Origin of the sequence: Amycolatopsis sp. GA6-003, assembly GCF_046267895.1 — a bacterium.
Taxonomy (GTDB): Bacteria; Actinomycetota; Actinomycetes; order Mycobacteriales; family Pseudonocardiaceae; genus Amycolatopsis.
In genome coordinates this window covers 1,132,217-1,593,589 of sequence record NZ_CP176499.1, presented here as the reverse complement: position 1 = coordinate 1,593,589, position 461,373 = coordinate 1,132,217, and the positions used below count along the sequence as shown (strand labels likewise).

303 protein-coding genes and 3 pseudogenes (2 of these 306 only partly in view) are annotated in these 461,373 nt (G+C 71.7%); 185 read left to right on the top strand and 121 right to left on the bottom strand.

Going from position 1 to position 461,373, the window contains the following annotated elements:
* The 8 genes from F9C12_RS06610 to F9C12_RS06575 form a co-directional block, all read left to right on the top strand.
* Nucleotides 1-331, top strand: the 3' end of a protein-coding gene (locus F9C12_RS06610) for an NAD-dependent epimerase/dehydratase family protein (RefSeq protein WP_409465183.1). 614 nt of this gene lie to the left of the window's left edge; 331 of the gene's 945 nt are visible here — the last part of the coding sequence; the start codon falls outside the window, past its left edge; it ends in the stop codon at nt 329-331.
* A 134-nt stretch (nt 332-465) separates the two neighbouring features.
* Complete coding sequence (locus F9C12_RS06605; RefSeq protein WP_409465182.1) at nt 466-2,100, top strand: carbamoyltransferase; 1,635 nt, start codon at nt 466-468, stop codon at nt 2,098-2,100.
* A 20-nt stretch (nt 2,101-2,120) separates the two neighbouring features.
* Nucleotides 2,121-2,681 (top strand): SIS domain-containing protein, encoded by a 561-nt coding sequence (locus F9C12_RS06600; protein WP_409465181.1) that lies wholly within the window; start codon nt 2,121-2,123, stop codon nt 2,679-2,681.
* Entirely contained in the window at nt 2,678-4,057 is a 1,380-nt protein-coding gene (gene rfaE2 / locus F9C12_RS06595; RefSeq protein WP_409465180.1) for a D-glycero-beta-D-manno-heptose 1-phosphate adenylyltransferase, read from the top strand. The genes F9C12_RS06600 and rfaE2 overlap by 4 nt, the downstream gene beginning before the upstream one ends.
* Before the next feature lie 19 nt (nt 4,058-4,076).
* Entirely contained in the window at nt 4,077-4,763 is a 687-nt protein-coding gene (locus tag F9C12_RS06590) for an SDR family oxidoreductase (RefSeq protein ID WP_409465179.1), read from the top strand.
* A gap of 34 nt (nt 4,764-4,797) precedes the next feature.
* Entirely contained in the window at nt 4,798-5,736 is a 939-nt protein-coding gene (locus tag F9C12_RS06585; RefSeq protein WP_409465178.1) for a glycosyltransferase family 9 protein, read from the top strand.
* Nucleotides 5,729-7,165, top strand: coding sequence for a UDP-glucose dehydrogenase family protein (locus F9C12_RS06580; RefSeq protein WP_409465177.1), 1,437 nt, complete (start codon nt 5,729-5,731; stop codon nt 7,163-7,165). Before F9C12_RS06585 ends, F9C12_RS06580 begins: the two co-directional genes overlap by 8 nt.
* Complete coding sequence (locus F9C12_RS06575) at nt 7,089-7,628, top strand: flavodoxin family protein (protein WP_409466972.1); 540 nt, start codon at nt 7,089-7,091, stop codon at nt 7,626-7,628. The genes F9C12_RS06580 and F9C12_RS06575 overlap by 77 nt, the downstream gene beginning before the upstream one ends.
* A gap of 42 nt (nt 7,629-7,670) precedes the next feature.
* On the opposite strand, the gene F9C12_RS06570 is transcribed toward F9C12_RS06575, so the two are convergent.
* Genes F9C12_RS06570 through F9C12_RS06560 form a run of 3 tightly spaced genes read right to left on the bottom strand, consistent with a single transcriptional unit; the run spans nt 7,671 to nt 11,196 of the window.
* Entirely contained in the window at nt 7,671-8,720 is a 1,050-nt protein-coding gene (locus F9C12_RS06570) for an NAD-dependent epimerase/dehydratase family protein (protein ID WP_409465176.1), read from the bottom strand.
* A gap of 32 nt (nt 8,721-8,752) precedes the next feature.
* Nucleotides 8,753-9,829, bottom strand: a complete 1,077-nt coding sequence (locus F9C12_RS06565; RefSeq protein ID WP_409181083.1) for an FUSC family protein — start codon at nt 9,827-9,829, stop codon at nt 8,753-8,755.
* The gene (locus F9C12_RS06560; protein ID WP_409465175.1) at nt 9,826-11,196 is read right to left on the bottom strand and encodes an aldehyde dehydrogenase family protein; all 1,371 of its coding nucleotides are present in this window, start codon (nt 11,194-11,196) and stop codon (nt 9,826-9,828) included. The genes F9C12_RS06565 and F9C12_RS06560 overlap by 4 nt, the downstream gene beginning before the upstream one ends.
* A gap of 98 nt (nt 11,197-11,294) precedes the next feature.
* Here F9C12_RS06560 and F9C12_RS06555 point away from each other — a divergent pair, with 98 nt between their 5' ends.
* From F9C12_RS06555 to F9C12_RS06545, 3 genes are read left to right on the top strand one after another with little or no spacing between them, the layout of a single operon-like run.
* The gene (locus F9C12_RS06555; protein WP_409465174.1) at nt 11,295-12,755 is read left to right on the top strand and encodes an HAD-IIIA family hydrolase; all 1,461 of its coding nucleotides are present in this window, start codon (nt 11,295-11,297) and stop codon (nt 12,753-12,755) included.
* A complete protein-coding gene (locus F9C12_RS06550) occupies nt 12,752-13,753 on the top strand; it encodes a glycosyltransferase family 9 protein (protein ID WP_409465173.1) in 1,002 nt (333 codons plus the stop codon). The genes F9C12_RS06555 and F9C12_RS06550 overlap by 4 nt, the downstream gene beginning before the upstream one ends.
* Before the next feature lie 37 nt (nt 13,754-13,790).
* Nucleotides 13,791-14,615, top strand: coding sequence for an SDR family oxidoreductase (locus tag F9C12_RS06545; protein WP_409465172.1), 825 nt, complete (start codon nt 13,791-13,793; stop codon nt 14,613-14,615).
* On the opposite strand, the gene F9C12_RS06540 is transcribed toward F9C12_RS06545, so the two are convergent.
* The 3 genes from F9C12_RS06540 to F9C12_RS06530 all read right to left on the bottom strand — a co-directional run bounded on the left by F9C12_RS06540 (nt 14,612) and on the right by F9C12_RS06530 (nt 15,870).
* Nucleotides 14,612-15,025, bottom strand: coding sequence for a DUF4383 domain-containing protein (locus F9C12_RS06540; protein ID WP_409465171.1), 414 nt, complete (start codon nt 15,023-15,025; stop codon nt 14,612-14,614). The genes F9C12_RS06545 and F9C12_RS06540 overlap by 4 nt on opposite strands.
* A 56-nt stretch (nt 15,026-15,081) precedes the next feature.
* On the bottom strand, nt 15,082-15,450 hold the full coding sequence (locus F9C12_RS06535) for a hypothetical protein (RefSeq protein WP_409465170.1): 369 nt from the start codon (nt 15,448-15,450) through the stop codon (nt 15,082-15,084).
* 63 nt (nt 15,451-15,513) lie between these two features.
* Complete coding sequence (locus tag F9C12_RS06530) at nt 15,514-15,870, bottom strand: hypothetical protein (RefSeq protein ID WP_409181076.1); 357 nt, start codon at nt 15,868-15,870, stop codon at nt 15,514-15,516.
* 73 nt (nt 15,871-15,943) lie between these two features.
* Here F9C12_RS06530 and F9C12_RS06525 point away from each other — a divergent pair, with 73 nt between their 5' ends.
* Nucleotides 15,944-16,318, top strand: coding sequence for a DUF2267 domain-containing protein (locus F9C12_RS06525; RefSeq protein WP_409181075.1), 375 nt, complete (start codon nt 15,944-15,946; stop codon nt 16,316-16,318).
* A 331-nt stretch (nt 16,319-16,649) separates the two neighbouring features.
* Here the strand turns inward: F9C12_RS06525 and F9C12_RS06520 are convergent, their stop codons facing one another.
* Nucleotides 16,650-17,030 carry an ArsR/SmtB family transcription factor gene (locus F9C12_RS06520; RefSeq protein ID WP_354746552.1) on the bottom strand — a complete coding sequence of 127 codons (381 nt, stop codon included), beginning with the start codon at nt 17,028-17,030 and terminating at the stop codon, nt 16,650-16,652.
* A gap of 113 nt (nt 17,031-17,143) precedes the next feature.
* Here F9C12_RS06520 and F9C12_RS06515 point away from each other — a divergent pair, with 113 nt between their 5' ends.
* On the top strand, nt 17,144-18,163 hold the full coding sequence (locus F9C12_RS06515) for a cation diffusion facilitator family transporter (RefSeq protein ID WP_409465169.1): 1,020 nt from the start codon (nt 17,144-17,146) through the stop codon (nt 18,161-18,163).
* A 196-nt stretch (nt 18,164-18,359) separates the two neighbouring features.
* Here the strand turns inward: F9C12_RS06515 and F9C12_RS06510 are convergent, their stop codons facing one another.
* Together F9C12_RS06510 and F9C12_RS06505 are read right to left on the bottom strand one after the other, a co-directional pair.
* Nucleotides 18,360-18,833: a GNAT family N-acetyltransferase gene (locus tag F9C12_RS06510; protein ID WP_409465168.1), complete on the bottom strand. Its 474-nt coding sequence runs from the start codon at nt 18,831-18,833 to the stop codon at nt 18,360-18,362.
* 73 nt (nt 18,834-18,906) lie between these two features.
* Complete coding sequence (locus tag F9C12_RS06505; protein ID WP_409465167.1) at nt 18,907-20,517, bottom strand: amidohydrolase; 1,611 nt, start codon at nt 20,515-20,517, stop codon at nt 18,907-18,909.
* Nucleotides 20,518-20,762: 245 nt separating this feature from the next.
* Between F9C12_RS06505 and F9C12_RS06500 the strand changes: the two genes are divergently transcribed.
* From F9C12_RS06500 to F9C12_RS06485, 4 genes are all read left to right on the top strand, one after another.
* Nucleotides 20,763-21,671, top strand: coding sequence for a hypothetical protein (locus F9C12_RS06500; protein WP_409465166.1), 909 nt, complete (start codon nt 20,763-20,765; stop codon nt 21,669-21,671).
* A 205-nt stretch (nt 21,672-21,876) separates the two neighbouring features.
* Nucleotides 21,877-22,776, top strand: coding sequence for an MBL fold metallo-hydrolase (locus F9C12_RS06495; protein ID WP_409181066.1), 900 nt, complete (start codon nt 21,877-21,879; stop codon nt 22,774-22,776).
* An 82-nt stretch (nt 22,777-22,858) separates the two neighbouring features.
* Nucleotides 22,859-23,665: a M15 family metallopeptidase gene (locus F9C12_RS06490; RefSeq protein WP_409465165.1), complete on the top strand. Its 807-nt coding sequence runs from the start codon at nt 22,859-22,861 to the stop codon at nt 23,663-23,665.
* An 83-nt stretch (nt 23,666-23,748) separates the two neighbouring features.
* The gene (locus tag F9C12_RS06485; RefSeq protein ID WP_409465164.1) at nt 23,749-23,952 is read left to right on the top strand and encodes a DUF2199 domain-containing protein; all 204 of its coding nucleotides are present in this window, start codon (nt 23,749-23,751) and stop codon (nt 23,950-23,952) included.
* A 5-nt stretch (nt 23,953-23,957) separates the two neighbouring features.
* On the opposite strand, the gene F9C12_RS06480 is transcribed toward F9C12_RS06485, so the two are convergent.
* From F9C12_RS06480 to F9C12_RS06455, 6 genes are all read right to left on the bottom strand, one after another.
* The gene (locus F9C12_RS06480; RefSeq protein WP_409465163.1) at nt 23,958-25,274 is read right to left on the bottom strand and encodes an amino acid permease; all 1,317 of its coding nucleotides are present in this window, start codon (nt 25,272-25,274) and stop codon (nt 23,958-23,960) included.
* 903 nt (nt 25,275-26,177) lie between these two features.
* The gene (locus tag F9C12_RS06475) at nt 26,178-27,071 is read right to left on the bottom strand and encodes an aminoglycoside phosphotransferase family protein (RefSeq protein ID WP_409465162.1); all 894 of its coding nucleotides are present in this window, start codon (nt 27,069-27,071) and stop codon (nt 26,178-26,180) included.
* Between the two features lie 110 nt (nt 27,072-27,181).
* Complete coding sequence (locus tag F9C12_RS06470) at nt 27,182-29,425, bottom strand: serine/threonine-protein kinase (RefSeq protein ID WP_409465161.1); 2,244 nt, start codon at nt 29,423-29,425, stop codon at nt 27,182-27,184.
* Between the two features lie 81 nt (nt 29,426-29,506).
* Nucleotides 29,507-30,529 (bottom strand): ArsR/SmtB family transcription factor, encoded by a 1,023-nt coding sequence (locus F9C12_RS06465; protein ID WP_409465160.1) that lies wholly within the window; start codon nt 30,527-30,529, stop codon nt 29,507-29,509.
* 508 nt (nt 30,530-31,037) lie between these two features.
* On the bottom strand, nt 31,038-32,471 hold the full coding sequence (locus F9C12_RS06460) for an FAD-dependent oxidoreductase (protein WP_409465159.1): 1,434 nt from the start codon (nt 32,469-32,471) through the stop codon (nt 31,038-31,040).
* Nucleotides 32,472-32,591: 120 nt separating this feature from the next.
* Nucleotides 32,592-33,236, bottom strand: a complete 645-nt coding sequence (locus F9C12_RS06455) for a lytic polysaccharide monooxygenase (protein ID WP_409465158.1) — start codon at nt 33,234-33,236, stop codon at nt 32,592-32,594.
* An 865-nt stretch (nt 33,237-34,101) separates the two neighbouring features.
* Here F9C12_RS06455 and F9C12_RS06450 point away from each other — a divergent pair.
* Nucleotides 34,102-35,322 carry an MFS transporter gene (locus F9C12_RS06450; protein WP_409465157.1) on the top strand — a complete coding sequence of 407 codons (1,221 nt, stop codon included), beginning with the start codon at nt 34,102-34,104 and terminating at the stop codon, nt 35,320-35,322.
* On the opposite strand, the gene F9C12_RS06445 is transcribed toward F9C12_RS06450, so the two are convergent.
* A complete protein-coding gene (locus F9C12_RS06445) occupies nt 35,319-38,234 on the bottom strand; it encodes an amidohydrolase family protein (protein WP_409465156.1) in 2,916 nt (971 codons plus the stop codon). The genes F9C12_RS06450 and F9C12_RS06445 overlap by 4 nt on opposite strands.
* 359 nt (nt 38,235-38,593) lie before the next feature.
* On the opposite strand from F9C12_RS06445, the gene F9C12_RS06440 reads away from it, so the two are divergent.
* The 8 genes and pseudogenes from F9C12_RS06440 (at nt 38,594) to F9C12_RS06405 (ending at nt 53,817) form a co-directional block, all read left to right on the top strand.
* A complete protein-coding gene (locus F9C12_RS06440; protein ID WP_409181055.1) occupies nt 38,594-39,868 on the top strand; it encodes a hypothetical protein in 1,275 nt (424 codons plus the stop codon).
* A gap of 251 nt (nt 39,869-40,119) precedes the next feature.
* Nucleotides 40,120-40,902, top strand: a complete 783-nt coding sequence (locus F9C12_RS06435) for a 2OG-Fe(II) oxygenase (protein WP_409181054.1) — start codon at nt 40,120-40,122, stop codon at nt 40,900-40,902.
* Nucleotides 40,903-41,017: 115 nt separating this feature from the next.
* On the top strand, nt 41,018-49,150 hold the full coding sequence (locus F9C12_RS06430; protein WP_409465155.1) for an amino acid adenylation domain-containing protein: 8,133 nt from the start codon (nt 41,018-41,020) through the stop codon (nt 49,148-49,150).
* Between the two features lie 6 nt (nt 49,151-49,156).
* Nucleotides 49,157-50,152: an amino acid ABC transporter permease gene (locus tag F9C12_RS06425; protein ID WP_409465154.1), complete on the top strand. Its 996-nt coding sequence runs from the start codon at nt 49,157-49,159 to the stop codon at nt 50,150-50,152.
* Nucleotides 50,149-50,932: pseudogene (locus tag F9C12_RS06420) on the top strand (amino acid ABC transporter ATP-binding protein). Before F9C12_RS06425 ends, F9C12_RS06420 begins: the two are co-directional and overlap by 4 nt.
* A complete protein-coding gene (locus F9C12_RS06415; protein ID WP_409465153.1) occupies nt 50,929-51,834 on the top strand; it encodes an ABC transporter substrate-binding protein in 906 nt (301 codons plus the stop codon). Before F9C12_RS06420 ends, F9C12_RS06415 begins: the two are co-directional and overlap by 4 nt.
* A gap of 11 nt (nt 51,835-51,845) precedes the next feature.
* Nucleotides 51,846-52,523: an AroM family protein gene (locus tag F9C12_RS06410; protein ID WP_409465152.1), complete on the top strand. Its 678-nt coding sequence runs from the start codon at nt 51,846-51,848 to the stop codon at nt 52,521-52,523.
* A 1-nt stretch (nt 52,524) separates the two neighbouring features.
* Entirely contained in the window at nt 52,525-53,817 is a 1,293-nt protein-coding gene (locus tag F9C12_RS06405; protein ID WP_409465151.1) for an MFS transporter, read from the top strand.
* A 33-nt stretch (nt 53,818-53,850) separates the two neighbouring features.
* On the opposite strand, the gene F9C12_RS06400 is transcribed toward F9C12_RS06405, so the two are convergent.
* Nucleotides 53,851-55,410: an MFS transporter gene (locus tag F9C12_RS06400; protein ID WP_409465150.1), complete on the bottom strand. Its 1,560-nt coding sequence runs from the start codon at nt 55,408-55,410 to the stop codon at nt 53,851-53,853.
* A gap of 235 nt (nt 55,411-55,645) precedes the next feature.
* Here F9C12_RS06400 and F9C12_RS06395 point away from each other — a divergent pair, with 235 nt between their 5' ends.
* From F9C12_RS06395 to F9C12_RS06370, 6 genes are all read left to right on the top strand, one after another.
* Nucleotides 55,646-56,572 (top strand): cyclase family protein, encoded by a 927-nt coding sequence (locus F9C12_RS06395; protein ID WP_409181046.1) that lies wholly within the window; start codon nt 55,646-55,648, stop codon nt 56,570-56,572.
* A gap of 1,378 nt (nt 56,573-57,950) precedes the next feature.
* Nucleotides 57,951-59,240, top strand: coding sequence for a serine hydrolase domain-containing protein (locus F9C12_RS06390; RefSeq protein ID WP_409465149.1), 1,290 nt, complete (start codon nt 57,951-57,953; stop codon nt 59,238-59,240).
* 77 nt (nt 59,241-59,317) lie between these two features.
* Nucleotides 59,318-76,897, top strand: coding sequence for a non-ribosomal peptide synthase/polyketide synthase (locus F9C12_RS06385; protein ID WP_409465148.1), 17,580 nt, complete (start codon nt 59,318-59,320; stop codon nt 76,895-76,897).
* A 9-nt stretch (nt 76,898-76,906) separates the two neighbouring features.
* On the top strand, nt 76,907-91,717 hold the full coding sequence (locus F9C12_RS06380) for a non-ribosomal peptide synthase/polyketide synthase (protein WP_409465147.1): 14,811 nt from the start codon (nt 76,907-76,909) through the stop codon (nt 91,715-91,717).
* Between the two features lie 586 nt (nt 91,718-92,303).
* Entirely contained in the window at nt 92,304-93,530 is a 1,227-nt protein-coding gene (locus F9C12_RS06375) for an MFS transporter (RefSeq protein ID WP_409181042.1), read from the top strand.
* A gap of 19 nt (nt 93,531-93,549) precedes the next feature.
* Nucleotides 93,550-93,747: an MbtH family protein gene (locus tag F9C12_RS06370; RefSeq protein ID WP_409181041.1), complete on the top strand. Its 198-nt coding sequence runs from the start codon at nt 93,550-93,552 to the stop codon at nt 93,745-93,747.
* Between the two features lie 305 nt (nt 93,748-94,052).
* On the opposite strand, the gene F9C12_RS06365 is transcribed toward F9C12_RS06370, so the two are convergent.
* A complete protein-coding gene (locus F9C12_RS06365; protein ID WP_409181040.1) occupies nt 94,053-94,973 on the bottom strand; it encodes a S1 family peptidase in 921 nt (306 codons plus the stop codon).
* Here F9C12_RS06365 and F9C12_RS06360 point away from each other — a divergent pair.
* The 3 genes from F9C12_RS06360 (at nt 94,972) to F9C12_RS06350 (ending at nt 96,830) form a co-directional block, all read left to right on the top strand.
* Nucleotides 94,972-95,103 carry a hypothetical protein gene (locus tag F9C12_RS06360; RefSeq protein WP_409181039.1) on the top strand — a complete coding sequence of 44 codons (132 nt, stop codon included), beginning with the start codon at nt 94,972-94,974 and terminating at the stop codon, nt 95,101-95,103. The genes F9C12_RS06365 and F9C12_RS06360 overlap by 2 nt on opposite strands.
* Before the next feature lie 456 nt (nt 95,104-95,559).
* The gene (locus F9C12_RS06355; RefSeq protein ID WP_409465146.1) at nt 95,560-96,255 is read left to right on the top strand and encodes a S1 family peptidase; all 696 of its coding nucleotides are present in this window, start codon (nt 95,560-95,562) and stop codon (nt 96,253-96,255) included.
* A 38-nt stretch (nt 96,256-96,293) separates the two neighbouring features.
* Nucleotides 96,294-96,830: a snapalysin family zinc-dependent metalloprotease gene (locus F9C12_RS06350; RefSeq protein ID WP_409181037.1), complete on the top strand. Its 537-nt coding sequence runs from the start codon at nt 96,294-96,296 to the stop codon at nt 96,828-96,830.
* A gap of 295 nt (nt 96,831-97,125) precedes the next feature.
* On the opposite strand, the gene F9C12_RS06345 is transcribed toward F9C12_RS06350, so the two are convergent.
* The 6 genes from F9C12_RS06345 to F9C12_RS06320 all read right to left on the bottom strand — a co-directional run bounded on the left by F9C12_RS06345 (nt 97,126) and on the right by F9C12_RS06320 (nt 103,537).
* Nucleotides 97,126-98,523, bottom strand: a complete 1,398-nt coding sequence (locus F9C12_RS06345) for a family 2B encapsulin nanocompartment shell protein (protein ID WP_409465145.1) — start codon at nt 98,521-98,523, stop codon at nt 97,126-97,128.
* 5 nt (nt 98,524-98,528) lie between these two features.
* Nucleotides 98,529-99,944: a family 2B encapsulin nanocompartment shell protein gene (locus F9C12_RS06340; RefSeq protein ID WP_409181035.1), complete on the bottom strand. Its 1,416-nt coding sequence runs from the start codon at nt 99,942-99,944 to the stop codon at nt 98,529-98,531.
* A gap of 43 nt (nt 99,945-99,987) precedes the next feature.
* Entirely contained in the window at nt 99,988-101,103 is a 1,116-nt protein-coding gene (locus F9C12_RS06335) for a family 2 encapsulin nanocompartment cargo protein terpene cyclase (RefSeq protein ID WP_409181034.1), read from the bottom strand.
* 8 nt (nt 101,104-101,111) lie between these two features.
* Nucleotides 101,112-101,963: a geranyl diphosphate 2-C-methyltransferase gene (locus tag F9C12_RS06330; protein ID WP_409181033.1), complete on the bottom strand. Its 852-nt coding sequence runs from the start codon at nt 101,961-101,963 to the stop codon at nt 101,112-101,114.
* Nucleotides 101,964-102,377: 414 nt separating this feature from the next.
* Nucleotides 102,378-102,701, bottom strand: coding sequence for a DMT family transporter (locus tag F9C12_RS06325; RefSeq protein WP_409465144.1), 324 nt, complete (start codon nt 102,699-102,701; stop codon nt 102,378-102,380).
* A gap of 2 nt (nt 102,702-102,703) precedes the next feature.
* Nucleotides 102,704-103,537: an aldo/keto reductase gene (locus tag F9C12_RS06320; protein WP_409465143.1), complete on the bottom strand. Its 834-nt coding sequence runs from the start codon at nt 103,535-103,537 to the stop codon at nt 102,704-102,706.
* Between the two features lie 40 nt (nt 103,538-103,577).
* On the opposite strand from F9C12_RS06320, the gene F9C12_RS06315 reads away from it, so the two are divergent.
* From F9C12_RS06315 to F9C12_RS06300, 4 genes are all read left to right on the top strand, one after another.
* Complete coding sequence (locus F9C12_RS06315; RefSeq protein WP_409465142.1) at nt 103,578-104,192, top strand: TetR/AcrR family transcriptional regulator; 615 nt, start codon at nt 103,578-103,580, stop codon at nt 104,190-104,192.
* 29 nt (nt 104,193-104,221) lie between these two features.
* Nucleotides 104,222-104,626: a hypothetical protein gene (locus tag F9C12_RS06310; protein ID WP_409465141.1), complete on the top strand. Its 405-nt coding sequence runs from the start codon at nt 104,222-104,224 to the stop codon at nt 104,624-104,626.
* A gap of 8 nt (nt 104,627-104,634) precedes the next feature.
* Nucleotides 104,635-105,258 carry a hypothetical protein gene (locus tag F9C12_RS06305; protein ID WP_409465140.1) on the top strand — a complete coding sequence of 208 codons (624 nt, stop codon included), beginning with the start codon at nt 104,635-104,637 and terminating at the stop codon, nt 105,256-105,258.
* Between the two features lie 93 nt (nt 105,259-105,351).
* The gene (locus tag F9C12_RS06300; RefSeq protein ID WP_409465139.1) at nt 105,352-107,175 is read left to right on the top strand and encodes an amino acid adenylation domain-containing protein; all 1,824 of its coding nucleotides are present in this window, start codon (nt 105,352-105,354) and stop codon (nt 107,173-107,175) included.
* Nucleotides 107,176-107,324: 149 nt separating this feature from the next.
* On the opposite strand, the gene F9C12_RS06295 is transcribed toward F9C12_RS06300, so the two are convergent.
* On the bottom strand, nt 107,325-110,429 hold the full coding sequence (locus F9C12_RS06295) for an amino acid adenylation domain-containing protein (RefSeq protein WP_409465138.1): 3,105 nt from the start codon (nt 110,427-110,429) through the stop codon (nt 107,325-107,327).
* Between the two features lie 151 nt (nt 110,430-110,580).
* On the opposite strand from F9C12_RS06295, the gene F9C12_RS06290 reads away from it, so the two are divergent.
* The 4 genes from F9C12_RS06290 (at nt 110,581) to F9C12_RS06275 (ending at nt 120,772) form a co-directional block, all read left to right on the top strand.
* Nucleotides 110,581-110,790: an MbtH family protein gene (locus F9C12_RS06290; RefSeq protein ID WP_409181024.1), complete on the top strand. Its 210-nt coding sequence runs from the start codon at nt 110,581-110,583 to the stop codon at nt 110,788-110,790.
* A 166-nt stretch (nt 110,791-110,956) separates the two neighbouring features.
* Entirely contained in the window at nt 110,957-117,646 is a 6,690-nt protein-coding gene (locus tag F9C12_RS06285; RefSeq protein WP_409465137.1) for an amino acid adenylation domain-containing protein, read from the top strand.
* Entirely contained in the window at nt 117,643-120,534 is a 2,892-nt protein-coding gene (locus F9C12_RS06280) for an amino acid adenylation domain-containing protein (protein WP_409465136.1), read from the top strand. Before F9C12_RS06285 ends, F9C12_RS06280 begins: the two co-directional genes overlap by 4 nt.
* A gap of 22 nt (nt 120,535-120,556) precedes the next feature.
* Nucleotides 120,557-120,772: a response regulator transcription factor gene (locus tag F9C12_RS06275; protein ID WP_009077456.1), complete on the top strand. Its 216-nt coding sequence runs from the start codon at nt 120,557-120,559 to the stop codon at nt 120,770-120,772.
* A 283-nt stretch (nt 120,773-121,055) separates the two neighbouring features.
* Here F9C12_RS06275 and F9C12_RS06270 read toward each other — a convergent pair whose 3' ends face one another.
* The 6 genes from F9C12_RS06270 to F9C12_RS06245 are packed head-to-tail and all read right to left on the bottom strand — an operon-like array spanning nt 121,056 to nt 132,579.
* On the bottom strand, nt 121,056-121,643 hold the full coding sequence (locus F9C12_RS06270) for a response regulator transcription factor (protein ID WP_409465135.1): 588 nt from the start codon (nt 121,641-121,643) through the stop codon (nt 121,056-121,058).
* Nucleotides 121,640-122,971 carry an MFS transporter gene (locus tag F9C12_RS06265; protein ID WP_409187016.1) on the bottom strand — a complete coding sequence of 444 codons (1,332 nt, stop codon included), beginning with the start codon at nt 122,969-122,971 and terminating at the stop codon, nt 121,640-121,642. Before F9C12_RS06265 ends, F9C12_RS06270 begins: the two co-directional genes overlap by 4 nt.
* A 5-nt stretch (nt 122,972-122,976) precedes the next feature.
* Nucleotides 122,977-127,347 carry a non-ribosomal peptide synthetase gene (locus F9C12_RS06260; protein WP_409465134.1) on the bottom strand — a complete coding sequence of 1,457 codons (4,371 nt, stop codon included), beginning with the start codon at nt 127,345-127,347 and terminating at the stop codon, nt 122,977-122,979.
* Nucleotides 127,344-130,508: an amino acid adenylation domain-containing protein gene (locus F9C12_RS06255; RefSeq protein ID WP_409465133.1), complete on the bottom strand. Its 3,165-nt coding sequence runs from the start codon at nt 130,506-130,508 to the stop codon at nt 127,344-127,346. The genes F9C12_RS06260 and F9C12_RS06255 overlap by 4 nt, the downstream gene beginning before the upstream one ends.
* Nucleotides 130,505-131,215, bottom strand: coding sequence for a DUF6875 domain-containing protein (locus F9C12_RS06250; RefSeq protein WP_409465132.1), 711 nt, complete (start codon nt 131,213-131,215; stop codon nt 130,505-130,507). The genes F9C12_RS06255 and F9C12_RS06250 overlap by 4 nt, the downstream gene beginning before the upstream one ends.
* On the bottom strand, nt 131,215-132,579 hold the full coding sequence (locus F9C12_RS06245; protein ID WP_409465131.1) for an FAD-dependent oxidoreductase: 1,365 nt from the start codon (nt 132,577-132,579) through the stop codon (nt 131,215-131,217). Before F9C12_RS06245 ends, F9C12_RS06250 begins: the two co-directional genes overlap by 1 nt.
* A gap of 489 nt (nt 132,580-133,068) precedes the next feature.
* On the opposite strand from F9C12_RS06245, the gene F9C12_RS06240 reads away from it, so the two are divergent.
* From F9C12_RS06240 to F9C12_RS06230, 3 genes are all read left to right on the top strand, one after another.
* Nucleotides 133,069-135,624 (top strand): LuxR C-terminal-related transcriptional regulator, encoded by a 2,556-nt coding sequence (locus F9C12_RS06240; protein WP_409465130.1) that lies wholly within the window; start codon nt 133,069-133,071, stop codon nt 135,622-135,624.
* A 155-nt stretch (nt 135,625-135,779) separates the two neighbouring features.
* A complete protein-coding gene (locus F9C12_RS06235) occupies nt 135,780-136,499 on the top strand; it encodes an HAD family hydrolase (protein ID WP_409465129.1) in 720 nt (239 codons plus the stop codon).
* A 1,126-nt stretch (nt 136,500-137,625) separates the two neighbouring features.
* Nucleotides 137,626-138,453, top strand: a complete 828-nt coding sequence (locus tag F9C12_RS06230) for an IclR family transcriptional regulator (protein ID WP_409181014.1) — start codon at nt 137,626-137,628, stop codon at nt 138,451-138,453.
* A gap of 385 nt (nt 138,454-138,838) precedes the next feature.
* Here the strand turns inward: F9C12_RS06230 and F9C12_RS06225 are convergent, their stop codons facing one another.
* A complete protein-coding gene (locus F9C12_RS06225; RefSeq protein ID WP_409465128.1) occupies nt 138,839-139,261 on the bottom strand; it encodes a hypothetical protein in 423 nt (140 codons plus the stop codon).
* Between the two features lie 86 nt (nt 139,262-139,347).
* On the opposite strand from F9C12_RS06225, the gene F9C12_RS06220 reads away from it, so the two are divergent.
* The 9 genes from F9C12_RS06220 (at nt 139,348) to F9C12_RS06180 (ending at nt 147,916) form a co-directional block, all read left to right on the top strand.
* A complete protein-coding gene (locus F9C12_RS06220) occupies nt 139,348-140,160 on the top strand; it encodes a universal stress protein (protein ID WP_409465127.1) in 813 nt (270 codons plus the stop codon).
* A 158-nt stretch (nt 140,161-140,318) separates the two neighbouring features.
* Nucleotides 140,319-140,720, top strand: a complete 402-nt coding sequence (locus F9C12_RS06215) for an Hsp20/alpha crystallin family protein (RefSeq protein ID WP_409465126.1) — start codon at nt 140,319-140,321, stop codon at nt 140,718-140,720.
* 121 nt (nt 140,721-140,841) lie between these two features.
* A complete protein-coding gene (locus F9C12_RS06210; protein WP_409465125.1) occupies nt 140,842-141,504 on the top strand; it encodes a CBS domain-containing protein in 663 nt (220 codons plus the stop codon).
* Nucleotides 141,505-142,340: 836 nt separating this feature from the next.
* Nucleotides 142,341-143,141 carry a universal stress protein gene (locus F9C12_RS06205; RefSeq protein WP_409465124.1) on the top strand — a complete coding sequence of 267 codons (801 nt, stop codon included), beginning with the start codon at nt 142,341-142,343 and terminating at the stop codon, nt 143,139-143,141.
* A gap of 173 nt (nt 143,142-143,314) precedes the next feature.
* The gene (locus tag F9C12_RS06200; protein WP_409465123.1) at nt 143,315-143,578 is read left to right on the top strand and encodes a DUF1918 domain-containing protein; all 264 of its coding nucleotides are present in this window, start codon (nt 143,315-143,317) and stop codon (nt 143,576-143,578) included.
* A 70-nt stretch (nt 143,579-143,648) separates the two neighbouring features.
* On the top strand, nt 143,649-144,212 hold the full coding sequence (locus F9C12_RS06195) for an HPP family protein (protein ID WP_409181007.1): 564 nt from the start codon (nt 143,649-143,651) through the stop codon (nt 144,210-144,212).
* Nucleotides 144,209-145,099, top strand: a complete 891-nt coding sequence (locus tag F9C12_RS06190) for a universal stress protein (RefSeq protein ID WP_409465122.1) — start codon at nt 144,209-144,211, stop codon at nt 145,097-145,099. The genes F9C12_RS06195 and F9C12_RS06190 overlap by 4 nt, the downstream gene beginning before the upstream one ends.
* 394 nt (nt 145,100-145,493) lie before the next feature.
* Nucleotides 145,494-147,209: a GAF domain-containing protein gene (locus F9C12_RS06185; RefSeq protein ID WP_409181005.1), complete on the top strand. Its 1,716-nt coding sequence runs from the start codon at nt 145,494-145,496 to the stop codon at nt 147,207-147,209.
* Between the two features lie 53 nt (nt 147,210-147,262).
* A complete protein-coding gene (locus F9C12_RS06180) occupies nt 147,263-147,916 on the top strand; it encodes a response regulator (protein ID WP_409187015.1) in 654 nt (217 codons plus the stop codon).
* Here the strand turns inward: F9C12_RS06180 and F9C12_RS06175 are convergent.
* Nucleotides 147,913-148,893 carry an Acg family FMN-binding oxidoreductase gene (locus F9C12_RS06175; protein WP_409181004.1) on the bottom strand — a complete coding sequence of 327 codons (981 nt, stop codon included), beginning with the start codon at nt 148,891-148,893 and terminating at the stop codon, nt 147,913-147,915. The genes F9C12_RS06180 and F9C12_RS06175 overlap by 4 nt on opposite strands.
* Nucleotides 148,894-149,028: 135 nt before the next feature.
* On the opposite strand from F9C12_RS06175, the gene F9C12_RS06170 reads away from it, so the two are divergent.
* From F9C12_RS06170 to F9C12_RS06155, 4 genes are all read left to right on the top strand, one after another.
* Entirely contained in the window at nt 149,029-150,738 is a 1,710-nt protein-coding gene (locus F9C12_RS06170; RefSeq protein WP_409465121.1) for a GAF domain-containing protein, read from the top strand.
* Nucleotides 150,739-151,134: 396 nt separating this feature from the next.
* Nucleotides 151,135-151,899, top strand: a complete 765-nt coding sequence (locus F9C12_RS06165; RefSeq protein WP_409465120.1) for a GAF and ANTAR domain-containing protein — start codon at nt 151,135-151,137, stop codon at nt 151,897-151,899.
* Between the two features lie 264 nt (nt 151,900-152,163).
* Nucleotides 152,164-152,562: a hypothetical protein gene (locus F9C12_RS06160; RefSeq protein WP_409181001.1), complete on the top strand. Its 399-nt coding sequence runs from the start codon at nt 152,164-152,166 to the stop codon at nt 152,560-152,562.
* 732 nt (nt 152,563-153,294) lie between these two features.
* On the top strand, nt 153,295-154,920 hold the full coding sequence (locus tag F9C12_RS06155) for a carboxylesterase/lipase family protein (RefSeq protein ID WP_409465119.1): 1,626 nt from the start codon (nt 153,295-153,297) through the stop codon (nt 154,918-154,920).
* A 53-nt stretch (nt 154,921-154,973) separates the two neighbouring features.
* Here the strand turns inward: F9C12_RS06155 and F9C12_RS06150 are convergent, their stop codons facing one another.
* Nucleotides 154,974-155,630, bottom strand: a complete 657-nt coding sequence (locus tag F9C12_RS06150) for an SDR family oxidoreductase (RefSeq protein WP_409465118.1) — start codon at nt 155,628-155,630, stop codon at nt 154,974-154,976.
* Between the two features lie 93 nt (nt 155,631-155,723).
* Here F9C12_RS06150 and F9C12_RS06145 point away from each other — a divergent pair, with 93 nt between their 5' ends.
* Both F9C12_RS06145 and F9C12_RS06140 read left to right on the top strand, forming a co-directional pair.
* Nucleotides 155,724-156,086: a winged helix-turn-helix transcriptional regulator gene (locus F9C12_RS06145; RefSeq protein WP_409465117.1), complete on the top strand. Its 363-nt coding sequence runs from the start codon at nt 155,724-155,726 to the stop codon at nt 156,084-156,086.
* Nucleotides 156,087-156,211: 125 nt separating this feature from the next.
* Nucleotides 156,212-156,721, top strand: a complete 510-nt coding sequence (locus F9C12_RS06140; protein WP_409465116.1) for a hypothetical protein — start codon at nt 156,212-156,214, stop codon at nt 156,719-156,721.
* A 193-nt stretch (nt 156,722-156,914) separates the two neighbouring features.
* Here F9C12_RS06140 and F9C12_RS06135 read toward each other — a convergent pair whose 3' ends face one another.
* Nucleotides 156,915-157,088, bottom strand: a complete 174-nt coding sequence (locus F9C12_RS06135) for a hypothetical protein (protein ID WP_409465115.1) — start codon at nt 157,086-157,088, stop codon at nt 156,915-156,917.
* Between the two features lie 192 nt (nt 157,089-157,280).
* Between F9C12_RS06135 and ligA the strand changes: the two genes are divergently transcribed.
* Complete coding sequence (gene ligA / locus F9C12_RS06130; RefSeq protein ID WP_409465114.1) at nt 157,281-159,272, top strand: NAD-dependent DNA ligase LigA; 1,992 nt, start codon at nt 157,281-157,283, stop codon at nt 159,270-159,272.
* Between the two features lie 265 nt (nt 159,273-159,537).
* Entirely contained in the window at nt 159,538-159,924 is a 387-nt protein-coding gene (locus F9C12_RS06125) for a hypothetical protein (RefSeq protein ID WP_409465113.1), read from the top strand.
* Between the two features lie 450 nt (nt 159,925-160,374).
* Here F9C12_RS06125 and F9C12_RS06120 read toward each other — a convergent pair whose 3' ends face one another.
* The 3 genes from F9C12_RS06120 to F9C12_RS06110 form a co-directional block, all read right to left on the bottom strand.
* Nucleotides 160,375-161,067 carry an HAD-IA family hydrolase gene (locus F9C12_RS06120; RefSeq protein ID WP_409465112.1) on the bottom strand — a complete coding sequence of 231 codons (693 nt, stop codon included), beginning with the start codon at nt 161,065-161,067 and terminating at the stop codon, nt 160,375-160,377.
* A gap of 179 nt (nt 161,068-161,246) precedes the next feature.
* On the bottom strand, nt 161,247-162,128 hold the full coding sequence (locus F9C12_RS06115) for an ABC transporter permease (RefSeq protein ID WP_409180991.1): 882 nt from the start codon (nt 162,126-162,128) through the stop codon (nt 161,247-161,249).
* On the bottom strand, nt 162,125-163,096 hold the full coding sequence (locus F9C12_RS06110; RefSeq protein WP_409465111.1) for an ATP-binding cassette domain-containing protein: 972 nt from the start codon (nt 163,094-163,096) through the stop codon (nt 162,125-162,127). Before F9C12_RS06110 ends, F9C12_RS06115 begins: the two co-directional genes overlap by 4 nt.
* Nucleotides 163,097-163,205: 109 nt before the next feature.
* Here F9C12_RS06110 and F9C12_RS06105 point away from each other — a divergent pair, with 109 nt between their 5' ends.
* Complete coding sequence (locus F9C12_RS06105; protein ID WP_409180989.1) at nt 163,206-163,928, top strand: TetR/AcrR family transcriptional regulator; 723 nt, start codon at nt 163,206-163,208, stop codon at nt 163,926-163,928.
* A 96-nt stretch (nt 163,929-164,024) separates the two neighbouring features.
* Nucleotides 164,025-164,372, top strand: a complete 348-nt coding sequence (locus F9C12_RS06100; protein ID WP_409465110.1) for a cyclase family protein — start codon at nt 164,025-164,027, stop codon at nt 164,370-164,372.
* 555 nt (nt 164,373-164,927) lie between these two features.
* On the opposite strand, the gene F9C12_RS06095 is transcribed toward F9C12_RS06100, so the two are convergent.
* The 5 genes from F9C12_RS06095 to F9C12_RS06075 form a co-directional block, all read right to left on the bottom strand.
* Nucleotides 164,928-166,649 carry an ATP-binding cassette domain-containing protein gene (locus F9C12_RS06095; protein WP_409466971.1) on the bottom strand — a complete coding sequence of 574 codons (1,722 nt, stop codon included), beginning with the start codon at nt 166,647-166,649 and terminating at the stop codon, nt 164,928-164,930.
* A gap of 20 nt (nt 166,650-166,669) precedes the next feature.
* Nucleotides 166,670-168,322 carry an ABC transporter ATP-binding protein gene (locus F9C12_RS06090; RefSeq protein WP_409465109.1) on the bottom strand — a complete coding sequence of 551 codons (1,653 nt, stop codon included), beginning with the start codon at nt 168,320-168,322 and terminating at the stop codon, nt 166,670-166,672.
* A gap of 130 nt (nt 168,323-168,452) precedes the next feature.
* A complete protein-coding gene (locus F9C12_RS06085) occupies nt 168,453-168,587 on the bottom strand; it encodes a class III lanthipeptide (protein ID WP_409180986.1) in 135 nt (44 codons plus the stop codon).
* 32 nt (nt 168,588-168,619) lie between these two features.
* A complete protein-coding gene (lanKC, locus tag F9C12_RS06080; RefSeq protein ID WP_409465108.1) occupies nt 168,620-171,154 on the bottom strand; it encodes a class III lanthionine synthetase LanKC in 2,535 nt (844 codons plus the stop codon).
* 596 nt (nt 171,155-171,750) lie between these two features.
* Nucleotides 171,751-172,644: a LysR family transcriptional regulator gene (locus F9C12_RS06075; protein ID WP_409465107.1), complete on the bottom strand. Its 894-nt coding sequence runs from the start codon at nt 172,642-172,644 to the stop codon at nt 171,751-171,753.
* A gap of 82 nt (nt 172,645-172,726) precedes the next feature.
* Between F9C12_RS06075 and F9C12_RS06070 the strand changes: the two genes are divergently transcribed.
* Nucleotides 172,727-173,653: a DMT family transporter gene (locus F9C12_RS06070; protein WP_409465106.1), complete on the top strand. Its 927-nt coding sequence runs from the start codon at nt 172,727-172,729 to the stop codon at nt 173,651-173,653.
* Nucleotides 173,654-173,973: 320 nt separating this feature from the next.
* Here the strand turns inward: F9C12_RS06070 and F9C12_RS06065 are convergent, their stop codons facing one another.
* The 8 genes from F9C12_RS06065 to F9C12_RS06030 form a co-directional block, all read right to left on the bottom strand.
* Nucleotides 173,974-174,816 (bottom strand): endo alpha-1,4 polygalactosaminidase, encoded by an 843-nt coding sequence (locus F9C12_RS06065; RefSeq protein ID WP_409465105.1) that lies wholly within the window; start codon nt 174,814-174,816, stop codon nt 173,974-173,976.
* Nucleotides 174,817-174,992: 176 nt separating this feature from the next.
* On the bottom strand, nt 174,993-176,297 hold the full coding sequence (locus F9C12_RS06060; RefSeq protein WP_409465104.1) for an alpha-glucosidase/alpha-galactosidase: 1,305 nt from the start codon (nt 176,295-176,297) through the stop codon (nt 174,993-174,995).
* Nucleotides 176,294-177,232, bottom strand: coding sequence for a carbohydrate kinase family protein (locus tag F9C12_RS06055; protein ID WP_409465103.1), 939 nt, complete (start codon nt 177,230-177,232; stop codon nt 176,294-176,296). Before F9C12_RS06055 ends, F9C12_RS06060 begins: the two co-directional genes overlap by 4 nt.
* A gap of 26 nt (nt 177,233-177,258) precedes the next feature.
* On the bottom strand, nt 177,259-178,146 hold the full coding sequence (locus tag F9C12_RS06050; protein ID WP_409180979.1) for a carbohydrate ABC transporter permease: 888 nt from the start codon (nt 178,144-178,146) through the stop codon (nt 177,259-177,261).
* Complete coding sequence (locus tag F9C12_RS06045; RefSeq protein ID WP_409180978.1) at nt 178,143-179,057, bottom strand: carbohydrate ABC transporter permease; 915 nt, start codon at nt 179,055-179,057, stop codon at nt 178,143-178,145. The genes F9C12_RS06050 and F9C12_RS06045 overlap by 4 nt, the downstream gene beginning before the upstream one ends.
* 11 nt (nt 179,058-179,068) lie before the next feature.
* Nucleotides 179,069-180,346, bottom strand: coding sequence for an ABC transporter substrate-binding protein (locus tag F9C12_RS06040; RefSeq protein ID WP_409465102.1), 1,278 nt, complete (start codon nt 180,344-180,346; stop codon nt 179,069-179,071).
* Nucleotides 180,347-180,396: 50 nt separating this feature from the next.
* Nucleotides 180,397-181,578 (bottom strand): Gfo/Idh/MocA family protein, encoded by a 1,182-nt coding sequence (locus F9C12_RS06035; protein WP_409465101.1) that lies wholly within the window; start codon nt 181,576-181,578, stop codon nt 180,397-180,399.
* Nucleotides 181,579-181,657: 79 nt separating this feature from the next.
* Nucleotides 181,658-182,446: a DeoR/GlpR family DNA-binding transcription regulator gene (locus F9C12_RS06030; protein WP_409180975.1), complete on the bottom strand. Its 789-nt coding sequence runs from the start codon at nt 182,444-182,446 to the stop codon at nt 181,658-181,660.
* A 229-nt stretch (nt 182,447-182,675) separates the two neighbouring features.
* On the opposite strand from F9C12_RS06030, the gene F9C12_RS06025 reads away from it, so the two are divergent.
* The 4 genes from F9C12_RS06025 (at nt 182,676) to F9C12_RS06010 (ending at nt 187,033) form a co-directional block, all read left to right on the top strand.
* Entirely contained in the window at nt 182,676-183,503 is an 828-nt protein-coding gene (locus F9C12_RS06025) for an SIS domain-containing protein (protein WP_409187013.1), read from the top strand.
* On the top strand, nt 183,503-184,393 hold the full coding sequence (locus F9C12_RS06020; RefSeq protein ID WP_409465100.1) for a 1-phosphofructokinase family hexose kinase: 891 nt from the start codon (nt 183,503-183,505) through the stop codon (nt 184,391-184,393). The genes F9C12_RS06025 and F9C12_RS06020 overlap by 1 nt, the downstream gene beginning before the upstream one ends.
* On the top strand, nt 184,390-185,226 hold the full coding sequence (locus F9C12_RS06015; protein ID WP_409465099.1) for a ketose-bisphosphate aldolase: 837 nt from the start codon (nt 184,390-184,392) through the stop codon (nt 185,224-185,226). Before F9C12_RS06020 ends, F9C12_RS06015 begins: the two co-directional genes overlap by 4 nt.
* 595 nt (nt 185,227-185,821) lie before the next feature.
* A complete protein-coding gene (locus tag F9C12_RS06010; RefSeq protein ID WP_409465098.1) occupies nt 185,822-187,033 on the top strand; it encodes an amidohydrolase family protein in 1,212 nt (403 codons plus the stop codon).
* An 809-nt stretch (nt 187,034-187,842) separates the two neighbouring features.
* On the opposite strand, the gene F9C12_RS06005 is transcribed toward F9C12_RS06010, so the two are convergent.
* Entirely contained in the window at nt 187,843-188,499 is a 657-nt protein-coding gene (locus F9C12_RS06005; RefSeq protein ID WP_409465097.1) for a GntR family transcriptional regulator, read from the bottom strand.
* Nucleotides 188,500-188,635: 136 nt separating this feature from the next.
* Between F9C12_RS06005 and F9C12_RS06000 the strand changes: the two genes are divergently transcribed.
* Nucleotides 188,636-190,102 carry a chlorohydrolase family protein gene (locus tag F9C12_RS06000; RefSeq protein WP_409465096.1) on the top strand — a complete coding sequence of 489 codons (1,467 nt, stop codon included), beginning with the start codon at nt 188,636-188,638 and terminating at the stop codon, nt 190,100-190,102.
* Between the two features lie 13 nt (nt 190,103-190,115).
* Here F9C12_RS06000 and F9C12_RS05995 read toward each other — a convergent pair whose 3' ends face one another.
* Genes F9C12_RS05995 through F9C12_RS05985 form a run of 3 tightly spaced genes read right to left on the bottom strand, consistent with a single transcriptional unit; the run spans nt 190,116 to nt 192,972 of the window.
* On the bottom strand, nt 190,116-191,309 hold the full coding sequence (locus F9C12_RS05995; protein WP_409465095.1) for an amidohydrolase: 1,194 nt from the start codon (nt 191,307-191,309) through the stop codon (nt 190,116-190,118).
* Complete coding sequence (locus tag F9C12_RS05990; protein WP_409465094.1) at nt 191,306-192,760, bottom strand: sodium:solute symporter; 1,455 nt, start codon at nt 192,758-192,760, stop codon at nt 191,306-191,308. The genes F9C12_RS05995 and F9C12_RS05990 overlap by 4 nt, the downstream gene beginning before the upstream one ends.
* Complete coding sequence (locus F9C12_RS05985; RefSeq protein WP_037713851.1) at nt 192,757-192,972, bottom strand: hypothetical protein; 216 nt, start codon at nt 192,970-192,972, stop codon at nt 192,757-192,759. The genes F9C12_RS05990 and F9C12_RS05985 overlap by 4 nt, the downstream gene beginning before the upstream one ends.
* A 281-nt stretch (nt 192,973-193,253) precedes the next feature.
* On the opposite strand from F9C12_RS05985, the gene F9C12_RS05980 reads away from it, so the two are divergent.
* On the top strand, nt 193,254-193,568 hold the full coding sequence (locus F9C12_RS05980) for a hypothetical protein (RefSeq protein ID WP_409465093.1): 315 nt from the start codon (nt 193,254-193,256) through the stop codon (nt 193,566-193,568).
* A gap of 16 nt (nt 193,569-193,584) precedes the next feature.
* Here the strand turns inward: F9C12_RS05980 and F9C12_RS05975 are convergent, their stop codons facing one another.
* Nucleotides 193,585-194,193 (bottom strand): TetR/AcrR family transcriptional regulator, encoded by a 609-nt coding sequence (locus tag F9C12_RS05975; protein ID WP_409465092.1) that lies wholly within the window; start codon nt 194,191-194,193, stop codon nt 193,585-193,587.
* 92 nt (nt 194,194-194,285) lie between these two features.
* On the opposite strand from F9C12_RS05975, the gene F9C12_RS05970 reads away from it, so the two are divergent.
* The 5 genes and pseudogenes from F9C12_RS05970 (at nt 194,286) to F9C12_RS05950 (ending at nt 198,368) form a co-directional block, all read left to right on the top strand.
* Complete coding sequence (locus F9C12_RS05970; protein WP_409465091.1) at nt 194,286-195,071, top strand: SDR family NAD(P)-dependent oxidoreductase; 786 nt, start codon at nt 194,286-194,288, stop codon at nt 195,069-195,071.
* An 88-nt stretch (nt 195,072-195,159) separates the two neighbouring features.
* Nucleotides 195,160-196,068 (top strand): NAD-dependent epimerase/dehydratase family protein, encoded by a 909-nt coding sequence (locus F9C12_RS05965; RefSeq protein ID WP_409465090.1) that lies wholly within the window; start codon nt 195,160-195,162, stop codon nt 196,066-196,068.
* Nucleotides 196,069-196,118: 50 nt separating this feature from the next.
* Complete coding sequence (locus F9C12_RS05960; RefSeq protein ID WP_409180964.1) at nt 196,119-196,763, top strand: GntR family transcriptional regulator; 645 nt, start codon at nt 196,119-196,121, stop codon at nt 196,761-196,763.
* A gap of 195 nt (nt 196,764-196,958) precedes the next feature.
* Nucleotides 196,959-197,297 (top strand): annotated as a pseudogene (locus F9C12_RS05955) (oligopeptide/dipeptide ABC transporter ATP-binding protein); the annotation flags it as partial.
* Nucleotides 197,298-197,369: 72 nt separating this feature from the next.
* Complete coding sequence (locus tag F9C12_RS05950) at nt 197,370-198,368, top strand: alpha/beta fold hydrolase (RefSeq protein ID WP_409466970.1); 999 nt, start codon at nt 197,370-197,372, stop codon at nt 198,366-198,368.
* 89 nt (nt 198,369-198,457) lie between these two features.
* Here F9C12_RS05950 and F9C12_RS05945 read toward each other — a convergent pair whose 3' ends face one another.
* Nucleotides 198,458-199,816 carry a PQQ-binding-like beta-propeller repeat protein gene (locus F9C12_RS05945; RefSeq protein WP_409465089.1) on the bottom strand — a complete coding sequence of 453 codons (1,359 nt, stop codon included), beginning with the start codon at nt 199,814-199,816 and terminating at the stop codon, nt 198,458-198,460.
* 365 nt (nt 199,817-200,181) lie between these two features.
* Nucleotides 200,182-201,051 carry a hypothetical protein gene (locus F9C12_RS05940; RefSeq protein ID WP_409465088.1) on the bottom strand — a complete coding sequence of 290 codons (870 nt, stop codon included), beginning with the start codon at nt 201,049-201,051 and terminating at the stop codon, nt 200,182-200,184.
* Nucleotides 201,052-201,270: 219 nt separating this feature from the next.
* Between F9C12_RS05940 and F9C12_RS05935 the strand changes: the two genes are divergently transcribed.
* From F9C12_RS05935 to F9C12_RS05925, 3 genes are read left to right on the top strand one after another with little or no spacing between them, the layout of a single operon-like run.
* Nucleotides 201,271-203,118: an alpha-L-fucosidase gene (locus F9C12_RS05935; protein ID WP_409465087.1), complete on the top strand. Its 1,848-nt coding sequence runs from the start codon at nt 201,271-201,273 to the stop codon at nt 203,116-203,118.
* A gap of 9 nt (nt 203,119-203,127) precedes the next feature.
* Nucleotides 203,128-205,011 carry a beta-N-acetylglucosaminidase domain-containing protein gene (locus F9C12_RS05930; protein WP_409465086.1) on the top strand — a complete coding sequence of 628 codons (1,884 nt, stop codon included), beginning with the start codon at nt 203,128-203,130 and terminating at the stop codon, nt 205,009-205,011.
* Entirely contained in the window at nt 205,011-206,840 is a 1,830-nt protein-coding gene (locus F9C12_RS05925; RefSeq protein ID WP_409465085.1) for a beta-galactosidase, read from the top strand. The genes F9C12_RS05930 and F9C12_RS05925 overlap by 1 nt, the downstream gene beginning before the upstream one ends.
* Nucleotides 206,841-206,912: 72 nt before the next feature.
* On the opposite strand, the gene F9C12_RS05920 is transcribed toward F9C12_RS05925, so the two are convergent.
* Nucleotides 206,913-207,395: an Lrp/AsnC family transcriptional regulator gene (locus F9C12_RS05920; RefSeq protein ID WP_409180957.1), complete on the bottom strand. Its 483-nt coding sequence runs from the start codon at nt 207,393-207,395 to the stop codon at nt 206,913-206,915.
* A gap of 60 nt (nt 207,396-207,455) precedes the next feature.
* Here F9C12_RS05920 and F9C12_RS05915 point away from each other — a divergent pair, with 60 nt between their 5' ends.
* The gene (locus F9C12_RS05915) at nt 207,456-208,472 is read left to right on the top strand and encodes a Glu/Leu/Phe/Val dehydrogenase dimerization domain-containing protein (protein ID WP_409465084.1); all 1,017 of its coding nucleotides are present in this window, start codon (nt 207,456-207,458) and stop codon (nt 208,470-208,472) included.
* A gap of 63 nt (nt 208,473-208,535) precedes the next feature.
* Here F9C12_RS05915 and F9C12_RS05910 read toward each other — a convergent pair whose 3' ends face one another.
* A complete protein-coding gene (locus F9C12_RS05910) occupies nt 208,536-208,691 on the bottom strand; it encodes a hypothetical protein (protein WP_086024889.1) in 156 nt (51 codons plus the stop codon).
* Between the two features lie 329 nt (nt 208,692-209,020).
* On the opposite strand from F9C12_RS05910, the gene F9C12_RS05905 reads away from it, so the two are divergent.
* Both F9C12_RS05905 and F9C12_RS05900 read left to right on the top strand, forming a co-directional pair.
* Nucleotides 209,021-209,392 (top strand): STAS domain-containing protein, encoded by a 372-nt coding sequence (locus tag F9C12_RS05905; RefSeq protein ID WP_409180955.1) that lies wholly within the window; start codon nt 209,021-209,023, stop codon nt 209,390-209,392.
* A gap of 125 nt (nt 209,393-209,517) precedes the next feature.
* Nucleotides 209,518-210,480 carry a TIGR03557 family F420-dependent LLM class oxidoreductase gene (locus tag F9C12_RS05900; RefSeq protein WP_409465083.1) on the top strand — a complete coding sequence of 321 codons (963 nt, stop codon included), beginning with the start codon at nt 209,518-209,520 and terminating at the stop codon, nt 210,478-210,480.
* Nucleotides 210,481-210,532: 52 nt separating this feature from the next.
* Here the strand turns inward: F9C12_RS05900 and F9C12_RS05895 are convergent, their stop codons facing one another.
* A complete protein-coding gene (locus tag F9C12_RS05895; protein ID WP_409465082.1) occupies nt 210,533-211,624 on the bottom strand; it encodes a Vms1/Ankzf1 family peptidyl-tRNA hydrolase in 1,092 nt (363 codons plus the stop codon).
* A gap of 34 nt (nt 211,625-211,658) precedes the next feature.
* On the bottom strand, nt 211,659-212,951 hold the full coding sequence (locus tag F9C12_RS05890) for an NAD(P)/FAD-dependent oxidoreductase (RefSeq protein ID WP_409465081.1): 1,293 nt from the start codon (nt 212,949-212,951) through the stop codon (nt 211,659-211,661).
* Between the two features lie 114 nt (nt 212,952-213,065).
* Here F9C12_RS05890 and F9C12_RS05885 point away from each other — a divergent pair, with 114 nt between their 5' ends.
* A complete protein-coding gene (locus F9C12_RS05885; RefSeq protein WP_409180951.1) occupies nt 213,066-213,527 on the top strand; it encodes an SRPBCC family protein in 462 nt (153 codons plus the stop codon).
* A gap of 98 nt (nt 213,528-213,625) precedes the next feature.
* Entirely contained in the window at nt 213,626-214,132 is a 507-nt protein-coding gene (locus F9C12_RS05880) for a type 1 glutamine amidotransferase domain-containing protein (RefSeq protein ID WP_409180950.1), read from the top strand.
* A 78-nt stretch (nt 214,133-214,210) separates the two neighbouring features.
* On the opposite strand, the gene F9C12_RS05875 is transcribed toward F9C12_RS05880, so the two are convergent.
* A complete protein-coding gene (locus F9C12_RS05875; RefSeq protein ID WP_409465080.1) occupies nt 214,211-215,563 on the bottom strand; it encodes a cytochrome P450 in 1,353 nt (450 codons plus the stop codon).
* Between the two features lie 309 nt (nt 215,564-215,872).
* On the opposite strand from F9C12_RS05875, the gene F9C12_RS05870 reads away from it, so the two are divergent.
* From F9C12_RS05870 to F9C12_RS05860, 3 genes are all read left to right on the top strand, one after another.
* Complete coding sequence (locus F9C12_RS05870) at nt 215,873-216,274, top strand: STAS domain-containing protein (protein ID WP_409465079.1); 402 nt, start codon at nt 215,873-215,875, stop codon at nt 216,272-216,274.
* A 139-nt stretch (nt 216,275-216,413) separates the two neighbouring features.
* Nucleotides 216,414-217,457, top strand: a complete 1,044-nt coding sequence (locus F9C12_RS05865; RefSeq protein WP_409465078.1) for a GAF and ANTAR domain-containing protein — start codon at nt 216,414-216,416, stop codon at nt 217,455-217,457.
* A 1,021-nt stretch (nt 217,458-218,478) separates the two neighbouring features.
* Entirely contained in the window at nt 218,479-219,399 is a 921-nt protein-coding gene (locus F9C12_RS05860; RefSeq protein WP_409465077.1) for a universal stress protein, read from the top strand.
* On the opposite strand, the gene F9C12_RS05855 is transcribed toward F9C12_RS05860, so the two are convergent.
* On the bottom strand, nt 219,396-219,998 hold the full coding sequence (locus tag F9C12_RS05855; RefSeq protein WP_409180945.1) for an endonuclease: 603 nt from the start codon (nt 219,996-219,998) through the stop codon (nt 219,396-219,398). The genes F9C12_RS05860 and F9C12_RS05855 overlap by 4 nt on opposite strands.
* 34 nt (nt 219,999-220,032) lie before the next feature.
* The gene (locus F9C12_RS05850) at nt 220,033-220,431 is read right to left on the bottom strand and encodes a hypothetical protein (RefSeq protein WP_409465076.1); all 399 of its coding nucleotides are present in this window, start codon (nt 220,429-220,431) and stop codon (nt 220,033-220,035) included.
* A gap of 168 nt (nt 220,432-220,599) precedes the next feature.
* Between F9C12_RS05850 and F9C12_RS05845 the strand changes: the two genes are divergently transcribed.
* Nucleotides 220,600-221,073 (top strand): hypothetical protein, encoded by a 474-nt coding sequence (locus F9C12_RS05845; protein ID WP_409180943.1) that lies wholly within the window; start codon nt 220,600-220,602, stop codon nt 221,071-221,073.
* A 142-nt stretch (nt 221,074-221,215) separates the two neighbouring features.
* Here the strand turns inward: F9C12_RS05845 and F9C12_RS05840 are convergent, their stop codons facing one another.
* Both F9C12_RS05840 and F9C12_RS05835 read right to left on the bottom strand, forming a co-directional pair.
* Nucleotides 221,216-223,771: a polynucleotide kinase-phosphatase gene (locus F9C12_RS05840; protein WP_409465075.1), complete on the bottom strand. Its 2,556-nt coding sequence runs from the start codon at nt 223,769-223,771 to the stop codon at nt 221,216-221,218.
* Nucleotides 223,768-225,177, bottom strand: a complete 1,410-nt coding sequence (locus F9C12_RS05835; protein WP_409465074.1) for a 3' terminal RNA ribose 2'-O-methyltransferase Hen1 — start codon at nt 225,175-225,177, stop codon at nt 223,768-223,770. Before F9C12_RS05835 ends, F9C12_RS05840 begins: the two co-directional genes overlap by 4 nt.
* Before the next feature lie 173 nt (nt 225,178-225,350).
* Between F9C12_RS05835 and F9C12_RS05830 the strand changes: the two genes are divergently transcribed.
* From F9C12_RS05830 to F9C12_RS05775, 12 genes are all read left to right on the top strand, one after another.
* Nucleotides 225,351-225,971 (top strand): permease-like cell division protein FtsX, encoded by a 621-nt coding sequence (locus tag F9C12_RS05830; RefSeq protein WP_409465073.1) that lies wholly within the window; start codon nt 225,351-225,353, stop codon nt 225,969-225,971.
* Nucleotides 225,972-226,195: 224 nt separating this feature from the next.
* Nucleotides 226,196-226,939 carry an IclR family transcriptional regulator gene (locus F9C12_RS05825; RefSeq protein WP_409465072.1) on the top strand — a complete coding sequence of 248 codons (744 nt, stop codon included), beginning with the start codon at nt 226,196-226,198 and terminating at the stop codon, nt 226,937-226,939.
* Entirely contained in the window at nt 226,936-227,871 is a 936-nt protein-coding gene (gene hutG / locus F9C12_RS05820) for a formimidoylglutamase (protein WP_409465071.1), read from the top strand. The genes F9C12_RS05825 and hutG overlap by 4 nt, the downstream gene beginning before the upstream one ends.
* Before the next feature lie 2 nt (nt 227,872-227,873).
* Nucleotides 227,874-229,355: an ABC transporter substrate-binding protein/permease gene (locus F9C12_RS05815; RefSeq protein ID WP_409180938.1), complete on the top strand. Its 1,482-nt coding sequence runs from the start codon at nt 227,874-227,876 to the stop codon at nt 229,353-229,355.
* Entirely contained in the window at nt 229,355-230,086 is a 732-nt protein-coding gene (locus tag F9C12_RS05810; RefSeq protein ID WP_409180937.1) for an amino acid ABC transporter ATP-binding protein, read from the top strand. The genes F9C12_RS05815 and F9C12_RS05810 overlap by 1 nt, the downstream gene beginning before the upstream one ends.
* A gap of 188 nt (nt 230,087-230,274) precedes the next feature.
* Nucleotides 230,275-231,699 (top strand): MFS transporter, encoded by a 1,425-nt coding sequence (locus F9C12_RS05805; protein ID WP_409180936.1) that lies wholly within the window; start codon nt 230,275-230,277, stop codon nt 231,697-231,699.
* Nucleotides 231,696-233,174, top strand: coding sequence for an FGGY family carbohydrate kinase (locus F9C12_RS05800; RefSeq protein ID WP_409465070.1), 1,479 nt, complete (start codon nt 231,696-231,698; stop codon nt 233,172-233,174). Before F9C12_RS05805 ends, F9C12_RS05800 begins: the two co-directional genes overlap by 4 nt.
* Before the next feature lie 45 nt (nt 233,175-233,219).
* Nucleotides 233,220-234,905, top strand: coding sequence for an FAD-dependent oxidoreductase (locus tag F9C12_RS05795; RefSeq protein ID WP_409465069.1), 1,686 nt, complete (start codon nt 233,220-233,222; stop codon nt 234,903-234,905).
* Nucleotides 234,902-236,464 carry an FAD-binding oxidoreductase gene (locus F9C12_RS05790; RefSeq protein ID WP_409465068.1) on the top strand — a complete coding sequence of 521 codons (1,563 nt, stop codon included), beginning with the start codon at nt 234,902-234,904 and terminating at the stop codon, nt 236,462-236,464. Before F9C12_RS05795 ends, F9C12_RS05790 begins: the two co-directional genes overlap by 4 nt.
* A 46-nt stretch (nt 236,465-236,510) precedes the next feature.
* The gene (locus F9C12_RS05785; protein ID WP_409180932.1) at nt 236,511-237,104 is read left to right on the top strand and encodes a glycerol-3-phosphate responsive antiterminator; all 594 of its coding nucleotides are present in this window, start codon (nt 236,511-236,513) and stop codon (nt 237,102-237,104) included.
* Nucleotides 237,101-237,385, top strand: coding sequence for a putative quinol monooxygenase (locus tag F9C12_RS05780; protein ID WP_409180931.1), 285 nt, complete (start codon nt 237,101-237,103; stop codon nt 237,383-237,385). Before F9C12_RS05785 ends, F9C12_RS05780 begins: the two co-directional genes overlap by 4 nt.
* Nucleotides 237,385-238,464, top strand: a complete 1,080-nt coding sequence (locus tag F9C12_RS05775; RefSeq protein ID WP_409466969.1) for a zinc-binding dehydrogenase — start codon at nt 237,385-237,387, stop codon at nt 238,462-238,464. The genes F9C12_RS05780 and F9C12_RS05775 overlap by 1 nt, the downstream gene beginning before the upstream one ends.
* Before the next feature lie 19 nt (nt 238,465-238,483).
* On the opposite strand, the gene F9C12_RS05770 is transcribed toward F9C12_RS05775, so the two are convergent.
* From F9C12_RS05770 to F9C12_RS05740, 7 genes are all read right to left on the bottom strand, one after another.
* Nucleotides 238,484-239,047 (bottom strand): YbhB/YbcL family Raf kinase inhibitor-like protein, encoded by a 564-nt coding sequence (locus F9C12_RS05770; protein WP_409465067.1) that lies wholly within the window; start codon nt 239,045-239,047, stop codon nt 238,484-238,486.
* 363 nt (nt 239,048-239,410) lie between these two features.
* Nucleotides 239,411-241,762 (bottom strand): alpha-L-fucosidase, encoded by a 2,352-nt coding sequence (locus tag F9C12_RS05765; protein ID WP_409465066.1) that lies wholly within the window; start codon nt 241,760-241,762, stop codon nt 239,411-239,413.
* Nucleotides 241,763-241,962: 200 nt separating this feature from the next.
* Nucleotides 241,963-243,549, bottom strand: a complete 1,587-nt coding sequence (locus F9C12_RS05760) for a glycoside hydrolase family 13 protein (protein WP_409465065.1) — start codon at nt 243,547-243,549, stop codon at nt 241,963-241,965.
* A 47-nt stretch (nt 243,550-243,596) separates the two neighbouring features.
* Entirely contained in the window at nt 243,597-244,466 is an 870-nt protein-coding gene (locus F9C12_RS05755) for a carbohydrate ABC transporter permease (protein WP_409180927.1), read from the bottom strand.
* Nucleotides 244,463-245,437 carry a carbohydrate ABC transporter permease gene (locus F9C12_RS05750; RefSeq protein ID WP_409465064.1) on the bottom strand — a complete coding sequence of 325 codons (975 nt, stop codon included), beginning with the start codon at nt 245,435-245,437 and terminating at the stop codon, nt 244,463-244,465. The genes F9C12_RS05755 and F9C12_RS05750 overlap by 4 nt, the downstream gene beginning before the upstream one ends.
* The gene (locus F9C12_RS05745; RefSeq protein WP_409180925.1) at nt 245,415-246,794 is read right to left on the bottom strand and encodes an ABC transporter substrate-binding protein; all 1,380 of its coding nucleotides are present in this window, start codon (nt 246,792-246,794) and stop codon (nt 245,415-245,417) included. Before F9C12_RS05745 ends, F9C12_RS05750 begins: the two co-directional genes overlap by 23 nt.
* 122 nt (nt 246,795-246,916) lie before the next feature.
* Complete coding sequence (locus F9C12_RS05740) at nt 246,917-247,924, bottom strand: LacI family DNA-binding transcriptional regulator (protein ID WP_409180924.1); 1,008 nt, start codon at nt 247,922-247,924, stop codon at nt 246,917-246,919.
* A 357-nt stretch (nt 247,925-248,281) separates the two neighbouring features.
* Between F9C12_RS05740 and F9C12_RS05735 the strand changes: the two genes are divergently transcribed.
* From F9C12_RS05735 to F9C12_RS05705, 7 genes are all read left to right on the top strand, one after another.
* Nucleotides 248,282-251,866, top strand: a complete 3,585-nt coding sequence (locus F9C12_RS05735; protein ID WP_409465063.1) for a CARDB domain-containing protein — start codon at nt 248,282-248,284, stop codon at nt 251,864-251,866.
* Between the two features lie 75 nt (nt 251,867-251,941).
* The gene (locus F9C12_RS05730; protein WP_409465062.1) at nt 251,942-255,601 is read left to right on the top strand and encodes a CARDB domain-containing protein; all 3,660 of its coding nucleotides are present in this window, start codon (nt 251,942-251,944) and stop codon (nt 255,599-255,601) included.
* A gap of 162 nt (nt 255,602-255,763) precedes the next feature.
* On the top strand, nt 255,764-256,057 hold the full coding sequence (locus F9C12_RS05725) for a DUF1905 domain-containing protein (RefSeq protein WP_409465061.1): 294 nt from the start codon (nt 255,764-255,766) through the stop codon (nt 256,055-256,057).
* A 28-nt stretch (nt 256,058-256,085) separates the two neighbouring features.
* A complete protein-coding gene (locus F9C12_RS05720; protein WP_409180920.1) occupies nt 256,086-257,108 on the top strand; it encodes an LLM class flavin-dependent oxidoreductase in 1,023 nt (340 codons plus the stop codon).
* A gap of 121 nt (nt 257,109-257,229) precedes the next feature.
* On the top strand, nt 257,230-259,341 hold the full coding sequence (locus tag F9C12_RS05715; protein WP_409465060.1) for an acyltransferase family protein: 2,112 nt from the start codon (nt 257,230-257,232) through the stop codon (nt 259,339-259,341).
* 297 nt (nt 259,342-259,638) lie between these two features.
* Nucleotides 259,639-259,821, top strand: coding sequence for a hypothetical protein (locus tag F9C12_RS05710; protein WP_409465059.1), 183 nt, complete (start codon nt 259,639-259,641; stop codon nt 259,819-259,821).
* 222 nt (nt 259,822-260,043) lie between these two features.
* Nucleotides 260,044-260,187, top strand: coding sequence for a pentapeptide repeat-containing protein (locus tag F9C12_RS05705; RefSeq protein WP_409466968.1), 144 nt, complete (start codon nt 260,044-260,046; stop codon nt 260,185-260,187).
* Between the two features lie 42 nt (nt 260,188-260,229).
* Here the strand turns inward: F9C12_RS05705 and F9C12_RS05700 are convergent, their stop codons facing one another.
* Nucleotides 260,230-260,394, bottom strand: a complete 165-nt coding sequence (locus tag F9C12_RS05700; RefSeq protein ID WP_409465058.1) for a hypothetical protein — start codon at nt 260,392-260,394, stop codon at nt 260,230-260,232.
* A gap of 129 nt (nt 260,395-260,523) precedes the next feature.
* Between F9C12_RS05700 and F9C12_RS05695 the strand changes: the two genes are divergently transcribed.
* From F9C12_RS05695 to F9C12_RS05660, 8 genes are all read left to right on the top strand, one after another.
* Complete coding sequence (locus tag F9C12_RS05695) at nt 260,524-261,642, top strand: cobalamin-independent methionine synthase II family protein (RefSeq protein WP_409465057.1); 1,119 nt, start codon at nt 260,524-260,526, stop codon at nt 261,640-261,642.
* Between the two features lie 292 nt (nt 261,643-261,934).
* Nucleotides 261,935-263,200, top strand: coding sequence for an ABC1 kinase family protein (locus tag F9C12_RS05690; RefSeq protein ID WP_409465056.1), 1,266 nt, complete (start codon nt 261,935-261,937; stop codon nt 263,198-263,200).
* On the top strand, nt 263,197-264,135 hold the full coding sequence (locus tag F9C12_RS05685; RefSeq protein WP_409465055.1) for a DUF1702 family protein: 939 nt from the start codon (nt 263,197-263,199) through the stop codon (nt 264,133-264,135). Before F9C12_RS05690 ends, F9C12_RS05685 begins: the two co-directional genes overlap by 4 nt.
* The gene (locus F9C12_RS05680; protein ID WP_409465054.1) at nt 264,132-266,051 is read left to right on the top strand and encodes a CRTAC1 family protein; all 1,920 of its coding nucleotides are present in this window, start codon (nt 264,132-264,134) and stop codon (nt 266,049-266,051) included. Before F9C12_RS05685 ends, F9C12_RS05680 begins: the two co-directional genes overlap by 4 nt.
* Nucleotides 266,048-266,980: an enediyne biosynthesis protein UnbU gene (locus F9C12_RS05675; RefSeq protein WP_409465053.1), complete on the top strand. Its 933-nt coding sequence runs from the start codon at nt 266,048-266,050 to the stop codon at nt 266,978-266,980. The genes F9C12_RS05680 and F9C12_RS05675 overlap by 4 nt, the downstream gene beginning before the upstream one ends.
* The gene (locus F9C12_RS05670; RefSeq protein WP_409465052.1) at nt 266,977-272,187 is read left to right on the top strand and encodes an SDR family NAD(P)-dependent oxidoreductase; all 5,211 of its coding nucleotides are present in this window, start codon (nt 266,977-266,979) and stop codon (nt 272,185-272,187) included. The genes F9C12_RS05675 and F9C12_RS05670 overlap by 4 nt, the downstream gene beginning before the upstream one ends.
* Nucleotides 272,184-272,615, top strand: coding sequence for an acyl-CoA thioesterase (locus tag F9C12_RS05665; protein WP_409180912.1), 432 nt, complete (start codon nt 272,184-272,186; stop codon nt 272,613-272,615). Before F9C12_RS05670 ends, F9C12_RS05665 begins: the two co-directional genes overlap by 4 nt.
* A gap of 12 nt (nt 272,616-272,627) precedes the next feature.
* Nucleotides 272,628-273,308, top strand: coding sequence for a winged helix-turn-helix transcriptional regulator (locus F9C12_RS05660; protein WP_409465051.1), 681 nt, complete (start codon nt 272,628-272,630; stop codon nt 273,306-273,308).
* A 482-nt stretch (nt 273,309-273,790) separates the two neighbouring features.
* Here F9C12_RS05660 and F9C12_RS05655 read toward each other — a convergent pair whose 3' ends face one another.
* Together F9C12_RS05655 and F9C12_RS05650 are read right to left on the bottom strand one after the other, a co-directional pair.
* Complete coding sequence (locus F9C12_RS05655; RefSeq protein ID WP_409180910.1) at nt 273,791-274,522, bottom strand: twin-arginine translocation signal domain-containing protein; 732 nt, start codon at nt 274,520-274,522, stop codon at nt 273,791-273,793.
* A 366-nt stretch (nt 274,523-274,888) separates the two neighbouring features.
* Nucleotides 274,889-275,092, bottom strand: coding sequence for a CsbD family protein (locus tag F9C12_RS05650; RefSeq protein ID WP_409187010.1), 204 nt, complete (start codon nt 275,090-275,092; stop codon nt 274,889-274,891).
* 189 nt (nt 275,093-275,281) lie between these two features.
* On the opposite strand from F9C12_RS05650, the gene F9C12_RS05645 reads away from it, so the two are divergent.
* From F9C12_RS05645 to F9C12_RS05620, 6 genes are all read left to right on the top strand, one after another.
* The gene (locus F9C12_RS05645) at nt 275,282-275,743 is read left to right on the top strand and encodes an Asp23/Gls24 family envelope stress response protein (protein ID WP_409180909.1); all 462 of its coding nucleotides are present in this window, start codon (nt 275,282-275,284) and stop codon (nt 275,741-275,743) included.
* 53 nt (nt 275,744-275,796) lie between these two features.
* Nucleotides 275,797-276,222 (top strand): hypothetical protein, encoded by a 426-nt coding sequence (locus F9C12_RS05640; protein ID WP_409465050.1) that lies wholly within the window; start codon nt 275,797-275,799, stop codon nt 276,220-276,222.
* Nucleotides 276,219-276,395, top strand: a complete 177-nt coding sequence (locus F9C12_RS05635) for a hypothetical protein (RefSeq protein WP_037370607.1) — start codon at nt 276,219-276,221, stop codon at nt 276,393-276,395. The genes F9C12_RS05640 and F9C12_RS05635 overlap by 4 nt, the downstream gene beginning before the upstream one ends.
* Before the next feature lie 3 nt (nt 276,396-276,398).
* Nucleotides 276,399-276,782 carry an Asp23/Gls24 family envelope stress response protein gene (locus F9C12_RS05630; RefSeq protein ID WP_409180907.1) on the top strand — a complete coding sequence of 128 codons (384 nt, stop codon included), beginning with the start codon at nt 276,399-276,401 and terminating at the stop codon, nt 276,780-276,782.
* Nucleotides 276,783-277,290: 508 nt separating this feature from the next.
* Nucleotides 277,291-277,818, top strand: coding sequence for a DUF6286 domain-containing protein (locus tag F9C12_RS05625; RefSeq protein ID WP_409465049.1), 528 nt, complete (start codon nt 277,291-277,293; stop codon nt 277,816-277,818).
* The gene (locus F9C12_RS05620; RefSeq protein WP_409465048.1) at nt 277,815-278,378 is read left to right on the top strand and encodes an alkaline shock response membrane anchor protein AmaP; all 564 of its coding nucleotides are present in this window, start codon (nt 277,815-277,817) and stop codon (nt 278,376-278,378) included. The genes F9C12_RS05625 and F9C12_RS05620 overlap by 4 nt, the downstream gene beginning before the upstream one ends.
* 52 nt (nt 278,379-278,430) lie before the next feature.
* Here the strand turns inward: F9C12_RS05620 and F9C12_RS05615 are convergent, their stop codons facing one another.
* From F9C12_RS05615 to F9C12_RS05600, 4 genes are all read right to left on the bottom strand, one after another.
* Complete coding sequence (locus F9C12_RS05615) at nt 278,431-278,931, bottom strand: nitroreductase family deazaflavin-dependent oxidoreductase (protein WP_409180904.1); 501 nt, start codon at nt 278,929-278,931, stop codon at nt 278,431-278,433.
* Nucleotides 278,932-278,958: 27 nt separating this feature from the next.
* Entirely contained in the window at nt 278,959-279,474 is a 516-nt protein-coding gene (locus F9C12_RS05610) for a pyridoxamine 5'-phosphate oxidase family protein (protein ID WP_409180903.1), read from the bottom strand.
* A gap of 7 nt (nt 279,475-279,481) precedes the next feature.
* Nucleotides 279,482-280,138, bottom strand: a complete 657-nt coding sequence (locus F9C12_RS05605; protein WP_409465047.1) for a TetR/AcrR family transcriptional regulator — start codon at nt 280,136-280,138, stop codon at nt 279,482-279,484.
* Between the two features lie 124 nt (nt 280,139-280,262).
* Nucleotides 280,263-281,192 carry an NADP-dependent oxidoreductase gene (locus tag F9C12_RS05600; protein WP_409465046.1) on the bottom strand — a complete coding sequence of 310 codons (930 nt, stop codon included), beginning with the start codon at nt 281,190-281,192 and terminating at the stop codon, nt 280,263-280,265.
* A gap of 129 nt (nt 281,193-281,321) precedes the next feature.
* Between F9C12_RS05600 and F9C12_RS05595 the strand changes: the two genes are divergently transcribed.
* The 6 genes from F9C12_RS05595 (at nt 281,322) to F9C12_RS05570 (ending at nt 285,558) form a co-directional block, all read left to right on the top strand.
* The gene (locus F9C12_RS05595; RefSeq protein WP_409465045.1) at nt 281,322-281,822 is read left to right on the top strand and encodes a MarR family winged helix-turn-helix transcriptional regulator; all 501 of its coding nucleotides are present in this window, start codon (nt 281,322-281,324) and stop codon (nt 281,820-281,822) included.
* 31 nt (nt 281,823-281,853) lie between these two features.
* Entirely contained in the window at nt 281,854-282,498 is a 645-nt protein-coding gene (locus F9C12_RS05590) for a helix-turn-helix transcriptional regulator (protein WP_409465044.1), read from the top strand.
* A 32-nt stretch (nt 282,499-282,530) separates the two neighbouring features.
* A complete protein-coding gene (locus tag F9C12_RS05585; RefSeq protein WP_409465043.1) occupies nt 282,531-282,998 on the top strand; it encodes a DUF3291 domain-containing protein in 468 nt (155 codons plus the stop codon).
* Between the two features lie 111 nt (nt 282,999-283,109).
* Nucleotides 283,110-283,589: a DoxX family membrane protein gene (locus tag F9C12_RS05580; RefSeq protein ID WP_409465042.1), complete on the top strand. Its 480-nt coding sequence runs from the start codon at nt 283,110-283,112 to the stop codon at nt 283,587-283,589.
* A gap of 39 nt (nt 283,590-283,628) precedes the next feature.
* Nucleotides 283,629-284,861 (top strand): hypothetical protein, encoded by a 1,233-nt coding sequence (locus F9C12_RS05575; protein WP_409465041.1) that lies wholly within the window; start codon nt 283,629-283,631, stop codon nt 284,859-284,861.
* Between the two features lie 109 nt (nt 284,862-284,970).
* Complete coding sequence (locus tag F9C12_RS05570; protein WP_409180895.1) at nt 284,971-285,558, top strand: dihydrofolate reductase family protein; 588 nt, start codon at nt 284,971-284,973, stop codon at nt 285,556-285,558.
* Here F9C12_RS05570 and F9C12_RS05565 read toward each other — a convergent pair.
* From F9C12_RS05565 to F9C12_RS05550, 4 genes are read right to left on the bottom strand one after another with little or no spacing between them, the layout of a single operon-like run.
* Nucleotides 285,548-287,293: a dipeptide ABC transporter ATP-binding protein gene (locus tag F9C12_RS05565; RefSeq protein WP_409465040.1), complete on the bottom strand. Its 1,746-nt coding sequence runs from the start codon at nt 287,291-287,293 to the stop codon at nt 285,548-285,550. The two genes, F9C12_RS05570 and F9C12_RS05565, sit on opposite strands and share 11 nt — an antisense overlap.
* A gap of 1 nt (nt 287,294) precedes the next feature.
* A complete protein-coding gene (locus F9C12_RS05560; protein ID WP_409180893.1) occupies nt 287,295-288,128 on the bottom strand; it encodes an ABC transporter permease in 834 nt (277 codons plus the stop codon).
* Nucleotides 288,125-289,063, bottom strand: coding sequence for an ABC transporter permease (locus F9C12_RS05555; RefSeq protein ID WP_409465039.1), 939 nt, complete (start codon nt 289,061-289,063; stop codon nt 288,125-288,127). The genes F9C12_RS05560 and F9C12_RS05555 overlap by 4 nt, the downstream gene beginning before the upstream one ends.
* Nucleotides 289,060-290,562 (bottom strand): ABC transporter substrate-binding protein, encoded by a 1,503-nt coding sequence (locus tag F9C12_RS05550; RefSeq protein WP_409465038.1) that lies wholly within the window; start codon nt 290,560-290,562, stop codon nt 289,060-289,062. The genes F9C12_RS05555 and F9C12_RS05550 overlap by 4 nt, the downstream gene beginning before the upstream one ends.
* Before the next feature lie 163 nt (nt 290,563-290,725).
* Here F9C12_RS05550 and F9C12_RS05545 point away from each other — a divergent pair, with 163 nt between their 5' ends.
* Nucleotides 290,726-291,193 carry a hypothetical protein gene (locus F9C12_RS05545; protein ID WP_409465037.1) on the top strand — a complete coding sequence of 156 codons (468 nt, stop codon included), beginning with the start codon at nt 290,726-290,728 and terminating at the stop codon, nt 291,191-291,193.
* Nucleotides 291,194-291,233: 40 nt separating this feature from the next.
* Here the strand turns inward: F9C12_RS05545 and F9C12_RS05540 are convergent, their stop codons facing one another.
* Together F9C12_RS05540 and F9C12_RS05535 are read right to left on the bottom strand one after the other, a co-directional pair.
* Nucleotides 291,234-292,286: a LacI family DNA-binding transcriptional regulator gene (locus tag F9C12_RS05540; protein WP_409465036.1), complete on the bottom strand. Its 1,053-nt coding sequence runs from the start codon at nt 292,284-292,286 to the stop codon at nt 291,234-291,236.
* Between the two features lie 86 nt (nt 292,287-292,372).
* A complete protein-coding gene (locus F9C12_RS05535) occupies nt 292,373-293,362 on the bottom strand; it encodes an NAD(P)H nitroreductase (protein WP_409465035.1) in 990 nt (329 codons plus the stop codon).
* Nucleotides 293,363-293,678: 316 nt separating this feature from the next.
* Between F9C12_RS05535 and F9C12_RS05530 the strand changes: the two genes are divergently transcribed.
* Nucleotides 293,679-294,140 (top strand): SRPBCC family protein, encoded by a 462-nt coding sequence (locus F9C12_RS05530; protein WP_409180887.1) that lies wholly within the window; start codon nt 293,679-293,681, stop codon nt 294,138-294,140.
* Nucleotides 294,141-294,179: 39 nt separating this feature from the next.
* Here F9C12_RS05530 and F9C12_RS05525 read toward each other — a convergent pair whose 3' ends face one another.
* Together F9C12_RS05525 and F9C12_RS05520 are read right to left on the bottom strand one after the other, a co-directional pair.
* A complete protein-coding gene (locus F9C12_RS05525; protein WP_409465034.1) occupies nt 294,180-295,760 on the bottom strand; it encodes a phytoene desaturase family protein in 1,581 nt (526 codons plus the stop codon).
* Between the two features lie 4 nt (nt 295,761-295,764).
* Nucleotides 295,765-296,835 (bottom strand): NAD-dependent epimerase/dehydratase family protein, encoded by a 1,071-nt coding sequence (locus F9C12_RS05520; RefSeq protein ID WP_409465033.1) that lies wholly within the window; start codon nt 296,833-296,835, stop codon nt 295,765-295,767.
* Nucleotides 296,836-297,017: 182 nt separating this feature from the next.
* On the opposite strand from F9C12_RS05520, the gene F9C12_RS05515 reads away from it, so the two are divergent.
* From F9C12_RS05515 to F9C12_RS05500, 4 genes are all read left to right on the top strand, one after another.
* Complete coding sequence (locus tag F9C12_RS05515) at nt 297,018-298,508, top strand: carboxylesterase/lipase family protein (RefSeq protein WP_409465032.1); 1,491 nt, start codon at nt 297,018-297,020, stop codon at nt 298,506-298,508.
* A gap of 161 nt (nt 298,509-298,669) precedes the next feature.
* Entirely contained in the window at nt 298,670-298,969 is a 300-nt protein-coding gene (locus F9C12_RS05510) for a hypothetical protein (RefSeq protein ID WP_409180883.1), read from the top strand.
* Nucleotides 298,970-299,062: 93 nt separating this feature from the next.
* Nucleotides 299,063-299,887, top strand: coding sequence for a DUF72 domain-containing protein (locus F9C12_RS05505; RefSeq protein WP_409187009.1), 825 nt, complete (start codon nt 299,063-299,065; stop codon nt 299,885-299,887).
* 166 nt (nt 299,888-300,053) lie between these two features.
* Nucleotides 300,054-301,499, top strand: a complete 1,446-nt coding sequence (locus tag F9C12_RS05500; RefSeq protein ID WP_409465031.1) for a hypothetical protein — start codon at nt 300,054-300,056, stop codon at nt 301,497-301,499.
* Between the two features lies 1 nt (nt 301,500).
* Here F9C12_RS05500 and F9C12_RS05495 read toward each other — a convergent pair whose 3' ends face one another.
* Nucleotides 301,501-302,265, bottom strand: coding sequence for a helix-turn-helix domain-containing protein (locus F9C12_RS05495; RefSeq protein ID WP_409180881.1), 765 nt, complete (start codon nt 302,263-302,265; stop codon nt 301,501-301,503).
* Between the two features lie 74 nt (nt 302,266-302,339).
* Between F9C12_RS05495 and F9C12_RS05490 the strand changes: the two genes are divergently transcribed.
* Entirely contained in the window at nt 302,340-303,281 is a 942-nt protein-coding gene (locus F9C12_RS05490) for an amidohydrolase family protein (protein ID WP_409465030.1), read from the top strand.
* 45 nt (nt 303,282-303,326) lie between these two features.
* Here the strand turns inward: F9C12_RS05490 and F9C12_RS05485 are convergent, their stop codons facing one another.
* Nucleotides 303,327-304,253, bottom strand: a complete 927-nt coding sequence (locus tag F9C12_RS05485) for a TauD/TfdA dioxygenase family protein (protein WP_409465029.1) — start codon at nt 304,251-304,253, stop codon at nt 303,327-303,329.
* A 252-nt stretch (nt 304,254-304,505) separates the two neighbouring features.
* Here F9C12_RS05485 and F9C12_RS05480 point away from each other — a divergent pair, with 252 nt between their 5' ends.
* From F9C12_RS05480 to F9C12_RS05455, 6 genes are read left to right on the top strand one after another with little or no spacing between them, the layout of a single operon-like run.
* Nucleotides 304,506-305,510: an ABC transporter substrate-binding protein gene (locus F9C12_RS05480; protein ID WP_409180878.1), complete on the top strand. Its 1,005-nt coding sequence runs from the start codon at nt 304,506-304,508 to the stop codon at nt 305,508-305,510.
* Nucleotides 305,510-306,328: an ABC transporter ATP-binding protein gene (locus F9C12_RS05475; protein ID WP_409465028.1), complete on the top strand. Its 819-nt coding sequence runs from the start codon at nt 305,510-305,512 to the stop codon at nt 306,326-306,328. Before F9C12_RS05480 ends, F9C12_RS05475 begins: the two co-directional genes overlap by 1 nt.
* Entirely contained in the window at nt 306,325-307,158 is an 834-nt protein-coding gene (locus F9C12_RS05470; RefSeq protein ID WP_409180876.1) for an ABC transporter permease, read from the top strand. Before F9C12_RS05475 ends, F9C12_RS05470 begins: the two co-directional genes overlap by 4 nt.
* A gap of 14 nt (nt 307,159-307,172) precedes the next feature.
* A complete protein-coding gene (locus F9C12_RS05465; RefSeq protein ID WP_409465027.1) occupies nt 307,173-308,750 on the top strand; it encodes an FAD-dependent oxidoreductase in 1,578 nt (525 codons plus the stop codon).
* Complete coding sequence (locus tag F9C12_RS05460) at nt 308,747-309,094, top strand: 4Fe-4S dicluster domain-containing protein (protein WP_409465026.1); 348 nt, start codon at nt 308,747-308,749, stop codon at nt 309,092-309,094. Before F9C12_RS05465 ends, F9C12_RS05460 begins: the two co-directional genes overlap by 4 nt.
* A 40-nt stretch (nt 309,095-309,134) precedes the next feature.
* Nucleotides 309,135-310,298 carry an ROK family protein gene (locus F9C12_RS05455; protein WP_409465025.1) on the top strand — a complete coding sequence of 388 codons (1,164 nt, stop codon included), beginning with the start codon at nt 309,135-309,137 and terminating at the stop codon, nt 310,296-310,298.
* On the opposite strand, the gene F9C12_RS05450 is transcribed toward F9C12_RS05455, so the two are convergent.
* A complete protein-coding gene (locus tag F9C12_RS05450) occupies nt 310,295-310,783 on the bottom strand; it encodes a beta-class carbonic anhydrase (protein ID WP_409465024.1) in 489 nt (162 codons plus the stop codon). The genes F9C12_RS05455 and F9C12_RS05450 overlap by 4 nt on opposite strands.
* A 167-nt stretch (nt 310,784-310,950) precedes the next feature.
* Between F9C12_RS05450 and F9C12_RS05445 the strand changes: the two genes are divergently transcribed.
* Nucleotides 310,951-312,936, top strand: coding sequence for a hypothetical protein (locus F9C12_RS05445; RefSeq protein ID WP_409465023.1), 1,986 nt, complete (start codon nt 310,951-310,953; stop codon nt 312,934-312,936).
* A gap of 422 nt (nt 312,937-313,358) precedes the next feature.
* Here the strand turns inward: F9C12_RS05445 and F9C12_RS05440 are convergent, their stop codons facing one another.
* The 5 genes from F9C12_RS05440 to F9C12_RS05420 all read right to left on the bottom strand — a co-directional run bounded on the left by F9C12_RS05440 (nt 313,359) and on the right by F9C12_RS05420 (nt 318,935).
* The gene (locus tag F9C12_RS05440) at nt 313,359-314,324 is read right to left on the bottom strand and encodes a M28 family metallopeptidase (protein ID WP_409465022.1); all 966 of its coding nucleotides are present in this window, start codon (nt 314,322-314,324) and stop codon (nt 313,359-313,361) included.
* A 93-nt stretch (nt 314,325-314,417) separates the two neighbouring features.
* Nucleotides 314,418-316,031, bottom strand: coding sequence for a M4 family metallopeptidase (locus F9C12_RS05435; protein ID WP_409465021.1), 1,614 nt, complete (start codon nt 316,029-316,031; stop codon nt 314,418-314,420).
* A gap of 410 nt (nt 316,032-316,441) precedes the next feature.
* On the bottom strand, nt 316,442-317,089 hold the full coding sequence (locus tag F9C12_RS05430) for an alpha/beta fold hydrolase (protein WP_409465020.1): 648 nt from the start codon (nt 317,087-317,089) through the stop codon (nt 316,442-316,444).
* Complete coding sequence (locus F9C12_RS05425) at nt 317,086-317,475, bottom strand: RidA family protein (RefSeq protein WP_409465019.1); 390 nt, start codon at nt 317,473-317,475, stop codon at nt 317,086-317,088. Before F9C12_RS05425 ends, F9C12_RS05430 begins: the two co-directional genes overlap by 4 nt.
* Nucleotides 317,475-318,935 (bottom strand): FAD-dependent monooxygenase, encoded by a 1,461-nt coding sequence (locus F9C12_RS05420; protein ID WP_409465018.1) that lies wholly within the window; start codon nt 318,933-318,935, stop codon nt 317,475-317,477. The genes F9C12_RS05425 and F9C12_RS05420 overlap by 1 nt, the downstream gene beginning before the upstream one ends.
* A gap of 97 nt (nt 318,936-319,032) precedes the next feature.
* Here F9C12_RS05420 and F9C12_RS05415 point away from each other — a divergent pair, with 97 nt between their 5' ends.
* The 6 genes from F9C12_RS05415 (at nt 319,033) to F9C12_RS05390 (ending at nt 323,602) form a co-directional block, all read left to right on the top strand.
* Nucleotides 319,033-319,680, top strand: coding sequence for a TetR/AcrR family transcriptional regulator (locus tag F9C12_RS05415; RefSeq protein WP_409465017.1), 648 nt, complete (start codon nt 319,033-319,035; stop codon nt 319,678-319,680).
* 157 nt (nt 319,681-319,837) lie between these two features.
* A complete protein-coding gene (locus F9C12_RS05410; protein WP_409465016.1) occupies nt 319,838-320,743 on the top strand; it encodes a class I SAM-dependent methyltransferase in 906 nt (301 codons plus the stop codon).
* Nucleotides 320,740-321,258 carry an oxidoreductase gene (locus tag F9C12_RS05405; protein WP_409465015.1) on the top strand — a complete coding sequence of 173 codons (519 nt, stop codon included), beginning with the start codon at nt 320,740-320,742 and terminating at the stop codon, nt 321,256-321,258. Before F9C12_RS05410 ends, F9C12_RS05405 begins: the two co-directional genes overlap by 4 nt.
* A gap of 283 nt (nt 321,259-321,541) precedes the next feature.
* The gene (locus tag F9C12_RS05400) at nt 321,542-321,967 is read left to right on the top strand and encodes a hypothetical protein (protein WP_409180862.1); all 426 of its coding nucleotides are present in this window, start codon (nt 321,542-321,544) and stop codon (nt 321,965-321,967) included.
* Nucleotides 321,968-322,529: 562 nt separating this feature from the next.
* On the top strand, nt 322,530-322,994 hold the full coding sequence (locus F9C12_RS05395) for a hypothetical protein (RefSeq protein WP_409465014.1): 465 nt from the start codon (nt 322,530-322,532) through the stop codon (nt 322,992-322,994).
* A 110-nt stretch (nt 322,995-323,104) separates the two neighbouring features.
* Nucleotides 323,105-323,602 carry a hypothetical protein gene (locus tag F9C12_RS05390; protein ID WP_409465013.1) on the top strand — a complete coding sequence of 166 codons (498 nt, stop codon included), beginning with the start codon at nt 323,105-323,107 and terminating at the stop codon, nt 323,600-323,602.
* Nucleotides 323,603-323,605: 3 nt separating this feature from the next.
* Here F9C12_RS05390 and F9C12_RS05385 read toward each other — a convergent pair whose 3' ends face one another.
* Entirely contained in the window at nt 323,606-324,016 is a 411-nt protein-coding gene (locus tag F9C12_RS05385; RefSeq protein WP_409180859.1) for a nuclear transport factor 2 family protein, read from the bottom strand.
* 38 nt (nt 324,017-324,054) lie between these two features.
* On the opposite strand from F9C12_RS05385, the gene F9C12_RS05380 reads away from it, so the two are divergent.
* Complete coding sequence (locus F9C12_RS05380) at nt 324,055-324,945, top strand: helix-turn-helix domain-containing protein (RefSeq protein WP_409465012.1); 891 nt, start codon at nt 324,055-324,057, stop codon at nt 324,943-324,945.
* 11 nt (nt 324,946-324,956) lie between these two features.
* On the opposite strand, the gene F9C12_RS05375 is transcribed toward F9C12_RS05380, so the two are convergent.
* The gene (locus tag F9C12_RS05375) at nt 324,957-326,156 is read right to left on the bottom strand and encodes an epoxide hydrolase family protein (RefSeq protein WP_409465011.1); all 1,200 of its coding nucleotides are present in this window, start codon (nt 326,154-326,156) and stop codon (nt 324,957-324,959) included.
* Nucleotides 326,157-326,480: 324 nt separating this feature from the next.
* Between F9C12_RS05375 and F9C12_RS05370 the strand changes: the two genes are divergently transcribed.
* Complete coding sequence (locus F9C12_RS05370) at nt 326,481-328,130, top strand: hypothetical protein (protein WP_409465010.1); 1,650 nt, start codon at nt 326,481-326,483, stop codon at nt 328,128-328,130.
* 215 nt (nt 328,131-328,345) lie between these two features.
* Nucleotides 328,346-329,320 (top strand): alpha/beta hydrolase family protein, encoded by a 975-nt coding sequence (locus F9C12_RS05365; RefSeq protein WP_409465009.1) that lies wholly within the window; start codon nt 328,346-328,348, stop codon nt 329,318-329,320.
* Between the two features lie 16 nt (nt 329,321-329,336).
* Here F9C12_RS05365 and F9C12_RS05360 read toward each other — a convergent pair whose 3' ends face one another.
* Entirely contained in the window at nt 329,337-330,677 is a 1,341-nt protein-coding gene (locus F9C12_RS05360) for a CynX/NimT family MFS transporter (RefSeq protein WP_409465008.1), read from the bottom strand.
* Between the two features lie 97 nt (nt 330,678-330,774).
* On the opposite strand from F9C12_RS05360, the gene F9C12_RS05355 reads away from it, so the two are divergent.
* The 14 genes from F9C12_RS05355 (at nt 330,775) to F9C12_RS05290 (ending at nt 345,465) form a co-directional block, all read left to right on the top strand.
* Nucleotides 330,775-331,683: a LysR family transcriptional regulator gene (locus F9C12_RS05355; RefSeq protein ID WP_409465007.1), complete on the top strand. Its 909-nt coding sequence runs from the start codon at nt 330,775-330,777 to the stop codon at nt 331,681-331,683.
* 38 nt (nt 331,684-331,721) lie between these two features.
* Nucleotides 331,722-332,351, top strand: coding sequence for a TetR/AcrR family transcriptional regulator (locus F9C12_RS05350; protein WP_409465006.1), 630 nt, complete (start codon nt 331,722-331,724; stop codon nt 332,349-332,351).
* A 130-nt stretch (nt 332,352-332,481) separates the two neighbouring features.
* Nucleotides 332,482-333,162: a hypothetical protein gene (locus F9C12_RS05345; RefSeq protein WP_409465005.1), complete on the top strand. Its 681-nt coding sequence runs from the start codon at nt 332,482-332,484 to the stop codon at nt 333,160-333,162.
* Nucleotides 333,163-333,165: 3 nt separating this feature from the next.
* On the top strand, nt 333,166-333,879 hold the full coding sequence (locus tag F9C12_RS05340) for an SDR family NAD(P)-dependent oxidoreductase (RefSeq protein ID WP_409465004.1): 714 nt from the start codon (nt 333,166-333,168) through the stop codon (nt 333,877-333,879).
* 488 nt (nt 333,880-334,367) lie between these two features.
* A complete protein-coding gene (locus F9C12_RS05335; protein WP_409465003.1) occupies nt 334,368-335,375 on the top strand; it encodes an LLM class flavin-dependent oxidoreductase in 1,008 nt (335 codons plus the stop codon).
* Between the two features lie 12 nt (nt 335,376-335,387).
* Nucleotides 335,388-335,825, top strand: a complete 438-nt coding sequence (locus F9C12_RS05330; RefSeq protein ID WP_409465002.1) for a nuclear transport factor 2 family protein — start codon at nt 335,388-335,390, stop codon at nt 335,823-335,825.
* Nucleotides 335,826-335,833: 8 nt separating this feature from the next.
* On the top strand, nt 335,834-336,643 hold the full coding sequence (locus tag F9C12_RS05325) for an alpha/beta fold hydrolase (protein ID WP_409465001.1): 810 nt from the start codon (nt 335,834-335,836) through the stop codon (nt 336,641-336,643).
* Nucleotides 336,640-337,578, top strand: coding sequence for a DUF1028 domain-containing protein (locus F9C12_RS05320; RefSeq protein ID WP_409465000.1), 939 nt, complete (start codon nt 336,640-336,642; stop codon nt 337,576-337,578). The genes F9C12_RS05325 and F9C12_RS05320 overlap by 4 nt, the downstream gene beginning before the upstream one ends.
* A complete protein-coding gene (locus F9C12_RS05315; protein ID WP_409464999.1) occupies nt 337,575-338,720 on the top strand; it encodes a M20 family metallopeptidase in 1,146 nt (381 codons plus the stop codon). Before F9C12_RS05320 ends, F9C12_RS05315 begins: the two co-directional genes overlap by 4 nt.
* Before the next feature lie 29 nt (nt 338,721-338,749).
* The gene (locus tag F9C12_RS05310; RefSeq protein WP_409464998.1) at nt 338,750-339,814 is read left to right on the top strand and encodes a DUF917 domain-containing protein; all 1,065 of its coding nucleotides are present in this window, start codon (nt 338,750-338,752) and stop codon (nt 339,812-339,814) included.
* Nucleotides 339,811-341,094 (top strand): hydantoinase/oxoprolinase N-terminal domain-containing protein, encoded by a 1,284-nt coding sequence (locus tag F9C12_RS05305; protein ID WP_409464997.1) that lies wholly within the window; start codon nt 339,811-339,813, stop codon nt 341,092-341,094. Before F9C12_RS05310 ends, F9C12_RS05305 begins: the two co-directional genes overlap by 4 nt.
* On the top strand, nt 341,091-342,680 hold the full coding sequence (locus F9C12_RS05300; RefSeq protein WP_409464996.1) for a helix-turn-helix domain-containing protein: 1,590 nt from the start codon (nt 341,091-341,093) through the stop codon (nt 342,678-342,680). The genes F9C12_RS05305 and F9C12_RS05300 overlap by 4 nt, the downstream gene beginning before the upstream one ends.
* A gap of 80 nt (nt 342,681-342,760) precedes the next feature.
* Entirely contained in the window at nt 342,761-343,783 is a 1,023-nt protein-coding gene (gene fgd / locus F9C12_RS05295; RefSeq protein ID WP_409464995.1) for a glucose-6-phosphate dehydrogenase (coenzyme-F420), read from the top strand.
* 104 nt (nt 343,784-343,887) lie between these two features.
* Nucleotides 343,888-345,465, top strand: coding sequence for a PucR family transcriptional regulator (locus F9C12_RS05290; RefSeq protein ID WP_409464994.1), 1,578 nt, complete (start codon nt 343,888-343,890; stop codon nt 345,463-345,465).
* Here the strand turns inward: F9C12_RS05290 and F9C12_RS05285 are convergent.
* Both F9C12_RS05285 and F9C12_RS05280 read right to left on the bottom strand, forming a co-directional pair.
* On the bottom strand, nt 345,453-345,902 hold the full coding sequence (locus F9C12_RS05285; protein ID WP_409464993.1) for a DUF6294 family protein: 450 nt from the start codon (nt 345,900-345,902) through the stop codon (nt 345,453-345,455). The two genes, F9C12_RS05290 and F9C12_RS05285, sit on opposite strands and share 13 nt — an antisense overlap.
* A gap of 185 nt (nt 345,903-346,087) precedes the next feature.
* Nucleotides 346,088-347,437 (bottom strand): DUF4157 domain-containing protein, encoded by a 1,350-nt coding sequence (locus tag F9C12_RS05280; protein ID WP_409464992.1) that lies wholly within the window; start codon nt 347,435-347,437, stop codon nt 346,088-346,090.
* A 129-nt stretch (nt 347,438-347,566) separates the two neighbouring features.
* Here F9C12_RS05280 and F9C12_RS05275 point away from each other — a divergent pair, with 129 nt between their 5' ends.
* The 3 genes from F9C12_RS05275 (at nt 347,567) to F9C12_RS05265 (ending at nt 351,754) form a co-directional block, all read left to right on the top strand.
* Nucleotides 347,567-349,333 (top strand): dihydroxy-acid dehydratase, encoded by a 1,767-nt coding sequence (locus tag F9C12_RS05275; RefSeq protein ID WP_409180836.1) that lies wholly within the window; start codon nt 347,567-347,569, stop codon nt 349,331-349,333.
* Nucleotides 349,334-349,713: 380 nt separating this feature from the next.
* The gene (locus tag F9C12_RS05270; RefSeq protein ID WP_409464991.1) at nt 349,714-350,739 is read left to right on the top strand and encodes a LacI family DNA-binding transcriptional regulator; all 1,026 of its coding nucleotides are present in this window, start codon (nt 349,714-349,716) and stop codon (nt 350,737-350,739) included.
* 82 nt (nt 350,740-350,821) lie between these two features.
* Entirely contained in the window at nt 350,822-351,754 is a 933-nt protein-coding gene (locus tag F9C12_RS05265; protein WP_409464990.1) for a nucleoside hydrolase, read from the top strand.
* Nucleotides 351,755-351,762: 8 nt separating this feature from the next.
* Here F9C12_RS05265 and F9C12_RS05260 read toward each other — a convergent pair whose 3' ends face one another.
* The 13 genes from F9C12_RS05260 to F9C12_RS05200 form a co-directional block, all read right to left on the bottom strand.
* Nucleotides 351,763-353,109, bottom strand: a complete 1,347-nt coding sequence (locus F9C12_RS05260) for a KamA family radical SAM protein (protein ID WP_409464989.1) — start codon at nt 353,107-353,109, stop codon at nt 351,763-351,765.
* Between the two features lie 332 nt (nt 353,110-353,441).
* A complete protein-coding gene (locus tag F9C12_RS05255; protein WP_409464988.1) occupies nt 353,442-354,230 on the bottom strand; it encodes an enoyl-CoA hydratase in 789 nt (262 codons plus the stop codon).
* 31 nt (nt 354,231-354,261) lie between these two features.
* The gene (locus F9C12_RS05250; protein ID WP_409464987.1) at nt 354,262-355,479 is read right to left on the bottom strand and encodes a YbfB/YjiJ family MFS transporter; all 1,218 of its coding nucleotides are present in this window, start codon (nt 355,477-355,479) and stop codon (nt 354,262-354,264) included.
* Nucleotides 355,480-355,638: 159 nt separating this feature from the next.
* A complete protein-coding gene (locus F9C12_RS05245) occupies nt 355,639-356,031 on the bottom strand; it encodes a cupin domain-containing protein (RefSeq protein ID WP_409464986.1) in 393 nt (130 codons plus the stop codon).
* A gap of 43 nt (nt 356,032-356,074) precedes the next feature.
* Nucleotides 356,075-357,058, bottom strand: a complete 984-nt coding sequence (locus F9C12_RS05240; RefSeq protein WP_409464985.1) for a class I SAM-dependent methyltransferase — start codon at nt 357,056-357,058, stop codon at nt 356,075-356,077.
* Nucleotides 357,055-358,905 (bottom strand): FAD/NAD(P)-binding protein, encoded by a 1,851-nt coding sequence (locus tag F9C12_RS05235; RefSeq protein WP_409464984.1) that lies wholly within the window; start codon nt 358,903-358,905, stop codon nt 357,055-357,057. Before F9C12_RS05235 ends, F9C12_RS05240 begins: the two co-directional genes overlap by 4 nt.
* Nucleotides 358,898-359,752, bottom strand: a complete 855-nt coding sequence (locus F9C12_RS05230) for an N-acyl homoserine lactonase family protein (RefSeq protein WP_409464983.1) — start codon at nt 359,750-359,752, stop codon at nt 358,898-358,900. Before F9C12_RS05230 ends, F9C12_RS05235 begins: the two co-directional genes overlap by 8 nt.
* 553 nt (nt 359,753-360,305) lie before the next feature.
* Nucleotides 360,306-361,226 (bottom strand): streptomycin biosynthesis protein, encoded by a 921-nt coding sequence (locus F9C12_RS05225; RefSeq protein ID WP_409464982.1) that lies wholly within the window; start codon nt 361,224-361,226, stop codon nt 360,306-360,308.
* 460 nt (nt 361,227-361,686) lie between these two features.
* On the bottom strand, nt 361,687-362,463 hold the full coding sequence (locus F9C12_RS05220; RefSeq protein ID WP_409464981.1) for an IclR family transcriptional regulator: 777 nt from the start codon (nt 362,461-362,463) through the stop codon (nt 361,687-361,689).
* A 62-nt stretch (nt 362,464-362,525) separates the two neighbouring features.
* Nucleotides 362,526-362,957, bottom strand: coding sequence for an RbsD/FucU domain-containing protein (locus tag F9C12_RS05215; RefSeq protein ID WP_409464980.1), 432 nt, complete (start codon nt 362,955-362,957; stop codon nt 362,526-362,528).
* A 17-nt stretch (nt 362,958-362,974) separates the two neighbouring features.
* Nucleotides 362,975-363,730 (bottom strand): SDR family NAD(P)-dependent oxidoreductase, encoded by a 756-nt coding sequence (locus F9C12_RS05210; RefSeq protein ID WP_409464979.1) that lies wholly within the window; start codon nt 363,728-363,730, stop codon nt 362,975-362,977.
* A gap of 29 nt (nt 363,731-363,759) precedes the next feature.
* A complete protein-coding gene (locus F9C12_RS05205) occupies nt 363,760-365,091 on the bottom strand; it encodes an MFS transporter (protein ID WP_409464978.1) in 1,332 nt (443 codons plus the stop codon).
* A 264-nt stretch (nt 365,092-365,355) separates the two neighbouring features.
* Entirely contained in the window at nt 365,356-366,162 is an 807-nt protein-coding gene (locus F9C12_RS05200) for a helix-turn-helix domain-containing protein (RefSeq protein ID WP_409464977.1), read from the bottom strand.
* A gap of 209 nt (nt 366,163-366,371) precedes the next feature.
* On the opposite strand from F9C12_RS05200, the gene F9C12_RS05195 reads away from it, so the two are divergent.
* Together F9C12_RS05195 and F9C12_RS05190 are read left to right on the top strand one after the other, a co-directional pair.
* Nucleotides 366,372-366,803 carry a peptidase inhibitor family I36 protein gene (locus tag F9C12_RS05195; protein WP_409464976.1) on the top strand — a complete coding sequence of 144 codons (432 nt, stop codon included), beginning with the start codon at nt 366,372-366,374 and terminating at the stop codon, nt 366,801-366,803.
* Nucleotides 366,804-367,479: 676 nt separating this feature from the next.
* The gene (locus F9C12_RS05190) at nt 367,480-368,457 is read left to right on the top strand and encodes a S1 family peptidase (protein ID WP_409464975.1); all 978 of its coding nucleotides are present in this window, start codon (nt 367,480-367,482) and stop codon (nt 368,455-368,457) included.
* A gap of 47 nt (nt 368,458-368,504) precedes the next feature.
* Here F9C12_RS05190 and F9C12_RS05185 read toward each other — a convergent pair whose 3' ends face one another.
* On the bottom strand, nt 368,505-369,824 hold the full coding sequence (locus tag F9C12_RS05185) for an MFS transporter (RefSeq protein WP_409180819.1): 1,320 nt from the start codon (nt 369,822-369,824) through the stop codon (nt 368,505-368,507).
* Nucleotides 369,825-369,921: 97 nt separating this feature from the next.
* Nucleotides 369,922-370,860, bottom strand: coding sequence for a LysR family transcriptional regulator (locus tag F9C12_RS05180; RefSeq protein ID WP_409180818.1), 939 nt, complete (start codon nt 370,858-370,860; stop codon nt 369,922-369,924).
* 116 nt (nt 370,861-370,976) lie between these two features.
* On the opposite strand from F9C12_RS05180, the gene F9C12_RS05175 reads away from it, so the two are divergent.
* Together F9C12_RS05175 and F9C12_RS05170 are read left to right on the top strand one after the other, a co-directional pair.
* Nucleotides 370,977-371,909: a CoA transferase subunit A gene (locus tag F9C12_RS05175; RefSeq protein WP_409464974.1), complete on the top strand. Its 933-nt coding sequence runs from the start codon at nt 370,977-370,979 to the stop codon at nt 371,907-371,909.
* Nucleotides 371,910-371,935: 26 nt separating this feature from the next.
* A complete protein-coding gene (locus tag F9C12_RS05170) occupies nt 371,936-372,694 on the top strand; it encodes a CoA-transferase subunit beta (RefSeq protein ID WP_409464973.1) in 759 nt (252 codons plus the stop codon).
* A gap of 12 nt (nt 372,695-372,706) precedes the next feature.
* On the opposite strand, the gene F9C12_RS05165 is transcribed toward F9C12_RS05170, so the two are convergent.
* Nucleotides 372,707-373,231, bottom strand: a complete 525-nt coding sequence (locus F9C12_RS05165; protein ID WP_409464972.1) for a DUF2165 domain-containing protein — start codon at nt 373,229-373,231, stop codon at nt 372,707-372,709.
* A 76-nt stretch (nt 373,232-373,307) separates the two neighbouring features.
* On the bottom strand, nt 373,308-373,865 hold the full coding sequence (locus F9C12_RS05160; protein ID WP_409464971.1) for a TetR/AcrR family transcriptional regulator: 558 nt from the start codon (nt 373,863-373,865) through the stop codon (nt 373,308-373,310).
* A 101-nt stretch (nt 373,866-373,966) separates the two neighbouring features.
* Here F9C12_RS05160 and F9C12_RS05155 point away from each other — a divergent pair, with 101 nt between their 5' ends.
* From F9C12_RS05155 to F9C12_RS05130, 6 genes are all read left to right on the top strand, one after another.
* Nucleotides 373,967-374,704: an SDR family NAD(P)-dependent oxidoreductase gene (locus F9C12_RS05155; RefSeq protein ID WP_409464970.1), complete on the top strand. Its 738-nt coding sequence runs from the start codon at nt 373,967-373,969 to the stop codon at nt 374,702-374,704.
* Between the two features lie 630 nt (nt 374,705-375,334).
* Entirely contained in the window at nt 375,335-376,582 is a 1,248-nt protein-coding gene (locus F9C12_RS05150) for a sensor histidine kinase (protein WP_409464969.1), read from the top strand.
* Entirely contained in the window at nt 376,573-377,223 is a 651-nt protein-coding gene (locus F9C12_RS05145; protein WP_409180811.1) for a response regulator, read from the top strand. The genes F9C12_RS05150 and F9C12_RS05145 overlap by 10 nt, the downstream gene beginning before the upstream one ends.
* Before the next feature lie 123 nt (nt 377,224-377,346).
* Nucleotides 377,347-377,892, top strand: coding sequence for a hypothetical protein (locus F9C12_RS05140; RefSeq protein WP_409180810.1), 546 nt, complete (start codon nt 377,347-377,349; stop codon nt 377,890-377,892).
* Entirely contained in the window at nt 377,889-378,575 is a 687-nt protein-coding gene (locus F9C12_RS05135) for a VC0807 family protein (RefSeq protein ID WP_409180809.1), read from the top strand. Before F9C12_RS05140 ends, F9C12_RS05135 begins: the two co-directional genes overlap by 4 nt.
* A gap of 69 nt (nt 378,576-378,644) precedes the next feature.
* On the top strand, nt 378,645-379,871 hold the full coding sequence (locus F9C12_RS05130; RefSeq protein WP_409464968.1) for a macrolide family glycosyltransferase: 1,227 nt from the start codon (nt 378,645-378,647) through the stop codon (nt 379,869-379,871).
* A 57-nt stretch (nt 379,872-379,928) separates the two neighbouring features.
* Here the strand turns inward: F9C12_RS05130 and F9C12_RS05125 are convergent, their stop codons facing one another.
* The gene (locus F9C12_RS05125; RefSeq protein ID WP_409180807.1) at nt 379,929-380,255 is read right to left on the bottom strand and encodes a hypothetical protein; all 327 of its coding nucleotides are present in this window, start codon (nt 380,253-380,255) and stop codon (nt 379,929-379,931) included.
* Between the two features lie 428 nt (nt 380,256-380,683).
* Between F9C12_RS05125 and F9C12_RS05120 the strand changes: the two genes are divergently transcribed.
* On the top strand, nt 380,684-381,691 hold the full coding sequence (locus tag F9C12_RS05120) for a transcriptional regulator (protein ID WP_409464967.1): 1,008 nt from the start codon (nt 380,684-380,686) through the stop codon (nt 381,689-381,691).
* Nucleotides 381,692-382,029: 338 nt separating this feature from the next.
* On the opposite strand, the gene F9C12_RS05115 is transcribed toward F9C12_RS05120, so the two are convergent.
* Complete coding sequence (locus tag F9C12_RS05115; protein WP_409464966.1) at nt 382,030-383,055, bottom strand: methyltransferase; 1,026 nt, start codon at nt 383,053-383,055, stop codon at nt 382,030-382,032.
* Nucleotides 383,056-383,526: 471 nt separating this feature from the next.
* Here F9C12_RS05115 and F9C12_RS05110 point away from each other — a divergent pair, with 471 nt between their 5' ends.
* The 6 genes and pseudogenes from F9C12_RS05110 to F9C12_RS05085 all read left to right on the top strand — a co-directional run.
* Entirely contained in the window at nt 383,527-397,488 is a 13,962-nt protein-coding gene (locus tag F9C12_RS05110; protein ID WP_409464965.1) for a type I polyketide synthase, read from the top strand.
* Between the two features lie 41 nt (nt 397,489-397,529).
* Nucleotides 397,530-406,886 (top strand): annotated as a pseudogene (locus tag F9C12_RS05105) (type I polyketide synthase); the annotation flags it as partial.
* Nucleotides 406,887-406,942: 56 nt separating this feature from the next.
* The gene (locus F9C12_RS05100; protein WP_409464964.1) at nt 406,943-426,292 is read left to right on the top strand and encodes a type I polyketide synthase; all 19,350 of its coding nucleotides are present in this window, start codon (nt 406,943-406,945) and stop codon (nt 426,290-426,292) included.
* Between the two features lie 50 nt (nt 426,293-426,342).
* Nucleotides 426,343-440,925: a type I polyketide synthase gene (locus F9C12_RS05095; RefSeq protein ID WP_409464963.1), complete on the top strand. Its 14,583-nt coding sequence runs from the start codon at nt 426,343-426,345 to the stop codon at nt 440,923-440,925.
* A 44-nt stretch (nt 440,926-440,969) separates the two neighbouring features.
* Entirely contained in the window at nt 440,970-457,262 is a 16,293-nt protein-coding gene (locus F9C12_RS05090) for a type I polyketide synthase (RefSeq protein ID WP_409464962.1), read from the top strand.
* 40 nt (nt 457,263-457,302) lie between these two features.
* A protein-coding gene (locus F9C12_RS05085; RefSeq protein WP_409464961.1) for an SDR family NAD(P)-dependent oxidoreductase crosses the window boundary here: on the top strand, nt 457,303-461,373 show its 5' end (the start). 10,101 nt of this gene lie beyond the right edge of the window; the window shows 4,071 of its 14,172 coding nt (coding positions 1-4,071); its start codon is at nt 457,303-457,305; the stop codon falls past the right edge of the window.

The window sequence follows — 461,373 nt, the reverse complement described above, 5'->3', positions numbered from 1 at the left end:
AGGCAGCGGACGGCAGACACGGTCGTTGTGTTTCGTGGACGACACCGTCGACGGATTGCTCGCGCTGGCGCGGTCCGGCCATTCCGGACCGGTGAACCTCGGCAATCCGGACGAGCTTTCCGTGCGGGAGATCGCGGAACGGGTGATCGCGATCACCGGCTCGGCGTCGCGGATCGTGCACGTCGACGCGGCGGTGGACGATCCGCGGCGGCGGTGCCCGGACATTTCGCTGGCGCGCCAAGCGCTCGGCTGGGCGCCGCGGGTCCCGGCGGGGGAGGGCCTGCGGCGCACCGCGGAATGGTTCGCCGCGCACCGGGCCGCCGCCGCGTGAAGCGGGAGAGTCGCTTCGCGGAGTAGCGACGTCCTGGGCTTTTCCGGTGGTTTCGTTTATCCCCGACTTCGCCGGGTAGTGCTCCCGGGACGGCGGACCACCCGGGTCCGCGCCGGAGGAGAAGGGGTGAGCGGGTGCGCTTCCTGGGAATCAACGCGGTGTTCCACGACCCCGCCGCCGCGCTCGTCGTCGACGGCCGGATCGTCGCGGCGGCCGAGGAAGAGCGGTTCAGCCGGCGCAAGCACGGCAAGCAGGCGGTGCCGTTCTCGGCGTGGGAACAGCCCGGCCAGGCGGCCCGCTGGTGCCTGGAGCAAGCCGGGCTCACCGCGGCCGACCTCGACGCGGTCGGGTTTTCCTACGATCCGGACCTGGTCGAACCCGGCCTCGCCGGGCACGATCCCAGCGGCGAGGAACTGCGGACCGAATTCGCCCGCCGGGCCCCGAAATTCCTGGCCAGCGAACTGCCCGGGCTGGACCAGGAGAAGGTGCGGTTCGTCCGGCACCACGTCGCGCACGCCGCGTCGGCCGCGCTGGCCGCGCCGCTGGGCGACTCGGCGGTCCTGGTCGCGGACGGACGCGGCGAAAGCACGTCGTACCTCGCCGGCGAATATCGCGACGGACGGTTCAAAGAGCTCGCCGCGCAGAAACTCCCGCATTCGCTCGGGCTGTTCTACGAGGACCTCACCGAACATCTGGGCTTCGCGCGGTCGAGCGACGAATACAAAGTGATGGCGCTGGCCTCCTACGGCGGACCGGTGCATCTCGATTACCTCCGCGAGCGCGTCTACGTGACCGGGGACGGGGGATTCCGCACCGAACCGATCGACTGGTCCGCGCTCGCCCCGCGATGTTCTCCCGGGGAGGAACCGGCGCAGCGACACGCTGATCTGGCGTCCAGTGTCCAAAAAGTACTGGAGGAAGTACTCCTCGAGCTTGCTGGCTGGCTGCACGAACGGACCGGGCAGCGCACCTTGACCCTCGCTGGCGGCATCGCGCTCAACTGTGTGGCCAACACGCGGCTGTTCGCGGAAAGTCCCTTCGAAGCACTATGGATCCAGCCCGCCGCCGGAGACGCCGGAACCGCGCTCGGAGCGGCACTGCAGCTGGCGGCCGACGCCGGCGAGCGGATCGAACCGATGTCGGATGCCGCGCTCGGTCGCGAGTGGACCGACGACGAGCTGGAAGCCGTTCTGCAGAAAGCGAAACTGGACTACGAGCGTCCGGATGACGTCTCGGACGCGGTGGCGGAAGCGCTGGCGGACGACCAGATCGTGGCCTGGTTCCAAGGCCGCGCCGAATTCGGCCCGCGCGCGCTCGGGCACCGGTCGCTGCTCGCACACCCCGGCCGCGCCGGGAATCTCGAGCGGCTCAACGACGTGAAGGGCCGGGAGCAATTCCGTCCGGTGGCCCCGATGGTGCTCGCCGACCGCGCGCCGGAGATCTTCTCTCGCGGCCCGTTTCCCAGCCCCTACATGCTTTTCGTGCACGACGTCGCCGACGAGTGGCGGGAACGGCTGCCCGCGGTGACCCATGTGGACGGTACCGCCCGGGTGCAGACGGTCGACCCGGCCGGCGATCCGCGGACCGCGCGCGTGCTTTCCGGGTTCGTGGACCGGACCGGGCTTCCGGTGGTCGTCAATACCAGCCTGAATACCGCGGGGCGGCCGATGGTCGATTCTCCTCGCGACGCGTTGGAGTGTTTCGGTTCGGCTCCGGTGGATGTCCTGGCGTTGGGCCCGTTCGTGGTCCGGCGTCGCCGGAACCGCTGATTTTTCGAGGAGGTGCCGTCATGGCAGACCACTTCGCCGACTTGTGTTCGGCCGCGCGGCGACTGAGTTTCGCCACCCCGCGCCTTGCCGCGTGGGGCACGCATCTGGCCAGTGTTTTCGAAAACGGCGGGCGGTTGCTCGCGTGCGGCAACGGCGGGAGCGCCGCCGAAGCCCAGCATCTGACCGGCGAGCTGGTCGGCCGGTTCCGGCGCGAACGCCGTCCGCTGTCGGCGATCTCGCTGCATGCCGACACCTCGGCGCTGACCGCCATCGGCAACGACTACGACGAGGCCGAGCTGTTCGCCCGCCAGGTCCGCGCCCACGGGCGGCCCGGCGACGTGCTCGTCTGCCTTTCGACCAGCGGCACCAGCCAAAACGTGGTGGCGGCGGCGAAAGCGGCGCAGGAAATCGGCGTGACCACCTGGGCGTTCACCGGGCCGGCTCCCAACCCGCTCGCCGCGCTGTGCGACGACGCGGTGGCGGTCGACGCGCCGAGCGTGGCCACGGTGCAGGAACTGCATTTGGCGCTCGTGCACGCGCTGTGCGAAGCGCTGGACGACGCGCTCGGGGTGCCCGCGTGAAGCCGCTGGTAGTGGTCGGCGACGTGTTCCTCGACGTGGACGCCGAGGGCGTCGCGGAACGGCTCTGCCCGGACGCGCCCGTCCCGGTCGTCGACGTGACCAGCCGGTGGCTGCGCCCCGGCGGAGCGGGTCTCGCCGCGTTGCTGGCGGCCCGGTCGACCGCCGACGTGTCCCTCGTGACCGCGCTCGGCGACGATCGTTCCGCCCGTACGCTCGCCGCGTTGCTCGAACCGGAAGTGACGCTGGTGCCGGTCCCGTTGGAGGGCGCCACGGTGTCGAAGACCCGGGTCCGGGCGGCCGGGCAATCGCTGGTGCGCTTGGATTCCGGCGAAGGAACCGCCTCCGTCGACGGCTTGCCGGACCGCGCGGAGCAGGCGTTGCGCGGCGCCGGGGCGATCCTGGTGTCCGACTACGGCCGGGGCATTACCCGGAACCCGCGGCTGCGGGAGGTGCTGACCGAACTGGCGGCCCGGATTCCGGTGGTGTGGGACCCGCATCCGCGCGGCGCCGAGCCGGTGCCGGGCGCGCGGCTGGTCACGCCGAACGCCAGCGAGGCCACCGCGGTGGTCCCGGACGCGCTCGAAATGCCCGGCCTGCTGCGGGAACGCTGGAACGCCGAGGCGATCGCGGTGACGATCGGTTCCCGCGGTGCGCTGGTGGCCGACGGCACCTCGGTGCGGCGGATTTCGGTACCGGAAGGCGCGCAGGTCAGCGGGAGCGCGACGGACACCTGCGGCGCGGGGGACCGGTTCGCCGCAGCTGCGGCGGCCAGGTTGCTGGACGGCGCGTCGGTCACCGAGGCGGTGCGCGTCGCGGTCGAGGCGGCTGCCCGGTTCGTCGCCGCGGGCGGGGCCAGTGCACTGTCCATTAAGGAGGATTCCGTCGAAGAGTCCACTAAGGACTCTTCGGGGCCCGATTTCGCCGCCGGGAACGCGTTCGCGGTAGCAGAACGCGTGCGCGCGGCCGGCGGTCGGCTCGTCGCGACCGGCGGCTGTTTCGACCTCCTGCACCCCGGCCACGTAAGCCTGCTGCGCCGGGCGCGAGCCCTCGGCGACGCACTCGTGGTATGCGTGAATTCGGACAGTTCCGTGCGCCGGTTGAAAGGACCGGGACGTCCGCTGCTGTCCGCGCAGGACCGGGCGCGGCTGCTGACCGCGCTGTCCGTGGTGGACGCGGTGGTGGTTTTCGAGGAATCGTCCCCGGTCGCGATCCTGGAACGGCTGCGGCCGGACGTCTGGGTCAAGGGCGGCGATTACGCCGAGGCGGAGCTGCCCGAGCGGGCGGTGGTCGAGCGGTACGGCGGCGAGGTCGTGCTGGTGCCGACCCTGCCCGGCTATTCGACGACGAGGCTGGTCGCCGCCGCGGCCGGCCAGTGAAGCTTCCGAGGGGAGTCTGATGCGTTCTCTTGGCAATGTCCTGATCACCGGCGGTGCGTCCGGTCTCGGCGCCGCGACGGTCGAGGCGGTCCGCGCGGAGGGCGGCACCCCGTGGGTGCTGGACCGCGCGCGGCCCGCCGACGGAGTGGAATTCGTGCAGGTCGACCTCGCGGACTCGGGCGCGGCCGAGGCAGCCGTGCGCGAGGTGGCCGAACGGGCAGGCGGGCTCGACGGGGTGGTGACCGCGGCGGGGATCGACGCGTGCGGCCCGCTCGGCGAGGTCCCGGCCAAGGACTGGGAGCGGGTCGTGCACGTGAACCTCCTCGGCACGGTCGCCGTGGTGCGCGCCGCGCTGCCGTTCCTGGAGCAGTCCCACGGCCGGATCGTCACGGTGTCTTCGACGCTCGGCATCAAGGCGGTCAGCGACGCGACCGCTTACTGCGCCTCGAAATTCGGCGTGGTCGGGTTCACGCGCGCGCTGGCCGCGGAACTGGCCGGGCGGGTCGGGGTGACGCTGCTCGTGCCCGGCGGGATGTGGACCCGGTTCTTCGACGACCGGACGGAGCAGTACCGCCCGCCCGCCGACGCGAAGCTGAACCGGCCGGAACACGTCGCCGGGACGATCGCGTTCGCCCTCGGCCAGCCGCCGGACGCGGAGGTGCGGGAACTGGTCGTGTGCGCGTCGGAGGAGGGGTCGTGGCCGTGAGCCTGCCCGGAGCCGCCGCGGAAGGGGCCCGGCCATGACCGTGCTCGCGTTGCGCGCCCTCGGCATCGGCGACCTGCTCACCGCGGTCCCGGCGCTGCGCGGCCTGCGGCAGGCGTACCCGGACGAACGCCTCGTGCTGGCCGCGCCGGAATGGCTGCGGGACCTGGTCGGGCTGGTCGACGCGGTCGACGAACTGCTCCCCACCCCCGGCCTCGGCGCGCTGCGGTGGCCCGGCCCGCCGCCGCGGCTGGCGGTGAACCTGCACGGCAACGGGCCGGAGAGCATCCGCGACCTGATGGCCGTCCTGCCGGACACGCTGCTCACCCACCGGAATCCGGCGGTCCCGGAGATCCCCGGCCTCGATTGGACGCCGGGCATCCACGAGGTCGACCGCTGGTGCCGGTTGCTCGAGTACGGCCAGTGCCCGGCCGACCGCCGCGACCTGCGGATTCCCCCGCCGCCCGGGCCGAGTCCCGCGCCCGGGGCCGTCGTCGTGCACCCGGGCGCGGCGTTTCCGGCCCGCCGCTGGCCGCCGGAACGGTTCGCCGAGGTGGCGCGCGAGCTGGCGGCGGCCGGGCACCGCGTGGTGCTCACCGGCGGGCCGGCCGAACGCGAGCTGGCGGAGGAGGTCGCGACCCGGGCCGGGCTGGGCGTCGACGCGGTGCTCGCCGGGCAGACCGGGCTGGCCGAGCTGGCCGCGCTGGTGGCGGAAGCGGCGCTGGTGGTGTGCGGGGACACCGGAGTCGGCCACCTGGCGACCGCGTTCGGCACGCCGTCCGTCCTGCTCTTCGGCCCGACGCCGCCCCGGTGCTGGGGCCCGCCGCCGGACGTGCCGCAGCATGTCGTGCTGTGGGTGGGCGACGTCGGCGACCCGCACGGCACGGAACCGGACGCCGGACTGCTGCTGCTGAGCACGGATCGCGTGCTGGAGGCGGCGCGGTCGGTGCTGCGCGAGGGGGTGTCGCATGGGTGAGCGGATCGGCGTCCTCGGAGCGGGCTACGTCGGGCTGACGACGGCGGCCTGCTTCGCCGCGATGGGCCATCAAGTGTCCACTGTAGACATCGACGAGGCCAAGGTTTCCCGGCTGCGGGACGGAGAAGTCGGCCTCGCCGAGCCGGGCTTGAAAGAACTGGTCGCCGAGGGGCTCAGAACAGGCACGCTGGCCTTCTCCGGCGAGGTCGCCGCGGTCGCCGGGTCGGCGATCGTGTTCCTGTGCCTGCCGACGCCGCCGGGCGACGACGGCGCCCCGGACCTGCGCGCGCTCCGCGGCGCGCTGGGCGACCTCGGCCGGGTGCTCGCGCCGGGCACGATCGTGGTGACGAAATCGACCGTGCCGGTCGGGACCGCGCAGCGCCTTCCGGAGTACCTCGGCCGCGCGGACCTGCCCGTGGTCAGCAACCCGGAATTCCTGCGCGAAGGCCATGTCGTGCACGATTTCCGCTGCCCGGACCGGGTCGTCGTCGGCGCGGATCCGCCGGATTCGCCCGCCGCGGACCGGGTCGCGGAGCTCTACGCGCCGACCCAAGCCCGGATCGTGCGCACGAGCAGCGCGAGCGCCGAGCTGGCCAAGTACGCCAGCAACGGCTTCCTCGCGGTGAAGGCGTCGTATGCGAACACGCTGGCCGAACTGTGCGAACAGTGCGGCGCGGACGTCCGCGACGTGTCCGCGGTGATGGGCCTCGACCCGCGGATCGGCCCGCAGTTCCTGGCCCCAGGGCCGGGCTGGGGCGGCTCCTGCCTGCCGAAGGACGCCAGCGCGCTGCTGCGGGCGGCGGATTCGGCGGGCGTCGAGTTCGGGCTGCTGCGCGACGCGGTGCGGGTGAACGCCCGGCAGCGCACGCGCATGGTCCGCGCGATCCGGACGGCGGCGACCGGGCGGCCGGACGGCCCGCTGGACGGCGTCCGGATCGGCGTGCTGGGCCTCGCGTTCAAGGCCGGCACCGGCGACGTGCGCGATTCCCCCGCGGTCGCGGTCGCGGCCGAACTGGTCCGGCGGGGAGCCGAGGTCACCGCGTACGACCCGGCCGTCCAGTCCGAAATGGACGGAGCGACGGTGGTCGACGACCCCTATCTGGTCGCGAAAGACGCGGCCGCGCTGGCCGTTCTCACCGAATGGCCGGAGTTCCGCGGCCTCGACTGGCGCCGGCTCGCCGAGGCGGCGGACCGGCCGGTCGTGGTCGACACCCGCAATCTGCTCGATCCGACCGTGCTCGCCGAGGCCGGGTTCGCCCGGATCGGCGTCGGCACTCCCGTGGAGGTACCCGATGCGTGTTCTCGCCCTAGGCTGCACCCTCAAGCGCTCGCCGGACCGCTCCAGCAGCGACCTGATCGCCCGGCAGCTGCTCGACCTGTTCGCGGAGCGGGGGGTGACCGGCGAACTGGTCCGGGTGGCCGACCATGACGTGCGCCCCGGCATCGAGACGGACATGGGCGACGGCGACGAATGGCCGGAGATCCGGCGCAAGGTGGCCGCCGCGGACATCCTGCTGATCTCGACGCCGACCTGGGTCGGGCACATGTCGAGCATCGCGCAGCGCGTGGTGGAACGGCTGAACGCCGAGCAGTCCGAGACCGACGACGAGGGCCGCCCGGGGATGTTCGGCAAGGTCGGCGTCGTCGCGGTGGTCGGCAACGAGGACGGCGCGCACAAGATCACCGCGGACCTTTTCCAGTCGCTCAACGACATCGGCTTCACCATTCCGGCCCAGGGCGGCACGTACTGGAACGGGGAAGCCATGCAGGGCGGCGACTACCAGGACCTGGACGAGACGCCCGAGGCGGTCGCGTCGACGAACGCGACGCTGGTGCGGAACGCGGTGCATCTGGCGGAGCTGCTGGGCAAGCAGCAGTACCCGGCTTCGTGACGCTGCCTTCGCGGGCCGGGCAGCGGCCTGGCCCGCGAAGGTTCACGGCCGCTGTCCGATTCCGGTCGCGATCTCGTGCCCGCGCTGCTCGTCCGGGGCCAGCGGCGGAGTGCCGCCGCCCTCGCCCCGGCGGAGCCCGTGCAGAAACTCCCGCACAGTCGCCTCCGCCGGCCACGCCGGCTGCCACTCCAGCTCGGACCGGGCCCGCGTCGTGTCCATCACCGGCAGCCGCAGCACTGTCTCGAACAGGCCGGGCGTCGCGGGCACCAGATGCAGCCGCCAGGCCGCTGCGAGCGCGGGCTTGACCAGACCGGCCGGCACCGGCACCCGCCGTGCGCGCAGGATCCGCGCCAGCAACCGCGGGTCGACCACGGGGTCGGTCGCGATGTTGAACGCGCCCGACACCGGACGCAGTACGCAACGGCGGATCGCGTCGGCGAGGTCGTCGGCGTGCACGACCTGGAACCGCAGACCGGGGATGTCCGGCACGATCGGCACCAGGCCCGGCCGCAGCAGGCTGCCCGGCACGAACGGTCCGGCGAACAACCGCCGCTGTTCGGTCGACGCTGCGCGCTGGAAGACGAAACCAGGCCGGACGCGCACCACCCGGATCTCCGGATTCGCCCGTTCGAAGGAGTCCAGAAGCCGCTCCACGTAAGCCTTTTCTCGCGGGTACGCCGCGCCCGGCCAGCCGTGCGTCGGATAGTCCTCGGTGACCGGGCGGTCGTCGGAAGCGGGGGAGTAGGCACCGACCGACGAGGCCACGACCAGCGTCGACACTCCCGCGGCCGCCGCGGCCTCGAACAGCCGGAGCGAGCCGCGGACGTTCGTCTCCCAGGTCAGGTCCGGGCGATGGGTCGGCTGGAAAAGCCAGGCCAGGTGGACCACCGTGTCGACGTCGCGGAGCACCGGAGCCAGCTCGTCGTGCGCCACGTCGACGCCGACGTACTCGGTCTTGGGCGGCGGAATGCCCGCCGGACGGCGTTCGAGGCCGGTGATCGCCTCGACGTCCGGGTCGGCCGCCAGCGCGCGCACTGTCGCGGTGCCGATGTTGCCGGTCGCGCCGGTCACTGCGATCCGTCGGGAAGTCATCCGGCCCGGGTACCCGCCGGGAGCGGGGCCAATCAGTGCTGGTCCAGCTGCCGCAGCAACCGGCGGACCGGCAGCGCCATCGCGCCCAGCCCGAGCGTCGCGGTCACCCCGTCCTTCGACGAGACCAGCCGGTCCTCGACCTGGCACACCAGCGACCGGCAGCGCTCCAGGTCCACCTCCCGCCCGGGGACCGCGGTGTCCCGCACCGCGGCGGCGAGTTCCCGCAGCAGGTCGGCGAGCGCGTCCCGGGCCTGCGGCCACGGGTAGACGAACGGCTCGCGGCCCTCCGAGGTCGTCCGCACCGCCTCGACCAGCTGCTCGACCGGCGGCCACAACGCGCCCAGCGTCCGCAGCGCCCGTTCGTGCTGCACCCCGGAATGGCGGCTTCGCTTGCGCAGATTGAGGAACCGGCCTTCCCGGGTGAGCCCGGAGGCGTCCTCGGCCGCCCGCGCGAGGCTGCGCACGTCGCTGATCCGGCCCAGCCACTCGTCCAGTTCCTCCGGCGGCTCGTCGGCCCGCACGAGCTCGGCGGTGTCCTCCAGCAGCCCGGCGAGCGCGGAAGCGAGCCGGTCGGCCGCCGCGGCGACGCGTTCTCCGTACAGCGGCGGGAAGATCAGCACGTTCACCGCCAGCCCGATCGCGGCGCCGAGCGCGGTCTCCAGCAGCCGGTCGCCGAGCAGTTCCGAACTCCGCGCGGTCCCGTAGGTGACCAGCAGCATCCCGGTCACCCCGACCCATACCCCGGATCCGCCGAACCTGCGCCAGGAACCCAGCAGCAACCCGATGAACACGACGATGGCCAGCGTCGCCGTCTGCTCCGGCACCAGCTGCGCGACGCCGGCCGCGAGCAGCACGCCGAGCGTGACCGAGCCGACCTGTTGCGCCCAGCCGAGCAGGCTGCGGTAGACGGTCGCCTCCACCAGGAAAACCGCCGCGTAGGGCGCGAGGAACGGCTGGGACAGCCCGATCACCTGGGTGGCCAGCAGCCAGGCGGCCACGGCGGCGACGGTCGCCTTGGCCGCCTGCAGAGCGGTGCGCCGCTCGCTGCCGGGCACGCGGATCGCACGGGCGGCCCAGCCCAGCGGCGTGCGATCGAGTTTGGGCGTCACGCGCGTACGGGCGCGCCCAGGTGGACGAGCTTCGTCTGCGTCATCTCGTCGAGCAGCTCCGGGCCGTAGCCGTAGCCGGACCCGCTGCCGCGCCGCGGGTGGGCCGCCCCGCCCGGAGCGCCGCCGAAGACGTCGTTGACCTTGACCGTTCCGACCGCCAGCTCCCGCCACGCGTGCTGCGCGTGTTCCATCGACGCGGTGAGCACGGTCGCGGCGAGCCCGTAATCGTCGTTGGCGGCCTCGGCCAGCCCGTGCTCGAAGGAATCCACCACGCATACCGGCGCGACCGGGCCGAAGGTTTCCTCGCGCAGCACCCGCATCTGACTGGTGCATCCAGTCAGGACGGTCGCCGGGTAATGCGCGCCCGGTCCGGCCGGGACTTCGCCGCCGGTGCGGAGTTCGGCGCCCAGCGACACGGCGTTCTCCACGTGGGAGTGCACATGGTCGCGGTGGCGGGGGTCGACCAGCGGCGCGAGCTTCTTGCCTCGGGCGATCTCGACCAGAGCTTCGGTGAACGCCTCGGCGATCGCGCGGTGCACGTAGATCCGTTCCACCGCAACGCAAATCTGCCCGGAGTTCGCGAACGCCCCGAGCGCGGCCTGCTCGGCGGCCCAGCGCGGGTCGACGTCCTCGTCCACGACGAGCGGGTCGTTGCCGCCGTTCTCCAGCAGCGCCTTCGCCCCGGTCGCCGCCGCGCTCGCCGCGATCGACCGGCCGGTGGCGGTGCTGCCGACATGCGCGAGCACGTCCACGTCGCTCCGCGCGGCCAGCACCGCGCCGATCCGGCCGTCTCCGTGCACGGTCTGCAGCACGCCTTCCGGGAAAACCCCGGCCAGGACTTCGCCGAACAGCGTTCCGGTGTGCGGACACCGTTCGCTCGGCTTGTGCACCACAGTGTTTCCGGTGACGACGGCAGCGCCGACGAGCCCGCACGCGACCGCGACCGGGTCGTTCCAGGGCGTCAGCGCGACCACCACCCCGCGCGGCTCCGGGACCATCAGGTCGGTGGCGGCGAAGTCCCCGAGCAGGGTGCGGCCGCGGTGCACCGGGCCCAGTTCGGCGTACTGGTCGAGCGTGCCGGCGCCGGCCAGCACCCCGGCCTCGGCTTCGTCGAGCGGACGGCCGGTTTCGCGGCGGTTGATCTCGGCCAGGTCGCCGGCGTGCGCGCGCAGCCGGTCCGCGGCGGCCCGCAGCGCCGCGCCGCGTTCGGCGGCCGGGGTCCGGTCCCAGCCCGGCTGCGCCCGGTGCGCGAGGCCCAGCGCGGCGTCGAGTTCGTCCGGGCCGGCCATCGGGACCGCGCCGACCGGGCTCCCGTCGGCCGGGTCGGTGATCGCGAGCGTGGCGGCCCGGGCGTCGAGCGTGGTCATCGCACCTCCTGCTGAGTCGGGTCCCGCTGCGGGTACCCCGGCGCCCGGACTGTCATGCGTTCCGTTTGCCCGCGCCCAGGCGGGGTAAACCGGCGCGAGTGAACACTTTCCCGGACTACTCCGTGGTGATCCCGACCACCGGACGCCCCGCGCTGCGCACCCTGCTGGACACGCTCGCCGCCGCCGAAGGCCCCGGCCCGGCCGAGGTGATCGTGGTCGACGACCGTCCACAAGGGACTCCGCTGGAGGCGCCCGGGGGCGTCCGGGTGCTGCGCACCTACGGCCGGGGCCCGGCCGCCGCGCGCAACGCCGGCTGGCGCGCGGCGAAATCGGACTGGATCGCCTTCGTGGACGACGACGTGGTCCTCGCCGCGGACTGGCCCGCCCAGCTGGCCGCCGACCTGGCCCGGCTCCCGCCGGAAGCCGCCGCGTCGCAGGCCAGGATCGTGGTTCCGCTGCCCGAAGACCGGAAACCGACCGACGACGAACGCGGCACCGCCGGGCTGGAAACGGCGCGGTGGATCACCGCGGACATGGCCTACCGGCGGTCGGCGCTGGTCGAGTCCGGCGGTTTCGACGAACGATTCCCGCGCGCGTTCCGGGAAGATTCCGACTTGGCGCTGCGCGTCGTCCTCAAGGGACACCGCATCGAGCGCGGCGAACGCGTCACGACGCACCCAGCGCGCCGGTCGGGCTTTTTCGCCAGCGTGAAAGCCCAACGAGGCAACGCGGACAACGCCCGGATGCGGTACAAGCACGGCGTCCTGTGGCGGCAGCGAACCGGCGCGGGCAGCGGGATGCTGGGGAGGCACGCGGTGACCGTCGCCGCGGCAGCCGCCGCGCTCGCGCCCCGATGGCGTCGCCCCGCCCTGGCCGCCTGGGCCGGGTTGACCGGCGCCTTCGCCGCGCAGCGCATCCGCTCCGGGCCGGCCACGCCGGGCGAGATCGCGCGCATGCTCGTGACGAGCGTGCTGATCCCGCCCGCGGCCTGCTACCACCGGCTTCGCGGGGAAATCGCCGCCCGCCGTTCGCTCGCGCCGCAAGCCGTGCTGTTCGACCGCGACGACACGTTGATCCACGACGTCCCGTATCTGTCCGACCCGCAGCAGGTCCGCCCGGTCGACGGAGCGGTCAGCCTGGTGCGGGAACTCCGGCGGCGGGGCGTGCGGGTCGGGGTGGTGAGCAATCAGTCCGGAGTCGCGAAAGGACTGATCGAACCGAGTCAGCTGAGCGCGGTGAACGCCCGCGTGGACGAGTTGTTCGGCGAATTCGGCACCTGGCAGGTCTGCCCGCACGATGCTGGCGACGGCTGCGACTGCCGCAAACCGTCCCCGGAACTCGTCCGGCGCGCGGCGAAGGAACTGCAGGTCGATCCGGCGCGATGCGTTGTCATCGGGGACACCGGCGCGGACGTCGAGGCCGGTCTCGCGGCGGGGGCGCGCGCTGTGCTGGTGCCGACCGCCCGCACGCTGCCCGCCGAGATCGTCCGCGCGCGGCGAGAGGCGCTGGTGGCGCGAGATCTCGCGGACGCGCTGCGGCAGGCCGGGGTCGTGGCGTGAACCGGGTTTTGGTGGCCCGGCAGGACAACCTCGGCGACGTCCTGCTGGCCGGCCCGGCTATCCGGGCGATCGCCGCACAGGCCGGGCACGTCACGCTGCTGGCCGGACCGCACGGCGCGGCCGCCGGGGAACTGCTGCCGGGAGTCGACGAGGTGCGGGTCTTCCGCGCGCCGTGGATCGACCCCGATCCGCCGCCGCTGACCCGCGAATCCGCCGAAGCCCTCGCCGGCCAGCTGACCGGCTTCGACACGGCGTTCGTCCTGACGTCGTTCCACCAGTCGCCGTTGCCGCTCGCGCTGCTGCTGCGGATGGCTGGGGTGCCGTGGATCGGCGCGATCTGCGACGACTATCCGGGCAGCCTTCTGGACCTGCGCCACCGCGTGCCCGGCGATCCGCCGGAGGCGCTGCGGATGCTGTCGCTCGCCCAAGCCGCCGGATGCGCGCTGCCTCCCGGCGACGACGGACGGCTCGCGGTCCGGCGTCCGCTTCCGGAGGTCTCGGCGTTGACCGGCATCGGCGACTACGTCGTGGTGCACCCGACGGCCTCGGTCCCGGCGCGCAGTCCGTCTCCGGTCCACTGTGGACGGATCGTGGACGCGCTCGGCGAAGCCGGGCACCGGGTGGTGGTGACCGGCGCGAAACCGGAGGGGATGACCGCCGACGTGGATCTCAGCGGTCGCACCACTTTGCCCGAACTGGCCGCGGTACTCGCCGGTGCGGAGGCCGTCGTGGCCCCGAACACCGGTCCGGCGCATCTGGCGGCGGCGGTCGGGACGCCGGTGGTGTCGCTGTTCGCGCCGGTGGTGCCCGCCGCGCGCTGGGCTCCGTTCGGGGTTCCGGCGGCGCTGCTCGGCGACCAGCACGCGCCGTGCCGGGGCACCCGCGCCCGGACCTGCCCGGTCCCCGGGCATCCGTGCCTGGACGGCATCGACCCGGCCGAAGTCGTGGCCGCGGTGGAGGAACTGGCCGCGAGGCCGAGCCGCCGGATCACCGCCTGACCCGCAAGGGCGCTCGAACCGCAAGGGAAGGAGAACCATGGTGGACCCAGCACCGTTGCCCGAGGAGGTCGACGGACCCCGCACGGCGATCGTGACCGGCGCGGATTCCGGCATCGGCCGGGCGGTGGCCGTCGCGCTCGCCGGCGGGGGAGTGGACGTCGGAATCACTTGGCACAGCGACGAAACCGGCGCGGAGGAGACCGCGGCCGAGGCGCGGGAACAGGGCGTGGAAGCGCACGTGCGGCAGCTCGACCTGACCGACCTGCCCGCAGCGGGGAGCGTCGTGGACGAACTCGCGGACGAACTCGGCGGCGTCGACGTGCTCGTGAACTGCTCCGGCACCGGCAGCAGCGAACTCGCGATGGACATGGACTTCGACACCTGGCGCGGCGTCGTCGACGTCGACCTGCACGGCGTTTTCGTGTGCTCGCAACGCGCCGCGCGGCACATGATCGACGCCGGGCGCGGCGGCCGGATCATCACGATCACCAGCGTCCACGAACACGTGCCCCGGGTCGGCGCGGCCCCGTACTGCGCGGCGAAAGCCGGCGCCGGCGCGCTGACCCAGGTGCTCGCGCTCGAACTCGCCGAGCACGGGATCACGGTCAATTCCGTGGCGCCGGGCGAAATCTCCACCCCGATGACCGGCCAGACCGACGCCGACCCGCGCGACCAGGACCGCCCCGGGATCCCGCTGGGCCGTCCCGGCCACGCCCGGGAAGTCGCCGCGGCGGTGGCTTTCCTGGCCACCCCCGCGGCGGGATACATCACGGGTGCGTCCCTGGTGGTCGACGGCGGGCTGATCCGCATGGGCGCGCAGGCCGGAACCGCGTTCCCGGACCACAGCTGGCGGCGTCCCTAAGCCCGCTTTTCGCGGCTGCCGCCGAGCGCGATCGCCAAGGCGACCAGCGCGGTGAGCCCGTGCAGCCAGTTGTCCGCCCAGTTGAGATTCACCGGGTCGTCGCGTGCGGTGCTGAACGCCGTCGCCAGGATCCCGTACGCGGTCAGCCCGGTGAACGCCACGAACAGCACCCAGCAGTACGCGATGGAGCCGGAAAGCTTGCGTGCGGCCAAAAGTCCGAGCAGGCCGAGTGCGGTGTGGACGATGTTCAGCACCGTGCTGGAACTGAACAGCCAGACGACGCGCGTGGTGTCGTGCCCGCCGTGCGCGGTTTCCGGCACGAAGAACCCGGCGATGCCGAGGGCCAGGTAGATCAGCCCGAGCACGGCGACGACCGGACGGGCCCAGGAACGGGTGGTGACCGTCGGCATGGGGGACTCCTTTTCCTTGCGGCCGTACTTCCCTTGGCGCGCACCAGTTTTTCCGGTCACTCCTCGCGGAGCGACTTCGCGACGGAACCGCCGGCCTCGTCCGCTTGCTCGCCCGGGTCCGGGTCGGCCCGGCGCCGCGGGAGATCCTCGTCCGGGGCCACGGCCTCGGCCGCCTCCGCGCGGGCAAGCGTCTCGTCGTCGGGCGGGTTCGGCACGGGCTGGACGTCCGGCTGTTCCTCGGCGAGCCTGCGGCCGAGCGGCTCGCCCTCGCGCGCCTCGGCGGGGGTCGTGGCCTGCCGGGTCGCCGGGCTCCAGCGTTCGGCCGGTTCGACGCCGGCCTCCAGCGGGTCGACTCGCAGTTCGTCCTCGTCGAGAGATTCGGATTGATCGAGCGTTTCGGGCTCAGCCGGATCGCTGTCGGCCATTGTGCTCCCTTCTCGCTTGCTTTGTTCGCCGGATACCCGCTGGGAACGGGACAAAACGGTTTCTCAGGCGGCGGCGAGGTCGCGGATCGCGGCCTGGGCTTTCTGGATTTCCTGTCCGACCAGGAGCGCGGTGAAGCGCGCGACCGAGGCGCTGTGCGCGGCCGAGGCGACCGCGTCGCAGGCTGCCTGCGCGTCGTCGGAGACATGCCGCACGCGGCCGCCGAGCAGCGCTTCCTCGAGCTGCGCGGACAGGTCGGGCAGGAGTTCGGAGAGATCGTCGGCGAGGAGGCTCAGCAAACCGAGCGTCCGGTACAGCTGGGCGGGGGAGTCGTAGCCGCCGGCACCGGCTTCGCGACGGAGCCGGCGCAGCGCGGTCTGCGCCTGCTCGGCCGGTGCGGGAGACGTCGCTGAATGGTCCATGGAACGGCAGTACCCGGTGGTGGCACGGCTAACCGGAAGGGTTGCGGCCGGTTGCTCCGGGTATCCGGGGACGATGAACGAGATCGTCGAACTGATCCGGAGGCGCGGCTGCCTCGCCGAGCCCCGCGACGCGGAACGGATCGCGCACGCGGTGCTGCGGACGCTGTCCGAACGGATTTCCCCGGAGGCGGCGGCAAGCCTGGCGGTGCAACTGCCGGTCGAGCTGGCCGAGGACCTCCGCCCGGGCGGCGGCGCGGGAGAACGCTTCGAACTGGAGGACTTCGTCGGCCGGATCGCGGAGCGGGCGGACTTGCCGGACCCGGAGGCCGTCCACCGGACGGGCGTGGTGCTGGAGGTACTGGGCCGCGAGACGGTGCGGGTGGCCGCCGAGGTGTGGGAGGTGCTGCCGGAATCGCTGCGGCATCTGGTGGAGGCTCCGGCCGCTTGACGGTGCTGCCTCCGGGCCGGTGATGGTGCCTGAGGCTGGGGGGTGCCGTTGCGGCGGCTGGTGGAGGCTGCGGCTGCTTGACGGTGCTGCCTCCGGGCCGGTGATGGTGCCTGAGGCTGTGCGGCGCTGCCGTCGCGGCGGCTGGTGGAGGCTTGCGGGATCGTTCAGCCGTGGCGTATTCGCCCCCCCGTGGGCTGGCGTGGCGGGGTGGGGTCGGGTGACCGTGGCGTCTCCGGGGCTGGTGCGGCTGGGCGTGGCCGTTCGATGGTGCGCGGGGTCTGGGCGGTGCTGCCGTCGCCGCGTCTGATCGAGACTCCGGCTGCCTGTCCGCTCAGGCGTTCCGCATCCGGGGCCGGTGCGGCTGGGCGTGGCCGCCGGGTTCGCTCGGGATGTCGCGGTCCACGTGGTCGGCGTGGTGGAGCGCCTGGGCCAGGAGTCCGCGGACGTGCTCGTCCGCGGCGGAGTAGTACACGAACGTTCCCTCGCGCCTGCCCTTCACCAGGCCCGCGAGCCGGAGCTTGGCCAGGTGCTGGCTGACCGCCGTCGGGGCGGCCCCGGCCAGTTCGGCGAGGCAGGCCACCGACGATTCTCCCTGCAGCAGCGCCCAGAGCACCTTGATCCGCGTCGGGTCGGAGAGCAGGCGGAAGCTTTCCGCGGCCAGGTGGACCTGCTCGTCGGAGGGCATGTCGAAGTCCGGCAGGGAGGAGTGCATGACCTGCATGCTACCGTCCCTTCCTGGCTATCTGCGCATCTGCGCAGGTATGCTGGCAGGAGGCCGGCGCGTTCGCCCGGTCGCGTGAGTTCCGAGCATCCCGGGAGTTGTCGATGGCAGAGCCGCGTCAGGACCGTCCGCAGCCGGGGCACGTCCACGGCCACGGCCACCCGGAGACCTGGCGGCACCGCGTCAAGCACTTCCTCACCCCGCACAGCCACGACAGCGCCGACCGTCTCGACACCGCCCTCGAGACCAGCCGGCGCGGCATCCGGGCGCTGATCTGGTCGTTCGCCGCTCTGTTCGGCACCGCCGTCATCCAGCTGGCCCTCGTGGCGGTGACCGGTTCGGTGGCTCTCCTCGGCGACACCATCCACAACTTCGCCGACGCCCTCACCGCCCTCCCGCTGGGCATCGCCTTCGCCCTCGGCCGCCGCGCCGCGACTCGCCGCTACACCTACGGGCTCGGCCGCGCCGAGGATCTGGCCGGAGTCGTCGTGGTGCTGATCATCGCCGGATCGGCCGCGCTCGCCGCGTACGAAGCGATCGACCGGCTGCTGCACCCGCATCCCGTGGAGCAGCTCTGGGTGCTCGCCGCGGCGGGAGTGGTCGGGTTCGCCGGAAACGAACTCGTCGCGCGGTACCGCATCGCCGTCGGCCGGGAAATCGGCTCCGCCGCCCTGGTCGCCGACGGCCTGCACGCCCGCACCGACGGGTTCACCTCGCTGGCCGTCGTCCTCGGCGCGCTCGGCGTCGCCCTCGGCTTCCCGGCGGCCGACCCGGTGATCGGATTGCTGATCACGGTCGCGATCCTGTTCGTCTTGCGCGACGCGGCGAAGGAAGTCTTCCGGCGGCTGATGGACGCCGTCGACCCGGCGACCGTCGAACTGGCCGAGCGGACAGCCGCGGCGGTGCCCGGCGTGGAGGGCGTCCGCGAGGTCCGGATGCGCTGGATCGGCCACAGCCTGCGCGCCGAACTCGCGATTCAGGTCGGCAACACGCTCACCGTCGAACAGGCGCACCACCTGGCGCACACCCTGGAACACGACCTGATCGCCGCGGTGCCCCGGCTGACCGCGGCGACGGTCCACGTCGAACCGGCGATCGGAGCGGAGACGGTGCACCTCGGCTGAGGCGCGCATCGGCCGATCGGTTGATCCGCCGCTCCGCCCGGTCCGGCCGGAAAGTCTGGCCACGCAGTCGATTCGCCGCCCCGGCGCCGCCGGGCACGGTTGAGGCATGGCAATCATCGAGGTGGACAGCCTCGTCAAGCGGTTCGCGACGAGCCGCCGCGGTACAACACATTTGCTGCTTGGAGATTTTGCCGCTCTAGACCGGTGCGTGCAGAGTCAGCTCGAACGGCGCGAACCCGCGGCCGCGGTAGAAGCGGATGGCGGATTCGTTGGCCGCATAAGCCGTGACGCTGGCTTGGTTCGCGCCGGATTCCCTCGCCCACGCGAAGAATTCCTCCGTCAAGGCCGTCGCGACCCCGGTTTCCCGGTGTGCGGGGTCGACGCGCAGGCTTTCCAGCACGCCGACCACCGCCCCCGGGCGAAGCGGGTTGGCGCGGCGGATTCGGCCGATCAGGTGGCCGATCGGGGAGCCCGTGGCGGAAAGCGCCAGCAGGCACTGGGAATCGGTGCGGTGCAACAGATCCGCGAAGTAGGCCAGGCCGTCCCGGCGTGGCCAGGAAACGTCCAGATACGGATCGCGCCGCCCGCCGTCCTCGGCGAACAAGGCTGCTGCCGAGGCGACGAGCTGCGGCACGGATTCGGGTGTGGCGCGGACGACGGAAGAGGTCATTCCGAAAACGCTAACCGGTCCGATTAATCTTGCAAATATCGAATTCCGCCGATCAATCGCCTTCCCGCGACCGCTAGGCAGGCCAGACCCGTTCCCCGCCGACCCACGTCTCCCGCACCCGCACCTGGTCCAGCGTTTCCGGATCGACGGCGAACGGATCCTCCGCCAGCACCGCGAAATCGGCCAGGAAACCCGGTGCGAGCCGCCCCTTCGTCGTTTCCTCGCCGGACGCGTAAGCCGACCCCGTCGTGTACACCCCGAGTGCGGCCTCGACGCTGATCCGCTGCGAAGGCCCGAACAACTCGCCGTCCGGGGCCCGCCGCGTCACGCAGCTGCGCAGGGCGTACAGCGGCGGGAACGGCCCGCACGGATGGTCGGACGAACCGGCCACCGCGACCCCGGCGTCGAGCATCGACCGGTGCGCGAACATCCGCTCGACGCGCTCCGCCCCGTAATACCGGGTCAGCTTGTCCCCGTGCGCGGCGGCGTAGTTCGCGAACGGCACCGCGACCATGCCGTGGCCGCGCATCCGCTTCAGGATCTCGTCGTCGATGATGGAACAGTGTTCGATGCGGTGCCGCGGGTCCTGCCGGGGGTGGGCGGCCTGGGCCTGGTCGACCGCGTCCAGGACGCGGCGGATCGCGCGGTCGCCGTTGGCGTGCACGCAGACTCGCCAGCCGGCGTCGTGCACGTGCCGCACGGTGTCGGCCAGTTCGGCCGCGCTCACGCGCTCGAGGCCATGGCTGTCGGTGCCTTCGATGGGCTGTTCGACCAGGCAGGTCCCGCCGTTGACGGCACCGTCGGCGAAGGTCTTGACGCCGCCGAGGCGCAGCCGCGTTTCCGGGGTGAGCGGGGACTCGGGGAGGGCGCGGAAGTAGTCGAAATGGTCGTAGGCGGCCAGCGCGTTGACCCGGAGCGTGAGCTGGTCCTGGTCGGCGAGATGGCGGAGGACCTGCCATTCGGTGCGGCCGACCAGTGCGTCGCCGACCGAGGTGATGCCCGCGGCGTGCAGGGCGGCGGCGTGCCGGGTGAAGGCGGCGGCCAGCACCTCGGTGGACGGGTCCCGCACGATCGTCGGGCGCGGGGTGAAGGCGGGGAACGCCAGGTCGTAGAGGGCCTGGTCGTGGATGACGCCGTCGAGACGGCCGGCGGCGTCGCGGCCGAGGTGGCCGCCGGGCGGCGGTTCGCTCGAGTCGGTCAGCCCGGCCAGCGCCAGGCCGGGGGAGTTGAGGACCCCGGCGTGCAGCGTCACGTGCACGACCAGCACCGGGTGGTCCGGGCAGGCCGCGTCCAGTTCGGCGCGGGTGAGCTCGCGGCCGCCGTTGCTGCGGAACGAGTCGTAGCCGCAGCCGATGACCCATTCGCCGGGCGGCGTCGCGGCGGCTCGTTCGCGCAGGGCCGCGGCGAGGTCGGCGGTCGAGCGGATTCGTGACGGCGACAGGTCGACCTGCAGCGTCTGGGCGGCGACGACGGTCGGATGCTGGTGGGCGTCGTTGAACCCGGGGACGACGGTGGCGTCGCCGAAATCGTGCACCTGCGCCGAGGGGAACTCCGCGCGCAGGTCGGCGACGGTGCCGTGCGCGACGACCCGTTCGCCGCGCGTCGCGAAGGCCGGAGGCTCGGCGCCGGACCTGGCCACGATGCGCCGGGCGGTGACGATCTGCGCGGTTTCCGGTGCGGACACGGGGTTCCTCCAGGGTCGACGGCGGACCGGGCGGCGCTGTGTCCACAAAGGACGGTGTGGCCACGGTGCCGCGCCGCCGATTCTAGGGGCGGCGCCGGCGGGGGCGCAGCGCCGAAGCGGGTTGCGGCATTCGGGTGATCTCCGCCCCATCCGGGCGAAGTCCGGAATGAGAACCGCCCGTCCGGCGGTGTATACGCTGGAAGCACAGGGCGTCCGGCCCGGCTCCGCGGCGGCGGGAGGCTCTCATGTCCGGCATCGGTGCGGCGCGGATCGCGCTCAGTGCCGCGGCCGAGCCGTGGGAAGTCCGGATCGGCCGCGACCTCGCCGACCGGCTCGACACCAAACCGCCTTCCCGCTGGTCCCGGCCGGGCGCGGCGGCCGAGGACCTCGCGGACCTGGTCGGCCCGGGCGAGGTGGTGCTGGCCCCGTCGGCGACCCGGCCGTCGGGCGGCGACGTGGTGTGGACGCCGGAGCAGGCGCTGGGCGCGGGCGCGCGCGGGGTGGCGCTGTGGGTCGACGACCTGCCGTACCCGCGCATCGTCGGCGCGATCCCGTACCCGGAGCTGATCGCGGTCGAGCACGCGATGGCCGGGAAACACGCGTGCCTGGTGCTGACCGGCGTCCGGACGACGCTGGTTTTCCGCTACCGCTCGTGGGCGTGGCCCGCGGTGGCGGACCTCGTGACGCACGTGCGGTCGCGCGCGCATCGGCCCGGCGCGGCGGAACCGGCGCACGCGGGCCCTCCGGCGCTCGACTGGGACCGGCTCCCGGCGTCGCCGCTGGTGGCGCTCGGACAGCCCCGGCACGCGCGCTATGTGGGCGCGGAACCGGAACTCCCGCGGCGGTGGCTGTGGCAGCAATCCCGCCCGGCCGCGTTCGTCGTGCTGACGCGGCAGGAGCTGGTCGTGGTCCGGCATGTGCAGGGCAGGCGGCCGTTGACGCACGGGGTGCAGCTGCTGGCGGTGGCGCGAAACCGGATCGCCGGTCTCGGCGGCCGCGGCGATCGGCTGCGCATCGCCGCTCCGGCGGGCCGGTACGAGGCGGAGCTGGGCGCCGAGCTGGCGCAGCAGGCGCGGTCGCGGTTCGGGCCGATGCTGCGCGCGGACGGACGGCGAACGGCGCGGAAGGTCTCGAAGGCTGCTCCACAAGCCTGACGGAAGTCCGTGAAGGGAACTCTGGGGAATCTGAAACCTGGTGATCGGCTCGATGTGCCGGTGGTGGCAGCGCACGCCGAGGCCATGACTAACCGCCCAGGCTCCGCAACACCCTCTCCGGGCCGATCCCCGGCGGGTTGTCACAAATCGGGCAGCTGTCCGGTCTTAGCCGACGATCTGGCTGTGCTACTCCCGAGGAGAACCCATGAGCTTGGCCCCTTCCGCCCGTCTCGACGAGGCGGTCCCTTCGCGGTACGCGCTGAAGGTCGGCGACATCGACGTGCTGGTGATCAGCGACGGCGTGCTGCCGATCACCGCCGAAACGCTGGCCACCAACGCCGACCGGGCCGATCTGTCCGCCTGGCTCCGCGAAATGTTCCTGCCGCCGGAGACGATCGACTGGCCGCTGAACGTCGCCGTGGTGCGCAGCGGCGGCCGGACGGTCCTGATCGATTCCGGGCTCGGCGCCGAATTCCCCGGTTTCCCGCGCGCCGGGCAGCTGGCGACGCGGCTCGTCGCGGCCGGGATCGACCCGGCGGCGGTGACCGACGTGGTGCTCACCCACCTGCACATGGACCACATCGGCGGGCTGCTCGTCGAGGGTCTCCGGGGCCGCCTGCGCGAGGACCTGCGGGTCCACCTCGCGTCGGCGGAGGCGGAGTTCTGGCAGGCGCCCGATTTCTCCCGCACCGTCATGCCGGAGCCGATCCCGGAAGTGCTGCGCACGACCGCCGCGCGGTTCCTCGACGTGTACCGCGGCCAGCTGCGGCCGTTCGAGACCGAGCACGAGGTGGCGCCGGGCGTGCGGATCTGCCGGACCGGCGGGCACACTCCCGGCCACAGCATCGTCCGGCTGGAGTCCGGCGGCGACCGGCTGACCTTCGCCGGGGACGCGGTGTTCCAGCCCGGTTTCGACAATCCGGACTGGTACAACGGTTTCGAGCACGACCCCGAGGAATCGGCGCGCGTCCGGATCCGGCTGCTGCGGGAGCTGGCGGCCAGCGGCGAGCAGCTGGTGGCCACGCACCTGCCGTTCCCGTCGGTCTGCCACGTGGCGGTGGCGGGCAACGCGTTCCGCTTCGTGCCGACGGTGTGGGACTACTGACCGCGTTCCCCGGGTGCGTTCTCGCACCCGGGGTTCCGTCGCGGCTACTGCACCGCGTGCTCTTGTGGTAAGCAAGCGGGCTATGCGCGGAAAGATGATGCGCGGCCTGGCGGTAGCCGCGATGAGCCTGCTGACCTGTCTCGTCGCCGCACCCCCGGCGCCGGCCGCACCGGAGCCGAAGGCGCCGCCGGAATTCGTCGCCCTGCGCGACATCGATCCGACCATCGTGCAGGAAATCCGGTACCGCACGCCGCACAACTTCACCGGCGCGCCGGTCGACGGCTACCGGCAGCCGATGTGCATCCTCACGCGGGACGCCGCCGTCGCCCTGCACAAGGCGCAACTGTCGTTCCTGCGCCAGGGCTACACGCTGAAGGTCTACGACTGCTACCGGCCGCAGCGCGCGGTCGACACCTTCGTGCGCTGGGCCGAAAACCTGTCCGACCTGCGGATGAAAGCCGAGTTCTACCCGCGCGTGGACAAGGACCGGCTTTTCGCGGACGGCTACATCGCCGCGAAATCCGGGCACAGCCGGGGAAGCACGGTCGACCTGACGCTCGTCCGCCTTCCGGCGCTCCCGACGCGGCCGTATCGTCCGGGCGAACCGCTGACGCCTTGCTACGGCCCGAAAGCCGAACGATTCCCGGACAACTCGCTCGACATGGGCACCGGCTTCGACTGCTTCGACACTCTCGCGCACACGCTCGACCCGCGGATCGCCGGCAAGCAGCGGGAGAACCGGATGCTCCTGCTGCACGGGCTGGAGCGGGCCGGATTCAAGAACCTGCCCGAGGAATGGTGGCACTACACGTTCAAGCCGGAGACCTTCCCGGACACCTACTTCGACTTCCCGGTCTCGCGGCGTTCGCTGAGCTGCCGTCCGTTCTAGGGCACTGGGCGACCGGCTTCGCGGCGGCAGCTGGAAAAGCGATTCCCCGGACTTTCCCGGACGGCTTCGTCAAGCTCGCGATCATGACGACCGACCTGGGGTTCGAGGACTTCGAGTGGGGCGTGTGGGTGTCGCTCAGCGAAGCCAGCTCCTCGCGCGTCACCGAACTGTGGGAGGACCCCGCCCGGGTCGGCGAACCGCCGTACTTCGCGGTCGAACAGCGGAACGGCATCGACCGGGCCCGGGTGCGGGAGATCGCCGAGCTGCTCCTGCATCCCGGGCGGTAGCCGCCTCAGCCCTTCCGCAGGTTCCGGCGCACCAGCGGCCAGAACGCCGCGATCACGGCCAGCGACACGATGCTGGTCCAGACCTGGGTGCGGGCGGAGTCGTCGGTCAGCAGCATCACGACGACGATCGCCACGACGCCGGCGACGGTCAGGATGCCGAGCCACGGGTGCAGCCACATCTTGAGCTTCAGCCCGGCGCGTTCCTCCGGCGTCATCTTCTGCCGCATCCGCATCTGGGTGAACGCGATGAACGAGTACACGAAGAGCGCGACCAGGCCCGCGGAGTTCATGATGAAGTCGAAGATGCCGGAGTCGGGCGCGACGAAGTTGACGAAGACCGCGAGGTACCCGCCGACCGTGCAAGCCACCACCGCGACGACCGGCACGCCGGACTTGTTCTTCCGGGCCACCGCGCGCGGGGCGAGCCGTTTCTCGCCGAGCGCGGAGAACATCCGCCCGGCGGAATAAAGCCCGGAATTGAGCACCGAACACGCGGCGGTGAGCACCACCGCGTTCATCACCAGACCGGCTCCGGGCAGCCCGAACAACGCGAAGGCGTGCGCGAACGGCCCCTCCTGCTTGGGATTCGGCAGCTGGTCCCACGGGACGATCGTGACGATCAGCAGCACCCCGCCGACGAAGAACAGCAGGATCCGCCAGATCACCGTGACGACGGCCTGGCGCACGCCCTTGGCCGGGTCCTCGGATTCGGCCGCGGCCATCACCGCGATCTCGGTGCCGAAGTAGGAGAAAATCACGATCGCGACGCCGCTGAGCACCGGCCACCAGCCGTGCGGCGCGAACCCGCCGTGCTGCCAGAGGTTCGGGATCGAAAAGCCCGCCTTCGGCCAGAGCCCGAGCGCGAACAGCGCGCCGACGGCGAGGAACACGACGATCGCGGCGACCTTGATGCTCGCCAGCCAGTACTCGACCTCGCCGAACGACCGCGCCGACACCAGGTTCGTCGCGGTGAAGAACAGCAGCAGCACGACGGAAAACGCCCACTGCGGCACGTCCGGGAACCACCCGCCGAGCACCGACCCGCCGACGACCGCCTCGAACGCGATCACGCCGATCCAGTAGTACCAGTACAGCCACCCGACGAGATACCCCGCCCACTCGCCGAGCCCCGCCCGGGCGTACTCCATGAACGACCCGATCGCCGGCCGCGCCGCCGCCATCTCCCCGAGCATCCGCATCGCGAGGAAGACGAGCAGCCCGCCGAGGAGATAGGAGACGACGGCCGCGGGCCCGACGGACCGCACGACGTTGCCGGAGCCGACGAAGAGGCTGGCCCCGATGATCCCGCCGAGGGCGATCATGGTGATGTGCCGGGAGCGGAGCTTCGTGGGGCTGCTCTTGGGCGTTGGTGCGGCGGCTTCGGTTGGGGTGGTGGGGGCTGTGGCTGCTTCGGTTGGGGTGGCGGGGGCTGCGGCTGCTTCGGTTGCGGTGGCGGGGGTTGTGGCTGCTTCGGCTGAGGTGGTGGGGCCTGTGGCTGCTTCGAATGGGGTGGTGGGGGGTGGGGTTGCGTCGGCGGGGGTCGGGTTGTATGCGGTCGCTCCGCCACCGGCCACCTCGCCCGGAGCGCTCGTGCGCGGGGTCGGTTCGCCGGGGTCCGCTTCGCTCGCGGTTGTTCGGCCTGCGGTCGTGCGGGCGGTGGCTTTGTCCGCCGCCGAATCGGCCGAGGTTGTCTCGCGTGCGGTCGTTTCGCCCGGGGCAGTTGTGCGTGCGGTCGCTTCGCCCGGGGCAGCTGTGCGTGCGGCCATTTCGTCCGGGGTCGCTGTGCGTGCGGTCGTTTCGCCCGGGGCAGTTGTGCGTGCGGCCGCTTCACCCGGGGCAGCTGTGTGTGCGGTCGCGTCCTCCGGGGTCGCCGTGCGAGCGGCTGCCTCGGCCGGGGTCGCGTCGCCCGCGGTGGCCTCGCTCCGGGTCGCCTCGTCGGGGGAGTCCGGGTTTCCGTGGCCCTGCCCGGTGATCCGATCAGCCATCGATCGATCTTCCTCTCGTCCGGCCGTGCTGTCCCCGCGGCTGGCCCGGCCGACAACGATGCCGGAACCGGGCCTCGCTGACGCGGGACAGTCTGCGGCCGCCGGGTCTGTCGAGGCTAGGGGCGGGCAGCGGAGGATGCCGGACGTAACAGTTGTCGATCATCCGAATGGAGCAGCGAAACCCTGCCGTGAATGCCGGATTTGTCTGGTGATAGCCAGGCAAGCTGCGGAATCCGTCGTTCAGGCTCGCTCGAAGTCGCGCAGTGTCTCGGTGATCTGGTGCCTCGTGCTCGCCGCGACGCGGGGATTCGTTGCCGCGTAAGCGGTGTAGGCGTTGAGGCCGGTGCTCAACGCGTAACCGCGGCCGCGGGTCCAGGTGTCCTCGTCGAGGCCCGCCTCGGCGCGGAAGATCTCGCGAGCCGGAGGCGGGAGGAGGGTCCACGCGATCAGCGCGTCGCAGGCTGGGTCGCCGACCCCGAGTCCGCCGAAGTCGAGGACTGCGCTGACCTCGCCGTCGTTCAGCAGCAGGTTGCCGGGGTGCAGGTCGCCGTGCACCCACACCGGCGGATGCGGCCACGGCGGTGCCGCGAGCGCGGCGTCCCAGACCGCGGTGAGCGCGGAGCTGTCGAAAACGTCGGCGGTCCCGGCGATCGCGATCCGGGTGTCGGCGTCCCGGCGGGCTAGCGGCGCGCCGATGAACCCGTTGTGCGGCCCCGCGGCGAGCGACGGGTCGGCGGGGATCCGGTGGAGTGCTGCGACGAACCGCGCCAGTTCCGCCGCGGTTCGGTCCGGGTGCGCGAGCCCGCCGATCTCCGGCGGCGAGCCCGTCAGCCAGCGCGACACCGACCACTGCCACGGATACCCTTCGCCCGGCGAGCCGAGCGCGACGGGCTCGGGAATCGCCAACGGCAGGTGCGCCGCGAGCCGGGGGAGCCAGCGGGATTCCTTCTCCGGCTGCCCCGCTGCCCATTCGCCGCGCGGCAGGCGCACGGACAATTCGTCGCCGAGCCGGTAGATGACGTTGTCCGACCCGGCCGGGTCGAGCCGCGACAGCGGGAGAGCCGCCAGCTCGGGCAGCTGGGCGGCGAGGAGACGCTTGACCAAGGCCGCGTCGGCGGAGTGGGTGGTCGGCAAAGGCGAATCTCTCGGGGAAAGGTCCGGAATGTTCGCCTTGATCAGACCACGCAACGCCGTGCTCGTCTAACGGTTTTCGCTCTCCCGGGCAGGTCGGCCAGCGTGGAAGGTCAGTGCGGCTGGGAAAGATCGCCCGGGCGGAAGGCTTCTACCGTAATGCTCACCGGTCCGTCGAGTTCGGTTTTGTGTTCTCGGGGGTAGACCCAGCGCAGCGAGGCTGTCGACCCGGTTCCGGTATAGCCTCGTTCGTAGAAGATCTTGCCGTCGCTTTGGTAGCCGGAAATCGAGTAGTGGTCGCCTTCGTCCTTGCGGTAGGTCACTCGCCCGCCGGTTGATTCTTCCTTGGCCGCCGCGTCGGCCAATGCTGCCGCGGTGGTGCCGCCCGAGTTGGTGCCCCATACGGTCAAAGTCGCGTCGAGGGACGGGTTGGCGAACGTCATTCCGTCGCCGTTTTCCGGCTGGTAGGAAGCGGCGGTGTAGCCCTCGGGAACGCGCGTGGTGAAGCCGAACCGCGGGTTGGTGTAGGTGTTGCTGACCGCCGGAGCGGTCGACGAAGACGGCGGTGCGGAAGGCGTGGTGGTGCCTAGCATCGCCACGAATTTCGGCTGGAACAGGTCGGCGATTTCACCGTATGGAACCGTCACGGTTTCTTTTCCGGCGGCGGTGACGCAGCCCAGGTCGTACCACAGGATTTCGAATTCGGCCCCGGCCTTGGTGAATCCGAGCGACGCCGCCGGGACGTGGCCGCGGTCCGGGGTTCGGTCGGCGGCGTCGATGGTGGATTTCCGGCCTGCCTCGGCGAAGGAGGACAGCTCGCAGAAACCGTTTTTGGTGTGCGGTTCGATGCGTTCGGTGAGTGTTTTCATGCCGGCGGCGGTGAGTGTTTCGGGCCGGAAGATGTCCTTCGGGCCGAGTGCGTTTCCGGTGGTGAGGTCGACGGTGACGGTTTCCGCGAAGCGCCACGTGGTGTGCCACAGCACCTTCGAGTCGAGATCGTGGTCGTACCGTACGGAAAGCAGGCTCGGGGTCTGCAGCAGGATCCGCGCGGTCGAATGCGCGGCGGGGGTTTCCCCGGCTTCGGTGAACAGCTGCTGCCACTCCGGATTGGCGCGGGCGTCGCGGATGGCTTTCAGGCGTTTGTCGATCGGGGCGCGCAAAGAATCGTTGGTGCGTTTCCGCACGGCGGCATCCGGTCCGCCGGAAACTTGCGGGTATTGCAGACTATAGGAGACCGGGAGGGTTTGGTCGCGGCCGGAATCGGTGTGGATCGCTACCGTGAGGGCCGCGGGCGCCGGCGGATCGTCTTGTCGGTTGAAGACCAGGATTCCGCCGGTGACCAGTGCGCCGACCACCACCAGCACCGCGACGACCTTGCCGACGATGACCGCGGTCGCTCCGGCTCCGGTGCCGGCGGCGGGCACCCCGGCCGCGACGGCTCCGGCCCCGGCTCCGACGGGCGCGGCGGCGGTGCCGGCGGTGGTCAGCAGGGCCAGCGGGGTGAGCGCGGTCAGGGCGGCGGCCGAGGCGGCCAGGCGCTTCCAGCCGCGTTTCTCCCAGTCCTTTCCGTACGCCTGGCGAGCGACGGTTTCCAGTTCGGACACGAAAGCGTCCGCTGTGGACGGTCGCCACGCCGGGTCTTTGGCCATGCCGCGCGCGATCAGCGGACGCAGCTTTTCGGGCACCGCGTCGAGCGGCACGGGCGCCATCTGGTGCAGCGAACGCAATTCCTCGGTGGTGGTGGCCTCGAACGGCTGGTGCCCGGTGATGCATTGGTAGAACACGCAAGTGGCGGCGTACACGTCGGTGGCGGGCCGACCCGGTTGCCCGGCCCATTGCTCGGGCGCCATGTACGACGGGGAACCGGCGGTCAGTCCATTGTGTCCGTCCAAAGTGGCCAGTCCGAAGTCGACCAGTTTCGACTGGCCTTCCCGGGACACCAACACGTTTCCCGGTTTGTAGTCGCGGTGCACGACCCCGGCGGCGTGCGCGGCGGCGAGACCGAGCAGCGAACCCTTGAGAACGGCCAGCGCGGATTCCGGGGCGAGGACGTTTTCGGTCGCCAAGAGCGCGCGCAGGGACACGCCGGGCACGGTCTCCATCACCAGGGCGGCGCCGTGCGGCGTCTCGACGAAATCGAACAGCTGCACCACGTGCGGGCTTCGGACGCCGGACAGCAGCCACGCCTCGCGCCGGAACGCGGCGGCGATGTCCGGGTCGGCGAGATACTCCGCGAGCAGGTACTTGATCGCGGCCATCCGGCCGGATTCCTGGTGCTTGGCCAGCACGACGCGGCCGAAGCCGCCGACGCCGAGCACGTCGACCTCGGTGAACCCAGGCACTTGCCAGTCGCTCATCCCCGCCGCTTCCCCTCTCCGCGAGGCCGGTCGCGGTCGGCGAGATCGTACTCCGCGACTGTGGCATCCGGGGCGGAGTTGTCACATTTGTGCCCGGCCGAGGGACGGCGGTTCCGGGTCGGGGGCATCCTGGCCGCTCAGCAGGCGCAGTCCCGGCTCGGTGGTGCGATAGAGGACCTCGCGGCCGGACCGCTGCCCGGCGACCAGGCCGCTGTCCCGTAAGACCCGGAGGTGCTGCGAAACCGCGCTCGGCGACACGCGCAGAGCTTCGGCCAGGCCGGTGGTCGTGGCGGGGGAGCGCAGGGTTTCGAGCAGTTCGGCGCGGCGGCGGCCCAGGAGACGGACCGCGGGTTCGGCGGGACGGCGCTCGGCGGCTGTCCACAATGCACCGCTGCCCCGGGCCGGATAGCGGATCGTGGTCTGGGTGGTGGTGTGCAGTTTGATCATCACCCACGGCGGGCCGAGCACGACGGGGGAGAGCACCAGGCCGCCGGCAGGCCGACCGGGCGACGGGCGCCGGTCGCCGTCGAGAGTGAGCCGGCCGTGGTGCCAGTTCAGTCCGGCGTGCAGACCGGTGAACAGGTGGCCCGCGCCGCCGTCGGCCCACTGTCTGGCGCGGTAGGCGATGTCGGCGTCGAGAACGGCGCGCAGCCGGGCCCAATGCGGGGCGATCAGGCGGTCGTGCGCCTGGCGGAGTTCGGCGGCGACGGCGCGGAGCCCGGCCGCGGGGTCGGCGGCGAGTGCCCTGGCCGGGGCGGGCAGGTCGGCGCCGAAAACGCCACGCAGGCTCCGCCGGACCTGGCTCGGGGTGGTCCGGCGCAGCGCGGCGAGCGCCTCGTCGATCGTGCTCGCCGCGCGGGCCGGGGCGGGCAGCAGGAACTGCGGCCAGCTGGTCCGCCCGGTGACGAGCAACGGCCAGGTCCAGGACAGGTCCAGCGGACGAGCGGCGAGTTCGGCGGCGGCCCAGCGGGTCCAGCGTGCGTGGCGCGCCCGGCCCCAGCAGCCGGCCAGGGCCTGCAGACCGGAGACGGTTTCGGACAGCGGCGACACGGCGAGCCTGGTCCTGGCGAGGTCGTCGGTGCTCAGGGGGAGGGTCAGCGGCACGTCGCGATTATGCGGCAGTTGGTCGTGGTGCGGGAGGTTGCCGGGCGGGTGGGTGCTCTCCGGGGAGGTCAGGGTGGTGGCTGGCTTGCCGGTGCGGCGGGGCGGCTGAACCAGCGGTTTAGGTCTTGCTGGTCGTCGCTGGTTCAGGGGACGTATTCGGTTCGGGCAGCGGTGACACGGCGAGCCTGGTTGCGGCCAGGTCGTCGGTGCTGAGCGGGACGTCGCGATTATGCGGCAGCTGGTCGTTGTGCGGGAGGTTGCCGGATGGGCGGGTGCTCTCCGGGGTGGTCAGGGTGGTGGCTGGCTTGCCGGTGCGGCGGGGCGGCTGAACCAGCGGTTTAGGTCTTGCTGGTCGTCGCTGGTTCAGGGGACGTATTCGGTTCGGGCAGCGGTGACACGGCGAGCCTGGTTGCGGCCAGGTCGTCGGTGCTGAGCGGGACGTCGCGATTATGCGGCAGCTGGTCGTTGTGCGGGAGCTTGCCGGATGGGCGGGTGCTCTCCAGGGCGGTCAGGGTGGCGGCTGGTCTGCCGGTGCGGCGGGGCGGCCGAACCAGCGGGCGAGCTGGTGGTTCAGGTCGTACTGGTCGTCGCCGATCCAGGCGACGTATCCGTCGGGGCGCAGCAGGACGGCTGGCGCGTCCAGGGCGGCGGCGGAGTCCGCCAGGAGGTCGACCCGGTCCGCCCAGCCGTCGACGGCCAGCCGTTCGGTGCGGTCTAGCACCAGGCCGCGGCCGCGGTGCAAGTGGTCGAAGAGGCGGCCCTGTTTCAGGGCGAGGTCGGGCAGGCGGCGGCCGAGCAGGTCGGGGCCTTCGCCGAAGTCGTAGCGGAGGTCGATCGCGGTGATTTTCCCGATCAGGCGGCGGTTGACCTCGTCGAGGTCCATCAGCTCGGCGAGCAGCCGCCGCACGGCCCGCGGTCCCGGCTCGGCGGACGACAGTTCCATCTGCGCGCGGGTGTTGTCGAGAACGTCCGCGGCGACCGGACGGCGTTCGGCCGGATAGGTGTCCAGCAGCGGGTCCGGAGCCCAGCCGCGGACCTGGGCGGCCAGCTTCCAGCCGAGGTTGAACGCGTCCTGCACGCCCAGGTTGAGGCCCTGCCCGCCGGCCGGCGGATGGAGGTGCGCGGCGTCGCCGGCCAGCAGCACCCGGCCGACGCGGTACCGGTCGGCCAGCCGGGTGGCGTCGCCGAAGCGGGACAGCCAGCGCGGCGAGTGCACGCCGAAATCGGTGCCGGCGACGGTGCGCAGTCGTTCTTGGAAGTCTTCGAGAACGGGTGGTTCGGCGCTGAGTCCGGCGGCGGGGACCACGACGCGATAGATCCCATCTTCGACCGGACTCAGCAGGAACCGCTTGTCGGCCGCCCGGATCTCGGCCACCTTGGCGGCGATCTCCTCCGGCGGCGCGGTCGCGGCCATCTCGCCCATCAGGGTCTCGTTCCGCGAGGGTTCGCCCGGGAAGCCGACGCCGAGCAGTTTGCGCACGATGCTGCGCGCGCCGTCGCAGCCGACGAGGTACTTCGACCGCAGCCGTTCGCCGTCGGCCAGTTCGACGGTCACTCCGTCCTCGTCCTGCTCGAAACCGGTGACCGGGCATCCGTGCCGGATCTCGGCACCCAGCGCCATCGCGTGGTCTTCGAGCAGGCGGACGACGACCGGCTGCGGGATGCCCAGCAGGTAAGCGGACGCGAGGTCTTCCGGCGCGGGTTTGGCGATGCCGGCGAAGATGCCGCCTACCGGACGCCGCCGTCCGCGGTCGAGGAACGGCTGCAGCAGCCCGCGCATCGCGAGTTGTTCGAGGCTGCGGATGTGCAGGCTGACGATGCGCGCGAGCGGGACGGGCTCGGTTTCCCTTTCCAGGACGAGAACCCGCACGCCGTGCAGCCGGAGTTCGGCGGCCAGCGTCGCGCCGGTCGGACCGCATCCGGCGATGACGACGTCGATCATGAACCACCTGTTCGTCCAGCCACCGCCCCGCGCCTGCCAGTCTGCGGCACCCGGGTTCGCCCGGCAACCGGATATTCGCCCGCCCGGCCTTCGCCAACGCTGCCGGGCGGGCGGCGGTGCTCAGGGGAAGATGACGTCCGAGCAGGAGTAGAAGGCCTCGCCGGAGTCGGGCCAGTGGCGTTGCCAGATCGAGTAGATCAGGTGCCTGCCGCTGCGCCCGCCGGGCAGGTTGGCCCGGAGCTGGTAGGCGTTGCCGGCGATCGGCGGGTTGTCCTGCTTGTAGAACGGGGTGTCTTCGAGGTCGGACCACTTGAGCGGTTTCGTCGGGTCGTAGCCCGGTTTGGTGACGTACAGCTCGAAGGTGCCCTCGTGCGCGGCGGTCAGCTGGTACTGGAAGGTGTACGGGCCGCTGCCCGGCAGCGTGGTGGCCGGCCAGTCGTCGCGGGCGAGGTCGAGCCCCTTGTACTTGTCGCGGCCGGCGCTGCACAGCTTGCCGTCCGGGATGATCTCGCGGCTGCGGCCGCTGGCGTCCCCGATGTTGACCTCGTCCCAGTCGTAGATCGGCCAGCTGTCGCCGACCGCGACGGCGGCCTTGCACGCGGCGGACTGCGGATTCTCCGGACCCTCCTGGAAACACTGCATGATCCGGCTGATCGGAGTGCCCATCGAACCGTGCGCGAGAGCGGGAACGGCGGTGACCGCCGAGGCGGCGCCGAACACGGCGGTCAGAATCGCGACCTTGACGGCGGAGCGGGAGAACTTCATCGCGGGCTTCCTCTCCTGAGAGGTCTAGACCATGCCACGGTAGGCGGGCCCGGGCGCGGGGGTGTAGGCCCGAAAGTCGGGCACGGGGGATTTCGTGCTTGCTGCGATCGCGTCGGTGTCCGGGGATTGGGGGGCGGGGCTGGTGTGGTCGGGGTCGGTTGTTCGTGTTCGCCGGGTGGATGCGGGCGTGGGGCGGGGCCGGTGGGTCGGGGTTGGTTGTTGGTGCTCGTCGGGCGGATGGGGGGTGGGGCGGTGTGGTCTGGCTGGTTGTGCGTGTTCGCCGGGTGGATGGGGGTAGGGGGTGGTGTTGCTTGGGTTTGTCGGTTATGCGCGCCAAATGAGTGCGGCGTGGTGTGGTCGGGCTTGTCGTTCGTGCGCGCGGAGCGGGCGGGGGCGCGGGGCGGTTTTGCCGGGGCTTGTCGTTTCTGTGCGCCAGGGGGTGTGGAGCGGCGTGGTGGGGGGCTGCCGTTCCTGTGCGTGGAGCGGGTGCGGGGTGCAGAACGGTGCGGCCGGGCTTGTCGGTCTTGCGTGCCAGGCGGTTGCGGGGTGTGGAGCGGTGTGACGCAGGCTGGTCGCTCTGCGCGCCGAGTGATTGCGGGTGCGGAGCGGCGTTGTCGGGGCTTGCCGTTACTGCGCAGCAAGCGGATGCCGCCGAGCACACCCGTCCCGCCAGGCCTCGGCGACCGCCCTGCGCGCAGTCGCGCGGACAGCAGCAAGCTGCCCTCGTCGGTGCCCCGGCCCGTAGGGATTTCCCCACGTCGCTGCGCTATCCCGCCGATTGACTCCGTCCGCAAACCGGAACTTTCGATGTAGCCCCAGTCTACATGATGGCGAACGCATGTTCGACCCGAGAAAACTCCCGCCCATGAAGCGACGCGACCCCCAAGCCAAGCTCCCCGCCGCGTACTGGCGGTTGTGGTGGGCCTCGGCGGTGGACAACGTCGGCGACGGGATCTTCTCGGCCGCCGTTCCCCTGCTGACGGTCACGCTCACTCGCGATCCCGTGCTGGTTTCGGTCGTCTCGGCGGCGACTTACCTCCCGTGGCTGCTGCTCTCCTTACCCGCGGGCGCGCTCGTGGACCGGCGGGAGCGGGTTGGGCTGTTGTGGCGGTCGCAGGCTTTGCAGGCGGCGATCGTCGCGGTGGTCGCCGTCCTGGTCGGGGTGGGCCGGATCGACATCGTGGGGCTGGCGGTGACTGGGTTCGGCCTCAGTGCGTGCGAGGTCGTGTTCGCGAACGCGTCCCTCGCGGTGGTGCCGGATCTCGTTCCCGAGGCGCGGTTGCACCGGGCGAACGGCAGTCAGTACGCGGTTGCCACGGCGGGGCAGTTGTTCGTCGGGCCGCCGGTCGGCAGTCTGCTTTTCGCGGCTGCGGCGGCGTTGCCGTTCGGCGTGGACGCGGCTTCGTTCGTGGTGTCCGCCGCGATACTGGCGACCTTGCCTCGACGTCCATTGCCGCGGAGGGCGCAGCCGCCAATCCGGGTCGCGGTGGCGGAGGGGGTGCGCTGGCTCGGGCGGCACCGCCTGTTGCGGACGTTGGCTGGGCTGCTCGCGGTGAACACCTTCTGCTACCAGCTCGGCAACGTCACGGTCGTGCTGCTCGCGACGCAGACTCTGCACGTCAGCGAGCGCGGTTACGGCGTGCTGCTCGCCGGGGCGGCGGTCGGCAGTGTGCTCGGCGGGATGGCCAACGCGCGGATCGTGGCGAAAATCGGTGCGCTGCAAGCATTATTGACGGCGTTGCTCGCCAACGCGGTGCTCTTCGTGCTCATCGGAACCAGTCCGAACGCGGTCGTTCTCGGGGTCCTGCTGGGGGCCAACGGATTCGCCACCACGCTCTGGAGCGTCGTCACGGTCAGCCTGCGGCAGCAGGCGGTGCCGACGGAACTGCGCGGGCGGGTGCACAGCGTTTACCGGATGCTGGGCTGGGGCCTGATGCCGCTGGGGTCGCTGGCCGGCGGACTGGTCGCGGACGCGTTCGGCATCCGGGCGGCGTACCCGGTGGCCGGGGTGCTGCGAGGGATCGCGTTGGCGGTTGCGCTGCCGGTGCTTCTGTCGGCGATGCGGGCCGGGAAACGGGCGGCTTAGCGGCGGTCCGCGGGTGGCTGAGGGGAAGCGAGCAGTTCGGCGGACTCGTGCAAGACGCCGCCCAGCATCACCTTGCGGACGTTGGCCGCCGCGGTGATGTCGGCGAGCGGATCGCCTTCGACGAAGACCAGATCGGCCAGTTTGCCCGGGGCGACGGCACCGAGATCGTCGCTTCTTCCCAGCAGCCGGGCCGCGTTGGCGGTTGCCGTGCGGAGCGCTTGGTACGGGCTGAAACCGTGGGCGACCATAGCGCGAAGGTTGAGATGCAGGCTCAGCCCGAGGAAGTCGATGGGTGCGTCGGTGCCCGCGACCACCAGGCCGCCTCCGTCGTGGATGCGGCGCAGGGTTCCCACTGCCGACGCGAGAACGTGTTCCAGGGTTTCGCGCACCGCGGGTTCGGTCACCGCGGCGGTCACCTGGGCGAGCGCTTCGGCTTCCCAGCGCGGAAACAGCGCGCGGACGCGAGGGTCGCTGGTCCAGTCGTGCTCGGCCAGCAGGACCGCGGCGGAGAAGAGCGTGGGAGTGAGCGACATGCCGCTGGTCGTCAGCGTGGACACGACGTCGGAGTAGGTGCGGCCGCGGCGGGTCATCGTCTGCGAATACCCGAGCCTGGTCGACGCGCCCAGATGCTCGACCCCGTCCAAGCCGAGCCAGGCGGCCGGGTGCAGGTAGTGGGACGTGACCGGGATTCCGGCCGCGCGGCCCGCCTCGGCGAGCGCGCGTTGCCCGCTGACCGGCAGCCGCACGTAGGCCTTCAGCAGGCGGTGGCCGAGCGCGCGAGCGCGGGCCAGTTCGCGTTCGACCTCCGCTGCCGAGGCGGTCGGCCGCATGAACCCGTAGTAGACGCGGCTGCCGTCGATCGGCTCGCCGGTGCCGAAGCAGCGCGGGCCCACCTGGCGGCCGGCGAGCAGAGCTTCTTCTTCCTGCAGCGCCTCGTAAGCCGGGTCGCCGGCCGACCGGACGGCGGTGATTCCGAACGACAACCAGAGTTTTCCTTGCCGCGCGCCGAAAAACCGGCCTTTGAGCCGGTTGTGCACGTGCGCGTCCGTCAGTCCGGGCAGCACAGTCAGGGCGGAGGCGTCGACGCGCCGCCCAGGACGGTCTTCGCGATGGTCGTCGACCGCTGCGATCCGGTCGTGCTGGACCACGACGTCGACGTTTTCGCGCAGCGCCCGGGATTGGCCGTCCCACAGGCGGCCGGCGTGGATCACGGTAGGACCGGAGGTTCTGGCCGCGGTGTAGCGGAGTCCCGTCTCGACAGTGCGGATCCGGCCGGTGGCCACGTCGGCCAGACGGAGTTTTCCGCCGCTGAGATAGAGGATCTGCCGCCCGTCGCCGCTCCAGGACGGCGCGTCGGCGATTTCGCCGGTCAGCCGGCGGGGTTCGGCCGTGGGACGGCCGGCGCGGTCGACGGGCAGCAGATGCAGCTGTCCGCCGAGGACGCAGGCCATGCTCGTGCCGTCCGGCGACCACACCGGCCCGTCGTACCCGCGGGAGCTGAGGGAGCGGTGCGGCGCGGCTTCGTGGACGGTGCTTTCGCCGGAGCGCGCATCGAGGACCAGGATCCCGTTGCCGCCCTCGCGAAACCGGGCCGAGTACGGCCGGGCCACGGCCATCGCGAGCTTCGTGCGGTCCGGGGACCAGCTGGGCCGCCCGGGGTACCACTGCGGGCCGAGAAGCTGCCGAACCTCGCCGTCCAGGGAAGCGAGGAAGAGAGCGCCTTCGTGGTCCTGGAAGGCGATGGCGGTCCTGTCCGGGGACCACGCCGGGGCGACCGCCGCCCCGTTCGTGCTGGTGAGCCTGCGCTGGTTTCCGGTGGCCAGCTCGTGCAGCCAGAGGGCCGGGCTGCCGGACCGGTCGCTGACATAGACCAGCTGCTGCCCGTCCGGTGCCCAGGCGGGCTCGGCGGTCAGCGCGTCGTCCCGGGTGAGCCGCTGTGCCGGACCGTCGAGCGGCATCGTCCAGAGCGAGCCGAGCGCACAGAACGCGATGCGGTCGCCGGCGGGGGAAAGCGCCGGGCTCACGATGCCCCGCACCGGGCCGGAATCCGCACGGCGCGGCGGGATCCGGGTCGCCGGACGGCGCGGCGGGTCCGGTACCTCCGCCTCGAAACTGATGTCGCGTACCGTTCCGGTCGCCAGGTTGCGCCGCCGGATGCGTCCGTCCGCGGTGTAGACCACTTCGGTTGGGGAGAGCCAGTGCGCCCGGAAGCCGAAGACGTCCTCGTCGGGCGCGGACACTGTCCGGTCCCCGATGACCAGTGCCGTGCGCCGTGCGTAACTCCCTAGCCGTTTCGGGGTGACGCCTTCGAAGCGGACGTAACCGATCTCCTGTCCGTCGGGGGTCCAGAACGGAGCGGCGAGCTGCGCGCCGTCCGCCTCCACCCGCCGTTCCCAGTCCCCGTGTGCGTCCACCACGTCGATCGCGGCGCCGTCGGCGGTGAACGCGAGCCGCTGGCCGTCGGGGGACCAGGCGGGTGCGGCTTCCTCGGCCGTGCTGTCCGCCCACGTCGTGATCCGCCCGGTCGCCACCTCGAGGACATGGATTCCGTAGCCGCGGCCCAGATCCGCCGAGAAGGCGAGCCGCGTGCCGTCCGGGGAGAAGGCGGGTTCGCGGTGGTCGTGCGGACCGGTGGTGAGCTGCCGCGGGTCCTGTCCGGGCACGACGGTCCAGAGCTGGAAAGCGCCGGTGCGATAGGACTGGAACGCCACGGCCCGCCCGTCCGGGGACCAGTCGGGCGAGGTCGCGTCGGCCAGCGGGCCGGTCGCCGCGGCCGCGGGCCCGCCGCCGGCCGGGACGATCCAGATCCGGCTGAGCAGATCGATCGCGACGGCGCCGGACGGGGCGAGCGCGGCGCGGAAGTGGGTTCCCTCGGCGATCCGGATGGTTCCTCCCCGGTTCATTCCCGGCATCCGGGAAATGGTCTGCGCGGCCCGTCCGAAGGCTGCGGCCGCTTCCGCACCGGTGTAGCATCCGCGGGGAACGCAAGCGAGCGGATTGTCTTTTCCGGCGAGGGGGAATTCGCGGTGCCGAGGACAACGCCCGGCCGGGGCCGATCGGAATTGGCCGGGTATTCGTTCCCGGGCCGTCCCTCCGGTTAGCGCGGCCGGACAATCGCTCATTGCTCCGAATGGAGTCCGGCGGGACCGCGAGGCGCGCGTTCCGGGCAGTGCGGTCGCGCAACGCGGCGCTGCGGTGATTTTTATCGTGTTATGCTCGTCCAGGCCGATTTATGCTCGCCCAGTCCGCAGGCGGCTGGGTGTCAGGGGGAGTGGCAGGCTTCATCATGGCGGTGGCGACCGAACTCACGGGATTCCTGGAACGGTTGAACTGGACGCCCGAGCGGCTGGCGAGAGAGGTGAACCGGCTCTGCGGGCCGGGCACGGTCAGCGCCAAGGCCCCCTACCACTGGCTGCGCGGCTCGTATCCGCGCCGGGGGATCCCGGAAGCCGTGGCGAAGGTGCTGTCGGAGTACCTGCGCGAGCCGGTCGAGGTCGCCGAGATCTGGCCGGGGTCCGCGGGTCCGGCGGCGCGCCGGTCCGGCCCGGCGGAGATCACCCCGCTGGTCCAGGACTCGTGCAGTTCGGCGCGGCTGGTCCAGCAGGTTTCCGAGACGAACGCGGACGAGGCGACCCTCGACCAGCTCAACCACGAGCTGTCCGGATTGACGACCTCGTACCTGCACGTCGCGCCCGGCCCGCTGCTGTACCGCGCGGCGATGCTGCGCGACCGGGTCGCGAGACTGCTGCGCGGGCAGCAGAAGCTCGCCCAGCGGCGGGAACTGCTCGCGCTGGGCGCGCGGCTCTGCGCGCTCCTGGCGTGGATGTCCGAGGACCTCGGCGACCGCAACGCGGCGTACAACCACGCGGCCGCGGCGTGGGAGCTGGCCGACCTGGCGGACGACGACCGGGCGCGGCGCTGGGTGCGCGCCGCCCAGGCCCGGCAGTCGTACTGGCTGGGCAGCTTCGTCGAGTCCGCGCAGTTCGCGCTCGACGGCCTCGACCGGCCCGCGGACGACGAGCTGGGAGTCCTGCTGAAACTCCTGGCCGCGCGCGCGTGGGCGGCGGCAGGCATGGAGACCGAAGCCCGGCGCGCCCTCGGCGAATGGGCCGAGCAGGCGGAACCGGTGCGCGGCGTGGGCCTGTTCGCCCTCCGGCAGGACGGGCAGACCTACCTCGCCGGGCACACGATGCTGCTGCTGGACGACGCCGGGGCGGCGCTCGGCGAACTGCAGACCTCGCTCGGCCTGCTGGAACGCGAGCCGGTCGAGCAGCGGTCGTATTCCGTGGAAGCACTGGCCCGGATCGACGCCGCCCGCGCGCGGATCAGGCTGGGCGAGCCGGACGGCGTCGCCGAGATGCTCGTCCCGGTGCTGCGGCTTCCGCCGGAGAAGATGATCACCACGATCTCCGCCCTGCTCCGCGCCGCCGCCGAGGAACTGCACGGCGCGCCCGTCCCGTTCGCCGACGCCTCCGAACTCGGGGGGCGAATCGAGGAATTCCTGGTCTCCGCGGTCGCGGAGCGGGCGGCGGGAAGGGCGAGCTGAAAAAAGCCCCCACCGCTATTCTTTCGGGCCCGGTCGCCTTTTCCGGCGGCCGGGCCCGCTGCGTGAATTTCCTGGACAGTCCCGGTCAGCGGCCGGGGTCAGCGGTGCTGACCAAACTGACTTGTTGCTGACGAAGTTTACTGCAATTCGCTTGCTGCTCGCTGTCGGGGTCGCGTTCAATTAAAAGGAAAGCAGTCCACGGCGGCCCGGTCGAGGGCGCCTCGCCGACGATGCAGGGGAATCGGAGCGCGATGGATCGCGTGGTGTACACGAACCGGAAAGAATTCTCGCACGACCACATTGTTTCGGTGGCCAAGAAAGATCGTTTCGCGGTTGTCGTCAAGGGATTCTGCGATCCGGAAGTGCTGCGGATCGCCCAGGAGAAGCTCTCTTCCTACCGTGCGCGGGAGCAGTCGACGACGGACGCGCAGTTCTGGCGGATGGGATTCCCGTACTCGGAGATCGAGGACGAGACGACCCGGCGCCGCTACCACGACGAGGCGTTGTCCAGCATCGAGCGGCTCCGCTCGATGTTCGCCCCGTACGCGTCCCCGGAGGACGATCTCCGGCTGCTGCTCGACGAACGGTGGCGGGCGGGCGCGGAGCTGATGCGGGTGCGGGGCGAGAAGTGTTTCGTCGGCGTGTGCCGGTTCCAGGGCAACAACGTGGACCTGGTGCCGCACACCGACAAGGTCGAACGGTTCCTGCCCGCGGGGTACCAGTCCCGGCTGCAGGCGCAGCTGTCGACCAACATCTACGTCAGCATCCCCGAGGTCGGCGGGGAACTCGAGATGTGGGACATGGAGCCCGCCGAAGACGAATACCAGCGGATGGTGGGCGGGCGCAGCTACGGCATCGAACGCGACCGGCTGCCCGCGCCGGTCGCCGTCGTCAAGCCCGAGCCGGGCGATCTCGCGCTGCTCAACCCGAGGCTGATCCACGCGGTGCGCCCGTCCGGCGACGCCACCCGGATCACCATCGGCACCTTCATCGGGTACCTCGGCGAAGACGAGCCGCTCGTCTACTGGAGCTGACCGCCTCCCGCCTCCCGACTCTCCCGCGGCCCGGCCCGGCCGCGCGTTCCCGCCTGCCGTCGCGTTCCCGAGGGCGAACGCGATCGTCGTCCTGCGCTGACTCCTGGGGTGATCGATGACTTCTGTCGTGCCATTTGCCAACCGGTATTCGCTGACCGCCGCACAGCGCGAGGCGTGGCTGTCGGTCCAGCGGGACCCGGGCAGCGGGACACAGCGGATCGGCATCCTGTACGAGTGCGCCGGCGAGGTCGACCTGCCGGTGTTCGAGGAGGCGCTGCGCGGCGCGGTCGCGGAGGCGGAACCGTTGCACCTGTCGTTCGACGGAGAGCCGGAAAGCGTTGCAGGGCACCAGGTTCGCGGCGAAGCGGAGTGGGCGCTGCCCGTGTTCGACTTGAGCGGAGAGGCCGATCCGCGGGCGGCCGCCGCCGAATTGGCCCGCGCGGAACTGGCGCGGGTGCCGGACCCGGGACACGGTCCGCTGTTCCGGTTCGCGGTGTTCCGCTGGGGTCCGGGAAGCTTCGCGTGGTTCCAGGGCGCACATCGGCTGGTCGCCGACGAGACGTCGTTGTCCTTGCTGTGCCGGCGTACCGCTGAGCTGTACGACGCCTCCGCCGACGGCCGGCCGGCGCCGCCTTCGTGGTTCGGCTCGGTGCGGCAGATGGTCGATGCCGACCGCGATTATGCGTTGTCCACGGCGGAAATCGACCGCAAGTACTGGCACGAGCAGCTGGCCGTGCCGCCGGAACCGGTGCGCCTGGCCGAACCGGCCGGTGCGGCGCACCGCACGGACGATGCCGAACTGCCGGGCCTGCTCGCCGCCGCGCGCCGGACCGGGGTCCGGCCGGGCGACGTGCTGACGGCGGCGGTGGCGGTCTGCACGCACCGGATGACCGGGGCCGCCGATTTCGTTCTCGGGCTCTCGCTGCCCGCGCGCCCGGACGAAACCTCGGCGACGGTGCCCGGTCCGCTGGCCAACACGGTGCCGCTCCGGGTGCGGGTGAGTCCGGGCACTAGTCTCGGCGACTTCGTGCGCGAGGTCGCGGAGTCGGTCCGGGAGGCCGAACAGCACCAGCGGTACCGGGGCGAGGACGTCGCCCGGGAGGTCGGGATTCCCGGCGGGATCAGGGAATTCGCCGGTCCGACGGTGGTCTGGCGGCCCGAGCCGCGCGCAATCCGGCTCGCCGGCCGTCCGGTGACCGCGCGGCCGGTGCCCGGTGCGCCGCCGGCCGATCTGCTGGTGGCGGTGTCGGGCGCGCGGGTGCAGGTGGAGGCTCCCGGCGAGGCGGAGCCGCACCGGGAACGGCTGCAACGCCTGGCGACCGCGATCGCCGCCCGGCCGGGGACGCCGGTGGACGAGGTCGGGCTGCTCGGCGAGGACGAAGTGCGCCGCGTGCTCGTGGACTGGAGCGGCTCGTCGGACGAGATTCCCCCGGGGCTGGTGCACGAGTGGTTCGAAGCCCGCGCCGCGCTGCGGCCGGACGACGAGGCGGTGGTGTTCGGCAAGCACCGGCTGTCCTACGCCGAACTGGACGCGCGTTCGGCCGCCCTCGCGGCGGCGCTGACCGCTCGCGGCGCGGGGCCGGAGGCCGTCGTGGGCGTGGTTCTTCCCCGGTCGGCCGATTTCGTCGTCTCGGTGCTGGCGGTGCTGAAGGCCGGCGCCGCCTATCTCCCGATCGACCCGGAGTACCCCGCCGGCCGGATCCGCTTCCTGCTGGACGACGCGAAACCCGTGCTGGTTCTGTCCGAACCGGACCACGAGCGCCGGCTGAGCGACGGTTCGGTCCCGTGGCTGACCGTTCGCTCCCGGGTGCCGGACCCGGACCAGCCGGCGCGGCGCCGGGCCGATCCCCGGAATCCGGCGTACGTCATCTACACCTCGGGCTCGACCGGCACCCCGAAGGGCGTCACGGTGCCGCACCAGGGTCTGCCCGGTCTGGTCTCCGCGCAGGCGGCCCGGTGGGAAGTGCGGCCGGGGAGCCGGGTGCTGCAGTTCGCGTCCCCCAGCTTCGACGCGTCCGTTTCCGATATTTTCGTCGCGTTGTGCACCGGCGCGACGCTGGTGCTCGCCCCGGCGGACGACTTGCTTCCCGGCTCCGCGCTGGCCGAAACCGTGCGGCGGCACCGAGTTACCCACCTCAAGCTGCCGCCGAGCGCGCTCGCCGCGATGTCCCCTGACGAGCTGCCGCCCGGGGTGACGGTGAGCGTCGCGGGGGAGGCATCCTCCGCCGAACTCGTCCGGAAGTGGTCCGCGGGGCGGCGGATGTTCAACGTCTACGGTCCGACCGAGACGACCGTGTGCGCCGCGATGAGCGACGAGCTCGCGGCCGACGCCGGGCCGCCGCCGATCGGACGGCCGCTGCCCGGCCACCGGCTGTACGTGCTGGACGCGGGTTTCTCGCCGGTTCCGGCAGGCGTGACCGGCGAGTTGTTCATCGCCGGGACCGGGATCGCGCGCGGGTACGCGGACCGTGCGGGGCTGACGGCCGACCGGTTCGTGGCGTGCCCGTTCGGCGTGGGCGAACGGATGTACCGGACCGGCGACCTGGTGCGGTGGCGCGAGGACGGCCGGCTGGAGTTCGTCGGCCGGGCCGATGACCAGGTGAAGGTGCGGGGCTTCCGGATCGAGCTGGGCGAGGTGGAAACGGCGCTGGCGGCCTGCCCGGGAGTCGGCCGGGCGGCCGCGGCGGTCCGCTCCGACGCCTCGGGCGACCAGCGGCTGATCGGCTACGTCGCGGCCGCGGAGGGCGCGACCGCCGACCCCGTCGCGATCCGGAACCTGCTGCGGGAGCGGCTGCCGGAGCACTTGGTCCCGGCGGTGGTGCTCGCGCTGGACGACTTTCCCCGCACTCCCAACGGAAAACTGGACCGGCGGGCCCTGCCGGAGCCCGCGTTCGCGGCGCATTCGCCGGGACCGCGCACGCCAGTGGAGGAGGTCGTCGCGGGCCTGTTCGCCCAGGTGCTCGGATTGTCCGACGTGGGCGTGGCGGACAGCTTCTTCGAACTCGGCGGGCATTCCCTGTCCGCGACCCGGCTGGCCGCGAAACTGCGGTCGGTCTTCGGCGTGGAACTCGGCGTCCGGGAGCTGTTCCGGGCGCCGACCGTGGCCGCGCTCAGCCGCTGGCTGTCCGGCGCGCGGCGGGCCCGGCCCGCGCTGCGGCCGATGCCGAGACCCGCCCGGCCCGCGCTGTCGTTCGCGCAGTCCCGGCTGTGGTTCCTGCACCAGCTGGAGGGGCCGTCGCCGACCTACAACATCACCTCGGCGCTGCGCCTGACCGGCACGGTGGACCGGTCCTCGCTCGCCGAGGCCCTGGCCGATCTCGTACAGCGGCACGAAAGCCTGCGGACGGTCTTCGCCGAACACGACGGGGTCCCGTGGCAGCGCGTCCTCGACGGCGACGACGCCCGTCCGGACCTCGCGACCGTCCGCGTGCGCTCGGCCGGCCTCGACGAGGAACTGCGCCGCGCGGCCCGCCACGCGTTCCGGCTCGGCGAAGAACTGCCGATCCGCGGCACCCTGTTCCAGGTCGAGGACCGGCCCGCGGAACACGTCCTGCTGCTCGCGGTGCACCACATCACCGGGGACGGCTGGTCGATGGAGAAGCTGTGGCGCGATCTCGCCGCGGCGTACCGGGCGCGGCTCGCCGGCGCGAAACCGGACTGGCCCGCGCTGCCGGTGCAGTACGCCGACTACACCCAGTGGCAGCAGGAAGTGTTGCGGGACCACGGGAAAGCGCAGCTGGACTACTGGAGCCGGAAACTGGCCGGGGCTCCGGAGCGGATGTCGCTGCCGACCGACCGGCCGCATCCGGACGTGATGTCCTACCGGGGCGAGACCTTCCTCGTCCGGTGGGATTCCGCGCTGCACGCGCGGCTGTCCGCGCTGGCCGCGGAATGCGAAGCCAGCATGTTCATGGTGGTCCACGCCGCGCTGGCGGCGCTGCTTTCCCGGCTCGGCGCGGGCGACGACGTGCTCGTCGGCGGCCCGACCGCGGGCCGGCTGGACGAGGCGCTGGACGACCTGGTCGGCTTCTTCGTCAACACCCTGGTGCTGCGGGTCGACACCGGGGGCGGGCCGAGTTTCCGCACGCTGCTCGCCCGGGTGCGGGAAACCGACCTGGACGCCTACGCCCATCAGGACGTGCCGTTCGAACAGGTCGTGGAGGCGGTCAACCCGGCGCGCTCGCTGGCGCACCATCCGCTCTTCCAGGTCAGCCTGGCCTGGCAGATCTCGCGCGGCGAGCCGGATCTCCCCGGAGCCGAGGCGGAGACGGTGTTCGTGGACAACGGGACCGCGAAGTTCGACCTGACGTTCCACTTCTTCGAGCGCCGGACGGACGGCGGCGATCCGCTGGGGCTCGAAGCGCTGGTCGAATACAACACCGACGTATTCGACCGGTCCGCCGCGGAAGCCATCGCCGGACGGCTCGAACGGCTGGTGCGCGCCGCCGCCGAGGATCCGGACCGCGGCCTCGACCGCGTCGATCTGCTCACGCCCGCCGAAAGGCGGCAGGTGCTCGGCGACGGGACGGGCCCGGCAGCTGTCCGGCCGCCGGGATTGGTGCACGACTGGTTCCGGAGCCAGGCGAAGAGCTGCCCGGACGCGGTCGCGCTCGTCTGGGGCCAGCAGCCGACGACTTACGCCGAACTGGACGCCGCGTCGGACGAACTGGCCGCGGCGCTCGTCGCCCGGGGAATCGGACCCGAGCAGCTCGTCGCGCTCGTCCTGCCGCGCGGTCCGGAATTGGTCGCGGCCTTGCTGGCGGTGCTGAAAACGGGAGCCGCGTACGTGCCGGTGGATCCGGACTACCCGGCCGAGCGGGTGCGCTTCGTTCTCGAGGACGCGGGAGCCGCGCTCGTGCTGTCGACCGCGGAACTGGCCGCCCGGTTCGGCGCCGCGTCCTGGACGGTGCTGGAGGACCTGGACCGGCCGGCCGGAGCGCCAGCGCCGGCCCGGGCAGCCGATCCGGGGAACCCGGCCTACGTGATCTACACGTCGGGCTCGACCGGCAAGCCGAAGGGCGTGGCGGTCCCGCATCGCGCGCTGGCGAACTTCCTCGCGTCGATGGCCGAACGATTTCCGCTGGGCCCGGACGACCGCTGGCTGGCCGTCACCACCGTTTCGTTCGACATCGCGGGCCTCGAGCTGCTGCTCCCGCTGATCCGGGGCGCCGCCGTCGTGCTCGCCGACCGCGACACCGTGCGCGATCCGGGCGAACTGGCGCGGGCGATTTCCCGGCAGGCGGTCACGGTCATGCAGGCGACCCCGTCTCTGTGGCGGACGCTCGTTCCCGAGCACGCCGGGGTGCTTTCCGGTCTGCGCGTGCTCGCCGGCGGCGAGGCCCTGCCCGCGGATCTCGCCCGCGAGCTGTGCGCGGCGGGGGCGCGGGTGACCAACCTGTACGGCCCGACCGAGACCACCGTCTGGTCCAGCGCCGCGCCCGTGTCGGCGGACGAACCGGTCTCGCTCGGCAGTCCACTGTGGAATACCCGGTTGTACGTGCTGGACTCCGGGCTCTCGCCGGTCCCGGCGGGCGTGGCCGGCGAGCTGTACATCGCCGGCGACGGAGTCGCGCGGGGCTACGCGGGGCGCGGGGGCCTGACGGCCGACCGGTTCGTGGCGTGCCCGTTCGGAACCGGGGAGCGGATGTACCGGACCGGCGACCTGGTGCGGTGGCGCGGCGACGGACGGCTGGAGTTCGTCGGCCGGGCCGACGACCAGGTCAAGGTGCGGGGTTTCCGGATCGAGCCGGGGGAGGTGGAAGCGGCGCTGGCGGCCTGCCCCGGGGTCGGCCGCGCGGTCGTCACGGCCCGTCCGGACAGCTTCGGGGACCAGCGGCTGATCGGGTACCTCGTCCCGGGCGGCGACCGGGCCGCGGCCGAGGAGCAGCGGGCCCGGCAGGTGGAGGACTGGCAGCGGATCTGGGACGACGCTTACCGTTCCGCCGACGACGCCGACTGGGGCGAGGACTTCTCCGGGTGGAATTCCAGCTTCGACGACGCGCCGATCCCGGTCGCCGAGATGCGGGAATGGCTGGACCACACGATCGCGTCGCTGCGGCGGCTGCGGCCGAAGCGGGTGCTGGAGATCGGCGTGGGCACCGGGCTCCTGCTGTCGCGGCTGGCCCCGGACTGCGAGGAGTACTGGGGGCTCGACCTTTCCGGCACGGTCGTCGAGGCGCTCGGCCGCCGGGCCGCCGCCGATCCGGTGCTGCGGGACCGGGTCCGGCTCCGCCGCGGGAGCGCCGACGACCTCGGCGACCTTCCCCGGGGCCGCTTCGACACCGTGGTGCTGAACTCGGTCGTCCAGTACTTCCCGGGCGGCGACTACCTGGCGGAGGTGCTGGAGTCGCTCGTGTCGCTGCTCGCGCCCGGCGGGAAGGTGTTCGTCGGCGACGTGCGCGACCTGCGGCTGGCTCCGCTGTTCCACACCGCGGTCGCGGCGGCCCGCCGCACCGGGGAAGAGGATCCGGCGCGGGTGCGGGCGGCGGCGGAGCAGCAGCTGAGCCGGGAGAACGAATTGCTGGTCCCGCCGGGGTTCTTCGCGGCGCTGAGCCGGGACCTCCCGGCGATCACCGCCGCCGAGGCGACCCTCAAGCGCGGCCGCTACGACAATGAGCTTTCCCGGTACCGGTACGACGTCGTCCTGCGCACCGCGCCCGCGCCGGAGATCGCCCCGGAAAGCCTCCCGGCGGCTCCCGCGCGCAGCGTCGAAGAACTGGCGGAATGGCTGGAAAGCGCGCCGCGGGGCGACTTCCGGCTCGTCGGCCTGCCCGACCGGCGGCTGGCCGGCGAGGCGGCCGCGCACGCCGCGCTGGCGGACGGCCGTCCGATGGCCGAGGTCCTCTCCGCGTTCGCCCGGACCGAGGGACTGGTGCCCGAGGACCTGCAGGAGGCGGGTGCGCGGTTCGGCTACCGGGTGAGCACGCAGGTGTCGGACAGCGGGCCGGGCCGGTTCGACGCGTATTTCCTTTCCTCGCCGGACGTTTCGGTGGCCATCGCGGACGGCTCGCGGCGCACGAACAGCCCCGCCGCCTCCGGCGATTTCGGACGGCTGGCCTCCGCCGCGAAGGAGTTCGCGGCCGCCCGGCTCCCCGAGTACATGGTCCCGTCGGCGATCCTGGTTCTCGACGAGTTTCCGCTGACCCCCAACGGCAAGATCGACCGCAAGGCGCTGCCCGCGCCGCTCGCCGGGGCGGCGGGCCGGTCGCGGAAACCGCGCACGCCGGTCGAGGAGGTGCTGACCGGGCTCTTCGCCGAGGTGCTGGGCCTGCCCGAGGTCGGGGCCGAGGAGAGCTTCTTCGACCTCGGCGGCCATTCGCTGCTCGCGACCCGGCTGATGGACCGGGTGCGCTCGACGTTCGGGGCCGACCTCGGGGTACGGGTGCTGTTCGAGGCCCCGACGAGCGCCGCGCTGGCCCGGCGGCTCGGCGCGGACCGGGAAGGGGACGGCCTGAAAGTCCTTTTCGGACTCCGCACCCGGGGAGCGCTGCCGCCGTTGTTCTGCGTGCATCCGCTCGGCGGCCTCGGCTGGCCGTACGCGGGCCTGCTGCGCTACCTCGAGCGGGACCGGCCGCTGTACGTGCTGCAGTCGCGCGGCATCGGGGAGCCCGGCGCCCTCCCGGAGTCGGTCGCGGAGATGGCCGCCGACTACGCGGACCGACTGCGTTCGGTGCAGCCGTCCGGTCCGTACCACTTGCTCGGCTGGTCGTTCGGCGGCGCGGTGGCCCAGGCCGTCGCGGTCCTGCTGACCGAGCAGGGAGAGCAGGTGGACCTGCTGGCCGTGCTCGACGCCGGACCGGCCGTGCGCGATCCCGGCCGCTCGCCGGAACTCGGCGACGAGGAAGTGCTGGCACTGCTGTGCGAGGCGACGGGCGCGGACCCCGGCGGGATGGAACGGGAAGGAGGCGGGCTGGCCGGATTCGCCCGCGCGGCCGGGGAATCCGGCGGAGCGCTCGCCGAACTCGCCCGCGACGAGGCCGCGTTCGCCGCCCTGGTCGGCGTCCTCCGCCGCAACTACCGGCTGCACCAGGAGCATCGGGCCGAGCGGTATTCCGGGGACCTGGTGCTGTTCCGCGCGACCGGTTCGCCGGGGCAGCCGCGGGACCTGGCCGCCGAATGGCGTCCGTACGTCGAGGGCAGGCTGGACGTGCACGACGTGGCGAGCCCGCACGAGCGGCTGTTGCGGCCCGAGGCGCTGGCGGAGATCGGCCCGGTCCTGGCCGCCGCGCTCGCGGCCGGACGGAAGTAGGCCGCGATGACCGACGACCTCCCGCCCGGCCCGCGCCGGGCAGCGCTCGCCGACGCGGTGCGGCCGGAAGACCGCCCGCGGCCGGTTCCGGCCAAGGTCGTGCCGCTGCGCCGGCCCGGCAGGTGGATCGCCGCCGTCCTCGCCCTCGGCTGCCTGGCCTTCCTGCTCCGCTCGGTGGCGACGAACCCGAACTTCGACTGGCCGATCGCCGCGCGCTACTTCACTTCCCGCGCGGTGCTGGACGGCCTGGTGGTCACGCTGTGGCTGACCGCGGTGACGGTGGTGGCCGGGTTCGTGCTCGGCATCGTGCTCGCGGTCATGCGGATCTCCGGCAACCCGGTGCTCGCGTCGCTCAGCTGGGGCTACGTCTGGCTGTTCCGGTCGACCCCGCTGCTGGTGCAGCTGCTGTTCTGGTTCAATATCGGAGCGCTGTACCCGACGCTGTCCATCGGGATCCCGTTCGGCCCGACGCTGCAGACGATCGACCTGGTCAACCTCATCGGCCCGACCGCGGCGGCGGTGATCGGCCTCGTCCTGCACGAGGCGGCCTACGCGGCGGAGATCGTCCGCGGCGGGCTGCTTTCGGTCGACCAGGGGCAGGTCGAGGCAGCGCAGGCGCTGGGCCTGCGGCCGTGGCGCACGTTCCGCCGGATCGTGCTGCCGCAGGCCATGCGCTCCATCGTCCCGGCCGCGGGCAACATGCTGATCGGCACGCTGAAGGGCACGTCGATGGTCAGCGTGCTCGCGGTGGAGGACCTGCTCTACGCGGTGCAGCTGATGTACAACCGCAACTACCGGATCATTCCGCTGCTGCTGGTGGCGACCCTGTGGTACGTCCTCGTCACGAGCCTGCTCTCGGTGGTGCAGTACTACGTCGAACGCTTCTACGCCAGGGGTGCGCTGCGCGAACTGCCGCCGGCCCCGTTGCAGCGGCTGCGTTCCCGGTGGCGGGCCCTGCGCGGGAGTCCCGGCGCCGGCCGGCCCGGACGGGAGGGCGCATGAGCGAGCCGGAACGGCTGATGGTGCGGGCGCGCGGGGTGACGAAGAGGTTCGGCGCGATTCCCGTGCTGCGCGGCGTCGACCTCGACGTGCGGCCGGGCGAGGTCACCTGCGTGATCGGCCCGTCGGGTTCGGGCAAGAGCACCCTGCTGCGCTGCCTGAACCACCTGGAGAAGATCGACGGCGGGGAGATCGAGATCGACGGCGGGCTGCTCGGCTACCGGCGCCGCAAGGGCAGGCTGTACGAGCTGAAGGAATCCGCGATCGCCCGCAGGCGGGCCGAGATCGGCATGGTGTTCCAGAGCTTCAACCTGTTCCCGCATCTGACCGTGCTGGACAACCTCGTCGAGGCTCCGATCGCGGTGCGCGGCCGCTCCCGCGCCGAAGCCGAGCGCACGGCCGCGGACCTGCTCGCCAAGGTCGGGCTCAGCGGCCGGGAACACGCCTATCCGCGGCAGCTTTCCGGCGGGCAGCAGCAGCGCATCGCCATCGCCCGCGCGCTCGCGGTCGACCCCAAGCTCCTCCTGTTCGACGAGCCGACCAGCGCGCTCGACCCCGAACTCGTCGGCGAGGTGCTGGCGGTGATGCGGGGAACTCGCGGCGGGCGGCATGACGATGGTGGTGGTCACGCACGAGATGAGCTTCGCCAGAGAGGTCGCCGACACCGTCGTCTTCTTCGACGGCGGCGAGGTGGTCGAGCACGGTCCGCCGGAGCGGGTGCTGGGTTCTCCGGAGCACGCGCGGACCCGCGCGTTCCTGTCCCGGGTGCAGGTCCAGCCGTGAGGGCCACGGCGCTCGCGGCGTGGTGCTGCGGGATCCTGCTCGCCGCCGGGTGCGCGGCGGGCGGCGTGCCGGCCGAGGACGCCGACCCGGTCGCGGACGTGGTGTCCGGGGTCGCGACGGACCCCGCGCTCGCGGCGGCGGTTCCGGCGGGAATCCGGGCGAGCGGGCGGATCCGCGTGGCGACGTCGGCGAAGGGCAGCCCGCCGATCCGCTACCGCTCGGAGGAGACCGGCCGGCTGATCGGGGTCGAGATGGACCTGCAGCACGCGGTCGGCCGCGTCCTCGGGATCCGGATGGACTCCGAGGAGGCCACCTTCGACGAGATCCTGCCCGCGCTCGGCTCGGGCCGCTACGACGTCGGCCAAGGGAACTTCGGCGTCACCGAGGAGCGCAAGAAGGTCGTCGACTTCGTCACCTACTACACCGACGGCTTCGGCTTCCTGGTCCGCGCCGGGCGGCGCCAGGATCCGGTGTCGGGGCCGGTCGATCTGTGCGGGCTGCGGATCGGGGCGGTCGCGGGCACGAGCTTCGAGCAGCTCCTGCGGCAGCGGGCGGGCGAGTGCGCCGCGAAATCCCGGGAGCCGTACCGGGTTTCGGTGTACCGCAGCACCGCCGACGCCATGCTCGCGTTGTCGCAGAACAAAATGGACGTGCTCGTCTCCTCCAGCGTGTTCCTGCAGTACGCCGCGCAGCGGCTGCGGGGCCGGATGGTCTTCGTGAACAAGATCTACGAGGAGCAGGTGGGCTTCGTGGTCAAACGCGGTTCCCCGCTGGCCGAGCCGCTGCGGGCGGCGGTGCAGCGGCTGATCGACGACGGGACCTACCGCCGGATCATGGCGAAGTGGGGGCTGGAGCCGGCGTCGATCCGGCATTCGGAAGTGAATCCGCCCGGTCTGCGGTGAAAGGAGCCGAGGTGCGGACGCTGGGAGTGGTGACGATCGGGCAGACCCCGCGCGCGGACGTCACGGCGGAGCTGGAGCCGCTGCTGCCGCCGTGCCGGATCGTCGAACACGGCGCGCTGGACGGGCTGGACGCGGAAGCGCTCGCCGCGCTGCGGCCCGGGCCCGGCCAGGCGTCGCTCGCCACCACGCTGGCGGGCGGACGGCCGGTGGTGTACCGCCACGAGGCCGCCGAACCGCTGGTGGGCGCGGCGGTGCGGCGGGCGGAGGAGGACGGCGCGGACGTCGTGCTGCTGGCCTGCGGAGGAGCCTTCGGCGCGCTGGCGCACCGAAAACCGTTGCTGCGCACCGAAATTCTGGCCCAGCAAGGAGTGCGGGCGCTCGCCGGCGGGATGCGCGTCGGCGTGCTGCGCCCGCTGGCCGGGCAGGTCGAGGAGGCCCGGCTGGCCTGGCGCCGGGTGCTCGGGACCGACCAGGTGGTCGTGGACGCGGTCAATCCGTTCGACGCGCGTCCGGCCGATCTCGCGGCCGCGGCGGCGGGCCTGACCGGCCGGTGCGACGTGCTGGTCCTGGACTGCTTCGGCTTCGGCGAACGGATGCGGGCGGCCGCGGCGCGCGAGTTCGGCGGCCCGGTGCTGCTGATCCGGAGCGTCGCGGCGAGGCTGACCGCCGAGTTCCTGGCGGGGGTCTGACATGGCGGAGCTGGCCGCCGGACCCGCGCGCCGGGACGGCATGGACGCCCGCGCGCGGCGGAAATCGCTGCTGGCCAGCGTGCTGGGCAACGCGCTGGAGTGGTACGACTGGAACGTCTACGCGGTTTTCGCGACCTTCCTCGCCTCGGCGCTGTTCGACCGGACCGACCGCGTTTCCGCGCTGCTGAGCACCTTCGCGGTGTTCGCCGTCGGTTTCGTCACCCGGCCGCTGGGCGGGATCGTGTTCGGGCTGCTGGCCGACCGCATCGGCCGCCGGGGCGTGCTGGTGGCGACCATGCTCACCACCGCGGGCGCCAGTCTCGTCGTCGGCGTGCTGCCCGGCTACGCGCACCTCGGCACGTGGTCCTCGGCGATCCTCCTGGTGGCCCGCCTCGCCCAGGGGATGGGGCACGGCGGCGAGTCCTCGGCCTCCTACGCCTACGTCGCCGAGATCGCTCCGCGGGAACGGCGCGGGCTGTGGTCCAGCTCGGTCTTCCTGAGCGTGTCCGCAGGCACGCTGCTGGCCACCGGACTCGGAGCGGTGCTGACCGCGACGCTGACCCCGGGGCAACTGGCCGAGTGGGGCTGGCGGGTGCCGTTCCTGGTGGGCGGCGTGCTCGGGCTGTTCGCGCTCTATCTGCGGCGCAACGCCGAAGAAAGCGACGTGTTCAAAGAAATGCCGGCCGGCGCCCGGCCCTGGCCGCGAAAGCGCTTGTTCGGCGCGGGCCTCCGGATCGTGGCGATCAGCGCGGCGATCGGCGTCATGTACTACTCGTGGATCGTGTTCGGGGTCGGCAACGCGGTCAGCAGGCACGGGATGCCCAGCAGTTCGGCGTTCGCCGCGGGGTTCCTCGCCCAGTCCGCGGTGCTGTTCGTGCTCCCGTTGTGGGGCAGGCTGTCCGACCGGATCGGGCGCAAGCCGGTGGTGCTGGTGTTCGCGCTGGGCTCGGCCGCGCTCGCCTTCCCGATCACCGCCGTCGTCACCGACCAGGGCTGGACTTTGTTCGTCTCCGAATTCACGGCGGCGCTGCTGTGGTCGGCGGTCGCGGCGGTGTATCCGGCTGTGGTTTCGGAGATGCTGCCTACTTCGTCGCGGGGGACGGGGATCGGGATCGCGAGTTCGTTGTCGAACGCGGTGTTCGGCGGGACTGCTCCGTATCTCGGTGAGTTGTTCGAGGCGTGGCGTCTGTCGTGGGTGTTCACTTGCTATGTCGTCGTGTTGTGTTTGATCGCCGCGGTGGCGGTGGCGACGATGAGGGAAACCCGGGGGATCGAACTGTCCCAAGTGGACTGAGGGGCGGGGCTCGGGAAGAGCCCCGCCCCCGGATCACTCGCGGACGGCGGGGACGTCGGCTGCTTCCCGTTCCGGGGCCGCTTCCGTCGCGGCGGAGCGCCCGCGGCCCAGCAGGAAGATCGTCGTCATCGCGACCACCGAGATGCCCGCCAGGAGCAGCATCGTCGCGTTGTTGCCCGCGGCGAAGAGCGAGTCCGTCAGGCCGTCGGCGGCCGCGCGGTCGAGGCCGGTGTGCTGCTGGAGCAGGTCGCTCGCCGAGCCTGGCTTCGCGACGACGTCCGCGGTCCACGGGCCGGGCGCGACCTGCTTCGCGGCGAGGTCGTCGTGCAGGGCGCCTCCGGCGACGCCGCGGAACAGCGTCATGCCGAGCGCGAGCCCGACCGCGCCGCCGAAGTTGTGGAAGGTCCAGGTGGCTCCGACCGCGAGGCCGGACAGCCGCGGGGGAACCGAGGAAAGCGCGGCCACCGCGGACGGCCCCAGCACGAACGCCCAGCCGATGCCCATCAGGGCGAACGCGACGATCACGAAGCCGAGCCCGCTCGTCGCGTCCAATTGGGACTGCAGGAGCGCCGAAAGCGCGAAGGCGGCGAATCCGGTGCTGAGCACGACGATCGGGCCGACGCGGTCGACCAGCCTGCCGACGAACGGCGAAAGCACCGCCATGGTCGCGGTCGTCGGCAGCATCATCAGGCCGATCGCCACGTCCCCGTAGTGCCGGACGGTGCTCAGGTAGAGCGGCATGAGGAACAGCGCCGTGGCGTAGAAGAAGGCGAGCGAGAACTCCGCGGTCACCGCGCTGAGGAACAGCTTGCGGGCCAGCAGCCGGAACGGCACGAGCGGGTACTTCTGCCGCCCGTCGACGAGGACGAAGACCACGAGCGAGACCGCGCCGGCGACGAGGCTGCCGAGCACCTGCCAGGAACCCCAGCCGAAGGTGTCGCCGAAGGTGAAGCCGAAGATCACGCCGGAGAGCCCGAGAGCGAGCAGGACGAGCCCGGGCCAGTCGAGCTTCACGTCCCCGTCCGCCTTCGATTCGGTGAGGCTGACCGAGCAGATCGCCAGCGAGACGACCACCAGCGGCACGTTCACGAGGAAGACCCAGTGCCAGCTCAGCGCGCCGACGATCAGCCCGCCGAGCATCGGGCCGACGGCGAGGCCGATCCCGTTCACCGCGAACAGCATGCCGATCGCCCGTCCGCGCTGGGCTTCCGGGAAAGCGTTGGACACGATCGTGCTGGAACTCGTGTACAGCACCGCGCACGACGCGCCCTGCAGGAACCGGAAGAACACCAGCAGCGGGATCGTCGGGGCCAGCCCGGCGCCGAGCGAAGCCAGTCCGAAGAGGACAGTCCCGGCGTAGAGCACCTTGCGCCTGCCGAGGATGTCCGAGAGCCGGCCCGCGGTCACCATGAACATCGAAAGCGCGACGAGGAAGATGTTGACGATCAGCTGCGTCTGCGTCATCGTCGTGCCGAGATCGCGGGCGATGTCGGGTGCGGCGGTGTTGACGATGGTCAGGTCGATGCAGCCGAGAAAACTCACGATGCCGACTCCCGTCAGCACCCACCATTTCCTGCTGTTTTCGCCGATCACGCCGGTGTTCTCCTCAGGGGTTCGTCGTCGGGAAAGGGCGCCGGGCTCTCCGCCCGCCCGCGATCATTGGACCGGCATTTCGCCGTCCGCGGCGGCGCGCGGCCGGTCAATTTGGTCAGGACGCGGTCAACGTGGTCAAAGCCCGGGAGACCGGCGCGCGGGCCGGTAGGGTTTCCGTCCTGGCCGCCCGTCCCGTCCGGGGGCCGCCTTCCCGCCGGATCCGCGGAGGACAGCGATGAGCGGTGATCTGCCCGAGGTGCGCGCGCTGGGGTCGGAGCTGAGCAACTGGGGCCGCTGGGGCGCCGACGACGAACGCGGCACCACGAACCTGATCACGCCGGAGCGGATCGCGGCGGCGGCCGGGCTGATCCGCACCGGGGAGACGATCGACCTCGGCATCCCGCTCGACGCCGACGGCCCGCAGCCGGGCGGGCTCCGGCAGAACCCGGTGCGGCTGATGTCCGAGAACGGCCAGGAGCAGGAGCTGCCGGGCGGGCTCACCTGGGCCGACGACTACGTGTTCATGCCGCTGCAGGCGGGCAGCCAGTACGATTCGCTGGCGCACGTGCACTACGACGGGCTGCTCTACAACGGCCACCCCGGGCACGAGGTGACCAGCAAGGGCGCCGCCCGGTGCGGGATCGAGACGCAGGCGAAGGGCATCGTCGGCCGCGGAGTCCTGCTCGACCTGGCGCGGCTGCGCGGCGTCGACTGGCTCGACGGCGGCGAGGTCGTCACGCCGGCCGAACTCGAGGCGGCCGAGCGGGCGCACGGGGTGACCGTCGGAACGGGAGACATCCTGCTGATCCGCACCGGCTGGTGGCGCAAGTTCCTCCGCGACCGCGACGCCGCGGAGTTCATCCGCACCGAACCCGGCCTCGGCCTGGCGTGCCTGCCGTGGCTGCGCGAACGGGACGTGGCCGTGGTCGGCGCGGACAACTCGGCCGTCGAGGTGGTGCCCGGCGAGCGGCCGGACAGCATGTTCGAACTGCACATGGTGCTGATCCGCGACATGGGGGTCACGCTCGCGGAGATCCTCGACCTGGAGGAACTGTCGGAGTCGTGCGCGGCGGACGGACGGTACGAGTTCTTCTACGCCGGGCCGCCGCTGAAGTTCACCAGGGCGGTGGGCTCGCCGATCAACCCGCTGGCGATCAAGTAGGGCGGGTGGCGCGGGCCGGTCTGCTATTGAGGGTCGCTGGGGTGCTGATCAAGTAGCGCGGTTGTCCGTGGGTGTGGCTGTGGGGTCGGGCGGGGATCGCTTCGTTGTCGTGGGCGATGCGGGCGGCGTTGGGGGAGTTTTGCGGCGGTCTGCCGTTGTAGGTCATCGGGCGGGTTTGTTGATCAATTCGGCCGCGTTCAAATAGCGAGCGCGGCTGTGGCTTCGTTGTCGTGGGGTGGTTGCGCGCGGCGTTGGGGGAGTTTTGCGCTGGTCGGCCGTTGAAGGTCATCGGGGCAGGTTCGCTGATCAATCCGCGCGCGATCAAGTAGCGCGTTCGGCCCGCGGGCGCGGCTGAGGTCCAGACCAAGATCGATTCGCCGCCGCCGAGCCAGCCGCAGGCGGAGAGTCCATAGTGGACAGTCAGCCGCGGCCGCCGCCCCGGCGAAGGTCAATCCGCGGGCAACCGCCCCTATAACTTCCTTTACCGAACCGTTCCCGTGGATCCCATGCGGAATATGCACCGTATTGGCAGTTTGCCGATAGCGGGCATTTCCTCCGCGGCGTCCGGGAAGGACGTTCGGCTGTTCGGCTATTGGTCCCGGAGAGGCTGCAACGTTTCGGCCGGCGGGGGCGACTGTGCGGGCGGAGGTGCTCATGGCGGAATCGACAGCGGCGATCCCCTCCGGGGCGCTGCCGGAAGTGCGATCTCGGGCGAGTGCGTTACCCGGCGGTAAGGCCTACTGCCGTCGCGCGCCATTCGTGTGGTGCGGCCCGAGTCGTGAATTCCGCGCGGCCGGGGAAGCGGCGGAATTTTCCGGTGATCGGGTGAGGTTTAGCGGGCGGATTCGGCGATTCTCCGAGATCGACTTGTACCGCCAGCAGTTCGGAAGCGTTTTAGGGAAGGCGGACGGTGATCATTTCCCGGTATGCGGCGGAAGTCCGGCATGCGGCCGCGACGTTGCTGCGATCGGGGGAACGGCGACGGCTGTCGGCACCACTTCTTTGGTGGCGGGCATTGTTCCGCCAGTCTGGAGAATGGACCGTTTACGCTGGTCGGAGCAGTGGGAATCGGTGCGGGGCGCGGCCGGGGCGTCCGCCGAACGCGAAGGCGGACTCTCCGCTTATCCGGGCGTCGCCTCGAGGTGTGAGTCCGTTGTTCATATTTTAGAATGCTCTCGGCAATGTGTGACGCTGGGTGCGAACCGGCGTATGCGGGAGTCCTTCGTTTGGCGGTTGCTGGAGCGCAACGGAGCTAGGCAGGGTATGGATTCCAGCGCGGGTCTGGGCTTGCTGACGCCCGCGCTCTGCTGGGGCTAGTGCCGCGCGGTCAGGGGGCAATTCACCGCGCGGTTCCGACGAGTATTCGAAAGGCATGGTCATGCACTCCCGGAAAGAAAGAACCGACGTCCCGAGACCGCGCCCGGTGCCCGGCGTCGGCAGTGCGGACCGGCTGGCCGCCGTGCTCCCGCGGCTGGCCGCCCGGCATCGGGTGCCGGGAGCGCAGGTCGCGGTGTGGTCCGGCGGCGAGGCCGTCATGGTCCAGACCGGGGACGCGGGCGGCGGCAGGCCCATGCGGGAGAGCACGCGGGTGCCGGTCGGCTCGATCACCAAAGTCGCCACCGCGACGGTCGCGATGCTGCTGGTGTCCGACGGCGATCTCGAGCTGGACCAGCCGGTCGGCGAGATCCTGGGCGATCCCGGGCTTTCCGCGTCGCTGACCTTGCGCAGGCTGCTCAGCCACACGAGCGGGCTGCCCTCGGACCCGGCCGACGCCGCCGGGTCCTGCCGGAAAGAGGTGCGGTCCGCGGAGTTCGTCTGCGAGCCGGGGACCGCGTTCTCCTATTCCAACCTCGGCTACGCGCTGGCCGGCCTGCTGATCGAAGAGGTCACCGGGATGAGCTGGCGCGAGGCGGTCGCGTCGATCCTGTTGCGGCCCTTGGAGATCGAACCGTTCTTCGTCGACAGCCCGGGCGTCGCGACCGGGCACGCGCGCGACGGCGGGCGGCCGCTCGCGCAGGTGCTGCCGCCGATGCTGGACCCGGCGGGCGCGCTCGCGCTGAGCGCCCGCGACCTGGTCGCGCTGGGCCGCGTCCACCTCGGCAAACCCGGCCTGCTCGACGTCGTGACCGCGAGCGACCTGCACCGGCCCGTGGAACGCGCGGAACCGTTCGGCCTCGCCGACGGCTGGGGACTGGGGCTGGCCTGTTTCGGCGACGAGGACTTCCGCTGGCTCGGGCACGACGGCACGGCCGACGGGACCTCGTGCCACCTGCGGATCGACCAGTCCGGCGCGTGCGTGCTCGCGCTGACCGCCAACGGGGCCGGGGGCGGCGACCTCTGGCACGACCTGGCCGGGGAGCTGCCGGAACTCGGCCTCCCGCCGCATCGCGTCCAGGCTGCGGAATCCTGCCCGATTCCCATGCCGGACGGCGATTTCGGCAATTATCGCAACGGCGCGATCGGATATGCGATCCGACCGGACGCCTCCGGCGGCGCCTGTCTCGACGTGGACGGCGACGTCTTCCCCGAACTGACCCGGTACGCCGACGGCTCCTTCACCGTCCGCGATCCGGCGACCGGCCGCGCCACGCCGTGCGGCCGGTTCCGCGGCCGGCCCGGCGCGGCGACCGCCGTCGAAATCGGCGGCCGGCTCGCGCGGCGGTGCTGAGCCCGCCCTCCGAACTTCTCGTCCTCGCCCGCGTCGAAGCGGGATCCCTTGGCGTGCCCGGAAGGTAGCGAAAAACGATGACCGCCCCCCACATTCCGGCCGGACCGGACCCTGCCGCCACTCTGCCCGAGCTGTTCGCCGCCCAGGCGCGGCAGGCTCCGGACGCGCTCGCCGTGGACGGCGCGGCGACCCGGCTGACGTACGCCGAACTGGCCGGCGAAGCCGGAAGCCTCGCCGCGCATCTGCTGCGGCTGGGCTTGCGGACCGAAGACCGGGTCGGAGTGCTGGCGCGGCGGTCGGCCGGGCTGGTCGTCGCGGAGCTGGCCGTGGTCGCCGCGGGCGGTGCGTACGTGCCGCTCGACCGGCGCGCGCCGGACAGCCGGTTGCGGACGCTGCTGGTCGAAGCCGGGGTCACGATCCTGCTCACCGACGATCCGGTCCGCGCCGCGGAGATCCACACTGGACAGATCGTCGTGCTCGGACGGGTGCTGCCGGGGGAGGATTTCCCTTCGGTGCCACTGCATCCGGACAACCTGGTCTACCTGATGCACACGTCCGGCTCGACCGGGACCCCCAAGGGGGTCGCGGTCCGGCACCGGGACGTCGCGGCCCTCGCGGCCGACCAGCGGTTCGCCGGGGCCGCGCATCGCCGGGTGCTGCTGCACTCGCCGGCGGCCTTCGACGCCTCCACCTACGAAATGTGGGTGCCGTTGCTGACCGGCGGCACCGTGGTGGTCGCGCCGCCGGGAGACCTCGACGTCGAGCTGCTCCGCGAAGTCGTTTCCCGGTACGGCATCGGCGCGATCTGGTTGACCGCGGGCCTGTTCCGGGTCGTCGCGCAGGAGGCGCCGGACTGTTTCCAGGGCGTGCGCGAGGTCTGGACCGGTGGCGACGTCGTCCCGGCCGGGGCGGTGCGGCGGGTGCTGCGCGCCTGCCCCGGCGTCACGGTCGTGGACGGGTACGGCCCGACCGAGACCACCACGTTCGCGACGGCCCACGCGGTCCAGCCGGGGGACGTGACCGCGGTGCCGATCGGCCGCCCGCTGGACGACGTGCGCGCGTATGTCCTGGACGACGCGCTGAACCCGGTCGCGGCCGGCGAACCCGGCGAGCTGCACCTGGCCGGGGCGGGGCTGGCGCGCGGGTACTGGGCGCGTCCCGGGGCGACGGCGGAGAAGTTCGTCGCCGATCCCGGCGTGCCCGGCGAGCGGATGTACCGCACCGGCGACCTGGTGCGCTGGAACGGCCAGGGCGAGCTGGAATTCCTCGGCCGCGCCGACGACCAGGTCAAGATCCGCGGCTTCCGGGTGGAACTCGGCGAGATCGAGGGCGTGCTCGCCGCGGACGACACGGTGGCGGAGGCGGTGGTGGTCGCGCGGGAGGACGGGCCGGGAGCCAAACGCCTGGTCGCCTACGTCGTGCTGGCTCCCGGCGCGCCGCGGAAAGACCTGAAGGCCGCGGCCGCGGCGGTGCTGCCGGGCTATCAAGTGCCCTCGGCGATCGTCGTGCTGGACGAGCTTCCGTTGAGCGCCAACGGAAAGGTCGACCGGAAAGCACTGCCCGCGCCGCCGAGCGAACCGGCGGACGGCGGCGCCGAACCGCGTACGGACACCGAACGCGCCGTCGCCGGGATCGTCGCGGAGGTGCTGGGACTGGACCGGATCGGCGCCGAGGACGATTTCTTCGCTCTCGGCGGCGACTCGATCCTGGCCGTGCAGGCGCTGTCCCGGCTGCGGCGCAAGCTCGGCGCGGAGCTGTCGGCGCGGGCGCTCTTCGACGCGCCCAGCGTGGCGGCACTCGCGCGGCTCGTGGACAGCGGTCCGAGAGCCGGGCAGGAGATCCCGGCGGGGCCGCCGCGGGACCTGCTGCCGCTCTCCCCGGCGCAGCGGCGGCTGTGGTTCCTCGACGAACTGACCGGCGGCAGCACCGAGTACAACACGGGCGTCGGGATCCGCCTGTCCGGCCCGCTGGACCTCGGAACTCTGCGCACCGCGCTGGCCTCTCTCTGCGCACGGCACGAATCGCTGCGCACGACCTTCGATTCCGTTGCGGGACAAGGCATGCAGCGCATCGCGCCGACCGGGGAAATCCCCTTGAGCATAGCGGATTCCGCCCCGGACGACGAGACTCTGAAGGCGCAATTGCGCCGGCCGTTCGACCTTCGGACGGGCCCGCTGACCCGGGCCGCGCTGTACCCGCTCGGCCCGGACGAGCACCTGCTTCTCCTGTGCCAGCACCACATCGTCACCGACGGCCGGTCGATCGAGGTGCTCACCGGCGAACTGCTCGACCTGTACCGCGGCGCGGCCCTGCCCCCGCTGCCGCTCGGCTACCAGGACTACACCCGGTGGCGGCTGGCGTCCGAACGCCTCGACCAGCTCGGCTACTGGCGCGCGGCCCTCGACGGCCTCGAACCGCTCGCCCTGCCGACCGACCGTCCGCGGCCGCCGCAGCGCACCACCGAGGGCGCGGTGCACCGGCACGACCTGTCCGCCGACCTGGTCCGCCGGGTCGCGGAAGCGGGCCGCGAGCAGGGCGCCACGCTGTTCATGACCCTGACCGCGGCCGTGCAGGCAGTGCTGGCCGCCTACAGCGGGCAGCGGGACATCGCGGTCGGCACGGCGGTGTCCGGACGCGACCGGGCCGAATTGGAGCCGCTGACCGGATTCTTCGTCAACACGCTCGTGCTCCGGTCCTCTGTGGACAATGCGCAGCCGTTCGAGCGCTTCCTGGCGGAATTCCGGGAGACCGTGCTGTCCGCGTTCGCGCACGGGGACGTGCCGTTCGACCGGGTCGTGGAGGAGGTTCAGCCCGAACGCGATCCCTCGCGGACGCCGTTGGTGCAGGCGGTCGTCGTCCTGCAGCGGCCGCTGGTGGCGGAGCGTACGGTCGCCGGGCTGCGGGTCAGCGAGTACGCCCTGCCGCGGCCGTCGGCGCGCTTCGATCTCGTGGTGGAGTTCTGGCCGCGCCCCGACGGCCTGCGCGTCACGATCGAGTACGCCACCGCGCTTTTCGACGGCGCCACCATCGAACGCCTCGCGCGCAGCCTGGAGGTCTTGCTCGCCGGGATCGCCGCTGACCCGGCGCGGCCGGTGGGAGACCTGCCGCTGCTCACTGCCGAGGACCGCCGGTTCCTGCTTCCGGGGCAACCGGAGAACCCGTCCGGAAACCCGCCTCCGCAGACGGTGCCGGACCTCTTCGACCGACGTGCCGGCCAAAGACCGGACGACCTCGCGGTGGTCTGCGGCGACGTCCGGCTGACCTACGCCGAACTGCGGGCCCGCGCGAACCGCCTCGCCCAGCGCCTGATCCGGCAAGGCGTCCGCCCGGAGGACCGGGTCGGCGTCCTGATGGACCGCTCGGCCGACCTCGTCGTGGCCGTGCTGGCGATCCTCAAGGCCGGTGGCGCCTACCTCCCGCTGGACCTGCGCGCTCCGGCCGACCGGCTGCGCCGCGTCCTCGACGGAGTGCCGCTGGTGCTCACCGACCGCACTTGGCACGACACCGCCACCACTGTCCATAATGGACTCACGCTGCTGGTGACAGACGTCGACGAACCTTCCGCCGCGCCAGAAATCGCGCTGAGCGAACAAAACCTCGCCTACGTCGAGTACACCTCGGGCTCCACCGGCGTCCCGAAGGGCGTAGCCGTGCGGCACGCGGACGTCACGGCCCTCGCGACCGACCCGCGGTTTTCCGGCCATGAGCGAGTCCTGCTGCATTCCCCGCTCGCCTTCGACGCCTCCACCTACGAGCTGTGGGTGCCGCTGCTCAACGGCGGCACCGTGGTCGTCGCGCCGCCGGGAGACCTCGACGCCGACGCGGTCCAGCAGCTGGTCGCCCGGCACGGCCTGAGCGCGCTCTGGCTGACCGCGGGTCTCTTCCGGCTCTTCGCCGAGGAGACGCCGGAGTGCTTCGCCGGCCTGCGCGAGGTCTGGACCGGCGGCGACGTCGTGCCGCCGGCCGCCGTCCGCCGGGTGCTCGACCGCTGCCCCGGCATCGCCGTCGTGGACGGCTACGGCCCGACCGAGACCACCACGTTCGCCACGTCGTTCCGGATGCCGGCCGAGGTCCCCGACCCGATCCCGATCGGCACGCCGCTGCGGGACGTCCGGATCCACGTCGTCGACGACCGGTTCCGCCTGCTCCCGCGCGGCGCGGCCGGCGAGGTCTGCGTCGCCGGCGCGGGGCTCGCGCGCGGGTACTTCGGCCAGCCGGGCGCGACCGCGGACCGGTTCGTCGCCGACCCGTTCGGCCGGCCCGGCGAGAGGATGTACCGGACCGGCGACCTCGGCCGGTGGCGGGGCGACGGCACCCTCGAATTCCTCGGCCGCGCGGACGACCAGGTCAAGATCCGCGGCTTCCGGGTCGAACCGGCCGAGATCGAACGCGCGCTGGTCGCGGAGGACGGGGTGGCGCGGGCGTTCGTGACGATCCGCACGACCGGCGGACGCAAGCAGCTCGTCGGCTACGTGGTCGGACCGGCCGACCCCGAGGCCCTCCGCCGCGCCCTCGGCCGCACCCTGCCGGACTACCTGGTGCCGTCGGTCCTCGTCCCGCTGGCCGAGCTGCCGCTCACCGCCAACGGCAAGGTCGACCGCCGCGCGCTGCCGGAACCGCAGGTCGCCAGCGAGCGGACGGCGGCCCCGCGCACCGGGCGGGAGGCCGTGCTCGCCGGGATCTGGGCGGACGTGCTCGGCCTCGACCGGGTCGGCGTGGACGACAACTTCTTCGCCCTCGGCGGCGATTCGATCCTGAGCATCCAGGTGAGCGCCCGTGCCCGGCAGGCCGGGCTCAGCGTGACCACCGCCGACCTGTTCCGCCACCAGACCATCGCGGCGCTCGCGCCGGCCGTCGGCGAGGCCGGCGCGATCCCGGCGCGCGGCCCGGAGAGCGGCGAAGCGGTCCTGACCCCGATCCAGCACTGGTTCTTCGGCCTGGGCGCGGACCGCTTCGACCAGACGATCGCCGTCGAGCTGCCCGCCGGCGTCGACTTGACCGCGCTGATCAGTGCGCTCGGCGCGTTGTCCGAGCGGCACGACGCGCTGCGGATGCGGTTCACCCAGGACCGCGACGCTTGGCAGCAGCACAACGCCCCGGTCGGCGAAGGGCACACGCTGCTGCGGTGGTCGCTGACCGGCGAGCCGCGGACCTTGCACCTGGCCGCGCCCCACCTGGTGGTCGACGGCGTGTCGTGGCGGCTGCTGCTGGAAGACCTCGACCGCGGTTATCAGCAGGCCGTGCGCGGCGAACCGATCGACCTCGGTCCGCGGACCACGTCCTTCCGCGAGTGGGCGCGAAGGCTCGCCGAGCACGCGGCAGCGGGCGGCTTCGACGACGAACTCGCGCACTGGTGGGAACTGCCCGCGCCCGCCCCGCTCCCGGTCGACGGCACGGCGGAGAACACCTTCGGCCGCGCCCGCGTCGTCACGGCCCGGCTCACCGCCGACGAGACGCGCGCGCTGCTGCGCGAGGTGCCGCGGGCGTACCGGACGCAGGTCAACGACGTGCTGCTGGCCGCGCTGGGCCGGGTGCTGGGGGAGTGGACCGGGCAGCGGCCGGTGGTCGATCTCGAAGGGCACGGCCGCGAGGAGCTGTTCGACGGGGTCGACCTGTCGCGGACGGTCGGCTGGTTCACCAGCATCTTCCCGGTCGCGCTGGACGTTCCGGACGGCTGGGGCGCGGCGCTGAAAGCGGTCAAGGAGCAGCTGCGCGCGGTCCCGCGCCGGGGGATCGGCTACGGCGCGCTGCGGTATCTCGCCGCGTCCGCGCCGGTGATCGAACCGCAGGTGAGCTTCAACTACCTGGGCCAGTTCGACCTTCCCGGCGACCTGGTCCTGCACCGCGAACTCGCGCTGGACGTCTCGCCGGACACCGTCCGCCCGCACCTGCTGGAGGTCGTCGGTCGCGTCGAGGGCGGGGAGCTGGAGCTGGCCTGGCATTACGCCGAGGGCGTCCACGAGAAGTCCACTGTGGACCGGCTGGCCGCGGCGACGGCCGAAGCCCTGCGCGAGATCGTCCGGCATTGCGCGGAGCCGGGAGCGGGCGGCCGGACGCCGTCGGACTTCCCGCTGGCCGCGCTGGACCAGTCCACAGTAGACGAATTGGCCGGCGACGGCCGTGACGTCGAGGACGTCTACCCGCTGACGCCGATGCAGGCCGGGATGGTGTTCCACGACCTCGCCCAGCCCGGCGACCGGGTCTACTTCGAACAGGTTTCGTTCACGGTGGACGACGTGCCCGAGCCGCGGCGGCTGGGCGAGGCCTGGCAGCGGATCGCCGAGCGGACCCCGATTCTGCGCAGCCGGATCGTCTGGGACGGCGTGCCGCAGCCGCTGCAGGTCGTGCACCGTACGGCGGAGCTGCCAGTGTCCTATCTGGACTGGTCCGCAGTGGACGCCGAAGAAGCCCTCGAGCAACTGCTGGAGCAGGACCTCGCCGAAGGATTCGATCTCGCCCAGGCCCCGTTGACGCGGCTGGTCATCGCGAGGGAATCCGCCACCAGAGTGCGCGTGCTCTGGACGTTCCACCACGTCCTGCTCGACGGCTGGAGCGTGTTCGGCCTCCTCTCCGACGTCGTGGCCTTGCTGCGCGGCGAAGAACCGCCGGTCCGGCCGCCGTTCCGCGACTACGCGGCCTGGCTCGCCGACCAGGACGACGAACGCGCCGAGGAGCATTGGCGCGCCGAACTCACCGGGGTGACGCCGACTCCGTTGCCCCTCGAACGCCCCGCCGTCCGCACGCACACGGCAAGCTCGACCGGCCGCGTCCCGGTGGAGTTCGACGCCGAAACGTCCGCCGCGGTGTACGCCTTCGCGCGACGGAACCGGCTGACCGTCAACACCGTCGTCCAAGGCGCGTGGGCCGCGTTGCTGGCGCGCTACAGCGGCGAAACCGAGGTGTGCTTCGGCGCGACGGTCTCCGGCCGTCCGGCGGAACTGCCCGGCGCGGACGACATTCCCGGCATCTTCATCAACACCCTGCCGGTGCGCGTCCGGCTCGACCGCACCCGCGCGGTCGCGGACTGGCTGCGCGATCTCCAGGCGGCACAAGCGGAATCGCGCCGGTTCGGGCACGTCGGCCTGACGAAACTGCAGGCATGGAGCGGCGGCGGCAGCTTGTTCGACAGCATCGTCGTCTTCGAGAACTACCCGATCGACGAGGTGTCGGAGCTGCGCGACGTCCGCGCGGCCGAGCGGACCAGCTACCCGCTGGGCGTCGTCGCCTACCCCGGGCGCAAGCTCTCGCTGATCCTCACGCACGACCCGGCGCGGATCGGCGACCAAGCCGCGGCCAGGCTCGCGACGCACCTCGAAGCGCTGCTCCGGGGCATGATCGCGGCACCGCACGAGCCGGTGTCCCGCGTGCCGATGCTGTCCGAGGCCGAGACTCAGCAGCTGCTCGCCGAACGGAACGAGACCGCGCGCCCGCTCCCGGCCAAGGCGGTGCCGGAGCTGTTCGAGGCCCAGGTCCGCGGTAACCCGGACGCCGTCGCGCTGGTGACCGACGACGAGCAGCTCACCTACCGGGACCTCGACCTCCGCGCGAACCGGCTCGCCCACCGGCTGCTCGAGGCGGGCGTGCGGGCGGAGGACCGGGTCGCCGTCCTGATGAACCGCGCGCCGGAACTCGTCGTCGCCGAACTCGCGATCCTCAAGGCCGGCGGCGCTTACCTTCCGCTGGACCTGCGCGCCCCGGCCGAGCGGCTGCGGCTGCTCCTGCGGGAGGCGGAAGCACGAGTCCTGCTCGCCGACGCGGCGTGGCTGGCGACCGCCGAGGAAGTCCACCTCGGCACCATCCTCACCGGCGAGAGCGGCGGCCCGGACACCGCGCCAGCCGTCCGCGTCGAGCCCGACCAGCTCGCCTACGTCATCTACACGTCCGGTTCGACCGGCCGTCCGAAGGGCGTCGCGGCCCGGCATCGCGACGTCGTGGCCCTTGCCGCGGACCGGCGGTTCGCCCGGCACGACCGGGTTCTGCTGCACTCGCAACAGGCCTTCGACGCCGCGACCTACGAACTGTGGGTGCCGCTGCTCAACGGCGGCACCGTCGTGCTGGCCCCGCCGGGGGACGTGGACGTCGAGACGCTCGGCCGCTCGCTGACGACGCACGGCGTGACCGGGGCGTTCCTCACCACCGGGCTGTTCCGCCTGGTCGCGCAGGAATCGCCGGAGGTCTTCGCGGGCGTGCGGGAAGTCTGGACCGGCGGCGACGCCGTGCCCGCGGCCGCGCTGCGCAGGGTGCGGGCGGCGTGCCCGGACACCCTGGTCGCCGACGTGTACGGCCCCACCGAAACCACCACGTTCGCGACCGTGCACCCGCTGCCCGGCGAGGTGCCGGACGTCGTCCCGATCGGCGGGCCGCTCGACCACACCCGGGCCTACGTCCTCGACGACGACCTCCGGCTGGTCCCGCCCGGCGCGCCCGGCGAACTGCACCTCGCCGGCGCGGGCCTGGCGCGCGGCTACCTCGGCCGTCCCGGGCTGACCGCCGACCGGTTCGTCGCGGACCCGTTCGGCCCGCCGGGGGAGCGGATGTACCGCACCGGCGACCTGGTGCGCTGGAACGACGAGGGCGCGCTCGAGTTCGTCGGCCGGGCGGACGAGCAGGTCAAGATCCGCGGGTTCCGGGTCGAGCCGAGCGAGATCGAGGCGGCGCTCGGCGAGCATCCCGGCGTCGAGCAGGCGGCCGTGCTGGCCCGTTCGGACGGCGGCGTGAAGCGGCTGGTCGCCTACGTCGTCGGCGAAACCGAGGGCCTGGCGGAATTCCTCGGCCGGACGCTGCCGGACTATCTGGTGCCCGCCGCGTTCGTCCGGCTGGAGCGGTTCCCGGTGAACGTCAACGGGAAACTCGACCGGCAGGCGCTGCCGGAGCCCGAGTTCGGCGCGCGGGACCACGTCGCGCCGAGGACCGGGCGCGAACGCGCGATCGCGGAGATCTGGGCCGACGTGCTCAACGTCGATCGCGTCGGCGCGACGGACGACTTCTTCGAGCTGGGCGGCGATTCGATCCTCAGCATGCAGGTCGTCTCCCGGGCCCGCCGGGCCGGGCTGGAGCTGCAGCCGGGCGACCTCTTCGCGCACCGCACCCCGGCCGCGCTCGCCGCGGCGGCCCGCACCGCGGCCGCGGCCGTCGAACGCGGTCCGGTGCAGGGCCCGGTGCCGCTCACCCCGATCCAGCACTGGTTCTTCGCGACGCAAACCGCCGAGCCGGACCACTTCCACCAGTTCGTCCGCTTGGCACCGCTCGATCCGGACGCCGCGCACGCGGCCGTCGAGGCGCTCGTGACGCACCACGACGCGCTCCGGATGCGCTTCGCCCGCGGCGAAACCCACTGGCTTCAGGAAAACGGCCCGGCCGGCGCGGAAGCACCGCTGGTCCGCTTCGAGCAGGACCGGCTGTCCGTGCATCACCTCGTGGTCGACGGCGTGTCGTGGCGCGTGCTCCTCGAAGACTTCGAGCGCGCCTACGACCAGGCTTCGCACGGCAAGCCGATCGACCTCGGCCCCCGCACGACGTCCTTCCGCGACTGGGCGATCCGGCTCGCCGAGCACGCTGCCGAGGGCGGCTTCGACGACGAACTCGGCTATTGGCGCGGCGTGTCCGGCAGCACCGCGGTGCCGGTCGACGGCCGAGGCGACGCGACCGTCGCGTCGATGCGCTCGGTGACCGCCCGGCTGTCCGCCGCCGAGACGAACGCGCTGCTGCGAGACGTCCCGAAGGTCTATCGCACGCAGGTCAACGACGTGCTGCTGACCGCGCTCGGCCGGGTCCTGCGCGACTGGACCGGCGGGACGCCCGTGGTCGATCTGGAAGGGCACGGGCGCGAGGAGCTGTTCGAGGACGTCGACCTGTCCCGCACGGTCGGTTGGTTCACCACCGTCTTCCCGGTGGCGCTGGACGTGCCGGACGACTGGGGCACGGCGCTCAAGTCCGTCAAGGAACAGCTCCGCGCGGTGCCGCGACGCGGGATCGGCTACGGCGCGCTGCGCTACCTGACCGGCACGGCCCCGGAGATCGACCCGCAGGTGAGCTTCAACTACCTCGGCCAGTTCGGCTCCGGCCGCATCGAATCCGACGAAAGCCCCCGCTCGGCTCGCGCGCACCTGCTGGACGTCGTCGGCCGCGTCGAGACCGGCGAACTGGAATTGACCTGGTACTACGCGGAAGGCGTCCACCAGAGGTCCACTATGGACACTCTGGCCGCCGCGATGACCACCGCGTTGCGCGAGATCATCCGGCACTGCGCCGATCCGGCAGCGGGCGGCCGGACCCCGTCGGACTTCCCGTTGGCCGCGCTGGACCAGTCTGCTGTGGACAGTCTGGTCGGCGACGGCCGCGAGGTCGAGGACGTCTACCCGCTGACGCCGATGCAGTCCGGGATGGTGTTCCACGCCCTGTCCCAGCCTGGCGAGCGCGTCTACTTCCAGCAGGTCGGCTTCGTGCTCGACGGCGTCGAGGACCTGGCCGCGCTGGAACGGGCCTGGCAGCGGGTGGTCGACCGGACGCCGGTGCTGCGGACGCGGATCGCCTGGGAGGGCGTGCCCGAGCCGGTCCAGGTCGTGCGGCGGCGGGTCCCGGTCCCGATCGCCCGGCACGACTGGCGCGACCGGACCCCGGACGACCGCGACCGGGCCTGGCGGGACCTGCTCGCCGCCGACCGGGCCCAGGGGCTCGATTTCACCGAAATGCCGTTGCTGCGGCTGGCTTTCGCGCGCTTGTCGGACACCGAAGTCCGGGTGCTGTGGACGTTCCACCACGTCCTGCTCGACGGCTGGAGCGTCTTCGGCGTGCTGTCCGACGTGTTCGCCGCCTATTCCGGCGCCGAGCTGCCCGAGCGTCCGCCGTTCCGCGACTACCTCGCCTGGCTGGACCGGCAGGACGACGCGGCCGCCGAAGAACACTGGCGGCGGGAACTCGGCAGCCTCGTCGCACCCGCGCGGCTGCCTTATGACCGGGCCCCCGCGCAGGCGCACACGAGCCGTTCGTCGGAATGGCTGCGCGTGCCGGTCGAAAATTCCGGACGGCTGCGGGACTTCGCCCGCCGGGCCGGCCTGACGCTCAACACCGTTCTGCAGGGCGCGTGGGCGCTGGTGCTGGCGCGGCTGAGCGGCGAGCGCGACGTCTGCTTCGGCACGACGGTTTCCGGCCGTCCGGTCGACCTGCCCGGCGCGGACGACATCACCGGCATCTTCATCAACACCCTGCCCGTGCGGACCACGGCGACCGGTGCCGACGTGACCCCGTGGCTGGCCGAACTGCAGGCCGCGCAGGTCGAGTCCCGCCGGTACGGCCACTTGCCGCTGACGAAGCTGCAGGCGTGGAGCGGCTGCGGCGGAAGCCTTTTCGACAGCATCGTGGTCTTCGAGAACTATCCGGTCGACCAGGCTTCGACGCGTGGCTTGCGGCTGCGCGACGTCGACGCGGCGGAGACGACGAACTACCCGATCAGCGTCGTCGCGTCGCCGGGGGAGCAGCTGACCTTGGACGTCGGCTACGACCCCGACCTGTTGGACGCCGAGACCGCCGAGCGGATCACCCGGCAGCTCACCGCCGTCCTCGACGCGTTCGGCGCGGACCCGCACCGGTCGCTGGAGGACATCGACCTGCTCACCGAGGCGGAACGGCACCGGGTGCTGGTCGAGTGGAACGACACCGCCCAGCCGCTCCCGGCCGGCGACCTGACCGAGCTGTTCGCCGCACACGTCCGGCGCGCTCCGGACGCGGTCGCGGTGGCTGGTGATGGAGTACGGCTGACGTATGCGGAGCTGGACCGGCAGACCGACCAGCTCGCGCGGTACCTGGTCTCGCTCGGAGCGGGACCGGAGCGGCTCGTCGGCGTCCTGATGGACCGCTCGCCGGGCCTGATCGTCGCGGAACTGGCGATCGTCAAAGCGGGCGCGGCCTATCTGCCGCTCGACACCCGTGCCCCCGAACCCCGGCTCAAGACGCTCCTCGCCGGGGTGGAACTCCTGGTCGCCGACGAGTCCTGGCGCGCTGCGGCGGAGAAGGTCCACAGTGGACTGACAGTCGTCCCCGGCGAGCACACCGCGGACGTGCCGCTCCCGAAGGCGGACCCGGCCAACCTGGCGTACGTCATGTACACCTCCGGTTCGACCGGAAAGCCGAAGGGCGTCGCACCCAGCCGCCGCGACATCGTGGCACTCGCGGCGGACCGCCGTTTCGCCGCGCACAGCCGCGTCCTGCTGCACGCGTCGCAGGCCTTCGACGCCTCGACCTACGAACTCTGGGTGCCGCTGCTCAACGGCGGCACGGTCGTCGTCGCCCCGCCCGGCGACCTCGACCTCGAGACCCTCGGCCGGCTGTTCGCCGAGCACCGGGTCGACGCCTCCTTCCTCACCACCGGCCTGTTCCGGCTGGCCGCGAAGGAGGCCCCGGAGATCTTCCGCGGGCTGCGGGAAGTCTGGACCGGCGGCGACGCGGTCCCGTCGGCCGCGGTGCGGCGGGTGCGGGAAGCCTGCCCGGACACGACCGTCGTGGACGTCTACGGCCCGACCGAGACCACGACGTTCGCGCTGGCGCACCCGGTCCTCGACCCGGTGCCGGACGTCGTGCCGATCGGGAAACCGCTGGACAACACGCGCGCCTACGTCCTCGGCCCGGACCTGCGGCCGGTGCCGCCGGGCGCGCTCGGCGAACTCCACCTCGCCGGCCCGGGCCTGGCGCGCGGCTACCACGGTGCGCCCGGCCTGACCGCCGAACGGTTCCTGCCCGACCCGTTCGGACCGCCGGGGGAGCGGATGTACCGCACCGGCGACCTCGTCCGCTGGACCGCGCGGGGCGAGCTGGACTTCGCCGGGCGCGTGGACGAGCAGGTCAAGATCCGCGGCTTCCGGATCGAACCCGGGGAGGTCGAAGCCGCGCTGGCCGCGCATCCGGGGATCTCCCAGGCCGCAGTGCTGGCCCGGGAGGACCACGGCGTCAAACGGCTCGTCGCCTACTACACCGGCGACGCGGACGAGCTGCCCGCCTTCCTCGCCCGAACCCTGCCGGACTACATGATCCCGGCCGCGTTCGTCCGGCTCGACCGGCTGCCGTTGACCGGCAACGGAAAACTCGACCGGCACGCCCTGCCCGCCCCGGACTTCGCCGCGACCGGCGCCCGGACGGCCCCGGCGACGGAGGCCGAACGGGCACTGGCCGAGATCTGGTCCGAGGTGCTCGGGGTCGAAAACGTCGGGGCCGAGGCGAACTTCTTCGCACTCGGCGGCGACTCGATCCTCAGCATCCAGGTCGTCTCCCGCGCGCGCCGGGCCGGGCTGATCCTGTTGCCGCACGAGGTGTTCCGGCATCCGACGCTGGCCGCGCTGGCCGCGCACGCGGGCGGCGGGCGCGGGCCGGACGCCGAGCAGGGCCCGGTCGTCGGCGAAGCGCCGCTCACCCCGATCCAGCGGTGGTATTTCGAGACCCAGCCGGAGCGGTTCGACCAGCGGGTGGTCCTGGAATTCGCGGAGGACGTCGACGAGACAGCGCTGCGGCGAGCCCTCGAAACGGTGTGGGCGCACCACGACGCCCTGCGCCTGCGCTTCGGCCAGACGCAACACTGCGCCCCGGCCGGCCCGGTGGAGCTGCTCGTCGGCGAGCCCGCCTTCGCCGTCGAACGCGGCCCGCTGCTGAACGCGGTCCTCGACGGGCGGCGGTTGCTGCTGGCCGCGCACCACCTGGTCATCGACGGCGTCTCGTGGCGAATCCTCTTGGAAGACCTGGAAACCGCCTACCGCGGCGGAGACCTCGAACCGAAGACGACGTCGTTCCTCGCCTGGGCCCGCCGCCTCGCCGAACACGCCGAGGCGGGCGGTTTCGACGACGAACTCGCCCACTGGCAGTCCCTCCCGCCGGTCGCGCCGGGCGAGCCGGGCGTCGTCGCCGACACGCGCGAGGTCACCGTCCGGCTCACCGCCGAGGAAACCCGGGCGCTGCTGCAGGACGTCCCCGAGGTGTACCGGACGCAGGTCAACGACGTGCTGCTGACCGCGCTCGGCCGGGTGCTCCGGGACTGGACCGGCGGGACGCCCGTGGTCGATCTGGAAGGCCACGGCCGCGAGGACCTGTTCTCCGGCGTCGACCTGTCCCGGACGGTCGGCTGGTTCACCAGCATGTTCCCGGTGGCGCTGGACGTTCCGGACGACTGGGGCGAGGCGCTCAAGTCGGTGAAGGAACAGCTGCGCGCGATCCCGCGGCGGGGCATCGGGTACGGCGCGCTGCGCTACCTGACCGGCACGGCCCCGGCGATCGACCCGCAGGTCAGTTTCAACTACCTCGGCCAGTTCAGCGCGGCCGAGGGCGGGCTGTTCCGCGTCGGCAGCCTGGACGCCGATGTCGATCCGAACGCGCCCCGCACCCACGTGCTCGACGTCGTCGGCCGGGTCGAAAACGGGGTGCTGGAACTGACCTGGTCCCATGCGATCGCGGGGGACACCGTCGCAACCCTGGCCGAGCGGATGCGGACGGCGCTGCGGGAAATCATCGCGCACTGCGCCGAACCCGGCGCGGGCGGACGCACCCCGTCCGACTTCCCGCTGGCCGCGCTCGACCAGTCCGCTGTGGACGCTCTGGCCGGCGACGGCCGCGAGGTCGAGGACATCTACCCGCTGACGCCGATGCAGGGCGGGATGGTCTTCCACGGTCTTTCCCAGACCGCGCAAGGCATGTACTTCGAGCAGGCCACCTTCGTGCTCGAAGGAGTCGCCGATCCGCAGCGGCTGGGCAGGGCGTGGCAGCAGGTCGTCGACCGCACGCCGGTCCTGCGCACGTCGTTCGCCTGGACCGGCGTGGCCGAACCCGTCCAGATCGTGCACCGCGAAGCCGAGCTGCCGGTGCGGCAGCTCGACTGGACGGACCTCGAGGAGCCCGGAACGGAGCTGGCGCGGCTGCTCGCCGAAGACCGCGCGCGAGGACTGGACCTGGCCGTCGCGCCACTGGCCCGGGTCGCGCTCGCCCGGCTGTCGGACACGGAAGTCCAGGTGCTGTGGACGTTCCACCACGTCCTGCTCGACGGCTGGAGCGTCTTCCAGGTGCTCTCGGACGTCTGCACCGCCTACGCCGGGCAGCCGCTGCCGTCCCGGCCGCCGTTCCGCGACTACCTCGCCTGGCTGGGCGAACACGACCAGGCCGGCTCCGAAGAGTTCTGGCGCGCGGCACTCGCCGGGATCGAGGGCCCGACGCGGCTGCCTGCCGACCGGACGCCGCCGTCCGGCCACGCCCCGTGCTCGGCCGAATGGCTGCCCGTCCGGCTCGACCGGTCCGCCACCGCCCGGCTGGACGCGTTCGTCAAACGCCACGGCCTCACGCACAACGTCGTGCTGCAGGGCGCCTGGGCGCTGCTGCTGTCGGTCTACAGTGGACAGAGCGACGTCGTGTTCGGCGCCACCTCCTCCGGCCGCCCGGCCGAAGTGCCCGGGGTGGACGACATTCCCGGAATCTTCATCAACACCCTGCCGGTGCGGGTCGCCGTCGACCGGGGGGTTCCGGTCGCGGACTGGCTCGCCCGGCTGCAAGCGGCGCAGGCCGAAGCGCGCGGGCACGGGCACGTCCCGCTCGCCCGGGTGCGGGACTGGGCGGGCCTGCCGGGCGGGGTGAACCTGTGCGAGAGCCTGGTGGTGTTCGAGAACTACCCGATCACCGGGGCGGCCGCCGGGCACGGCCTGACCGTGCGCGACCTGTCCGCCAGGGAGACCACGAACTTCCCGGTCACCGTGGTCGCTTCGCCCGGTTCGGAGCTGTCGGTGGACGTCGGCTACGACCCGGCGCTCTTCGACCCGCGGACGGTGACCGACCTGGCCGCCCGATTGCTGGAAATCCTCCGCGGCCTGACCTCGGACGGCGCCCGCCCGCTCGGCGCCGTCCCGGTCCTGACCGCCGCCGAGACCCGGTTCCTCGCCGAACGGGCCGGGACCTGCGAGGAGCCGGAACCGCGGTCGCTGCCCGAGCTGTTCGCCGAGCAGGTCCGCCGCCGGCCGAACGCGCTCGCGGCCGTCCTCGGCGGCGAACCGGTCACCTACGCCGAGCTGAACCGGCGGGCCAACCGGCTCGCGAACCGGCTCGCCGGGCTCGGGCTGCGGCCGGAGGAACCGGTCGGCCTCGCGGTGGACCACGCGGCGGCGGTGGTCGCCGAGCTGGCCGTGGTCAAGGCGGGCGGCGCGTACCTGCCGATCGACGCGCGCGCCCCGCTCGAGCGGCAGCGGGTGCTGCTCGACGGGGTCCGGTTCGTCGTCGCCGCGGAAGAACATCCGCTGGGCCAGACGGTTCTGCTGTCCTCTGTGGACGACGAGCCGGACAGCGACCCCGGGTGCGCCGTCGACCCGGACCAGGCGGCCTGCGTGATGTACACGTCCGGCTCCGCCGGGGCGCCGAAGGGCGTCGTGGTGCGCCACCGCGACGTCGCGGCGCTGGCCGCCGACCACCGGTTCCGCGGCGGGGCGCACGAACGGGTCCTGCTGCACTCGCCGCTCGCGTTCGACGCCTCGACCTACGAGCTGTGGGTGCCGCTGCTCACCGGCGGCTGGGTCGTCACCAGCCCGGAAACCGGCCTCGACGCGCCGCTGCTGCGCGGCCTCGTCCGCGAGCACGGACTGACCGCGATGTGGATCACCGCCGGGCTGTTCCGGATCCTCGCCCAGGAAACCCCGGAGTGCTTCGCCGGCCTGCGCGAGGTCTGGACCGGCGGCGACGTCGTCCCGGCGGAGTCCGTGCGGCGGGTGCTGGCCGCGTGCCCGGGGCTGCGGATCGTCGACGGCTACGGCCCGACCGAGACGACCGTGTTCGCCACCGCCCACCCGATGGACGCGCCGCCGCCGGACCGGATCCCGATCGGCCGCCCGCTGGACGGCGCCCGCGCCCGGGTGCTCGACGCGGACCTGCGCCCGGTGCCGCCCGGCGTGCCCGGCGAGCTGTGCCTGGCCGGCGCGGGTCTCGCCCGGGGCTACCGGAACCGGCCGGGGCTGACCGCGGACCGGTTCGTCGCCGATCCGTCCGGCCCGCCGGGGGAGCGGATGTACCGCACCGGCGACCTCGTCCGCTGGCTGCCCGACGGCACGCTGGAATTCCTCGGCCGCCGCGACGACCAGGTCAAACTGCGCGGGTTCCGGGTCGAGCCGGGCGAGGTCGAGGCCGCGCTGGCGAAGCATCCGCACGTCGCGCAGGCCGCGGTGCTCGTCCGGGAGGACCGGCCCGGGGCCAAGCAGCTGGTCGCCTATGTCGTGTCCGAGGCCGGAGAAGGCGTGCTCAGGGAGTTCCTGGCCCGGTCCCTGCCGGACTACCTGGTGCCGTCGGCGTTCGTGGCGCTCGACCGGCTTCCGGTCAGCGCCAACGGAAAACTCGACCGGCGGGCGCTGCCCGTCCCGCGGGCGGCGGAGACCGGGCACGTCGAACCGAAGACGGAGACCGAGCGCGCGCTCGCCGGGATCTGGGCCGAGGTGCTCGGCGCGGACCGGGTCGGCACGCAGGACAGCTTCTTCGCCCTCGGCGGCGATTCGCTGCGCAGCCTGCAGATTTCCGCCCAAGCCAGCGCGCTCTTCGACGTCCGGCTGACCCCGGCCGACGTGATGGCCGCGCGCACCGTCGCGGCGCTGGCCGAAACCGTCGAAGACCTCGTGCTGAGCGAGCTGGAACGGCTTGCCGCAGAACTGGAATCGTGAGGACTCCCCATGACGTCGTCCCGTGAGGACCGCATCGCGGCGCTGCCCGCCCACCTGCAGGAGGCGCTGCGCCGCCGGATGGCCGGGAAAGCGGCCGGCCGCGCGCCGGAGATCCCGGCCGCCGCCGACCGTTCCGGCCCGCTGCCCCTGTCGTCCGCGCAACGGCGGCTGTGGTTTCTGAGCCGGCTCCGCCCGGACGATCCCGAGTACAACAGCGCCTTCGCCCTGCGGTTGACGGGCGAGCTGGACGTCGCCGCGCTGGCGACGGCGTTGCGGCTGCTGGTGGCTCGGCACGAACCGCTGCGCACGACCTTCGAGGAGGTCGACGGCGAACCCCGGCAGGTCGTTCAGCCGCCGTACGAAGTAGCGCTTCCGGTGGTGGATGCCGCGCCGGAAGACCTCGACGCGGTGCTGAAGGCGGAGTATTCCCGGCCGTTCGACCTCTCGCACGGGCCGGTGCTGCGTGCGGTGCTCGTCCGCCTCGGCCGGGCTGAACACGTGCTGCTGGTGTGCGTGCACCACATCGCCACCGACGGCGCGTCGATGGGCGTGCTGACCGAAGAACTCGGCCTCCTCTACCGCGACGGCGAGCGCGCGCAGCTGCCGCCGCAGCCGTTGCAGTACGCGGATTTCGCGGTCTGGCAGCACGATCGGCCGACCCGCGCGGCCGGGCTGGAGCACTGGACCCGGCAGCTGGCCGGCGTGTCCCCGCTCGACCTGCCGACCGACCGGCCGCGCCCGGCCGCCCGCGGCAGCGCAGGCGCGGTCCGCGAGTTCGGGGTTCCCGCCGACGTGGCGCGCAGGCTCGCCGAACTGGCGCGGACCTCGGAAACCACGCTGTTCACCGTGCTGCTCGCGGCCTGCCAGGCGCTGTTCGCGCGCTACACCGGGCAGGAGGACATCGCGCTCGGCACGGTCGTGTCCGGGCGGGACCGGCCGGAGCTGGAGCGGGTGGTCGGGTTCTTCGTCAACACCGTCGTCCTGCGCTCGCAGGTCGACCGGTCGGCTGCGTTCGCCGACCACCTGATCGCTGCCCGGCAGACCGTCCTGGACGCCTTCGCGCACGACGACGTCCCGTTCGAGGAGGTGGTCGACGCCGTGCACGCGGGCCGCGATCCCGGCCGCAACCCGCTGTTCGACGTCATGGTCCTGCTGCACAACGCCGCCGGGACCGGGCCGGTGTTCCCCGGGCTGGCCGCCGAACCGGCCGGGGTCGCGCGGGATTCCGCCACCTTCGACCTCACCGTCGAGTTCGAGGAATCCGGCGGCAGGCTGGCCGGGCTCGTGGAGTACAGCACCGAGCTGTTCGAGGTCGGGACGATCGACCGGCTGATCGCGCACCTGCTGCGGCTGCTGGCCGGGATCGCCGCGGACCCGGGCCGCCGGATCGCCGACCTGCCGCTGGCCACCGAGGCCGAGGAAGCCCGGCTGCTCGGCTGGCGCGGCCCGGTGCTCGACGTCGCCGACGTTGCGGACGGCACGATCGTGGACCTCCTCGACCACCAGGCCCGGACCCAGCCGACCGCGACCGCGCTGGTCTGCGGCGACGTCCGGCTGAGCTTCGCCGAACTCGCCGCCCGCACCGACGTGCTCGCCGCGGATCTCGCCGCGCGCGGCGCGGGGCCGGAGCGCGTGGTGGCGGTGCTGCTGCCGCGCTCGGCGGACGCGATCGTCGCGTTGTTCGCCGTGCTCAAGGCGGGGGCGGTGCACCAGTCGATCGATCCCGGCCTGCCCGCCGAGCGGATCGAAATGCTGCTGGCCGACACGCGGCCGGCGGTGGTGCTGGACCGCCTCGGCGGCTTCACCGACCGGCCGCGCCCGCCCGCGCCCCGGCCCTCGGACGCCGCCTACGTCATCCACACGTCCGGTTCGACCGGCACTCCCAAGGGCGTCGTGGTCGAGCACGCGGCTTTGGCCAACCTGCTGGCCAACCATCGGGCTGTCTTCGGCCGGGAACGCCTGCGGGTGGCGCTGACCGCGTCGCTCTCGTTCGACACGTCGTGGGAAGGGCCGCTGCTGCTGGCCGACGGCCACGAACTGCACCTGATCAGCGACGAAATCCGGCTCGACCCGGACGCGCTGACCCGCTACGTCCGCGAGGAACGGATCGGCTTCCTCGACGTGACCCCGTCCTACCTGCGGCAATTGCTGCCCGCCGGACTGCTCGAGGGGCAGCAGCGGCCGAGCTTCCTGATGGTCGGCGGCGAGGCCCTCGGGCCGGGCCTGTGGCGCGAACTGGCCGGATCCGGGGTGGCCGCCGGGAACTACTACGGCCCGACCGAGTCCACTGTGGACGCCACATGGGCCCCGGTGACCGGGGACCGGCCGTCGATCGGCCGTCCGCTGGGGAATGTCGGCGCGTACGTGCTCGACGACCGGCTCCGGCTCGTCCCGGCCGGGGTCCCGGGCGAACTCTGCCTCGCCGGAGCCCAGCTCGCGCGCGGCTACCTCGGCCGGCCGGGGCTGACCGCCGACCGGTTCGTGGCGAATCCCTTCGGCGCGCCCGGAACCCGGCTCTACCGGACCGGCGACCGCGCCCGCTGGACCGCCGACGGCAGGCTGGAACACCTCGGCCGCACCGACGACCAGGTCAAAGTCCGCGGCTTCCGGATCGAGCCCGGCGAGGTCGAGGCCGCGCTGCGCGCCCAGCCGGACGTGGTCGACGCCGCTGTCGACGCACGGGACGGACGCCTCGTCGCCTACCTCGTCGGCGATGCCGAACCCGCCGGGCTGCGCGCCGCGCTGACCCGGTCGCTGCCCGCCCATCTGGTGCCGTCCGCGTTCGTCCACCTCGACCGGCTTCCGCTGACGAGGCACGGAAAACTGGACCGCCGGGCGCTTCCGGAACCGGAAATCTCCGCGGCCGCGCAGTACGTCGCGCCGCGAGACGAACGCGAACGGCTCGTGACCGGCGTCTGGGCGGAAGTGCTCGGCCTGGAACGAGTCGGCGTCGAGGACGACTTCTTCGCGCTCGGCGGCGATTCGCTGCTCGGCATCCGGGTGGTCGCGCGGCTGCGGGCGGAGCTGGGCGCCGACGTCCCCGCGCGGCTGGTTTTCACCGCGCCGACCCCGGCGTTGCTGGCCGCGCAGCTGCCCGCCGCGTCCGCACCGCAGGAAGCGATCCCGGTACAGCCGCGCGGCGACGGACCGTTCCAAGCGCCGCTTTCCTTTGCCCAGCAACGGCTCTGGTTCCTCGACGAGTTCGACCCGGGCAGCACCGAATACGTCTCGCCGACCGCGCTGCGGCTGCGCGGCGAGCTGGACGTGCCCGCGCTGAACCAGGCACTCACCGCACTGGTGGCCCGGCACGAATCGCTGCGCACGACCTTCGCCACGGTCGACGGCCGCGGCGGGCAGATCGTTCACCCGCCGTACGCGGTCGACCTCCAGCCGGTCGACGGCGACCTGGCCTCGGCGCTGGCCGCCGCGACCGGCCCGGTCGACCTGCACACCGGTCCGCTGCTGCGCGCCGCGCTCACCCGCCTCGGTCCCGACGACCACGTCCTCACGCTGGTGCTGCACCACATCGTCACCGACGGCTGGTCCTCCGGCGTGCTGCTGAGCGAACTCGCCGCCTGCTACGCCGCGTTCACCCGCGGCGAGGATCCCGGGCTGCCGCCGTTGCCGGTGCAGTACGCCGATTACGCGGTCTGGCAACGCAACCGCGCCGATTTCGACGGCCAGCTCAGCTACTGGCGGCACCGCCTCGCCGGACTCGAACCGCTCGAACTGCCGACCGACCGGCCCCGTCCGGCGGTCCGCACTAAGAACGGCGCGCTGCACGAGTTCAGCGTCCCGGTCGGCACCACCGCGCGGCTGGCCGACCTGTCCCGGCAGCAGGGCAGCACGCTCTTCATGACCCTGCTCGCTGCCTGCCAGGTGCTGTTCGCGCGGTGGTCCGGACAGGACGACGTCGCGGTCGGCACCGTCGTGTCCGGCCGCGAGCGCACCGAACTGGAGGGCCTGATCGGCTTCTTCGCCAACACCCTCGTCCTGCGGTCCACAGTGGACTTGAACCGCGGCTTCGCCGATTTCCTCGGCGAAGTCCGCGACACCGTGCTCGACGCCTTCGCGCACCAGGAGGTCCCGTTCGACCGCGTCGTGGACGACGTCCAGCCCGAACGCGACCCCAGCCGCACCCCGTTGTGCCAGGTCATGGTCGTGCTGCACAACACGCCGGACGCCCGGCCCGCGCTGCCCGGGCTCGCCGTCGAGGAGGTCGCGCCGCCGATCGTGACCGCCGGATTCGACCTGGCGCTCCACTTCCAGCAGACCGCCGGGCGGCTCGACGCGGTGGTCAACTACAACACCGACCTCTTCGCCGCGGCCACGATCGAGCGGCTGAGCGAGTGGCTGCGGATCCTGCTGGCCGGGATCGCGGCGACTCCGCGGCAGCCGCTCGGCCGGCTGCCGTGGATCACCGCCGACGAGCGCGACCGCGTCCTGCGCGAGTGGAACCCGGCCGCCGTCGCGGCCCCGGAGCCGACACTGCACCGGCTTTTCGCCGCGCAAGCCGCCCGCACGCCGCACGCCGTCGCGGTGACCTGCGAAGGCGTCGAACTGACCTACCGCGAACTGGATCGGCGGGCGAACCGCTTGGCGCACCGGCTCCTCGGAGAAGGGGCCGGGCCGGAACGCCTGGTAGCCCTGCGGTTGCGCCGTTCGGCGGACCTGGTCGTCGCGATCCTCGCCGTGCTGAAAACCGGCGCGGGTTACCTGCCGATCGACCCGGACTACCCGGCCGCACGCATCGACGCGATGCTCGCCGACGCGCGGCCAGTGTGCGTCGTGGACACCGTTACGGCGGACGGCCAGCCGGACACTGATCCGGGCGTGCGAGTCCGGTCGGAGAACACCGCGTACGTCATCTACACCTCCGGCTCCACCGGCGTGCCCAAGGGCGTGCTCGTGCCGCACGCGAACGTGACCCGGCTGTTCTCCTCGACCGAGCACTGGTTCGGTTTCGGCGACCAGGACGTCTGGACGCTTTTCCACTCCTACGCGTTCGACTTCTCGGTGTGGGAGCTGTGGGGCGCGCTGCTGCACGGCGGCCGCTTGGTGGTGGTCCCCTCGGACTCGGTCCGCTCGCCGGAGGAGTTCCTGACCCTGCTGGCCGACCAGCGGGTGACCGTGCTCAACCAGACGCCGTCGGCGTTCTACCGGCTCGGCTCGCTGCCGTCGCCGCCGTTGAGCCTGCGGTACGTGATTTTCGGCGGCGAGGCCCTGGATCCGGCGCGCTTGGAAGACTGGCGACGGCGGCATCCGGACGGGCCGCGGCTGATCAACATGTACGGCATCACCGAGACCACCGTGCACGTCACGTATCGGGTGCTGGACGATCGCGCGACCGTCGGCGTGCCGATTCCGGACCTGCGCGCTTACGTCCTGGACGCCTGCCTCGAACCGGTGCCGCCCGGCGTCACCGGGGAGCTTTACGTCGCCGGTGCCGGGCTGGCGCGCGGCTATCTGAACCGGCCGGGCCTGACCGCGTCCCGGTTCGTCGCGGATCCGTTCGGCGAGCCGGGCACCCGGATGTACCGCACCGGCGACCTGCTGTGCTGGACCGCGGACGGCGAACTCGCCTACCGCGGCCGGGCCGACCACCAGGTCAAGATCCGCGGGTTCCGGATCGAGCTGGGCGAGGTCGAGGCGGCGCTGTCCGCGCACCCGGACGTGACCGGAGCGGTGGCGGTCGCGCACGGCGCCGGGGACGCCCGGCGGCTGGTCGCGTACCTGACCGGGACCGTGCCCGGAACGACGGTGCTGCGCGAATTCCTCGCCCGCTCGCTGCCCGCGCACATGATTCCCGCGGTGTTCGTCGCGCTGGACGAGCTGCCGCTCACCGCGAACGGGAAGCTCGACCGCCGAGCGCTGCCCGCACCGGGTGCGCGGGCCGAAAACCGTTATGTGGCCCCGAGGACCGAGATCGAGACCGTTCTCGCCGAGGTCTGGTCGGCGGTGCTCGGCGTGGAGCAGGTCGGCGTCGAGGACAACTTCTTCGGCCTCGGCGGCGACTCGATCCTCAGCATCCAGGTCGTGTCCCGCGCCCGCCAGGCCGGACTGGCGGTGTCGTCGAAGGATCTTTTCCAGCACCAGACCATCGCCGAGCTGGGCCGGGTCGTCACCGCAGGCGGGCCGGTCGCGCCGGCGCCGGAGCGGAGCGGGCCCGCGCCGCTCGGGCCGATCCAATCCTGGCTGTTCGAGCACCTGGCCGAACCGTGGCGGCTGACCATGTCCGTCCACCTTGTACTGTCCTCAGTGGACGTCACGCGGCTGACCGCCGCGATCGCCGACGTGACCGCTCATCATGCCGCGCTGCGGATGCGGTTCTCCCGAGCGGACGGAAACTGGCAGCAGGAACCGGCCGCGACGGAATCGGCGGATCTCCTGCGGCACGCCGATCTGTCCGAAGTGGACGACGTGGTCGCGGCGATGCACGAGGAGGCGGTGCGCGCACAGACCTCGTTGGACCTCGGCGCCGGCCCGGTGTGGCGCGCGGTCCTGTTCACCTTCCGGGACCGCTCGCCGCAGCTGTTCCTCACCGCGCACCACCTGGTCATGGACGGCGTGTCCTGGCGCGTCCTGCTGGGCGACCTCGAACGCGCCTACCGGGGCGAAGCGCTGGAACCGGTGGGCAGTTCGTTCACCCACTGGGCGCGGACGCTCGCCGAGCACGTCCGTTCCGGCGGGCTGGACGGCGAAGCGGAGTACTGGGGCAGCGTGCTGCGCGGTGTCGAGACCGCGCTCCCGGTCGACCGCGATGGGCGCAACACCGCGGAGTCGGCGCGCTCGGTGTCGGTTTTCCTCGGCCGGGCGGAGACTTCCGCGCTGTTGCAGGACGTCCCCGGCGCGTACCGGACCGAGGTCAACGACGTCCTGCTCAGCGCCCTCGCCCGCGTGCTGGCGCGCTGGACCGGCCGGTCCCAGGTCGTGCTCGAGATGGAAGGCCACGGCCGCGAGGACCTCGCCGCGCCGCTCGACCTGTCCCGGACGATCGGCTGGTTCACCGCGCAGTACCCCGTCGCGTTGACCGTGCCCGGCGAAGGCTGGGGCGAGATCCTCAAGTCGGTCAAGGAACAACTGCGCGCCATCCCGAACAAGGGCGTCGGCTACGAAGCGCTGCGCTACCTGACCGAATCCCCGCTGCGGAACGACCCGACCCCGCGGATCTCGTTCAACTACCACGGCCGCTGGGACGTCGGAACCGCCGAGGACGGGCTTTTTCAGGGCCGCGGCGAAAGCCTCGGCCACGATTCCGCGCCGGACGGCATCCGCCCGTACCTGCTGGACGTCGTCGGCGTGGTCGAATCCGGCGCACTGCACCTGACCTGGGAATACTCCGCCGAGGTGCACGACGAGGCGACTGTGCGCGGCCTGGCCGAGGCGACCGTCGAGGCGCTGCGGGAAATCATCGCGCACTGCGCGGAGGCGGGCGGCCGCACGCCGTCGGACTTCCCGCTCGCCCGGCTCGACCAGGCGGCGGTGGACCGGCTGGCCGGCGACGGCCGCGAGGTCGAGGACATCTACCCGCTGACCGCGCTGCAGGCGGGCATGGTGTTCCACAGCCTGGTCGACACCGGGTCGAGCGCGTACTTCGACCAGTTCCGGCTGCGGCTGGCCGGAGTCCGGGACCCGCGCGCGCTGGCCGAGGCCTGGCAGCGGGTGGCGGACCGGACGCCGATCCTGCGCAGCAGCACGGTGTGGGACGGCGTGGACGAACCGGTGCAGCGCGTCCATCGCGGCGTGCGGGTGCCGGTCGGGCAGCACGACTGGCGCGGTCTCTCGCCGGAGGACCAGCGGGCCGAGCTGGCGAAACTGCTCGAAGCCGATCTGGCCGCGGGCATGGACCTGACGACCCCGCCGTTGATGCGCCTGGAAATCGCCCGGGTCGCCGACGACGAGGTGCAGCTGCTGTGGACCTCGCACCACGTCCTGCTGGACGGCTGGAGCACCGCCCAGGTCTTCGCCGAGGTCTGCGAGCAGTACACGGCGATCGTCGAAGGCACGCCGGCGAAACTGACGCCGCGGCGGCCGTTCCGCGACTACCTCGCCTGGCTGTCCGAACAGGACCGGACGGCGGCGGAGGAGCACTGGCGCGACGTGCTCGACGGCTTCGCCGCGCCGACGCCGCTGCCGTACGACCGCCGTCCCACGGAGGCGCACCGAGCGGAATCCGGGGTGACGGTGCTGGTCGAACTGTCCGAAGAGGAATCAGCGGCCCTGCGCGACATGGCGAAAACCGCCGCGCTGACGGTCAATTCGGTGGTGCAGGGAGCGTGGGCGCTGCTGCTCGCGCGCTACAGCGGCGAGCCGGACGTCCTGTTCGGCACCACGGTGTCCGGACGGCCGCCCGAACTGCCCGGCGTCGAAGCGATGATCGGGATGTTCATCAACACCGTCCCGACGCGGGTGGAGGTCCGAAATGGACAGTCGGCCGCGGAATGGCTGCGCGCGATCCAGGCCGGGCAAGCGGAGGCGCGCCGGTACGACTTCCTGGCGCTTTCCCAGCTGCAGACCTTCACCGGGGTGCCAGCTGGTGCGTCGTTGTTCGACAGCGTGGTGGTTTTCGAGAACTACCCGATCGAAGACAGCGGACAGGACGGCGTCCGGGTGCTGGACGTGGAATCGCTCGACACCACCAGCTATCCGCTGAACCTGACCGCTTATCTCCACGACCGGCTCGGGCTCGAACTCTCCTACGACCCGAAGCTCTTCGACGCGTCGACCGCGCAACGGCTGGCCGGACACCTCGCTCAGCTGGTGCGTGCGATCGCCGAAGACCCGTCGCGGCGTGTCGGCTCGCTGTCGCCGCTCACTGCCGACGAACGCGACCAGGTGCTGGCTCTGGGGCAAGGCGAGACCGCCGACCTCCCGGCGGAGACGGTCCTGGAGGTCTTCGACGCGACCGTCGCGCGGAGGCCGCACGAGACCGCGTTGGTCTTCCACGACACCGTCCTGGACTTCGCGGAGGTCGACGCCCGCGCCACGCAGCTGGCGGAGGAACTCATCGAACGGGGTGCCGGTCCGGAGCGAGTGGTGGCCGTCATGCTGCCGCGTTCGGCCGAAGCTGTGATCGCGGTCCTGGCGATTTTCAAAGCGGGCGCGGTGTATCTGCCGATCGACCCGGACCTGCCGGAGGAGCGCGTCCGCTTCCTGCTGGACGACGCGCGCCCGGTGGTCGTGCTGGGCAGGCCGGACGAGAGCTATGCGCCGCCAGCACCGGTGTCGAAGCGGCCGGACGCGGACACCGCCGCGTACGTCATCTACACCTCGGGCTCGACCGGCACGCCGAAGGGTGTCGTCGTGGAGCACCGCGCGCTGGTGAACCTGTTGGTCGCGCACCGCGCGGTCTTCCTCGACCGCGGCCGGGAGCGGGCGGCGCTCACCGCGTCGCTGGCCTTCGACGCGTCCTGGGAACCGCTGCTGGCCATGATCGACGGCCACGAGCTGCACGTACTGGACGACGACACCCGCCTCGACCCGCGCGCTCTCGTCCGCGCCGTCCGCGCGCACGGGCTCAACCTGCTCGACCTCACCCCGGCCTACCTCCAGCAGCTGCTGGACGCCGGGCTGGCGACCGGCGAAGTGCGGCCGCGCACAGTGATCACCGGCGGCGAGGCGGCCACCGAAACGCTGTGGCGGCAGCTGGCCGCCTCGGACGTCACCGGCCACAACTACTACGGGCCCACCGAAGCGACCGTCGACTCGATCCACGCGCCAGTGGTCGGGGAGCAGCCGCTGATCGGCCGTCCGCTGGCCAACTTCCGCGCGTACGTCCTCGGCGACACCGGCGAACCCGTGCCGCCCGGCCTGCCCGGCGAGCTGTTCCTCGCCGGACCGCAGCTCGCGCGCGGCTACCTCGGCCGGCCGGGGCTGACCGCGGACCGGTTCGTCGCGGACCCGTTCGGCCCGCCGGGGGAGCGGATGTACCGCACCGGCGACCAGGTCCGCTGGACCGCCGAGGGCTCGCTCGACTACCTCGGCCGCGTCGACGACCAGGTCAAGATCCGCGGGTTCCGGGTCGAACCGGGGGAGATCGAGACGGTGCTGCGGCGGCATCCGGCGATCGCCGACGTCACCGTCGTCGCGCGCGAAGGCCGCCTGGTCGCGTATGTCGTCGGCGAAGCGCGGGGCTTGCGCGAGTGGACCCGCGAACGGCTGCCGGAGCACCTGGTCCCGTCGGCGTTCGTGTCCCTGGAGGCGCTCCCGCTCAACCGCAACGGCAAGCTCGACCGGCGCGCCCTGCCCGCCCCCGGCCGCGCCGGGACCGCCGAGTACGTCGCGCCGCGGACGGCCGCCGAACAGCGGCTCGCCGCGATCTGGGCGGACGTGCTCGGAATCGACCGCGTGGGCGCCGGCGACAGTTTCTTCGAACTTGGCGGCGATTCGATCCTCAGCATGCGGATCACGTCCCGGGTGCGGGCCGAATTCGGCGTCGAGGTGTCGCCGCGGATGCTGTTCTCCGCACCCACGCTGAGCCAGTTCGCCGCGGAACTGCCTGCGCGGCAAGCTGATCGGGAAGCGATCCCGGTGGTTCCGCGCGACGGCGGGCTGCCGTTGTCGTTCGCCCAGCAGCGATTGTGGTTCCTGGACGAATTCGAGCCCGGCGGCACGGAATACCTTTCCCCGACCGCTTTGCGGTTGCGCGGAGAACTCGATGTCGACGCCTTGCGGCGAGCACTGAACACGGTCGTCGCCCGGCACGAATCGCTCCGCACCACCTTCGACGCGATCGAGGGCCGCGCCGTCCAATTCGTCCACGAGCCCGCGCCGGTCGACCTCCCGGTGGCGGACTTCGACGAGGAAACCCTGGTGCGCGAAGCACGCCGGCCGTTCGACCTGCGCACCGGACCGCTGCTGCGCGCCCGGTTGTTCCGCGAGGAGCCGGGCGACCACGTCCTGCTGCTGGTGCTGCACCACATCGTCACCGACGGGTGGTCGGCCGGGGTGCTGGCCGCGGAACTGGAGACCTGCTACTCCGCCTACGTCCGCGGCGAGGAGCCCCGGCTGCCCGAACTGCCGGTGCAGTACGCGGATTTCGCCGCCTGGCAACGGGATTTCCTCGACAGCCCCGATCTCGAGGAGCAGCTCGACCACTGGCGGGACCGCCTCGCCGGGCTCGCGCCGCTCGAGCTGCCCACCGACCGGCCGCGGCCCGCGGTCCGCACGAACGAGGGCGAGTGGTTCGGCTTCGCCGTCCCCGCCGAGGTCGCGGCGAACCTCCGCGCGCTCGCGGGCGCGCAGCACGGCACCCTGTTCATGACGCTGGTCGCGGCTTTCCAGGTCGTGCTGTCGCGGTGGTGCGGCCAGGAGGACGTCGCGGTCGGCACGGTCGCCGCCGGACGGGAGCGGGCCGAACTGGAACGCCTGATCGGCTTCTTCGTCAACACGCTGGTTCTGCGGTCCACAGTGGACTCGCGCGGCTCGTTCCGGGAATTCCTCGGCGAGGTGCGCGACACCGTGCTCGACGCGTTCGCCCACCAGGACGTGCCGTTCGAACGCGTGGTGGACGCCGCCCAGCCGGTGCGCGACCCGAGCCGGACGCCGCTGTTCCAGGCCATGGTCGTGCTGCAGAACACCGGCGACCGGCCGGGCGGCGGCGCGCTCGTCGCGGAGGAAGTCGCGCTGCCCGCGACGACCGCGACTTTCGACCTGCTCGTGCAATTCGAGGAGGACGGCGGATCGCTGCACGCCGCGATCAACTACGCCACCGGCCTGTTCGACGCGACGACGATCGAGCGGTTCGCGAGCCGGTTGCTGACCGCGCTGACCGTTCTCGCCGCTCAGCCGGACCAGCCGATGGCGTCCCTGCCGCTGCTGCCGCAGGCCGAGCTGGACCAGCTGCGGGCCTGGAACGACACCGCCGCACCGGTCCCGGCGGCGTCGCTGGCGCAGTTGTTCGAAGCCCAGGTCGCGCGGACGCCGGACGCTCCGGCGCTGGTCTCCGCGGCCGGGGAGATCACTTTCGCCGAGCTGAACGCGCGGGCGAATCAGCTGGCCCGGCTGCTGATCGAGCGGGGCGCCGCGGCGGAGCGGATCGTCGCCGTCCGGCTGCCGCGCTCGCCCGCGCTCGTCGTCGCGGAACTGGCGGTGGCGAAGACCGGGGCCGCGTTCCTCCCGGTCGACCCGGGCTATCCGGCCGAGCGCATCGAGTTCATGCTCCGCGACGCCGACCCGGTCTTCGTCGTGGACGGCGAACTCGACGCCGGGCAGTACGCGGACACGAACCCCGGCGTCCCCGCCGACCCGGACCAACCGGCGTACGTGATCTACACGTCCGGTTCGACCGGCCGTCCCAAGGGCGTGGTGGTGCCGAACGCCGGCCTGGCTTCGTTCTCCGCCGCCGAGATCGAGCATTTCCAGGTCCGGCCGGGCGACCGGGTGCTGGCGTTCAGCTCGCCCAGCTTCGACGCCTCGGTGCTGGAACTCTGCCTGTCGCTGCCCGCCGGCGCCGCGCTCGTCGTGCCGCCGGAGGGTCCGCTGCTCGGCGCGCAGCTGGCCGAAGTGCTGGCGGCGCAACGGATCACGCACGCGCTCTTCCCGCCGGTCGCGCTGGCGACGGTGCCCGACGTGCCGCTGCCGGACCTGCGCACCGTCGTGGTCGGCGGGGACGTCTGCCCGGCCGAGCTGGTCTCCCGCTGGGCGCCGGGGCGGCGGATGATCAACGCGTACGGGCCCACCGAGACCACCGTGGTGACCTCGTGGAGCGAACCGCTGGCGCCCGGCGGGACGGCGCCGATCGGCAGACCGATCCGGAACACCGAGGTGCACGTGCTCGACGCCGGCCTGCGCGAGGTGCCGATCGGGTCGGCGGGGGAGCTGTATGTCCGCAGCATCGGCCTGGCGCGCGGCTACCTGTCCCGGCCCGGCCTCACCGCCGACCGGTTCGTCGCGGATCCGTTCGGACCGCCCGGGTCGCGGATGTACCGCACCGGCGACGTCGTCCGGCAGCTCGCTTCGGGCGAGCTGGAGTTCGCCGGGCGGGCGGACGACCAGGTCAAGATCCGCGGGTTCCGCGTCGAACTCGGCGAGATCGAGGCGGCCCTGCGGCGGCATCCCGCGGTTCGCGAGGCCGTGGTGGTGGCCCGGGAGGCCGGCGGGCACAAGCGGCTGGTCGCCTACGTCGTCGGAGAAACGGCTCAGCTGCGCGCTTTCCTGGGCGAGACGCTGCCGGATTACCTGGTCCCGTCCGTGTTCGTGCCGCTCGATTCGGTGCCGGTGAGCCCCAACGGGAAGATCGACCGCGCCGCGCTGCCCGCCCCGGACCTGTCCGCGCTGCAGACCGCCGAATACGTCGCCCCGAGCACGGACCTGGAAGAACTGCTGGCGAACGTCTGGGCGGAGGTGCTCGGGGTTCCGCGGGTCGGCGCCGCGGACAACTTCTTCGAACTCGGCGGGGATTCGCTGCTCAGCATCCAGGTCGTGCACCGCGCGCGGCAGGCCGGGCTGGCGATGCGGTCGAAGGACCTGTTCACCCACCAGACGGTCGCCGAGCTGGCCCGGGTGGTCCAGCCCGCCGATTCGGCCGAGGACGATCGCGAAGCCGTGGTCGGGGCCGTTCCGCTGACGCCGATCCAGCGCTGGTTCCTCGACGCCTCGCCGGCGAACCCCGCGCACTTCAACCAGTCCGTGCTGATCGAGCTGAACGGCCCGGTCGACGAGGAAGTGCTGCGCCAGGCCGTCGATGCGCTGGTGGCGCACCACGACGCGTTGCGCCTGCGCTTCGAGCGGACCGCCGGCGGATGGGTCCAGCACAACGACCCGGTCGCCCCCGGTTCTGTTCTCCGCCGGGTGTCCACTGTGGATCTGGAGCGGGCCGCGGACGCCGCCCAGGCGAGTTTCGACCTGGCCCGGCCGCCGCACCTGCGGGCGCTGGTGTCGGATTCCGCGGAGAACCTGTGCCTTTTCCTGGTCGCGCACCACCTGGTGGTCGACGCCGTCTCGTGGGGCATCCTGCTGGAAGACCTCGAACGGGCCTACCGGCAGATCGAAGCCGGGGAAAAGCCGGACCTGGGCCCGAAAACGACGTCGTTCCGGGACTGGGCGCACCGCCTGCGTTCCTATGCCGAATCCGGCGCGCTGGACGGGGAACGGGCGCATTGGGCCCGCGCGCTGCCCGGCTGCGAGATCCCGGTGGACCGGACGGGGGCGGCTCCGCAACCGCAGCAGCTGGTGTCGGTCCGCGTCGGCGAACGGGACACCGACGCCCTGCTGCACCTGGCGCCGGGCGCCTACCGGACGCGGATCAACGACGTCCTGCTGACCGCGCTGGCCTGGACGCTCACCCGCTGGACCGGCGAACCGGCGGTGGCGGTCGACCTCGAAGGCCACGGCCGGGAGGAAATCCTGGACGACGTCGACCTGACCCGCACGGTCGGCTGGTTCACGACGCTGTTCCCGGTCGCGCTGGAGGTCGATCCGGCGGCGAGCTGGCGGACCCTGGTGAAATCGGTCCGCAGGCAGCTGCGCGCGGTGCCGGGCAACGGGTTCGGCCACGGCGTCCTGCGCTGCTTCCGCTTCCCGGACCTCGGCCGGTCCGCGCCGCGGGTCGCGTTCAACTACCTGGGACAAGGCGAGAACACCGGCTCCGGCGACGGCCTGTTCCGGCGCTCGCTCCCGCCGCTGGGCCGGGACCAGGACCCGGCGAACCGGTCGCCGCACGCGCTGGAGGTCGTCGGCGGGGTGCGGGAGGGGCAGCTGGAATTCTCGTGGTACTACCAGCCGGACCAGCACGCCCGGGAGACGGTGGCCGGGGTGGCGGCGGGATTCGCGGACGCACTGCGCGCCATCGCGGCGGACTGCCGGGGTGAGCAGGCGTGACCGGGGCTCTCGGGGGCTGCCGCGCAGGGGGGCACGGGTTCGCTGCGGTCGGTTCGGTGGGCACTGCTGCTGTTGTGGGCCGGGGGCCGGGCGGGGTTTGTGGCGGGAGTCGTCGTGCCGCTGGTTGCGGGTGCGCCGCGGCCGATGTCGTGGGTGCGGTGAGTGTTGCTGCCGTGGAGGGCCGGGCGCCGGGCGGGGTTCTCGGGGGCCGCCGCGCAGCGGGGCACGGGTTCGCTGCGATCGGTTCGGTGCGCACTGCTGCTGTTGTGGGCCGGGTGCCGGGCGGGGTTTGTGGCGGGAGTCGTCGTGCCGCTGGTTGCGGGTGCGCCGCGGCCGATGTCGTGGGTGCGGCGGGCGTTGCTTCCGCTGAGAGCCGAGCGACGAGCCGGACGATCGGCGGCAACCGAGCGCGGTATGCGGGTCAGGTGGGCGTTGCCGCTGAGCCGGATGTGCCTGGGGCTCGCGTCGCGGGAGTTGCGAGCGGGCTTGCCGGGAGTTGCCGAGCGCGGTGCTCGGGCGAGGTGGGCTGCGCTGCCGAGTTCGGGGCTGCCGCGGCGGGTGGCGCGGGAGTTCGGGGAGGCGGGGCATGAGCGGGATCGCGGGCAATCGCGACTATCGGCTTCTCTGGACGGGGCAGGTCGTGTCCGAGGCCGGGTTCAACACGACCACCATCGCCTTTCCGCTGCTGGTGCTGGCGCTCACCGGGTCGGCGGCGCAGTCCGGGCTCGTGCTCGGGGCGGTCGCGATCAGCCAGCTGGTCGCCGGGCTGCCCGCCGGGGCGTTGGTGGACCGGTGGCCGCGGAAGCGGATCATGCTCGGGTGCGAGGCGGTGCAGGCGGTCGCCGCGGGCGGGCTGGTGCTCGCGTTGCACTGGGGCGTCGCGCAGGTGTGGATGCTGGTGGCGGTCGCCGTCGTGATGGGGTTGAGCCGGGCGTTGTTCGAGCCGGCGGAGGAAGCGAGCCTGCCGAAACTGGTGGCGGAGGAGCAGGTGCCTTCGGCGGTGGCGATGAACGCCGCCCGGACCAGCGCGGGGCAGTTGTCCGGGACCGCGCTCGGCGGGTTTCTCTTCGCGGTGGGGCGGGTGGTTCCGTTCCTCTTCGACGTGGTCGCGCACGTGTTCGCGTTCGTGTCGCTGGTGTTCGTGCGGCTGCCCAAGGAGCCGGAGCGGACGGAGGGCGGGCCGCGGCATCTGGGGCGGGAGATCGTCGAGGGGCTGCGGTGGGTGTGGGGGCGGGCTTCGCTGCGGGTGACGGTCTTGTGCGTGGTCAGTTTGAATTTGTTTTTTTCCGCTTATTATTTGGTGATTATCGTGCTGGCCAGTGAGCGCGGAGTGCCCTCCGGGGAGATTGGCGTGATGGCGGCTATGCTGGGCGCCGGGGGGATCTTGGGGTCGTTGGCCGCGCCTTATCTGCATCGGTGGCTCAGTGCTTACGGTCTCGTGATCGGGGTTTTTTGGGCGTTGACTTTGCTGACTCCGCTGGCCGTGTTCGTTCATAATGGGTATGTGATGGGGGTGTTGTTCGCGGGGATTGCGTTTTTGCCGCCGGGGGCTAATACTGCGATCGCGACCTATCAGTTGTTGTCCACTCCGGATGGGTTGCGGGGGCGGCTTGGCGGGGTGATCGGGGTGACCGGCGGGTTGGCTGCCGCGGCTGGGCCCGCGTTGGGCGGGTGGCTGGTTGAGGCGTTGCCCGCGGTTCCGGCTGTGTTGGTGTGCAGCGGGGCTATTGCGGTGGTTACTTTGTTGACTACGTTCAGCCGGACTTTGCGGGGGTTGCCCGCGGCGGGTCGGGTTCTCGAGGCTTCTCAGTGACGGACGAAAGGGAGATGTGATGGACGACGGTGCCGTTTTTCAGGTTTTGGTCAATGACGAGGAGCAGTATTCGTTGTGGCCCGCGGACAAGGAGGTTCCTGCCGGGTGGCGGCCGGACGGGATGCGGGGGAGCCGGGAGGAGTGCATGAGCCACGTGGACGAGGTGTGGACGGATATGCGGCCTCGTTCTCTTCGGGAGAGGATGGCTGCTGAGTAGGGGTTTGGCTCGTCGCCCTGGCGGGCGACATTGCTGCGGGGTTGCGTGGGGCACCCCGAAGCTTGATTGTGCTGACGGTTCGGGGGTGCTTGTCAAGGCGGGAAAGATGCCTTGACAAGCACCCCCGAACCGCAGGGAGGCTTCGTGTCGGGGTGCGGGGGAGGGGCTGGGTGCCTCGCTGTTTGGGTGCAGCGGCGGCGGTTTAGGGCTGGGTGCCTCGCTCGTTGGGTGCAGTGGCGGCGGTTTTCGGGACGTGAGGGGAGCCCTGAGGGAATTGCATTCCCTCAGGGCTCCCTCTTTTTCTGTTACGGCAGGGTCAGTCCGTAGGCGCTCAGTGCGGCTGGGACTGGCTGGAAGAAGGTTTCTCCGCCGGAGTTGCAGTCTCCGCTGCCACCCGAGGTGAGGCCCAGTGCGGTGGCTCCGTCGAAGAGCGAGCCGCCGCTGTCGCCGGGTTCTGCGCAGACTGTGGTGTCGATCAGGCCGCTTACGCTGCCTTCCTGGTAGTTCACCGTGGCGTCCAGTGCGGTGACCTGGCCGTCGTGCACGCCGGTCGTCGAGCCGCTGCGGGTGACGGTTTCGCCTACTGTCGCGTCGCCTGCCGCGGTGATTTGCTGGCCGGTGTTCACGGCGCTCGGGGCGTCCACGCCGGGGTCGTAGGTGGCGTAGGAGTAGTCCGTGCCCGGGAAGTTCGCGCCGGACGTGCTGGCGATGTGCTGCGAGTTGCCCTGGTCGGCCCACCAGTCGTTGGTGGCCACGCCGCAGTGGCCGGCCGTGAGGATCGCGGCCTGGCCGCCCGAGGTGTGCACGTTGAAGCCCAGCGAGCAGCGCAGGCCCTGGCCCCAGATCGCGTCGCCGCCGCTGATCAGCGGGCGCAGTTCGCCCTTTGTCCGGGCGAAACGGGCCTTGTCGCCGAAGCGGTGCACGGCGGTGGTCACCTGGGCGAGCTTGGCTCCGGTCACCGTCGAGTCGGCGGTGACGAGCACCTGGCCGGTTCGCGGGTCGACGCGCCACGCGGTGCCGGGGACGCTCGCCGTGCGGGCGAGCTCCGCGGTGACCGCTTTCAGTTGCGACGCACGGTATTTCACGAACTTCGGCGTCGCGCCGGCCGCGCGGACCTGGTCGGCGGCAGCCTGGTCGGTGACGGTCACCGTCAGGCTCGAGGTGGCTTTGTCGTAGAACGAGCCCACGGTGCGGTCGCCGAGCGACTTCGCGATGCTGGCGGACATGGCGGTCGCGGCTCTCGCGTTCAGCGGCGCCGCCGAGGGCTGCGCGGCCGCGACGCCCGAGGCGGCGAAAACTGATCCAGCGGCCAGAACCGCCGCGGCGAAGGCGGCGGTGCCGCGTCCGCGTCTTTGACTGAGTGCTGGGATCATGCACATCTCCGTTTCTCGCGAATAGGACGATGGCGCGCCGCGGTCAGCGAATGCGGGCGCAATTCGCAGTTTAGGGACGCCGGGCAATCGCTTATACCCACGAAAGTCGCGAATCCCGTTCGGTTTTGCTGTTCAGTGGCGCCCGCCGTCCGCTGAACGGAAGTCCTTGCCTCATTAGCGGCGCGCTGAACTGCGCGGATGCTGAACCGGAACCGCTTATTCCGCGTTCGGTTCATCCCGGTAATCGAAGTTCGTGCCGCCGCGCACGGTTCGGCTTCCGGCCTTGTCCCTCCTTTCGACGGTGTTCGTACTCCGGCGGCCCTGGGACTCTGTGGTTTCCGTCGCGGGCCCGGCGCCCGCGAAGTCGTCCCCCGGCCGTATCCCGGGCCGAACTCCACTCCCGCGATCGGCGGGAATGGCTGCTATGGAAGGGAAAACGATGCGGAAAATCATGCTGGCGGTGATGGGCGCGGCGGCCCTGCTGTTCGGAGCCGCCGCACCGGCGGTCGCGGCGCAGCCGGCCATCATCGGAGGCAGCGACGCCACCGAAACCTACTCGTTCATGGTGTCCCTGGACAACGGCTGCGGCGGAAGCCTCGTCGCGCCCCAGTGGATCATCACCGCGCACCACTGCGGGTACGCCTCGCAGGCGCGGATCGGTTCCACCGACATCAACTCCGGCGAAGTCGGCCAGATCGACAACGTGATCACCAATCAGGGCACCGATCTCACCATGATGCACCTGAGCCAGCCCGCCCAGTCCGCGCCGGTCGCGATGGCGCAGAGCAACCCGGCGCCGGGAACGGGCGCGCGGCTGCTCGGCTGGGGCTGCACGAGCTGGCCCAACTGCCAGACGCCGCAAACCCTGCAGCAGATCGACCTTCAGGTCCTCGACAGCAGTGCGTGCGCGGAGGGCGGCGGCGGCGCGGGCGACGTCTGCATCTCCGGCGACTACGCGCATTCCGCGTGCCACGGCGATTCGGGCGGCCCGGCGATCGTCGGCACCACCGGGAACTGGACGCTGGTAGGCGAAACCCACGGCCCCGGCGACAACGGCGGCGAATGCGCCACCACCACGCTCTACACCGGCATCGCCCAGTACCAGTCGTGGATCCAGCAGCAGATCGGAAGCTGACCCCTGCCCCGGAAACCCTCGTGTGGAGAGGAAAAACCATGACCCTGCACCGCTTTGGCCGCCTGGCCGCGGGCGCGGCCGTCGCGCTGGCGCTGCCGCTGACCGGAGCCGTCCCGGCCTCGGCCGCCCCGCTGGACGCGGTCGAACTCTACTACGACGCCAGCGGCCTGCCCGACTACCAGTCCGAGGCCGCCCAAGCCGCGGCGAACTGGAACAACTCGGTGCACAACGTCCACCTGAACAGCGGCGGCGCCGCCACGATCATCATGCACGAAACCACCGGCGGCGGCTCCTACACGCAAACCGACGGCCACGGCACCGGCGACATCTACATCGACACCCAGCAGGTCGCCGAGGGCAACGACCCGACCCGGATCATCGCCCACGAGATCGGCCACAACCTCGGCCTCCCCGACCACTACGAGGGCCCGTGCTCGGAACTGATGTCCGGCCACGGCCCGGGAATCACGTGCAAGAACGCGATGCCCGACGCCCAGGAGGCGGCCCAGGTGGAGGCCAACTTCGCCAACGGGTTCGTGACGGTTAGGCTGCCGGACAAGCACATCTACCGCTGATCCCGCGGAGCGTGCCCGGCGCGCGGATCGCGGCGGAGTGATCGGCGTTTGGCCGGGTTCGGTTGCGGGAAACAAGATTTTTGTTGGTACGGCGGTGCTCGCCGGAAGCGTGCTGCTTCCGTCGAGCGCCGCCGTGGCTCAGGCGTGTGCAGTCGCCACATCGCTGAAAATTCCCGGTGCGCGGGTCGCGGTGCTGCGGTCGGCGTTGGCCGGGTTCGGTTGTGGGCAAGAAGATTGCCGTTGATACGGCGACGCTCGCCGGAAGCAGCACGCGTCCGGCGAGCACCGCCGTGGCTCAGGCGCGGGCCACCTCCACATCGTCCAGAATCCCCAGCGCGTCCGGCACCAGGACCGCGACCGAGTGGTAGGCACTGACCAAATAGGACGAGACCGCGCGGTCGTTGATGCCCATGAACCGCACATTCAGGCCCGGCCGGTATTCGTCGGCGAGGGATTTCGGCCGCAATCCGATGACGCCCGCGTCGTCTTCCCCGGTGCGCATCGCCAGCACCGAAGTGGCGCCCGCCTCGCTCACCGGGATTTTGTCGCACGGCAGGATCGGGACCCCGCGCCACGCCATCACGCGTTTCCCGTTCACCACGACCGGCTCCGGGTAAATGCCCGCCCTCGTGCATTCCCGGCCGATCGCCGCGATCGCCCGCGGATGGGCGAGGAACAAGCGCGTTTTGCGCCGGCGGCAGAGCAGTTCGTCCAGATCTCCCGGCGTCGGCGGGCCGGTGCGCGTGGTGATCCGGTTTTTGAGGTCGGCATTGTGCAGCAGGCCGAAATCCGGGTTGTTGACCAGTTCGTGCTCCTGCCGTTCCCGCAGCGCTTCGACGGTGAGCCGCAATTGCTGCTCGAACTGGTTCATCGGGTCGTTGTACAGATCGGTGACGCGCGTGTGCACCCGCAGGACCGTTTGCGCCACCGCGAGGTCGTACTCGCGCGGCGACGGCTCGTAGTCGACGTAGGTCCCGGCGAGGACCGGTTCGCCGTCGTGGCCCGCGGACAGGGCGATGTTCGCCTCGCCCTTGTGGTTCTGCGGTTTCCGCGGCTGGGACGCGGCCTGGGCGACGTGCGCGCGCAGCGAATCGAGCCTGCCGTTGAGCCGGGCGTACGAACCGGCGGGCAGCACGAGGGCGACCACCCTGGTGGCGGCGCGGGCGGTGAACCTCCAGGCGGCGTCGTCCCCGGTGAGCAGCTCGCCGCCGAAATGATCGCCGTCGGTGGAGGTGCCCAGGAGGGTCTCGGCGCCGTACTGCCCGGGGCCGTGCCGGGTGACCTTGCCGTGCACGACGAGCACGAGCTGGTCCAGCGCCTGCCCGGCGGTGACGAGCGTGGCGCCCGCCTCGTACTCGCGCTGTTCGAACGCGTCGGCCAGCGCGCCGAGCGCCGTTTCGTCGGCGAACCCGCGCAGCAGCTCGATTTCGGTCAGCTCCAGCGGGACGACCTGCACCCGCGCTCCGGTCTGGAAGAAGCTCACCTTGCCGTCGCCGACGGTGTAGGTGAGCCGCCGGTTGACCCGGTAGCTGCCGCCGGGCACCTCGACCCACGGCAGCTGCGACAGCAGCCACCGCGGGGTGATCGAGCGCATCTGCGGCAGCGACTTGGTGGTCGTGGCGAGGGTGCGGGCCGCCTTGACGCCGAGGGAGAGCTGCTGCTCCTGGGGTTCCGCGTGTTCCGTGACGGGCACCGGGCTCAGCCCTCCCGGCCGATTTCGGCGGCTTCCAGCACGGCGAGCGCGTCGGGCACGAGGACGGCGGCGGAATAGTAGGCCGAGACCAGGTAGGACAGGATGGCCTGCTCGTTGATGCCCATGAACCGCACGTTGAGGCCCGGCTGGTACTCGTCGGGCAGCCCGGTCTGGTGCAGCCCGACGACGCCTTGGGCCTGCTCGCCGGTCCGCATCAGCAGCACCGAGCTGGTGCGGGTCTCGGTGACCGGGATCTTGTTGCACGGCAGGATCGGCACGCCGCGCCACGACGGCACCTGGTGGCCGCCGAGGTCGACCGAGCCGGGGTAGATCCCGGCCTTGCTGCATTCCCGCCCGAACGCCGCGATCGTCTTCGGGTGCGCGAGGAAGAACCCGGGGTCCTTCCACACCAGCGAGAGCAGCTCGTCGAAGTCGTCCGGCGTCGGCGGGCCGGTGCGGGTGGGCACCCGCTGGTCGAAGTCGGCGTTGTTCAGCAGGCCGAAATCGGGGTTGTTGACCAGCTCGTGCTCCTGCCGCTCCCGCAGCGCCTCGACGGTGAGCCGCAACTGCTGCTCGGTCTGGTTCATCGGCTCGCTGTAGAGGTCGGCGACCCGGCTGTGGACCCGCAGCACGGTCTGCGCGACGCTCAGCTCGTACTCGCGCGGCGAGCTGTCGTAGTCGACGAACGTGCCGGGCAGCCGCGGTTCGCCGTCGTGCCCGGCGGCGAGGGCGATCTCGGCCTCGCCGTGCTCGTTGCGGGCCGTGTCCCCGCCCGCGAGGAAGGCGTCGAGGTGCGCTCGCAGCTCTTCCGAGCGGTTCAGCACGCCTTCGAATTCCTGGCGCGACAACGTCAGCACGGTCGCCGCGGTGACCGCCTTGGCGGTGTACTCCCAGATCCCGTCCGAGGTGGTGAGCACGTTCTCGCCGAAGTAGTCGCCGTCCACGAGCGTGCCGAGCACCGTCTGGTCGCCGTAGGAGCCGACGCCGGCCTTGGTGATCTTGCCGTGCGCGATGAGGAAAACCTGGTCGGCGCGGCTGCCGAATTCGGCCAGCACGTCGCCCGGCTGGTACTCGCGCTGCTCGAACCGGCCGGCCAGCTCGGTCAGCGCCGCCTCGTCGTCGAATCCGCGCAGCGGCGCGAGCTCGCCGAGCTCGGGCGGGATGACCCGGACCTCGGAGCCGCTGGTCGCGAACGTGACCCGGCCGTCGCCGACGGTGTAGCTCAGCCGCCGGTTGACGCGGTAGGTGCCCGCGGACACCTCGACCCACGGCAGCACCTTCAGCAGCCACCGCGAGCTGATGCCCTGCATCTGCGGCACGGACTTCGTGGTCGTGGCCAGCTGCCGCGCCGCCGCGCGGCCTAGGCTCAGAGGTTCCTGGTCTTCCACGTCCGCGGAGTCGACCGGATCGGTGACAGTCACAGCGAAACCACCTTGTCTTCGGTTGCCAGGCCTGGGGCCGGGTTCAGGATCGGTAGCGAGGGTTCGTGGCGTGCCATTCGAAGCCGCCGCCCATCCAGTCGCGGACGCCGGCGAGGAAGCGCTGCAGTTCCGGCGACGGGATCGCGAGCAGGGCGCGGTGCCCCTGTTCGAACTCGCGCACGATCCGGTTGTGCAGCGCGACCGTGGTCTCGACCGCCTCGGAGACCGGGCAGTTCCGGTCGGCGGCGATCTGCAGCACCATGTTGCAGACCGGGTTCTCGTCGGCCGCGTCCTTGGCCACCGAATGGAGGTCGTTGACCAGGACGGTCGCGGTGCCCGCGCGCATCATCGCCTCCCGCACGCGCGGGTCGTAGTAGAAGGGCGCGGGCAGCTCGTACCCGCCGACGGCGTCGATCAGGGTCATCGACGTGTAGAAACTGTCGTGCTGGCGGGCCGCCAGGTACTCCCAGGCCGGGGGGTAGCGGCCGGTGTGGCGCCACGCGGCGTAGGCGTCCCAGCTGACGAACATCGCGAACGTCGAATAGCAGACCCGCTGGACCAGCACCGGCGAACCGTGCCTGCCGAGATGGTCGACCGCGGAATGGAAGCCGACCCGGATCGGGTCCGCCCGCAGCGCCTCCTCCAGCGGCGCGGTGAACTCGCCGGCGGGCGCGACCGGGTCCATCGCGGCCATCACGAGCGCCAGCCGCGGCGGGAGTTCGGTCGGCGAGGCGCCGAGGGAGCTGTCGTCGGCGTAGTAGTCGTCGGCCGCCCACCACACCGCGTTGAGCTGCGCGGCGATCAGCAGCCGGTCGGGATCGGAGGAGTCCGGGTGGGCGAGCATCGCCAGCCTGCCGAAGCCGGCGTGCGCGATCTGGTCCAGTCCCTTTCCTTCGAACCCGCAGTCCGCCGCCCACGCGACGAGCCGCCGGTCCACCTCCTCGGCGAGCGGGTCGTCCACCCGCCGCACGACCGGGCAGTACAGCGGCGACGCGCTGCCGTCGCCCCACTCCCGTTCCGCGTACGCCGGGTCCTGCCCGCCGGACGGAGGCGCGAACTGCGCCGCGATCCGCGCCGCCGAGGTCCCCAGCCCGGCCGGGCCCGCCCAGAGCGAGGACGGGCACGCCAGGTCGGGGCGGACGGCCGCGATTCCGGACATGGCGGCCCTCAGACGCGGTCGGCGGCGATGAGCAGGTAGTGGAAGCTGCCCTCGCGGTAGGCGGTCAGGAACGGCTGTTCAATGCCGGTCGCGACGGACGACTGCTCGCGCAGTTCCCAGTACGGGATCGTCGCCTCGGTCAGGTCCACGACGGCGATCGGGACGAAGCCGGTGGCGGCCAGCGCCGCGAAATAGTCGCCGCGCGCGTGGATATTGCAGATGTAATGCTGGTCGATCTGGCTCACCGCGCGCGAACGCCCGCCGGTCAGGTCGTTGTAGCACCCGGTGATGGTGACGAATCGGCCGCCCGGGGCGAGCTGCCGCGCGTGTTCGGCGAAAAGCTCGGGCAGGTCGACGTACATCGTGCTCTCGTTGTTCCAGATCCCGGCGAAATCGCCGCTTTCGAATCCGGTGTCGAGCATGTTCCGGAGATGGAATCGCACCGAATCGTCGATTCCGCGCAGCCGGGCCTGTTCATTGGCGAAATCGACCTGCTGTTCGGAAATGGAGATGCCGTCCACCCGGCAGCCGAACCGCTGGTGCGCCTGCACGCTCGTGCCGCCGCGCCCGCACCCGGCGTCGAGCAGCCGGTCGGTCGGGGCGATGTCTCCGAGGTGCCGCAGCAGAAACTGCGACTGCGCGGTCTCCAGCCGGTGCATTTCGGCGATGATCGCCTTGTCCCGTTTCTCGCCGCGTCCGTCCAGGACGGACGGATCGTAGTCGCCGATTCCGTAGTGGTGGTGGTACAGCCCGTCGATGTCGCCGAGGCGCAGGTTGACCGGATCCTTTTCGGCGTTCCAGTAGTCGGCGACCGATTGCTGATACGCGGTGCGGGCAACCGGACGGGCAACAGACGTCATCATGTACTCCCTTTTCCGGAATGCGATTTCCGGTCGGCGCGCGGTGAACTGCGCCGGCGCCGTTCGTCTCGCGGCGGGGCGCTCGGCTTTTCTCCCTCTGCGTCCGAGGCTAGCGAGGATTCTTTTGCGCGGACAAGACGATTCGCGGGAATTCACTCGCGGGCTGGCGGGAGCGCTCCGGCGTGCCTCTTCTGGCCTAGGAAGCCACTCCTGCGGGGTGTTCGCGGCCCGGCCGCCGGGCCTCGTTCGATGCCGCAGCGGACACGGGCGGATGACGGCGGGCGACAGCCCGTGGGCGATCCTGGCAGACGGGTGACGCCCGATGGGCCGAAGCGGTTCCGGGCCGCGGAACTCCGCCGGATCGCGCGGGCGAGCCGGTCCCGGGCCGGGCGCCGCGGGGACCGGCCCGGCGCGTCAGGCGGTCCGGGAGGCCAGCTGCAGCAGGACGACGCCGCCGACGATCAGCGCGAGCGCGAGGATCCGCGGCCCGCTCACGGTTTCGTGAAGCCAGAAGATCCCGACGACAGCCGTGCCGACCGCGCCGATCCCGACGAACACCGCGTACGCCGTCCCGACCGGGACCGTCTTCATGCCGACGTTCAGCACGTACAGCACGAGGACGGTGAGCGCTCCGCAGCCGAGCGTCGGGACAAGTTTGGTGAACCCGTCGGTGAGGCGAATGCTGTGCGCCCAGGCGATTTCGAGCAGCCCGGCCGCGAAAACGGCGATCCAGCTCATCGTCAGGCCTCGTCGAGCGCGGCGCGGACCTCGGACGGCAGCGCCAGTTCCCCGGCGGCCAGGAGATCGGCGAGGTGGTCCGGGTCGCTCGTGCCGGGAATGGCGGCGACGTTCGGCGCGAGGTCCAGGAGCCAGGCGAGCGCCAGCGTCGCCGCTGGAACGCCGAGCTGCCGGGCGTGCCGCGCGACCGGCGAATTCTCCTGGACCAGCGCTCCGTTGCCGAGCGGGCGGAACGCCAGATACGGGATCCCGGCGGCGGTGGCGGCGTCGAGCACGTCCCGGCCGCCGCGATGCCCGACGTGGTGCTCGTTCTCGACCGAGGCGACCGGCGTGACCGCGCGCGCCTGGTCCAGCAACTCGAGGGTGACGTTCGAAACGCCGACGTGTTCGAGCAGGCCTTCGTCGCGCAGTTCGGCGAGCGCGCCGACGGTCTCCGTCCACGGCACGGTGCTGTCCGGCATGAACCTGGCGTGCACCAACGGAAGCCGCTCGACGCCGAGTTGCGCGAGGTTGTCCCGGACGGCTGCCCGCACCGCTTCCGGCGCGGCGTCCGCGACGAACCCGCCGTCCGGGCTGCGGCGCGCGCCGACCTTGGTGGCGAGCAGCAGGTCCTCCGGGTACGGGCGCAGCGCCTCGGCGAGCAGGCGGTTCGCGACCTCGGGCCCGTAGTAGCCAGACGTGTCGATCAACCGGACGCCCGCGTCGACGGCCGCGCGGACGGCGGCCTTCGCGCGCTCCGGATCGGCCGGTTCGCCCATGGCTTTCGGCCCGGCGAGCTGCATGGTCCCGTAGCCGATCCGGGAGACGGTGCGGCCGGCGAGCGTGAACGAGTGCATGGTGCGACCCCCATCAGTCAGGTGGACACTGTGTCCACTTATGACTCTACTCGATCCGGACACGATGTCCAGATACAGTGACGGGGTGAACGGCAAGCCAGTCACCGAGCGGGCGGACGCCGCGGCGAACCGGCGGCGGATCCTCGCCGCGGCCGAGCGGTTGTTCGCCGCGAAAGGCCCGGACATCACCATGGGCGACCTGGCCGCGGCGGCGGGCGTCGGCCGCGGCACGCTGTACCGGCGCTACGACAGCGTCGCCGCGGTCGCCGTCGCGCTGCTGGACGAGCACGAGCGGCGGCTGCAGGAAGCGATGCTGTCCGGGCCGCCGCCGCTCGGCCCGGGTGCTCCGCCGCGGGAGCGGCTGGTGGCGTTTTACGACGCGATGGTCGATTTGCTGGAGCGGCACCTGCCGCTGGCGCTGGGCGCGGAGACCGGGGCCCGGCGGTATCGGACCGGGGCGTACGGGTTCTGGCGGGTTTTCGTGGCGGCGCAGGTCCGGGAGGCCGGGCTGAAGGACGAGGCGCTGCCGGACGTGCTGCTGGCTCCGCTGGCGCCCGATCTGTACCAGAATCAACGGCATGAGCGCGGGTTGCCGGTCGCGGCGGTGAAGAAGGCGCTGCGCCGGCTGGCAGCCGCGCTGCCGGAAACGGGCTGAGCGGGTCCGGTGCGGGGTACATTCGCCGGATGAACGGCGGCGCGCCGATGCGGATCGGCTGGGTCTGCCTCGCGGCGGTCAGCGCGGGGATCCTCGGGTTCGGGATCGTCGTCGCTGTGGTGCCGCCCGCCGGGGACCCGCTGCTCTACCGCGCCGACGCGCTCGCCACCGCCGGGCTTGGCTTGTTCGGCGGGCTGATCGCGGTGTTCCCGTTCCGCGCCGGGCAACGGTGGGCGTGGTTCGCGCTGTGGTTCTACCCGGTGTTCTGGCTGGCGCATCTGGTGTTCGGCCTGCCGCCGGGGACCGACCACGTCCATCAGGCGGTCTTCGCGGCGCTCTCGCTGGCCGGATTGCTGGTGCCGGCGCGGTCGTTCTTCCCGGCTGAGGGGCAGCACGCCCGCCGATGGCCGAGATCGGGGTCCGGCGTGTCATGATTCGCGGTGTGTCCGCGAGAAAGCCCGCTGTGGCAAGGGATTCCGCTCCGGCGAGCGGTCGGGCCGTCGCTCTGCGTGCCGGGTGGTGCTGGGTCGCGGTGGTGGTCCTCGGCGCGGCGGCGGCGGTGGGGTTCGTCAGCTCGAGTCCGGTGGCGTCCGCGGCGGCCTTGCTCTTCGGGCTCCTGCTCGCCGCCTTGGCGACCGCCGCGGCGTTCATGTTCTCCGGACGCGGCTGGTTCCTCCTCGGCGGCTTCCTGCTGACTGCCTTCTATCTCGGGTCCGTCGGGGTGACGTCGGTCGGTTTCCTGGCGGCGCACGGGGACAGATACCGCGCGACCGCGGTTTCGTCCGAATGCCATCACGTCAAGGGCGGCACCGCCTGCACCGCGCGCGTCGACCGGCCGGACGGGACGCTGCTGGCCGAGGACCTGTCGGTGAAATCGCGGATGAAAGCGGGCGAGAAGGTCGCCGTCGTCGAGGACCCGGCGGGCATCGTCGCGGCGCATCGGGCGGATCAGCTGGACCCGGCGGCGCTGCCGCTCGATCTGCTGCTGGGGGTGTCGGCGGCGTTGCTGGCCGGATTGTTCGGGTGGAGCGCGTGGCTCGGGGTCCGGCGGCCGCTGAGACGCTGACGTTGCGGTGATGTCTGCGCGTTCGTCTCTGGCCCGCCCGCGAAGCCCTGGCCATGCTCCAGTCTGAACCGTTCGACGCGGGAGGACGCCTTCATGACCATGCAGCCTGAGCGCGGCGCGGACGTGCCGCTGCCCGACCTGTGCGTGCACGAGCTGTTCGCCCAGCACGCCGCCGCCGCGCCGGACGCCGTGGCCGTGCGGTACGGCGACGAACGGCTCGGCTACGGCGAGCTGGACCGGCTCGCCAACCGGTTCGCGCATTCGCTGCGGGCACAGGGGATCGGGCCCGAGACGCCGGTCGCGCTGTGCATGGAGCGCGGGACGACGCTGCTGGTCGCGATGCTCGGCATCCTCAAGGCGGGCGGCTATTACGTCCCGCTCGACCCGGCTTATCCGCCCGAGCGGCTCGCGTTCATGCTCGGCGACTCCGGCGCGACCGTCGCGGTCACCGAACGCGCGCTGGCGGACCGGGTGCAAGCCGCGCCGACGGTGGTTCTCGCCGACGAGGCCGACCTCAGCGGGTGGCCGGACACTCCGCCGGAGACGAAGGCGGCGCCGGACAACCTGATCTACCAGATGTACACCTCCGGCTCCACCGGCCTGCCGAAGGGCGTGCAGGTGCCGCACCGCGGCGTGGTCCGGCTGGTGCACGGCTCCGGATTCGCCGAGTTCGGTCCGGGAGAGGTGTTCCTGCTGCTCACGTCGTTGTGCTTCGACGTGTCGACGTTCGAGCTGTGGGGCGCGCTCGCCACCGGCGCGACGCTGGCGGTGCTGCCGCCGGGAGTGCCGGCCGCGGCGTCGATCGAGGAGGCGGTGCGCCGGTTCGGGGTCACCACGGTGTGGCTCAGCTCCGGGCTGTTCGGGCACGTGGTCGACGACCGGGTGACCGCGCTCGCCGGGGTGCGGCACGTCATCGCGGGCGGCGACGTCGTGCCGCCGGTGCAGGCGCGGCGGGTGATCGAAGAACTCGGGGCCGAGATGAGCAACGGCTACGGCCCGACGGAGTGCACGACTTTCGCTTGCGTGCACCGGGGAATGACGGTCGCCGACACCGCCGGGCCGATCCCCATCGGCAAGCCGATCGCGAACACGCACGCGTACGTCGCCGATGCCGACGGAGTGCCGGTCGCACCCGGCGAGCGGGGCGAGCTGCTGCTCGGCGGCCCTGGCGTCGCGCGCGGCTATTTCCGCCGCCCGGCGCTGACCGCGGAACGCTTCGTCCCCGACCCGGCCGGCGGCGGCGGACGGCTCTATCGCACCGGCGACGAGGTCGCGCTCCGGCCGGACGGGGCGTTCGCCTTCTTCGGACGGCTCGACCAGCAGGTCAAGATCCGGGGTTTCCGGGTGGAGCCGGGAGAAGTGGAAGCGGCGCTGACGGCGCATCCGCTCGTCCGGTCAGCCGTGGTGGTGCCGTACGAACGCGACGGCGGCGACCGGGTGCTGGCCGCGTACGTGGTCGCCGAACGGCCCGCGGCGGCGGAGTTGCGGGAATTCCTGCTCGCACGGCTGCCCGCGCATTTGGTGCCCTCGCTGTGGTCCTGGCTCGACGAGCTGCCGATCACGCCCAACGGCAAGGTGGACCGCGCGGCGCTGCCGGAGCCGGAGGAAGCGGGATCGGTTAAGGAGTTCGTCGCGCCGAGGACGCCGGTCGAGGAGGCGGTCGCCGAGGTGTGGCGGGAATTGCTGGACCTCGAACGCGTCGGCGTGCACGACGATTTCTTCGCTGACCTGGGCGGGCACTCGCTGCTGGCGACCCGGGTGGTGGCGTTGCTGGGGGAGCGGTTCCCGGTGGAGCTGCCGGTGAGCGTGGTGTTCGAGGCGTCGACGGTCGAATCGCTGGCGGCGCAGGTGCACCGGGCGGTGGCGGAGTACGTGGCCGGACTGTCCGATGTGGACGTGGAGCACGCGCTGGGCTGAGCGGGCCCGGGCTCCTTGGCGACTAGGAGCTTGCTCTCCTCGAGGAGGTGCGCCGGGCCGTGGCGCACCTCCTCGTTTCGCGTTGTTCGTGAGCTCGGACCTCTCGACGGCCGTGTCTTTGCCGTCCCGCACCGCGGAGCAACGGGGTTTCAGGCTCGTTCGATGACCGTGGCCAGTTCGGCGACCGTCCGGGCGGCGAAGAGATCCCGCAGCGAGACCCGGACCCCGAGCTTCTTCCGGATCCGCGCGAGCACCCGGGTGGCCAGCAGGGAATGCCCGCCGATGCGGAAGAAGTCGTCGTGGACGCTGATTTCCTCCACCCGCAGCACTTCCCGCCAGATGTCCGCCAGCGCGTGCTCCACCGGGGACGACGGCTGCGCGATCGGTTCGGCGCGCACCGCGTCCTCGATCGACGGGTCCGGCAGCGCCGCGCGGTCCACCTTCTTGCTCGGCGTCAGCGGCAGCGCGGCCATCGCGACCCAGTGCGCCGGGACCAGGTAATCCGGCAGCTGCGACCGCAGACTTGCCCGCAGCGCGGCGAAATCCGGCTCGCCGGAGGCTGCGACGACATAGGCGACCAGCGTCCGCTCCGGCAGGTCCTTCACCACGACCGCGGCCGCGCGCACCGCGGGATGCGCGTCGAGGGCGGCTTCGATCTCGCCGAGTTCGATCCGGAAACCGCGGATCTTGACCTGCCGGTCGAGCCGCCCGAGGAATTCGACGGTCCCGTCCGAGCGGAACCGGGCGAGGTCGCCGGTGCGGTACAGCCGCGCGCCGGCCGAGTACGGGTCCGGCGCGAACTTGTCCGCGGTCAGCCCGGGACGGCGCAGATAGCCGCGGGCCACGCGCAGGCCGCCGAGGTGCAGTTCGCCGGGTACGCCGACCGGCGCCGGCCGCCCGGCCGGGTCGAGCACGTACGCGCTGGTCGCGGCCACCGGACGGCCGATCGGCAGGCTGGGGGCGTCGAGATCGGCGTCGTCGGCCCACTGCAGCATGCTGGAGATCGTCGCCTCGGTCGGGCCGTAGCAGGCCAGGAAACGGCCGGGCGACCGCAGTTCGCGCCAGCGCCGGGCGTCTTCGGCGGTGACGACGTCCGCGCCGACGTTCACCAGGTTCAGGTGCGCGACCCGCGGATCGCGCGGCGCGAGCACGCCCAGCAGTTCCCGGTAGTAGGCCGGGGTGATGTTGACGCTGGTGATCCGGTGCCGGCCGAGCTGGTCGGCGAGTTCCTCCGGTTCCCAGAACAGCGGGTCGCTCAGCACCACCGACGCGCCGGCCAGCAGCGGCGCGCCGATCTGCTCCAGCGAACCGTCGAAGGCCAGCGACGCGAGCGACAGCACCCGGTCGGCCGCGGTGATCCCGTATTCCCGGGCGATGAGCTGTGCGTGTTCGGCGTAGGAGCCGTGCTGGATCTGGACGCCCTTCGGCCGCCCGGTCGAGCCAGAAGTGTAGATGACGTAAGCGAGTTGGGCCGGGTCGATTGTCCATTCCGGACTGTCCGAAGAGGAGTCCGCGGTCTGGTCGAGGTCGATGACTGGACAGCCGGCGTCGGCGAATAGCCCGGCGTAGCGTTCCTCGGTGATGACTGCGGCGGTGCGCGCGTCCTCGACGAGATAGGCCAGCCGCTCGGGCGGGTTGGCGGGATCGAACGGGACATACGCCGCACCGGATTTGAGGACGCCGACGAGCGCGACCACGGCGTTGACGCTGCGTTCGAGGCAGACTCCGACCGTCGCTTCCGGGCCGAGCCCGTTCGCGCGCAGGTACCGGGCCAGCCGGTTGGCCGCTGCGTCGAGCTGGGCGTAGGTCAGTTCCTGGCCGCTGCAGTGGACCGCGAGGTGGTCCGGGGTTTCGGCTGCTCGCTGGGCGAACAGGTCGGGGAAACAGCCTGGTGCGACATCGTAGCCCGGGGCCGTTGCCCAGTCCGCCAGCAAAGCGAGTTCTGCGGCAGGGGTCAGCGTCAGTTCGCTCAGCCGTCGCGCCGGATTGTCGGCGATGCTTTCCAGCAGGCGCTGGAACCGGGCGGCGAGGCGGTGCGCTGTCGCGGGCTCGAACAGGGCGGTCGGATAGGTGAGCGTGCCGGTGAGCGAGCCGTCGGGGCGATGCTCGAACTGCAGGCCGAGATCGAACGACGCGGCGGTCCAGTCCACATCGGACTCTTCGACGTCCAGCCCGGGCAGCCGGAACCGCCGTTCGGGCACCTCGTGCAGCCCGAAAAACGCTTGCACCAGCGGATTGCGGGAGAGATCGCGGTCCGGTTCGAATTCGCCGACGAGCCAGTCGAAGGGGACGTCCTGGTTGCCGAAGGCGTCCAGCGCGGTGCCGGACACCTGGTCGAGGAAGGCCGTGAACGCCGGGTCGCCGCCGAGGTCCGCGCGCAGCACGAGGGTGTTGACGAAGAATCCGGCCAGTCCCTCGACCTCGGCCGGGGTGCGCCCGGCGACCGGGCAGCCGACCGCGACGTCCGTGCCGCCGGTGTGCCGGGCGAGAAAGACCTGGTAGGCGGCCAGCAGGACCATGAACGGCGTCGCCCGCCGGGAGCGCCCGAGCGCGGTGAGCCGTTCCGCGAGCGCGGCGGGGACCTCGATTCGCACGGAGGCCCCGGCCGGATCCCACACCGGGCCCCGGGGGCGGTCGGCCGGCAGTTCCAGCGGGGCGAGCCCGGCGAGCCGTTCGCGCCAGTAGGAGAGCTGGCCGGCGAGCCGGGTCCGGGCGTCTTCCCGTTGCCAGAGCGCGAAATCGGCGTACTGGACCGGCAGGGCGGGCAGCTCGGGCAGCGTTCCGGCGTGGAACGCGCGGTAGAACTCGGCGAGTTCGGCGGCGAGAACGTCCCAGGACGCGCCGTCGAAGGCGATGTGGTGCACGACGATCAGCAGCACGTGCTCGCGCGCGTCGAGACGGAGCAGCCGGGCCCGCAACGGCAGGTCCGCCGAGAGGTCGAACGGCACCGCCAGCTCGGCCGCGACGACGGTGTCCAGCTCGGCGTGCGTGACGCCTTCGATCGGCAGCGGCACCGGCTGCGGCTGCCCGACCACCTGGACCGGCACGCCCTCGCGGCTGCGGTACCGCGTCCGCAGCACCTCGTGCCGGGCGACGAACGCGTCGAGCGAACGGCTCAGCGCGGCGACGTCCAGCTTGCCGCGCACGCGCAGCAGCAGCGGGAGGAGGTATTCGGTCCCGCCGGGCCGCAACGCGTCGAGGAACCACAGTCTTTCCTGCGAGAAGGACAGCGGCAGGTCGCCGGGCATGGTCATGGCGCCAGGGTGGCTGCTCGCCGGGTGCCGGGCCAGAGCCGGGACAGTGCGCTCGTTGCTGCGCGTTCTTCTCTGTCGCGCCGCCGCGCGCACGGGAAGGCTCGGCTCGCGACGGGACGGGTGTGCCCGGCGCGAGAACGAGGAGGACCGGATGAGCGAGGACGAGCGCACTTACGGCGTCGTGCTCAACGACGAGGAGCAGTACTCGATCTGGCTGGTGGACCGCGAACTGCCGGCGGGCTGGCGGTACGAGGGCAAACGCGGTTCGAAGCAGGAATGCCTCGACCACATCGACGAGGTGTGGACGGACATGCGGCCGAAGAGCCTGCGCGAGCGGATGCGCGCGGAGGCTTCGGCCTAGCTGCCGGGTCCGTGCGGGTTCCTCGCCCGGCTTGTCCGCTGAGCAGCCTCGGCTTGGCTCGCAAGTGCCGTCGGCGAGGGGAACCCTCGAGGGACTCAGAGTCTGTGCAGGTTCCCCTCACGGACGTCCGCCGACCAGCCCCGCCGATCGACCCGCAGGGGGAGCGATGACCACCGAACAGTCCCGGCGCGACGAGCTGCTGGAGCGCTACCTGGCCGCGGCGCCGGTCCCGGCCGCGGACCCGGCCCGTCCGGCGATCCGGGCCGACCGTGGCCGTCCGTTGCCGCTTTCTCCGGCGCAGCAGCGCGTCTGGGTGCTGGACCGGCTCCGGCCCGGCGGCACCGAGTACGTCGTGACCGCGGCGTGGCGGCTGCGCGGCCCGCTCGACGTCGAGCGGTTGCGGGCCTGCTGGCAGACGATCGTGGAACGCCACGAGATCCTCCGCACTACCTACGGCGAACGCGATGGCGTACCGGAGCAAATCGTCGGAGCGGCCGCGGTGGATCTGACGGTCCAGGACGTCGCGGCGGAGGACGTCGAGGCGGTCACTCGGGAAGCGGCCTCGGTGCCGTTCGATCTGGCCCGGGACCGGCCGCTGCGGGTTCGGGTGCTGCGGCAGTCGGCGACGGAGCACGTGCTGCTTCTCGTCGTGCATCACATCGCGTACGACGGGTGGTCGACGTCCGTCGTCGCGCGGGAACTCGGGGCGCTGTACCGTGGGGAGACGTTGCCCGAGCTGCCGGTCCAGTACGCCGATTTCGCCTCCTGGCAACGGAAACACGCGGCCAGTGCGCGGGTGGCGGAGCAGGTCGAGTTCTGGCGTCGCCGTCTCGCCGGGGTCGCGGCGCTGTCCTTGCCGGCGGACCGTCCGCGTCCGCCGGTGCACGATCCGCGCGGGGACATCCTGCGGTTCACCGTGGACGCGGACCTCGGCACCGCCGTCGCCGCGCTGGGCCGGGCGCATCGGGCGACGACGTTCATGGTGCTGCTGGCGGCGTATCAGATTCTGCTGAGCCGGTATTCGGGACAGGCGGACGTCACGGTCGGCACCCCGGTCGCCGGACGCACGCGTGCCGAGGCGCAGGAGTTGATCGGGCTTTTCCTGAATACCTTGGTGCTGCGCGCCGAGGTGGACGGTTCGCGGTCGTTCGCGGACTTTCTCGCCGACGTTCGCCGCGACACCCTCGACGCGTATTCCCATCAGGACGCGCCGTTCGAGCGGCTGGCCGACGAGCTGGCCCCGGACCGCGATCTGTCCCGCAATCCGCTTTTCCAAGCCATGCTGGTGCTGCAGAACACCGCTGACGCCGGGTTCGATGCGGCCGGGGTGCACGGCGAGCAGGTCCATTCCCCGTGGCACAGTGCGAAGTTCGACCTCACGCTGGAAATGACCGAGCGGCCGGACGGAAGCCTGGACGGGGTGCTGGAATATCCGGTCGCGCTGTTCGATCGGTCCACTGTGGAACGGATCGGCGCGCATTTCACCGAGCTGCTGCGCGGGATTGTCGCGAATCCCGCCGCGCGGCTGTCGGATCTTCCCTGGATGAGCAGTGCGGAAAAGGCCGAGCTGGCCCGGTGGAACGACACTGACGTCCGTTTCGAGTCCGGGACATTGCTGTCGATGCTCGCCGAAGGCAGGGCTGCCGGGGGAATCGCGGTCGTCGCGGATCGGCGTGAGGTGTCCTATGTGGAGCTGGAGGAGCTGTCGAATCGGGCGGCGCACTGGCTTCGGGTGCGTGGGGTGGGGCCGGAGTCGGTGGTGGGGGTTCGGCTGGAGCGCGGTGTGGAGATGGTGGTCGCGCTGGTGGGGATTCTCAAAACCGGGGCGGCGTATTTGCCGTTGGATCCGGATTATCCCGAGGACCGGTTGCGGTTCATGATCGAGGATTCCGGTGCTGAGCTGGTGATCGAGCCGGGTGATCTCACCGGGCTCGCGCAACCGGCGTATCCGGTGGATGTCCTGGTGCGCCCGGAGAACGCGGCGTACGTGATTTATACGTCGGGGTCGACTGGTCGGCCCAAGGGTGTTGTGATCGAGCATCGCGGGATCGTGAATCGGCTGCGGTGGATGCAAGCGGAATACGGTCTCACGACACAGGATCGAGTGCTGCAGAAGACACCGTTCGGGTTCGACGTTTCGGTGTGGGAGTTCTTTTGGACCCTCTCCGTCGGCGCAACCCTGGTGATGGCCCGCCCGGGCGGGCACCGTGACCCGGCTTATCTCGCCGAGGTCATGGCCGAAGGGATTACGACGGCGCATTTCGTGCCGTCGATGCTGCGGGCGTTTCTGTCCGGCCCGGTGCCCTCGCTGCGCCGGGTGCTCTGCAGCGGCGAGGCGCTCCCGGACGAGCTGGCCGACCGGTTCCACCAGGTCATCGACGCCGAGCTGCACAATCTCTACGGGCCGACCGAGGCGTCGGTGGACGTCACGGCGACCCGGTGCCTGCCGGGGGAGCCGGTCACGATCGGCCGCGCGATCGCGAACACGCGGGTTTTCGTGGTGGACGCCGAGCTGCGCGAGGTGCCGGCGGGCGTGCCCGGCGAGCTGGTCATCGCCGGGGTGCAGCTGGCGCGCGGCTACCTGAACCGGCCGTCGCTGACCGCCGAGAAGTTCGTCCCGGACCCGTTCGCGCGGCGGCCCGGCGAACGGCTGTACCGCACCGGCGACCTCGCCCGGAGGCTGCCCGACGGCCGGATCGAATACCGCGGGCGGCTCGACCACCAGGTCAAGATCCACGGCAACCGGATCGAACTCGGCGAGGTCGAGGCGACCCTGCTGACCCACCCCGACCTGCGCGCGGCGGCGGCCGCGGTGCGCGACGACCGGCTGATCGGCTACTTCGTCGCCGAGCCCGGCCGCACCCCGGACCCGGCTGACTTGCGCACCCATTTGGCGCGCACGCTTCCGGAACCGATGCTGCCGTCGGTGTGGCTCGCGCTCGACGCGTTGCCGCTGACCGCCAGCGGCAAGATAGATCGCAACGCCCTGCCCGCACCGGACGGTGTGCGCGTGAGTCATCGGTACGTCGCGCCGCGCACCCCGGCGGAGGCGGCGGTGGCGCGCGCGTTCGCGGCGGCGACCGGCGTCGACCGGGTCGGGGCGGAGGACAGCTTTTTCGCGCTGGGCGGCGATTCTCTGCGGGCTATCCGCGCCGTCGGGCTGTTGAACGCGGAGGGAATCGAGGCGAGCGTCGCGGACCTCTTCCGGCGGCAGCGGGTGGCCGACTTCGCCGCCGGGCTCGGCGGTCCGGCGGCAGCTTTCGAGGCGGTCGAGCCGTTCGCGCTGCTTGCCGTGGGGCAGCGCGAAGCATTGCCGGACGACGTGACCGACGCTTACCCGCTGTCGCTCGCGCAGGCAGGCATGGTGCACGAGATGCTCGCCGGGGCCGAGCGGGGGCTGTACCTGAACCATCTCGGCTACCCGGTGCACGAAGAATTCCGGCTGGACGCCTTGCAGCAGGCCGCAAATCGGCTGGTCGCGCGGCACGAAATCCTGCGCTCTTCGATTGACTTCGCCGCGGACCCGCCGTTGCAGCGGGTGCACGAGACCGCCGTCCTGGAAGTGACCTGCGACGATCTGCGCGCGCTGCCCGCCGACGAGCAGGCCGCGCGCGTGCGGCAGTACCCGGAGGAAGACCGGGCGCGCGGGTTCGACCTGCTCCGTCCGTGCCTGCTCCGGCTGCACGTGCACTGGCTTGCCGACCGCGAATGGCGGCTGTCGTTCAGCTACGTGCACGCGATTCTGGATGGCTGGAGCCAGAATTCGCTGGTCGCCGAGCTGCTCGAGGATTACCGGGCTGGCGCGGCCGGGCCGGTCGAACCGCCGCCGGTCCGGTTCGCCGACACGGTCGCCCGGGAACGGGAAGCGCTGGAGTCCACTGTGGACCGCGAGTTCTGGGCGGACCGGGTGAGCGCGGCCGAGCGGTTCGCCGTGCCGCCGGGCTGGGCAGGCGAAGACGACGGGGTCTACCGCACGGTGCGGGTGCCGTTCGGAGATCTGACGTCGCGGTTGCGGGCGGTGGCTTCGTCGGCGGGAGTTCCGCTGAAGAGCCTGCTGCTGGCCGCGCACCTCACCGTGCTGCGGACGATCGCCGGACATGACCGGCCGTTCCACACCGGCGTGGTGACCAACAGCAGGCTCGAGCGCGCGGGCGGCGACCAGGTGCGCGGGATGTTCCTGAATACCGTGCCGTTCACGGCGCCGGCCGACGCACGGGACTGGCCGGAGCTGGCGCGCGCGGTGTTCGCGGAGGAGACCGCGCTGTGGCCGCACCGGCATTTCCCGCTGCCCGCGATGCAGGCCGCGTGGGGCGGGCAGGCCCCGCTCGTCGATGTTTTCTTCAACCACACCGACATGCATGTGCTCACCGACGCGCAGGTCGACCTCGCCGAGGTCGCCGACAGCACCCCCAACGAGTTCGGCCTGTCCGTCTCGACGGTGCCCGGGGCGTTCGTGCTGGAGGCGTTCACCTCCCGGATCGGGGTCGCGCATCTGGAGTTTCTCGCCCGGGTGTACCGGCATGTGCTGGAGCAGATCGTCTCCGCGCCGACCGCTGCCCCGCGCCGATCCGGGCTGCCCGCGGCGGATCGGGCGGCGCTGCTGCGGAACCCGCCGCGGACCGAGCGAGCCGCCCGGATGCTGCCGGAACTGTTCGCGGCCACCGCAGCGGCACACCCGAACGCCCCGGCCCTGCAGTGCGGTCCGGTGACGCTCACCTACCGGGAATTGTCGGTGCGGGTCGTTAGGCTGGCCAGGTATCTGAAGAAACGAGGAGTGCGGCGCGGTTCCCTGACCGGGGTCCTGCTCGACCGCGGTCCGGACCTGCTCGTCGCACTGCTGGCCGTGCACCGGGCGGGAGCCGCGTACCTGCCGATCGACCCGCGCTACCCAGCCAAGAGGGTCGGCTACGTGCTGGCCGATTCCGGAGTGGAGGTGGTGCTCAGCGAAGAGTCGCTGACGGGGTTGCTGGAGGGGACCGGCTGCTCGGCAGTGCTGCTGGACCGAGACGCGGAGGCGATCGCTGCCTGTGCGGCGGAGGTGCCGGTGCCGGGGTTCGACGGTGGCGGAGTTGCGGCCTGCCCGGCGGACGTGTCGGTGCCGCGGCTCGACGGTGGCGGATTCGCGGCGGGTCCCGCGGGCGTGTCGGTGTCCGGGCTCGATGGCGGCGAAGTTGCCGCGGATGCGGCGGTGGTGCCGCTCGGTGGCGGCGGAGTTGCGGCGGATGCGGCGGTGGTGCCGCTCGGTGGCGGCGGAGTTGCGGCGGGTGCGGCGGATGTGCAGGTGCCGGGGCGCGATGGAGGCGATATCGCGGCCTGCCCGGCGGATGCGCCGGTGCCCCAGCCCGAGGGTGGCGAACTTGCTGCCATTGCGACAGACGACCCCGAGGGTAGCGAATTCGCGGCGGATCCGGCGGGCATGCCGGTGCCGCGGCCCCAAGGCGGCGAACTCGCGACCCACCCCGAGGACGGTCCCGTACCCCAGCCAGACGGCAGCGAACTCGCCTACGTCATCTACACCTCCGGTTCCACCGGGCAGCCCAAGGGCGTCCAGATCGGGCACGCCGCGCTCGCGAACTTCCTGCTGTCCATGCGGCGGCGGCCCGGCCTCGCGCCGGGTGCCGCGGTGTTGGCGCTGACTACGGTTTCGTTCGACATCTCCGCGCTCGAGCTGTACTTGCCGTTGCTCGTCGGCGGTCAGGTGATCGTCGCGACCGCGGAGGAGAGCGTCGATCCGCAGCGGCAGGTCGAGTTGATCGAGCGGACCGCGCCGGCGGTTGTGCAGGCGACGCCGTCTGGCTTGCGGCTGCTGGTCGATTCGGGATGGGTTCCTCCCGCGGAACTCACCGTCTTCGCGGGCGGCGAGAAGCTTCCGGCCGACCTGGCCCGGCGGCTCACCGCGGGCGGGGCGCGGCTGTGGGATCTCTACGGGCCCACCGAGACGACGATCTGGTCCACCGTCGCCGAACTCGACGGGGATCGGGTCGTTGCCTGGGAGCCGGTCGCCAATACCGACATCTTCCTGCTCGGCGACGACCTCGAGCCGGTCCCGTTCGGGGTGGTCGGCGAGGTGTGGATTGGCGGCGACGGGCTCGCCCGCGGTTATGCCGGCCGTCCCGGTCTGACCGCGGAACGGTTCGCGCCCGATCCGCACGGGCTCCGGCCCGGCGGGCGGGTCTACCGCACCGGCGATCTGGCGCGGCGGCGTCTCGACGGGGCGGTGGAGATCCTCGGCCGGGCCGACGACCAGGTGAAGGTGCGCGGGCACCGGGTCGAACCGGGCGAGGTCGAGGCCGTGCTGCGGGCCGACCCGCGGATCCGGGACGCCGCGGTCCAGCCGACTCCCGTCGCGGACGGCTGGGAGCTGACCGCCTATGTCGTCGCGGCCGCGGAACTGTCCATTGCGGACGTCCGAAAAGGACTGTCCGGAATCCTGCCGGACTACCTGGTGCCCAGCAGCATCGTGCGGCTGCCGGAACTGCCGCGCACTCCGGCCGGGAAGCTCGACCGGGCCGGCTTGCCCGCGCCGGCGGCCGCGGTGCGCGAACGTCCGCACGTCGCACCGCGCGGGCCGGTCGAGGAACTGGTCGCCGGGGTGTGGGCTGAGGTGCTCGGCATCGAGCGGATCGGCGCGCAGGACGATTTCTTCGACCTCGGCGGACATTCCGTCGCCGCGACCCGAATCTCGGTGCGGTTGCGCGCGGCTCTGGACGCCGACGTACCGGTGCGGGCGTTGTTCGACCACCCGACCGTCGAGTCCCTCGCCGCCGCGGTGGCCGGGTACCCGCGGCTGGCTTCGGAACCGGCTGCCCGGTCGACCATCCGGCCGCGGGCGGCGGCGGTGAGTGAGGACGCATGAGCGAGACATTGCTGGACCTGATCGCCGAGGGAGTGGCTGCCGGGGGAACGGCGGTCGTCGCCGACCACCGCGAGGTGTCCTATGTGGAGCTGGAGGAGCGGTCGAATCGGGCGGCGCACTGGCTTCGAGCGCGTGGAGTGGGGCCGGAGTCGGTGGTCGGGGTTCGGCTGGAGCGCGGTCTGGAGATGGTGGTCGCGCTGGTCGGTATCCTCAAAACCGGGGCGGCGTATTTGCCGTTGGATCCGGATTATCCCGAGGACCGGCTGCGGTTCATGATCGAGGACTCCGGTGCTGAGCTGGTGATCGCGCCGGGTGATCTCACCGGGCTCGCGCAACCGGCGTATCCGGTGAATGTCCTGGTGCGTCCGGAAAACGCGGCGTACGTGATCTACACCTCGGGCTCGACGGGCAGGCCCAAGGGTGTCGTCATCGAGCATCGCGGCATCGTGAATCGGCTGCGGTGGATGCAGGACGAATACGGCCTGACCCCGCAAGACCGCGTATTGCAGAAGACACCGTTCGGCTTCGACGTGTCGGTGTGGGAGTTCTTCTGGACCCTCTCCGTCGGCGCAACCCTCGTCATGGCCCGCCCAGGTGGGCACCGCGACCCGGCTTATCTCGCCGAGGTCATGGCCGAAGGGATCACCACAGCGCATTTCGTGCCGTCGATGCTGCGGGCATTCCTGGCCGGACCGGTGCCGCCACTGCCGCTGCGGCGGGTGTTGTGCAGCGGCGAGGCGCTCCCGGACGAGCTGGCCGACCGGTTCCACCAGGTCATCGACGCCGAGCTGCACAACCTCTACGGGCCGACCGAAGCATCAGTCGACGTGACCGCGACCCGCTGCCGGCCAGGGGAGCCCGTGACCATCGGCTACCCGATCGCCAACACCCGCATCCACCTCCTCGACGGCGAGCTGACCATCGCGGGAGTGCAGCTGGCGCGCGGCTACCTCAACCGCCCGGCGTTGACCGCGGAGAAATTCGTGCCCAATCCGTTCGCGGAGCAACCCGGCGAACGGCTGTACCGCACCGGCGACCGTGCCCGGCAGCGCGCGGACGGCGCGTTCGAGTACCTCGGCCGGTTCGACCATCAGGTCAAGATCCACGGCAACCGGATCGAACTCGGCGAGGTCGAGGCAGCGCTGCATGGGCATCCGATGATTGCCGCGGCGGCGGCTGCGGTGCAGGACGATCGGCTTGTCGCTTATTGCGTTTACCGCGAGGGAGCCCCGCCTTCGACGTCCGAGTTGCGGGCGCATCTGGCCCGCACCTTGCCGGAGCCGATGCTTCCGGCGGTGTGGATTCCGCTGCCCGCTCTGCCGCTCACGCCGAGCGGCAAGATCGACCGCAACGCCCTGCCCGAGCCCGACGGCACCCGGCCCGAGCTGGCGGTCGGCTACGTCGAACCCCGCAACGCGACCGAAGCGGCGATCGCCGGGATCTGGGCGGAGGCACTCGGCGTCAGTCCGGTCGGCGTGCACGATCCGTTTCTCGAACTCGGCGGTCGTTCGCTCGCCGCTACCCGGATTTGCGCACGGATCTCCCGGAACACGGGGCGCCGGTTGTCCGTCGCGGATCTGTTCACCGCACCGACCGTCGCGGAGCTGGCAGAGGTGGTCGAAGCGGCACTGCCGACCGGAATTGTCCATAGTGGACAGAAGACGATTTCGCCCGCACAGCACCGGATGTGGTTTCTCGACCAGCTGTCCGGGCCGTCCTCCACGTACACGATGTACGAGGCTTACCGGTGCACTGGAGAGCTGGACGTCGAGGCGTTGCGGCGCGCGCTGGCCGAGGTGGTCCGCAGGCACGAGGCCTTGCGGACGACGTTCCGGAGCCGGCGCGGGGAACCGGAACTGGTCGTTTCCGCCGAAACCGACGTGCCGCTGACGGTGGTGGACGGCTCGGCGGAGGAGATCGTCGAGGCAGAGCTGAGCAGGCCGTTCGATCTGGCGCGCGGGCCGTTGCTGCGGTGCGCGGTGATCCGCGGCGAGCCGGGCCGGTTCACGCTGCTCGCGGTGCTCCACCACATCATCGCCGACGACACCTCGATGGAGATCTTCTGGCGCGACCTCGCCGAATGCTACGCCGGGCGAGCGGACGCGCTGCCGGAGCTGACCGCGTCGTACCCAGCGCCGGACCAGTCCGGTCTCGAATACTGGAAGTCCGCCCTGGCCGGCGCGCCGCCGGCGATCGAGCTGCCGGACAGCCTTCCGCGACCGGCTCGGCAGGCCCAGCTGGAAGGCACTGTCGAATTCTCCGTGCCGCAGCAGGTCCTCACCGCGCTCGAATCCGTGGCGACCGAGGCGGGCGCCACCGGGTTCATGGCGTTGCTGGCCGCGTTCGTGCTCGACCTGAGCCGGGCGACGGGACGGGACGATCTCGTCGTCGGCACCTTCGCCGGCAACCGGCCGTCGGTCGAGGCCGAAGACCTGATCGGGCTGTTCGTGAACACGCTCGCGCTGCGCGTGCGCGTTCCCGGCGATCCGGAGTACCGCGAGGTGCTCGACGCGGTGCGGGAGGCGGTGCTCGGCGGGTTCCGGCATCAGGACGTCCCGTTCGACCAGGTCGTGACGGCAGTGCGGCCGCCGCGCGATCTGAGCCGGAATCCGGTGGCGCAGGTGGCTTTCCAGTCGCTCGGCTCGCTCGCCGGCCGGCTCCGGCTCGACGGCGTCCGCGCCGAGCCGTGGCGGGCCGGGCAGGGCGGGAATCCGTTCGACGTGCTGGTGACGGTTCGCGAGCATCCCGCCGGTCTGGCCGGCACGCTGCATTACGACCGGGCGCTGTTCGCCGAAGCCGCGGCGAAGACGATGGCCGATCGGTTCGTGCAGGTGGTGCACACGGTCGCGGTCGCACCGGGCACGCGTGGCTCGCAGCTGCCGCGATGAACCGATCTCCTACACTGGCCGGGTGGACGGCGAGGCGGCGTACCGGCCGCAGCTCGGCGAACGCGAGCTGCGGGTGCTCCGGCTCGTCGCCGAGGGGTACAGCAACAGCGAGATCGCGGCCGAACTCGGCTGGTCGGAGCACACGGTGAAGAACGCGCTGTACGACCTGATGGCCCGGCTGGGAGTCCGCAACCGCGCACACGCCGCGGCTTACGCGGTGCGGAACGGCTTGATTTAGCCCAGTGCGAAAGGTCTCGGCTGGCCGTCGTGGTTTCGGTGAGTCTTTCGGGCGGCGCGGCGGGAGACGCGCACTGTCCCGGCTGCGCTGAGTTCCGTCGGCGCGCTGGCGGTGGGGAGCGGTTTAGTTTAGCCGAGCGTGAAAGGTCTCGGCTGCGTGGTCGATCCCGCCCAGACGGCGAAGCGCAGTTCCTGGAGAGCGTCTCGCCGCTGCCGCGTTGAGAAACGCGCCCCGCCGTAGCAACGCCAAGTTCCTCCGGCGCGCAGGCGGGGCGCAACCATCCCTAAATAAGCCCCTGCCGCAAGGCGAACGCAACCGCGTGCGCCCGATTCCGCAATCGCAGCCGGTGCGTGATGTCGTGCACGATCGTCGTCACCGTGCGTGCCGAATAGGCCAGTGCGGAAGCGATTTCAGCGGTCTCGTGGCCGTCCGCGACCATCCGCAGCACGTCGCGTTCTCGGGCGTCCAGCGTGGGCGCGGCCGGTGCCGGTCGCCGGGCTTCGAAGAGGTCGCTCAGCAAGTCCGGCGGCATGGTGCCGTGGCCGGTCGCCGCCGCGCGGACCGCGGAGACCAGCGTTTGTTCGCAGGCCTGTTCCCGCCGCAGCACTCCGCAGGCGCCCGCCTCGATCGCGCGCGCGGCCCGGGCCGCGTCGACCCTGCCGGTCACCAGCAGCACCGCGGTGTTGCGCTCCTTGGCGGTCCGGATCGCCTCGACAGCCGCGTCGTCGACCTCGTCGACCGCCAGCACGGCGACCCCGCCGTCGTCCCCGGTGAATTCCGCGCAGCCGTAGAGCGCGCTTTCCAGTCCGGCGCGCAGGAACGGGTCGGCGGCGAGCACGCGCACCGGGACGGTCCGTTCGAGGGTGGTCATTTCCCGTTCTCCTCTCGGCTCGCCGCCACCGCGACGGGTTCCGGTTCTTCGAGCAGGTCCGGCAGGTCCTCCACGCGCCGCAGCGACGGCCGCGCGGCCAGCGCGCCCAGCACGACGAGAAGCAGCCCGGCGAGCAGGAACATCAGCGCCATGCCGCGGCCGGGGCCGGTGCCGATCAGCTGCCCGACCGAACCGGCCAGCGCGCCGCCGGGGCGCAAAAGCGGTTCGAACACGCCGTCGGCGAGCGGGCCGGCGACGAGGTAGGCCACCGGGCTCGCCGCCTGCGACACCGCCCGCGAGGTCGCCATGACCTTGCCGAGGTTGGCCGGGTCGACCTTGCTCTGCAGCACGGTCTGCGCGGTCCCGGTGATCACCGGCAGGGTGCACAGGAAGAACGGCCCGATCGCGATCACCAGCGCCAGCGACGGGGCCAGCGAGTGGAGCGCCAGCGCGACCCCGCCGAAGGCCATGAACGCCGCGATCCCGCGCATCCGCTTCTTCGGCCCGCCCCAGACGCCCATCACCAGGCTTCCGGCGAACAGCCCGCAGCCGCCCGCGAATACCTGGAAGCCGAGTCCGGCGGGGCTGGCGAACGACAGCACCAGCGGCCGGACGAGCGTTCCGGCGATGCCGAAGCAGAAGTAGAACCCGGCCAGCACGCCGAGCAGTCCGGTCAGCCCGGGACGCCGCCGCAGTTCCGCCCAGCCGGCCGGAACTTGCCGCCAGATCGACGGTCCGCCCGGTTCCGGTGCGGCGGTGCGGACGGCGGCGCGCGGCAGCGGGACCAGCAAGACGACCAGCAGCGACGCGGCGAACGTCACCAGGTCGATCAGCACCACTCCGCGCAATCCGGTGAACGCCAGCAGCGTCCCGGCGACGACGGGGGCGGCGATTTGCGCGCTGAACACCACCTGCGACAGCCCGTTCGCCCGGCTGAGGTGCTGTTTCGGCACCAGCAGCGGGATCATCGCGCTGAACGTGACCTGCTGCAGGGTCCCGCACATCGCGGTCAGCGCGGTCACCACGTAGACGTGCCAGGTCTGCAACTGGTCCGCGTTGATCAGCAACGCGAGCACCCCGACCGAGGCGAGCGCGACACAGTCCGCGGCGACGAGGATCCGGCGGCGGTGCCACCGGTCGGCCAGCGCGCCCGCGAACGGCGCGATCACCAGCGCCGGGATCGCGCCGGACAGCATGATCAGCGCGAACTGGGTGGCCGAACCGGACCGCTCGTAGGTCCAGACGCCGAGCACGAACCCGGTCAGCGCGGAACCGACGATCGAGACCAGCTGGGCCGACCAGAGGAGGACGAATCCCCGCGTTCCCATCGTGGTCAACGGTGCTCCTTCCGGGTGGCGGCGGCCGGGGCGGGCAGGTGCCCGATGCGGACGTAATGCGCGAGATACCGTTGCAGCAGAACGCGATCCGCCGCCGGGCAGACCAGCCCGCCGGCCGCGACCACCACCTCGGTGTGCGAGCAGTCGAACACCGTCCGCCGGGGCGGCGACGTCCGTTCGATCATCGCCGTGATCGCGCTCAGCGCCGGGTCCGCCGTTTCCGCGGCGGCCGCGGCCAGCGCGGCGTGCCAGTCCCCGAACGGGACCGCCTCGATCGGGTAGCCGAACTCGCGCAGCCCGGCGACGACCTCTCCGAACCGCATCGTCCGCTGGTTGTGGAAGTGGAAATCGCATCCGTAGCCGGTGCGCCGCCGCGAAAGGTGCCCGATGGCGGCGGCCACGTGGTCGACCGGGGCCATGTCCTCCTCGATGGCGAAGTCCTCCTCCGGCGCGGACCCGAGCAGCGCCAGGCAGCGCAGCAGGTTCGCGAACCGGTCGCCGAGCGGGCCGATGCCGGTCTTGCTGTGCCCGGTCACCCGCGCCGGACGGTGCACGGTCACCGGCAGGCCGCGTTCGCGCGCGGCCCGGGCCAGCCGGTCGGCGGCCCATTTGCTCAGCTCGTAGCCGCGGTCCAGCCCGGCCGGATCGTCGGGCGGGACGTCCTCGGTGATCACCGCGTCGCGGTCCAGCGGGTAGACGCCCAGCGACGACACCAGGTGCACCGGGATTCCGCCGCCCCGGCAGGCCAGCCGCAGCAGTTCGACCGTTCCGAGGACGTTGCCGGGGCGCAGCTGGGCGTACGGGCGCAGGAAATTCGCTTCGCCGCCGCAATGGAAGATGACGTCGAGGTCCGCGGCGACCGCGTCCAGTTCCGCGGCGGGCAAACCCAGCCGAGGGCTGCCGAGGTCGCCAGGGACGGCGATGATCCGGGAGCGGAAGCTGTCGTCCCACAAGAGGTGGTCGCGCAGCACCTGTTCGATCCGGGCGGCGCCCTCGGCGGCGCCGGCTGCCCGGACCAGGCAGCGCACCACGACGTCGCTGTGCCGCAGCAGGTCGGCGAGCAGATGCGGGCCCAGGAAGCCGGACGCTCCGGTGAGCAGGGCGATCCGCGGGGCCATCGCGCGCTGGATCGCGGCCTCGGCCTGCGCGGGCGTGCACCGCGGATCGAGGTCGGCGGGCAGCACGGCGTCCGCGAGCACCTCGGCGAGACGGTCGTCGTCGCGGTGGCCGGGGGCGCGGACGGCGTCGGCGAAGGCGGCGAGGGTACTGGCTTCGAAGAGGGTCCGCACCGGGACCTCGACGTCCAGTTCCGCGCGGACCTTCGCGATCAGCGTCCCGGCCAGCAGGGAATGCCCGCCGCGCAGGAAGAAGTCGTCGTCGCGGCCGATGCGGTCCACGTCCAGCACCGACGCCCAGATCGCGGCCAGCCGTTGCTCCAGCTCGCCCTCGGGCTCGGTGAAGGCGGACGTCGTGGTGTCCGCTGGTTCGGGCAGCGCGCGGTGGTCGACCTTGCCGTGGGAGTTGAGCGGCAACGCCGGGAGCACCGCGAAGGAGTCCGGGACCAGGTAGCCGGGCAGCGCGGCGCGGAGGGCGGAGCGGACGGACAGCGGGTCGACGGCTCCGACGAGGTAGGCGACCAGCCGGCCGTCTCGAGCGGTGACCACCACGTCCTGGACGCCGGGGTGGCGCCGGCAGGCCGCTTCGACCTCGGCCGGTTCGATGCGGTGGCCGCGGACTTTCAGCTGCCGGTCGACGCGGCCGAGGAACTCCAGCCGTCCCTCGCCGTCGAGCCGGGCGAGGTCGCCGGTGCGGTACATCCGCGCGCCCGGTGCCGGGGAGAACGGGTCCGGGACGAACTTCTCCGCGGTGGCGCCGGGCCGGTCCCGGTAGCCGCGGGCGGGCGCCTCGCCGCCGAGGCAGAGTTCGCCGGGCGCTCCGGGGAGCACCGGACGCAGCCGGTCGTCGACGACGCAGGCGCGGACGTAGGGGAGCGGATCGCCGATCGGCAGCTGCACGCGGCCGTCGAGTTCGCCGGCGTCGAAGGTGAGGTAGCTGGTCGCGCAGACGGTCGCTTCGGTGGGGCCGTAGTGGTTGTGCAGTTCGACGCGGCCTTTGGTGAGGGCTGCCCAGGTCTGCACGGCGGTGGTCGGAACCGCTTCGCCGCCGACCATCATCGTCCTCAGTGGACAGTCGAACGGGACGTTTTCCGATGCCAGTTCGGCAACCCACTTCTGCCAGAGCGCGGACGGGGCGTCCACCATGGTGATCCCGCGCTCGCGGCAGAGCCGGACGAGTCCGGGACCGGTGAGCGACGCCGGGTCGCGCCAGGGCAGCACGGCCGCGCCGGAGACCAGCGCGGGGAAGATGTCGCCCGCGGCGGCGTCGAAGGTCAGCGGCGGGATCATCAGCACCCGTTCGCCGGGGCCGAATCCGTGCAGTTTCCGGAAGGATTCGGCCAGTTCGGCGAGTGCGCCGTGGCATACGGCGACCGGTTTCGCGGCTCCGGTCGAGCCGGACGTGTAGACGACGTACGCCAGGTCGTCCGGCCCCAGCGAGATCTCCGGCGGCGGACCGGCTTCGGGGATGCTGCCGGTGCGCAGGACCGGGCCGTCGAACGCCAAGTCGTAGTCGGTGATCAAGGCGGCGGGAGCGGCGTCGGACAGGAGTTCGGCCAGCCGCGCGGGCGGATGGCCGGGATCGAGCGGCAGGTACGCGGCACCGGCCAGAAGCACGCCGAACAGACCGGTGATCGCGTCCGGGCCGGCGGGAAGGCCGAGGGCCACGACGTCGCCGCGCCGGACTCCGGAAGCGTGCAAGGCCCCGGCGATGCGGCGCGCGCGGGAGACGAGTTCTGCGTAAGTGAGGCGGCTGTCGTCCTCGACCGCGACGGCGTCCGGAGTCAGCGCGGCCTGCCGGGCGATGAGGCTGGTGACCAGGGTGCCATCGGAGACTACCGGCGCGGCCGGATGCCCGCCGTTGCGCAGCCGGATCCGGTCCGCCGCGGACAGTGCGTCCACTGTGGACACCGGGGCGTCCGGCGCGGCGAGGATCGCCCGCAGCAGGTGTTCGTACTGGTCGGCGAAGCGGGCGATAGTCGCGGCATCGAACAGGTCGGTCGCGTAGTCGAGCCGTCCTTCGATTCCGTCGGGGGTGGTGGCCAGCGCCAGGGTCAGGTCGAAGCGCGCGGTGGTCACCGGGAGGTCGAGCCAGTCCGCGCGGATTCCGGGCAGTTCGCGCCCGGCACCGGCGGTGTTGAGCACGAACATCACCTGGAACACCGGATTGTGGCTGAGATCGCGGGCCGGCCGCAGGTCCTGTGCCACGCGTTCCCACGGATAGCTCTGATGCTCCAGCGCGCCGAGACAGGCGTCCTGCACCTGTGCCAGCACCTCAGTGACCGTCGGATCGCCGGCCAGCCGCGTCCGGACGGCGACGGTGTTGGCGAACATCCCGACGCACTGCTCGATCCCCGGCACGGTCTCGTCGCGCATCGGCATGCCGACCACCACGTCGTCCTGACCGGCGTGGCGGGCCAGCAGCAGCACGTAGGCGGTCAGCAGCACGGTGTTGGCGGTGACGCCGTGCCGGTGGCAAAACGCGGAGAGGTCGTCGGCGGACAGGTGGAAGGAATGGCCGTTGCCGCGGAAGGATTCGGCGGGCGGACGCGGCCGGTCGGTCGGCAGTTCCAGCAACGCCGGGGCGTCGTGGAGCTGCTCGCGCCAGTACTGCTCGCCCGCGGCCAGCGGCCGGGTCGCTTGCCAGGCCGCGTAATCGCCGTAGCACACGGGCGGCTCGGGCAAAGCAGGCGCGTTCGCCGGATAGAGCGCGGACATTTCGCGCAGCAGGATTCCGACGGACGCGGCGTCGGCGACGATGTGGTGCAGCGTCAGCACGAACAGGTGCACGTCGGCGGCGAGCGCGACCAGCAGCCCGCGCACCAGCGGCGGCCGGCTCAGGTCGAACGGCCGGGCCCGTTCGGCGGCGAGGACCGAATCGGCCGTCTCCGGCGCTTCTCGCAGGTCTACATAGGACAGTTCCGGCGCGGTTCCGGGCAGCGCGAGAACCTGGACCGGTTCACCGTCGGATTCGGCGAAACCCGCCCGCAGCGCTTCGTGCCGATCGACCACCGTGGCCAGCGCCCGGCGCAATGCTTCGACATCGAGCGCGCCGGTAAGCCGCCAGGACTGGGAGATCGTGTACACGCCGTCGCGCGCGCCGAGCCGGTCCAGGAACCACAGCTGCCGTTGCGCGGGCAGCAGCGGGACGGGGGCGTCGCCGGGCCGGCGGGGGATCGAGCCGGTCGCGGCGCCGAGGCCGTCGCGCGCGGCCAGCAGCCGGAACAGCTGCTCTCGCTCGGGTTGCGTCATCGATGCGCTCCTGGTGGGGAATCGGCTTGGAGCAGGGAGAGAACCTCGTCGTCGGGCAGCGCGGCGATCCGCTCCCGCAGCAGCGCGATCTCGTCGGTGGCCCCGGGGCTGGACTCGGCCGCCCGCAGCGCCGCGGCGAAGGCGGCGATCGTGCGCGCGGCGAACAGCGTCCGCAGGCCGACCCCGGACTGGAAGTGCTCGCGCACCTTGGCCAGCAGCCGCGCGGCGAGCAGCGAATGGCCGCCGAGGTGGAAGAAATCGTCGTACACCCCGATTTCCTCGACGCCCAGCACCTCCCGCCACAGCCCGGCCAGTTCCCGTTCGACGGCGTCGCGCGGGGCGACCCGCTCCGTTTCTCGGGACTCCCAGACGGGATCCGGCAGCGCGGTCCGGTCGGTCTTGCCGTTCTTCGTCAGCGGCAGCGCGGACAGGAACACGGCGGTCTGCGGGACCAGGTACGCGGGCAGCTGCTCGGAGAGCCGGTCGCGCAGCGGCGCCCACTCGGCCGTTTCCGCGACGACATAGGCGACCAGCCGCACGTCGTCCGGACCGGCCGCGCGGGCCAGCACGACGGCGTCCGAGACCCGCGGCTCGGCGCGCAACCGGGCTTCGATCTCGCCGAGTTCGATGCGCAGCCCGCGGATTTTCACCTGGTGATCGGTCCGGCCGAGGAACTCCAGCGTCCCGTCGGCGCGCCGCCGCGCGAGGTCGCCGGTGGCGTAGAGACGGCTGCCGCCGGCGGAGAACGGATCCGGCACGAACCGTTCGGCGGTCAGGCCGGGACGGTTGTGGTAGCCCCGGGCGATCCCCGCGCCGCCGACGAAGATCTCGCCCGCGACGCCCGGCGGGACCGGGTTCAGCCCGGCGTCGAGCACGTGCAGCCGGGTGTTCGGCAATGGCGGGCCCAGCGGCACCACCGGACCGTCCGGACGGACGGCGCCCGCCGCGACGATCATCGTGACTTCCGTGGGGCCGTAAAGGTTCCAGACCCGGCCGTCGGACAGCGCGGCGACGAGTTCGCGATCGAGCGCTTCACCGCCGCAGAGCCGTTCCCGCACGTTCGCGGGCACCCCGCCGGACGCCAGCAGCATCCGCCAGCGCGTGGGTGTGGCCTGCAGGATTGTCGCGCGGCAGTCCGCCAGCCGCCGCGACAACAGGACCGGTTCGGCGGAGTCCTCGGTGCTGATCACCGCGACCGTGCCGCCGCGGATCAACGGGATCAGCAGCTCTCGGACTGACATGTCGAACGCCAGCGTGGTGACCGACGCCCAGACGTCGTTCTCGGTCACGCCGAGCCGGTCGGCGAAGCCGGTGAGCAGGTTGACCACCCCGCGGTGCGGCACGGCGACGCCCTTGGGCCGCCCGGTCGAACCGGAGGTGTAGATGAGGTACGCGAGATCGGCCGGGTCGTGCGCTACTTCTGGCGCGGTGTCCGGCTCGGCGTAGTCCAGGCCGACGTCCAGCACGGTTTCGAACCGGGGCAGCCGGCCGGCGGTTTCGCGGTCGACGACGGCGATCCGGACGCCGGCCTCGGCGACGACGTAGGCGTGGCGTTCCAGCGGCCATTCCGGATCGAGCGGCACATACGCGCCGCCGACCTTCCAGATCGCCAGCAGCGCCACCACCATCTCGGCGGACCGGCGTACCCCCAGCCCCACCGGCACGTCCGGGCCGACGCCGCGCCGGCGCAGGGCGTGCGCGAGCCGGTTCGCCCGGACGTCCAGTTCGCGGTAGGTGAGCGAACCGGCGATCGCGGTGGCCGAACCGCGGTTCCGGACGTGCGGCGCGATCAGGTCCAGCGCGGTGGCCGCGGCGGGCAGCGGACGCGTGAGACCGCTGTCGAGAGCGGCGCGGCGCTGTGCGGCGTCCAGCAGGGGGACTGCGCCGATCCGCTGAGCCGGGTCGGTGGTGACGGAGGTCAGGAACGTGCACAGGTGCTCGGCGAAGCGGACGATAGTGGCTTCGTCGAACAGATCGGTGCGGTACTCGAGGTATCCGTGCAGGCAGTCGCCTTCGTCGCGGACGCCGAGCATCAGGTCCAGCTTCGCGGTGCCGGTGTGCGGACCGGCGAAGTCGGCGACCGTCACCCCGGCCAGCTGAGGCAGTGCGCTGTCGCCGTGCCCGTTGAAGCCGACCTGGTAGATCGGCGAATGCCCGAGACTGCGCTCCGGGCGGACGGCCTCGACCACCCGCTCGAACGGGATTTCCGCCCCGCCGAGGGCGTCGACCAGCGCATCGCAGACGTCGAGGAGCAGGTCCTCGAAGGCCGGCTCGCCGGCGGTCGAAATCCGGACCGGGACGGTGTTGACGAAGAAGCCGATCAGGCGCTCGGTGTCGACCTGCGAGCGCTGCCCGACGACGGTCCCGACCACGACGTCGTCCTGCCCGCTGTACCGGGCGAGCAGTGCGTGGTAGGCGGCCAGCACGGTCATGAAAACCGTGGCCCCGGAGGTGTCCGCGAGCTTCCGCACCGCTTCGGTGAGCGCGGGCGGGAACCGGAACTCGTGGATGCCGCCTTCGTAAGCCGCGGTCGCGGGGCGAGGACGGTCGGTCGGCAGGGTGATCAGTTCCGGTGCGCCGCGCAGCCGGTCCGCCCACTCCCGCAGCAGCTCGGCGCCTTCCGGGCCGTCGAGGTGTTCTCGTTGCCACCGCACGAAATCCGCGTACTGCATCGGGAGCGGCGGCAGGTCCGGTTCGGCCCCGGACAGCTCGGCCCGGTAGCTCTCGGCCAGTTCGTCCAGCAGCAGCGAGACCGACCAGCCGTCGGCGATCGCGTGGTGCAGCGTGACGACCAGAACGTGCCGGTTCTCGGCCTCGCGCAGGAGCAGGACCCGGGCGAGCGGCCCGGCGGTCAGGTCGAACGGGGTGCGGATCTCCGCCGACGCCGCCTGCCCGACGGAGTCCTCCCGGACCGAGCGGACGGCGAAGGAGAAGCCGTTCTCGGTGACGACCTGCTCCGGAACGCCGTCCCGCTCGCGGAAAACCGTGCGCAGCGCGGCGTGCCGGGCCGAGATCCTCGCGAAGGCGCGCCGGAGGGCGTCGGCGTCGAGCGGTCCGGAAAGCCGCAGCGCGGTGGGCACGTGGTAGACCGGCGAGCCGGGGTCGAGCCGGTCGAGGAACCACAGCCGTTCCTGGCCCGGCGAACACGGGAAGACGTTCACGGCGCCCCGATTCCGGCCTGGTCGGCCTCGGTCTCGTCCAGTTCGCGGGCGAGCCGGTCGTGCTCCACCAGCTCGCGCAGCTGGACCGGCACCTGGTCGCCGAACAGCCGCAGGTACGCCCGCGCCTGGTCCGGATCGGCGCGCAGGAACGGATAGTCGGTCGGCACCATGTGCCGCACCACCAGCATCGGCACCGGGCTGCGCAGCGGCCGGAACGCCGGGTTCCACAGCCCGCCCTTGTCCGGCGGCCCGTTGTGGAACTCGCCGATCATCAAGCCTTCGGCGACGTACTCCGACTTCAGCGCGTGCTGCACGGTGTCGACCACGCCGGAGCGGTCGTCCGGCGGCGCGTCCGGGAACAGCAGCAGGATCGTGGTCAGCTGCGCGCCCGGATGCCCGCGCGGCGCGAGTTCGAGGAACCAGTCCCGGTAGAAGTGCAGGGTTTCGGTCAACCGAGGGCCGGCGGCCGGGACGCCGGGTTCGACGGCGAGGTAGAACCGGCCGCGCTCCAGCGAAGGCTGCGCGAACGGGCACACGTTGCCGCTGCGGCCGAGGTCGGGATGCGGGCCGGACAGATAGCCGCGGCCCCAGTCGAAGATCGCCCGCAGGTGGACTTCGTACCGCAGCAGGCGTTCGGGCAGGGCGAGCGGATCGAGGTCGTGCCGCTCCACCAGGACGCGGCCGGGATCGGTCGGATGGATGAGCATCAGCTTCGGTCTCCAGGCGAGTGCGGTCCGGCGGTCCGCCTGCGGGCGAGCGCGCCGCCGGTCAGGGCGAGGGCGAGCGCCGCGGCCCCGCCGCCCCAGGCCAGCGCGGCGTGCTGGCGGCGGGCGCGGCGCAGGGCGTCCGCGTACGGGATCGTGGTGTGCGAAACCATGGTGTAGAGCGGCATCCAGCGCTTCGGGAAGACGCGGCTGAGCACCAGATCCGCCTTCTTGCGGGCCAGGAACAGCGGCGAGGCGACCCGGCTGCGCAGCTCGTCGAAGTTCTCCTCGGACAGGTCCGCGAGCACGTCGGTGTGCGGCTTGCGGCGTCGTTCGAAGGTGCGGAGCGCTTCGGCCCAGTCGTCGTCGGCGAGACACTCGCGCAGCACCGCGCAGTCCTCCAGCGCCGAGTTCATGCCTTGGCCGTAGAAGGGGTAGACGGCGTGCGCGGCGTCGCCGATCAGCACCACGCGGCCCTCGTGCTGCCACGGCGAACTCCGGACGGTCACCAGGTGTCCGGTCGGATGCGAGAGGAACTGCCCGACGATGTCGGGGACCAGCCGACGGACGTCCGGGAACCGGGTGTCGAACAGCGCCCGCACCGATTCTTCGGTGGTGAGCGAGGCGAAGCTCGGTTCGCCGGACAGCGGGAGGAACACGGTCGCGGTGAGCGAACCGTTGACATTGGGGTGCGCGACGATCAGCCCGTCGTCGCCCGGCCAGACGTGCAGCGCGTCCGGACTGCTGCGCATCTCGCCGGACGGGCCGGCGGCGATCGCGAACTCCTTGTAGCCCCAGGGCAGCACGCGCTGCCGGAAGTCGGCGGGCAGGCCGCGCAGCAGCCGGGTGCGCACGGCCGAGAACGCGCCGTCCGCGCCGACGACGAGATCCGCGGACGCGTGGTATGGACCACTCGCGCTGTCGAAAGCGCACACGGGTTCGGCGGTCGCGGACCCGCGGTCGAGGTCGGTGAGCGTGACGCCGAAGCGGGCGCTGACGTTCGGGTATTCCAGCGCTTTGCCGAGCAGGATCCGGTTGAGGTCGTCGCGCAGCACCGAGCGGAGGATCTGGTCCTCGTGGCTGCCGTAGGGCTGGAAATCCAGTTCCCCGTCGCGCTGGTGGATCACCCGCCCGCGCATCGGCGCGGCCGCGGCCAGCACCGGGCCGAGCAGGCCGACCTGGTCCAGCGCCCGGATTCCGCGCTGGGAAAGGCCGAGGTTGATCGACCGGCCGCCGCCCGCGCCGGCCGCGCGCGGATCGGGCCTGCGCTCGTGGATCTCCACCCGGTGCCCGAGCTGCGCGAAGTGGATCGCGGCGAGCGAACCGGCCAGCCCGGCCCCGGCCACCAGAACCCGTCTGCCGCTCATTCCGCCCGCCGCCGTCCCGCGTGAGGGCAATTGTGCCGTCGCCGTTCGGCGTGCTTTTCCGTTGAGCGGCCCCGGGCGGCCGGGCGGGCAATTCGGCCGATCGGAGCAGTATTGCCAATAGCGCTTCGGAAGCACTCCCGATTAATCGCGAGCAAAGCGTGTCCGTCCGGCTGCGGAAAGTCGCCGGACCATTTCGGTAACGTTTCGCGGGCGCGTTCCGATCGACCGCCCGCCCTCCGTCCCGGTCGCGGCAAACGCCCAGGTCCGCTGCTGCTCACCGATCCTCCTGCGCGATTCGTGGCCGGCCGGGCGCGCGGCCGAGGTTCTCCCTGTTGGCCGATAGCCCGGGCCGGGGCGCGGGCACTACTCTGTTCCCGCTTGCCCGGCTGATTTACCGGGGCTGTCCCGGGCACTTAATAAACCGGAAGATAACGGGTGCCAGCATCCGTAGAATTACCGCAATTCGCTGGTCGGGCGAAGGGGGAGAGCGTGGTCGAGAAGGAGTTTGTCGGCAGGTCGGCGGAACTGGCCGCGTGCCTGGACCGCGCGGCCGCGGTGACGGTGGTGGAAGGGCGGCCGGGGATGGGGAAAACCCGGCTGCTGGCCGAGGTCGCCCGGCGGGCGCCGGATCCGGTGTGCGCGGTGCCCGGCGGCGCGCCGGAATTCCCCCGGCGCCTGGCGCACGCGCTCGGCTCGGAATCGCTGGTGGTGGTGGACGACGCGCAATGGGCCGACGAAGCGTCGCTGCGGCTGCTGATGTCGCTGGTCTCGGGACCGGGAAACGAGCGGCGGCTGGTGTTGTCGGTCCGCGACGGGCAGCGGCAGCCCGCGCTGACCCGGCTGCTGCACGCCGAGCGGGTCCCGGCCCGGTACGTGACGCTGCCCGCGTTCACCGACGACGAGGTCGCCCGGCTGCTGCCCGGGCACGACGAGGCCGAGCGGGCGCGGATCGCCGCCGCGGCCGAGCGCGTCCCGCTGTATTTGCTGCTGCTGGCCGATTTGCCGCCGCACGAGTGGCCGGGGCCGGACGACAGCCCGGCGGCCGAGGACCGGCCGATGCTGCCCGCGGAACGCGTGCTGTTCGCCGAAGTGTCGGCGCTGCCGGAACCCGAGCGGCTGGTCGCGCAGGCCGCGGCGTGCGGCGGCGCGACCATCGACGCGGACCTGGTCCAGGCGATGACCGTGCTGCCCCGGGCCGAAGTGGGCCACGCGATCGAACGGCTGCTGTGCCGAGGCGTGCTGGCGGGCGGCCCGGCGGGGCTGCGGTTCCGGCATCCGCTGGTCCGCGCCGCGGCCGCCCGGGTGGCCGGCCGCGGATGGGCGGCGGGCGCGCACCACCGGGCGGCGGCCTACCTGCGCGAACTCGACGCGCCGCTCACCTTGCGCGCCTATCACCTCGAGAAATCCTTGTACCGCCACGATCTGGTCGCGGTCGGCGAACTGGCGTCGGCGGGGGAGGAGGTGCTCGGCGCCGATCCCGCGGCCGGCGCCCGCTGGCTCGGCGCGGCGGTGGCGAACCTGCCCGAACGGATGCGCGGCGGGCACGAGCACTGCCGGCTGTCGGTGCTGCGGGCCGAGGCGTTGCTGGCGTCCGGGCAACCGGCCGGGGCCCGGGCGGTGCTGGCGGCCCTGCCGGACTCGCCCCGCGTGCTGGCCGTGCTTTCCCGGTGCGAGCACGCGCTCGGCCGGACCCGGCGCGCCCGGTCGATCGCCGAGGCCGCGATCGCCGCGTCCGGCAAGGCGGACGCACGGGCGCAGCTCGAACTGGCCCACCTGGAATTGCTGGACGGCGACACCGCCGGGGCGCAGGAACGGCTGCGCCGGACCGCGGCCGACCCGGGCGCCGGACCCGCGGTGCAGGCCGCGATCGCCGCGCTCGCCGCCATCGGGCTGGCCTGCGCCGGGCGGACCGCCGAAGCCCGGCACGCCCAGCAGGCCGCGGCCGACGGGTTCGACCTGCTCGACGACAGCGACGCGCGTTCGGTGCTCTACACCGTGCCCGCGCTGTGCTGGGCCTCGTGTTTCCTTGACGACGACCGGCGCGCGCTCGCCCTGCTGGACCGGGCGCTGCACCTGAGCGAGTCCGGGCTGCGGCAGGGGTTGCCGTTCCTGTACTCGGTGCGCGGTTACGTGCTCTGGAAACTGGGCCGTCTCGGCGAAGCAGCGGAGGCGGCCGCGGAAGCGGAAACCGCCGCGACCCGTTTCGGCCACCACGACGTCGTGCCGATGGCCGCCGCGATCCGGTTGCGGGTCCTGCTCGCGGCCGGGGACCGGTCGGCGGCCGAACGACAATGGCGGGCGGTGGAGAAACTGCCGCGGCCCACGGTCGAATGGTGGCGGCGGACGGTGGAGCACATCCTCGCCGAGGCCGGTTACGAACTCGGCATGTTCCCCGGCGCGGTCGAACAGCCCGCGGAGCGGACGGCGAATCCGTTGGCAGTAGCCAGATTGGCGCAGGATTGCCGGGTCGCGCTCGCCGAGGGCGCCGGGGCGGAGGCGCGCCGGCGGGCGGCGGAAGCGATGGACCGCGCCGCGGCGACCGGGTTGAAGAGCGACCTCGGCCTCGCGCTGCTGGCTCGCGCGACGGTTTCGGCCGCCGAAAACGATCTCGCCGCCGCGTTGACGGACGCTTCCGCGGCGGCCGTCGCATTCGGCCGGGCGTCGATGGTGCTGCACCGGGGCCGCGCTGTGCTGCTGGTCGCGGAAGTGCTGGGGAGACAAGGAAACTTCGACGCCGCGACGCAGCGGATCGGCGAGGCGCGGGAGGTATTCCAGAGCGCGGGCGCCGGTGCGCTGCTGCGCGAGACCACGAAGGTGCAGCGGCGGCTGGCCGGCCGGCGCAAACTGGAATCGCCCTCGGGCGGGCGGGCTCTTTCGCGCCGCGAGCGGCAGGTGGCGGAAATGGTGGTGCGCGGGCTGACGACCAAGGAAATCGCGGCGGAGCTGTTCCTGAGCCCGCGCACGGTGGACGCGCATGTGGCTCGGGTGCTGAACAAACTCGACCTCAGCAGCCGCGCCGGGATCGCGCGCCGGCTGATCAGCTGACGCGCGGGGTGTTTCCGGGCCGGGGGCAGTGCTGTCCCGGGGCATGGAACAAGCCGCTCGGCCCGGCCGCGCGCCGCTGTACCGTCAGCGCCGATAATCGGTGAAAGCGCGCACGGAAGGGCTGTTTTCGTGGCTGCGAAAAATCGGTGCTTCTCATGAACCCCGCGGCGAAATACGCCATTCTGGACTTGGACGGGACCCTGCTTCCCGGGCACACTTCGCGGCATTATCTGCGGGTACTGGTCGACGACGGGACCTGCGACCGGCAAGCGGGACTGTCCTGCCTGGAAGCGATCGACCGGTTCGCGGCCGCGGACAAAGCGCCGCCCGGGCTGACGGAGGAGATCTACCGGCTCTACGCGCTCGCGATGAAAGGCGCGTCGGTCGAGCAGGCCCGGTTCGCCGCCCAGAAAACCTGGCGGGCGAGCCGCGGAAAACTGTTTTCCTTCGTCCCGGACCTGCTTTCGCTGCTGCGCGCGAGCGGGCGCCGGATCCACCTCCTGTCGGGCAATCACGATTTCCCGGTGCAGGAGGCGGCGATCGACCTCGGCCTGTCCGGCGGGCACGGCGCCGTCGTGGAGGTGGCCGACGGCCGGTTCACCGGACGCCTGCTGTCCGCCCCCGGCGCGGCCGGCGGCAAACTGGCCTTCGTGCGCTGCCTGGCCGAAGCGGCCGGGTTCGACGCGGAGAACTCCCTGGCGATCGGGAATTCCGCCTCGGACGCGGAGGTCTTTTCCTGCGTGGGCAAAGCCGTGGCCTTCGAACCGGACGCCGAACTCCGGCGGCTTTCCGCCGGACAGCCCTGGCACCTCGCCGACCGGCGCACGATCCTGGGAGTTTGCGCGCGCTTGGCCGGGCACTCGGTGGCCGCGTGACGAGACGTTTTCCGTCTTTCCGCGGGCGAGAATGCGGTGACCGCTTCGGGTCGGCGAGCGGTTCCGTGATCGTGTTGGGTGCCAACGTGATCGCCATCGGTGGCGCGTGCGGTTGACGCGGTTTGCGTGGAACATTGCTCTGCGGCCCGCCGCTCAGCCATGGCACGTCGTAACACGGCGCACGATTCTGGCGGTCTGCGCGCACTCGGCAGCGGTCTGAGGAGACGTTTTCCGTCTTCCCGCGGTCGGGAAAATGCGGTGTCCGCTTCGGATCGGCACGCGGGCTCCGTGATCATGTTGGGTGCCAAGGTGATCGCGATCGCTGGCTCGGGTGCCGCGGGAATGTCAAGGCCCTGTTCCGCGTCCTGGAACATTGCTCTGCGTCCTTGATTGATCGCTCGCCGTCGACTGAGTGCTGGTATCGTCTTCCGGCGGAGGCGCGACGGCAGCCGGAAACGGTTTCCGCCCGTTCTCCCGTGGCCGGCACGGACGGCACCACCCCGCCGCCGTGGCCGGCCCGGTCGACCGCCGCTTCGGCGCCGGACCGTCCGCCGACCGCGGCGGTGCCGGGGCGGAACGGCGGCGGCGCCCGGAGTCCGCCGACGTGCTCCGGCGGAAATGCGGGAGCGCCCGGAATATTCTGGGGCCGGGTCGAGGACGCGGCGGATTTCCGCGCGCCATTCCGCCCAGGTTCTCCGACGGACACGAAAAGCGGGGGAAGACCATTGTCACGGCCCGCGAGCACGACGGCGCGCGAACGCGTTTCGGTGACGCAGCGTGATGGTTTGCGACCCTTTCCGGGGACGGAGTTGTCGCACGACGAGGCGGGCAGGCCAACGCGCTGCGCCACTGGGGCGATCTCTTTCAGTGAACGGGTGCGACCGGTTGTGCCGGACGCGCCGCTGGGCAAGCATGAAGGCGCTGGAACGGGACGGCGCCGGGAAAGACGCCGGTGCGCCCGAATCGGGCGGCGGCGGGGCGCGGCGCCGCCCGGCAGCGGCGGAAGCGCCGGGACCGCGAAGGGCAGTGGTCGCGCAGTCGCGCCGAGGCGCGCGGGACGAGGTCCCCGGCGCGCCGGACCGCGCGGGCGCACGAGGGACGGGTGGATTCGGTGGAGGTTGCGGCCGTGACTACGAGTGACGACAACGGGCGGTGGGCTTGCACGAGCGTGGTGCCGCGGAAGCCGATTCCCCGGGCGCTTTCGATACTGAGCGCCATTCGCGATTCGGGCGGGATCGAAACGCTGAGCGAGATATCGCGGTCGACCCGGCTGCCGAAAAGCACCGTGCACCGGCTTCTCGCCGAGATGCAGGGATACGGAATGGTCGTGCGGGCCGGATACCATTACCGGCACGGGGAAGCGGTGTGCCGGCTCGCCCGCCCCGGTTCGACGCAGGAACTGCAGCGGCTGCGAAGAGGCATTCTCCCGTCGCTGATCGACATCCACTGGCGCACCGGCTACCTGGTCGGGCTCGGCGTGGCCAGCGGCAATGTCGTCGATTTCGTGCATTTGATCTACAGCAGCGGCTACTGCTCGCTGGCCGAGCGCATCGAAAACGATTCGCAGCTGGCCGGAAGCGCGGCGGGCCGCGTGCTGATGGCGTTCGACCCCGGCCTCGCCGCGCGCTTCGCGGTGTTCGCCGGCTACCGCGGGGAAGACGAGAACGGCGGCGGCCTCCCGGCGTGGCTGAGCGCGGAACTGCGCGAGATCCGGCAGCGCGAGGTGTCGTTCAACCCGCGCATCCCCGGCGCGCTGATCGCCGCGGCGGTGCCGGTCTTCAACGTGACCGGGACCGCGGTGGCCGCGCTGAGCGTGGCGGCCCCGCGCCGGGTGTTCAATTCGCGCGAAGCGCACGCGTCGCTGCAGGCGACCCGGATGACCGCGCAGCGCATTCTCCGCGAAACGGTGGCGGCTGATTGGCGCAGTGCGAAATCCGGCCGTCCGGTGGAATAACCGCGGCGGCGGGAGCGTCCGGAAGGCGGAACGTTTTTGGGGGAACGGCGCAATTCTGCTAACGGCGAAACCCGGCAATGCCCGCATTCTTGATGTCGAGCACGGCTTGGCGCCCGGCTGTGCCCCGCGAATGTCCGCTGATCGGCGCACGCCCTTTCGGCGCGCGGCCGTGTCCCGCCCGGTGAGCGGCGGAGCGGGCGGGACAAAACCGCTGCCACGCAACCACTTCGCGCCCGAAACCCCCTGATCGGCCCAAGCCGTGCCCGCACCCGGAGCCGTGTTCTCCTCGCTGAACTCGCGCGAAGGGCCACAGCGCCTTTCCCCCTGGGACCAAAGACTCCCGGGACGCGGACGTCCTCCCGCAGAGACACTGAGCCGCCGCGGCCTAGCGTCGGCCGCGAGACGACGAGGCACCGGCCGGAGGAGGCAGGACATGGACGAGGAGCGGAGGGCCCGATTGCCGAGGGCTGCCCGCCCGCCCGCCGAACGCGGCGAGCACGGTGCCGCGCTCTGCTGGCGAGCCGGGGAACGTCGCTGCCGCACCGGTGGTCGCGATTTTCTTCGTGTCGTTCGGGTCGCTGTTCGACCCGGTGACGTTCGCGATGTCGGTCTCCGGACGGGTGAGGGGAGCCGGGTGCTGTGCTGGCGAGGCGGGGAACGCCGCCGCTGCTCCGGTGGTCGCAATTTTCTTCGTGTCGTTCGGGTGATTGTTCCGTCCGGCGGCGTTCGCGGTGCGGATCCTCGGGTGGGCGAGGGGAGCCAGGTGCTCTGCTGGCGAGCCGGGGAACACCGCTGCCGCACCGGCCATGACCTTCTTCGCGTCGTTCGGGCCGCTGTTCCACCCGGCGACGTTCGCGAACCCGATCCCCGCGCGGACAAGGCGAACCGGGAGCCATGGCGGTGAGCCGGCCGGTGGTCGCCGGAGTCGACGGGTCCTCGGCCGCGGCCGCGGCGGTCCGTTGGGCGGCGGTGGAGGCCGGACGGCGCGGCACCGGGCTCGTGGTGTTCCACGCCGAACTGTGCGACGACCCGGACCTCCTCCCGCACGGCAGCCCGTCCGGCGACGCTGAACCGCTGATGGAGCCCGCCCGCCTGCTGCTGCGGCAGGCGGCCGAAACCGCCCGCCAGGTCGCGCCCGCGGTGCCGGTGCGGATGTGCGTCCGGCTCGGGACCGCGGCCGAACTGCTGGCCGCGCTGTCCGACGAAGCCGGGCTGCTCGTGCTGGGCGCGCACGGGCTTGGCGGCGCGCGCGGCGGGGCGATCGGGTCGGTCGCGTTGCGGGCGGCCGCTTCCGCGCGGTGCCCGGTGGTGGTGATCCGGGGCAGCGCGGCGGAGGACGGACCGGTGGTGGTCGGTCTCGACGACTCCGACGGCGGCGAGCGCGCCCTCGCCTTCGCCTTCGACGCCGCCGTTTCCCGCGGAGCCGGAATCGAGGCGGTGCACGCGTGGCACGACGGCCGCCCCGGCCGGGAGAACGGGTTACGGGAACAGGTGGCCGCCTGGGCGCGCAAGCATCCGGTCGTTCCGGTGCGCGTGCACGTGGTGCGAGTGCGGTCGGCGGCGCGGGCGCTGTCCGGGATTTCCGCTGGCGCGCAACTGATCGTCGCGGGTGCTCGGGCTCGCGGCCCACTCGCCGGGGGTCTGCTCGGTTCGACGGGGTATTGGCTGCTCGCGCACGCGTCCTGTCCGGTCGCGGTGGCTCGCTGAGCCCGAGGTAAGTCCTCAGTGGACAGTGCGCTTCCGGAACCCGGTCCGCCCGGTCTGTGACTTTCGGCCTTCGCCTTCGGGCAGTCCGGCCGCGTCGCGAAGGCGGCCGGGCGAGGTTTCCTGAAGGGGCGACCCCGTTCCCGAGAAAGGAGTGCGCAATGACGTCACTGTTGCCCGGTTCCCGGATAACGCTGCCGAACATCGCCGCCTGGCTCGACCGGCCGTGGCCCTTCGTCGACTACAACCCGGTGCGCATCGAGGAAATCACCGAAGGCGGGACCTACACGGTCCGCGCGGAACTCCCGGGTTTCGACCCGGAGAACCACATTTCCGTGACGACGCACGATGGTCTGCTGACCGTCGAGGCGGAGCGCGAGGAGCGTAAGCACCTCGACGGCCGCAGCGAGTTCGCCTACGGCAAGTTCAGCCGCACGGTCCAGCTGCCCGCCGGAGCGGTGACCGGCGAGGTGACCGCGCGCTACGTCGACGGAATCCTCGAGATCTCGATGCCGCTTGCCGGACAGCCGCATGAGAATCGGGTCAAGATCGAGGTCCAGTAGCACGCTGCTGAGTGTCCACTGTGGACTTCCCGGAAGCAGGACGGGCCTTCGATCCGCTCGCTGCTCTCGCGCCCGCTCGTCCGGGGAGAGCGCGTCCCGCCCTAGCGGTGAGGAGCCAGGTATGAAGAGAAGCCGCCAGGTCCGCGCGGTGATGACGGTCGACGTCGCCGTGGTTCAGCCGGGGATGCCGGTCGAAGCGACCGCCGCGCTGCTGGAGCGGCGCGACGTCGGAGGTGCGCCGGTAGTCGGCGAGGACGGCCGGGTACTCGGCTTCGTCACGCGCGGCGATCTGCCGAAGCGAGCCGGTCGCCGTCTCGGGAGATGGCGCAAGTCCGCGAAAGCGGCCGAGGTGATGAGCACGCCGCCGTTGACCGTCGGCGCGGACGACGACCTCGGCCGCGCGGCCCGGCTGATGAACGCGCGCCGGGTGCACCGCCTGCCGGTGCTGGGCGCCGACGGCACCCTCGCCGGTCTTGTCTCGCGCGGCGATCTCGGGCGGGTGTTCCTGCGGCCGGACAGCGAAATCCGCGACGAGGTGCGCGACGAGGTCCTGGACCGCGAACTGTGCCTCGACCCGGCGTCGCTGGACATCGCGGTGCGCGACGGCGTCGTGTCGCTCACCGGCACGGTCGAGCGGAACAGCGTGGTCCCGGTGATCCCGGTGATGCTGGCACTGGTCGGCCGCGTGGACGGCGTGGTGGCGGTGAAAGAGCATTTGCGGGTGGGAGTGGACGCCCGGACCGTCCTGGCCGACGAACCGGCCGCGGGCAGAGTGCTCGGGTGACCCCCGATTCCCCGTCGCCCGACGGGAAGAGCGGCCGCGGTCCTTTCCGGACTGCGGCCGCTTCCCTTGCCGGGGCGGGCGTACTTGCGGAGGGCCGCCTCGCACGCCCGGCCCTGGGTTGGTTGCGGGTGTGGTTGCGGAGAGGTCTGGGAGGGGCCTCTGCCTTGCGCGCCGGGCTTTCGGTTGAACGCGAGTGTGCTTCCGGAAGTAGGCTCCGCCTCGCGCGCCCGGTCTTGGGCTAGTTGTGGAGGGGTCTGGGAGGCGCCTCTGCCTCGCGCGCGGGGCCTTGGGTTGGTTGCGGGTGTGCTTGCGAAGGGGCCTGGAAGGGGCGTCTGCCTTGTGCGCGAGGCCTTCGGCTGGCCGAGAGTGCGCTGCCGGAAGGGGCTCCGCCACGCACGCCCGGCTCTTGGCCGAATGCGAACGTGCTTGCGGAAGGAGCCTCTGCCCTACGCACCCCGCCCCCGGCCGGATGCGAGTGTGTTCGCGGAGCAAGTCTGTCGTCCGGAAGCGAGGGTGCTTGCGGATCGGCCGAGGAGGGTTCTGGCTTGCGTGGCTGGCCCTCGGCCGAGCGCGAGTGTGCCCCGAGAGCAGCGGGAAGGCCCCCTGCCCCGCACACCCGTCCCTCGTCCGAAACCGAGCGTTCTCCCCACCACCATCCGACCGCCGCTGCGTGCCGGGCACCATCCCCAGCCGGAAACCCTCCGCGAAAACCCGCCCGGTCGCCGGAGATGCGCTTTCGTCCCTCCGGGAAGGGACTTCGGCCCCTGCCGGAGCACTGCCGGGCGGGCCACCGTGGACCTCGCCGCCGGAAGCGGCGGCGGGAAGGGGTGGCGGGGGTGGCCGGGAAGAAGCCCGAGGGCGCGGTGCTCGTCGGGGTCGACGAGTCGGAGGCGTCGCTGGCGGCGGTGCGCTGGGCGGCCGCGGAGGCGGCGCTCCGGGGGTGCCGGCTGGAGCTGTTCCAGGCCGGGACCGCCGAGCGGCACGCGCGGGAGCGGTTCGCCCGCGCGCACCGGTGGCTGAGCCGCGCCGCGCAGGTCGCCGGGGAAGCCGCGCCGGGGGTGGCGACCCAGCCGGTCGTGCAGGCCGGATCGGCGGTCGAGCTGCTGGTCGGGCGGTCCCGGTCGATGTCGCTGGTGGTGCTGGGTTCGCACGGGCTCGGCGGGCTGCGCGGGGCGGCGATCGGCTCGGTCGCGCTGCGGGTGGCGGCGGGGGCGTACTGCCCGGTGGTCGTCGTGCGCGGGCGGGCGGCGCCGGGCGGGGCGGTCGTGGTCGGGGTGGCCGGCGACGACCGCGCCGGGGGATTCGCCTTCGAGGCGGCGGCGCACCGGCGGGTGCCGCTGATCGCGGTGCGCGCCTGGCGGTCCGACCGGCCGGGGCGGGCCGCGGAGGAGGACCGCGCGCTGCGCGAGTGCGTCGCCGCGTGGGCGGACAAATACCCGGACGTCGCGGTGCGCGTCCGGGCGGTGCGGGAGCGTTCGGCGGGACGGGCGCTGATGGCGGTCGAGGGCGCGCAGCTGGTCGTGATCGGCAGCCGCGGCCGGGGCCCGGTCGCGGGCGGGCCGCTCGGGTCCACCGGCAACCGGCTGCTCGCGCAGGCGGCGTGTCCGGTCGCGGTCGTCCGCGGGGCGTGCCGGTGAACAGGCGGGAGAAAACCTTGCGGCCACGGGACATCAGGACCCGCCCGGACGGCCCGCCTGCGGACGGGCGCGGCGGATCCGAGGGTGCGTCGCGGGCAGCACCGCCCCGAGCCCGAACCGCGCAAAAGCGTTGTCGCGGCGGAGCTTTCCCCGCGCGTGACCGAGGAGGAGCGATGCGCGCACAGCCCGGCGACTGGCTGGTGGTGAAGAGCGCCCGGGCGGAAGTCCCGGACCGGCACGGCCGCATCGTCGCGGTCGGGACCGCGGACGGCGGGCCGCCGTTCACGGTCCGCTGGTTCCTCGGCGGCTACGTCTCGACGGTCTTCCCCGGCCCGGACGCGGTCGTGCTCACCGCGGCCGAGCGGAAAGCCCTCGCGCCGGGCGGTGCGCGCCGCCCGCGCCGCGGCAGTGAGGACGTTGGTCCCTCGCGCCGGTGACTCCGGACCGGCGTGCTCAGGCGGGCCGGTCGCCTACTTTCGAGCCAGTGCCAGGGAAAGGACGGGTCCGATGCGCGCACGCGATCTGATGTCCTCGCCTGCGGAGACGGTGCGTCCGTGGACCTCCGCAGGCGAGGCTGCCGGGATTCTCGCCGGACGCGGCTTCCCCGCGCTGCCGGTGGTGGACGACGACGGGCGGCTGGTCGGCATCGTCACCCCGGCCCAGCTCGTCCGCGGCCGGACCCCGGGCGCGATCGAGACGACCGTCGGCGCGGTGATGACCTCGCCCGCCGCCGGGATGCCGCCCGGAGCCGACCTCGCCGACGTCTGCCGCGAGCTGGTGGACGCGGACAGCCAGGCGATGCCGATCGTCGAGGGCTCGCGGGTGGTCGGCGTCGTGACGCTCGGCGACGTCGTGCGCGCGCTCGCCCGCGCCGACACCGCGATCGCCGCGGACGTGCGGCACCGGCTCGAGGTCTACGGCGGGACCGGACGCTGGAAAGTCGAGGTGCACGAAGGGATCGTGCGCATCACCGACCGGTACGACGACGAAACCGACCGCGACGTCGCGACGCTGCTGGCGCTCGCGGTGCCCGGCGTCGTCGGCGCGGCCCACGACGGGGCGGGCAGATGAACCGCCGGGACCGCACGGTGCTCGTCGGGATCGGCGGATGGGACGGCGCGGCCGAAGCGGTCCGGTGGGCCGCCCGGCTCGCCGAGGGCCGCGACCTCGAACTGGAGCTCGTGCACTGCCTGCAGACCGCGGCGCCGGCCGGATTCGCCGGGCCGGGACCGCTTTTCGAGGACCCGCCCTCCGACGGCGGACTCCTCGCACCCGCCGGGGACCCGGCCGTTCCGTTCGGCGACGCGTCCCCGGTCCGCAACGAGGTGTACACCGACTCCGCGCCCGATCTGCTGATCGACCGGTCCCGGGACGCCCGGATGGTCGTGCTCGGCGGCACCGGGGCCGACGGCTTCACCGCCGTGCTGGCGGGCGCGGCGGTGTCGGCGGTGGTGAGCAACGCGGGCTGCCCGGTCGTGGTGGTCCGCGGGCGGCGCGGCGACGGCCCGGTCCCGCTCGACGGGCCGGTGGCGGTCGGCGTGGACACCAGCCCGAACAGCGAGGCGGCGATCGCGGCGGCGTTCGAGGAGGCCAGCGCGCGTAACGTCCCGCTCGTCGCGGTGCACGCCTGGGCCGACGTCGTGTGCGACGCGATCGAGCGCACCGCGCGCCCGGCGCAGCGGTGGGAGACCCGCCGCCAGCCGGTCGAGGAACAGCTCTTCGCGCAGCGGCTCGACGGATGGCAGGAGAAGTACCCCGGCGTCGAGGTGCGCCGGAAGCTGGTCCGCGACCGGCCGCGGCAGGCGCTGCTCGACGAATCCGCGCGGGCGCAGCTGATGGTCGTCGGCACCCGCGGCCGAGGGGGCTTCGCCGGAATGCTGCTGGGCTCGACCGCCCAGGCGCTGATCCACCATTCCTCGTGCCCGGTCCTCGCGGTGCGGCCGGAGGCCCGGCGCTGAACCGGTTCACCGGGCCCGCGCACATCTGGCGAAATGACAACAACGGGGGCGGCGCGCGGAAAGCCCGGACGGAGCAACCGGCAATTCCGCCCGTGCCCGGGATTTACGCCGGAAGCGCCATTCCGCGGCCGGACGGCCCCGTCGTTGCGCCGCGCGGCGGACCGCCGGATCGCCCGCTTCCGCCGGGCGGCCAAGGAATCGCGGCGGCCGGGACGTTTTTCCCGCGCGATTTCCCCGCGGCGGGAGAACCCGGCACGATCGTTTTCCCGTGCAGCGCCGGAAAACGCGGCCGTGCCCTTTTCGCGCGCTTGACGGCCCGTCCCGCGAGCCGCAAGACTGAATTCCCAGTGGCGCCGCGCACCGGGACGCGGGGGCCGGACGGGCAGGAGCCGGGGTGAACCAGCGGGACACACCCGAACACGCGAATCTGACGTTCCCCGATCAGCCGAGGATGGAACTGGACCAGCTTCTCGGCGAACTGGTGGAACGCGCCCAGGAGGTCATCAGCACGCAGGGCAGGCTGCGCGGGCTGCTGCGCGCGACCCAGTCGATCACCGGCAGCCTCGCGCTGCCCGCGCTGCTGCGCCGCCTCGTGGAGGCCGCGGCCGAACTGGTCGGGGCGCGGTACGCGGCGCTCGGGGTGATCGGGCCGGACGGACGGCTCACCGAATTCGTGCACACCGGCATGGACCCGGAAGCGGTCGAGCGGATCGGCAGGCTGCCCGAGGGCAAGGGCCTGCTCGGCGCGGTCGTCGAGGACCCGCGCCCGGTGCGGCTGGCCCGGCTGCAGGACGATCCGCGCTCGACCGGGTTCCCGGAAGGGCATCCGCCGATGACGAGTTTCCTCGGCGTCCCGGTGCGGGTGCGCGGCGAGGTGTTCGGCGATCTCTATCTCGCGGACGCCGCACAGGGCCAGTTCGGCGAGGAGGACGAGCAGCTGGCGCTCGCGCTCGCCGCGGCGGCGGGCAGCGCGATCGAGAACGCGCGGCTGTACGAGACGGCGCGGAACCAGCAGGAGTGGCTGCGCGCGTCCGCCGCGGTCACCCGGGAGCTGCTGTCGGCGGACCTCGGCGATCCGATGGGCCGCGTCGTGGAATACGCCCGCGCGCTCGCGTCCGCGGACCTGGTTTCGGTGACCCGCCCGGCGGAGCGGGAGGGCTACCTCCGCGTCGAACGCGCGGTCGGGACGGGCGCGGAGCAGCTGGCCGGGCGGGAGCTGCTCACCGAGTCCACTGTGGCCGGCACGGTCTTCGCCAGCGGCGAGCCGAGGATCGGTTCGTGGCCGGACGAGCTGTCGCGGCTGTCCGTGCCGTCCGTGCTGACGCTGAACCTCGATTCGGTGATGCTGGTGCCGCTCGCCGGGAACGGGACGGTGGCCGGGGTGCTGACCGTCTCCCGGCTGGCCGGCCGCCCGCCGTTCACCGCCGACGACCTCGAGATCGCGGCCTGGTTCGCCGACCAGGCGTCGGTGGCGCTCGAACTGGCGCAGGCGCGGGCCGAACGCGAGGACGCCGCGCTGCACGACGAACGCGACCGGATCGCGGCGCGGCTGCACAGCGAGATCCTGAACCGGCTTTACGCCACCGGGCTGTCCCTGCAGACCACGGCAGGGCTGGCCAAATCCGCGGTGGTCGCGGCGCGGCTGCGCGAGACGATCGCCGACCTGGACGACGTGATCAACCACGTGCAGCAGACCGTGTTCCGGCTGGACGACGTCCTGCCGCCGGCCCCGGAGCCGATCCGCGACCAGGTGCTGCGGGTGCTCGCGCGGGCGCGGGAGGAATGGGGGCTGGCGGTGTCCACGCAGCTGACCGGGAAGCTCGACCCGGTGCCCTCGGACGTCGTGGTGCCGCTGCTCGCCGACGCGCTGCGGCTGATCGCCCGGCACACCTCGGCCGAATCGGTGGAGGTCGAGATCCACGCGGAGCCGGCGCAGACGACGGTGACCGTCCGCTACGAGGGCGCGGGCGACGTGGCCGTGACGGCCGCGCCCGGCCTGGCCGCGTTGGCGGAGCAGACGAGCCGCCGCGGCGGGACGCTGACCGTGGCCGGCGGTTCGCGGCTGAGCTGGACCGTGCCGGTGGAAACGCGGCCGCCGGAGAACGAGTGAGCACTGCAGGCCGCGCCGTACGCTCGAACGAGCCCGAGGTGGGAGAAGAACCGATGCTGCGGGTTTTCCTGGTGGACGATCACGAGGTGGTCCGGCGCGGGGTCGCCGACCTGCTGGAGGAGGACCCGGAGATCTCCGTGGTCGGCCAGGCGGGCGACGTCGCGCAGGCGCTGGCCCGGATCCCGGCGCTGCGCCCGGACGTGGCGGTGCTCGACGTGCGGCTGCCCGACGGCAACGGCATCGAACTGGCCCGCGAGCTGAGGTCGTGGTCGGCGGACCTGAAATGCCTGATGCTCACCTCCTACACCGACGAACAGGCGATGCTCGACGCGGTGCTGGCCGGCGCCGCCGGATACGTCATCAAGGACATCAAGGGCCTCGACCTGATCTCGGCGGTGCGGGAAGTCGGGGCGGGAAAATCCCTGCTGGACGCGCACGCGGCGGCCGCGCTGATGGCGAAACTGCGCGACAGCGCGGAGAAACAGCGCGGGCCGCTGTCGCATCTGTCCGATCAGGAGCGGACGCTGCTCGGCTTGATCGGGGAGGGATTGACGAACCGGCAGATTTCCGAGCGGATGTTCCTGGCGGAGAAAACGGTGAAGAATTACGTGTCGCGGTTGCTGACGAAGCTGGGGATGGAACGGCGGACACAGGCGGCGGTGCTGGCGACGGAACTGCGGGGCCGTCCGTCCCGACCGGGTGGTTAGACGCTGAGCGGTGAGGGCGTGACGAGCACGTCCTCGAGCGGCCGGCGCGGAGTGCGCGGAACCGGGGCGCCGTAGCCGAGCCGGAGGACGATCTGAGGCCAGAGCCCGCCGCCGAGCAGGTCGCGGAGGCGGGCGCGGATGGCGGGGACCTCGACCGGCTGGGAGATGAACGACGCGTCGATTCCGCGGGCGGTGGCGGTGAGCAGGACGCGTTGCAGGGCCTGTCCGGCGCGGAGCCGGTCGATCGGCTGGTCGGCGAACGTCCCGACCACGACGACCAGCGGCGCGGCTCCCGGCGCGCGGGCGCCGCCGCCGAAATCGCGCAGCACCCAGGTGTCGTCCGCGGTGACCGCTCCTCCGGCGGCGAACGGGACGCCGTCGCGGCGGTCGCGGCCGCGTCCGGTCCAGCGCCGCCATTCGGACCGGAAGGCCGGGTCCTCCGTCTGCAGCCGGTGGCTTTCGCGGATCAGCTCCTTGAGCCCGGCGAGCTGGTCCTCGCCGAGCCGCGGCAGCCAGGCGTGTTCGACCTCGGCCGCGTGCCGCAGCGCCCCCAGCGCCCCGGGCGGAACGCATCCGGCGGTGAACGGCGTGCGGTTGGTGTGCCGCAGCGGGATGGCCGCGGCCAGCGCGGCGAGCTTGCGGTCGGTCGCCGCGACCGCGCGCGGCCGCACGAGCGCGAGCAGGTCGGGATCGCCGCGGCGGGGGAAATAGCTGGTGGCGGGCTGGACGCCGGCCGCGTGGATCGCGGCGCGCAGGTTGAACAGCGCGGCCCCGCAGGAGAGCAGCAGCTCGCGCCGGTCCGGGTCGGCGACGGGCAGCGTGCGGTCGGCGTCCGCGTGCACCTCGATGCCCGCCGGGCCGACGCTGAACAGCCACGGCTGCGTGTTGTGCGTCGACGGGGCGAGAGTGGCGCTGAGCAGCACCGACGCCACCTGTTCGGCGCTGAGCAGGCCGGACGGCGCCACCTGAAGGGTCATCCTTCTCCCCGGGGCCGCGAAACGCGGGACACTGTGTCGTGCGTAGTCGTTCGCTTCAGCATGCGTCCGCCGGGCGGGGGCGCACAGGGGCGAAAGTCATCTGTCTGAGCACGCCGAGCGCCGAGAGCAGGTCTGATGCCGGAAACCACCCGGAAGCTGTCCGGAACCCTGTCGCAGCTGCGGCTGCGGGAGACGCTGCGCGATCTGCAGGAGCGGATCGAGCTGCTGATCGGCACCCGGGACAAAATGGACGGCCTGCTCGAGGCGGTGCTGGCCGTCGCGTCGGGACTCGAGCTGGACGCCACGCTGCGGCGGATCGTGCGGGCGGCGGTCGAACTCGGCGAGGCGCACTACGGCGCGCTCGGCGTGCTCAGCGACGACGGCGCGCTCGCCGAATTCGTCTACCTCGGCATCGACGCCGAAACCCGGGAGCGGATCGGCCATCTTCCGGAGGGGCACGGCCTGCTCGGGCTGGTGATCGACGACGCGAAACCGTTGCGGCTGACGGAGATCTCCGCGCATCCGGCGTCGGTCGGCTTCCCGGCGAACCATCCGCCGATGCACTCGTTCCTCGGCGTGCCGGTGCGGGTCCGCGACGAGGTGTTCGGCAACCTCTACCTCACCGAGAAAAAGGGCGGGGCGGAGTTCACCGACGACGACGAGGTGATCGTGCAGGCGCTGGCCGCCGCGGCCGGGATCGCGATCGAGAACGCGCACCTGTACGAGCAGACCCGGTTGCGGCAGCGCTGGCTCGGCGCGACCGGCGAGGTGACCACGGAACTGCTCGGCGGCACCGACCCGGTCGACGCGCTCGAGCTGATCGCGGGCCGCGCTCTGGAGCTGACCGGCTCCGACGTCACGATGCTCGCGCTGCCGGGCACGGGCAGGCTCGACACCGACGACGACTGGGAAACCGACTCCGCCGAGCTGACCGTCACCGTGTGCGCGGGCGGCGGCGAGAACCTGGCCGGGCTGCGGATGCCGGTGGCCGGCACGGTGCCGGGCGCGGTGTTCCAGGACCGGACCCCGCGCCGGATGGCCGAGCTGGAGCTGCTGCACGGCCGCGGCCGCGGTCCGGCGCTGGTGGTGCCGTTGCGCGCGGGCGACCACACCTCGGGCGTGCTGATCGCCTTGCGGGACCCGGGATCGGCGTTGTTCGAGACGGCGCAGCTGCCGGTGCTCGCGTCGTTCGCCGACCAGGCCGCGCTGGCGTTGCAGCTGGCTTCGCAGCAGCGAGCCGCGCGCGAGCGGGACGTGCTGTCGGACCGCGATCGGATCGCCCGGGACCTGCACGACCACGTGATCCAGCGGCTGTTCGCGGTCGGGCTGGCGATGCAGAGCACGCAGCGCCGCGCGAAAACACCCGAGCTTCAGCGGCGGCTGCAGGAGAGCATCGACCAGATGCACGAGATCGTGCGCGAGATCCGCACGGCGATCTTCGACCTGCACGGCGGCGCGGCGGGGGCGGTGCGGCTGCGGCACCGGCTGCACGACGCGATCGCGGAATTGACCGACGACGCGCCGCTGCACCCGACGGTCAGCATGGCCGGACCGCTCGACGCGATGCCCGCCCAGCTGGCCGAGCACGTGGAAGCGGTCGTGCGGGAAGGCGTGAGCAACGCGGTCCGGCACGCGGGCGCGACGGCGCTTTCGGTGTCGGTCGCGGTCCGCGACGAGACGGTCCGGGTCTCGGTGACCGACGACGGGCGCGGGCTGCCGGAGGGGCTTTCGCCCAGCGGGCTGGGGAACCTGCGGGAACGGGCGGAGTCGGCGGGCGGCGAGTTCGCGATCGGCCCGGGACCGGGCGGCGGGGTGCGGCTGGACTGGTCGGCTCCGCTGAGCTGACGCGGCCGAATGCGGATTCCGCCGGAATGCGGCGAAAAGCGAGCGGAATTCAGCGGTGACGACCTCGAGCGGTTTCGGCGACAGCTCGTCCCAAGGTCCCTTCGGCGCGTCCGTCCACTGTGGAGCGGCGGAGTCCGGGCGAGCGGCCGGTTCCCGGACTGTCCATTGCGGACAATGCCGGGCAGGCCCGGGAAACCGGCCGCTTCCGGCGAGGCCGCTTCGGCGGGAACACGGGCCGGGGTAAGGTGAAAAACCGTCCGACGGCACTGCGATACTCGGTGGTTGCGTGCCTGGTAAGACGGTGAAACGGGCGGGGTCCGAAGCGGGGGATTTCTCGGAATCGGCCTTGCATTCCGAGCTGCTGGTCCCCGGGGAGAGGAAGGAGAAGAGACGCCGATGAGCGACGGGTTCGCCGGCTCGGTCGCGCGATCCGGCGAGGACGAGCTGTTGCGGGCGTTCGTGGAGATGGCCGACACGCTGGCCGACGAGTACGACGTGGCCCACCTGCTGCACCGGCTCGCGCGCTACTGCGTCACGCTGCTCGGGGCCTCGGCCGCCGGGCTGCTGCTCGCGGACCAGCGCGGCAACCTCGAGGTGATCGCCTCGTCGGAGGAGAGCGGCCGGCTGCGGGAACTGCTGCGGCTGCAGACCGAGCAGGGGCCGTGCCTGGACGCCTATCGCAGCGGCGAAGAGGTGGCGGTGGAAGACTTGGCCGCGCAGACCGGCCGGTGGCCGAGGTTCGCGCCGGAGGCGACGCGGGCCGGGTTCCGGTCCGTGCGGGCCCTGCCGATGCGGCTGCGCAGTCAGGTGATCGGCACGCTGAACGTGTTCGGCCGCGACGGGACGCCGCTGACCGGGGCCGCGCTGAGCGTGGCGCACGCGCTGACCGACGTCGCCACGATCGGGATCCTGCAGGAACGCGCGATCCGCCGCCGCGAGCTGCTGACCGAGCAGCTGCAGCACGCGCTCAACAGCCGCGTCGTCATCGAACAGGCGAAGGGCGTGCTGGCACACGCCGGCGGGCTGGAGATGGAGGCGGCGTTCGATCGGCTCCGCGCCTACAGCCGGGGGAGCAACCAGCGGCTCAGCGAGGTGGCCGAAGCGGTCGCGAGCAGCCGGCTGCGGCCGGCCCAGGTCCTCGGCGAGCGCGGCGCGAACTGAACGCCAGGCGTCACCCGGCGTGCGCGGGAATCCACCCGGAATGACCGTAACGGCCCCGTTCCGTGCACCGAAGCCCGGCCGGGGAGGGGCGTGAGCAGCCCGAACGGACGTCTTGGCAAGCCCGCCCGGACGCCGTTACGGTGAGTGTCCCGGGCCGGACCTCGACGGGACCCCCGCCTGGGCGAGTGCAGATGCCGCGTGCCCCAGCCCCCGGCTTTCTGACATCTGCGACCCGGAATCCGTGCGGACAGTCCGGAGTGCCTGATGTCGCTTACGTCCCCCGAAGCGGTTTTCCGCGCCCGGCGCAGGAAATCGTGCGAGCTCTGCGGCGAGCAGATCCCGCCGGGGAAACTGCAGACCGCGCTCGTCCCCGATTCCTCGCGCGCCGATCCGGCCGATTTCGCCGGACACGGCCAGCGCCTCGTCTACGCGTGCGGCGACGAGCACATGGCCCAGCTGGTCGAGAAGGCCCGGCGAGACTGGATCGACGCGCAGTGGTGGTTCGGCCTGCTGTGCCAGGCGAGCCGGACCGCGCGGCAGGCGTCGCTGCCCGAACTCGCCCGCCAGGCGCGGCTGTCGGACCGGCAGCTCGCCGCGGCGCTGGAGTGGAACGCCAGCCGCGAGCACCCGCAGCGGCGGTTGCCGGGAGGGCAGTCCTGCTGATCGCTGGCGGCTTCGCGCGAGTGCCTCGCGGTGCCCGGCGAATGATCGGCAGCGCAACGGCCAGCAGCCCGCGCGCACGAGCCAGCCGGGGAGCGTTCCGGCTGCTCCGCTGCGGCTGAGGCATGCGGAAGCAGGCTTCCGGCCGGATCGCGCACACTCCGGTCGTGCAGCCCAGTGCCGAGACGAACGGCCGCGCGGGCAGCGTCGAAGTCGAGCACTCGCGGGGAACACGCCACTGCGGACCACGTGCCGGGCAAGGCGAGCGGACCGGCCTTGGTCGTCGAGGTGCGGCCCACGGCAGGCCCGCGTCGTTCCCGCAAAGCCTGGTCCGGAGCCCCAAATCGGGCAGAACGCCAATCGAGCCCGCATTCGGCAGGCGTTTCCCGCGGATTCCGCGCCGGATCCCGGGAAGAATTCACCGCATTCGCCGGGAGCCCCGCCACGGACCGGTGCGGCACGTCCGCCGGGGAGAATCCGGACCCCGGACAAAGACCATTCTCCCCGGGAATTTGCCAGTTCCCGCGCGACCGAACGGAGGTTGTGCCTTTTCCCGCCGAGCCCAGACTGGAGTGCGGCGGGAACGAAGCTGTTCTCGCGGGGACGGCCCGGAAACGGCCGTCGATGAGGTCGAGCCCATGCCGGGAGGCCGCCTGTTCGGCGCGGGGACGCCGCTCGTCGTCTCCCGCGCCCTCCGTCCGGCTCTCCCGGCGAGGCGGGAGCGAAGGAGGACGGATGAGACTTGACGGGAAGGCGGGCGTCGCTCTGGCGGCGGTCGCGCTGGTGGCGTCGTCGCTGGCCGCTTCGGCGTCCGCGGCGGGCGACCGGGCGGAAGCCGCGCCGCCGCCGGCGTGTTCGCCGGGCACCACGGTGGCGACCGACGACGGGCCGGTGTGCGGGATCGCCGGCCCGGATGTCCGGTCGTGGGAAGGAATCCGGTTCGCCGCGCCGCCGGTCGGCGATCTCCGCTGGGCTCCGCCGCGGCGGCCGGCCAAGTGGACCAAGCCGTTCGCCGCGACCGCGCCGGGCAACGCGTGCCCGCAGCTGGCCGGTCTCGGCCCGGGCTCGGAAACCGAGGACTGCCTGAACCTCAACGTCCGGGCGCCGGCCGATCCCGGGCACCGGAAGCTGCCGGTGATGGTGCAGCTGCACGGCGGCGGATTCCTGATCCTGCAGGCGCAGAACGCGAGCCGGCTGGTGACCGAGGGCCGGGTGATCAGCGTCGAGGTCAACTACCGGCTCGGGATTTTCGGGTTCCTCGCGCACGAGGCGTTCGGCGAGCACGCCGGCGACTACGGGCTGCAGGACCAGCAGGCGGCGCTGCGCTGGGTGCAGCGCAACATCGCGAAGTTCGGCGGAGACCCGCACAACGTCACGATCTACGGGGCGTCCGCGGGCGGTTCGAGCGTGTGCGACCACACCGTTTCGCCGACCGCGAAAGGGTTGTTCCAGCGCGGCATTTCCCAGAACGGCGAATACAACTCGCTGCTGGGCACGGACATCCAATGGCAGCCGCAGGACTGCAAGGCCGACCTGCCCGACGAGGAGCAGGCGCAGCGGGCCGGGGCGCGGTTCGCCAAAGCGCTGGGCTGCCAGTCGAACGCCGGGGCGTGCCTGCGCAAGCTTCCGGTGGCGGCCCTGCTGAAACAGGCGGGCAACGGGATGAAACCGGACAGCGGCACGATCGCGCCGATCGTGAACGGCACGACGCTGCCGATGTCGCCGGGCGAGGCGTTCGCCAAGGGGCGGGTCAACCCGGTGGCGCTGATGCACGGCGTGGCCCGCGACGAGGTGCAGCTGCCGTCCGCGTCGACCCCGGAGGACTACCGCAGGCTGGTGGCGCAGCAGTACGGCGAGCACGCCAAGGAGGTCAGCGAAAGCTATCCGCTGAAACGCTTCCCGAATCCGGCCCCGTTCCTCGCCTTCCGCACGATCGTGGCCGACTCCAATTCGGTCTGCCCCGCGCTGCTGAACGACGAGCGGCTCTCGCGGCACATTCCGGTGTACGCCTACGAAATGGACGACACCGACGTGCCGCCGGCGTTCTTCCTCGATCCCACCAAACCGAACGGCGCCTACCACGTCGCCGAGGGAATGCTGCTCACGCCGCCGCCGGGAATTCAGCTCACCCCTAACCAAAAGGTGCTTTCCGACCAGCTGGTGGCGCAGTGGACCGGCTTCGCCCGCACCGGGAACCCCACCGTGGACGGCACTCCCCAGTGGGACCCCTTCACCGAGCGAAACCCGGTCGTCATGTCTCTCAACGCGGCGGGGGACAGCCAGCTCACCACTGAGATCCCGCGCCAGCACCGCTGCGGCGGGCTCTGGAACCCGCTGGCCCCGTTCGCCCAGCACCGCTGATTCCCCGGTGCCGGCGGGTTTTCCGCCTGCCGGCACCGGTTTCTCCGCGGTGCTCAGGGGCGGCCGCCCTCCAGACGGATGGTTTCGCCGGTGAGGAATTCGGCTTGCAGCAACCACAGCACCGCGTCGGTCACGTCGGCGACGGTGCCGGTGCGGCCGACGAGGGTCCGCTGTGCGGCGTTGGCGAGGAAGTCCGGTTTGGCGTCTCCCTTGCCGTCCCACACGCCGGAGTCGACGATTCCCGGCGACAGCGCGTTGACCCGGACGGGCGCGAGTTCGGCGGCGAGATGCTGCGCGGCGAAGGCGGCCGCCCCGTTGGTGACTCCGGTCACGACGTTTCCGCGAGCCGGCCGCCAGCCGACCTGCCCGGAGAACAGCAGCAGCGACCGCCGGATCGTGAAGTGCTTCGCGAGCAGCAACGGACCGATGACCTTGGCGGTGAAGGCGTCGACGGTCTTGTCGCGGTCGAGTTCGCGGATCGGCGCCGCGTGGGGTGCAGCCGCTGTGTTGACGAGGTGATCGACCGGTCCGAGTTCGGCGGCCGCGGCGGCGATGGTCCCCTCGTCGCGCAGGTCGATGTGCAGTCCGCCGGGCCGATGCGACGCGACGCGCACCCGCGCACCCTCCGCGGCCGCGGCGTCGGCGATCGCCGTGCCCAGATGCCGTCCGCCCAGCACCAGCACTGTTTGTCCGGCCAGCCGGTTGCCCATGGTCCTTCTCCGTTTCTTCGGGGGGTCGTGGCCGAAGTAGGCTATGGAAAAGTAACCAGGTACTTCAACGTAACCGGAACCGGAGGAATCGCCGTGCCCTACAACGTCATGTCCGCCCGCTGCCCGTCCCGGGTGGTGTTGCACCGGATCGGGGCGCGGTGGACGGTCTTCGTGGTCAACGCGCTGGAGCACGGCCCGCTGCGGTTCACCGCGCTGGCGGAGAAGATCGAGGGCGTCACTCCGAAGGTGCTGACCGAAACGCTGCGCGCGATGGAGGAGGACGGCCTGCTCGCCCGCGTCGAATACGCGGAGCAGCCGCCCCGGGTCGAATACGGGCTCACCGACCTCGGCCGCTCCCTGCTGGTGCCGCTGCGCGCGGTCCGCGAATGGGCGGAAACCCACGTCCCCGAAATCCTCGAAGCCCGCGAACGCGCCCACTCCGCCCGGCAGGGTTGAGCCCCTCCGGGCGCCTGCCGGAGAAAATCCCGTCACCGGCCGCCTTCCGGCGCGCATAGCCTCCGGGGACCGCGAGGTCGTGATCGACAGCGGAACGCGTTGACGGGTCAGGAAGGCTGCGGATCGTGACACTGCGGGGAAAGGCCGAAAGCCGCCTCGCCGGGGAGTTCGTGCCGGGGGAGCGGGTGCTGCACGCGCTGCTCGCGTTTCGCGTCGGCGGCGTGCGGAAGACGATGGTCGCCGGCGCGGCGGGCATCGCCGGCCTCGCGGGCGCGGCCGGGATGGCGCTCGCCGCGCGACGCGGGCAGGCCGAAGCGCCGCAGGTGCCGATCCCGACACCGGGCCGGTTCCTCTTCGCGCTCACCTCGCACCGCATCGCACTGTTCACAGTCGGCGGCATCGTCCGGGCCGCACCGGGCCAGCCGCTGCGGTCGTGGCTGCTCGACCAGCTCGCGTGGGTCTCGGAACCCGAGCTGAATTCCGGGGTGGCGCAGGCGTTGCGGGGCCAGATCGGGATTGTCGGCGAAGGGGTCCTCGGTTACGAGTTCGCCCGCCTCCAGGCCGACGAGGGACGGTCGATGATCAAGCGGCTGGCCCGCGTGGTGAAGGAACTCGAAACCGGCACTGCTTTCTGACCCGGGGTGGCGCACTGCGTTCCTGGATCCGGGCCGGTTCGGCGGGTTCGGTCCGAAGTGGATGATTCTCAGCTGCCGGGTCGGGCGCGTCATCGCGATGTAGAGGTCGTTGTGCTCCAGCGGTGGGGCGAGAATCCGGGCCGGTCCGCGATCAGCACCGAATCGGGCTCCGGTCCCTTCGCCTTCCCGGGCGTTAGCACCCGCACGGCATCCGCCCGGTTCGGCCCGCCGTCAGCGCGGCCTCCCCGACGAGCGCACCGGCGCCCGCGCTGTGGTGATCGAGCAACTCGTCGTCCAGCGCGGTAGCCACCCGCGCCCGCCAGCTGAGCAGCATCGGTTCGCCCGCCTCGTCGTCGAACAACCCCAACCAGCCGATATACCTCCGGCTCCCGTCCCGCCACCCGAAACCAAGCCCGTCCTCGACGGCTTCGAGCCGAGCCGATTCCACGCGCAACGCGTCGACCCCGCGGCGTCAGCCGGGCGGCCGCGCCGGAACCTCCGCAGTCCGGTTTGCGTCGCAGCGCGGTTTTGTCGGTGGGGCCAGGTAGCGTTCCGGTCCGTGGACGTTCGGGAACGAATTCAGGAGCTCGCCGATCAGATCGTGGTGCTGCGCGACGCGTACTACCGCGGTTCGCCGATGGTGGCGGACGCGGAGTACGACGCGATCGAGGACGAGCTGCGCGGGTTGATCGAGGCGAGCCCGGAGCTGGCCCCGGACCCGAATCCGCTGGAGCAGGTGGGCGGGCCGGCGGTGCTGCACGCGCCGGTCCGGCATTCGCGGCCGATGCTGTCGCTGGAGAAGGCGACGCGGCCGGAGCAGGTCGAGGCGTTCTTCGCCCGGTTCCCCGGCCAGCCGGTGGTCGTGATGCCGAAGCTCGACGGCCTGTCGCTGGCCCTGGTGTACGAGGACGGCCGCCTGGCGCGCGCGGTCACCCGCGGCGACGGGACCACGGGCGACGACGTGACCATGCTGGTGCGGGCGCTGACCGACGGCATCCCGCACCAGGTCAGCGCGCTCGGCCGGGTCGAGGTGCGCGGCGAGGCGGTGATGCTGCGCTCGACGTTCGCCGCCTACAACACCGCGCACCCGGACAAACCGCTGATCAACCCGCGCAACGCGGCGGCGGGCACGCTGCGCGCGAAAGACGCGGCCGCGGTGGCCGAGCGGCGGCTGCGGTTCTTCGCGTTCGACCTGGACACCGAGCCGGGCAGCGCGGAAACCGACCTGGGCAGCGGCCTGCTGGCGCTCGGGTTCACCGCGGCGGACATGCGCCGCTGTGCCGACGCGGCCTCCGCGCAAGCCGTGATCGCCACGATCGAGCAGCAGCGCAACGACCTCGACTACGACATCGACGGCGCGGTCCTGCGGCTCGCCGACCGGGCCGCGTACGCCGCCGCGGGCACCCGATCGAGTTCGCCGCGCGGGGCGCTGGCGTACAAGTTCGCCGCCGAGGAGAAGACGACCGTGCTGTCCGACGTGGTCTGGGACGTCGGCAAGACCGGCAAGATCGCCCCGGTCGCGTGGCTGGAGCCGGTGTTCGTGGGCGGCACCACGGTCACCCGCGCGACGCTGGCCAACCAGGAGGTCATCCGCGCCCGCGGGATCAAGATCGGCGACACCGTGCTGGTGCGCCGGGCGGGCGACGTGATCCCGTTCGTCGCCGGGGTGCTCGACGAGTCGAAACGCACCGGAGCCGAGCGGGAGATCGTGCCGCCCTCGGAGTGCCCGTCGTGCGGGCAGCCGCTCACCGAACAGGGCAACAGCCGGGAACTGTTCTGCACCAACGTTTCCTGCCCGGCCCAGACGGTGCGGCGGCTGATCCACTGGGCGTCGCGGGCGGCCGCGGACATCGACGCGATCGGCGGCGTGTGGATCGAACGGCTGGCCGAGGCCGGGATCCTGGAGCACCCGTCGGACTTCTACCGGCTGACCAAGGAACGCCTGCTGGAATTCGACCGCATCGGCGAGGTCTCGGCGACGCGGATGATCGAGTCGATCGACAACAGCCGCCGGGTCGGGCTGCGCCGGGCGCTGATCGGCCTCGCGATCCCGATGGCGTCGGAGGGCACCGCCGCGCGCCTGTGCCGCGCCGGGTTCGGCTCGCTGGAAGCGGTGCTGGACGCGGGCGTCGACGGGCTGGTGGAGGTGGAGGACATCGGGCCCAAGGTCGCCGCCTCGCTGGTGGAACACCTCACCCGGCTGCGCCCGGAACTCGAGCGCCTGCGAGAACGCGGAGTCTCCCTGGACGTCCTGGAGGAGGACCTCCCGCCGGCGGTCGTCGCGGGCGCGCCGCTGGAGGGCAAGACCGTCGTCGTCACGGGCGCGATCAGCGACCCGCGATCCGGCGAGAAGGTGCCGCGCCCGACCTTCCAGCGCCTGTGCGAAACAGCGGGCGCGACCACCGCGTCCTCGGTGTCGGCGAACACCGACCTGCTGATCACCGGCGCCGACGTGGGCGCGAGCAAGATCGCGAAGGCGGAGAAACTCGGCGTCGAGGTCGTGGACCAGGGGGTGATCTGGGAACAGCTGATCGCGGCCGGAGTGGCCTGAGCCCGCGGCCCGTCTCCCCGGCGGCGGAGGACTCGCCTTCCCGCCCTGCCGCTCGGGGAGGGCGGTCGCGGCGCTCGGCGGTCGAGGGCAAGTCTCGAGAACTTGGCGTGCGGCAAGCAGCCAGGCTCACGACGGCTTCGCGGAGCCCGCTCGGCACGAGACTGTCGAGAACGGAGCCAGCCGGGAGAATTCCCGCATAATCCCGCGCCGCGAACCGCGACCACGTACGATTCCGCCCAGAATCGACCATCCCTGGGGGAACGCCATGAAACGCCTCGCCATCGGCCTCGTCCTGTCCGCGGTCGCCGCGCTCGGCGGAGCGGGAGCCGCGAACGCCGCGACCTACCCGACGTCGGACTTCGGCGGCGAAATCAGCGGCGGCCGCACCGGCGGCACGCTGACCTGGTACAACCGCGCGGTCGGCGTCACCGGCTTCGTCCGCGACGACCCGACGGCGGGCAGCACCACCGTCACCTTCGAGTTCCGCCAGGCGGGCACCCTGTTCGACGTCCAGACCCGCACCGCCTCGAACGACCAGAAGACCTTCGGCTGGACCGAACCCGGCCCGTCCGGAGGATTCAGCAAGGTCGACATCTACCTCGGCCGCAACGGCAGCAAGATCCTCATCGCCTCGGTGCCGCGCAAGGCCTGACCGAAGCCCGGCGTTCGCGAGACGGTTCCGGGGCGCCAGGAGAGCCGTCCCCGGTCGGCGATGTCCGCGAGACGGTGCTCCGGCGCGGGCAGTGCGGGCGTGCGAATCGCTTGCGGACGCCGGGCCCCTCGCGATGTCCGGGCGGTCTCTGGCTGGAACTTCGGTCGCGGTCGCTCGCCCTGATCGGAGCCCGGTCGGCGACGTCCGTGAGAGGTTGCTGCGGCGCGGGCAGTGCGGGCGTGCGAATCGCTTGCCGATGCCGAGCCCCTCGCGATGTCCGGGCGGTCTCTGGCTGGAACTTCGGTCGCCGTCACTCGCCCTGATCGGAGCCCGGCTGGCGACGTCCGCGAGACGGTGCTCCGGCGCGGGCAGCGCGGGCGTGCGAATCACTCGCGGACGCCGAGCCCCTCTCGAAGCCCGGGCGCGCCCTGGCCGGAACTTCGGTCGCCGTCACTCGCCCTGACCGCCCCGAAGTCCGGCACCCGGCACCGGAGTTCCCGGATCGGGGCACAGCTTCACCGCGACCGCGGCCAGATCCGGCACCGTGTACTCGGCGTCCAGTTCGCTGACCGTCCCCAGCACCCCGACCACCCGCATCCCACCGGACCGCGCGGCCGCGACCCCGGCGGGCGCGTCCTCGAACACCACGCAATCCCGCGGTGCCACCCCCAGCTCAGCCGCGGCGGCGAGATACCCCTCGGGGTCCGGTTTGCTTTTCCGGACGTCGTCGGCGGTGACGAGCACCTCCGGCACCGGCAGCCCGGCGACGCGCAACCGGGCCCGCGCGACCCGGTCGTTGCCCGACGTCACGATCGCCCGCGCGGACGGCGGCACCGCGTCGAGCGCTGCCCGGGCTCCCGGCCGCGCCGTGATGCCCTCCACGTCGCCGGCCTCCCGGTCCGCCAAAAGCCGGGCCTCCCGCTCGGCGTCCAGCCCCGGCGCCACGAGCCGGACCAGGTCGAGATTGCCGCGCCCGTGCGACAGTTCCACGACCCGGTCCGGTTCGAGCCCTCTAGCGGACGCCCACTCCCGCAGCTGCCGGACGATCGCCGGCATCGAGTCCACGAGGACGCCGTCGAGGTCGAACACCACGGCGCGGCAGGACAGGACTGCCCCGCCAGGCAGAGTCAGGACGATGGACATAGGTACTCCAGACGACGCGGAAAAGCGGTCAACGAACGAAGAACTCGTGCGCGCGACTGAGGAGAAGCGTGCCTGGCCCGTCGCGCACTGTCCTGAATGGACACTGCCGACCTCCTCTTCCCGGGCTGTCGACAGTTTACCCGCGAGTTTCCGGTTTTCGATGCGGACCGCGGCGGGGTTCAGCGGCTGGCCCGCCCGTAGCGCCAGACCGCGACCGGGACGGCGACGGCGACGATCGCCGCGCACCAGACGAGCGAGGTCAGCACCGGATGCTGGAGCGGGAGCGCGACGTCGGCCCCGGTCCGGAAGCCGGGGTTGCCCCACAGTTGCCGGCAGGCGTTGGTGATCGCGCTGATCGGGTTCCAGTCGGCGATCGCCCGCAGCCAGGCCGGCATGCCGTCGGTGGGCACGAACGTGTTGGCCACCATGGTGAACGGGAACAGCAGCGGCACCGCGTGGTCGGCCGCCTCCTCGGTTTTGAACAGCAAGCCGAGCATCACGCCGATCCAGCCCACCGCGTAGCGGAACAGGAAGAGCAGGCCGAAACCGGCCACGGTCGGCCACAGGCCCAGATGCGGGCGCCAGCCGACCAGCAGCGCGCAGGCCGCCACGGCCACGAAATTGAGCGTGCCCAGCAGCAGGGACGAGGCGGTGTGCCCGATCGGCACCGCGGAACGGGCCATCGGCATCGACCGGAACCGGTCCATCACGCCCAGCGTCAGGTCGCTGGCGACGGTCGTGATGGTGACGCCGACGCCCATCATCGCCTGCATGGCGAAAATGCCGGGCATCAGGTATTCGCGGTAGTCGCCGCCGCCCGGGACGCTGATCGCGCTGCCGAAAATGTAGCCGAACAACAGGACGAGAATTGCCGGGAGAATGAATTCGCTGGCCAGTTCGCCCGGCTGGCGCACGAGATGTTCGACTTCCCGGCGCACCAGCGTCCAGCCGTCGCTGACGGCCCATCGCGCCCGGGCCGCGAACGTCGTCGCCACGGCGGGGCGAACGGGCAGGTCGGGCCCCGGCTTCGGGGCGGTGCCGGTTCGCGCGGTCGCGGTCATGCCGCCGCCTCCCCGCCGGACGCTTCGGCATGGTGCCCGGTCACCTGGAGGAACACGTCGTCCAAGGTGGGCCGGCGCAGGGTCATGTGCTCGATGGCGATGCCGGCGTTGTCCAGTTCCCGCACGATGCGGGCGAGCCCGCCCTCCTGGCCGCCGAGCGCGATGCTGGCCTCGCAGCGGTCGGGGTAGAGCGCCGGGCTGTTCCCGGTCGCCTTGCGCAGCACCGATTCGGCGATGCCCAGTTCCGCGGTCCCGGCCACCACGATGTCCACGTGCTCGGCCCCCACCTGCGCCTTCAGCTCCGCCGGGGTGCCGGTGGCGACGACCTTGCCGGTGTCGATGACGACGATGGAGTCCGCGAGCTGGTCGGCCTCGTCGAGGTACTGCGTGGTCAGCAGCACGGTCGTGCCGGTGTCGGCGAGGCCGCGCACGGCGGTCCACACCTCGGCCCGGCCGCGCGGGTCGAGCCCGGTGGTCGGTTCGTCGAGGAACAGCACGGCCGGCGCGATGAGCAGGCTGGCCGCCAGGTCGAGGCGGCGCCGCATGCCGCCGGAGTAGGTGGAGACGACCCGGTCGGCGGCGTCGGCCAGGCGGAACCGCTCCAGCAGCTCGTCGGCTCTGCGCCGGGCGGCTTTGCCGGTCAGGTGGTAGAGGCGGCCGAACATGCGCAGGTTGCCGCGGCCGGTCATCTTCTCGTCGACGGCCGCGAACTGGCCGGCCAGTCCCAGCCGGTAGCGGGCCTGGTCGGCGTCGCGGACCACGTCGATCCCGTCCACGAACGCGCGGCCGGAATCCGGGAGCAGCAAGGTGCTCAGGATGCGCACGGCCGTGCTCTTGCCCGCTCCGTTCGGGCCGAGCACGCCGTAGATCGTCCCCGCCGGAACGACCAGGTCGAGCCCGTCCAGTGCTTGTGTCGCGCCGAAGCGCTTGCTGATGCCCTCGACGAGCACCGCGATGTCCGATCCCACTGCTGCCCAGCCCCTCTGTTGATCCACTGTACGCGAAGTGATACGCCGTATCACCGTGGATACAGCGTATCGGCTTGCTAGAGTGGACCGCAAGGAGGCAGGTGGAACCGTGTCAGCTGAGGACGCCAAGCAGCCGAGGCTGCCGCAGATCTGGACCGAGGGCGGCGCCCCGCGCAAACCGATGCTGACGAGGGAAAGCATCATCGAGGCCGCGATCGCGCTCGCGGACCGGGACGGGCTGGGCGCGGTCTCGATCCGGCGCATCGCCGGCGAGCTCGGCGCCCGGCCGATGTCGCTGTACCGGCACGTGCCGAGCAAGGACGACCTGCTCGAGCTGATCAACGACGAGGTGCTCGGCGAGGAGCCGGTGCCCGACCAGCCCTCCGAGGACTGGCGGGCCGACCTGCGGCTGGTGGCGAACCTGCAGCGGCGCGTCGCGATCCGGCACCCGTGGTGCATCCAGACCGCCATCGGCAGGCCGCCGGTGGGGCCGAACGCCATGCGGATCAACGAGTTCGCCATGGCGACGCTCGACCGCTTCGGGCTCGACATCAACACGATCAACGCGCACGTCGACACCTTGAACGGCTACGTGGCCGGCACCCTGGCCGACGATCTCGCCGAGGCCGACAACGTGCGCGACGCCGAGGCGACCCCCGAGGAGTGGCAGGCGATGCTGCAGCCCTGGGTCGAGCAGCTGAAGGCGGGCGGGAAGCATCCGATGACCGTGCGCTTCATGCTCGAGGAAAACCACTGGGACGACGAGAAAAGCTTCGCGTTCGGAGTCGAGCGCGTCCTGGACGGCATCGCGGCGGCCTTGCCGGAGCGCTGATCCCGCCGCCCGGCCCGGCTCCATCCTCGCTCAAAGTCCGGTCGACCTCCGTCGGCGAAGCTGATTGCCGCAGCGAAGCCGACGAAGGGAACCGCCGTGCCGGACGCCCGACGCATCATCGACCTCAGCCACGCCGTCGTCCACGACATGGTGACCAATCCGTGGCTGCAGAAGCCGTTGATCAGCGAGTTCGTCACCCGTGACCAGTCCGCCTCGTTCTCCGAGACCGGGGTCACCTTCCACATGGCCCTGTTCAGCATGCCGGGGATGACCGGGACCTACCTGGACTCTCCCTTCCAGTTCCACGCCGACGGGGCGGACGTCTCCTCGGTCCCGCTCGAGCAGCTTTTCGACATCCCGATCGCGGTGATCCGGATCCCGGCAGGCGTGCGGCCGATCGGGCCGGAGCACACCGGGCACTCCCGGCACTGCGGCCTTTGTTGACGATCTCCCCTTCTGAATCGCCTTCGTCAGGTCTGGGAAATGCCGCTCGAGTCGATGCCGCTCGCCTCCGGGTATCTCAAGGCCACCGCCGACGCGGACGACCGGATCGCCGGCGAAACGGGAATCGCCGGTCAACGGCGAGGGCGAGTTCGCCTTCCGGGAGCTGCTGCACGGCTACCTCGACCGGGCCCCGCGCACCGGTCTCGGAGCGGTGGACGGGATTTCCTGCCGCGACCCGGAAAGGGCGACGGTGACGACGCCGGCCCGCAAGCGGATCGCCGGCCTCGACGAGATCCCGTCTCCCTTTCTCGCCGGCGAGATCTTCGAGTTCGACCTGCCTCGACCTGTACTACAAGACGGGCGCGGAGAGTGCGGTCAACTCCACCAACCACGAGACGATCGTGCATTTCATGGGGATGAGCAGAGCCGCCGTGCTGGCTGCGCCCGGCGACCGGCCCCAGAACAGCAACGGAAACCCCGGCCAGCCATCGGCTCCCGTTTCCCCGTAACGCCGGGCACCGGACCTCGGCGTAATCGGTCCAGCGGCCGACGCGTTCAGCTGGCTTCAAGACGAGGTTTCGCCTCCTCCGGCAACCACGCCCGCATCATCTCCGCATACCTCGGCGCAGTGTCCAGCAGCTCCTCGTGCCGCCCCAGCAAGGTCTCCCGGCCGTCCATCAGCAGTACTCGGTGTGCCCGGATCGCGGACGACAGCCGGTGGGCGATCACCACCAGGGCGCCTCCCCGGGCGGCGAACGCTCGTTCCGCCTGGACCTCCGCCGCCGGGTCCAAAGCGGACGTCGCTTCGTCCAGCACGACGACTTCGGCTGGCGCGGCATAGGCCCTCGCCAGGGCGAGGAGCTGGGCTTCTCCGGCGGAAAGGCCTGCCGCGCCGGGGGCGAGTTCGGCGTCCAGGCCGCCCAGGCGGGCCAGCAGCGGGGCGGCGCCTACGGCCGCGGCGGACGCGGCGAGGCGGCGGTCCGAGGCTTCGGGGTGGAACAGGGACAGGTTTTCGCGCACGGTACCGGCGAAGAGGTACGCCTGTTGCGGCACCAGCACCAGATGCCGGGGGCGGTCGGCCAGTTCGCCGACCAGCGCGCCGCCCAGCCGGACTTCTCCGTGCTGGGGTTCGAGCAGACCGGTGAGCAGACCGGCCAGGGTCGACTTCCCGATGCCGCTCGGGCCGACCACGGCCAGGTGTTCGCCCGGGTGCAGATCGAGGTTCAGGCCGCGGACCACCGGTTCCGGGGCCGCGCCCCAGCGGAACGTCAGATCGCGCACGGTCAAGCCGCGCCCGGCGGGGAGCGAGGTCCCCGGGCGGCGTTCGGGCGGGGCGGTGGTTTCGGCGAGCCGGCGCAGGGCGACCAGCAGGCGGAGCACGACCGTGGACGCGGTCGCGGCGAGTGCGCGCAGCGCGGGCTGCAGCGTGGTGGCCAGGTAGACGAGCGCGCCCAGCGCGGCCCCGGCGGTCAGTTCGCCGCGGGCGACCATCGACGGCGCGAGGGCGAGCGCGAGCACCAGCGGGACGAAACCGCCGAGTGCGACGATCACCGACCGCAGTGCCGCCGACCTGGCGACTCGCACCGCGGCCGCGGCTTGCCGGTCCAGCGCGCGGTCGGCGGTCAGCCCGGCGACCGGTTCGGCTCCGCAGGCGACGACGTCGCGCATCCCGGCGAAGATCGAGCCGGTGATGGCCGCGGTGCCTTCGTCGGCGAGAGTGAGCGCGCGCTGCCGCCGGGCGAGGGAGGGCAGCAGCGAGGCGAATCCGGCCAGCGCGAGCACGACCGGGACGACGACCGGCAACGTCAGCGACCCGGCGACGGTGACCAGCCCGGCGATCGCCGCGGCGGTGGTGACGACCATGCCGCGGGCCTGCACCAGAAGCCCGCCGGTGGCGTCTCGCACGACCTCGACGTGCTGGGTGATCCGCGCGACGCCGCGAGCGTCCGGTCCGCTCCGCGGCGGCGCGGGATCGTGCAGCACCCCGCGCACGACGGCGGTCACCAGAGCGTCGCGCAACGGCTCGACAACCTTGCCGAGCTGCCGCCACACCAGCCGGGACCCGAACGCGCCCGCGAGGGCGGCGAGGCCGAACACGCCGAGCCAGCCGAGGCCGACGCCGGGCTTGCCCGCGGCGAATCCGGTGTCGACGGCCAGTTCGACGAGCCGTCCGGAGAAGAACGCGGGCAGTCCTTCGAGGACGGAGCAGGCCAGGAGAACCAGCCCGCCGCGCCATTGCCCGGCGAGGGCGTTGCGGTAGAGCCGGCCGACGCGCACGGCCGCTCCGGGACCCGGGTTCACGTTTCCTCCGTGAACACCGCGCGATACCCCGGCAGCTGCCACAACCGCGCGTGCGGCCCCACCGCCCGGACCCGCCCCTCCGCCAGCCACACCACCAGATCCGCCCGGGCGGCCATCGCGGCCCGGTGCGTGACGACCACCCGGGTCCGGCGGCCCAGTTCAGCCGTCACGGCGCGTTCGGTGATCGTGTCCAGGCTGGCGGTCGCGTCGTCGAGCAGGAGCACTCGCGGGTTCCGCGCGAGCGCGCGAGCGAGGCCGACCCGGGCGCTTTCCCCGCCGGACAACGGAGTTTCGGCGAGGGGAGTGTCGTAACCTCGCGGCAAGCGCACGAGGACGTCGCGAATCCGCGCGGTCCGGCAGGCCGCGTCGACCGCCGGGACGCTGGCCCAGGAGCCGTACGCGACAGCATCGGCGACGGTGGCGCCGAGCAGCGCGGGTTCGGCGGAGGCATAGCCAACGACCGCCCGAAGTTCGTCGGGACGCACGACCGCGAGGTCGCGGCCGTCCAGCAGAGCCTTTCCGGCCTCGGGGCGGCGGAGCCCGGCCAGCACGGAGACCACAGTGGACTTGCCGGAGCCGGAATTTCCTACCACAGCGGCGAAACAGCCGCCGGGGATGGTGAGGTCGACGTCGGTCAGCGCGCCGGGCACGGTGACGCCGCGCAGTTCCAGGGTGCCGTTCCCGGGCAACAACCCGAGAGCACCGCGCGGCGGTGGCTCGGTGTCGAGCACCTCGGTGATCCGGTGTGCGGCCGAGCGGATGCGGGAAAGCGTGGTGAGCACTGGGATTTGCGTGACGAGACCGAGGCCGAGCGCGACGTAGCCGAGGGCTGCGAGGACGTCCCCGGCGGTCAGCCGCCCGGCCAGCACGCCGAAACCGGCGGCGGCGAGGGTGAGGATTTCCACCGTGGGAAGCAAGAGACCGGCCCGCCACACCATCCGCGCCTGGGTGCGCCACATTCCCTGGCCGGCGAGGTTCAGCCGGGGCAGCGGGCGCAGGACCCGGGCGGCTTCGGCGTCGGCGGCGCCGGACGCGGCGATCGTCCGCAGCCCGGCGACGGCGTCGAGCAACCGGGCGGACAGCTCGCCGGAAACCTGTTGGTAGGCAAGCACGTCCTTGGCCGTGCCGCGCAGGTGCGAGCGCGCCAGCAGCACCGCGAAGGGGAGGCCGCCGAGGAACACCAGCGCGAGCCGCCAGTCCAAGAGCGCGAGCAGCACGACCGCGCCGGAGGACATGACGGCGGTCGCGACCAGTCGCACCACGGCGGCCGCGACGCCGCCGGCGGCCGCGCAGTCGCCGGTCACCCGGCTGACCGCGTCGCCCGGGGCGAACGGCGATCCGGTGCCCGCGGCGAGCAGCCGGTCGGTCACCCGGCGGCGGAGCCAGGCGCTCGCGTTGCTGGTCAGCCGCGCGGGAAGGGTCATCAGGACAGCGTCCGCGGCGATTTCCGCGCCGCCCACGGCAAGCAGCCACCCGACCGCCGCGGTGCTGCTTCGTCCGCTGAGCACCGCGTCGGTCGCCGCCGCGAGGGCTCCGGGCAGCAGCAGCCCGGCAGCCGCGGAGAGCAGCGAGGCGACGCCGACCGCGGCGAGGCGGGGGCGGTCCAGGAGGGCGGCCGAGATCAGCAGGCGATCGGCGGATCCGGCCATGGCGCTCCCTTCGGGTGACGGCCGGCGGACCCGGCGGCGCGGCGACCGGCCTCGCCGCGGGCAGGCGGGGCAGAATGACAGGGCGGGAACGGCGCACTTGGCCTGCGCCGTTCCCGCCCCGCCCGTGCGGTCAGTAGCAGAGAAGCAGGCTGAGCGTGCTTTCGCCGCAGTACGCGCTGTAATGGCTGTGGCCGTGGTGGTCCAGTCCCTGGCCTTCGAGGGCTTCCGGGGCCTCCAACGCCTGCAGCTCCAGGACGTGTTCCATGGGTCTTCCCTTCTCTCGGGGTCCGCCGGCTCTCATCGGCCGGAGGTGTGCGGGGACGGTGCGGCGCCCAGGAAGGGCAGCAGTTCCGCGCCGTCCAGTAGTGCGGCGAGCGTGCGGAGGACTCCCGCGCTGCCGGTGCTGACGTCGGTCGACAGGCGAAGCAGCTGGTTGCCGGGGAAGGCCAGCCCGCCGCGGTAGGGCACGGCGTGCCAGGACAGCCGGGACAGGTGCAGGTCGATGGCCTCGCGGTCCGGCTCGTCGGCGAAGGACAGCGCGGCGGCGAGCCCGCACCGGCCGTAGAGCAGGCCCGGGTGGATCACGAACTCCCCGCGGCACGCCGCCCGCAGCCCGGGCAGGCTCCGGGCCGCCGCCGAGTCCGGCAGCCGGCGGGCGATCTGCTCGGCGACCAGCAGGATGCCGGCGCTGCCGATCGCCGCGTACGGGAGCATGCGCAGGGTTCCGTCGCGGACCTGCAGCGAGCCGTCCGCCGCCGGGCCGCATTCCTCGAGGTCGCGGGCCAGCACCCGGTCGGCGAGGGTGAGCCAGGACGGCTCGCCGGTGTGCTCGTGCAGGCGCAGGAACAGCAGCGCCGGTCCGGACCAGCCGCTGAGCAGGCCGGCCCTGGCGAAGCGGCCGGGCGGGTCGGCGGTTTCGAAGGCCGTCGCCAGCCGCAACGCGACGGCGAGGGCTTGGCGGCCGAATTCGTTGTCGCCGCGGGTCGTGGCGAAATGCAGGCGGGTGAGGCCGATTCCGGCGAGCCCGCTTTCCAGGCCGTGGTCGGTGGTCTGGTCGGCCAGCGACTGCGACGCGGCGAGCAGTTCGTCCGCTTCCGCCGAGTAGCCGAATTCCTCGAGCACGTACGCGATGCCGTGGCTGCCGTCGAAGAAACCGGGCCGGGAAGGCGGTTGCCGGCGCACCGCGGCCAGCAGCCACTCTTCGTACTCCGGATAACGGCCGGCTCCGGCCACGTGCAGCGAGTGCAGCACGCCCGCGGCGCCGACGCCGAAGCCCGCGCCGCCGGAGCGGAACTGTTCGATGTCGCCGGGAAACAGCCGGTCGGCACGCTCGGGCGTGGCGCTCGCGAGGATGGCTTCGGCGATCTGCTTGCGCACCAGCGGCCAGTCCGGCCGCGGCTCGTCCAGCGCGGTGTGCGCCGCCGGCGCTTCGGTGCGCGGGGCGAGCACGGAGACCACCCGGTCGGCGTATCCCTCCGGCAGGGCGAACCGCTGCTGGGCGAAATCCGCGATCCCGCGCAGCTTGCTCGGCGCGAGTTCCAGCAGCATCACCAGCGGAAGGAACAGCCACAGCCGGAGCGCGGCCAGCGCGTGCTCGTCGATCTCGAACCCGTGCCGGTCGGCGGGCGCGCGGAAGCCCGGGGCGCCGAGGCCGGGACGGTCGCCGGAATCGGCGTCGAAGGCCAGCTCGAAGTCGACGAGCGACACCCGGTCGCGCTCGTCCACCAGGATGTTCTTGCCGTGCAGGTCGCCGAACACGATCCCGTGCCGGTGGATGTCCGCGACGATGCGCTCGACCTGCGCCAGCACGGCGAGCGCGCGGTCGCGGTAGGCCGCGAGATCGCCTTCGGCGCGGGAGCCGCCAGTGAGCGGGTAATGCCGGGCGAGCCAGCTGCTCAGCGAGATGCCGGGCAGGTGCTCCATCGCGAGGTAGTGGTGCTCCCAAACGGTGAACTGCTCGTACACCCGGGGGATGCCCGGAACGTCCGCGAGCCGTTCGAGCACCTCGCGCTCGCGGTCCAGCCGGGCGACCGCGTCGGAGCCGTCCCGGTCCAGCCCGGCGTGCGGCCGGGCCTCCTTCAGCACGACGGTCTTCCGGTCGACCCCTCGTTCGGCCAGATAAACGCCGCCGCCGTTGGAAAAGTGCAGGGAACCGGTCACCCGGTACGGGAACCGGGCGCCGTTCTTGCGCGCGGCGAGGCTTTCGGACAAACAGTCCGGAATCGGCGCCCAGTCCGGCACGGAAAAGGACGGTTCGCGCCGGTCGGGCACGAGAGTTCCGTCCGGACGGCGGATTGCCAGCACCCGCGTCCCGGCGTGTTCGGTCCACTGTTCGGCGAATCCGCCGTACCGGACGTAAAGCGGTCCTTCGCGGTACCGGAGATCGCTCAGAATATACGCTCCGTGCTCGCCTTCCAGCTCGGAAGAAAGGTCGCGGAGTATCCGGGAGAGCGCCTCGTCGGACTCCGGGTAAATCGTGACCAGTTTGCCGCTTCCCTCGCGCGGCGCGTATTTCGAATTGCGGCTGATCAGGATCGCCCGGGAGCGCAGGTGCTTGTACGCGACCCGATGCTCCACACAGTACCGATGCACGCGGGACAGCACGCTCCCGGCGTTGTCCAGCCCCGCGGAGACGTGGATTTTCCAGCCCTGCGCGGGAAGTTTCCGGCCGGACGGGCGCAGCGAACGCCAGATCCCGCGCGTCTCGACCGTCCATCCGGGTCCCGGCTGCGGCAGGCCCGCGGCCAGGTCGCCGGCCGCGCCCGGGGTTTCCCTCGGTTCGTCGAAGAACAGCGGATCGGCGAAGCAGAAAGCCTCGTACCGGACGTCCATGAAAACGGACCCTTCTCTTTCCCTGGGGAAAAACCGGGCGACTTCGATGTCGGACGGTGACACCATTCCCGCACGAGGGGGGTGCCCCGGCCAATCCGCCAACCCGGGGGTTCGCCGGACCTCGTGAGGGTGACAGGGGCGGGTCCGGGTGGCGAAAACGGGAACTGCGGGTGAGTCATCCCTACCCGATCGGGGTGTAACGAAGACGTTTCCCGGCAGATCACCCAGGTCGGCGCGGAAAGAGCGGGGGAAATTGGCGGAAGGCCATCAACCCGTTCCGGTGACCCGGATTCCGCCGGTCGTCCGGTGCGAACCCGGTGCGGACTGGTCCATTCGGGGCGGCGCCGCGCATTCGCGTCGCGAACGTGGTGCATTCGTTACCGGAAAACGCCTCGCCGCACGCCTCCGGGCCGCGCAGGACTCCGTGGACTTGCGTTCGCGGGGCAGGGAACGCGGAACCGGCCGGGCAGGGCCTCGCCCGGCCGCCGTCCGTGACGGAAATCCTGCGGGAATCAGCGTCCCTCGGGTTCCCTCACGGCCTTCCGGGCGGCGCGGGCGAAACCCTGGGCGATCCAGTGAGCCCGCGCCGGAGAGCGTCACCCGGCCAGGGCTTTCCCCGGGCGCACCAGGCTTTCCAGCAGTTCCACCGCCCGCCGGGCGGCGGGGTGCTCCGCGATCGGCTTCTTCACCGCGAGGCTGAGGTGCCGCACCGGCGTAGGGGAGGCCAGCGCGACCGTCGCGAGGCCGTCGGGCAGTTCGCCGATCCCCAGCTCCGGCACCACGGTCAGCCCGATTCCCGTTGCCACGAACGACATCGCGGTCCGGTAGTCGTGCGTTTCGACGACGAAGCTCGGCGAGAACCCGGCCTGCGTGCAGGCGTTGAGGAGCACCTGGCGGCACGGGCCCTCGCGCAGGTCGTTGTCGACCCAGTGCCGCTGCGCGAGCGCGGCCAGCGGCACGTCGGCCAGCCCGGCGAGCGGGTCGTCGGCGCGGACGACCGCCAGGTACGGGTCCTCGGCCAGCCGGTGCACGACGACCGACCCGGGGTGCTCGGCCCCGGTTTCCTCCACGAAGATGTCGATGTCCGGGTCGCCCGGCGTGAACTCGGTCAGCATCAGGTCCAGCCGCAGCCCGGGGAATTCGCTGCGCAGCGCGGCGACGGTCGGGGCCAGCCAGGTCGACCCGGCCGAGCCGAAGTAGCCGATCGACAGCCGGCCGACGCGTCCGGCGCGCAGCTCGCTGACCACCTGCTCGACCCGGCTGAAGGCCTCGAACAGCGCCTCGGCCTCGGCGGCGAGGGTCCGCCCGGCCTCGGTGGGCTCGATGCCGCGGCCGGAGCGCTCGAACAGCTGCAGCCCGGTCTCCCGTTGCAGCGTGGTGATTTGCTGGCTCACCGCGGACGGCGTGTAGCCGAGCGAGGAGGCGCTCGCGCGGATCGACCCTGACGCGACGACTGCGCGCAGCACGCGGAGCCGGGGAATGTCCAGCATGCGGCGAATGTACAGCACTCCTTAACGGAGGTACAGAACTCATCGCTTGTGCTGTACACCCGGTCGAGGCGACGATGATCAGGTGACCGATCTCGTGGAAACCGTTCGCCCCGCCGGCAAGGCCGACCTCGGCAAGATCGCGGCGGCTTCCGGGCTCGCCGTCGTGTTGTGGGCCTCGTCGTTCGTCGCCATCCGGAGCGTCGGGCACGCGCTGTCCCCGGCGCCGCTGGCGCTGCTGCGGCTCGCCGTCGCGGCCGTCACCCTCACCGGGTTCGCCGTGGTCAAGGGCGCGGTCCGGGTCCGGTTGTCCCGCAAGGCGTTCCTGCTGGTCGCGGCCTACGCCGTGCTGTGGCTGGCCGCGTACACCGTCGTGCTCAACGCGGGGGAGCGGCACGTCGACGCCGGGACCGCGGCGTTGCTGGTGAACCTCGCGCCGTTGCTGGTGGCGTTCGCGGCCGGGAAGTTCCTCGGCGAAGGCTTCTCGCGCTCGCTCGTCGTCGGCTCGCTCGTCGCGCTGGGCGGAGCGGCGCTGATCGCGACCGGAGCCACCGGAAGCAACGACTGGGCCGGTGTCCTGCTGTGCATCCTCGCTGCGGTGCTCTACGCCGCCGGAGTCATGGTCCAGAAGATCACGCTGCGCCACGTCGACGGGCTGACCGCGATCTGGCTCGGCTGTGTCGTCGGCACCGCGGCCCTGCTGCCGTGGACGCCGCAGCTGATCGGCGAACTGCAGGCGGCGCCAACCGGCGCGGTGCTCGGCAGTGTCTACTTGGGAGTGTTCCCGACCGCGGTCGGCTTCACCGCGTGGGCCTACGCGCTGCGCCGCACGGACGCGGGCCGGCTCACGATGGTGACCTACGCGGTGCCCGCGGTGGCGGTGCTGCTGTCCTGGCTGCTGCTCGCCGAAACCCCGACCGCGTACGGACTCGTCGGTGGCGTGCTCTGCCTGGCCGGGGTGGCCATCTCGCGCCGGCGTCAACGACGTCCCGAAGCCGACACGAGGGGATAGGCCGACACGGCGGACCGCGGATCGGCGAGCACCCGCCGGAAGTGCGCGAGCTCTTCCGCCGGCTGTTCGGCCAGCTCCGCCGAATTAGCGGCCAGCAACCGGAATTCCGGCCCGCCGCCCGGCCGCTCCGTCGGTGGCCAGCACGCGCCCGACCTCCCAGCAGGATCACCCCGCGCCGACCCCGAGCTGCTCCAGGCACCGGACGGTCGTCGCCTCGTCACTGGCTTCCAGCGCGGACAATCTGGTCGCTAGCGTTGTCGACGGGTCCCTCGTCGCCATTCCGCCGTCCTGCCAGCACTGCCGGCAGGACGGCGGAAGTCTCAGCAGGTTTTGCGGACGTAAGCCGGATCGCCCTTCGGCGTGACGTCCCGGTCGCGCTGGACGACGCTGAGCGTGGCGCCCCACTTGGCGCACGCGTTGCGCAGGCCGGCGTCGGTGTATTCGATGACGATCACGTGGTTGCCGAAATACTGCGTGTACTCCGCGCAGTTGTCCTGCTCGCCGCATTCCTCGGCGACCGCGAAGTCAAGCCCGTTGTCCGCGCGCGACGAGGCCAGTTCCGAGGTGTTCTTCTGGGCGATCGCGAGGCCTTTTCCGTGCGCCCGCCCGGAAAGCAGCTTGACGAGGTCTTGGGCGTTCCGGGCGCTGAGCAGACCCTGGGAGCGGGTGAAGCTGTCGTAGTTGTCCGGCTCGATCGCCTGGTAGCCCTTGCGCGCGCACTCGTCGATCCACCCGCCGACCTTGGCCGCGATCCGGTTCCGGTTGTCCGCGGTGCGCAGGTCGAGCAGCGCCTCGTTCCACTCGGGATCCTTGACGACGTTGCCGTCGTCGTCGCGCAGGACGAGGTCGCCCCATTCGCCCTCGGCGCCGGGCTGCGCCTGGAAAGCGTTGACGTAGCAGATGTTGTACTGCCCGGCCTCGGCCGGGGCGCTGTGGTCGCGGCTGACGACCTGGACGCCGGCCGGCGGCCGGTAGGGGCCGCCGATCTGGTAGTCGAACCCGGCGTGCGGGGCCGGCGGCGAAACGTCCTTGACCTGGCTGTGCGGTGCGGGAAGCGGCGCGCTCTGCGCCGGGCCGGCGGCCCCGAGCGTGCACGCCGAACTGCCGATCAGCAGGGCGGCCGCCGCGGTGCCGCGAGAAATCCGACCAGGGAGCGAAGGCATCTGGTGACTCCAGCGATGGTGAGTACGGCCCCGCCTCGGACGCGGGAGAAGGCATCCTGGCGACTGGGTCCGGGCTCGCGGAAATCCGCATTACCGGCTGGGCGTACTTCTGGCGCCTGCCTGCCTGGCAGGCACCGGAAGTTTACCGGATCACCGCGGCGCGCCGTCAAGAGTCGTTAGCTGCCCAGTGTTTTCCGCAATCCGGGCTGGAGCGCGTCGCCGTGCGCGAGCACCATTTCGTCGCACAGTTCCCAGATGCGCTCGACCGGAAGCGCGGCCGCGGTGGCGGGATCGGTCATCGCGGCGTGCCGGATGTGCCGGGGATCGTCCTCGACCGCCGCGCGCACCACGAGTTCGGTCGTGCTCAGGTAGGTGCGGTTGAGCGCGGCCAGCTGCGGCGGAAGCGGGTCGACGCGCGTGGGGTGGATGCCGGTGGCGTCGGCGAGGCACGGCACTTCGACGGCCCCGGTCGCCGGGAGATTGGGGATCAGCCCGCGGTTGAGCACGTTGCCGTAAACGGTGCGCGGCGTCCCGGTGACGACACTGTGGATGATCTGCGGCGCGTATTCGTTGGTGCCCTCGACGGTGAGCGGTTCGTCGCGTTCGACGGCCTGGCGCGTGCGTTCGTATTCGGCTTCGTTCTCCGCCACGACGTCCAGATACGCGCCGATCGGCAGCCGCAGCCGGTCGATTTCGCTGGCGTGGCCGAGATACCAGGGCACGTATTCGGAGGAGTGCTCGCTGGTTTCGGTGGGGTAGTAGCCGAGCCGCCGGAACATGTCGAACCGGACGCGCCGCCGCAGCTGCGGGTCCTCCGCGAGTTCGGCGAGCCTCGGGTACAGGTCGGCGCCCTGGTGCTCCAAGCGCAGGATCCAGGCCTGGTGGTTGATGCCCGCGGCGTGGTAGGCGACCTCGGACAGCGGCACTTCCAGCAGCTTCGCCAGGTCGTGCACGGTCCAGTACACCGAATGGCACAGGCCGGCCACGCGGTCCGGGCCGAGCGTTTCGGACAGGTATTGCACGTTCATCGCCATCGGGTTGGTGTAGTTCAGCAGCCACGCCTGCGGGCACACCTGCGCGATGTCCGCGCCGAGTTCGCGCAGGAACGGGAAAGTGCGCAGGGCGCGGAAGATTCCGCCGATGCCGAGCGTGTCGCCGATGGTCTGCTTCACGCCGAAGCGAGCGGGAATGTCGAAGTCGACGCGGGTGGCTTCGCCCATTCCGATTTGGACCATGTTGACGACGAAGTCCGCGTCCGCGAGGGCTTCGCGGCGGTCGAGGTGTGCGGTGAGGACGGGTTTGGCGCCGCGGGCTTCGGCGATGCGACCGGCGGCCGCGTGCGCGGTGCGCAGCCGTTCCGGATCGATGTCGTGCAGCGCGACGTGCACCTGCGCCAGTTCTGGATAAGTGAACAGGTCCGCGAGCAGGCCCTGGGTGAACACGACGCTGCCGGCGCCGATGAAGGTGATCTTGGTGGTCATGCCTTTTCCGTTTCAGTGAGGTGGAGTTCGTTCCAAGTCGGTTGGCCGTCGATTCCGCCGCGCGCGAGCGTCGAACGGCCGCCGCCTTCGATCCCGGCTCGCAGTGCGTCGCGAAGCGGCAACCTGCGGAGCGTCGCCGCGAGGAACGCGGCGTTGAAGCTGTCGCCGGCCCCGACCGTGTCGAGCGGGGTGAGCGGTGACGCGGGAACCGTGACGGTTTCGCCGCGATGGTGGGCGAGCGCGCCGTCGGCACCGTTCTTGACCACCACGGTCGGACCCGGTGCGGCGAGCTGCGCCGCGGCGTCGAGCAGGCTGGACTTTCCGGACAGCTGCCGTGCTTCGGCGGCGTTGGGCAGAAGGAAATCGGTGTGCTGAAGTACCAGCTTGATGCCGCTGGGATCCCACTGCCGGGCCGGGTCGTCGTTGGTGTCCAGCGAGGTGGTCGCGCCGTGCGCCCGCGCGGTGCGGAACAGCTCCGGCAGCCCGGCGGCCAGCTTGGGCATCAGGAAATACGACGAGGCATGGACATGGCGCGCGCTCGCGAGCAGCTCGGCCGGGACGTCCGCCGCCGATACCGCGTCCAGCACTCCGGAACTGGTGACGATGGCCCGGCTTTCGCCGCGGGTCAGGATCGCGGTGAGCGGGGTCGCCAGGGTCGGATCCACTGTGAGGGCCTGGGTGTCGACGCCCCGGTCTTCGAGGATGTCGCGGACGAAGCGACCGGCGGCGTCGTCGCCGATCCGCCCGGCGAAGGCGACTTTCAGCCCGAGCCGGGCGGCCCCGGCGGCGGTGATCGCGGCGGACCCGCCGAGCGTGAGGCAGCCGTGGCCGACGAGGTTCTCCCGTTGCCGGAAGTCGAGGTCCCCGGTCAGCGGCCCGAGGACGACGTCGGGGTTGACGTCGCCGAGCACGAGCAGGTCGAAGCGGTGCGGCATGCGTGGTTCCTCTGCGGGAGTGCGGTTCAGCCTTTGAGGCCGCTGGAGGTGATGGACTGGATGAACGTCTTCTGCGCGCCCAGGAAGGCCAGCAGCACCGGCAGCACGGTGATGACGTTCCCGGCCATCACCGCGGCCCAGTTGGTGTGGTGCTGTCCCTGGAAGGTGGTCAGGCCGAGCTGCAGGGTGTACTGGGTGTCGTGGTTGATCGCGATCAACGGCCAGGTCAGGTCGTTCCAGGTGCTGAGGAAGGTCAGCACGGCGACGGTGCTCAGCGCCGGCCGCGACAGCGGGAGCACGATCCGCACCAGCACCCGCAGCCGGGAACAGCCGTCGATCCAGGCCGCTTCCTCGAGCTCGCGCGGCAGCGAAAGGAAGAACTGCCGCAACAGGAACACCGCGAACGGCGTGACCAGCGACGGGACGATCAGCGCGCCGAGCGAGTCGATCAGGCCGAGCTTCTTCATCACCAGGAACGTCGGGATCATGGTGAGCTGGAACGGCACCGCCATGGTCGCCATCATCAGCCCGAGCATCGCCTTCGAACCGCGGAACCGCATGCGCGCGAACGCGTAGCCGCCGAGCGAGCCGAACACGAGGTTGGCCAGCACGGTCACCACCGACACGATCAGCGAGTTGGAGAACCAGCGCAGGAACAGCGCGTTCTCCAGCACGTACCGGTAGCCGGAGAAGTCGATCCCGGACGGCCACAGCGACGGCGGGAACCGGTTGATCTCCGCGTTGCTCATCACCGAACTGACCAGCAGCCATGCCAGCGGGGCGGCGAACACCAGTGCCAGCGGGGCCAGCAGCAGATGCCACGGGCTGAACGGGAGCCGCCAGCGCCGGGGTCGGCGGAGCAGGTCGGGCAGTTCGGCGGCGGAAACCGGGGCGACGTGGGCGCGCGTGGTCATCGGGCCTCCTTGGTGCGGCGCAGCAGCCGGGCGCCCAGCCCGAGCGCCAGCAGCACGACGGCGAGCACGTAAGCGGCGGCAGCGCCGTATCCGGCGGTGAAGTTCTGGAACGCCTGCTGCCAGATGAAGTAGACGATCACCGTGGTCGAGCCGAGCGGGCCGCCCTTGGTGGTGACGTAGGTCAGGTCGAACACCTGCAGCGATTGGATCAGCTGCCACAGGGTCAGGAAGGTGGTCACCGGCAGCACCGCGGGCAGGGTCACGTGCCGGAGGATCCGGAAGGGGCCGGCCCCGTCCAGCCGCGCGGCTTCGATCAGCGACGGCGGCACGTCCTGCAGCGCGGCCAGGAAGACCACCATGCAGAACCCGGTGCCGCTCCACAGCGTGATGGCCACCAGGATCAGCAGCGCCTGCGACGGATCGGTGAGAAACCCTTGCGGGCTGAGGCCGATGCGGTGCAGCAGCGAGTTGGCGACGCCGAACTCCGGGTCGAGGATGAAGGAGAACAGGACGCCCTGCGCGGTCGCGGACAGCACGAACGGGACGAACATCAACGTCCGGTACGCGCCGATGAAGCGCACCCGGCGGTTCAGCGCGAGCGCCAGCGCGAGGCCGAGCACGATGCTCAGCGGAACGTACAACGCCGTGTACAGCAGCGTGTTGCCGACCGCTTGGCCGAAGTGCGGGTCCTGCGCGAGCGCCGCGTAGTTGTCGACGCCGACGAACCGGGACGGGGTGACCAGGTCGTCGGCCTGGAACGACAGGATCAGCGACCACACGACGGGCACCAGGCCGAGGCCGATGATGACGACGACCGAGGGGCTCAGGTAGGCCCAGGCGGCGGCGGTTTCGCGGCGGCGGCGGGATTTGGCGGCCGGAGCGACGGTGATCGGGCCGGGATGCACGGACATGGGCGGGAGTCCTAACGGGGGATGATCAGGGCGGCGTTGGCCGCGGAGGCGCAGTCGCGCATGGCGTCGGCGGGGGTGGCGCGCCTGAGCAGGACGGAGACGATCGCCGCGGCGACCGCCTGCGAAACCTGCGGGTAGGCCGGGTGGTTCGCGCGGACGTGCGAGTTCTCGAGCGAGCGGACGAACACGGAAAGCCCCGCGGTGTCCTGGGTTTTCCGCTGCCAGTCCGGAAGGCGCTGCGACGCGGCGCTCAGCGGGAGGCTGCCGGCTCCGATGTCCCAGACGACGTCCTGCTCGGGCGCGGTCAGCCAGCGCAGGAACGTCTTGGCCGCGGCGACGCGCCGGTCGCCGTTGTCGAAGACCGTCCAGGTGTCGGGTCCGGAGATGGTGATCGGTTTTCCGGTGAACGTCGGCAGCGGGACGATGTGGTAGTCGAGTCCCGCGTCGACGATGTCGGGCAGCTGCCACGGCCCGGTCGGCACCATCGCGATCCGGCCGGAGGCGAACGCCTGGTACATCTGTTCCGAGCCGGGCTTCGGGTCGAGGTAGACACTGCGGTCGGCAGCCAGTTTCCGGATGACTTCGAGCGCCTGCACTCCGCTGTCGGCGAAGCCGATGCTGCGGCCGTCCTTGCCGACGATGGTGCCGCCGAGGTCCCAGATCATCGGCCAGATCCGCCAGACCGTGTCCTCGTCGCCGGCGCCGGGCCAGGCGGTGCCGAACTGCCCTTGGTTCCGGTCGGTCAGTTTTTTCGCGGTGTCCACGAAATCCTGCCAGCGCCAGGAATCGTCCGGCAGCGGAACGCCGTGCTGCTGGAACAGTTTCTTGTTGCAGGCGACGGCCAGCGAGTCGAGCATCGCGGGCACCGCGCGGACCCGTTCGTTGACGGTGACCGCTTCGAGCGCGGGCTTCCAGAACTGGCCGTGCACGACGTCGCCCATGTCGGCCACCCGCGGGCTGCGGGCGATGCTGGCGAGGTCGGAGCCGAAGATGTACGCGATGTCCGGGTAGGAGCCGGACGCGAGCGCCGCGGTCACCTTCTGCAGCATGGCGTCGGCGAGCACGCCGCCGCCGAGGTCGATCCGGATGTCGGGGTGGTCGCGCTGGAACGCGGCGACCAGTTGCTTGAGGACTTTGAGGCCGGTGTCGTTCTGGCCGTGCCACATTTCGACGGTCACCGGCCCGGACGTGGCGGCCGGGGCTTCGGCGCACGCCGCGGCGGCGGGCACCAGCGCCAGGGCCGCCGTTCCGCGGAGAAAGCCGCGCCGGTTCAGAGTTCGCACGCGCATGGGTTTCGGTTTCCTTCCCTTGCGCTAGCGGGGACAGTGGGAGCGGGAGGTCATCTGCGGTTTCCTTCCGGCGGGGAAAAATGGGCGGCTGCCGTTTCGGGCAGAGGAGGAATATCGACCGGCACGGAGCCGGAGCGCAGGGAGTGCGTGGCGAGCGCGCCCGCCGCCACGGCCTCGCGGGCGGCGATAGGCGACAGTTCCGGCGGTTCGCCGTGTACCACGTAGCGCAGGAATTCTTGCATGGTAAGGAGATCGGCGTCGGTGTGTCCGGCTTCGACGCCTTCGATCGGGTACTCGCGGTCGCCGTCGAGCGACCAGTTGCGGCGGCGATTCCACACTTTCACCACGCCGCCGCCGGTGTCCCCGAAGTTTTCCGCGCGGCCTTCGGTGCCGATTGCCGTGTAATTGCGCCAGTAGTCGGGCGTGAAGTGGCATTGTTCGTAGCTGGCGAGGACCCCGTTGTCGAGTCGCATGTGGACCATCGAGAGGTCTTCGACGTCGACGACCGGGTTGAGGCCGGTCTGTGCGGCGGGAGGCCAGTTGTCGAAGGAAAACCAGTCGTCGGCTAGCCGGTCGCCTTGGCCGCTGCGGTCGGGGAGGTCGCCGTAGACGGTCAGGGCGCCCATCGCCGTGACGCGGCGGGTGAAACCGCCGGCGAGATAGTGGATGACGTCGAGGTCGTGGCTGGCTTTCTGCAGCAGCAGGGAATTCACGCGGCTGCGGTCGGCGTGCCAGTCCTTGAAGTAGTAGTCGCCGCCGTTGCCGACGAAATGGCGGCACCACACGGCTTTCACCTCGCCGATCTCGCCGCGCGTCACGACGTCGCGGAGCGTGCGGACGACGGCCGCGTGCCGGAAGTTGTGTCCGATGTAGAGCGGGGTGCCGGTCTCCTGCGCGGCGGCGAGGACCGCGTCCGCGTCGGGAAGCGTGGTGGCGAGCGGCTTTTCGAGGTACACCGCCACTCCGGCGCGGAGCAGGTCGACGGCGATCTCGGCGTGCGTCCAGTCCGGCGAAGTCACGATCGCGGCGTCGACGAGGTTCGCGAGTTCCCGGTGCCCGGACACGATCTCGACGGCGCCGAACAGCTCGCGCGCTCGCGCCCGGCCGCGCTCGGCGGGATCGGAAGCGGCCGCGATCGTGGCCGCGACCCCGGATTCCGCCACGTGCCGGGCGATCCCGGCCCGCAGGCCGACGCCGACCACGCCGACCCGCAGTACCCCGGGGTTTCCCACGTCGCCACCTCACCTCTGCGTGATATTGATCTGCATGATGGCAAATCAATCATAAATGCGCAATGGGTGGCGGGTCCGCTCATCCGGCGACGACCAGCTCCACGGAGGCCGCCGCGAGGTCGGCGGCGAACGACGCGGGCGCCTCGGCGTCGGTGACCAGGACGTCGATCGCGTCGAGCCGGCAGATGCGGGCGAAGGTGGCCTTGGTCAGCTTCGTCGCGTCGGCCACCACGATCACGCGCCGCGCGACCTGGCTGAAATGCCTGCTGACCTCGGCTTCTCCCTCGTGCAGGGTGGTCGCGCCGTACTGCGCGCTCAGGCCGTCGACGCCGAGGATGACCGTGTCCAGCGCGAACGCCGAAAGCGCCTCCGAGACGAGCGAGCCGACCAGCTCGTAGGACTGCCGCCGCGCGACGCCGCCGGTCACGACGATCTTGACCTGCGCGCGCACGGACAGCTCGTAGGCGATGTTGAGCGCGTTGGTGACGACGGTCAGCCCGGGTTCGCCGTCGCTGCGGACGAACCGCTCGCTCTTGCCCAGCGCGCGGGCGACCTCGGTGGTCGTGGTGCCGCCGTTGAGGCCGACCGTTTCGCCCGGCCGCACGAGGTCCGCGGCGCGCGCGGCGATCGCGGTCTTGGCCTCGGCCTGCCGGGCGATCTTGTACTGCAGCGGCAGCTCGTAGCCGGTGCCCAGCGCGGCGGCCCCGCCGTGGGTGCGGGTGATCAGCCGCTGGTCGGCGAGGATCGAGAGGTCCCGCCGCGCGGTCGCGGGGGAGATGCCGAGCGCGTCGCCGATCTCCGCGATCGTGACGTTGCCCCGTTCGCTCACCAATTCGAGCAGGGCGTTCAGGCGTTGCTGGGGCGTCATGCCGGGTCTCTCGTTCCTGGTCGGAGGCGGGTCGGTGCTCATCCTAGAGGGCGGCCGCGGCTGTCTGGGTGATCGAAGATGCGCTATAACGCGTAGACCAATCAAAAACACTCAAGTAGGGTGACGGCTGCGATCACGTCCCCTTGGATCGAAAGGCCTCCATCCCGTGTCCTCCCTTCCGGATGCTTCCGGCTCCTTCGCGGCCGCCGAACTGGCTTCCCAGCCCGAGATGTGGCGCGCGGCGGCCGCGCTGGCCCCGTCCGCCGCCCTGCCCCAGCCCGGTGAACGAGTGGCCGTCGTCGGCTGCGGCACCAGCTGGTTCATCGCGATGAGCTACGCCGTCGCCCGCGAACAACGCGGCCACGGGGTCACCGACGCCTTCGCCGGCTCCGAATATCCGGCGTCGCGCGAATACGACCGCGTCGTGGCGATTTCCCGCTCCGGCACCACGACCGAGATCGTCGATCTGCTCACCGCCCTGCCCGCGCAGCACACCGTGCTGATCACCGCGGTCGGCGACAGCCCCGCCGCGGCGGTCGCGGACGAGGTCGTCGAACTTTCCTTCGCCGACGAACGATCCGTCGTGCAGACGCGGTTCGCGACCACCGCCCTCGCCCTGCTGCGCGCGGGCCTCGGCGACGACGTCGACCAGCTCGCGTCGGCCTGCGCCCAGGCGCTGGCCGAACCGATCGACGACCTGCTCGACGCCGAACAGGTCACCTTCGTCGGTCGCGGCCCGGCGGTCGGCCTGGCCTGCGAAGCCGCGCTGAAAACCCGTGAGGCGGCGCAATTCTGGGCCGAGTCCTATCCCGCCATGGACTACCGCCACGGCCCGATCGCGATCGCCCAGCCCGGACGGCTCGTCTGGTCGCTGGGCCCGGCCCCCGCCGGACTGGCCGAGGACGTCGCCCGCACCGGCGCGCGCTTCGTGCACCACGACCTGGACCCGCTCGCCGCGCTCGTGGTGGCGCAGCGCTTCGCCGTCGCACTGGCCGCCCGGCGCGGTCTCGACCCGGACCGCCCGCGTTCGCTGACGCGCTCGGTCATCCTCGTCTGATGATCGTCGCCGTGACGCCGAACCCGGCCATCGACGTCACCTACCGGGTCGGCGCCCACGTGCCCGGCGAAACGAACCGGGTCCTGGACGTCCAGCGGCGGCCGGGCGGCAAGGGCGTGAACGTCGCCCGGGTGCTCGCCGCGCTGGACGTCCCCGTCCGGGCGGTGCTCCCGCTGGGCGGCGAGGCGGGCCGGTGGCTGGGGAGCTCACTGGACATTCCCTTCGCGACGGTCCCCATTTCCGCGGAAAACCGCACCACCGTAACGATTTCCGGAGACGGCCATCCGACCGTCTACCCCGAACCCGGCCCGGAAGTGTCCACAGAGGAATGGACGGCTTTCGGTTCCGTCCTGGCCGATTGCGTGGCCGACGCCGAGCTGCTGGTGGTTTCCGGTTCGCTGCCGCGGGGCGCCGCGCCGGAGTTGGTCGCCGAGTGGATCGGCCTCGCCCGGGAAGCTGGAGTGCGGACGCTGGTCGACGCTTCCGGCCCGGCGCTGCTGGCTGCCGCCCGGGCCGGTGCCGTAGTGAAACCGAACCGGGCCGAACTGCTCGCCGCGACGTCCGCTGCCGACGAAGCTGCCGGTGCCACCGCGCTGCTGCGGTTGGGTGCGCAGTTAGTCGTGGTCTCGCGCGGGGCAGAAGGCATCGCCGCCCATACCTCCTCCGACGGTGTCTTCGCCGTCCCCGCCATCCCCGACGTGCACGGCAATCCGACCGGAGCCGGGGACGCCGCGACCGCCGGACTGGCCGCCGCCCTCGCCGCCGACCGCCCCCTGATCGAAGCCCTGCGCTCAGCCGCCGCGTTGGGTGCCGCAGCCGTCCTCCGTCCCGTCGCGGGCGAGGTCGATCTGCCCGCCTACCACCGATTCCTGAACGGAGCCCCCGCATGATCACCCGCCCCGGCCTGCCCCGGCTGCTGACCGCCGCCCGCGAGCGCGGTTCCGCTGTCGGTGCGTTCAACGTGATCATGCTGGAGCACGCCGAAGCCATCACCGAAGGCGCGGAACAAGCCGGACTGCCGGTGATCCTGCAGATCAGCGAAAACTGCGTCCGCTACCACGGCGGACTCGCGCCGATCACCATGGCTTCACGGGAAATCGCCCGCCGCGCGTCCGTCGACGTGCTGGTGCACCTGGACCACATCGAAGACCTGTCGCTGATCCGAGAGGGCATCGAACTGGGCGTGGACAGCGTGATGTACGACGGATCGCGCCTGCCGTACCCGGAAAACCTGCGCACGACCCGCGAAATCGCCGACCTGTGCCACGACGCGGGCGTAGCGGTGGAAGCGGAACTCGGCGAGGTCGGCGGCAAGGACGGGGTGCACGCCCCCGGCGTCCGCACCGACCCGGCGGAAGCGGCGGACTTCGTGGCCGCGACTGGTGTCGACGCACTGGCGGTGGCCGTCGGCACGTCGCATGCGATGGTGGAGCGGACCGCCCAGGTGGACCGGACTCTCGTGGCGCGCTTGAGAGATACCGTACCGGTCCCGCTGGTATTGCACGGCTCGTCCGGGCTGTCCGACGAGGAACTGCGCGGAGCCGTGGCGAGCGGGATGACGAAGGTTAATATCTCAACCCACCTCAACGGCCTGTTCACGCGCTCGGTCCGGCAGTTCCTGGAAGAGCAGCCGGACGCGGTGGACCCGAGGAAGTACGTCCGCCTGGGACGGACAGCGGTGGCTTCGGAGACTGCTCGGCTTCTCCGGTTGCTCGCTGGCTGAGTGTGCTGGTGCTTGCTTGGGATCGACTGACGCGCGGGGAGTTGGTGGGCCTGGGGGCGAAATCGCTCCTCGGCGAGTGCTTCAGTGCGACGGTCTTTCGCCGAAACTCGCCCTTCGTCGGGCGGGGTGGTTGGCGAGGGGTGTTTGGCTGGGTGTGGTCGTTCGCCGCCCGCGGGGTGGTCGCGAGGGTCGCTTCGCTGAGCCTGGCAGTTCGCGGCACAGGGTTGGTCGCGGCGGTCTCGTCGCTGAACCTCACCGCGCCGGGGTCGGTCGCGAGGTGTTACTTCGCTGGGCCTGGTCGTTCGCCGCCCGCGGGGTGGTCGCGAGGGTCGCTTCGCTGAGCCTGACAGTTCGGCACCGGGTCGGTCGCGGCGGTCCCGTCGCTGAACCTCGCCGCGCAGGGTCGGTCGCGATAGTCCCGTCGCGGAACCTGGCCGTTAGCCGCACCGGGTCGTTCGCGACGGTCCCTGGCTGAACCCGGCCGTTCGCCGCGCCGGGGTCGCTCACTGCTCGGCACCGAGTCGATGGCGGAGCAGACGGCGGGACCGAGTACTCTTGGTATACCAAAGTGCCCCCGCCGAGAAAGGTGCTCTCCGTGTTGATCCGTGACGTCCGTCCGTGGGGCGGTCAGCGCAGCGACGTCGAGGTGTCCGGAGACCGGATCGCCGAGGTCCGCTCGCACGATCCGGCGGCGGGGCCCGGCGGGGACGTGGTCGAGGGGCGCGGACGGCTGCTGTTCCCGTCCTTCAGCGACGTGCACGTGCACCTCGACTCGACGCGGATCGGCTTGCCGTTCCGGCCGCACACCGGGGCTCCGGGAGTGTGGGCGATGATGCTGAACGACCGCGAGAACTGGCGGAAGGCCGAGGTGCCGCTGCCGGAACGCGTGGCGGGCACGCTGGAGCGGATGATCGCGAACGGCACGACCCGCGTGCGCACGTACGCGCAGGTCGACGTGGACTGTCAGCTCGAGAAGCTCGACGCCGTCCTCGCGGCCAAAGAGCGCTTCGCCGCGCACGCGGACGTCGAGGTGATGGCGTTCCCGCAGGCGGGGATCCTGCGCGAAGCGGGCACGGCGGACGTGCTGGAGGCCGCGCTGCGTTCGGGGGCTTCGGTGGTCGGCGGGATCGATCCGTGTTCGCTCGACAAGGATCCCAAGGGGCACTTGGACGTCGTGTTCGGGCTGGCCGAGAAGTACGGCGTCGAGGTGGACATCCACCTGCACGAGCCGGGGCACCTCGGGGTGTTTTCGACCGACCTGGTGATCGAGCGGGTCCGTGCGCTGGACATGCGGGGCAAGGTGACCATGTCGCACGCGTACGAGCTGGGCTCGGTTTCGGAAGCGGTGAGCCGGCGGCTGATCGACACGTTCGCCGAGCTGGACATCGCGATGGCGACCGTCGCGCCGCCGGTCGACCGGCAGCTGTCGCTGGCGGAACTGACGACCGCGGGCGTGCGCGTCGGCCTGGGGGAGGACGGCCAGCGGGACTACTGGAGCCCGTACGGCAACTGCGACCTTCTCGACCGCACCTGGCAGCTGGCCTTCACGCACGGTTTCCGCCGCGACGAACTGATCGAGATGGCGTTGGCGGTCGCGACGATCGGCGGCGCGTCGATCATGAATCACGACGTCCCCAGGCTGGCAGGAATCGCCGACCGCCCCGGCGTGGCGGCCGGGGACCGCGCGGACCTGGTCCTGGTGGACGGCGAAACTCCGACCAGCGCGGTAATGGACCGAGGCAAGGACCGGACGGTATTGCACAACGGCGTGGTAGTGGCGGATGGCTTGGCGGTCGTTGACCTCTGACGGGAATGTTCCGCCGGACCGGTCTTCGCGTCGGGTGTCGATCCTGAGATCTCAACGCTGCCGAATTGGGCGGCGTTGAGATCTCGCTGGAGCGGGGCTCTTCGCTGTGGCGTGCGGTTGATATCTCACTCGCGTTGGTTGCATATACCGCGGCAGGCGTTGGAATATTGCCGCAGCCCGGCAGACCTTGAGATTTCGCTGGAGCCAGACGTATCGCGGCGGTTTCCGACTGATATCTCACCGGTGCTGGTGCATTTACTTCGACGGGCGTTGGGGTATTGCTGCAGCCCGCAAATCTTGAGTTCTCCCTGGAGTTGGACGCGTTGCCGTGGCGTCCGATTGATATCTCACCGGGGTTGATTGCATACGCCGCGGCGGGCGCTGGGATATTGCTGAAGTCCAGCAGGACTTGAGGCCTGGCTGAAGCGGGCGCATCGCCGTGGCGTGCGGCTGGTATCTCACGGGCGTTGGTTGCATATACCGCGACGGGTGTTGGGATATTGCCGCAATCCGGCAGAAATCAAGGCCGCAGTGGAACCGGGCCATCGCAGTGGAGCCAGGCTGATATCTCACCGGCGCTGGTTGCACACACTGCGACCGGCGTTGGGATATTGCTGCAGTCCGGCAGTTCTTGAGAACTGGCTGGAGCCGGGCGCATGGCGGGGGTGTCCGACTGATATCTCAACCGGTGCGGCTCACATATACCGCGCCAGTCGCTGAGATATCCCCCCAAACCCACCAGATCCTGAGATCTCAGCCGAAGCACCGCCCAGCTCAGACCGCAGAGAACCCGGGCGCAACCGCCCGCCTCACCCCGCCGAAGCGGATTCCTCCGCCGGATGTCTCCGGGCCGCCTCGCTGGTGCCCGTGGCGAGGTGGGCCAGCACTAGGCGTTCCACCCGCTCCACGTCCCGGTCCACGATCGCCTCGTACAGGAGTTCGTGTTCCGCCGCCATGGCTTCCAGGTCGTCGTGCTGGCCGAGCAGCCAGCGCATCCGGCTGCGCAGCGTCCGTTCCAGTTCGCCGAGCAGTTCGTTCGCCGACAGCGCCGTCACGACCTCGTGGAAGTCCGCGGCCGCTCGACGGGCGGAGACCGCGTCTCCGGCCCGGGCGGCGCGCAGTTCCGTGTCCAGCACTTCCCGCAGCCGCGCCAGGCCCTCGCGTGTGCGGCGTTGCGCGGCGAGCCGGAAAGTGAGGCCCTCGAAGGCGATGCGCACCTCGTTAAGGTCCGCGACATCCGACGCGGTGAACTCCCGCACTACCGACCACGACCGTGGCCGCGGCGTCACCAGGCCCTCGTTTCCCAGCGCGCGCAACGCGTCCCGCACCGGCACCCGGCTCACGCCCATCTCCGCGGCCAGATCCCGTTCGACCAGCTTGCTGCCCGGAGCCCGCGTGCCGTCGAGGATCTCGTTCCGCAGCCGTTCCGTGACGCGGTCGGACTCCGACGCGAAACCCGGCTCCATCCGATCCCCTCCCGCCGCCGTCACCGACAGTATCGGCGAACCTTCTCCCAGGTTCCCGGAAAAACCCGTCCCCGGCAAGGCCTGGCCGCCAGGTTCCGCCGTTTGGTATACCTAAATTCCCGACGGAAGGACCCCGATGCGCACTCGCTGGCGTGCCCGCCATGTGCTGGCCCATCAGAACGGGCGGCACGCCCTGCTGGAAAACGGCGAGGTCGTCTGGGAGGACGACGTCGTCGTCTACGTCGGCCCGCGGTACGCCGGATCCGCCGATCTGGACGTCGACCTCGGCGAATCGCTCGTCCTCCCGGGCTTGATCGACCTCGACGCGCTGGCCGACGTGGACCATCTCCTTCTCGATTCCTGGGCCCCGGCGGACCGCGCGGCGGGGCTGCAGTGGTCCGAGGACTACTTCGCGAACCGCCGCCGCGACGTCTTCACGCCGGAAGAACGGCAGACCATTCGCGAGTACGCGCTCGTCCAGCTGGCGCTGCACGGCATCACGACGTTCATGCCGATCGCGTCGGAGGTCCATTCGTCCTGGGCCGAACCGTACGAGGAACTCGTCGCGATGGCGGACTTCTCGCGAAACCTCGGGCTGCGCGGATACCTAGGCCCGGCATACCGTTCCGGCGTCAACGTGGCCACTGTGGACGGTGCCCGCACGGTCGCCTTCGACGAGCGGCGCGGCGAGGAAGGACTAGCCGACGCGCTGCGATTTCTCGACCACGCAAAGGAACTCGGCGACCCGCTCGTCAACGGCGCGCTGCTGCCGTGCCGCATCGAAACCCTCACCGAAGACCTCATGCGCGCCACCGCCGCCGCGGCGCGCGAACGCGATGTCCTCGTTCGGCTCCACTGCCTGCAAGGCGTGCTGGAACGAGAACTGGTCCTGGACCGTTACGGCGTGGCACCGCTGGAAATGCTCAAGCGCACCGGCCTGCTCAGCGATCGGCTGCTGATCCCGCACGGCCAGGTCCTCGACCGCCATCCCGACGTCTACGGCGAAGACCGAGGCGACGTCGCGACCTTGGCCGCGGCCGGCGCGTCCGTGATCCATTGCCCGCTCACGTCTTTCCGCTACGGCCACGCCCTCCGCTCGTTCCGCGACTACCGCGAAGCCGGCCTGAACCTGTGCCTGGGCACCGATTCCTTCCCGCCAGACCTGGTGCGCGGCATGGACGTCGGCGTCCACCTGGCGAAGGTACTCGACGGCCGCGCCGACGCGGCCCCGGCGGAGTGGTACGTCGAAGCCGCGACGCTCGGCGGGGCCCGCGCGCTCCGCCGCGACGACCTTGGCAAGCTGGCGCCGGGCGCGCAGGCGGACCTCGTCGCGTTCCACGTAGGCGATCTGCGCGACGGCGTCCAGGACGACCCGATCCGCACGTTCCTGCTCAGCGGTACCGCCCGCCAGGCAACGCATTCCGTCGTCGCGGGCCAGCCGGTGCTGGTGGACGGGCACGTGCCCGGCGTCGACGAGCAGGACCTCCGCCGTCGCGCGCAGGCGTTGTTCGAGAAGATGCGCGCCGCCTATCCGGAGCGGGACGTCGAACGCCGGGAGGCGGGGGAGTTGTTCCCCCCGACCTTCCCGGCGTTCCAGGAGTAGCGGCGGGGCGGGGCTATCGCCGCGAGACGATCGCCCCGCCCTTCACCACCAGCCGCCGCGGAGGATGGGACACGACGGCCTCGGCCGGGTATGCTGTGTCGACAAGGAAGAAATCGGCGTGGTCGCCGACCCGCAGGCCGTAATCGTTGAGCCGCAACGCTTTCGCGCCGCCGTACGTCGCCGCGTGCAGCGCGAGTTCGATCTCCGGGTCGGTCCGGAACGAGCTGCGGTACGCCAGGTGCATGGCGCGCGTCAACATGTCGCCGTCGCCGTACGGTCCCCACAGGTCGCGGATGCCGTCGTTGCCGCACGCGACATTCGCGCCCGCAGCGTGCATTTTGGCCAGCGGAGGCACCGGCCGGTCGTACACCGCCGCCGTGGTCAGCGTGATCTGCTGCTCGGCGAGGCCCTCGATCAGCCGGTCCTGCTGCGCGTCCGGGATGCCGCAGATGCCGAACGCGTGCCCGATCGCGACCTTCCCGGCGAGCCCGAGCGCTTTCGTCCGCTCGATGATCAGCTCGATTTCCCAGGCCCCGAGCGGACCTTCGTCGTGCAGATGCAGGTCGACGCCGCACCCGTGCCGCGCGGCGAGGTCGAAGATCGCGTCGAGATGCCCGCGCGGGTCGCGGTCGTAGCCGGCCGGATCGATGCCGCCGACGTTCTCCACGCCGGACGCCACGGCCCGCTCCAGCAATTCCAGCGTGCCGGGCCGGGTGAGCAGGCCGCCCTGGGGGAAGGCGACCTGCTCGACGGTGACCCGGCCGCGATGCCGCGCCGCCGCCTCCCGCACCGCCTCGATGCCGGACAGCCCCAGTTCGGGGTCGACATCGGTGTGCGTGCGGACGAACGAGGTGCCGTTCGCGATCATCGTGTCGAGCAGCGCGGCCGCGGGTTCGGGCGAGGGGAGCCCGAATTCCTTGCGGCGGCGCTGTTCGTTCGAGATCCGGTCGGCGAGGACCGAACCCGAGGTGTTCGGCGCCCAGGGGAGGCCCCAGAGTGTTTTGTCGAGGTGGCAGTGCGCGTCGACGAGGCCGGGCAGCAGCAGCGCGCCGCCGCCGTCCTCGACCGGAACATCGGCTGGAACATCAGCCGCGACATCAGCCGGGACGGCCGCCGCGGGCCCGAACCCGGCGATCCGCCCGTCGCGCACCAGCACGTCCGTCGGATCGCCGCCGCCGGGCCGGACGTTGCGCAGCAGCAGGTTCACGCGACTCCCTCCACGGCCTCGGCCCGGACGGCCGGCTCGCGCCGCTGGGAGGTGGCGAGGCTGACGCCGACGGTGAGCACGACGTTGACGACGATCGCGAGGAGTCCGGGATTGAGGCCCCACAACGTGTTCTTCGAAGCGAGGACCGTCCACGCGACGATCGCCACGCCGACCACGAGCCCGGTCGCCGCGCCCGCCTTGGTCAGCCGCCGCCACACCAGCCCCAACACGATCGCCGGGAAGAACTGGGAGACGCCGTTCTGGCCGGTGAGCAGCAGGTTCACCAGCAGGGCCGGCTGGAAGACCGCGAACACCAGCGCCACCGCGGTCACCACGACGACCAGCGCGCGCGACAGCCGGAACACGCCCAGTTCGGTGGTCTTCGGCCGCAGGACGCCCTGGTAGACGTTGCGGGCGAGCAGCGTCGCGGACTGCAGGAGCAGCAGGCTGATCGGCACGATCGCGGCCAGCGCGCCCGCGCCGCCGACGAGCCCGACCACCCACGACGGCATGGTCTTCACGGTCAGCGAAAGCAGCGCGCCGTTGGTGGCGCTGCCCTTCAGCCCGGGCACGACCAGCACCGCGGCGAAACCGACGAACAGCGTCAGCGCGATCAGGATCTGGTACAGCGGAAGGTAAATCGCGTTGCGGCGGATCGTCTGCTCGGACTTCGCGGTGTACATCGCGGCCAGCGCGTGCGGGAACATGAAGAACGCCGCGCTCGTGACCAGCAGGGTCGACATCATCCACGGCACGCCGAGCGGGCTGCCCGGCGCTGGTACGCCAAGGAAGCCGGGGTGCTGTGCCTGCACGGTGTCGATGAGATGCCCGAAACCGCCGAAGTAGTGCACCGGGATCGCGATGCCGACGACCAGCACGGTGCCGATCAGCAGGATGTCCTTGAGCACCGACACCCACGCGGCGGCCTTCATGCCGGACGCGTAGACGAACACCGCGATCAGCACGACCGCGAGCACCATGCTGGGGACCCGGTGGATGCCGGTCGTCGTCTCGACGATCTGGCCGAGGCCGAGCAGTTGCGCCTCGATGTAGGGGATCATGAACGCCACGCCGACGATCGCGGTCAGCGCGCCGAACCACGGGCTGCGGAACCGGTGGGTGAAGAAGTCCGCTTGCGTGACCAGGTGGTGCTTCTTCGCGTACCTCCACAATGGAGGGAGGAAGAAGTAGGACAGGACGAAGGCGCACGTTCCGTAGCCGGCGATGTAGAACGCCGCGCCGCCGTTGGCGTAGGCGAACCCGGAGGCGCCGAGGTAGGTGAAGGTCGAGTACGTCTCGCCCGCGGCGAGCACCCAGAACAGCAGCGTCCCGTAGGACCGGCCGGCGACCGTCCACTGTTCGAGGTCCATCTGCTTCCGGCCGCGCGCGGCGAGTCCGATGGCCACCGCCAGCGCCACCACGGCCAGCGCGACGACCGCGCCCGCGTTCATCGTTGCTCCTGCTCGGTTTCGGCGGCGCCCGGGCGCCGGATGCGGTCGGCGACGCCGAGGAAGACGGGCGTGAGGGCCACCCAGAGGAGGATCCAGAACCCGATCTCGGGCAGGAACCAGATCCGGCCGCCGCCGCTGAACCAGGGCAGGCCGGCGATCATCGCCACGTAGGGGGTGAAGGCCACCGCGGCCACCACTGCGGAACGCTTCATCGCGCACACCCTTCGTTGTTTGGTATACCATAAGCGCGGCTGGTGGCGGATTGTCAAGGGTGCCGACGGGACCGATGCGGGCTCGCTACCGTTTCTGACGGCGGAGCTTGGGGTTCGGGGTTGTTTGTCCGATTTGGACACGGCTGGCCAGAGGTGTTTCAGTCGCACTTTGGTAGACCGGATCGCCCGCGGTTGCCCAGGCGAACCGGTCGCCCGCAGCTCATGGTCGCGGTACGTGACCGATCGCGGCCGCGCTGGCGAGGGAGGTCAACCGGCGCGGGGTGCCGGTCGCGATCGTTCTCGAGCACCGGGCCGATCCGTTCGGGGTGCACAAGCTGCTGCGCGCGGTTCTGCGTTTCCTCGGCGACTGCGCGATTCCGGTACTGGTGCTGCGCGGTGATATCTCAGCACTAGGCCTTCCTGCCACGGTGCGCACGCGGCTGCGGTGGGCACGAGAAGCTCGTTGCGACACCTATATCCGGCGGGTGACCGAGGACCCGTTGCCGCGCGACATTCCGGGCCAGCCGACGACCGGGGCCGTCCGTCCGCGCACCCACGCAAGCACTCCTGTCCGGGCGCGTCGATCGGGTGCCTGAGCAGTGCGGTGAAAGGTCAGCGGCCGACGTCCAACCCGCCGGACAGCCCGCGGAAACACCGCACCGCCAACTCTGCCGGTGCCGCCTTTTCCTCAGTCCCAGCCCAGATCTCCAGCGAAACCCGGATCGCGTCCGTCGCCGCGGCCGCGACCAAATGCACCGTCACCTCGTCCGTCTCCGGAGCCAGCCGCGCCAGCACCGGCCGCAGTCGCGTTTCGGATTCGCCGTTCACCCGGTGCCATACCGCCGCCAGCGCCGAATCGTCGCCGCTCGCGGCGCGCAGCAATCCGCGTGTCCAGCTGAATTCCGGGGTGGCGTCGGCGGCGGAGATCGTCTTGCGGATCGCGTCCTCGACCGCTTTCAGCAGCGGCGTTCCTTCGGGCGTCGACGCGAGGTGCTCCCGCCACGAATCGGCCCCGACGACCAGCAGCGGCGCGACCGCGTCCTCTTTGGTGCGGAAGTAGCGGTAGAAGGTGCGCGGCGCGACGCCCGCCGCGGCGGCGATCGCTTCCGCGGTCGTTCCCTGTGCGCCCTGTTCGGTGAACAGGCGCGCGGCGGCGCGGGCGATGTCGAGTTGAGTCGCCGCTTTGCGCCGTTCGGTCAGGGTCGGGGTCTTTCCGCTCACGCGGCCACGGTACCTCAAGGGTGCAGGATTCGTCAGAGTGGCACAATGTGCCATCAAGGCGTAACGTGCCGAGCAGAGGAAAGGAGCGGACCATGAACCGTTACGAAGGACGCCGCGTGCTGATCACCGGAGCTGGCTCGGGCATCGGGCAGGCGACGGTCCTCCGGATGCTGGCCGAGGGCGGCCGCATCGTCGCCGCGGACGTGAGCGAAGCGGGCCTGGCGGACACCGTCGAGAAGGCGGGCGCCGCGGCGGACCGGCTGAGCACCGTGGTCGTGAATGTCGCCGACGAAGCGTCGGTGCGGACCGGGGTCGCGTCGGCGGTCGAGCGGCTCGGCGGGCTGGACGCGCTGGTCAACGCCGCGGGCATCCTGCGGTCGGCGCATACCCACGAGATGCCGCTCGAGGCGTTCGAGCAGGTGCTGCGCGTCAACCTGGTGGGCACATTCCTGGTGATCCGCGAGTCGATCCCGGCGCTGCGGGACGGCAGCAAGCCCGCGGTGGTGAACTTCAGCTCGACGTCCGCGATGTTCGCCCACCCGTACATGGCGGCGTACGCGGCGAGCAAGGGCGGCATCCAGTCGATGACGCACGCGCTGGCGTCCGAGTACGCGAAGGACGGCATCCGGTTCACCGCCGTGCAGCCCGGTTCGATCTCGTCGGGCATGACCGACGGCAGCGGCAAGAGCAAGCAGAGCGTCGGCCCGGGCTTTCCCGAGGACGCCGACTTCACCCTGCTCGGCAAGCTGCTTCCCGCGCTGGGCCAGGGATTCGCCGGTCCGGAGACAGTCGCGTCGGTCGTCGCGATGCTCGCCAGCGAGGACGCCGCGTTCATCACCGGCACCGAGGTCCGGATCGACGGCGGCACGCACTTCTGATGCGCGTTTTGTTCAAGAACCGGCGGACGGGCAGGCCGTAGCTTCGCGGCATGACACAGTTTTCGACCGCCCGGCGCGGGGTGCGGCGATGATCCTCGTGACCGGCGGCCTCGGCATGATCGGCGCGCACACGGCCCGGGCACTCGCCGATCTCGGGCAGGATGTGCTGGTCACCGGGCATCGCCGGACGGCCGTCCCGTCGTTCCTGGCGGGCCGGGTCGCCGTGGAAACGCTCGACGCGACCGACCGGGACGCCTTCCTCGCGCTCGGCGACCGGTACGACCTCACCGACATCGTCCACCTGGCAGGCAGCATTCCGGGCGAAGACCCGGTCGCGTTCTTCCGGACGGACCTGGCCGGTCTGACGAACGCCTTCGACGCGGCCCGGACGTGGCGGGTGCGCCGGTTCGCGGTGGCGAGCAGCCTCGGCGTGTACGTCGGCCGCGAGGAACCGAGCTGGCACGAGGAGTTGCCGCTGCCGGCCGCGGATCTGCCGCACCTGATCGTGGCGTTCAAGAAAGCCGTCGAACCGCTGACGACGCACAGCCTGCGGGGGAGCGGAGTCGAACCGGTGGTGCTGCGGATCGGGACGGTGTGGGGTCCGCTGGTCGACCCGGAATCGCCGTTCTTCCCGATTCCGTCGTATCTCAACGCCGGGCTGTGCGGCGCCACGCCGCGTCCGCTGGTCGCCGACGAGGGGTTCGACTGCTGTTACGCACCGGACGCCGGCCGCGCGATCGCGTTGCTCACCACGGCGCCGTCGTTGAGATATCACACCTACAACGTTTCGAGCGGGCAGCCGGCGACGAACCGCGAGTTCGCCGAGGCGTTGGCGGAGATCGTGCCAGGCGTGCCGGTTCGGCTGGAGCCCGGCGGGGAAACGGGACCGTATCTGGATATTTCCCGGCTCCGGGAGGAAACCGGCTTCGCGCCGGAGTTCGACGTGCGGGCGGCGGTGGCGGACTACGCGGAGTGGCGGAAGACTAATCCGCGCTGAGCTTCCACCGGCCACAGTGGACGGTCCGGCGGTGGTGCGAGAATGGCCGGATGGCAGGAGAACAGGGCGGCGAATCCGAGACGGACCGCGTGGTCCGGCAGCTCCGGGACGAGATCCTGGACGGAGTCCGCGCACCGGGCAGCAAGCTCGTCGAACGGGATCTCGCCGCGGACCTGGGGGTGAGCCGGGTCCCGGTGCGGGACGCGCTGAAAACGCTGGTCGCCGAGGGCCTGGTCACGCCGCGGCCCCGCACGTGGGCGGTGGTGCGGGAGTTCACCGCCAGCGACATCGCGGATCTGCAGGAAGTGCGCGCCGCGCTGGAAGTCCTGACGTTCAAGCTCGCCGCCATCCGCCATTCGCGCGCCGGACTCGACAAGCTCCGCGCCGCACTGGACGAGGAAACGGCCGCGGCGGCCGCCGGAGACGCCGTGACGGCCCGCCGCGCCGCGGCCGACTTCCACGAGGCCGTGACGGCGATGGCGGGAAACGAGCTGCTCAACGAGCTGGAACTGACGCTGCGCAGCCGGATGCGATGGCTGCTGGGCCAGCACGAGGATGTGGAACGGGTCGCGCGCGAGCACCGGGAACTGTACGACGCGATCGCCCGGCGGGACGTGGAGACCGTGGAAGCACTGCTGCTGGAGCACATGGAGAGCGGGCGACATCTGCGCGGGCTGGGACGCGACAACGACTGACGCGCCAGCGCCGTTCGACTGAGATCTCACCGCGTTATCGCGGATCTGGGCCCTGATTGCGGGTTGCCGAAGGGTGCGGTGGTCGCGTGCGGTTGTGCTGGGAGTGCTCGCCTGGTCGCACTGTCCTTTTCGGAGTGCGGGCCTGATGGTGGGTTGCTGAAGGGTGCAGTGGTCGCGTGCGGTTGTGCTCTGCGCGGGCAGAAGCAACGCGTGGGCATCGCGCGTGCGCTGGCGCTGGACCCGCGGCTGATCGTCTGCGACGAGCCGGTGTCCGCTTTGGACGTTTCGGTGCGGGCGCAGGTGATCAACCTGCTGCAGGACATCCAGCAGGAGACCGGGGTGGCGGTGAGGTATCTGGGACACCTGACTGAATACGGCACGACCGCGGAGGTGTTCGCCGCTCCTCGGCATCCGTACACGCGGGCGCTGCTGTCGGCGGTGCCTTCGCCGGGCGCGGACCGCGCGCACCGGATGCGGCTGGCTGGCGACCTGCCGAGCCCCTCGGATCCGCCGAGCGGCTGGGTGTTCCGCACGATCTCCCGGCAATGCTTGCCGTTCCGGCAAGTTTTCGTGCCCTCGCCGGACGGGGCTGGCGAAACTGGCCGCATGATCACCGCATCCCGGCTGGCGCCTCGCTCTGTCGTGGCGCTCGCTCTCTCCGTCTTGCTCGCGGTCGGCGCCGTGGCCTGCTCCGCCCCGGCTGCTCCGCCTTACGCCGCGGTCACCCAGAACGATCCCGCGTTCCAGAGCGCTTTCCGGCACGAATTCGCCGACGTCGACGGCGTCCGCATGCACTACGTCACCGGCGGCAGCGGCAGCCCGGTCGTCCTGATCCACGGCTGGCCGCAGACCTGGTACGGCTGGTGGCCGGTGATGCCGGAACTCGCGAAACACCACACCGTCTACGCGATCGACCTTCCCGGTCTGGGCGACAGCACCGGTTCTCCGAGCGGATACGACAAAGCCACCCTGGCCCGATATGTGCACACCCTGCTCGCCGGGCGGCTGAAAATCCGGAACGCCGCCGTCGTCGGCCACGATTTCGGTGCGGCGGTGGCATTCCAGTACGCCAGCCAATTCCCCGGCGACACCGCCCGGCTCGGCTATTTCGATTTGCCGCTTCCCGGTCCGGCGATCAACGCCGCTGCTTATCGGACGTTGAGCTGGCACATCGCTTTCCACTCCCAACGCCGGGTTCCCGAAGCGGTGGTCGGCGATGAGGTGCGGGAATACCTCGCACTGTTCTACCCGCAGGTTTCCTTCGGCGGGACGGCATTCGGCGGCAGCTCGGAACGGTCGCCGTTCACCGAGGCGGAGGTGAATGAGTACGCCAGGACATATAGCCGCCCTACAGTTCTGTCGGGTGGTTTTGAGCTTTACCGGGCGCTGGACAAGGATGTCCGCGACACTGTGGCTGCGGCACCGGTGAAGGCGCCGACGTTGCTTCTGACCGCTCAGGGCCAACTCGACGCGATCCGGGCGACGGTGGCACCGCGGATGACTAACCTCGTGCAGGCGGCGGAGGTTCCGCACGCCGGGCATTGGCTGGTCGAGGAGAATCCGCAGTTCGTCGCGGAGCAGTTGGTGCGCTTTCTGAACGGCTGACCGCGAATTTCGGACCTGGCACCTCCCCGGGCCATCGGAAACGACGACCCGGAGAGGGGTGGTCTGGACCGGTTTATTCCGCGATGAGGTCAGGCTCCGGAGACCGCCACCACGCCGGTCATGGTGCCCACGTAGGCGTGGTCGCCGGACAAGGTGGGAGAGGCGAAATGCGGAAGCGCGCCAATATCCAGCTGAGCCAGCACGGTCCCGTCGGCCGGGGACAACGCATACAGCACGCCGTCGTTCCAGTCCGTCACCCACACCGCGCCGCCGCCGATGGTCGGGGAGCCGTTCGCGGTCCCGTCGGTGTGCCAGGCCACCGTAGGAGTGCCGTCGGCGGCGATGCGGACCGCGCGCGGGCCGTCGTTGCAGGGCAGGTATGCGGTGTCGCCGCTGGTGGAGCTTCCGCCGAAGGACTGGCAGATCTCAGCTTTGGCCTGCTGCCCGCCGATTCCGCCGAGTTTGTCGTGGTGCAGCACGTATCCGGTTCCGCGTTTCCCGACCGCGATGACGTGGTCGCCGAGCAGCGTCGGGCTGGACGAACCGAGATCGAGGTCTTGCGCGTTGTCGTCGGCCCAGGTGTCCGGGGCGAACAGGTCCACCCGCTGCAGCGTGGGCGACAGCGCCAGCACGGAATCGCTGTCGTCGTACCCGGTGGTGGATTCGCCGTTGCCCACCGCGTAGAGCAGGCGTTGCCCGTCGACGACACCGCCGCCGGGCGCCCAGATCCCGGCTTCCCTGGTGGTCGGCACGCTGTAACTGAGCGGGTCGGTTCCCGCGGTGGTCGCCGACACCACCGAACCGATGTAGTTCGCGCAGTCCCCGGCGAGCCCGCCGTACGCCACGTAGACGCGGTCGCCGAGCACCGTCAGCGCCGCTCGCTGCTGGTGTGCCAACCGGTCGCCCTTGGGCGGTTCCAGTTCCGTGCGCACCTCGATCGCGCCGGTTTTGACGTTCACCCCGACGAGCACGTGCTGCCCGCCGGTGAGTTCGGCCAGCGCGAAAACCCGCGAGGTGGCCTGGTCGTAGGCCATGGTGCCGGTGATGCCGAGCGGGTCGATGTTGCCGCACGGCAACTCGGATCTTTTCGCCGGTTCGCCGACGTGCGCCGACCAGCGGACCGCGCCGGTGGCCGGGTCCAGCGCGTAGACGGTGTCGTTTTCCGTGGCAGCCAGAATCTGGCCGCCGACCACCAGCGGCTGTCCGTAAACCGCACCGTCCAAAGTGGTCTGCCAAGCGGTGCCGAGCGTGCCCAGCGGAGCGAGATCGGCCGCTTCGCCGGTGCGGGCATTGTCGTGGTGATAGGTAGGCCAGTCGCCCGCGGCGAGCTGCTGCCGGGAATGACCAGCAGCCGCCGGTCCCGCCGCTGCCGATGCCGCCGCCGGCGGGCTGGCGCCCAGGACGACGACCGCGATCGCGAACACTGTGCGGAGACAATTCCTTTTCATGAGGTATCACTCCTGGTCGCTGGTAAGCGACTCCCCGGTACCGCAGTATCCAGCCGGGCACCGGTTCGCGATACCTCCGAACGGCAGAACAAGCGCGCAGCGGCGGGAATGCTTGCGCTGGCACGACGTTTCGTACGACGGCCGCAGACATCCATGATTCAGACAGCTGTGCGTACCCTCGGCATTGGCTGCTCGCGGAGAATCCGCAGTTCTTCGCGGATAGTTGGCGCGCTTTCTCGACGACCGACGCCGCGCGCTGCGGATCCGCCTGTTTCCGGCTGGTGCCCGGCTTCACGCGCTGAGCCGGTTCCACCCGCAGCTCACCGACGACATCATCGAGCGGGCCCGCTACTGGCGTTCCGTGCTCATGGCGGAGTTGAGCGTGGTGCCCAGCCCCGCTGGATGATCCGGCCCAGTTCGTCCAGATGCGGCCGGGCTTCCCGGGCCGCGTCAGGGGCGGCGGTGTCGAACAGCAGCTCCAGTTCCAGGAGGGTGGTCTGGGCCTTGCGTTCCGGGGACACCGGCTCGTCCGAGCTTGCCCACGACTCGCTCCACTGGCTGGATCCTTCCCGGCCCACCGTGGACCGGAAAATCAGTTCCTCCACGGTGTCCACCGTCAGGTTCAGCTCCGCGGACCAGTGCCGCAGCAACTCGACGTATCTTGCGTACGCGGTGGGCCGCCACTCGTCGATCAGTGGGTGCAGGTTGGTGTGCGTCGCGAACCAGCGGCGTACAACAGAGTCCAGGATCGGGGCGCCGGCCGGGTCGGTGGACAGTGCGGCCGTGACGAACCGCAAATACTTGGTGCCGTACGCCACCCCGAGGTAGCGCAACGGCTTGTCCGCCAGAGCGCGGAACGCCGCCAACCCGCCGCGTTCGCGGGCGACGACTGCCACGGCCGCCAGTCGTTCGGTCGCGTCCGGGTTTTCGGCCAGCACGCGAGCGGTGCGCCAGGGGCCGTAGCCGGTGCGTCCGTAGCCCCAGATCATCGCGGCCAGGAAAGCTCGTTCCGCACCCTCCGGCGTCACCGCGTGCGCGGCGCGGCGGGTGGCTTCGGCTCGGTCGACGCGGTCGGGCAGTGCGTCCAGGAACGCCTGCTGCCTCGGGAACTGCCGTTGCCAGGCGTCGCGGGGCCAGCTGATCGGCGGCTGGGCCGGCTCGCCTTGTTCGCGCCAGCGCCGGACGGTGCGGAGCAGTGCTGCCGGAACTGGTATCTCACCTGGAACAGCTGTCATATCGCCGTGGTACTACAACGAGGAGCCATCAGATCACTGGGCCTCCGGGGTCGCGTTCGTCAAGGCCTGGGCAGAAGGGTTGGAACAGCGCTGATCCAAGTCTCGGCGCATGGGTGAAAGCGACACCGCCTCCGCCGATCAGGTCTAGACATCCGATGGATACCCGACTTACGCTCCCGCCCGTCACCGTTCGGTCACGGATCCGACAGGAGGGCCACCGTGTCGATTCCCGCGAGCCTGGCGCTTGCCGCGCTGCTGGCGGCCGGAGGTACGGCCGCTCCCGCCGCGGCGGAAACCTCCGCCTGCCACGGACCGATCCGGCCGGCCGCGATCCAGGTCGTGCAGTCGTGCGACGGCATGGACCGCATCCTCGCCAAGGCCGCCGCGACCGTGCCGCGCTCCGGGCAGATCGCCTGGCAGCAGCGGCCGGTCACCGCGTTCACGCACTTCGGCATGAACACTTTCACCGACCGGGAATGGGGTTCCGGCGCGGAGAAGGAGTCGACGTTCGCGCCCGCCGCGGTCGACACCGACCAGTGGATGCGGTCGATGAAGGCGGCCGGCGTGACGCAGGTGATGCTGACCGCGAAGCATCATGACGGGTTCGTCCTTTACCCGACGCGCTATACGAATCACTCCGTCGTCGCGAGCCCGTGGTGGGTCACTCGCGCCTGCGGCGACGCCGCGGTTGCGAAAGCCCGTGCGGCCGCGCAGAACGACCGGGCGCAGGACCCGTCCGCATACTGGCAGGTCCGCGCCGCCGGGTGCGCCAATCCGCATGGCGACATCTTGCGCGATTACGTCGATTCCGCGCGGAAAGCCGGGCTGAAAGTCGGCGTGTACTTGTCGCCCGCCGATGGTGCGGAGTTGCCCGCGCAGTTCTTCGCGGACCAGGTCAAGCGGGTCGAGGCGAAGGTCGCGGCGGGGCAGCCGCTGAGCATCGAGGAGCAGGCGACCTACGACGATCGTGCGAACACGCCCGCCGGTCAAGGAAGGTACGGCACGGGAAGCGCGGCGAAGGTCCGGACCATTCCGTCGCTGGTCCCGAACGACGACCGTGCCGCGGCGCTCGCGGCCGGAAAGCTGCCGAAGTTCACCGTCACCGAGGACGATTACAACACCTACTACCTGAACCAGATCTACGAGCTGTTCACGCAGTACGGCCCCATCGACGAGCTGTGGCTCGACGGAGCGAATCCCTGGCGCGGCAACGGGATCAGCGAAACGTACGATTTCCCGGCCTGGTTCCGGATGATCCACGCGCTGTCGCCGGACACGGTCACGTTCGCCGGGCCGGCGGGCGTGCGCTGGGTCGGCAACGAGAAGGGCCAGGCCCGCCAGACCGAATGGAGCGCGCTGCCGACCACGGGCGATCCGAACGCCGCGCACAACGAGGAGTTGTTCGTCGGCGGTGCGGAGGGCGCCGACCTCGGGTCGCGGCAGGTGCTCGCCGATCCGTCCGTGCGGTATCTGGAATGGGCACCGGCCGAAGCTGATGTATCAATCCGGCCGGGTTGGTTCTACCACCCGGACGAACAGCCGAAGACTCCCGCGCAGCTGGTCGACCTCTACCGCGCTTCGGTGGGACGCAACGCCTCGCTGCTGCTGAACGTTCCTCCCGGTCCCGACGGCCGGGTCGCTCCGGCGGACACCGCCGCGTTAGCGTCCTTCGGGGAAGCGATCGCGAAGACCCAGGGGCAGAACCTCGCCGCTGGTGCGCGCGGGCTCAGCGCGGTCACGGATTCCTCGCTCACCACGTCGTGGTCGCCGCCGCACGGCGCGCTCGCCGGGACGATGGACGTCGTGCTGCCGAAGCCCGTCGCCTTCGACCAGATCCGGCTGGGGGAGGACATCACCCGCGGCCAGCACGTCGAGGGCGCCACCGTCCAGGCCGAAGTGGACGGTGCCTGGCGCACGATCGCGACCGTCACCACGATCGGCGCCAACCGTCTCGTCACCCTTCCGGCACCGGTCGCCGCCCGCCGTTTGCGCGTGGTAGTCACGCAGTCGCGAGCGACGCCGTACCTGGCTGCCTTCGCGTTGTACCGGACCGTTCCCGCCGCCTGAGAGGAAGTCATGACTCTACGCCGCAGAGCCTGGCTCGCCGCTGTCGTCGCGACGAGTGCCCTCGCTGTCGTCCAGCCCGCCGCAGCCAAGCCGGGTTCGGTGCCGGTCGTTTCCCCGACCCCGCACCAAATCGCCCGCGATTCCGCCGACGTCCCGTTGCCGTCCTCGGTCGTGCTGGTCACCGACCGCACCACCGACGGCCCGGCCAAGGACCTGCTGATTTCGCTGTTGCGACAGCACGGAGTCAAGAAGATCAGCACCGGCGCGCAGCGCGGGTTCGCCATTCGGCTCGGCGGCGGGGGAGACGCGCCGGCTCAGGCCGAGGGCTATTCGCTCGGCGTGCGACGCGACGGAGTGAGCATCACCGGCCGCGACGGTGCCGGGCAATTCTATGGTGTGCAGACGTTGCGGCAGCTGTTCATCCGAAGTGGACACAGCTGGGCGGTAAGCGGCGTCGCGGTGCGGGACTGGCCGAACATGGCGCTTCGCGGGTCGATCGAAGGCTTCTACGGTCCACCGTGGACGAACGAGGACCGCGTGCGACAGCTCAAGTTCCTCGGCGAGACCAAAGCGAACACGTACATCTACAGCGCGAAAGACGACGCGTACCTGCGCGCGCAGTGGCGGGATCCGTATCCGCAGCAAGAGCTGGCCGCGCTCGGGCAGCTGGTGCGCACGGCGAACGCGAACCACGTCGACTTCACCTATGCGCTGTCTCCCGGAGTCTCGATCTGTTTCTCCTCGCCTCAGGATGTCGCGGCGGTGAAAGCGAAATTCCAGACTGTCTACGATCTCGGCGTGCGGTCGTTCTCCTTGCCGTTCGACGACATCTCCTACACCAAGTGGAACTGCGCGGGCGACCAGGCGGCGTACGGGGCACCTGGCCAGGCCGCCGCGGGCAAGGCGCAGGTCTCGCTGCTCAACGAGATCACCAAGAACTTCGTGAAGACGCACGACGGAGTCCGTCCACTGCAGACAGTCCCGACGGAATACAGCGACCTCAAGGATTCTCCGTACAAGACGCAGCTGCGGGAGCACCTCGATCCGTCGGTGGTCGTGCAATGGACCGGTACCGCGGTGGTGCCGCCGAGTGTCACTAACGACGAAGCGCAACAGGTGTCCACTGTGTACGGACGGAAAGTGTTCCTCTGGGACAACTATCCGGTCAACGATTACGAACAGTCGGCAGGTCGGCTGTTGCTCGCGCCGTACGCGCACCGTGAAGCGGGGTTGTCGAAGTATCTCAACGGCATCGTCTCGAATCCGATGAACCAGGAAGCGGCCAGCGAGGTCGCCGAGTTCGGGGTGGCCGACTTCTCGTGGAACGACGCGGGCTACGAACCGGACCGCTCGTGGCCGCAGGCGCTGGCTCGGCTCGCTGGCGGCGATCCACGCGCGACGGCGGCGCTGAAGGTGTTCGCGGACCTCGAACACCTGGCACCCGTGTTCGGTCCCACGCCGTGGCAGCCCCAGGCACCCGTACTCGCGGCCAAGGTCGCCGAGTTTTGGCAGCGCTGGAACGCCGGCGACCACCGTGCGCTGGGCAAGCTGCGTTCGTATGCCGAACAGATCCGCAACGCTCCCGCCGTGATCCGCGGCGGACAGGTGCAGAGCGCGTTCGTCGCCGAGGCGGCCCCGTGGCTGGACGCGACCGCGCTCTGGGGCGACGCGATGGTGACCCGGCTGGACGCCCTCGCCGCGGCGACCCGAGGGGACGACGCCACGGCACAACGGCTGACGGCAGCCGCGGACGCGCAGGTCAAGCGCGCGGAGGCGGTGAAGACGGGCAACAGCAACCGGTGGGGCGTGCGGCAGGCACTCGTCGGCGACGGCGTGCTCGACGCGTTCCTCGTCCAGATCCGCGCGGCGACGGCCGGCTGCACGGAGGAGTGATGGACGTGAGCAGGAGGAGTTTCCTCGGCGGCGCGGCCGCGGTCGCGGCGAGCACGGTGTTCGCCGGACCGGCGGGCGCGGCCGGCCGGCGCGGGCTGAGCGTGTCCGGCGACCGGTTCTTGCTGGACGGCAAGCCGTTCCAGATCGTTTCCGGCGCGATCCACTACTTCCGGCTGCGTCCGGACCAGTGGCACGACCGGCTGTCGCGGCTCAAAGCGCTGGGCCTCAACACCGTCGAAACCTATGTGGCGTGGAATTTCCACCAGCCCGCGCCCGGCCGCGCCGATTTCCGCGGCCCCCGCGACGTCGCGGCGTTCATCCGGCTGGCCGGGGAACTCGGATTCCAGGTCATCGTCCGGCCGAGCCCGTACATCTGCGCGGAATGGGAATTCGGCGGTCTTCCCGCGTGGCTGCTCGCGGACCGGAACATGGAGCTGCGCTGCGCCGATCCGGCTTATCTCAAGGCCGTCGACGCGTGGTACGACCAGCTGATCCCGCAGCTCGCTCCGCTGGAGGCGCAGTACGGCGGGCCGATCGTGGCCGTGCAGATCGAAAACGAATACGGCAGTTACGGCAATGACACGAGCTATCTCGCGCATTTGCGGGACAGTCTGCGGGCGCGCGGAATAACCAGCCTTCTCTTCGTCGCCGACGGTGCTTCCGAATTCTTCATGCGGTTCGGCGAATTGCCGGGCACTTTGGAAGTCGGAACCGGCGACGGCGATCCGGCGCCGAGCATCGCCGCGCTGAAAGCCTTCCGCCCCGGCGCGCCGGTCATGATGGCCGAATACTGGGACGGCTGGTTCGACCACTGGGGCGAACAGCACCACACCACCGATCCCGGGCAAACCGCCGCCCACGTCGACCAGCTGCTGGCTACCGGCGCTTCGGTGAACCTGTACATGGCCTGCGGTGGCACCAACTACGGCTTCACTGCTGGCGCCAACACCTCCGGTCTGCAATATCAGCCCACGGTGACCAGCTACGATTACGATTCCCCAGTCGGCGAGGCGGGCGATGTCGGCGCGAAGTTCACTGCCCTGCAAGCCGTGATTGCCAAATACACCAAGCAACCGATCGTCCCCGCGCCGGCTCGCTCGCCTCGCCTGCCCGCGCAGTCGGTCGCCCCGTCCGGCGCGGTGTCCCTTTTGGACTCGCTGCCGGTACTGTCCACTGTGGTCCGCTCAGCGCAACCGGTCTCCATGGAACGGCTGGGCCAGTCGACCGGCCTGATCCACTACCGCACCACCGTGCAGGGCCCGCATTCCGGCCCGCTGAGCATCCACGGCCTGGCGGACCGCGCGCTGGTGTTCGCCGACGGGGTGCAGCTGGGCGTTCTGGACCGCAACCGTCCGGACGCGACGCTGGACCTGAAACTCGAGAAGCCGCGGACCCGGCTGGATATCCTGGTCGACCCCATGGGCCGGGTGAACTACGGGCCGTACCTGGCGGATCGCAAGGGCATCGACGGCTGGGTCGCGATGAACACCCAGCAGAAACTGTTCGGATGGGAGATCCGGCCGCTCCCGCTGGACGACCTGTCCCGGCTGCGGTTCTCTTCCGCCCCGCCCGGCGCCGGGCCGGCCTTCCACCGGGCGACCGCCCTGATCGCCGAGCCGGCCGACGGTTTCCTCGCCCTGCCCGGCTGGGAGAAGGGCGTCGTGTGGCTGAACGGCTTCAACCTCGGCCGGTACTGGAACATCGGCCCGCAGAAGACGCTGTACGCGCCGGAGTCGTTGTGGCGGAAGGGGAAGAACGAGCTGGTGGTGCTGGAAATGCACCGTCCGGGGAAGGCGATCGAAATCCGTCCGGAGGCGGACCTGGGCTGAACGCCGCGGACGGTCGAGGACAGCCAGGGGCAGCCAGGAACAGCCAGGAACAGCTTCACCCCGGCGACCGGCTCACTGCTCCCCGGCGAGATTCTCGATCGCCCGCTTCCGGCTGTGGTCGAACACGATCGAACTGCGGAACTGCACGACCTCCTTGCGGCTGCTGAGGTCCTCGACGAGGAAGGCGTGCAGCCGCGAGACGTCCGGGACCGCGACGTGCAGCAGGAAATCGTCGCCGCCTGCCAGGACGAAGACGGCCATCACCTCGGGCATGGCCAGCGCGTCGCGGCGGAAGCGGTCGATCACCGGACGGCTGAGCGGGCGGATCTGGGCGAACACCATGGCCTGCACCGACCTGCCCAGCGCGGCCAGGTCGACCTCGGCGTGGAACCCGGTCAGCACGTGCCGGGCCTGCAGCCTGCCGATCCGGTCGGAACAGGTCGACGCCGCGACGCCGACGCGGTCGGCCAGGTCGCGCATCGGGATCCGGGCGTCCTGCTGGAGTTCGCCGACGATGAGGCTGTCGATCCGATCAAGGTTCGGAAGTTCGGTCATTTCCCGAACATATCACCGCCGACGAGCCTGGAAGGCGGCAGAAGAGGCAGTCTTGGCTCTGTGAACCGAACAGAGAGCTTCACCGGGGAAACCCTGCGGGTCGTCCGGGGAACCCGGTCAGGCGTCGCGATCGCCGTCGCGATCCATTCGACGGCACGGGGTCCGGCGATCGGCGGGTGCCGGATCAAGGCGTATCCGTCGTGGCGGGACGGGGCGGACGACGCGCTGCGGTTGTCCGCGGCGATGACGATGAAGTGCGCTTTGGCCGGACTTCCTCACGGCGGCGGCAAAACTGTCGCGGCGCTGCCCGCGGAGGGATGGGACCCGGCGCGCCGGCCCGGCCTGATCGCCGACCTCGCCGAGGCGATCGCCGCGCTGGGCGGCCGGTATCGCACGGGGCCGGACATCGGGACGACGTCCGAGGACATGGCGGAGATCCACCGTCTCGAGCACGGCTGGGCGTTCTGCCGTCCGGAGGAGCAGGGCGGCAGCGGAACGTCCAGCGCGGCGACCGCGCGGGGAGTCTTGGCGGCGCTTCAGGCCGGGGTCTCGCCGGGTTCGGTCGCGGGGCTGCGAGTGGGCGTGATCGGGTTCGGCAGCGTCGGACGGCTGATTTGCCAGTCGTTGCTCGAACGCGGCGCACAGGTGGTCGTGACGGATGTCGACGGCGGGCTCCGGCCGCTCGCGGAGCGGCTCGGCGCGACGTGGACGACGGCGGATCTGGTGCGCGAACCGCTGGACGTGCTGGTGCCCGCCGCGACCGGCGGCTTGCTGACGGCCGAGTCGGCGGCGGCGTGCGGGGCGTCGCTGATCGTCGGGCCGGCGAACAACCAAATCGCCGACGAGGACGTTGCGACAGTGTTGCGAGACCGGGGAATCACGTGGATTCCGGATGTCGTCGCGAGTGCCGGAGGGATCATTCACGCGGTCGGCCGCGAGGAACTCGGGATGGACGAGGCCGCGGCGAACGCGAGGATCGACGCGATCGCCGACACGACGAGTGCGGTTCTGGCGCACGCGCGCGAACGAGGGCTGACGACCGTGCAGGCCGCGCGGGAACTGGCGGCGGCCGGCTGACGCACGCGGGCCAAGGCCCCGGGTCCCGGCCCGGAGCCTTGGCCGCCTTTCGTTTTCGCCAGATCAGTACCAGTGCGCGCGGCCGCCGATCCGGCGTCCGGTTCCCCCGAGCACCGCGAGGATCGCGCCGATCACCACGAGGGCGATCCCGATGCTCCACAAAATCTGGATCGAGGTGATGAACCCGATCACGAGCAGAATGACGCCGAGAACAATCACGGGGAAAACCTCGTCTTCCTTCTCTCAGTGGGGAATGAGGCGTGCTCACTCTCGGATACCCTCACTCGGACGAGTGAAACATCGGATCGGCCGCGAATTCCGGAGCCATCGGTATTCGCGGTGAATTTGTCACCGCATTGCCCGGGACGAAGGCAGGAATTCAGGCAAATGGAGCAAGGAAGCGCTCCGGCGCGAATTGCTTCGGCGAACCGGACGAAGCGGACCGATCCCCGCCCGCCTGCGTCGGCGCGGCCGGACGGGCATCATGGGGTGGCGGCCGGGCGCCTGCCCGGCCCGGGGCAGGAGCGACCGAGGACGGGACCAGGACGATGGACGAGCCGACCGACCCCAGCAGCGACCCGGCGCGCGAGTTCCGCGTCGAGCGGGAGGACCGGCCTCCGGCCGCGGTGCTGACGGTGTACGGCGAGGTCGACATGATCACCGCGCCGCTGCTGACCGCCGCGGTCGACGAGGCGCTCGCCGGCGCGCCGCCGGTGCTGGTGCTCGACCTCGGCGCGGTGGGATTCCTGGCCTCGGCCGGACTGACCGCGCTGGTGGCCATGACGCAGCACCGGCCGTCCGGGCCCAGCCTGCGGATCGTCGCGTCCGGCCGGGCGACCGTGCGGCCGATCCAGCTCACCGGGCTGGAGCGGACCCTGCCGCTGTACCCCACGGTCGAGGCCGCGCTGGCCGCGTCCTGACCCGGGCAGTCCCCTTCGGACGGACGGCACGGGTGAACCCGGCCCGCGGCGGGTAACCGGGCGGCGGAAGAGGTTCCGGCGCGCGCTGGCGCCGCGAGAGGAACAGCCCGTCGATCGGGGAGAACATGCGCATCGGCTACACCTTGATGACCGAACAGACCGGGCCGCGCGAGCTGGTCGGCTGCGCGACCGCCGCCGAGCAGGCCGGATTCGACTTCGCGGCCTGCAGCGACCACTATTCGCCGTGGCTGGCCGAACAGGGGCACGCGCCGTACGCGTGGAGCGTGCTCGGCGCGGTGGCCCAGGCGACTGAGCGGATCGAACTCATGACGCTCGTCACCTGTCCGACGATGCGCTACCACCCGGTGGTGGTCGCGCAGAAGGCCGCGACGGTGCAGCTGCTGTCCGACGGCCGGTTCACCCTCGGGCTCGGCTCGGGGGAGAACCTGAACGAGCACGTCGTCGGCATGGGCTGGCCGTCGGTTTCGGTGCGGCACGACCGGCTCGCCGAGGCCGTCCAGATCATCGGCGGCCTGTTCGACGGCGGCCCGTTCACCTACCACGGGCAGCATTACCGCGCCGACGGGGCGAAACTCTGGGACCTGTCGCCGACGCGGGTGCCGATCGCGATCGCGGTGTCCGGCTCGAAATCGGTGAAGCGGTTCGCGCCGGTGGCCGACGCGATGGTGGCGGTCGAACCGAAAGCCGAGCTGTGCGCGGAATGGGACCACGAACGCGTCGGGCCGCCGACGCGCAAGATCGGGCAGCTGCCGGTCGCCTGGGACCCGGACCGCGGGGCGGCGATCCGGCGGGCGCACGAGCAGTTCCGGTGGTTCGGCTCGGGCTGGCCGGTGAACGCCGAACTGCCCGGCACCCAGGCGTTCGACGCGGCGACGCAGTACGTCCGCGAGGACGACGTGGCGGCGGGGATCCCGTGCGGTCCGGATGCCGGGCCGATCGTGGACGCGGCGAAGCAGTTCGCCCAGGCGGGATTCACCGATCTGGCGTTGATCCAGATCGGCGGTCCGGAGCATCAGCCGGAGTTCATGAAGTTCGCGGAGCGGGAACTGCTGCCCGCCTTGCGGTGACAACGGAAATGGGCCCGGGTGCCGAGGCATCCGGGCCCATTTCCGCGTGCCGTCACGGATGCCGCAGCAGCGCCCCGAATCCGTCGGTCAGGTCAAGCCGCTCATCCATCACCACGACGTCGGCGCCGACGGCCAGCGCCGCGTACGGCAAGGCCTCGTCCGCGCGCCGCCGGGCCGGGTCTTGCACCCCGAGCGCGTCCAACCGGGATTGCGCCACGCCGACCTGAGCCGGTTCCGAACCGGCGTACACGCTGGCCTCGCCGGAGTCGCCGACCAGCAGCGTCGCCACGTTCGCCTCCGCCAGCGCGGCGGTGACGGCGGACAATCCGCTGACCGCCAACGCCGAGTCGCGGCCCGCCTGGGCGCGGAAACGGTCGGCCAGGTCGTCCAGCTCGCGCAAGCGTTGCCCGGTAAGCAGTTCGTGCACCGCACGGTCCAGCTCGTCGCGGCCCGCCCCGGAGGCCCGGCTGCCCGCGTCGACCTCCGCGGCGAGGGAGCGGGCGGGCTCGGGCAGCCGCTCGCGCAGTTCGGTGCGGGCTTGGACCTCGCCGGCCAGGACGATCGCTCGCGGCCGCACGCGCTCCGCCGTCTTCGCGACGTGGTCGGCGACCTCCGCGAGGTTGTTGTGCGCGGTCTGCTCGGCGTGCGACTGGATGTCGCGGTGCGCCGGGCCGCCGCCGCGCACCTTGTGCACCGGGTGTTCCTGCCCGTGCACGGTCTCGGTCTCGACGCTGCCGTCCGGCCGGTGCACCTCGATGTCCGCGCCGGTCCGGTCGACGAGCACCACCAGATGCGCGGGGGTTTCGTCGAGGTGGCTGACGGTCGGCAGGAAGTACGGCAGCTCGGAAAAGCGCGCCTCCTGCGCGGGCGGCGGGGCCGCGAGCCGCCGGTCCAGCAGGACGGTGCCGTGCGCGGCGACGATGGTCCGCCCGGCCTTGCCGACCGGCGGAGTACTCTCCTCCACGGTGCGGAGGACCGCCTCGACGCTCGCGCGGTCCGCGCCCTGGTCCTCGAGAGCGGCCTCGATCTCCTTGAGCCGCAACCGCAATTGCTTGGCCGCGTCCTCGGTGTCGTGCGATTCGTCGAAGTGCACCGAGACGAACGGCCCGTCGGTCAGCAGCGCGCGAAGTTCTTGTGTGTCCATTGTGGAGTCTTCCTCCCGTTGGTTCGGGACGGTTTCACCGGGTCCGGGGCAGCTCGGGCGAAGCGGTGTCCAGCGGCACCGCGCCGGAACGGACGAGGCCCAGCTGCACGGTCTGCCGCCGGCCGACCTTCTCCAGCGCCCAGTCCGTGGCCGTGCGCAGGCGGTTTCCCGGCAGGGACAGCAGGTGGTAGCCCCGGGTGACCACCCGGGCGGGCAGGCCCGCCAGCGGGACGTGCAGCGGATTGGCCGCGCCCTGGCCCGACCCGAGGTCGACCGCGAAGCCGAGGTCGCGGTGCCGGTACTGGCGGGCGCGGCCGGCGCCGAGCGACGCGGCGACGTTGTTCCCGGCCAGGGTTCCTTGCCGCTGCGCGTGTTGCGCGGTCATCGGGGTGGTTTCGCCGGGCCGGGTCAGGTCCGGCACCGCTGCCGCGTCGCCGCAGGCGAACACGTCGTCGCGGCCCGGCACGTTCAGTTCCGGCGTGACGACCAGCCTGCCTTTCACGGTTTCCAGGCCCAGGCCGGAGACCAGCGGGTCCGGGCGGACGCCCACGCACCACACGAGCGTGTGCGTCGGCACCGCGTCGCCGTCGGTCAGCGTCACGCCCTTGACGTCCGCTTGGTCCACCGACGTCTTCATCCGGACCTCGACGCCGCGCTCGCGCAGCACCCGGTCCGCGGTCTTGCCGAGCCTCGGGTCCAATTCGGGCAGCACGCGCTCGGCGATGTCCAGCAGCAGCCAGCGAATCCGCTGGCCTTGGAGTTCGGGGTGCCGGCGCGCCAGGGCGGCGGTGAACTCCGGGCCCTGCGCGGCGACCTCGGTGCCGGTGTAGCCCGCGCCGACGACGACGAACGTGCACCGGGCGTCGCGTTCGGCCTGGTCCTCGGTCGCGGCGGCCAGTTCGATCTGGCGGGTGACGTGGTCGCGCAGGTACAACGCCTCGGGCAGGCCGCGGAAACCGTGCGCGCATTCGGCGACGCCGGGGATCGGCAGCAGCTTGTTGACGCTGCCCGCGGCGAGGATCAGCCGGTCGTAGCCCAGTTTCCGCTCGCGGTCCTCCGGGTCGGTGTAGGTCACGGTGCGGGCGTCGAGGTCGACCGACTCCGCGGTGCCCAGCGCCAGCCGCACGCCGCGCAGAGTGTCCGGAATGGACACCGCGACGTGCCGCGGGTCGACGATCCCGCTGGACACCTCCGGCAGCAACGGCAGGTACAGGAAATAGTCGGTGGGGTTCAGCACGACGATCTCGGCGCGGTCGCCGAGGGTCCGCAGCAGCTTCCGCGCCGCGTGGTAACCGGCGAACCCGCCGCCGACGATCACGACTCGCATGGGCGCCTCCTTTCCGCCGGACGGGTACCCGGAGCGCGGCCGGGCAATCGCGCCGGTTTCGGCCCGGCGCGCCCCGGGCACCCGGACCCGGTACCCGATGGCGAGGAGGACTGCATGAGCAGCACGATCACCGAAATCGTGGACGTCGACGTCCCGGTGTCGACCGCGTACAACCAGTGGACGCAGTTCGAATCGTTCCCCGAGTTCATGGAGGGCGTGGAGGAGGTCCGCCAGCTCGACGCGACGCACACGCACTGGGTCACCGAATTCGGCGGCGTCGGCCGGGAATTCGACGCGACCATCACCGAGCAGCACCCGGACGAGCGGGTCGCGTGGCGCTCGGATTCCGGGCCGGACCACGCCGGGGTGATCACCTTCCACCGGCTGGCCGACACCAAGACCCGGGTCACCGCGCAGATGGAACTCGACCCGGAGGGATTCGCCGAGAACGCCGCCGACAAGCTCGGCATCCTGGACCGCCGCGTGAAGGGCGACCTGATGCGGTTCAAGCAGTTCATCGAGCAGCGCGGACGCGAAACGGGGTCCTGGCGCGGCGACGTCGAGCGGCCCGGCTGACCATCGCCGGCCGTGGGGCGCCGCACAGGCGGGCATGGCCCGGCCGGGCGGCGGGTAACCGGGGCGCGAGCGATTCCCCGTCCAGAGAGGAGAACAGCATGGCCCGCGTGGCAGTGCTCGTGGACGAAATGACCGAGGACGACGAATTCCGGGTGCCGTGCGAGCGATTGCGCTCCGCCGGGCACGAGCCGGTGGTGGTCGGCTTGGCGAAGGGCAAGAAGCTCACCGCCCTGCACGGCACGGAAATCACCACCGACCAGGCGGTCGACGACGTGGCCGCGGCGGACTTCGACGCGGTCGTGGTCCCCGGCGGGTATTCGCCGGACAAGATCCGCACCAGCGAGCCGATGGTGGCGCTGGTGCGGGAGACGGCCGCCGCGGGCAAGCCGGTCGCGGCCGTGTGCCACGGGCCTTGGCTGCTCGCCGAGGCGGGGCTGGCCAAGGGCCGGACGGTGACGTCGTGGCCTTCGCTGCGGACCGATCTGCGCAACGCCGGGGCCGAGTGGGTCGATCGCGAGGTCGTCACGGACGACGGCGTGATCACGTCGCGGAATCCGGACGACCTGCCCGCGTTTTGCGACGCGTTGCTCGAGCGGCTGAAGTAAGGCACGGTTCGCGAAAGGGCTCCTTGAGGGATTCTGATTCCCCTCGAGGAGCCCTTTCGCGTGTCTGGAGCTTGAGTCTCAGGAGAGCGCGAACTTGATGCCGAAGTGGTTCAGCGTCGCGGGAAGCCTGCCCGGCTGGAGGTCGGCGGCAGTGCCGCGCGGCGCGAAGGCCGCTTGCTGCAGCAAAGCGGCGAGCAGGGTCGACGCGGTGAAGAGCACCACGTCGCGGCCTGGGCACACGCCGGGTCCGGCGCTGAACGGCACGAGCGCAGGGTTGGCCTTCGCGCGGCCGTCCAGCCAGATGTCCGGGACGAAGGAATCCGCGTACGGCAACGTTTCCGGATCGCGGTGGAAGAACGGCGTGTAGATCAGGAACGACGTTCCCTCCGGGCCCCAAGCGGTGTCTTCGGTGCTTTCGCGCAGCAGCGCGGGCGTCGTCGGCCAGAGGCGGACGGACTCCAGGACGCAAGCGCGAAGGTACGGAAGTTGTTGCGGCGTCGAGAGATCCGCTTCGGCGGCTTCGCGCCGGGCCTCGGCCAGTTCGTCCGGATGCGTGGCGAGCAGGGCGAGTGCGCGCAGGGTCGCGATCGCGGCGGCGTCGAAGGCGAACAGCCAGTGCGGCACCTGGCCGGTCGGGTCGAGGTCCGGGCCGGCCGGCTGTTTCGCCATCGCCGCGCCGAGGCTGCCCGGGCGGTCCAGGCCGAGCTGGCGGTCGAGCAGGGACTGGAACTGGCGGCGCTGGTCCTCGCGGCGCGGGTGCGCGAACGCCCAGTTCGCGTTGAGCCGCAACTGGTCCAGGAGATCGGTGACGCGCCGGTCGGCCGTCGTGTCGCCGCCGAGCACGATCTTGCGGACGATCGTCCAGAAATGCTCGGTGAACTGGGTCGCGTCGAGATCGGGGAACCCGGAAAGCATTTCGTGCGCTTCGGTGCGGATGTCGTCGGCCCAGGTCCCGGCGAGTTCGTGGGCGGCGCGGCCCGGTTCGAGCACGGTCTCGTTGAGTTTCCGCCGCCGCGCGCGGGCGGAACCGCTGGAGATCAGGACGCCGTGCGGCTGGAAATGGCGCAGGGCGGCGTCTTTTTCGGCGGTGTCCGGGCTGAACGGCGTGGGCGTGCCGGCCAGCAGCGCGCCGACGTGGTCCGCCTCGAGCACCAGCCGGAACGAACGGCCGGGGACGGGCAGGTCGAGCGGGCCGGGGCCGTAGCGTTCGCGCAGCTCGCGCAGCAGCCCGACGGCCGAGCGGTCGACGTGCAGTTTCTGCGCCGCGGCCATCGCGCGGGGACGGCGTTTGATCAGTCCGATGCCGACAGTGGGGGCGACCACCCGCGCGACGATGCGCCCGGTGTCGCGGACCGACGCCCGCTGCGGGCGGATGTCGGCCGGGGGCAGTTCGGACAAATCCGGGCTCGCGGTCGCGTGGGTGGTCGCCATGCTGTTCGGGTACCCGGGCCGGTTCGAGTGAAACCCGGGCCGCGCTCCCGGCGGCCGAGGATCCGTTGTGGACGGGGAAACCGCCAGGTGCGGACCGGTTCCGCGGCCGGCGCGGAGCCCGGATCGTCCACAGTGCCCCCGGCTCGGCCGCGGTTGCGCCTGGTCGCGGGCAGGACGCTGCGGTACGGTCGAGGGCAGGAGCGGTTCAGCCCACGTGCCGTCGCCTGACCCCGATGCGGCCCGGTTTCGTCCGGGCCCAGGGCCGGGCCGCACGTTTCGGCCCGGTCTCGCAGCCGCGAGGAGGGCTCGATGCACGAAAAGCTTGCTTGCTTGCCGGGATCGCCGGCGAGGATCCTGATCACCGCCACCGCGGACGAGACCGTCGTCGCGGTCTCCGCGGAACTGGACCAGCGCTCCACCTCCCGGCTGCGCGAGGCGCTGGCCGACGAGACTTCGCTGGGGCCGCCGGTGCTGGTCGCCGACCTGTCCGGGCTGACGTTCTGCTCGGTCAGCGGCCTGGAAGTGCTGACCGAGGCCGCGCGGGCGGCGGCCGCGGCGGGCGTGGAGTTCGTCGTGGTGGCTGCTCAGCGCGCCGTCGTGCGGCCGCTGCGCGTTCTCGGGCTCGACCGGGAACTGCGGGTGGTCGGACGCCTCGCCGAGGCCGTCGCGAGGAACGCCGCCGCGCGGACCCTGGCGGCCGAGGTCGGCTGACCGCGTTCGACCGGTCCGGCCGTCCCGGGTTTTGCCCGGTGCGGCCGGGCGGAGTTCTCTTCCGGCGCGCTGGCGTACCGGCGGGATCCGAGTACTTTGGCAACCGCTTGCCGGTGTCCGGCCGGCCGGGGAGGCGACAGTGGAACGCGGAAGGCCGGTCGATTACTCGGCCGTCGTGCGGCTGAGCGGCGACCCGTCCGCGTTGCGCGGCGAAGTGGGCGACGCGCTGGCCGCGGAGCCGCGGATGGTGGTCTTCGAGCTGAGCGAGCTGACCTCGTTCTCCAGCGAAGACCTCGCCGCCCTGCGCGACACGGCCCAGCCGAGCGAAGCGGTGTTCGCCTGCCGCGAGGGCCGGCTGGCGCGCCAGGTGCTCGAAGAGGAGGGCGTCCCGGTCTCCGATTCGGCGTCCGCGGCGCTGGCGCTGGAGGACGAGTCGGTGCGGCCGTCCGGAGAGCAGTTCCGGTCGCTCACCGAGATGCTGCTGGCCGCGCGGACCGTCGGCGAGGTCCTGCAGCTGGTCGTGGACGCGACCGCTTCGCTGGTGCCCGCGGCCGAACTGGTCTCGATCACCCTGCGTGCCCCGGACGGCGGCTTCCACACCGCCGCCTTCACCGACCCGAAGGCCGTCGAACTGGACGTGCTGCAGTACAAACTGGGCGAGGGCCCGTGCCACGACGCGGCGGTGCCGGGCCGCCCGGAATTCCTCGAATCGCCCGACCTGCGCGGCGACGCGCAGTGGCCGCGATGGTCCCCGGAGGCCGCCGGACTGGGCTGGCGCTCGGTGCTCGCGACCGCACTGGTCGACGACGCCGACTCGCGGTTCTCCGGTGCGCTCAACCTCTACTCCCGCACCCCCGGCGGCCTGACCGACGCCGACCGCGACGTCGTGCTGCTCCTGGCCAGCCACGCGACCCTCGCGGTGGCCGAAACGGACGCCGTGACCCGGAGCGAACTGCACCAGGCCCAACTGCGGCGCGCACTGGACAGCCGCGACGTGATCGGCCAGGCGAAGGGCATCCTGATGGCCCGCCGGGGCCTGGACGCGGAGGCGGCGTTCGACCTGCTGCGCCGGACGTCGCAGCAGCTGAACGTGAAACTGGTGCACCTGGCGGGGACACTCGCGGCGCGGCACGAGGAACTGGACGGCCCGGTCGCGCAGATGGGGGAGCCGGACCCGGTGTGATTGCCCCGGGGAGCTGCGGTTTTCGGCGGGTGAGGGACGGGAGCTGCGGTTTTCGTTGGGGGTGGGTGGGAAGCTGCGGTTTTCGGAGTGTGCGCCAGGAGGTTCTCCAGACTGGATGGCTGGGCAACCGAGCAGCCGGGCAGCCGGGCGGGGTGCCCTGGCGGCCCGGGCGGGTGGCCGAGTCACCTGGTGGGGCGCCTTGGTGGGCTGGTGGCTTGGGCGGCCGAGTAGCTCGAGTGACCTGTGCCAGCTCGGGCGGCCGAGCAGTCCGAGGGGGCCGAGTGGCCTGCGTCGCCTGAGAAGGCCGAGCCGCCGAGAAATCCGCGCGACCCAAATGGCTTGAATGGTCCGAGCCCCGAGCCCCGAGCCCCGAGCCCCGAGCCCCGAGCCCCGAGCCCCCGGAGCTCCGAGCCCCCGGAGCTCCGAGCCCCCGGGAGCTCCGAGCCCCCGGAGCTCCGAGCCCCCGGGAGCTCCGAGCCCTGCCCGGGCCCCCGAGCCAAGAGCCGCCGAGTCCTAGAGCCGCGAGCCCCCGGAGCAGCGGAGGAGCCGAGTCGCAAGGCCCCCGGAACCGCGAGCCCCGAGTCGCGAGCAGCGGGGGTAGCCCGAATGGCCGAGCCGCTCACGTCGTCCAGGCCGAACGTGTCCGGCCCGGGCATCGCGAGGGCTTGCCCGCCGAGCACCTCCCACACCTTCCCACCTGCCGCACGCGGAGCAGCCCGGCGATCCGACGTGTCCGGAGCCCCTCCGTCGGGTAGCCGTCCCGGGGGAGCCGACTGAGGAAGGAGCCCGTCATGGTGCACCCCGTGCCGCCTGGGCCGGAGCCTGTTCCGTCGCCGCCGGAGCCGGTGCCGCCGTTTCCGCCGGAGCCTGCGCCGCCGCCGCGGCCGGGGCCGGGGCCGTTGCCTCCGCCGGAGCCGCCCGTTCCGCCTCAGCCGCGTTGACCAACGGCGGGAGCGGCCGATTGCCCTGCGAGGCGACCGGGTACCTCCCGGGAAAAGCGCCGGAGCGAACGGAGGCGGTGATGGACGAAGCGAACCAGGCCGAGCCGGGGGTCGTGGTCGGGGACGACGGCTCCGAAGGGGCCCGCCTCGCCGTCGACTGGGCCGCCGCTGAGGCGGAGGCGCTCGGGACCTGCCTGGTCGTCGTGCGGACGATGACGCTGCCCATGCCGAACGTGGACTTCGTGCCCGGCGTGCTCACGCCGGTGGCGGGCGAGATCGTGGCCGACCAGTCCGTTCTGGACTACGCGGAGAAGGAACTCGCCGAGGTCGCCGCTGAAATCGCGCGGAAACGGCCGGAGCTTCCGGTGCGCACCCGGGTGCGGTTCGGGCGGGCCAGCTGGGAACTGGCGGACATCGGACGGCAGGCCGAGCTGATCGTGGTCGGCGCGTCCGGGCGCGGCGGGCTGCCCCGGCTGCTGCTCGGGTCGACGGCCTCGCAGGTGGTGCACACGAGCGCGCGCCCGGTCGTCGTGGTCCGGGCTTCCAGGGAGAAGGCGCGACGGGTGGTCGTCGGCGTGGACGGGTCGCCGGCCAGTGTCGCGGCGGTGCGGTACGCGTACGACTTCGCCGACCGGCACGGCTGCACCCTGCACGCGGTGCACGTGTGGTCGGAACCGCCGGAGGACGTCTTCGGCCCGGCCCGCTCCGGCTGCGAGGGGCAGCAGAGCCCGCAGGACGAGGGCGAACGGGTGCTCGCGGAATCCCTGACCGGCCTCGGTGAGCGGCATCCGGACGTCGTGGTGCAGCGGGAGGTCGCGCTCGGCAGCGTGGCCGAAGTGCTGCTGGACCACGCGGAAGGGGCGACCTTGCTGGTGGTCGGCGGGCACGGTCGCGGAGCGTTGCGGGGAGCATTCCTCGGTTCGGTGAGCCACGCGATGGCCTATCACGCACCGTGTCCGGTCGCGATCGTGCGGGAGGGCGTCGAGGAGCACCCCGGCTAGCGTTGCAGGCTCCGCCGTACCAACGCCGCCGCCAGCCGGGCCGAATCCTCGCCCGGCACCAGTTTCGCCAGCCGCTCCGGGTCGGCGGGCAGCCCGGCCTTCTTCGCCCCGTCCAACGCCTTGCGGTCGAAATACGGGCGCAGCCACGGCCAGACCGCTTGTGCTTCGCGGCAGAAGATCTGCGCGCCGGTCGGGCCAACCCGGGGAAATTCGGTGAGGAGTTTTTCCAGCCGTTGCGGATCGCCGTCGGCGGCGTCGGCCATCCGGCGCAGATCGTCGTGGTATTTCTCGCGGAGGAAGTCCGCGCCTTCGCCGAGATGCTGCGCGGTGCTTTCGTCGTACCGGACGTAGTGGGCGCGACCGAGAGCGTCAACCCGTTGCTGCCACGTGGAATCGCGCATCGCGGCGGGGGAGCGCCAGCCCGAACGGGACAGTTCGCGCGCGGCGGCGACGGCGATCTCGGTGCTGATCCGCGTCGACAGCAGCGTGGTGAGGACCAGCAGCCGGTACAGCGGTTGCGGTTTGTCGGCCAGCTTGATCCCGGCCTCCTCGGCGAACGTCGTGCCGTGCTCGGCGAGGAGTTCGTCCACTCGGCGCATGCGGGCCGGATTCCCGTTCGGGCAGAAGCGAAACTCAGCGCGCGTACGGGTCCTTGGCGAATTCGACGCACAGCCGCCAGCCGTCCGCGCCGGGCGCGGGTTCGGTCCAGGCGTCGAGCGAATCGGTCAGCGCGCGCAGGATGTGCCAGCCGACCTCGTCCGGTCCGGGCGGGAATGCCCACGACGAAGTGGTGGCGACGGTGACTGTCATCCGGCCGGCGCAGCGGAACGCGCATTCCACGACAGCACCGTCGTCCGCCCGTCGCGCCTGCGCCGCAACCGCCTCGTCCACGGCCAGCCGGAGATCCTCGGCCTCGTCGGCACCGAACGCCGCCGAGACAGCGAGGTCCTGCGCCACCAGCTTGGCCAGGGAAAGCAGTTCTCCGTGCGCTGCCAGCCGCAGTTCGACCACCGGGGAAGCCACCGTCAGCACGCCCGGTCCGTTCGCCTCGCGCTGAACACCATGCGCACTGGGTTACCCCGCCCGGCGGCGGGCCAACCACCGCCGCCGGAAGTCGCGCAGGCACCCGAACGGCCTGTTTCCGGCGCGCCACGACGGGTAACCGGGGGATCGGAGCACGGCAGGAAAGGAGTACCCGGCATGAGCACCAACGCATACCTCTCGTTCCTCGCGATCGGGATAGCGCTGGTCCTGGTGGACGGCCAGATCATCTACCGCAGCGGCCGCCGTTACCTCGCGAACGCCTACGGGGACCCTGGATCCGGCGCCTCGATGACGAGGCTGGTGACCGTGTTGTTCCACCTGGTGACCCTGGGCGTACTGGCCTTGATCTCGACCGTCGACCTCGGCGGGAGCGACCTGCCGGGCGTCGTCGGACGGGTGGGCGTGCTGCTGCTGATCCTGGCACTGGCGCACGCGGCCACCCTGGGCGCGCTGGCCCGCATCCGCGGCGAGCAGGACGTGGCGGACGCGATCGCCCACCGCGACGACCGGCTGGCCCGCCGGTCGGAGACGGACCTGCAGGCCCCGACGGTGACCCCGGTGCCTGGGCAGGAGGGGCGGCGTCCGGACGTGAGCCCGTCGCTGGAGCAGCGGTCGCCGTACACGGCGTGACTGAGCGAACGGTGCGTTTCCGCGATTGCGGAAACGCACCGGTTTCGTCTGCGAGCGAGGGTCGACGGGTTCGGATTCCAGAGCAGCGTGACTGAGCGCACCGGTGCGTTTCCGCGACAATGCGGAAACGCACCGGTGCCGTCTACAGCCGAGGGTCGACCGGCTCGGATTCCAAGGCCAGCACGGCGAAAACGCACTCGTGCACGCGCCACATCGGCTCGTCGCGGGCGAGGCGGTCCAGCGCTTCGAGGCCGAGACCGTACTCTCGCAGCGCCAGCGAGCGCTTGTGGCCCAGGCCTCGGTGCCGCAGCCGAGACAGGTGGCGTTCCTCGGTGTAGTCGGGGCCGTAGATGATCCGCAGGTATTCGCGGCCGCGGACCTTCAGACCCGGCTGCACCAGCCCGTGCGAGCCCCGGACCAGGTTCGCGGCCGGTTTGACCACCATGCCCTCGCCGCCCCGCGCGGTGAGTCCGGTCCACCATTCGACGGCCGCCGCGACTGAGGCGGGATCGGTGGTGTCGACCGGCAACCGCTCAGTCGGGGCGAGGAAACCGTCGCTGCTTTCGACCAGCCGGTCCGCCAGCGCGAGGTGCCAGTCGTGGGGTCGCTTGTGGTGCGCTTGCCCGGCCGACGCCAGCACCTGGAAGGGCGCGAAGCGCACGCCGTCGAGGCCGTCGGTCGGCCAGCAGTAACGCCGGTACGACTCTGCGAACGCGTCCGCGTTGCCCGCGCGGGAACGCGTGCGCTCCAGCAAGGCGGACACGTCGAGGCCGGACTTCTCAGCGGCGGCCAGCGCGGTCACCGCGGCCGGGAGCGCCGAGCGGGCGGCAGCGCCGACAGCCGCGTACTGCTCGCGCAGCAACTGTTCGGCCTTCACGCTCCACGGCAGCAGTTCTCCGTCGAGCAGCAGCCAGTCCGAGCCGAGTTCGTCGAACAGGCCCGCCTTCTCCGCGGCCGCGCGGATCCGGTCGACCGCTTCGGCCGTCAGGGCTTCGGGGAAGAAGTGCCGTCCGGTCCGCGTCCACACCGCGCCGAGCGCTTCGCCGGGCGCGCCGAAGCGGGTCCGGGCCGCGTCGAGCGACCGGCACACCAGCGCCACCGCCCTCGAGCCCATGTGCTTTTCCTCGCACACCACGGAATCCACGCCCTCCGCGCGGTAATAGCCGAACGCCTGGTCCGGGTGTTCCAGCAGCCCGTCGGCCGTCGCGGTGGCGACCGGCGACATGGTCGGCGGCAGGTAGACCAGCCAGCGCGGGTCGATCGCGAACCGCGACATCACCTCCAGCGCCGCGGCTGCGTTCTCCTCGCGCACGCCGATCCGCTTCTGGTAGGCGGTTTCGATCACCCGCCGGCCCAGGACGTCGGCGACGTCGAGGACGCCCGGATCGCGGTGCGCGACGGATTCCGCGGCCGCCGGGTTGGCGGGGAACGGTTTGGCGGGCTCGTAATAGACCTCGGCCGCCGGCACGGAGACGATCTCTTTTTCCGGATACCGCAACGCCGTCAGCGTCCCGCCGAACACGCACCCGGTGTCCAGGCACAGGGTGTTGTTCACCCATTCCGGCGCGGGCACCGGGGTGTGGCCGTAGACGACCATCGCGCGGCCGCGGTACTCGTTCGCCCACGGATAACGCACCGGCAGGCCGAATTCGTCGGTCTCGCCGGTGCTCTGCCCGTACATGCAGAAGCTCCGCACCCGCCCGGACGCGCGGCCCTGGAAGCGTTCGGTGATCCCCGCGTGCGCGACGACCAGCTGTCCGCCGTCCAGGACGTAGTGGCTGACCAGGCCGTCCATGAACTCCTGCGCCTCGGCGCGGAATTCGGGGGTTTCGGCGGCGAGCTGCTCGAGCGACTCGGCAAGCCCGTGCGTGACCTGCACATTCCGGCCGCGCAGTGCGCGCAGCAGCTTGTGCTCGTGGTTTCCGGTGACGCAGAAGGCATTTCCGGCACGCACCATGCCCATCACGAGCCGCAGCACGCCCGGCGTGTCCGGGCCGCGGTCGACGAGATCGCCGACGAACACCGCCCGGCGCTCCGGATGCTGCGCGCCGACCGCGCGGCCCTCGTCGTCGCGCTCGATGGCGTAGCCGAGTTCGCCGAGCAGCGTTTCGAGTTCGGCGCGGCAGCCGTGGATGTCGCCGACGATGTCGAACGGCCCGGTCTCGTGGCGCAGGTCGTTGTACAGCGGGACCCGCGTGATCGTCGCTTCGGCGACCTCTTCCGGGGTGCGCAGCACGTGCACCGTCCGGAAGCCTTCCTTCTGCAGGCTGCGCAATCCGCGGCGCAGCTGGTCTCGCTGCCGCCGGATCACGTGCGCGCCGAACGTCCGGTCCGCCCGGTCGGCGTTGCGCGCGACGCACAGCGATTCCGGCAGGTCCAAAACGATCGCCACCGGAAGCACGTCGTGCTCCTTGGCCAGCGCGACCAGCGACTTGCGCGAGTCCGGTTGCACGTTGGTCGCGTCGATGACGGTCAGCCGCCCGGCGGCGAGCCGTTTGCCGGCGATGTAGTGCAGGACGTCGAAGGCGTCCTTGGTCGCCGACTGGTCGTTCTCGTCGTCGGCCACCAGACCGCGGCAGAAGTCCGACGAGAGCACCTCGGTCGGCTTGAATTGCGCGCGGCCGAACGTCGACTTGCCCGACCCGCTCGCGCCGACCAGCACGACGAGGCACCGGTCGGGAATCTCAAGCGTGCTCATTCCGCACCTCCTTTCGTGAACAGGGCCAGCTGCGTCGCCGGGCCGACTTCGGGGTCGTCGGAGCCGACCGGCAGCAGCCGCACGCCGTAGCCGTAGCTGCTCGCGACCCGGTCCGCCCACGCGCGAAACTCGGCGCGAGTCCATTCGAAACGGTGGTCCCGGTGCCGCAGCTTGCCCGCGGGCAGCGACTCGAAACGCACGTTGTACTCGCGGTTGGGCGTGGTCACGACGACCGCGCGCGGGGCGGCGAACTCGAACACGGTGCGCTCCAGCGCTCCGAGGCGCGGCGGGTCGACGTGCTCGATGACCTCCATCAACACTGCCGCGTCGAGGCCGGCGAGCCGGTCGTCGCGGTAGGTGAGCGAGGACTGCAGCAGCTCCAGCCTGGCCCGTTCCGTCTCGGACATCCGCTCCAGCCGCAGCTTCCGCGCCGCGACCTGCAGCGCGCGAGCCGAAACGTCCGCGGCCACGATCCGCTCGACGGACTTTTCGGCCAGCAGATCGCGCACCAGCGCACCCTCGCCGCAGCCGAAGTCGCCGACCGAGCGAGCGCCCAGCGACCGCAGCACCGCCATGATCGTGCCGCGCCGCTGCTCGGCCAGCGCCACCGGACGGTCCGGCGCTTCGAGAATCGCGGGCTCGGCGAGCGCGTTGTCGATTTCCTCCGGCTCCGAATCGTCCACTTCGGCCAGCCGCGTCAACGCGGCGGTCGTCAAAGCCCGGCGGTGCGCGAGGTAGCGGCGGGTGATCAGCTCCTTCTCCGGATGCCCGGCAAGCCAGTCGCCGCCGGCGCGCAGGAGCTTGTCGATCTCTTCTTCGCCGACCCAGTAGTGCTTCGCGTTGTCGAGGACGGGCAGCAGCACGTAGACGTGGTTGAGCGCGTCGGCCAGCCGAAGCTCGCCGGTGAGCCGGAGGTCGACATAGCGCGAATCGCCCCACTGCGGGACCTGCGGATCCAGCGGGAGCGCGGTCGCCTCGACCGTCCAGCCGAGGGGCTCGAACATCCGGCGCACCAGCTCGGGGCCGCCCGGACAGGCCGGGATCCGGAGGTCGAGCGGGATCGCGCCGGCGGCCAGCTCCGGACGCGACTCGCACCGTCCGGCGAGCGCGGTGCGGAAGACTTCCTTGAGCGCCACGGAAAGCAGGCTGGACGCCGCGTAGGGGCGGTCGTTGACGTACTGGCCGAGCGTGAACCCGTCGCCGGAGCCCGCCTTGCCGCGCACCAGCGCCACTGGGTCGACCTCGAGCATGAGCGCGGCGGTGCACCGCGTGTCGGACGCCTCGGGGTAGAAGACGTGCGCTTGTCCGGCGGAAAGCTCGAACGACTGGACCCGGCCCGGGTGCTTGTGCAGCAGGAACCCGAGGTCGGAGGCGGGCTGGTGGGTCGTGGTGACTGTCAGGAACACCAGGGGAGTATTCCGCAGGGCATTTGTCCGTGTCGCGGGAGTTTCCGGCTCATCGCCGGCTGAGGCGCGCGGGATGTGCCCAACGCCGCAATGCGGTTTTCTCCGTAACGGCGGTGTCCTCGTGCCCGATAACCGGAAGCTGTGTTCAGGCGAACACAGAACTGGGACACGTGATGAACGACCGGGACACCGGCGCGGACGATGAGCCACAGGGCCCGGAGACGGCAGCCCCGCCATCGGCCGCCCCGCCGTCGGCCGCGCTGCCACGCCAATCACGCGCGGGCCGTTGGTACCGGCTGGCGACGGCCGCGGTCGTGCTCGCAGCTGTCGCCGTGCTGGGCGGTTCGGGATGGTGGCTGTTCGACGGGCGCGCCATGGACGGGTACGCGTTGCCGGACGGTGCGATACCGCTCGGCGCCCATGACGTCTGCGCCGACACCGTGACTGTGAATCTCAAAACCGACGCCGAGATGACGGCCGTCGCCCGGGCGTTGCGCGGTGATTCCCGGGTCCTGCGGTCCTACACCGAGACTCAGCAGGAGGCTTACGCGAGGTTCCGGCGGATCTTCGCGAACCAGCCGGAGCTGCTGCGGATGACGGGTGCGGACGCCATGCCCGCCTCGGTCGTCGTGGTGCCGAAGGACCAGAACGCGACGGCGGACATCGCCGGCCAGTTCCGCGTCCAATTCCCCGCGGCGCGGAAAGTCAGCGACGACAAGGAGGCCCGCAGCCGGTTCACCGGGCCCGGCTACCGGGATCCGAACTGCCTGCCCAACGGCGAGCACTCCCGCTGATCGCCCGTTCCGGACCTCGCCCGCGAGGGGCAACGGGCTGAAAACCCTTTCGACGGCGCCCTCAGTCGCTGAGCGGTGCGTCCGAACGCGCCCGATAGCGGGAGCACACGACCCGAAGAGCACCGCCGCTCCGCTCCGCACACAGCCAATCACTGGGAATAAACTTCCCATTGACCGGGAAAATGCCCTGGGCGCACGCTCGCCCGCGACGTAGCGTGCCCGCCATGACAAGCGCGGATGCCAACCGGAAGGCCGGGACGAGGGCGGCGCGGATCCTGGCGGTTTTCGCCGAGCGGGAGAGCGCCACGGCGGAGGAGGTCTCCGTCGGCACGGGCATTCCCTCCAGCGCCGTCTACCGCTACCTGACGACGTTCGTCGAGATCGGCCTCGTGCACCAAGCCCGCACCCGCGGCCGCTACTGCGCCGGGTCGCTCACCGTCCAGATGGCCGAGAACTACCGCCGCGAGGCGCTCGGCCAGGGCGGCGTCAAGCGGCGGCTCCGGCAGCTCGCGGCGGACACCGACGAACTCGCCGCGTTCCTCATCGCCCGCGACAACGACGTGCTCTGCGTCGAAGCTGCCGAGGGGACCCGGGTCGTCCGGTGCAGTTTTTCGCCGGGGCTGAGCAAGCCGCTCGTCTTCGGGGCCAGTGCGCAGGCGTTGCTGGCGCATCTGCCGGACGAGCGGGTCGCGGCTTCGGCGCACGCGCACGGGCTGAGCGGGGAGCAGGTCGCGAAGCTGGAAGCAGAGCTGCGTCGGGTCCGCGACCAGGGCTTCGCGGAGAGCGTCGGCCAGGTCGATCCGGGCGTGTGGGGCGTGAGCGTGCCGGTGCTGGACCGGCACCGGAACCTCGTCGGCACGGTCAGCACGATGGCCCCGGATTTCCGCGTGCGCCCGCGCCGCGAGTCCCTCGTCACGCTCACCCACGCCGCCGCGCAGGACATCAGCCGATTGCAGGAGCACGTGTGAGCACAACCCCGTGGACCGGACGCCACGACGGCAGCGGTCCGGAACATCGCCGATGGCACCACGCCGTCAACGAATTCTCCAGCGCCCCAGGCGTTTCGCTGCTCGGCTTCGCCAGCGACGCCGGGGTCCGGCGCAACGGCGGACGGCCCGGAGCGCAGGCGGGCCCGGACGCGATCCGGAAAGCGCTGGCGTCGTTCGCGATCCCGCCCGTGTTCACCGTGGACGACCTGGGGGATGTAGTCGTCGAAGGCGACGAGCTGGAAGCGGGGCAAGAGAACCTCGGCGAACTGGTCGGCAAGCAGCTCGCCGACGGGAACTTCCCGCTCGTGCTTGGCGGCGGCCACGAAACGGCGTACGGCTCCTACCTCGGTCTCGCCCGCAGCGGGCTCCTGGACGGACGGCGCCTCGGCATCCTCAACCTCGACGCGCACTTCGACCTCAGGACGGCAGACCGCGCGTCCTCGGGCACCCCGTTCCGGCAGATCGCCGCCCGGGAAGCCGGACGCGGCGCGGAATTCGCTTACGCCGTGGTCGGAATCAGCGAACCCGGCAACACCGCCGCGTTGTTCCGGACGGCCGCCGAACTGAACGTTCGCCACCTCCTGGACGTCGACTGCCAGGAACGCCGTCTCGAGCGAGTTCTCGACTTCGTCCGGGGCTTCGTCGCGGACGTCGACGCGCTGTACCTGTCGATCGATCTCGACGTGCTCCCCGCCGCGCAGGCGCCCGGAGTCAGCGCCCCGGCGACCCTCGGCGTACCCGCCGCGGTCGTCCTCGAGGTGTGCCGGCTGGTCGCGAGCGACCCGAAGCTCGCCCTCGCCGATCTCACCGAACTGAACCCCGTCTACGACGTCGACCACCGCACAGCCCGGATCGCGGCCCGTCTCGCGCACACGCTCGTGACGAGCCGTCCGGTCCCGGAAGGACACTGACCATGCCCCCTCAGCGAATCTGGCCGCGGCTCGCCGCCGTGCTGCTGGCCTGCCTGCTCGCGTTCCTGCCGGTGAGCGCGGCGAGCGCGGCCGAACCGCAGGGCGGGAAGCTCGCCGCGCTGCGGTCCGGGCAGACCGCGCTCCGGGTCGGCACCGACGCCACGTTCCCGCCGTTCGAGTTCACCGACGCCAAGGGCGGCCAGCTCGGCTTCGACATCGACCTGGTCCGGGCGCTCGCGCAGCGCGCGGGCATCAAGAAGGTCGACTTCGTCCAGATGCCGTTCGGCAACATCGTCCCGGCGCTGCAGGCGAACCAGATCGACGTCGGCGCGTCGGCGATCTACATCAGCCCCGCGCGGCAGAAGGCCGTCGACTTCTCGGACATCTACTATCCGGGCGGGCTCGCGGTTTTCGTGTCCGACAAGGACAATTCCGTCGCCTCGCTCAAGGATCTCGCCGGCAAGCGCGTCGCGGTCCAGGTCGGCACGAAGTCCGTCGACTGGCTGACCCAGCACCAGCCCGCCGCGCAGCTGATCACCGCGCAGACCAACGAGCAGATGTTCTCCTCGGTCAAGCTGGGCCAGGCGGACGCCGTCGTGACCGGGGCCCCGGCCGGGAAGTACTTCATCGCCCAGCAGGGCGGCCTCAAACAGGTCGGCGACCGGCTGACCGAAGAGAACTACGGCTACGCCTTCCAGAAGGCCGACGCCGAACTGCGGACCGCGTTCAACGCCGCGCTCAAGCAGATGCGCGACGACGGTTCCTACCAGCAGGCCACCGAAAAGTGGTTCGGCGCGGAAAGCACCGCGGCGAAATCGGGCGGGCACTCGCTGTTCAACTTCTCCACCATCGTCGATTCCTCCGGACAGCTCTGGCAGGGCCTGCTGGTCAGCCTCCAGGTGATCCTGCTCGCGCTGGCGCTGAGCCTGCTGCTCGGCACGCTCGGCGGATTCGCGAAGCTCAGCAAGATCGCGCCGGTCCGGTGGATCGGCAACGGCTACGTGTCGGTGATCCGCGGAACTCCGTTCGTGGTGCAGCTGTTCTTCATCTACTTCGGACTTCCGCAGCTCGGCCTGCAGCTCCCGCCGATGACCGCGGGCATCATCTCGCTCGGGCTCTACAGCGGCTCGTACGTGACCGAGATCTTCCGCGGAGCCGTGCAGTCCATCGACCGCGGGCAGCTGGAAGCCGCGCGCTCGTGCGGCATGTCGCAGGTGTCGGCGATGCGGCACGTGATCATCCCGCAGGCGTTCCTGCGGATGCTTCCGCCGCTGGGCAACGAATTCGTGTCGCTGACGAAGAACTCGGCCCTGGTGTCCTTCGTGACCATTCACGAGCTGTTCCTGGTGGGACAGACCATCATCTCCCGCACCTTCGACGCGCTGACCGTGTACCTGTTCATCGGCCTGCTGTATTACCTGCTCACCAACCTGATCAGCTTCACGACGCGCACCCTCGAGAAGAAGATGGCGGTGTACATCTGATGGCACTGTTGGAAGTCCACGGCCTGACGAAGTCCTATGGGGACGTGAAGGTGCTCGACGGGATCGACTTCGCGATCGAGCCCGGACAGGTGGTCGCGGTGATCGGCCCCAGCGGCGGCGGGAAGTCCACGTTCCTGCGCTGCCTCAACCTGCTGGAGACCCCGACGTCCGGCCGCGTGTCGTTCGACGGCGAGGACCTGACCGGCCGCGGCGTCGACCTCGACCGCCTGCGGTCCCGGATGGGCATGGTGTTCCAGCACTTCAACCTGTTCCCGAACATGACAGTGCTGCGCAATGTCGTGCTGCCGCAGATGAACGTGCTCAAGCGGAGCAAGGAAGAAGCCGAGGCAAAGGCGCGCGCCCTGCTGGACCGCGTCGGCATGCTCGACCGCGCTGGCGCGTATCCCAACCGGCTGTCCGGCGGGCAGAAACAGCGCGTCGCGATCGTGCGCGCCGCCGCGATGGACCCGAAGCTGATGCTCTTCGACGAGCCCACCTCGGCGCTGGACCCCGAGGTCGTGCAGGACGTCCTCGACATCATGAGCGAGCTGGCCAAGGACGGCATGACGATGCTCGTGGTCACGCACGAGATGGGGTTCGCCCGCAAGGTCGCCGACCGCGTGGTCTTCGTGGACGGCGGGAAGATCGCCGCCGACCTGCCGCCCGCCGAGTTCTTCTCCGAGGGCAACGCGAACCCGCGCGCCCAGGCCTTCCTGGAAAAGGTGCTGTAGGGACGTCGTGAGTGGCGATCACGGTTAGAACCGTGATCGCCGCTCACGAGTCTTGACGCGCTCGGGTCCGCCGCTTAACCTTGCTTTCTCAGACAGGCACAGACGAAGAGCCACTGTCAGCGGTCTTCGTCGTGTCTGTTTTTCGTATGCCGGGATCGCTGACAGCCAGCGCAGAAAGTTGGCGGTCCATGAGTTCTCCCACGGTCGCAACGCCGCGATCGATCGCGAATGTTTCGCAGGTCACCGCGCTGATCAACACGTTGTCCGCGTTGCCGCGCAAGGCGAACCTGCTCTGGTACCTGGTCTTGGGCGGGCTGTTCCTCGACGCGTACTCGAACGCCGCGCTCGGCGCCGGTCTCGCGCCGATGACCAAGGAACTGGGGCTCAGCGCGGGCCAGGTCGGCCTGCTCACCGCGACCGCGCCCGCGGTCGCCATCCTGTTCAACCCGGCGGGCGGCTGGCTGGCCGCGCGGATCGGCCGGGTCAAACCGCTGATCGCGGCGAAGGCGATCGCCGGGCTCGGCGCGGTGCTCACCGCGACCGGCGGCAGCTTCGAGGCGGTCTGGGCCGGGCGCGGGCTGGTCGGCGTCGCCTACGGCGTCGACTTCGCGGTCGCGATGGCGCTGCTCGCCGAGTACACCCCGGCGTCGCTGCGCGGACGGCTCAACCTGTGGCAGTCCGTCTGGTACGTCGCCACCACGGTGAACCTCGCGCTGACGCTGGTGTTCTACAAAGCCGGCGTGGCGGTGGAGATCTGGCGCTGGTCGGTCGGCTCGGCCGGGGTCTTCGCGCTCGCGCTGCTGGTGCTGCAGATCGCGTTCCTCGCCGAGAGCCCGTCGTGGCTCGCGGCCAAGGGACGGCTGCCCGAGGCGGCGCGCAGCCTCCGCCGGATCTACGGTTTCGCCGTGTCGCCGGGAACGCCGAGCGCCGAGGACGCCGCGGCCGAGGAACGCAAGATCGGGTTCCGGCAGGCGGGCGTGCTGTTCCGCAAGCCCTACCTGCCGCGCACGTTCCTGTCCACGGCGATCTCGCTGACCCAGGCCATGCAGTACTTCGCGGTCGGCTGGTATCTGCCGGTGATCAGCCTCGCGATCTTCGGCGACAAATTCGAGACGGCCACGCTCGGGTCGATGGTCTTCAACGTCGCCGGGATCGTCGGCGGCGCGCTGTCGGCGTACTTCGGCCGGAAGATCGGGCTGCGGGTCAGCTCCGCGATCGGGTACGCCTTCGCGTTCGCCATCCTGCTGGTGATGGGGCTCGGCTTCGGGAAGCTGCCGATCGCGATCGGGTTCCTGCTGCCGTTCCTGTTCATCTTCTTCCATTCGGCGGGCCCCGGCGCGAACGGCAAGTCGATCGCCGCGCTGTCCTACCGCAGCGACGTGCGCACCCTCGGCACCGGCGTGACCGGCATGCTCGGGAGCTTCGGCAGCGTCGTCGGGCTGTACGTGTTCCCGCAGATCAAGGAGGCGATGGGGCTCGGCCCGACGATCGCGCTGCTCGCCGTGGTGCCCGCGCTCGGCCTGGTGTCCTGCCTCATCGTGCGCTGGGACCCGACCCGCAGCGGCGTCGACCCGGACGACGAGGAGATCTCGCTGCCGGGGAGGACGGCGTGACGCGGCGCGGAATCCTGGCGGTCGACGAGGGTTCGACGGGCACGAGAGCCGCCGTGGTCGGCGAGGACGGCGTGGCCGGGCCGTCGTTCTACACCGCGGTCGACGTCGTCCATCCCGAACCGTCGCGGGTGGAGCAGGACGCGGCGCAACTGCTGGAGCGCACCGTCGACGTCGCCCGCCAGGCGATCGCGTGGGCGGGGGAGAACGGCGTCGAGATCGTCGGGATGTCGGTGTGCACGCAGCGCGCGACCGCGATCCTCTGGGACAGCGAGACCGGGCGGCCGCTGGCTCCGGCCGTGGTGTGGCAGGACACCCGGTACGCGGACGAGCTGGCGAAACTCGCTCCGGAGTGGGATCCGGTGCTCTGGGAGAGGACCGGCCGCCCGGTCGGCACCCGCGCCCCGTTCCTCTGGGCCGCGCGGCAGCTCGGCCGGCTCGGCGTGCCCGCCGACCGCGTGCGGTTCGGTTCGGTCGACACCTGGCTCGTCTGGCATCTCAGCGGGCGCAGCAGGTATGTCATGTCGGCGACCAACGCCGTCGCGTTCGGCGGGTACCGGCTGCGCGAGCACGCGTGGGACCGGGAATGGCTGGCCGCACTGGGTTTCCCGGCCGAGCTGGCCCCGCCGCCGGTCGACGACGACGGCGATTTCGGGCACACCGACCCGGACCTGCTCGGCATCGAGGTGCCGATCGCCGCGGTGATGGGCGACCAGCACGCCTCGCTGATCGCGCTCGGCGCGCTGACTCCGGGCCAGGGCACCTGCGTGCACGGCACCGGCACTTTCGTCGGCGCACTGGCCGGGGACGAGCCGCCGGACGGGCTCGGCAAGGTCGACGGCGTGCTGTGCCTGGTCGGCTGGCGCAGCTCCGGGCACAGCCGGTTCAGCCTGGAGGCCTACACCTCGACCACCGGTTCCGCCTTGCGGTGGCTCACCGAGGATCTCGGGCTGTTCCGTACCGCGGCCGAGATCAGCGCACTGGCGGCGGCCCAGCCGAGAAGCACCTCGACCTGGTTCGTGCCCACGCTGGCCGGGCTGCGCACGCCAGTGCAGCGGCCCGACGCGCGCGGGCTGCTGACCGGGCTGAGCCTGGCCACCACGCGCGACGTGGTGGCGCGCGCGGTGCTCGACGGGATCGCGCACGCGGTGAGCGACACCGTCGACGCGCTGCGCACGACGATGAACCGGCCGGTCACCCGGCTGCGCGCCGGGGGCGGATTGGCCGCGAGCGACGTACTCCTGCAAAGCCAAGCCGACTTCGCCGGGGCCGAGATCGAGCGAGTGGCCGATTCGGCGACCGCCAGCCTCCGGGGCGCGGCGTATCTCGCGGGCGTCCGGCTGGGCGTGTGGCCGTCGTTGGCCGAAGCCGTCGCACATCAAGGAAAAGGCGAGATCTTCGAACCTCGGCTGCCCGAGGACGAACGCCGCGAACTGCGCGCCCGCTGGCAGGACGTGCTCGCGGTCTCGCTGTCCTGACCGTCCTTTGCGGACGTTTTCAACTTTGAGTGGAGAGACAAGCTCATGTTCACACTGCCGTCTCGACGGCCGAACGCCGTCGCCGCGAGGGCGACCCTGTCCGCGCCGCTGCGGCTGGACCGCCGCGCCGCGCTGACCGACCTCGAAACCGGCACGTTCGACGTGCTGGTGATCGGCGGCGGCGTCACGGGCGCCTACACCGCGCTCGACGCCGCCTCGCGCGGCTTGAAGGTGGCGCTGGTGGAGCGCGACGACTTCGCGTCCGGAACCTCGTCCAAGTCGTCCAAAATGGTGCACGGCGGCCTGCGCTACATCGAGCAGGGCAACCTCGACCTGGTCCGGCATTCGCTGCTGGAGCGCCAGCGGTTCCGCCGCAACGCCCCGCATCTGGTGCAGCGGCTGCCGTTCCTGTTCCCGATCCTGGCCAAGGACGGGGTGTTCGACGCGCGCATCGCCAAGGCCTTCGAGAGTCTCTTGTGGACCTACGACCTCGCGGGCGGCTGGCGGATCGGCAAGCTGCACCAGCGGCTCACCGTCGACGAGGTGCTCGCGCACGCCCCGACGTTGCGCGCGGAGAACCTCAAGGGCGGCCTGATGTATTACGACAGCCGCGCTGACGACGCACGGCTGACGCTGGCGATCGTGCGCAGCGCCGCCCGGCTCGGCGCGGTGGTGGTCAACGGCGCCGAGGTGACCGGATTGCGCACCGCGGGCGGACGGGTCACCGGCGCGACGGTGCGGGCCGACGGCGAGCAGCTCGACGTCCGGGCGCGCGTCGTGGTCAACGCCACCGGCGTGTGGGCCGACCGGGTCGAGGGCATGGCCGACCACGGGCACCAACCGCAGGTCCGTCCGGCCAAGGGCGTGCACATCGTGCTGCCGTGGGCGAAGATCCGCAACGACTGCACGGTCACCGTGCCGATCCCGGGCCGCGCGCGGCGGGCCACCTGCACGCGCTGGGGCGACGTCGTCGTGGTCGGCACCACCGACACCGACTACACCGGCTCGACCGACGACGTGCACTGCACCCGCGAGGAGATGGACTTCCTCCTCGAAGGGGCCCAGATCGCCTTCGACGCCAAACTGGACGCCAGCGACGTGCTGGGCAGCTACGCGGGCCTGCGCCCGCTCGTCGGCGGCAAGGAGGGCGCGACGCTGGACATGCGCCGCGACCACCACATCACGGTGTCCGCGGGCATGGTCACGGTGACCGGCGGCAAGCTCACCACGAGCCGGCACATGGGCGAGCTGGTCGTGGACAAGGCGCTCGGCCTGCTGGGCCGGAAAGCCAAGTGCCGCACCAAGAACCTGCCGCTGATCGGCGGCGCCGGATACGACGCGGAGGCCACCGCCGCGACCGGCGGCGTCGCCGCGCACCTCGGCGGCCGCTACGGCACCGAGGCGCGGTTCGTGAGCGCGCTGGCCGACGAGAACCCGGCGCTGGCGGAGCCGCTCATCGAGGGACAGCCCTTCCTCAAGGCCGAGGTCGTGTTCGCGGCCCGCTCGGAGATGGCGCGCTCGGTCGACGACGTGCTGTCGCGGCGCACCCGGCTGCGGCTGTTCGCGCGGGACGCGTCGGTCGCGGCCGCGCCGCTCGTCGGCGAGCTGCTCGGCGCGGAACTGGGCCTCAGCCCGGAAACCGTGGCCGCGCAAGTGGAGCAGTACCGGGCGGACGTCGCCCGGGAGAAGTCGATCCTGTTCGGAGACAACCTGTTGGGAGCCAACGCATGATCAGCCGTCAGACCGTCACGCACCCGTTCAACCGGGGCAATTACGTGGTCGGCGCGCCGACGCCGCCGCGCTGGGGCGGCCGCACCGAGCCGGGCAAGGGCGGCGCGTCGCTGCAGACGGCCGCGGTGGCCGTGCCCGCCGAGCTGACCGACGCGCTGCGCGGGCTGGCGGACGCGGTGCACACCGAACGCGACGAGGTCGTGCTGCGCACCCGCGACTGGTGGGCCGGTTCGATGATCGGCGAGACCGCGGACGCCCCGGCGACCCCGGACGCGGTGATCGCCGAGGTCAGCACCGTCGAGCAGATCCAGGCCGCGGTCCGGCTGTGCGGCGAGCACCGGGTGCCGCTGACCGTGTCGGCGGGGCGCAGCAACGTCACCGGGGCCGCGCTTCCGGTGTACGGCGGCGTCGTGCTGGATGTGTGCGGGCTCAACCAGATCGTGTCGTTCGACGCCGAATCGCAGATCGTCGAAGTGCAGGCGGGCATGTTCGGCGACCTGTTCGAGAAGGAACTGCAGGAGACTCACGGCGCGACCACCGGGCACTGGCCGTCCGCGTTCGCGATCTCCACGGTCGGCGGCTGGGTGGCCTGCCGCGGCGCGGGCCAGTTGTCCACCCGGTACGGGAAAATCGAGGACATGGTCGTCGGCCTCGACGTCGTCCTCGCCGACGGCACGCTGGCCCGCTTCGGCGACTACCCGCGCGCGGCGACCGGCCCGGACCTGCGGCAGCTGTTCGTCGGCTCGGAGGGCACGCTCGGCGTGATCACCGCGGTCCGGCTGCGCACGCACCCGCTGCCGACGTACTCGAAGGCCGTCGCGTACGGCTTCGAGACCTTCGCCGCCGGCCTCGACGCCTGCCGCCGGATCATGCAGCGCGGCGCGACCCCGGCCGCGATGCGGCTGTACGACAAGCTCGAGAGCGGCACCCACTTCGGGCACCCGGAGACCAACCTGCTGCTGATCGCCGACGAGGGCGACCCGGTGCTGGTGGACGCGATGATCAAGGTCAGCGCCGAGGAATGCGCGGCGACCGGGTCCGCATTGGACGGTCAGCCGGTGTTCGAACGCTGGCTGGACGAGCGGATGCTGGTCGGCAAGTCCGCCGACGGCTTCATGCCCGGCCCGGGTTTCGTCGCCGACACCCTCGAGATGGCCGGTTCGTGGTCGGCGCTCCCGGCGATTTACGACGAGGTGGTGGCCGCGATCGAGGCGGTGCCGGGGACTCTCGCGGCGTCGGCGCACCAGTCGCACGCTTACACCGACGGGGCCTGCCTGTACTTCTCGCTGCGCGGCGACGTGGAGCCGGAGAAGCGGCGGCACTGGTACCGGTCGGCCTGGGATGCCGCGAACGCCGTGCTGGTACGGCACGGGGCGGCGCTGAGCCACCACCACGGGTCGGGGCTGCTGCGCGGGCCGTACCTGGCGGACGCGCTGGGCAGCGGGTTCGAGACGTTCGCGGCGGTGAAGCGGGCGCTGGACCCGGCCGGGCTGCTGAACCCGGGCAAGCTCGGGCTGCCGACCGATCTGGGCCCGAACCCGCTCGACTCGGCGAGCTGACCCGGGTTTCACGGGCAGTCGCGGGCGGCATGAAACGGTGGACGGCATGAACGAGAAGATCACGGCGGCGTTCGAGGACGTCCCGGTGTGCGCGTCGGTCGTCGGCGTCGCGAAGGTGCCGGATTTCGTGGCCGCGGCGTCCCGGGTCGGGATCCTGGCGTCGGTTCCGGTCGGGCAGCTGCCGAAGATCGTGGCGGCGCTGGCCGGGCGGGACAAGCTCGTGTTCGTCAACATCGATTCGTGCCCCGGGCTCGCCACCGACCGGGCGGGCGTGGACTTCCTGCGGGAGATCGGCGCGGCCGGGGTGGTCAGCACCCGGGTCGCGCCGATCGAACGGGCGCGGGCGCTGTCGATGCTGACCATGCACAAGGTGTTCGTCACCGACCGCTCCAACCTCAACCGGAGCCTCGAGGCGGTCAAGCGCAGCGGGCCCGACCTGGTGGAGCTGATGCCGGCCCCGATCATCCCGTGGATGTCCGGATCGGCGCGGGAGGTCATGTCGCCGTTCGTCGCGGCCGGTTTCGTCACCGACCGCGACGGGGTGGCGCATTCGCTGGCGATGGGCGCGGCGGCCGCCGCGTCCTCCGATCCGGGGCTGTGGTCGCTGACCCGGTCCCGGCTGCGTACGGGAGAAGAATGAGTTTCGTAGTGGTGGCCCGGTATACGACCGCGGAGCGGGACCGGGTCGTGGACCTGCTCGGGCCGATGGCGGAGGCGTCGCGGCGCGAGCCCGGCTGCCGGCGGTACACCGTCCACACGGGAATCGAGGACGGCGTCGTGGTGATCGTCGAGGAGTACGGCAGCGAGGCGGACTTCGCCGCGCACTGCGCGTCGGAGCACTTCGCCCGGATCGTGCTCGGCGAGGTCGTGCCGCTGCTGTCCGACCGGCAGGTCACCCGCTGCGTCCCGGTCGGCGCGTGATGGAGGTCCGCGGCGCGGTCCTGCGCGAGGTCGGGAAACCGCTGGAGATCGAGACGCTGACGCTGGCCCCGCCGGGACCCGGCGAACTGCTGGTCCGGGTGCGCGCGGCCGGCCTGTGCCATTCGGACCTGTCGGTGATCGACGGGTCGCGGCCGCGCCCGGTGCCGATGGTGCTCGGCCACGAGGCGGCGGGCGAGGTCGTGGAAGCCGGGCCGGGCAGCGGTTTCCGGCCCGGCGAGCACGTGGTCCTGACGTTCGTGCCCTCCTGCGGCGACTGCGCCCCGTGCACGGCGGGCCGCCCCGCGCTGTGCGGTCCGGCCGCGGCGGCGAACCGCGCGGGCACGCTGCTCGGCGGGGACGTCCGGTGGTCGTCGCCGGCCGGGAACCCGTTGCACCACCTCGGGGTTTCGGCGTTCGCCTCGCACGTGGTGGTGTCCGAGCGATCGGCGGTGCGGATCGACCGGACCCTGCCGTTCGAGATCGCGGCGTTGTTCGGCTGTGCGGTGCTGACCGGCGCGGGTGCGGTGTTCAACGCGGCGGACGTGCGTCCGGGAGACAGCGTGGCCGTGTTCGGGCTCGGCGGGGTCGGGCTGTCCGCGCTGCTTGCCGCGAAGGCCGCCGGTGCCAGCACGCTGCTCGCGATCGATCCGGTCGCCAGCAAGCGGGAACTGGCGCGTTCGCTGGGCGCGACGGTGCTGACCGACGTCGCGGAGATCCGCGAGCGGACCGGCGGCGGGGTGGACTACGCAGTCGACACCACCGGCGTCGTCACCGCGCTGAGCCAGGCGTACGAGGCGACCCGGCCCGGCGGCACCACCGTCACGGTGGGCCTGCCGGACCCGTCCGCCGGACTGACCCTGCCCGCGCAAAGCCTGGTGGCCGAAGAGAAAACCCTGCGGGGCAGCTACCTGGGCTCGTGCGTGCCGCGACGGGACGTGCCCCGGTTCATCGCGCTGTACCAGGCCGGGCTGCTGCCGGTGGAGGCGTTGCTGACGCATTCGATCACGCTGGACGAGATCAACGCGGGTTTCGCCCGGCTGCGGGACGGAGGCGCGGTCCGCCAGGTGATCGCCTTCTGAAACCGCGCCCCTCGATCCGCTACGAGTTCCCGCGAAGCGAAGCCGTCGCGATGGTCGCCGCGTTGATCGCGTTCTCCGCGGTCCGGGTGGACGAGGCGGAGTCGAGTTCGGTGAGCGACTCCTTGTTCAGCGCGTGCACGGCCCACTCGTAGGTGTGGTCGGTCGTGCACGGGCCCTGGTATCCGAAGAAGCTGGCGCTGCCGCGGTAGTAGGCCTGCCGTGCCCCGGTGGGAACGGACGGCTGATATGCGTGGTCGACGTTCTGCGGCAGTTCGGCGGTGGTCGCCGGGATGTCGTAGATGACCCAGTGGATGATGCCGTTGTCGAGGTCGTGCATGACGACCGCGTAGCTCTTGGCCGCTTCCGGCGCGCCGGACCAGGCCAGCGGCGGCGACTCGTTTTTCTTCTCCGGGTCGCCGTCGCCGCTGCTGGCGCAGTCGTGGGTCTTGGGAATCAGCCCGCCGTCGGAGAAGGCGGCGCTGGAGAGGGCGAGTTCGGCGCGCGCCGAACTCGCCGACGCGGTGGCGGGGCTCGCGGCGCAGAGGACGAGCACGGCGAAGAGAGCGATTCTGGTGCGTCTCACTGGAGGCTCCCGAGGCTGCTGGTGGTCTCTTGTCCTTTCGTGGGAAGAGTGTGCGCCGGAACCGGCGGGCGGCGTCGGGCCAGTGGAAGGGAGTACCACGTTTCCCGCCAAGAATGACATCCCTCGCCCGGCAGACTTCGTTGTGGCGCGCCACGATCCGGGCGGTCGCGGCGATCCGCGCGGGTATCGTGGGACGACCGGATCTCGACGGGCTGGTGGACGCGTTCCCGGCCTATCGGGCGGTTCGGTTGACCGGGCGGCTGCCCGGGCTGTTGTGGTTGAAGCGCAGCGGCCGCGGTTTCTGTTCGGACGCCGAAGTGGCGGCCCGGGCTCGCGATCGGGAACCCGGGCCACCGGAGAGGGTCAGCGCCAGTCCACTTTGAACACCCACGCGTGCTTCCCGGACGCCCGCGCCGCCGCGGGAACGTCGATGACCAACCGGCCGTCGCTCTGCGTCCAGTGCAGCGGCCCGCCGTAACCGAGCAGGCTCACGCGGTCGCCCGGGCGGATCGGGACCGGCGCGTCGACCACCAGCTGCGAGCCGGGCGCGACCAGCGACATGACGTAGAACGCCGCACCCGGCCGCACGGTGAACCGCAGGTCGCCGAGCTGCGCCATCCGCGACCAGTACGTCGCGCCGTAGATCGCTTCCCCGTTGGTGCGCAGCCAGGCCCCGGTCTCGCGCAGCCGCTGCTGCATCACCGCGGGAATGGTGCCGTCGAAGTCCGGGCCGATGTCCAGCAGGAAGTTGCCGTTCTTCGATACCACGTCGACGAGCGTGTGCACCACGTCGTCGGTGGTCATGTACTTGTCGTCCGGCGTCGCGCGGTTGTAGCCGTAGGAGAACGGGTCCAGGCCCCGGCTCGACTCCCACTTGGCGACGACCGTGTTCGGGTACGTCGTGTACTCCGGCGTGGTGAAGTCGTGGTCCGGGATGCCGCCGCGGTCGTTGTACGTGACGTCCTTGGGCCGCCGCCGGTTCTTGGCCCGGTTGAAATACTCGGTGAGCACTTCGCGGCTGTCGTTCACGCCGCCGATGTCGAACCAGAGCACGTCCGGGTCGAAGCCGGAGATCAGCTCCAGCACCTGCGGCGCCTGGAGATCCTTCACGAAATCGCGGCCGGCGGTGTAGCCGGTGTAGGGCAGCGGCGCGCCGGTGTACGGATTGCGCGGCGCGTGGCCCATCCACGGATTGTCCGGGTTGAACCACTCCGGCAGCGAGAAGTACAGGCCGTTGCGCAGACCCGGCGTGTACTTGCGCGACGCGGCGAACAGGTCGGCGACGAGGTCGCGGCGCGGGCCGAGCTTCTTCGCGTTGCGGCCGCTGACTTTGGTGTCCCACAAGGCAAAACCGTCGTGGTGCTTGGACGTGAGCACGTAGTACTGCGCGCCCGCGTCCTCGATCAGCCGCACCCAGGAACGCGGGTCGAACCGGGCGGCGGTGAACTTCGGGATGAAGTCGTCGTAGACGAACGATTCGCCGTAGGTCTTCGCGTGATATGCGTACGTGGGTCCGTTGGGATCTTGCTGGTTGTTCCAGTACCACTCGGCGTACTGCTGCCCGACCGGAGCCCACGCGGGCACCGAGTACACGCCCCAGTGGATGAAGATGCCGAATTTCGCGTCGCAGAACCAATACGGCGCGCGGTGCGTGGACAGCGACGCGTCGGTCGGCCGGAAGTCCGGGATGCCGAGCGGGACCGGCAGCGTCCGGGTGGCGATCGCCGACCGGTCCGCGAGCACCCGGATCCGGCCGGTCGCGGGAGTTCCGGCGGGCAGGCCGCGGTCGGGGGTGAGGCCGAGCCGCACGGTGGTCTGTTCGCCGGGCGCGAGGCGGGGGATCGGCGCGGGCGTGCGCACCCGGCCGCCCGGGACGTCGAGCGTGACGGTGATCCGGTCGCGCGTTTCGAGCCAGACGGTGCCGGTGTTGACGATCGTCGCCTCGACCGCCTGCGGACCGCCGTCCTGCAGGAGGTTCGCGGTCGCCCGGGCGTCGAGGACAGTGACCGAACGGCCTTGCGCGACCGGCTGCAGCGTCAAGGCGAACACGTGCAGGCTCGCCACATTCGCCGCCGGCGGGGCGGTCTTCGGCAGGGTCAGCGCGACCGCTTCGCGCGCCGGGTCGATCCACACCTGCGCGGTGCCGATCGACACCGGGTTCTGGTCGGCGACCCCGCCCGGACCGTAGCGAAAGGCGGATACGACGGCACCGCCCGAGCCATACCAGTCGGAGCCGGACAGCGTGGCAGTGCTGGTGCTGCCGTCGGCGTAGTGGACGGTCGCGGTGCCTCCGGTGCTGCCGTAGCTGCACGCGACGAGGAACGCGGCACCGTAGTAGCGGCCTTTCGGCAGGTCGAGGCGCTGTCCGAGCGCGATGACGTTGTTCTTCGCCCCGGCGGTGGCCGAGCCGAGCTGATACGGCACACCGCCCGCGGTGACCGTGCTGCCCGCCGGGATCTGCTCCGCCGGAAAGGTATAGCCGGAGCCGTCGAAGTTCCCGTCGTGCGCGCTCGCGGAGTCGATGCCGTCGTTGTCGAACCACGCGTCGAGCGGGACCGGAACCGGCGGAGGAGGCGGCCCGACCGGCGCACCAGCGCCGTCCGCGACCACCGCCCGCGCCGGCCCGCCCGCGGCCGCCGCGGTGCCCGGCAGCCCGAGCAGCACCGCGCCGCCGAGCGCCATGCCGAGCGCGTGCCGACGAGGATAGGTCGTCATGGAACCTCCACAGTGAAGTCCAGTGATCCGATGCCTAGCGGGAGTTTCTCGATCATCAAAGGAATCGGGGCGGGCAATCAGCCGATACATCTGATGAATCATCGTCGGCGCGCACTGGGGTGCTGTCAAGGAGGTCCCGCTCAGCGGGGCAACGCGCAAAGCCGGCCACCCGCGGGCGACCGGCTTTGCGCGAGCGAGGGTCAGGACCGCAGCCAGACCGCCGTGTCGGTCGGCAGTTCGGCGGTCACCGGGTCGCTGGCCAGCAGGAGTTCCGCGTGCGGCGGCAGCGGGATCGGGGCGCCGGAGAAGTTGAGGACGAACGTGAATCCCGGTCCCCGGCGGAAAGCCAGCACGTCGTCGCCGAGCGGCAGCCATTCCAGCTCCCCGGTGAATTCCCTCCGCCGCCGCAGCCCGGCGCGGTACAGGCTGAGCATCGACGCCGGGTCCGCCGCCTGTGCTTCCGCCGTGTACGCCTGCCATTCCGCGGGCTGCGGCAGCCACGCACCGCCGGGGCCGAAGCCGAACGGCGGTGCGTCGCCGGACCACGGGAGCGGCACCCGGCAGCCGTCGCGGCCGGGGTCGGCGCCGTTCGTGCGCGTCCACACCGGGTCCTGCCGCAGCTCGTCGGGGAGGTCCTCGACCTCCCATAGTCCCAGCTCTTCTCCCTGGTAGACGTACATTCCGCCGGGCAGCGCCATGGTCAGCAACGCCGCCGCGCGGGCCCGCCGGGTGCCGAGCACCAGGTCCACCGAGCTGCCGTGCAACCGGTCGGCGAAGGAGAACCCGGTGTCGCCCGCCCGCCCGTACCGCGTGACGTGGCGAGTGACGTCGTGGTTCGACAGCACCCACGCGGGCGGCGCGCCGACGGCGTCGTGCGCCCGCAGCGTCCGTTCGATGACCTCCCGGAAGCGCGCGGCGTCCCACGGGCAGACGAGGAAATCGAAGTTGAACGCCGAATGCAGCTCGTCGCGGCGCAGATACCGCGCGGTGCGGGACAGGTCCGGCAGCCACATCTCGCCGACCAGCACGCGTTCGCCCGGGTAGCTGTCGGCGATCTTCCGCCACGACCGGTAGATCTCGTGCAGCCCCTCCTGGTCGGAGAACGGCGTCTCGTCGCCGTCGGAGACGTCCGGCAGCCGCGCGTCCTTCACCAGCCCGTCGGCGACGTCGATGCGGAAGCCGTCCGCGCCGCGGTCGAACCAGAACCGCAGGATGTCCTCGAATTCCGCGCGGACGTCCGGGTTGTCCCAGTTGAAATCCGGCTGCCGCGAGCTGTAGAGGTGCAGGTACCACTCGCCGTCCGGCACCCGGGTCCACGCGGATCCGCCGAAGCGCGACTTCCAGTTGTTCGGCGGGTCCTCCCCGTCCGGACCGCGGCCGGGCCGGAACCAGAACCGTTGCCGCTCAAGCGAACCCGGGCCGGCGGCGAGCGCTTCGCGGAACCAGGGGTGCTCGTCGGAGCAGTGGTTCGGGACGATGTCGACGATCACCCGCAGGCCCCGTCCGTGCGCCTCGGCGATCAGCGCCTCTGCCTCGGCGAGCGAGCCGAAAAGCGGGTCGATGCCGCGGAAATCGGCGACGTCGTAGCCGCCGTCGTCCATTGGCGACGGGTACCACGGGGTGAACCAGAGCGTGTCGACGCCGAGCGCGGCCAGGTGGTCGAGCCGCGCGCGGACCCCGGCGAGATCGCCGATGCCGTCGCCGTTGCCGTCGGCGAAGCTGCGGACGTAGATCTGGTAGATCGCCGCGGTGCGCCACCAGCTGTCTTGTCTTCGGGATGCGGTCACGGAAAAACCCTCCTCGTGGTGGGGGAAAGCGCCAGGCGCGGGCGGGCTCAGCCCTTGAGCCCGCCGGCGGTGAGCCCGGAAAGGATCTGCCGCTGGAACACCAGGAACAGCGCCACCATCGGCAGGCTGGCCAGGACCATCCCGGCGGTCAGCACGTTGAGCGGCATGTCGATGGCCACCCGCTGCAGCATCACCGAAAGCGTCTGCTTGCCGGTGTCCGGGAACACCAGCAGCGGCCAGATGAAGTCCTTCCACGCGGTGACCACCGCGAGGATCGACACCACGGCCAGGATCGGCCGCGAAATCGGCAGCACGATCCGCCACAGCGTGCGCACCGGACCGGCGCCGTCGAGCCGGGCGGCCTCGATCAGCTCGTCCGGGATCCGGTCGAAAAACCGCTTCAGCACATAGACGTTGAACGCGTTCGCGGCGGCGGGCAGCCAGATCGCGGCGGGGGAGTCGATCAGGTTGAGGTGCAGCAGCGGCAGATCGCTGATCGTGACGTAGGTCGGCACCAGCAGCGCGGCCGCGGGCAGCATCAGGGTGGCGAGCATGAGCCCGAGAACGGCGTTGCCGAACTTCGGCCGCAGCTTCGACAGCGCGAAGGCGGCGGGGACGTCGATCGCCATCTGCGCCAGCCACGCCCCGCCCGCGACGACCAGGGTGTTGAGGAAGTACTTGCCGAGGTTCAGCTGGTCCCAGGCCTCGGCGAAGGTCTCCGGATGCCACTCGTGCGGGACGAGCGTGGCCGGCGTCTGCGCCAGTTCCTGCGGCGTCTTCATCGCCCCGGTCACCGCCCAGTACAGCGGGAACAGGAAGGCGAGCACGAACACCAGGAGCGTGCAGGCGAAAACGACGCCGTAGACCACCTTGCCGCGGCGGCTGCGCAGCGCGCCGGGTGAGACGAGAGTCCTCATGCCTGGTCCGCCTTCCTGGTCAGCCGGACGTACAGCGCGGAGAACACGCCGAGCGCCAGGAACAGCAGCAGGCTCATCGCGCTCGCCGAGCCGAAGTCGTTGTAGACGAAGGCGTAGCGGTAGAGCAGCAGGAGCACGGTCACCGTCGAATCGTCCGGGCCGCCGCCGGTCATCACGTACGGTTCGGTGAACACCTGCATGGTCGCGACGATCTGCAGCAGCAGGAGCATCAGCAGGACGAACCGGGTCTGCGGGAACGTCACGTGCCGCAGCCGCTTCCACATCCCGGCCCCGTCGAGTTCGGCGGCCTCGTACAGCTCGCCGGGGATCGTGCCGAGCGCGGCCAGGTAGATCAGCGTGGTGCTGCCCATGTTCGCCCACGTCGAGACGAACACCAGCGACAGCATCGCGGTGCCGCTCGAGTCCAGCCATTGCGGACCGGACACGCCCAGCGCGCCGAGCGCGGAGTTGAACAGGCCGGAACCCGGGTCGTAGAACCATTTCCACATCAGCGCGGCGACCACCGGCGGCAGCATCACCGGCAGGTACACCGCGAGCCGGAAGAACGCCCGGGCGTGGCGCATCTCGTTGAGCAGCACCGCGGTCAGGAACGGCACCGCGAACCCGAAGACCAGCGCGAGACCGGTGAACAGCAGCGTGTTCCGCCAGGCGACGCCGAAGAGCGGGTCCGCGAACAGCCGGGCGAAGTTGTCGAGGCCGACCCAGGCGGGCGGGTTGACGAAATCGACCTGCTGGAAGCTGAGCAGCACCCCGCGCACGATCGGATACCAGGAGAACATCGCGAACACCACGAGCGCGGCGCAGAGCAGGCCGTACGCGGTGAGATTCTCCTTGAGCTTGCGGCGCAGCCGGGCCCGGCTGCGGGCGGCGGGGGAGACGGCCGGCCGCCTGGCCGGCGACGAGGACGTCGCGGGCCAGGCGAGGAGGCTACTTGACCTGGGCGAGGACACTGGTGACCTTGGCCGCGGCGGACGAGAGCTGCTGGTCGACGTTCGCGTTCCGATCGGTGAGCACCGCCTGCATCACGCTGTCCAGGATGGCGTACACCTGCTGCGCGTTCGGAGGTTCGACGCTGCCCTTGATCTTGCTCGTGGAGTCCACATAGGACTGGTAGTTCTGGGCGGGCACGTTGGCGTACTTGGCTTTCAGCTCGAGCTGCTTGTCGCGCACCGCGCCCTGCCAGACGTCGGGCGTCGGCTCGGCGGGAAGGCCGACCGGCTGCTTGCCGTCGACGTACTGCTTGATGTGCTTCTCGAAGCGGTCCGGGTTGAGATATTTCCACTGGATCCACTCGAGGCCCGCCTTGATCTTTTCCGGCGACGCCTTCGGGTTGATCATGTAGCCCTCGCCGCCGAGCAGCGTGCCCTTGCCCTCGGGCATTCCGGCGATGCCGTAGTCCTCGTACTTGCCGTTGAACTGCTTGACGAGCACCGGCACGTTGTCCGGGGCGGCCATGTACATGCCGAGCTGGCCCGCGCCCATCATCCGCTGCACGTCCTGGGCCTCCAGCAATTGCTTGCTGCCCATGGAATCGTCGGTCCAGCGCAGGTCGTGCAGGGTGTTCAGCGCGGCCCTGCCCTTTTCGTTGTCGAAATCGGCGACCCATTTGCCGCCGTCCTTGCGCGCGACGGAGCCGCCCATCGACGCGAGCCAGCCGGTGAGGTGCCAGCCGCCCTGGTTGTTCTTGCTGTAGTCGGCGTACCCGACGATTCCGTTGCCCAGCGCGGAAATCTTCTTCGCCGCCGCGCGCACCTCGTCCCACGTCTTCGGCGGCTTGTCCGGGTCGAGCCCGGCCTTCTGGAACAGCGGGCGGCTGTAGAGCAGGCCCATCGTGTAATTCATCGTCGGCAGGCCGTAGAGCTTGCCGTCCGGGCCGCGGAAATTGTCGAGCAGTTCGGGTTTGAGGTCGTTGACGTGCGGGACTTTCTTGACCGCTTCGGTGATGTCCGCGGCCTGGTGCCGGGCGATGATCTGGGCGGGGTCGGTGAAATAGACGTAGTAGACGTCTTCGAGCTGCCCGCCCGCCAGCTTCGCGCCGAACGTCTTCGGGTCCATGAACCCTTCGTGCGGTTCGATCTTGACGTTCGGGTGCGTCGCCTCGAATTCCTTGACGTCGGCGTCGAAAACGCCGCGTTCGAACGGCTGGCTCGTCGGCGGCTGGCCGGTGACGGTGATCGTGACCTTGCCCCCGGCGGAGCTTCCCGGATCGCCTCCGCTCCCGCAGGCGGCGGTTCCCAGGACCAGGCCCGTCGCGGCGAGCAAGGCGAACGTCCGGCGGGAAACGGAGGGGGACCAGGGTCTGCTCATCTCAAGCCTCATCTCGCGGGGGAGCACAGCAGGTGATGGCGGTCACCCTAGAGCCGGGCACCACGTCCGCGCAAGAACTTGAGGAAAAGCTGAAATTTATGGACAGCAGGACAATGCGGGGTTCAGCCGGTCCGGCGGGCCGTCGAGCCGCGCACCACCAGCTCCGGCGCGAACAGCAGTTCCTCCACCGCGACCTCGCCGCCGTTGATGCGCTTGACCAGCAGTTCGACCACTGCCCGGCCCATCGCCTCGATCGGCTGGCGGGTAGTCGTCAGCGGCGGGTCGGTGCAGTTCATCAGCGCCGAATCGTCGTAGCCGACCACCGAAATGTCGCCCGGCACGGACAAGCCCTGCCGCCGGGCCGCGCGGATCGCCCCCAGCGCCAGCGGGTCGCTCGCGCACAACACCGCCGTGGCCCCGCGCGGGTACAGCCGCGCCGCCGCCGCGTGCCCGCCCTCGATGGAGAACATCCCGTGCTCCACCAGCTCGTCCAGCACCGGAAGCCCGAGTTTCGCGGCGTGCGTCCGGAACGCCTCGAGCTTGCGCCGCGACGGCACGTGGTCGCTCGGCCCCAGCACCAGGCCGATCTTCTCGTGGCCGAGCGAACTCAGGTGCCCGACCGCCTGCTCGACGGCGACCGCGTCGTCGCACGAGACCTGCGGCAGGCCGAGGTGGCCGACCGCGGCGTTGATCAGCACCGTCGGCAGCCGCCGCTCCACGAGGTGGTGGTAGTGCGAGTGCACGGCGTCGGCCTGCGCGTACATCCCGCCGGCGAACACCACGCCGGACACCTGCTGCTGCAGCAGCATCTCGACGTACTCCGCCTCCGACACCCCGCCCGCGGTCCGCGTGCAGAGCACCGGCGTGAACCCCTGCTGGGCCAGCGCGTTGCCCATGACCTCGGCCAACGCCGGGAAAATCGGGTTCTGCAGCTCCGGCAGCACCAGCCCGACGAGCCGGGCCCGCTCGCCGCGCAGCTGCGTCGGCCGCTCGTAGCCCAGCACGTCCAGCGCGGTGAGCACGGCGGCCCGGGTGCTCGCGGACACCCCGGCCTTGCCGTTGAGCACCCGGCTGACCGTGGCTTCGCTGACCCCGACCTGGCGGGCGACTTCGGCAAGACGACGTGTCATGAGTGAAAGTTACCGCAAACCAGTGCAAGTTTCCGACAGCGGGCGGGCTTCGCTTGCTCTCGCGACGAAACCGCTGGTGAAAGGCTCGGTACATCGGCCAGCGACGTTGACTTCCCGGCGGCAGTGGGCTGTAATTCTTGAACGAATCAGTGAAAATACCTGACTGAATCCCGGGCATTCGCGGCAAAGCGTCCTGCCCCAGCCTCAACGAAGAGGTGCCATGCCGACCGCTCCGCGCTGTTCTCGTGCGCCCCCGGACCCGTTCCCGCCGGTCCGCTCCCTGGTCCCTGCCGTCCCGTGCCACGCGGGGCGCCCTTGTTCGAGTCGTCTCCCTCCTCCCTGGATCAGAGGAAACCCATGAGAACGAAGCGACTGCTCGCGCGCGCCGCGATCGCCGCCCTGTCCCTGCTCCTGACCGCCCCCGCCTGGCCCGCGAACGGCGCGCCCGCCCCCGCCGCCAAGGCCGCCGTCCAGCCCGCCGCCCAAGCCGCCACCGCGACGTACACCGCCAGCAGCCAGCTCCCCGGCTATCCGGTGTCCACTGTGGGCGACGGCAACCAGGCCACCTACTGGGAAAGCACGAACAACCAGTTCCCCCAATGGATCCAGGCCGATCTGGGCGCCGCGACGAACATCGCCCAGCTCGTGCTCAAACTGCCCGCGAACTGGGAAGCCCGCACCGAAACCTTCGCCGTGCAGGGCAGCGCGAACGGCGCGAGCTTCAGCGACCTCGTGCCGTCCGCGGGCTACCGGTTCGACCCGGCGACCGGCAATACGGTCACCGTGAACGTCACCGGCAACACCCGCTACGTCCGGCTGAACATCACCGCCAACACCGGCTGGCCCGCCGCGCAGCTGTCGGAGTTCGAGGTGCACGGCCCGGCGGGCGGTGACACGCAACCGCCGTCCGCGCCCGGCAACCTCGCCTACACCGAGCCGGCGAGCGGCCAGATCCGGCTGACCTGGTCGGCGTCCACCGACAACACCGGCGTCACCGGCTACGACGTGTACGCCAACGGCCAGCTCCGCGGCAGCGTCGCGGGGAATGTGCTGACCTACACCGACAATCAGCCAGCCAGCGCGAGCGTCGCGTACTACGTGCGCGCTCGCGACGCGGCAGGCAACCAGTCGGCGAACAGCAACACGGTGACCCGCAACGGCACTCAAAGCGGCACGAATCTCGCGCTGCGCAAGCCGATCACGGCGTCGTCGACTCAGCAGACCTACGTCGCGGCCAACGCCAACGACGACTCGGTGACCACGTATTGGGAGGGCAGCGGGGCGTATCCGAACCTGCTGACCGTGGCGCTCGGCTCGCACGCGGACCTGGACCGGGTCGTCGTGAAGCTCAACCCGGACCCGGCGTGGAGCGCGCGCACGCAGACGATCGCCGTCGAGGGCCGCGACCAGGGCGCGACCGATTTCACCACGCTGGCGCCCGCGCAGACGTACAGTTTCGACCCCGCTAGCGGCAACACCGTGACCATCCCGGTCACCGGCCGGGCCAGCGACGTCCGCCTGCGGTTTGCCGCCAACTCCGGCGCGGGCGGCGGCCAGGCCGCGGAATTCCAGGTCTTCGGCGTGCCCGCGCCGAACCCGGATCTGACGGTCTCGGCCGTGTCGTGGTCGCCGCAGAAACCAGTGGAGACGGACGCGATCACCGCGTCGGCGACCGTCCGCAACGCGGGAACGGCCGCCTCCGGCGCGACCGACGTAAACCTGTACCTGGGCAAGACGAAGGTCGGCACGGCGGCGGTCGGCGCGCTCGCGGCCGGAGCGTCCACGACGGTGTCGGCGAACATCGGCGCCCGGGACGCGGGCAGCTACGACGTGACCGCGAAGGTCGACGAGGCCAACACCGTCGTGGAACAGAACGAGGACAACAACTCCTACACCAGCGCGACGCCGCTGGTGGTCAGCCCGGTGCAGAGTTCTGACCTCGTCGCAGCCACCGCCTGGTCGCCGAACAACCCGGCGGCGGGCAACACGGTGACCTTCACCGCGACCCTGCGCAACCAGGGCACGGTGGCCTCGGCGGACGGCGAGCACGGCGTCACGGTGACGGTTGCCGACCAGAACGGGACGGTCGTCAAGACGCTGAGCGGGTCCTCCGCCGGGATCATCGCGCCTGGTGCCACCGCGTCGGTGCCGCTCGGAACCTGGACGGCAGCGAACGGGCGGTACACGGTGAAAACTGTCGTCGCGAACGATGCCAACGAGCTGCCTGCCAAGCAGGGCAACAACACCAGCACGCAATCGCTGTTCGTGGGCCGCGGCGCCAACATGCCGTACGACATGTACGAAGCCGAAGACGGCGTCGTCGCGGGCGGTGCGTCGGTGATCGGTCCAAACCGGACGATCGGCGACCTCGCCGGCGAAGCGTCGGGCCGCAAAGCCGTGACGTTGAACGCGACCGGCTCCTCGGTCGAGTTCACCACCCGCGCGGCGACCAACACGCTCGTCACCCGGTTCTCGATGCCGGACGCCGCGGGCGGCGGCGGACAGAACTCGACGCTGAACGTGTACGTCGACGGCACGTTCCTCAAGGCCATCGACCTGACCTCGCACTACGCGTGGCTCTACGGCGCCGAAGCGTCGCCGCAGAACTCGCCGGGCGCCGGACCGGCGCGCCACATCTACGACGAGGCCAGCATGCTGCTCGGCACGACGGTGCCCGCCGGGCACAAGATCAAACTGCAGAAGGACGCGGCGAACAGCTCGAACTACGCGATCGACTTCGTGAACTTCGAACTGGCCGCCGCGACCGCGAACCCGGACCCGGGGCACTACGCGGTCCCGGCCGGGTTCAGCCAGCAGGACGTCCAGGCCGCGCTGGACAAGGTCCGCCAGGACCCGAACCTCACCGGGGTCTACCTCCCGGCCGGGCAGTACGCGATGACCAGCAAGGTCACCGTGTACGGCAAGCCGGTCACCGTGCTCGGCGCCGGACCGTGGTTCACCAGGTTCACCGCGCCGGCCGGGCAGGAGAACACCGACATCGGGTTCGACGCGCAGGCCAGCGCGAGCGGGTCGACCTTCAGCGGGTTCGCCGTGTTCGGGAACTACACCTCCCGCATCGACGGCCCCGGCAAGGTCTTCAACTTCACCGGCGTCACGAACATGACCATCGACAACATCTGGGTGGAGCACCAGATGTGCCTGCTCTGGGCGACCAATGTGGACAACTCCACGGTGAAGAACTCCCGCATCCGCGACACGTTCGCCGACGGCGTCAACTTCACCAACGGCAGCACCGGCAACCACGTCACCAACAACGAAGCCCGCTCCACCGGCGACGACAGCTTCGCGTTGTTCGCCGCCACGGACCTCAACCAGGGCAACCAGTACGACAACGTGTTCGAGAACCTGACCGTGCTGCTCCCGTGGCGCGCGGCGGGCCTCGCGGTGTACGGCGGGTACAACAACACCTTCCGGAACCTCTACATCGCGGACACGTTGACGTACTCCGGGATCACGCTCAGCTCGCTCGACTTCGGCTATCCGTTCCTCGGGTTCGGGCCGCAGCCGACGACCGTCCAGAACGCGACGCTGGTCCGCACCGGCGGCCATTTCTGGGGCAAGCAGACGTTCCCGGCGATCTGGATGTTCTCCGCGTCCAAGGAGTTCCGCGGCATCCGGGTGTCCGATGTGGACATCCAGAGCCCGACCTACAGCGGCATCATGTTCCAGACCAAGTACGACGGCAGCCAGCCGGAGAACCCGGTCCAGGACACGGTGCTGACGAACGTGTCGATCAGCGGGGCGCACCGCAGCGGCGACGAGTTCGACGCCAAGTCCGGGTTCGGGATCTGGGCCAACGAGCTGCCGGAGCCCGGCCAGGGCCCGGCGGTCGGGTCGGCGACGTTCACCGGGCTGACGCTGAGCGACAACGACCAGGACATCCGGAACACGACGACCACGTTCACGATCAACCGCAGCTGAGCACCCGGGCGCCCGCCGGGACCCTCCCGGCGGGCGCCCGTTCCTTCCCCTTCCCCGCAGAGAAGAGAAGACGCCATGACACGGATGCGCTTGTCCCGTCTCGTCGCCGGTTTCCTCGCCGCCGGGCTGTTCGCGGCCGGTCTCACCCACGCCGCCGCGGCCGGCGGCCCGTCACCAGGTCCAGCGATCGCCGAGGTGCCGTTGGCTCGCACGGTATCGGCCAGCAGCGTCCAGCCCGGCTATCCTGTCGCCAACGCGTTCGACGGCAATCAGGACACCTACTGGGAATCGGCCAACAACGCGTTCCCGCAATGGATCCAGGCCGACCTCGGCTCGGCCAAGCCGCTTTCGCGGATCGTGCTGAAACTGCCTGCTGCCTGGGAATCCCGCACGCAGACGCTCTCCGTGCGCGGCAGCACCGACGGCACGACGTTCACCGACCTGGTCCGCTCGACCGGGTACCTGTTCACCTCCGGCACGGTGACCATCCCGGTGACCGGGTCCGCGCGTTACGTGCGGCTGGACGTCACCGCGAACACGGGTTGGCCCGCCGCGCAGCTCTCGGAGTTCGAGCTGTACGGGCCGGACACCGGCGACACGCAAGCCCCGACCGCGCCCGCGAACGTCGCGCTGACCGAGCCCGCCGCCGGGCAGGTCAAGCTGACCTGGTCGCCGTCGACGGACGACGTCGGCGTCACCGGATACACCGTCTATCGGGACGGCGCGCCCGTCGCCACGGTCACCGGCACCACCTTCACCGAGAACCGCCCGGCGGGCACGCGGATCGAGTACTTCGTGCGCGCCAAGGACGCGGCCGGGAACGAGTCCGCGGACAGCAACCACGTCGTCCGGGCCGGGACGCAGACCGGCCAGAACCTCGCGGCGGGCAAGCCGATCGAGGCGTCCTCGACGGTCGGCGCGTTCGCAGCGGCCAACGCGAACGACACCAACACGGGTACTTATTGGGAGTCTTCCGCAGGCTACCCGAACACCCTGACAGTAAAGCTCGGCGCGGACGCCGACCTCTCCTCGGTCGTCGTGAAGCTCAACCCGGACCCGATCTGGAGCGCGCGGACGCAGAACTTCGAGATCCTCGGCCGAGCGCAGGGCGGCACGGAATTCACCTCGCTGTCCGCGCGAGCCGACTACCGCTTCGACCCGGCCGCCAATCAGAACACTGTGACGATCCCGGTCTCCGGCCGCGCCGCGGACGTGCGGCTGCGGTTCTTCGCCAACTCCGGCGCGCCAGGCGGCCAAGCGGCCGAGTTCCAGGTCTTCGGAACGGCCGCGCCGAACCCCGACCTGGTCGTCACCGGAACCGAATGGACCCCGGCGAACCCGACCGAAGTCAGCGACCTGGCCGTCTCGGCGACCGTGCGCAACGCGGGCTCCGCGCCGGCGGCCGCGACGACGGTCAACGTCAGCCTCGGCGGCACTGTCGTCGGTTCCGCCCCGGTCGCCGCACTCGCCGCCGGAGCCTCCACCACGGTGACCGTGCAAGCAGGCAAGCGACCGCAGGGCAGCTACCGCGTGGCCGCGACCGTCGACCCGGCCAACACCGTGGTCGAGCAGGACGACACCAACAACACGTTCACTTCGCCGGCCCAGCTGGTGATCGCGCAGGCCCCGGGTCCGGACCTCGAGGTCACCGGCATCACGTCGAACCCGCCGAACCCGGCCGTCGGCGCGCCGGTGTCGTTCACCGTCGCCGTGCACAACCGCGGCACGAGCGGCGCGGGCGCCTCGGTGACCCGGCTGTCCGCCGGCGGAACCACGCTGAACGCCGACACCCCCGCCATCGCCGCCGGAGCCACGGCGAACGTCGCGATGCCGGGCACGTGGCCGGCGGCGAACGCGACCCTCACCGCGACGGCCGACGCGACCGACGTGGTCGAGGAGACCAACGAGGCCAACAACGCGCTCTCGCGGGCGATAGTGGTCGGCCGCGGCGCAGCGGTTCCGTACGTCGAGTACGAAGCGGAAGCCGCGCAGTACCAAGGCCAGCTGCTGGAGACCGATCCGCTGCGCACCTTCGGGCACACGAACTTCGCCACCGAGTCGTCCGGCCGGAAGTCCGTGCGGCTGGCGAACCAAGGCCAGTACGTGGAATTCACGTCGACGAACCAGGCGAACTCGATCGTGGTCCGCAACTCCATCCCGGACGCCCCCGGCGGCGGGGGACAGGACGCGACGATCAGCCTGTACGTCAACGGCGCCTTCGCGCAGAAACTGAACCTGTCGTCCAAGCACAGCTGGCTCTACGGGACCACCGACGATCCCGAAGGCCTGACCAACACCCCGGGCGCCGACGCGCGGCGGCTCTTCGACGAATCGCACGCGTTGCTGACGCAGTCCTACCCGCCGGGCACGAAGTTCAAGCTGCAGCGCGACAGCGGCGACAGCGCGGCGTACTACGTCATCGACCTGATCGACCTGGAACAGGTCGCGCCGGCGTTGCCGAAACCGGCCGAATGCACGTCGATCACCGACTACGGCGCCGTGCCCGACGACGGGATCGACGACTCCGAGGCGATCCAGCGCGCGGTGACCGACGACCAGAACGGCGTGATCGGCTGCGTCTGGATCCCGCCGGGCCAGTGGCGGCAGGAACGCAAGATCCTCACCGACGACCCGAACGTGCCCAACGGCGGCGGCCAGTACAACCAGGTCGGCATCTCGAACGCGGCGATCCGCGGCGCCGGGATGTGGTACTCGCAGCTGTACTCGCTGATCCAGCCGCAGGACGCGGGCGGCATCAACCATCCGCACGAGGGCAACTTCGGCTTCGACATCGACAAGAACGTGCAGATCTCGGACCTCGCCATCTTCGGTTCCGGCCGGATCCGCGGCGGCGACGGCGGCGCGGAAGGCGGCGTCGGGCTCAACGGCCGGTTCGGCGCCGGCACGAAGATCTCGAACGTGTGGATCGAGCACGCCAACGTCGGCGTGTGGGTCGGCCGGGACTACAGCAACATCCCGGCGCTGTGGGGCCCGGCCGACGGGCTCGAGTTCAGCGGCATGCGGATCCGCGACACCTACGCCGACGGCATCAACTTCACCAACGGCACCCGGAACTCGCGGGTGGTCGACTCGTCGTTCCGGACCACCGGCGACGACTCGCTCGCGGTGTGGGCGAACCAGTACGTGAAGGACCCGGCGGTCGACATCGCGCACGACAACGTGTTCCGCAACAACACGGTGCAGCTGCCGTGGCGAGCCAACGGGATCGCCGTCTACGGCGGGTACGGGAACAAGATCGAGAACAACCTGGTCTCCGACACGATGAACTACCCGGGCATCATGCTGGCGACCGACCACGACCCGCTGCCGTTCTCCGGGCAGACGCTGATCGCCGGCAACGCGCTGTACCGCTGCGGCGGCGTGTTCTGGGGCGAACAGCAGAAGTTCGGCGCGATCACGTTCTTCGCGCAGGGCAAGGACATCCCCGGCGTCACGCTGCGGGACACGGAAATCCGCGATTCGACCTACGACGGGATCCAGTTCAAGACCGGCGGCGGCGCGATGCCGGACGTGAAGATCAGCAACGTGAAGATCGACAAGTCGAACAACGGCGCGGGCATTCTCGCGATGAGCGGCGCGCGCGGAAGCGCGACGCTGTCGAACGTGACGATCACGAACTCGTCGGCGGGCGACATCGTCCGCGAGCCGGGATCGCAGTTCGTCATCACCGGCGGTCCGGTCCCGGCGGCGGCCGCCCGGCGCGAGACGCGATAGGGGGAGAGCGGTCCGGTGCCGGGACTCCGTTCCGGCACCGGACCGTCACCATGAGTGATTGTCGTCCGGTGTTTCCGGCGGGAGGCCGGCAGCGTGTCGAAATCCCGCGCCCAGGTTCGTACCTCGGGGTGAGCAGCCACCCGAGACGAAGGAGACCCGGCCATGACCGGCGAACTCAACGAGGAATTCACCGCGACCCTGCGCAAGAGCCCGGCCAAGGGCGGCCACACCTACCTGGTCTGGCCCGGGTCGGCGGAGTTCTTCGGCACCCGCGGCCTGGTGAAAGTCCGCGGCACCGTCGACGGCGAACCGTTCCGCGGCTCGTTCATGGCGCTCGGCGACGGCACCCACAAACTCCCGGTCAACGCCTCCCTGCGGAAGGCGATCGGCAAGGAGGCCGGGGACTCGGTCACCGTCGTCCTGCTGGAGCGGCTCGCCGGCGGCCGCCGGGAATGAACGCGGATAGTTGAACGTTTGACGACGTGTGAAGAACATTGGCTTCCTCTCGTTCGGCCACTGGTCGCCGAGCGCGCACTCCGAGACCCGCTCGGCCGCCGACTTCCTGCACCAGTCGATCGACCTCGCGGTCGCGGCCGAGGAGCTGGGCGTCGACGGCGCGTACTTCCGCGTGCACCACTTCGCGCGGCAGGCGGGCAGCCCGTTCCCGCTGCTCGCGGCGATCGGCGCGCGGACGTCGAAGATCGAGATCGGCACCGGCGTGATCGACATGCGCTACGAGAACCCGCTGTACATGGTCGAGGACGCCGGAGCCGCCGACCTCATCTCGCGGGGCAGGCTCCAGCTCGGCGTCAGCCGGGGGTCCCCGGAGCAGGTAATCGACGGCTGGCGGTACTTCGGCTACGCCCCGGCCGAGGGCGAAACCGACGCGGACATGGCCCGCGACCGCGTCGAGGTCTTCCTCAAGCTTCTCGAGGGCGAGGGCTTCGCGCAGCCGAACCCGCGCCCGATGTTCCCCAACCCGCCGGGCCTGCTCCGGCTGGAACCGCACTCCGAGGGCCTGCGCGACCGCATCTGGTGGGGCTCGGGCTCGAACGCGACGGCCGTCTGGGCGGCGAAGCTGGGCATGAACCTGCAGAGCTCCACGCTCAAGGACGACGAAACGGGCGAACCGCTGCACGTCCAGCAGCGCAAGCAGATCGAGGCCTACCGCGAGGCGTGGAAGGAAGCCGGCCACGAACGCGAGCCGAGGGTGTCGGTCAGCCGCAGCATCTTCGCGCTGACCAACGACCTGGACCGCGCCTACTTCGGCCGCGACCGCAACTCGCGCGACCAGATCGGCATGATCGACGAGAACACCAGGGCGATCTTCGGCCGTTCGTACGCCGCCGAGCCGGACGAACTGGTCCGCGAGCTGAAAGAGGACGAAGCGGTGCAGGCCGCGGACACCTTGCTGCTGACCGTGCCGAACCAGCTGGGCGTCGACTACAACGTCCACGTGCTGGAGAGCATCCTGACGCACGTGGCCCCGGAACTGGGCTGGCGCTGACCGCACGAGGGCGAGGGGACCGCTGCCGTCCCCTCGCCCTCGCGCACGCCCGTGCCGGACCCGCCGGCCGGTCCCGCTAGCATCACGGAGTTTTCCGGGTGGCGGGACAAAGGGGCGGAAAGTGGGCACGGGGACGTTGAGCGGGCCGGTCCGGCCCGCGGGGACGGCGGGCGGGGAGCGAAGACCGGCGTTCCGGCCGGACATCCAGGCGCTGCGCGCGGCGGCGGTCGGGCTCGTCGTGCTGAACCATCTCTGGCCCACGCGGTTGACCGGCGGTTACGTCGGCGTCGACGTCTTCTTCGTCATTTCTGGTTTCTTGATCACCTCGCATCTGGTGCGCGAGGCCGCGAGCACCGGACGGATCCGGCTCGCCCGGTTCTACGCCCGCCGCGTGCGCCGCCTGCTGCCCGCGGCGTTTCTCGTCCTGGCGTTCGCCGTCGCCGCCGCGTACTTCCTGATGCCCTACCCGCGCTGGGAAGCCAACGCGCAGGAAGTCGTCGCGAGCGCGCTCTACTGGGAAAACTGGCTGCTGGCCGCGAATTCTGTCGACTATTCGCACTTCAACCAGTCGGCGAGCCTGTCCCAGCACTACTGGTCGCTTTCGGTCGAGGAGCAGTTCTACCTGTTCTGGCCGCTGCTTCTCCTGCTGCTGTTCAAAATCCGCGCCCGCTGGGCGAGGTTCGCCGGCGTGGCGATCGCCGGGGCCGCCTCGCTCGGGTTCAGCATCTGGTTCACCGACGTGTCCAAGAGCCAGGCGTACTTCGTGACGCCAGTGCGGGTGTGGGAGTTCGCGCTCGGCGCTCTGCTCGCCTTCGGCGGCGCGCGTTTCGTACTGCCGAAGATCGCCGCGAACCTCGCCTCCGTCACGGGCTTCGCCGCGATCGCCGCCGCCGCGGTGGTGTTCGACGACCAGACCGCGTTTCCCGGCGCGACCGCGCTGCTGCCCGCGGCGGGCACCGCGCTGGTCATCTTCGGCGGCACCCGCGAAGGGCGGCAATGGCACACGCCGCTGTCCTCGTCGCCGCCGGTGCAATGGCTGGGGAATGTCAGTTATTCGCTGTACCTGTGGCATTGGCCGCTGATCATGCTGGCCCCGTTCGCCTTCCCCGACGCGCTGGTCGCCGGTGCGCTGACCTGGCAGGTCAAGGCGGGCATCGTGGCCGCGTCCCTGATCGCGGCGTACGCGTCGAAGCGGTTCGTGGAAGACCCGGTCCGCACCTGGCAGCCGTTGAGCCGCCATGCCGGCGCGACCTTCGCCGGCATGGCAGCCGGAATGCTCGCGGTGTGCGCCGCGGCCGGCGGCTTGACCTGGACCTACGAGCGGCACGTCGACCAGGCAGCTCGCGACTTGGCGGCGGAGATGACCGGCCCCTGCCACGGCGCGCGGGCGCTGATGGCGGGCAACGCGTGCGCCGATCCGTTCGGCCCGGCCAGAAGCGTCGAGATGGGCCCGGCAAACCGGTACTACACGCCGCCCGCGGACTGCCCGCCGCCGCTGTCGCAGTACTCGGCGAGCGACGGCACGAAAACGACCACCCAATGCGATTTCAGCCAGGGCGCCGCCAACCCGACAGTGGTGTGGCTGGTCGGAGACTCGCACGCCCAGCAGTGGCAGGGGCCGCTGCTGAGCCTGGCCCGCAAGAACCACTGGCTGCTGTACACGAGCTACCTGGGCGGCTGCCCGTTCGCCGACATCGAAGCCCTGAACTACCGCGGCACCGCCCCCGACCGGCGGTGCATGACGTGGACACAATCAATGGTCGGCGACATCGCGAAGACGCGCCCCGCGTACGTGTTCACGTCGTTCTACAGCAGGCACGAACGAGCAGACGACCACAGTGGACGGTCGCAAGCGGAGCAGTACCAAGAGGGACTGAACTCGTACTGGACCCAGTGGACGTCAGCAGGCGCGACGGTCTTCGTTCTGGCCGACCCGCCACTGAACGGCCTGGTCCGCCCAACGGACTGCGTGGTCCTGAACCCGGACGACCCACGGCAATGCGCGGTCGACCGCTCCGTCGCACAACCGCCAGACCCGCTGACGGCGGCGGCCAAGGCGAGCACCGACCCGAAGGTCCGGCTGCTCGACCTGACGGATTACTTCTGCGACCGGCAACGCTGCTACGCGGTGATCGGGAAGGTCGGGGTTTATTACGACGCCGACCATTTGAACCTGGACTACAGCTTGAGCCTCGACCAGAGCATCGCCGCAGCGGCGGGCATCCCCGGCTGAAACGGACGCCCGCATTAGTTTCGCTGCTCGAAGGAGGCTTGACTGGCATGAGGGTCAGTAAGCGACGTACGCATGTTAGTCGACGCCGTCCCGCGCGCCTCGGCCTTTCGCGTCCGAGGCGCAGATCGCTCGCGGATCGCATTCGGTCGAAGTGGAGCTGGGACCGTCTCGCGATGACGCTCCCAGGCCTTGCTGCTGTCATCGCGTTGTTTTTTCACCGCGGAATCCCTCGGAGCCACTCGGGATCAGTTGGTCCTGTCGGAACGCGGGCAGGTCTCCGACAGATTCAGGAACGCGATGGAGCAACTGGGCGCCAAGGAGATCGCCACCAGGCTCGGCGGCATATACGGCCTTGAACGACTGATGGCCGATTCTCCGCGCGACTTCAGCATGATCGTGCAGGTGCTGGCCTCATACGTTCGCGAACGTGCTCCCGTGTCCGGCTGCGGCCAGCGGCAGACGCCGCCGACGGATGTTTAAGCAGCGATTACGGTACTCGCGCGGCGGGATGACTCGTCTGGGCGATTGCAGCATCCGATAGATCTTCGGGGCACCTGCTTGAGGGGTGCCGACTTCGGCGGAGACTGGTCGTTCTCCAGCGCAACGAATCGGCGAGGAGAAATCAACTCGGCTATTGCTGAAAGGGACAAGGACGGCGACGGAATTTTCGAGAGCAAAAACATCGGAGATTTCCGTGAGCCGATGCTGGATAATTGCGACCTGACCGATGCGAACTTCACTGGGGCGCTGTTGATTGGGGCGGCTGTGAACAATGCACAGCTTAGCCGGAAGAGTTTAACGTCGGCCGGGGTTGTGCGGGGTCCGTGGAAAGCAGGTCTTCGTTGACGGCGTCGCGATGACTCTCGAGCAAATGCGCAAGTCCACAGGTTAGCGATAGCCGCTAGGGCCCGCACTGTTGTTGTACAGGTGCACGGCCGCGCCGGTCAGCGAGACGGCGCTGCGTACCTGCGACCGCTCCGCGCCGAAACCCCGCATCGAGCAGCTGAACACGCGACTCGCCGACACGTTGTTCTCCATGTGCCAACTAGGCATGCACACGCACATCTCCTCGGAAGAGCGTGTCAACACTTCCGGTCCGGTAATGCTCGAAAGGAGGAGAACTGCGTCCTCCAGGGTTCTTTCCGTGTTCCGTTCCGCGCCGCCGCTCCTAGGCTCGCCCTCATGACCATTCCTTCCGAACCCATCGGCAGCATCCCCCGTTCGCCCGAATTGCTCGGTGCTCTCTCCGCGCGGCAAAGCGGGCAGCTCGGCGACGCGGCCTTCGCCTCCGTTCTCGACCGGGCCGTCCGCGAGACCATCGAAACGCAAGCGAGCCTGGGCGCGACCGTGGTCACCGACGGCGAGCAGCGCAAACCCAGTTTCGTCACCTACCCGATCGCGGGCGCGGCGAACCTTTCCCCGGACGGCGTCGTCATCCCGTTCGCCGACGGGCATCAGCGGCAGCTGCCCTGTCTGGCCTCCGGGCCGTTCCGCTACCAGGAGCACGCCGGACAGTATGTGCGGGCCGCCCGGCAGTGCACGAATCTTCCGGTCAAGCAAGCGGTCATCGCGCCTTCCGCGCTGTCGCTGCTTTATCCGGCGGCCGGGCTCGACGGTTATTCGCGCGAGGATTTCCTCGCCGACCTGGTCGACGGGGCCGAGGCCGATATCCGCGGCTGCCTGGACGCGGGCGCGCACGTGGTCCAGCTGGATTTCACCGAGGGTCGCCTGTCGCTGAAGCTCGACCCCAGCGGTCAGGTGCTGCGCGATTTCGTCGCCTTGAACAACCGGGTGCTGGCGCGGTTCAGCGAAGCCGAGCGGGCGCGCATCGGCGTGCACACCTGCCCGGGCGGCGACCAGGACTCGACGCACAGCCTCGACGTCGACTACGCCGAGCTGCTTCCCGCGCTGTTCGAGCACACTGCCGGCAACTTCTACGTTCAGCTGGCCAGCGAGTCCGATCCGGACCGGGTCCTGCGCGTCCTCGCGGACCGGCTCCGGCCGGGCGTCCGCGTGTTCGTCGGGGTGACCGATCCGATCGACCCGCGCGTGGAGACCCCGGAAGAGGTGCGGGACCGTGTTCTGCGCGCGGCCCAGTACCTCCCGGTGGATCAGCTGGGGACTTGCGACGACTGCGGCTTTTCGCCGTTCGCCGACGACCAGTCGACCTCGCGGCAGACTGCGTTCGCCAAGATCCGAGCGCGGCTGGAAGGAACTGCGCTCGCGGCGGATCAGCTGGGGGTCGGTTTTCCGGCGTCGCGCGACAGCCAGGAAACTCACCAGACCGCCGCTGTCGACTGAATATCGCGCGGCGCAAGGGAAAACCGCCCGGCGACGGTTACGCAGGGTGTTTCGTCGTGCCTGGATCGGGCCAGGCACGGCCACGACCGAGGCAGCGGCGGTGACCCGCTACTAGGCGCGCCCGACGACCCGGGCCGGTTTGCCTGCCCCGATAGGGAAACAGCTTGCCCGGCCGGGTGTTCCGGCCGGGTTTCGCTGAACCGGATGGTCTTGCGGTAACGGGGTGCGTTCATGGCGCTACTGCTTGTAACGTCGGCCGTCGGGCAGCCAGCCCGGACGGCGAAGGGGAGAGATGTCGTTTTCGAGAATCAGCGGCGGCGCGGCGGCGCTGCGGACGGCGCGGGCGTTCGCGGTCCTCGCCGGGCGATCGCTGCTGCTGGGGCCGGCCGCCGCGGCGGCGTGGCTGCGGGGCGGACGGTTCGACCGAGCCGGCTGGCTGGCGGACACCGTGGTGGCGCTGGGACCGGCGTTCGTGAAGGCGGCCCAGCTGCTGAGCACGCGGGCGGACCTCCTGCCGCCGCGCACGTGCCGCGCGCTTTCCCGGTTGCACGACCAGGTTCGCCCGGTTCCGCTGCGCACGGCGCCCGCGCTGAGGTTCGGCACGGGCGAGCCGCGGCTGGTCGGCGCGGGCAGCATCGCCTGCGTGTACCGGGTGGTCCTCCCGGACGGCCAGGCGGTCGCCGCCAAGGTGCGCAGGCCGGGGATCGTCCAGTCTCTCTCGGCTGATCTCGCGATGCTGGAACGAGGCGCACGGCTGGCGGCCAGGCTGCCGATGCTGCGCGGCGTGCCGGTCGCCGCCGTCGCCGCGCAGCTCGCCGAGAGCATCCGCGCGCAGCTCGACTTCGGCAGGGAAGCGGAGCGGCTCGAAGGCTTCCGGAAAGCGCTCAGCGTCGCGGACGGGGTGACCGTGCCCGGAGTCCGGCCCGAACTGTCCACAGAGGACATTCTGGTGATGGACTTCCTGGACGGGCTGGCGCGCCGCCGTCCGGAGGAACTCGGCGAGGAGGAGCGCCGGAACGCGGTCGTCACGGCGTTGCGCGCGGTGTACCGGATGCTCTTCCTGGACGGGGTGGTGCACTGCGACCTGCACCCCGGAAACCTCTACTTCCGCGACGACGGCTCGATCGTCGTGCTCGACGCGGGGTTCACCGTCCAGCTGTCGGAGTCCGCGCGCGAGAAGTTCGCCGCGTTCTTCTACTGCATGAGCCAGGGCGACGGCGAGGCCTGCGCGGACATCGTGCTGTCCACCGCGACAGCCCCGCCCGGCTCCGACACCGCGGGGTTCCGCGCCGGACTCGCCGCGCTGGTCGAGGAGCACACCGGACGCAGCGCGGCCGAGTTCGACCTGGTTTCCTTCGCCGCCAAGCTGTTCGACCTCCAGCGCCGGCACGGCCTGCACGCCGATCCGCAGTTCGTGTTCCCGATCCTGTCCCTGCTGGTGCTGGAGGGCACGGTGCGCGCATTCCATCCGGACGTCGATTTCCAGCGGGAGGCCCGGCCCATGCTGGTGACCGCACTGATGGAACGCGTCGTGGCCGTGCCGCGGGAAGTCCGGTGAGGCCCGCCGTCCTGGCCCGGGCGCTGCGTCAGCACCCGCGGCAGGTCGACTTCGGGCTGCGCCGGTTCCGGCTGCGGCCCGGCCCCGCGCGCGGCGTGCTGGAGTCGTCCGGACGAGCGTTCCTGACCGGGTTGAACGCCTCGGTCGAGCCGGACCCCGGCGCGCTCGGGCGGCAGGTGTCCGCGCTCGAACCGGAGCTGCGCGGGTTCGCGTTCGAGGGCGCGGGAATGGGCTGCGCCCTGCTGGACCTGCTCCTCCCGGTCCGGCGCGGCCGGGTCGCGGCTCTGCTGAACGGACCGGCCGCGGACTATCCGCACCTCGTGCACGTCGGCGTCGGCTGGGCGTACGCGCGGCTGCGGCTGCGCCCCTCGCGGAACGCGGGGACGGATCCGCTGCTGCGGTGGCTGGCCTGGGACGGATTCGGCTTCCACCAAGGCTTTTTCCACCCCGACCGGGCGATCGGCCGCCGGCGCGTGGAACCCGGGATCGGCCGGGGGCCGCGGCAGATCCGCGACCAGGGGCTCGGCCGGGCGCTGTGGTTCTGCGAATGCGCGGACCCCGACGGCGTCGCACTGCGGATCGCGGAATTCCCGGTCGGGCGGCAGGCAGACCTGTGGAGCGGAATCGGTCTCGCCGCGACGTACGCGGGCGGTGCGGACGCCGCCGAACTCGCCCGGCTCACCGACCTGTCCGGGCCGTTTCGCGCGCACCTGGCACAGGGCTGCGCGTTCGCCTGCGCCGCGCGGCGGGTCAGCGGCATCGTGCCCGCGCACACCGACAAAGCGGCCGAAGTGCTGGCCGGCGTCAGCACCGACGCCGCCGCGGACTGGACCGACCGGGCGCTCGGACGGTGCGCGCCATCCCCGTCCACGCTCGCGGACTACCAGCGCTGGCGCGCGGAAATCCGGTATCTCTGGGAGAGGAAGAACCGATGAGGCCCTTTCTGCGCCGGCATCTGGCCCGCGTAGTCGCCTTGGCCGGCTGCGCGGCGGTATTCGCGTTCACGGTCGTCCCGCAGTCGTCCTCGGCCGGGGAAACCGAGCTGGCGCGCCAGTTCTCGTTCGCCGCCTCGCCGGTCAGCCCGGACAACGCGCCCGGCGGACGGCACGTGCGGACCGTCGCCCCGGCCTACGAGCAGATCCGGTCGTGGATCTCCTCCGTGGGCGCGGCGACCGCGCTGTTCTCCGCGGACGGCGGACCGGTCTCGCACGACGTCTGCCTGGTGGACCCTCGCACGGACACGGTCACCGTCGAACCCGCTCCCGGGACCGGCGCGCGATACCAGCCGTTCCCGCTCGTCCCGGCGGGGTTGCAGATGCCGTCGTTCGCGGCGCCGATGGGCTGCCTGCCCGCCGACGTCGGCGAGAACGGCCGTCAGGACGTCGTCGTCTACTACTGGGGGCGTTCCCCGGTCGTCTTCGAGCGGCTGCCCGGGACCGCGCCGTCGGCGGCCGCGTTCCGGCCGCGCGAGCTGGTCAGCCCGTGGCAGGTGTGGAACACCAATGCCGCCACGATCGGCGATTTCGACGGCGACGGGCACCCCGACCTCGTGTTCGGCAACTATTTCCCGGACGGCGCGCGCGTGCTCGATCCCACCGCGCACCAGCCAGAACTGGTGATGAACGATTCGCTGTCCCACGCCGCGAACGGGGGCACGCTCCGGCTGTTCCGCTCCGCGGGCGGCGGCCGGTTCGCCGAGGCGCCCGACGCCTTCCCGCCGGAGGTGCGCACCGGATGGGCCCTGGCGCTCGCCGCCCAGGACATCGGCGGCCGGGGACTGCCGGATCTCTACGTGGCCAACGACTTCGGGCCCGACCACCTGCTGGTCAACGAGTCCGCGCCGGGCCGCGTCGCGTTCCGCACGGCGACCGGGACGCGGCACGCGACGACGCCGAAGTCGAAGGTGCTGGGCAACGATTCGTTCAAGGGCATGGGCGTGGCCTTCGCCGACCTCGACGCGAAGGGCGTCCCGGACATCCTGGTCAGCAACATCACCGAGCCGTATGCGCTGCAGGAAAGCAACTTCGCCTACCAGTCCACCGCGGACCGCGCCGGGACCGCAGCGCGCTTGCGCGACGGCGTGGCTCCTTACGACGACCGCAGCGAGGACCTTGGCTTGTCTCGCACCGGATGGTCGTGGGACGTCAAGGCCGCCGACTTCGCCAACTCCGGGTCCGAGGAGGTCATGCACGCGACCGGGTTCGTCGCCGGGGAGGTGAACCGGTGGGCGCAGCTGCAGGAGACCGCGATGTCGAACGACCTGGTGCTGAGCCACCCCGCGTTGTGGCCGCGGTTCACCGAGGGCACCGATCTGTCCGGACACGACCACAACTCGTTCTTCGCCCGCGGCGCGGACGGCCGCTACGTGAACGTCGCGGACCAGGTCGGGGTCGGCACCGATGCGGTCAGCCGCGCGTTCGCGGTCGGCGATGTGGACGGCGACGGCCGGCTGGACTTCGTCGTCGCCAACCAGTGGGCGCCGTCCACTCTGTACCGCAACACGTCGCCGGCCGGGGCTTTCCTCGGCCTGCGCTTGCGAAAACCCGTCGGCGACAACGCGTGCCGTGCGGGCGGGCCCGGTCCGGCGACACCCGCGATCGGGGCCGAGGCGGAAGTCGCCGCGCCGGGCGGCGGAAAACGGCTGCAGCAGGTGTACCCGGCCAACGGGCACAACGGCGTCAACGCCCCGGACCTGCACTTCGGCCTGGGCAGCCAGCCGCCGTCCGCCGTGCCCGTGCGCCTGGCGTGGCGGGACGGCTGCGGACACCGCCACGAGGGTTCGGTGTCGCTCCCGCCCGGCTGGCACCAGCTGCGGCTCAACCCCGACGGCACCATCGAGGAGGACCGGTGACCAAGTCCCCGAGCGAACGCCGTTCCGCCGCCCTGCGCCGGTTCGGCGCGTCGATCACCGTGCTGACCGTGCTCGGGCACACCGTGCTCGGCTTCGAACAGGCGTATCTCACGCCGGTGGTCGCCGTGTTCGCCGCGCTGGCCGCGGAGATCGTGCTGGAGTCGGTCGACGCCGCGGTTGCCGGCCGTCGTCCGCGCTACCTCGGCAAACCCGGCGCGGTGGTCGACTTCCTGCTTCCCGCCTACATCACCGGCATGGCGTGCGCGATGCTGCTGTACGCCAACGACCGGTTCATGCCGACCGTGCTCGCTTCCGTCGTCGGGGTCGCTTCGAAATACCTCGTGCGGGTGCGGATCGGCGGCAAGAGCAGGCACGTGCTCAACCCGAGCAACGTCGGGATCGTGGTGGTCCTGCTGCTCTTCGGCTGGGTCGGCATCGCGCCGCCGTACGAGTTCACCGAATGGGTCACCGGCTGGTGGGGCGCGGTCGTGCCCGCCCTGCTGCTGGTCGCGGGGACGATGCTGAACGCCCAGCTCACCGGCAAGGTGCCGCTGATCCTCGGCTGGGTCGCCGGGTTCCTCGGCCAAGCGGTGCTGCGGGCGCTGTTCACCGATATTTCGCTGGTCAGCGCGGTGCTGCCGATCACCGGCACGGCGTTCGTCCTGTTCACCAACTACATGATCACCGACCCCGGCACCACGCCGTCGTCGCGGCGGAACCAGGTCTGGTTCGGGCTCGCCACGGCTGCGGTCTACGGCGTGCTGGTGCAGTTCCACGTCGTGTTCGGCCTGTTCTTCGCGCTGACGATCACCTGCGCGCTGCGGGCTGCGGCGCTGGCGGTCGCCGCGCGGAAGAGTCCGCAGTGGACTGTCCTGGTCCCCGCGCCGCGCACCGCCGCCGAACCGGTTCCGGCCCGGGAGCCCGCATGACCCGCCGCGAACCCGGCGAGCCGATCGCGATCGTCGGGGCGGCCTGTCGCTACCCGGACGCGGCCGATCCGGCGCAGCTGTGGGAAACCGTGCTCCACCAACGCCGCGCGTTCCGGCGGCTGCCGCCCGGACGGCTGGACCTCGCCGACTACTGGAGCGCCGACGCCAGCGTCCCGGACCGGACCTACAGCACCCAGGCCGCGGTGCTGGCGGACTGGGAGTTCGACCGGGAGGCGTTCCGGATCCCCGGTCCGACGTTCCGCGCCGCAGACCCCGCGCATTGGCTCGCGCTGGAAACCGCGGACCGCGCGCTCGCCGACGCCGGTCATCCGGCGGGTGCCGGCCTGGACGCGGACCGGGTGGCCGTCGTCGTCGGCAACAGCCTGACCGGCGAGGTGACCCGCGCCCGGACGCTGCGGCTGCGCTGGCCCTACGTCCGCGACGTCCTGCGCGCCTCGGTGCCCGAGGCGGACCTCGCGGAGGTCGAAAAGCGGTATCTGGCGGCGTTTCCGGAGATCGGCGACGAGACGCTGGCCGGGAGCCTCGCCAACACCATCGCGGGCCGCATCTGCAACCACTTCGGCTTCCACGGCGGCGGGTACACAGTGGACGGCGCGTGCGCTTCGTCGATGCTCGCCGTGATCACCGCCTGCCGCGCGCTGCGAGACGGCGGAGCCGACTTCGCGCTCGCCGGGGGAGTGGACCTGTCGCTCGACCCGTTCGAACTGGTCGGCTTCGCCAAGACTGGAGCGCTCGCCGCGGAGGAGATGCGGATTTACGACGAGCGTTCAGCGGGCTTCTGGCCTGGCGAGGGCTGCGGAATGCTCGCGCTCGCCCGCGCCGAAGACGCCCGGGCGGCGGGATTGCCGGTGTACGCGGAGATCCTCGGCTGGGGCGTCTCCTCGGACGGCCGCGGCGGCATCACCCGGCCCGAGGCGGACGGGCAGCTGCTCGCGCTGCGCCGGGCGAGCGAGATGGCGGGCGTCGAGCACGCCGAGATCGGGCTGTACGAGGGACACGGCACCGGGACGGCGGTCGGCGACGTGGTCGAGCTGACGGCGTTGAACCGGGCTCGGTCCGGGGCGCGGTCGGCCGCCGCGCTCGGTTCGGTCAAGGCGAACATCGGGCATACCAAGGCGGCGGCCGGAGCGGCCGGGGTGCTCAAGGCCGCGCTGAGCGTGTCCTCGGGGCTGCTGCCGCCGACCACCGGCTGTGCGGCGCCGCATCCGGCGGTCGGGGAGACCTTGCGGGTGCTGCCGGCTCCGGAGCCGTGGCCGGACGCTCGCCGGTTCGCCGGGGTGAGCGCGATGGGGTTCGGCGGCATCAACACCCACGTCGTGCTGGGCGCCCCGGCGCGGACCAGGCCGGTGCGGTCGCCGGCGGCGGGCCGGCCGACGCCGGACTACGACGTCATCGCCGTCAGCGGGCCCGACGCCGCTCGGGTCGCCGCCGAACTGGCCCGGATCGCCGAGGCGGCGCCGCGGTTGTCACGGTCGGAGCTGCACGACCTCGCGTGCCAGTACGGACGGCGGGACACCGCCGGGCCCGTCCGAGCCGCGCTCGTCGCCCGCACCCCGGCCGAACTCGCCTCGCTCGCCGCGCGGGCGGCAGCCGAGGTGCCGCCCGCGCCCGGAAAGCTTTCGACCTTCCCTGGTGCCTGGCTGGGAAACGCCGTGCCGGGCCGAATCGCGCTGCTGTTCCCTGGACAGGGCGCGAGCGGAGCGGAACCGGCCGACACCGCAGTGGCCCAGCCCGCGATCTACCGTGCCTGCCGCACCGCGCTCTCCCGGCTCGAAGAGCTGGGCGTGACCGCCAGCGTCGCGATCGGACACAGTCTCGGCGAACTTGCCGCGCTCACCTGGGCGGGTTGTCTGTCCGCAGAGGACGGTGAACGGCTGGCGATCGAACGCGGCCGGATCATGGGCAAGTACGGCACTCCCGGCACCGGCATGCTCGCCGTCGCGGCGAGCGCGGCCGAGGTGCAGGCGCTCTGCGCGGGGACGGACGTCGTGCTCGCTGCCGACAACTCCGCTCTGTCGCAAGTGCTTTCCGGTTCGGTGGAGGAACTTCAGACGGTGGCGAGCGCGGCCGAGCGGCGCGGGTTCCGCGTCACGCGGCTTCCCGTGTCCCACGGATTCCACAGTCCCGCCATGGCCGCCTGCGCCGCGCCGTGGCGGGAGTTCCTCGAGAGCATCGAACTCCGGCCGGTACGGCGCACCGTTCTGTCCACTGTGTACGGTCGGCAGCTCACCGAGCAGGACGATCTCGTCGAGCTGCTCGTCCAGCAGTTGTGCGCGCCGGTGCAGTTTCGGGCCGCTGTCGAGGCCGTCGACGCGGACCTGTTCTGCGAAGCGGGTCCTGGCCGGGCGTTGAGCGCTCTGACCGGACGGGCGGCCGTCAGCATGGATATCGGCGCAACCGGCGACCGTGCGGCCGCCGACTCCGCGGCCGCGCTGTTCGCCGCCGGGGCCGTCGTGAACCTCTCCCGGTGGTTCGCCGGACGCGTCGCGCGGCCGGTCGATCTCGACCGCGAACCGCAGTTCCTGACGAACCCGTGTTCCGCAGCGCCCGCCGTGATTCCGGCTCCCCGGGAGGAGAAGGACGCCGTACCGGCTCGCGACGCGGCCGCGACGGTCACCAGCCTGTTAGCCGAGGCGACCGAACTAGACGCGGCGCTGATCGGCTCCGACGCCCGCCTTCTCGCCGACCTCAACCTGAGTTCGCTGCGGGCCACCCAGCTCGTGGTCGAGGCGGCGTCGGCGCTCGGCCGGAAGCTGCCGTCGGTGTCGATGGCGTTCGCCGACAGCTCGGTCGGCGAGGTGATCGCGGAGATCGAACGGCTCCCGGAGACCGCGGAACCCGACGGGGAAACACCGGGCGTGCGGCCGTGGACCGGCTGTTTCACCGAGGCCCTGGTCCCGGTCCGGCTCGGACCCTGGCGGCCGACCGAAACCGTGTACGTCGCCGATCCCGAAGACGTCGACGCACTGCTCGACGCCGGGCGGAAAGCCCTGCACCACCAGGCGCTCGTCGTGGTGACGCACGACTGCGCGACCAGCGGCTTCTTCCGCTCGCTGCACCAGGAACATCCCGCCGTCGGCATCACCCTCGCCCAGGTCCCGCCCGGCGCGACGGATGTCTCCGCGTTGCACGCCGAACCCGGCCGATTCCGCGAGTTGATCCTCGGCGAGGACGGCGCCTGGTACGAACCGGGCGAGCAGTTCGTTTCCGCGGAGCCGGGCGAAACCCCGCTCGACGGCCAAGACGTGCTCCTGGTCAGCGGCGGCGGCAAAGGCATCGGCTACGCATGCGCCTCCGCGCTGGCCAGCACGACCGGGCTCGCGCTGGCGATCCTCGGCCGCTCCCGTCCGGAGACCGACGAACTCCTCCGGTCCAATCTGGACCGGCTCCGGACGGACGGCATCCGCGTCGCCTACGAGGCCGCCGACGTCGGCGACCCGGACGCCGTCGCGCTCGCCGTGGAGAAACTCACCGCCGAAACCGGGCCGGTGACCGCGTTGCTGCACGCGAGCGGCATCAACGAACCTGCCCGGTTCTCCGCTCTGACCGCCGGCCAGGTCCGCGCTCACCTGCGCCCGAAGATCACCGGGCTCCGCGCGCTGCTCGCCGCCGTCCCGCCCGGATCGCTGCGGCTGCTGGTCACGTTCGGCTCGGTGATCGGGGCGGCCGGGATGGCGGGGGAGTGCCACTACGCGCTGGCCAACGGCCTCCTGCGCGCCGAGGCCCGGCGGCTCGCGCGGGAGCTGCCCTCCTGCCGGGTGCTCGACATCGCCTGGTCGGCGTGGTCGGGCGCCGGCATGGCCGAACGCATGGGCGCGGCGCAAGCCCTCGCCCGCTCCGGGGCCGCGCCGATCCCGGTCGAGGACGGCGCCGAGCTGTTCCTGCGCCTGCTGCGAACGCCGTCGACGGCCGCCGACGTGTCCGTGCACGGACGGCTCGGCGAGGCGCCCCCGACGGGAACGGGCCGGTTCCTGGAGCGGATCCGGGCGGGCCACCCCGGCGTGGAACTCGTCGCCGACACGACGCTTTCGCTGCGCACCGACCCGTGGCTGGACGGCCACCGGGTCGACGGAGCAGCCCTGCTGCCCGCGGTCGTCGGGCTGGAGGCCATGGCGCAGGCCGCATCCACGGTCGCTGGGCGGGCCCTGACGACGGCGTGCGACGTCAGGTTCGACCGGCCGGTCATCATTCCCGACACGGACGAGCACACTGTCCGGGTGTGTGCGCTGCGGGAGGGCGACGTCGTCACCACCGTGCTGCGCAGTGCCGAATCGAACTTCCAGACCGACCACTTCAGGGCGGTATTTCCCTTTTCTGATAGGGAAAACGCTCTGCCGCTGCCGGAGGTTCCCGAGCGCGGCCGAATCGAACCGGCCGAACTGTACGACCGGTTGTTGTTCCACAGTGGACACTTCCGCCGGGTCGCCGCGGCCGCCGTGCCGGACCCGTGGTCGTGCCGGGCCACGATCACCCCGAACGACGAGCCCTGGTTCACCTCGGTGCTCGGCGAACCGGCCGCGCACGACGCCACCGTGCACGTCCTGCAAGCGTGCGTCCCGACGCGACGGCTGCTGCCCGTCGCCTGCGACCGCGTCGGCTTCGACCCGCGCGCGGCGGGCCCGTGGGAACTCCGCGGCATCGAACAACACGCCGCGGACGGCCGCTATACCTGGGACGTCGTGGCCGCCGACGCGGAAGGACGTGCCGCCGTCCGATGGACCGGCCTCCGACTGGCTGACACCGGACCGCTGCCCGACGACCGGCCGTGGCCGTCGGCGCTGCTGTCGGTGGCGATCACCCGGACCGCGGCAGCGCTCGGCCTCGATTCCTCGCTGCGCGTATCGATCGGCGAACCGTTCGCTGTGGACGCCGAAGCGGGCTGTCCGGTCGCCTGCGCTTGGGAATTCGTCGAACCGCACGAACCACCGGATCCCGGACTGCTTCGCGTCCTCTCGGGGCCGTGCGACGAGCCGCCCGAGCGCCTGGCCGCACGGGCGTCCACGGTGGCGAGGTGCCTAACCCAGGTGAGTGCAAGTCCTTCGGAGACAAGGTTTTCCGGGGCCTACGACGGAGGCTGGGTCGTCCTCGCCGCCGGACGCGCGCGGATCGCCTCCGCGGTCTTCGCCGTGGACGGGTACCGGCTGCCCGTCGCGATCGCGCTGCTCACGGCCGGAGGTGCCGAGTGACCCCGGCCTACCGGTACCGGCATCCCGTCACGCTGGAGGAGACCAACCTCGTCGGCAATGTGTACTTCGCGCATTACGTTCGCTGGCAAGGACATTGCCGGGAACGGTTCCTCGCCGAGCACGCGCCGGACGTCCTCGCCTCGCTCGCCGACGGCTTCGCCGTGGTCACCACCGGATGCGGCTGCGAGTACTTCGGCGAGCTGACCGCCGGGGACGTCGTCGAACTGCGCATGACCCTGACCGAACTCGAAGGCCACCGCGTGGCGATGGCGTTCGACTACTACCGCACCGAGGTCGCCGTGCCGCAGCTGGTGGCCCGCGGGCACCAGGCCGTCGCGTGCATGGCCCGCGGGCCCGGCGGGCTGGAGCCGGTCCCAGTCCCCGAGCAACTCCGGGAGGCCCTGACTCCGTACTTGAAAATCCAGTAGTACGCTGAGGCGGTGACGACCACCGCCCGAGGGGAACGGCAGTACCGCCAGTACTGCGGGCTCGCCGCCGCCCTCGACACCGTCGGCGAACGCTGGACGCTGCTCATCGTGCGCGAACTGCTGCTCGGCCCGCGCCGCTACACCGAGCTGCTCGCGGACCTGCCCGGCATCGGCACGAATCTCCTGGCGGACCGGCTGAAGAAGCTGGGTGCCGCCGGAATCGTCGAGCGAGCCGAAACCCGAGCCGGGCACGCGTACCGGCTCGGCCCGCTGGGCGAACAGCTGCGGGAACCGGTGCTGGCGCTGTCGAAATGGGGCATCGGGCTGCTGGGCGAACCGAGCGCGGACATGGTCACGCGGCCGCATTGGGCGCTGCTCGCCGTCCAGGCGATGGCGGACGCGAACCGCCTGCCGGAGGTGGCGGAGACGTACGAATTCACCGTCGACGACGAGAGCTTCCACCTGACCGTCGACCGCGGCGCGCTGACCACCGCGCGCGGACCCGCCGCGTCCCCGGCCCTGAGCATCCGCACCGACGCGACGACGTTCGTCCGCATCGGCGCCGGAGCGCTCGGCCCGTTCGAGGCGCTGGCCACGGGAAAACTGACGTTCTCCGGCGACCCGGACGCGGTGGTGCGCTGCTCGACGGTGCTCGGGCTGATGGAGCGATCCGAGCCGCGTCGGGGCGGGTGAGCCGGGCGGTTCTCGGGGGCGGATGCGGGGCGGCCGGTGTGCGGGTGCCGAGGGGCGGGCGGGTTCGTCGGCAGTCTGGCTGCGACTCGCCAGCTCGAGCCGCGCCTAAGTGCCGCGCTCGGCGACCAGCGACACGCGCTTGATCGACGCGCTGACCTCGATGACCGCGCGCGAGGTGTGGTTCGCGGCCGGGTGCCGAGGTTGCGCTCGGGAGATTCGCCGGTGCGGGCGGATGTGACGGCGGCGGATATGGCGCGGCCAGTGCTCGCCCGCGGGTGTCGCCGGTCGCGCGGGCGGGTTGGCCGGCGGTCCGGTTGATGCAATTTCGGCGCGCCAGCGCGCGGATGGGCCGCGAGACGCCGCGCGGCGCGGGCGAGCTGGCCGGCACCGGAACTCGGGGAAGCGGCCTGGTCCGCCCGCGCACGGGCGAATCAGGCCGCTGTCCGGGCCCGAAACCTCAGAGCCGAACCTCAGGGCGAACCTCAGAGTCCGCCCACCTTCACCGGGAACTTCTGGATCGTCGCGATCGTCGTGTCCGGGTCGTCCGGCAGGACCAGGTCCACCGGGTTCTGAAGCTGGTACAGGTCGCCTCGCGGCGGGAACTGCGTCAGCTGGCCGACGAGCTGCGCCGGGTTCTTCGTGGTCAGCACCAGCGGCTCGTACGCCTTCCGGGACTGGATGCCCGCGCGGCGCAGCATGTCGTCGGGCTGGTCGATCGTCATGGTGAAGCTCAGGACCATGACCTGCTCGTAGCGCGGCGGGAACTTCTGCGTCATCTTGAGCAGGCTCTTGGCGTCCACGTCGACGTCGTTCTGCTCGATCGTGATCGTGCCGCCGCCCTGCCGCGCGCTGTCGCCGCCGGGGAGTTCGCCCGACACCCGGTGGCCGACCACGCGCAGCCGCACCGAGTTGACCGGGTCGTCCGGGTTGACGTCGACCCGGACCTTGATCCCGCCGCGGAAATCGACGCTGACCAGGGCCGTGCGGATCCGCAGCGGCGTGTTGACCGCGAGGCAGCTGCACGGGATCTCCGCCCCGATCGGCGGCAGGCCGGTCTGCTGCGGGAAGGCCTGGGCCTGCTGCCCGCCCAGCAGGCCGCCGGCCGCGACGCCGCCCACCCCCAGCGCGGCCGCCGCGGCGGCTCCCTTCAGGAAGTCCCGCCGGTCCTTGCCGGAGCCGGGCTCTTCGGGTTTCTCGTCGTTCGGAGCAGGCATCCTCTACCTCCGCGGGTGCGTTTCGAAGAGTTCTGGCACGCTTGAATTTAAGGTAGCGGCCGACCGCCCGGCCAGGCTCCGGACCAAGATCGACCCGGTCGTGTCCGCCGCCGGCGACCCGGGGCGACCGGACCTGGGGGACCGGGCCAGCCGGACAGGCGACCCCGGTCATCAGATCGGTGGAGCGGCAGCGGCGAGAAGTCCCGGCGGGAACACGCTGATCGAAAGGCGGCCGGGAATCGGCGTATCGCGCAAGCTCGCGGCGCGGAATCGCGCTACGCCGGGAGCGACCCCGTCCGGGACGGACCGGAAAACGAAAAGCGGGACCCGGCCGCCCGGCCGGGTCCCGCGTTCTCGAGGCGGAAATCAGTCTTTCTTCAGCGCGTTCTTGACTTTGTCGGCCGCGTCGCCGAGAGCGTCTTTCACGTTTTCCGCGGCTTCCTTGATCCCGGCCTTCGCCTGGTCGGCTTTGCCCTCGTTCCGCAGGTTCTCGTCGCCGGTCAGGGAACCGGCGGCTTCCTTGGCCTTGCCGCCGAAGTCGTCTGCCTTGGCGCCGATCTTATCGCCCATCGACACGGGTCTCCTCCTTCATTGCCGAACAACGAACGCGGAATGCGATCAGAGTGGACGACAGCGCGGATCCCGAATCGTCACTCACCCGATCATGTGATCGTCGCCACTCGTTCGGTGAGTGAGTTTCGCGTGGCGGCGGAGTCGAACCGATGAACAGGACAACGGGAACCGACTGGAGGAGAACCGATGGCTTCGACGACTGACACGACGGCCAAGACCCAGGACGTGGAAAAGGTCAACGCCGGCCCGCTGACGAGTTCGCAGGGGACGACCACCGTCGCGGACGTGGTGGTGCAGAAGATCGCCGGGCTGGCGACGCGGGAGATCCCGGGCGTCTACGACCTGGGCGGCGGCGCGGCGCGGGCGTTCTCGGCGCTGCGGGAGCGGATCCCGGGCGCGACCGCGTCGGCCGGGCAGGGCGTCTCGGTCGAGGTGGGCGAGAAGCAGGCCGCGGTGGACCTGCAGATCGTCGTCGAGTACGGCGTTTCGATCGCCGAGGTCGCGCGCTCGATCCGGCGCAACGTGATCAGCGCCGTGGAGGGGATGACCGGGCTCGAGGTGGTCGAGGTCAACATCAACGTGGGCGACCTGCACCTCCCGTCCGACGACGACGAGGACGGCTCCGGCGACAGCGGCCGGGTGCAGTGAGCGGAGGCGGGCCGTCGGGCGGGCGAACGGACGGGGCGGCGCGCTCCGGGCCGGTGAACCCGCTCGAGGAGGCCGGCCGGATCGCCGCCGCGGTGCGGGAGCTGCCGGAGGTGGCGGACGTCCACAGCGGCCGGTTCGGCCGGGTCGCCACGCTCGGGGCGGGCGGCCGGGTGGGCGGAGTGCGGGTGACCGAGGAGGACGTGACCGTCGGCGTGACGGTGCGGACTCCGTTCTCGGCGGGCGACGTGGCGGCCGCGGTGCGCGCGGCCGTCGCGTCGCCCGGCCGTCCGGTGCACGTGCTCATCGCCGATGTCGCCGATGCCGCCGATACCGACGGCGTCGCTGATGTCGCTGATGCCGCCGATGCCGACGGCGTCGCTGATGTCGCCGATGCCGACGGCGTCGCGGACGTCGCCGATGCCGCCGGCGTCGCGGCGGCGGAAACCGAGTCGGAAAACGGGAAGGAGACGGTGTCGTGAACGCAACCGGATTGGGGCTGATCACCGGCCTCGCGCTGGGCCTGGCCGCCGCGATCGGAGGGTTCGGAGCGTTTCTGCTCGTGCTCGTGCTGGGCGCGGTGGGGCTGCTGGTCGGCCGCCTGCTGGACGGCAAGCTCGACCTTTCGCAGCTCACCGGCCGCGACCGGGGGTGAGCCGTGGCTGTCGCAGCGGAGGCCGGAATCGCTCCGGAGGAGCGGGGGAGCCTCACGATCAGCGAACACGCCGTCGAGCGGATGGCCGCGCACGCGGCGGGCGAGATCGACCGGGTCGGCGGGGCGGCGGGGCGGACGCTCGGGATCAGCCTCGGCGGCGAAGCGCTGGACCGGTCGGCGAAGACGTCCGCCCGGATCGCGGGCGGCGAGGTGGAGCTGGACGTGCGGATTTCGCTGGAATACCCGGCTCCGGTCGGCGCGACGACCGAACGGGTGCGCGGCCATCTCCGCGGGGAGGTCGAGCGCATGACCGGAATGCCGGTCCGCCGCGTCGGCATCACGGTGACGGCTTTGCACACGGAGACCGCCGGGCGACGGGTCGAGTGACGCGGCGGCTCGCGGGCGTGGTCCGGCGGGCTTGGCCGGTGTGGTCGTGGCGTGCCGAGCGTCGGTGCGGGCGCATGTCGGGGTCGCTGGCGGCGCGGCGGGCTCGCGGGCGTGGTCCGGCGGGCTTGGCCGGTGCGGTCGTGGCGGGCCAGTGGCGTGCCGAGCGTCGGTGCGGGCGCATGTCGGGGTCCCTGGCGGCGCGGCGGGCTCGCGGGCGTGGTCCGGCGGGCTTGGCCGGTGCGGTCGTGGCGATCCAGTGGCGTGCCGAGTGTCGGCTCCGGGGGCATGCCGGGGTCGCTGGCGGGGCGGGCGAAGCATGGACTTCGCCGGTCTCTCTCGATGGGGCTTGGCCGGGCTGCGTCGCCGGAGCCGGGCGGATGAAGCCGCGACCCCGCCGGTCTCTCGACGGGCTGGCCGTTGGTGCGTGCCCGGCAGCCGGTGTCCGGGGCGTGTCCGAGCGGCACCCGAAGACTGCTCTGTCCAAGCCCACTAAGCGAAGGAGGATCAAGTGAAACGCCGAACCCGCCGGTCTCTCCCGGCGACCTTGACCGCCGCTGTGCTGCTGGCGGCGGCCGTCCTGGCGGCCGTCGCCGCGATTCAGCGGCTGACCGGGCACCAGCCGTGGCTGGACTACCGCGCGGTCGCCGCGGTCGTGCACGACGCGCGGTGGACCGAGCTCGTCCCGGCGCTGGTCTCGGGCGCGGTCGCCCTGCTCGGGCTGGGCCTGCTGTGGGCCGCGCTCCTGCCGGGCAAACGCCGGATCCTTCCGCTGACCGGGGACCCGGATTCGGGCGCCGACTCCACGGGCTACCGGGCCGCGCTGCGGGCGGCCGCGGCGGACGTGGACGGTGTCGAGCGAGCCCAGCTTTCGACCGGTTCGCGCAAGGTCAAGGTGCGGGTGAAAACCGCGCGCACCCGGACGGACGGGCTGGCCGACGCGGTCCGGGCCGCCGTCGAATCCCGGCTGGACCGCATTTCGCCGGCCCGCCGGCCCGCGGTGTCGGTGCGGGTCCGAGCTACCAGGGAGGCGTCATGAACCGTCCGGCCGCGCTCAACCGTTTTCTGCTCGCGGTGATCGGGCTCCTCCTGCTCGCGGCGGGCGGGTTCGGTCTGGCTACCCACTTCCGCGTGCTCCGGCTCGTCGACCCCGAGGCGCCGCTCGTGCCGGGGACGGAAGAACCGCCTACCTGGGTGTTTTACGTGATCGCCGCGGTGGCGGTAGTGGTGGGGCTGCTCGCGCTGCGCTGGCTGCTCGCCCAGCTCGCGCACCGGCCGCGCACGGGAGTGTGGCGGTTCGAAACCGACCCCGCCTACGGTCGCACTGAGTTGCGCGCGGACGACGCGGTCGCCCCCTTTGTCGAGGAATTGCGCGGATATCCCGGAGTGCACAAGGCGAGCGCGTCGCTCGCCGGAACCCGGGAAACCCCGGCTTTGGCGCTGATCGTCACCTGCGAGCAGGACGGGGACCTCGCCGAAATCCGCCGGCACCTCACCGAGGAAGGCCTTCCGCGGCTCAAGGAAGCGTTGGAACTGGACGAGCTTCCGGTCGAAATCGAGTTCCGGTTCACCAGCCGCGCGGCGGCTCGCGTCGGGTGAGCGGCGGCGAGATCCCCAAGACCATCGTCAGCCGCGGCGTCCCGCGCGACTGCTAGGCCGGACGCGGAGTGAGTACCACGACCGGAATCTCGCGGTCGGTCCAGGCCTGGTACTTCGCGAAATCCGCGTACAGCTCGACCAGCCGCGGCCAGAGTTCGCGTCGTTCCTCCGCCGACGCGACCCGCGCCGTGACCGGGACGTCGCGGCGGCCCTTGAGGTGCACGCGGGTTTCCGGTTCCGCGCGCAGGTTGAAGTACCACTGCGGATGCTTCGGCAGCCCGCCCTGGGACGCGACGACGACCAGGTCGTCGCCGGACCGCAGGTACAGCAGCGGGGTGGTGAACAGCCGTCCGGACTTGCGGCCTCGGTGGTCCAGCAGCAGGGTCGGCACGGGCTTGCGGAAACCCGCGCCGACGCGCCAGTTGTGGCCGACCCGGCCGTTGGTCAGGGTGAAGACCTTGGCCTGGATTCTGGCCATCTGCTTCATGAGCGCCGCCGTCACCGGCGAGTCCAGGCCCTTCGGTGCTTGTGCGGGAAGGGAAAAACGTCCCATCGTGACCTCCTGGCGAGGGCGGACGCGTCAGCGGGCAGGCGGTTGCGGGCGGTGCGCGGCGGTCGATCCGGCGAGCGGCATCGGGTCGAGGCCGAGTTTGCGGTGGTCCCAGGATCGGACCCGCGCCACGTCGACGCGGAGCGCGACTCGTTTGCGGAGCATGAATTCCACCATCGGCTTCACCTCGTCGGTGTACTCGCCATGGTATCGCTCCCAGATGCCGACCCCGACCGCCCAGAGCGCGGCCGGGTCGTCGACGACCTCGGCTCGTCCTTCCAGCGAGACGCCGCGCAGGGCGTCGTAGGTGAGGCCGTCCTCGATCAGCACGGTGACGCGCGGGTCGCGGCGGAGGTTGACTGCCTTCTGCGCCTTGGCTTTCGTTTCGAACCACAGCACGCCGTCGATGACCGCGTACCACATCGCGACCGCGTGCGGATGTCCGTCGGGGCCGAGCGAAACCAGCGTCGCGGTGCGCTGGGACGCGAGATAGGCGGACACCTCCTCGGGGGTCATCTCGATCTGCGCTCGCTGGTTGGTTCCCATCGGTTCCTCACTTCCTGCGGCGGGCCCCGGGCGGGCCGGCGAGTATCGAGGTCACGACGTCGACGAGGTCCTCGACGATCTGTTCGGTGGTCCAGTCCGCCGCGTCCGGACCGTGCAGGCGCCGGGTGCGGCCGACGTCGCCGAGGACGTTCAGCGTCACGGTCATCGCTTGGGACAGCCGGAAATCGAGCGTCCGCCGGGGGACGCCCGGGCTCAGCCGGTCCAGCAGGTCGACAAAGGCGGCGTTGCGCTCGAAGAACGACTCGGCGACCGCGTCCAGTCCGTCGCCGCCCGTCGCCAGCAGCCGGCCGACCAGCCGGATCCAGGATTCGCCGCCCGATTCGAGCACCGCGGCCACCGGCTGCACGAACGCGCGGGCCAATTCGCGTGCGGTGACGTCCTTTTCCGGGAACTCGCGCAACACCGCTTTCCGCTCGCCGGTCACCTGGCCGAGGCGGCTGCGCAGGACGGCGTCGAGCAGGCCTTCCTTGGAACCGAAGTGGTAGTGGATCGCCGCGACGTTCGTCCGCGCCTCCTGCATCACGGTTCGCAACGACACCGCCCCGACGCCGTGCTCGGCGAAAAGCCGTTCCGCGGCGGCGATCAGGCGCTGTTCGGTGGCCGCTCCGCGAGCGACGGGAATCCGCGCGGCGCCGGTGCCCATGGCGCGGACTCTATCAGTCGATTCAATCAGTTGATAGAGTTTCGGCAGAGCCGGTCGTGCAGTGATGTACGGCCGCGCGGTTCGAGCACTGAAGGCGAGGTCCTCCAGTGCTCGAACCAGACTTTCAGGGAATGAGCACGGTCTTGCCCGCCAGCCGTCCCGAGGCCGCTTCGTCGTGTACGGCGGGGAGATCCGCCAGCGGGCGGCGGTCGGCGACGGTGATCCGCAGCGTCCCCGCGTCGACGCGCCTGGCAAGCTCGGCCAGCTGTTCGGCGTTGCTGGCGACGAAAACCTGAGCCGTCCGGATTCCGCGCCCAGGGTTCTCCGGCGGGGGAGTGGTGGCGCTGACCAGCGTTCCGCCGTCGGCGACCAGATCGGCGAGCGCTGCGATCTCCTCCGGAGTGGTGGGCACGAGGTTGAGCACGACGTCGAACGGCGCTCCGGCAACCGCGCTGGAAGCGAAATCGAGGTGCCCGATGGTCCGGTCCGCCCCGTATTCGCGGAGGCGTTCTTCGGTGCGAGGACTCGACGTCGCGGTGACGGTCGCGCCTGCCTGATGCGCGAGCTGAACGGCGAAACTGCCGACCGCCCCGCCCGCGCCGTTGATCAGGATCGTCTGGCCCGCTTGCAGCTGAGCGTTGTCGAAAAGCGCCTGCCAAGCGGTCAATCCGCCGACCGGAAGTGCGGCGGCGTCGGGCAGTTCGACCGTCTTCGGAGCGGCGGCCAGTGCGTCGGCGGGAACGACGGCGTACTCGGCGGCCGCGCCGTCGGCGTTCATCGGCAGGAAGGCCACGACCGCGTCGCCGACCTGCCGGCCGTCGGTTCCGGGGCCCAGTTCGGCGATCGTCCCGGCGACCTCGACGCCCGGAATGTGCGGGAACGACAACGGAAACACTTCCTGCAGACCGCCCGCGCGGATTCCGAGGTCGACCGGGTTGAACGAAGTGGCGGCGACCTTCACGAGCACCTGTCCCTCGGCGGGCGCCGGCCGCTCGGCTTCTTCGAGGGTCAGGACTTCGCTTCCGCCGTAGCGGTGGTAGCGCACTGCTTTCATGAGATCCTCCGTAATCTGCTTCGAAGTCGAAGCAACCGTGAAGTCGAGTATGCTTCGAAGTCGAAGCAAAGTCCCGAAGAGGTGAGGACGGCCACGATGTTTCGACTTCGAAGCATCTAGACTGTGGCCATGGCGGACGCGCTGGAGCCTCGGGAGCTCACCACCTATTTCGCGCTCATGGAGGCGGTGAGCCTGCTGCAGCACGCCGTCAGCCAGCAGTTGCGGGCCGAGGGCGACCTGAGCTACGTGCAGTTCGAGCTGCTGGCCCGGCTCGCCGATTCGCCCGGGCCGCTGACGATGACGGAGCTGGCCGACGGCGTCGTCTACAGCCGCAGCGGTCTCACGCATCAGGCGGGCCTGCTCGAAAAGGCCGGCCTGGTCACCCGCGGTCCCTGCGCCGACGACCAGCGGGCCACCGTCGTCGGCATTACCGACGCCGGCCGGGAGCTGGTCGCGAAGGTGCTCCCCGGGCACGTCGACGCCGTCCGCCGGTTGCTATTCGCCCCACTGTCCACTTCGGACTTGGACGCGCTGGGCGCCATCATGACCCGCGTCCGCGACCACATGCGCGCCGAACCGCCGCGGTCGGCCACGGCGCGGCGGAGCGCGAAGGGGAGCGGCGTCCTCTAACGCGCATCGTCGTTGTTCTTAGACTGGCGGCGTGGAAGACATCGAGGCGATCGCCGTCCTGCAGGACCCCGTCCGGCGGCGGCTGTACGACTACGTGGTTTCCCAGGACCACGACGTGAGCCGGAACGAAGCGGCCGAGGGGGCCGGGATCCAGCGCACCCTCGCCGCCTTCCACCTCGACAAGCTCGTCGACGCGGGGCTGCTGGAGACGGAAAGCAAACGGCTGAGCGGGCGTTCGGGGCCCGGCGCCGGCCGCCCCGCGAAGCTCTACCGCCGGTCCGCTGCCGAACGGCAGTTCTCCGTCCCGGCCCGCGACTACCGCACCGCCGCAGATCTGCTGGCCGAGGTCGCCGAGGTCGCCCGTCTGGACACCGAACTGCAGGCCGCCGCCCGGCGCGAGGGCCGCGCTGCCGCTTGCCCGGTCGAAGACCTCGCGGCGGCGAAGGAAGTGCTGGCCGCGCGCGGGTACGAACCCCGTCTGGACGACGCCGTCCTGCGCCTCGTCAACTGCCCCTTCCACGTCCTCTCGCAACGGCATCCGGGGCTGGTGTGCGGCATGAACCTGGCGCTGCTCGAAGGACTGCTCGAAGCCGCCGACGGCCTGCGGGCCCGGATGGATCCGCGTCCCGGGCTGTGCTGCGTCGTGGTCGAGCATTCTAAAAATAATGAGAGTTGACATAGAAGGCCCGGCGATGGTGAGGTGAGGGAGTGACGGACCACCACCTCGCCCAGCTCAACGTGGGCATCCTGAGACACCCCCTGGAAGACCCCCGGATGCACGGCTTCACGTCGATGCTCGACACCCTGAACGAGGTCGCCGACAACGCGCCCGGCTTCGTCTGGCGCCTGGTCGAGGACGGCGGCAACGACGCCACCGCGATCCGGACGTCCCTCGGCGCCGACGTCCTGGTGAACATGTCGGTCTGGGAGAACCGCGACGCGCTGTGGGACTACGTCTACCGCAGCGGGCACCTGGACATGCTGCGCCGCCGGTCGGAATGGTTCGAACTGCCGAAGGCCCCGTTCCAGGTGCTGTGGTGGGTTCCCGCCGGGCACCTTCCGACGGTCGAGGAGGCTGTCGAGCGCCTGGAACTGCTGCGGGAGAAGGGATCTTCGCCGCGCGCGTTCGGTTTCCGGGACAGCTACCTGCCCGAAGGCGCCGCCTCCGCGCCGTGACGTCCGCCCCCTTTCGGCGACACGTCCGGCGGGTCGCCCGGCCCGGCCGGCGGGATGGCTAGGGTGTCCGGCGTGGCGAACATGTCCCGTTGGTCGGATGAGAATGGCGGCTTGGACTTCGGTCTGCTGGTGCTGCGGCTGATGCTGGCGGTCGCGATGGGGGCGCACGGGCTGATGCAGGTCTTCGGCCTGTTCGGCGGCTCGGGCATGGCGCACTTCGAAAACCTGTTGCGCGGCTACGGATTCAGCCACAACATCGAATTCCTGACCTGGCTGACCGGCATCACCGAGGTCGGCGGCGCGGTCCTGCTGGCACTGGGCCTGCTGACCCCGCTGGCCGCGGCCGGACTGCTGGGCGTGGCCGTCAGCGCGGTCCGGGTCAAGTGGCCGGGCGGGCTGTTCGGCAGCAGCGGCCCGGGCTTCGAACTGGAACTGACGCTCGCCGCGATGGCACTGGCCCTGCTGCTGACCGGCCCGGGCTGGTACGCCTTGGACCGGCACACGGCATGGCGGCAGAAACCCCTCGGGTTCGGGGTGGGCGGGCTGTTCTTGTCCATTTGTGCGGCGGTGGGGGTGGGTTCGCTGTTCTGATCGCGAACGGGGGCCGGGAAGATCTGGAAAGCTGGCCTCGTGTTTGCACTTGATGACAGCGGCGTCGAGCTGAACGCGGAGTACTCCGTGGCGGGCGACGGCGGGCGGCTGAGCCTGGTCATGGAGAGCGCGGGCGGCCGGGGAGCCGGGGAGCAGCCGCGCAACCATCAGTACAACTCCGCCTTGGAGCTGCTGCTCGGCCGCCTTCGCGACCGGCAGGCGGTCGTGGTGTCCGGGGTCGTGGCGTCGAAGCAGGCTGCCCGCCTGCCGGAGGCCGAGCGCAGCATTGTGCCGAGTCCGATCCATTTGGCCGAAGAACGCGATCTCGAGGCGGTGCGGCGGCAGATCACCCGGGCGTCGGGGAAGGTCGGCCTGAAAGACGGCGCGACGAAGGAGGGCAACAACCAGAAGCGGATCGAGCTGCGGCTGGAGATTCCGGGCTACGGTCCGGACGACGCCGAGCGGCTCGAAGCCGATCTAGCGGCACCTTCGCCGAAGACGCTGCAGCCGTCCGCGAAGGAACTGCTCCGGGGTCTCATCGGCGAGACGATCTCGACTCCCTCCGGCGAGGAAAACCGGATTCTCCAGGTCGGGACCGAGTCGGTGCTGGTCGGGACCGACCAGTCGCCCGAAGGGCAGTCCGTTCCCCTCAAGGACGTCCAGCGCGGACTGGACGTGCTCCGCGCGCACGGCACGCTCGAGGTTTCGGTCGAAGAATTCGGTCACGGGAGCAGTTTCGTCGAGGCGATGCTGACTAATCTGCCGCACGTCAGCAGTACCCCGTCCTCGCCGACCCTGACGCTGGACAGCGCCGGAACCGAACCCGACCCGACCGACGTCCACTACGGCGAGCTGGACGTGCGGGCCCAAGTGAAAGTCCGGGCCGAACAGGGCAAGCTCCGCCGGTTGCTCGCGGGCAACCGCAAAACCGCACCCTGCGCGTTGTGCGGCGACGAGTTCCCGCTCGAATTCCTGGTCGCCGCGCACGTGAAGAAACGGGCTGCCTGCACCGACGACGAACGGCGGAATCTCCGGGACATCGCCATGCTCGCGTGCAGTTTCGGCTGCGACGTGCTGTACGAATCGGGCTGGGTCACCGTCGACGCAACCGGTCGCATCCGGACTGTCGAACTGGACGAACTTCCTGCCGGGAGTCTCGCGCTGCGCATGCGCCATCTGGCCGGACGCCGCTGCGGAGCCCACCGGGAAGCGTCCGAACCGTACTTCGCGTGGCATCGCGCGACCACGTTCGTGGGCAACCTGGCCGGCTGAGCCGGGGCTCAACGCCGTAGCGCTCCCGCCTCCGTCCTGCTATCTTCCTCCCAACCGCTTGCAAATCGCAATCACTCGGAGGCTCGCCGTGCCGGACACCACCTGTCACATGTCGATGTCGTTGGACGGCTTCGTCGCCGGGCCGGAGCAGAGCAGGGAGGATCCGCTCGGGAAGCGGGGGCTGGAACTGCACGGGTGGCACCTCGGCGATCCCCGCGCGACTGACGCCGACCGGGCCGCCAGCGGATGGCTTTCGCGGCCTCGCGGCGCGTATGTGATGGGGCGCAACATGTTCGGTCCCGTCCGCGGCGAGTGGGACGAGGACTGGTCCGGCTGGTGGGGTGCCGAGCCGCCGTATCACGCGCCGGTTTTCGTGCTTACTCATCACGCTCACGAGCCGATCGAGATGGAGGGCGGGACGACGTTCTCCTTCGTCACCGGCGGGTTCGACGCGGCCTACGCTGCCGCGTGCGAGGCCGCCGGGGACAAGGGCGTCGACATCGCCGGGGGAGCCTCGACCGTGCGGCAGGCGCTCAACGCCGGGGTGATCGACGAGTTCGCTCTCGACATCGCGCCTGTCCTGCTCGGGTCGGGCGAGCGGATGTTCGACGGGGTGGAGAGCTTCGGCTTCGAGCCCGTCGAGGTGCTGCATTCGCCGCTGGCCACTCACATCCGTTATCGCCGCGTCAGTTCGTAGGCACCTCCAGCGTCGCGGCGAGCAGGCTGCGCGTGTACGGATGGGCGGGGGAATCGAGCACCTGGCCAGTGCGTCCGGATTCGACGGCCCGGCCTTCGCTGAGCACGACGACCTCGTCCGAAATGCTGCGCACTACCGCCAGGTTGTGGGTCACGAAGATCATCGACGGACCGTCGTTCATCAACGAGCGCAACAGTTCCACGACCGACGCCTGAACCGAAACGTCCAAGGCGGACGTCACCTCGTCGCAGATGATCAGTTTCGGTTCGCACACCAGTGCCCGGGCGATCGCGACGCGCTGGCGCTGGCCGCCGGACAGTTCCGCCGGGTAGCGGTCGGCCAGCCGGGCGGGGATTTCGACGCGGTCGAGCGCGGCGCGGGCGCGGCGGCGGCCTTCGCGGGCGGTGACGCCGAAATAGTGCCGGAGGGCGACCAGCAGGCCGTCCTCGACCGTCCGATGCGGACTCAGCGAGCCGTAGGGGTTTTGGAAGACGTACTGCAGCTGACGTCGCGTGCGGGAATCTCGCCGGGCCGCGGAGGCGGGGATCGGCCGGCCTTCGAAGGCCACCGTGCCCTGCTGCTCGGGGTGCAGCCCGGCCAGACAGCGCGACATGGTGGTTTTGCCGCTGCCGGATTCGCCGACGACGGCGAGGCATTGGCCGGGGCGCAGGTCGAAGGAGAGGTCGAAGACCACCTGGCGGCCGCGGTAGCTGGCGTTCAGGCCGGAGACCGACAAGAGGGCCGGCTGGTCGGCGGGAGGTGCGTTCGGCTCGGGAGCGCGCGGGACACCCCGTGCCGTCCGAGCGACTTCGTTCGCGTGAAGGCACCGCGCGAGGGTTCCGGAAGCTGCGCGGGCCAAGGCGGGATGCGTTGTGCGGCAAGCGGTTGTGGCGTGCTCGCAGCGTGGCGCGAAGGTGCACCCGGCGCGGGCCTCGTCAATGCTGGGAGCCCGGCCGCGGATCGGGACCAGCCGGTGCCGGTGGGTCGCGGACGGCACGGCCGACAGCAGCGCGCGGGTGTAGGGATGCGCGGCGCGGGCGAGGACATCGCGGGCGGCGCCGTGTTCGACCACCTCGCCGCCGTACATGACCAGCACCTGGTCGGCGACGTCCGCGACCACCGCGAGGTCGTGCGAGACGTAGATCGCCGCCAGGTCCTGGGTCCGGCACAGGTCCCGGACCAGGCCGAGCACCCGCGACTGGGTGACGACGTCGAGCCCGGTCGTCGGCTCGTCCAGCACGATCAGCCGCGGCCCGGCGGCGAGCGCCATCGCGAGGGCGACCCGTTGCTGCTGGCCGCCGGAAAGCTGGCGCGGGCGGCGGCGCAGGAACGCGTCGTCGCCGGGCAGCCCGACGGTGTCCAGCAACTGCCGGACCCGGGCCAGCGCGGGCTGGTCCATTCCCTCGGTCAGCTGGGTCGACACCCGCAGGCTCGGGTTGAGCGCGGTCGCCGGGTCCTGGGGCACGTACGCGACTTTCCGGCCTCGCGCGCGCCGCAATTCCGCGGCGGGCAAGGAAAGCAGGTCGACGCCGTCGACCACGACCTGTCCGCCCGTGATCGTCGCGCCGGCGCGGGCGAAGCCCAGCAACGCGAGCGCGAGCGTGCTTTTGCCGGAACCCGATTCGCCGACGACGCCGAGGACTTCGCCGCGGCCGAGTTCGAACCCGAGATCCCGCACGATGGCGTTCCCGGCGGCCTCGACGGTCACGCCCGACACCGAGACTTCCTTGGCCACGTCAGCTCTTTCCTTCCGTGCGGCTGACCGTCCGGGCGACGGACTCGGCGACGAGATTGCCGCCGAGCGCCATCATCAGGATCAGCGCGATCGGGGCCAGCACGGGCAGCGGCGCGGCGGCCAGCCCGTCCTGGTTCTCGCTGACCATGAGCCCCCAGTCCGGGGCGGGCGGCGCGATGCCGAAGCCGAGATAGTTCAGCGACGCGATCGCGGTGACCGCCCACACCAGCCGCATCCCGGTCTCCACCATCAGCGGCGACGTCACGCCGGGCAGCACCTCGCCGAGCACCAGCTGCCGCCCGGGAAGCCCGTTCGCCTTGGCCCACAACACGTATTCGCTGTCGAGCACCGGCAGCGCGGCCCCGCGCAGCACTCGCGAGACGCCGGGCGCGAACGCCACCCCGACGAGCGACGCGGTGAGCAGCGGATGGCGGCCGAACGCGGCCACGAACACCAGGACGAAGATGGTCTCCGGGAAGCTCAGCACGATGTCCATCGCCCGCATGAGCACGGTGTCGGCGATCCCGTCGCGATAGGCGGCGGTCAGGCCGATCAGCGCGCCGAGGACCACGCCGATGGCGGTGGCGAGCAGCGTCATCCAGGTGAGGGTGCCGCCCCCGGACAGCAGGCGGCTGAGCACGTCCCGGCCGAGAAGATCCGTGCCCAGCGGGAATCGCGCGCTCGGCCCTTCCAGCGGCGGCGCGACGATGGCGGTCGGCGGCCACGGCGCGAGCAGCGGGCCGAAGACGACGACGAACCCCGTCGCGGCGAGCAAACCGAGCCCGAGCCGCGCGCGTCCGGTCCGGGCCGCGCGGCGCAGCACCGAGACGCTCATCGGGCCCGCCCCGTTGCGGCGAGGACGTCCGCGAGGAGATTGCACAGGTAGTACGTCGCCGCGAGGATCAGCACGCACGCCTGCACGACCGGCAGATCGTGCGAGTTCACCGCGCTGACCAGGGCCGTGCCGAGGCCGGGATACGAGTAGACGTATTCGACCACCACGACGCCGGTGATCGTGACGGCCGCGACCAAGCCGGCGGCGGGCAGGCTCGCCGCGATGGCGTTGGGCAGCGCGTGCCGGAACAGGATGCGCCTTCGCCGGAGTCCTTTGAGGACGGCCATCTGCGTGTATTCGCTGTCGAGCGCGTCGATCACCGAAGCGCGGACCAGGCGGCCCAAGTACATCACCCCCATGAACGTGAGCGTGGCGACCGGAAGCACGAGTTCCGCCGGATGCCACCACGGCAGATCGCCGGGCGGGATGTCGGAGACTCCCGGCAGGACACCGAGCATCGAGGTCGCGAAGAACGCGATCAGCAGCATGCCCACGACGAACGGCGGCAGCGCCATGCTCAGCGACGTGACCGCGACGAACGCCTTGTCCGCGAAACTGTCGCGCCGCGCGGCGCTGAGCACCCCGGCGGCCACCGAAAGCGGCAGGATCAGTGCCATCGAGAGGAAACCGAGGGTGAACGAGTTCACGATCCGCGGCCCGAGGATTTCCGCGACCGGCTCCCGGTTCTGCAGCGAAACCCCGGGATCGCCGGTGAGCAGTCCGCCGAGCCAGCGGCCGTACTGCGTCAAGAGCGGCTGGTCGAGCCCGAGTTGACGGCGCAGCGCGGATACTTGCTCGGCGGTGGCGTCCTTGCCGAGGATGATCCGCGCGACGTCGCCCGGCAACGCTTGCGTCACCAGGAAAACCAGGATCGAGACCAGCAGCAGCACGAGCACGCCGAGCGCGAGCCGGCGCGCGAGCCAGCGGGCGGTCATCCGACGGTCACTTCGGTCAGGAACGACAGCGGGCGGCCGTTCACGTCGGGCACCAGCCCGTGCACCGTCGGCCGGTGCGGCATCAGCACGTCGGAGAACGCGGGCGTGATGTTCGGGCCGCTCGTGTACTCGATCTCGTGCATCTGGTTCATCAGCGCACACTGGTCTTTTTCGGGCGAGGAGAACAGTTTGCCGGCGAGCTTCACGAACGCGGGGTCGTTCCAGTTGGCGCCGTTGCCGATCCGGTCCGGCAGCAGCGAGCCGAGCACGGACGGCAGGTAGGGGACCGGGTTGTAGTCGACGTAAGCCGGCCACTTGCCCCATTTCGCCAGCAGTTCCGGCGTCGGGACCACGTTGACGCTCACCTTGACCCCGGCCCGCGCCGCGTTCTGCGCGAAAACCTGGGCCAGTTCCGACATGCCGGGCAGCAGGCCGTCGGTGGTGATCGCGAACGCCAGGTCGCTCTGCCCGGCTTCGGCCAGCAATCGTTTCGCCGCGGCGACGTCGGGAGTCCGCTGGGGAATGTCCGGCGCCGCACACGGGGGCGCGGTGGTCTCGTAATCGTTCGCGATCCGGGCGTAGCCGCTGAAGACGTTGGACACGATCTGCTGCCGGTCGACCAGCAGCCGCAGGGCCTGCCGCACCCGGACGTCGCTGAACGGCGGGACCGCCGTGTTGAGCCCGATCCGCAGGCTGAAGTTCCCTTTGCTGTCCAGCAGCCGGATTCCGTCCCGGCCGACGAGCGACTTGGCGATCGTCGGGGTGGTGTTCGACGCGATGTCGACCCGGCCGGACAGCAGCGCGTTCGCCTGCGCCTGCTGGCTCTGGTACTCGACCAGCTGGACGGCGCGGAGCTTCGGCTTCCTGCCCCAGTAGCCGTCGAACCGCTCCACTGTGGACTCGCGGCCGGGGGCGAACGACTTGACCGCGAACGGCCCGGTGCCGATCGGTTTCGCCGGAGCCGACCCGGTTTTGGTCATCGGCAGCAGGACGCTCGCCCAGATCTCCTTGAACGGGCTGAACGGCTCGGTCAGTCCCACCCGGACGGTGAGCTTGCCGAGAGCCTGGACCGAGCCGGGGTCGATCATCTGGATGAGCGCCAGGCCCTGCGCGGCGTGCGCGGGATCGCGCAGGTATTTGATGCTCGACACGACGTCGGCGGAGGTGAACTCGGTCCCGTCGGTGAACTTCACGCCCGGGCGCAGCGTGATCGTCCACTGTGTCCGGTCGGCGTTCGGGGTCATGCCGGTCGCGAGCCGCCATTCGGCTTTGCCCGCCGGGTCCAGCGCGGTCAGCCCTTCGAAGAGCAGGGAGCTGCGCAGTTCCTGGATCGGGCTCTGGCTGCCGACGTAGGGATTGAGGCTCTCGCCGGCGTCGGCGGAGACGGAGACGCGCAGCGTGCCGGGGCCGCGCGCGGCCGCGTCGTCGGGAGGGCTGCAGCCGGCGACCAGCGCCGCGGCGAGCAGGAGGGTGGGCAGGCAACGGGGTCTGCACGACACTGGGGACCTCCAGGGAAGCCAGAAATCTAAGCAGTTAGACAAGCCCGGCGTCGCCACAGGGTACGGCCAGTTCCGGCGTGAGGGAAGAGTCTACAAGTGGAGAAGCTAATCGTTTAGAGTGTGCCTTTCGGCCCCGGTCGGCGACCAGAGAGGAAGCAGCCGCATGACCAGTCCGTACGAGCGCCTGTTCGTGAGGAAAATGCCCAACTGTCTCGACGACCTCGTCAACGAGGGAGCCGCGGCGGGCGTCGTCGAACCGCCCAACGTCGGCGAATCGCTCGCCCTCATGCGCGCGAAGGAGGTCCCGGAGAGCAAGATCCACCTCACCTACACGTGGATCGGCGAATGCGACACTCCGGTGCAGTGGGTGAAGGAGCACCAGCACGACTACGACGAGGTGCTGATCTGGCACGGCAACGACCCGGCGAACCCGGACGACCTCGGCGCGGAGATCTACCTCGACATCGAGGGCTTCCGGCACGTGATCACGACCAGCGGTTCGGTCTACCTGCCCGCCGGGACCCGGCACTGCCCGCTCGGCTTCACCCGGGTGGACCGGCCGTTCCGGTTCAGCGCGCTGTCGCTGAATCCGGAGTACGCCTCGGACGAGCACAACACGCTCGCGCCGTAGCGAGCAGCCGCCCCGCCGCGCGGTTGCCGCGGCGGGGCGGTCATCCGCTGGCGGCCGCTCCGGCGGGCACGGCCGGTTCGGCGGAGCCGGGTTCGCAGCCGCAGGTCACGCCGATGCTGAGCGTTCCGTCCAGGACAGCCGAATCGCCGCGGCCGTCGAGCGCGTCGAAGGCCCGGACCGCGAATTCCTCCAGCGGAAGGCGGACCGTGGTGAGCGGGACGTCGCCGAGCCGGGCTTCCCGGGTCCCGTCGAAACCGACGACCGCGAGATCCTCCGGCACGCGCAGCCCCAGGCTGTGCGCGATGCGGATGGTCACCAGGGCCTGCTCGTCGGTGGTCGCGTAGACCGCGCGGATCGGGCGGCCGCTCGTCAGCACCTCGCGCACCGCGCGGCCCGCCTCGACCTTGTCGAAGGACGTCCGGACCAGCCTGCCCTCGGCGGGCAGCCCGGCGTCCGCCATCGCACGCCGCCAGCCGCCTTCGCGTCCTTCGGCCGGTCCGACCGCGATTTCGCCCGCCACGCACCAGATGTCCTCGTACCCGTGCCCGAGCAGGTGCTCGGTGACGCGCCGCGCCCCGGCGAAGTCGTCGAACACCACGCTGGGCGAATCGTCCGGCGCCGTCCACTGCAGGAACACGCACGGCGTTTCGGCCGCCAGCCGCGGCTTTTCGCCGGTCGTCACGAAAATCCCGCGCGGCCGCAGTTCGGAGAACGCCTCGCCGTATTCGTCGGCGAGCCCCGGCCGGTAGCCGGTGTTGCCGAGCAGCGTGAGCAATCCCCGGCGGCGCCCTTCCGCCTCGAGACACCGCGACATCTCGCCGAAGAAGGCGTTCGCGGTGTCCGGCACCAGCACGCCGACCAAATTGGACCGGCCGCCGCTCAGCGCCCCGGCCAGCGGGTTGCGCCGGTAGCCGAGCATCCGGATCGCGTCCTCGACCTTGCGCCGCGTTTTCTCCGCCACCGGGCGGGGACCGTCGTTGACGACGTAGCTGACGACCGCCGTGGAGGTCCCGGCCAGCCGCGCGACATCGGACAGAACCGGCCGGCGCCCGGGACGCCCGGCACGGGGGAATTCGCCGGTTTCCGCTGCCACGGTGCCACTCTAGAGCACCGCGGCGGCGGGGGCCGGGTCCATCCGGCACAGTGGGAAGTGGACGTCCGGCGCGGGCCTGCGCCGGATCAGCCGCGATGTCTCGGCGGCGCCTGGAGCGGTTCGAGCACGTCGTCGACGCTCGCCTGCGACCTCGTCCGCGGAAGCCGCTTCACGCCGACCGGCGGTCGTCCCACCCACAACACCGCCTGGGGCGAATGCCCGAGCGTGACGCGTTCGGCGAGCGTCTCGCGCAGCCGCCGGCCCGCCTGGCTCAACCGGCCGGACGACAAGCCGAACCCGGTCGCGGTCAGCAGCACCGCGCTCAGCGCTTCGCCCGCCCGCAGCCAGGCGAGGTGATCGTCGCCGGGAGTGCTGAGCACCACCAAGGACGCGCCGTCGCTTCGCAGCTCCGCTTCGCCTCGCGGAAGCGGCAGCCGGTTTCCCGCTGTCTGCGTCGCAGTGCGGACGAGGACCCCTTGCGCAGCGAAGGACGCGCTTCGTGCGTACGCCGCTTCGGCACGCAGTTGGGCGGGAACCGGCGCGCCTTCGCCGAGCGCGGTCATGAGGTAGCCGCGGACCGCGCGGTCCTCCACCAGGTGCAGAACCGCGCCTTCGCGGGCGGCCGCTTGCGACAGCCGGTCAAGGCAGTCCGCGGACACCGGCCGTCCGCCGCACGGCCGCAGGTCCTCCCGGCGGCGGGCGATCGACGTCGCCAGCGCGGCTTCCGCGGGAACCGGTTCGCCCGGTCGCGGCGTCACGACGGCCAGATGGCCCGGTTCCGCCGCGGACGGCAGCCGGTCCACCGAGCAGGCCCAGCCGAGACCGGCGAAGGCGATCCGCAGGTGGTGCAGGGCCGCACCGCCGCTGAGCGTCTGCCATCGCCCGGCCGGGTCGTCGACGGGTCTGCGCCGGCTCGGGTCCGCGTACAGGTGAAGGGCGCGGTAGCCCGTGCGCCACTGCCAGGCCGGGGCGTCGGAGGCTCCCGGGGCGAGCAGTGCCGCGGCTACCGCCGCCTCTACGGCGGCGGCGCCGGGGGCCCGCGAATTCGCCCTTGAATTCGGCTGTGAATCCGGCATTGTTGCTTCCCGCTCGAGTTGGGGGAGTGCGTGCGGTCGGTGCCAGCCTCCATGGTGCGCCCCCGCACCGGCCCGCGATAGGGTCCAAGGTTCATCAATTCGGAGCGACCTGCGTCCTCGCCCGGCGGCTCGCGCTCCGGGACGCGCGAGGCTCCGCGGGTCCCGCGCGGGCGGCGGAGCCGGGCGAATGACCGGTGGTCGGCCCGGCCGCGCCGGGCGCCCGGTCTCGAAGTCCTCCTTGCCCCCCGAGCCGCCTCGCGGGCGGAGTTTGCCCGGCCGGTCCGGGGGAATCCGGCGGGGGACGAGGAGGAGACGCATGGTCGAAGTGAGCCGGACGGTGCCCGCGCCGCCGGAAGCGGTGTTCGAGGTCCTGGCGGACGGCTGGTCCTATTCCGGCTGGGTGGTGGGCAGCTGCCACATCCGCGATGTCGACGCGAGCTGGCCCCAGCCGGGCGCGCGGATCCACCACAGCATCGGGGGATGGCCGCTGCAGCTGGAGGACACGACCGCGGTGGTGGCGGTCGAACCGGGGGTTTCGCTGGAGCTGGAGGCTCGCGGCGGCGCGCTCGGCACGGCGAAGATCGAGCTGTCGCTGGTTCCGGACGGCGCGGGCGAGACGACGGTGCGGATGGCGGAGTCGGTGACCGGCGGGATGGGCGCCCTGCTGCCGGAGAGCGTGCAGGCGCTGGTGCTGGGGCCGCGGAACCGGGAGTCGCTGGCGCGGTTGTCGGCGCTGGCGCTCGGGCGCTGGCGGGGGACCGGGGCGGATCCGGCGTAGCGGTGGCGGCGGCTGACCCGCCCGACGAAGCTGGGCGGGTCAGCCGTAGACGGCTCGGTTCGCCGCGCGGATCACCGCGGCGTAGCCCGGCCCCAGGACGTGGTCGCGGGCCAGCGCGGCGCGGGCGGCGTTCGCGCCCGGCCCGCCGTGGACCGCGCCGCCGGGATGGGCCGCGGCTCCGGCGAGGTACAGCCGGTCCACCGGGGTGTCCGCCCGGCCGAGGCCCGGCACCGGGCGGAAGAACAGCTGCTGGTGGATCGCCGTCGTGCCGCCGTTGACCGCGCCGCCGACGAGGTTCGCGTCGTGGCCGGCCAGTTCCGCCGGGCCCTGCACGCGGCGGGCCAGGATCAGGTCCCGGAACCCCGGCGCGTTGCGCTCCACGGTTTTCTCGATGCGTTCGGCCTGCCGCCGCACGGTGTCCCGGTCGCTGCCGCGCGGGACGTGCGTGTAGGCCCACACCGCTTCGGTACCGACGGGCGACCGGGTCGAATCCGCGGTCGTCATCTGGCCCAGCAGCAGGAACGGCTGCTCCGGCACGCGGTCCCGGGCCAGTTCCGCGCCGAAAGCGGACAACCCGTCCTCGTCGCAGCCCAAGTGGACGGTCCCCGCGCCGCGGGCGTCCTTGGCGGTCCACGGGATCGGCTCGGACAGCGCCCAATCGACTTTTACGGTCGCGCTGTCCCATTCGAACACTTCAAGATCCGCCAGCAGTCGCGAGGGCAGCCATTGCGGTGCGACGAGCTTGCCGTACAACGTCGTCGCCGCGACGTCGGCCAGCACCGCCTTGCGGGCCCGGATCGGTTCGCCGTCCGCGCAGCGCACGCCGACCGCTTGGCCGCGCGCCACCAGCACTTCGGTCACCGGGACTCCACAGTGGACCGAGCCGCCCTTGGAACGGAGCCTGCGCACCAAAGCGGCCACCAGTTCGCTCGCGCCGCCCTCGGGGACCGGGAATCCGATGTCCTGGGCCAGCATTCCCAGCAGCCAGCCGAAAACCGCGCTTCCGGCGTTGTCGACGGAAAGGTCGCTGTGCGCGGCGTTTCCGGACAGCAGCAGCCGGGCGCCTTCGCCCTCGAAACGTTCGCGCGCGAACCGGCGGGCCGGGAGGGTGAGCATCCGCGCGAGGCGCAGCAGTTCGGCGGTTCCGGTGCGGCGCAGGAATCGGGCGCCGGCCCGCAGCGGCGGGAACGGCGTGAACAACGCGTCGAGGAATTCGTCGCGGAACCCTTGCCACTGCGCGAAAAGCTCCCGCCAGGATCGGGCGTCCCCGGGAGCGAACTGCTCGACCGACTCCGCCGTGCGGTCGAGGTCGCGGGAAAGAACGGCGCAGCGGTCGTCCGGGAAGACGTGCGCGAGCGCGGCCGGCGCGTGCAGCCAGCGCAGGCCGTGCTCGGTCAGGTCGAGCCCGCGCAGCACCGGGGACGCCGCGCCGAGCGGGAAGAACGCGGCGCACAGGTCCGAGCGGAAGCCGGGCGCGGTGATCTCTTCGGTGCGCAAGGCCCCGCCCGCAACGGGTTGTTCTTCCAGGACGACGACATCCCAGCCCTGGTCGGCGAGAAGATTCGCCGCGACGAGGCCGTTGTGCCCTGCCCCGATGACGATCGCGTCGGCGGTGTGCACGGGCTCAGGCCTGCGACTGGCGGGTCGGGCGGCCGCGGCCCAGCGCCCGCGCGCGGCCGAGCGGACCGGGTCGCGACGAGGCGAGCGGCGGCGACGGCGCGCCTTCCTTCCGGCGCATCCCGGCGACCAGGTCCCGGACGGCTTCGGCCGAGCTGTACCGCGGCGTCCAGCCGAGCACGAGCCGCGCCCGCGAGCTGTCGACCAGCGCCGCGCGGTCGGCCAGTTCGAGCCAGCCGGGGTGCAGCGGCTGAAGCCCGGCGAGCCACGCCGCGCGAGCGACCGTCCGCGCGACGGGTTTCGGCACCGCGACCCGCGTGCCGCCGACCGCGCGGGCGAACGCCGCCGCGTCGAGCACGTCGTCGGCGGCGAGGTTGAACGGGCCGACCGCGCGCTGTTCGAGAGCGAGCCGGAACGCTTCGGCGACGTCGTCGGTGTGCACGGCCTGCAGCCGCAAGCCCGGCCACAGCGGCACCGGGGAGAACCGGCCGCCGATCAGCCGGGGCGGCAGCACCGGCGGGAGCAGCCACCGGGTGAACTCGCCCGCCGCGCGCCGCTGCAGGATCGCGCACGGGCGCATCCACGCGACGGAGACCTCCGGATGCGAGGAGGTGAACAGGTCCAGCGCGTCTTCCAGATCCGCCTTGCCCCGGCTGTAGGCGCTGGCCGCGATTCCCCGGCACGGCCAGTCATCGGAGACTTTTTCGTCGTTCGGCTCCGGCGAGTAGGCCGCCGCCGAAGACGCGCACACCAGATGCCGGACGCCTGCCTGGTCGACGGCTTTCAGCACGTTCGCGGTGCCGCCTTCGTTGGTGCGCGCCATCGGCGGCTCGCCCCACGTGGGGGAGATGGCCCAGGCGAGGTGCACGACTGCGTCCGCGCCGGAGAACACTTCGGTCAGCATCTCGTCGGCGCCCGGCGCGCCGACGTCCGCCGAACGCCACTCCGCGCGCGAGTACGGTTCAGCGGCGCGATCCGGCACCCGGCGCGCGACCCCGGTGATTTCGTGGCCGGGGCCGAGGGCGCGCAGCAGCGCGGTGCCGACGTTGCCGCTGGCGCCTGTGATCACGATCCGCATGCGAGCCGTTTACCCGCTCCGCACCGGCGGAAACGTTGCGCCGGGCGGGCCTCGGTCACTCCGGCCCGCTGTCCGCCTGCTCCGGCGTCGCGAGCCCTTCCCCGTCCCCGGAATTTTTCCAATACAGTTGACATAATACACCTGACCCATAATCCTGGGTTTGATCGAGGGAGGGAACGTTCATGTCGGGACAGCCGAAGGCGCGGACCGCCGAAGGCGTGGTGGAGGGGCGCTGGCGGCAGGGGCACGCGGTGTTCCGCGGCATCCCCTACGCCAAGCCTCCGGTCGGAGAGCTTCGCTTCGCCGCGCCCGCGCCGCCGCACCGCTGGGAAGGGACGAGGCAGGCGGTCGAGTTCGGGCCCGCGGCGCCGCTGTCCCTGCCGATCGACGTGCCCCCGCAGGGCGACGACTGGCTGACGCTCAACGTCGGCACTCCGGATCCCGGAGCGGCGGGGCTGCCGGTGCTGGTGTGGATCCCCGTGGGCGGCTACCTGTCGGCGGCGTCGAGCGACCCGATGTGCGACCCGGCGGCGCTGGCCGGAGCGGGAGTCGTCGTGGTGACCCTCAACTGCCGCGTGGGCGCGGAGGGATTCGCGTTCCTCGACGACGCGCCGCCCAACCGCGGGTTCCTCGACCAGATCGCGGCGCTCGAGTGGGTGCAGCGCAACATCGCCGCCTTCGGGGGCGACCCCGGCCGGGTGACCGTGGGCGGGGTGTCCGCCGGGGCGGGCTCGGTCGCCGCCCTGCTGACGATGAAGTCCGCGCGCGGCCTGTTCCGGCGGGCCATCGCCCATTCGGCGCCGGGGCTGCACAGCACCCCCGCGCTGGCCCGGCAGGTCACCGCCGCGTTCGCGGACCGGCTCGGCGCGGCGGCCCCCACCGCCGAGGCCCTGCGCGACATCGACCCGTGGCGCCTGGCCGCCGAGCTCACCTCTTTCAACGCCGGCCTCCACGCGCACCGGGAGAGCTGGGGACGCCTCACGGAGACCGGCACCGCGCTGTGCCCGGTCGTCGACGGCGAGGTCCTGCCGGAAACGCCTTGGCCCGCGCTGACCGGCGCGCGGGCGAGCGGGATCGAACTGCTCGCCGGACACACCCGGGACGAATTCCGGTACTTCAGCGTCGTGAGCGGGCGGTACGGCACCTTCACCGAGGAGCACGCCCGCGCGGCCCTGGAACTGCACGCCCCGCGGCCGGACGGCGCGCGGGCCTACCGTGCCGCGTTCCCGCAGGCGGGTCCGGAAGAACTGGTGGAGACGGTGTATTCCGACGCCCTCTTCCGCATGTCGTCGCAGAAGCTGGCCGAGGCGAACGCCGCGGCGGGCGGCACCTCGTACCTGTTCGAACTGTGCTGGACCGCCCCGGCCCTCGGCGGCATCCTGGGCGCCTGCCACAGCCTCGACGTGCCCCTGGCGTTCGGCACGCTGGACAGTCCCGTCGGCGTCCAGCTCCTCGGCGAGGAACCCGGTCCCGAGGCCGTCGCGCTCTCCCGCGAACTCCAGGACGCCTGGGTCCGCTTCGTCACCGCCGGCGACGCGGGCTGGCCCGCCCATCGCCCCGGCGAGCACCTCACCCGCGTCCTGGACGCCGAGTCGAAGACTCTGCCCTATCCCGAAGAGGCATCCCGCCGGATCTGGGAAGGCAGCTTCCCCGAACCCTTCGACGTCTCGTAGCCGTCCGGAGACCCCGGTCACCCGCTGTCCAGTCCAATTTGACTTCGCATGCGAACACATGTTCGACTCCCGTCCTGGGCCGCCGAGAGCCGGGACGGTCCGGAGCGGGGAAGCGAGCGGGTGAGCCTGAGGTGAGCGAGTGGCCGTCGAGCGTGCGGAGAGTGGATCCGCCGATTCCGGTGTGGGTGGGCGTGCGGAAGCTGCTCGTGCTGGGCACGGAGGTCCTCGCGCCGCGCGACCGCGCCGGGCTGCGGATCGAGACCGAGCACCCGGGGCTGCTGTTCGAATGGGCGCGCCGGGAGGACGGCGGGCTGCTCGGCTGGGTCACCTACCAGCTCGTCACCGCCGACGACCAGTGGTCGCGGCCGGTCAGCCACTACGTGCCCGCGCACCTGCTCCGCCGCCGGGGGCCCGCTCGGCGGCAGCGGTACGGCGACTACCGGCCCCGGACGCACGGGTGATGGGCCGGGTGCGGGAACCTTCGTCCGGGTAGTAATTTCCCTTGCGAGCGAGGGGAGCGGACGACGGTGGCGGGTCTTCATGTCGGCTGCGCGATGTGGACGCACAAGGCGTGGCCGGGGCGGTTCCTGCCGCAGTCGCTGCCCGCGAAGGAACGCCTCCGCGCGTACGCGAGCTGGTGCAACGCGGTCGAAGGCAACACGACCTTCTACGCGACCCCCGCCCGCGGCACCGTCGAGACGTGGGCGCGGCAGACCGGCCCCGATTTCCGGTTCGTGGTCAAGGTGCCCAAAGCCGTGACGCACGAGCGCCGGTTCGCCGGGGTCGAGGCCGAGATGCGGGCGTTCCTGGACGCGCTCGAACCCCTCGGCGAGCGGGCGGTCCTGTGGACCCAGGTGCCCGGCTCGTTCGGCCCCTCCGACGTCGACGTGCTCGGCCGCTTCCTGCGCCGCCTTCCCGCCGGGCTGCGGCGCGCGGTGGAGGTGCGCCACCCGGAGTTCTTCACTGACGGCAAGGCCGCGTCGCTGCTGGAGGGGACGCTCGCCGCCGCGGACGCCGAGTGGGTGCCGTTCGACACCACGGTCTTCTTCCAGCGCCCGCCGACCAGCGAGGCCGAGCAGGACGCCTGGGCGAAAAAACCGCGTCTGCCGCGCCGGACGCGGGCGCTGACCGACCGGCCGGTCGTCCGCTACCTGGGCCGGGATTCGGTGGAGGAGACGGTCGCGGGATGGCAGCCGTGGACCGAGGTGGTCGCCGGCTGGCTGCGGGAAGGCCGCTCGCCGACGGTGTTCCTGCACACTCCCGACAACGACGAAGCACCGGCGCTCGCCCGCCGGTTCCATGCCGAGGTGCGGGCGCTGGTGCCGGAGCTGGAGGCGTTGCCCGAACCGGAGCCGGTGGAGCCCGCGACGCTGTTCTGAGCCCGGCCCGGTGATTAGCGGACCTGATCGCGAACAATGCCGGATCGAGCGCACTGCGACGCTTTTCCTGGGCCGCTTGGCCCAATTCCTCGCCGGACGGCTTTCGGTTGTCTCCCTTCGTGGTGAACTCGAGGCCGGTCGGTTGCGGGGCGAAGGGGGATGAGTCGTGCTGATGGTTTCCTTGGCATTGCTGGGTTCGAGTGTGCTCGCGGTGCCGGGAACGGCCGCCGCGCCGGTTCCCTGTGCCCAGGCGAGCCTCGTCGCCGCTGTCACAGCCGCGAACGCGCATCCGGGCAGTTCTCTCGAGCTGACGGAAAACTGCACCTATCAGCTCACCGCGGCATTGCCCGCGATCACCGCCGCGACCACCGTCCACGGGCACCACGCCACTCTCGCCCGCGCCCGGACCGCCCCGCCGTTTCGCCTTCTGCGCACCGACGCGGCCGGGGTGTCGATCTCCGACCTTTCGGTCACCGGCGGCCGCACCGCACCGGGCGAGGACGGCGGCGGCATCCTCAACACCGGAGCACTGACCCTGACCCGGGTGACGATCCGCGGCAATTCCACCGGAGACGGGCCGCCCGCCGCCGACGGCGGTTCCGGGGGCGGGGTGTTCAGCTCGGGCGGCACGCTGTCGATCGCCGACAGCACGGTCGACGGCAACGCCACCGGCAGCGGCGGGCCCTGGGCCCGGGCCGGCCAGGGCGGTTTCGCCGGTTCCGGCGGCAACGGCGGCGGAATCGGCGTCCGGCAAGGCGTTTTGACCGTCGAGCGCAGTTCGGTCGGCGGAAACCGGACCGGGGGCGGCGGAGACAGTTCGGCGGCTCCCGGCGGCGAAGGCGACAGCTGGGCGCACGGCGGATACGGCGGCGGGATCTGGAGCACGCAACGAACTACCGTCACCGGCAGCACCGTGTGCGACAACAGCGCGGGCGACGGCGGGACCGGCGGCCCGGTCGGCAGTTCGCCCAGCGGATCCGCCGGTCATGGCGGACCCGGCGGAAACGGCGGCGGCGCCTATGTCGGCGGCGCCACGACATTCGCCCACAGCACGGTGTGCCGCAACACTTCCGGCGGCGCGGGCACCGGAGGTTCCGGCGCCACCCGCGGTTACGACGGAAACGCGGGCGACGGAGGCGGACTCTGGACCGGCGCGGGCACGGCGGCCCTCGTCGACGCCACGATCGCCGACAACCGCACCGGTTCGCCCGGCACGGTCCGCCCGGGAACTCCCGGCTCCGGCGGCGGGGTCTACGACCACGCCGGCGAGCTGACCGTCACCGGCGGCCTGGTCGCCCGCAACCGCGGCGGGCAGGACGGCGGCGGCGTCGGGCTGCACAGCACGCGGAAGCGCCCGGCGGCGAGCTTCCGGATCACCGGAGCGCGGATCGCCGACAACCTCGCGGGCGGCAACGGCGGCGGGATCGCGGTTTCCAGCGTCCACCTCGGCGCGGCGCACGTTCTTGCCGACAGCGTCGTCACCGGGAACACCGCGTCCCAGGGCGGCGGGATGCACCTCGGCTCCGGCAACACGGTGAAGCTGGAGCACGACACGATCTCCGGAAACCACCCCGACGACTGCGTCCCGCGCGGCTGCGGAAAGGCCGGCTGACTTATCCGGCCGGAACGAACGCGATCAGCCGTTGCTGCGGATCGTCGACTACCTGCAGCACCACCTGGTCCACCGTCTGCCCGGTCCCGTCCGGAAGCCGGAGCCGCACCCGCAGGCGGGTGTGCGGCCGCACCACGTCGTTGCGTTCCCAGAGGGCCTTGAAACCGGGGTCGGTGCGCACCAGTTCGTCGATCCAGTCCCCGGACGGCGGGCCCGCCGGAAAGCTCGCGCGCACGACGCCGATCGTCGTGCGCCGCATCGCCTCCAGGTCCGCGAACCGGCTCTGGAGGACCGGATCGGTGAACAGCAGCTGCACGTACCGGCGGCGCTCCGGCGGGATCGCCCCGAAGTCGGTGAGCAGCCGGACGGCGGCGGAGTTCCACGCCAGAACGGCCGTCGCCGGCCCGACCAGGATCGCGGGCACCTCGCCCATCCGGTCGACCAGGCGGCGCAGCGGACCGCTCGGCCCGGGGTTCTCCGGCGGGACGTCGGGTCCGGCGACGAGGTCGAGCGCGTACCGCGTCTGGTCGGCGCCGAGCCCGAGCGCGGCGGCGACGCGGCGGATCACGTCGGCGCTCGGCAGGACCCGGCCCTGTTCGATCCTCGTGTAGTACTCGTCGCTGACGAAGGCCCGCGCGGCGACCTCGCCGCGGCGGAGGCCGGGAACCTGGCGGCGGCCCGGTTCCGCGGAGGCGGGCGGCGGCGCTTCGTCGCGGCGGGCGCGCAGGAACGCCCCGAGCTGGCGGAGCCGCGGGTCGCGCGCCATCAGCGAGCGCTCCGGGGGAGGGGGATCGGATTCCTCCCCTCCCGCGCGCGGAGCCGGCGGCGCACGGTGGAGGCATGACCGACCGCGAACGCATCGACGTCCACACCCACCTGGTCCCTCCGTTCTGGGGCGAGGCCCTCGCACGGCACGGCGGCGATCCGTCGGGCTGGTCGCTGCCGCCGTGGACGCCGGACGACCACCTGGAATTCATGGACGCCAACGGCATCGCCACGAGCGTACTGTCGCTCACCGCGCCGGGCGTGACGGGCTGGTCCGGCCCGGCGCGCCGCGAGACGGCCCGCCGCGTCAACGAATACACCGCCGAATTGGTGCGGGAACGGCCGGACCGGTTCGGGCTGTTCGCCACCGTCCCGTTGCCCGACGTCGAAGGCGCGGTCGCGGAGGTCGACCACGCGTTCGGCGCGCTGCGGGCCGACGGCGTCGTCCTGCTCTCCAACTACGACGGAACCTACCTGGGCGACGATCGTTACGCGCCGCTGTGGGAGGCGCTGGACCGGCATCGCGCGGTGGTCTTCGTCCATCCCGCGCACCCGCTCGTCCCGCTGCTTCCCGGGATTCCGGGACCGCTGGTGGACTATCCGTTCGACACCACCCGCAACGCGGTGCACATGGTGTTCCACGGCGTCCCCGAGCGGTACCCGGACGTCCGGATCATCCTCTCGCACGCCGGCGGGTTCGTGCCCTTCGCGGCGTTGCGGTTCTGCCAGATCCAGGCCGCGCTGGAACCCGCCGGGCCCACCGCCGAAGACTTCCTGGCGCGCTTCCGCGGCTTCTACTGGGACACCGCGCTGTCTTCCGGGGAATACGCCTTCGGCGCGCTCGCCCGGTTCGCCGATCCCGCGCGGATCCTGTACGGCAGCGACTTCCCTTACGCGCCACCGGAAGTGGGCACCCGCTTCACCGAAATCCTCGACAGCGAAAGCGGATTGACTCCCGAACAAAGCCGCGCGATCGACTCCGGCAACGCCCGGGCGCTTTTCCCCCGGCTGGGCTGAACCTCGTCCGGCCGTGCTGACGCGCAGCACGGCCGGCCGCCTGGTTCAGGGCAGCGGTGCGTACGCCGCCGCGTCGCCAGTGCGCGCGGTGCTGCGCACTCCGTCGACGCTGACCGGCACGTCGCCGGCGACGGTGACCCGGTGCAGGCGGCGGGGGAGGTCGTCGTAGTCCGCGACGCCGTAGTGCTGGGTGGCGCGGTTGTCCCAGATCGCGACGTCGCCGGGAGCCCACTGCCAGCGCACGGTGTTCTCCAGCCGCGTGACACGGGCTTGGAGCAGTTCGAAAATCGCCGCCGATTCGGTGCTGGACAAGCCGACCAGCCGCTTCACGAAATGCCCGAGGAGCAGGACCCGCTCGCCGGTTTCCGGGTGGACCCGGACGACCGGATGTTCGGTTTCGTAGACCTCCGAACGGAATTCGTCGCGATAGGACTGTTCTTTCACGTCCACCCCGCCGACGCGGTACTCGTCCGCGCGGCCGGCGTAGTCGTGCGTGTTGGTGTGCACCGCCCACAGCCGTTCCGCCAGCGCCCGCAGGGACGCGGGGAGCTTGGCGTACGCGTTCGCGGTGTTCGCCCAGGTCGTGCTGCCGCCGTAGGCGGGGAGGGTGACCGCGCGCAGCAGGCTGATCGCGGGGATCCGGTCCACGAACGTCACGTCGGAATGCCAGCTGTTGGCTTTCCCGTGCTGGGCGTCGATCGGCAGGATGTTGCCGAGCCCGGTGCTGCGGACCGTCGGATGCGGCTGGGTGAGCCCGCCGAGCAGCCGGGCGAACGCCTGCTGCCCCTCGTCGTCGAGGTGGTGCTGCTCGCGGAAGAACACCACTTTGTTCTCCAGCAACGCGCCGCGGATCCGCGCCACGGTCTCGGCGGGCAGGTCCCCGCCGAGGCGGATCCCGTCGATCCGGGCGCCGATGTCGGCGCCGATCTTGTGCACGGAGAGGCGCGTGTCCACTGCGTCGGCGAGGGTCATCAGGTACTCCCATTCGGTGTGCTCGGCTGGTTTCCAGACTGGGCGGACGCGGGCCGGGAAGGCAAGATTGCGTTCAGCGTGAACCGAATTCGTCCCAGAATCCGGGCAGCCGGGCCGAGTCCGGGATGTGGGACGTCGTTGCCCGCCGGAAATCCGGCTGCCAGCCTGATCCGCACCGGATTCGCGAGACGGGCTCCGGTCCCGTCGATTTCGTGCTCCCTTTCCCCTGCGTGAAAAAAAGGACGTGCCGCCGTGACCACGAGCCGAAGGCAATTTCTGGGACTGACCCTCGCGGGGGTGGCGGCGGCCGCCGCCGGCTGCGGCACGGCGAGCGGCGGCACCACGAAAACCCTGCGCTACCAAGGCTGGGCGGGCCAGGTGACGCCGCCGGAACTCGCCGCCGACCTGGGCTACCTCGGCGACGTGACGCTGCAGTGGGTGGGCGACACGATCAGCGGGCCGCAGGACATCCAGTCGGCCGCGACCGGGCAGGTGGATTTCGGCGGCGCGTTCAACGGAGCGGTCGTCAAACTCGCCGCGGCCGGCGCCCCGATCACCTCCGTGCTGGGCTATTACGGCGTGGACGAACGGGAGTTCAGCGGCTACTACGTCCTGGACGACAGCCCGATCCGCGGCCCGCACGACCTGGCGGGCAAGAAGATCGGGATGAACACCCTCGGCGCGCATTCCGAGGCCATGCTCGACATCTACCTCCAGCGCAACGGTCTGTCCAAAGCGGACATCGGCAAGGCGGAACCGGTCGCGCTGCCGCCGGTGAACACCGAACAGTCGCTGCGCCAGGGCAACATCGACGTGGCCGTGCTGAGCGGCGTCCTGCGCGACAAGGCGCTCGCCCGCGGCGGCATCCGCCCGCTGTTCACCGACTACCAGCTGCTCGGCGCGTTCACCGCCGGAACCTACGTGCTGCGAAAGGACTTCATCGAACGCAACCCGGACACCGTGCGCACCTTCGTCAGCGGAGTGGCCAAGGCCATCGAATGGAGCAAGACCACGCCGCGCGAGAAAGTCGTCGAGCGGTTCGCGAAGATCGTCAAGGGCCGCAACCGCAACGAGGACACCGACCCGCTGAAGTACTGGAAATCCTGGGGCGTGGCCGACAACGGCGGCGTCATCACCGACCGGGAACTGCAGCTCTGGATCGACTGGCTGGGCGGGCGCGGCGACATCCGGCCGGGCTCGGTCAAGGCGGGCGAGGCCTACACCAACAAGTTCAACTCGTACGCGAAGGGCCAGTGATGAGCGGAGCGCACAGCGGGATCACGTTCTCCGGCGTGGGCAAGGCCTTCCCGGTCCGGGGCTCCGGCGGCGTGCTGACCGCGCTGTCCGGGATCGACCTGGAGATCGGCTCGGGCGAGTTCGCGGTGATCGTCGGCCCGAGCGGCTGCGGCAAATCGACCCTCCTCGACCTGCTCGGCGGCCTCGCCGAACCCGACGCCGGGCTGATCCGGCTCGACGGGGCGCCGGTGCGCGGGCCGGGGCGGGACCGCGGGATCGTGTTCCAGCAGTACGCGTTGCTGCCGTGGCGCACGGCGCGGGGCAACGTCGAATTCGGCCTGGAGGCCACTGGCGTGCGGCGGGCGGACCGGGCGCGGCGCGCGCGGGAGTACCTCGATCTCGTCGGGCTGCTGGAGTTCGCCGACCGGCATCCGCACGAACTGTCCGGCGGCATGAAACAGCGCGTCGCCATCGCGCGCAGCCTCGCCTACGACCCGGACGTGCTGCTGATGGACGAACCGTTCGCCGCGCTCGACGCGCAGACCCGGGAGTCGCTGCAGGACGAGCTGCTGCGGATCTGGCGGCGCACCGGGAAAACCGTCCTGTTCATCACCCACAGCATCGACGAAGCCGTCTACTTAGGACAGCGCGTCGTGGTGCTGACCTCGCGGCCGGGCCGGGTCAAGAGCGTGGTCGACATCGACCTTCCGCACCGCGACGACGTGGCCGACGTCCGTTCGACCGGCGAGTTCGCCCGGTACCGGCACGCGATCTGGGAGCTGCTGCACGACGAGGTGGCCCGGGCGCGCGAACTGGAGAAGGAGGCCGTCGGAGCATGAGCGTCACCACTGTCCCGGAGACCGCGAGAACCGAGCGGACCGAACCCGCGGCGACCCGCCGGCGAGCCGGGCGCGGCCGGTTGCGAGCGGCCTTCGTGAAGAGCGTCGCGCTGGTCCTGCTGCTCGCGGCGTGGGAGATCGCCCCGCTCGCGGGTCTGGCGGACCCGGTTTTCCTGCCGCCGTTCCACGCCGTCCTCGGCGCGCTGGCCGAGCTGGCGGGCAACGGGCAGCTCGCCGCCAACGCCGGGGCCAGCCTGACCCGGTCGCTCGCCGGCTTCGCCCTCGCGGTGGCGACCGCGGTGCCGCTCGGCGTCCTGATCGGCTGGTACAAACCGGTTTCCGACGTGCTGACCCCGTTGGTGCAGGTGTTCCTCAACACCGCCGCGCTGGCGCTGCTGCCGGTGTTCGTGCTGATCCTCGGCATCGGCGAGACCTCGAAGATCGCCATCGTGTTCTACGCCTGCACCTGGCCGATCCTGCTCAACACCATCAGCGCCGTGCGGTCGGTCGACCCGACCCTGCTCAAACTCGCCCGGTCGCTGGACCTTTCCGCGCCCCGGCTGTTCGCCCGGGTCGTGCTGCCCGCGTCGGTCCCGACGATCTTCACCGGCATCCGGCTCGCCGGGGCGGCGGCGATCGTCGTCGTGATCGCCGCGGAGATGGTCGGCGCGAAAGCCGGGCTCGGCTACCTGATCAACTTCTCGCAGTACAACTTCGCCATCCCGCGGATGTACGCCGGAATCGTCGCGATCTCCGTTCTCGGCGTCGCGTTCAACCAGCTGCTCGTGACCGTCGAGCGGCGGTTCACGTCCTGGCGCACGGATCGCTGAGAAGGGACTGACCGATGGAAACGCTCGACTTGACCGCCGACGTGTTCGTGGCGGGCGGCGGCCCGGCCGCCACGTGGGCGGCCCTGCACGCGGCCCGCGACGGCGCGGAGGTCGTACTGGCCGACAAAGGCTACTGCGGAACCAGCGGCGCGACGGCCGCCGCGGGCACCGGCGTCTGGTACGTGCCGCCGGACCCGGCCGCGCGGGAAGCGGCGATGGACTCCCGCGAGGAACTCGGCGGCAGGCTCGCCGACCGGAGGTGGGCGGCCCGGGTGCTGGACGAGACGTACGAGCGGGTCAACGAACTCGCGGTCGCCGCCCGGTTCCCGTTCCCGGTCGGCCCGGACGGCCGCCAGCTCCGCAACGGGCTGCACGGCCCGGAGTACCTGCGCCGGATGCGCGTGCTCGTCCGGCGGGCCGGGGTGCGGATCCTCGACCACAGCCCGGTGACCGAACTGCTCGCCGATCCCTCCGGTGCGGTCGCCGGAGCGGCTGGCTACCGGCGGCAGAGCAGGCAGGACTACCGGGTGCGGGCCGGTGCGGTGGTGCTGGCCACCGGCGGCTGCGCGTTCCTGTCCAAGGCGCTGGGCTGCGACGTCAACACCGGGGACGGCGCGCTGTTCGCCGCCGAGGCCGGAGCCGACCTGTCCGGCATGGAGTTCTCGAACGCCTACGGCATCGCGCCGGAAGGCACCTCGGTGACCAAGACCGCGTTCTACCATTTCGCCACTTTCTTCCGGGCCGACGGCAGCGTGCTCGAGGGCGCCAGCGGCGTCCGGCGTTCGCCGATCGCGCGGGAACTATTGCGCGGCAGGGTGTTCTGCCGGCTGGACCGGGCCGACGAGCAGACCCGCGCGGCGATGCGGCTGGCCCAGCCGAACTTCTTCCTCGCCTTCGACCGGATGGGCGTCGACCCGTTCGCCGAGAAGTTCCCGATCACCCTGATCGCCGAGGGCACGGTCCGCGGCACCGGCGGCATCCGGATCGTCTCGGACGACTGCGCCACCACGGTCCCCGGCCTGTACGCGGCGGGCGACGCGGCCACCCGCGAGCTGATCTGCGGCGGGTTCACCGGCGGGGGCAGCCACAACGCCGCCTGGGCGATCTCGTCCGGCTCCTGGGCCGGCCGGGGAGCCGCCCGGTACGCCCGGTCGCTCGGCTCCCGTGCGGACAGCCGCCGGACGCTCGCGCTCGGCGAGGCCGGGCTCCGGCCGGGCGGCCGCGCCGACGGCGACCATCGCGAGGTGATCGCCGCGGTCCAGCGGGAAGTCCTGCCCTACGACAAGAACTACCTGCGGCACGGGAACGTGCTGACCCCGGCGCTCGCCTCGCTCGACGACGTCTGGACGCGGCTGCGAGCGTCGCTGGGCGGCACCGGCGAGCTGTCCGTCCGCACCCGGCAGGCAGCCGCGATGGCCGCGCACGCGCGCTGGATGTACCGCTCGGCGCTGGCCCGCACCGAGACGCGCGGCATGGCGAAGCGGCTCGATTTCCCCGCGCAGGACTCGGCGCAACGGCATCGCCTGCACACCGGAGGCCTGGACACGGTCTGGGTCCGTCCGGAAAGGACAGTCGTGGAGGCGGCGTCGTGATCGAGCTGGTGTCCGCGGAACGCTGCATCGCCTGCGACAAGTGCATCGCGGTCTGCCCGACGAACGTCTTCGACCGCGGCGCCGCCGGCATACCGGTGATCAGCAGGCACGACGACTGCCAGACGTGCTTCCACTGCGAGGCGAACTGCCCGGCCGACGCGTTGTTCGTCTCGCCGCGGACGGCGCCGGAACCGGACGGGGCGGTGGACGCCGAGGCCCTGGTGGCGGACGGGCTGCTGGGCAGCTACCGGGAGCGGCTCGGCTGGGGGAAGGGCCGGGTTCCGGCGTCCAGCCTGGCGATCGGCCCGCCGCTGCGCCCGGGCGCGGATCCGATCACGAGCTGAGCATGGCCGGTGTTCTCGGCGCCGACGACGGGAGGCGGCTGTGACGAGCACTCTCGCCGTCGAGCGCGGCCTCGCCCCGGCGGCGGTGGTCCTGCGCGCCGTCCTCGCGCACGGGCCGCTGGCTCGCGACGCACTGGCGGAACTGACCGGGATCAGCCCCGCCGGAGTCAGCAGGCACTGCGCGGGCCTCGCCGGACTGGGCCTGCTGACCGCCCGCCCGGCAGCCCAGCCGCCGGACCGCCGGGCCGGACGGCCCCGGACGGAAGTCGACATCGCCGCGGACCGGCACGCGGTGTTCGGCGTGCACATCGCGCACCACTTCGCGACGCTGGCCGCGCTCGACCTGCGCGGCCGGGTCCTGGCCTCGGAACGGGTGCCGCATCCGGGCGGCGAACCCGAGCGGATCCTCGCCGGGACGGCGGCGCGGCTGCGGGAATTCCGGCGCCGCCACCAGCGCGGCCGGACCGCCGCGGGGCTCGGGGTGGCCAGCGGCGGCTGGGTCGACCCGGACACCGGCGTGCTCGTGGAGCATTCCTCGCTGGGCTGGTACGACGTGCCCGCCGGGCCGATCCTGGCGGAGCTGTCCGGCCTGCCCACCCGGGTCGACGGGCACGCCCGGGCGCTGGCCTCGGCGGAGGCGATGTTCGGCGCGGCGCGCGGTTGCGGATCGCTGGCGCACCTGTTCGTCGGCAACGTGGTCGACGCGGCGATCGTGTCCGGCGGACGGCTCTGCCGGGGTCCGGGTTCGGCCGCGGGCACCGTCGCGCACCTCCCGCTCGGCGCACCGGGGACGCGCTGTTCCTGCGGCCGCTCCGGCTGTTTCGAAGCCGACGCGGCGGAGTGGGCGGTCACCGCCCGTGCCGGGCGGGAGTCCATTGTGGAGGTGGTCGAGGCGGCCGGTTCCGGAGACCCGGTCGCGCTCGACGTCCTGCTGGGCCGGGCCCGCACGACCGGCCGGGCGGCGGCGCTGTTGTTCGACGTGGTCAACCCCGAGGTGCTGGTGGTCGCCGAACCGGGGATCGCGTCCCTTCCGGCCTGCCTGGACGCCGTGCGCGCGGAGGTTTCGGCCCGGTCGCGCGGGCGCGTCGACGCGGCGAGCCGGGTGCTCCCGACGAGTTTCCCCGGCGGCGATTTGCTCGGCGTCGCGGCGGGGGCGGTGCAGCTGGACGCGCTCTACACCGACCCGCACGCGTTCCTCGGCTAGCGGATTTCGGCGAGTTTCCCGGTGGCGACGTCGAAAACGAAACCGCGGACCGAATCCCGATGCGGAAGGAAGGGACTGGTGCGGACCCGGGCGAGGGACTGGCGGACGTCGTCCTCGAGGTCGCCGAACGCCTCGGCGGCCCAGGCGGGTTTGATGCCGGTTTCCCGCCGGATCGAATCCCGGAATTCGTCGTCGCCGAAAGTGAGCATGCCGCAGTCGGTGTGATGAATGAGAATGATTTCCGTGGTTCCGAGCAGACGCTGGCTGATGGCGAGCGAACGGATCCCGTCCTCGGTGACGACGCCGCCCGCGTTGCGGATGACGTGCGCGTCGCCTTCTTTCAGGCCGAGGACGCCGTAAACGTTGAGGCGGGCGTCCATGCAGGCGAGGACGGCGACGTGCTTGGCGGGCGGCAAGGGGAGCGGGCCGGTGAAATGCTCGGCGTACGCGGCGTTGTTGGCCAGAAGCTCGTCGGTGACGGACATGATGATCCTTCCGCGAGAAGAATGGACGGGCCGAGTGGACCGCTCTCCGCCGCTGTGCGCAATCGTGTCCACGACCTGGGCGTCCGGCGGCTCGGCCGGGAAAAATGCCCGGGGGTGCGAACCCGCTGTCCCCGAAATTGTCGGACCCCGCCGCTAACGTGCCGGGCATGACGCTTCTGGGGTTCCGCGAGGAAGACGAGTACCTGCCCGACTACGGCACCATTGTGCTTCGAGACCTGCGCCGCGACGGCGGCGTGCCCGCGCTGGACAACGCATTGCTCGGCGAACTCGCGACGAACGCGCTGTCCGGCACGGTCGCCACGGCAGGCGACGGCTGGCTGCACGGCACAGCCAACGATCCCTGGCAAGCGGTTCGCTGCGAGGCCCACGACGGACCGCCGGAGCTGCGCCTCGAGGCATGGGAAGACGTGGTGGAATCGCCCTTCCACAGCCAATCGGGTGTGGTGTCCCTGGGATTGCTCACCGGCGGCACCTACGACGAGGAGCTGAATCTGGGCGCGAAAGGGCTTTTCCGGGTCCGGGTCTGCCGGAAACCGGCGGAGGCCGGAGAGGAAGGCGACGTCTGGCTGATCCAGTTCTGGCCGGCGCCCGACGGGCCAGAACCGCCGCGATGGCTCAAGCGCACGCGCGCGGCGGTGCACCAGGAAGACCCGGGCTGGCAGCAGGTCTTGGGGTACTACGTCATCGAAGTGTCGTGGTATTTCACGCTCGTCGGCCTGCCGCGCCAGGACGGCTGGCTCGACGAGCCGTTGCCCGGCGATCCGCCTTCGGAGAGTGTGTGCGCACAGCTGGGCTTCGACCCGCCGCGCACCCGAAGGGACGCGATTCCGTTGCTGGTCGCCGCGGGCCTGCTCGTGGAGGACGGCTCCGGCGGATTTTCGGCGGGAACGCCGCGGCGCGCCACGGAAGTGCTCGACCTCCCGGCCGACCTGGCGGCCCAGCTGGACGCCGCTGCGGTCCGTGCCGCGTATGCCTGGCTGGCGGCCGATCTCGTCAGCGTCGCGGCCTGGTCGAATCCGGCGCGCGTCGACGAAGTGGCGGCTTTGCTGGCTGTGCCGGAGGAAACCGTGGGGCCGCTGCTCGACTACGCGGTCCGCGACAAGCTGGTCCGGCGGGAAAATGGTGTTGTCACGCCACTTCCGCGCCCGCCGCTGCGGACTGGGCCGGTGCCGCGCGTCAAACCCGTTCGCCGCGAGCAGCCTCCGACAGTGGCCGGTGCTCCGCCGCGAGCCGGGTACGTCTCCGGAGACGGCACGGTCGGGGTATGGCGCGAAGGGGAACCGGTGGTCCTCGGCCGGGTCGAGAGCGACTATCGCTACCGCGCCTTCGAGACCCTGGCCGGGATTTACGTCGCCGCCTCCGGCGGGCAAGGGCGACTGCTCGACTGGGCGGGAAACACCAGGCAGCTTCCGGTGGATTTGGGCTTCCGGCCGGTCCGCAGCGCCGACGGACGCTACCTGGCAGGCGTGCAGACGCACGTCGGCCGGCGGTCCTGGGACCAGGTGCACGCCTTCGACGTGACCACGGGAGAAACGTGGAGCCTTCCGAAACTGCCGGAACTGACCCGGACCATCCTCGGCCTCCACGACGGCGCGGTTTATTTCAGTACCAGTTCGGGGCTGGGAACGTTCGCCGCGTCCCGCTGGACCCCTGGCCGGGAACCGGTCGATCTAGGCTCGACGGTGCATCGGCTCGACCCGTTGTCGGGCGCCCAGCTGCGCGAGAAAGCCGGAGTGTTCACGGTGTTCGCCGCGTCCGGGGAACGGCTTGAAGTCTCGCAACCGTACCGCTGGCTCTTCGTGCCGGGCGGAACGAAGATGTATTCGTTCGGGTCGGAGCCGCCCGTCGCGGACCTGCTCGACCTGGCCACCGGGACGACCGCCGAACATCCGCTGCCCGAGGGCTGCGACCTCAGCGACACCATGCCGACCGCGCCGGTCTGGGAAACCCCCGACACGCTGGTCTTCTCCCAGCCGAATCACAGGTCGACCCGCCGCGTCATCCGCTGGCTGCTGCGGCGCGGCGAGTTCGAGCATTTCGATCTGCCGGAGAGCGCGGGGTACCGGCCGTCGCTGGTGGAGCCGATTCTTCTTGGCGGGGAGTCCGGTTTCGCGGGGTTGGTGGGGTCATGAGGCGTTCGGCGGGCGGGGTCCGGTGCTGGCTTGCGGCGGGACGTGTTCGAGCATGTCGACCTGCCCGGGCGCGCGGGGTATCGGCCGTCCTTGGTGGAGCCGGGCTCTTCTTGGCGGGGAGTCTGGTCCAGCCGGGTCGCTCGGATCATGAGGCGTGTGGTGGGCGGGGTCCGGTGGTCCGGGGCGTCGCGTGTTTGCTGGCGTTTGCGGTGCGGCGTGTTCGAGCATGCCGATGTGCCCGGGCGCGCGGGGTATCGGCTGTCCTTGGTGGAGCCGGTTCTTCGAGGCGGAGAGCCCGCTCCCGTGAAGCCGGTCCGGTCATGACGCGCGCGGCGCCAGGACTGGGCGGGACCCGGCCTTCCGGGCCGCCGCCGTTCTCCCCGCGGCGGCCCGGAGCAGTTGCCCGGTTCTGGCGTTCAGGTTCAGTGCCGAGCCGCCGCGACCGGTGCGGCGACGGCCAGCTTCCACACCGCGTACCCGATCGCGTCGGAGTTCTTCTCCAGCGGGGTGTCCGGGATGTTCGACGTCGTGTCGCAGGCGCGGTGGTAGCAGTTGTCGAACGCCGCGCCCGCCGTGCCGCCCCACTTCTCGGCCTGTTCGTAGCTCTTGATGTCGCCGGCTCCGGTCGCCAGGCCGCCGACCGGGATGCCCGCGCGCTTGAACGACGCGTGGTCGGACCGGCCGTCGCCTTCGGTGTCTCCCTCGGTCTCGATGCCGATGGAGGCGAAGTACTCGTCGAAGACCGCCTTCACCGAAGCGACGTCGTCGTAGACGAAGTAGCCCCAGTTCTTCGAGCCGATCATGTCGAAGTTGAGGTAGGTCTTGATCTTCGCGCGCTCGGTGCTCGAAAGCGTGCTCACGTAGTACCGGGAGCCGACCATGCCGGACTCCTCGTCGGCCCACCACGCGAACCGGACGCGCTTGGCCATCGCCGGGTTGGTGCGGGCCAGCGTCAGCGCGACCTCGAGGATCGACGCGCTGCCGGAACCGTTGTCGTTGATGCCGGGGCCGGCGCTCACCGAGTCGAGGTGCGCGCCGAGCATCAGGACCTGGTTCGCGTCGCCCTGGGGCCATTCGGCGATCAGGTTTTGCGACCGGCCGGTGCAGCTCGTGCAGGTCTGCCGCTTCGTGGTGTAGCCCGCGTTCTTCAGCAGGTTCTCCACATAGGACACCGACGCCGCGTACCCGCCGCCGCGCGGCGAGCGCGTGCCGCCGTTGTTGCGGGCGATGGCCTGGAACTGGTTGAGGTGCGTCTTGATGTTGGCCAGGGAGATGTCCGGGGCCGCGAGCGCCGAAGCGGGCGCGGCGGTGGCCGCGGGCACGCTGACGACGCCCAGTACCGCCACCAGGGCGGTGACCCCGGCGCCGAGTCTTGTCTTCCACTTCATGACGGTGCGTTCCTTCGGTTGGGGCTGGGGGAGAAGGGTTTGCCAGGGCCGGGCCCCGTCGCGCGGCGGCGAGCGGGGCCCGGCCGCGTCAGGTCAGCGCGTGGTGCAGGTCGGCTCGCCGGAGACGGCTGGCACGGAGACGGCGTTCCAGGCGGCCTTGGTGGCGTTGAACTCGGTGCAGCTGCCCGGGTAGAGCGCGATCGCGGCCTCCAGCGTCGCCTTGCGGGCGGCCCGGTGGTTCCACGACGAGGTCTTCTTCAGCAGGCCGTTGTAGAAGATCTTGGCGGCCTTCTGGATGCCGACGCCGGTCACGCTGCTGTTGTTGCAGGTCGGGCTGGACGGCTTGCCGCCGCCCGGGTTCGAGCCCTCGGCGAGCAGGTAGAACCAGTGGTTCTGCGGGCCCGCCGCGGCGTGCACCTCGGTCCTCGGGATCGACGAGGAGTAGCAGTTCGGGTCGCCGACCTTGGACGGGTTGTACATGTAGCGGATCGGGCCCTGGCCGACCAGGTTGACGCCCTCGCCGACCTCGTAGTCCGGCCGGTCCTTCGCGTTGTTCGCGTACGCCTCGGTCATCGCGCCGAAGATGTCGCCGGTCGACTCGTTCAAGCCGCCGTTCTCGTTGCCCGAGCCCGCGCCGCCCGGGGTGGTCTGGAAGATCCCGTGCCCGAATTCGTGGCCTACGACGTCCATCGACGTGGCCTGGCGCCGGTTGTCCTGCGAGTGCCCGAAGTGCGTCGAAGAGCCGTCCCAGTAGGCGTTGACGTCGTTCAGGCCGACGGACGCCGGGAAGCCCCGGCCGCTGCCGTTGATGCCGTTGCGGCCCAGCCAGTCCTTCAGCATCTTCCACTCGGTCTGGACGCTGAAGAGGGCGTCGACGCAGCCGGTTTCGAGATTCGTGCCCGAGCCGTTGCCCCAGGTGTTGTCCGGTCCACTGTAGACAGACCCGCCTTCGCGGCCGCAGCTGATGCCGGGGCGGCCGGGGTCGCGCATGCTGTAGGTGGAGCCGGACTGCGTCGTGTCGAGGGAGACAGTGCCGACGTAGTAGCTGTTGCCGGTGCCCGCGGCATTGGCCGTGTTCTGCTGGTTGGGGGCCGCCGGGGACTTGGCCCCGGAGCTGAAGGTCTTGATGTCGTCCCGCTGGTCGAGAATCGCGCCGGTGGCGGCGTCGACGAACACGTGCAGCCTGCTCGGCGCCGTGGCGGTGCGCCCGGAGACGACGACTTCGTAGGCGAGCTTCGGGTTCGTCCCGGCCAGCACCACCTTCTCTGGAGCGCTCACACTGTCCACAGTGGGCAGTTGAGCGCGCGCGGTGGAAGCGGCCTTCGCGGCGTCGAGAGCGGCCTGGGTCCCGACCGCGATGGGCGCGGTTTCCGCGGCGCTGGCGCCGCGCACGTTCCCCGCCCCGTCCGCGACGACGACCGCGTCCCCGCCGACGACCCGCAAGCCCTGGTAGGTGCGTTCGTAGGCGCTGTAGAAGAGTCCGGCGTCGCCCGCGGTCAGGCCGACGCGCCGGAACGCCTCGGCGGGACCGCGGCTGAGCGCGCCGAGTCCCGAGGCGACCGCCTGGTCGGCGGCGTGCGCGGCGGCCGCGTCCGGGGACGCGGGCTGAGCTTCCGAGGCCGCGCTGGCCGGGATTGCCGGGAGCGCGAGGGTCATGGCGAGACCGGCGGCGGCCGCCAAGCCCGTGGTGATTCCGCGATGGGGCATCGAGGTCTTCCTTCCATGAAGGCAGGACGATGGGTGCGGGGAGAGAGAACGTGCCCGGCCGCTTACGGTGGGTATGCGGCCGAGCACAGTCGAGTAAAGGATCGGCGCATCGGGGCGTCAATGCTCCAAACGGACCAACGGAATGTTCCGGATTCGCCGGTCAATTGGTATATGCCTTGCCGGTACTGGGATTCTCGGCGCGTTCGGCGCCCGGGCGACTTTCGTAGGGAATGTCCCGGCTGCCGTACGAATGTCGGACGGTCCCGGGCGCCGGGAACGGCCGCGAGGCCTTTCGCGGCGGCTATTCGCCAGGCCCGGCGGGGGCGCGGGCATTGCCCGGTGATTCGATCCAGAGGCCCGCCGAGCCGGAGCCGCGGACCGCGGCGGGCCTCAAGCTGAAACGCGCGGTCTCAGTGCGTCCGGCTGGTACCGGTGACAGCCGCGCACACTTCGGCGGCCGCCGTCCACAGTCCTAAGTGGTCGGTCGCGACGGTCCGGCATTCCATTCCCTGCTCCCGGGCGCGGACGGACATGGGCCGGAAAGGGGAGTGCTCGCCGAAAAGAACGCAGCGGCCCGGCGGTCGCTGCCCGGAAGACGGCGGCAAGCGTTCCTCGTGCGTGGCGAGGTCGATCGGCCGCAGCCGGGACACCACGTCCGGGTCGGTGAACCCGAGGGCCTCGAGCCCGAACGGCGGCACCGTCCTCCCCGAGGGGTGGTATGACAACGCCGCTTCGGTGAAGGGCTGACGCAGCATCGGCATCAGGTCGAACGCGGATTCGCCCGGCAAGGGAAGGAAAGCATCGAGATAAACCGCCTCGCGCACCGCCTCCGGATGCGCGTCCGCGACCCCGGCGACGACCATCCCGCCGTAACTGTGGCCGACGAGCACGACCTGGTCTTCGAGCAGCCGCCCGACCTCGTCGAGGTGCTGCCGGAGTCCGGAACCGGTGAGCGTGGGCGCGACGACTGTGTGCCCTTGCCCGGACAGCCGCTCCGCGATCCGGTCCCAGATCCAGCCGCCGCACCACGAGCCGTGCACCAGGACGTAACGGCTCACGCCGATGGCGCCTTCGCGACGACGTCGACCTCGACCAGCACCTCCGGGGCGAACAGCGCCGCGACCCCGACCATCGTGCTCGCCGGAGGCTGCGGCACGCCTTCGCGCAGCGGGCCGAAAAGCCCGGGGAGCAGCTCAGGGCGATAGTTCACCACGTAAACGGTCTCCTTGACGATGTCCGCGCGGCCGCAGCCGGCCGCGGCGAGCGCGACGTCCAGGTTCCGCGCGATCTGCCGCATCTGGGTCACGTGGTCGTCGCCGCGGAGGTTTCCGTGCTCGTCCCAAGCGACTTGCCCGGAAAGGAAAACCAGGTCGGCGACGCGCACGACAGGCGTGAAGGCCCCGGGAAGAAAGTGAAGTCCGGCAGGCGTCAGGTACTCGGTCATCACCGCACCGCCGTTCGTTCGGGGGCGCCGGCCCAGGCGGTGATCGCGGCTTCCCGGAGCGCGGCGTCCGGCGGCTCGTTTTCGCGGCGCACCCACGCGATGTGCCCGTCCGGCCGGACGAGGACCTCGCGGACGTTCTCGGGCAGGGAATCGGCCGCGGTGATCCGGCCTTTCCACCCCTCGGCGACCTCTGCCGCGCCGTCCCCGGCGTAGCCGAAAGTGCCGCTGTGCACCAGCTTTGCGCCTTCCGAGCCGAGCATCCGGTCCGGCAGGCGGGCGCCGACGAGCGGGTCTCCGTCCGGTGCCGGATAGGACGTCGACAGCGCGGACACCAGACCGGCCAGCCGGGCGTTGACTTCGGGGAGCTCCAGCAGCGAGTTCAGCAGTTCGCGCAGCGCTGTCACCGGGCGCCGGTATTCGGGGACCAGCGTCAGTTCCAGCAGCAGCGTCTGGGCCTGGGTGTTGTCGGTGACCAGCTGCCCCACCGGGAACCGCTCCGCGTGGTAGGTGTCGAGCAGGCCCGCCGGGGCCCAGCCGCGGATCTCGGCGGCGAGTTTCCAGCCGAGGTTCATCGCGTCCTGCAGCCCGGTGTTGAGCCCCTGGCCGGCCGCCGGGAAATGGATGTGCGCCGCGTCGCCCGCGACGAAAACCCGGCCGGACCGGTAGTTCTCGGCCAGCCGCGTGGCGTTGCCGAACCGCGACAGCCAGCGCGGCTCCGCGATCCCGAAGGACGTGCCCGCCAGGTTCGTCAGCGTTTCGCGGAACTCGTCGAAGGTCACCGGTTCCGTGGCCGGAACCCGCATCCGCTCCGGACTGGTGACCACGAAACGGGTCAGCCCTCCCGAAAGCGGGGCGATCAGCACCGGAGTCCGCCCGGCCGCGGCTATTTCGTCGTGGTCGACGACGGCGAAATCGCCGAGCATCGAGCTCATCGTGCCGTCCGAGCCCGGGAAACCGATGCCCGCCGACTCCCGGACCTTGCTTCGCCCTCCGTCGCAGCCGACGAGATACGCCGCGCGAAGCCGGAAATCCCCGTCCGGCCCGACGCCCGCGACAGTGACCCCGTCGTCGTCCTGCGCCAGCGACACCACTTCGTGCCCGTAGGAGATTTCGACGCCGAGTTCCCGCGCGCGCTCTTCGAGCAGCTGCTCGGTCCGCGCCTGCTCCAGGAACAGGGTGTAGCCGTGGCGGGTGTCCAGCGCGGAGAAGTCCAATTCCCGGGGCAGGCCGGCGAAATGCCAGCTCGGGACGGTGCGGCCGAGCGCGAGGAACCGGTCGGCGATGCCGCGCAGTTCGAGGATCTCGATGCTGCGCGGATGCAGCGTGAGGGCGCGGGACTGCCCGTGCCGCTCCCGCTGCCGTTCGAGAATCCGCACCCGCACTCCGGCCAGCGCCAGTTCGGCGCCGAGCAGCAGCCCGGTCGGGCCTGCTCCGCTGATCGCGACTTCGGTGTCCATCATCGCCTCCACTATTTTCCGAACAACGTTCATTTAAACCTGCCGCCAGTGTCCTGCGGAAGCGCGAAGCTGTCAAACACGCTGGTAGGCTCAGCCCGACATGACCGCGCACCAGCCCCGCACCCGAGGCCGCCCGCCCGCCGCCGACCGGGCCCACGTCACCGCCGCCGCGCTCCGGCTGCTCGGCGAAGAGGGCCTCGACGCGCTCGCCATGCGGAAACTGGCCGCCGCGGTCGGCGTCCAGGTGGGGACGCTCTACGGCTACTTCCCGACCAAAACGGCCTTGCTGACCGCGATGGCCGAGGAGATGCTCGACGGCTGCCGCTCCGCGGCCGACGGAATCGCCGAGCCGCGGGAACGCGTGCTGGCTCTCGCGAGGAGCCTGCGCGCCGCGTTGTTGTCCCATCGCGACGGCGCGCGGGTTTACGCGGGCACGCACGCCGTCGGCCCGAACACCCTGGGCTTCGCCGAAGCCCTCAACAGCGCGTTGCGCGAGACCGGACTCGACGCCGCGGCGGCGATGAAGACCTCGCTGCTGATCCTGCATTTCGCGACCGGCCACGTGCTCGAAGAACAGGCCGCGCTCCAGTCCGGCCCGGACCTGCCCGCCGACATCGGCCACCTGCGCCAGGCGATCCAGGGCGGCGAGTACCCGCGTCTCGCCGAAGCCCAGGACCACCTGACCGGAACGGACCTGACCGAACTCTTCGAACAGGGCCTGCGGCTGCTCACCGCGGAGCTGCCCTGACGGGTCGCGTTCACTGTGCGGTGGCAACGGTTCCGCACAGTGCCTGCGGCTGGCCTGCCCCGGCCGGTGGCGTTTCACCGTGCGGCCAACGGTGCGATACGGGCGAGGGGCAACGCGGCCGGCGGTTCGAGCACGCGGCGCTCGCTAAAGTTCGCGCATGGCGGTGCTCGAGATCTCCGACCTGGTGGCGGAGTGGGACCCGGCGACCGGGGAACGCCTTCCCGTCCGCCGGTCCGAGGTGGTCGCCGCGCTGCGGGCGGCCGGAGACGACCGGGCCGCCCGGATCGTGCGGCGGATCCCGGTGCTCGGCGACGTGCTGGATCCGGACGCGGTGGACCGGCTGCTGATCCGGGCGCACACCGAACTGCAGCGGCTCAACGAGGAAGTCCGGATGGCGGAGCGCTTCGCCGAACTGCTGGCGCCGGTCCTCGCCGCGGTCCGGGCGGAGGGGATCCGCCCGCGGGTCGCGGACATCGGGTGCGGGCTGGGGTTCCTGGTGCGCAGCCTGGCCAGTTCCGGGGTGCTCGGGCCAGACGTCGAGCTGGTGGGCGTGGACTTCAATCGCGCTCTCGTGGCCGAAGCGAGCAGGCTCGCCGAGGACGAGCGACTCCCGTGCACCTTCGTTTGCGGGGACGCTTTCGCGCTGATCGAGAGCGCCGCCGTCTACCTGTCCAACGGGGTGCTGCACCACTTTCCCGCCGACGCCCTGCCGGAGTTCTTCCGCGCCCAGGACCGCGCGGGCGCGCAGGCGTTCATCCACTACGACCTTGCTGCCACCCGGCTGGCCCCCTTCGGCGCTTGGCTGTTTCACCGGGCCCGGATGCGGGAGCCGCTGGGACGGCACGACGGCGTCGCGTCCGCGCGGCGCGCCCACAGCGACAACGTGCTGCTGTCGGCCGCCGCGCAGGCCACCGGCATGGAGACGTTTCTCTTCGAACCGACCAGGTACACCAATCCGCTCTGCGCGGCGATGCGCCCGGTCGTCGGCCTGCGCCCGCAGTTGACCGGGGAGGTGCTGCGGACACTGGGCCGCCGCGCTCGCGGATTGGTGCGGGCGAGATGACCGTGCTGGTTCCGCTCGGGCTGGGCACGCTCGCGCTCCTCGACGCCGCGCTCGCCGGTTTCCGGGCCGCGACCGGCCGCAACGCCCGGATCCGCAAGCGTTCCTGGTATCTGGCGGCCTCCCGCCGGGGGCTGGCCAGCGGCGCCGGGGGCCTCGGCCTGGTGGCGACGCTGATCGCGGCGACTCTGGCGGCCTCGGCGGATCCCGGCGCCCGGTACGCCGGGCTGGTCGAGGCGGGCGCGCGGATGCTGCAGGTGCTGATCCCGTTCGCGGCGGTCGTGGTGGCCTCGCTGCTGGCGTACTGGCTGCTGCCGATGCGGGGCAGCACGGTGGTGATCCTGCTCGGTCTCGGACCGTTCACGCTGGCCAGGCCGGCGGTCGTGGCCGCCGCCGCGGGGTGGTCGGTCGCGGCGTCGGGCGATTGGCTCGTCTGGACGGCCGCGCTCGCGGCCGCGGTCGTCGTGCTGGCGGTCGAGCCGGTCGTCCATCGCCGCTGGTACCGGATCCCGGCATGACGACCCGTTGATTCTCGGCACCGGATTCCGCGTCTTCTTCTCCTTCTCGCTGCTGATTCTTCATTCCGTCGAGAATGTTTTCGGGGAACCGGCATTCCGGGGCGAAATGCTCCAGCGCGTCCCACGACCCGGTGAACGCGGTTGGCGGGCCAGGATTTCCGGCGAATAGTGAGTTCGTCGACAGCAGCCGGAAAACGCCGCTCCGGGCGGCGGGCGTTCTTGCGCGCCGCGGGGCGGAATCGGGATCCTGAGTGCACTGGAGTGCGAGGGGAGGAGCTGCGCGATGGACGACGTGGAGCTGACGCATCGCGAATGCGTCCGGCTGCTCCGGTCGCCGGAACGGGGCCGGCACGGGATCGTCGCGATCGACGGGCTGAAGCCGGTCGACCGCGTGTGCCTTCTCCTCGACGCGGGCGACGTGCTCATCCCGGCCGGGCCGGACAGCGGGCTGGTGCGCGCGGCGGCACTGCGCCCGGTTTCGCTGGAGTTCACCGACCGCGGCAAGGACGGGCGGCTGCGGTGGACAGTCCGCGGAATCGGCCTCGCCCGGCCGATGACCGGGCTCGACCTCCCGCGTCCGGTGCCGCGCAGCACGGTGCTCGCCGCGATGCCGGACGCGTTCCGCAACGGAGTCCGGGTCGTGGTCGCCCGCTACCGCGGCAACCGGCCGGCGGACGGGACCGGGATTCCCGGCCCGCGCGTCGGTTGAGGGGATTCGCGTGTGCGGCGGGTGTTGGTGACCGTTTGGCGTCGTCGCTGCGGGGCTCCGTCGGGTTGGTCGCGACTGGATTGCTGCCCCGCGTGTCGGTTGAGCGGGTTCGCGTGTGCGGCGGGTGTTGGTGACCGTTTGGCGTCGTCGCTGCGGGGCTCCGTCGGGTTGGTCGCGACTGGATTGCTGCCCCCGCGCGCCGGTTGAGCGGGTTCGCGCGCACGGCGGGTGTTGGTGACCGTTTGGCGTCGTCGCTGCGGGGCTCCGTCGGGTTGGTCGCGACCGGATTCCCGCCCCGCGCGCCGGTTGAGCGGATTCGCGCGCACGGCGGGTCTTGGTAACCGTTTGGCGTCATCGCTGCGGGGCCCCGCCGGGCAGTTCGCGACCGGATAAGATGCTTTTGCCTGAAATCAGTCGTTCACGCGTTTCGTGCACCAGGGGCGAGCGGCTGGGTGATCAGGAGGGGGAACCGCGAGGCCGAGCGGGTGCTGGGCACAGCGCCGAGCGGCCGGGCGGAGGCGTCATCCAGTCGGAAGGAACCATGGGAACCACTGTCAGGGCCTTGGCCGTCACCGCGATCTGGCTGGTCGTCGTCGGCGACGTGCTGCTGGGCATGGGAGCCGTGATGGCGATCGCCGAGCCGGCCGGGCCCGGCTTCAATTTCGGTGCGGCCGGCTCGCTTTTCTTCGGTCAGTGCGCGACGGGCCTGGGCCTGCTCATCGCCGTCGCGGCAGCAGCGGTCCGGCTTCGGGACAACGGACGCGACGGGCGGCCGCCGGTGCGGATTCTGCCCCAGGACAAGCGTCTCCGGCGCTTGACCGCGGTCGCGATCGGCCTGTGCGCCGTCGGGGCGGTCGTGCTGGGCGTCGGTCCGGCGTTCTTCAGCGGGCCGCCGGGCAGCGGCTTCACGAGCGATATCCCGGTCTTCGCGGTCGGCCTCGGCATTTCCGCCGCCGGCGTGCTGACGGGTCTTCCGCCGGTGCTGCACTGGCGCAAGAACTCTGACCGTTTCCTGCACCGCGCGTAGCGATCAGCCGTCCGTTCGGCCTGCGTCCAACGCGTCACAAGCATTTGCCCCGCCAGCCGAACCTGTCCTCGAACAGCGGGTCGCCAGGCGGAGTTCACCCAGAAGGAATCATGAGAACTGCAGTCAAGACGTTGACGTTGGTCGCGTTCTGGATCCTCTTCGCCGGAACCGCGCTGCTCGCCATGGGGTTCGTCATGCTCGTCACCGCGCCGCCGCACAGCGGGGCCAACATCGGCGCCGGAGGTGCCTTCCTTTTCGGGATGGCCTGCACCGTCGGGGGGCTGCTGATCGGTGCGGCGGCGGCGGTGGCTTGGCTGCGGCTCCCGAAGCCGGAACGGCGTCCCGCCGCCGATCTGCCTGCCTGGCAGCACCGGCTCCGGCGGTTGACCGCGGCCGCGGTGGCGCTGATCGCCGCCGGGGCCGCCGTCCAGTTCGCGGGAGTGGTGAACTTCATGGGGGAACAGGCGGACACCGACTGGACCGATACCTACGCGTTCTTCGTGGCCGGCGGCAGCATTTCCGGGTTGGGCCTGCTCGCCGGGATTCCGCACGTGGCGTACTGGTTCTCCTGGCGGAGGACCGCCGCCCACTTGTCGCGCCGTGCGTAGCGATCAGGCGGGCCGCATCGTGCGCATCGTGCGCTCGGCCTCCCACCAGGTGCGGACCGCGACGATCTTCCCCGCCGCGCCGACCCGGTAGACGAACACGCCCTCGGCCTCGAACACCTGTCCGCCGTTCTGGCTGCGGACGTGGCCGGTGTAAGCGACTTCGTCCCCGCAGGCGAAGGAATCGTCGAAGAAGAACTCGATCGACTCGTGGGGAGCGATGGCCTGGTCCCAGAACGCCGAGAGGGCGTCGCGGCCCCGGTGCCCCCGGCCCTCCGGGTCGAACTGCGAAGGGCCGACGGGATCTTCAACGAGGGCGTCGGCGGCGAAGAGGTCCAGCCAGGCGGCCTTGTCCTTCCTCCGGACGGCGGCGTGCAGTGCCTGGCTGGCGGTGCGCGCGGGATGGGCGGCGGTCATCGGGCCTCCTGGTGTCGATCGTCGCTAGCCTGGGGGTCATGGTGTTCGACTCCACGCGGCTGGATCTCCGGCCGTATGCCGGGTTCGAAATGGCGCGCTACGTCCGGCGCACGTACTGCAGCTGGGAGGACGCCGGCTGGGAGTCCTTGCTCGTGCAGCGGTTCGAGCACGTCCCGGTCGCCGAGGACGTGGCGCTCCCGGCCGCGGCCGACCTGCATCTGGTGCTGCCGGCCGGGAGGAGCGCGGTGATGGAGACGCGCCGGGACGGCCGGTGGACGCGTACCCGGTGGACGCCGGGGCGCGTCGAGCTGATGCCTCCGGACCAGCCCGCCCGGCGCCGTTATCGGGCGGACGGGGTGCTGAACAGCGTGCAGGTCCACCTTCCGCGGGCCGTCGTCGATTCGACCGCGGCACAGCTCGGCGGCGCCGCGGTCGACTTCGACGCCATGGCCGCGTCGTTGACGGCGGGCGATCCGCTGGTCGAGGAGATCGTCCGGGCCCTTGGCGGCGCGGGCGGGGCCGACGATCTCTACGCCGAGTCCGCGGCCGCGTTCCTGGCGATGCAGCTGCTCACCCGGCATGCCGGGCTGTCCGCCGAGGCGGTGCCGGCGCGGGAGAATCCCCGGGTGCGGGCGGTGATCGCGGCGATGCGCGAGCGGCTCGCCGAGCCGCTCGCCCTGGCCGACCTCGCCGGCGAGGTCCACCTGAGCGTCTACCACCTGGTCCGGGTCTTCAAGGAGGCGACCGGCGCCACGCCGTACCGGTATCTGACCGGGTTGCGGATCGACGAGGCGAAACGATTGCTGCGCGGCACCGACCTGACGATCTCCCAGATCGCGGGGCGATGCGGCTTCGCCAGCCCGGCCGCGTTGTCGACGGCCTTCCTCCGGCACACCGGAACGCGGCCCTCGGCGTACCGCGATTCCTGACCGCGCCTGCCTCAGGACCCGGCCCGGATCTTCCGCGCGTGCCGGAAGGCGTCGCGGAGCTCGGACACCAGCAGGTCCGGCTGCTCCAGGCCGGGGAAGTGGCCGCCGCGGTCCAGTTCGTGCCAGGAACGCAGGTCGAGGTAGCGGCGCTCGGCCCAGTGCCGGGCGGCCGGCCAGGGATCGGCCGGGAACACCGAGCAGGCGGTCGGGACGGTCACCGGTTGCGCGTTCTCCGCTTCCGCGCTGCGGGGCACCCAGCGCATCGCTTCCCAGTACCAGCGCGAGGAAGACGCGCCGGTGCCGGTCAGCCAGTACAGCGCGATGGTGTCGATCTGCTGGGAAATGCTGACGCCGCCGCCGGATTCGGGCCGGGTGTCGGAGTAGGCGGCGAACTTCTCGCCCAGCCACGCGGCCAGCCCGGCGGGGGAGTCGAGCAGCGAGTAGCCCAGGGTCTGCGGGCGTGTGCTCATCTGCATCCCGAAGCCGTAGCCGTCGGCCAGGTGCAGATTGCGCCGGTCGATGATGCGTTGTTCGGCGGGGCTGGGCGCGAGCAGATCGTCCGGTGTCGGGGATGCCAGCGGCATCGTCAGGTGCAGTCCGGCGACGCGCTCGGGGACGAGTCGCGCGAGTTCGGTGCTGACGTAGGCGCCCCAATCCCCGCCGTGCGCGCCGAAACGCGGATAGCCGAGCACGGTCATCAGCCGCGCCCACGCCCGTGCGGTCCGCCCGGGATTCCAGCCCTGCTCCCGGGGCCGGTCGCTGAAGCCGAATCCGGGCAGCGCCGGGATCACCAGGTGGAAGGCGTCGCGCGCGGAACCGCCGTGCGCGACCGGATCGCTCAGCGGCCCGATGACGTCCTCGAACTCGAGGACCGAACCGGGCCAGCCGTGCGTCAGCACCAGCGGAAGCGCGTCCGGTTCGGGGGAGCGCACGTGCCAGAACGCGATTCCCAAGCCGTCGAGGACCATCCGGTAGTGCGGGATGGCGTTCCACCGCTTTTCGAGGGCAGGCCAATCGTGTTCGCGCCAAGCCGTCAGCAGGGTCGACAGCTGCGCGAGCTGGATTCCCTGGCTCGCGTCCGGCACGGTTTCGTGCTCGGGAAGCCGGACCCGGTCCAGTCTGGCCCGCAGATCGGCGAGGTCCGCGTCGTCGACGCGGACGGCGAAGGGCTCGGGGGCGGACGGCGTCTCGTCCGGAGAAAGTTCAGCCACGGAACGAACCGTAGAGCCGGGCGGCCCGGGTCTCCATGCTCGAGATTGCGGTGTGCGAGCCGATAATTGCGGTGTCCCGGCCCGCGGAGGCCGACGGTCCACCCGATGGGGCCGCGGAACTCGATTATCCGCCTGTCCGGGCGGTGGAAAAATGGGCAAGGGGATTTCTTGTCGCTGATTTTCCGTTGTCCTTATCGGCATTCGGGCTCATGTAACGCGGCGGGTCGCGGCCTCGATTACGAGGCAGCGCGAGACGGCCGGGTCTTCTTTTTTCCGGTTGGTCTGGAAATGATCTGTCGGACGAATCCCGGGGATGGGAAACGCATGTCGACCGAAAACGATGTCCGGCTCGGGGAAACCGACGATTTCGCCCGCGAGGCGCGACGGCGGGTGCCGTGGCCGCTGCTGACTGTGACCGCTGTTGTCGTGCTGGGCCTGTTCTCCTGGTGGCTCGGCCCGGTCGCGCTCGTGGCTCCCTGGGACAATTTCATTCTGCTGGACGGCGGTTACCGCATCGCGCAAGGCCAAGTGCCCGGAGTCGATTTCTCGAACGCCATCGGTCCGCTCGTTTACGCGCTCACCTCGCTGGGCATGCAGTTGCAGGCGGTGCCGTCGCTCGCCGCGGTCACGTACGGCTGTTTGCTCTTTCTCCCGATCGCGGCGGTGCTGGCCGGATATGTCGCGCATCGGCGGTTGCCCGGCGGGTATGCGACGGGATTCACCGTTTTTATGGCGCTGCTCGTCATTTCCGTGCGACCGCCGGGCTACTCGCCGGGCACGACGACGTACGCGATGCTCTACAACAAGTTCGGCTGGCTGCTCTACTCCGCATTGCTGCTCGCGGTACTGGTCCGGCCGCGCACCAGGCGGCCGCTGGCCGACGGCGTCGCGCTCGGCCTGCTGCTCGGCCTGCTCGCCTTCGACAAGGCGAACTTTTTCCTGGTGGGCCTGCTCGCCGTCGGCCTCGGGCTGCTCCTGCGGACCGTCGCCGCGCGGGCGTTGCTCGGCGTCCTCGCCGGGTTCGGGCTGATCGTCGCGGTGTTCTGGCTGGGTTTCGGGATCGGCCCGGCCGGCTACGCGAGAGACGTCGTGACGGCGTTTGCCGCGCAGGGAACCGGAAAGCGGCTCGGTCTGCTGCTGCACAGCATCGCGTACAACGCGCCGGTCGGCGTTCTCGCGTTGCTCGTCGTGGCCGGTCTTTTCTGGCTCGCCCGGCGGCGCGGAGAGCCGGCCCGGCCGTGGCGATTGCTCGTGGTCACGTTGTTCGTGCTCGGGTCGAGCGTCGTCATCTCCGCCGCCGACAGCCCGGAGAAATCCGACCTCGCCGCACTCGTCGTGATTCCGCTCGTGCTGGTGGCGGCGCGGAAACCGGAACTGCCGCGCTGGACCGGCGGAGACGGCCGCGGCCGGATTCCGGTGCCGCTGCTGGCCGGTCTCGTCCTGCTGCTCGTCGCGACGACCGCACCGATAGCCGGCAAGGACGCGCTCGCGCTCGGCATCAGCGCGACCCGCCGAGACGCCGTCGCCGCGCCCTCGCAGCGGATCACCAGCCCGCATCTCGGCGACTTCGTCGTCCCGGCGGACGCGAAATGGCAGACCGCCTACCGCAACGCGGCCGCGGTCCCGGCGATGCTTGACGATGGCCTCGCGTTGCTGCGCCGCCATCTCCGGCCCGGCGATCGCGTGGCCAGTTTGTCGTTGGCCAACCCGTTCGCCTTCGCGCTGGACCTGACGCCGGTGACGGGCGGCCCGCTCTGGTGGGACCTGGAGATCAGCTTCGACGAGCGGACTCATCCGCCGGCGGAGCAGGTGTTCGGGGACGCGCACTGGGTGATGGTGCCGAAGCTGCGGGCCGGGCAAGGCTGCTGCCAGGACACCGTAGAGGCGCTGACCCGCATCTACGGCGGCTATCTGGCGCAGCATTTCCGGCTGGTCGAGTCCACTGGGGACTGGACGCTTCTGACTCGCGCTTGACCTCCGGGCGACAAGCTCCGCGAGGCTCGAGCATCTTTTCGGCGTGACCTGGGGCGAAGACAGCTCGGAACTCGCGGTCCGTCCGCGCGGGTGGACGCGCGACGATCTCGAAGCTGGCAAGCCCTGGCGGGCGACAAGGGATTCATCGGGCACCGGTTCGGCCCGTTCCGGCGGCGCTCACGAATCCCTGACACTTCCCCGGCACCCTGTGCGGCATGAAATTCCTCCGCACGGCCGTCGCCGCACTAGCGCTGGCCACGGCAATTATCGTTGCGCCGCAAGCAGAAGCGAGCCAGGGCGTCGGCGTCGTCGAGTACAACCTCGGCGATCAGGCCTTCCACGACCCGACCGTGTCCGTTCCGATGGAGCTGGCCGCGGTCGTGCACTACCCGCGTGACCTCGGCGGCCGGCCGCATCCGTTGATCGTGCAGGAGCACGGCAGCTGGTGGAGTTGCGTGGACCCGGTCGCGAAGACCCCGGGCGGCGACTGGCCGTGTCCGCCGGGGCAGCGGCCGCTGCCGAGCTACCGCGGTTACGACTATCTCGGCGAGAAGCTGGCCGAGCGGGGCTTCGTCGTCGTGTCGATCAGCGCCAACGCGATCAACGCGCATCTCCTCGGCGACGAGGGCTACTACTCGCGCGCCCATCTGGTCAACAAGCACCTGGAGCTGTGGCGCGACCTCGCGCGCGGCCAGGGACCGCTCGCGGCGACGCTCGGCCGGTTCCGCGGGCACGTCGACCTCGGCCGGGTCGGGACGATGGGGCATTCCCGCGGCGGCAAAGGCGTGATGTGGCAGGCCTCCGACAAGCACACGCCCGAATGGCCCGCCGGGGTCCGGATCCGCGCGGTCGTGCCGCTCGCGCCGGTCTACTTCAACTCCGCTGAGGACGACAACAGCGACGTGCTGGTCACCCGGGTGCCGTTCAAGGTGGTCATCGCCACCTGCGACGGAGCGGTCGGCACCGTGGGCCTGCAGTACGTCACGGACGTTCAAGGGAAGAACCGCGACGCCAGTTCGATGGTAATGAAGGGGGCTAACCACAACTTCTACAACACCGAATGGTCGCCCGGAAAAATCGGTGGGGAGGACGACGCGCCCGCGGACTGCGTCGGCAAGATGACCCCGGCCCGGCAACGGGGCGACGCTGTCCGCGAGATCGTGTCGTTCTTCGCCAGCCGGCTTCGCTAGCGTCCCAAGCGGACGGTCAGCCTGAGCCGGAGGACCGGGCCAGTGCGGCGAGCCGCGGCCGCGCGGTGCTCACCCGGACGAAACCGGGCCGCGCGGCCACCAAACCGCAGGCGAGTTCGGGCGCCAGCAACAGGATCAGCAGCCAGATCGGCAGATGCCAGCCACCGGTGAGCGCGTGCAGCAGTCCGAAGGCCAGCGGGCCGCACGCGGCGAGGAGGTATCCGCCGCACTGCGCCATCCCGGAGAGCAGCGCCGTGCCGGTGTGCGTGGCCGAACGCAAGTTGAGGAGCGTCAACGCGATCGGGAACGCGGCGCCGGTGGCGACTCCGAAGACCGCGATCCAGATCCATCCGGCTCCGGGAGCCAGCAGCAGGCCGGCGAGCCCGACCGCCATCAGGGCGACGACTCCGGCGACGAGCGGCCGCTGGTCGCGCATCCGCGCGGCGACGACCGGCACGACGAAGCCGAGCGGAATGCCGGCGATGATGACGACCGAGTTCATCGTCCCGGCGGTGGCGGGGGAGAATCCCTGTCCCTGCATGATTTCCGGGAGCCACGACGTCAGCGTGTAGAACATCAGCGACGTCATCCCCATGAAGATCATCACGCACCATGCCAGCGGCGAACGCAGCAGCGAGCCCGATTCGCTTGCGGGAGGGGTTTCCGCGGACGGGCGCGCCGGCGGTCGGGTGCGGAGACTGAGCGGAATCCATACGACGGCGGCGAGCACGGCCGGGATCGTCCAGGCGGCCAGGGTCAGCTGCCAGCCGCCCAGGTGTTCCAACGGCACGGCCAGGCCCGCCCCGGCCGCGCCGCCGACCGACAGCAGCATCATCGACAAACCGGTGAGCGGCCCTACGCGATCCGGGAAAACGCGTTTGATGACCGCCGGGAGCAGGACGTTGCCGATCGCGACCCCGCCTCCGGCGAGCACCGTGCCCGCGAACAACGTCGGCTGGGCGGAAATCACGCGCAGCAGCAGTCCGAGCGTGATCGCCAGGAGCGCCGCGGCGATCGCCGCCGTGGTGCCGATCCGGCGCGCGAGGACGGGGGCGAGCGCGGAGAAGGCGCCCACGCACAGTTCGGGCAAGGCCGTGAGCACGCTGACTCCGAGTCCGGACAAGCCGAACTCGTCCTGGAGCCGGCCCAGGACCGGGGGAACTCCGGTGATGGCCGCCCGAAGGTTGAGGGCCAGCAGCACCAGGCCGACGAGAGTCCAGACCACGGCGCTCCGGCGTCTTTTCGCGCCCGGACCCGGCCAGCGGGAGGACCAGCGGGCCAGCCCGGCCGCGACCCCCGTCACCACCACGGCTTCGGCGAACAACGACAGCCACACCGTGCTCATCGAGACGCTCATCGGGACTTCCTTCCAGTCGGCCTCGCCTCCAGGTTCGTGGTGCACATCGGACAGGTCCAGGTTGTCTTTCCGGACCGAACCGTGAAGAATCGGCTACATGATCGATCTGCGCAGGCTCCACGTGCTGCGCGCGGTGGACCATTACGGCACGGTGACCGCCGCCGCGCGGGCGCTGCACTTCACGCCGTCCGCCGCGTCCCAGCAGATCCGCCAGCTGGGCCGGGAACTCGGGGTGGCCCTGCTCGAACCGCAGGGCCGCCGGGTGCGGCTCACCCCGGCGGCGCACCGGCTCCTGGCGCACGCGGACGACATCCAGGCGCGCTGGGAACGCGCCGAACTGGACCTGCGCGCCGACGGCGGCGAACCGGCCGGGCTGCTGCGCCTGGCCGGTTTCCCGGTCGCGGTCTCCGCGCTGCTCGCCCCGGCCGCCGCGGCGCTCGTCGCCCGCCACCCCCGGCTCGTCCCGAGGATCAGCGAGGCGGAGGCCGCCGACTGCTTCGACCGGCTCTTCGACGGCGACGCCGACCTCGCTGTCGTGGAGGCCGCCCCGGACGAACCGCCGCGCGACCGGGCCCGGTTCGAGCAGCGCCCGTTGCTGGACGACCCGTTCGACCTGGTGGTCGCCGCCGGACACCGGCTCGCCGGGCGCGACCGGGTCGATCTCGCCGAGGCCGCCGGCGAACCGTGGATCGTGCCCAGCGCGACGTGCACGTGCCGCACCCACGTCCTGTCCGCGTGCGGCGCGGCCGGTTTCACCCCGGACGTCGCCCACGACGCGCTGAACTGGAACGCCACCTTCGCCCTGGTCGCCCACGGGCTCGGCGTCGCGCTGGTGCCCCGCACCGCGCAGGCGCCGGAGAACTCCGCGGTGGTCCGGCTGCCCTGCGCCGGCGAGCCGCGGCGCAAGATCCTCACGGTCACCCGGCCCGGCACCCGGGCCAACCCGGCGGTCGCCGCCGCGCTGGAGGAGCTGGAAAGCCTCGTTCCCTCGCTGCTGGCCGGCTGAGGCCGTCCGCGGCGAGTTGCCGTGGCTAGGATGCGCGTATGCACCTTGCGGAGGAGTCCGGTCCACGGCGTCGCCGGCGGGGCGCGGAGCTGGAGGCCGCGCTCCTCGACGCCGCGTGGGCGGAGCTGATGGAGGGCGGGTACGCCGCGCTGACGTTCGCCGGGGTCGCGGATCGCGCGGGCACCAGCCGTCCGGTCGTCAACCGGCACTGGGCGACCAAGGCGGACCTCGTCCGCGCCGCGCTCGTCCGCGCCAGCGCCCGGTTCCCGCTCTCCGATCCGGACACCGGGTCGCTGCGCGAGGACACCGTCGCGTTGCTCGAACAGCTCAACGGGGCGTTCGCGATGTTCGCCGCGGCGATGACCGCTCAGCTGGCCGCCTACTTCGAGGAAACCGGCACGACGGTCTCCGAGCTGCGCGCGTCGCTGATCGACGAGCGGTGGGCGGTGATCGACGCGGTCACGCGCCGCGCCGTCGCGCGGGGGGAGATCGACGAAGCGAAGCTCACGCCGCGCATCGCCCGGCTGCCGTATGACTTGCTGCGCAACGAAACCCTGCTGAACCTCGAGCCGATGTCCCCGGACGCGATCCGGGAAGTGGTGGACACGATTTTCCTGCCGCTGGTCTCCCGGAACCGGCCAGGCGCCCGGTCCGCTCGCCGGCGGTGAGACTCTTCTGTCCCTAGTGGACTGACTGCTCGTCGCGCACGCTGAGGGGTGGATCACGTTCCTTGTAAGATGCACTGCTGCATCTTATGGTGGAAGGAGACAGGGACACACTCCAGAAAGAAGGACTGCGATGGACGCGGTGGCGGTCGAGGTGCGGACGATGGGCCGCACGGTGGACGAATCCGTAGTGGACCAGTGGGAATTGCGGGCCGCGCGCCGGGCGCTGCGGAACCTCAAGGAGATCGCGGGCGGGCAGGTGCTGACGGACCTGCTGGCCGGGCAGATCGAGGAAGGCGACCGGTTCCACCGGGAGATCGTCGCGGCTTCGGACGGCGGCTACCGCGAATCGCGCACCGAGTTCGCCGTGCGCGGGCTCAGCGGGACGGAACTGGCGGAATGGTTCCGCGGGCAGGCCGCTACGGGCCGGTTCCAGGACAAGGTGCTGCTGCTGAACGCGCACCCCGAGCACTACGCCGAGCCGCCGCAGTACCCGGGCGGGATGGTGGAGACGATCGGCGGGCATCTCACGCGCTTCCGCGTGTCGGTGGCCCAGGAACTGCCCGCCGCGGTAGCCGCGTATCTGGACCCGGCCTATCCGGTGTCGCTGATGAACGCGGAACTGTCCCTCGACGACGGCACGCCGTTCGCCTACTGCCTGCACCAGGCGCGGGACACCGGCACCGGGGCGGACGTGGTGGTGCGCGTCGTCTACGCCGCCGCGGCGCCGGATTCGATGATCGAAGGCCATTGCGAACATCTGGCGATCGAGTTCCGCAGCTGGATCCGCAACGCGGCGGCGGCGAGGAAGTAAGGGATGGAATTCACCGGGAAAACGGCTCTGGTCACCGGTTCCGGAACGCCCGGGGGCCTCGGGCACGCGATCGCGGAAATCCTCGTCCGGGGCGGCGCGGCCGTGGTCGTCACCGGCCGGGACCCGGAACGCGGCGCCCAGGTCGCCGACCGCCTCGGCGCCCGGTTCGTCGCCGCCGATCTGGCCGATCCGGACAGCGTGCGCTCCCTGGCGGACGAAGCGGGCGCGGTGGACATCCTGGTCAACAACGCGGCGCTGATGACCGGTGCGACACAGGATCTCAGCGAGTTCGACGACGTCTTCGCGGTGAACGTGCGGGCTCCCTTCCTCCTCGCCACGGCCTTGGCGCCGAGGATGGCCGCGAACGGCGGCGGCAGCGTCGTCAACATTTCTTCGACGGCGGCCGGGATCGGCATGCCCGAGATGGGGGTGTACGGCGCGACCAAGGCCGCGCTGGAATCGCTGACCCGGGCGTGGGCGGCGGAGTACGCGGCCGGGAACGTCCGGGTGAACGCGGTCGCTCCCGGTCCGATGCACACGGCGAAGGCGGTCGCGCTGACCGGCCCGGACCTCGGCGGCTACGGCGGGACCGTGCCGCTGGGCCGCTCCGCCGACCCGGCCGAGGTCGCCGAGACGGTCGCGTTCCTCGCCAGTGCTCGCGCCGGTTATGTGACCGGCGCGGTCCTGGCCGCCGACGGGGGCCGGGCGGCGGTCTGACTGTTGCCGAGGGGAACCGTTCTGCTTGCGGTTCAGGCGAATCCTCCATCGGCCGCCGCCGATTCCCGTGCCGCCGTCCGATTGTTCGCCGCGGCGGAGCCGGGAGCGTTCCGCTTGCCACCCAAGCAAATCCTCCGTTGGCGGCCGCTGCTGGGTCCCGTGCGGGTTGGGTGACCGGGGCGGCGGTCTGACTGTTGCCGAGGGGAACCGTTCTGCTTGCGGTTCAGGCGAATCCTCCATCGGCCGCCGCCGATTCCCGCGCCGCCGTCGGATTGTTCGCCGCGGCGGAGCCGGGAGCGTTCCGCTTGCGACCCAAGCGAACCCGCCGTCATCGCCCACCGCCCGAGCCGCCGGGAAATCCGCCGTTCGTGCACCGTGCACTGTCGCGCTTCCCCCGTTTCGTCGCCGTGCCCGAAGCGGCGGACCCGGTGCGGTTCCTAACGTCGGGGCCAACGTTGTGATCCGGTCCGCACGACAGGAGCCCGCCGATGACCCGTCCCGCTCGCAGCCGGCTGGGGGTGCTGCTCGGCAGCACCACCCCGCCCGAACAGATCGGCTTCCAGGCCGCGGCCGCGGAAGCCGCCGGGTTCGGGGAACTGTGGCTGCCGGAGGACTATTTCTTCCTCGGCGGCATCGCGGGCGCCGCGCTCGCGCTCGGGGCTACTTCGCGGGTCCCGGTCGGCATCGGCGTCGTGTCGTCGGTCGTGCGGCATCCGGCGTTGCTGGCCATGGAGATCGGCACGCTCGCCCGCGCCCACCCGGGCCGGCTGATGCCCGGGATCGGGCACGGCGTCCCGGCCTGGACCGCGCAAATGGGCCTGACCCAGTGTTCGCCGATGAGCGCCCTGCGCGAAACCCTCACCGCGGTCCGGGGCCTGTTGCGCGGCGACACCGTCGACGAGGAGGGACGGTTCGCCGCCTTCCACGACGTCTCGCTCACCCACCCGGTCCCCGGGCAGGTGCCGTTGTTCACCGGGGTGCTCGGGGACAAGGGACTCGAGCTGACCGGCCAGCTGGCGGACGGTCTGCTCGTCAGCGCGCTCGCGCCGGTCGAATACGTGCGGGACGCGCGGCGCAAGCTGGACGAGGCCGCGCGCGCGGCGGGACGCGACGAGCGCATCACGATCACCGTCCTCGCCGCGGCCAACGTCACGCGGGACCCCGGACAAGTGGCCGCCACCCGGGAAGCGCTCAAGGCGGTTCTCGCTTTCTACCTCGCCGCGACCGGTCCTGGCCCGCTGTTCGGAGCCGTCGGCGCCAACGACCGGCTCGCGGAGATGCTCTCCCGCGGCGGTCCGGAGGTGGTCGCCGCGGAGATGCCGGACGACTGGCTCGACGTTTTCGGCGTCGTCGGCGGCCAGGAAACCGCGAGGGTCCGGCTTCGGGAATACCTCGACGCCGGCGCGGACAACGTCGCCATCGCGACCGTCGTCGCGGACGGCGCGGAAGAAACCCTCGCCGCGGTCGGCGAACTGACCGGCGAATTCACCCACTGAAAGGGCGTCACCATGAGCACTGACCTCGAACGGATCCTCGAAGTGCACGAAGGCTGGTACGAGGCGAACGTCGGCCTCGTCGCCGGGAAAATGCTGCAGTACTTCCCGGAGGGCGACGGCTACCACCAGTTCAACCTCAACGGCCACACCTACCACGGCGTGCTGGACAAGCACCGGTTGTGGGTCAACGCCGCGAAAATCGGGCTGAGCATCACCGCGATCAAGGACGTCGTCGGCCCGGACGTGCAGATTTTCGGGGACGTCGCGCTGCTCACCGCCGAAGGAACCGCCGACGTGGTGGCGCCCGGCCAGCCGGACGCGGTCCCGACTCCGTTCCGCACCACCGAGTTCTTCCGCCGCGACGACGGCAAGGGCGGCCCGGACTGGCGGATCTGGCACATGCACGTCAGCGTCCAGGACCCGCAGATGCCCAAGCACGGAACGGAATGAGGCCGGTCTTGGACCGCATCGCTGTCGAGGGGCGGACCGGGCCGCTGTCGGTGCTGCGCACGACCGGCGGCCGGTCCGGCGTCCCGCTCGTGCTGCTGCATCCGATCAACTCCGCGGCGGTGGTCTGGGAGGACGTCGCCGCGCGGCTGGACCGGCCGGTCGTGGCTCCGGACCTGCGCGGGCACGGAAACTCCGGGCAGACCGGCCCGTTCACCGTCGAAGAGGGCTACGTGCCGGACGTCCTGGCGGTTCTCGACGCTCTCGGGCTCGACGAGGTGCACCTGGCCGGGGGATCGCTCGGCGGCACGATCAGCGTCGCGCTGGCCGCGGTGCGCCCCAAGCGGGTGCGCAGCGTCGCAACGTTCGGTTCGACGCTCGGCACCGGGGTTCCGGACGAGGCGATCGCGGAGATGGTCCGCGAACTCGAAGCCGCCGGGACGGCCGGGTACTTCGCCGGTCAGGTGCCGGGGATCGTCGGCCGGAAGCACCGGGATTCGGTGCGAGTCAGGGAAGTGATGGCGGAAGCGGTCGGCGCCCGGCCGACGGCGGTGGTCGCCGAGATCCTGTACGGAGCGTTCGGCGCGGACATCCGGCACCTGGCCGGAAACGTCGCCGCGGCGGGGATTCCGGTGCTGGCGGTGGCCGGCACCGAGGACCCGACGTGCCCGCCGGCGATGTCGCGCGAACTCGCCGAAGCCACCGGCGGCACGGCGACGGAACTGGCCGGTGCGGGCCACCTGCCGATGCTCGAGGAGCCTGACCGGGTGGCCGGCCTCCTGCGCCGGCACCTCGCGAGGGCGGAGGAAGGACGGCCGTGACGTATTCGATCGTCGCGCGCGACCCGGTCACCGGATGGCTCGGGGTCGGCGCCCAGACCCATTTCTTCGGCGTCGGCTCGTTGCTGCCGTGGGCCGAAGCCGGCGTAGGCGCGGTGGCCACCCAGGCGTTCGTCGACGTCGGCTACGGGCCTCGCGGCCTGGAGTTGCTGCGGGCGGGCGTACCCGCGCCGTCCACTGTGGACTTGCTGGTCGCCGAAGACTCCGACGCCGCGTACCGGCAGCTGGGAGTGGTCGACGCGCGGGGCTCGGTGGGTGCGCACACCGGCAGGTCGTGCGCGCCGCACGCCGGTTCCGCGCGCGGGCATCAGGTGACGGTGCAAGGGAACATGCTGGCCGCCCCGGGCGTATGCCAGGCCGCGCTCGCCGCCTTCGAGACCGCGGAGGGGGATCTCGCCGACCGGATCCTCGCCGGGCTGCGGGCCGCGGACGGCGCCGGGGGAGACGTGCGCGGTGCGCAGTCGGCGGCGTTGCTGGTCGTGTCGGGACGCCGGGGTCCGGAGCCGTGGAACGAGGTCATCGTCGACCTGCGCGTCGACGACCATCCGGACCCGCTCGGCGAACTGGCGCGGCTTCTGCCGCGTTCGCGGGCCTTCGGCGCGGTCGGCGGGGTGATGTTCGCGCGCGGCCTGACGCTCGGGCCGTTCGAGGGGGTCGAGCCGGACGAGCTGGCCGAACGGCTGAGCGCGCTCGCGTCGGCGGCGGAGGTCATCGGGCCGGACAACCGCGAGGCGGACTTCTGGCGGGCGGTGCTGCTCGCCCGCGCCGGACGGCGCCGGGAGGCCGCCGACCTGTTCGCGGAGGTCGTGGCGTTCCGGCCGGCGTTGCTGGGATTCGCGAAAGGGCTGGCCCCGCTGGGCTTTCTCGACGGCGAAGCGATCGCCGCGCTCACCGCGCACCTCGAGGAGCCGGCATGAACGCCGCCGCCGCGGTCCGAGCCGACCGGGTGACCGGACTGGCCGCCGCTCTGATCCAATGCGACACGCGGAATCCGCCCGGCGGCGAACGGCCGGCGGTCGAACCGCTGCGCGCGGTCTTGGCCGAGCTGGGCGCCGACGTCGAGATTTTCGAACCGGAGCCGGGCCGTCCGTCGGTCCTGGGCCGCATCGGGTCCGGGGACGGCCCCACGCTGCTGGTCAACGGGCACGTGGACGTCGTCCCGGTGTCCGAAGAGGACTGGTCGGTTCCGCCGTTCGGCGGGCTGGTCCGGGACGGGCTGCTCTACGGCCGCGGCGCCTGCGACATGAAAGGCGGGATCGCCGCCGCGCTCGAAGGGCTGCGCGCCTGCCGCGACGCCGGGATCGTGCCGCCCGCGAACCTCGTCCTCCACTTCGTGGCCGACGAGGAGACCGGCGGCCGGGCCGGGACCGAGGCGCTGGTCGCCGCCGGACTGGTGCACGCGGACGCGGCCGTCGTGCCCGAGCCCAGCGAACTGCGGGTCGGGGTGGCCGAACGAGGGTCGCTGATGGTGGAGATCGCGGTGCGCGGCCGGGCGGCGCACGGCAGCGATCCGGCGGCGGGCCGCTCCGCGATCGACGACGCGGCGCGGATCGTTTCCGCGCTCCACCTGGCCGACTTCGGCGACGGCGAGCATCCGCTGCTGGGCACTCCGACCGCCAACGCGGGCACGATCGCGGGCGGCGCCGCGGTCAACATCGTGGCGGCCGAATGCCGGCTGCGGATCGACCGGCGCGTGCTGCCCGGCCAGACCCGCGACGAAGCACTGGCCACCGTGACCCGGCTGATCGACGCCGCCGGGAAGTTCGACTACGACGTCGAAGTCCTCGCCTTCGCCGAGGGATCCGAACTGGACCCGGCTCATCCGTTCGTCGCGGAGGTCCGGCGGGCGGCGGACGACGCGCCGGTGCGGGGCCTGAAACTCGGCACGGACGCCCGGTTCCTGCGCAATCGGCTGGGCATCCCGACGGTGGTGTTCGGGCCAGGGTCGATGGCCGTGGCGCACACCGCGGACGAGTACGTGCCGGTCTCCGAGCTGGTCGCCGCCGCTCGGGCGTTCGCCCGGCTGTACGCCGGTTTCCGGGGTGTCACGCCCGCCTGAGCGGGCGCGCCGAAGGTTAAGGTCTGCGCATGGAGCACGTCGCCGAGTCCGCGATCGACGACGTGGTGCGCGGAGCCGGGCACTTCGGGAGCGGTGGCGGCGGCGACCCGTATCTGGCGCAGCAGCTCCTGCTCGCGGCCGTCCGGAAGCACGGCCCGGTCCCGCTCGCGACGGCGGACGTGCTGGACCCGGACGCTCTCGTTCTCCCCGTGGTGTCCGGCGGCACCCCGCACACCCTCGCCGAGAAGGCGCACGGCATCGTCGAGGCGGAGACGCTCCGGGCGGCGGTGGAGGCCCGCGCCGGGCGGAAGTGCGCGGCGGTCCTGCCGGTGCAGCTCGGCAGCGTCAACGTGGCCGTCCCGCTCGCCGTCGCGGCCGAACTCGGGCTGCCGTGCCTCGACCTCGACCTGATGCGCCGCACACTGCCCTCGATCGACCTGACCCTGCTGCGGCTGGCCGGGTTCCCCGTCTCGCCGATCACCGTCGTCGGAGGCTCCGGGGTCGTCGCCGAGTTCAGCCAAGGCACCGGCGCCGTGCTCGGCGAGCTGGTGCGCGCCGTGCTGCCGCCGCTGGGGCTCGTGGCGCTGATCAGCGCGTATCGGGTGACCGCGGGGGACTGTGCGCGGCTCGGCGCGGCCGGGTCGATCAGCGAGTGCGCCAGGATCGGAGCGGCGCTCGCCGAAGCCGGGCACGAGCCGTATCTGCGCGCTTGCGGCGGACGCCTCGTGTGCACCGGAACCGTCGCCGAAGTTCTGCAGCATTCCTCGGACGGCTGGCCGCGCGGCGTGGTTTCCCTCGACACCGCGGAGGGTTTCGTGCGGATCGACTTCCAGAACGAGAACCTGATGGTCAGCCGGGAAGGCACGGTGCTGGCCACGGTGCCGGATCTGATCGGGGTCGCGGACGCGGACACGGGCGCCCTGACGCAGACGGTCGATCTCTTCGTGGGCCAGGAAGTGCAGGTGCTCACCAGCCCGGTCGACGAACGGTGGCACACGCCCGAAGGGCACACGGCGGCCGGGCCGCGCGCGTTCGGGTACGCCGTCGATCCGGTGCGGTTCGACGGGTCGGCGGCGTTGGCCGGCGCCCGGTGAGCCGGCTGCGAGTGGGCATCGACGCCGTCTCCGCCCGGGCCGTGGCCTTGGCCGGGACGGGCCGGATCGTGGCGTCCTGCCGAGGAGTTCCCGGGACCGACTCGCCGTCGCGGCTGCTCGGCGCGCTCCGGGTGGACGCCGGCGCGGTCGACCGGGTCGTGGCGGTCCTGCCGGAGCCCGTGCCCGCCGACGCGGGATCTCCCGTCGGAGTCCTGCGGATCGGCGGCGCGACCGCCCTTCCGCCGCTGGCGGGCTGGCCGGCCGGGATGTCCGCAGCAGTGACCGGACCGGTCGCGACGGTGCGGGGCGGGCACGAATACGACGGCGCCGAGTCGGCCCCGCTGGACCTCGCCGCGGTGGCCGGATTCGCCCGCCGGTGCGCCGGAACCGTCCGCGCGGTCGCGGTGGCCGGAGTCCACGGGCTGGAGAACCCCGACCACGAACAGCGGGCCGCGGACCTGCTCGCCGACGTGCTCGGACCGGACGTGCCGGTGCGCAAAGGCAGCGAGACCGAGGCGATCGGGTTGCTGGAGCGGGAAAACACCGCCGTGCTCGACGCGGCGCTCGCCGAATTCGCCCGCGCCCGGATCGACGAGCTGGGCGCCGCGGTCCGGAAGCGCCATCCCGAGGCGGAGCTGTACGTGGTGCGCGGCGACGGGACGGTGTTGCCCGAACTCGCCGCGCAGCGGCACGCCACGGCTTGCCTCGGGGCGGCTCGGGCGGCGCTGCTGCACGGCGCGGCGCGGCTGGCCGGAGTGCCCGCGGCCGTAGTGGTCGAGGCGACCGGCAGCCGGACTGTCGTCGGGACGACCCGTGGCGGCTTGCTTCCCGAATCGGCCGAGTATCGGGAATTCGGCGGGATCCGGATCGGCGTCCGCCTCCCGCGGCTGACCGCGGCGGGGCGCGAGCGGTCTGTCTCCGCGGCGGTCGCGCGCGCGAGGTACGGGGACGACGACCTCCCGGTGGTGCAGGTCGGCGAGCGCTCCCTGCCGGACGCGATCCGGCCGCCGGCCGCCGATCTCGCCGCCGCCGTCGGGGCGGTGACCGCGGAGGCGGCGGGCTCGGTCGACCGGATCTTCTGGCAAGGCGCCGGCGGACGCGAAGACTCGGCCGCCCGCGCCCGGCAGCTGGCTCGCGACGCCGCGGTCCGCGCGGGCGCCGATCCCCGCACGCTGCGGGAAACCCCGGTGAAGGAGGCGCTGATGACGTACGTTCCGGTGCCGGCCGCGCGCCTGCGGGCGACCGCGGTGGGACCGATCCTCGAACCGGCGGCGCCATGACGGTCACGCTCGCCCAGCTGCTGGACTTGCGCCTGCTCGAGCACTGCGAGGTGCTCGCGGGCGAATCCGGGCTGAACCGGCCCGTCGGGGCGGTCGTCCCGGGGTCCGCGGTGCCCGAGATTTCCGAGCTGGCCCCGCGCAGCGTCGTGGTGTTCGGCCGGGAGCAGCTCGTGCTCGACGATCTCGCGGCGGACCTCGCGATCCGGCTGGCGGGCAGCGCGGGCCTGTCCGGAATCGTCGCGGCGCGCCCGCACCGGCCGGTGCCCTTCGCCACCCGCCGGCTCGCCGACCGGCTGGCGCTGCCGCTCGTCGGCGTCGAGGACATCACTCCGACCGGGGTGGTCACCGCGTTCGAGCCCTACGTCAGCGCCCCCGAGATCGCGGGGCTGCGCGTGCTCGGCGACGCCTCCCGCCGCTTCCAGCGTCCGCCCGCCGACGCGCACGCGCTCACCTCGCAGCTCACCGCGACGCTCGGCGAACCGGTGGCGCTCGTCGACGCGGAAGGCCGGTTCGCCGCCGGTGATCCGGCGATGCACGAACTGCTCGGCCGGTGCGCCGATCCGGCGCTGCTGGCCGATGCGCGGCCGGTCGCCCTGACGGTCGGCGCGGAGGGCGAGCTGATGCTGCACCCGGTCCAGGTCGTCGCGACCGGGCCCGCGGTGTACTGGATCGCGGTGCGGCGGCCCCGGTTCGCCGCCGGAGCGCTGCTCGAACCGGTCCGGCGCGCGATCGCGATCGCGGCGCTGTCGTTCGCGGTGCACGTGGCCGGGGAAGCCCTTCGCGACGAGCGGGAACACCGGCGCCGTTCGCTGCTGCTCAACGAAATCCTCGAACAGCCCGGCGAACCGGGCCGCCGCACCGTCGAGCGGGCGACCGCGCTCGGCTGGCGGCTCGCCGGACGGCACACCGCGGTGCAGGTGCAGGCGGCGGCCGTCCCGGCGGCGGTCCGGATGTCCGCGCTGGGCGCGGAACTGGAAGCACAGCTGGCCGAACACGGCGTCGCCGCGAGGCTCGTCGAACGCGCCGAGGGATGGCTGTTCTGGCTGACCGCCGACGCGCAAGCCGAGGCGGCGGATCCCGGTCCGCTGCTCGACCGGCTCGCCCGGACGCTCGCCGCCGTCGAAGCGGAGCATCCGGGGCTGCGGCTGTGCGCCGGAGTGGGCCGCGCGCACACCGGCGCGGCGGGCATCGGCCGCTCCGCCGAACAGGCCCGCCGCGCGGCCTTGCTGGCCCACACCTCGCACCGCCGGGCGGTCGTCGAGCACATCGACGCCGGCAGCGCCCGGAAGCTGATCGCCGGCTGGTACGGATCCGCTCCGTTGCGGGGGGCCGCGGCCGAGCTGCTCGCTCCGCTGGAGGAGGCGGATCCGTCCGGCGGTTTGGTCCGCACCTTGCGGTGCTACCTGGATTTCCAGTCCTCGGCGAAGGCCGCCGGGGCCGCGCTGGGCGTCCACCGCAACACCGTGATGCAGCGGATGGAACGGATCGCCGAGCTCCTGCCGGCCGACCTCGGCGATCCGGACGACCGCCTGGCCGTGCACCTGGCCACGCGCGCCGCCGGGGTCGACTGGGACGAACCCGGCTGACCGCGCGCACAAAACGCCTCCCCGGCATTCGGCCGCGGTGCACGATGACCGGGGGCGGCCGCGCGGGTTGAGTGTCCGGAATGGACACCGGAACCGCGGGAATCACCGTCGGATACAAGGCATCGGCCGAACAGTTCGGGCCGCGGCGCCTGGTCGAGCTGGCTGTTCTGGCCGAGGAGCGAGGCTTCGATTCGGTGCTGGTGAGCGACCATTACCAGCCCTGGCGGCACCGGCACGGGCACGCGCCGTTCTCGATGGCCTGGCTCGCCGCGGCGGGGGAGCGGACCGGCCGGGTCCGGCTCGGCACCAGCGTGCTGACCGCGACCTTCCGCTACCACCCGGCCGTGGTGGCGCAGGCTTTCGGCACTCTCGGCGCGCTCTATCCCGGACGGGTCGTGCTCGGTCTCGGCACCGGCGAAGCGCTCAACGAGGTCGCGGTCGCCCGCCTGGCGTGGCCCGGGTTCAAGGAACGGTTCGCCCGGCTGCGCGAGGCGGTCGACCTCATCCGTCGCTTGTGGACCGAAGAGCGGGTGAGTTTCGCCGGGGAGTACTACCAAACGGAGAACGCGACCGTCTACGACCGGCCGAAGCGGCCGGTGCCGGTCTACGTCGCGGCGGGCGGCCCGGTGGTGGCGAAGTACGCCGGACGGACGGCGGACGGGTTCATCTGCACCAGCGGCAAAGGCATGGACCTCTACACGGAGAAGCTGCAGCCCGCCGTCGACGCCGGCGCCGAGCAGGCCGGCCGCGAGCCCGGGGACGTCGCGCGCTCGATCGAGATCAAGCTGTCTTACGACACCGACACCGAGGCCGCCGTCGCGAACACCCGGTTCTGGGCGCCGCTTTCGCTGACCGCGGAGCAGAAGCACGGCATCTCCGACCCCGTCGCCATGGAGCGCGTCGCCGACGGGCTCCCGATGTCCCAGGTCGCTTCCCGGTGGATCGTTTCCTCCGACCCCGACGAGGTCGCGGAACGGATCCGCCCGTACGTCGAGGCGGGCTTCACCGATCTGGTGCTGCACGCGCCCGGCGACGATCAAGCCCGCTTCCTCGACCTGGCCCGGCGGGATCTGCTGCCGCGGTTGCGCCGCCTGGGCGGATAGCCCTGCCGCCCGGTCCTCGCAGGGCGGCGAGCCCACTGACGGCGCTCCGGGCGCTGCTTAGCCTTCCCCCGACGCAGCGTGGCGTGGAGGGAAGGAGCGGCCCGATGACGGCAGTCGACACCTGGCCAGGAGCACTGGGCGCCGACCTCCCGCCGCCGGACGGGACGGTCCGGCTGGCGCTCTTGGTCAGCGCGCGACGCGGCTGGTTCAGCGTGGCGGCCGCGGCTTCCGGGCTGGACCGGCCGCTCGCCGGGGCGGCTCCGTGGGACCCTTCGCGCCTTCCCGGGCGAAACGAACTGGTGCTGGTGACGGCGCCTCGGCCGGCCGCCGACGACCTGGCGCAAGCCCTCACCGCTGCTCATCGGGCGGGCGCCGCGGCGCTGGTCGTCCGCGAGGGCGCTCTTCCGCCGGGATTCGACCTCACGACCGCGGCCGTGCCCGTGCTGGTGGCGGAAAACCAGGTCGGCTGGGCGGAGATCGGCACGGTCGTGCAGTCCCTGCTGGCCGGCGCCCGGCTCGGCGCGCGCGGGTTGCCGCCCACCGCGGGCGGTCTCTACGACCTCGCCGAAAGCGCCGCCTTGGCGCTGGACGGCGCCGTGGTGGTCGTCGACGCGGCGTTCCGCGTGCTCGCTTTCGGATGCCGCGAACCGGTGGACGCGCTCACCAGCGAAATGGTGCTCGCCCGGCGGGTTCCGGTGGAGTTGCGGAAGCATCTCGCGCGGGTGCGGAGTGTCGCGCGCCTGGACCTCCCGGACGCGGCCCCGCGCTGGAGCGCCCCGATCCGCTCCGGTGCCGCTGTCGGCGGCTATGTCCTCTGCACGCCGCGCTGGACGTCCGAGTCGGTGCCGAGGGTGCTGACCGAGGTGTCGACGGCCGCCGCTGCCTGGTTCCTCGACGAACCCGCCGGACGGGACGACGAAGACGCGATCCGCGCCGAGCTGCTGCGCGGGCTGCTGGCCGGTTCCGGATCGCTGGAAGCGCTGACCGAACGGCTCGGCACTTCCCGGCGGTGGCTGCTCGCCGCCCTCGGCCCGGTCGCCTCCGGCCGCGAGGGAGCCCTGGCCCGCTGCGCGCGGATGCTCGACCCCGCCACCGCGACGGCAGTGCTGGACTCCCTGCTGTTCGTCCTGGTCCCCGCCACGCCCGGCTCGGGACCGGCCGATTTCACCGAACGCCTGCGACGGCGTGCCTCGGCCGGCGCGCCGCTGGTGGCGTGTCTCGGCCGCCCCTGCGCCACCGGGGCCGAACTCCGCGCCGACGCAGGCCCTCTCCGGCACGCGGCACGCGTCCTCGCCGCCCGGCCGAGCCCCGGCACCGCGCATCTGACGGACCTGCTCCCGCACGTCCTGATCGCCGAGCTGACCGACCTGGCCGCCGAACACCCCGGCCTGCTCGGCGGTTCCCTCGACGTCCTGCGCCGCGACCCGTCCCCGCGCGGCGCCGAATACCTCAACACGCTCCGCTGCTGGTTCGACGCCGGCGGCGACGCCACCCGGGCAGCGGCCGCGCTTCGGATACACCGCAACACTTTCCGGTACCGGCTGCAGCGCATCGAAGAGCTGTGCGCGGTCGATTTGGACGATCCGGTGCAGCGCTTCACGATCGAACTGCAGACGCGGCTTCTGGCGCCGCCGGCCGCAGCAGCTCCTCAGGCCGGGGATCGACGCGGTCAGCAGCTGTAGTGCTGTTGCGTCTGGTAAAGGTCGATGCCGCTGTAATCCGCCGGGTTGAAGGTGAACTTGGCGCCCCAGGAGTAGCGCGGCGGCGGATTTCCGTCGTTCATTCGCGGGCTGTCGAAAGTGCCCCCGTTCGGCTGGCGGAACAGGTGATACCCGGCCGTGGTGTAGAAATCGAAGCTGGAATGCCAGACATCCCCGGAATGGGTTTGGTAGGTGAGCGTGGTGGCGCTCCACTCGCCGGTTCCGTCGGACCGGACGACGATGGTCCCGTTGTCCTGCTGGCAGTCGCCGGCGTGCAGCTGGCCCCAGGCCACGCTTTTCTCCTCCAGTGGGCCGTGCGGACGCGCCGGGCCGGCGAGTGCGGGCGATCCGGCCAGCAGAGCCGCGCCCGCGGCTCCGGCGCCGAAAATCGCGGTGATCCTGCGAACGGTGGAATTCATCGTGGTTTCTCGCTTTCCGTTTCCGGTGCTGGGCAGATCCCCACCGTGGCCCGGGTCCGGACGCGCGCGGAATACCGGATTTTGGGGATTGACACCGTGGCGGCGGGATTCCGTTCCGGGACTCCTGATTCGGCAGCTCGCCGAGCTCGCGGGTGCGGAACCGGTGTTCTCCCGGCGGTGGCGTTCTAGCGGTGCCGCGCGCGGTGCGCTCGCTGCCGTCGCAGCTCCCGCTGCCGGTCGGCCCGGTCGGCGGCCGCGCGGGCGGCGTCCGGATAGTCGCGGATCAGCGCGGCCAGGCGGTTGGCGAGGGCCGTGGTCGAGGGCAGGTCGGCCGGATAGGCCGGATCGGTCGCGTACCGCGGCCGGGCGGTCGCCACCCGGCGGGCGAATTCCACCGGGTCGTCCGCGTGCTGCCAGGCGGCCGCGAACCGGCGCTGGGTCAGCCGGTCCGAGTGCTCGGCGATCGAGTCCGCTTCGGTCGGGTAGACGCGAAAATTCCGGCGCACCCGGTGCCGGAACCCGGGACCCCTGGTATTCGGCCAGATCCTCGGTTCCGCCCCGGTCAGGCGCGGGTCATGGGGATGCGGGGTCGCGTAGACCTCTTCGGTGACCTCCGACTGGCGCCGGTCCGGCGGATCGTGCGGACCGGCCTCCACGTTGAACAGGTTGTTGCCGGCCGCCCCGCGTGTCCCCCAGCCCAGCTCGAGGGCCATCTGGCCGAGGACGAACGCGGCCGGCGCGCCGCTGCGGCGCTGTACTTCGACCGCCTGGTCCCGGAAACGCAGCACGAACCCGATCTGCGTGCCGTACCGGGCGCACAGGGCGGCGCTGGCCGCGGCGCTGATGGTCACGCCCGCGCCCAGCTCCGGAGCGGCCGGGCCAGGCGGGGTGGTCGGGCCAGGCGGCGTGGCCGAAGCAGCCGGTCCGGATGGGGCGGCCTCGTCCTGCGTCGGGCCAGCCGGAGCGGCCGCGTCCTGCGTCGCCGGGCCCGAGTCCGGAGCCGGAACGCCGGAATCCGCGGCAGGCGCACCCGCGTCCACCGGCACGGGAGCGCCGTCGGGCGAGGACGCGTCCCGGGGTTCCTCGTCGTCGTGGGTGTCCCGATGCACCATCAGGCCCGTCGCCTGGACCGGGACCCCTTTCCCGCCAGCCGCGATCGCCCGGGCCTCCCGCTCCGCCGGGTCGCCGGGCCGGCTGATCGCTTCCGGCGCGCCGGAAGCTCCGCGTTGCTGCACGACGTGCGCCAGCTCGTGGGCGAGCAGCCGCTGCCCGGAAGCCGTCGCGGGCGCGTACTCCCCGGCGGCGAACGCGATGTGCGAGCCGATCGTGTAAGCCCGCGCGCCCAGTGCCCGGGCCGCGTCGGCAGCGCGCGAGTCGGCGTGCACCCGGACGGTGCTGAAGTCCTGCCCGAACCGCGCGCTCAGCACCGCGCTGGCCGGCTGGTCCAACGGCTCGCCAGGCGACCGCACCGCCTCCGCCGCCGCGTCCCGCTCCGGCCGGGGATTCCGCCGCGGCGACGGGTGGGCGTGGGTCATCGGCCCAGGGTGCGTCCCCGCCGTCACCCCGCCGTCACCGCGAACCGGCCAACGCCTGTCCGCACGGGCTGCGCGCCGGGACGGATCTGCGACGATGGGGGCGATCGCGGACCGGAAGAGGGAGAGCTGATGGACGAGTCGAGCCGGGACCGGTGGCGTCCGGGACAGGACTGCCAGGCGGTGGCCACGGCCCGGGCGCTGGGGCAGGACGTGGACAAGATCCACGGGGACGCCTGGGGCGTCGTCGGCACCTTGGGCGACAGCGTCTGCTACCTCGGCGTCACGGACAAGGTCGAGGCGATCCACGAAGCGCTGGGGCGCCGGATCCGCGAACGCGACCTGCCGGTCCGGCTGCTGGCCCCGAACTACTCGGGCGGGATCTCCGACGGCCAGCGCAACGGCACGCCGCAGATGCGGTACTCGCTGATCGGCCGCGAGACGACGAACGACGGGCTGTCGCTGCATTTCGAGGGCAGCGAGATCCGGGGAGCCGTCGCCGTGGTGGCGTGCGACAAGCCCCCGGTCGGGGCCACGGCGGCGATCCTGGAGCGCAACGTGCCCGCGGTGGTGCTGTCCGACGGCTCGATCCGGCCGGGCACGGACCCCGAAACCGGGGAACGGATCGACCTGGTCAGCTGTTTCCAGGTCGCCGGGGACCCGGACGAGGCCAAACGCGAGCGGTGGGCGCGCAACGCGTGTCCCGGGCACGGCAGCTGCGGCGGGATCTTCACCTACAACACGATGCAGTCCTTCATCGCCGTGCTGGGGCTCGAGCCGCTGCACATGGTGTCGCCCGCGTCCGAGGATCCGCGGCGGGTCGAGGAATTCCCCGAGCAGATCGTGGACTGCCTGGAAATCATGACCCAGCGCGGGATCGCGCCGCGCGACCTGGCCACGCCGGCCGCGTTCCGCAACGCCGCGGTCGTGGCGATCGCGCTGGGCGGCTCGACCAACGTGGTCCTGCACGCGCCGGAGATCGCCCGCGCGGCCGGGCTCGACTTCTGGTCGCAGGTCATGACGCAGCAGGAGTTCAACCGGCTCTCGAGGACCGTCCCGGTGCTCGTCGACGCCCGGCCGTTCGGGCAGTACAGCATGGTGGACATCGACGCTTCCGGCGGCCTGCAGGCGGTCGTCGCGGAACTTCTCCGGCACGATCTGCTCGACGGCTCGACCCTGACCTGCACGGGCGAGACGCTCGGCGAGCAGATCGAACGGCTCGCCCCGCCCGCCCCGGACGGAAAGGTGATCTTCCCCGTCGCCGCACCGTTCAAGCCGACCGGCGGCCTGCGGCTGCTGTCGGGCAACCTCGCCCCCGACGGCGGCGCGGTGATCAAGCTCGCCGGAGTCGAGACCGGCGTGGTCGACGGCCGGTTCGAGGGACGGGCGCGCGTCTTCGACAGCGAACAGGCCCTGCTGCGGGCGCTCGTGGAAACGCCGGACGAGTTCGCGGACCGGGACATGGTCGTGATCCGCTACGAAGGCCCGCGGGGCGCTCCCGGCATGCCCGAGATGCTCGACCCGACTTCCCGGATCACCGCGCTGTGCCGGCGAAAGGGCATCTCGATCGCGCTGATGACCGACGCCCGGTTCTCCGGCGGCTCGGTCGGGCTGGTCATCGGGCACGTCGGCCCGGAGGCCGCGCTCGGCGGACCGATCGCCCTCGTCGAGGACGGCGACACCATCACGGTCGACCTGAACACCGACACCCTCGAATGCGCCGAACTGGCCGACCCGGCGGTCAGCCAGGAGCGCCGCGCGAAGTGGCAGCAGGCCGCCGCGGCGAACGGCGGCGTCCACCCGCTGGTCCGCCCGGTGACGTCCCGCCTGCTCCGCCGCATGCGCGCGCTGGCCAGTTCCGCGATCGACGGCGCGGGCATCGCGGAGGTCGCTCCCTGACCCGGCTGGCCTGGCGTCCCGGAACCTGACCGAACCGCACCCGGCACCTGCCCGCCGAAGACCGCGTCGTGCGATGACCCGCCACCCGCCGGTGGTGGCGGGCACGGCGCGGACGGCGGCCGGGCCGGTTCGGTTCGTCCTCGGCGTGGGGTCGGCACCAGGGCCGTCGCGCCGGTCGGCCTCGCTCCGTCGAAACCAGCCCGGCTTGTTCGGCAGACGCGGAATCGATTACGCGACCGGCCATCGCACCTTCCTGGCGTGCCACTCGCTGAACAGGCGAGATAGGATGCGGGCCACGGCGCAGAGGCTCGCGCCACAGCCGCGGCGCAAACGATTACCAGCCCGGTTGCCCGACGTGGAGCAGGCGAAAGGAGCGGCCCGTGCGGTCGAAGGTCACGCTGTCGGACGTCGCGGCGCGGGCCGGCGTGTCGATCGCGACCGCTTCGCGCGCCCTGTCCGGCAAACCGCGCGTTTCCCGCGAAATGATCGAACGGGTGCACGCGATCGCCGCGGAGATGGGCTACCGGGCCGACCCCGTGGCCCGGGCTTTGCGGCAGGGTTCGAGCCGGCTCGTCGGGATGATCGTGCCGGTCATCGGCATCCCGTTCTTCGCCCAGCTGATCGGAGCCGTCGAGGACGAGCTCAACCGCGCCGGGTTCGAGCTGCTGCTGGCCGATTCGCACGGGTTCGTCGACGAGGAGGTGCGCCGCCTGCGGGTGTTCGGCGAGCGCCGCGTCGACGGGATCCTGCTCATCCCCTCCGACCGCGCGGCGTCGGCGCAGTCGCTCGCCAGCCTGCCCGGGGACGTGCCGGTCGTCGAGGTCGACCGGGCTACCGACCGGCCGGTCGCGGATTTCGTCGGCGTCGACAACCTGCTGGGGATGCAGCTCCTCTTCGAGCACCTGGCCGAGCAGGACGTCGCCAGCGTCGCGTTCGCGGGGGCGGACGACGCCACGACCGTCGGAGTCGAGCGCTGGGAGGGCTTCCACGCGATGGCCCGCCGGACCGGCATCGACGTCCGCGCGACCTACCGGAGCGAATTCAGCATCGAGAGCGGCGCCGGCGCGGCCGAGCACATCGCCGCCGCCGGACCGCTGCCCGACGCGATCGTCGCCGGGTCCGACCAGATCGCCGTCGGGCTCGTCTCGAAGCTGCGGGAACTCGGATACGACGTCCCGCGGGACGTCCTCGTCACCGGCTTCGACGGGATCGAGCTGGCGCGGGTCTTCTGGCCGGTCCTCACCACCGTGGTCCAGCCCGTCCCGGCCATCGCGGCCGAGGCCGTCCGGCTCCTGCTGGGCCGCATCGACGGCTCCGACACCGGGGCCGTCCGCCGCAACCGCATCGCCCCCACGCTGGAGATCGGCATGTCGTCGAAGCGCGCGGAGCTGCCTGCTTCGGCGTGAGCCGGGGTCCCTTGACAAGCCTCACCCGGTGCGTAATCGTTTTCGCAGTCTGCGGAAACGATTACGCATCCTGGAGGACCCGATGCCCGTCCCGGTCATCATCGACTGCGATCCCGGCCACGACGACGTCTTCGCGCTCTGGCTCGCCGCCGGGAACCCGGCGATCGACCTGCTCGGCGTCACGACGGTCGGCGGGAACGGACGGCTGGAGCACACGACGCACAACGCGCGCGTCGCGCTCACCGTCGCCGGAGTCGGGGGAGTGCCGGTCGCCGCCGGGGCGGACCGGCCGCTGCGCCGCGAACTCACCCCGGCGGCCTGGATCCACGGCGAAAACGCCCTCGGCGGCCCGGTCCTCCCGGACCCGACGGTTCCGCTGGACGAACGAAGCGCGGTCGAACTGATCTCAGACCTGCTCGCGGAAGCGGCGGAACCCGTCACGCTGATCCCGACCGGGCCGCTCACCAATGTCGCCACGCTCCTGGAGCAGCGGCCCGCCGTCAGGGAAAAAATCAAGGAGATCATCTGGATGGGCGGCTCGACCGGACGGGGAAACGTCCGCGCCTACGCGGAATTCAACGCCTGGGCCGACCCGGAAGCAGCCGACCTCGTGGTGAAGGCCGGTCTCCCGTTCACCATGGTGGGCCTGAACATTTCGCACCAGGCGCTGATCACCGAGGAGGTGCTCCGGTCGATCGCCGCGATCGGCAACGAGACCAGCGCGTTCGGGGTCGACCTGCTCCGCTTCTTCTGCGGCGCCTACGACGCCGTCGAAGGCATGCCGGAAGCCCCGTTGCACGATCCCATCACGGTCGCGCTCGCGATCGACCGGACCGTCGCCACCGTCCGGCGCAGCCGCGTCGACGTCGAGACCCAGGGCGAATTCACGTCCGGGGCCACGGCGGTCGACCTGCGCGGCATGCTCGGCCGGGAGCCGAACGCCGACATCGCGATCACGCTGGACGTGCCCAAGTTCTGGCAGCTCGTCCGCGATGCCGTGGCGAACCTGAAGTAGCTCCGCGGCTACTGGCAGACCGGCACCGCGGCGCCGGGACTCTCCTCCAGCGGGAACCGATCGCTGAACGCCGGCTTGAGATCGCTCAGCCACACCGCGGCCGGGTCGTATTCGGCGTAGAAGGGCCGGCCCACCAGCTCGGGATTGCGCGCCTGGATCAAGTGCAGGGCGAACACCTTGCGGCCCGCCACCTCGACCACCCCGTCCACGCAGACCTTGCCCGCCGTCGTCGACATCGAAGGCCCCCGCACCGTCCGCGCCAGTCCGGAGACCGAGGCGTAGGCGTCGCGGAAGATCTCGTGCCCGCGGGCGAGCGGCACCGCGAAGTAGTCCGCGGGCCCGGTGTCCCGCTCCACGAACATGTAGTACGGCACCATGCCCAGCCGCACCTGCCGGCGCCACATCGATTCCCACACCAGCGCCGAATCGTTGATCGAACGGATCAGCGGCGCCTGCGTGCGGATGACGGCCCCGGTGCTGCGGATCCGGGAGACCGCCTGCTCGGCGATCGGGGTCTCGAGCTCGCGGAGATGGGAGAAGTGCGCCATCAGGGCCAGGTTCTTGCCCGAGCGGACGACCTGCTCGAACAGTGCGAGCAGGTCCGCGGCGTCCGGGTCGGTCACGAATTTGCGCGGCCAGAACGCCAGTGCCTTGGTGCCGACCCGGACGGACTCGAGCTGGTCGAGCGCGAGCAGCGGTTCCACGTACCGCCGCAGCACCGTCGCGCTCATGATCATCGCGTCGCCGCCGGTGATCAGCACGTTGGTGACCTCGGGGTGGGCGAGCAGGTAGTCCACGAGCTCCTGGACGCCGTCGTCGTCGGCCGCCATCCGCAGATCGGGTTCGCCGACGAACTGCGCCCAGCGGAAGCAGTAACTGCAATAGGCGTGGCAGGTTTGCCCCTGGCGGGGGAAGAACAGCACGGTCTCGCGGTATTTGTGCTGCACGCCCTCCAGCACGTGCCCGTCCACGACCGGCCGGTTGAGCCGCAGCTGTCCCGCCGGGTGCGGGTTGAGCCGCATCCGCACCCGGTGGGCGGCCTGCTGGATCTCGCGGCGCGGCGCGTCGCGGCGCAGCAGGCCGGCGATGTGGTCGACGTCCTCCTCCGGCAGCATGTCCTTCTGCGGGAACGTCAGCCGGTAGATCGGGTCGTCGGGGGCCGCCGACCAGTCGATCAGCTCGTCGACTACGTAGTTGTTGGTCCGGAACGGCAGGACCTCCGCCACGGCCCGCACCGCCAGCCGCTCGGCGGGCGGCAGTCCCGCGCGGGCGGTCAGCTGGTCGAGGTGTCTCGCGGTGAAAGCCCGGAATCCCCGGCCCGCGGAGGTTTTCTGGGCGGTATCCGTCACGGTCACGGGCGCACCCTCACTCCGCTGACGAAGGCCGCGAAGCCCTCTTCGATCCTGGACGGCGCCGAGTCGGAGGGGCGAGGGCGTCTTCGCTGCGCGGCGTTCATGGTCGTCGTGTTCCTCCCCGGGAAATGAGCGTCGAGAAAGCCGGCGCGAGATCCGCCGGATGGCGAATTCCGCCCGCTGGAATGATGGCTGAACGCTGGGCATTTCGGGCACGCGAAAGGATATCGTCGCACATCGTCCCCCATTTTCGGCCGAGTCCGGACGGCGGACCCGGTGTCACCTTTCCGTTTCCGGAGGCGAGCTTTTCCGCCGCCGGAAACGGCTTTCCGCGGTCAGCGGTGCTTGAACTGCGGCGTGCGTTTGGCGAGGAAGGCTTCCATTCCTTCGCGCTGGTCTTCGGTGCCGAACAGTGCGTGGAACATCCGCCGTTCGTAGGCCAGCCCGTCGGAAAGCGGGCTTTCGAATGCCCGGTTCACGCATTCTTTGGCCAGCATCACGCTGGGCATGCCGAGCCCGCAGATGGTTTCGGCGGCGGCCAGCGCTTCCCGCAGCAGTTCGTCGGCGGGCACGACCCGCGACACCAGCCCGGCGCGCTCCGCTTCCGCGGCGTCCATCATCCGCCCGGTCAGCACCATGTCCATCGCCTTGGCCTTGCCGACCGCACGCGGAAGCCGCTGCGTTCCGCCGGCGCCGGGCACGATGCCCACGGTGATTTCCGGCTGGCCGAATTTGGCCGTGTCGGCGGCGATGATGAAGTCGGCCATCATCGCCACTTCGCAGCCGCCGCCGAGCGCGTAGCCGGCCACCGCGGCGATGACCGGTTTCCGCACCTGGCGCAGCGTTTCCCAGTTGCGCGTGATGAAGTTGTCTTTGCAGACCTGCATGAAGTCGTAGTCCTTCATCGCCGCGATGTCGGCTCCGGCGGCGAAGGCTTTGTCGGTGCCGGTCAGCACGATGCAGCCGATGCTTGCGTCCTGGTCGAAAGCGAGCAGTGCCGCGCCCAGTTCGTCCATCAGCTGGTCGTTGAGCGCGTTCATCTGCTTCGGCCGGTTGAGCCGCACCAGGCCGGTTTTCAGCGTTCCTTCGCCGTGCACGCTGGTGAGCAGGTATTCGTAGGACATGCCGTTCCTCTCGGGCTCTGGGGGGCTGCCGCTAGAGCTTTCCCGCGGCCGGACGCTGCAGCAAGTTCACGCCCGCGGCGGCCGCCAGCAAGGCCGGCGAGACCCAGAAGCCGGCGGAGATGTTCCCGGTGGCGTCGGAGATCGCCCCCGCCAGCAGCGGGGAGACGGCCTGCCCGAACGCGAACGAGACGGTCAGCAACGCGATCGCCGCGGTCCACGACGAGACGGGCAGCTGCCGCTGCGCCACGATCGTGATCGCGGTCGGACCCGCCAGGAAGCTGCCCCCGAAAAGGACCGCGGAGACGAACATCGCCGCCGGGCTCGCCGGGAAGACCAGGACCGGCAGCGTGCCCAGCATGGTGATCGCGAAGACCATCGACGGCCCCCGGGACTCCCGCACGACTCCCAGCACCTTGCCCCACAGCAGGGTCGCCACGGCCGACACGAGCCCCAGCACCGACCAGAACCAGATCACCTGGCCGCTGCTGCGCCCCTGCTCCTGCAGCAGCGCGATGATGAACGTCATGTAGCCGACGTAGCCGGCCCCGAACAGGCCGTACCCGACGAACGTGGGCGCGATCCGGCGGAATTCCCGGCCGCGCAGCAAGGCGATGCGGCTGCCCGCCGGCTCCGGCACGCTGCGCGCCGCCCACCAGGCCGCGGGCAGGCACACCGCGCCGAGGACGCCGAGGACGATCCACCCTTCCGGCCACTGCTGCACGCCGCTGCTGAGAACGATCGGAATGCCCACGCCGGACACGAGAATGCCGATGCCGACGCCCGCGACGTAAAGGCCGACCAGCGTGCCGCGCCGGCGCGGGTTCCGCGCCGGGCAGATCGCGGAAGCCAATCCGGCGCCCAGGATGAAGGTGAGCGCCGTCGAAGCGCCGCCGACGGTCCGCAACGCGATGAGGGCGGCCACGTCGGTGGTGGTCGCGGTGACCAGCAGAATCACGACGCTCACGGAGAAACCCGCGAGAAACGTCCGCGCCATTCCCCAGCGGTAAGCCAGCCAGGCGGCGATCAGCGCGCCCACCACGTACCCCGCGCCGTTCGCGGTGTTCATCGCGCCGGCTTCGACGTACGTCCATCCCAGGTCCGCGCGCATCGGCGGCAGCAGCAGGCCGTAGGAAAACCGGGAGAGCCCCAACGCGACCGCCGCGCCCCCGGACAATCCGAGGGCCGTGCCGACCTCCCGCCACCTCTGCCCGCGACTGTCGTCGGCTTTCAGGGGCGATTCTGCTGTCACTGGCCATTACCTCAAGACGCGGTCGTGAAGGAACACCGACAAGCTTGATCAGCAAGCCCGACGAACATACCGCTCGCCGGCGGGAACCGCGAGACGCCCTCTCGGAGCCGGGCCTGCCCGCGGCCCGGTTCCGAGAGTCCGCCCGGCGGCCGGCTCCCGTTACGGGGCGGCCCTTTCCACGGTGGCGAGAGGCTGGGACTGGTTGACGACGAAGAAGCACAGCACCTTCAGCGGCTCGGGACCGGGCACCCGGGCGTAGTGCACCGCGTCGGCGGGAACCGTGTAGGAACTCCCGACCACGTGGTGCTGGTCGGGCTGGCCTTCGACGCACAGGTAGAACTCGCCGCCGATCACGTAGCCGGTTTCGATGCCGGGATGGGTGTGCGGCGACGCGCTCGTTCCGGCCGGGACCTCGATGACGCTCGTGTTGAGGACGTATCCGTCGGGAAATTCGGTTTTCTGCAGCAGCGTCCGTTTGATCCCGCCCTGGACGTGCACGGGGTCGGCCGGCGTCCCGACGGACGCTCCGGAGGACGTTTCGACATCGGTCATGCTTCTGCTCCTTCTGGGGCGGTTGCGTGCGTTCTCTTGCCGGCTACTGGGTTTTGACGCCAATGGCCGCCAAAGCCGTGCGCGGGACTTCCGCGAGGTAGCGCTCGTGTTCGCGGCGGACCGAAACCGGCCCGAGCGTTTCCTCGACGAGCGGTTCGAGGCTCTTCTGGATCTCGTGCGGCGAGCCGGGGATTTTGCAGAGGTCGTAGGCGCTGTACAAATGCATGAGCGCGTTGGCTTTCGCCTCTTCGGCGGTCTGGCCCTCCAGGATAAGCGGGTCATTTATACCATGTATTCGCGGTTCGCCAAAGCCCGCGTCGGCAAAGAGGCCGCGAATCTCCTCGCGAGTGAGGTGTTTGTGCGGATGGCCGGTGCGCGAATACGGATGCACGACGTCGTCGAAAAATCGCGCGGCGCCTTCGCCGGCCTCGAATGCGTGCAGCACCAGCGGGGATCCGGGCTTGAGCGTGCGGAAGGCTTCCGCGACGGCCAGCTGCCGCGTCTTCGGGCTCAAAAGCTGGGTGCCGTAGCCGATGAGGACGCCGTCCAATGCGTTGTCGCGGAACAGGCTTCTCGCCGCGGACTGGCGGATGTAGGGCAAGCCGTGCGCGCGGCAAGAGCTGATCATCAGGTTTGAGATATCAGCTGTGAGCACAGTAGGAGCGTCGTCTCCGAGAGTCGCGGCCAGCCGCGCGACGGTGCCGCTGCCGCCCAGGACGTCCAGCACCCGAAGAGATGACCGGGAAATCCCGGGGGAAGCGGGGGAGAACAGTTCCAGAAGGCTCGTCATGCCGGTTCGCCGGCTGTTCGAGGTGTTCTGCGTCCGGCTCCAAGCCTGCCCGCGGCCGCCGGTGTCCTGGCCCTCGAATTCCCAGGACAACGTGTTCAGTTCCTTGAGGTAGGCCTCGATCGCCCCGGTCTCGATGCGTTCCGGGTCGAGCAGCTCGCGGAGGCCGGGGTGTTTTTCGCTGATCTCCTCCAGATACTGCGGAAAGGTGAGGTCGGCTACGTAGGTGTCGCTGGTCATCGCACTGCCTCCGAACGAATTTCAGGCGGAGCCGTCGAGCGCGCAGTGGCCACTGCGGCGATAGTGTCCACTGCGGCGATATCGGAAAGAATCCCGAGCACGATCTTTTCGGCGTCGGCGGTCTGCCTCGACGCGATTCCCGGGCGCGGCAAGGCGTGGGTGTAGAAGTGCGGCCCTTCGACCACGAAGCCGACGGCCCACAACCTCGGCTGAACGCGGCCGTCGGCCCTCTTCGCGCGCAGGTTCTCGTCGATGTCGATCCCGGACGGGTGGTACTCCCCGTTGCGGAACGGCCGGATCAGGCCGCGCCGGAGGAGGTTCGCGGACAGGGGAGAGGAGTCGGTGCAGGGCGAGTACTTGTCGAGCCGCGCGGAAACGACCACGTCGACGGGGACGGCGACCGGCCGGTCGGGGTAGGCCAGCGAGATCCGGTAACGGGGCTCGTCGCCGGGCGTTTCGATCCGGCTGGCCGCGCCGCCGGCGACCTCGATGATCCCGGCTTCGAACAGGGCCAGCCATTCTTCGTTGCGGCGCAGGGGAGGACCGAAGGCGACCCGGTTCACGATCGGGTCGAACTGCTCGACGAAATAGCGATGCGACGCCGGGGTCAACCCGCCGTATTCCACCGCCGCGCGGAACGCCTCGCGGGCGTCCCGCAGGACGTCGGTCGCGGCCTTGATGCCGCTGGTGCAGTTGCCCCGGTACGCTTCGGCGAGATCGTCTTCCATGGAGGCCAGGAACCACCGGCGGAACTCTTGCGGCGAGGCGAAGCGCCGGTCTTCCAGCGGCCACAGGACCTGCCGGATCAGCCGGAGTTCCTCCGGCGCCGGCGTGAAGCCGGCCGCGTCGACGTGCTCGCCGCTTTCTGCGATCCGATAGGCATAGGCCATTTCGGTGAGGAGCAGCGGCAGGAGATCGGCCTGGAAATCGATCCGCGGATCGCCCAGCGTCCTGGCGCGAGCCCGGAGCCGGGCCACGGCCTGCGGCGTGAAAAACTGGCAGACGTGGCGTCCGGTCTGGCCCTTCTGGTTGACGCCGCGGGCCGCGAAAGGCAGCGCCTGCCGAGAGCAGAGCCACAGCCGCGGCTCGCGTCCGGAAGGTTCGTACGCCAGCTTGCCGTTCTCGGTCCGGTACCGCCCGCCGCGACCCAGGGTGAACGCGGAAACCACGTCGTGCGCGGTAAGGCCGAGGCCCTGGATCGCCACCCGCGCGGTGCTGTCGATCGCGTCCAGCTTGCGGACGGGGTAGGGAGACGCGAAGTAGGCGAGGTGCGGGTTCGCGGTCCCGTTTTCCCGCGCGAAGCCGGCCAGCCGCCGGTCCTCCTCGGTCTGCGTGCGGTAGCCGTGCCCCATGGCGAGCACGGAATAGCGCGCGAAGACTGTCTGCCCATTGTCGAGATCGATCGCGTACACGTCGTTCTCGAACCGCACGTCAATGGCCCGGGCGCGGATGTGCTGGACCCGGATGTCGGGAGACAGCGCGGAGACGACCTCGCGGCCGAAGGCGGCCAGGTATTGGCCGAGCACGACGCGCGGGAGGTGGCTTCGCCCGGCGGCTGCGGGGTCGCCGGCTTGGTGGCGAGCGGCCCAGTCGAGCACCGACGGCGTGCTGCCGTCCCCGACGGAACTCCGCGGCGGGCGCACCGTGACCTGGGACGCGAGGGTGTTGATCAGAAGATGGCCGGGCTGGTCCGTGGGATGGCTTCCCTCGCCGAGGTTGCCGGGGTCGATCACCAGCACCTCGAGACTCGCGTCGGCGGGCAGCCGTTCCCGGTGCTCCGCGAGCCGCTCGAGGACGGTCAGCGCCCGCGGGCCGCCGCCGATGATGGCGAGCCGGAAGCTAGACATTGGCCGCGCCCGCCCGCGAAGCGCCGAAAGCCAGCTCGGCGACCGGCGCGGAATGCACCATCGCGATGTCCGGACTGGCCGGAGAGGGCGGAAACGCGGTCAGGACCAGCGGATCGTGCCCCGGGATGACGCGGTCGAGAGCACTGGTCCGCGCCGCGATGCGCGAATAACCGTCGAGATACTCCCCGAGGTCGGCGAAGCTCGGGTAGGGAATGTTCCGCCGGAAGTTTTCGTAGTAGTGCACCGCGTCGCTGGCGAGGAGGAGCTCCCCGCGTGCCGTGGCGACGGTGACGAACTGCAGGCCTCTCGTGTGGCCGCCGCACAGGTGCACGGAAATGCCCGGCGCGATCTCCTTCTCGCCGTCGGCGAAGTGCAGGCGACCCTCGTACAGGCTTTGCACCGCGGTGCCCACGTCGGCGGGCTCGTAGTTCTTCCGCAACAGCTGATGCCGCATGTCCGGACCGGTGCAGAATTGCATCTCAGCGGTCTGCAGGTGAATGCGCGCGCCCGGAAAAGCGGAGATGTTTCCGGCGTGGTCGTAATGCAGATGCGTCACGATCACGTCGCTGACGTCCTCGGGAGCGACGCCGAGCCGCGCCAGGAGATCGACCGGATGCGTGTGGTAGTGCCGTCGGCGCCGCACCGCGGTTTCCGGCGTGAAACCGGTGTCGACCAGCACCGTGCGCCCGTTTCCGCGGATGAGCCAGACGAAGAAGTCGAGCGGCATTTCCGACCCGTGGAGCGGATCCTCGCCGAGGAAGTTGTCGGCGCTGCTGCGGCCGTAGTGCGAGGCGTAGCGAAGGGCGAATACCTCGTAAGCGGGCGAACCGGAAACGCCCGGGGTCATCGCGGGACCGTCCGGAAAGAAAGCGCGGCGGGCATGGTGGAAGCTGGCGCCATACCTGGGGAGACCATGGTTGGAGAACGTAGCCGACAGCAATCGCCGTCGGCAATAGGCGGCGTTTACACACCACGCGTCGCTCCGTCGAGTTCTGGTCAGACTTGTGGCAGGGCAACGAAAAAGCCCAGCCAATGGCTGGGCTTCTCCGTCGGGCGCGACGATTCCGCCGCGCATTATCGCGGCCGGTATTCCGGCGGCCCGAAGTCTCGCCCGGTGAATGGGACTTCGGGTTCGAGGCGCATTATGTGTCGACCCCGTTTTGTGCCGTCGCAGGTGTCCGCGGCGGCGCGGCCTTGTCGGCGAGCTGCCCGGCTCCCCGGTGGCCTCGGCCCGACTGGGCGGTGAAAAACAATCCTTTCCGGATCGGCGGACACCTTTTTTCCGTGCCGCGAAACAAGAATCTCAAAGAGAATGGTTGCGCCCCGATGTGCCAGCCTTTACGCTGAAAGCGTGCACATCGTCCGCCGGAAACCCGCACCGCCGCCCGGCCGGTGAACCTTCAGCGCACGGAAGCGTCGCTGTCCGGGTTGCGATTCGGCTGCCGCAGTTCCCTCGCGAGGTTTTTCCACCGTTCGGCGCACACCAAGGCGAGTTCGGCGAAGTTGTCGCGGCGGTACTCGGGGAGACCCTGAATGAGATGGTGCCGCTGATCGTCGTCGATGTCGCAAATGCTGAGCCATTGCAGCAAAGTGCGCGCGACGGCGTTGAACCGCAGCGAAGGATCCTTGCGCAGGCCCTGCAAATCCGGTACGGCCGCGTCCTGCCGGGGCGGCTCCGGAGGCAGCCGGGCTTTCGCGTACTTGAGCGGCACGGGATCGTCGCCGCGGCGCAGCCGGTCCCGCACGTCGCGGGCCGTCCCGGTCGAGATCCCCGCCTTGCTCGCGATCTCGCGCAACGGGGCGTCCGGCCGTTCGGCGATGATCCTGGCGGCGGCCCGCCGTCCCTCGGCGGTGGTCAGCGGCCGGACCCTGCCGTCCTTGCCCATCCGGGCGTGCGACTGCGAGGAATTGCCAGTTGCCCGGCTCCGGATCGCCGCGACCGTCGGCGCGCTCAAACCGGTCACCTCGGCGACGGCCCGATCCGACCACGCGGCCCCCGACTTCAGGATCCGCACCGCCGCGGCCTCGCGATCCGCTCGGCTCAGCGGAAGGCCGTGTCGCACATTCGACTGCACGGACCGCACGAACGCTTCGAAATCCGTGCCGTCAAAGTAAGTTACTGAGATTTCCGTATCGCCGCGGCGGCGGGCCGCGAGGACTCGATGCACTCCGTCGATCACCCGCATCGTGGCCCGGTGCACCAGAACGGGCGGCAGGCGCGCACCGGTCCCGGCGAGCACTTCGACGTGCTTCGGATCCTCTCCCTCCAGCCGCGGCGAGCCGGCAAGTTTCAACGCATCAAGCGACACTGAATCTGACACCGTTTCCCCCAGCCCAGATGCCCGAGTCGTCCACCTCAGACCGAGTTACCACTGTGGCAGACGAGTTCGCCGGTTGGCAATCGTTCATCGACGCCGTCCGGGGGATCATCTGATCGGACGCCCGCGAACCCCACGTCTGCCTCTTGCGGCAACGGTGCGCGTTCGGCATCGAATGCGAATTCCGGCAAATGCGGTACTTTTCGCGCCGACGGCGGCAACGGTCCTGGCAAACGGGACGAACGCCCGCCGCGCTTCGGTTACACCGAGCAGCGGGGCGCCGGCCGGTGCTTTCCCCGCGGCTCAGCCGGGGCCATTCTTCGCGTCCGGCCAGTCCGGTTGTCGCACAGAGTCACCTCGGCGGTTTCGGTGGCCGGGATGGTCCGGGGTTTCCGGCCGCCGCCTCGAACTGTGCGCAAAAGCGTTGGCAGGCCACGATTTCGCCGCGCGGGCAGTGTTGTCGTCAGCTGTCTCCGCCAGCGGCCGGTGTTTCCGGCTCGCGGAGGTGCCCGAGGTCCCGGGAAACAGCTTGGGTGGTGGTCAGGAGTTCGGGCAGCAGCCGGCGCAGTTCGTCGATGTCCGCCTGCGTTTTGATCGAGGTGATGCTGATCGCACCCGCGACTTCGCCGGTGTAGTCCCACACCGGCGCCGCGATGCAATTCGAGATGGTCTCGTATTCGCCGTCGTCGTAAGCCCATCCTTGCCGCCGGACCTCCGCGAGGCGTTCTTCCAATGCCTCGCGGGTGGTGAGGGTGTTGCCGGTGAAGCTCTCGAAAGTCGCGTGGTCGAGGATCGCGGCCGCTTCCTGCCGCGGCAAATGGGCGAGAATCGCCTTGCTGACGCCCGCGGTGTGCACCACGACGTATCCGCCGATGCGCGTGTCGAGGTGAATCGAACCGACGGGCTCGATCTTGTCCACGTACACGATGCGGTCGCGCTGCCGGACCGCGAACTGCACCGTCTGCCCGACGCGTTCGCTGAGATCGACGATGTGCCGGTGCACCAGCGTGCGGAGGTCGAACTGCGCCAGCGCGGACTCGGACAGCGCCGCCAGCCGGAACCCGACGCCGTACCGGCCGCGTTCGTCCTTGCGGACGAAACCCGCGCCTTCGAGGGTCTGGAGCAGCCGCAGCGCGGTGGTGCGGTGGACTCCGCACATCTCGCTGATCTCCGCCAGGGTGCGCGGCCTGACGCTGCAGAACTCGAGGATGTCGATCGCGCGCTGGACAGTCTGGGCCATGCTGGGCTGGTGCTCCTCCGCCGGTGCGGCATTTCCGCCGCGAGTGCGCTGACCGCACAATGCTACGAGAGTGCGGGGGAGGGGAGCACGCCGACGTGCAGCAGCACGTTCCCGAACCGGCGCCGGTCGCCGGTGACGACCGCCAGCACCAGGTCGTCGCTGCCAGCCAGCGCGTAGAACTCCTCCCGGGACACCAGCGTGCGCGGCACCCCGGGGGAGAACAGCGCCGCGGTCTGGTCCTGGACTTCGCTGGGAAGGCTGTCCGGGCTCGGCCGCATCTGGGTGATGCGCTCGATGTGGACGGTGCCGCGCACGACGGCGGTCACCTCGGGCACCGTCGGCGTGCCGGCGGTGAGATTGAGGAACACCGTCCGGGCCCGGGGCCCGGCGCGGTTGGCCGCCCAGTGCCCGTCGGCGACGAGCACGGTGGAGCCGTGCCCGGCGCGGGCCAGCGCGGACAGCACTTCGGGATGGGTGATGGTGTTCGCGATCATCGCTGGACTCTCCCTGCTCAGCGGAAGTACTGGCCGCCGTTGACGTCGGTGACCGTGCCGGTGACGTAGCCGGCGTAGCCGGACGCCAGCCACAGAGCCGCTCCGGCGACGTCCTCGGGCGTGCCGGCGCGGCCGAGCGGGATGCCCGCGACAGTGCGCGCTTTGGATTCGGCGGTGGTGAAGGTGTCGTGGAAAGGCGTGGCTTCGATGAAACCGGGTGCCAGGCTGTTGACGGTGATGCCGTCCGGGGCGAGTTCGGTCGCCAGGGCACGGGTGAAGCCGAACAGCGCGGCCTTGGCAGTGGCGTAAGCCAAGGCGCCGGGATGCCCGCCGGTGTGGCCGGCCAGTGAGGCGATATTGACGATGCGGCTGTGCGAGCCGCGGCGCAGCAGGGGTAGAGCGGCCTGGCTGAAGAGAAAGGTGCTGTCGAGGTTGACCCGGAGGATCGACTGCCACAGTTCGATCGTCAACTGGTCGAGCGTGGCCCGTTGCACGAGCCCGCCGACGTTGTTGACCAGCACGTCCAGTCCGCCCAGTTCGCGCTCGACGGACGCGATCGCGGCGGAGACCTGGTCCGGGTCGGTGGCGTCGACCGCCAGGGCCAGCGGTTCCTGGCCGGCGCCGTCCTCGAGGAACCCGGGGTCGGGTTCGTGCGTGCGGTAGGTGATCGCGATCCGCGCTCCCTCTTGCGCGAAGAGCCGCGCGATCGCTTTCCCGATGCCGACCCCGCCACCGGTGACCAACGCGGTTTTCCCGGCGAGCAGCTGATTCATGGTTCTCCTCGGAGTGATGCGGATGTTCGTCAGGCGGCGGCTGCGTTGCCCTCGGGGCGACGGTTGGCGTAGCGGTAGGTGGCCGCGGCGGTGACGACGAGGCAGGCGGCCAGGAAGGTCAGCCCGAGCCGATCGCTTCCGGTCGCCGATTTGATGACGCCGACCGCGTACGGCGCGACGAAACCGCCGATGTTGCCCAGCGAGTTGACCAGGCCGAGGCTCGCGGCTGCCGCGGCGCCGGAGAACAGGGCGGCGGGGATGGAGAGGAACGGCGCGATGGCGGAGAAGATCCCGATCGCGGCGACCGAGAGGAAGATCAGCGCCAGCGTCGCGCTGACCGGCAGGAGGTAGCCCGCCGCCACGAGCCCGACGGCGGCCACGACCATGCTGACGCTGGCGTGCAGGGCGCGCCGCCCGGTGCGGTCGGCCCGGCGGCTCCACCAGTAGACACACGGAACCGCCGCCGCGTACGGGACCATCACCAGCCAGCCCAGCGTGCCGTTGCCGAACTGGCCGAGGCTTTTGACGATGGCCGGCAGCCACAGGCCGAGGCCGTAGATTCCGCACACCATGCCGAAGTTCAGCAGGCCGTAAGCCCACGCGTTCGGCGATTTCAGCCCGGCCAGGAAGGGCCGGCGCGAGGGCGACGCCTTGGCGGCGAGTTCGGCGTTCATCGTCCGCGTCAGCCAGGCGCGCTGCTCGGCGCTCAGCCAGGCGGCGTCCTCCGGCCGGTCGGTCAGCCAGAACAACGTCAGCACGCCCAGCACGATCGCCGGAAGGCCCTCGACGACGAAGACCCATTGCCATCCGTGCAGGCCCCAGAGGCCGTCGAGGTTCAGGATCGCGCCGGACAACGGCGCGCCCACCGCGTTGGCCACCGGCTGTGCCAGCACGAAGATGCCGAGCACCGCCGCCCGCTGCGCGGTGGGGAACCACAAGGTGAAGTAGAAGACCACGGCGGGGAAGAACCCCGCCTCCGCCGCGCCCAGCAGGAACCGCAGCACCAGGAACGACGTTTCGCCGGAGACCAGCGCCATCGCGGTCGCCAGCGCGCCCCACGTGACGAGGATCCGCGAGATCCACCGGCGCGCCCCGAACCGGTACATCGCCGCGTTGCTGGGAATTTCCAGCAGGACGTAGCCGAGGAAGAAGATGCCCGCGCCGAGCCCGTAGGCGGCGTCCTGGATGCCGAGGTCGTGCGCGAGCCCGGTCTTGGCGAACCCGACGTTGTTCCGGTCCAGGTAAGCGACGAGATACAGCACCAGGATCAGCGGCAGGATCCGCCACCGCACGCGGCGCAGCGTCGTTTCGGCTATTCCCGGTGCGATGCCCGGCTTCGCGGCCGGGAACGTCCTGTCCATCGCGATCCTCCTTGACCACGGTCGCGCCCCCGGTTTCGGGCGGGCGCTTGTCAGCGGTGGAATGTAGTACATGGTGCACTTGATGTGCAAATAGTGCACAGCTCGGCGATGGTTGCGGTTCGGGCAGGGGAACCTCGCGACCCGGCTGCGGGCGTCGGGTTCCCCAGTGAGCGGATCGCCGGGCCGGGTGCCCCGGCGGCGGAAACTGTTGTGCGGCAAGCGGACTTGGCGGCCGTACGCGGCCAGGCCGCTGTGGCCGGCGGGCTAGGCCCAGTCGCTGCAGCGCCGGACGGCGTTGGTGCTGACGTGCCGCAGGCAGACCCGCACCAGCGCGCGTTGCGTGCGTTCAAACCCGCTCGCGACCGCGCCGACGGCGCCCGGACCGCACGCTTGGCCGATGGGCGAGGTCGCGCCGTCGTACCAGGCGTCGGCGATCGCGCAGAAGCCCACTGCGCCCTGGTTGCGCACTGAGCCGGTGATCCGGCCGCGGTACGGCCCGGTGCTCGGCCCGGTCCACTCGATGGTCGCGGAGAGCACGCCGCGGTGCGGGCCGGTGTCCGAGGTTTCCGCGCCCGCGGTGCGGGACCAGGTGCTTTCCGGCAGACGGGTGGTCGGATAGCCGGTGGGTGCCGGGGTCGCGGTGCCGGGCGCTGCCGGGTCGGACCCGAACAGCCGCGGGACCACCGACAGCGCGAACGTCAGGGCGGCGCCCGCGGCGACGGCGGCAGCCATGCGCCAGCACGCCCACCGCCGCCGGCGCCTGGTGCCCGCCGCGCGTGCCTGGTCCGCCTGGTCCCAGAGTTCGGCGAGACGGCGCGGGTCGCTGCCGCACGCCTCCGCGATCGCCCGCACGGCCTCCTTGGGCGGCAAGGCTTTTCCGTTGATGTACCGCTCCAGCGACGACCTGCTGTACGGCGTGCGAGACTGCAGTTCGGCGTAGCTCAGCCCGGCGGCCTGCTTGACCCGGCGCAATTCCGCCGCCAGACGCTCGAACGCGGGCGATCGTTTCGCCCCGGCCGCGCCGCGCCTTCGCCGCGGTTTTCCCGATGCGCCGGAATCGGTTTCCCTCATATCTCTGATGTCCCCCTCGAAGCGCACGGCTTCCCGGTTCATCTCAGCACGTCCCGTGGGACGCGGGAACCCTTGCCGCGCAGCCCGGACGCGAGAAAAGTCGGCCAGCGAGGGGATTTTTCCGTTCCGCGGAAACGGCGCGGGTGCGGCCCGAGCAGAACTCGCACCGTTTTCTGAAGCAATTTCGTAGGGAGAGGAAGTTATCGACTATGACCGTGACGTCACGCATTCTCGTGGCGCTAGCTGGCGCGGCTCTGGCCAGCGCGCTCGCGGCGGGCTCCGCCGAAGCCGGAACCGCGACGAGCCCGCCCCGGCCCGTCCAGAGCTGGGACGGCGGCGCCGTGCAGCTGTTCCCGGACACCGCCGCAGATTGGGCGTGCGACAAGGGCTACCTGTGCCTCTACGAGCACGCGGGCGGCAGGGGACGGCACCTCCAGTTCAAGGACCGCAAGGTCGTGCAGAACCTGACCTCCTACGGATTCAATGACCAGATGTCGTCGTGGCGGAACAGAACCGCGCACGACGCCTTCTGGTACTACGACATCAATGGCAAGGGGACCACCAGGCGAATGCCGGCCGGAGCGTCCCAGGCCTCGCTCGGCGCCGACAACGACAAGGCCAGCTCGATCTACATCACCTGAGCGGACCCCGGCTGCGATCCGGTCGGCTCCTTCGCCCTCGGGTGACGGAGCCGACCGGTTCCATCCCCGACGCCGCTTGCTCGGCCTCGCCGCTCCCTGCGCGAGCCTGCGGGGCCGCGCGTCCCCGGATCGACGCGGCTCAGTGGGAGTATTACCTGGCGGGCTTGGTTTTCCGCCGCCGTGGTCAATCGCTGCCGGAGCACCCGCTGTTCGCCCGGCGAGGGATGGCGGCAGAATCCCCGGACGGCAGAGCGGCGGCACGTACGCCCTGCTCGCGAATTCCGTCACCGCCGCCGCGGAACCCAAAGAATGGGACCACGTCAGCCCCGTCGACTACGAGACCGGATCCACCCCAGCGGGCTGGCACTGAAACGATCGTCTCAAGTGGACACTCAGGCGCGGCGCACCCACTGACCACGGCGGCATCGACCGTCCGGACCGCTGCGCCGTTCGGACGCGGGATTGCGCCAAACGGGAACCTACCTTCGTCGGTGTCGCCCCAGCCCAGGACTGTTCGAGAATCACAAACCTGAGGTTGATCACGTTCGGATTCAACGACGAGACGGCCAGGACGACAGCCCCCGGCCACCCCACGCCCAGGAAGGAAACCCCTCCGCACCTGACCCAGGCACCGGATCCACGCCCTTTCTCTCCCGTTCCGCGCAGGAGGAAACACATGCGATCGACACGTTTCAGGCTGAGCGTCCTCGCCGTAGGCTCGCTGAGCACGCTGGCCCTCGCCATGACCGCGGTGCCCGCCGCGGCCGCGACCCCCGCCGCGGTCATGCACAGTCTCGGCTCCGCCACCGGCGGGCACTACCTCGACGACAGCGGCGCCCCGGTCGTCACGGTGCTGAACGACGCCGACGCGGCCAAGGTGCGCGCTTCCGGCCTGAAAGCGAAGGTGGTGCGGTACAGCCTGGGCCAGCTCAGCGCGGTGAAACAGCGCCTGGACACCACCGGCGGCGTGCCCAGCGCCGGCTGGGGCCTCGACCTCGCCCGCAACCAGGTCGTGGTCGACGTCTACGACGCCACCCCGAAGGCGCAGCAGACGATGCTGCTCGAGACCGCCCGCCAGTACGGCGACCTGGTCCGCGTCGAACACCATCCCGGCGCGATGTCGTTGTTCATCAAGGGCGGCGACCAGATCAGCAACGGCCAAGCGTCCTGCTCCAACGGGTTCAACGTGGAGAAGGACGGCAAGAAGCTGCTCCTTTCCGCAGGCCACTGTGAAAAACTCGGCGGCGGCGGCCCGTGGAACGGCGGCAACACCGTCGACGCGGTGTTCCCCGACGAGGACAACATGCTCGTGGAGAACGCTTCGGGCGAGGGACCGAGCGAGATCAACGACGGCACCAAGATCACCGAATTCGCCGACGCGACCGTGGGCGAGCAGATCAAGCGGTCCGGGATCACCTCGGGCGTGACGTCGGGCGAGGTGACCAAGGTCGACTACACCTTCGAAGCGGAGGGCTACACGGTCTACCACGAGTTCTGCACGACGGCGCACTCCGACCACGGCGACTCCGGCGGCCCGGCCTACGACGGCGGCAAGGGCCTCGGCACCCTCTCCGGCGGAGACACCCAGACGTCGTGCTTCTTCCCGGCCACGCTGTCGGCCAAGAGGTACGGGGTGACGCTGCCCAATTCCTGATCCGCGGGCGCCGTCGGGAGGCATTCATTCCTCCCGACGGCGCAAGCCTATGCGGGTACTGCCGACGACGCCTCCTCCGCCGCGGCGCGTTCGTCGTAGTTCGGGCGGCGCAGCAGCAACAACATGCAGCCCAACGTGAGCAGGACCTGGAAAATGGCGTACGCGAGCACCGCGGCGATCGAACCGGACACGTTCAGCAGGTACTGCCCGACGACCGGCGTCGTGCCGCCGAGCAGGGTGCCGCACAGCTGGTAGCTCAGCGAGATGCCGGTGTAGCGCACGTGTGCGGGGAAGCGGCTGGCGAGCATGCCCGCCAGCGCCGCGTAGTACAGGCAGTGCGGGATCGTCGCGATCGCCACGCCGGCCATCGCCAGGCCGTAGTTCTTGGTGCCGATCAGCAGGAACATCAGCGGCAGCAGCACGATCTCGGGCACCAGCATCACCGTCACCGCGCGGGACCAGCTGCGCATCTTCGTGGCGAGCACCGCGCCGAACGGCTGCACGACGATCTGCGTGACGTTGGCGACCAGGATGATCGTCAGGAACTCGCTCTTGTCGTAGCCGAGATGGCTGGTGGCCCAGGAGAGCGCGAACGTCGATTTGAAATAGGTCGCGGACAGTCCGATCGTGCAAGCCCCGATGCCCAGCGCCACCAGCGTCGGATGCGACCGGACCACTTCCCAGAACGGCATCTTGGCGACCTTCTTGCGCTCGATCAGCGCGGCCATGGCAGGCGATTCGGTGACGCGCAGCCGGATGAACAGGCCGACGAGCACGAGCGCGGCGGACACCAGGAACGGGATCCGCCAGCCCCATTCGAGGAACGCCTGCTTCGGCAGCTGGCTGATCGCCAGGAAGCTGACGGTGCTGAGGGTGTTGCCGACCGGCGAGCCCTGCTGGGCGAACGCGCCGTACAGCACGGACTTTCCCTTGGGCGCGTGCTCGGAGGCGATGAGCACCGAGCCGCCCCATTCGCCGCCGAGTCCGATGCCCTGCACCATCCGGATGGTCACCAGCAGGATCGGCGCCCAGACGCCGATCTGCGCGTAGCCGGGCAGCACCCCGATCAGGGTCGTCGACACGCCCATCATCAGCAGAGTGATCACGAGGGTTTTCTTGCGCCCCAACCGGTCTCCGATGTGCCCGAAGACGACGCCGCCGATCGGCCGCGCCAGGAACCCGACCCAGAAGGTGGCGAACGCGACGAGCGTGCCGAGCGCCCCGGTCAGCTCCGGGAAGAAGACCTTGTCGAAGACGAGCGCCGAAGCGGTGCCGTAGATGTAGAAGTCGAACCACTCGATGGTCGAGCCGACGAAGGCGCCGATCCCGGCGCGGTTGGCCGTCCGCTTCTGTTCGCTCGCGCCCATGCAGTCTCCCTTGAATGCCTCGGCACCGGCCGACGCCCGCGTCCCGATGTGCTGGCGGTAACCGTGCCAGCCGCGTCCAGACGTGTCCAATATGGACTCAAGGGGCGAGTGAGACGCTCGGCGTATCAATCGCCGGAGTGGGCAGCGCTTCCTCCGCGATGGCGAGGACGGTCCGCAGCGCCGCGGAAGAGTTGTGGGCCCGCCAGGCGAGCGCGGCGTGCAGGCGGAGCGGAGTGCCCGCCAGCGGCCGGTAGACCGTGCCGCTCTGCTGGATGTGCTGGCACGAGGTCAGCGTCAGCGTCACGCCGACGCCGGCCGCGACCAAGGCGAGGATCGTGTAGGAATCCGGCGCCTCCTGCGCCACTCGCGGCGTGAATCCGGCCGCCTCGCACGCCTTCACCAGCGCGTCGCGCAGCGTGGAGCCCGCGTTGGACGGGAAGCTCACGAACGGTTCGCCGGCGAGGTCTTCGAGCGCGACGCACTCGCGCCCGGCGAGCGGGTGGTCCGCGGGGAGGGCGCAGATCAGCTCCTCGACCTGGATCACTCGCGTCTGCACACCTGGAGCCGGCGCGTCGGGCCGGTCGCCCGGCAGCCGGACGAATCCCAGGTCCAGCGACCCGTCGGCGACCTTCTCCAGCGCGACGTTCGCGTAGGTCTGGCCGCGCATGACGAGTTCGAGGCCGGGATGCGCGGCCCGGACCGCCCGGGTCAGCCGGGGGAGCGCTTCGTGGCTGGATGCGCCGGCGAACCCGACGGTGACCCTGCCGTACTCGCCGCGTCCGGCCGCCTTGGCCGCCCGGACCGCGATGCCGACGTCCTCGAGGGCGGTCCGGGCGGGTTCGAGGAACGCTTCGCCGGCGTTCGTCAGCCGCACCGACCGGGTGTTGCGGTCGAAGAGCCGGACGCCGAGTTCCTTCTCCAGCTGCCGGATCTGCTGGCTCAGCGGAGGCTGCGCCATCCGCAGCCGCTTGGCCGCCCGGCCGAAGTGGAGTTCCTCGGCGACCGCGACGAACGCGGAGAGATAGCGCAGTTCCACGGCCTGCCTCCAATAATACGAACCAGCTCTCGATCCGACACCGATTCAGTATTAGACAGCTATCAATGCCGCCTGGCAACGTGACGGGCACCCGAAGCGCAGCCCGAGGAGCCCCGATGCAGAACCCGGTCGGCAAGACCATGACGATGCGGGACGCGATCGCCGCTTTCGTCGCCGACGGCGCGACCGTGGCGCTGGAGGGCTTCACGCATCTCATCCCGACCGCCGCCGGGCACGAGATCATCCGGCAGGGCCGCACGGACCTGACGATCGCCCGGATGACCGCCGACGTCGTCACGGACCAGCTCATCGCCGGCGGCTGCGTGCGACGGCTGGTGTCGTCGTTCGTCGGCAATTCCACCGCGGGCTCGCTCGGCGAGCTTCGCCGCCGGGTGGAGGCCGGGCAGCTGGAATTCGAGGAGTACAGCCACTACGGGATGATCTGCCGCTACCTGGCCGGCGCGCAGCGGCTGCCGTTCTACCCGCTGCGGTCGTACGGCGGCAGCGACCTGCCCGCGGTCAACCCGGCGATCCGCAAGGTCGCCTCGCCCTACCCCGGTCCGGACGGCGGCGTCGAGCGGATTTACGTTGTCCCGCCGCTGAATCCGGACGTCACGATCGTCCACGCGCAGCGCGCGGACCGGGCGGGCAACACCCAGATCTGGGGACTGACGGGGATCCAGGCGGAAGCGGTCTACGCCGCGAAGACCGCGATCGTGGTAGTGGAGGAAATAGTGCCGGACGAAGTCATCCGCTCCGATCCCAATCGCACCGTCATCCCGGCGCACGCGGTGGACGCGGTGGTCGAGTGCCCGGGCGGCGCGCATCCGGCGTTCGCGCAGGGCTACTACGACCGGGACGGCGCCTTCTACCGCGACTGGTCACGGATCAGCAAGGATCCGGACCGGCTGCGGCGCTGGCTGGACGAATGGGTCCGCGGAACCGGCGACCACGCCGGGTACCTCGCGAAGCTCGGCGACGAACGCTGGGCGCGCCTGGCCGTGGGCGAGGCGTGGAGCGAACCGGTCAACTACGGACGCCGGCTGTGACCGGCGGGAACACGAGGTCTGTCGCGATGGACGTCACGTCGTCGGAGTTGCTGGCCGCGGTCGCGTCTCGGGAACTGGCGGGCAAGAACACGGTTTTCGCGGGCATCGGGCTGCCGACGCTGGCGGTGGCGCTGGCGCAGCGCACCGTCGCGCCGGGCATCGAGATCGTCTACGAGTCCGGAGTCTGCGGCGCGCATCCGGCGCGGCTGCCGGAGACGATCGCGGACGCGGTCCTGATCACCGGCTCCGAGGCGGTGCTGCCGATGCCGGCGCTGTTCGGCAGTGTGCTGCAGGGCGGCCGCATCGACGTCGGCTTCCTCGGCGCGGCGCAGATCGACCGGGAGGGCAACCTCAACTCGTCGGTGATCGGCGACTGGCACGCGCCGTCGGTGCGGCTGCCCGGTTCGGGCGGGGCGATGGAGGTCATGGCGAATTCCCGCGAGGTGTTCGTGGTGATGCGCCGCCACGACCCGCGTTCCCTGGTGTCCGAACTGGACTTCTGCACCTCGCCGGGCCCGGACCGCGCCCTGCGCGACGGCATCCGCCCGCTGGGCGCGGGCGTCACCCGGGTGATCACCGACCTCGGCATCCTGGCACGCGAAGGCCCCGGCGAGGAACTGCGCCTGGTGGCCACGCATCCCGGCGTCAGCGCGGACCAGGTCCGAGCGGCCACCGGCTGGGATCTGCGGGTGGCCGACGAACTCGCCACTGTCGAGCCGCCCGGGGAGGCGGAACTCGGCCTTCTTCGGGAGGAGATCGATCCTGAGCGGATCTACCTTCGCTGATCGAGGAAACTGTCATCCGAGACCCCGCTTTGACTCTTTCGCGGCGAGGTGGGCGAGCACGAGGCCGAATGAGGCGACAATGAGATAGTTCAGGGCGGGCTGGAGTCCGTTCCACTTGCTGGACTGCCACATTTGAAACCATTCTCCGCCGATTGCCAGGAAGCCGACCCCGAACAGGATCAATTGCATCACCCAGCCCAGGCTGGACAGCTGTTTCGCGGTCGACAGCGGGCGACCGGCCAGGTGAGCCCGCATCCAGGCGATGAACCCGGCGATGAGCGCGAGCGCGGTGAGCAGCTCCCAGGCGATGACGGCGACGTAAGCGGCGTCGGCAAGCCCGGGGCTGGTGATGGCGCGCCACATCATGTTCGGTGACTGGAAAGTGGTGTCCATGGCCAGGACGTGCCGGACGAAATCTCGATTCGTGTCGAAATCCGTGATGTTGCCGATGACGACCAGGGTCATTTGCAGGGCTGTCATTCCGGTGAGAACTGTTGCCGCGACAGCAAGAGTGCCGATTCTGCTGAAAACTCGCATACGTGGATCCTATCCTCTTCGGCGTGGGGTTTTCCGGGGTCGGACGCCGTGCCGGTGCGTGCTCCGTTGTCGTGCTTCAGGCTGAACGTCGAAGTCCCGCAAGGGCGAACTCGAATACGCGTTCCCGCTGGGCTTCATCGACGTATTCGACCGCCGTGATCCCGGAAATCATGCGCAGGACGTCGTCGATCGACGAATCCGGACGGGCGGCCCCGGCCTCTTGCGCCCGCGCCAGCAGCGGCCCGCCCGCCTCGCGCATCGCCCGGCGGCAGGCCTGGAAGCCGTCGGTGGTGCGGTTGAGGGATTCGGCGAAGGCCAGCTTTGTGCCGATGTACTCCACGAAATGCCGGAGCCACGTCGCGAGCGCGTCCCACGGTTCCAGGTCCGCGACGTCGCCCGCGGCGCGGCACAGCGCCTCGACCGCCTCGCGGTTCACCTCTTCGACCAGGTCTTCGCGGGTGGGGAAGTTCCGGTAGAGCGTCGCGATGCTCACCCCGGCCCGGCGCGCGACGTCCTCCAGCGAGGTCTGCGCCCGCTGCTCCTCGAAGGCCTCCCGGGCCGCGGCGACCAGCGCGTCGAAGTTGCGCCGGGCATCGGCGCGCTTGGGCCGCCTGCTCGGCAGTTCCGGTTCCATCCCGTCTCCCGCGTGTGACAACCGTAGGAACCCTGCGGTTAAAGCGTAGGGGTACTTTCACTTTTTATCGTACGTGCTTCGGGCACGGCAGGGCGGAAAGCATGTCCGCGGAAAAGATCGCGCTGGTCACCGGGGCGAACAAGGGGGTCGGCCTCGCGACGGCACGCCAGCTGGCCGAGCGAGGCCTGACGGTGCTGCTCGGCACCCGCGACGCCGAGAAGGGGGCGAGTGCGGCGACGGAACTGGCCGAGGACGGCGGGTCCGTGCGGCCGGTGCGGATCGACATCGCCGACGCGGCGTCGGTGCGCGAGGCGGCCGCTTTGGCGGAGCGGGATTACGGGCGGCTCGACGTGCTGGTCAACAACGCGGGAATGCTGATCCGGAAACCGGCGGTGGAGGTCACGGCCGAGGACATGCGCCCGGAGTTCGAGACGAACGTCTTCGGGCTGGTGCGGGTGATCCACGCGATGCTGCCGCTGCCGCGGCGTTCGCGTTCGGCCCGGATCGTGAACGTCGCGAGCGATTCGGCGATGTTCGCCAAGACCACCGAACCGGGCTCGATGTTCGCGCGGTCGCACGAGTCCTTTGTGTACTCCGCGACGAAAGCCGCGGTGAACATGCTCACGGTCAAGTACGCCAACGCTTTCCTCGACGATCCGGAACTCGCGCACATCAAGGTCAACGCGGTGACGCCCGGCTATGTGGCGACGGACCTCAACAACTTCAACGGCGTCCGCGCCACCGAGGAAGGCGCCCGGGCGTCGGTGCACTGGGCGACCGTGGGGGACGACGCCGAAACAGGAGGCTTCTTCAGCGACGAAGGCCCGATGCCGTGGTGAACCCAGCCTGACGGCCGGGCGGTGAACGACGGAATCTCCGCCGTCGAGCAAGGCTCGCACCCGGCGCGGCGAAGCCCGGATCGCACGAACCGGCTCCAGGCCCCAGCGAGTTGGCTCGCGTCGAAATGCGGCCGTCGACGATGCGGCGGGGGAGGGCGCTGCAGGACCTCGCTGGCCGACCGGTGTGGTGTCAGAGTGCCGGTTCACGTCCGCCAGATCGCCTCCGCTGGAGAGCCCCCGAAGACGGTCGAACTGTGGGAAGACGTCGTGATGCCCGCGTTGAACGGCTGGCTGCCTGTTCAGCGGTCCCTCGATGCCGCCAGGCCCGGTGACGCCACCCGCCGCGGCTCCTTGATCAGGATCTGCGAAAGACAACGGAGCCCGTTGCCCGCCGCCCCCGGCGCACCGGCCAGAATCACTGGGCCGAACGAGCGGCGCGGCAAGCCGGGAAACGTCCGATTCAGCGGTTGTGCCGGTCTCGGGTGGGGCAAGGGGCGGGGCTTGTGCGCCCAGCCTGGTGGGGCTAGCCCTACTCCGGGTGGTTCGGTGCGGACAACGGGTCACCTCGCGGTGCAGACTTGTCGCAGATCCGATCGACAGGACCGGCGGGAACGGGAAGAGGACGAGGCCATGCGAGGGCTGGTGAAGTGGGCGGCGGACGCCGGGACGGGGTTCTGGCGGGCAGCGGCGCTGACCGCGGTCAGCATGGCCGTCCCGGCGGTGTGGGCCGCCGCGGTGTGGCTCATGATCGCGTGGGGCAGCCCGTGGGCGGCGATCGTGCCCGCGCTGTGGGCGGCGGTGGCCACGTTCCTGCTCGCCCGGCCGATCTGCTGGACCTTCCGGTTCTTCCGGCGGAGCTGGACCGGCGTGGTCGTGCCCGGCGGGTACCGGGAACCGGTGCCCGCGGTGCAGATGTCCACCGGGTACTGGTGGAACGGGTCGTCGTACGCGAAGAGCCGCCGCGAGGCCGAAAAGGACCAGCGGCTGCGGATGTTCTGGAGCGACCCCGCCACGTGGCGCGATCTGCGGTTCGTCGGGATCGCGCCGTTCACGGCCGGGATCGCGGCGGCCGTCCCGCTCGCCGGGGTCGCCTGCCTGGTCTGGGGGATCCTCGACCCGGGCCTGGTCAGCCTCCTGGTCGCGGCGGCAGGCCTGGTCGCGGCGGTGGGCGCCGCGCCCTACGCCTGGCGGGTCATCGAGCCCGTGACCGACCGGTTCCTGCGCGGCTCGTCCGCGATGCTCCTGGCCGACCGGGTGGACGAGCTGACCGCCCAGCGCGCGGACACCACGGTCGCGCAGGCCGCGGAGATCAGCCGGATCGAGCGGGACCTGCACGACGGCGCGCAGGCGCGGCTGGTGGGGCTCGGGCTTTCGCTGGCCACCGCGGAGAAACTCATGGAGACCGACCCGGACGGCGCACGGGCGCTGCTGCGGGACGCGCGGGCCGGCGCGGCCGCCTCGCTGTCCGAACTCCGCGAACTCGTCCGCGGCATCCGGCCCGCGGTGCTGAACGAACGAGGACTGACCGACGCGGTGCGCGCCTTCGCGCTGGACAGCCCGCTCGAAACGACAGTCAGCACGGATGTGAAGCTGACCCTGGACGCGCCCATCGAGTCCGCGCTGTACTTCGGCGTCGCCGAGCTGCTCACCAACGCGGCCAAGCACGCGAACGCGACGAAGGCGACCGTCCTGATCGCCCGGGACTCCGCCGGCATCGCCATCGAGGTGGAGGACGACGGCAAGGGCGGGGCGAACGAACAGAACGGCGGGGGGCTCGCCGGACTGCGGCGGCGCCTGGCGGTGTTCGATGGCGACCTGAAGATCACCAGCCCCGTGGGCGGACCGACCCGAGTGAGGATGAGCGTGCCGTGCGAGTAGTCGTTGCCGAGGACCTGTATCTGCTGAGGGACGGGATGGTCCGCCTGCTCGAGGCGTACGGCCACACGGTGGTCGGCACGGCCTCCACCGGCCCGGAGACCTTGGAAGCCCTGCGGACCCTGAAGCCGGACGTGTCCATCCTCGACGTCCGGATGCCGCCGACCCAGTCCGACGAGGGGCTGCGCGCCGCGCTGGCCGCCCGCAGCGAGATGCCGGGCCTCCCGGTGCTGATCCTCTCCCAGCACGTCGAACAGCTCTACGCCCGCGAACTGCTGGCCGACGGCACCGGCGGCGTCGGATACTTCCTGAAGGAAAGCGTGTTCGACGCCGACCAGTTCATGGACGCGCTGGAGCGCGTGGCGGGCGGCGGCACCGCGATGGACCCGGTGGTGATCAGCAAACTGCTCGCCAGCGGCAGTTCGAACCGCCGGCTGGAAGCGCTGACCGAACGCGAGCACTCGGTGCTCGGCCTGATGGCCGAAGGGCTGTCCAACCAGGCGATCGCCAAGCGGCTCTTCCTCGGCGACAGCGCGATCAGCAAGTACACCACCTCCCTGTTCAGCAAGCTCGGCATCACCGACGACGACAGCAGCAACCGCCGCGTGCTGGCGGTCCTCGCCTACCTCAACAGAGCCAACTAGCCAGTCCGGCGGGCCAGCGGCGCCGGTCCTGACGGATCTCCGGCGCCCGGGCTTCGGCATGCCCTCGGTCGCCTACGCAGCGAACAGGATCGACCACTCTCAGTTCACCTGAAAGGAGGCAGCATGATCGCGACGTTGACCGACCGGTACGTGGCCGCCGCTTTGCGGCACGTTTCGGGCCGGGCGCGGCCGCGGCTCGAACGGGAACTGCGCGCCGTGATCACCAGCGAAATCGACGAACGCGTCGCACTGGGCGAATCGGCCCGCGAGGCCGAGTACGCCACGCTCGGCGACCTCGGCGACCCCCGCCTGCTGGCCACGCACTACGCCGACCGCGCCACGGTGCTGATCGGCCCGGAGACCTATCCCGACTACGCACGGGCACTGCGCTGGGCGCTGGCGGTGTCCCCGCCGGTCGCCTACGCCGCCGCCGCGTTCGACCGCCGGGCGCGCGGGGCTTCCGCGGCGCTCGTCGAGCCGCTGCGGCTCGCGCTGACCATGCCCGCTTGCCTCGCGGTGGCGGTGACCGCCTGGTTCGCCCTGGTCGACCGCGTCCGCGCGGACCGGCCGGACGGCTGCTGGACGCCCGACGCGCTGCTGCCCGCCCCCGCCCGCCCCCGAACCGGCCATCGGCAGCTGATTTTCCTCCACGGAAAGGAATTCCAGTGAACACCAGCCAGACGAGCACGGTGCAGTCCGTCTCGAGCAAGCACGAGTCCAAGAACATCCGCCGCGAGATGCTGCTCAACCTCGGCATCAATGTGGCGGCCCCGATGGCGCTGTTCTACGGTCTGCGCGGCGCGGGGCTCAACCAGTGGGTCGCGCTCGCCATCGGCATGGCGCCCGCCCTGCTCCGCGCGGTGTACACGGTCGTCAAGCAACGCAAGATCGACTTCACCGCGCTGTTTTCGCTGAGCGTCATGCTGTTCAGCATCGTCATCTCCTTCGTCACCGGGAGCCCGCGGCTGCTGCTGGCCAAGGACGGCCTGCTGACGGTGGTGATCGGCGGCTGGATCCTGCTCAGCCTGCTGCGGATGCCGTTCATCTTCCAGCTCACCCGGTCGATGATGTCCGACGAGGCCCGCGAGCGCGCCGACCTCAAATGGGCCAAATCGCCGACCTACCGGCACGTCATCCGGGTCATCACCGCGATCTGGGGCGTGGTGCTCGTGCTCGACGCCGGCGTGCGGGTGCTGCTGGCCTACACCCTGCCGATCGACAGCGTGCCGCTGATCAGCGGCCTGCAGTTCATCGGCGTGTACATCGTGATCGAGGTCGCCACGCGGATCTACTCTCGCCGCAAGGGTTTCGCCGAAGCGGTCGAGGCCGAAGCGGGCGTCCCGTACATGTGAGCGGAGTCCCCGGCTCTTCCTGATCCGGTCCCCACCGCTGTTCCAGGAATCTCGCAGAGGGGCACATCCATGGGCAAGCACATCGCTTTCGTCAGCATCCCGGCGCAGGGCCACGTGAATCCCGCGCTGCCGCTGGTGTCCGAGCTGGTCGCGCGCGGGCACCGGGTCAGCTACGCGACCGCGCCGGCCCGGCTCGACCAGGTCGCCGCGGCGGGCGCGGAGCCGGTGCCGGCTCCGTTCCGGCTGCCGCTGCCGCCCGGGGACGGCAAACTGCTCGACGCCCGCACCGTCGGCCTGCGGTTCGAGGAGTTCTACGAATCGGTCGTCGAGGTCTTCCCCCGGCTGGTGGAGTATTTCGCCGCGGACCGGCCCGACCTGTTCTGCGTCGACGCGATGACGCCGGTCGGCCGGATGGTCGCGCAGAAACTCGGCGTCCCGCTGGCCGCCATGCATCCCACCCACGCCAGCAACAAGGAATTCTCGCTCCGTGCCACCGTGATGGGCATCGAGGGAGCGCTTTCGGACCCGGCTTCGGTCGAGGTGGTCGTCCGCGCCGTGCAGGAGGTGGGCCGCAAGGTCCGCGCTTTCGCCGAGGAAAACGGGGTCGACCCCGATTACGACATGTTCGACTATCCGGCCGACCACAACCTCGTTTTCATCCCCCGGGAATTCCAGATCAAGGGGGAGACTTTCGACGACCGGTTCCGTTTCCCGGGGCCGACGATCGTCGAACGGCCCGATGCCGGGCATTGGCAGCCCGCCGGGAAACCGCTGCTGTACATCTCGCTCGGGACTTTGTTCAACGACAATCTGAAGTTCTACCGCAGCTGCCTGGACGCTTTCGGCGGCACGGAATGGCAGGTGGCGATGTCGGTGGGCGCGGAGGTCGACCTCGCGGCGCTGGGCCCGGTGCCGGGCAACATCGACGTGCGGCCGCATTTCCCGCAGCTCGAAGTGCTGCGCGAGGCCTCGGCATTCGTCTCGCACTGCGGCATGAACTCGACGATGGAGGCGCTGTTCTTCGGGGTGCCGCTGGTCGGGGTGCCGCAGCAGGCCGAGCAGCTGATCAACGCCGAACGCGCCGCGGAGCTGGGCTTCGGCACGGTCCTCGCGCCGGAGGAGCTGACCGCGGCGCGGCTGCGGGAGAGCGTGGAAGCGGTCGCCGCCGACGAGCGGATCCGCGCGAACCTCGACGAAATCAGTGCCAAGCTGCGGAAACGCCGCGGCGCGGTGCTGGCGGCGGACGCGCTGCTGGCGCAACTGGACCGAGCGGCGGCGGACGCGCTGCCGGACTGAACGCACGAAAGCGCGGCGACCCGGTCCCGGCCGGGTCGCCGCGCTCTCGTGCTTGCCTCACGCCTTGTCGGCGCCCGCGGCCGCCTCGACGGTCTCGCCTTCGATCACCTCGTCTTCCGACGCCTGCTTCGGCACGGCGGGCACGGACAGGCCGGGCACGGTCAGGTCCGGGACCTTCTTGACCGCGGCGAGCGCCGCTTCGATCGCCTCGGCGAGCGTCGGCGAAACGGTCTCGTCGAAATCGACCTTGGTGACCTGAATGTCCGCGTTGGTCGGGAGCGAGTCGGTGCCGAAGGTCGCGTCGCCGAACCCCAGCTCCTTCAGCGTGACCGACTCTTCTTCGGTGATCTCGCGGCTGAGGACGAGGGAAAACTTGTGCCCCACGTAACGTCACCTCTCAACGTTGCCAAGCATTGTGAACGGTAGGCGGGCACCCGGACACGACCTGCTCCACGCACCCGCCTCGAAAGATACGCAGCCGCGCGGGTGTTCAGCCCGGTGTTCAACTGCCCGCCCCGCCGATCCGAGGGGCGGGAGCGGTCCTGGTAAGGGGTGCCGGGCGACGGGCTAGGGGTTGCTAGGGGGTCGGCGCGGAAATAATGTCGGAAGCGAGGCGCCCGCCAATGGCGGCGGGTGTTCCGGCGAATGTTTCCTGTAAGTCCGGCGACGTTTGTCGCGATAATGGGACCGTTTTTCGCGCGGCCGCGTCTGGGGGCGGCCGGCCGCGGCGCGGTCGCCGCGGGCGCGGCCGCAGAAAACGTTCCCATTCTCTGTCCGCCCCGGTTTTCCGTCGTCACATGGGGGTTCGCACAGTGTTGCTTGCAGACAGCGACGGGTCTTCTGCCGAAACGGGTCCGCAGGAATACGACCTGATCGGGCCGGGGGTGTACGCGGTGCCGATCGTGCGCCTGCTTCCCGGCGATTCGCCTCGCCTGAACGGCGAGGACAAGGTGCACGTGCTGCGCCTGGCGGCGATGGAGACGACGCTGCCGCCGATCCAGGTGGACCGCGCGACGATGCGGGTCGTGGACGGCATCCACCGGCTGATGGCGGCCTCGCTCAAGGGCGAGCACACCATCGCCGTCGAGTTCTTCGACGGCAGCCCGGAGGACGCGTTCCTCAAATCGGTCGAGGCGAACGTCGAGCACGGCCTGCCGTTGACCCAATCCGACCGTTCCGCCGCCGCGCTGCGGATCCTCCGCTCTCATCCCACCATGTCCGACCGGGCGATCGCGAAGTCCACCGGGCTCGGCGCGCAGGCCGTCGCGGCGCTGCGGCGGTCGTCGGATTCGGTGCCGCAGTCGAATTTCCGGGTCGGGCGGGACGGCAAGGTCCGGCCGCTCAACAGCGCGAAGGGCCGGCTGCGGGTGGCCGAGCTGATGCGGGAGAACCCGGACGCGTCGCTGCGCCAGCTGGCCAGGACGGCCGGGGTGTCGCCTGCCACCGCGCTCGACGTGCGCCGCCGCCTGGAGCGCGGTTCGGGGCCGGTGCCGAGCCAGGACCGTCGCGACCGCGGCGAGACGCCCGCCCCGAAGGCGCCCGCGCCCGCGCCGGAACCGGCCGGACGCGGCGTGCCGGCCGCGGTCACCCTGGAAGTGCTGATGCGCGATCCGTCGTTGCGGCAGAGCGAACTGGGCCGCCGGCTGCTGCGGATGTTCCGGGACAACGTGCTGGGCGCGAGGGCGTTGACCGATATCGCGGCGTCGGTTCCGTCGCATTGCATCGAGCTGGTCACCCAGCTGTCCCGGGACAACTCCCGGATCTGGGAGGACTTCGCCCAGGAACTGGCCCGCCGCGCAAGGGCCAGCGGAGTGGCCTGAGCCGCCGGTCCGGGAGAGGACCTCGCGGCTTCCCCGCCGGTGCGGCGGGGAAGCCGCTTTTTCTGGTGCGTGCCGCGAAATCGCGCCCGGAGGCGGGGTGTCCGGATGTTCGGGTTCAGGGGGAAGCGCGTTTCCGTTCCGGGGTGGGGAAAGAAAGCGGAACCGGACGACGACCGGACATCAGGGGAAACGGGACCGGATAACAATCGGACACCAGGGGGAACGGAACCGGACAACAACCGGACACCACGGGAAACGGGACCGGACAACCGCGAAAACGGCGGCGGACGCGAAAGAACGCCACGGGCGCCCGGCCCGTGGCGTTCTTCGCGTGCGGATCAGACCGCGGCCGGAGCCGCGGCCAGCTTGCAGGTGGCGACGCTGAGGTCGGCCGGGCACGGGATGATCGACTCGACCTGCAGGCCCGCGTCCGCGGCTTCGCGGCGGATGTCGGCCTCGGTGCGCTCGCGGGCGTGGGTCTCGCCCACCACCATCTTGATCACGTTGCGAAACGCCGCGCCGGAATCGTGTTCGGCCAGCGGGTCGATGACCAGCAGCGTCGGGTCGTCGCCGGCGGCCATCGCGGTGCGGATGTTCGACAGGATCCGCACGCTGCTCTCGGAACTCCAGTCGTGCAGCACGTTCTTGATCAGGTAGAGGTCGCCGCCCTCGGGGATTTCCTTCAGGATGTCCGCCGGGCGGTAGGAGAGGCGCTGCTTGAGGTCCTCGTCGCCGGAGGCCCGCAGGTCCGCTTCCGCGCGCCGGCAGGTGTCGGGCCGGTCCACGCACACGCCGTGCAGGTGCGGGTGGGCGGCCAGGATCGTCTTGAGCAGCGCGCCGTTGCCGCCGCCGACGTCGACCACGACGCGGACGTTCTCGAAGGGCACGTGCTCGGCCAGCACGACGCCGATCGGGCGGGACCAGTCCTGCATGGCGAGATCGAAGATCCGCGAGGTCTCGGCGTCGTTCTCCAGGTACTCGTACAGCGAGACCCCGAACGCGGCGGGCATCACCGCGGTGCCGTCCTTGACCGCCTTCGCGAGCCCGCCCGCGGCCGCCTGTCCGTAGAGGCCGCAGATGAGCGACGCGAGGTGCCGGATGGACTGCGGGTGGTCGGACTTCAGCTGCTCGGAGGCGGCGGTGTTGGCGTAGCGGCGGTTCTCGTCGACGGTGAAGATCCCCAGCGCGGCGACCGCCTGCATCAGCGATTCCAGCGAGACCGGGTCGGCTTCGATCGTTTCGGCGATCTCGGCTCCGGTCTTCGGCCCGTCGGCGAGCGCGTCCGCGATGCCGAGGCGGGCGACGGCTCCGATCGCGGCCGACGAGATCGATCCCATGACATGACTCAGCAGTGACACTTCCATGGCCCTTGGCTCTCCCCGGCTGGCTCGTTGGATTGGCAGGCTCGTGCATTGGCTGGCGTGCTGTGCACACTAGGAGAACCGGGGTCGCGGGGGCGGGCGTTCAACCGCCCGCGCGCCCGGAAGTCGTTCAGCCGCACGGAAAGGGCAGTTGAACAACTTCCGCGGCCTTGCGCTTTTTCCCGGCCGGAGACGAGGCTGAGGCCATGACTGGTGCTCTCGAGTTTCCGGGTGCGCGCCGCTGCCGGGTCGCGGCGGCGCGCGGGTCCCGGCCGGCGGCGTGAACCTCGCGGGACTCTCCGGTCACCGAAGCCGATTTCGACCCGCGGCACCGAAATGCGCTGGGCCGCACGGTGCGGGCGCCCGTTCGGGGTGCGCCCGCGTATCCGTCTGTTATTCCGCCGCGGCCGCCCCGCCGCGGCGCTGCAGTGCGCAAGAGACAGATCCCCGGTAGTCAGGCGAGGTTGGGACCAGATGGCGAACGAAGACAAGCTCCGCGACTACCTCAAACTCGTGACGGCCAACCTGCGGCAGGCCCGTCGTCAGCTCGCCGACGTCGAGCAGCGCGCACAGGAGCCGATCGCGATCGTGGGCATGGGCTGCCGGTTCCCCGGCGGCGCGCACAGCCCCGACGCGCTGTGGCAGCTGCTCGCCGAGGGCGCCGACGCCATCGGCGAGTTCCCGCAGGACCGGGGCTGGGATCTGGAGAGCCTCTACGACGCCGACCCGGACCGTCCGGGCACCTCCTACGCCCGGCACGGCGGCTTCGTCTACGACGCGGCCGGGTTCGACGCCGAGTTCTTCGGGATCAGCCCGCGCGAAGCGCTGATGATGGACCCGCAGCAGCGGCTCTTCCTGGAGGTGGCCTGGGAGGCCGTCGAGCGGGCGGGCATTCCGGCGGATTCCCTGCGCGGCACCACAACCGGCGTGTTCGCCGGCGCCTACAACCAGGGCTACGGCGCCAACCCGGCGGCCGAGGCCGGCGGTTCGGAAGGCCACCTCGTCACCGGGGTGTCGACGAGCGTCCTTTCCGGACGCGTGGCGTTCACGATGGGGCTGGAAGGCCCGGCTGTGACGCTGGACACGGCGTGCTCCTCCTCGCTGGTGGCCCTGCACCTGGCCGCGCAGGCGCTGCGCTCCGGCGAGTGCTCGCTGGCGCTGGTCGGCGGGGTCACGGTCATCTCCGGGCCCGGCGTGTTCGTCGGCTTCTCGCGCCAGCGGGGCATGTCGACCGACGGGCGCTGCCGTTCGTTCAGCGCGGACGCGGAGGGTTCGGGCTGGGCCGAGGGCGCCGGCGTGCTGGCGGTGGAACGGCTTTCCGACGCGCGGCGCCACGGGCATCCGGTGCTCGCGGTGATCCGGGGCAGCGCGATCAACCAGGACGGCGCGTCGAACGGGCTGACCGCGCCGCACGGTCCTTCGCAGCAGCGGGTGATCCGCGCCGCGCTGGCCAACGCGCGGCTGTCGGGTTCCGACGTCGACGTGGTGGAGGCGCACGGCTCCGCGACCACGCTCGGCGACCCGATCGAAGCGGAGGCGCTGCTGGCGACCTACGGCCGGGAGCGGCCGGAGGGACGGCCGTTGTGGCTGGGTTCGGTGAAGTCGAACATCGGGCACTCGCAGGCCGCGGCCGGGGTGGCCGGGGTGATCAAGATGGTGCTGGCACTGCGGAACGGGCAGCTGCCGCGGACGCTGCACGTGGGCGAGCCGACCCCGCACGTGGACTGGTCGGCGGGCGAGGTGCGGCTGCTGGCCGAACCGGTGCCGTGGGAGCCGGGGGAGCGGGTCCGGCGGGCGGGGGTGTCGTCGTTCGGGATGAGCGGGACCAACGCGCACGTCATTCTCGAGGAAGCTCCGGCTGGGCACGAGACCGCCGAGTCCGCCGAGGTGTCCGATGTGGACGCTGCGGACGATGTGGACGCGGTGGAGAACGAGCTGCCGGTGGCGGTCGAGCGCGTCGCGGTGGTGGCGGGCGAGGCGACGGCGTGGCCGGTGTCGGGGCGTTCGGCGGACGGGTTGGCGGCGCAGCGGGATCGGTTGGCGGCGTGGGTTGGGGCGCGTCCGGAGTTGGATCCGGTGGATGTGGGTTGGTCTCTGGCGGCGACGCGGTCTTCGTTTGAGCATCGTTCGGTGACGGTCGGCGGGGACCGGGATTCTCTGCTGTCGGGTGTGGCGGTGCAGGGTGTGGCGCGTTCTGGTGTGCGTCCGGTGTTTGTGTTCGGCGGTCAGGGTGCGCAGTGGGCTGGTATGGGTCGCGCGTTGCTGGATGAGAGCCCGGTGTTTGCGGGGCGGTTCGCGGAGTGTGCGCGTGCGTTGGAGTCCTGTGTGGACTGGTCTCCGCGGGAAGTGCTGGTGGGGTCCGGGGAATTGGGCTCGGCGGCGGTGGTGCAGCCGTTGTTGTGGGCGGTGATGGTGTCGTTGGCTGCGGTGTGGGAGGCCGCGGGTGTCGAACCCGAGGCTGTGGTGGGGCATTCGCAGGGTGAGGTTGCGGCGGCGACGGTGGCGGGGATGTTGTCGCTGGAGGACGCGGCTCGGGTGGTGACTGCGCGGTCCCGCGGCTTGTCCGGGTTGTCGGTTGAGGGGTCGATGGTGTCGGTGGTCGCGCCGGTCGGTTCGGTGGCCGAGTTGGTGGAGCGGTGGGGTGATCGGCTGTCGGTGGCGGCGGTGAACGGCCCTGCGGCGACGGTGGTGTCGGGCAATCCGGAGGCGTTGGCGGAGTTTGAGCGGGAGCTGGCGTCGCGGAAGGTGTTGCGGTGGCGGGTTCCGGAGACGGATTTTGTCGCGCATTCGGCGGCGGTGGAGCCGTTGGAGGCGGTGCTGGCTGACGAACTCGGCGGGATTGTGCCGCGGGCTGGTCGGGTGCCGATGATGTCGGCGGTGACGGGCGGTTGGGTGTCGGGCGAGGAGCTGGATGCCGGTTATTGGTATCGGAATTTGCGGCAGACGGTGCAGTTCGAGAGTGCGACTCGGGCGTTGCTGGCGGATGGTTTCGATTCCTTTGTGGAGGTTTCGCCGCATCCGGTGTTGACCGCGTCGATCACCGAAACTGCTGAGGATGCCGGGGTTTCCGGGGTTGTCGCGGTCGGGACGGTCGAGCGGGACGACGCGGGCGCGGAGCGGTTGCTGACGGCGTTCGCGGAGGGTTTCGTGCACGGACTGGCGGTGGACTGGGCCGAGATCCTGCCGGTCGGGACGCCGGTCGAGCTGCCCACGTACGCGTTCCAGCACCAGCGCTACTGGCTGAACAACGAACTTCCCGCCGTTCGGCGCAGCGGTGCGGAAACGCCGGGCGAGGACTGGCGGTACCGGGTCAGCTGGGTGCCCGTCGCGGAGCCCGCGCCGGTGCGGCTCGCTGGGACCTGGCTCGTCGTGACGGCGGCGGGACAGTCCGGGCACCCGCTCGCACGGGAATGCCGCGACGCACTGGCGGACGCGGGTGCGAAGACGCGGACCCTGGAGCTGCCGGACGGCGCCGGGGATCGCGGCGAGATCGCCGCGCTGGTGGCGGACGACGAGTTGCCGGGCGTGCTTTCGCTGCTCTCGCTGGACGAGACGCACGGCCTGACGCAGACCGTCGCCCTGGTTCAGGCGCTCGGCGACCGGCGGCTCGAAGCTCCATTGTGGACTGTCACCAGCGGCGCGGTCGCGGCGGTTCCCGGCGAGGCTCCGAAGAATCCCGCACAGGCCGGTCTCTGGGGACTCGGCCGGGTCGCGGCGCTCGAACATCCCGACCGCTGGGGCGGGCTCGTGGACGTGCCCGAGACGCTGGCGGGCCGGGCCGCGAAGCGGTTGACGGCGCTTCTCGTGCCCGGCGGCGAGGACCAGGTCGCGATTCGCGAGACGGGGGTCCTCGGGCGCAGGCTGCTGCGTGCCGCCACGCCGCGCGGAGAAGAAACGCCTTGGACGCCAAGGGAAACCGCGCTGATCACCGGGGAAGCGGACAAGATCGGCGGGCACGTCGCCCGGCTGCTGGCCGGCCGGGGCGCGTCGCGCGTCGTGCTGGCCGGGCGGCGCGGTCCGGACGCGGGCGAGACGGCGGCTTTCGCCGCGGAGCTGGCGGCGGCGGGCACCGCGGTCGACATCGTGGCCTGCGACACCGGGGCGCGGCCGGAGGTGGCCGCGGTCGTCGCCGGGCTCGGTTCGACGCTGTCCTCGGTGCTGCACACCGAAGAACTCATCGACGACCGGCCGATCGAGGACGCCGATCCGGCCGAACTGGACGCGGTGCTGGCGGTCAAGGCGGGCGCGGCGGCCTGGCTGCACGAACTGACCGCGGACCTCGACCTGGACGCGTTCGTGCTGACCTCGTCGGTCGCCGCGGTGTGGGGCGGCGGGCGGCAGCCCGGGTTCTCCGCGGCGAACGCCCGGCTCGACGCGCTGGCCGAGGCGCGCGTCGCCGCCGGGCTCCCGGCCGCCTCGGTGGCATGGGGGCCGTGGGGCGCGGACGCGATGAACTCCGCCGCCGACCAGGCGCAGCTCGAACGCCGCGGCCTGTCGCCGCTGGCCCCGGACCGGGCGATCGGGATGCTGGCGCGGATCATGGACGCGCGCGAAGCGGCGGTCACCGTGGCGGACGTGGACTGGGCGAAGTTCGCCCCGCCGTTCACCCTGCGCCGTCCCAGCCCGCTGCTGGAACTCCTGCCGGAGGTGCGCACCGCCCTCACCGCCGGCGAGGCCGCGGCCGACCAGCAGGCGAGCGGCTCCCTGAAGCAGCAGCTCGCCGAACTGTCCGCGGCCGAGCAGGAACGGCTGCTGGTCTCCCTGGTCCGGACCGAAGCGGCGGCGGTGCTCGACTACCCGTCTCCCTCGTCCGTTCCGGCCTCCCGCGCGTTCAGCGAACTCGGCTTCGACTCGCTGACCGCGGTCGAACTGCGCAACCGCCTTGGCGCCGCCACCGGGCTGAAACTGCCCGCGACCCTGCTTTTCGACTACCCGAACCCGACCACGCTGGCCGGTTTCCTCGGCACGGAACTGCTGGGCGCCGCGGAACCGGCTCCGGTGGCGACAGCGACGACGGGGGCGACGGCGGCTCCCGGCGACGACCCGGTGGTCATCGTCGGCATGAGCTGCCGTTTCCCCGGCGGCGTCCGGTCGCCGGAGGAGCTGTGGGAGCTGCTGGCGTCGGGCACCGACGCGATCGGCGCGTTCCCGCAGGACCGCGGCTGGGAGCTGGACCGGCTCTACGACCCCGACCCGGAGCACGCCGGCACCTCGTACGCGCGGCAGGGCGGTTTCGTTTACGACGCGGCCGAATTCGACGCCGGGTTCTTCGGGATCAGCCCGCGCGAGGCGCTGGCGATGGACCCGCAGCAGCGGATGCTGCTCGAAGTCTCCTGGGAGGCGCTGGAACGGGCCGGCGTCCCGGTGTCCTCGTTGCGGGGCAGCAAAACCGGGGTGTGGGCGGGGGCCAGCTTCACCGGCTACGGTCTCGTCGGCGCCCGCGCGGAGGAAGGCATCGAAGGGCATCTGCTGACCGGCACCACCACGAGCGTGCTGTCGGGCCGGTTGTCCTACACCTTCGGGCTCGAAGGCCCCGCCGTCACGGTGGACACCGCCTGCTCTTCGGCGCTGGTCGCGGTCGATCTGGCCAGCCAGGCGCTGCGGCTCGGCGAGTGCTCGCTGGCGCTGGCCGGCGGCGTGTTCGTGTCGGCCACTCCGGACCTGTTCGTCTGGGTCAGCCGGCAGCGCGGGCTCTCCCCGGACGGCCGGTCGAAGTCCTTCTCCGCGGAGGCGGACGGCATGGGCATCGCCGAGGGCGCGGGCATGGTGGTGCTGGAGCGGCTGTCCGAGGCGCGCCGCCACGGGCATCCGGTGCTCGCGGTGGTCCGCGGCTCGGCGGTCAACCAGGACGGCGCGTCGAACGGGCTGACCGCGCCGAACGGTCCTTCGCAGCAGCGGGTGATCCGCGCCGCGCTGGCGAACGCCGGGCTGTCCGCTCAGGACGTCGACGTGGTCGAGGCGCACGGGTCCGGCACGTCGCTGGGCGACCCGATCGAGGCGCAGGCGGTCATCGCCACCTACGGCCAGGACCGGCCGCGGGACCGGCCGGTCTGGCTCGGCTCGGTCAAGTCGAACATCGGGCACCCGCAGGCCGCGGCGGGCATCGGCGGGCTGCTGAAGATGGTGCTGGCGCTGGGGCACAAGCAGCTGCCCAAGACCCTGCACGCCGACGAGCCGACCCCGCACGTGGACTGGTCCGCGGGCGCGGTCGAACTGCTCACCGCGCAGCGGGAGTGGGAGGCCGAGGGCCGTCCGCGCCGGGGCGGGGTCTCGTCGTTCGGCGTCAGCGGCACCAACGCGCACATCATCCTGGAAGAGGCCCCCGAACCGGAGGCCGCCGCGGACCCGGAGAGCCCCGCGGACCCGGAGAGCCCCGCGGACCCGGAGAGCCCCGCGGACCCGGAGAGCGCCGCGGGCCCGCACGCGTGGACGATTTCCGGTCGCACCGCGGAAAGCGTGCGCGCCCAGGCCGCCCGGCTCGCCGAGCACCTGGCCGCCCGCCCCGGTCTCGACCCGGCGGACGTCGCGTGGTCGCTGGCGTCGACCCGCACGCTGTTCGAATACCGCGCCGTGATCACCGGCGCCGATTTCGCGGAACTGGCTTCGGGGCTGGCCGCGGTGGCCGCCGGCGAGTCCGCTCCCGGCGTCGTGGTCGGCGCTTCGGCGGCGGCCGAGGAGAGCGAGCCGGTCTTCGTGTTCCCCGGGCAGGGCGCGCAGTGGGCGGGCATGGGCCGGGAACTCCTGGCGTCCTCGCCGGTTTTCGCGGCCCGGATGGCCGAATGCGAGCGGGCGCTGCGACCGCACGTGGACTGGTCGCTGACCGAGTTGCTGCGGAACGAAGAAGATCTCGACCGCGCCGAGGTCGGTCAGCCCGCGCTGTGGGCGGTGATGGTTTCGCTCGCCGCGGTGTGGGCGGCGGCCGGGGTCGCGCCGAGCGCCGTGCTCGGGCATTCCCAGGGCGAGATCGCCGCGGCCACCGTCGCCGGGATCCTGTCGCTGGACGACGCGGCCAAGGTCGTCGCGGTCCGCGGCAAGGCGCTGTCCGGGCTGGGCGCCGAGGGCGGCATGCTGTCGGTCGTCATGCCCGCCGAGGCGGTGCGGGAACTGCTGGAGCGGTGGGAGGACCGGCTGGCGGTCGCCGCGATCAACGGGCCCGCCGCCACGGTGGTCTCCGGCGAGACCGAAGCGCTCGCCGAGTTCGAACGGGAACTGGCTTCGCGCAGGGTGCTGCGTTGGCGCGTCCCGGCTTCCGACTTCGTGGCGCACTCCGCCGGGATCGCCGGGCTGGAGGACGAGCTGCTCGAAGGCCTGGCGGACATCCGGCCGCGGGCGGGCGAGTTCCCGCTGTTCTCCACGGTCGAATGCCGGTGGATGGACGGCGAGGAACTCGACGCCGCGTACTGGTTCGCCAACGTCCGCCGCACCGTCCGCTTCGACGAAGCGGTCCGGGAGCTGGCCGCGGCCGGGCATCGCGCCTTCGTCGAGGTGTCCCCGCAGCCGGTGCTGACCACCGGCATCGCCGAGACGATCGAGGACCTGGCAGTCCCGGGCGCTCCGGTCGTCACCGGCACGGTGGAGCGGGAGCAGAGCGGCGTCGCTCGGCTGCTGGTCTCGCTGGCCCAAATGCATGTCGGCGGCACCGCGGTGGACTGGCCCGCCGTGCTGCCCGCCGGACAGCGGGTGGACCTGCCGACGTATGCGTTCCAGCGCCAGCGGTACTGGCTGGCCGGGTCCAGCCTGTCCGGCCCCGCTCCGGTGTCCGGCGGCGGCGCTGTCTCCGCCGCGGACGCCCAGTTCTGGGCTGCCGTCGAGGAAGGAGACTTGGGACGGCTGGGCGGCGCTCTCGCGGCGGACGCGCAGCGTTCCTTCCACGAGGTGCTGCCCGCGCTCGCGGCTTGGCGGCGACGGGAACAGGACCGGGACGTCACCGGGAACTGGCGTTACCGCGTCACCTGGCGTCCGGTCGCCGATCCGGCTCCCGCGCCGCTGACGGGGACCTGGCTTGCGGTCGTGCCGACCGGGCACGGCGACGACTCTCTGGTGCGCGCGTGCGTCGGGGCGCTCGCCGCCCGCGGCGCGGACGTGGCCGAGCTCGAAGTCGACGCGGGCACCGCCACCCGGGAAGAACTGGCGGCCGCGGTCGCCGGGCCGCTGACCGGAGTGGTCTCGCTGCTCGCGCTCGACGAGACCCCGCTCGCCGGAGCGTCGGTGGTGCCGGGCGGGCTGGCGGGCACCACGACGCTGATCCAAGCGCTGGCCGACGCGGAGGTCGCCGCGCCGCTGTGGCTGGTCACCGCGGGCGCGGTCGCCACCGGGCCGGGGGACGTGCTGACCCGGCCGGTGCAGACCCAGACCCGCGGCCTCGGCCGGGTGCTGCTGCTGGAGCAGCCGGACCGCTGGGGCGGGATGATCGACCTGCCCGCCGTGCTCGACGAGCGCACCGCGAACCGGCTGTGCGCGGTGCTCGCCGGATGCGGCGAAGACGAGGTGGCGCTGCGGCCCGCGGGCATTCTCGGCCGCCGCATCGTGCGCGCGCCGCAGCCCGCCGAGCGGGAATGGCGGCCGCGCGGCACCACGCTGATCACCGGCGGCACCGGCGCGGTCGGCGGCCGGGTGGCTCGCTGGCTGGCCGAGCACGGCGCGGAGAAGGTGGTGCTGACCAGCCGTTCCGGTGCCTCGGCCGAAGGCGCGGCGGCGCTGGCCGCCACGCTGGCCGACGCCGGGACCGCGGTGGAGATCACCGGCTGCGACGCGGCGTCGCGCGCCGACCTGTCCGGAGTGCTCGACCGGATCGGGGCCGACGGACCCGCGCTCACCGCGGTGATGCACACCGCCGGGGTGCTGGACGACGGCGTGCTCGACCGGATGACCACCGACCGGCTCGCCCGTGCGCTGGCGGCCAAGGCCGGCGGCGCGGCGCACCTCGACGAGCTGACCGCGGAGCTGCCGCTCGATGCGTTCGTGCTGTTCTCCTCGGCCGCCGCGACCTTCGGCGGAGCCGGTCAGGCCAACTACGCGGCCGCGAACGCCTACCTGGACGGCCTGGCGGAGAACCGGCGTTCGCGCGGCCTGCCCGCGCTGTCGGTGGCGTGGGGACCCTGGTCCGGCGGCGGTGTTTCGCAGGCCAGCGAAGCCGCCCGCGCCCGGCTGCGCCGCAACCACTGGGAAGTCCTGATCGACCCGGACCTGGGCGTCAAGGCGCTGGCCGGGGCGATGGCCGGACCGGACACCGTGCTGACCGTGATGGACCTGGACTGGCCCGCGCTCGCCGCCGCGCCCGGACAGGCCGCCATCCTGGACCTGCCGTTCGTGCGCGACCTGCCGGACGCGCAGCGGCTGAAGGCCGGGCTCGAGGCCGACGGCGGCGCCCAGCGCGACGCGGGCGAACTGGCCCAGGACCTCGCGGGCCGCTCCCGCGCCGAACAGGACCGGCTGCTGACGGACCTGATCCGCGCCGAGGCGGCCGCCGTGCTCGGCTACGCGGGGCCGCAGGACGTGGAGCCGAGCCGCGCGTTCAGCGAACTGGGCTTCGACTCGCTGACCTCGGTCGAACTGCGGAACCGGATTTCGGCCGCGGCGGGCGTGCCGCTGCCCGCGACGCTGATGTTCGACTATCCGACCCCGGCGGTGCTGGCCGAGCATCTGCGCACCACGCTGCTCGGCGCCCGGCCCGCGAGCCCGGCCGAACCGCTTTCGGCGGCGGCCGCCGACGACGATCCGATCGCGCTGGTGGCGATGAGCTGCCGCTTCCCCGGAGACGTCAACAGCCCGGATGAGCTGTGGGATCTGCTGTCCGCCGGGGGCGACGGGATCTCCGGGTTCCCGGCCGACCGCGGCTGGGACGCGGACGCGCTGTTCGACCCGGACCCGGCGAACCCCGGCACCACCTACGCGCGCCAGGGCGGCTTCCTCCACCAGGCCACCGCGTTCGACCCGGGCTTCTTCGGGATCAGCCCGCGCGAGGCGCTGGCGATGGACCCGCAGCAGCGGCTGCTGCTCGAACTGTCCTGGGAGGCGCTGGAATCCGCCGGACTGGACCCGGTCGCGCTGCGCGGTTCGCGCACCGGCGTGTTCATCGGCGGCTACTCCTCGAATTACGCGATGGTCAGCATGCAGCTGGCCGCGCAGAACGGCGCCGAGGCGGTCGAAGGCCACCTGATCAGCGGCAACGCGACCAGCATCATCTCCGGCCGGATCTCCTACACGCTCGGTCTCGAAGGCCCGGCGCTCACCGTGGACACCGCGTGCTCGTCGTCGCTCGTGGCACTGCACACCGCGAGGCAGGCGCTGCGCACCGGCGAATGCTCGCTGGCGCTGGTCGGCGGCGTGTCGGTGATGGCCACGCCGTGGGAAATGGTCGGCTTCGCCCGCCAGCGCGGCATCGCGGCGGACGGCCGGTCCAAGGCGTTCTCCGAAGCGGCCGACGGCATGGGCATGGGCGAAGGCGCGGGCATGCTCGTGCTGGAACGCCTTTCCGACGCTCGGCGCAACGGGCACCCGGTGCTGGCTGTGGTGGCGGGTTCGGCGATCAACCAGGACGGTGCGTCGAATGGGTTGACGGCCCCGAATGGTCCTTCGCAGCAACGGGTCATCCGGGCGGCGTTGGCGAATGCCGGGTTGTCGGCGTCCGAGGTGGATGTAGTGGAGGCGCACGGCACGGGAACGCCGCTGGGCGACCCGATCGAGGCGCAGGCGTTGCTCGCGACCTACGGACAGGAACGGGCCGGGCGGGACCCGCTGTGGCTGGGTTCGGTGAAGTCGAACATCGGGCACACGCAGGCGGCGGCGGGTGTGGCTGGCGTGATCAAGATGGTGTTGGCGTTGCGGAACAAGGAGCTTCCGCGGACGTTGCATGTCGAGACGCCTTCGTCGCATGTGGACTGGACGGCGGGTCAGGTCGAGCTGCTGACGGAGAACGTGGCCTGGGAATCCGGGGGACGGGTTCGCCGGGCGGGCGTGTCGGCGTTCGGGATCAGCGGGACCAACGCGCACGTCATCGTCGAGGAAGCTCCCGAGGAAGATCCTGCCGAGGCCGCGGCGACGGAAGAGCCGACGGTGTGGGTGGTGTCGGGTCGCAGCGCGGACGGGTTGCTCGCGCAGGCGGGTCGGCTTCGCGAGCGGGTCGTCGGGCGTGGGCTGGATCCGGTGGATGTCGGGTGGTCGCTGGCCACCACGCGGTCGGTGTTCGACCATCGGGCCGTCGTGTTCGGCGACGATCTCCTGAGCGGGCTGGACAGTCTGGTCGCGGGGGAGTCCGTCGGGTCGGTGGTCTCGGGCGTCGCGGATCCGGGTGTTCGGGTGGGTTTGGTTTTTGCGGGTCAGGGTTCGCAGTGGGCGGGCATGGGCCGTGGTTTGTATGAGTCGAGTCCGGTGTTTGCGGAGGTGTTTGACCGGGTTTCGGGTCTGTTGGAGCTGGAATTGGGCGTTTCGGTTCGGGATGTGGTTCTGGATTCGGAGACGCCGGGCAGCGACCAGACTTTGTATGCGCAGGCCGGGTTGTTCGCGTTCGAGGTTGCCCTGTTCGAGGTGTTGCGGGCGGCCGGGGTCGGTGCGGATGCGGTGGTCGGGCATTCGGTCGGCGAGGTGGCTGCGGCGTTTGCGGCCGGTGTGTTGTCTCTGTCGGATGCGTGTCGGTTGGTGGCGGCGCGTGCGCGGTTGATGCAGGCGTTGCCGGTGGGTGGTGCGATGGCGGCGGTCAACGCTCCGGAGGCCGAGGTGCTGGAGTCGCTGGTTGACGGTGTGTCGATCGCGGCGGTCAATGGGCCGGAGTCGGTGGTGATTTCCGGCGAGGCCGAGGCGGTTGACCAGCTTGTCGTGTTGTGGAAGGAGCGCGGGCGTCGGGTTCGGCGGTTGCGGGTGAGTCATGCGTTCCATTCCGCGGCGATGGATCCGGTGCTGGAGGAGTTGCGCGGGGTGGCTGACGGGCTCACCTATGAGCGTCCGGAAGTGTTGTGGGCGGGTGCGCTCACCGGTGAGCTGGTCTCGGACTGCGAGGCTGAGTATTGGCCGGAGCAGACGCGGGGTGCGGTGCGGTATGGGGCGGCGGTGGAGTCTCTTGTCGCGCAAGGGGTTTCGGTGTTCTTGGAGGTCGGCCCGGATGGTTCGCTCTCGGCGCTGGGTCCGGCCGGTGCGGTGTTCGTGCCGTTGCAGCGCAAGGACGGCACCGGTCTGATCGCCGGGCTGGCGAGGGCCTTCGTGCAGGGGGTGAGTGTCGACTGGCGCACCCTGATTCCCCAGGGAAACCGCGTGCAGCTGCCGACGTATGCCTTCCAGCACAAGCGTTACTGGCCGCAGGGCGTGCAGACGCGACCGGGCGTCGCGCCGGGTTCGGCGGCGGACGCCGAGTTCTGGGCCGCGGTGGAAAGCGGCGATCTGACCGGGCTCGCCGACACCTTGTCTCTCGAGGACAGCGCGCAGCTCGGCGAGGTGCTGCCCGCGCTGGTCTCCTGGCGCAAACGCGAACAGGACCGCACGGCCACCGCGGACTGGCGTTATCGCGTGAGCTGGGCGCCGATCCCGGAGCCCGCCGCGCACGCGCTGTCCGGGCGCTGGATCGTGGTGCGCACCCCGGACCAGGCCGAGCATGAGCTTCCGCGTGTGCTGGCCGAGCACGGCGCCGAGGTGAGCGTGCTGGAAGCGGCGGAGAGCACCGACGTGGCGGCCATGACCGCGCGGATCGAAGACCTCGTCGGCGACGGCGCGGTCTCCGGGCTGGTGTCGCTGCTGGCGCTGGACGAGACTCCGGTGCCCGGCTTCCCGAACCTGGCCCATGGCGTGGCCGGGACCCAGACGCTCATCCAGGCGATGATCGCGCTGCATCTGCCCGCTCCTTTGTGGACCCTCACCCGGGGCGCGGTGTCCGCCCTTCCCGGCGAGCCGGCCGGGAATCCGGTGCAGGCGCAGGCATGGGGCGTGGCCAGGGTCGCGGTGCTGGAGCACCCCGACCACGGCGGCGGCATGATCGACGTGCCTGCCGAGTTCGACGACCCGGCCGCGCGGCGGCTGTGCGCGCTGCTGGCCGGCTCGGGCGGCGAAGACCAGCTCGCGATCCGCGAGAACGGGATCTTCGGCCGTCGTCTCGGCCGGGCCGGTGCGCCCAAGGGCGCGGCGGGGCGGTTCGCGCCGTCCGGCACCGCGCTGATCACCGGCGGCACCGGCGCGATCGGCGGGCACGTGGCCCGCTGGCTCGGCGAGCGCGGCGTCGAACGGCTCGTGGTGACCAGCCGCTCCGGCGCCGGCGCGGCGGGAGCCGCGGCGCTGGCCGCCGAACTGGCCGGCGAGGGCACCGCGGTCGAGGTGTTCGCCTGCGACGCCGCTGTCGAGTCCGAGCTGGCCGGAGTGCTGGCCCGGATCGGGCACGACGGCCCGCCGTTGAAGGCGGTCCTGCACGCCGCGGGCGTGGCGCAAGCGACGCCGCTGGACGAGATTTCCCTGACGGAACTGGCGACCGTGCTGGCGGCCAAGGCCGACGGCGCGGCCGCGCTCGACCGGCTCACCGCGGGGATGGAACTGGACGCGTTCGTGCTGTTCTCCTCGATCGCGGCGACCTGGGGCAGCGGCATGCAGGCCAGCTACGCCGCCGCCAACTGCTACCTGGACGCGCTGGCGGAGAACCGGCTCGCCCGCGGACTCGCCGCCACCTCGGTGGCTTGGGGCCCGTGGGGCGGCGGCGGCATGACCGACGCCGAGGACGCGGCGCTGCTGAGCCGTCGCGGGCTCGGCATGCTCGATCCCGGCCACGCGGTCGACGCGCTGGCGCAGGTCCTCGACAGCGGCGAGAGCCTGACGGTCGTCGCCGACGTGGACTGGGGCCGGTTCGCGCCGCCGTTCACCCTGCGCCGCCCGAGCCGGCTCATCGAAAGCCTTCCCGACGTCGTCGAGGCGTTGGAGAACCGGGACGGCGAGCCGGGCCCGGCCGCGGGCAACGAGCTGGCCGGGAAGCTGTCCGGGCTTTCCCAGGCCGAACAGCAGCGGCTGCTGGTCGACCTGGTGCGCGCCGAGGCGGCGACCGTCCTCGGGCACGAGAAGGAGGTCGTGGAGGCCGACCGGTCCTTCAGCGACCTCGGCGCCGACTCGCTCACCGCGGTGGAACTGCGCGACCGGCTGGGTTCGAGCACCGGGATGTCGTTGCCCAGCACGCTGTTGTTCGACTACCCGACTCCGGCCGCGCTCGCCGGGCACCTGCGGACGAGCCTGGTCGCGGAGGCCAGCGCGGTCGCCCCGGTGCTCGCCGAACTGGACAAGCTGCAAGGCCTGCTCGACGGGCTGGCCGCCGCGGACGAGTCCGCGCTGATCACCAACCGGCTCGAAGTCGTGCTGGCGAAATGGAAAGAAGCGAAAGACGACCACGCCGGCGACGGCGTCGAGGAGAAGCTCGAATCGTCTTCGGACGACGAAGTCTTCGACTTCATCGGCAAAGAACTCGGCATCTACTGACCAGACGAAGACGCGACTTCCTCGACGGGGTGACGTAAGTGAACGAAGACAAGCTCCGCTACTTCCTCAAGCGGGTGACCGCCAGCCTGCACGAAACGCGGCAGCGCCTGCAGGAGGTGGAATCCTCCGGCGAGGAGCCGATCGCCATCGTCGGCATGAGCTGCCGGTTCCCCGGCGGCGTGGCGACGCCGGAGGACCTGTGGGAGCTGCTGTCCGACGGGCGCGAGTCGGTCGCCGAACTGCCGCGGGACCGCGGCTGGGACGTCACCGCCGCGGAGGTGCGCGAGGGCAACTTCGTCGACGACGCCACCGGTTTCGACGCCGGGTTCTTCGGAATCAGCCCGCGCGAGGCGCTTTCGATGGACCCGCAGCAGCGGTTGCTGCTGGAGGTGGCGTGGGAGGCGTTGGAGCGCGCCGGGATCGACCCGGCGTCGCTGCGGGGTTCCGCGACAGGGGTGTTCGCCGGCGCGTCCGGTTCGGGCTACGGCTGGCTTTCGGGCAAGCAGGGCGAGCACGACGGACACGTGATGACCGGCAATGCCACGAGCATTCTGTCCGGCCGGATCTCCTACACGCTGGGCCTGGAAGGGCCGGCGATCACGGTGGACACGGCGTGCTCCTCGTCGCTGGTTTCGCTGCACCTGGCCTGTCGTGCGCTGCGCTCGCGGGAGTGCGCGATGGCGTTGGTCGGCGGTGCCTTCGTCGCGGCTACTCCGGTGCTGTTCACCGACTTCAGCACGTCGCTCGGGCTTTCCCCGGACGGCCGGTGCAAGACGTTCGGCGCGGGCGCGGACGGCATGGGCGTCGCCGAGGGCGCGGGTGTCGTGGTGGTGGAACGGCTGTCGGACGCGCGGCGGAACGGGCACCGGATTTTGGCGGTGGTGCGGGGTTCGGCGGTGAATCAGGATGGTGCGTCGAATGGGTTGACGGCGCCGAATGGTCCTTCGCAGCAGCGGGTGATCCGGGCGGCGTTGGCGAGTGCGCGTTTGTCCACTGAGGACGTTGATGTGGTGGAGGCGCACGGGACGGGTACGCCGTTGGGTGATCCTATTGAGGCGCAGGCGTTGCTGGCGACTTATGGTCAGGGTCGGCCGGAGGGTCGTCCGTTGTGGCTGGGTTCGGTGAAGTCGAACATCGGGCACACCCAGCAGGCCGCGGGCATGGCCGGGATCATCAAAACGGTGCTGGCGCTGCGCAATCAGGAACTGCCGCGCACCTTGCACGTGGAAGAACCGACCACGCATGTGGACTGGTCGGCCGGGGACGTGCGGCTCCTGGCCGAGCCGGTGCCGTGGCCGGCGGGGGAGCGGGTGCGCCGGGCCGGGGTGTCGGCGTTCGGCATGAGCGGCACCAACGTGCACATCATCGTCGAGGAGGCGCCTGCCGCCGAAGAGCCCGCGCCCGAGCCGGACGCGCCGGAAGAGGAAGCGCTGGAGGTCGCGGACGAGCGGGTACCGGTGCTGGAGCCGGGCGGGTTGACCGCGTGGCCGGTGTCGGGGCGTTCGGCGGACGGGTTGGCGGCGCAGCGGGATCGGTTGGCGGCGTGGGTTGGGGCGCGTCCGGAGTTGGATCCGGTGGATGTCGGGTGGTCGCTGGCGGCGACGCGGACTTCGTTTGAGCATCGTTCGGTGACGGTCGGCGGGGACCGGGATGCTCTGCTGTCGGGTGTGCCGGTGCAGGGTGTGGCGCGTTCTGGCGTGCGTCCGGTGTTCGTGTTCGGCGGACAGGGTGCGCAGTGGGTGGGCATGGGGCGTGCCGCGTTGGCGGAGAGTCCTGTTTTCGCGGCGCGGTTCGCGGAGTGTGCGCGGGCGTTGGAGTCCTGTGTGGACTGGTCGCCGCGGGAAGTGTTGCTGGACGCGGCGGAATTCGCGTCGGCGGAGGTCGTGCAGCCGTTGTTGTGGGCGGTGATGGTGTCTTTCGCGGCGGTGTGGGAGGCCGCGGGCGTGACGCCGGAAGCGGTGGTCGGCCACTCGCAGGGCGAGGTCGCGGCCGCGACGGTGGCGGGGATGTTGTCGGTGGAGGACGCGGCCCGGGTCGTGGTGGCCCGGTCCAGGGGGCTGTCGGGATTGTCGGTCGAGGGTTCGATGGTGTCGGTGGTCGCGCCGGTCGGTTCGGTGGCCGAGTTGGTGGAGCGGTGGGGTGATCGGCTGTCGGTGGCGGCGGTGAACGGCCCTGCGGCGACGGTGGTGTCGGGCAATCCGGAGGCGTTGGCGGAGTTTGAGCGGGAGCTGGCGTCGCGGAAGGTGTTGCGGTGGCGGGTTCCGGAGACGGATTTTGTCGCGCATTCGGCGGCGGTGGAGCCGTTGGAGGCGGTGCTGGCTGACGAACTCGGCGGGATCGAACCGCAGGCCGGTCGGGTGCCGATGATGTCGACCGTCACGGGCGGCTGGGTGTCCGGCGAAGAGCTGGATGCGGGTTACTGGTACCGGAATCTGCGCCAGATGGTGCGTTTCGAGGAAGCGGCCCGTGCGTTGCTGGCGGACGGTTTCGATTCCTTTGTGGAGGTTTCCCCGCATCCGGTGCTGACGGCCTCGGTCACCGAGACCGCGGAAGACGCCGGGGTCGCGGGTGTGGTGACGGTCGGGACCGTCGAGCGGGACAACGCCGGTGCGGAGCGGTTGCTGACGGCGTTCGCGGAAGGCTTCGTGCACGGACTGGCGGTGGACTGGGCCGAGATCCTGCCGGTCGGGACGCCGGTCGAGCTGCCCACCTACGCGTTCCAGCACCAGCGGTACTGGATGGAGGCCGCTTCGGGCGGCGACGGCGCGGGAACGGTCGCGGAGACGCGGTTCTGGGCGGCGGTCGAGGGCGGCGATCTCGCGCACCTGACCGAGGTGCTGGAACTGGAGGACGAGCGTCCGGTCGGCGAGGTGCTGGAGGCGCTGACCACGTGGCGGCGCCGGGAACTGGGCCGGGCCGCGACCGAGAACTGGCGCTACCGCACCATGTGGACCCCGGTGGCCGATCCGGCCCCGGTTTCCCTCGACGGCGTCTGGATGGTGCTCACCGCGGACGCGGCCGACGATCTCACCGCGAGCTGTGCGCGGGCGCTCGAGGCCCGCGGCGCGGAGGTGCTGGTCGCCGAGCTGCCCGACGGGGTCGTCACGCGCGAAGAAGTCACCGAGTTCCTCGACGAGGCGCTGCCGGAGACGCAGCCCGCCGGGGTGCTGTCGCTGCTCGCGACCGACGAGACGTCGATGCCCGAACACCCGGTCCTGACCCGAGGACTGGCCCGGACGCTTTCCGTGGCGCAGGTGTTGGTGGACCTGGAAGTCGAGGCACAGCTGTGGGTGGCCACACAGGGCGCGCTCGCCGCCGCGGCCGACGACACCGTGCCGAATCCGGTGCAGGTGCAGGCGTGGGGGCTCGGCCGCGTGGTCGGCCTGGAGCACCCCGAAGCCTGGGGCGGTCTGCTCGACCTGCCCGCGGAACTCGACGCCGCGGCGGGCGACCGGCTCGCCGCGGTGCTTGCCGGCTGCGGCGAGGACCAGGTCGCGATTCGCGCCGGCGGCCTCCTCGGGCGGCGGCTGGCCAGGGCGGACCGGCCGAAGGCGACGGACCGGACGTGGACCCCGCGCGGGACGGCGCTGGTCACCGGCGGCACCGGCGCGATCGGCGGGCACACCGCCCGCTGGCTGACCCGGCGCGGCGCCGAACGCGTCGTGCTGACCAGCCGTTCCGGACCGGCCGCCGGGCACGTGCCCGCCTTGGCCGCGGAGCTGGCCGCGGCGGGAACCCGGGCGGACGTAGTCGCCTGCGACGCGGGCGTCCGGGCGGAACTGGCCGGGCTGCTGGACTGGACCGCGCGGACCGGACCCGCGGTCTCCTCGGTGCTGCACACCGCGGGCATCGGGCAGGCCGCCACGGTCGCGGAAACCGATCTCGCCGAGACCGCCGCCGTGCTCGAGGCGAAGGTCGCGGGCGCGGTGCATCTCGACGCGCTGACCCGGGATTCCGACCTGGACGCGTTCGTGCTGTTCTCCTCGATCTCCGCGACCTGGGGCAGCGGCCTGCAACCCGCATACGGCGCCGCGAACACCTTCCTGGACTCCCTCGCCGAACAGCGCCGGGCCGCGGGCCTGCCCGCCGCCTCCGTGGCGTGGGGTTCGTGGGGCGGCGGCGGCATGACCGACGCCGACGGCGCCGCGCAAGGCATCCGGCGCGGTCTGCTGGTGATGGACCAGCACCGCGCCATCGAAGCGCTCGGCCAGATCCTCGACGGCGACGAGAACCGGCTGACCGTCGCCGACATCGACTGGGCGCGGTTCGCTCCGCCCTTCACGCTGCGCCGCCCGAGCCCGCTGATCGAGAGCCTCCCGGAGGTCCGCGAGGCACTCGCCGGACCGGAGGGCGCCGACGCCGAGGACGACGCGACGCTGCGGCAGGAACTCGCCGGGCTGTCGAAGTCCGAGCGGACCCGGCTGTTGGTCGGGCTCGTCCAGGCGCAGGCCGCCGACGTGCTCGGCTACGCCTCGCCCGACGACGTGGAGGCCGGCCGGGCGTTCAGCGACCTCGGCTTCGACTCGCTGACCTCGGTGGAACTGCGCAACCGGCTCAGCGCCGCCACCGGTCTCGCTCTTCCGGCGACGCTGCTGTTCGACGCGCCCACCCCGAACGCCGCCGCCGCGTTCCTGCTGGCGAAGGTGTCCGGCGCGGACGAGACCGCCGCCCCGGCGCCGGTCGCGGCGGCGGTCACCGACGAACCGCTGGCGATCGTCGGGATGAGCTGCCGGTACCCGGGCGGCGTCACCAGCCCCGAGGACCTGTGGAATCTGGTGTCCGCCGGGACCGACGCCATTTCGGTGCTGCCCGGCGACCGCAACTGGGCGGTCGAGGACATGCCGGCCGGCGGCGACGGCTACTCCGGGAAACCGGTCCGGTCCGGCGGATTCGTGTACGACGCCACCGGTTTCGACGCCGGGTTCTTCGGGATCAGCCCGCGCGAGGCGGTCTCGATGGACCCGCAGCAGCGGTTGCTGCTGGAGGTGGCGTGGGAATCGCTGGAGCGCGCCGGGATCGACCCGGCGTCGCTGCGGGGTTCCGCGACCGGGGTGTTCGCCGGCGCGTCCGCCTCCGGCTACGGCTGGAGCTCCGGGCTGCGGGGCGAACTGGACGGGCACCTGGTCACCGGCATCTCCACCAGCGTGGTGTCCGGCCGGGTCGCCTACGTGATGGGGCTGGAAGGCCCCGCGGTCACCGTGGACACGGCGTGCTCGTCGTCGCTGGTGGCGCTGCACCTGGCCTGCCAGGCGGTGCGCTCCGGGGAATGCTCCCTGGCGCTGGCCGGCGGGGTGATGGTGGCGGCGAGCCCGTTGCTGTTCAACCAGTTCAGCCGGCAGATGGGGCTCGCGCCGGACGGGCGGTGCAAGCCGTTCGGCTCCGGCGCGGACGGCATGGGCCTCAGCGAGGGCGCGGGCATGCTGGTGGTGGAACGGCTTTCCGACGCCGAACGCAACGGGCACCGGATTTTGGCGGTGGTGCGGGGTTCGGCGGTGAATCAGGATGGTGCGTCGAATGGGTTGACGGCGCCGAATGGTCCTTCGCAGCAGCGGGTGATCCGGGCGGCGTTGGCGAGTGCGCGTTTGTCCACTGAGGACGTTGATGTGGTGGAGGCGCACGGGACCGGTACTCCGCTGGGTGATCCTATTGAGGCGCAGGCGTTGCTGGCGACTTATGGTCAGGGGCGGCCGGAGGGTCGTCCGTTGTGGCTGGGTTCGGTGAAGTCGAACATCGGGCACTCGCAGGCCGCGGCCGGCGTGGCGGGCGTGATCAAAATGGTGCAGGCGTTGCGGAACCGGGAGCTGCCGCGCACTCTCCACGCCGACGAGCGTTCGCCGCACGTGGACTGGGCGTCCGGCGAGGTGCGGCTGCTGACCGAAACCAAGCCGTGGGCCGCGGAGGACCGGCCGCGCCGGGCGGGGGTGTCCTCGTTCGGGATGAGCGGGACCAACGCGCACCTCATTCTCGAGGAGGCGCCGGAGCCGGTCGCGGCGGAACTCGTCGACGAGCGGGTTCCCGTCGTCACGGGCGGACTGACCGCGTGGCCGGTGTCGGGGCGGTCGGCGAACGGCCTGGCAGCACAAGGGAATCGGCTCGCGGCGTGGATCGACGCCCGCGCGGAGCTGGACCCGGTCGACGTGGGCTGGTCTCTGGCGGTGACGCGGTCGGTGTTCGAGCACCGGTCGGTGACGGTCGGCGGCGACCTGGCGTCGCTGCGGTCGGGTGTGCCGGTGCAGGGTGTGGCGCGGTCTGGTGTGCGTCCGGTGTTTGTGTTCGGCGGTCAGGGTGCGCAGTGGGCCGGTATGGGTCGCGCGTTGCTGGATGAGAGTCCGGTGTTTGCGGCGCGGTTCGCGGAGTGCGCGCGTGCGTTGGAGTCCTTTGTGGACTGGTCTCCGCGGGAAGTATTGCTGGACGCGGTGAAACTCGCGTCGGCGGAGATCGTGCAGCCGTTGTTGTGGGCGGTGATGGTGTCGTTGGCTGCGGTGTGGGAGGCCGCGGGTGTCGAACCCGAGGCTGTGGTGGGGCATTCGCAGGGTGAGGTTGCTGCGGCGACGGTGGCGGGGATGTTGTCGCTGGAGGACGCGGCTCGGGTGGTTGCTGCGCGGTCCCGCGGCTTGTCCGGGCTGTCGGTCGAGGGGTCGATGGTGTCGGTGGTCGCGCCGGTCGGTTCGGTGGCCGAGTTGGTGGAGCGGTGGGGTGATCGGCTGTCGGTGGCGGCGGTGAATGGCCCTGCGGCGACGGTGGTGTCGGGCAATCCGGAGGCGTTGGCGGAGTTCGAGCGGGAGCTGGCGTCGCGGAAGGTGTTGCGGTGGCGGGTTCCGGAGACGGATTTTGTCGCGCATTCGGCGGCGGTGGAGCCGCTGGAAGGTGTGCTGGCTGACGAACTCGGCGGGATCGAACCGCAGGCCGGTCGGGTGCCGATGATGTCGACCGTCACGGGCGGTTGGGTGTCGGGCGAGGAGCTGGATGCGGGTTACTGGTACCGGAATCTGCGCCAGATGGTGCGTTTCGAGAGTGCGACTCGGGCGTTGCTGGCGGACGGTTTCGATTCCTTTGTGGAGGTTTCCCCGCATCCGGTGTTGACCGCGTCGATCACCGAAACTGCTGAGGACGCCGGGGTTTCCGGGGTTGTCGCGGTCGGGACGGTCGAGCGGGACAACGCGGGTGCGGAGCGGTTGCTGACGGCGTTCGCGGAGGGCTTCGTGCACGGACTGGCGGTGGACTGGGCCGAGATCCTGCCGGTCGGGACGCCGGTGGAGCTGCCCACGTACGCGTTCCAGCACCAGCACTACTGGCTGGAGCCCGCGCCGGGCGGCGAGGCCGCGGAAACGGTGGCCGAGGCCCGGTTCTGGGCCGCGGTCGAGGGCGGCGACCTCGCGCACCTGACCGAGGTGCTGGAACTGGACGACCAGCGCCCGGTCGGCGAGGTGCTGGAGGCGCTGGCCTCGTGGCGGCGCCGCGAACTGGGCCGGGCTGCGACAGGCGACTGGCGCTACCGCACCGTCTGGGCTCCGATCGCCGACCCCGGGCCCGTCGCTCTCGACGGGACCTGGGCGATCGTCGCGCCGAGCGGTCAGCGGCTCGCCAGCGACTGCGAAGCCGCTCTGCGGGCTCGCGGCGCCGAGGTGCTGCTGCTCTCGCCCGAAGACCCGATGCCCGGCGGCGAACTCAGCGGAATCCTCTCGCTGCTGGCACTCGACGAGACCCCGACGCCGGGCAATCCCGCGCTGAACAAGGGATTGGCCGCGACCCTCGACCTGGTGCGGGCACTGGGCGACGCGCATCCGGACACGCCGCTGTGGACAGCCACCTCGGGCGCGGTCGCCACCGCGCCGGGCACGCCGCTGACGAACCCGGTGCAGGCGCAGGTCTGGGGCTTCGGCCGGGTCGCCGCGCTGGAACACCCCGGCCGGTGGGGCGGTCTGCTCGACCTGCCCGCCGCCCTCGACGACCGCACGGCGGGCCTGCTGGCCGCGGTGCTGGCCGGCGCCGGGGAAGACCAGGTCGCGATCCGCACCGCGGGGATCCACGGCCGCCGGCTCGAACGCGCGCCGCGCACGGGGGACGCGGCGGCGCCGTGGATGTCGCTGGGCACCGCGCTGATCACCGGCGGCACCGGCGCGATCGGCGGCCGGGTGGCGGGCCTGCTGGCCGCCCGCGGCGCCGAGCGGCTGGTGCTGGCCAGCCGCACCGGGCCGAGCGAGGGCGTCGTCGCGCTGGTCGCCGGGCTCGCCGCGCAGGGAGCCGACGTGGAAGTGGTGGCCTGCGACGCGGGCAACCGGCCCGACCTGGCCGGGCTGCTGGACCGGATCGCCGCGACCGGGCCCGCGCTGTCCAGCGTGGTGCACGCCGCGGGCATCGGGCAGTTCGGCGCCATCGCCGACACGGACCCGGCCGAGGCGGCCTCGGTGCTGGCGGCGAAGGCCGAGGGCGCGCGGCATCTGGACGAGCTGACCCGCGACGCCGACCTCGACGCGTTCGTGCTCTTCTCCTCGATCTCGGCGACCTGGGGCAGCGCCATGCAGTCGGTGTACGCGGCGGCCAACGCCTACCTGGACGCGCTCGCGGAAAACCGCGCGGCCCGCGGCGAACCCGCTACCTCGGTGGCGTGGGGCCCGTGGGGCGGCGGCGGCATGACCAGCGAGGAGGGCATCGCGCAGCTGGCGCGCGGCGGCTTCTCCGTCCTGGAACCGGGACAGGCGGTCCAGGTCCTCGCGCAGCTCGTCGACGAGGGCGCGGCCCAGACGACGGTGGTCGACGTGGACTGGGCTACCTTCGCCCCGACGTTCACGCTGCGCAGGCGCAGCCCGCTGGTCGAAAACCTGCCGGAAGTGCGGCAGGCGCTGGACGAGTCCGGCCCCGCCCCGGCCGGGGACGGCGCGACGGACCTCGCCGAACGGCTGGCCGGACTGTCCCGTCCCGAACAGGTGCGGGCGCTGGTCTCGCTGGTCCAGGCGGAGGCGGCGGCCGTGCTCTCCTACGCCTCGCCCGACGACGTGGAGGCCGGCCGGGCGTTCAGCGACCTCGGTTTCGACTCGCTGACCTCGGTGGAGCTGCGCAACCGGCTCGGCGAGGCGACCGGGCTGCGGCTGCCCGCGACCCTGCTGTTCGACTGCCCGACCCCGGCCGCGGTGGCCGGCCACCTGTGGTCCGAGCAGTTCCAGGACGAGGCCCGGCCCGTCTCGCTGGTGGAGGAGGTCGACCGGCTCGGCTCGCTGCTGACCGACGCGGCGCCGGACGAGAAGACCCGCGAACTGGTCGCCGAGCGTCTCCAGAGCCTGCTTTCCCGCTGGACCGACGCGGGAGCCCGCGACGGGCAGGCGAACGCCGCGGAGAAGCTCGAATCCGCCTCCGACGAGGAAATCTTCGACTTCATCCACACCGAACTCGGCCGGTGATCCCGCGCTTTCGCGCGTCCGCGCTGGTGTATTGACGACTGGAATGGTGAGAACCGATGGCAGACGAGGCGAAGCTCCGGGATTACCTGAAATGGGTGACGACGAATCTGCACGAGACGCGTCAGCGCCTTCGTGACGTCGAGGACCGCTACGGCGAGCCGATCGCGATCGTCGGCATCGGGTGCCGCTATCCCGGCGGGGTGACGTCGCCGAAGGAGTTCTGGCGGCTGCTCTCCACCGGGGCCGACGGCGTCGCCGGGTTCCCCGACGACCGCGGCTGGGACGCCGAGGCGCTGTTCGGCCGCGAGCCGGACGGCACGGTGCCCAAGCCCGAGGCCGGGTTCATCGACGACGCCAGCGGATTCGACGCCGGATTCTTCGGGGTCAGCCCGCGCGAGGCGGTCGCGATGGACCCGCAGCAGCGGGTGCTGCTGGAGGTCTGCTGGGAAGCGCTGGAGCGGGCGGGGCTCGACCCGGCTTCGCTGCGCGGCTCGCAGACCGGCGTGTTCGCGGGCGCCGCGCTGTCCGGCTACGGCTTCGCCGCCGAAGAGGACCTGGACGTCCACCTGATGACCGGGACCTCGACCTCGGTCATCTCCGGCCGGGTGTCCTACTCGCTGGGCCTGGAAGGGCCCGCGGTCACCGTCGACACCGCGTGCTCGTCCTCGCTGGTGGCACTGCACCTCGCCTGCCAGTCGATCCGCACCGGCGAGTGCGACCTCGCCCTCGCCGGCGGGGTCACCGTCACCGCGATCCCGATCATGTTCACCCAGTTCGCGCGCCAGCTCGGCCTGGCCTCGGACGGACGCTGCAAGGCGTTCTCCGCCGACGCCGACGGCATGGGCGTCTCCGAGGGCGCGGGCATGCTCGTGCTGGAGCGGCTGTCGGCCGCCCGGCGCAACGGGCATCCGGTGCTGGCGGTGGTGCGGGGTTCCGCGGTCAACCAGGACGGCGCCTCCAACGGCCTCGCCGCGCCGAACGGCCCCTCGCAGCAGCGGGTGATCCGCGCGGCGCTCGCCAGCGCCCGGCTTTCGCCGCAGGACGTCGACCTGGTGGAGGCGCACGGCACGGGGACGACGCTGGGCGACCCGATCGAGGCGCAGGCGGTGATCGCCACCTACGGCCAGGACCGGGCGGAAGGCCGTCCGACGTGGCTGGGCTCGGTGAAGTCGAACTTCGGCCACACCCAGGCCGCGGCCGGGGTCGCGGGCGTGATCAAGACAGTGCTCGCGCTGCAGCACGAGCGCATGCCGCAGACCTTGCACGCCGACGAGCCGTCGCCGCACATCGACTGGTCGGCCGGGGACGTCCGGCTGCTGTCGGAAGCGCAGCCGTGGCCGTCCGGCGAACGGACCCGCCGGGGCGGCGTGTCCTCGTTCGGGGTGAGCGGAACGAACGCGCACTTCATCATCGAAGAAGCTCCGCCCTTGGAAGAACCCGAGGCTGACGACAACGCCGAGGACCAACCGCAGGACACCGCCGAAGCCCGGACCCCGGTGGTCTCGGGTGCGGTCGCCTGGCCGGTCTCCGGCCGGTCGGCGGACGGTCTGCACGCGCAGGCCGCACGGCTGCTCGACTGGACGGAGAGCCGCCCCGAACTGTCCGCGACGGACCTCGCCTGGTCGCTCGCCGGCACCCGCTCCGTCTTCGAACACCGCGCCGTGGTGATCGGCGCCGAACGCGCGGAGCTGGTCGCCGGCCTGCGCGAGCTGACCGCCGGGGAGACGGTCTCCTCGGTCGTGACCGGCGTCGCGCACGGGCAGGCCCGGACGGTGTTCGTGTTCCCCGGCCAGGGTTCGCAGTGGCTGGGCATGGGCCGCGAGCTGGCGCGGGTCAGTCCCGTTTTCGCGGCACGCCTCGCCGAATGCGAGCGAGCGCTGGAGCCCTTCGCGGACTGGAAACTGTCCGAAGTGCTCCAGGACGAGCTGGAGTCGGCGGACCTGGTGCAGCCCGCGCTCTGGGCGGTGATGGTGTCGCTGGCCGCGGTGTGGGAAGCGGCCGGGGTCGTCCCCGAAGCTGTCGTCGGCCACTCGCAGGGCGAGATCGCGGCTGCCACGGTGGCGGGCATTCTGTCCCTTGAGGACGGTGCGAAGGTGGTGGCGCTGCGTTCGCGGGCGCTGCGGGCGATCACCGGCATCGGCGGCATGCTGTCGGTCACCGAGCCGGTCGAACGCGTCGAAGAGCGGCTGCGGGCGTGGGACGGGCGGCTTTCTGTCGCCGTGATCAACGGTCCTTCGACGGTGGTGGTCTCCGGCGAGATCGAAGCGCTGGGCGAGCTGCGTGCGCAGCTTCAGGCGGACGGGATCCGCGAGCGCCTGGTGAAGGTGGACTACGCCTCGCACTGCGCGCAGGTCGAACAGCTCGAAGACGAGATCAAGTCCCTGCTCGCCGAGGTGCGCCCGCGGACCGGACGGGTGCCGCTCGTCTCGGCCGTCACCGGCGAACTGCTCGACGGCGCCGCGCTCGACGCCGGGTACTGGTACGACAGCCTGCGCGCCACGGTCCGCTTCGAAAAGGCGGTCCGCACTCTCGCGGGCATGGGCCACCAACTGTTCGTCGAGGTCACGCCGCACCCGGTGCTGCTGGCCTCCATGACTGACACCCTCGACGCGGCCGCCGCCGAAGCGGGTCCGGGCACCCAGCCCGCCGCCGTGTGCGCCACGCTGCGCCGGGACGACGGCGGCGCGACCCGGCTGCTGACCTCGCTGGCCGAGGCTTTCGCCGCCGGGGCCGCGGTGGACTGGACGGCCGTGCTCCCCGCCGGAGAGCGGGTGGAACTGCCCACTTACGCGTTCCGCCATGAGCGTTACTGGCCGAAGGGCACCCTCGGGCTGCCCGGAGCCAAGACCGGCGGCGGCGACCCGGCGTCGCTGGGCCTCGGCACCGCCGGGCACCCGCTGCTGGGCGCGGTGGTGGAACTGGCCGACGGCGGCGTGCTCGCCTGCACGGGCCGGCTTTCGCTGCGTTCGCACCCGTGGCTGGGCGACCACGCCGTGGGCGGCGTCGTTTTGCTGCCCGGCACCGGATTCGCCGAACTGGTCGCGCAGGCCGGCCGGCAGGTCGGCTGCGCGCTGGTCGAAGAATTGACCTTGCAGGCGCCGCTGGTGCTGCCCGCGGACAACACCGGCGTGCAGGTGCAGGTCGTGGTGTCCGCGGCCGACAGCACCGGCCGTCGCGACGTGAACGTCTTCTCCCGGCTCGACCGGCCGGACGAGGACCACGAGTGGGAGAAGAACGCGGCCGCGGTGATCGCCGCCGCATCCGACAGCCCCGTCTCGACCGCGGACCTCGCGGTGTGGCCGCCGCGGGACGCCGCCGCGGTCGACATCTCCGATCTGTACTCGGTGCATCTCGCCGACGTGTACGGCCCGGCCTTCCAAGGGCTGCGGGCGGTTTGGCTGCGCGGCGAGGACATCTTCGCCGAGGTCGCGCTGCCGGAGCAGGTGGCCGCGGACGCGGAAGCGTACGGGCTGCATCCGGTGCTGCTGGACTCGGCGTTGCTGGCCGGAGTCGTCGCGGACGCGGCGAAGCCGGACGCGGACGGCGACAGCGATCAGGGCCAGATCCGGATGCCGTTCGCCTGGACAGGCGTGCAATTGCACTCCCGGGGCGCCGCGACGCTGCGGGTCCGGTTGCGCCGGGACGCGCAGGGCAACCTGAGCATGTCCGGTGCGGACGCCGACGGCCGCGCGGTGGTTTCCGTGGGTTCGCTGGTGACCCGGCCGGTCTCGCCGGAGCAGTTGCGGGCCGGGGACGCTTGGCTGAAGGAAGCGTTCTTCACCGTCGAGTGGACGCCGTTGGCGGAGAAGAACATCCCCGGCGGCGACTGGGCGCTCGTCGGCGCCGACCTGTTCGGCGTGGCCGAGGAACTCGGCGCGGCCGGGATTCCGGTGCAGGCCTACGAAGACGTCGCACAGCTGGCCGCCGCCGAGACCGTTCCGGCGCTCGTGCTGTCGTGCGTGCAGGGCGACACCGACGACGTGCCGGCCGCGACCCGGCACGTCACCGCGCACGCCCTCGAAGCGACGCAGGCCGTGCTCGCCGAGCCGAGGCTCGAACCGGCGCGCCTGGTCGTGCTCACCCGGGGCGCGGTCGCCGTGCGGGCCGGGGAGGACCTGCCGGACGTGGCGTCCGGCGCGGTCTGGGGTCTGCTGCGGTCCGCGCAGCTGGAGAACCCGGAGAGGATCGTGCTGGCCGACCTCTCCGGGGCAGGGGAGGTCGCCGCGCTGGCCGCCGCGCTGGGCAGCGGGGAACCGGAACTGGCTGTCCGCGACGGACAGGCGCACGGCCGGCGGCTGACCCGCCCGGCCGGCGAACTGGCGGCGCCCGACCCGGCCGGCATCGCAGCCGCGCCGGACGCGCGCACCGCGCTGATCACCGGAGGCACCGGAACGCTGGGCGGGGTCGTGGCCCGGCACCTGGTGACCACCCGCCGGGCCGCCGGGGTGCTCCTGCTCAGCCGTTCCGGCGCGGGCGCGGAGGGAGCGGCCGCCACCGCGGCCGACCTGGCCGAGCGCGGCGCTTCCGTGCGGATCGTCGCGTGCGACGCGGCGGACCGCGACGCGCTGGCCGCGGTGGTGGACGCCGTTCCGGCGGACTGTCCGCTCGGCTCGGTGTTCCACGCCGCGGGCGTCATCGACGACAGCATGGTCGAATCGCTGACGCCGGAGCGGCTCGTCTCCGTAATGCGCCCCAAGGTCGACGCCGGCTGGCATCTGCACGAGCTGACCCGCGACCTCGACCTGACCGCCTTCGTGGTCTTCTCCTCGGTCGCCGCCGCCTTCGGTGGCGCCGGGCAGGCGAACTACGCCGCGGGCAACGCTTTCCTCGACGCGCTGGCCGCGCACCGCCGCGCGTCCGGGCTCGCGGGCACCTCGCTCGCCTGGGGGCCGTGGATGCCCGAGGCGGGCATCGGCCGCGACCTCGACGAGGTCATGCTGCGCCGGATGACCGGTTCCGGTCTGATGGCCCTGGACGAGCAGGAAGGCCTCGTGCTGCTCGACCTCGCGCTCGGCCGGGCCGACGCGAACCTCGTCACCGCGCGGCTGGACAAGGCGGCGCTGCGCGCGCAGGCCGCCGCGACCGGCATCCCGGCGCTGTGGAAGGTGCTGGCCGACGAGTTCATCCCGCGCCGCGCAGCCGCCGCCGCGGGCGCCGGGGGCGCCGGCGCTTCCGACGGGCTGCGCCGCGAACTCGCCGGGCTGGCCGGGGCGGAACGCGACCGGGTGCTGGTCGACCTGGTCCGCACGCACGCGGCCGCGGTGCTCGGGCACTCCTCGGGCGACGCGATCGAGCCGGGCAAACCGTTCACCGACCTCGGGTTCGACTCGCTGATCGCGGTCGAGTTCCGGAATCGGCTGAACCCGGCGACCGGGCTGCGGCTGCCCGCCACGCTGGTCTTCGACTACCCGAACCCGGTGGCGCTGGCCGGTTTCCTGTGGGAGCAGCTCGCCGACGACCTGGACGACCTCGCCGGCGCCGCGGCGCCCGCCGCCGCACCGGCGCCGCGGGCGGCGGCGGACGGCGAGCCGATCGCGATCGTCGGCATGGCCTGCCGGTTCCCCGGCGGCGCGACCAGCCCCGAGACGCTGTGGGAAATGCTCGCCGCCGGCGGCGAAGGGCTCTCCACCTTCCCGACCGACCGCGGGTGGGACCTGGAAGCGCTCTACGACCCGGATTCCGAACGCACGGGGACTTCCTACACGCAGGTCGGCGGTTTCCTCCGGGAGGCCAGCGCGTTCGACCCCGGGTTCTTCGGGATCAGCCCGCGCGAGGCGCTGGCGATGGACCCGCAGCAGCGGTTGCTGCTGGAGACCTCGTGGGAGGCGTTCGAACGCGCCGGGATCGACCCGGCGACGCTGCGCGGCTCCCAGACCGGCGCGTTCGTCGGCGGCTACGGCTCGTCCTACCTGGCGCTCAGCATGGAGGACGAGGAGGAGCTGGAGAACCTCGGCTCGCACCTGATGACCGGCAACGCGGCCAGCGTGCTGTCCGGCCGGGTTTCCTATGCGCTCGGCCTGGAAGGCCCGGCCGTCACCGTCGACACCGCGTGCTCGTCTTCCCTGGTCGCGCTGCATCTGGCGACTCAGGCGCTGCGCGGCGGCGAATGCTCGCTGGCGCTGGCCGGCGGGGCCACGGTCATGGCCAGCCCGGACGGGTTCCTGGCCTTCTCCCACGCTCGCGGTCTCGCGGCCGACGGCCGGTCGAAGGCGTTCGCGGACGCCGCGGACGGCATGGGCATGGCCGAGGGTGCGGGCATGCTGGTGCTGGAGCGGCTGTCGGATGCCCGGCGCAACGGGCACCCGGTGCTGGCTGTGGTGCGAGGTTCCGCGGTCAACCAGGACGGTGCGTCGAACGGTCTGACGGCACCGAATGGTCCTTCGCAGCAGCGCGTTATTCGTGCGGCGTTGGCGAATGCGGGTGTTTCGGCGTCCGAGGTGGACGTGGTGGAGGCGCACGGCACGGGAACGACGCTGGGCGACCCGATCGAGGCGCAGGCGTTGCTGGCAACCTATGGCCGGGACCGGGATCGTCCATTGTGGCTGGGCTCGGTCAAGTCCAACATCGGGCACACCCAGGCCGCGGCCGGCGTGGCGGGCGTGATCAAGATGGTGCTCGCGTTGCGGCACGAAGAGCTTCCGCAAACGCTGCACGTGGACGCGCCTTCGTCGCATGTGGACTGGGAGGCCGGAGATGTCCGGCTGCTGACCGAAAAACGACCGTGGACGCCCGGTGACCGGGTCCGCCGCGCCGGGGTTTCGGCGTTCGGCGTCAGCGGCACCAACGTGCACGTGATCATGGAAGAAGCCCCTGCTTCCGAGGCCGCCGAGGACGCCGAGACCGCGGCTCCGGAGCCGGTGCTGTCCGGCGCGGGCGCGTGGGTGCTGTCCGGCCGGTCCGGCGCCGCGCTGGCGGCGCAGGCGGGCCGGTTGCGCGAATGGGCGCTGGCGAACCGGGACGCGGACCCGGTCGACGTGGGCTGGTCTCTGGCCACCGCCCGGTCGGTGTTCGAACACCGCGCGGTGGTCGTCGGCGAGCCGTCCGGCGGGCTCGAAAGCCTGGCCGCCGGGGAGACCTCGGCCGAGGTGGTCTCGGGGGTGTCGGAGTCCAGCACCAGAGTGGCGTTCGTGTTCGCCGGCCAGGGGTCGCAGTGGGTCGGGATGGGGCGGGAGCTGGCACAGGCGAGTCCGGTGTTCGCGGCGCGGCTGGCGGAGTGCGAGGCGGCGTTGGAGTCCTTTGTGGACTGGAAGCTGTCGGAGGTGCTCGAAGGCGAACTGGAGTCGGCGGACGTCGTCCAGCCCGCGTTGTGGGCGGTGATGGTGTCTCTCGCCGCGATGTGGGAGGCGGCTGGCGTCCGTCCGGATGCCGTGATCGGGCATTCGCAGGGCGAGATCGCCGCGGCGACGGTTGCCGGGATGCTGTCCATTGAGGACGGTGCGAAGGTTGTTGCGCTGCGGTCGAAGTCGTTGAAGGCGTTGGCGGGCTTGGGCGGCATGTTGTCGGTGAGCGCTGCTGCCGCCGAAGTGGAAGAGCGGCTGGGCCGGTGGGGCGAGCGGCTGTCGCTCGCCGCGGTGAACGGCCCGTCCGCGGTGGTGGTTTCCGGTGCGCCGGAGGCGTTGGCGGAGCTGAAGTCCGAACTGGACGCCGACGGCGTGCGGGCGCGGATGGTCGCGGTGGATTACGCGTCGCATTGTGCGCAGGTGGAAAGCCTGGAGGAGGAGATCCGCGCGGTGCTGGCGGGGATCGAGCCGCGCAAGGGCCGGGTGCCGATGGTTTCGGCGATGACCGGGGAGAACCTCACCGGCGAAGAACTCGACGCTGGCTACTGGTACGAAAGCCTGCGCGCGCCGGTGTACTACGAGCGCGCCGTGCGCATCCTCGCCGACCGCGGCTACCAGCTGTTCGTCGAGGTGACGCCGCATCCGGTGCTTCTCGGCGCGACGAACGACACCGTCGAGGACGCCGCGGCCGCCGCCGGCCCCGGCGCGGTGGCGGCCGCGGTGTGCGGCACCCTGCGGCGCGGCGACGACAGCGCCGTCCGAGTGGTCCGGTCGATGGCCGAAGCCTTCGTGCGCGGCGCTTCGGTGGACTGGGCCGTGCTGCTGCCTGCCGGGCGGCGCATCGAATTGCCCACCTACGCGTTCCAGCACCAGCGGTACTGGCCCGCCGGTGCGCGTCCCTTGCCGACAGCCAAATCCTCTGGCGACGGCCGGCTCGTCAGCTCCGCGGCGGACGCCGAATTCTGGTCTGCCGTGGAGAAGGGCGACCTGGCTTCGCTCGGCGAAACGCTGTCGCTGGAAGGGGCGCGCCCGTTCAACGAGGTGCTGCCCGCGCTGGCGTCCTGGCACCGCCGGGAGCAGGACCGTTCGACCGCCGCGAACTGGCGCTACCGGGTCGGCTGGGCCGCGGTCGCGGAAGCCGGGACCGGGTCGCTGACCGGCGCCTGGCTGCTGGTGGTTCCCGAGGGCGTCGAGCCGGTGTGCGCGGCCGCGTTGTCCGCGCGCGGCGCCGAGGTCGTCGTGGCCGAGGTGCCGGCCGGTGTCGTGGACCGGGCCGAAATCCTGGCCGGAGCCGAATTCGGCGAGCTGTCCGGGGTGGTTTCGCTGCTGGCGCTGGACGAGTCGCCGGTGGCCGGGCATCCCTCGGTGCCGGTGGGCTTGGCGGCGACGCTCGGCCTGGTGCAAGCGCTCGGCGACGCCGGGCAGAACGTGCCGCTGTGGGTGCTCACCCGAGGCGCCGTGGCGGCCGGGCTGGGCGAGACGCTGACGAACCCGGTGCAGGCGCAGGTCTGGGGCCTGGGCCGAGTGGTCGGCCTGGAGCACCCGGAGCGGTGGGGCGGGCTGATCGACCTGCCGGAGACTTTCGACGAGCGTGCGGGTGCGCGGCTCGTGTCGGTGCTCGCCGGGGCGGGGGAGCCCGAGGTGGCCCTGCGCCCGGCCGGGATTCTCGGCCGCCGTCTGTCGCGGGCGCCTCGCCCGCGTGCGGGCCGGACCTGGTCGCCGCGAGGCACGGCGCTGGTCACCGGCGGCACCGGCGCGATCGCCGGGCATGTGTCGCGGTGGCTGGCTGAGCAGGGCGCGCCGCGCCTGGTGCTGACCGGACGCTCCGGACCCGCCGCGACCGGCGTCGCCGAGACGGCGGCGTTGCTGGCGGAGCAGGGCACCGCGGTGGACGTGGTTTCCTGCGATGTCACCGATCGGCCGGCGTTGGCTGGGTTGGTCGAGTGGTGCGGTCCGGAGTTGTCTTCGGTGCTGCACACCGCCGCGGTGCTGGATGACGGTGTGGTGGACCGGTTGTCGGTGCCACGCCTGGAGACGGTGCTGGCGGCGAAGGCGGCGTCGGCGAAGGATCTGGATGAGCTGACGGCGGATCTTGATCTGGATGCGTTCGTGCTGTTTTCGTCGGCGGCTTCGACGCTGGGCGGTCCGGGTCAGGGCAATTATGCGGCGGCGAACGCGTATTTGGACGCGTTGGCGGAGCATCGCCGGGCGCGCGGGCTGGCCGGGCTGTCGGTCGCCTGGGGGCTGTGGGGCGGGACCGGGCTGGCCGACTCGAACGAGGCCATCCGGTCGCGGATGCGCCGCATCCCGATGCCCGCGATGGAGCCGAGGCTCGCCGTGCGCGCGCTGGCCGAGTCGCTGGCGGGCGCCGACCCCGTGGTCACCGTGATGGACGTGGACTGGGACCGGCTCGGGTCCGCCGCGGGCACCGCCGAAGTGCACCGGATGCCGCTGGTGCGGGACCTGCCGGAGATCCGCCGGCTGGCCGCCGACGCCGCGGCGAACCGGACCTCGGCCCCGGCGGCGGGAGAGCTGTCGCAGCGGCTCGCCGGGCTCAGCCACGCCGAACAGGAGCGCGTGCTGACCGACGTGGTCCGCGCGCAGGCCGCGGTCGTCCTCGGACACGCGTCGGCGGAGATGGTGCAGGCCCGGCAGGCGTTCCGGGACCTCGGGTTCGACTCGCTGACCTCGGTGGAATTGCGCAACCAGCTCAACGCGGCCACCAAGCTGCGGCTGCCCGCCACGCTGGTGTTCGACTACCCGACGCCGCTCGCGCTGGCCGGTTTCCTGCGCGGCGAGCTGACGGGCGACCGGGAACAGGTCGCGGCGCCGGCGGCTCCCGTGGCGCCGGCGGACGAGCCGTTGGCGATCGTGGGGATGGCGTGCCGGTTCCCGGGTGGTGCGGCGAGTCCGGACGAGTTCTGGGAGTTGTTGCGTTCGGGCACGGACGCGGTGGGTGCGTTCCCGACCGACCGCGGCTGGGATTTGGAGGGGTTCTACGACCCCGACCGGGAGAGCGAAGGCACCACCTACACCCGTTCCGGTGCTTTCCTGCGGGACGCCACCGGCTTCGACGCCGGGTTCTTCGGGATCAGCCCGCGCGAGGCGCTGGCGATGGATCCGCAGCAGCGGTTGCTGTTGGAAACCGCCTGGCAGGCGTTGGAAGGCGCCGGGATCGACCCGACCACGCTCAAGGGCAGCGCCACCGGTGTGTTCGCGGGCGGTTTCGGCTCCGGCTACGCCATCGGCATGGCGCTGACCGGTCAGGACGGCGCCGGGGTCGAAGGGCACCTGATGACGGGCAACTCCACGAGCGTGCTGTCCGGGCGACTGTCCTATGTGCTCGGTTTGGAAGGGCCTGCGGTCACGATCGACACGGCGTGTTCGTCGTCGTTGGTGGCGCTGCATCTCGCGGTTCAGGCGGTGCGGTCGGGCGAGTGCTCGCTGGCGCTGGCCGGCGGGGTCACGGTGATGGCGACTCCGTTCTCCTTTGTCGAGTTCTCGCGCCAGCAGGGCTTGTCCGTGGACGGGCGGTGCCGGGCGTTCTCCGACGACGCCGACGGCACCGGCTGGGCCGAGGGCGTGGGCATGCTGGTCGTCGAACGGCTCTCCGATGCCCGGCGCAAGGGCCACGAAGTCCTCGCCGTGGTGCGGGGAAGCGCGATCAACCAGGACGGTGCGTCCAACGGCCTGTCCGCGCCGAACGGTCCTTCTCAGCAGCGTGTTATTCGCGCGGCACTGGCGAATGCCGGGTTGTCGGCGTCCGAGGTGGACGTGGTGGAGGCGCACGGCACCGGTACGACGCTGGGCGATCCGATCGAGGCGCAGGCGTTGCTGGCGACTTACGGACAGGAACGGGCCGGGCGGGACCCGCTGTGGCTGGGTTCGGTGAAGTCGAACATTGGCCACACGCAGGCGGCGGCTGGGGTGGCTGGCGTGATCAAGATGGTGTTGGCGTTGCGGAACAAGGAGCTTCCGCGGACGTTGCATGTCGAGACGCCTTCGTCGCATGTGGACTGGACGGCGGGTCAGGTCGAGCTGCTGACGGAGAACGTGGCCTGGGAATCCGGGGGACGGGTTCGCCGGGCGGGCGTGTCGGCGTTCGGGATCAGCGGGACCAACGCGCATGTGATCGTCGAGGAAGCGCCTGCCGCCGAAGAGGTTCCGGCGGCCGATCCGGCTCCGGTGGTGTCGGGGGTGCGGCCTTGGGTGCTGTCGGGTCGCAGCGCGGACGGGCTGGCCGCGCAGGCGGGTCGGCTTCGCGAGTGGGTGGTCGGCCGTGGGTTGGATCCGGTGGATGTCGGGTGGTCGTTGGCTACGACGCGGTCGGTGTTCGAGCACCGGGCGGTGGTGGTCGGGGACGACGTGCTGAGTGGTTTGTCGGATCTGGCGGCCGGGGTGTCGTCGGGTTCGGTGGTGTCCGGGGTTGCTGATCCGGGTGTTCGGGTGGGTCTGGTGTTCGCGGGTCAGGGCTCGCAGTGGGCGGGCATGGGCCGGGGTTTGTATGAGTCGAGTCCGGTGTTTGCGGAGGTGTTTGACCGGGTTTCGGGTCTGTTGGAGCTGGAGTTGGGTGTTTCGGTTCGGGATGTGGTTCTGGATTCGGAGACGCCGGGCAGTGATCAGACTTTGTATGCGCAGGCGGGGTTGTTCGCGTTCGAGGTGGCGTTGTTCGAGGTGTTGCGGGCGGCGGGTGTTGGTGCGGATGCGGTGGTGGGGCATTCGGTCGGTGAGGTGGCTGCGGCACATGCGGCTGGTGTGTTGTCTCTGTCGGATGCGTGTCGGTTGGTGGCGGCTCGTGCGCGGTTGATGCAGGCGTTGCCGGTGGGTGGTGCGATGGCGGCGGTCAATGCTCCGGAGGCCGAGGTTGTCGAGTCCTTGGTGGATGGGGTGTCGATCGCGGCGGTGAACGGTCCGGAGTCGGTGGTGGTTTCCGGCGAGGCCGAGGCGGTCGACCGGCTTGTGGCGTTGTGGAAGGAGCGCGGGTCGCGGGTTCGGCGGTTGCGGGTGAGTCATGCGTTCCATTCCGCGGCGATGGATCCGGTGCTGGAGGAGTTGCGCGGGGTGGCCGAGGGGCTCACCTATGAGCGTCCGGAAGTGTTGTGGGCGGGCGCGTTGACCGGTGAGCTGGTCTCGGACTGCGAGGCTGGTTATTGGCCTGCGCAGACGCGTCGCCCGGTGCGGTTCGGGGATGCGGTGGAGTCCCTTGTCGCGCAAGGGGTTTCGGTGTTCTTGGAGGTCGGGCCGGACGGTTCGCTCTCGGCGCTGGGTCCGGCCGGTGCGGTGTTCGTGCCGTTGCAGCGCAAGGACGGCACTGGTCTGATCGCCGGGCTGGCGAGGGCCTTCGTGCAGGGGGTGAGTGTCGACTGGAGCACGCTGATTCCCCAGGGAAACCGCGTGCAGCTGCCGACGTATGCCTTCCAGCACCAGCGTTACTGGCCCGACGGCATCCTGGCGATGCCGAAGGCCGGTGCGGACGACAGCCCCGCCTCCGCCGCCGACGCCGACGCCGAATTCTGGGCGGCGGTGGAGAACGGCGACCTCGCCGACCTCGCCGACCGGCTGTCCCTCGAGGACCACACGAAGCTCGGCGAGGTGCTGCCCGCGCTGGCTTCCTGGCGGCGGCGCGAGCAGAACCGTTCGGCCACCGCGGACTGGCGCTACCGGATCAACTGGACGCCGGTCGAGGGACTCGACCCGCGGCCGCTGACCGGCGCGTGGCTGCTCGTCGCCCCGGCGGACCACGACGTCGCCGGCTACGCGGAGGCGTTGTCCTCGCGCGGCGCGGAGACCCGGGTGATCCGGCTCCCGGCCGGCACGGCGGACCGCCTCGAGATCGCGGCCGAGTTCGACGACGTCGATCCCGCCGAGGTGCGCGGCGTGCTGTCGCTGCTGGCCTTGGACGAGACCCCGGCGCCGGGACATCCCGCCGTGGCCGGGGGATTGGCCTCCACGCTCGGCCTGGTGCAGGCGCTCGGCGACGCGCTCATCGACGCCCCGCTGTGGCTGGCGACCCGGGGCGCGGTGGCGGCCGGGCCGGGGGAAACCCTGGTCAGCCCGGTGCAGGCGCAGGTGTGGGGTCTGGGCCGCGTGGTCGGCTTGGAACATCCGGACCGGTGGGGCGGGTTGATCGATCTGCCGGAGAGGTTCGACGAGCGTGCGGGTGCGCGGCTGGTTTCGGTGCTCGCCGGGGCCGGGGAACCCGAGGTGGCCATCCGGCCGGCGGGTGTGCTCGGCCGCCGGCTGGGCCGCGCCGCGCGGGGCCGGGACGCCGAGGGCTGGTCGCCCCGGGGCGCGGTGCTGATCACCGGCGGGACCGGCGCGATCGCGGGCCACGTGTCGCACTGGCTGGCCGAGCGTGGCGCGCCGCGCGTGGTGCTGACCAGCCGTTCCGGCGCCGGTGCGCGGGACGTCGCGGGCACGGCGGCGCTGCTCGCCGAGCGGGGCACCTCCGTCGACGTGGTGGCGTGTGACGTCACCGATCGGCCGGCGTTGGCTGGTTTGGTCGAGTGGTGTGGTCCGGAGTTGTCTTCGGTGCTGCACACCGCTGCGGTGCTGGATGACGGTGTGGTGGACCGGTTGTCGGTGTCGCGTCTGGAGACGGTGCTGGCGGCGAAGGCGGCGTCGGCGAAGGATCTGGATGAGCTGACGGCGGATCTTGATCTGGATGCGTTCGTGCTGTTTTCGTCGGCGGCTTCGACGCTGGGCGGTCCGGGTCAGGGGAATTATGCGGCGGCGAACGCGTATTTGGACGCGTTGGCGGAGCATCGCCGGGCGCGCGGGCTGCCCGGGCTGACAGTGGCCTGGGGCGTCTGGGCCGGCGGCGGTTTCGCCGAATCGAGCGAGGTCGTGCGGGAACGGGTCAAGCGCGGCCTGATGCCCGCGATGGACCCGCAGCTCGCCGCGCGGGCGCTCGGCGAAGCCCTCGACGGGCCGGACGCCGCGGTCACCGTGATGGACGTCGACTGGGCACAGCTGGAGTCGTCCGCCGAGTTGCGGAACGCGCCGTTGGTGCAGGAGCTGCCGGAAGTGCGGCGGCTCGGCTCCGCGAAAGCCGCCGCGGACACCGCGCGCGGCGAGGGCGACCTCGCCCGCACGCTGGCCGCGCTGAACCCGGCGGAGCAGGAGCGGATGCTCGCCGAATTGGTGCGCACCGAGGTGGCGATCGTGCTCGGGCACGCCTCGGCGGAGGCGATCGAGGACCGGAAGGCGTTCAAGGACCTCGGTTTCGACTCGCTGACCTCGGTCGAGCTGCGCAACCGGCTGGGCGCGGCCACCAAGCTGCGGCTGCCCGCCACGGTGGTGTTCGACTACCCGACGCCGGTGGCGCTGGCCGCGTTCCTCCGCGAGGAACTGACCGGCGGCCTGACCGCCCCCGCGGCCGCGGCTCCCGTGGCTGCGGCGCCGGTGGACGAGCCGTTGGCGATCGTGGGGATGGCGTGCCGGTTCCCGGGCGGTGCGGCGAGTCCGGACGAGTTCTGGGAGTTGTTGCGTTCGGGCACGGACGCGGTGGGCGCGTTCCCCACTGACCGCGGCTGGGATCTGGAAGGGTTCTACGACCCCGACCGGGGCAGCGCCGGCACCTCCTACACGCAGTCGGGCGCGTTCCTGCGCGACGCCACGGAGTTCGACGCGGCGTTCTTCGGGATCAGCCCGCGCGAGGCGCTGGCGATGGACCCGCAGCAGCGGCTGCTCCTGCAGACCTCGTGGGAAGCGCTGGAGCGCTCCGGAATCGACCCCGCCGCGCTCAAGGGCACCACGACCGGCGTGTTCGCCGGCGGCTTCGCTTCCGGCTACGGGTTCGGCGTCACCCTGTCCGGCCAAGCCGGTTCCGGTGCCGAAGGACACCTGATGACGGGCAACTCCACGAGCGTGCTGTCGGGGCGGGTGTCCTATGTGCTCGGTTTGGAAGGGCCTGCGGTCACGATCGACACGGCGTGTTCGTCGTCGTTGGTGGCGCTGCATCTCGCGGTTCAGGCGGTGCGGTCGGGCGAGTGCTCGCTGGCGCTGGCCGGCGGGGTCACCGTGATGGCCAACCCCGGCATCTTCGTCGACTTCTCGCGCCAGCAGGGGCTTTCCACCGACGGGCGGTGCCGGGCGTTCTCCGACGACGCCGACGGCACCGGCTGGGGCGAAGGCGTGGGCATGCTGGTCGTCGAACGGGTTTCCGAGGCCGAGCGCAACGGCCATCGGGTGCTGGCGGTGGTGCGGGGTTCGGCGGTGAATCAGGACGGTGCGTCGAATGGGTTGACGGCGCCGAATGGTCCTTCGCAGCAGCGGGTTATTCGTGCGGCGTTGGCGAATGCGGGGTTGTCGGCGTCCGAGGTGGACGTGGTGGAGGCGCACGGTACCGGGACGAAGCTCGGTGATCCGATTGAGGCGCAGGCGTTGCTGGCGACGTATGGCCGGGATAGGGAGCGTCCGTTGTGGCTGGGTTCGGTGAAGTCGAACATTGGCCACACGCAGGCGGCGGCTGGTGTGGCCGGGGTGATCAAGATGGTGCTGGCGTTGCAGCATCAGGAGATTCCGCGCACGTTGCACGCCGAGACGCCGTCGTCCCATGTGGACTGGACGGCCGGTCAGGTCGAGCTGCTGACCGAGAGCACGCCGTGGCGGCCCAACGGGCATCCGCGCCGCGCCGGTGTTTCCGCGTTCGGCATGAGCGGCACCAACGCGCACGTCATCATCGAGGAGGCTCCCGCGCCGGAGCTCGCGGCCGCGGCGCCGACCGGCGAACCCACGGCCTGGGTGCTGTCGAGCCGCAGCGCGGACGGGCTGGCCGCGCAGGCGGGTCGGCTTCGCGAGTGGGTGGCCGGGCGTGGGTTGGATCCGGTGGATGTCGGGTGGTCGTTGGCTACGACGCGGTCGGTGTTCGAGCACCGGGCGGTGGTGGTCGGGGACGACGTGCTGAGTGGTTTGTCGGATCTGGCGGCCGGGGTGTCGTCGGGTTCGGTGGTCTCGGGCGTTGCGGATCCGGGTGTTCGGGTGGGTTTGGTTTTCGCGGGCCAGGGTTCGCAGTGGGCGGGCATGGGTTGGGACCTCTACGAGGCGAACCCGGTGTTCGCCGGCGCCTTCGACCGGGTTTCGGATCTGCTGGAGCAGGAACTGGGTGTTTCGGTCCGGGAAGTCGTGCTGGACCCGGGAACCCGGGACGGCGATCAGACCTTGTTCGCGCAGGCGGGATTGTTCGCCTTCGAGGTAGCGCTGTTCGAGGTGCTGCGGGCGGCGGGTGTTCGGGCGGATGCGGTGGTCGGGCATTCGGTCGGCGAGGTCGCCGCGGCACACGCGGCTGGCGTGCTTTCTCTGCCTGATGCGTGCCGTCTGGTCGCTACTCGCGCTCGGTTGATGCAGGCGTTGCCGGTCGGTGGTGCGATGGCGGCGGTCAACGCGTCGGAGGCCGAGGTGGCCGAAACGCTGATCGACGGCATGTCGATCGCGGCGGTGAACGGTCCGGAGTCGGTGGTGATTTCCGGCGACACCGAGGCGGTTGACCAGATTGTGGCGCTGTGGAAGGAGCGCGGGCGTCGGGTTCGGCGGCTGCGGGTCAGCCATGCGTTCCATTCCGCCGCCATGGATCCAGTGCTGGACGAGCTGCGCGAGGTGGCTGACGGGCTCACCTATGAGCGTCCGGAGCTGCTGTGGGCGGGCGCGTTGACCGGTGAAGTGCTGACGGAGTGCGAGGCCGGTTACTGGCCTGCGCAGACGCGTCGCCCGGTGCGGTTCGGGGATGCGGTAGATGCTCTTGTCGCGCAAGGTATTTCGGTGTTCCTGGAGGTCGGGCCGGACGGTTCGCTGTCCGCTCTCGGCTCCGCGGACGCGGCGTTCGTGCCGTTGCAGCGCAAGGACGGCACCGGTCTGATCGCCGGGCTGGCGCAGGCGTTCGTGCGCGGCGTGCACGTGGACTGGCACGCCGTGCTGCCCGCCGGCCAGCGGCTGGACCTGCCGACCTACGCCTTCCGCACGCAGCGGTTCTGGCCGGAAGGCATCCTGAAGCTGCCGAAGGCCGGCGCGCCGGAGGTCCGGGACAGCGCGGCCGACGCCGAGTTCTGGGCGGCGGTCGAAGGGGGCGACCTGAGCGGCCTCGCCGACTCGCTGTCGGTGGACAGCACACGGCCGTTCCACGAGGTGCTGCCCGCGCTGGCCTCCTGGCGGCGACGCGAGCAGGACCGGTCGACCACCGCGAGCTGGCGTTACCGCATCACCTGGGCCCCGGTCCCGGAGCCGGACGCCCGCGTGCTGTCCGGGACCTGGCTCGTCGTCGCGCCGGACGCCGACACTGCCCGGGATTGCCTGGCAGCGCTGGAAACCCGGGGCGCGGACGTGACCGTGGTCGAATGCCCGGCCGGGACGGTGGACCGTGCCGAGTTCGCCGCGCTGCTGTCCGACCTCGACCGCGATGCGCTGTCCGGGGTGGTGTCGCTGCTGGCCCTGGACGAGACGCCGGTCGACGGACATTCCTCGGTGCCGGCGGGCTTGGCGGCGACGCTCGGCCTGGTGCAGGCGCTCGGCGACGCGCTCATCGACGCCCCGCTGTGGCTGGCGACTCGGGGCGCGGTGGCGGCCGGGCCGGGGGAAACCCTGGTCAGCCCGGTGCAGGCGCAGGTGTGGGGTCTGGGCCGCGTGGTCGGCTTGGAACATCCGGACCGGTGGGGCGGGTTGATTGATCTGCCGGAGAGGTTCGACGAGCGGGCGGGTGCGCGGCTGGTTTCGGTGCTCGCCGGATGCGGCGAGTCCGAGGTCGCGCTCCGTCCGGCGGGCGTGCTCGGCCGTCGGCTCGTGCACGCCGGACGACCGGCGGCGCAGCCGTGGACGCCGCGAGGCACGGCGCTGGTCACCGGCGGCACCGGCGCGATCGCCGGGCATGTCGCGAGGTGGCTCGCCGAACAGGGCGCGCCTCGGGTCGTGCTGACGAGCCGTTCCGGTCCCGCGGCACGCGGGGTCGCCGCGACCGTCGCGGAACTGGCCGCGCTGGGCGCCTCGGTCGAGGTGGTGGCGTGCGACGTCACGGAGCGGTCGGCGTTGGCGGGCTTGGTCGAGTGGTGCGGTCCGGAGCTGTCCTCCGTGCTGCACACCGCGGGCGTGCTGGACGACGGTGTGCTGGACCGGCTTTCGGTGTCGCGTTTGGAGTCGGTGCTGGCGGCGAAGGCGGCGTCGGCGAAGGACCTGGACGAGCTGACCGCGGATCTCGACCTGGACGCGTTCGTCCTGTTCTCGTCGGCGGCTTCGACGCTGGGCGGTCCGGGCCAGGGCAACTACGCGGCGGCGAACGCATACCTGGACGCGTTGGCGGAGCATCGCCGGGCGCGCGGACTGGCCGGGCTGGCAGTGGCCTGGGGCGTCTGGGCCGGGGGTGGGCTCGCCGAGTCCACCGCGGCGGCGCGCAAACGGCTCGAACGCGGCGCGATGCCCGCGATGGACCCGAGGCTGGCCGCACGGGCGCTGGGCGAGGCCCTGCGCGGACCGGACCCGGTGCTCACCGTGATGGACGTCGACTGGGCCGAACTCGCCTCGGGGCCGGGCACGGCGGGGCTGCGCGCCGCGCCGCTGATGCGGGACCTGCCCGAGATCCGCCGGATGGCGAGCACCGCGGCCGAGCCGTCGGCCCGCCCCGAAGGGGACCTGGCCGCCCGGCTGGCCGGACTGGGCCGCGCGGAGCAGGAGCGGGCGCTCGCCGAATTGGTGCGCACCGAGGTGGCGATCGTGCTCGGGCACGCCTCGGCGGAGGCGATCGAGGACCGGAAGGCGTTCAAGGACCTCGGTTTCGACTCGCTGACCTCGGTGGAACTGCGCAACCGGCTCGGCGTCGCGACCGGGCGGCAACTGCCCGCGACGCTCGTGTTCGACTACCCGACCCCGAGCGAACTCGCCGCGTGGCTGCGGACCGACCTGCTGCCGGACGGCCCGGACGGCGCCGCGGAGCCGGTGCTGGCCGAGATCGGCAGGCTCGAAGCCGCGCTGCGGGACGGGGCGGCCGACGAACCGGTGTGGGCCGAAGCGGGCGAACGGCTGCGCAGGCTGCTGGAGGTCCTCGGCGACCAGACCGCCGCGAAGACCAAGAAACGGCGCGAGGAAGAGCTCGAGAGCGCCTCCGACGACGAGCTGTTCGCACTCGTCGACGGACTCGAGTGAATCCGCGCCGCCGACCGTGAACCATCGAACATCCTGGCTAGGGGCTGACCGTGTCTGACGACAAACTGCGGAGTTACCTGAAGCGGGCCATCGCGGACGCGCAAGACGCGCGGGCGCGGCTGCGCGAGGTCCGGGAACGAGCCGGCGAACCGCTCGCCGTCGTCGGCATCGCCTGCCGCTTCCCCGGCGGGGTGACCACGCCGGAGGAGTTCTGGGACCTGCTGTCGGCCGGGACCGACGCGGTCGGCGGCTTTCCGACCGACCGCGGCTGGGACCTCGACAGCGTCTACGACCCGGACCCGGCGCACGAGGGCACCTCCTACGTGGCGCAGGGCGCGTTCCTGCGCGACGCCACGGAATTCGACGCCGGCTTCTTCGGGATCAGCCCGCGCGAGGCGCTGGCGATGGACCCGCAGCAGCGGCTGCTGCTGGAGACCTCGTGGGAGGCGCTGGAGCGCGCCGGGATCGACCCCGCCTCGCTCAAGGGCACCGCCACGGGTGTCTTCGCGGGGGCCTTCGCCTCGGGGTACGGCATCGGCGTTTCCCTTTCGGGCCAAGCGGATTCGGGCGTCGAAAGCCACCTGATGACCGGCAACTCGACCAGCGTGCTGTCCGGGCGGGTGTCCTATGCGCTCGGTCTGGAAGGGCCCGCGGTCACGATCGACACGGCGTGTTCGTCGTCACTGGTGGCTTTGCACTTGGCCGCGTATGCGGTCCGGTCGGGAGAGTGCTCGCTGGCGCTGGTCGGCGGGGTCACGGTGATGCCGTCGCCGGGGACGTTCGTCGAGTTCTCCCGACAGCAAGGACTGTCCGCGGACGGGCGGTGCCGGGCGTTCTCCGAGGACGCGGACGGCACTGGCTGGGCCGAGGGCGCCGGGGTGCTGGTGGTGGAGCGGCTGTCGGAGGCGCAGCGGCTCGGCCATCGGGTTTTGGCGGTGGTGCGGGGTTCGGCGGTGAATCAGGACGGTGCGTCGAATGGGTTGACGGCCCCGAATGGTCCTTCGCAGCAGCGGGTGATCCGGGCGGCGTTGGCGAATGCCGGGTTGTCGGCGTCCGAAGTGGACGTGGTGGAAGCGCACGGCACCGGGACGAAGCTCGGTGATCCGATCGAGGCGCAGGCGTTGCTCGCGACCTACGGACAGGAACGGGCCGGGCGGGACCCGCTGTGGCTGGGTTCGGTGAAGTCGAACATCGGGCACACGCAGGCCGCGGCTGGGATCGCGGGGCTGATCAAGGCGGTGCTCGCCCTTCAGCACAGCGAGCTTCCGCGGACGTTGCACGCCGGGACTCCTTCGTCCCATGTGGACTGGACGGCCGGTCAGGTCGAGCTGCTGACGGAGAACGTGGCGTGGGAGCGGGGCGAGCGGGTCCGGCGCGCGGGGGTGTCGGCGTTCGGCATCAGCGGGACCAACGCGCACGTCATCGTCGAGGAGGCTCCGGCGGAGGAGCCCGTCGAAGCGGCCGGGACAGACCAGCCGACCGCGTGGGTGCTTTCGGGCCGCAGCGCGGAAGGGCTGGCCGCGCAGGCTCGGCGGTTGCGCGAGTGGGTCGTTGGGCGTGGGTTGGATCCGGTGGATGTCGGGTGGTCGCTGGCTACTACGCGGTCGGTGTTCGAGCACCGGGCCGTGGTGCTGGGCGAGGATTTGGCGGGTGGGCTGGACAGCCTGATCGGGGGAGTGTCGTCGGGTTCGGTGGTGTCCGGGGTTGCTGATCCGGGTGTTCGGGTGGGTTTGGTGTTTGCGGGTCAGGGTTCGCAGTGGGCGGGCATGGGCCGTGGTTTGTATGAGTCGAGTCCGGTGTTTGCGGAGGTGTTTGACCGGGTTTCGGGTCTGTTGGAGCTGGAGTTGGGTGTTTCGGTTCGGGATGTGGTTCTGGATTCGGAGACGCCGGGCAGTGATCAGACTTTGTATGCGCAGGCGGGGTTGTTCGCGTTCGAGGTGGCGTTGTTCGAGGTGTTGCGGGCGGCGGGTGTTGGTGCGGATGCGGTGGTGGGGCATTCGGTCGGTGAGGTGGCTGCGGCGTTTGCGGCTGGTGTGTTGTCTCTGTCGGATGCGTGTCGGTTGGTGGCGGCGCGTGCGCGGTTGATGCAGGCGTTGCCGGTGGGTGGTGCGATGGCGGCGGTCAACGCGTCGGAGGCCGAGGTGGCCGAAACGCTGATCGACGGCATGTCGATCGCGGCGGTGAACGGTCCGGAGTCGGTGGTGGTTTCCGGCGAGGCCGAGGCGGTCGATCAGCTTGTCGTGTTGTGGAAGGAGCGCGGGCGCCGGGTTCGGCGGTTGCGGGTGAGTCATGCGTTCCATTCCGCGGCGATGGATCCGGTGCTGGCGGAACTGCGCGAGGTGGCCGAGGGGCTCACCTATGAGCGTCCGGAAGTGTTGTGGGCGGGTGCGTTGACCGGTGAAGTGCTGACGGAGTGCGAGGCTGAGTATTGGCCTGCGCAGACGCGTCGCCCGGTGCGGTTCGGGGATGCGGTGGAGTCTCTTGTCGCGCAAGGGGTGTCGGTGTTCTTGGAGGTCGGCCCGGACGGTTCGCTGTCCGCGCTGGGTCCGGCCGGTGCGGTGTTCGTGCCGTTGCAGCGCAAGGACGGCACCGGTCTGATCGCCGGGCTGGCACAGGCGTTCGTGCACGGTGCACACGTGGACTGGAGCGCGCTGATTCCCCAGGGAAACCGCGTGCAGCTGCCGACGTATGCCTTCCAGCACCAGCGTTACTGGCCCGACGGCATCATCTCCCTGACGCCGTCGGCCGCCGCTGACACCGAGTTCTGGACCGCGGTGGACGAAGGCGATCTGGACTGGCTCGCCGGGGAACTCGACCTCGACGACCGGCCTGACGACCAGCGGCACCTCGACGTGCTCCTGCCCGCGCTGGCGTCCTGGCGGCGCCGGAAACAGGACCGCTCGGCCATCGCCGACTGGCGCTACCGCACCGAGTGGACCGCGCTGCCCGAGCCCGCTCCGGCGGCTCTTTCCGGACGCTGGCTGCTTGTCGCGCCGGAGAGCGTCGGCACGCGGCCCTATGCCGACGCGCTGTCGGCCGCGGGAGCTGAGGTCGAGGTGATCGAAGTCCCCGCCGGTGTCGTGGCGCGGGACGCGCTCGGCGCGCTGCTGGACTCCGCGCCGGCGGGCGTGCTGTCGTTGCTCGCGCTGGACGAGAACCCGCTGCCCGGACTGCCCTCCGTCTCCGGGGGACTGGCCGCGACCCTCGGGCTCGTCCAGGCGATGGCTGAGGTCGGCGCGCCGCTGTGGGTGGCCACGCGCGGTGCGATGGCGGACGGTGCGGCGAATCCGGTGCAGGCGCAGGCTTGGGGCCTGGGCCGGGTTGTCGGCCTGGAGCATCCGGAACGCTGGGGCGGGCTGGTCGACCTGCCGGAGATAATGGACGAGCGCGCGGCCGCGCGGCTGGTTTCGGTGCTCGCCGGGGGCGTTGAGCGCGAAGTCGTGCTCCGCGACGGCGGGGTGCTGGGCCGCCGTCTCGTGCGCGCCGCACGCGTTTCGCGCGAGCCGTGGACGCCGCGTGGCGACGTGTGGCTCACCGGCGGCACCGGCGCGCTCGCCGGGCACGTGTCCCGCTGGCTGGCCGAAAACGACGCGCGCCGGCTGGTGCTCACCAGCCGTTCCGGCCCGGCCGCCGGAGTCGCGGCGCTGGTCGCCGAGCTGGCCGGGCACGGCGCGCGGGTGGACGTGCTGGCCTGCGACGTGACCGACCGCGCGGCGCTGGCCGCGGTGGCCGGATGGATCGGCCCCGAGCTGAGCACCGTGCTGCACACCGCCGGGGCGCTCGACGACGGCGTGCTCGACCACCTGTCGCCCGCGCGGCTGGCCGCCGTGCTGGACGTGAAAGCCCGCGGCGCGGCATTGCTGGACGAGGTCACCGCCGAGCTGGATGTGGACGAGTTCGTGCTGTTCTCCTCGGCCGCCTCGACCCTCGGCGCGGCGGGACAGGGCAACTACGCGGCCGCGAACGCGTACTTGGACGCGCTGGCGGAGCATCGCCGGGCGCGGGGACTGCCGGCGCTGGCCGTGGCGTGGGGCGCGTGGGCGGGCGGCGGTTTCGCCGATTCCAGCGCGGCCGCGCGCACCCGGACCAGCCGCGGCGGCATGCGGCCGATGGAGCCGCAGCTCGCGGTCCGCGCCCTCGGCGAGGCGCTGCGCGGGGCCGAACCGGTGCAGACCGTGCTCGACATCGACGTGGCCGAGCTCCCGGCCGAACTGCGGACCGCGCCGTTGCTGCGGGACCTGCCGGAGATCCGGCGTCTTCCCGCCGTCGCCGCGCAGCCGCCCGCCACCGGCGAACTCGTGCGGCGGCTGACCGGGCTGAGCCCCGCCGACCAGGACGAACTGCTCACCGGCCTGGTCCGCGCCGAAGCGGCGATCGTGCTCGGCCACGCCTCGGCGGACGCGATCGAGCAGCGGCGGGCGTTCAAAGACCTCGGGTTCGACTCGCTGACTTCCGTCGAACTGCGCAACCGGCTGGGGGCGGCGACCGGCGAGCGGCTGCCCGCGACGGCGGTGTTCGACTACCCGACCCCGGAAGCGCTGGCCGCGTTCCTGCGGACCGAACTGCTCGGCGAGCACCCGGGAATCGGCGCCGTCGCGCCCGCCGCCGTGTCGCCGGACGGCGAGCCGATGGCGATCGTCGGCATGGCGTGCCGGTTCCCCGGCGGTTCCAGCACTCCGGAGGAGTTCTGGGAGATGCTGGCCTCCGGCACGGACACGGTGGGGGACTTCCCCGCCGACCGCGGCTGGGACCTCGACAGCGTGTTCGACGCCGACCGGGACAGCGCGGGCACTTCCTATGTGGCGCAAGGCGCTTTCGTCGCCGACGCCGCCGGGTTCGACGCCGGGTTCTTCGGGATCAGCCCGCGCGAGGCGCTGGCGATGGACCCGCAGCAGCGGCTTCTGCTGGAGACCTCGTGGGAGGCGCTGGAGCGCGCGGGGATCGACCCGGCGAAGCTCAAGGGCAGCGCCACCGGCGTCTTCGCGGGCGGCTACATCTCCGGCTACGGCCTCAACCTGGCCACCGAAAGCGGCGTCGAAGCGCACAGCCTGACCGGCAACGCCACCAGCGTGCTGTCCGGCCGGATCTCCTACGCCCTCGGCCTGGAAGGCCCCGCGGTCACCGTCGACACCGCGTGCTCGTCGTCGCTGGTCGCCCTGCACCTGGCCGCGCAAGCGGTGCGCTCCGGCGAATGCTCGCTGGCGCTGGCCGGCGGCGTCACGGTGATGGCGACCCCGGGCATGTTCATCGACTTCTCGCGCCAGCAGGGCCTTTCCGCCGACGGACGGTGCCGGGCGTTCTCCGACGACGCGGACGGCACCGGCTGGGCCGAAGGCGCGGGCGTGCTGGTGCTGGAGCGGCTTTCCGACGCGCAGCGCAACGGGCACCCGATTCTGGCTGTAGTGGCCGGTTCCGCGGTGAACCAGGACGGCGCGTCGAACGGGTTGACGGCGCCGAACGGTCCTTCGCAGCAGCGGGTGATCCGGGCGGCGCTGGCCGATGCCGGGCTGACGGTGTCCGATGTGGACGTCGTGGAGGCGCACGGAACGGGAACGACGCTGGGCGACCCGATCGAGGCGCAGGCCGTGTTGGCGACGTACGGCCAGGACCGGGATCGTCCGCTGTGGCTGGGTTCGGTGAAGTCGAACATCGGCCACACCCAAGCGGCGGCCGGTGTGGCCGGGGTGATCAAGATGGTGCTGGCGTTGCGGAACAACGAGATTCCGCGCACGCTGCACGCCGAGACGCCTTCGTCGCATGTGGACTGGACGGCGGGCGACGTCCGCCTCCTGACCGAGAACGCGCCGTGGCCGGCCGACGGTCGCCCGCGCCGCGCGGGCGTGTCGTCGTTCGGGATGAGCGGCACCAACGCGCACGTCATCCTGGAGGACGCGCCGGCCGTGATTCCGGCCGAACCGGAGGACGCGACGGTTCCGGTGGTGTCCGGCGCGGGTGCGCTGGTGCTGTCCGGCCGGACCGAGCCGGCGCTCGCCGCACAGGCGCGTCGCCTGGACGACTGGCTGACCGGACGGGAAACGCGCCCGGAGGACGTGGCCTGGTCGCTGGCGACGACCCGGTCGGTGTTCGAACACCGCGCCGTGGTGATCGGCGACGGCGCCGGTCTGACGGATCTGGCGGCGGGTTCGCCGTCGGGTGCGGTGGTGACCGGGTCGGCGCGGACTGGGGTGCGTCCGGTGTTCGTGTTCGCCGGTCAGGGTTCGCAGTGGGTCGGGATGGGGCGCGACCTTGCGCGGTCGAGTGCGGTGTTCGCGGCGCAGCTGGCGGAGTGCGAGCGGGCGTTGGAGTCCTTTGTGGACTGGAAGCTGTCGGAGGTGCTGGCCGAGGAGCTGACCTCGGCGGATCGGGTGCAGCCTGCGTTGTGGGCGGTGATGGTCTCGCTGGCCGCCGTCTGGGAAGCGGCTGGGGTGCGGCCGGAGGCGGTGGTCGGGCATTCGCAGGGCGAGATCGCGGCGGCGACGGTTGCCGGGATGTTGTCCCTTGAGGATGGTGCGCGGGTTGTTGCGCTGCGGTCGAAGTCGTTGAAGGCGTTGGCTGGTTTGGGCGGCATGTTGTCGGTGAGTGCCGCTGCCGCCGAGGTGGAGGAACGGCTGGGCCGGTGGGGTGATCGGCTGTCGCTGGCGGCGGTGAATGGTCCGGCTGCGGTGGTGGTGTCGGGTGAGCCGCAGGCGTTGGCCGAGTTGAAGTCCGAATTGGACGCTGAAAGCATCCGGGCGCGGATGGTGGCGGTGGATTACGCGTCGCATTGTGCGCAGGTGGAGAGCCTGGAAGGCGAGATTCGTGCGGTGCTGGGGGGGATTGAGCCGCGCAAGGGCCGGGTGCCGATGGTGTCGGCGATGTCCGGAGAAACCCTGACCGGCGAGGAACTCGACGCCGGGTATTGGTACGAGAGTCTGCGTGCGCCGGTGATGTTCGACCGGGCGATCCGGACCGTCGCGGGTGGCGGGAACCGGATGTTCATCGAGGTGACCCCGCACCCGGTGCTGCTCGGCGCGATGAACGACACCCTGGACGAACTGGCCGACGACGCGTCGGGAACCGCCCCGGTCTGCGGCACCTTGCAGCGCGACGACGGCGGCGCGGTCCGGCTGCTCACGTCGTTCGCCGAGGCTTTCGTGCACGGCGTGGCCGTCGACTGGACGAAGGTGCTGCCCGCCGGGAACCGGGTCGAGCTGCCCACCTACGCCTTCCAGCACGAGCGGTTCTGGCCGCGGGGCATGCTTTCGCTCTCGCCCCGCGGCGGCACGGACCCGGCCGCGCTGGGGTTGTCCGAGGTCGGGCACCCGCTGCTCGGCGCGGCGATGGAACTCCCCGACGGCGCGACGGTGTGCTCCGGCCGGCTCTCCACCCGCGCTCAGCCGTGGCTGGCCGACCACGCCGTCGGCGGCGTGATCCTGTTCCCCGGCACCGGATTCGCCGAGCTGGCCGTGCGCGCGGGCGACCAGGTGGGCCGCGGCAAGGTGGAAGAACTGACCTTGCAGGCCCCGCTGGTTTTGCCCGCCGACGGCGGTGCGGTGCGGATCCAGGTCGTCGTCTCCGCGGACCGCGAGAGCCTGGAGATCTTCTCCCGCCCGGACGGTTCCGCGGCGGAGTGGACCCGCCACGCCACCGGCCTGCTGGCCGCTGCGTCCGCCCCGTCCGCGGCGCCGGAGGACTTCGCCGTCTGGCCGCCCGCGGACGCGACCGCGTTGGCCGTCGACGGTTTTTACGCCGCGAAACTGTCCGATGTGTACGGTCCGGCCTTCCACGGCCTGCGCGCGGCATGGCGGCGCGGCGAGGACGTGTTCGCCGAGATCGAGCTGCCGGAGCCGGTGGCGGGCCAAGCGGATCAGTTCGGCCTGCACCCGGCGTTGCTCGACGCCGCCCTGCACGCCGCGCTGCTGGAGGACTCCGGCGACGAGGTCCGGATGCCGTTCGCGTGGACCGGCGTCGAACTCCACGCCGAGGGCGCTTCGGTGCTGCGCGCCAAAGTCGGGCGCACGCGGCGCGGCGATCTTTCGCTGGTCGCCGTCGACCCCGCCGGTGCTCTGGTGGTCACGGTGGATTCGTTGACCAGCCGTCCGGTGTCCGCGCCCGCGGTCGCCGAACCGGTTTCGTCCGGCCTGTTGTTCGCCGAACAGTGGATCCCGGCCGCCGAAGCCGCGATCCCGGCCGGCGCCTGGGCGGTGCTCGGCGACGACCCCTTCGGCCTGGCCGACGAACTGGCCGCCGCGGGCCTCCCGGTGCGGACTTGCCCGGACCTCGCCGCACTGGCGGCCGCGGACCCCGTTCCTTCGATCGTGCTCGCCAGCGTCGCCGGGGCGGGCTCGATGCCCGAGGCCGCGCACACCGCCGCCGCGGCGGCGCTCGAACTGGTCAAGGACTGGCTGGAGGAACCGCGCCTGGACGCGGCGCGGCTGGTGGTGGTCACCCGGTCCGGCGCCGCGGCCGCCCCGGGCGAGGCCGTGGCCGATCTCGCCGCCGCTGCTGTCCGCGGGCTGCTGCGTTCGGCACAGGCGGAGAACCCCGGCCGGTTCGTTCTCGTGGATCTGCCCGCCGGAAACGCCGGGATCGCCGCGCTCCCCGGCGTGCTCGGCGGAGAGGAACCGGAGCTGGCGTTGCGGGAGAACGGCGCCTTCGGACGCCGCGTGGTCCGTTCGTCTGGCAACGCGATGGCGGTTGAACGACCCGAGGCGGGCCCCGACAGCCCCCGTTCGCTGCTGGTCACCGGCGGCACCGGCACCCTCGGCGGCCTGGTCGCGCAGCATCTGGTGCGCACCGGCCGCGCCCAGGAAGTGCTGCTGACCAGCCGGTCCGGCCCGGCCGCCGGCGGAGCGGCCGCCCGCGCCGCGCAGCTGGCGGAACTGGGCGCCGCGGTCCGGATCGTCGTGTGCGACGCGGCCGACCGCGACGCGTTGGCCGCGCTGCTGGACACCGTCGGAGAGGACTGCCCGCTCGGCGAGGTCTTCCACGCCGCCGGGATCATCGACGACGGCCTGGTCGCCGGGCTCACCGCCGACCGGCTGTCCGCGGTCCTGCGCCCGAAGGCCGACGCCGCCTGGCACCTGCACGACCTCACCCGGCACCTGGACCTGCGGCGGTTCGTGCTGTTCTCCTCGGCCGCGGCGACCTTCGGCGCGCCGGGGCAGGGCAACTACGTCGCCGCCAACACCTTCCTCGACGCGCTCGCCGGACACCGCCGCGCAGCGGGCCTGCCCGGCACTTCGCTGGCCTGGGGCCCGTGGGTGCACGAGGCGGGCATCGGCCGCGACCTCGGCGAACAGTCGTTGTCGCGGATCAGCCGCTCCGGCGTCACCGCCCTCGGCGCCGACGAGGGTCTCGCGGTGATGGACGCGGCGCTGGCCACCGAAGACGCCGTGCTCGTCCCGGTCCGCCTGGACGTGGCGGCCCTGCGCGGCCCCGACGTCCCGCCGTTGTGGCGGGCGCTGGCCGGTGCTCCCGCGCGGCGCACCGCTGCTTCGGCCCCGGCCGCGGACAGCGACTCCCTGCGCAAGCGGCTGGCCGCGGCTACTCGCCAGGAACGCGACCGGATGCTGCGGCAGCTGGTGCTGGCGCACGTGGCCGCGGTGCTCGGGCACGTCTCGGCGGCTTCGATCGGCGCCGACCGCGCGTTCACCGATCTGGGCTTCGACTCGCTGACCGCGGTGGAGCTGCGGAACCGGCTCCGAGCCGAAACCGGCCTGCGGCTGCCCGCCACGCTGATCTTCGACCACCCCACGCCCGCCGCGCTGGCCCTTGCGCTGCGCGGCGAGCTGACCGGCGACCTGCCCGCCGTCGCGCCTGCCCCGGAGCCGCGGCGGGCCGGACCGGACGAGCCGATCGCGATCGTCGGCATGGCCTGCCGGTTCCCCGGCGGCGCGGCCAGCCCGGAGGAGCTGTGGGAGCTGCTGTCCTCCGGCGGGGACGCGATCGAATCCTTCCCGGCCGACCGGGGCTGGCCGGTGGACGAGCTCTACGACCCGGAGTCCGAGCAGGCCGGGACCACCTACACCAAGGAAGGCGGTTTCGTCCGCGACGTCACCGGGTTCGACGCCGGGTTCTTCGGGATCAGCCCGCGCGAGGCGCTGGCGATGGACCCGCAGCAGCGGCTGCTGCTGGAGGTGTCCTGGGAGGCGTTCGAACGCTCCGGCATCGACCCGGCGAGCCTCTCCGGCAGCCAGACCGGCGCCTTCGTCGGCGGCTACGGCTCGGGTTACGCGGCGGCGGGCCTGGACGGCAGCGCGGAGTTCGAGGGCGCCGAAAGCCACCTGATGACCGGCAACGCGACCAGCGTCCTTTCCGGCCGCCTGTCGTACTTCTTCGGGTTGGAAGGCCCGGCGGTCACCATGGACACCGCGTGTTCCTCGTCGCTGGTCGCGCTGCATATGGCGGCGAAGGCGCTGAGCGCGGGGGAGTGCTCCCTGGCGCTGGCCGGCGGGGCCACGATCATGGCCAGCCCGGACGGGTTCGTCGCCTTCTCGCAGGCGCGCGGCCTCGCGGCAGACGGCCGGTCGAAGGCGTTCGCCGAGTCGGCCGACGGCATGGGCATGGCCGAGGGCGTCGGCATGCTGGTGGTGGAGCGGCTTTCCGACGCGCGGCGCAACGGGCATCCGGTGCTGGCGCTGGTCCGGGGTTCCGCGGTGAACCAGGACGGGGCCTCGAACGGGTTGACGGCGCCGAACGGCCCGTCCCAGCAGCGGGTCATCCGCGCCGCGCTGGCGAGCGCCGGCCTTTCGCCGTCCGAAGTGGACGCGGTGGAGGCGCACGGCACCGGCACGAAACTCGGCGACCCGATCGAAGCGCAGGCGTTGCTGGCCGCCTACGGCCAAGACCGCGACCGCCCGTTGTGGCTGGGTTCGGTGAAGTCGAACATCGGCCACACCCAGGCCGCGGCCGGCGTGGCGGGCGTGATGAAGATGCTGCTGGCGCTGGAACACGAGCAGCTGCCGAAAACCCTGCACGCGGCCGAGCCGTCCTCGCACATCGACTGGACGGCCGGGCAGGTCGCGCTGCTCGCCGAACCGGTGGCCTGGCCTTCCGGCGGGAAGCCGCGCAGGGCCGGCGTTTCCTCGTTCGGCATCAGCGGCACCAACGCGCACCTCATCCTCGAGGAGGCCCCGCCGGAGGACGCCGGACCGCGTCCGGAGGCCGAGCCCCTGCTGCGCGGGCCCGGCGCCTGGCTGGTGTCCGGCCGCTCCGCCGACGGCCTCGCCGGACAGGCGGCCCGGCTGCGCGAATGGGCGGCCGCGCATCCGGAGACCGACCCCGCCGACGTGGCGTGGTCGCTGGCGACCACCCGCTCGGCGTTCGCGCACCGTGCCGTCGTCCTCGGCGAGGACCGGACGGAACTGCTGGCCGGACTGCACGGGCTGGCGACCGGAGGCGCCGCCGGCTCGGTGGTGACCGGAACGGCCCGCCCCGGCGGCGCGGTGACGTTCGTCTTCCCCGGCCAGGGTTCCCAGTGGGCGGGCATGGGCCGGGAACTGGCGGAGGCCAGCCCGGTCTTCGCGGCCCGGCTCGCCGAATGCGAGCGGGCACTGGCGCCGTTCGCCGACTGGAACTTGACGGAGGTGCTCTCCGGCGAACTGCGCACCGCGGACCTGGTGCAGCCCGCGCTGTGGGCGGTGATGGTCTCGCTGGCCGCGGTGTGGGAAGCGGCCGGAGTGGCGCCGGACGCGGTGGTCGGGCATTCGCAGGGCGAGATCGCGGCGGCGACGGTCGCGGGGATGTTGTCCCTCGAGGACGGTGCGCGGGTCGTCGCGCTGCGCTCGAAGTCGCTGAAAGCGCTCGCGGGCGCGGGCGGGATGCTGTCGGTGACGCTGCCCGCCGCGGCGGTCGAGCAGCGGATCTCCCGCTGGGGAGAGCAACTCGCGCTGGCCGCGGTCAACGGCCCGGCCGCCGTGGTCGTCTCCGGCACTCCCGAAGCGCTCGCGGAACTGAAGGACGAACTCGACGCCGAGGGCGTGCGCGCCAAGACGGTCGACGTCGATTACGCCTCGCACTCCGCGCAGGTGGAACGGCTGGAAGACGAGATCCGTGCGGTGCTGGCCGGGATCGAGCCGCGGCGGGGCCGGGTGCCGATGGTGTCGGCGATGACCGGCGAAACCTTGACCGGCGAAGAACTCGACGCCGGGTATTGGTACGCGAGCCTCCGCGCCACCGTGCGGTTCGACCGTGCGGTGCGGACGCTGGCCGACGAGGGACACCAGCTGTTCGTCGAGGCAAGCCCGCATCCGGTGCTGCTCGGCGCGACGACCGACACGCTGGAGGAAGCCGCCGCGGCCGCCGCTTCCGGCACCGAACCGGCCGCGGTGTGCGCGACGCTGCGTCGCGACGACGGCGGCGCGGCCAGGATGCTCGCCTCGCTGGCGCAGGCGCATGTCACCGGAGCCAGGGTGGACTGGACCGCGGTGCTCCCGGCCGCGGACCGGATCGCCTTGCCCACCTACGCCTTCCGGCACGACCGCTACTGGCCGACCGGGGCACCGGCCGCCGGCGCGGTGCGCGGCGGCGACGGTTCGCAGGCCGAAGCCGAGTTCTGGGCGGCGGTGGAGGGCGGCGACCTGGCCCGGATCGCCGACACCCTGGCGCTGGAGGACCAGGAGCAGTTCGGCGCGGTGCTGCCCGCGCTGGCGTCCTGGCGGCGGCGGGACCAGGAGCAGTCGGTGACCGCGAGCTGGCGTTACCGCATGTGGTGGGCGCCCCTGCCGGAACCCGACCCCGTGCTGCTGAACGGGACTTGGCTGCTCGTCGTCCCCGAAGGCGGCTTCGCCGAGACGCTGCGGAGGGACTGCGCCGCGGCGCTGGCCGCACGGGGCGCCGAGGTCGTGGTCGCGGAGATCCCCGCCGGGCGCTCCGCCCGGCACGAGCTTTCGCCGGTGCTCGACCGGGCTGTCGACGGCGCGCCGGTCGCCGGGGTGCTCTCGCTGCTGGCGCTCGACGAAGCTCCGCTGCCGGACCATCCGGTGGTGGCCGCCGGACTCGCCGCCACGCTGGGCCTGGTGCAGGCGCTGGGCGACGCCGGGGTGCTCGCGCCGCTGTGGGTGGCGACCAGCCAGGCGATCGCGGCCGCGCCCGGCGAGGCGCCGTCGGGCGTCGTGCAGGCGCAGGTGTGGGGGCTGGGCCGGGTCGTCGGGCTCGAACACCCGGACCGCTGGGGCGGGCTGCTCGACCTGCCCGCCGAGATCGACGAGCGGGCGGGTGCGCGGCTGGCCGCGGTGCTGGCCGGCGGCGAGGAGGACCAGGTCGCCCTCCGCCGGTCCGGGGTGCTCGGCCGGCGGATAGCGCGGGCCGGGCGCCCGCGGCGAGGCGGGTCCTCGTGGCGGCCGCGCGGCAGCGTGCTGATCACCGGCGGCACCGGCGCGATCGCCGGGCACGTCTCGCAATGGCTGGCCGAACGCGACGCCGAGCGGCTCGTGCTCACCAGCCGGTCCGGCTCCTCGGCCGCGGGCATCGCGGCGCAGGCGGCGGGACTGGCCGAACAGGGCAGCCGGGTGGACGTGCTGACCTGCGACGTCGGCGAGCGGGCCGAGGTCGCCGGGGTGCTCGACTGGATCGGGCGCACCGGACCGGAGCTGTCCTCGGTGATGCACACCGCCGGCGTGCTCGACGACGGCGTGCTCGACCGGCTCTCCGCCGAGCGCTTCGAGAAGGTCCTCTCGGCCAAGGCCGCCAGCGCGGGCCACCTGGACGAGCTGACCGCCGGACTGGATCTGGACGCGTTCGTGCTGTTCTCCTCGGCGGCTTCGACGCTGGGCTCGGCCGGGCAGGGCAACTACGCGGCGGCGAACGCCTGCCTGGACGCGGTGGCGGAGAACCGGCGCGCGCGGGGCCTCAGCGGCCTGTCGGTGGCGTGGGGCCTGTGGGGCGGCGGCGGCCTCGCCGAGTCCAAGGACGCGATCAAGAGCCGGATGAAGCGGCTGCCGATGCCCGCGATGGATCCGCGCCTGGCGGTGCGGGCGCTGGGCGAATCGATCGACGGGTCCGACGCCGTGGTGACGGTGATGGACGTGGACTGGAGCCAGCTGGCCGGCCTGGCGCGGAGCCCGCTGGTGCGGGACCTGCCCGAGGTGCGGCAGCTGGCCGCCGCTCCGGCCGCGGCCGCGCCGGAGGCGGGCGACCTCGCCGGGCGGCTGGCGGGGCTCGAACGGGCCGACCAGGAACGGCTGCTCACCGATCTGGTGCGCGCGGAGGCCGCGGCGGTGCTCGGCCACCCGTCGGCGGACGCGGTGCAGGCGAGCCAGGCGTTCAAGGAACTCGGCTTCGATTCCCTGACCGCGGTGGAGATCCGGAACAGGTTGAACACCGCCACCGGGCTGCGGGTCCCGACTACGTTGATTTTCGACTACCCCACCCCGGTGGCGGTGGCCGCCTGGCTGCGGACCGGGCTCGTCGGCGACGACGCGGCCGGGGCCCCGGTGCTGGACGAGCTGGACCGGCTGGAGGCGGCGCTGGCGAAACCGGCGGCGGGGCAGGAGATGGAGGACCGGATCACGCGCCGGCTGCAGACGATCCTGTCGGCGTGGATCACGAAGCGGGGCGGAGCGGAAGCCGAGGACGGCGATGTCGAACTCGGCTCGGCGACGCCCGACGAGGTGTTCGAGTTTCTCGACAAGGAACTGGGCCTGTCCGACTAGGTGCTGCGGGCTTGTCGACGTCACGGTGTTGCTAAGGGGCCAGAGTGGATAACCAAGAGAAGCTCTTCGACTACCTCAAGAAGACGGCGGCCGAACTCCAGGAGACCCGCAAGCGGCTGCACAGGCTGGAGGCGGGCGAGGAGGAGCCGATCGCCATCGTCGGCATGGCGTGCCGGTATCCGGGCGGGGTGGAGACCCCGGAGGACTTCTGGGAGCTGCTCTCCGACGGACGCGACGCGGTCGGCCCGTTCCCCTCCGACCGCGGCTGGGACCTCGGCGACTTCTACGACCCGGACCCGGAAAAAGCGGGCAAGTCCTACACCCGGTCCGGCGCCTTCATCAAGGACGCGAGCGGCTTCGACGCGGGCTTCTTCGGGATCAGCCCGCGCGAGGCGCTGGCGATGGACCCGCAGCAGCGGCTGCTGCTGGAGGTGTCCTGGGAAGCGCTGGAGCGCGCCCGGATCGACGTCACCACGTTGAAGGGCAGCAAAACCGGCGTGTTCGTCGGCGGGTTCACCTCGAACTACGCGATGAGCCTGGAACTGCTGCACGGCGGCTCGGGCGAGCTCGAAGGCCATATGATGACCGGCAACCTGACTGCCGTGCTCTCCGGCCGCATCGCCTACCTGATGGGGCTCGAAGGCCCCGCGGTGACCGTCGACACCGCGTGCTCCTCGTCGCTGGTGGCCCTGCACCTGGCCTGCCAGGCGATCCGCGCCGGCGAAGCCACCATGGCGCTGGCCGGCGGCGTGACCGTGCTCGTGACGCCCGGCATGTTCGTGGAATTCTCGAAGCAGCAAGGGCTTTCGGTGGACGGGCGGTGCCGCGCGTTCTCCTCCGACGCCAACGGCACCGGCTGGGCCGAGGGCACCGGCATGGTCGTGCTGGAGCGGCTGTCCGACGCGCGCCGCCACGGGCGCCCCGTGCTCGCGGTGATCCGCGGCTCCGCGATCAACCAGGACGGCGCGTCCAACGGGCTGACCGCGCCGAACGGCCCGTCGCAGCAACGGGTCGTGCGCGCCGCGCTGGACAGCGCCCGGCTGACCCCCGCCGACGTGGACGCGGTCGAGGCGCACGGCACCGCCACCACCCTCGGCGACCCGATCGAAGCGCAGGCGCTGCTGGCCACCTACGGCCAGGAACGCGACGGCGGCGAACCGTTGTGGCTGGGTTCGGTGAAGTCGAACATCGGGCACACGCAGGCCGCTTCCGGCGTGGCCGGGGTCATCAAGATGGTCCTGGCCCTGCGCAACGAAAAGCTGCCGAAAACGCTGCACGTCACCGAACCCACGCCGCACGTGGACTGGTCCGCCGGCGAGGTGGAACTGCTGACCGAATCGGTCGACTGGCCCGCGGGCGAGCGCGTCCGCCGCGCCGGGGTCTCCTCTTTCGGCGGCAGCGGCACCAACGCGCACTTCATCCTCGAAGAAGCTCCGGCGGAGGAACCGCCGGACGGGGCCGTCGAGCCCGAAGCCCCGGTCGTCGCCGGCGCCAACGCCTGGCTGGTCACCGGCCGGTCCGCCGAAGGGCTCGCCGCGCAGGCGGCCCGGATCCGGGACTGGGCGGCCGCCCGTCCGGAGCTGGACGCCGGCCGGATCGCCTGGTCGCTGGCCACCACCCGGGCGGTGTTCGAGCACCGCGCCGTGGTGCTGGGCGGCGATCCGCTGGCCGGGCTGGACAGCCTGGCCGCGGACGCCCCCAGCGGCGCGGTGGTCTCCGGGGTGCGGCGCGACGACGTGCGCCCGGTGTTCGTGTTCCCCGGGCAGGGTTCGCAGTGGCTCGGGATGGGGCGGGAGCTGGCGCAGGCGAGCCCGGTGTTCGCGGCGCGGCTGGCGGAGTGCGAGGCGGCTTTGGAGTCCTTTGTGGACTGGAAGCTGTCCGAGGTGCTCGCCGAAGAACTGACCACGGCGGATCGGGTGCAGCCCGCGTTGTGGGCGGTGATGGTTTCCCTTGCCGCCGTGTGGGAAGCGGCCGGGGTCCGGCCGGAGGCGGTCGTCGGGCATTCGCAGGGCGAGATCGCGGCGGCGACGGTTGCCGGGATGCTGTCCCTTGAGGACGGTGCGAAGGTCGTTGCGCTGCGGTCGAAGTCGTTGAAGGTGCTGGCGGGTCTGGGCGGCATGTTGTCGGTCAATGCGGATGCTGCCGAAGTCGAGGGGCGACTGAGCCGGTGGGGCGAGCGGTTGGCGTTGGCTGCGGTCAACGGTCCGGCCGCGGTGGTCGTGTCGGGCGAGCCGGAGGCGTTGGCTGAGCTGAAGTCCGAATTGGACGCTGAGGGTGTCCGGGCGCGGATGGTCGCGGTGGATTACGCGTCGCATTGCGCGCAGGTGGAAAGCCTGGAAGACGAGATTCGTGCGGTGCTGGCGGGAATCGAGCCGCGGCGGGGCCGGGTGCCGATGGTGTCGGCGATGTCCGGAGAAACCTTGACGGGCGAGGAACTCGACGCCGGGTATTGGTACGAGAGCCTGCGCGCGCCGGTCCGCTTTGAACGCGCGATCGCCACGCTTTCCGGGCAGGGCCACCAGATGTTCGTCGAGGTGTCCCCGCATCCGGTGCTGCTGGGCGCGATGAACGACACTCTGGAGGAGGTCGCGCGCGAGGCGGGAGCCGGTGCGGCGGCCGGGGCGGTCTGCGCGACTCTCCGCCGGGACGAGGGCGGCGCGGACCGGCTGGTGGCTTCGTTCGCCGAGGCTTTCGTGCACGGCGCGGCCGTGGACTGGACCACACTGCTGCCTTCCGCGGCGCCCGTCGAATTGCCGACGTATGCCTTCCAGCGCAAGCGTTACTGGCCGCAGGGCGTGCTGTCGGGCTTCCACGGGAAGTCCGGCAACGGCGACCTGTCGACGCTGGGGCTCGGCGTGCTCGGGCACCCGCTGCTCGGTGCGGCCGTGGACCTGGCGGGCGGCGCGGGCCTGGTGTGCACCGGGCACCTCTCGCCGAAGGCCCAGCCGTGGCTGGCCGACCACGCGGTGGACGGCACGATGCTGCTGCCCGGCACCGGATTCGTCGAGCTGGCCGTCTGCGCCGGGGACCAGCTCGGCTGCGGCGCGCTGGAAGAACTGACGCTGGAGGCGCCGCTGATCGTGCCCGCCGAGGGCGAGGGCCTGCAGCTCCAGGTCGTGGTGGCCGAGGCGGGCCGGGACGGCCGCCGGCCGGTGGAGATCTTCTCCCGCCCCGAACAGGCCGGTCCCGGCCAGGAATGGGTCCGGCACGCGGCCGGGACGGTCGCGCCCGCGGGCCCGGCCGGTTCCGCCGACGAGGACCTGCTGAGGTGGCCGCCGCGCGACGCCATGCCAGTCGACGTCTCAGAGCTGTACCCGACGCACCTTGCCGACGTTTACGGTCCTTCGTTCCACGCGCTGCGCGCCGCCTGGCGCCGCGACGGGGACGTCTTCGCCGAGATCGTGCTTCCCGACGACGTCGCCGAGAAGGCCGGTTCCTACGGCCTGCACCCGGTCCTGCTGGACGCGGCGCTGCACGCCTCGGTCATCGCCGAGGCCGACGCGGGCGTGCCGGAGGAGCCCGGCACCGTGCCGATGCCGTTCGCCTGGACCTCCGTCGAACTGCACGCCGCGGGCGCGTCCACGCTGCGGGTGCGGTTGCGGCTGGACGGGCAGGGCTCGGTTTCGCTGACCGCCGCCGACGCCACCGGAGCCCCGGTCGTTTCGGTGGGCTCGCTGGTGAAACGCCGCGTGCCGACCGGCCAGCTGCGGCCCGCCGACAGCGCGCTGGCCGACTCGCTGTTCGTCCAGGACTGGGCCGCGCTGCCGGACGCCGCGGCTCCGGCGGGGGAGTGGGCGCTGCTCGGAGCCGACCGCTTCGGCCTGCTCGACGGGCTGGGGCTGCCGGTGCGGGCGTACGCGGACCTCGCCGAACTGGCCGAGGCCGTCGAAGCGGGCGAGATCGACCCGAGCGTGGTTCTGTGGTGCGCCGGTGCGGAAGACACTGGCGAGGACATGCCGGAGAAGGTGCGCCGCGTCAGCGCTTCGCACCTGGAATTGCTGCACGAATGGCTGGCCGAGACCCGGCTGGCCGGTGCGCGGCTGGTGGTCGTCACCCAAGGAGCGGCCGGCGCCGAAACGACCGACTTGGCCGGCGCCGCGGTATGGGGCCTGACCCGCTCGGCACAGTCCGAGGAACCCGGTCGCCTGGTGCTCGCGGACGTGGGCGCCGAGCAGTTCGCGCTGCTTCCGGCGGCGCTGGGCGGCGACGAACCCGAGCTGCTGCTGCGCGACGGCCGCGCCTGCGGCAGGCGGCTGGTCCGGCCGGAGAGCCGGCTGTCCGCGGTCGAATGGCCGGACGGCACCCGCTCCGATCCCGCTGCTCGCACGCTGCTGGTCACCGGCGGCACCGGCACTCTGGGCGGCCTGACCGCCCGGCATCTGGCGGCCACCGGCCGCGCCGGGGGAGTGGTGCTGCTCAGCCGGTCCGGCGCGGCCGCGGGCGTGGCCCCGCTGGCGGCCGAGCTGGCCGAAATGGGCGTGTGGGTGCGAGTCGTCGCCTGCGACGCCGCCGATCGCGCCGCTCTGGCGGCCGTGCTGGCGCAGCTGCCCGAAGAGCATCCGCTCGGCTCTGTCGTGCATTCCGCCGGGGTCGTGGACGACGGCGTGCTCAGCGCGCTGACGCCGGAGCGGCTGGCCGCGGTGCTGCGGCCGAAGGCGGACGCCGCCTGGCATCTGCACGAGCTGACCGCCGGGATGGATCTCGACCTGTTCGTGCTGTACTCCTCGGCGGCGGCGATGTTCGGCGCGGCCGGGCAGGGCAGCTATGTCGCCGCGAACTCCTTCCTGGACGCGCTCGCCGCCTGGCGGCGCGGCGCCGGGCTCGCCGGGATGTCCCTGCAACTCGGGCCGTGGGCGCACGAGGAAGGCATCGGCCGGCACCTGGACCAGCAGTCGCTGTCCCGGATCGACCGCAGCTTCATCCCGTTGAGCGGCGAGGAAGGCCTTGTCGTCCTCGACGTGGCGCTGGGCCGCGACGAGCCGGTCCTGATGCCTGCGCACCTGGACCTGCCCGCGCTGCGGGCGCTGGCCGCGGGCAGCACCGAGGTCCCGCCGATCTGGCGTTCGCTCGTCGGCGCCACCGGGCGGCGGACCGCGGTCTCGCGCGTCGCGGACGGCGCGGGCGAAGGCGAGTCGCTGCGGCGGCAGCTGGCGTCGGTCTCCGGTGCGGAGCGCGGCCGCGTCCTGCTGGACCTGGTGTGCGCGCACGTCGCCGCGGTGCTCGGGCACGCCTCCGCGGAAGCGATCGACGCGAACCGGGCGTTCACCGACGTCGGCTTCGACTCGCTGACCGCGGTGGAACTGCGGAACCGGATGAACGCGGCCACCGGCCTGCGCCTGCCCGCCACCCTGGTCTTCGACTACCCCACGCCGGTCGCGCTGGCCGGGCTGCTGCGCACCGAGCTGTCCGGCGACCTGCCCGCCGTCTCGCCGCCGCCGGCCCCGGCCGTGCGGCAGGCCGGGACGGACGAGCCGATCGCGATCGTCGGCATGGCCTGCCGGTTCCCCGGCGGCGCGGCCAGCCCCGAGGGACTGTGGCAGCTGCTGGCCGCGGGCGCGGACGCCATCGGCCCGTTCCCGCAGGACCGCGGCTGGGACCTCGACCTGCTGAACGACCCGCTGCTGGGCTCCTTCGACCAAGCCGGCGGTTTCGTCCGCGACGCCAGCGCGTTCGACGCCGGGTTCTTCGGGATCAGCCCGCGCGAGGCGCTGGCGATGGACCCGCAGCAGCGGCTGCTGCTGGAGGTGTCCTGGGAGGCGGTCGAGCGGGCCGGGATCGACCCCGCTTCGCTGCGCGGCACGCAGACCGGCGCGTTCGTCGGCGGCTACAGCTCCCGGTACGCGACGGATATCGACCTGGAAACGTCCGGCGTCGCCGAAGCGCAGCTGGTGACCGGCAACGCCACCAGCGTGCTTTCCGGCCGGTTGTCCTACACGCTCGGGCTGGAAGGCCCGGCCGTCACGATGGACACCGCGTGTTCGTCCTCGCTGGTCGCTCTGCACCTGGCCAGCCAGGCGCTGCGCGGCGGCGAGTGCGGGCTCGCGCTCGCCGGCGGCGTCACCGTCACCGCGACGCCCGGCGTGTTCAGCGCCTTCGCGAAGGCGGGCGGCATCTCGGTGGACGGGCGATGCAAGTCGTTCGCCGCCGCCGCGGAGGGTTCCGGTTTCGCCGAGGGCGCGGGCATGCTCGTGCTCGAGCGGCTTTCCGACGCGCGGCGCAACGGGCATCCGGTGCTGGCGCTGGTCCGGGGTTCCGCGGTGAACCAGGACGGCGCGTCGAACGGCTTGACGGCGCCGAACGGCCCTTCGCAGCAGCGGGTGATCCGCGCGGCGCTGGCCAGCGCCCGGCTCTCCGAGTCCGACGTGGACGTCGTCGAGGCGCACGGATCGGCCACCACGCTGGGCGACCCGATCGAGGCGCAGGCGTTGCTGGCGACCTACGGACAGGGCCGGGAACGGCCGTTGTGGCTGGGCTCGGTGAAGTCGAACATCGGGCACACGCAAGCCGCGGCGGGCGTGGCCGGCGTGATGAAGATGGTGCTCGCGCTGGGACACGAGCAGCTGCCGAAGACCCTGCACGTGGACGACCCGACCCCGCACGTGGACTGGACGGCGGGCGAGGTGCGGCTGCTGACCGAGCCGGTGTCGTGGCCGGCGGGGGAGCGGGTGCGCCGGGCCGGGGTGTCGGCGTTCGGCATGAGCGGCACCAACGTGCACGTGATCGTCGAGGAAGCGCCTCAGGCCGACGCGGCCGAGCGGAAGCCGGGCGAAACCGGGACGCCGGTGCTGACCGGCGGTCCGGCGGCGCTGCTGGTGGCCGGGCGGAGCGCGGAAGGCCTGGTGGCGCAGGCGGACCGGCTGGCCGACTGGCTGGCCGAACGCCCGGAGCTGCCGCCGTCGGACGTGGCGTGGTCGCTGGCCACCACCCGGTCGGCGTTCGAGCATCGGGCCGTGGTGCTCGGCGACACCCGCGAAGAGCTGGTTTCCGGTCTGCGCGCGGCGCCCGGCCCGCTGTCCGGGGTGGCGCGGGCCGGCGGCCGGACCGCCTTCGTGTTTGCCGGACAGGGCGCCCAGTGGACGGGCATGGGCCGGCAAATGCTGGCCGACAGCCCGGTTTTCGCGGCCCGGTTCGCCGAATGCGAGCGCGCCCTTTCGTCCTGTGTGGACTGGAACCTGACCGAGGCGCTCGCCGGCGAGCTGGAAGCGGCGGAGATCGTGCAGCCGTTGCTGTGGGCGGCGATGGTGTCGCTGGCCGCGGTGTGGGAGGCGGCCGGCGTCGCTCCGGACGCGGTGGTCGGCCATTCGCAGGGCGAGATCGCGGCCGCGACGGTCGCGGGCATGCTGACCGTCGAGGACGCCGCGAAGGTCGTCGCCGTGCGGTCGCGGGAGCTGACCGGGCTGTCCGCGCCAGGCTCGATGGTCTCGGTGGTCATGCCCGCCGAATCGGTGCGCGAACTGGTGGAGCGCTGGGGCGACCGGCTTTCCGTCGCCGCGGTCAACGGCCCCGCCGCCGTGGTGGTGTCCGGCGAACCCGAGGCGCTGACCGAATTCGAACGGGAACTGGCCTCGCGGCACGTGCTGCGCTGGCGGATCCCGGCGTCCGACTTCGTCGCGCACTCCCCGGCGGTCGATTCGCTGGCCGAGGTGCTCGCGACCGGGCTGGCGAGCATCGCGCCCCGCGCCGGCCGGGTGCCGATGATGTCCACGGTCACCGGCGATTGGGTGTCCGGGGCCGAACTCGGCGCGGACTACTGGTTCGCGAACCTGCGCCGGACCGTGCGGTTCGAGGACGCCACCCGTGCGCTGCTCGCCGCCGGTTATCTGTCCTTTGTGGAGGTTTCGCCGCATCCGGTGCTGACCGCGTCGGTGACCGAGACCGCGGAGGACGCCGGGATCGGCCCGGTGCTGACTGTCGGCACCCTGGAACGCGAAAACGCGGGCGTGCGCCGGATGCTCGCTTCGCTGGCCGAAGCGCACGTCGGCGGCCTGCCCGTGGACTGGACCGCGGTGCTGCCCGCGGGCGCCCGCGTCGATCTGCCCACCTATGCTTTCCAGCACGAGCGTTACTGGCTGAGCGGCTCCGCCGCCGCAACGCCGCCCGCCGGAGCGGAAACCGCCGAGGAAGCCCGTTTCTGGGCCGCGGTCGAGGGCGGCGACGTGGCGAGGGTCGCGGACACGCTGTCGCTGCCCGACGAAGACCACCTGGACGCGGTGCTGCCCGCGCTGGCCTCGTGGCGCAAGCGGGAACGGGACCGCTCGGCCACCGAGTCCTGGCGCTACCGCATCACCTGGGCGCCGGTGGCCGAACCGTCCGCCGCCCGGCTCGACGGGAGCTGGCTGGTCGTCGTGCCCGCCGCGCGGGCCGAGGACGAGCGGGTCCGGGCGTGCGTGGCCGCGCTGGCCCGCCGCGGCGCCGAGCCGGTGCTGCTCGCGCTGGACGCCGCGGTGACCGACCGGGTCGCGATGTCGGCGGCGCTCGGACCGGTGCTGCGAGACACCGGCGAAGCGAGCGGCGTGCTGTCGCTGCTCGCGCTGGACGAGACTCCGCTGGCCGGGCATCCGGTGGTTTCGGCCGGCCTCGCCGCCACTGCCGCATTGGTGCAGGGGCTGGACGACGCGGGCGTGGCCGCGCCGCTGTGGCTGGCCACCTGCGGCGCGATCGCCGCCGGTGCGGGCGAGTCCCCGGCCAGTCCGGCACAGGCCCAGATCTGGGGCTTCGGCCGGGTGGTCGGGCTCGAGTACCCGGACCGCTGGGGCGGGCTGGTCGACCTGCCCGCCGCGGTGGACAAGCGGACCGGTGCGCAGCTGGTCGCGGTCCTGTCCGGCTGCGACGAGAACCAGGTCGCGCTGCGACCCGCCGGGATACTGGGCCGCCGCCTGACCCACGCTCCCCGCCCGAAGAGCGCGGGGACGTGGCAGACCCGCGGCGCCGCGCTGGTCACCGGCGGCACCGGCGCGCTCGGCGGCTACGTGGCGCGGTGGCTGGGCGAGCACGGCGGCGACCGGCTCGTGCTGACCAGCCGGTCCGGCCCGGCCGTGGCGGGCATCGCCGCGCGGGCCGCCGAACTGGCCGAACAGGGCAGCCGGGTGGACGTGCTGGCCTGCGACGTGAGCGTGCGCGCCGAGGTCGCCGGGGTCCTCGGCTGGATCGGCGACGACCTCTCCGCCGTGGTGCACACCGCGGCGGTGCTGGACGACGGCGTGATCGACGGCCTGAACCCGGCCCGCCTGGAAACCGCGCTGTCGGCCAAGGGCGGCGGCGCCGCGCATCTGGACGAACTCACCGCCGGCCGCGAGCTGGACGCGTTCGTGCTGTTCTCGTCGGTGGTGGCCACCACGGGCGGGCCGGGACAGGCCAACTACGCCGCGGCCAACGCCTACCTCGACGCGCTCGCCGAGCACCGGCGAGGACGTGGCCTGCCCGCGTTGTCCGTGGCCTGGGGCCCCTGGGAAGCCGGGGTGGCGCAGGGTTCCGAAGCGGCGCGGCAACGGCTGGCCCGCAACCAGTGGGAAGGCATGATGGCGCCGGAGCTCGCGGTGCGGGCGCTCGGCGAGGCGCTCGAGGGCGGCGACACCGTCCTCACGGTGACCAACATCGACTGGTCGGTCATCCTGGACACCCCGCACGCGGCGGCGAGCCTGCTCCAAGTCCCGCTGATGCGGGACCTGCCGGAGATCCACCGGCTGGCCGCGCTCGTCGCGGAAGCGCCCGCGGAAACGGCCGAGGGCGATCTGGCCGCTTCGCTGGCCGGGCTCTCCGGCGCCGAGCAGACCCGGGTGATGTCCGACCTGGTCCGGGGCCTGGCCGCGAAGGTGCTCGGCTTCGCCTCGGGGGAGTCCGTCGACCCCGGCCGCGCGTTCAGCGAGATGGGCTTCGACTCGCTGACCTCGGTCGAACTGCGCAACGACCTCGGCTCGGCCACCGGCCTGCGGCTGCCCGCGACGCTCCTGTTCGACTACCCGACCCCCGGCGCGGTCGCCGGCTGCCTGCTGGCCGAACTGCTCGGCGCGCTGCCCGAGCAGACCCGCGCCGTCGCCGCCGCGCCGGCGGCGTCCGGCGAGCCGATCGCCATCGTGGGCATGAGCTGCCGTTATCCCGGCGGAGTGGTCGATCCCGACGGGCTGTGGGCGCTGCTGGCCTCCGGCGGCGACGCGATCTCCGGTTTCCCGCTCGACCGGGACTGGGACCTCAGCGCGCTGGACGAGTCCTCCTATGTCAGCTCCGGCGGTTTCGTCGAGGACATCGCCGGCTTCGACGCCGGGTTCTTCGGGATCAGCCCGCGCGAGGCGCTGGCGATGGACCCGCAGCAGCGGATGCTGCTCGAACTGTCCTGGGAAGCGCTGGAACGGGCCGGGATCGCCCCGGAATCCCTGCGCGGCACCAGCACCGGGGTGTTCGCGGGCGGCTACTCGTCCGGCTACGGCTACGACGCGGACTTCTCCGGCGCGGCGCACCTGATCACCGGCAACGCGACCAGCGTGCTGTCCGGCCGGGTGTCGTACTCGCTGGGCTTGGAAGGCCCGGCCGTCACTGTGGACACGGCGTGCTCTTCGTCGCTGATGGCCATGCATCTGGCGGCGCAGGCGCTGCGGTCCGGCGAATGCTCGATGGCGCTCGCCGGCGGCGTGACCGTGCTGGTCAGCCCGGCCGGGTTCGTCGGGTTCAGCGAGCAGAGCGGACTGGCCGAAGACGGCCGCTGCAAGGCTTTCTCCGACGACGCGGACGGCATGGGCTTCGCCGAGGGCGCGGGCCTGGTCGTGCTGGAGAAGCTCTCCGACGCGCAACGGCAGGGCCACCGGGTGCTCGCCGTGCTGCGGGGTTCGGCGGTGAACCAGGACGGTGCGTCGAATGGGTTGACGGCGCCGAATGGTCCTTCGCAGCAGCGAGTTATTCGCGCGGCGTTGGCGAATGCCGGGTTGTCGGCGTCCGAAGTGGACGTGGTGGAAGCGCACGGCACCGGGACGAAGCTCGGTGATCCGATTGAGGCGCAGGCGTTGCTGGCGACGTATGGCCGGGATAGGGAGCGTCCGTTGTGGCTGGGTTCGGTGAAGTCGAACATCGGGCACACGCAAGCCGCGGCTGGTGTGGCCGGGGTGATCAAGATGGTGCTGGCGTTGCAGCATCAGGAGATTCCGCGGACGCTGCATGCCGATGTGCCGTCGTCCCAGGTGGACTGGACGGCCGGTCAGGTCGCATTGCTGACCGAGAGCACGCCGTGGCGGGCCAACGGGCATCCGCGCCGCGCCGGGGTGTCGTCGTTCGGGCTGAGCGGCACCAACGCGCACGTCATCCTGGAGGAAGCGCCCGCCGAGGCGCCCGCGGAGGCCGAGGAGCGCGAGCCGGTGCTCAGTGCCGGTGAGGCGGGGGCGTGGGTGCTGTCCGGCCGGACCGCCGAGAGCCTCGTGGGCCAGGCGGAGCGGCTGCACGACTGGGTGCTCGACCGGCCGGAGCTGTCTCCGGCGGACGTCGGCTGGTCGTTGGCGACGACGCGGTCGGTGTTCGAGCATCGCGCGGTCGTCACCGGCGATTTCCCCGCCGGGTTGCGAGATCTGGTCGCCGGGACGCCGTCGGGCTCGGTGGTGACCGGGGCCGCGCGGGCCGGGGTGCGTCCGGTGTTCGTGTTCGCCGGTCAGGGTTCGCAGTGGCTCGGGATGGGACGCGACCTCGCGCGATCGAGTGCGGTGTTCGCGGCGCGGCTGACGGAGTGCGAGCGGGCTTTGGAGTCCTTTGTGGACTGGAAGCTGTCCGAGGCGCTCGAAGGCGAGCTGGAGTCGGCGGACGTCGTGCAGCCTGCCTTGTGGGCGGTGATGGTGTCTCTGGCCGCGGTCTGGGAGGCGGCTGGCGTCGCTCCGGACGCGGTAGTCGGGCATTCGCAGGGTGAGATCGCTGCGGCGACGGTTGCGGGGATGTTGTCCCTTGAGGATGGTGCGCGGGTTGTTGCGCTGCGGTCGAAGTCGTTGAAGGCGTTGGCTGGTTTGGGCGGCATGCTGTCGGTGAGCGCGGCGGCCGATGTGGTGGAAGAGCGGATCGCCAAGTGGGGCGAGCGGTTGGCGTTGGCTGCGGTGAACGGTCCGGCCGCGGTGGTCGTGTCGGGCGAGCCGGAGGCGTTGGCTGAGCTGAGGTCCGAATTGGACGCTGAGGGTCTTCGGGCGCGGATGGTGGCGGTGGATTACGCGTCGCATTGCGCACAGGTGGAGCGCCTGGAAGACGAGATTCGTGCGGTGCTGGCGGGTGTTTCGCCGCGCAAGGGCCGGGTGCCGATGGTGTCGGCGATGTCCGGGGAGACCTTGACGGGCGAGGAACTCGACGCTGGCTACTGGTACGAGAGCCTGCGCGCGCCGGTCCGTTTCGAACGCGCGGTGAGTGCCTTGGCGGAGCGCGGACACCAGCTGTTCATCGAGGTGACCCCGCATCCGGTCCTGCTCGGCGCGATCACCGACACCGTCGAGGACGCCGCTGCCGGGTGCGGCACGCTCCGCCGGGACGACGGCGGCGCGGCGCGGTTGCTGACCTCGTTCGCGGAAGCTTTCGTCCACGGTGCGCCGGTGGACTGGGCGGCGGTGCTGCCCTCGGGGAACCGGGTCGAGCTTCCGACCTATGCGTTCGAGCACGAGCGCTACTGGCCGAAGGCCGCGACCGGCCGCGGCGGGAACGCGGCGTCCCTCGGCTTGGGCGCGGTGGACCATCCGCTGCTCGGCGCGGCGGTCGAACTGGCCGGCGGCGCGGGTGTCCTCTGCACCGGCCGGTTGTCGGTGCGCACGCATCCGTGGCTGGCCGACCATGTGGTGGGCGGCGTGATCCTGTTGCCCGGAACCGGGTTTGTCGAGCTGGCGGTGCTCGCGGGCGACCAGGTGGGCTGCGGTCTGCTGGAAGAGCTGACCTTGCAGGCGCCGCTGGTGGTCCCGGCCGAGGGCGGCGTACAGGTCCAGGTGGTGGTCGCCGACGCCACCGGCGACGGCCGTCGCACGGTGGAGGTGTTCTCCCGCCGGGACGGAACCGGTGAACAGTGGACCCAGCACGCCACCGGGGTGCTGGCCCCGGTCGCGGCCTCGCCGGTCGCGGACGAACTCTCGGTGTGGCCCCCGCAGGGCGCGGAAGCGATCGGCCTCGATGGGATGTACACCGCCGAAGGCGCCTACGGCTACGGCCCGGCGTTCCGGACTCTCCGCGCGGCTTGGCGGCTCGGTGACGAGATCTACGCCGAGGTCCGGCTTTCCGGGGACACCGCGGAGGAAGCGGACGCGTTCGGCCTGCACCCGGCGCTGCTCGACGGGGTGCTGCACGCCAGCGCACTGTTCGGCACGGCTGAGCCGGGCGAGGCGCGGCTGCCGTTCGCGTGGAACGGCGTCCGGCTGCGGGCCAGCGGTGCGTCCGTTCTGCGCGCCCGGCTGCGCCGGGACGACGCCGGTGCTCTCGCCGTGCTGGCCGCCGACACCGCCGGGGCCACCGTGCTCTCGGTGGACTCGCTGGTCACTCGTGCGGTTTCGCTGGAGCAGGTCCGCGCGGCCGGTGCGGCGCAGCCTGACTCGCTGTTCACCGTGCAATGGCAGCCGATCGCGGAAACCGCCGCGAAGACCGGCGACTGGGCCCTCCTCGGCGCCGATCGCTTCGGAGTCGCGGACGCGCTTCCGGTGACCTCCTTCGCGGATCTCCCGGCGCTGGCCGAGTCCGGCATCGTGCCGAGCGTGGTGATGGTCTGCGCCGGCGGCGCCGGCGAGACCGATACGGCCGAGGCCGCGCGGCGCGCCACCGCCGAGACGCTGGAGCTGATTCAGCACTGGCTGGCCGACGACCGTTTCGGGACGGCGCGGCTGGTGGTCCTGACCCGGCGCGGTCTGGCGACCGCTCCCGGCGAACCGGTGGCGGACCTGGCGTCCGCGGCGGTCTGGGGTCTGGTGCGCTCCGCGCAGTCGGAGAACCCGGACCAGGTCGTCCTGGCCGACTTCGCCGAGGGCGACGACCTCGCCGCGCTGCCGTCCGCAGTGGACAGCGGCGAGCCGGAGGTGGCTGTTCGCGGCGGTGTCGTGTTGGGGCGGCGGCTGACGCGTCCGTCCGGTGATCTCGCGCTGCCGGAGGGGTTGTGGCGGCTGGAACCGGACGCGGGCGGCTCGCTGGAGGGCCTCGCGCCGGTCTCGATCGCCGACGCGGCGCTGGAACCGGGCCAGGTCCGGGTAGGGGTGCGGGTCGCGGGCCTGAACTTCCGGGACGTGCTGATCGCACTGGACATGTACCCCGGCGGAGGGGTGCTGGGCGGCGAGGTCGCGGGCCGGGTCCTGGAAGTCGGGCCCGGGGTGACCGGATTCGCCGTGGGCGATCGGGTGCTGGGCATCGCCTCCGGCGGGTTCGGCCCGGAGGTCATCGCCGACGCGCGGCAGCTCGTGCCCATCCCCCAAGGCTGGACGGACGTCGAGGCCGGTGCTGTCCCGTCGGCCTTCCTGACCGCCTGGTACGCGCTGGTGGAGTTGGCGGGTGCGCGGCCTGGGCAGCGGGTGCTGGTGCATGCGGCCGCGGGCGGCGTGGGGATGGCGGCGGTGCGCATCGCGCGCTACCTGGGGTTGGAGGTTTTCGCGACGGCCAGCCCGGCGAAGCATGGTGTGCTGGCCGGGTTGGGTCTGGACGCGGACCACATCTCGACGTCGCGCGGTGTTGAGTTCGAGCGGGATTTCCTTGCTGCGACTGATGGTCGTGGGGTGGACATCGTGGTGAACTCGCTGGCCGGTGAGTTGGTGGACGCGTCGCTGCGGTTGCTGCCGCGAGGCGGTTCGTTCGTGGAGATGGGCCGGACCGACCTGCGGGACCCGGAGAGCATCCCGGCGGGGATCGGCTACCGGCCGTTCAACCTGGCGGAGGCCGGGCCGGACGGACTGCACGACATGCTGGTCCAGATCGTCGAACTGATGGCGGCTGGGGTGCTGGCGAAGCTGCCGGTGCGGGTGTGGGACGTGCGGCGGGCGCGGGAGGCGTTCCGGTTCATGTCGCAGGCCAAGCACACCGGCAAGATGGTCTTCACCATTCCGGCGGCTTCGGCGGCGGGTTCGGCGTTGATCACCGGCGGCACGGGGACGTTGGGCGGTTTGGTGGCCCGGCATCTGGCGTCGACCGGGCGTGCGGACGAGCTGGTGCTGACCGGTCGTTCCGGTCCGGGTGCGCCGGACGTCGCCGTGCTGGCCGCGGAGCTGGCCACCTCGGGCGCGTCAGTGCGCGTGGTCGCCTGCGATGCGGCGGAACGTGACGACCTCGCCACTGTGGTGCGTGGGGTGCCGTTGCTGAAGACCGTGGTGCACACGGCGGGTGTGCTGGACGACGCGACGATCGCGTCGCTGACGTCCGAGCGGGTGTCGGCCGTCATGCGGCCCAAGGTCGACGGTGCGTGGAATCTGCACGAGCTGACCCTGGACCGCGAGCTGGACGAGTTCGTCCTGTTCTCCTCGGCGGCTTCCACCTTCGGCGCTGCCGGGCAGGGCAACTACGTCGCGGCGAACTCCTTTTTGGACGGTCTCGCGGCGGACCGCCGGGCGGCCGGGCTGCCGGGAACCTCGCTGGCGTGGGGCTTGTGGGCCGAAGCGAGCGCGTTGACCGGGCGGCTCAGCGACAGCGAGCGCTCCCGCATCAACCGCGGCGGGATCGGGGCGCTGAGCGCCCAGGACGGCCTCGAGCTGTTCGACCGTGCGCTGGCGCGGGACGAATCCGTGCTCGTGCCCGCCCGGCTCGACGTCGCGGGCATGCGCGCGAAGGCCCGGACCGCCGAGGACGTGCCGCCGCTGTGGCGCGCGCTGGTCACCGGCGGCCCGGCTCGGCGGGCGGCGGTGTCGGCCGGAGCCGGCGGCGCGGATTCGCTGCGGCAGCGGCTGGCCGGACTGTCCGAACCGGACCGGGACCGCGCACTGATCGACCTGGTGCGCACCCACGTGGCGGCCGTGCTCGGGCACGGGTCCGCGGAGGCGATCGACGCGAACCGGGCGTTCACCGACCTGGGCTTCGACTCGCTGACCGCGGTCGAGCTGCGGAACCGGCTGAACACCGCGACCGGGCTGCGGCTGCCCGCCACGCTGGTCTTCGACTACCCGAACGCGGTCGAGCTGGCCGGTCTGCTCCGGGACAAGCTGGTGCCGGACCTCGAAGCGCCCGGCGGCGCGCAGCCGGCCGAGGACCGGCTCCGCGCCGCGCTCGCCGCCGTTCCGCTGGAGAGGTTCCGCGAAGCGGGGCTCATGGAAGGGCTGCTGCGGCTGGCCGGCGTCGAGGATTCGGCGGCCGGAGAGGACGCGGGCGACATCGACGAGCTGGACGCGGACGACTTGATCCGCCTGGTGCTCGACACCGACAGCGACAGCGAATGACCGGGACGACGCGGGACGAGCGGGATGGGTGGAAGCGGCGATGAGCGAGAAGGCTGACAAGCTCCTGGAAGCGCTGCGGGCCTCGGTCAAGGAGACCGAGCGGCTGAAGGCGCGCAACCGGGAACTCGTCTCGGCGGCTTCCGAGCCGCTGGCCATCGTCGGCATGGGCTGCCGCTATCCCGGCGGGGTGCGCACTCCCGCCGAGTTCTGGGAGCTGCTGTCCTCCGGCGGCGACGCGATCTCGGGCTTCCCGACCGACCGCGGCTGGGACGCCGAGGGCGTCTACGACCCGGACCCGGACAACCCGGGAACGTCCTATGTGGTCGAAGGCGGGTTCCTGCGGGACGCGGCGAGCTTCGACGCCGAGTTCTTCGGGATCAGCCCGCGCGAGGCGCTGGCGATGGACCCGCAGCAGCGGCTGCTGCTGGAGATCTCGTGGGAAGCGCTGGAGGCCGCCGGGGTCGATCCGGCCGCGCTGCGCGGTTCGCGGACCGGCGTGTTCATCGGCGTCGCGCCGGGGGACTACGTCACGCATCCCTCGCTGCAGACCTCCGAGGGACTGGCCTGGCACCTGATGACCGGCGGCGCGGCCAGCGTCATGTCCGGCCGGATCTCCTACCTGCTCGGCTTGCAGGGGCCGGCGGTTTCCATCGACACGGCTTGTTCTTCTTCGCTGGTCGCGCTGCATCTGGCGGCGCAGGCGGTGCGGTCGGGGGAATGCTCGATGGCGCTGGCGGGCGGGGTCACCGTGATGGCCTCGCCGAGCGGGTTCGTCGGCTTCTCGCGGCAGCGCGGTCTCGCCGAGGACGGCCGCTGCAAGGCGTTCTCCGCGGACGCGGACGGCATGGGCATGGCCGAGGGCGCCGGGATGGTGCTCGTGGAACGGCTGTCCGATGCCCAGCGCGAGGGGCACCGGGTGCTGGCCGTCCTTCGCAGCAGCGCGATGAACCAGGACGGCGCGTCCAACGGCATGACCGCGCCGAACGGGCCTTCGCAGCAGCGGGTGATCAAGGCCGCGCTGGCCGGGGCGCACCTCTCGTCCGCCGACGTGGACGTGGTCGAGGCGCACGGCACCGGCACCACGCTCGGCGACCCGATCGAGGCTCAGGCCCTGCTGGCCACCTACGGCCAGGACCGGCCGGAAGACCGGCCGCTGCTGCTGGGCTCGGTGAAGTCCAACATCGGGCACACCCAGCAGGCCGCCGGGATCGCCGGGGTGATCAAGCTGGTGCTCGCGCTGCAGCACGGCGAACTGCCGAAGACCCTGCACGCGGAAAAGCCCTCGCCGCACGTGGACTGGACCGAAGGCCACGTCCGGTTGCTGACCGAGCGCACGCCGTGGCCCGCGGGCGGACGTCCTCGCCGGGGCGGGGTTTCGTCGTTCGGGCTGAGCGGCACCAACGCGCACGTCATCCTGGAGGAAGCGCCCGCCGCGCCTCCCGCGCCGGCCGAACGGCCGGAGCCGGTGCTCGGCACCGGAGCGGGCGCCGCGTGGGTGCTGTCCGGGCGGACGCCGGAAGGCCTTGCCGGGCAAGCGGACCAGCTGCGCGAGTGGGTGCTCGCGCGGCCGGAGCTGTCTCCGGCGGACGTGGGCTGGTCGTTGGCGACGACCCGGTCGGTGTTCGAGCATCGCGCGGTGGTGACGGGCGAGTTCGCGTCGGGGTTGAGCGACCTGGCGGCGGGTTCGCCGTCGGGCTCGGTGGTGACCGGGGCCGCGCGGACCGGGGTGCGTCCGGTGTTCGTGTTCGCGGGGCAGGGTTCGCAGTGGGTCGGGATGGGGCGGGAGCTTGCGCGGTCGAGTGCGGTGTTCGCGGCTCGATTGGCGGAGTGCGAGGCGGCTTTGGAGTCCTTTGTGGACTGGAAGCTGTCGGAGGTGCTGGCCGAAGAGCTGACCTCGGCGGATCGGGTGCAGCCCGCGTTGTGGGCAGTGATGGTGTCGTTGGCCGCGGTGTGGGAAGCGGCGGGGGTTTCGCCGCGGGCGGTGGTCGGGCATTCGCAGGGTGAGATCGCGGCGGCGACGGTTGCGGGGATGTTGTCCCTTGAGGATGGTGCGCGGGTTGTTGCGCTGCGGTCGAAGTCGTTGAAGGCGTTGGCTGGTTTGGGCGGCATGCTGTCGGTGAGCGCGGCGGCCGATGTGGTGGAAGAGCGGATCGCCAAGTGGGGCGAGAAGCTGGCGTTGGCTGCGGTGAACGGTCCGGCCGCGGTGGTCGTGTCGGGCGAGCCGGAGGCGTTGGCTGAGTTGAAGTCCGAATTGGACGCTGAGGGTCTTCGGGCGCGGATGGTGGCGGTGGATTACGCCTCGCATTGTGCGCAGGTGGAGAGCCTGGAAGCGGAGATCCGCGCGGTGCTGGCGGGGATCGAGCCGCGCACGGGCCGGGTGCCGATGGTGTCGGCGATGTCCGGAGAAACCCTGACCGGCGAAGAACTGGACGCCGGGTATTGGTACGAGAGCCTGCGCGCGCCGGTCGACTTTGAACGCGCGGTGCGCCTCCTCGCCGAGCAGGGGCACAATGTCTTCCTCGAGGTGACCCCGCATCCGGTGCTGCTGGGCGCGATGAACGACACCCTGGGCGACACCGCCGCGGTGTGCGGCACGCTGCGCCGCGACGACGGCGGCAGCGCGCGGATGCTCGCTTCCTTCGCCGAGGCTTTCGTGCACGGGGTCGCGGTGGACTGGACGCGGGTGCTGCCGTCCGGGAACCGGGTGGAACTGCCGACGTATGCGTTCCAGCGGGTGCGGTTCTGGCCGTCGGAGGCCGCGCCGGCGCCGGGCGGCGACGCCGTGTCGCTGGGACTGGGCGCGGTCGGCCACCCCTTGCTCGGCGCGGCGGTGGAACTCGCCGGCGGCGCCGGTTTGGTCTGCACCGGCCGGCTGTCGGTCCGCACTCATCCGTGGCTGGCCGATCACCGCGTCGGCGGCGTGATCCTGTTGCCTGGCACCGGTTTCGTGGAGATGCTCCTGCGGGCCGGGGAGCAGGCGGGCTGCGGCGTGCTGGAAGAACTGACCTTGCACGCGCCGCTGGCGGTGCCCGCCGAGCAGGGCGTGCAGGTGCAGGTCATCGTGTCCGAGGCGGGCCAGGACGGACGGCGCGCGGTCGAGGTGTTCGCCCGCCGCGACGACGCGGGCGAAGGCTGGACCCAGCACGCCAGCGGCACGGTGGCCCCCGCCGGGCCGGGCGAAACCCACGACGAGGAACTGGCCTCCTGGCCGCCGCGGAACGCCACTCGCGTCGAGGTCGACGGCCTCTACGAGGCTCTGGCCGACGCGTCCTACCAGTACGGCCCGGCTTTCCAGGGCGTGCGCGGAGTCTGGCGGCGCGGCGACGACGTCTTCGCCGAAGTGTCGTTGCCCGAGAGCATGGTCGAGCAGGCGGGCACGTTCGGCCTGCATCCCGCGTTGCTCGACGCGGTCCTCCAGGCCAGCGTGTTCGCCGGCGGCCCCGACGCGGAGGTCTCCGGCGAGGTACGGCTTCCGTTTGCCTGGACCGGAGTGGAGCTGTTCGCGGGCGGTGCGTCCGTGCTGCGCGCGCGGCTGCGCCGGGACGCGAGCGGCTCGCTGTCGTTCGTGGCGGCGGACGTCACCGGCGCGACCGTCGTTTCGGTGGGGTCGTTGCGCACCCGTCCGGTGGCGGCGGACCAGGTGAGCGTCGCCGACCCGGTGGTGCGGGACGCGCTGTTCGCGGTGGAGTGGGCGGAGATCGGCGAGACGGCTCCCGCCGACGAGGCCTGGGCAGTCGTGGGGGAGGACCGGTTCGGCGTCGCCGAGGTCCTTCCGGCCGAGTCCGTTCCGGACCTTTCCGCGCTGGCTGAGACGGTGCCGGGCGTGCTGGTGGTCTGTGCCGGCGGCGCCGGGGACGCCGACCCGCCCGCATCCGCGAGGCGGGCGACCGCCGAAGTGCTCGACGTGGTCCAGCGGTGGCTGGCCGACGAACGGCTCGAAGCGGCGCGCCTGGTCGTGCTGACCCGCGGCGCGGTGGCGCCCGTGCCCGGCGAGCGGGTGCGCGATCTGGCCGGGGCCGCGGTCTGGGGTCTCGTGCGGTCGGCCCAGTCGGAGAACCCCGGCCGGCTGGTGCTGGCCGACGTCCTCGACGACGCGGACCTCGCGCGGCTC

Coding starts and splice junctions, on each gene's coding strand:
- F9C12_RS06600 (WP_409465181.1), top strand. CDS start 2,121: ATGGCAGACCACTTCGCCGACTTGTGTTCGGCCGCGCGGCGACTGAGT.
- F9C12_RS06590 (WP_409465179.1), top strand. CDS start 4,077: ATGCGTTCTCTTGGCAATGTCCTGATCACCGGCGGTGCGTCCGGTCTC.
- F9C12_RS06585 (WP_409465178.1), top strand. CDS start 4,798: ATGACCGTGCTCGCGTTGCGCGCCCTCGGCATCGGCGACCTGCTCACC.
- F9C12_RS06580 (WP_409465177.1), top strand. CDS start 5,729: ATGGGTGAGCGGATCGGCGTCCTCGGAGCGGGCTACGTCGGGCTGACG.
- F9C12_RS06570 (WP_409465176.1), bottom strand. CDS start 8,720: ATGACTTCCCGACGGATCGCAGTGACCGGCGCGACCGGCAACATCGGC.
- F9C12_RS06560 (WP_409465175.1), bottom strand. CDS start 11,196: ATGACCACGCTCGACGCCCGGGCCGCCACGCTCGCGATCACCGACCCG.
- F9C12_RS06545 (WP_409465172.1), top strand. CDS start 13,791: ATGGTGGACCCAGCACCGTTGCCCGAGGAGGTCGACGGACCCCGCACG.
- F9C12_RS06540 (WP_409465171.1), bottom strand. CDS start 15,025: ATGCCGACGGTCACCACCCGTTCCTGGGCCCGTCCGGTCGTCGCCGTG.
- F9C12_RS06535 (WP_409465170.1), bottom strand. CDS start 15,450: ATGGCCGACAGCGATCCGGCTGAGCCCGAAACGCTCGATCAATCCGAA.
- F9C12_RS06530 (WP_409181076.1), bottom strand. CDS start 15,870: ATGGACCATTCAGCGACGTCTCCCGCACCGGCCGAGCAGGCGCAGACC.
- F9C12_RS06525 (WP_409181075.1), top strand. CDS start 15,944: ATGAACGAGATCGTCGAACTGATCCGGAGGCGCGGCTGCCTCGCCGAG.
- F9C12_RS06520 (WP_354746552.1), bottom strand. CDS start 17,030: ATGCACTCCTCCCTGCCGGACTTCGACATGCCCTCCGACGAGCAGGTC.
- F9C12_RS06515 (WP_409465169.1), top strand. CDS start 17,144: ATGGCAGAGCCGCGTCAGGACCGTCCGCAGCCGGGGCACGTCCACGGC.
- F9C12_RS06510 (WP_409465168.1), bottom strand. CDS start 18,833: ATGACCTCTTCCGTCGTCCGCGCCACACCCGAATCCGTGCCGCAGCTC.
- F9C12_RS06500 (WP_409465166.1), top strand. CDS start 20,763: ATGTCCGGCATCGGTGCGGCGCGGATCGCGCTCAGTGCCGCGGCCGAG.
- F9C12_RS06495 (WP_409181066.1), top strand. CDS start 21,877: ATGAGCTTGGCCCCTTCCGCCCGTCTCGACGAGGCGGTCCCTTCGCGG.
- F9C12_RS06490 (WP_409465165.1), top strand. CDS start 22,859: ATGCGCGGAAAGATGATGCGCGGCCTGGCGGTAGCCGCGATGAGCCTG.
- F9C12_RS06485 (WP_409465164.1), top strand. CDS start 23,749: ATGACGACCGACCTGGGGTTCGAGGACTTCGAGTGGGGCGTGTGGGTG.
- F9C12_RS06480 (WP_409465163.1), bottom strand. CDS start 25,274: ATGATCGCCCTCGGCGGGATCATCGGGGCCAGCCTCTTCGTCGGCTCC.
- F9C12_RS06470 (WP_409465161.1), bottom strand. CDS start 29,425: ATGAGCGACTGGCAAGTGCCTGGGTTCACCGAGGTCGACGTGCTCGGC.
- F9C12_RS06460 (WP_409465159.1), bottom strand. CDS start 32,471: ATGATCGACGTCGTCATCGCCGGATGCGGTCCGACCGGCGCGACGCTG.
- F9C12_RS06455 (WP_409465158.1), bottom strand. CDS start 33,236: ATGAAGTTCTCCCGCTCCGCCGTCAAGGTCGCGATTCTGACCGCCGTG.
- F9C12_RS06450 (WP_409465157.1), top strand. CDS start 34,102: ATGAAGCGACGCGACCCCCAAGCCAAGCTCCCCGCCGCGTACTGGCGG.
- F9C12_RS06445 (WP_409465156.1), bottom strand. CDS start 38,234: ATGCCGGGAATGAACCGGGGAGGAACCATCCGGATCGCCGAGGGAACC.
- F9C12_RS06435 (WP_409181054.1), top strand. CDS start 40,120: ATGGATCGCGTGGTGTACACGAACCGGAAAGAATTCTCGCACGACCAC.
- F9C12_RS06430 (WP_409465155.1), top strand. CDS start 41,018: ATGACTTCTGTCGTGCCATTTGCCAACCGGTATTCGCTGACCGCCGCA.
- F9C12_RS06425 (WP_409465154.1), top strand. CDS start 49,157: ATGACCGACGACCTCCCGCCCGGCCCGCGCCGGGCAGCGCTCGCCGAC.
- F9C12_RS06405 (WP_409465151.1), top strand. CDS start 52,525: ATGGCGGAGCTGGCCGCCGGACCCGCGCGCCGGGACGGCATGGACGCC.
- F9C12_RS06395 (WP_409181046.1), top strand. CDS start 55,646: ATGAGCGGTGATCTGCCCGAGGTGCGCGCGCTGGGGTCGGAGCTGAGC.
- F9C12_RS06390 (WP_409465149.1), top strand. CDS start 57,951: ATGCACTCCCGGAAAGAAAGAACCGACGTCCCGAGACCGCGCCCGGTG.
- F9C12_RS06385 (WP_409465148.1), top strand. CDS start 59,318: ATGACCGCCCCCCACATTCCGGCCGGACCGGACCCTGCCGCCACTCTG.
- F9C12_RS06380 (WP_409465147.1), top strand. CDS start 76,907: ATGACGTCGTCCCGTGAGGACCGCATCGCGGCGCTGCCCGCCCACCTG.
- F9C12_RS06375 (WP_409181042.1), top strand. CDS start 92,304: ATGAGCGGGATCGCGGGCAATCGCGACTATCGGCTTCTCTGGACGGGG.
- F9C12_RS06370 (WP_409181041.1), top strand. CDS start 93,550: ATGGACGACGGTGCCGTTTTTCAGGTTTTGGTCAATGACGAGGAGCAG.
- F9C12_RS06360 (WP_409181039.1), top strand. CDS start 94,972: ATGGCGGTCGCGGCTCTCGCGTTCAGCGGCGCCGCCGAGGGCTGCGCG.
- F9C12_RS06365 (WP_409181040.1), bottom strand. CDS start 94,973: ATGTCCGCCAGCATCGCGAAGTCGCTCGGCGACCGCACCGTGGGCTCG.
- F9C12_RS06355 (WP_409465146.1), top strand. CDS start 95,560: ATGCGGAAAATCATGCTGGCGGTGATGGGCGCGGCGGCCCTGCTGTTC.
- F9C12_RS06350 (WP_409181037.1), top strand. CDS start 96,294: ATGACCCTGCACCGCTTTGGCCGCCTGGCCGCGGGCGCGGCCGTCGCG.
- F9C12_RS06335 (WP_409181034.1), bottom strand. CDS start 101,103: ATGTCCGGAATCGCGGCCGTCCGCCCCGACCTGGCGTGCCCGTCCTCG.
- F9C12_RS06330 (WP_409181033.1), bottom strand. CDS start 101,963: ATGACGTCTGTTGCCCGTCCGGTTGCCCGCACCGCGTATCAGCAATCG.
- F9C12_RS06325 (WP_409465144.1), bottom strand. CDS start 102,701: ATGAGCTGGATCGCCGTTTTCGCGGCCGGGCTGCTCGAAATCGCCTGG.
- F9C12_RS06320 (WP_409465143.1), bottom strand. CDS start 103,537: ATGCACTCGTTCACGCTCGCCGGCCGCACCGTCTCCCGGATCGGCTAC.
- F9C12_RS06315 (WP_409465142.1), top strand. CDS start 103,578: ATGACTCTACTCGATCCGGACACGATGTCCAGATACAGTGACGGGGTG.
- F9C12_RS06310 (WP_409465141.1), top strand. CDS start 104,222: ATGAACGGCGGCGCGCCGATGCGGATCGGCTGGGTCTGCCTCGCGGCG.
- F9C12_RS06300 (WP_409465139.1), top strand. CDS start 105,352: ATGACCATGCAGCCTGAGCGCGGCGCGGACGTGCCGCTGCCCGACCTG.
- F9C12_RS06295 (WP_409465138.1), bottom strand. CDS start 110,429: ATGACCATGCCCGGCGACCTGCCGCTGTCCTTCTCGCAGGAAAGACTG.
- F9C12_RS06290 (WP_409181024.1), top strand. CDS start 110,581: ATGAGCGAGGACGAGCGCACTTACGGCGTCGTGCTCAACGACGAGGAG.
- F9C12_RS06285 (WP_409465137.1), top strand. CDS start 110,957: ATGACCACCGAACAGTCCCGGCGCGACGAGCTGCTGGAGCGCTACCTG.
- F9C12_RS06280 (WP_409465136.1), top strand. CDS start 117,643: ATGAGCGAGACATTGCTGGACCTGATCGCCGAGGGAGTGGCTGCCGGG.
- F9C12_RS06270 (WP_409465135.1), bottom strand. CDS start 121,643: ATGACCACCCTCGAACGGACCGTCCCGGTGCGCGTGCTCGCCGCCGAC.
- F9C12_RS06265 (WP_409187016.1), bottom strand. CDS start 122,971: ATGGGAACGCGGGGATTCGTCCTCCTCTGGTCGGCCCAGCTGGTCTCG.
- F9C12_RS06260 (WP_409465134.1), bottom strand. CDS start 127,347: ATGACGCAACCCGAGCGAGAGCAGCTGTTCCGGCTGCTGGCCGCGCGC.
- F9C12_RS06250 (WP_409465132.1), bottom strand. CDS start 131,215: ATGCTCATCCATCCGACCGATCCCGGCCGCGTCCTGGTGGAGCGGCAC.
- F9C12_RS06245 (WP_409465131.1), bottom strand. CDS start 132,579: ATGAGCGGCAGACGGGTTCTGGTGGCCGGGGCCGGGCTGGCCGGTTCG.
- F9C12_RS06235 (WP_409465129.1), top strand. CDS start 135,780: ATGAACCCCGCGGCGAAATACGCCATTCTGGACTTGGACGGGACCCTG.
- F9C12_RS06225 (WP_409465128.1), bottom strand. CDS start 139,261: ATGGCCGGTGCGGCAGCGGTGTTCCCCGGCTCGCCAGCAGAGCACCTG.
- F9C12_RS06220 (WP_409465127.1), top strand. CDS start 139,348: ATGGCGGTGAGCCGGCCGGTGGTCGCCGGAGTCGACGGGTCCTCGGCC.
- F9C12_RS06215 (WP_409465126.1), top strand. CDS start 140,319: ATGACGTCACTGTTGCCCGGTTCCCGGATAACGCTGCCGAACATCGCC.
- F9C12_RS06210 (WP_409465125.1), top strand. CDS start 140,842: ATGAAGAGAAGCCGCCAGGTCCGCGCGGTGATGACGGTCGACGTCGCC.
- F9C12_RS06200 (WP_409465123.1), top strand. CDS start 143,315: ATGCGCGCACAGCCCGGCGACTGGCTGGTGGTGAAGAGCGCCCGGGCG.
- F9C12_RS06195 (WP_409181007.1), top strand. CDS start 143,649: ATGCGCGCACGCGATCTGATGTCCTCGCCTGCGGAGACGGTGCGTCCG.
- F9C12_RS06190 (WP_409465122.1), top strand. CDS start 144,209: ATGAACCGCCGGGACCGCACGGTGCTCGTCGGGATCGGCGGATGGGAC.
- F9C12_RS06180 (WP_409187015.1), top strand. CDS start 147,263: ATGCTGCGGGTTTTCCTGGTGGACGATCACGAGGTGGTCCGGCGCGGG.
- F9C12_RS06175 (WP_409181004.1), bottom strand. CDS start 148,893: ATGACCCTTCAGGTGGCGCCGTCCGGCCTGCTCAGCGCCGAACAGGTG.
- F9C12_RS06170 (WP_409465121.1), top strand. CDS start 149,029: ATGCCGGAAACCACCCGGAAGCTGTCCGGAACCCTGTCGCAGCTGCGG.
- F9C12_RS06165 (WP_409465120.1), top strand. CDS start 151,135: ATGAGCGACGGGTTCGCCGGCTCGGTCGCGCGATCCGGCGAGGACGAG.
- F9C12_RS06160 (WP_409181001.1), top strand. CDS start 152,164: ATGTCGCTTACGTCCCCCGAAGCGGTTTTCCGCGCCCGGCGCAGGAAA.
- F9C12_RS06155 (WP_409465119.1), top strand. CDS start 153,295: ATGAGACTTGACGGGAAGGCGGGCGTCGCTCTGGCGGCGGTCGCGCTG.
- F9C12_RS06150 (WP_409465118.1), bottom strand. CDS start 155,630: ATGGGCAACCGGCTGGCCGGACAAACAGTGCTGGTGCTGGGCGGACGG.
- F9C12_RS06125 (WP_409465113.1), top strand. CDS start 159,538: ATGAAACGCCTCGCCATCGGCCTCGTCCTGTCCGCGGTCGCCGCGCTC.
- F9C12_RS06120 (WP_409465112.1), bottom strand. CDS start 161,067: ATGTCCATCGTCCTGACTCTGCCTGGCGGGGCAGTCCTGTCCTGCCGC.
- F9C12_RS06115 (WP_409180991.1), bottom strand. CDS start 162,128: ATGACCGCGACCGCGCGAACCGGCACCGCCCCGAAGCCGGGGCCCGAC.
- F9C12_RS06090 (WP_409465109.1), bottom strand. CDS start 168,322: ATGGCCGGATCCGCCGATCGCCTGCTGATCTCGGCCGCCCTCCTGGAC.
- F9C12_RS06085 (WP_409180986.1), bottom strand. CDS start 168,587: ATGGAACACGTCCTGGAGCTGCAGGCGTTGGAGGCCCCGGAAGCCCTC.
- lanKC (WP_409465108.1), bottom strand. CDS start 171,154: ATGGACGTCCGGTACGAGGCTTTCTGCTTCGCCGATCCGCTGTTCTTC.
- F9C12_RS06075 (WP_409465107.1), bottom strand. CDS start 172,644: ATGCTGGACATTCCCCGGCTCCGCGTGCTGCGCGCAGTCGTCGCGTCA.
- F9C12_RS06065 (WP_409465105.1), bottom strand. CDS start 174,816: ATGCCTTCGCTCCCTGGTCGGATTTCTCGCGGCACCGCGGCGGCCGCC.
- F9C12_RS06060 (WP_409465104.1), bottom strand. CDS start 176,297: ATGACCACCAAGATCACCTTCATCGGCGCCGGCAGCGTCGTGTTCACC.
- F9C12_RS06055 (WP_409465103.1), bottom strand. CDS start 177,232: ATGCCGCACCGCTTCGACCTGCTCGTGCTCGGCGACGTCAACCCCGAC.
- F9C12_RS06050 (WP_409180979.1), bottom strand. CDS start 178,146: ATGACCACGCGCGCCCACGTCGCCCCGGTTTCCGCCGCCGAACTGCCC.
- F9C12_RS06045 (WP_409180978.1), bottom strand. CDS start 179,057: ATGTCCGTGCATCCCGGCCCGATCACCGTCGCTCCGGCCGCCAAATCC.
- F9C12_RS06040 (WP_409465102.1), bottom strand. CDS start 180,346: ATGCGCGTGCGAACTCTGAACCGGCGCGGCTTTCTCCGCGGAACGGCG.
- F9C12_RS06030 (WP_409180975.1), bottom strand. CDS start 182,446: ATGACGCCCCAGCAACGCCTGAACGCCCTGCTCGAATTGGTGAGCGAA.
- F9C12_RS06025 (WP_409187013.1), top strand. CDS start 182,676: ATGTGGCGCGCGGCGGCCGCGCTGGCCCCGTCCGCCGCCCTGCCCCAG.
- F9C12_RS06020 (WP_409465100.1), top strand. CDS start 183,503: ATGATCGTCGCCGTGACGCCGAACCCGGCCATCGACGTCACCTACCGG.
- F9C12_RS06015 (WP_409465099.1), top strand. CDS start 184,390: ATGATCACCCGCCCCGGCCTGCCCCGGCTGCTGACCGCCGCCCGCGAG.
- F9C12_RS06005 (WP_409465097.1), bottom strand. CDS start 188,499: ATGGAGCCGGGTTTCGCGTCGGAGTCCGACCGCGTCACGGAACGGCTG.
- F9C12_RS06000 (WP_409465096.1), top strand. CDS start 188,636: ATGCGCACTCGCTGGCGTGCCCGCCATGTGCTGGCCCATCAGAACGGG.
- F9C12_RS05990 (WP_409465094.1), bottom strand. CDS start 192,760: ATGAACGCGGGCGCGGTCGTCGCGCTGGCCGTGGTGGCGCTGGCGGTG.
- F9C12_RS05985 (WP_037713851.1), bottom strand. CDS start 192,972: ATGAAGCGTTCCGCAGTGGTGGCCGCGGTGGCCTTCACCCCCTACGTG.
- F9C12_RS05970 (WP_409465091.1), top strand. CDS start 194,286: ATGAACCGTTACGAAGGACGCCGCGTGCTGATCACCGGAGCTGGCTCG.
- F9C12_RS05965 (WP_409465090.1), top strand. CDS start 195,160: ATGATCCTCGTGACCGGCGGCCTCGGCATGATCGGCGCGCACACGGCC.
- F9C12_RS05960 (WP_409180964.1), top strand. CDS start 196,119: ATGGCAGGAGAACAGGGCGGCGAATCCGAGACGGACCGCGTGGTCCGG.
- F9C12_RS05950 (WP_409466970.1), top strand. CDS start 197,370: ATGATCACCGCATCCCGGCTGGCGCCTCGCTCTGTCGTGGCGCTCGCT.
- F9C12_RS05945 (WP_409465089.1), bottom strand. CDS start 199,816: ATGAAAAGGAATTGTCTCCGCACAGTGTTCGCGATCGCGGTCGTCGTC.
- F9C12_RS05940 (WP_409465088.1), bottom strand. CDS start 201,051: ATGACAGCTGTTCCAGGTGAGATACCAGTTCCGGCAGCACTGCTCCGC.
- F9C12_RS05930 (WP_409465086.1), top strand. CDS start 203,128: ATGACTCTACGCCGCAGAGCCTGGCTCGCCGCTGTCGTCGCGACGAGT.
- F9C12_RS05925 (WP_409465085.1), top strand. CDS start 205,011: ATGGACGTGAGCAGGAGGAGTTTCCTCGGCGGCGCGGCCGCGGTCGCG.
- F9C12_RS05920 (WP_409180957.1), bottom strand. CDS start 207,395: ATGACCGAACTTCCGAACCTTGATCGGATCGACAGCCTCATCGTCGGC.
- F9C12_RS05905 (WP_409180955.1), top strand. CDS start 209,021: ATGGACGAGCCGACCGACCCCAGCAGCGACCCGGCGCGCGAGTTCCGC.
- F9C12_RS05900 (WP_409465083.1), top strand. CDS start 209,518: ATGCGCATCGGCTACACCTTGATGACCGAACAGACCGGGCCGCGCGAG.
- F9C12_RS05895 (WP_409465082.1), bottom strand. CDS start 211,624: ATGGACACACAAGAACTTCGCGCGCTGCTGACCGACGGGCCGTTCGTC.
- F9C12_RS05890 (WP_409465081.1), bottom strand. CDS start 212,951: ATGCGAGTCGTGATCGTCGGCGGCGGGTTCGCCGGTTACCACGCGGCG.
- F9C12_RS05885 (WP_409180951.1), top strand. CDS start 213,066: ATGAGCAGCACGATCACCGAAATCGTGGACGTCGACGTCCCGGTGTCG.
- F9C12_RS05880 (WP_409180950.1), top strand. CDS start 213,626: ATGGCCCGCGTGGCAGTGCTCGTGGACGAAATGACCGAGGACGACGAA.
- F9C12_RS05875 (WP_409465080.1), bottom strand. CDS start 215,563: ATGGCGACCACCCACGCGACCGCGAGCCCGGATTTGTCCGAACTGCCC.
- F9C12_RS05870 (WP_409465079.1), top strand. CDS start 215,873: ATGCACGAAAAGCTTGCTTGCTTGCCGGGATCGCCGGCGAGGATCCTG.
- F9C12_RS05860 (WP_409465077.1), top strand. CDS start 218,479: ATGGACGAAGCGAACCAGGCCGAGCCGGGGGTCGTGGTCGGGGACGAC.
- F9C12_RS05855 (WP_409180945.1), bottom strand. CDS start 219,998: ATGCGCCGAGTGGACGAACTCCTCGCCGAGCACGGCACGACGTTCGCC.
- F9C12_RS05845 (WP_409180943.1), top strand. CDS start 220,600: ATGAGCACCAACGCATACCTCTCGTTCCTCGCGATCGGGATAGCGCTG.
- F9C12_RS05840 (WP_409465075.1), bottom strand. CDS start 223,771: ATGAGCACGCTTGAGATTCCCGACCGGTGCCTCGTCGTGCTGGTCGGC.
- F9C12_RS05830 (WP_409465073.1), top strand. CDS start 225,351: ATGAACGACCGGGACACCGGCGCGGACGATGAGCCACAGGGCCCGGAG.
- F9C12_RS05825 (WP_409465072.1), top strand. CDS start 226,196: ATGACAAGCGCGGATGCCAACCGGAAGGCCGGGACGAGGGCGGCGCGG.
- F9C12_RS05815 (WP_409180938.1), top strand. CDS start 227,874: ATGCCCCCTCAGCGAATCTGGCCGCGGCTCGCCGCCGTGCTGCTGGCC.
- F9C12_RS05810 (WP_409180937.1), top strand. CDS start 229,355: ATGGCACTGTTGGAAGTCCACGGCCTGACGAAGTCCTATGGGGACGTG.
- F9C12_RS05805 (WP_409180936.1), top strand. CDS start 230,275: ATGAGTTCTCCCACGGTCGCAACGCCGCGATCGATCGCGAATGTTTCG.
- F9C12_RS05795 (WP_409465069.1), top strand. CDS start 233,220: ATGTTCACACTGCCGTCTCGACGGCCGAACGCCGTCGCCGCGAGGGCG.
- F9C12_RS05790 (WP_409465068.1), top strand. CDS start 234,902: ATGATCAGCCGTCAGACCGTCACGCACCCGTTCAACCGGGGCAATTAC.
- F9C12_RS05785 (WP_409180932.1), top strand. CDS start 236,511: ATGAACGAGAAGATCACGGCGGCGTTCGAGGACGTCCCGGTGTGCGCG.
- F9C12_RS05780 (WP_409180931.1), top strand. CDS start 237,101: ATGAGTTTCGTAGTGGTGGCCCGGTATACGACCGCGGAGCGGGACCGG.
- F9C12_RS05775 (WP_409466969.1), top strand. CDS start 237,385: ATGGAGGTCCGCGGCGCGGTCCTGCGCGAGGTCGGGAAACCGCTGGAG.
- F9C12_RS05765 (WP_409465066.1), bottom strand. CDS start 241,762: ATGACGACCTATCCTCGTCGGCACGCGCTCGGCATGGCGCTCGGCGGC.
- F9C12_RS05755 (WP_409180927.1), bottom strand. CDS start 244,466: ATGAGGACTCTCGTCTCACCCGGCGCGCTGCGCAGCCGCCGCGGCAAG.
- F9C12_RS05745 (WP_409180925.1), bottom strand. CDS start 246,794: ATGAGCAGACCCTGGTCCCCCTCCGTTTCCCGCCGGACGTTCGCCTTG.
- F9C12_RS05740 (WP_409180924.1), bottom strand. CDS start 247,924: ATGACACGTCGTCTTGCCGAAGTCGCCCGCCAGGTCGGGGTCAGCGAA.
- F9C12_RS05735 (WP_409465063.1), top strand. CDS start 248,282: ATGAGAACGAAGCGACTGCTCGCGCGCGCCGCGATCGCCGCCCTGTCC.
- F9C12_RS05730 (WP_409465062.1), top strand. CDS start 251,942: ATGACACGGATGCGCTTGTCCCGTCTCGTCGCCGGTTTCCTCGCCGCC.
- F9C12_RS05725 (WP_409465061.1), top strand. CDS start 255,764: ATGACCGGCGAACTCAACGAGGAATTCACCGCGACCCTGCGCAAGAGC.
- F9C12_RS05710 (WP_409465059.1), top strand. CDS start 259,639: ATGGAGCAACTGGGCGCCAAGGAGATCGCCACCAGGCTCGGCGGCATA.
- F9C12_RS05705 (WP_409466968.1), top strand. CDS start 260,044: ATGCTGGATAATTGCGACCTGACCGATGCGAACTTCACTGGGGCGCTG.
- F9C12_RS05700 (WP_409465058.1), bottom strand. CDS start 260,394: ATGCCTAGTTGGCACATGGAGAACAACGTGTCGGCGAGTCGCGTGTTC.
- F9C12_RS05695 (WP_409465057.1), top strand. CDS start 260,524: ATGACCATTCCTTCCGAACCCATCGGCAGCATCCCCCGTTCGCCCGAA.
- F9C12_RS05690 (WP_409465056.1), top strand. CDS start 261,935: ATGTCGTTTTCGAGAATCAGCGGCGGCGCGGCGGCGCTGCGGACGGCG.
- F9C12_RS05680 (WP_409465054.1), top strand. CDS start 264,132: ATGAGGCCCTTTCTGCGCCGGCATCTGGCCCGCGTAGTCGCCTTGGCC.
- F9C12_RS05670 (WP_409465052.1), top strand. CDS start 266,977: ATGACCCGCCGCGAACCCGGCGAGCCGATCGCGATCGTCGGGGCGGCC.
- F9C12_RS05655 (WP_409180910.1), bottom strand. CDS start 274,522: ATGCCTGCTCCGAACGACGAGAAACCCGAAGAGCCCGGCTCCGGCAAG.
- F9C12_RS05650 (WP_409187010.1), bottom strand. CDS start 275,092: ATGGGCGATAAGATCGGCGCCAAGGCAGACGACTTCGGCGGCAAGGCC.
- F9C12_RS05645 (WP_409180909.1), top strand. CDS start 275,282: ATGGCTTCGACGACTGACACGACGGCCAAGACCCAGGACGTGGAAAAG.
- F9C12_RS05620 (WP_409465048.1), top strand. CDS start 277,815: ATGAACCGTCCGGCCGCGCTCAACCGTTTTCTGCTCGCGGTGATCGGG.
- F9C12_RS05615 (WP_409180904.1), bottom strand. CDS start 278,931: ATGGGACGTTTTTCCCTTCCCGCACAAGCACCGAAGGGCCTGGACTCG.
- F9C12_RS05610 (WP_409180903.1), bottom strand. CDS start 279,474: ATGGGAACCAACCAGCGAGCGCAGATCGAGATGACCCCCGAGGAGGTG.
- F9C12_RS05605 (WP_409465047.1), bottom strand. CDS start 280,138: ATGGGCACCGGCGCCGCGCGGATTCCCGTCGCTCGCGGAGCGGCCACC.
- F9C12_RS05600 (WP_409465046.1), bottom strand. CDS start 281,192: ATGAAAGCAGTGCGCTACCACCGCTACGGCGGAAGCGAAGTCCTGACC.
- F9C12_RS05595 (WP_409465045.1), top strand. CDS start 281,322: ATGGCGGACGCGCTGGAGCCTCGGGAGCTCACCACCTATTTCGCGCTC.
- F9C12_RS05570 (WP_409180895.1), top strand. CDS start 284,971: ATGTCGATGTCGTTGGACGGCTTCGTCGCCGGGCCGGAGCAGAGCAGG.
- F9C12_RS05560 (WP_409180893.1), bottom strand. CDS start 288,128: ATGAGCGTCTCGGTGCTGCGCCGCGCGGCCCGGACCGGACGCGCGCGG.
- F9C12_RS05555 (WP_409465039.1), bottom strand. CDS start 289,063: ATGACCGCCCGCTGGCTCGCGCGCCGGCTCGCGCTCGGCGTGCTCGTG.
- F9C12_RS05545 (WP_409465037.1), top strand. CDS start 290,726: ATGACCAGTCCGTACGAGCGCCTGTTCGTGAGGAAAATGCCCAACTGT.
- F9C12_RS05535 (WP_409465035.1), bottom strand. CDS start 293,362: ATGCCGGATTCACAGCCGAATTCAAGGGCGAATTCGCGGGCCCCCGGC.
- F9C12_RS05530 (WP_409180887.1), top strand. CDS start 293,679: ATGGTCGAAGTGAGCCGGACGGTGCCCGCGCCGCCGGAAGCGGTGTTC.
- F9C12_RS05520 (WP_409465033.1), bottom strand. CDS start 296,835: ATGCGGATCGTGATCACAGGCGCCAGCGGCAACGTCGGCACCGCGCTG.
- F9C12_RS05515 (WP_409465032.1), top strand. CDS start 297,018: ATGTCGGGACAGCCGAAGGCGCGGACCGCCGAAGGCGTGGTGGAGGGG.
- F9C12_RS05505 (WP_409187009.1), top strand. CDS start 299,063: ATGTGGACGCACAAGGCGTGGCCGGGGCGGTTCCTGCCGCAGTCGCTG.
- F9C12_RS05495 (WP_409180881.1), bottom strand. CDS start 302,265: ATGGCGCGCGACCCGCGGCTCCGCCAGCTCGGGGCGTTCCTGCGCGCC.
- F9C12_RS05490 (WP_409465030.1), top strand. CDS start 302,340: ATGACCGACCGCGAACGCATCGACGTCCACACCCACCTGGTCCCTCCG.
- F9C12_RS05485 (WP_409465029.1), bottom strand. CDS start 304,253: ATGACCCTCGCCGACGCAGTGGACACGCGCCTCTCCGTGCACAAGATC.
- F9C12_RS05475 (WP_409465028.1), top strand. CDS start 305,510: ATGAGCGGAGCGCACAGCGGGATCACGTTCTCCGGCGTGGGCAAGGCC.
- F9C12_RS05470 (WP_409180876.1), top strand. CDS start 306,325: ATGAGCGTCACCACTGTCCCGGAGACCGCGAGAACCGAGCGGACCGAA.
- F9C12_RS05465 (WP_409465027.1), top strand. CDS start 307,173: ATGGAAACGCTCGACTTGACCGCCGACGTGTTCGTGGCGGGCGGCGGC.
- F9C12_RS05450 (WP_409465024.1), bottom strand. CDS start 310,783: ATGTCCGTCACCGACGAGCTTCTGGCCAACAACGCCGCGTACGCCGAG.
- F9C12_RS05445 (WP_409465023.1), top strand. CDS start 310,951: ATGACGCTTCTGGGGTTCCGCGAGGAAGACGAGTACCTGCCCGACTAC.
- F9C12_RS05440 (WP_409465022.1), bottom strand. CDS start 314,324: ATGAAGTGGAAGACAAGACTCGGCGCCGGGGTCACCGCCCTGGTGGCG.
- F9C12_RS05435 (WP_409465021.1), bottom strand. CDS start 316,031: ATGCCCCATCGCGGAATCACCACGGGCTTGGCGGCCGCCGCCGGTCTC.
- F9C12_RS05425 (WP_409465019.1), bottom strand. CDS start 317,475: ATGACCGAGTACCTGACGCCTGCCGGACTTCACTTTCTTCCCGGGGCC.
- F9C12_RS05420 (WP_409465018.1), bottom strand. CDS start 318,935: ATGATGGACACCGAAGTCGCGATCAGCGGAGCAGGCCCGACCGGGCTG.
- F9C12_RS05415 (WP_409465017.1), top strand. CDS start 319,033: ATGACCGCGCACCAGCCCCGCACCCGAGGCCGCCCGCCCGCCGCCGAC.
- F9C12_RS05410 (WP_409465016.1), top strand. CDS start 319,838: ATGGCGGTGCTCGAGATCTCCGACCTGGTGGCGGAGTGGGACCCGGCG.
- F9C12_RS05405 (WP_409465015.1), top strand. CDS start 320,740: ATGACCGTGCTGGTTCCGCTCGGGCTGGGCACGCTCGCGCTCCTCGAC.
- F9C12_RS05400 (WP_409180862.1), top strand. CDS start 321,542: ATGGACGACGTGGAGCTGACGCATCGCGAATGCGTCCGGCTGCTCCGG.
- F9C12_RS05390 (WP_409465013.1), top strand. CDS start 323,105: ATGAGAACTGCAGTCAAGACGTTGACGTTGGTCGCGTTCTGGATCCTC.
- F9C12_RS05385 (WP_409180859.1), bottom strand. CDS start 324,016: ATGACCGCCGCCCATCCCGCGCGCACCGCCAGCCAGGCACTGCACGCC.
- F9C12_RS05380 (WP_409465012.1), top strand. CDS start 324,055: ATGGTGTTCGACTCCACGCGGCTGGATCTCCGGCCGTATGCCGGGTTC.
- F9C12_RS05370 (WP_409465010.1), top strand. CDS start 326,481: ATGTCGACCGAAAACGATGTCCGGCTCGGGGAAACCGACGATTTCGCC.
- F9C12_RS05365 (WP_409465009.1), top strand. CDS start 328,346: ATGAAATTCCTCCGCACGGCCGTCGCCGCACTAGCGCTGGCCACGGCA.
- F9C12_RS05360 (WP_409465008.1), bottom strand. CDS start 330,677: ATGAGCGTCTCGATGAGCACGGTGTGGCTGTCGTTGTTCGCCGAAGCC.
- F9C12_RS05355 (WP_409465007.1), top strand. CDS start 330,775: ATGATCGATCTGCGCAGGCTCCACGTGCTGCGCGCGGTGGACCATTAC.
- F9C12_RS05350 (WP_409465006.1), top strand. CDS start 331,722: ATGCACCTTGCGGAGGAGTCCGGTCCACGGCGTCGCCGGCGGGGCGCG.
- F9C12_RS05345 (WP_409465005.1), top strand. CDS start 332,482: ATGGACGCGGTGGCGGTCGAGGTGCGGACGATGGGCCGCACGGTGGAC.
- F9C12_RS05340 (WP_409465004.1), top strand. CDS start 333,166: ATGGAATTCACCGGGAAAACGGCTCTGGTCACCGGTTCCGGAACGCCC.
- F9C12_RS05335 (WP_409465003.1), top strand. CDS start 334,368: ATGACCCGTCCCGCTCGCAGCCGGCTGGGGGTGCTGCTCGGCAGCACC.
- F9C12_RS05330 (WP_409465002.1), top strand. CDS start 335,388: ATGAGCACTGACCTCGAACGGATCCTCGAAGTGCACGAAGGCTGGTAC.
- F9C12_RS05315 (WP_409464999.1), top strand. CDS start 337,575: ATGAACGCCGCCGCCGCGGTCCGAGCCGACCGGGTGACCGGACTGGCC.
- F9C12_RS05310 (WP_409464998.1), top strand. CDS start 338,750: ATGGAGCACGTCGCCGAGTCCGCGATCGACGACGTGGTGCGCGGAGCC.
- F9C12_RS05300 (WP_409464996.1), top strand. CDS start 341,091: ATGACGGTCACGCTCGCCCAGCTGCTGGACTTGCGCCTGCTCGAGCAC.
- fgd (WP_409464995.1), top strand. CDS start 342,761: ATGGACACCGGAACCGCGGGAATCACCGTCGGATACAAGGCATCGGCC.
- F9C12_RS05290 (WP_409464994.1), top strand. CDS start 343,888: ATGACGGCAGTCGACACCTGGCCAGGAGCACTGGGCGCCGACCTCCCG.
- F9C12_RS05285 (WP_409464993.1), bottom strand. CDS start 345,902: ATGAATTCCACCGTTCGCAGGATCACCGCGATTTTCGGCGCCGGAGCC.
- F9C12_RS05280 (WP_409464992.1), bottom strand. CDS start 347,437: ATGACCCACGCCCACCCGTCGCCGCGGCGGAATCCCCGGCCGGAGCGG.
- F9C12_RS05275 (WP_409180836.1), top strand. CDS start 347,567: ATGGACGAGTCGAGCCGGGACCGGTGGCGTCCGGGACAGGACTGCCAG.
- F9C12_RS05265 (WP_409464990.1), top strand. CDS start 350,822: ATGCCCGTCCCGGTCATCATCGACTGCGATCCCGGCCACGACGACGTC.
- F9C12_RS05255 (WP_409464988.1), bottom strand. CDS start 354,230: ATGTCCTACGAATACCTGCTCACCAGCGTGCACGGCGAAGGAACGCTG.
- F9C12_RS05245 (WP_409464986.1), bottom strand. CDS start 356,031: ATGACCGATGTCGAAACGTCCTCCGGAGCGTCCGTCGGGACGCCGGCC.
- F9C12_RS05240 (WP_409464985.1), bottom strand. CDS start 357,058: ATGACCAGCGACACCTACGTAGCCGACCTCACCTTTCCGCAGTATCTG.
- F9C12_RS05235 (WP_409464984.1), bottom strand. CDS start 358,905: ATGTCTAGCTTCCGGCTCGCCATCATCGGCGGCGGCCCGCGGGCGCTG.
- F9C12_RS05230 (WP_409464983.1), bottom strand. CDS start 359,752: ATGACCCCGGGCGTTTCCGGTTCGCCCGCTTACGAGGTATTCGCCCTT.
- F9C12_RS05220 (WP_409464981.1), bottom strand. CDS start 362,463: ATGGCCCAGACTGTCCAGCGCGCGATCGACATCCTCGAGTTCTGCAGC.
- F9C12_RS05215 (WP_409464980.1), bottom strand. CDS start 362,957: ATGATCGCGAACACCATCACCCATCCCGAAGTGCTGTCCGCGCTGGCC.
- F9C12_RS05210 (WP_409464979.1), bottom strand. CDS start 363,730: ATGAATCAGCTGCTCGCCGGGAAAACCGCGTTGGTCACCGGTGGCGGG.
- F9C12_RS05205 (WP_409464978.1), bottom strand. CDS start 365,091: ATGGACAGGACGTTCCCGGCCGCGAAGCCGGGCATCGCACCGGGAATA.
- F9C12_RS05200 (WP_409464977.1), bottom strand. CDS start 366,162: ATGAGGGAAACCGATTCCGGCGCATCGGGAAAACCGCGGCGAAGGCGC.
- F9C12_RS05195 (WP_409464976.1), top strand. CDS start 366,372: ATGACCGTGACGTCACGCATTCTCGTGGCGCTAGCTGGCGCGGCTCTG.
- F9C12_RS05190 (WP_409464975.1), top strand. CDS start 367,480: ATGCGATCGACACGTTTCAGGCTGAGCGTCCTCGCCGTAGGCTCGCTG.
- F9C12_RS05185 (WP_409180819.1), bottom strand. CDS start 369,824: ATGGGCGCGAGCGAACAGAAGCGGACGGCCAACCGCGCCGGGATCGGC.
- F9C12_RS05175 (WP_409464974.1), top strand. CDS start 370,977: ATGCAGAACCCGGTCGGCAAGACCATGACGATGCGGGACGCGATCGCC.
- F9C12_RS05170 (WP_409464973.1), top strand. CDS start 371,936: ATGGACGTCACGTCGTCGGAGTTGCTGGCCGCGGTCGCGTCTCGGGAA.
- F9C12_RS05165 (WP_409464972.1), bottom strand. CDS start 373,231: ATGCGAGTTTTCAGCAGAATCGGCACTCTTGCTGTCGCGGCAACAGTT.
- F9C12_RS05160 (WP_409464971.1), bottom strand. CDS start 373,865: ATGGAACCGGAACTGCCGAGCAGGCGGCCCAAGCGCGCCGATGCCCGG.
- F9C12_RS05155 (WP_409464970.1), top strand. CDS start 373,967: ATGTCCGCGGAAAAGATCGCGCTGGTCACCGGGGCGAACAAGGGGGTC.
- F9C12_RS05150 (WP_409464969.1), top strand. CDS start 375,335: ATGCGAGGGCTGGTGAAGTGGGCGGCGGACGCCGGGACGGGGTTCTGG.
- F9C12_RS05140 (WP_409180810.1), top strand. CDS start 377,347: ATGATCGCGACGTTGACCGACCGGTACGTGGCCGCCGCTTTGCGGCAC.
- F9C12_RS05130 (WP_409464968.1), top strand. CDS start 378,645: ATGGGCAAGCACATCGCTTTCGTCAGCATCCCGGCGCAGGGCCACGTG.
- F9C12_RS05115 (WP_409464966.1), bottom strand. CDS start 383,055: ATGGAAGTGTCACTGCTGAGTCATGTCATGGGATCGATCTCGTCGGCC.
- F9C12_RS05110 (WP_409464965.1), top strand. CDS start 383,527: ATGGCGAACGAAGACAAGCTCCGCGACTACCTCAAACTCGTGACGGCC.
- F9C12_RS05100 (WP_409464964.1), top strand. CDS start 406,943: ATGGCAGACGAGGCGAAGCTCCGGGATTACCTGAAATGGGTGACGACG.